Here is a 328,505-nt window from a genome sequence, read left to right as displayed (position 1 = left end):
AGGAATCCTGAAGGGGGTCGTAACCCTTCAGGCCTATCTTTAGGTGATTAAACATCGGGGACATGATGGCTTTATCGCCTCATGTCCCCAATCTTTGATGAAGAGCCGGTTTTATGTCCGTTGGGTAGTTCTGGAATATTACGAGTTCGCTTGCATTCGGCCTGATGCGAAAAAAGCCCTCGCAGAACTGTTCTGCGAGGGCTCTTTGTAGAAGTTGTGTGGAAGCTGTTCTCGCTAGGACTGTCTCTTACGCCGGGCTAGCAAAGTGAGGCCGGCGATTAGGGAGAGGAGTGAGGCCGAGGGCTCGGGAACTGTGGTCAGGGTGACTGACCAACCGTCGATCTGATGGCTTCCCGAGGTGGAAAGGTCGGCCCCAAACAGGGTGAAGGTCCGGTCGGCAGTTAGGCCCTCGTAGTCCGTCAACGAGCTGTCCCGCGAATCACCCGTGGCCACGGTGCTCGGGTCGGTGAGGCGTCCGTCAGCCTGAAAAATGCCGGTCAATGGCCCACTCAAAGGAGTGCTAGCGTTTCCAGTGATCGCCTCGCGATACGTGTGGATGTCGATCAAGGAGGTCGCGGCGAAGGTGATGCTCACCGACTGATTGTCTGAGTATCCTCCGGGGAGCCCGGAGTCTTGACCCGCGCGGTTCATGAGAGTGACCAGATTGGTTCCATCGGTGAGGTAGAAGTAGAGGTCGCCGAGATAGGCGGACTCTCCGGGAGCTGCCGATAGCTTCAAGGTGACCTCGATACCCTGAATGATCTCCAGCGGCTCAGTGAAACTGAGGGAGCTCTGAATGCCTGTCGTCGAACCATCGGGAATCAGCCCGACCGCTCCAGAAGAGAGGGTCGTGATGGTGGCGGCTTGGGATATGCCGGGCACGAGAAGGCAGATGAGAAGTGATTTCATATTGGTTGTTACTGCTGGAGTTAGTTGATGGCGGGGGCGACGATGCGATACATGCGGTTGGAAGGGAGTGGACCCGGGTCAACCATGGTCATAATTCCGCTTGCCGGGCAGGTGACCGGAGCACCAAGGGCGGTCCAAGTAGAGAGGTCCGGGGAAGTCTCGAGCTGGTAGCTGCGGTTCGGGATTCCGGCTACCGTGATGGTGGCGACCCCTTCTTCGGTGACGATCGAAACGATATTGGACGTGGTGTCGTTGCCGTTTCCGCTATTGAAGAGCGTCACTGTTCCCGATGCGGTTTGGAAGCCGTCGGTGACCTCGTAGGTGAAGCTGGTGTCCGAGGTTTGGTTCGGGGCAGCAATAAAGATGACCCAGTCGCCGACCACTTGAACGGAGCCGCTTCCACTCGTTGCGACCGAGGAGAGCGTGACCTCCCGTCCTTCTCCGCCGGAAACGTTTCCAAGAAGGTCGGAGATGAGGACTTTGGTTGAAAGGCCGGTGGTGAATCCGAGATTGGAGGTGGCAACTTCAATCAGGGGGTCGTCGTCATTGATTGTTCCGGTAGCCGTAGCCGTTCCCAAGGTCACATCGCGACCAGAGGCTCCGGAGAGAGCGACGGTTGCGACAACAGTCTCGTTGCTTTCGACCTCGTGGTCCCCGAGGACGGGGACATTGAAGGTAAGGGAGGTGGCGCCCGCGGTGATGGTGGGGGAGGTGCTGCTGCTAGTGAAGTCCGTGCCGGGGGTCGCGGTTCCTGTCGCATTGGTGGCCAGATCGATGGTCACGCCGACATCGACCGGGTTGGAGAGGGTGGCGGAGAAGGTGAGGTTGGTCGTTCCGCTATCTCCTTCGACCACTGCTGGACCCGCTGCAATACTGAGGGTCGAGGAGTCGTCGTTGTTAATCGTTCCCACTGCGCTCGCGGCTGAGGTCGAGATGACTCCGACGCTGGGGTTGGCGATGGTTGCGGTGAGGGTTTCGTCCAGTTCCACCTTGTTATCGGCTGTGATGGTCACCTGCGCTGTTGCAGTGAGCTCCCCGTCTTCAAAAGTGACGGTGCTAGCGCTAGCCGCAGTGTAGTCGGAGTCGCCAGTGGTTGCGCTTCCGTCGGAAGTGGAGAATTCGAGAGTGGCGCTGCCCGCATCGGAATTCCGGGTGACCGTGAAGTCGAGAGTGCCGTCGGATTCATTGGCAGAAGCGGCCGCAATTCCGAACTCTACTGCTTCAGCGGTGACCCGGATGTTGTCGACGAGCAGGCGCTCATTGTTGACGTTGCTCTGCATCACGATTCGCAGCTGAAAGGCTGCGGCATCCGGGAGAGAGAATTCAAAGTCCTGGAAGCTGCTATCCAAAACAATGCTGTCGGTGTCGCCGAGTCCGTCGAGGTTGAGGTCCTGGGAGATGGTTGCTCCTCCCACCGAAGGAAGGCTTCCGTCGGAGGTGGCGTGAAAGGCTCCTACCGTGTTCCAAGTCGAGCCGTCAGTGCTAACTTGAGCCTCCATAAAGTCACCCGTGTCGTAGTTGGCCCCGTCGGGAGCGGACGCCAGCAGGTTGAGCTTCAGGTTGGTGAAGCCGCTGGCCGAGATGTTGAAGTAGATGGCCTCGAGTTCGGTGGAGAGGTCCACATTGACGTCCTCAACCGCAAAGGCAAAGGTGCCGTCGATACTGGCAAGAGCTGGTTCGGTGCGGCCGAAAATATCGTCGTCAGTTGGTCCGCCTACTTCGCCGGCGGCAAAGTATCGCGTCCCTTGTCCATCGGTCTCAAATGATTCCGTGAATGGAATCGTGAGGGTATTGATGAGATTGGTGACCTCAATTTCGCGGATGGCCGAGGCGGGGTTGAATTGGTCATCCTCGATGGTCAAGGTGACCTGCCTGGTTGCGGTGTTGGGATTGGAGAGGTTGGTGTTCTCGTAGGTCAGGGATTGGAGAACCGCAATGTAGTCGGCCAGCGATGCCGTGGCGGAAATGGTGAGGGTGTTCCCGCTGAAAGTAATGTCTCCTTGGGTAATCGAGCCTGAAGCGGTCGCCGCTAGGACGTCCTCGGCTGCCTGAAACCCGGAAGTGATCGCTACCGTTGCCTCTGTAAGGGAGCTCGAATCCAAATCTCCGACAGAAATCGTAGAGGCGATGGGCAGCGCGCCGTCACCTTCCGTGTAGTCGAGGGATGCTGCGGGGAGACCTGTGATGGAGGGCGCCTCGCTAGCCGACACCTCACCTAGGAAGCAGATGGAATCGATTGCAAAAAACTCCCCCGAACCACTCGTCTGCATGCTGATGCGTATGCGAGCGTTGGCTCCGGGAGTGATCGGGAAGGTAGCGTAGGAAAAGGAAGAAGATCCAATTGCGGGGAAGACGTTGACATTGGAGATTTTGTCGTCCCGAGTCAGTTGTCCATTGAACACCCCGATATCAGGTTCAAAGCGGACGACCTCGGAGAAATTGATTCCGTCTGCGGCGTACTCGATGATGAGGCGGTCAATTTCGGAATCAGTAACGCTATGATCATACTCGTTGGGATTATCAAAGCTCGTATTCCCTGGCGCGGAATCTCCGGGTGCAGCCAACACAATCTGCACGATTGTGTTGGCGTAGCCGGTCAGATCGACCGAGTTGGTAGTGACTTGGCCTAATGAAGAACTGGTGGTTCCTCCCGGAGGCGAGTCAATGTCTTCGGCGGCGAAGACATTTGTTTCTGTGCTGCCACCAATGAAGGCGAAGCGAGTGCTGTTGTTCGGCAGGACGGTAAAGAAGTCGGTCGAGCTATCGTCGAATTCAGTTGGCGAAGTGCTATAGCCGATATCGTTGCCGGCGTCATCGCCAAAGGTCTCGCAGGCGATGACGGAGGCAGCAGTTCCCGCGTGGAGAAGGTTGGAGAGCGAGGCAAAGGCAGCAAGCCCAAGCCAATGCTTGATTGTTGTGTTCATGGATTGGGCTTTGACTGAATTAGTTGCGTGAAGGGAAGACGCCTACGAGTGCGATGATGAAATTGATGCCAAGATAAGGATTGCGATTATCAAAGGCCGTGCTGGAACCGGTGGTGCCTATAGTGCCAGTTACCGAAGCGGCACCCATTGTTGCATTGGCTGATTCGGCGTAGTCTTCGTCGCTCGCGTTGGCGGCAGGATAGTTGCCGACCGGGCTGTCTTCCTCTCCTGGGGCGTTGTTGCAACCCAGTTGGACCGAAGCATTCGAGAGGGTGTGGGAGTGGGCCGGAAGGTTGGCGAGGGTGAGTTGAACATTTTCTCTTCCGCCTCGTTCTCCGAGTCGGATATTAGAGAGTCCTGGTCCTGTTCCTTGTTGGACTGGGGCGCGACCGCGAAGGTCAGGCAGACCGAAAGTGGTCCGTCCGTCGCCGCCGTAGGTCGTGCCCAAGATGGAAAAAAGCGCCGAATTCGATGCAATTGCGAGGAGTTGTCCTTCGCATAAGGCCCAGCCGCGGGGGGCGAAGTTTCCTCCGAACATTGTGATTTGTGCTATAAATGGTTCCATAATTTTCTAGTTTTTTTGAGATGGATATAAGTGAATTCAGGACGCGAAAGCGCATTCCTGTAATAAGGTTTTTTCAGGGGAGGGGAGAGAAAGCGTGAGGGCGCTTGCTTGGAAATGATATCTTTTCTGACTAAACGCAGAGAGTGAGGATGACGGTCTTTCCCGCCTCCTCATAAGATAACTTGTTCCCGTTTGCTTTCATGCGGGAAGGGGTGATGTCCTGATTCTTGGCAAGATGTTGCTGGAAATCGGAAAAGGCCACCCGGGCCTCAATCTGGGTGCTTGTTTCCCTGGTGATGGAAAAGCTTTTCATCTTTCCCGCTTGAATTGAGGGAGAAGAGGTTCCGCCAATCTTGGACGGAAGAGCCAGGTAGGCAGCTGTAGCAGAGCCCAGCACTAGAAAGTGGCGGCGAGAGTTCATGGTTTGTGTGGTTGTTGTTCTGAAATCAAGCGCCAAGAAATAGATCTTGATACATCGATTTCGTCTCCAAGCTGATTGAATTGAATTGTTTGGTCAAGTTAATTTGCTTTTTTAACGGGGTGAGTGTCTTTTGGTTATGACTGCGCGAGGGTGCCGAGCGCTGTCGTGCAAATATTTTGAGGGGTTGAGTGGAAGGGCCTTTCGAAGTGAAGATTTGCGGCTGGGGGAAGTTGAATGCATATGATTGGATAGACGCTTTTTTTCCGTTAAATTGCGCTCCATCAGGCTCGAGGTTGTCGATTGCGCTTCCGGGGTGTTCGACGCGTCAATCCAGGGAAGAGTTCAGCAGGAGGAGGAAATGAATGCGAAAGCTCAAGAAGCCGTTATTTTGGCTTGGACCTTGGGCTCTCATGCAAGAGTCTCGGCCTTGTGAGCGAAGAAACGACAGAGTCCAAGTCGGAGCGGAAATTTACCCGTGCAGTGTTGAAGTTGAGCGGCGAGGCGCTGCGTGAAGAGGGGAGTAAGGATAACATTTCGCCTGAGATCGTTGAGCGTATGGCTCGCGAGATTCGCGATGCGGTCAAGACTGGTTTGGAATTGGCCGTGGTGGTAGGTGGCGGCAACTTTTGGCGCGGAGCGAGTGCCAGCGCCCGGGGGATGGATCGGGCCACTGCGGATTATGTCGGGATGATGGCTACGGTTATGAATTCGCTCGCGCTCCAGAGTGCCCTCGAGGAAGAAGATGTCCCCTGTGTGGTGCAAAGCGCCATCGAGATGAAAAACGTGGCCGAGCCCTATATCCGCCGGAAGGCCGAGCGCCATCTGTCGCAGGGACGAGTGGTGATCTTTGCCGCGGGAACCGGCAGCCCGTTCTTCTCCACCGACACCACCTCCGCGCTGCGTGCGAACGAGATGGATGCGGATGTGATTTTCAAGGCGACCCAAGTGGACGGGGTCTACGACAGCGACCCGAAAAAGAATCCTGACGCCAAGCGCTATGACCGCGTGAGCTTCATCGATTGTCTCACCAAGCAGCTCAAGGTGATGGATGCGACGGCCTTTAGCCTGTGTTTGGAGAATGAAATGCCCATCGTGATCTTCGATGTGGGTGTGGAAGGAAATATTACCCGAGCCTTGAGTGGTGAGGACATCGGGACTTATGTTTGCAGGGAAGCGTAAACCAACCCTAACTTGAACGAAAAATGACCCCAGAAAGCAGTTTGGCAGAAGCAAAAGAGGCGATGGAGAAATCCTTCGAGTACCTCGAGCAAGAATTCGGTGGCGTGCGTACCGGCAAAGCCTCGCCCTCCCTCGTCGACAATGTGGACGTGAATGTTTCCAGCTATGGAAGCGTGATGAAGTTGAAAGGGCTGGCCATCATCTCGGTGCCGGAGCCCCGTATGCTGATGATCGCTCCCTTCGACCCGAGCATCACCAACGATATTGAGAAGGCAATTCGGGAGGCCAACCTGGGTCTCAACCCTTCCACTGACGGCACGAACATCCGTCTCATCATTCCTGAGTTGAATGAAGAGCGTCGTATCGAGATGGTGAAGCGGGTGAAGACTATGGCGGAAGACGCCCGCGTTCGCATCCGGACCGCGCGCAAGAATGCGATGGATGCCGGTAAGAAGATGAAGGCCGACAATATTCTGACTGAGGACAGCCAGAAGGACTATGAAGGACAGGTGCAGGACCTCACCGATGCGGCCGTCAAGAAGGTTGATCAAGCTGCTGCCGAGAAGGAAGCAGAAGTGATGACCGTTTAATCGGCGCTATAATTTTACCAAAGAAATTAGATGACCCTCTCCTCGAAAGGCCTCCGGATCGTAGGCTTGGGAGTGGGTCTTTTTTTTGCGTTGGTCTTGGTGGCCCAAGTCATTGTTGGACGCACTTTTTCCGCCTCTTATCTGGAGGGGTTTCTGGAAGAGAATCTCAATGCCCGGGCCGAGGTTGAGAAGGTGAAGGTCAATCTTCTGGCCCGGCGGGTAACTCTGCACGGGCTCAGTCTATCTCCTCTCGAGAAGGTCCCGGGGCCGACTGGGGTGGAAATTGGGCAAGTGAGATTGGGGGTCAAGGCCTTGCCCTTGTTCTCGCGCCGCTTGGAGACAACGAGCTTTGTGATTGTCGACCCGATCATTCGAATGACTTTGGACCGGGAGGGTGATTTGTCCTTGGCCCAGCTCTTCAGCAAGCCTGACGATGAGGGGGGAGATGCTGCTGTTCCAACCAAAGAGAAAAGCGGGGTTCTGGAAGCCAAGGAAAACCGCTGGCTCGCCAAATTGGGGGAGACCCGTTTGCAAGGTGGGCGGGTCGAGATGACTTTTGAGAAGGAGAAGATGCTTCTCAAAGTGGAGGATTTGGCGATCACGATCAACGACTTGCAGTTCGATCCCGAGGACTTGGCCTCCCTCAATCAGGTTCAGCTGAATTTAAAAGCCGGGACTCGTTTGCTGGACGCGGAAGGGAACTTGTTGGTGCGGATGGATCTGGATGGCGAAGCCACGGGAAAGCTTTTTGACGAGGTGACGGGCGATTTCGACGCGGATGTCATTGCGGATTTGGCGTTGGGGCAGGACTCCTATCTCAATCCGCAAATCAAGATTGTGCGGCGCATCTGGGGTTATCTCGACCAAGTGGAAAAGGTTGGGATCGAGCTAGGGAGCCTGCCGGATCGCATCGACTTTGGGCGCAGCCGGCGGATCACTGGAAGCTATCGCGAGGATGTGGTGAGATTGACTGAGCCTTTGTCGTTATCGGTGGGAAAGTGGGAAGTGGGCTTGGCCCGGCAGTCTTGGATCGAGACACATAGCGGTCGTCACGAGATCGGAGTGGAATTTCTTGCGGGCGATCAGATCAGCGACACTTTGGGCGGGTGGCTGGACGCGCTCCCCAGAAACGTGCAGAACCTCGCCCAATCCCGCTTCGTCGACGAAGACCAAGTGCTTTGGCGGGTGAATTCTTCGGGATACTTGGAGAACCCCGAGTTCGACTACCTCAGCCAGCTTCCAGAGGCCAAAGGGCTGATTAAAGAGTTGGAGAACTCATTTGAAGAGGAGGTCGACAAGCTCCGCGACAAGGCCGACGACTTCTTGAGGGGATTATTGGACAATTAATCTTCCTTTTTTTTGGCAGCTGCTAAGAAATTCAGCGAATAATCGTTTAGAATATACAAAGGTGCTTTATGAATTCTGGAAAATTTGTCTCCCCCGAAGTTGAAATCGCTCTGAAGCGCCAGAAGGCGAGAGCGACTCTATCCAGTCTTTTCGTTTCATTGCTGGCAATTGTCCTCGTTGGGCTCATTCTTTTTTACATTTCGATCGCAGGTATCAATTTGGTTCAGCCTGATATCGTGACTTATCAGGGTTCTTCCCAGAAGGAGGATAATCTGGAGAAGAAAGAACTGAATCCGGCCATTCAGCGGAAGCCTTCCTCACCCTCGTCATCCATGGCGAAGGTGATCGCGGCCAACACAGTTTCTCCTACTGCGATTCCAGTCCCCGAGGTCATCGACCCGGTTGAGTCAGTGGACTTCGGCGATGGCGACGACTTCGGCTCCGGTTGGGGCAGTGGAGGCGGTGGCAACGGCGGTGGAGGAGCCAGCTTCTTCGGGCAGAAAAGTAATGCGGAGCGTATCGCCTTCGTGATCGATTACTCGGGTTCCATGGCAGCTCAAAACCGCGTGGGCATTATGAAAAAGGAGCTTTCCAAGTCGCTCGACGGGTTGACTCCGGGCACCCAGTTCCAGATGATCTTTTTTGCCGGTCCGGTCTGGGTTGCCGGGAGTGAAGTGATGGTCAAGGGGCAGGCCGCTCATGAAGGGAACACCATCAAGGGGCCCGATGGAAAGACCTACGAGTGGGTGACCTCCGGCGGAGCACACGGCTTCAAGCCCAGGGGGAAAGTTCAGCAGGCGAGCTGGCTGCAGGTGCCCAGCGTGGAAGGCAAGCTCGGTTCGCAGAAGCGCGAGGCGATCTCGGCTGGCAAGGATGTTCTCAAGGATAGCCAAAAGGTGGTTCAAGAGACTGGCTTGGTCTGGGGGACTCGCTGGAAATATGCTCTGGAGATGGCCCTTGATATGGAGCCCAATCCGCAGGTGATCTACTTCATGACCGACGGCTCAACCGGTAGCGAGGCCATGCAGGTGGCCCGCACGGTGGGAGCCCGTGCCAAGAGTCGGGGCATCACCATCAATTGCGTCGCGATGATGGAGCCCAAGGCCCATGATGCGATGAAGGAGATGGCCAAGCGAACTGGCGGTAAATTCACCGTCGTCGAGGCCGACGGGAAGAGCACCGAGATTCCTTTGAAGTAGAATCAACGGTAGACTTTTTCCAGATATTCCAAGGACTGACGGGCAATTTCGTTGGGGGAGGGCTCGTATTTGAAAACCTCCACTGAGACCCAGCCCTGATAGTCAATTTCCCGCAGGGCAGCAGCGACCGCGCTATGGTCCACTTTGCCCATGCCGGGTCCCAGAAGGTTGGGATCGTTGGCGTGAAAGTGGGCTAGCCGTCCCTGGTGATGGCGCACCAGTTCGCCCATATAGGTGTCGATCTGCTCTTGGGTGGGATCGATATTGGGCGGGGTGGGGGTGCCGGGGGTCTCGTGGTCCAGCTCGTAGGACATGGCCTTGACGTCGAGGTGAAGCTGGCAATTGGGGTGGTCTACCAGCTTGAGGAGAATTGCGGTCTCGCGGGCGGAAGTGAGGAAGTTGGTCTCGGTGTGCCCCAGGGGCTCCATTGCAATGGTGATTCCGAGGGGGGCACAGTATTCAGCCGCTTCCCGGAGCAAGTCCGCGGCCCGGTGGGCGCTCTCGTCGACCGCCCAGTCTGGTTCCAGACTTCGCTGCTGGGGGGAACCCCAAACCATCACTTTTCCCTCCATCGCGTAGCAGAGATCGGCGAGATGCTTGGTGTAGTCCAGGGTGGCCGCCCGCAAGGAGTCGTCGGGGCTGGTGAGGTGAAAGCCTTTGCCCCCGTTGAGATGGTCGGTTTTGGCAAGTAACCAATGCAGACCGATAATCTCCAGGCCATGGAATTGCGCCGTCTCTAACAAGTATTCGCCGTAGGATGCGTCCAATCGGGTGGCATCGTGGTCGGGAGCAATGGTGAATGGAGCGATCTCCAGTCCGCCGTAGCCGAGGGCTGCTGCCGTTTCACATTGCTGGACAAAAGGGCGGTCTTGAAAAGTTTCGTTACAAATGGCGAACTTCATGGGTAGGGGGTTGTAATCGGCGTGTGCAAGAAGAGCACGAAAGAAGTCTGTAATTCAGATAATTGGAGCAGTCGACGGTCACGGGGTCTGCCAATTCCAATTTCCCCTGTTTCTTATCCTTGCCCAATGTGACGTTCGCCCGTCATTGTCCCTTTGTAACTGAAAGGAAAAAACGATGTTCAAGAGACTAGGTAATATAATCAAAGGCTTCTTCGGCCTCTTTGTCGGCGGTTTGGAGAAAAAAAATCCCGAGGCCCTTCTCGAGGTCGAGAAGGAAAATTTGCGCAAGCAGATCTCGGAATTTAACAAAGGTCTCGCCAGCCACGCGGGTCTCGTGGAGCGCCTCATCACCCAAGCCAAGAAGCTGGGTCGCGAAGAAGAAGAGCTCCGCGCCAAGACCGGTGCCAATCTGAAGGCTGGCAACCGCGCGGCTGCCGCGGAATACGCCCTGAAGCTCAAGGACACCGAGAAAGAGCACGATACCGTGCAGCAGCAGCTCGAAGAATCCGAGAAGCGCTATCAGGAGCTTCTCCGCGCCCGCGACGTGACCGTCAAAGAGGCTAAGGATAAAATTGAGCGGCTCGCTCGCGATATCGATGACATGAAGTTGCAAAAGGCAACCGCTGAACTCAACGAGATGGCCGCCGGAATGGTGACCGAAATCGGTGGTGCGGGTGACACGCTCAACCGCCTCGAGGGCATTGTGGAGGAAGAGCGCACCAAGGCCGCTGGACGGGCGCGCGTTGCCAAAGATGCTCTCGACCTCGGTGATATCGACCAAAAGGTTTCCGAGCAGGACGCGCTGGCTGAAATGGCGCTCGCCGAATTCGCTGCTGCTGAAGGGATTGAGCTGGAGAAATCCGGTAGTGCGGAATCCGCTCCTTCCAGCGGTGCTGCGGAAGGAACCTCCGAAGGAGCCATGGGCCCGGTGAAGGAATCCTAGTCGCTTCGTAAGTTTTCTCCAGGCCGCCCGGGTGTTACCCTGGCGGCTTTTTCTTTTCTCCGGAGTTCCTACTGGAGCCCTTGCCCTTTCTACTCAAATCTCTAGGGAGTGGCCTGCGAGTGATTATTGATTTAATCGATAATCGCTTTTTCACTATCAATTTCCCCCGCAGGGAGCGGGCTGGTATCACAGGGGCATGTCCATCGACTTGGAGACCCACATCCCAACGCGCCGAAACTGGCGTTCATTCTCGGCCATTACCGCCATGTCCGGGCTGAATGCCTTCAATGATAACTTCGCGCGTTTCATGTTGCTGCCGCTCGGTGGCTGGTTGGTCTCCCAGAATTCGGGCTTTGAGATCGAGCACTTGTTAGGGGTGCTCATGGTATTGCCCTACATTCTCTTTGCTCCCAGCTCGGGTTGGTTGGCGGACCGTTTCCCCAAGAACCAAGTCGTTCGTTGGTCGGCCTGGCTCCAGCTGGTGGCTCTTGGCTTCATGACCTTTGCGATTTGGCAAAAGTCTCTGGTTACGGCGGTGGTGGCATTCTTCCTTCTCGCCCTGCAGTCCGCCCTTCTCTCGCCCGCCAAGGCTGGAATCCTGAAGGAGTTGTTAGGGCGGGGAAAGCTGGCTTACGGAAGCGGGGTCGCGGATGGAGTGACGATTTTGTCCGTCTTGTTGGGGCAAATTCTAGCCGGAGTCATCTTCGATCGTGGCTTGTCTTCCTCCGGGGATGGCTGGGGGGCTGCGCTGACTCCGGTTTTGGTGATTTTTGCAGGTTGCCTCTTCGCGGTTGTTCTTGCGCGAATGATTGAGCCCACTCCGGCTCATCCGGTCGGGCCTTTGACTGCTAAAGTGGCATTCCGCCATGTCCGGGATTTCAAGGTCGTGACCTCCGCGCGTCCCTTGTGGCTCTGTGCTCTGGGAGTCGCTTTCTTTTGGGGTTTTGCGACCTTTATTTTGTTAGCTGTCTACGAGGTTGCCTACAAGCTCCACGGGGGGGGAGAAGGGACGGGCACTGCGAACTCCTTCATGATGGCGACGGCGAGTATCGGGATTGCCCTGGGCAGTGTCTTGGCTGGATTTCTGAGCCGTCGCGGGAACCAACTGGGATTGGTTCCGCTCGGCGGATTGGTGATGACTCTGGGGACCGTGCTTCTGGCGCTCGCTCCGGCGGGAGAGGGGCTCTTCCGGTTTGGTCTCTTTGTAGCAGGAGCGGGAGCGGCTGTGTTCCTCGTGCCGCTCAAGGCGCATCTGATCGACATCAGTCCCCCCGATCAGCGGGGTAAGGTGTTGAGTGTATCCAACTTGATGAATAATTTGGCCGGCGCACTGGCGATTGGCTTGCAGTTTTTCTTCAAGGCCACCTCGCAGCCGGTGCCTCTGCAAATGGCTGTCTTTGCCCTCTTTGCGGGGTTGGCAACCTGGTATGTGATGAAGCTCCTGCCGCGCGACTTTTGGTTTCTATTCGGCGTCACACTCATCCGCATGCTCTATCGGATTAAGATTCGGGGAGCGAAAAATATGCCCGAAGAGGGCGGGGTGATTCTTTGTCCCAATCACATGAGCTTTGTGGATTCGCTGGTGATTTCCGCAGCCAGCCCCCGGCCCGTGCGTTTCTTGATTGCTGAGAAGTGTTACCGCCACAAGTGGGTGGGGCGCTTCGCCCGCATGTTCAACGCGGTTCCCGTTTCGCCCGAGCGGGCCAAGGAGGCCATTCGCATTGCGGCTGACGAGGCGGCGGCTGGCAACGTGGTGTGTATTTTCCCCGAAGGTCAGTTGAGCCGTACTGGTGCGGTTTGCGAGATTAAGCGGGGTTTCGAGATGATTGCGCGCAAGTCTGGGTGCCCTGTGGTGGCGGCTTACATGCATGGCCTGTGGGGAACCTTCACCAGTTTCTCTGGTGGGCGGTACTTCCGCAAGTGGCCACGCCGCATTGGGTCTGGACTGACCGTGAGCTTCTGCAAGCCGATGGCACCCAAAGAGGTGAGCGCGGTTGAGGTGGAAAGGGTGTGGCGTCGGATGGCGAGTGACTCGCTGGACCTTCAAAAGCTCGATCAGCGCCGATTCGCGGATCCGAGTCTTTTTCTAACAGAAGAGCCGGCAGCATGGTGGGAGGAGCTTCACGAAGTTGGAGAGTTGGGGCCGGAAGAATTTGGAGAGTTGGCGCGCCAAGCGCACGAGCTCAATGCGGTTGCGTTCTGGAACCGGGGCGAAAGAGTTCTGCTGGAATGGGCGCCAGAGGATGCGGTGTCTCGCGTGTTGGGAATGATGCTTCCCCGGATGGCAGGGGTGAAGATTGCCTTGGTGGCAAAGGGAGCGGGGGAGGTTGAGCTCCTGAAGGTTTCTCGCGAAGAGCGCATTGATCGCCTCGTGTTGCGTCGTCGTGATTGGTCGCCGGGGGCTCTGGCTGCTTGTCGTAAAGAAGGGCGCTTGGTTCAGCTGTTGGATGATTGGAATGGCGATGAGCCCGCTTTGCAGGAGGAGGGGATTTATCCTTCGTTGTTAAAAAACGGGAAGGTTCTGACTTGGTCCATGCCGCATCCCGACGAAAAGAACTCAAAGCTTTCGACCTTTCAACCGGGTTGGAAAGTGGGTCATGTCGGACGCCTTCTGCCTGGTGTGGAATGGCCCGAAGGATGGGAAGTGGATAGTGAGAGGTTTCTCCGAAAGCCGTAGTTGGTACCTGAGCTTGGGCATTCCGGAAGGACCCGGGGCCGGACCGCGAGTGCCCCCACTCGCCCCACTGCCCCGTCCCGTTCGAGAAATGAGACCTCGTTGAACTCGCTGGGCGACTCCCGCCGGTAGCGAGGCTTTGATAAGACATCTGCGAATAGTGGAGAAAGGTCCTTGGAGGTCGTCCAAAAAGTGCCAAGCGAGCGTTCTTATCAGCTCGCTGAAGTGCCGGTGGAGTGGACGTCTCGTCCACTTGCCGTTCGGTTTGATGGGTGGACGAGACGTCCACCCCACTTGCGAGATGGCTCTTTGGGCGAAGGCCCTTCGTCCGCGAGAGAACCGTTCGAGTGATGAGACTTCGTCGAACTCGCTGGGCGACTCCCGCCGGTAGGGAGGCTTTGATAAGACATCTGCGAATAATGGAGAAAGGTCCTTGGAGGCCGTCCGAAAAGTGCCAAGCGAGCGTTCCTATCAGCTTGCTAAAGTGCCGGTGGAGTGGACGTCTCGTCCACTTGTTGTTCGGTTTGATGGGTGGACGAGACGTCCACCCCACTTGCGAGATGGCTCTTTGGGCGAAAGCCCCTCGTCCGCGAGAGAGCTGTTCGAGTAGTCAGACTTCGTCGAACTCGCTGGGCGACTCCCGCCGGTAGGGAGGCTTTGATAAGACATCTGCGAATAGTGAAGGAAGGTCCTTGGAGGTCGTCCAAAAAGTGCCAAGCGAGCGTTCTTGATATCAGCTCGCTAAAGTGCCGGTGGAGTGGACGTCTCGTCCACTTGTTGTTCGGTTTGATGGGTGGACGAGACGTCCACCCCACTTGCGAGATGGCTCCTTGGGCGAAGGCCCTTCGTCCGCGAGAGAACCGTTCGCGCATTCCTGAATTCTTGCGCGCCTTTTAGCAAAAGGATCCAATCTTGCTGCAACAATCGTAGCGTTTAGCTGCTCTTGCTTGTTCGGTAGGCCTTGGCGAGTAGGCCGGCGCCTGCTGCGATCATGAGAAAGATGAGCAAGAGATGGGTTGTCTTCATGTTCAGAACAAACCGAATGCGACTAAAAATCTCAATTACAATAATGCCGAGTCCAGCGGTGGCCAGCCACCACGCCCACTTCTTGGCCGCATCGTAAAAGAGGACGGTCGCTCCGATGAGAAAGGGTACGAAGATGATACCCATGGAAGTGGTGTTGCCCATTCCTCCGCGGCGGTTCATGAGTCCGGAGAGAGCTCCGTAGTCTCCCGTAACAACGCGGACGGAATCCAGTAATAAATAGAGTCCGACTCCACAAAGAGTGAGGCCTCCTCCGGCGAGGAAGAGGGTATCTCCACCTTCGGTTCCGCCAGGTTTGAGATTGGGGGTAGGGGGCTTGCTATTATTCTTCATCCTCGAATTCATCAACATAAGCCCAGCGCGGTGCTATGTATTCTTCAATCAGCACTCCTCGCTCGGATCTTCCTCCTTCCAAGAAGCGAACGCTGACAAGTAGGGGCTCGGGGCGGATACTGCCCGTGCTGCGTGAAGCTTGAAATTGTTTGAAAAGGCGGTTGTGGTCCGGGTTATCGCGCTCGATGTATCCGAACAGAAACTCGTCGCTATCACGAAAGGTTAATTTGATGCATTGATATTTCTCGGAGTCGGAAAACTCATAAACATAGAAGTTATCAGGATTCGCGAAAACCCTCAGATCGGTGGGCTTCGTTTCTTTGCGCTCGATGAATTCCGTAAGGTCGACGGGTTGATAGCAGACGTCGGATTCCCAATCGATAGTCACCTTGCGCTCATTGTCCACCTCCGCGAGATAGACGCGGCTGTTTCCATCGGGAAAGGAGCCAGTCAGGACCACAAAGGAGCGGGATTCGATGGGGAGGGTGTATTGGCTGGTGAGAGTCACTCCAGAAAGAGGTTCCATCTTATGCTTGGAGTAGAAGTCGCGCATGAAGGGTGCGACCCGCTCAGGGTGGCGGGCAACTTCCAGTTTTTCCTCGATGGTGGTGGCCGTGGTGTATTTTTCGAGGGCGGTAGTGAGTGAATCTACAATTGCGCGGGCCTCTTCGAGCTCTTGCTCGGTTGTTCGCAGGCTTTCCCTCGCGGCGATTTGCTGCCTTTCCAAGCGGTCACGGTTGCGCCCTCCCAGGGAGAGGAAGATCCCCAGGCCCAGCAGCAGAACGAATCCGGCTCCAGCAAGAACGAAGAGGGCGGGCGGGATTCGGATGGGGGCGGCGGGGGTGCCGGGTTCCACAATCACCTCTTCTGCGGCGGGGGCGGCGACCGGGAGATTGTCTCCCGCAAGGTCGCGAAGCATTGCGACTTCTTCCTTGGAGCGGCGCAAAGTGCTCTTCTTGCGGGGTGCATTTCCCTGTTGATCCTCGGTTTCCAGCCGATGAACAGTCTCTTCCTCCACGATTTTGAGCTCTGGTTTTTTCCTGCTCTTTTGACGATCCCCTTCCACAGGTTTGAATAATGTCTGAAAAACTCGTGTAAGGCAACCCTCCGCCCCGATAGAACCGTCTTTCTACCGATGGGAAGACTTCCCCGAATACTAATCGTGACCGCTGGATACGGCGAGGGTCATAACAGTGCTGCGAGAGGCTTGGCGACTGCTCTGGAAGGGCGGGCCGAGGTTCTCGTCCATGACCCGTGTGCGGAGGGGGCCCCCGAGTTCAATGAAGTGCTCCGTCAGGGCTACCGGATGATGACGACCTATTCTCCGATGTTATGGGATTGGGTCTATCGCGCGACCGAGCGGCGGGACTTTACCAAGGAGACTTTTAACATCATGCGCAAGCCGGAGGGCGCGCTCGAGGAGCGGGTGGCGGACTTCCAGCCCGATGCCATTGTCTCGACCTATCCCCTGTATCCCTATTTCATTGAGCGTCTTCGCCAGCGGGGGAAATGGAGTGGAAAGGTCTTCACCGTTGTGACCGATTCCATTGAGATCAATAACGCCTGGTTGCAGGCGCCGACCGATTATTGGCTGGTTACCGACGGTTTCACCCGGCGAACAATGATTAGCCGTGGTCTCCCTGAGCGAAAGATCGTTGAGACCGGCTTTCCAGTGGCTCCGGTCTTCCGTGCTCTCGAGCCGTTGACCAGCACCTCGTCCACCGATCCTTTCCGTGTTCTTTACTTTGCCACCGCCCGCAAGCCCCAGATTCTAGGGGTGGGGCGTCCGATTCTGGAATGCGAGGGCACTCAGTTGACCTTGATCCTAGGGCGGAATGTGCGTCGCCTCTATGGTCCCGCGCGCCAGCTCAAGCAGCAATTTCCCGGGCGGGTTCGCATCCTGGGCTGGTCGAAGAATATCCCGACCCACCTGTGTTCCCACCACCTCGCGATTGGGAAAGCGGGCGGAGCGACGGTGCATGAAAGTATAGCGGCCTCCACTCCAATGTTGATTCACCATCTCGTACCGGGGCAGGAGGAGGGGAATCTGGAGCTTTTACGCTCGATCGGAGGGGGAGATCTCGCCGATACTCCAGTTCAGCTCAAAGGCAAGCTCCAAGACCTCCTTGCCAAAGACTGTCGCGAGTGGAAACGTTGGAAACGCAATCTCGCCAAATGGTCGCGGCCACACTCCGCGACCATAACGGCACAGTTCGTGTTAGAAAAAATAGCAGAGAAAGATGAGTAAAAAGCAAGCGGCCCTCGTTGATATCGGGAATGTGATCCTTCATATCGATTTCGAAACTTCGCTCAGTCGACTGATTCCACCCGAATTGGCGGACCCAGCCGGACGAATTGCTTCTCTGTTGGAGAAGAAAGATGAGTTCGAGCGGGGAGACTTCACCGATAGTGATTTCGTAACGTGGGCTAGTAAAAAACTGCAGTTCACGGGGACGCCGGAGGAATTCATCGCAGCTTGGAATGATATTTTCACCCCCAACCTCCCCATGTGGGATACTCTCCGCGATCTCAAGGCGCGTGGGTTTCAGCTCATTCTTTTCAGCAATACCAACCAGATGCACGCCGATTACTTTTTGGCGGAATTTGCCGAGGTATTCGACTTGTTCGATGGGCGGGTCTTTTCGCATGAGGCGGGCTGCAACAAGCCGGACCCAGCCATCTATCATCACGCGTTTGAAAAGTATCAGCTCGTGCCTGAGGACACCCTCTACTTTGACGACCTGCCGGAAAATATTTCCACTGGGCTTCAATTGGGATTGAAGGCGTGGCGTTACAAGGGTGATAGCCATGAGGCCATGACCCGCTGGCTCGTGGAGACCCTGGACTAGGCTTTTCTAGAAGAGGAGCTGGTTCCAGGCGATGATCACGATGGGCCCGAGAATTCCCACCAGTCCTCCCAAGACAAGGAAGTGTTTGGTCTGCAAGAGACCGGTCGAGAAGACGATGGCGTTGGGGGGCGTGGAGACCGGCAGCAGAAGCGCGCAGGAGCAAGCCAGGCCGACTGGAACACATGCTGCCGCAGCTTGTCCACCCCCGGCGACCGCGAGCCCAATCGCCAATGGCACGAGGATGGCCGCAGTGGCGGTATTGCTGATCATGTTGGACAAAACTACTGCCAGAGCGGTGACGAGAATGATGATGGTGAGTGGGGAAGCGCCTTCGGGAACCAGATTGGCCAGCTCGGTGGTCAGCCCGCTGGCGGACATCCCGGTCCCAAGCGCCAGACCCGAAGCAATGAGCAAAAGGGTCTCCCAAGGAAGACTCCTCAACTCTGTAGTCGAGAGAATGCCAGTGGCGAGCAGGAGTACGAGAGCAAGAAGCGAGACTGGAGCGGGGGCCCAATGATGCAGGGCTTCCGTGGACCACATCACGATGGTGCCGAGAAAGATCAGACCCACGACCAAGCGCTGTCCCTTGCTGTCCGGCCCGGTGGAAGCTGGTTCGTCGAAGGCGTGGTCGATGGCCAGGAGGGACTCGCGTGTTGCTTTTCGGAAATAAGCGAACCAGAGATACAGCCCGACGAAAACTGCGATGAAAAGGGCGGGAGGAAGGCCCAGCCCCAGCCATTTGGCAAAGTTGATGCGCTCGTCGCCTGTCAAAGCTTGTGCGGCGATCAAGTTGGAAGGGGAGCCAATGAGCGTGCCCATCCCGCCAATTCCGGAACCGGATGAGACGCCCAAAAGCAGGCCGCGTTTGAGCTCAATGGGAATCTCCTTTGAGGAAATCAAGGGCGCTAAGAGAGTGAGCATGATGGCGGCAGTAGCGGTATTGGAAAGCAACATGCTCATGACGAAGGCAATGCCGAGTGAGGCGAGGAGCAAGCCCTTGCGCCTATGAGCGAGGGGTCGCAGCGAAATTTGTGCAAAGTGCGCGGCAAGTCCGGTCTTTTCCGCTGCCCGGCCAATGGCGAAAGCCCCGAGAAACATCCAGACGAGGGGGGAGCCCAGAGGGTGGAAATATCTCTTCCATTCCTCGGCCTCGGGACTGCCCAAGTTGCCGAGGAAAATCATCTGGAGTAACACCAGGAGCAATCCGGTCGCATAGGCTGGAATCAATTCCGTAGCCCAGAGCACAAGCCCTAACAGAATGAGCGCCAGCATCGTGCGGCCGGGTGTGGAGAACGCATCCAATAGCGGAGTGAGGCCCAGTAGCCAGATGAGACCGAAGCATATGGGAATCAGGCCAGTAACCAGAACCGGGCGAGCCCAAGGGTGTTGGGGGCTGGTGGCCGAGTCTGTATCTTCGAAAGGGAGGGGCATAGTCGGGCGGGGATGAGAAGTTGCGAAACAGTCGCTTGGAAGGCTTTTCCCAAAAGTTCGGGGAGAGTCAATGCAATGCGAGCGGGCCTGCAAGCGAGGCGTGGGGGAGAGCAATTCCTGCGCCAGTCGGGTCCTCGGTGGTCAGGCGAAGCGCGGGCTTTCTTCACGGGATGAAAGGCGATAGGCTCGCGTTCCGATGAAGAGCGAAGAGGAGTGGAGTGAGGTCTTTCGCAATTTCCTCACCGAGGCGCAGGAGAGCGACCCCGCGCACGAGCTGGGGCACGTCGAGCGGGTTGTTAGGAATGCACGTCAGCTGACCCAGGTCGAGGGAGCGGATTGGTCGGTGGTTTTTCCCGCCGCTTGGCTTCACGACTGTGTTTTCGTGGCCAAGGACTCGCCCCTGCGCAAGGAGGCGTCCCGTCTATCCGCCGACCAAGCGGTAAGCTTCCTGCGGGACAGGGGTTATCCTCTCGCCGAATGGGACGCTCTTCATCATGCGATCGCAGCGCATAGTTTCTCTGCCAATATTACGCCCCGGACTTTGGAAGCCCGGGTCTTGCAAGATGCGGATCGAATCGATGCGCTTGGGGCCGTGGGGCTGAGTCGCTGTCTCATGTTGGGCGGCCACATGGGAACAGCTTTGATGAGTCCCGTTGATCCGTTTTGCGAGAATCGTGAGCCCGACGACGCTCGTTACACCATTGATCATTTCTACCGAAAATTACTGAAATTGGAGAACACCATGCAGACAGCTGCGGGACGAGACTTGGCCCGGGAACGCAGCGATGTCCTCCGAAGTTTTCTCGCTCAATTGCGGAAAGAAGTTATTTGAAGTGAGTCTGAAAGGACGCCTCGCTACGTCTGGCGTTGATGGTTCTTTCAGAAAGTTTGCTCTTTTTGGCATGGCTTTTGCGAAGAGCTGGTCGTGCATTTGTTTTCGTCTAGTCTCCTTGCTTTCGCACTCACCCTGCCATTTGTTGGGACGTCAGTAGCCGACCCTGCGGCGCGGAAATTTTCTCTAACTGATGTTGAGGCGCTTGCGAAGAATCTGGCCTCGAAGCCCTACGAATCGCCTTCAGGCAGTGAGCAACTGCCGGCGGCATTGGCCGGTCTGAACTACGACCAGCACCGCGCAATTCGCAATCGTCCCGAGCAGCGCATCTGGCAAAATGAAGGACTGCCCTTCCGCATCGAGCCCATTCATTCGGGCTACCTCTTCCAACGCCCGGTTGAATTGAATGAGGTGTCGGAGGACGGAGAGGTGAGGCCGCTCCCTTTCCAGCGAAAGTATTTTGACTACTCGGCCCTGGTGTTGGATGAGGAAGTGGACTGGTCGAGCCTCACCGGATTTGCCGGTTTCCGCATTCAGCATCCTTTGAACGGGGGGCCTGAGCAGTGGGATGAGATTGGTTCGTTTGCGGGCGCGAGTTACTTTCGGCTGTTAGGACAGGATCAACGCTACGGAATTTCCGCGCGAGCGCTGGCTCTCAATGTGGCCAATCCGAAAGCTCCAGAAGAGTTCCCGGACTTTGTGGAGTATTGGCTCGTTAGGCCTCAGCCAACCGACCGGCATTTGCAGGTCTATGCTTTGTTGGACAGCCCGAGTGTCACGGGGGCATTCTCGCTTCGCATTGTTCCGGGGGTGAACACCCAGACCGACGTCAATGCCACCCTTTATTTTAGAGAAGAGGTCGACTCTCTTGGGATCGCTCCTTTGACTTCGATGTTCTTTTATGGGGAAAACTCCAGGGAACGACATTTCACCGATTGGCGGCCGGAAATTCATGACTCGGATGGATTGTTGGTGGAATCTGAATCCGGTGAAATCATCTGGCGACCGTTGGTTAACGGCAGTGCCATTCGCTACACCGCCTTTCAGACCGGAGCGGCACGGGGTTTCGGGTTGATGCAGCGCGATCGCAACTTCTTTCACTACCAGGACCTGGATAATCCGTATCACAAGACGCCCAGCTACTGGGTGGAGACTGGGAAAGGGTGGCCCGGGGGGGCGGTTCGCTTGGTGGAGCTGCCGACCCAATTTGAGACCTATGATAATATCGTGTCTTTCTTCGAACCATCCGAAGCACCCAAAGTGGGTCCCGAGGAGCCGATGCGACTGTCCTACATTCTGCATTCCAAGATGCACTTCGAGTCCAACCTGTCCCGCAACCATGTCTCGGCCACCCGGGTCGGGGTTGACTCCAGCTATCCGGACACCCGTCGGTTCATCATTGATTTCGATGGGCCCACGCTGGAAGCGCTTGATGCCAGTAGTCAGGTCTTTGCGGTTATCGATTCCAGCTCCAACGGATATATCACTGAGAACCGTTGTTTCAAAAACACCCTGACCGGAGGCTGGCGGGTCGCCTTCAAGTTGGACACGGACGACAACCTGAACTCGCCAGTCGAGCTCCGATGCTTTCTGAAAATTCTCCCTGAAGAAAGAACTCTAACAGAAACCTGGACCTACCAATGGACCCCCAACCAACCGTAAAACTACCCATGAAAAATGAAACTTTGAAACGCTATCACTGCTACCTGCGGGCAGCAGGGATCAACTGTCGGCAGGAGCGCGATGAACTCATTGCCTCCGCCATGCGAAGCGGTAAGGATGTTCTTGCCAGCCTCCATGACCTCCTGGTTGCCAACTGTAAAGCAGCGCGTTATCCGGTGCCAGCGGCTTCGGGAAGTTCTTGCATGAAGCCGGCACCCTTTCGCTTTGTCTGGGAGCGGCAGAGGAGTCGTATGGCGAAGTTGCGGGTGTCCAGGCGGAGGCGCTCCGCTGAAAATCTTTTCACCGGCGCCAAATTGTGGGTCTTGAGTGCAGTTCGTGCCCGCTGATCCGATGAAGCCTGTCGTTCTCTTTCTCGCAAGCGTATTGGGCTTGGCTTTGCTGGGATGGGCGCTCTTTACTAGAGTGATTCTGGCTGACGGATGGCAGTGGGGGGACCTGCTTCTCTTTGCCTCCTTTGCCTTGCTTTTTGGCTATTTGTGCTTCGGGTTTTGTCACGCTGCTTTTGGCTTCTTTTCCCGGCGGAGGCCTGCTGTTAGGAAGCCGGATTCTGAAGGTGAGCATGACGGCGAGGGGCGAGTGGCAATTGTGATGCCTGTTTACAATGAACCGGTTGAGCGGGTCATGCAGGGGCTGGAGGCCACTTTCAATTCTGTCTTGGAAGAAGCTGACGGAACATACTTCGATCTTTTCATCCTAAGTGATTCGACCAAGGTTCGGAAGTGGGTGGAGGAAAAGGAAGCGTGGTTGAGATGGTTGCAGCGCAGTGGTCTTGATACCCGTATATTCTACCGTCATCGCAATCACAACACGGGGCGCAAGGCGGGGAATGTCGCGGACTTTTGCAATGAGTATGGGGACCGCTACGACTTCATGGTGGTGCTAGATGCCGATAGCGTGATGACGGGGGAAACCTTGGTTGAGTTGAGGCGTCGCATGAATGCTAATCCTCGTTTGGGCCTTCTTCAAACCGTTCCCAGACTGGTTGGCGCGAGCAGCTTCTACGGGCGGCTGCAGCAGTTTTCCAATCGGGTTTATGGCGGGCTCTTTCTCTCTGGACTCTCTTACTGGCAGGGCGAAGGAGGCAATTTCTGGGGACACAATGCCATCATTCGGATGAAAGCCTTCAAAGAATGCTGCGGGCTTCCGCTATTGCCCGGGCCCGGGGGGCTGGGGGGCGAAATTCTATCCCATGATTTCGTTGAAGCCGGATTGCTACGGGCCAAGGGGTGGGAAGTGCGTTTGGCTGAGGACTTGGCTGGAAGCTACGAGGAGGGCCCCCAGAGTTTGATCGAAGCCGCTCGGCGGGATCGGCGCTGGTGTGAAGGCAATTTGCAGCACTCCACTTTCTTGTTGTCCAAGGGCCTCCGCCAGCGAACTCGGATTCATCTCGCCAATGGGATTCTAGGATATCTCTCTTCGCCCTTGTGGCTGGTCTTGATCGTTTTGAGTCTGCTGGTGCTCGGGAACCGTGGTGAGGGACCCCCGGGGGGTGATGGTGTGGCTTTGTTGCTTCTGCTATACACGGTTGCATTGCTGTTGGTGCCCAAACTCCTCTGTTTCGTTGACCTCGCCTTGGACAGGGAGGAGGTCGCAAAGTATGGCGGCCGCTCGCGTGTTTTCGCAGGGGGGATTTTGGAAACGTTTTCATCGATCTTGCTAGCTCCCATCAACATGGTTTTTCATACCCAATTTGTTATTGCCGCCTTGTTAGGTTGCAAAGTGCGCTGGGACGCTCAGAATCGAGATGCCGAGGGCACTTCTTGGGAGGAGGCTTGGACCGTTCATCGCGCTCATCTTTTCGTGGGACTGGGTCTACAGCTTCTCGCCGTTTTTACCTCCGGGTGGACGGGGTTTCTATTCACCCTTCCGGTCACTTTGCCTCTGGTATTCAGTCCTTTTCTCTCGGTTTGCACCAGTCGTCCTTCCCAAACGCGGCTGTTGGCTACGCCGGAGGAGCTCAGCCCGCCTCCTGAGGTAGCTTCGGCCTTGAGGCCCGCCAAGAGTTCACCATTGGATGATTCCTACTGGATCCGTCGCATGCTCATCGAGCCTCCGCTGCACATCGCCCACCTTGCGGGAACGCCACCTACGGGTCGGCAAGAAAGAGATGCAAAGCTGATTGAAAAAGTTTATCGAAATGGCCCCTCGGTTCTTTCCGAGGAGGAGAAAACTTATCTCTTGCAGAGTAGGGATTGCCTGGAAGAAATTCACCTCGCTATCTGGCAAACGCCCAAGAGAGAACTACCCAAAGTGTGGCGGCGGAGGGGGGACTTCCCTGCCGCCGCTTGAGGGAAGTCGACTTTTCGGCTCGCCGGAATGAACTCGAAGTCTCGCCAGCGAGCGGGAAGGATTACGACGGGCTAAAGACAATACATTTCAGCGCGGCATCAGGCGTGTGATCATCAAAACCTGCAGCTGAAGGAAGACGTCCGTGATTTCGATAGTTTGCAAAGAGGTCTGTTAGAAAAGACTCGCCCAAGTGTGGGGCATTCAGGCACGCCAGAACCTGTGATTGACTGGAGAGCAATTCGGGAAGGCGGCGCAGAATCTTTGGATAGTCTTTCTCTGCGTAAAAGCTCTTTCCCTGGTTCGACGGAGGGTCAATTACAATGAGGTCATAAGGCGCGCCCCGAACCAGCCGGCCCCAGGATTTGAAGAGGTCGTGCGGGAGATAGCTCGCCCGCTGACAGGTCTCTTGTGCGAAGTTGAGTTGATGATTCTTTCGCCCTGTCGAGAGGGCTCCACCCGCCATGTCCAGGTTAACAACGGCCTCCGCTCCTCCGGCTAGAGCAGCCACTGATAACGAGCAGGTGTAGGCAAAAAGATTGAGGACCCGCCTTCCCTGCGCCTCGGACCTGAGCCAGTCGCGTCCGGGTTTCATGTCTAGGAAAAAGCCATGATTCTGGTTCCGCTCGAGAGCGAGATGGTATCGAAGACCAGCTTCCGAAGCATAGGCTTGATCGGGCAATTCTCCGTAGACCGTTTTCTTGGGGGCTTTTGGGAGATGTCTTTCTTGGACGACGACGGCAGAAACTTCGCTGTTGGATCGGGCACGTTTTACCAGTTCTGCAATCAGGCTGCGGTTCTCATCTTTGGCCGCGTAAAAGGTGACAAGCAATACAGGAGCGAACCAGTCAATAGCGACATGCTCCAGACCCTCGAACATTCCGCCTCGTCCATGGAGCAGGCGATGGCTCTCGGAGCCGAGGGCTTGGAGCGAAGGAATACAGTCGTGCATGGGGCGGGGAAGATGGCAGCTTTTTCCCTGTGAGGAAAGAACCCCAGGAGTATGTGTGAGGAATAGGCAAACCTTCTGAATTCGGTTGGGCCCGGAACCGCTATTCGAAGAGCGAGTGGGACGATGGCAAACTTTTGTTTGTAGAAAGCGTGAGTTTTGCAGAAGGTGTTTCCTTTGAATCGATATGATGCGCATCCCTGACCATACTTTTCGCAAGGTGGTTCGTCTGTTGGGGGAGACTGCTGCGACTGGCAAGAGTCATGCGGAGAAGAAGAGATTTTTGATGGAAGGGCTCTGTGACCTCATCGGTGCTGAATGCTGGGTGTGGGCGCTTGGGGCTCAGGTGGAAGCAAAGAAGCCACAAGTCTTCGTGGGGTTCCTTCATGGTGGATTCGATGAGGAGCGGTTTGTTCGCTTGTTGAAGGCGGTTGAACACCCGGACATGGCCCTCATTGCCTCCCGTTTCGGTGAGAGAATTCAAGAAACCGGAGCTCACACCACGATGCGGCGTCATGAGATCGATGTGGATGGAAAGGTGGCCCGGAGCCCGGTCGGTGCGCTCTGGGAGGAGGCCAACATCGGGCCCCTAATGCTCAGTGCTCATCCTCTGGAGGAAAACTCCGTGAGTATGATTGGGCTCTACCGTGGTCTCGATGCCGAGCCATTTTCCGAATTGGAAAAGCAAGTGGCCCACATCATCCTCAGTGAAGTGCCCTGGTTGCACCTTTCCGGTTGGCCGGAAGACCGGGGAGCCCAGGTTCCCAAGCTCTATCCCCGGGAGAGAATCGTTCTCAACCTGCTATTAGACGGGATGAGCCGAAAGGAAATCGCTCACCAAATGAGCATTTCGGAGAATACGGTTTCCGGATATGCGAAAGGGGTTTACCGCCATTTTGGAGTCTCGTCTCATGTGGAACTCATGCGCCGCTTTCTCCATGCCGATGCGGGTTAGAGTCTCAGAGGCGCTTCTTTCTCAATGACTCCCCCAATTTGGGGAATAGACCGATTTGAAAGAATTGCGCAGAATGCTTATGTTAGGGAGGGGTTTCTTGGGAAGAGTTCGCTTGTTGGGAGCTTCTCGTCATCTTCTTCTTTATCTGTGGGAAAAGGAGGCGACGCATTTCAGTCGCCTCCTTTTTTTGCCCGGTGGGGTCGGCTTTCTTGCTCTTATTGCTTGCTGGCGATCTCGCGCATCACTCTGGATTTGCGTTCTTCATCCAGAATGAGATCGGCCCACTGGTGGGCGAGGTCGAATTCTCCCTGTTTGGCCGCTTCCCGGGCATAGCTGATGGCTACGAATTGACGGTCCTCCGGCGGCAAATTGATCCCTTCGTTTTCGACCCATTGGGCTGCCGCTTCTCCGTCAGCCTTCATCCATTCGTTGACAGCGGTGACGAGGTGGCAGGTTTCGAACTGCGAAGTTCCTCTTGCGAAGTCCCTCACGACTTTCTCCGGATTTTTTCGCGCCTCCGCTCCCACGATACGGGCATCATGAGACCAAAGTTGGCCTCCCAAGCGTCTTCCGTAGGCGGAACTTTCTTCAAAGCCCTCTTCATGCAGCAAATGGCGGAGGGTTTCCGGAAAACCCTGTTGAAGCAACTTCTTGGCATAAACAGCCTTGGCGACCAAATCTCCGGGATGATCCTCCACGTAATTTTTCAGGCTGGCTTGGGAAAATTCCAAGGCTCCATGGGCGAGAGACCATTTGGCCTCGTCGGCTATCTCGGAATAGCCAGCCAAGTGATCGAGAGCGGTCACCGCCGACCCGTTGCTGAGTGCTTCTAAAACGGTTTGTTGAAACTCTGCATTTTCAAGCAGCTTGAACTTTCCTTGAATCAGCTGATCCAATAGTTCTGGGGTTTCTTTTGCTGAAAAATTACGAGCGAGGTTTCTCAAGAGTGGAGGGACTAGGCGCGGGTTTGAATTGAAGTCGGCTTGCTCGAGTACGGTGAAAGCCTCCTGCAAGCGAGATAGTCGTTCTTCTTCCTTCTCAGCCGAATTGATATAGATGTTGAGCACGTCACCAAAGTTCTTTCCGTGATAACTTGCATGAATCAAGGAGGATATGTCGCCGGCGTCCGCAAGGCTCTGCAACGAGGGATCGTTGAAGCGAAGGGTGATTCCAGTGAAAGCATGACCGATAACCGTTTGGTCGGTCGAGCTCTCCAGGAAAGACATCAATTCTAGCAGAGGAACGTCACAGTCACGAAACAAGTTGATGATTGCGTCTCTCAATTCGGGCCCCTCGCCCCATCTTTCCTGCGCGGCGAGAATGGCGTCTTGTTGGGCGGAGACGTCCTTGATTCTTCCATCAGCCCGCTCCTCCTGTTCAGTAGCAAGGAAGGCGGGAGCTTGGAGGGATGCCTGATAGCCCAGTTGCATGCCGGAGTCGTTCGGTGCCTTTGGACTTTGCGGCTGATTCTCTAGCAGTCGACTCTTGCTCGGGTGGTTAGTCTCTGACTCTTTTGGTTGAGAGGAGATGAGTTTATCTCGAGCAATTATTACAAAGATAAATGCCAATACTAAAGCGATGCCAATAATACTTTTCATAACAGCTATTTCAACTTAACTGCTCATGCTAGGAAGTAAGATTAAGTTTGCAACTTAGAATCATTCTGTCGAATGGAGGAATATAGGTTTGTGGAGGAAAGAGCGGTGTATGGTGTGGTTCTTTGTCTTTCCTATGTCCTTGATGATAAACAATTGTTTGCGGTTCAGAAGCCGTCTGTTCGAACTTCTTGGAGCAGCACTTAGAATTCAGTTTGGTTTGCACTCCTCACCCGGTCAAAAAGGTCTCGGCTTGGTTGTATTTCGGTCTCGCGGAATTATTGGTCAATTTTGCAGCGTTCAGCGAGCGAAGGAAGGTGCCTCTGGAAAGAGGGAGGGATTTCGCCAGTCAGGGCATCAATGACGACGAGGCTCGATTCGGAATCGCGCATGAAGTTTCCTTTGCGGAGATGGGCCCCGAGCCAAGGGTCTTCTGACGAGAAGAAATTCCCATAGCACTGACCGAAATTGGTGCAACCGGGAAAAATGGCGTGAAGGTTGTCAGTAGCTGTTCTGAGATCGTCCCCGAGCAAATGATAGTCTTGGGCTTGAGGTTATTTGACAATCAGGACATCACCCCTGTCCACGTAGCTAAAGATTTCGGTAGGGAGACTACCATGCTTCATGGCGATCTCGTCGAGAGGACGAATCAGTCCGTAGGGTGAACGTCCCGTCCTCCTGCTGAGCGTTTGCGTTTGGCCAAGGCAAGAGGGTGGACGAGACGTCCACCCCACGAGCCAGATTATGCGTGGTAGTCTTGGATGGCTTTGACGTTGCCTTCGCGGCTTTGGAGGCTGCGAATGGCTTGCACGGAGGCGTGGGCGCTGGAGAGGTCGGTGCAGTAGCTGATTTTGTTGGCGACGGCTCCACTGCGGATTTTGACTTCGTCGGCGCGTGCTTCGTGGCCGCTGGGGGTGTTGATGATGAAGCTGATCTCGTGGTTCTTCATCATGTCCATCACGTTGGGGCGCTTTTGCTCGGCGAGCTTGTAAACCCGTTCGACAGGCACTTCGTTTTCTTTGAAGAAACGGTAGGTGCCGCCAGTTGAGTAGACGGTGAAGCCGAGTTCGACCAGGTCTTTGGCAATCGGGACGGCGGTTTCCTTATCGCGGTCGTTGACGGAGATGAAGACGTTGCCGCCGGTGGGCAGGGTGTTGAAGGCGCTGATTTGCGCTTTGGCATAAGCCATGCCGAAGTCTTCGCTGATACCCATGACTTCGCCAGTGGATTTCATCTCCGGTCCCAGAACGGTGTCGATGCCAGGGAAGCGCGCCCAAGGGAAGACGGCTTCTTTGACTGCGAAGTGGGAGGGGATGACTTCCTCGGTGAATCCCATGTCGGCGAGCTTTTCGCCTACCATGATCTTGGCGGCGAGCTTGGCGAGGGGGACTCCGATGGCTTTGGAGACAAAGGGGACGGTGCGGCTGGCGCGCGGGTTGACCTCGATGACGTAGAGCTCTTCATCCTTGATGGCGAACTGGATGTTCATGAGGCCGCGGACCTTGAGCTCGATGGCGAGTTCCTTCGCGGCCTTGCGAATGGCGGTTCCCATCTTTTCGCTGATGGAAAAGGCGGGGATGGCGCAGGCGGAGTCGCCGGAGTGAATGCCGGCGGGCTCGATGTGCTGCATGACGGCGCCGATGACGGTGGTTTCGCCATCGCTGATGCAGTCGACGTCGATCTCGGTGGCGCCTTCGAGGAAGCGGTCCACGAGCACGGGGCGTTCGGGGGAGGCGTCGACGGCTTCGTTCATGTAGCGGCGGAGCTCGTCGTCGGTGTAGACAATCATCATGGCGCGGCCCCCGAGAACGAAGGATGGGCGGACAATGACGGGGTAGCCGATGCGGTCGGCGATGGTGACCGCTTCGTCCTCGCTGACAGCGGTGCCGGCTTCGGCTTGCTTGAGGCCGAGTTTGTCTAACAGCGCGGAGAAGAACTTGCGGTCTTCCGCGAGCTCGATGGACTTGGGCGAGGTGCCCACGATGGGGACGCCGGCGTCCTCGAGCTGGGCCGCGAGGTTGAGTGGGGTCTGGCCACCGAACTGGACGATGACGCCGTCGGGCTTTTCCTGCTCGCAGATATTGAGCACGTCCTCGAAGGTGAGGGGCTCGAAGTAAAGCTTGTCGCTGGTGTCGTAGTCGGTGGAGACGGTCTCGGGGTTGGAGTTGACCATCACGGTCTCGTAGCCGAGCTCTTTCAGCGCGAAAGAGGCGTGCACGCAGCAGTAATCGAACTCGATGCCCTGACCGATGCGGTTGGGTCCACCGCCGAGGATGACGATTTTCTTGGTATCGGTTTGGCGGGCTTCGTTTTCATCGCCGTAGCTGGAGTAGTAGTAAGGAGTGGCTGCTTCGAACTCGGCCGCGCAAGTGTCGACGAGACGGTAGCCGGGGATGATGCCGACGCCTTTGCGCTTGTTGCGAACTTCCAGTTCGGTTTCGCCACGGGCGTGGGCGATCTGCTTGTCGGAGAAGCCGAGCTTTTTCGCACGCAGAAGGTCGAGATTGGCCAAGCCGGCGCCTTCGTTGGCGATTTCGTTTAGGTGGTAAAGGAACCAGCGGTCGATTTGGGTGGCCTCGAAGACTTCTTCAATGGACCAGCCATTCTGGAAAGCAACGGAGAGCCAGAAGATGCGCTCGGCATTGGGGACGTGGAGCTTGCGCTCGATGGTTTCGCGGTCGACGTCCTGGGGGTCTTTGCCGTCGAAGCCGAAGCCGAAGCGGCCGGTCTCGAGCGAGCGGAGGGCTTTTTGCATCGACTCCTTGAAGGTGCGTCCGATGGCCATGGCCTCGCCGACGGCCTTCATCTGGGTGGTGAGAACGGAGTCCGCGGTGGGGAACTTTTCGAAAGTGAAGCGGGGGAGCTTGGTGACCACGTAGTCGATGGTGGGCTCGAAGCTGGCGGGAGTCTCGCGCGTGATGTCATTGGGGAGCTCGTCCATGGTGTAACCGACGGCGAGCTTGGCCGCGATCTTTGCGATGGGGAAACCGGTGGCTTTCGACGCCAGGGCGGAGGAGCGGGAGACGCGCGGGTTCATCTCGATGACGATGATGCGGCCGTTGGCGGGGTTGACGGAGAACTGGATGTTGGAGCCTCCGGTCTCGACGCCGATTTCGCGAATGCAGGCGAAGGACTGGTCGCGCATGATTTGATACTCGCGGTCGGAGAGGGTTTGCGCGGGAGCCACCGTGATGGAGTCGCCGGTGTGCACGCCCATGGGGTCGAGGTTCTCGATGGAACAAATGACGACGCAGTTGTCGGCCTTGTCGCGCATGACCTCCATCTCGTATTCCTTCCAGCCGAGGAGGCTTTCCTCGATGAGGATTTCGTCCACGGGGGAAAGGTCGAGGCCGCGGGCGCAGATGGTCTCAAACTCTTCCTTGTTATAAGCAATGCCGCCGCCGCTGCCGCCGAGGGTGAAGGCGGGGCGAATGATGAGGGGCATAGTGCCGATTTCCTCCGCGATTTTGCGGGACTCCTCCATGGTGTGGGCCACGCCGGAGTGCGGGAGGTCGAGGCCGATCTTGAGCATGGCTTCCTTGAAGCGCAGGCGGTCTTCGCCCTTGTCGATGGCATCGGCGTTGGCGCCAATCATGCGGACGTTGTGCTTATCGAGCACTCCGCTTTTGAAAAGGTCCATGGAGGCGTTGAGCGCGGTCTGGCCGCCGAGAGTGGGGAGAAGGGCATCGGGCTGCTCCGCGATGATGATTTTCTCGATGTATTCCGGCGTAATGGGCTCGATGTAGATGCGATCTGCGGTCTCCGGATCGGTCATGATGGTGGCCGGATTGGAGTTCACCAGAACGACCTCGTAGCCTTCTTCGCGCAAGGCTTTACATGCTTGGGTGCCGGAGTAGTCGAATTCACAACCTTGTCCGATGACGATGGGTCCGGAACCAATAACGAGGATTTTTTTAATCGAGGTGTCTTTGGGCATGTAGGGCGTTGGCTAAATCTTCGTTGTACTGCCAACTGAGGGGGAAACGGTCAAGCGTAGTCCGCAATTTTGGGATTTTTATGGGAAAGAAACCTGACGGGACGAGCCGGAGGGGTGAGCTCGGGGCTAGGGGTTGACCACGACAACGTGGATGAAATGCTCTTTTTCCAAGCTCCCCCGGAAAATGCGCTGCGTTACGATGGTGGTCGCTCCCACCTTTTTCGCGGTGACAAGGTAGCTTCGGGTTCCGGCGTCTCCGCCGGGATTTCGTGGGGCGGGTTTGCGATACTCAAAGCGGGAACGAACCACGCTGAGGACGGATTCGTCCGCGGAGGTGGCGGCGGAACGGATGCCCACCGACCCGTGTTCCTTGAGGGAAAGCTTGGCTTCTTGGCCAAGGACTAGGGTGTTGGTCTGGGAAGGATCGATCTCAAGCATGTCGGCAGGGAAGCTCCCATCGTTTTGGCTCTTTCTGAAAGGATAGGGCGAGAGCACAGGGATGTGAGTTGCGGAACTTTAGCGTCCGCAAGTGGCCGGGACAGGGAATTATTCGATCATACGGATTCGAGGAAAAGACGAATATGTCCTGAGGGGGGCCAGGGCGATCAAGCTAGGGAGAAAGTCGCTTTGTTTAACCAATTCTTGGACCAAGATGGAAAGGATAGATTGGATTTTTTGATGGAAAAGCTTTCGCAGCAACCCCTTGGACAAAATGGCATCTAAAAACACAACCAAAAGCGACCAATTTGAATTTCTAAATCCTATTCATCCAATCTATCTTGGTCCAAATCTTCGGGATCTCTCCCTAGCTTGATCGCCCTGGAGGGGGGCCAGCAAGGGCGGGATCCTAGCTGGCTTTACGCAACTCAGAATGAAGTTTGAGCACTTCGGAGCCATCGTCTTGCTCGAGGAGATAGGCGGGATCATCGTCGCTGCCCTGGCGGGTGACTTCCGAACCATCGAGGGTGCGGGTGACTTCTTCGCGAAAGACGCGGCGGACCTTGCCGGTGGCGGTTCCGTTGCCCCAGTCCCATTCGACTTCGGTATTGGTTTGGTAGCTCTTTTCCATAACTAGGATTCGTTGTCGGCCTTTTCCATTTCGTCCGCGATTCGTTCGGCCCAATCGCGGCCCGGATCACCACCCCACAGCAACCAGGCGATGTAGCCTGCGGAAGGGTTCTCGGCATTGCCGAAGTTCTCGGCCTCCTTGTCGCTTTGATGACGGGAGAAATAGGAGTTCATGCGGGTGATGGTGTCGGGGGAGAGGTTCTTTTGATTTTTCAAGTCGCGGGCGCGGGCGACGCCCACCTCGGTGCCACCGCGTTCGAATTCGCGGCGCAATTCGAGCCCCTTGGCGGCGAGGTCGGCGACCTCCTGAGGCGGAGAAAAGTCGATATCTTGGTATTTCTTGGGAGTGGACATGGCGGACTAGGAGTTGAGGTCTTCGGTGATGAGGTTATCGTCTTCGATTCCGAGGTCTTTGAGAGTTTCGGTGATCGCTTCCATCATGCTGGGCGGGCCGCAGAGGTAGACCTTGGGACTCGAGAACTGCTCGAGATGTTGCGCCAAGCGCTCGCGGTCGATGCGCCGGCTGTCGTATTGGGGATGCTCTTCATCCGTGACAAAGAAGTGGCAGTCCTTGCCGAGCATGGTCTTCAGTTCGCCTGCCGCGATGGCATCTTCGGATTTTTCATTGGAATAAAGGAGGACGTTGCCGAAGAGCTGGCCTTTGCGGTGGAGGTCGCGGAAAATGGCGAGGAAAGGGGTGACTCCTGCGCCTCCGGCAATGAAGAGACCGGGGCCCTCGTATTGAATCGCGCCCCAAGGGTCCTCTAACAGGAGTTGGTCGCCTGCCTGGATGTCGCGCATCTCGTCGGTGACGCCATCGCGTTCGGGGTAAGTCTTGATGGTGAACTGCAGGCACGGATCGGTGGGAAGGGAGGTCATGGTGAAAGGCCGGCTCTCATCCTTCCAGTTCTCCTTGGCCAGAGCGACGTTGGTGGCTTGTCCGGGGGAAAAGTCGAAGCCGTCCGGCTTTTCGGTCACCAGGACGCGGGTTTCGTGGGTGTCTTCCGTCACGGCGAGAATGTTCACTTGATGCTTCATAGTGACTTCCATTTCGCAAACCGTGGGCCAAGGCGAGGCCTGGGACGTGCTCGTCCCTCCTGGGCGAAGTGAAGCGCGATTGAGATTTGAGCGGGTGACGAAGAGAGCTTGTTGAGGAGAGGGGATGACTCCTCACCCCCTTTCATTGCTGGGGTTTCAGCGTGTCGCCGGACGACGTTGAAGGCGGTAGTTCGAACGTTTCCGGCGTCCGAAAATAACCTTTGCTCGCGAAGATTTTCGCCTTTGGGAAGTCAGAAACAGGAGGGTGAGATTCTGGGTAATTTGTGGTGCTATCCCGTTTGGAAAAAAGCATTTTGCAAAGTCTCGTCCCGGGGGACTGTCACCTTGCACGATAGAACAATGGACTCGACTGGCCCTTGTCTCACCGAGCTTGGGTGGCGGAGTGGGGATTGATTTTTTGCCCTTTCAGGCTGCCGCGATATTGCGGTGGAATCGGGTTTCGCTCGTCGAATTTGTCGAGGGTGAAGCGCTCTTTGGTCTCCAGAAAAGGAATGGGCCCGTCTGCGCTCAGGTAGTCGTTCTGTTCCTTCATCCAGCGAAAGAGCTTGGCTTTCAGGTCGTCTTTGATTTTAACGTATTCCGGATTGTTCGCAATGTTGGTGAGCTCGTGAGGATCCGTCTGGGTGTCGAACAGCATTTCCTCGCGATGGCGGGGGTATCGCGCCGCACCTTTCTGCAGGAAAAAGTTGAACTCTTTCCCCGCTTCTTTGTCGCGAGACAGTTTTTCCAAGGTGTTGAAGTTGTGAATGTAGTGAAAGCGGCCATCATGGATGGACCGCTGGGGGAACACATGCCGCCCGAGCGTGCCCTGATTGACGGTGACTCCGTAGACATAGTCGTGATGGCGAGCGTTCTGGCCAGAGAAGATTGGCAGCAGGCTCTTGCCATCGAATCCCTCGGGAGTTCCGCCCGCCAGCTCGATGACTGTGGGGACAAAGTCGGCAAAGCTCACGAGGGCTTTGGTCCGTCCGGGGGTTATTCGTCCCGGCCAACGCGCCATGAAGGCAACCTTCAGTCCCGAGTCGTAGCTGGTGAACTTTCCCCGTTCCAGTCCGTGATCGTCGGCATAGAGGACGAGGGAGTCTTCGCTTTGCTTGTGCTTGTCGAGGAGCTCTAACAAGGCGGAGAATTCGAGCTCTTTTTGCTCCACGTTGGCGTAATAATGCGTGGCCTCTTTTTTTGCTGCTTCGCTTTGTTTGGCATAAGGAGGCAGCACAACTTCTTCGGGTGAAAAGCTCGTCTTTTCCATGAATGGGGCGTGGGGAAACTCGCTGGCTACGATGAGGCAGAAAGGTTTGTCGCCCGGGTTGGTCAGAAACTTGTCAATTTCCTGGAGTGGAATCCATTTGCGCGAGGCGCCGGGCTTGGGGACGGGGGAGAAGCGCTGGGACCAAGGGAAACTCCGGTCCGGACTGACGTGGGACTTGCCCGCCAGAATCACGGAGTAACCCAGCTTGCCAAGTAGCGTCGGCAAGGTCTCGATGCCCGGTCGCACCTGGGTGTGGTTCATGAAGCACCCGTTGCGAATGGGATAAAGTCCGGTGTAGAGCATGGTGCGGCTCGGGGCGCAGATGGCCTGTCCGGTGAAAGCGTTTTCGAAAACAAGGGACTCCTTGGCGAAGGCTTCGGTCACCGGTGTGGGAATGGAGGGGTGGCCATAGGTGCTGTGATTGAATCGGCTCTGATCGTCACCAAGGAAAAAGATCACGTTGGGGCGGGAGTCTTTCAGAGAGGAGAAATCCTCAAGATCGTCTGCGCCCGCGAAGACGGTTGTTAGAAGCCAGGAGAGGATGAGGGAGAAGATGAGTTTCATGGTTTGATGGGTGGGAGTTCGAACCTACCAAGTCGCGGATTCTGCTTTCTCAATCGAGGCGTCGAGCTGTTGGCGCAGGGTCAGCAAGGTTGGATGGAGCTTTTCATCGCTTGCGAGATTCGAGTTTTCCTGAGGATCTTCCCGGAGATCGAAGAGCATTTCAGCTCCGCTCTCGAATTGGGAATAGCTATAGCGATTGGTGATGAGGGCATCGGCCTTCTTGAACCGATTGTAGACTGCGGTGTGGTGGCTCGCTGCGGGGTTGTCTAGCAATTTGGCAAAGCTCTGGCCTTGAACAGAAGGAGGCGTGTCTAGTCCTGCGAGCGCGCAGAGGGTGGGGAATAGGTCCACGCTCTGAACGAGAGCCTGGGTGCGAAGTCCGGCGGGCTTGCCCGGCACACGCACGATTAGCGGCACACGAGTGGCGTTGTGGAGCGTATTGTGTTTCCCCCAGAAGGTGTGCTCGCCCAGATGCCAACCATGGTCACCCCAAACCACGACGATTGTGTTCTGGTCCAGACCCAGGTCCTTGAGCTCTGCCAGGACTTTACCCACCAGGGTGTCGACATAGCTGGTGGAGGCGAAGTAGCCGTGCCGCATCTTGCGGTGAAAGGCCTCGGAGCTGGGATCGAAACCTGCAAGGTCGTAGGTCTTGAACTCGCGGGAACTGTTCAATTCTCTCGGGTAGTCTTTCGGCCGGTAGCGATTGGGGGCGAGAGGCAAGGTCTTCTCATCATAAAGGTCCCAATACTTTTTGGGGGCATAGAAGGGGAGGTGGGGACGGATGAATCCGCAGCCTAGAAAAAAGGGGCCGCCTTCCTTCTTCAGGCGTCGCAAATCGGCGATGGTGTTTTCGGCGGTGAGGCCGTCGGTGTAGGCGGTGTCCTCGACCTCGGGGCTTTCGAAGAACCGCTTTTTCCCTTTTTGATCTCCACTGTTGATGGATGCTGGATCGAGGTGGGTTTGATGAGAGATCTTGGGATACTGCACGGGGCGGCTCCAACTGCGCTGGGAGGCATCGCTGGCAGTGTGCAGAATCTTGCCATTGGCCAAGGTGGTATAGCCATGATCCTGAAAGTGCTGCGCCAAAGTGATTGCACCGGGAGTGTCGGCATCGATGGTGGTCAGGTAGTCGACGTAGCGGGTCGCAGTGGGCAGGATTCCGGTCATCATGCTGGCTCGCGAGGCTCCGCACACCGCCACTTGGCAATAGGCTCGCTCGAAGAGAATTCCTTCTTGGGCCAATTGATCGAGGTGAGGTGACTTCACCACGGTGTCTCCATAACAACCGAGCTCGGGTCGTAAATCGTCAATGGCGAGAAAGAGTATGTTCGGTCGTGGGGGCTCGGCTGCTGTCAGAGAGAGTGAGAAAAGCAGGCTGAAAAGCGATAAGATACGATTCATAGGGAGGGGCTTGAGGTCTTAGTCAATCTCTTGAGCGCTGAAAAGCTCAAAACCGAAACGGCAAATTCATGGTGCCTCCCATGTTCGTCGGTAATCTGGCATCCCGGTTGTCAACGACAGGGCAGCCGGTTGTTTAGCGGGCTGGCTAGCGCTTGGAGGCCTACATTCTCTCGTCTTGCGTTATTGGGATGGATGGGTAGGATTGTGCACGTATGAAAGCACGAATAATACCTTCTGCTGCTCTCGGTTTGATGGCTTTAGCCTTCGGTTTGGGTAGCTTTTTGCACGCCGCGGACGATGAGGTCCCGGACCACAAGCTCAGCGAGTGGAAGCTCGGCACTGTTCTACAGGGAGACACCTACACCCACGAAGACCTTGAAGGTAAAGTGGTGGTGATCGAAAACTGGGGAGTCCGGTGAGGACCTTGCATTGCAGCAATGCCCCATCTGGTCGAGATGGACAAACGTAACCGCAAGAAGGGACTCCGCATCATCGCTCCTGAGCGCCAGAATAGCTCGGAGGAAGATATCAAAAAGGTCACTGATGAATACAAGGTGGAATACACCATTAGCCGTGGAACCAGTGGCCCGGTTTCAACCCGTGGAATTCCCCACGCCTTCGTCTTCGATGCCACCGGGCAGCTCGTATTCAGCGGGCACCCGGGGAATGACGACTTTGAGCGGACAGTGAAGAAGGCTCTCCGCGAGGTGAAGGATGTCGATGAGAAGAAAAGCTCTCTCATCGAGACGACCGGGCCTCTGATCAATCAGCGGACTTGGACGAATAGCGAAGGAAAGTCGATTGTGGCGACCGCAATGGACGTCGAGGGTGAGAATGTGAACTTCAAGATGAAGAACGGTCGCATTGTCTCCTACCCGATCGCCCAACTCTCCGAGGATGATCAGGCGCTTCTCAAGGAAGCTGCCGAAAACCCTGCCGACGAGTAGTCGCTACCCCATATCTCATTTTTCAAAACCTCTGAGCTGTCGCGGCTCAGGGGTTTTCTTTTTTTGGGCGGCCAAGTGAGGGGAGGGTGAGGGGTGAATTGTTCTTTTTTTCGTTTTCCTGTCCCAATTCCAGTTTTCGAAGCGAATGGAGATTCAGACTGTTGAAGTCTTTCCAAAAAAATCCATGAAAACTACTCCATTCCACCTTCTCCTAACCGGGACCTTCCTGGCGCTTCCTTTTACTCAATCCGCTGCTGGAGCAGTAACCGTTTTGACCCCCACAGATGCGGTCTCGGTAACGGATGACGGCAGTGCCACGAGTATTGGGAGTCTCAATGTGACTGGAGTGCTGCAAGATTCGGGAGGTGACTACTTCATCCGGGAGCGACGCTCGACAGGCCAATCGGACCGGCAGATCAGCACGTTTTTTCAATTCAACGTTTCCACTCTCACTATAGCGGATGTAACCGCTCCTGGATTCGAGGCCATCTTCCGCATTGATTACATCGAACGGCTCAACAATTTGTCATCTAGCAACGCCGCTCCCGCGATCGTTGGGCGGGTTGCTTCCGGTGATGGCTGGGACTCGACTTCCGGCACGGACTACCCTCTCCACGATTGGGGCTTCGACGAAGGAACCAATACGACCATTGCGCAGAATACCCAGATTCTCATCGCCAATATTCCCGCCGCCGCTCCGGCCAACGATTTGACCGTTGATGTGACTGATGTGGTAACTGGTTGGGTCGATGGTTCGTTTTCCAACTATGGATTGGTTCTATTCATCGATGAGTTGGAGGCCCAGGGAGCGGCATTTAGTAATCCTGAACTCGTCATCAATACCGTGCCTGAACCATCTTCCCTTGCTCTGCTCGCATTAGGGCTGGTTCCTCTGATCCGCCGTCGGCGGTAGGGGCGGTCGCTCGTTTGAGCGATTGAGAAAAAGTTCTTCGAACGCTTCCTCACGTTCAGCGCCTGGTTCCCGTTCGCAACGGGCTCAGGGATTAGCGTGCTTCGATTGCTGGACGAATGTTCGTCGACCGAGGGATGGGGCTATCTTTTTAAGTATTTAGTGTTGTTTGTGATAGATGCTTTTAGGTGAACCCGGTATCCATCCCTGCTATTTTGCGTCTTTTCCGGCGGTAATGACCCCTGTGGAAAGCCGCTCTTGGCTTCATCTCTCTTGGTATGAGTGGGATAGAGTTTTTATTCTTTTTGTGTCCCAAACTCGATTGGCCGAGCGAACAAGTAGGGATAATAGGATTTTTCCAAAGTGCTCAAAACTCATCTCTCTTCTGTTTCGTGCGGAAGCCAAGCAACGGGTCTCGGTTCAGCCCTTTCGCATTCGATTGCGCAGTTGAGAGGCAAGTCGAGTCCGGAAGGAGAGCCACTTGCGGGGGCTCATTGCCTGTTCAGGCGCGGGAGCTTTGCGGTCTTTTGGTAGCCCGGACAACTCTCAGAATTCTTTTCAAAATTAAAACAAAACCATGAAACCAAAATCAATAGCCCCGGCAAATCTAGCATTCCTGTTCGCACTGGGAGCGCTGGCAGGCCTATCCCAAGGTCAGACAATATTGATCGACGCCACCTTTGATGGGGTAGCGAACGATACGAATGAAACTTTCAGCATGCTGACCAATCATGATTCGACGGTCAGCGGTGCCAATTGGAATCAGGTCGACGGCATTGTGACCAATGGGGGAGGAACTAATGCTACCTGTGCTGTCTCCGATACGCTGGTGGACTTTACCTCCGTCGGGAGTGATTTGATTGTGATGACCTTCGAGATTGAATCCGCCTCGGGAGGTTTGAATTACAACGGCATGTTCTTCGGGGTGCAAGCTGGAGCTGCAGGAGAGAATGTGGGGGCCAATCTCTGGAACAATACGGGCCCGGTTTTCGGACTTAATTTTCAAGGAAGAACGACTCCGAGGAATGTTCGCATCGCTCATGGAGGCGCGGGAGTGGGGGAACAGTTTTTTGACGGGGGCGGCCTGGGCGTTGCGTCAACTGCTTCCATGGTGGATGGTTTTACTGTTCGGATTACACTTTCCGCAACCGAGTGGGACGTTGATATCGATGGATTGTTGGATGATACCGGAACTGCCATAACGGGAACATCGGGAACTTGGGAGGACCTCTCGATCACGTTCGAAGACCTGCTCAGCACGATGCGGGTTTCAGGATCGATTCAACAGGGGCAGACCATCGACTTTGCTAGTATCAAGGTGGAGCAGGTGGATCAGACCGATACCGACAACGATGGAATGCCCGACTACTATGAGGTTGCCAACAATCTGGATCCCAATGCCAATGATGCGGCTCTCGACAATGACGCCAACGGCGGGCCCGATGGACTCACGAACCTGGAGGAGTTCAATGCCGGGACCGATCCTCAGGACAGTGATTCCGATGATGATACCCTACTGGATGGTGATGAGATTGACGGAACCTTCAATCCCTATCGCTCAGATTTACCGGGGGTGGCCGCTGAAGGGGTGCCGGGGCTGGCGACCAATCCTTTGCTGGCAGATACCGATGGGGACGGGCTTTCCGATGGGGATGAGCTTTTCAATCTGACCATCACTCCCCCGGGAGGTTCTCCCACGAGTGTGGTCACCAATCCTTTGGTGGGCGACACTGATGACGATGCGGGAACCGATGGGTTGCTAACAGATGCCTACGAAGTCGCGAACAACTTGGATCCTACGGATGCGGATGGAGTCAACGGTGCTGACGGAGATCCGGATATGGATGGACTGGTCAATTACGACGAAGTGTTCTTCGAGACCGATCCCAACGACCCTGATTCGGATGATGATAATTTATCCGATGGGGTGGAGATCAATGATGTGGGCACCGACCCCAATGACCTCGACTCCGACGGCGATAACTTGACGGACGGTCTGGAAGCCTCGGAAACCAGTACGACCGATCCACTCGTGGCGGATATGGATTTCGATGGCTTCTGGGACAGTGTGGAGCTGGCGGCGGGATCGAATCCTGATGATGAATTGTCGGTGCCGACTTTGGCGACTATCACCTGGAGCGTGAGTGAGCTGAGCAGTCAATATGACCTCATCACCAATGGGCCCCTTGTGCTTGCTGAGAACTTGAATGGTCAGGAGGCTACGGTGAACGGGATTCCTTTTGCCAACGCCATCGATAATACCACGTTCAAAAGCGCTGAGAACTTTGCGACTTTGATCACGACCAATGCGGGAGCGGGCAACTTCTATGACGATGAGGATCCGGTCATGAGTCCGTTATTGGAAACCATTTGGACTGCCTCCTCGGACTCCACGGTGAGCGTCTTCGGTCTCACGCCCGGATTGCCCTACGTGATTCAGGTGGGGCGTGCGGATGATCGCAATACGGGGTCGATTCCGGGACGCTTTTTCACCATTGACGGAGTTGGGGGAGAGGTGTTGGAAGATCCAGTGGGAGCCACAAACTCGGTGTTTGGTGGCCCTGCCAATCCCGCGATTTTGTTCACTGGGTCGTTCACTGCGGTGGCTTCTGTGCAGAGCTTTGAGATCAATCAGTATAATTCTGGGGCTGATACCAGTGGCGTTGGCGCAAATGTCATCAACTTTATCCAAGTTCGGCAGACCGACGACCTGACCACCTCCGGACCTCCTCTTGGCATTGCGGTGGCGGACCTTGAGTTCAACGGGGCGGCCTTCGATATTACTTTCGAGAATCTGACGCCTTCGGCTTCTTATCAATTGGTTCGCTCGACGACCCTTGATGATGGTTTCCCGACTGTGGTCGATGGTCCTCGTGCGGCTACTACCAGCACCGAAATCTATTCAGACCCAGCGGCGACCAATCCCGATGCCTTCTACCGTCTGGAAGAGGTGATGGATTGAGGGGTGAAATGGTCTTTTTTCTCGAGCTGGGATCCCTTCTTGGGGTCCTAGCTTTTCTCTAATGAAATTCCTCCTTCCTAATGATGGTTATATCTTTTGCTGAAAAATTGCCGCTGCCTCTTTCTTGGCGTTGCGGACTCTTGCTGGCGCTCGCGGTAAGTCCGATTCCTGCTCCCGCCGCTGGGATTTCGTCAGCTAGCGAAGTGATCTTTGATGTCTCCTTCAACGGAGTCGCCGATGGATTGCGGGAAGACTTTAGCCTGATCTCCAACTCGGTGGGCAATCCTTCCTGGGACAATCCAACGGGGGAGGCCCGAATGACGATCGATGTGGCTTCCAGCGGGACGGTGGGCTGTGTGAGCGACGAAGCATTTCCTGGGGAAGACTATTCTCTTCTCACCTTTTCCATTACAGTCGATAGCATTGTGGACGCTGATGGCGGGCCAACCCACAACGGTCACTGGGTAGGCCTGACCGGAAATCGGACTCAGCTTTGGAATAATTCAGAGTTGGCAGGGGGGGCAGATGGTTGGGCCCTTGGGATCCGATTTCTCGCGGGTGGGATTCACTTGGTCTACGACAACGCCAGTGGAAATGAAGTTGTGATGGCTCCGCTTGGGAGCTATTCACTTGTTAGTCTTCAGGACGGATACGAGGTCGATTTTCTTTTTCAGTCCGAGGGCTGGGAAGTTTGCCTCACGGGGATCGAGGGATCGGTCGATGCCAGCGGCTCTTGGCCTGTCGGCTTCGATTACGCGACTCTCACCGATGATGATTCCATCTTTACTGGAATGACCTATCAGCAGGCCAATGAAGCAGGGACTATTGTGAAATTGTCTTCTCTGGCTATCCATGGGGATCCTGCTGGTTCCGCGGTGTTGACGCCAACTGTCATCTTCACCACAGATGCACAAAGTCCCGCCACTACCGGAGCGTCAGTCGTGGTGAGCGGTGATGATCCTGCTGATTCTGACTTTTACCTGCGGGAAAGAAGAAATGCATCTGAGGTAGATCGGCGGGTGAGTTCGTTTCTCCATTTCGATGTCAGCGGACTCTCTCCGGCGGAAGTCAATCTTCCGGGTTTTTCGGCCACGTTCACTGCGGACTACGATTTTCAGTTGAATAGCATCAATAGTGGGGCCTCTGCTGTGATTGGGCGAGTGACGAACGGGGCTTGGGATGGCGCGACGAGTTTGCCCCTTCACGCTTGGGGGAGAGATGATGCGGTGGACCGGACGATCTTGATTCCCGATATTGCCGCGCTACCTCCTGGTGCTTCGGTCTCTGCTGACGTGACCAGCATCGTTCGAGGCTGGGTGAATGGGACGACAGACAACTTCGGATTTGCCGTCTTCATTGAGGAACTGGAGTCCAATGGAGTTGGGTTGAGCAATGTGCAACTGGTCATCGCCAGTAGTGCGGACCTTGATGGTGATGGCCTGCCTGATGAATACGAGATTTCCAACGGTCTCAATCCCAATGATGCCTCCGACCGCGATACCGATATGGATTTGGACGGGTTGAGCAACTTTGCTGAATACACGGCTGGGACCTCTCCTCAGAAGAGTGACTCTGATGAAGATGGCTTGTCGGATGGGGAGGAAGTCCAGAACACTCTCACCGATCCCAATGACGCTGATTCTGATGACGATGGCCTCCTCGATGGGCAAGAGGTCAACACCGTGCTCTCGAATCCCCTGGACGCGGATTCCGACGATGATTTTCTCAATGACTTTGAAGAGTTGGTTATCTTTCGCACCAATCCCACCTTGGCCGATAGTGATAACGACACTTTCAAGGATGGGGTCGAGCTGGCTGCGCTGTCCAACCCTTTGGAAGCTTCCATCACTCCGAGTGGACAAGACAGTGATGAGGACGGTCTGTTAGATAGCTTGGAGATCGCAGTCTTCGGCAATTTGGCGCAGCCGGGATTGGATGATAGCGACGGAGATGGTTTTCCTAACATTGTCGAGCAAGCCTTTGGCAGTGGGATTAGCGATGCCTCATCTTCTCCCAGTATTGGAATTGATTCCTCAATGGAACTGACTTTCCGCCGGCAACGCGTGGCTGGGGTTGGCTACGAACTGTTGGTTTCGCTCGACCTAAAGAGCTGGCAACCATTCCTTGGGTTTCTAACCGAAAATGCGGCCACGCCAATCGACTCGGACTACGAGGAAGCTCACTATCAAGCTGGTGATGAGCATGAGAAACTGTTCGTGAAGGTGAAGCCGCGCACCGAGATCACCGGGCGGCCGAACATCATTCTATTCTACACCGACGACCAGGGATACGGGGATATGGGGGCGAACAATCAGGCTGCCAAATTCACGACTCCCAGCCTCGACCTCTTGGCAGCGCAAGGGATCAACTTTACCGACTGCCATTCGTCGGACACCGTTTGTTCTCCGTCCCGTTATGGTCTTCTAACAGGTCGATATTGTTGGCGGACAGTGTTGAAGCAAAACGTGATTGGGGCCGACGACCCGGCGCTGATTGCCAATGACCGAACCACCTTGGCCTCTCTGCTGAAGGATCAGGGCTACGCTACCGCTATGGTTGGGAAGTGGCACCTTGGGATGGATATTCCTGGCACCAATGGAAACCGTGATTTCTCGCAACCGATTCGGGATATGCCGCTCGACGTGGGATTTGATCACTTTTACGGGATTCCTGCTTCCTTGAACTTTGGCTACTTGGCTTGGATCGAGGGTCGTTATACGGCGGTGAATCCTACCCAGTTTACTGCGAAAAAGGCGAACAATCTGCCGGGGGTCTTTAGTGACTACCGCATTACACCTCCCTATAATCGGACGAGTGGGCTGGAAGCGGCCCCTGACTTTGACGACGTCCTTTGCCTGACCCGCTTTACCGAGGAAGCGATTGAGTGGATGACGGGACAGGTCGAGGACGCGCAATCCAACAAGCCGTTCTTCATCTACATTCCCTACACCTCTCCACACAAGCCAGTCATTCCGCGCAGCGACTTTCTGGGACTCAGTGATGCGGGGGCCTATGGCGACTTTATGATGGAGACCGATCACCATATTGGAAATGTTCTCAAGTTTCTCGATGAAAAGGGGTTGGCGAACAATACCATGGTCATCGTCAGCAGCGACAATGGTCCGGAGACGACCTATAAGTCCCGGGTCACAACTTATGACCACGATAGCGCGGGTATCTATCGCGGTGGAAAAAGGGATATCTACGAGGGCGGTCATCGCGTCCCCTTCGTGGTGCGTTGGCCTGCCGGAATCAAGTCGCCGGGACGGAGTTGGGACCGGCCAGTCTGCCAAACCGACCTTCTTGCAACCTGTGCAGAAATGCTGGGGGTCACTCTGGATGATGACAGCGGTGAAGATAGTGTGAGCTTCTTTGAAGTTCTACGCGACGATTCGGCCAGCCTGTCTCGGCTACCGATGATTCACCATTCTTTCAGCGGTCGTTTCTCGATCCGAGAAGGGGACTGGAAGTTGATCATGCCGCACGAGGGCAGCGGCTATGAGCTCTACAACCTGGCGACCGATCCTACCGAATCGAATGATGTGAAGGCGGCCAACCCGGCGAAAGTCGAGGACTTGGAGGCCAAAATCACGGACATCGTCACTCGCGGGCGAACGACGGCCGGGTCTGCGGTTGGGAATGATACTGGCTGGTGGGATGATCTGGAATGGATTGAACCCGTCGATTATTGAATAAGCGCTGGATTCGGAAAGCGTGTTTCTTCCGCTGCGGGCTGCGGCTCGCAACGCCGCAGCGCTGTACGGAAACATTTTCTTTCAACGAGGCCGATTTTCAGTAGCCTGATAGGGAAAATCCCCGCAATCCCTTCTCATTCGCGGGGAGTGCGCCGATTTGCGGATTCCATGGCTACCAACAACCAGACTCGTCATTCTCTGCTTCAAAGAGCGACCGATTTGAAGGATGAAGACGCGTGGGAGCAATTCGCGCAGCAGTATCACCGCTTTATCCTCTGTGTGCTGCATCAACTGGGGGTGCCTCGCGATGATTTGGAGGATTTGACTCAGCAGGTTCTCATCGCGCTGACCCGCGATTTGCCGCGATACGATCGCGACAGGGCCCGCTTTCGAACTTGGTTGAGCACCATTATCCGAAACAAGGCCAACAGCTACTTCCGGAAGCAGTATAGCCAGAAAAGATGCCTGGATGCGGTGAGCGCTGGCCCGGAAGTGCAGCAGGAGTTCAAGGCGCCGGACATCGCAGAGATCATCGAGAAAGAGTGGGCAGCCTACATTGGAAGTCTGGCAATGAAGCGGGTGAAGGAATCTTTCCAAGGACAAGCCATCGAGGTCTTCGAGCTGGGCCTCGACGGGCATTCTGCGGCGGAAATCGCGGAGAAAACAAACCTCACCGTGGCGACAGTCTACACCCTCAAGAAGCGGGTGAAGAAGAGGCTCTATCTCGAAATTAGAAACCTGGCCTCGGAGCTGGAATGATGAAAGCAGTGGAGGACCAGGACGATTTTCAAAATGACTACCGTCTGATCCAAGCCTATCAGGAGGCGACCCAATTGGAGGGGGATGGATTGGCCGGGCTCTGTCCTTCCTATCTGGAGTTATCCGAGATTGAGACCCGTTACGAAGAGCAGACCCTATTGGGAAAGGGCGGAGTCAAAGCCGTTTACCGAACCTTTGACAATCGGACGCGGAGATGGGTTGCTATGGCCCGACTGAAAGACGGCCGGGGGCCGGAATACTATGATCTTTTCGTCAATGAGGCTTGGCTGACTTCGTCGCTCAATCACCCCAACATCATCAATGTCCACGATGTGGGAATTGATTCCAGCGGCCGACCCTTCTTCACGATGGATCTGAAGGGAAACACGACTTTGGGCGACCTCATTGCAGCCCAGAATCGCAGTCGACGCTCTTTGCTCCAAGACTTCATGAAAGTGTGTGACGCGATGGCCTATGCCCATTCGCGGGACATTATCCACCTCGACTTGAAGCCAGACAATATTCAGTCCGATGATTATGGAGAGGTGCTGGTTTGTGATTGGGGGCTCGGCAAGTTGGTGAGCCAAGTCGAGGAGGAGCTCGATGGGATCTCATCGACCGAGGCTTGGGACAACATGACTTTACTGGGAGAGATCAAGGGGTCGCCTGGGTATATGGCTCCTGAACAGGTAAAGAGTGGAGGAGTGAAGGATCATCGAACTGATATCTTTTCCTTGGGATGTATTCTTCACGCGATTCTAACAGGAGAAGCTCCCTTCACGGGTGACAATCACTCCATGCTATCGGCGACGACCGATGCGGAGATTGCTGACCCATGCGAAAAATATCCTTCATTGAAGGTTCCCCCGAGCCTGGGAGCTGTGACCTTGAAGGCCTTGGCCAAGAATCCGGATGACCGCTACGGATCGGTCTCCGAGCTGAAGGAAGAGATTCAGCGTTACTTGGACGGCTTTTCCACCGACGCGGAGGCTCCCAACTTTTTGCGGGAGGCTCGACTGTTTGCCTCCCGGAACCGAACTCCAGTTCTCATTTCTTTCCTTTCGTTGATTGTGCTCACGGTTTTGAGCACGCTCTTTATTGAGAGAGTCAATGAGTTGCGCCAATCAGTTCTTAATCAATCGCAACTCGCGGACCAGTATGCCTCTGAGGCTGAATTGGCGAATGAGAAATACTTTGAAACACTCTCGAAATCCAAGGAGCAGCAATTGGCGCTTTCCGAATCCTTGATTTTTTCTACGAATCGTCTGAAGAATCGCGGCATCTTCGATACTCCGATGAAGAGTATTCGTGAGGCTAAAGAGCTGGCGAATCATGCCTACGCACTCAATCCTGATTCGAACAAGGCAAAGTATCAAATCTTTGCCTTGAACATCATTCAACTCAATTTTGCAGAAGCTTTGAAGGAGCCTTTGGAGAAAGGCAGTTTGCGTTACCCATACGTGCAACTTGCGGAATCTTTTCCCGAATTCAACTATGACCGCTATCGGCGTCCTTCTCTGGATGAGCTTACCGAGTTTCTTCAGGAAGCTGGTGAGATCGATTTGGAGCAAAGCCCCATCTTGGAGCGCATCCTTTCCTACGACGCGAGTTTGCGCGGGTCGAAGCGGGCCTATGAACGGGTCGTTCTGCAGTTTGTCAAATATCTCAACCCGGGGGAGGAGGTGATTGCGTTGGAAGCGCTCCGGTCACGCTCAGCGTTTCGTCTCCGTTCCGCAGGGGCGATTCGATTGATCGCGGATCCGGGAGGATCTGAACAATGTGTTTTGCGTTATCTGATACCGCGTTCATTGGTTCTGGAGATAGAGGAGGAGTTCGATCTCGCGCAATTGCAGGGTCTCGGTATCACCAAACTGGACCTGACGATGTGCCCGAACGTCCGGTTGGAAGAGAGCTTGAGCTTGCCCTCATTGAACTCGGTCAAGATCGACCCCAATCATCTTTCGGCAGAGCTGTTGCAAGAATGGGTAACGAGTTCTGTGAGTTTCGAGATTGTAGCGGGACCTTCCCACGTTCTCATGCAGGATCAGTGATCGGGGGGCTCTTATCCGAGAGCAAACGCTATCGCCGAGCGGGCGTTGTTAGGTGAAGGGGGGAAGAAAGAATTCTTCTTCGTTCTCGTAGCTAGTCCTCTGAAGGCTGAGGGGAGTTGAAGGCCTGAATGACCTCTGAAGCTGATCATGATCCAACATTTATTCTCGAAGGTGCTTCCGGTCTCGGTGGCCATGTTTGTGGCGTTCGCGTCGACGACGGACGCAACTACAGAAGCGGTGTATCAATCGGGGGAGGGCTACCACACCTACCGCATCCCGGCGATCGTGCAATCGAAGAAGGGAACGCTGTTGGCCTTTGCGGAAGGGCGGGAAGACCGGAAGGATCACGGGGATGTGGATATCGTTCTGCGGCGCTCGGAGGACCAGGGAAAGAGTTGGCAGAACTTGCAGGTCATTCGGGATGTGGGAAAGCATCAGGCGGGGAATCCCTGCCCCTTGGTCGACGAGGAGACCGGTCGGCTCCACCTCTTCTATTGTGGTTCGGAGGTGAGTGAGGGCGCGGTGCTGGCGGGGAAGGGAACGCGCGAAGTTTACTCCCTCTACTCTGACGATGATGGCCTGACCTGGAGCGAGCCCCGAAATCTTTCCAAGATGGTGAAGAAGGAGGGGTGGCGTTGGTATGCGACGGGCCCTTGCTCCGCGATTCAGATTCAGTCGGGAAAGTATGCCGGTCGTTTTGTGATTCCGGCGAATCATAGCATCCACTTTGAAGGGACCGACCGGAAGTGGGAGTATCGCTGTCACTCCCTTTACTCCGACGACAAAGGAGAGACTTGGCAGATTGGTTCCTCATCGGAGGTTGGAGCGAGCGAGACTCAGATTGCAGAGGTGGCTCCCGACCTCCTCATTCAAGATATTCGAATGCAAACCCATCGCAAGGGAGTGCGGGCGGTCAGGTTCAGCAAAGACGGAGGGGAAACTTGGAGTCCTCTTGAGCATGACGACTCTCGTCTCGACCCCAAGTGCCAAGGAAGCATCATTGCTTTGCGCGCGGATGGGGCCAAGCCCTTTGAGCTGATTAGCACCAGTCTATCCAGTAAAGGCCCTCGGGTGAATCTAACAGCCTACCGTTCCAAGGATGGCGGCCAGGATTGGTCTGAAATCATCACTTTGACCAAAGGCCCAAGTGCCTACTCGGATCTCGTGTCCATGGAGCAAGGAAAGATCGGATGTCTCTACGAGGCGGGAGAGAAGGACCCTTACGAAACCATTTTGTTCACTGTTTTTGAGTAAAGATCCCTTTGTCTTTTCCCGCAGCCGCTTGCTTGATTCCTTGCCAGTTTTTTCGGTTAGGGAAGCTCGGCAGTGACGCGGTAGAAGGCCTCGTCACCGGAGAGAAAAGAGTCTGTTAGAGTGTCGGTTCCTCCGTTGCCGGGGATGGCGGATTGCCCCGACACCATTGCCCAGGAGTCTTCGGTCAAGTCCGCGGAACGCCAGAGGGTGTAGACCAGGCTGGTCGAGCTTTCGAAGGTGACGGTGAAGCTCGTGCCGTCGTGAGAACCGACGATTTCCAGGACTTCCTCCGCATCAGCCTGATTGCTTGCTCCCGGGGTCGGGGTGGTCATGAAGGCGAGGTCTTCACTTCCATCGGGAATGCGACCATAGGAGACATCGGTGGTCTGTTCGGCAAAGACGATGGAGTCAATCAAGGTCGTGCCATCGAGGTGATAGAGAGCGATGGTTTCTCCTCCGCTGGAAAGTTTAAAGGTGGTGTGGAGGTCGCCCTGGGTGGGGTCGTCATCGGTCCAGATGACGAGATACTCGCCTGGCGCGATGGTGGTGCCTTCCGCGATTTGCCACTGGGTGGGATCGGTGTCGTCGTCGGTGAGATACATTCCCCCGAGGTCGATGGTCTCGCTGCTGAAGTTATAAAGTTCGATCCAGTCCTCGAACGCGCCTTCCTGATCGGGGTCTTCGATGGTGGTCTCGTTGTCGGCCATGATTTCATTGATGAAAAGTCCAGTGGGCGCGGCGGGAAGGGTGCTTTCCAAGTTCGCAGTTCCAAAGGAGGGCTGGTCCGTTACCGAAAAGTCGCCTTCGCCATCGGGCAAGCGGGCTAACGTCTGGTCGCTGGGCAGAACACTGTAAACGAGCGTGTCGATGATGGAGGAGCCGTTGGTGAGATAGAGAGATCCCCCGGTGCTGTTAGGCGAGAAGTTTGCGTGATAGCTGCCTTCACTGGTCTCGCCATCCAACCAGAGGGTTAGGAATTCGCCGTCGTCCAGCGAAGTGGAGGGAATCGCCCACTGGGTGAGATTGCTGGCACTGTCGGTGAGGTAAAGGCCGGAAAGGGTGACCAGGCCGGGTCCCAGATTATAGACCTCGACCCAGGGAGCGAAGTCGCCGGCCTCGTCTTGGTTGGTGGCGGTGTTGCTCACCATCAGTTCGTTCAGACGGAGGTCAGTGGTGGTGGCGTAGCTGTTCAAGATGGAGCTGAGATAGCTGGACCGTGAATTGACGAAGGAGGTGAGGCCGAAGAGAGTCCGATTCCCGCTGGTGATGTTGCTGTTCAAGTTGGTCTCGAACTGGGTGCTGGTGAACTGCTTGTTAGGGTCCGCCGCCACGTGGGAGCGGATGAGGTCGGCGAGTTCATTGATGCGCGCGGAGGCCGAGGTGTAATCGAAGCCGCAGCGCAGCATCTCAGCCAAGTCCCAGAGGTAGTCCTGACTATACTCATCGACTTCCCAGAGATTCTCCATCAAAGGACGTTCTTCCCCTGCTGTGCCGGGAGGGCCACTGGCCACAGGAACCCAAAAGGGGCTGAGGCTGATCATGCTCTGGTTGCGCGAAGTGAACTGGGAAAAGGTGCCGAAGGATTCGTTCATGTCCCAGAGGATGTGGACGAACTGACCGGTGTCGTCGCACTCGTAGAGATAGTAATTGTGGGCCGCGCCGATGTAGGAGTCGAGATTGGCGAACAGGTTGTCGACCGCCATGGCGGCAAGGGTGTCCTGGACATCGAGGAGAGGCTCAATCGCTGCCGGGAGATTCGCGGGCGAGGTGTTGTTGAGCACGTCGATGAACTCAATCAAGTTGGTGTAATCGTTAGCGGTCTCGTTGGTCTTGAGCTGATAGAAGTCCTCATAATCGGTCTGATTGGTGCCGAGGTAAGTGAGATCGGAGCCAAAGTCCGCGCTGGGATTGTCCAAGTCGTCGGAGGCCGAGCCTTTGTAGAGATTGCCATCTTCATCGCTGCCAAAGCGGCTTTGCACGAAGGTCTTGTCAATTTGTTCAACGGCGGTGTAGAGCCCGATCAAATCTCCGTTGACGTAGACATTGGTGTAGACTGTGCGACCAACTCCCTCGACGAAGTTGGAGGCAAAGTCCATCAACAACTTTTCCCTCATCTGGGTGGGGTCGTTGTAGTTGTTGTTGAGATTGAGCTTCTTCATCCCGAAGAAGGTGGGCCCTGTTTCGGTCAGGTCGAACTCGTCGAAATCAATCTTGAGCGAGTTCTTGATGCTCGAGGTGTTGAAGGAGGAGTTGCCTTTGAAGCGGACCCCGACATTTTCGATGGTGACTCCATCGGCGGAGAAATCGGCTTCGAAATAAGGGTCCTCCGCGTCGTTGGCGTGCGAGGTCGCCAAGACTGACTGCCAATTGGAGTTGTCGAACGTAATATAGAGATCGTGCACATAGCTGTCGTCGAAGAAAGCCGCGGCCTCATCATCGACCACGGAGTGTTCCCAATAGGAAGAGTCAGCACGGAGAAGATGGCTGGCGAGCAGGGGGATGAGAATCATCGTCTTTCCGAGAGAGGCGAACAATCCGGTGGCTGAAAAGGAGGGAGTGGTCATGTTGGGTTTGCGAGTGAGTGACCAGGAGCCTTTTTTCAAAAAGAGGACGCTGGCAATTGCTCTACCCACTGGCCGGGCCGAGCTTTCTGACTCGAGAGCTAATGCGAAGCTCGTAAAGCGATGATACGGAATCCGCGCCTAAACTATTAAGAGTGTGTAAAGCCGGACAAGCCTCTTGGCTGACCAAGGTTTTATCCTCCCCCAGGGATTCAGTCGGAGGAAGGATTTTCCAAGGCGGGCAAATGTTCGTTGGCCCACGCATCCGCTTCTTCTTCGTTCATTTGTCGCCACAGCTGATGGATGGATTGACCCATGCCCTCATTCTGGCTTTCGGGAGGGAGGCTTTCGAACCACGCGGCGGCTTCCAAAGGAGAGTGGGCAGCCCATTGCTGGGCCAAAGAGTTGAAGTGGTTGCTTACACTGGAAGAACTCTGGGTCTCTGCAAGCCAAGCCGCACGCAGTTCAAACGGGAGGTGATAAGAGTGATCCGCCAAAAACTTGTTCAAGTGTTCCTTCCGTTCTCCCTGGATAGATTGATAGTTGGCGATCAATGCAGAGACTTCTTGCGAGGGGAGTCCTGCTATCTGAGAGGCAAAGTCATCGTCAAGCTGAACAGGGCTGACGGTAGCAAGCCATTCGGAGGTCGGGAGGTTGGGAAGATATGGCAGCTTGGCTTTTTCCTGTAGGGGTTCCCACTCGGCAACGGCCTCCAGGCGAACCTCTTCACTCGCAATCGCAGCTAGAAATTTGCTCGCTTCGGCGGGTTGGGTCTCGGCGAGCTGGAGATAGCTTTGACGAAGGGCTTGGTTCAATGATTCTTCGTTCAAATTGCTGTTTTCGAGAATGCTTTCGATGATCTGGCTTCCATATTTTTCTGCGAGCTTGGTATAAGACTCAGCTACTTTTTCAGGTTTTTTGAAATCGTTCTGAGAGAGAAAGTCGAGAGCTTTGGGTAAGTCTTCTTTGGCGAGGGTTTCGATTGCTCGCCTCCATGCGTAATGGTCTTGTTGCCAGGATGAAGGCAGCTCGTCAAAGTGTGCCAGATAGTCCGAGGCAATCTCGGGATGTTTCCAAAGGAGCTGGCTAAAGGAGACGAGGTCGTTCTTTTCAGAAAGTTGCGCTTCTTCAACCCAAGCGAGTGCTCCTTCGAAGTCTTGGTGAAATTTGTTGGCGACAAAGGCTTTGAGGGCTCTGTTTTGATACTTGGGAGGCCAAATCTGCTGACTCTCCCAGAAGAGATCCGAGTTGTGGGCTGCCAAGATCTGGAAGGCTTGTTCGAGATAATATTCCGATATCTGTCCGTGGGATAAGAGCCCGTCGAGTTGAGCCTGTAAGAAGTCGGGTTCATTGCGGGCGATCGTTTCTAGGACGTTGATGAGAAAATGGCCCTGTTGGTCCCAGCGACTGCTTTCTGAAACGTAGGCGAGAGAGGCTTCTGGATCGAGAGCAGCCCAAGTTGAGAGCACTCGGCTGCAGGTGAGGTGGCTGAATCGCTTGTCGAGGGCCAGATTGCTGACCCATTCCGGATCGACGACGAGCAGGCGTTCGACCAGGGCATTGAAAAGAAAGCCCCCCAAGTCCCCTTCGATCTCGTTGTAGTTGCCGTCAAGCCAAGTCTTGAGCTCTTCCTCGGAGAGCGAGTGAATCATCGCGTAGGCAGCACGATACCGGTCGCGGGCGGTGGGCAAGGCGTTGAGCTGGAGGAGTCGGCTCCGAATGTCATCGGGAGCCTTGCTGTAGAGGGAGATGTCTCCTCTGTCTTTTCGAACGGGGCGAGAGGATTTGGTCGGAGTGGGGGTAACGGGATGGGGCTCGGGCTCGTAGGGCTTAAGGACCCAGCCCAGGCCGAACCCTGTCCCGATGCAGCAGGCAATGAGAAGGAGGGGCTTCATTCTGTTTGGCTTTCTTTCAGGGCTTCGAATATCTGGTGACTGATGGGGTCGACTGAGTCATTGGAGAAATATTCAGCGGCTTCTTCGGGTTGATGTTTCAGCCAATTGGTGATCACGGATTGGCTCGTTTGGCTTCTCAACTCTTCTTGCTCGATGAATTCGGACCAAGCGAGGGAGCCTGCAAAATCCGCGTTGACCGAAGCCCTATCGTAACGGGCAAAGGGATCGTTTGGACGAAGCAAGTTTGTGGCCAGGGTGGCAGCGTACTGGTCTCGATTGTCACTTGGAGGTTGGCTTGCCAGCCAAGTGGCGGCGGCAATGGGGTCGTTGATAGTCCATCTGGCGACTGCCCTTTGGTCAAGGGCAAAGCTCTCGTAGCTTTGCAGGAGGGCTATCGTCTCGTCAGGGGAGGTCGAGAGTAGTTTCTGTAGCGCTTTATCGAGGTGATGGGTGTATTGGGCTTCAGCAGGCAATTGATTCACTTCCTCCAGAGTGCGATTGACGAATTCAAGACTCTTGGACGGGTCATTGGCCTGGGTCGCCAACTGGGCATAGAGGCTGGATCGGATTGCGGACCCGGGTTGTTCTTCGATGAGAGCGATAGCCTGGGTGGGGTCGTCCATTGCCATGTGGGCGATGAATTCTTCAATTAAGTTCTTTCGCACTTGGCCGGTGGGGAGTTGTGCCAACAATTCGGGGACTTGTTCTGTGTGCTCGGCAACTAACTTTGGCAAGGCCTCTGAGATCTCATGGCTCCGCCGGGGGTGGGAGTTCATCCATTCCAGCGCCGCAGCCGGATCCGCACGGACGAGGCTCTTGAGCGGATCCTGAAAAGACTTGCCATGTCGAGCCGCGAACTCCAAGGCGGTCAGAGGGTCTTCATCGTCCATGCCTTGGGCAATTCCTTCGATGGCGGCATGGTCGGCCAAATTCGGGTTTTCTTCCAAGAGGCGCAGGGCTAGGTCTGGGAAGTCCTGTCCAATACCGCGCAAGGTGAAGGATAGAAATTCGGGCGATTCCGTTTGGCAGGCGGCAAAGGCTTTTTCGGGCTCGTGCTTTCCCCAAGCCCACCACGCGACTCGCTCATGGTTGGTTTCGCGGGCCACCACGAGGGCTCCCCGGGGATCGATTTTGGCCCAATGCCTCATGAAAAGGTCGTAGCTACTGGAGTCGAGCTTGTCGGCTTGATGCAGGGCCCGCCACAGTTCGGCCATCTCTTCTGAATTCGCATCAGCAAGCCACAGCGCCAGCTCGGTGAGGCGTCCAGGATGATGCTCCTCGGCAATCTCTGACAGGCTCTTGCTGAAGGACACCGATTCGATCTGGCGAGCAATGTCAGACGGAATGGACTGGCTGGCGGCGGGACGCGATGAACTTTTGCTCGCATGGCTGAGAGTGCTGTCCGCCGACTCTTTCCGCTGCGTTGATTCAGGCTTGGCGATCCAGCCTGCAGCGGCCGAGCCGAGAAAGAGGAGTCCTAAGATGAGAGGAGAGCGTTTCATGTCAAAAACGGTCACCATGACCTATTTTCAGTCGATAGCTCTAACAGACGAAAGACCCCTTAGCCATCAAAAGTGATGACAGATAGGCAAAAGCACAATTCAGCTTCTTTATTCTCCGGTAGAAGAAAGAAGCGGTTTCGACCCTTTGATGAGGGTGAGTGAGTGGCGAGGGAAGTTAACTGGCCAGGACGAACTCCTCAGTCTGCTCGACTGGGCGTTCGGAGAGGGGGCGGCAAACAAAGCGCTCCACCTCAAAGACGAGGTCCGTATCGGGTTGCTCGTGCCCGTCCAGAACGCGCCGGAGACGCGTGCGCCAATCTTCGGCAGGGATTTGATCCTTGGCTGAAAGGGTGTGGGCCAACTCGGTCAACCGACCGCTCGGAGCCAGAAGGCGGCGAGCACGGGGAAGCCACTTCGAATAGTAAATGTGCATCGGGTCGGTAGCCATACTGTGAGAGTCCCTCGACAGACTCCGATATTCAAGAAAGGTCTACAGTCATGACGCGGGAATCTTTTGAGAACGGTGAGAGCTGAGTTCGACAAATGGAGGCTTGGAGGTTAGTGTTAGTTTGAAGCACACCCCTTGTTACGGAACGTTTCTTATTCCGGGATTTTAAATTGGGACACTTTATGCTCATGGTGGAGGCATGCCAGACGTTTGCAGTCCGACGCTCAGCCTCCTTGCCCGCCAGTTTCCCAGCGCCTCTTCCGTGATGTCGCAGATCTCGTTGTTACAGGCGAAGCTGACGCTGCCGAAGGGGCGGATCCATATCATTAGTGATGTTCACGGTGACGACCGGAAGTTGCGGCACGTGATCAACAATGCTTCTGGTGGCTTGAGCAACTTGGTGAATGAGGTTTTCGGGGACGAACTCACTGCCGAGGAGAAGGAAATTCTCCTGGCCTTTCTCTATTACCCAGTCGAAAAGATGCGTACCTATCAGGAGCGGTTGCAAGATCGCGAGTGGCGCAAGAAGAAGACCAAGCGGCTACTACGTCTTCAGTTTCGGCTTGTGCGCAAGCTAGCGAAAAGGGTGACCAAGGAGGAGTTGTTAGGCCTGATGAATGAAGACTTCAAGGTCCTCTATATTGCGCTGCTGGATGAAGTTTCTTTCCGCCGTGATCCGGGCTACGTGGATTCCATGATCGAGTCATTGGCTGACTACGACCAGGACATCGTCGCGCTGCATGAGGCCTCCCGCCTGGTGCGCAATTTGGTTGTTTCGGAGGTCATCGTGGCGGGTGATTTGTTTGATCGGGGGGAGCGTGGGGACCGCGTTGTTCACTACCTGAAGAATCAACCCAACGTGAGTTTCACCTGGGGAAATCATGATGTTACGTGGATGGGGGCGACGCTGGGATCGGAAGTTCTCATCGCGACGGTTTTGCGAATCTCTTTGCGGTATCTTCGTCTGTGGCAGCTGGAGGAGGGTTACGGAATCCTCCTTTCGCCCTTGGCGAAGCTGGCCAAGACTGTCTATGGCGATGACCCGGCCGCCAGTTTTTATCCCAAGCGTTCTTCGGACTTTATGGATGAAGAGTTGGTTGCCAGGATGCATAAGGCGATTGCGATCCTGGAGTTTAAACTAGCGAGCCCGGTGATCGAGCGCCATCCCGAGTGGAAGATGGAGGACAGGCGTCACTTGCATCTCATCGATTGGGAAAACGGAACGATTACGCTGGATGGCAAGACCCATACCTTAAACGATAACTACTTTCCCACCATCAATCCCGAGGACCCTTACGCTCTATCGGAAGACGAAAAGGTCTGTATCGCTCGTCTGCGCGAGTCTTTCATTTCCAGTCAACGCCTGTGGGAACACATGCTGTTCTTGGTCAAGCAAGGAAGTCTCTCGTTGCGTCGCGATGAGGCCCTGATCTTTCATGGCTGTGTGCCGACGAATGAGGACGGCAGTTTCCGCGAGGTCCAGATTGGGGATGCCAAGTTGAGCGGGGGAGACCTGTTTCGAGAATTGGAACAAGTCGTTAGAAGCTGTTACCGAGAGGGCGCGCACACCGTTTCACAGGATTTGGACTACTTCTATTGGCTATGGGTTCACGGTGATTCGCCTCTGTTTGGCAAGGAGAAGATGACGACTTTCGAGCGCTACTTCCTCTCTGATCCGGAGACCCACAAGGAGGTTAAGGACCCGTATTTCCACAAAATCCATGATGCTGAGTTCTGCAAGCGGGTGGGACGGGCTTTCGGGGTGGGAGATGACGTTCTCATCGTCAATGGCCATGTGCCCGTGAAGGTTGAGAAAGGGGAGGACCCGGTGAAGCGCGGTGGCAACGCGGTCACGATCGATGGAGCTTTTTCCGAGTCCTACGGCGACCACGGTTACACTCTGGTGATGGGGCCAAATGGGATTCGCCTGGCGGAACATTCGCACTTTGAGTCCATCGAACACTTTCTGGAATGTCAGGACGACATGATTCCTTCGCTCCGCGAGTTGCGGGTTCATGAGCCATCGCGAACGATTGCCGACACTCACGAAAGCGAAGATATCCATGCCCAGCTTTGTTCGCTCAACAATCTCCTGCAAGCCTATCGCTCGGGAGAGGTGAGGGAAAGCTGAGTGATTTTTTTGGGTTCGGCGGCTGGTTCTTTCCGTTCCGGACGTTCCGGGACGCAATGATGACTTCAATCCGGCATCATCACACTGGCACTGGCCAGAGCGGCGATGCCTTCTCCCCGCCCGACGAAGCCCATGGTCTCATTGGTGGTGGCTTTGATTCCGACCCTTTTGGGGGGAAGCCCCAGCGCGAGGCCAATGTTGATTTTCATCGCTTCGGCATGAGGAAGGACTTTGGGGGCTTCAGCCACTAGGGCGGAATCCACATTGCAAAGTCGTCCCCCAAGTTCGCGGACGAGGCTTGCGGCTTTTTCCAGAATTTTCAGGGAAGAGATATCTTTGCAGTCGGGATCTCCGGGTGGAAAGTAATGTCCAATGTCAGGCAAGCCCACTGCACCTAAAATCGCATCCGCGATGGCGTGGCAGAGCACGTCGGCATCAGAGTGTCCCTGCAGTCCGTGGGTGTGGGGGATTTCCACCCCTCCAAGGATGAGCTTGCGCCCTTCGGCGAACTGATGGACGTCGTAGCCGGTGCCGACGAGGGGAATCCAGTTGGGTGAAGAAGAATTCATATAACTAGCGGGTCGCGTTAATGGCTGTGACCTTGTCGTCAGCATTGACCTCGATTTCCAAATGATGACCTTCCTCCGAAGCTGAGAGACTGACCAGCAAGAGAGCGTTCCCGTCACCATGGAGGGTGATGTGCTTGAGCTTGGCCTCCTCATTGAGAGTGCTCTGGCCTATGCCTTGGAGGGCTGCTTTGAGTTCGGCTGCTTCACTCGCCAGTAGGCTGGGCCACTGGCTGTTCAGGTGGGGCACCTTGCGATCGATGAGCGAGATCCAATCAACGGGATTGACGTTGTGGCCGGGCTCAAAGAGGAAGCGGTTTGCATTCTGATTGGTAGGCCGGTAGCTGGTTTCCTGCAGCTGCAGCTCGCCGAGGCTTTGGGTGGTAAAGGTGGGAGGGAGGGTCATGGGGTTGCTTTTGTTAGAGAACTTCGTCGATGGGGATGAGGCCGTTGGTGGCCTTGATGGCGTAGATGTCCGGGTTTTCAGCATTGGGAACTAGCTCACAGCTGCCACCCGCCATTTCGAGAATCAGCTTGCCTGCGGCGATGTCCCAGAGAGAAATCCGACTTTCCACGTAGGCATCCAGTCGGCCGCTGGCGGTATAGGCCATGCCGAGGGCCGCGCTACCCATCATGCGCATCTTGCGGCAACGGAGCGAGGCCTTGCGGAATCGTTCGAGGCCAATCTTGAGCGCTTCTTCGTCTTTGCCGCAGCCGATAAAGACAATGGCTTCCTCCAGCTTGGTGCGGGAGCTGACCTTCAGGGGCTTGCCGTTGAGGAGGACTTCGCCGTCCTTTTCGGCGGTCCAGAGCTCCCCGGTCATCGGATCATAAATGACCCCGACGAGGATATCTTCTCCCTGGCGCATAGCGATGGAGACACAAAAGTGGGGAATGCCATAGAAGAAGTTCACGGTGCCATCGATGGGGTCCACGATCCACTGGAACTCGGATTCCTGATTTCCCCCCAGTCCTTCCTCGCCGTAAAGGGCGTGATCGGGAAACTCGGCAGCGATTCGTTCGAAGATCAAGTCCTGAGCTTTGCGGTCCAATTCGAGCTTCAGGTCGTGATGCTGGGCTTCATCGACATTTTTGTCCTGATGAAAGTGGTCACGAAGCAGTTGGCCGGCTTCCTGCGCGGCGTTGATGGCGGTCTCAAGATAAGTCACGGCCGGAGTCCTATCAGGGGAGAATCTCTTTGAAAAGGCTGGGGAGTGGGCCGGCCTTCCAGACGCTCAAATAACAGAGAAACATGATTCTCCGAGGTCGGGGCTTTGTTTTTATCAAGGTTCAATTTTCAAAGCCCAGTCCCTCGATGCAAGACTCTGCAGGGGAGAGACCTTTGCGAGAAAAGGCCTGAAAATAAAGAAAGGGTGGTTGGAACTGGTGCGCGCGTTCCTATCTCCACCTGAGTTGAAAGTGAAAAATAAGGCACGGTATTTGCTGGAGTGACTCTCTGGGACAGAAAAATTGTCTCACCAGCTCAACCAGTATTCCTACTACGATGGTCGAAAAACTACTCATACCGACGATGCTGCTCACTTTTTCCCAAGTGAGTTCTGCCGCTGTTCTTATCCAATTCGATGATTTTGAGGGGCTTCCAGACATCCCTGTTCAAGCAAAAGGGATCAGCCTGGACCCCAATGGAGGAGATGGAGCAGGAGGGAATGGGAGCTCGAATGGGACGAACTATGGTCCAGCGGATGCCGCATCGGTGAACAGCGGGATCGGGTGGCGGGATGTCTCTGGCTCAACTTTCACTGCGACGGTAGGGGATACGATCAACGGAAATGCCCGGTGGGATCAGGCGGGCAACGGGGGAGGTTCGGGCATGCGCGTGAGGGCGAATACGGGAGCTGCCACGTTGGATAGTGCGATGCCGCTTCTGACGATAGGCCTGCCGACTGTCGTGATGGAGTTCGATATCAATCTGGACGACAACAGTCAGTATTCCCTCGTGATTCAGTATTCGGCTGATGCGGCGTTTACTTCGCCCATCACTTTGGCGACATACAATTCCAACGGTAGTGACAATGGTGGATTTTTGGAAAACGAATCGGTCACGATTACGGATGGAGTGGCAGGAGTCGTCTTTACTGATGACGCCTACTTTATGATTCGCCGCGATCCTTCCGACGCAATTGGGAACAGCAATTCCACATTCCACGTGTTTGACAATATCTCCATCACCGCGGTGCCTGAGCCTTCCGTAGGGATACTGTTCGGGTTGTCATCATTGGGCTTCTTGCTTCGTCGTCGATAGAGCGGGAGTAGATGAATGTTTTGAGACTTTCTCTTGAGCCGAGCCGTTGGTTTTACGCGGACGGGCTTTTGGGGAGGTCATGATTTTTAAATTTCCAAGTATAGGATATGAAACATATTTATGTGGGTGGGTTCACAACTCTTCTAATCGCTTTGGGTGCGTCAGCCCAAACCGTGATCCAGTTTGATGACTTCGAAGGGCTTCCCGATATTCCCATTCAAGCGAAAGGAGTCAGCCTCGATCCCCTTGGGGGTGATGGGGCGGGCGGCCCGGGAGCAACCCTTGGCACGAGCTATGATTCGGAGGATGCCGTCGCGGTGAATGCCGGTATTGGCTGGCGCGATGTTTCGGGCTCTCTCAATGCCACTGCCGGAGACTCAGTCAATAGCAACGCGCGTTGGGATCAGCTCGGGAGCGGGGATGGGGGCTCTGGAATGCGAGTGCGAGCGAATACGGGAGCGGCGACATTGGACAGTCCGATGCCACTCGCGACCTTGGGTGCCAATACTGTAGTGATGGAGTTCGACGTTAATCTGGATGACGATCACGCCTACTCAATCGCGATCCAATATTCGGCAGATGCGGCTTTCACAGAACCAGTGACGCTGGCGACTTATACCTCGGATGGGACTGACAACGGGGGGTATCTGCTGGGTGAGAGGGTGACCATCACTGATGGGGTTGACGGGGTTGTCTTTACTGACGATGCCTATTTCATGATTCGACGGAATCCCGATACTCCCACAGGTAACAGCAATCCGACTTTCCATATCTTTGATAATATTCTGATTACCGCAGATACGGTCGATCCTGTTATTCTTTCCGTGAGTCAAGTGGCAGGAGCGCTCGACTTCTCTTGGGAAAGCACTGCGGGATATCAATATGACCTCTTGAGTTCGACTGATCTCAGCACGCCACCTTCGGAATGGTTGGTTCATGATGATGGCGCTGGTCTTCTGGAGGATATCGCCGCTTCGGGGACAGGAAGCAACAGTCTCGTTGGAGTCGCTCTCTCGGGCGAGCAACGGTTTTTCACCTTGAGAGAGGAGGAAGTGGCTCCCACGGTTCTTTTGACAGCGGACTTCGAAGCAAGTGATGGCAGTTTCACGATGACGAACAAGGGGACGGGGTCGCCATGGGAATTCGGCCTTCCTGATTCGGAAGGACCCGGGGGAGTCGTGGCGGGCGGTAGCAGTGGGACGACTGCCTGGGGAACCTCCTTGGGCGATGCCTCCACCCCGGAGTCAGGGAGCGCAGGATTCTATGAAGTTGGCACTTCGACGTGCCTAAGTACGCCAGTGCTCGATCTCACCGGATTCACGATTTCTGCGACTCTTGGCTTCTCTCAAAACATGGACTTTCCGGCAGATGATACTGCGGAGGTCTATGTCGTTAGCGATACCACCGGGGAAGTTATCGGGACCGGTGCCATCTTCCAGGCTGAAGACATGGATGTGAACGAGACTGACTGGGAAACTGTCTCCGGTATCGAGTTGCCGGCTGAAGCTTTGGGGCAGGCTGTCCGTATTGAGTTTCGCTTCAGTGGAGATGGCGGTCCGACCAACGATTTCCTCGGGTGGTATATCGACGACGTGAGCGTTGAGGCTCGTTAGGCGGAGAGACAGCTCTCGACCATAAACTTCTGACCCTTGGAGGCTCTTCGTTTCATATGCTGAAAATTTAGCACTTGAAGTGGCGGCCTTCACTCGGCAGCTTTTCCTTCATGAAAGCTATCTGGGTTTTGGGGTGTCTGGCGGGAGCCGGCCTGTGTTCGTGTGGTTCCGTGCAGTCCGGCTCTCGATTGGCTTCTCCAGAGCCCGGTTGGCGGGTTGATGAGGAAGTTTATCAAACGATGGAGAGAGGAAAAGGCGCTATAGAGATTTCCTTGCAAGATCAGCGACTGACCCTGAGGGATGACAAGGGGAGGACGGTGATCGAAACCGATTGCTCGACGGGGATCGATGGGCGGGAGACCCCAACCGGAACGTTCCGGATTAAGGAAATGATCGTGGACAAGCGGTCTAACAAATACGGGAAGTATGTCTCGAAGGAGACCGGCGAAGTGATCGTCGAGAAGAGCTGGGAGGTTTCGCAAAAGCCTCCCGGAACCGAGTATCTGGGAATCGCGATGCCGTACTGGATGCGATTGACTTGGGATGGAGTTGGGATTCACGTGGGTGAATTTCCCAAAGGTTATCGCACCAGTTTCGGATGCATTCGAATGCCCGAAGAGGTCCAGCCATTGATCTATGAGAGAAGCCGGTTGGGAATGCCGGTGACGGTGCGGCTCTAGTGGACTTCTTGAATAACAGTCAGCCAGCTCATGGAGTTGACGGGCGGGAGGTCTTCCACTTGCTGAATCGAGGTCAGATTCACGTTGATCGAGTTCGAGTCGACGGTGTCGGTGCCGCCGTCCTTGAGGTCGAGAGGGTGGACCTCCGAGCTCACCGAGTCGGAGGGCAAGACCCCGATCTGACCTTGAATGTCGATCGCGCCGGAGGTGTCCTGAATACCAAAGCGCTTCTCGGGAGCATAGACTGAGACTGGTGGATACCAGTCGCCAGTGATTCCGCTGCCAGCTGGCGGGGTAGTGGGCACGGCGTTGAAGTTATCGGCAAAGTAAACCCGCAACGGAGTGATGATGGTGAGTCCATTGGTGTAGGCCGAGAGATCTTCGGAAGCTTTAATCAACAAGGCGACATCGTCATTGGCGCTGGGAAAGGAAGGCTTGGCGACGTCTCCGACACCATACTTGGGACCGATCCAAATCGAGTTGTTGATGGTGCAGTCATCGGCTGAGATTTCTGTTAGGAAAGCGGGAAGTTTCTCCAGATCGAGGGTTAGGCAAGGGCGGCCATTGGGGAGGTATTCGGTTTGAACGAACCAGTCGTCCCCGTCGGGAGTAGTGGGCCAGCTCTGTCCGCCCTGGGAGTAACCATCTTCTCCCTCAAAGCGCCACCAGGCATTTCGAGAAGTCTGCTGTCTCCGGGTGATGGTGTCGCTATCAAAGCGGGCGCTCACAAACAGGCGATTGGGCATCTGGTTGCTTGAGGAAGTGGCTCGGCCAATTTCCACCTGCATCTGGGTTTGCCGGGCTCCCAGAGAATATTCATTCCAGCCAGTGGGGCTGACGCTATTCATGGCAGTAGGGTCAGAGAAGTAGTCCCGGCGAGTGCTGGAAGACACGGGGTCGCTGAAGTAAGCCTGCGTTCGGTCCGCCAAGGTCGTGTCTGCGAAGTAGTCGAAGAAATCCCAGCCCCGGTTCACAGCGGTGAAAGAAACCATGCCCGAATCGGATGATGAAGAGTAGGGGTAGAAGGTATTGGTGGTCGCCTCGAGCTCGCGGCGCTCGGCCAGGCCTCCAATCGATTGGCCTGCGGGAGCCGACGAACCTAAAAAGACTCCTTCGCGGCTGGCCACATTGGTAAACTGGCTGAGGTCTTCCACCTTGGCCTTGGAGGCGTAGACGCTTCCGGTGATGGAAATTTTGGCCGGATCCCAGTCGGAACCGTCATTGAACTTACCAAGAGAAGTGGTGAAGCCCGAGCTGGAGACTGCGAGCTGAGTCGGAACTTCGTAAATCGAGAGGACATAAGTCCGCGGTGTGGGAGCGATTCCCGTGATGGCCTCGGTATCTGCTCCGAAGTTGAGGGTAAAGGCCCACCAGTTGCGTTTGGCGATGAAGGTGGATCCCTGTTCAGTGTAGCCGAATGCAATCTGGGGATAGGGCATTTCGGTATAGAGTTCGGAGCTTCCGGGGAGAGCTTTGCGGAAAGTGACGACCGGGTGGGTCAGGTCAGTTCCCGAGCCAGCTCCGGTCCAGGTCAGCCCTGGAGGAAGGGTCATCCCGGTGGGGAAGGACGAGGCGGTCGAAGGTAGGACGAAGTTTCCACTGCCGTTCGGCGCGGTCACGAGATTGGAGGGGAGAAAAGTGGCGTCTCCTGTATTGGCTGAAATGACTGTTGCGGAGATTCCCAAGTCGGCGGAGATTGCGGGGTCAAGCGCCTGGTCCACGCGGGCCTGAACCAAGGCATCCTCGAAGATGCCCTCCCAGGAGATGTCATCCACGGAGGATTGCGAATTCTCCATCATGGCGGTCATCGCGGCGTTGGGAACGATTTGCAGCAGAGAGCGAAGGAAGGCGCGTTCTTTCTGGCTATAGTCCAATCGCACTTGATTGACGCTCTGTACCCGGTGGGCCTGACGAGTGCCACGGAAGGCCGTCATGGCGAAAGCCATAATGGTGAGCGATAGCGTCACCGTCGTCAGGAGGGCGGCGTAGCCTCGCTTGGGGAGTCTGGAACTGTTGCGAATCTTCATTACTGGTTGGGGGAAATGGTGTAGGTGATCTGCTCCGCATTGGGGCCGGTCAAAGTGCCCTGGAACAGGCCTTGGACGAGGTTGAAGTTGGCATCATCCACCACCCGCGAAATGGTCCACGAAGGGGTGCCCTGCACAGGTGCAGTCTGGGTCGGGTCGAAGAAGTAGTAGTTGAGCAAATCTTCTCCGGCGATGGTCTCGAAGCTGATGATACCGAAGGTTACCGAGTTATCGACTTCGCGAAAGGCGGCTACCAGCACATTGGCGTCCGCGATTACCGGATTCTGATCCTGGACGGCATCGGTGAAGTTCTCGTGGAGGCGAATGGCATCGGCCCGGCTGAGCAGCGAAGTGAGGGTGTTGTTGATGCGGGGGGCTTCTTTGAGGATAAAGTCTTGTTCGTTGTATATCCGGACGGTGTTGACCTGTTGGTTGAGCAACATCATGCCTGCACTGGCGAGAGCCAGGCCGAACATGATGACCACCGTCATCTCAACGAGGGTGAAGCCTTTCCGGACAGGGGGGGAAGAGTTGGCAGTTTTCATCGCGTTCTCACAGTGCTTCGGGATTTGACGTAGTTCCGCCCACCGACAGTGTAGGTGAGGTGGCTCTGTACTAGCCATGACTCCACCCGAGCTGGGTTGGTGAGGGTGGTGCCGGTGCCGCCGGCGGAGGGGAGATTGTTAGGGGCGGGTTGTCTGGTCTGAACCAAGGTGCCGGTAATGACCCGGTTGTTAGGCAGGGTCCCAATGTTAACGTCAGTCGTGGTGGAATCAGGATAGGCTGGCCAAGGTGAGGTGCCGGAGACGAGAACCTCGAACTCGATGGCTTCTGCCCGGGCGAGGTGCTCGGTCATGTAGGCATCCGAGATGGCTTGCACCATGGCCCAATTCCTCGGCCGGACCGTTTGCAGGTTGGTGCGGAAGACCCAGAGGGAGACAAAGAGCAGGAGGACCACGGCCAGACTTAGCTCAACCAACATGCTGCCACGACACTGTGCCTTCTTGCGGGATCTTTTGATAAGAGATAACTTCTTCTTATGCGTTTTGGAGGTCTTCTGGTTCTTGTTTTGCTTTTGCAGTCCCTCGGGGGACAAGTTCTCTTGAAGGCTCCCTTTGGCCGGACTTGGGGCGAGGAGCCGACCGCCCTGTTGCAATGGGCTGGCGAGTTGAAGATGGATGTTTTTGTCGAGCTGCCTGCTGATCGACCTGGTCTTGAGATTTTCACCTTTAAGAAAAAAGGAGGAATTCCCGGGCATACGGCCGATACCCTGGAAGCGAGATACCACAATGGGAAGCTCTACGAGGTGACGGTCAATTACGAGTTCCCGGGCCGGACGCCAGATGAAGTTCGAACCAGCTTTCACAAGATGAAGGACGCTTTGGAGAAAAGGCATGGCAAGTTTCGACTCAACGGAAGGGGGCAAAACGCGGACGACGGATTCCTCACCCGGGAGGAGTCGTATCACTTCGAACCTTCCCCCGGAGTCTTTCTCCTGATGGCCTACAGTTCGGTGGAAGATACGTTGCGTAAGAAGGGACAGGGGAGTTACTCCCTGCTCTATCACAATGGGCGCTTGGCCCCGCCCCGACCAGGGGTGTTGCCGAAAAAGGAATAGCTTCTGTAGGAGGGGGAAGATCATTGTGAGGTGGGGGTCCAATTTTTCCAGGGTCCATCCGGGACTTCAAAGTCCTCTACGAACTTCCAATCCACCCGTCGGTTCCCATCGAGTTGCAGATAGTCTCTCACTGCAGGCGAGATATCGATTCCGGCATTGCCGTTGGGATTGGGTTTCGGGCGTTCTCCTAGAAAGACATATCGCCAGTCATCGGTGCTGAAGGGTCCACAGTCGCGCCAGCGCGCGTAGCAGATTCGGCCTTCGCGATGGATGGCTACCCATCGACCATGGCAGACGGAGGTGGTTGGGCCCTGATGAAGCTTCCAGAACCACGGAATGACCTCCGAGGCCTCGGGCTGATGACCGCCCCCGGGAACGAGGTCGTTGTAGGGCAGGGCGATGTAGAAAGGGGTTTGCTTGGGCACAAAACCCGTTGGGAGAAAGCCGTTGCGGCTCTCGGGGCGATCAATACCCCCAAAGTTCTCCTGCCATTGGGGATCCCATGAGCTCTTGTCATTGGGAGTGGGGTTGCGGGGAGTCGGCTGCTCACCCACCCAGAAAATGGTGGCAAGAATTCCCCGACGCCAAAAGCTCCGCTTGTTTTCCCAAGGTTCTGGCTCCTCCTCGATGACCTTGGCCTTGGAGGCGACCTGGAAGGGGTCCGAGAGTTCGGAGAAGAGCTCCCGACGAGACTCCAAATAGTCGCGGTGAGTTTGCGTGGAGCGCTTGGAAAGAGCGAAAGCGGTGCCTTCCATCGCGCCCAATTGGGGGGGGAAGGTCAATAAGATCAATAGAACTAGAATGCGGTCAGCCACGATGCAGGGTCTTCATTTCCTCCATCGAACCAGCTGATATGCAGCAGGTTCGAGGTGAACAGGAGGGGGGTAATTGCGATAATTTTAAAAAATTTATAAAATTTTGCAAACTTTATCTCATGAGAAGGCAGAATATATGGTTTTCTTGACCTTTTCAAGATGATAGCGCCCGAATTCCCCGTGACTCGCCGCAGGGGGGGCAACGCGTTGAAAAGTGCCCATCGGCAGGGCAGGACAGTTATTTGGCAACGAGGCCGATGTAGTTCGCTACCGGCTTGATTTCGTGAAGGTAAAAAGGGTTTTTCCCTTCCCCCTTGCCCACCCACAAAGCGGAAGATGAGCCCCCGTCGAAGTTTAGCGCGGTCTGGATCTTGAACCCGTATTGATGACCCGCAGCATGAAGGGATTGCGCCAGCTGGGCGAGCGTTGTGGGTGGAGTATAGGCAATGAACCACTGTCCCTTGCCATCGGTGGCGATTAAGGTGCGGCGGGCAAACTTGCGATTGGAGAGGCCGCTCACTACTTTACCGCTTTCGATGAGAAAGGGACCTGTCTGGATGAGCTCAGGAGCAGCGATGTTTTTTTGATAAAAGCTTTTGGAGCGCTCAATGGCGAGGACGCCGCCTTTTTGGTAGAGAACCCCGGAAGTCAGGGAGGAGGTGAGGTTGCGTTTCCCCGACTTTTGACCAGAGGCGATCACCTCACCCAGAGGCTGGTAGCGGGGATCGAAGAATCCTCCATTGCATCCCGCGATGCACTTGTTTGCGCTCATCGCGGCCCCCAGATTGCGATGAGTTCCGCGGGGGATGACTTTGAGCGCGACACTTTTCGCGTCGAAGCGATAGAAGTGCATCGCCCCCGCACGACCATCGGCCGAGACCTGCAGTTCAGCTCGCTGATACTGGGGGAACAGCGGGAGTACCAAGAGAAAGAGTAAGCTGGGGACGAGACGGATCATTGGGGCTTCAGTAAAACGTAGTTCCGGACCGGTTTATTCCACCAGCGCCGAAGATCGCGGGGTCCGCCAGCGACTTTCGAGGAGATGCTGAGGTCCGAGGACCGGCCACCATCCAGATTCAGAGCCACCGCGACGCGAAAGTCGCCGAGGGGCTGATTGACGAGCCCACCAGCGAGATTGCGCAGCGTGATGGCTTCGCATTGGGCGATGGCAAAGTGATATTTGCCATCCCAGAGCAGCAGCGAGCGCACCCGGGCTTCGTCATTGGAAAGACCTGAAACGGCTTTCCCGCTCTCGACGAGGAAGGGGCCGGTTTGGAGGACTTCCTTGGGGTCAAAGGCGGGGTCCTTGAGCCATTTCTGAAAGCTTTCCCGACGGGCGAGGACCGGCTGAGCGAGCTTTTTATCCACATAGAGAACGCCGCTTCCCAGTGAGGAGGCGGTATTGAGGGAGCCGACTTTCTCGCCTTGATGATACAGCACTCCCAGAGGATTGCCTTCAGGGGTGAAGAATCCTCCATTGATGCCGGCCAAGGCACCCTGGGAGCGGGTGACTTCTCCGGCGGTCTGGTGTTTCGTCCCAACACCGCCTTGGTCAAAGACTTCCAGCGTATGGGTCCGGGTGTCAAAGGTCAGGTAGGTGATGCTGGCACCGGCCACTTCGCCAGTGCGAACTCGCAGAGGATGGCGACTGGTGTCGGCCGGAGTGGTGCCGTCGGGGGTGATGGGTTGGCTATTGCCAGGGTAGTGCTGGGCCCGCACTGGGAGGGTGGCAGGCTGGTTGACGGGCTCGGGAGCGGTTGGCTCCGGGGCGCAAGAGACCAAGGCTATGGCGAAAAGGAAAAGAGGGATAGAGCGCATCACGGGCTCCAAAGAAAGCCCAGCTACCCAAAAGCGAAAGCGAGAAATGCGACAGGGGCCGTCGGCACCGGTCAGGGAACCGAAGAGAAGAAGAACTGTTCGCAGGGTGACGATTTTGGTAGGATTTTTGTGTGAAATCGGACCCCTGATGTCCGGTTGACTGACTCATACCCATTTTCTTGCTCTCGCCAAATCGGAGAAAAGAAGATAATATTTAAACTTTGCTAATTAAATTATGAGAATCTCGCTTCGCATGTCCCTCCTCCTCTTGATCTCGTCCGTGGGGTCGAATTCGGGAGTTCTTTCGGCAAGTACCATTGCACGTGACTGGAACGAGGAAAATCTGGCGGCCATCCGGACGGCCTTTCCAGACCCACCAGTCCATGCCCGCAATCTCTTTCATCTCTCGGTTGCTCTTTATGATGCTTGGGCGGCCTACGATTCTACCGCAGTGGGATATGTGCACCGCGAAGTCGCCCCGGTTCCCGAGGGCTCGACTTTGGCTGATGCCCGGCGCGAGGCGATCAGCTACGCGGCCTATCGAATCCTGGTGAAACGCTACTTCACCACCCCTCATCCCAATACTCCGGCTTCCTCAGCGTCTGCGGCGAAGGCTTCCTTCGATGCGGAAATGGGGGCCTTGGGCTATTCGACGGCGGTGACCACCACGGTGGGCGATAGTCCTGCGGCAGTGGGGAACCGGGTGGCGGAAGCCGTTCTTGCCTTCGCCGCCACGGATGGTTCGCGGGAGGCCAATGGGTACAATGACCCCACTTACTTTCCGGTGAATAGCCCTCTCATTCTCGAAAGCTCGGGAACCAGTCTTAGCAATCCCAATCGCTGGCAGCCTCTGGCCTTTGATACCCGCGTTACTCAGAACGGTATCGTTGCTGACGATATCCAAACCTTCGTGGGTGCTCACTGGGGAGCGGTCCGTCCTTTCGGTCTCCATTACCAAGGAGAAGAAAAGCTCTACTTCGATCCCGGTGACCCACCGTATCTCGACGGGGAGGGAGACTTTGAATACAAGCTGAACAACGTGGAGGTCATCCGCTTCAGCAGCTGGCTGGATCCAGACGACAATGTTTATGTCGAGTGTTCTCCGGGGGCGACTGCCAATAGCACGCTCTCTTTCAACAATAGTCTGGGCGCCAACGACGGGAACGGGCATTCCGTCAATCCTGCCACCGGACAACCCTATGCATCTAATTTGGTAAAGCGTGCTGATCTGGGCCGGGTGTTGGCCGAGTTCTGGGCGGACGGGCCGCACTCGGAAACTCCTCCCGGGCACTGGAATACCTTGGCTAACGAAGTGGTTGAGCATCCTGACTTCGAGCCTCGGATCGGCGGAGTCGGACCACTGGTGGATGACCTGGAGTGGGATGTGAAGATGTATCTCGCTCTCAACGGTTCTCTCCACGATGTCGCGGTTGCGGTCTGGGGTTGCAAGCGGCACTACGACTATGTGCGGCCCATCTCCAGCATCCGTCATCTGGGACAAAACAATCTTCTGCCCTTCGAGCCGGGATTGATTGAGGAAATCACGGTCAGCTCTTCCGCCCCCGGCGAGCGCCATGCCCATCTTTCTTCCCACGTGGGCAAGACCGCCATCTACACATGGCCTGGGGAGCCCTCGGATCCTGAGACCGAGTATAGTGGAGCGGAGTGGATTCTCGCTCGCGACTGGCTTCCCTATCAGCGTGACACCTTCGTCACTCCAGCTTTCGCAGGCTATGTCTCTGGTCATAGCGCCTTTAGTCGGGCGGCAGCGGAGGTCTTGACCTCGATGACTGGCTCTCCCTACTTCCCCGGGGGACTCGCCAGCTACACGGCTCCGGCCGGGTCTTTGGAGTTTGAGTATGGACCGAGTGCCGACGTGACCCTGGAGTGGGCAACTTACTACGATGCGGCCGATCAGGCGGGAATCTCCCGGCTCTATGGAGGCATTCACGTGGCTCCCGATGATGGTCCGGGCCGCATCCTTGGTTCGCAGTGCGGAATCTCAGCTTGGGAAATGGCGATCAAATACTACGACGGTAGCGTGGCCACTGACGAGATTCCTATCCAAATCACAGAGATGGCTGACGGCTCTGTGGAGGTCGCCTGGAACCAGCATCGCGGCATGTTCTACACCCTCTATGAGTCGGTTGACCTCGGCGCCTTCACCATGGTGGGCTCCACCGAACGCGCCGAGAACGATAGCCGCAATCACCTTGTGCTCGCTCCGTCGGACAGTCCGGGCAAACGATTCTTCAAGGTCGTGCGTTCACAGAACTAACGGAAGCCAGCATGGGATCGGGCGAGGCCCTTCAAGTCTCGCTCTGCCAGCCTTCGTCTTTTTTCAGAAAACGAGTGGATGAGGTTTCTCTGAAGTGGTGGCCATCCCATTGCCAGGCCTCGATGGTAATTTCATCGGGTGAGAGATGAAGAAAGTGAAATCCATTTGGCTCGCCCTTCAACCGGGTTGAGCAGATGGAGGGGGCTTGCGAAACCACGAGCGGGCGTTTGGCATTATCCATTGGAAAGACCCCAACCTTGGACTGGTGAAAGTGGCCCGCCAGCACGAGGTCCACTTGATTATCCTGCAGCATGTTGCTGATAAGGGGGAGGGGTGAGACGAGGGCGCGCTTCTTTTCGCCGGAGGCCAGGAGGGGGTGATGCATGCCGAGAATCCGGAGTTTTTCCGGAGGCAAACCTTCGAAGGAATTCGCGATGTGTGTCCCCTGCATGGGACTGAGAAATCCGCGTGACCAGTCCCGGTGCCAGCCAAACGGGGTGCAGGAATTGACGGTGACGATTTTTCCCAAGGTGCCCAATTCGGCCTGGGGCTCTTCTTCTTCGCTTAGGTGCTTTCGGTAGTTCTGGAAAGGAGCGGTAAAGCGTTCCCACAAGTTGTTGAAGGCGGGCACGTCGTGATTCCCTGGAAAAACGATGGGGGAGCCGGGGAGTTCTTCCAACCAGATTCGGGCAGCGAGAAATTCCCGCCGCCGACCCCGCATGGAAAAGTCTCCCGAAACGACCGTTGCGTCCGGGTCCAGAGTGAGGGCTTGCCGCACGGCGGCACTGGCAATGCGCGAATCCGAGGCTCCAAAGTGAGGGTCTGAGTAGTGGAGGAGTGTGAAGCTCATGGTTGAGAGGGGACTAGAATAGAAAGGGCAGCAGGCTCCACCCGGATTTGACAAGGGAGCTGGAGACGGACGATTTCGCCGTCAATCATCGCGGGAATTTGGCCCCTTTTTCCCGCGTTCAAGGTGAGCTCTTCACAATCCAGCACAGTCATTCCTTCCGTGGAAAATAGACGACCTGTTAGAAAGTCCAATGAGAGCTTCCACAACTGGGCGCGGGTGAGATGTTCGGAGATGTAGGTAAAGAGTTTTCCCGAAGCGAGATTCTCGCGTCGGGGGATGAGGCCGAACTCGTCGACGTATTCACCTGGGGAGAAAGCCGTCGCCCGGGTCTTGCGTCGGACGGTCTGACCGTCTGTTCGTAAAGTGAGATCCAACACCGGACAGCGGGTGGCGATCTGGGTCATTTGGAGAGGGATTTGAAGAGACTTTCTCCACCACGCTGACCCGTGAATATCCTTCCGCATCTTCGCCGCGATGGGGTAGAAGCCGATGACCATGGTGCAAAGGCAGGGGAACTCGTTGACCCGTAGCAGGTCGATCTTTTTCACCTCGGCAGTCGCCAGTTCCCGCGCGGCCTCGAAGGGGTCGAGCGAAATACCGAGGTCGCGGGCTTCCAGATTGAAGGTGCCGAGCGGGAGCACCCCGAGCACTTTGTCGGATTGCGCCACTCGGTCGGCGGTGGAGGTGATGGACCCATCTCCCCCGCCAATGATGATGCCATCGCAATCGCTGGCTAGCGCATCGGTGAGAGCGCGGTCGAGGTGGGACGGATCGACCACTTGGACCGTCACCTCATGCCCGGCTTCGGCAAAGATGGAGACCAGACGTTCCTGACCTTCCTGATTGTCCAGGATGCCTGAACCAGAAGCGCGGTTGATGACTAGTTGATAGCGCATTGTTAGCGTGAGAACGTGGCACCGACCTTATGATTTGGCAGCGAGGAGGTTGGCTTCGTCGTCTTGGCTCAGCTCTTCCTGCAACTGCTTGTCGATGGTCTTGTCGACCGCGGTATCCTGCTCTTCGTCGGCAGAAGGAGTGCTCTCGATGACGGGGCGATTCGCGGGCTCCTTCGATGGGGCTGAATCTCTTTTCATCACCACTCGATAGATGGGCTCGGGCATCTCGACGTCGTTGTCATCGAAGGCCACTTTCACACGGCGAATCGCCTCGCTCTTGGTCTTTAGGTAATCGCTCTCGCGCTGGTCGATCCAGGCGAAGAAGCGCATGTTCACCGTGCTGTCGCCCAACTCTTCAATGACGATAAGGGGGGCGGGGTCGGTGAGAATTCCTTTAACCTCCTGCAATGCGGATAGCCCTAGTTCGCGAACGGAATTGAGATCGAGCTCCACGGACACCCCAATCGCGAACTCGAAACGGCGCAGCGCATTGCGGGAAAAGTTCGTAAGCGGCGAGGTCATCAGGAGGCTGTTCGGGAGGCGGATGTGGTTGCCATCCGGAGTCATGAGGACGGTGTCGCGGGAGGTCAGTCGCACCACTTTACCGCTATAATCTTCCACCGAGATGGCGTCGCCGGTGTTGAAGGGATTTCGCAAACCGAGCAAAATGCCCGCCAGGTAGTTCTCTACAATATTGCGAAATGCAAAGCCGAGCGCAATTCCCGCCACTCCCGCGACCCCGAGGACCGCACCAGCAACAGCCGTGGCGTCGAGAATTTCCAGCACGATGAGAATGCCCAGCGCGATGATCACCAGCTTGCCAGTGCGCGCGAGAAGCTTGGCAGACAGCTCATGCATTCCCCATTTTCGAAACCAGTTTTCTCGCATCCCAAACCACTTCGCAAGTAGCCAAAAGAGGGCAAAGGCAACTGCCGCGATGAGAATGAGAGGCAGCTTCCGGACAAATTCGCGTCCCAGTTTGGCGGCCTTTTCTTTTGCCGGTTGTAGACGCGAAGAGATTAAGGCGCTGTCTTCCAGTTGGTTGCGAACGTAGACCACTCCCTTGGTATGCTCGGTGAGGGCCACCGCCTCGTTGGCCGCCTCTCCATTGGGGACGGAACCCTTCAGCGTCACGATTCCATATTTCACGCTGACTTCCACTTCCTTCAGGCCATCTAACTCGCCGAAGATGCTCTCCAGACGCGTTTGGATTTTCTCGTCGGTGGGCTGGGCATCAGCATCGATGACCACACCCTCCGGGATATTCGTTTCGGGTTCGGTCAGCGGCGATTGCGCTGCCAGCACCCCGGACAAGGCGATGATGAGGATGAGGAGATTTCGTAAGAGCATACCACCTCTTAGCAAACGGTATTCCGGTTGCCGAAGTGGGCCCTGACGAAGGGCTTAGCTCTCCCAAGCCTGCGCCACCTTGATCGCTTCTTCGGCAAGGGACTTCTTCTCTTCCTCGCTGAAGTCGTGAGGCTGAATCATTCCCACGCCGAGAGTCCCGAGAACGCGCTCGCCGTCCGATGAAAAGATAGGCACGGCGAGAGACCCGGAAACCTTGGTGTCGCGCGCCTTTTCCTTAGCCACCCCTCCCAGGTTTTGCTGCAGGTTGCACAGCTCGACCGGTTCGCGACTTTCGGCGGCTGCTCCCGCGATGCCTTTTCCAAAAGGGATGTTGGAAATGACCGGCAGCAAGTGATCGGGCACTCCAATCGTCGCCACCAATTCTAACAAGCCGTCGGAATTTGTGCGGTGGAGAGTTCCGGTCTGGCACTGCCGTTCGGTCAAAATGCCTTGGAGCCAAGCAGTGGGATTATCAGTGATCATAGCGCTACTGAAACATCTTCCCATGGGCTTGCAAAGTCTTAGAGGAGTTCCCGGCGCGCAGATGACTCAAGAGTCTCATTCCTGCCTTTTGAGCGACGGAACGGAGCTCAGCTTGCTCCACTCTTGAATTCGAAATTGGCTGAAGGAGACCACATCCTCCTTTTGCAGGATCGACTCGCGGTCTTCCAAGCTTCGGTAAATTCCCCACTTTGAACGAACGAACTCGCTACCCTCGCGCCAAGTGTCGATCTCGGGGAATTCTTTCATAAAGGAAATGGAGCCATCGCGGGATTCAATTCGTGCCCGGAGATATCCTTCTTCATGAAAGCGAACGATGATTTCGCAACTCAGCCATTGGTTTTGGCAGACCTTCCAATCGCATACAGGGATTCTTTGCCAAGAGGCATGATCCGATGTCTGTAGCCGCAGCTCGAGTTGGTCCCTTTCCCCCGAACGACTTCCCGAAATTGTGAAAAGGGGAGTCGCAATGTCGTTCCCGCCCACTGCCTTGAGCTGAAAGAAATGGCAGAACTTTTGAGTGAGGGTCATCCCTTCGTTGACTCGAAAGAGCCAAGTGTAACGAGTCACTTGTCCCTCTGTCGCCTTGAGCCCCTCGTCAGATCCTCCATATCCCTTGATTTCGTTGCGTTGTCTGCTCTTGCCTAATGGCCACTCTTTGTTGCGATCACCGTCGAGGTCACGATGGAGAAAAAAATCGAAGCACCCTCCGGCTTCGTGATCGTCTCTAATCTGAATGTGAGTGAAGTTCTGATGATTGCCGGCGAACAAGTCGGGGGACTCAATTGATTTTTTACCAAACGATTTCCTTATTTGTGCGTAGGCCGTTTCTTCGCTGTGGGGATCCGGATTGAGAACTATCTCCCGCTGAAGCTCTGCCGGACTTTCACCCTGTGCTGCTAGAGAGGATAGGAACAGAAGGAAAATTGAACTCCGGGACAGTAAGAGGTCATCGTTGGCATGATTTCTCGAAGGCGCGTTGATGCCCAGATGATTTGAGGACGAGTTTTTAATCATGTTCACTAGAGAGGGCCTTTTTTCCGCATTCGAGCACCTTCTTGATTCGTAGCAAAAACTTGGGATGCAACGAACTTTTTCTATGTTTCTCACAAGATTTGGTCGAGGCCCTTTCTAATCGGAGGCAGGAAGTTCTCGGGCTGTTCTATCGCTAAAAATTGGCAAGTCATGGCCATTTGTTTTCTGAACCTAGTGATAATTAAAGCGGTCCTTTGAATCTGGAAGTTCAGAGCGAACAACAACGAGGACAGTGGCTGAGAGCTTACTGATTCCAATCTGAAAATAACGAATATGAATAGAAGCAAAATAAGGCCCTGCCTGCTGGGTATTATAGGGATTTCTGCGACCCATTGGGCGATTGGAGATATCGGAGCCGCAACGGTTACCACCACGACAAAAGGAGAACCATTCTTTGACGCCTCCAGTTTGCTTGGCGGTCTTGGCTCTACCGCAATATGGAACGGGCTATCGAGTGATGACCATCCCGGTTTTCCCAGGTTTCCGGGTTCCGAGCCATGGCCGAATGCGATGTCCCCCAATGCTACGCTGGGAGAACCGATGTCTGTGGAGTTCGACAAAGTATCAGGGAACGCCTATCCCTCGAGTGACAGTCTCTATGGGGGAGGAACCTCAGGTGACTCGAACAGCTATGGAGCAACGTTCGACCTAAGCTTTTCTCCTCTCGCGAATGTGAGTTCAATTGTTCTGCAGGTGCAGATTGGAGCGGCCTTCGGATATGACTTCGTTGATGGCGCCTTGCCTGTTCTTTCCGTCAATGGAACCCCCGTTTCTTTGCTCGGGGACGAAGTGACCCATCAGGCTCAGAACGGCTTCTATCTGGGACTTCCGGTGTATGTGGATACCTATGGATTGCAGTGGGACTTGAGTAGGTTCTCAGATCCGGTAATCGACTTGGAGATTTCATTCGATGTCGTGCAACACAGTCAACTGTATGGTCTCCGATTGGACCAGAGTGATTCCGTAATTCCATCCAGCATCCTCCCTATTCCCGAGCCCAGCGGACTTTTCCTTTGTGCATTCGCCTTCTCTGGATTTGTCACCAGCAGAAGACGCACTTGTTAGATAGACAGCTAAAATACACACACAAAAAATGAAATTATCAAAGAATTGTCTTGGAACCATCTGCTTGTTCGCTGCGTCATCGGGTCTATGCCCGGCAGCTGTCACGATGACTTTTTCTGAAATCGGAGGAGATGTTGTGATGGTGGCCACTGGAAGCATTGATGTGACCGGTGCGGCTCTCACACAGGAAGTTGAGAATAGTTCAGTCACCGATCTGGGACAGGCGGACTTTGGAACAATCGTTCAGTTCATCCAGATCGGGGACTCCCAAGTCGAACATCCTATTGAATACTTCTTTGGAGTGATCGTGAATGAGATGTTCAGCTTTGCTCCCGAACAGTTGAGTGGGGGGAGCATTTCAATTGGAGGCACGACGGTCGGACCTAGCAACTTTGGAGTCATCAGCAATGGGATTCTAATTCTCGGTGACTTTGGTCAAACTATTCTCTTGGGAGGCGGGGCCAGTCACACGGTCTACAATGTCGACGCGACGTCCGTGTTTAGTGGGCAAACCTTCGAGTCGATGGGACTGAGCCACCATCCTGAGGATGTCCCGGTTGATATTTGGAAGGCGTCAGTGGCAGCGGGGGATGAAGGCGCGTTGCAGCTTGTCGTCTCGTCAGTCCCTGAGCCCTCGGTTTTCCTTCTTGGGTCTTTGGCTGGCATCGGATTGTTGGTTGGTCGACGCCGATAAGAAATAATCTTTTGCATCCGGTTCTCCGCAAGCCCTCGATCGCCATCGAGGGCTTTTCTTATCTCAGCAACCCAAAAAGGCCGCCACGCACTGCGGACGGCCTGAATTGATGTGGAAAAGGTCGCTGGAGAGCGTTCCAATCAGTCTTTTTGATCGACCTGGAATCCGTAGAGCTGGGAGTGCATCGCTTGATTCCATTCAACTTTGAAGCTGAGTATAGTCTCGCTAACGGTGCTCAGGTCCCAAGTGAATTCGTATTCGTTCAGGGTGACCGTTTCATCCACATCGTATTCTCCGTTGCTATATGTTCCGTTGATGAACGAGTCGTCAGGATTGGTAGCGTCTCCGCTGGTCAAGGTCGCGGTGAAGGTTCCGGATGAGGTGGTGTAGGTGAGGGTTGGTGCCGCTGATGAGGAAAAATCTTCCCCGTCGGCTTCGCCCAATTGGATCTGGAAAATGACCTCCGTCAGGTTGGAGATAGGAGCGACTTCTTCTGCTGCCAGTGTTCCTCCCACGTTGCGGCTTGAGGCAAAACCTCCGAAATAGATGGTGTCATCTGCTGGGTATGGGCCACCTACCCAAAACCAGTGTCCGGTGCCTGCAATCCTCTCTAGCTCAATGTCCGTGCTGGTTCCCGTCGCGCTGTTGGGTGAGATGGTTGCTCCCCAACTGGAGCTTCCCGGCCAGCCGGGAAACCCTGTGTGCACGCTGTCTGAAACGTCACTCCATATGCTGGTGGCAACTGCTCCGGAAACAGCGGAAAATGGATTTCCGTAAACCCCTTCACTGACGTAGGTCCCCGCAGTCGCAATCTGAAGTGATGCCAAAGAGAGGATTCCTAGAATCAGTGGATTTTGTGTCTTTTTCATTTTGTTGTTTTGTTCACAGCAGATCTAAAAGTATTTCTTTTAGTTTCTGATGAGATTTTAAGTTATCACTTATATGCGATAAGATTCTTGCGATCCTTTGCTCTATAGTGGCTCTGAAAAGACGGATTATCTGTTTGGGAAGCTTCGTTTTCTGATGGTGTCGAGAAGAAGTGGATACCCTATCGGGTTGAGTCCACATCGTTCTTCAGAAGAGCGGTGCGGTCGGCATCTGGAAGAGACCGGGCCCAGTTCTCTGCCGCGACGGGATCCTGGCGTTGCCACCGATTGTAAAGTTTTCGGTAGCCGGCCTGCCGTGTGGTGTCATCAAAGATTTGGGCTTGCCATTCCGCCGCTCGAGAGGGGCTTCGGTGTTGGAGGGTTTCTCCAGCTTTTTGAAAGACCAGATCGGTTTGAAATTCGTCTCCCTGGGACCGAAGCCATTCGCTGGCTGCGGCCTCGTCTTGACCGACCCAATTCCGGAAGCTGTCGGCAATCTGGTCGCCGGCGCCGTCTGTTTCGGTGAGTCGCTCACTTTGCCATTCGAGAGCACCTTGAGGGTCGTTCCCAATCCAGGTTTTGAGGACATCGTGGGTCAGCTCGCCTTTCCGCTCTGACGATACCTCAAATTCTTCCAGAACTTCCAGGGCGTGGGCTGGATCTTGCCAAGAAAGATGATCGACCAACTCGTGCTCAGCCCGTTGAAGGAGCCTGCTGTCCTTCTGCGTTCGCAAGGTAGCAAGGAGCAACTCACGCTGAGAAGGGTCTGTTGCGGCCTTCTCGGTCAAGGTCTTCAGTCCGAGGTTTCTGGCTCCTCCATCCAACAGGAGGACCTCGTTGAGTGCTCCGGAGTAGTCTTGTTGCGACTTCAGGGAAATATACATGGCCACGAATTCGTCTCCTTTCATGTCGCGGCCGAGTCGGCTACGATTCTGCTGGAGCCAGTGGTAGGCTGCTTCAGGGTCTTCTTTCATCCAGCCGGACATCGCACTGGTGAAACCGGTATTCCGCGTCGTCGATTTTCCTTGAGAAAGAAAGTGTTCGAGAGCTTTGTCGCCAGCGGAGGAGCCAAACTGATGGGCGAGTAGGGAGGCTGCCATCAGGCCCTCGGGTCCCCGATGTTGAGAATTTAAAGTTACAAGGAGAGACTCGAACTCGGGCGCTTCAAGACTCGAAGACAACTCCCAAATTTGAAACAGACTTTCGAAATCCAAGCCCGAAAGCGGGGAGCGATCGAAGTCATTCATCAGGGAGGCAAACTTCTCTCGCGGGTCGAGTGCTAACAGCTCGGTGGAGGTAAGGTCTCGACTGTGCCAGTAGCTCCGCTCGCGGGCGCTTGCGGACCGAGTTTCTCGAGAAGGAGTGAGTTTTTTATCTGTCCTATTGAGATTGTAGGCGGTCTGCTCGGGGAGTGAGGCCCTTCCGATTGCGAAGCCGAGGGTGACAGAGCTGGCGCAAGCGAGGAGAAGGGAGGATAACTTGGTTTTGGAAGAGAGAGAAGGGGTCGACATAGTGCATCTGTTCGTGCGCTAGTGTTGCCTCTCACCTCTCCGGTGACTGGCGCTCGTTTGCCGAAAACGAGTTCTCAGTTGGACCGAGCCCTCAGCATGTCTCTTAAGGGGGAGAAGGGTGACGAGTCAGCTGACCTTTGACGACCGGCGCTACACGTTCAGCTGGTAGCGCGCGGGCTTCCTGGAAACGGTCTAGTTTTTGGGGATGTAGGGCTTGTCCGGCTCGCTGATGATCACTTTTGTCCCTTTGCGAACCAAGGCCGCGAGGCGAACAGCATCCCAGTTGGCGAGGCGGATGCAGCCGGAGCTGGTGGCGCGCCCGATGGAATCCGGATTGCTGGTGCCGTGGATTCCGAAGCCGTTGCCGAGGGGGCACCAGACGATGCCGACCGGGCTATTGGGTCCAGCGAGTAGATCGAGGCCGGTCTTCTTGCGCATGTAGACGGGGCCGGGAGAGATGATGCCTAGCTCGCGTTGCCCGCGGGGGCTGTCGTCCTCGTTCAGGGTGATGGGGTAGCCCCGAACCAGCTTGGAGCCCTCCCAAACAGTGAGCATGAGCTCGGAGGCGGAGATGTAGATGGTGTGCTCGGTGTCACCCTTTCCCAAACCGCTCGACCAAATTCCGGTTCCGTCGGCCTTGAAGAAACTTTCGATTTTGAAGGGCTCGACATTGGGGACCACGAGGGAATCACCGGCTCGCAGTTTCTTGAAGTCGTAGCCCGGGTTGAGTTTTCGCAAAAGGTCCTCGTTGCAGTGATAGCGCTCGGCCAGATACTCCAGTCCCGAGTAGTAGTGCAGGACTTGCTTGTTCTTGGTGAGGGCCTTGAAGTCTGGGGCTTTGCCCGAGCCGGGGAGGGACGGGTTCACGTATTCAATCCAAGTGACCGGCACTTGCGCGACAGTGGTGGTGGGAATGGTGGTGCGCAGTGCGGCAGGGTTCCAGGCTTCGCAAAGAGTGAGGGCCAGTTGGGTGAACTTGCCATCGTAGCCATCGATCTTTCCCGGGGAGAATCCGGCTCGGTCCAAGAGAACCTGTTGGCGTAAAATGTCCTGACCTTTTGCAGACAGCGGGCCGGTGGCGGCCTTCCTCGGAGTGGTGGGAGCGGGCGTAGGGAGAGGCTGGGCTACGGGCGGGGGAGTGGGTGTTGGGGGGGCAGCGGAGGGAGCCGGGATGATGAGCTTGGAGCCCTCCCAGATGACATCGCTGGTCAGCCCATTGGCCTCCTTGATGGCCTCGATGGAGACGCCTGTTTTCTTGGAGATAGTCCAGAGGCTTTCCCCGTCCTTGATGAGATGGACGGACTGCGCTGCCAGTGGAGGCCCAAGGAAAGCGACCGTAGTGAACAGGAAGATGGCGAGAAAACGAAGAGCAGTCATGTGCAAGTGGGACGCGTCGCGAGCTCCTTTTCATCAAAAAAAGTGCCAGAAAAGGTAGCTCGCTGGTCTAGCGAAATCTCGTGCTGTTTTCGCGCGCTGGCAAGGGGCAATGTGCGGCTTGCTGAGACTTTTGGGGAAAATTGGACAGCCTCTCGACACACTGTTGGCGCGCTACCCACGAAACTTTTTCGTCAATCGCTTCGCGCACTCGATCTGGGCTCCGGTTTCCAAGCAACACTTGCGGCGGGCGCGAATCCATTGGACGGGGTCCGTGCCCTTGGGGATGAAGCCGACCTTGGCGCACCAGGCGATGATGAACTGACCCGTCCGTCCGCACCCCGCCACGCAATGCACCACCACGGGTTCCTTGGCGGCATGGTGCTGGTCCATGATGTCCAGAAAACGGTCGATCTGTTGCTCGGTGGGCACGCCAAAATCCGGCACGTGAATGAAGTGGTAGTCGAAGCGCTTGGGGACGTCTTTCCGATTGTCGAATTCGCAGACATTGACCACGGCCTTGATGCGCTTTTCTTCGAAAATGTCGAAAACGTAGGGGTCCGGCCACCAGGAGGCGGCGATGACTCCTTCTACAATCCAAGTGAAAGGTTCGGTGCGCTCGGGCTGTCCGCGTTCCGGCCAATAGCTGGGTCGAATGGGCATGGCTGCTTATCGCAGGAAGAGGACGCCAAGCCAATGTTTCTCCGCCGCAGAACCGAATGGGTCTGCGGCGGAATGAGCTGGGATTGTTAGAAGGCGGTGCCCACCATTCCTCCTTCGGCCTTGATGTTGCTTCCGTTGATGACCGAGGCCCGGGCGCTACTGACGAAGGCGACGATGTCGCCGATTTCCTCGGGCTTGATGAGGCGCTCGATGAGGGAGGAAGGCCGGTTCTCCTTCACAAAGCGTGTCTCGGCTTCCTCTTGGGGCAGGTCGGGAAAGACGTCGGCAATGAACTTGCTGACGCCCTCGGTCAGAGTCGGCCCGGGGAGGACGCTGTTGACGGTCACTTGGGTGCCTTTGGTCATCTCGGCCAAAGCGCGCGAGATGCCCAGCTGCATGGTCTTGGTCGCGCTGTAGTGGGCCATCTCTGGAGCCGGGGTGATGCCGGATTCGCTGGAGATAAAGATGACGCGGCCTTCTTTGCGCTCGAGCATCCCCTTCAAGTAGTGCCGGGCCAGCCGGACCCCGCTCATGATGTTGGTCTCGAACAGGCGCTGCCAGTCCTCATCGGTTTCGTCGAAAAAGCCGACCGCTTCGTAGATGCCGAGGTTGTTGACCAAGATGTCGACGGTCGGGACCTCGCTCAGGGTTTTCTCGCAGCCCTCCAGCGTGGAGTTGTCGGCGACCAAGCCTTGCAGGTCGGCGTCGGGCAATTGAGATTGGATGTCGGCAATGCCTTCATTCACCCGCTTTGCGCTGCGTCCGTTGACGATCACGCGGGCGCCTTCGGCGGCGAGGGAGCGGGCGATTTCGAGTCCGATTCCACCAGAGGAAGCGGTGACGAGGGCGGTTTTTCCATTCAGTTCTAGATTCATAATACTTGTTGTGAGGTTCTGTTTTTTTGCCCGCGATTCCAAAAGCGCGAGCGGTTGAGGGCTTGACCATAGGGAAGAAGGAGTGATTACTCAAATGATGCAAATCATAACGACGGATTATAATTATGATGGTTAATCTGGAGTGGTTCCGCACCTTCAAGGCGATTTACGAGCGGGGCAGCATGACCGCCGCTGCAGAACACCTCTTGGTCTCGCAACCCGGGGTGAGCCTGCACCTGAGCTCTTTGGAAAACCATGTGGGCTACAAGCTCTTCGAGCGTCGGCCCCGGCAACTCGTGCCGACCGAGCGGGGGAAGCAGCTCTATAACGCCATTGTGGACCCGATTTCCCGACTGGAAGAAATCGAAGTCAAAAGCCAGCGCAGCACCTTCGAGGATAGACCCACCATCACCTTGGGAATGTGCTTCGAGACCTTTCAGCTCAGCCTGGAAGAAGCCGTTCCCGAGCTGCCCTTCAACTTGATTCTGGAGTTTGGCGAATACCGGCAATTGCTCAAGAAGCTGGAAAACCAGGTGACCGACCTGGTGGTGACACCGCAAAGTCCGGAATTGGGTGGGGTGCGCTACGAGCGCTTTTCGCAGGAAACGATCGTCCTTGCGGCGGGGAAGGGTTTGGACGTGAGCGGGTTTGACCCAGCGGCTCCCGATGGTCTGCGGGAGTGGCTCCAGGAGCAGCCTTGGTATGGAATCGCGGGTGACAACGACCACATGCTGCGCTTCTGGAAGCAAAATTTCCGGCAGTCCCCCGGCTTTCGGCCCAACTACATCGTGCCGAACTTTCACTCCATCCTGCGCAACCTGTCGCGTGCACCCGGACTGGCCATCATCCCGGATTTTCTTTGCCGGCAAGTGCCCGAGGTGACGGTTCTCTGGGAAGGCTATCAGCCCTTGGTCAATCAGCTTCACTTTGCCCGTCACAAGAACAGCAAACACGATGCTGAACTGGCCCAAATCATGGCGCTTGTTCGCCGAAAAATGCCGCCGCTGGTTCTCTAACAGAATCGTCCCTTTCAGAGGGAGAGATTGAAAGCGTTCGAGCTATTTAGATTCTTCTTGTTGTTCGTTTGCCTGGAGCAGTGCTCGTGCAAAGGCCTCTCCTGCCTGCGCATAGAACTTGGCGCTACCATAGTAGTGAACGAACCCTCCTGCTGCGGTGGCGCGTGCCTTGAGGGCGAGTTCTTCCGGAGAAAAGGTCTCGGCGGTGAAGTCTTCGAGAAACTTTTTCTTTTCCTCCTGGCTCATGCTCCCATCGGCGTTCGGTCCTTGGGGCGACTTCTTGTCGATGAGGGATCTCATGCGCTTGATTTCGAGCTGTTTCATCCCGAGAGCGGCGATTTCATCGTCCCAGAAAGGGGCGGTGGGGACGGCGATGACAATTCCCTCGAACTCTGGGAGCAGAGACGGCGCGGCCATGGCCTTGCGGAAGCGTTCCATACGGAGTTGAGACTGGCCCCCTTCATTGAATAGCCCGGGAGTGTGGTTCCCATTGGTGCCCATGACCCCGATAACGAAGGGCAGCTCCGGAGCTTCGAGATCTTTTCTAACATCCCGAATGAAGTGCGCGAGAAGCTCACCATAAGGGGCGTATTGCTCATCCCCGTTGCTGAGGGGGTAGTCCGCCAGGGCCACGTAGTCATTCCATCCTTGAAACCAAACAAAGCCTGCGAGTTCGTATCCCGCGGCTTCATCGTAATCAGGATAGACTCGCGGGATGTCGCTGAGAACCTTGCGAACGTGGTTCATCATCAGCCCGTAATATTTTCCGGAGTATTCCGCGTTGTCCGCCAAGACTTTCTCGAGCTTGCCATTGGCGACCAGCTTCTCTCTTTTCTCATCGGGGAGAACATAGGGGCCTGCGCTCGGCGGGCGGTAGTCGAGGTGGAGGCTTTTCCCTCCCCACGCGGTTTTGATGAGGAGAGTGGGGCCGTCGTAGTGTTCATCCATAGTCAGGCCAAAGGTGTATTCGGGGCCGATGCAGTCGCCTGGCAGGGTAGGGTCTTCTTTCCGCAGGCCATAGCCGGGAGAGAGCTTTCCGAATCCTTCGCCCCCCGCAGTGCGATACTTGCCATTGAGGGAAGAAATCCACACCTGCTCACAAGTGCGTGGCTTACCTTCCGCGTTGAGCATTCGTTCTAACAGGGGAGCGGTTGCGGGGTCATCCCCGATGGCATCCAGAGTCGAAAGTGCGCCGCTTCCGACCATATTGGATTGCCCTGCCAGGATATAAACGCGGAGAGGTTTCGTCGCGGTTTCGCTGTGTCCTGAGGTAGAAAAACTCAAGGCTAGAGCGATAAAAAGGGCGGGATGTCGAAGGCAGGCAGGGAGAATCATGATGTTGGCGGCGCGCAATCCTCTCTGTTTCACTTCAAGTTTTCATGCTCAAGCAAACAAGTGTCTTTTCGAAAAAAGAACTGTTCCCTTTTGGGGAGTAAACGCCTTGCTGAAGACCAAAGCGTCACCCCTCTGAGGCCCTTATTTGACGAAAGAATCAAAGGTGAAGATAGGATACCTGATAAGTATGGAGGCAAGGAAACGACACGACTGACGACCCGAAAAAAAACAGGATGGCGCAAAGTTCGTTCCATGGGAAAACTTTATCAACCGGGTCATGAAAAGAGCGATTTGGACAACGGTTCGCTATCTGGCATCGTTACGAAGATGGCTCGATCGCGAAGCTCCCTGCAGCGTAGCCATTGCTGGGCCTCCAAGGTGCAGGTCCTCCCGTAAGTCTAGCTTTCTAGACTGATCTAAGGTGTTTCTTAATGGCGCTTGAACCACGGTGGCAGTTGCATTTTTGCAAAACTTCGTTGTGTTTACAGGGTTCGATTTCGCCGTGAGGTAGCGCCAGAGCTACTGGTCTAGTTTCCAGAGAGAACTATCGTGGAACAGTCTAAAAACAGTCTGATTTTATAATTTTTAAGATGAAGGTAGTAAGATGTTGCATTATGCATTATTAAAATTAGGGTATTGTTTTTATAGATATTTAATTGTTGTAAAAATATTTGAGAAGTGTTTATCTTCAAGGTGATTTAGTTCGGTTTTCGAGCCGAATGTTGGTCAGCGTTCCATCACCCCAATACACCCCTAACACATGAAGAGCACCCCTTTCTCTTTTCCCCGCTTCGTTCAGACTCAGTTTACGAAATCAGCTCGATACAATGACGAGCTAAAGCAAAAAAACCTCCGTTCTATTCAACGAAAGAAAAATAACGCGTTAGCATTATTGGTATTCGTTTTGTTCGGTTTGGGCGCGGCTCAGGCTCAGATCGTATTCGAAGCAGACTTCGAAAATACAACCGGCAGCAATGCTTGGACATTTGGAGGTGGAGCCGTGGACGGAAACTTCGCGATTGGAACGCCGGCGGCAACTGACAACCACCAGCTCTCACGCACTTGGGATGGGACAGGAGCGCTCGTGACGGGCTTGGCAGGTGGCACCGACGGAGGGGATGACGTTGATACCGGATCGACGTTCACGATTTCACCAGCGTTTACCGTTCCAAGTAGTGCCACAGCCGATGCACGGTTGGAGATGCACTATTACTTCTCCCATAGTAATGCGGCAGCAGCGACCGATCTGTTTCAAGTCATACTGCTGAGAACTGCCGGTAACTTGGTTGTTTTTCAGGAGACAGGCGTAGGGACTGTGCGCCTTCCTCAATATTCCCGCCTCAGTCTCGACCTATCCGACTATGAAGGAGAAACTCTCCAGCTTGCCTTTCAGGTGACGACGACCACGGCCTCAATCGTGGAGGCCGCCATTGACAGTGTGCAAGTGATGATGCCGTCCAGCCTTGGGGGAACGGTTTGGAACGACGCAAACGACAATGGCATTCTTGAGGGGGGAGAGTCCGGACTAGAAGGAGTTCTGGTCGAGCTTCTCGACTCAAACAACATCGCCGAAATCAATCCCAACTTACCCGGTGACAGGGCCTACGTTGTGGCGACTGATTCTTTCGGGAACTACGAATTCAACAATCTTCTTCCTGGCGACTATAAGGTGAAGATCGCGACCCCCCCTGGAGCATACGGCACGTCTTCGGCTGATACCGATACGGCGGATAATCAGCAGGACAACGACGACAACGGCATTCAAGACGTGCGGGGTGGTGAAGTCTTTTCCCCGGTGATCAACCTCACGGGAGCGGAGAACGACGAGACGCTGGACTTCGGTCTGGTACCATCACCAACCTTTGATTACACCTTCAACAGTGCGCCCACCTTCCAATGGTTTGACGGTCTAGACGGTGCGGTCTGGAATGCCACGGACACCAGCGCGACATACGATATTGACTACACGGATTCGTTCGGGAACGCCCAGACGCTGACCGTGACGATGACAATTGTCGATCCAGACAACCGAAACGGAGATGATGCGGCTGACACCCACTCGGTGGCAAGCCACCCCTTCGACCCAGCGGGTGGAGCCGCTCCTTGGCCAGGCTCGACTGCGGTTGATGATATTCCTGGTGACGGAAGCATCATTGACCCTTGGGATTCCGATACAACCTTTCTTGAGACTAAAACCAACGGGGCCTACGGATTGGGATTCCTCACAATGGGGGTCAAAACAGCGACATCCGATGAGCGGGTGGCCTATCGCTTCAGCTTCTCAAAGCCTGTGCGGATCATCGACTTGGAAGTGGGCGATATCGATGGGAGTGGAATTGACAATGATTTTCGAACTGTTTCTCAGTATGAGCTTCCCGGAAACTCCTTTCAGGATCGGGTCGAGTTCTATGGCCGGAACGGGGATGTCCCTGTCCAGATGACGGTCGCGTCCGGTGCTCAGCTTGGCTCTTACAACGGAACCGTGTTCTACGAATATGATAGTTACGTAGCAGGAAACCTCGAGCCGACTGACCCCTTGGGTACGACAACTGTCTCCTCGGATTTCGGCATTACGGAACTGGATATCTATTACTCGAATGGTGGAGATGATGCGGCGGGCGAGAAAGAGAAACCGAACATCTATTCTTGGTGGACTGCTGCGAACGGTGCGACCAATGGAGTCAGTGATGACCAGGCGATCCGGATCAATGGGTTCGGGCTCGTGGTGGCGGATGATGCCTCGATCACTGGTAACGTAAGTGAGGATACCGATGGGGATGATTTGGGAGAGGATAATTTGGCCGGGGTCTCCCTGACGCTCTACACGGACCCGAATGGAGATGGTGACCCGAGCGATGGGGCTATCGTTGACAATCCGAACATTGCTGGAGCACAGGACTATGTTGTCACCACTGATGCGAGCGGGAACTACGTTTTCTCGGGATTGGCAGCCGGCGACTATGTGGTGGTAGAGACACAACCCACGGGCTACGTAACCGTTTCCGATGGCGATTCCACGGACGCAGGTGACGATACCGCCAATGCGAGCATCTACGACAATCGCATTCCCGTAAGCTTGGAAATCGGCGAGGCCGATAGTGGAAACGATTTCGTGGAAGAACAGAGCGCGACCATCAGTGGCAACGTCGGAGCAGATACCAACAACGATAACAATGCGGAAGTCGGGATCGAAGGCGTGACCCTCACACTCGTTGATGGAACGGGTGATCCGATAGACGGAGACCCCGATGCGCCAGGGGTCCAGACCGTAACCGCGGTCACGAACGGAGATGGAGATTATATCTTCGAGGACGTTCCCGCAGGGACTTATGCAGTTGCTCAGACTCAGCCCAGTGGTTACCTCACCGTCTCGGATGGCGACGCGACTCTGCCGGGGGATGATGCCGCGAACACTGATACCTTCGACAACTCAATTCCCGTCACCGTAGCGGCAGGGGAAACGGATGATGGCAACAACTTCATCGAAGAACAACCTGGCACCATCAGCGGAACCGTTACTGCGGACACCAACAACGATGATGTTGGTGAAACCAACCTTGAGGGTGTCGTGATCACTCTGACCAATGCGGCAGGCGAGCCGATTGATAGTGACCCTGTTGCGGCCGGTGTGCAGCCCATCACCGCTACGACGGACGCGAATGGAGTCTACACTTTCACCAACCTCCCTCCCGGTGATTATGGGGTCTCGGAAGCCCAGCCGACCGGCTACATCAACGTCCTCGACGGCGACAGCACGACGCCCGGAGACGATGCAGCCAATGCCGATATCTTGGATGACTTTATTCCCGTCAGCATTTCTGCGAACGAGACGGACGATGGCAACGACTTTGTCGAAGAAGCGCCTGCGACGATCTCCGGTAGTATTTTAGCCGATACCAACAACGATGATGCCGGAGACGTTTCAATTAACGTTGTGACGATTGAGCTCTTCACCGACCCGAACGGGGACGGCGACCCAGTAGATGGTGCATTAGTTGCCACGCAAGTGACTTCCGACGGGACCTATGGATTCACGGGCCTTTCAGCAGGCGCTTATGTCGTCGTGGAAACTCAACCAAATGGCTATGTCACAGTCACCGATGAGGATAGTGTCACCGATACCGGTGTCACTGCTGATGCGTCGAACGCCTCGGCTATAGATAATCAAATTCCCGTCACCGTTGACGCGGGTGAGACTGATTCTGGAAACGACTTTGTTGAAGAGTTACCAGCAACAATCTCGGGGAGTATCTTTGCTGACACCGACAATGATGACGATGGAGATGTTGCGATCGATGTTGTGACGGTTGAGCTCTTCACCGATCCGAATGGGGATGGCGACCCGGCCGATGGCGCCTTGGTTGCGACCCAAGTGACCACGGATGGAACTTATAGCTTCACCGGCTTGTCTGCAGGTTCCTACGTGGTTGTGGAAACACAACCCGGCGGCTACCTGACTGTCTCTGATGGAGATAGTGTTGCTGACACGGGCGCCACCGCAGACGCCTCCAACGTGTCTCTCACCGACAATCAAATCCCCGTTACCGTTGATGCGGGGGAGACCGATTCCGGAAACGACTTTATCGAAGAACAACCCGGCATCATCAGCGGAACCGTCACTGCGGACACCAACAATGATGATGTTGGTGAAACCAATCTTGAGGGTGTGGTGATCACCCTGACTAATGCGGCAGGCGAGCCGATTGACGGTGATCCCGTCGCGGTGGGAGTTCAGCTCATCACCGCTACCACCGATGCGAATGGAATCTATACCTTCACTGATGTTCCTCCCGGGGACTATGGAGTGTTGCAAACTCAACCAAGTGGCTACCTCGATGTCCTCGATGGAGATAGCACGACTCCGAGCGACGACGCCGCGAATACGGACGCCTTGGACAATTTCATTCCTGTCAGCGTAACCGCGGGTGAGACTGATTCCGGCAATGACTTTATCGAAGAACAACCCGGCATCATTAGCGGAACTGTCACTGCGGACACCAATAATGATGATGTTGGCGAAACCAATCTTGAGGGTGTGGTGATCACTTTGACCAATGCGGCAGGAGAGCCAATTGACGGAGATCCCGTCGCGGCCGGTGTGCAGCCCGTCACCGCTACCACCGACGCGAATGGCGTCTACTCTTTCACGAATCTCGCTCCCGGGGACTATGGAGTTTCGGAAGGTCAACCGAGTGGATACATCAGTGTCCTCGACGGCGACAGCACGACGCCCGGAGACGACGCGGCGAATGCGGACACCTTGGATGATTTCATTCCCGTTAGCATCTCCGCTAACGAGACGGACGACGGCAACGACTTTGTTGAAGAGTTACCCGCAATAATCTCGGGGAGTATCTTCGCCGATACCGACAATGACGACGACGGAGACATCGCGATCGACGTTGTGACGGTTGAGCTCTTCAGCGATCCGAATGGGGATGGCGATCCTGCGGATGGAGTCTTGGTTGCGACCCAAGTGACCACGGATGGAACTTATAGCTTCACCGGCTTGCCTGCTGGCTCCTATGTGGTTGTGGAAACACAACCCGGTGGTTACCTGACTGTCTCTGATGGAGATAGTGTTGCCGACACGGGTGTGACCGCAGATGCCTCCAACGCGTCTCTCACCGACAATCAAATCCCCGTTACCGTCGATGCGGGGGAGACTGATTCCGGCAATGACTTTATCGAAGAACAACCCGGCATCATTAGCGGAACTGTCACTGCGGACACCAATAATGATGATGTTGGTGAAACCAACCTTGAGGGTGTGGTGATCACCCTGACTAATGCGGCAGGAGAGCCAATTGACGGAGATCCCGTCGCGGCCGGTGTGCAGCCCGTCACCGCTACAACGGACGCGAATGGAGTCTACTCTTTCACGAACCTCCCTCCCGGGGATTATGGAGTTTCGGAAGGTCAACCGAGTGGCTACATCAGTGTCCTCGACGGCGACAGCACGACGCCCGGAGACGATGCGGCCAATGCTGATATCTTGGATGACTTCATTCCCGTTAGCATCTCCGCGAACGAGACGGACGACGGCAACGACTTTGTTGAAGAGTTACCCGCAATAATCTCGGGTAGTATCTTCGCTGACACCGACAATGATGACAATGGAGACATCGCGATCGACGTTGTGACGGTTGAGCTCTTCAGCGATCCGAATGGGGATGGCGACCCTGCGGATGGCGCCTTGGTTGCGACGCAAGTGACCACGGATGGAACGTATAGCTTCACCGGCTTGCCTGCTGGCTCCTATGTCGTTGTGGAAACACAACCCGGTGGTTACCTGACTGTCTCTGATGGAGATAGTGTTGCCGACACGGGCGCCACCGCAGACGCCACCAACGCGTCTGTAACCGACAATCAAATCCCCGTCACCGTCGACGCGGGTGAGACTGATTCCGGAAACGACTTTATCGAAGAGCAGCCCGGCATCATCAGCGGAACTGTCACTGTCGATACGGACAACGACAACATCGGCGACACGGACCTCGAGGGTGTAGTGGTCACTTTGACCAATGCGGCAGGAGAGCCGATTGACGGAGATCCCGTCGCGGCCGGTGTGCAGCCCATCACCGCTACCACGGATGCGAATGGAGTCTACTCTTTCACGAATCTCGCTCCCGGGGACTATGGAGTTTCGGAAGGTCAACCGAGCGGCTACATCAACGTCCTCGACGGCGACAGCACGACGCCCGGAGACGACGCGGCCAATGCTGATATCTTGGATGACTTCATTCCCGTTAGCATCTCCGCGAACGAGACGGACGACGGCAACGACTTTGTTGAAGAGTTACCCGCAATAATCTCGGGTAGTATCTTCGCTGACACCGACAATGATGACAATGGAGACATCGCGATCGACGTTGTGACGATTGAGCTCTTCAGCGATCCGAATGGGGATGGCGACCCTGCGGATGGAGTCTTGGTTGCGACCCAAGTGACCACGGATGGAACTTATAGCTTCACCGGCTTGCCTGCTGGCTCCTATGTCGTTGTGGAAACACAACCCGGTGGTTACCTGACGGTCTCCGATGGAGATAGTGTTGCTGACACGGGCGCCACCGCAGACGCCTCCAACGCGTCTCTCACCGACAATCAAATCCCCGTTACCGTCGATGCGGGTGAGACCGATTCCGGAAACGACTTTATCGAAGAACAACCCGGCGTCATCAGCGGAACCGTCACTGTCGATACGGACAACGACAACATCGGCGACACGGACCTCGAGGGTGTAGTGGTCACTTTGACCAATGCGGCAGGAGAGCCGATTGACGAAGATCCCGTCACGGCCGGTGTGCAGCCCATCACTGCTACCACGGATGCGAATGGAGTTTATACGTTCACGGATGTTCCTCCCGGGGACTATGGAGTGTTGCAAACTCAACCAAGCGGCTACCTCGATGTCCTTGATGGAGATAGCACGATACCTGGGGACGACGACGCGAATGCAGACACCTTGGACGACTTCATTCCCGTTAGCGTAGTGGCGAACGAAACGGATGATGGAAACGATTTTGTCGAATATCTGGATTCTCCTGATTCTTTCACGGAATTCCAAACCACCTATGCCCCCGTGCTAGGGTCTGAGAACGAACCGGGGGATAATCCCGATGGGGACTACTATCCGAATGCGCTCGAGTATGCATTCTATCAGTCTCCTGGAAGTGGAGCTGCTGGTGAAGGCGAATTCTGTCTCCTGAAAGACCCGGCAACGGGAGCTGTTTCCGTTACTTTCTTCCGACGCCGTGGAGGGCTTAGTGATGTGACCTACACGCTGGAGGGCGCGGACACTCTCGCCACGCCTACCGTATGGACGGAGATCACGAGCATTGCTCCCGTGACTAACACAACCGATCCGGATGTGCCGAACGACGCAGAAAAAGTGACCTATAGTAACCTCCAGACCGCGACCGAGTTGACCAATGGTGCGGAGCGGGGAGTGATTCGGATGGCGGTGGAAGTCTCCGGCCAGACCTACTATACCGAGGTCTTCGGTTGGCAGTGTGTGGGCTACAACGACTATCAGTGCGCGACCTTCAGCAATCCCTTCAAAGAAAAGCCTGTCTTCAGCGGAACGTTCCCCGCTAGCGGGACATTGGGCTTGGGCACTGATGCAAACGGGAACCTGACCCTTGACGTGTCTGACTCTGCCAATGGAGCGGATATTTCATCTCTGATAGATGGAAGTGGCACCCACTATTTGCAAATCACTGGAGGTCTTCTCGAGGGACATCGCTTCGATATTCTCAGCGGAGGCGTCAATCAACTCACCTTGATCAACGACCCCGATCTCTTTGAGAGGACGATTGATAGCCTCAACACATTGGCGAGGATGCCAGCCGATAGCGAATTCTATTCGGCCTCTTATCAAATCATCCGATACCAGACCGTTGACGAACAATATGACCGCCTCAATACCTTCGCGGGTGAAGAGGATACGCAACCTGGTGACTTCACGAGAGTTCTTTTCTATGATGCTCGTAGCAGCGCCCCGGGCTTTGCTGTTTTAGGTCTCATTGGAACTAGCACTGCAGATTCCAAGTGGGTCTTCACTAACGATCTGGGTGGGCAGAACAATCAAGGTGGAATGCGGTTGGAGCCGGGAGCTGGAACCTGGGTGCATCCGAAGAGTTCCGGTGACGCGGTCACTCCCGCTGCTACTCCAGTCGAGATGTTCAGCTACGGAGTTGTCGCCGACTACGATCAGGCCCTGCTGCTGAATGAAGGATACAATTTGGTCGGAGCGCTATGGCCGCTCGATCAATCGGTCGCTGGGACCAATGGCTTGAATATCCGCGTGGAAGCTCCTGCCGACTTCACAGGTTCCATCGATCCGACAAGGTCGACCGAGTGGATGTTCTGGAACGGGGATCTGGTCGTCGACGAACAATCGGTCTCCACCTACTCCGAAGGCTATGACAACTACATGCTTCTCGATGGAGGCGGCATGCAGCAGTGGGTCGATATCAACGACTTCACCCTCCAGGATCTGGATGAGTTGCTCATCCTTGAGTCCCATCGGGCGGCTTTCTTGAAGCTGGTCGATGGAGAGAGCAAGCAATCGCATATAGTACCCCAACCCAACTTCTAAGCAGGATTCGGCCAAGAGTACCAACCCCAATACCTATGAAAACAAGATATATTGCCCTTCTTTTTGTCGCCCCAATTCTCACCAAGGCGACGCGTGCCCAGCAATTGCAAATTGACTGGGGAACTTCGGTCGTGAACGAGAAGATCATCACTAGTAATGGTTCCGGTGTTAGCTTGGACGAATTCAGTATCGAGCTTGGAGGTTTCGCCAGTGGCTTTGTGCCGACTGAAGCAAATGTCGATGATTGGGTTTCCAATTGGCGGGTTTTTGATGCCGTGACAGCGGGAGATACTGATTCCTCGGACAACTTTTCGTCTGTGGGCATCGGATCGACGGAATCACGCTTCGTGGGGACAGACTATCTGCAAGCCGATCAAACGTCCGCCTCGGAGGATTCCAATGGTCTCGACACATTCGGGCCCTCCGAATCCGCTTACATATTCATTCGCAATAGCGATGCGCCCGGGGTGAATTCAGAGTGGTCTCTTTACACGCGGAGCAGTGATGCCGCGTGGGAGTTTCCTTCGGTGAGTGGAGGTCAGCCAGCCACTCCCCTGAGCTGGTTTGTGGCTCAAGCAGATACTGCGGTGTGGGGTGGAATCAATGGCAGCATTGTCGGAGGGGGAGAATTCACGGATGGTTCTTCCGATTTCATCATTCGGACCCACACCTTTGTTCCGGAGCCGGGTGTGGCGATTCTCTCGCTGCTAGGATTGGCGGGACTTTTGCGCCGGCGAAGAGCAAGGTCTTGATGGAAACGGACCGCTTGTCTCTAACAGTTTAATCGAAAACGGAGGGGAAGGGGCGTTGGACGGTCGAGCCCGACTCGCCAGTCTTAGTTTGCGTTGGCTGGCAGCGGGTTTATTTGCCCTACGGATTAGCTCAAGTTTTTCAATAAGCTTCAGGCTCCGTTCTTCGGGATCGCTTCCCAACTGTTTCGGGTGCAGATCGCGCCGGGTGATTGAAGCCCTAGTCGAGGACTTCGTTGTAGTTTAGAATCAACGCAGCGGCTTCCTCGGCTCCCGGCATGAGGAGGCCTTCTTCTGCAAAAACCAGAGCCTTGGTCGCGTGTTTGTAATCGAAGCGTTTGGCAGCTCCGGAGCGAGAGGTCTCCGTCGCAGTGCGGGAATTTTCTCCGATATGAATTTCCCCTTCGGAGCTAACCTCGTCGAGGAACCTGGAGATCCCGTTCCAGATGGTGAGGGAGAGATCTTGCCGGAGACTGTAGTTGCGTCCTACGGAGAAATACCGGCTGGCGAAAGCCATTCCCACCATCTGATAGCTCGCGTCGAATTCGCCTCTCTCGTAGAACGTTCCATCGGCATCCTGCAGGGAAATGGCCTCACTGATATACTCTTCAGCGAAGGTCGAAAGGGTTCGGTCCCGGGTGAAACGGGAAGACTGCTCGAGAGCTGCGGCCCGCAAGAAATAGCGGTGGCCAAAGGGCTCGAGGTTGACGTCCCTGCCGGCGGAATCTGCCGATGCGAACCAGTGGGCGGTGAGGTGGACTTTGCGTCGCCACTGGCGAATGGTCCTCCGGTAGGCGCGTGGCTTGTAGTTCCTCAAAGCCAATCCCGCCCTCGCTGCGGCTTCAAGAAACAAGGAGGTGCTGTGCACGGCATCGCCGGTTCCGGGGAAGGAACCGTCACTGGCCTGTTGGTCGAAGCCCCAGTTGATCATCTTGATGCCGTCTGCGATCAGAGCGGCATCTTCCAGAATCACACCAGTTTCAATGAGGTCGGCGCCATAGCGTTGTTGTTCGATAAAGTAGTCCGGCCGTTCCCCGTTTTCCCAAGCGATGTTGACCGAAAGCGCGCCGGAGGGAGAGATAGGCAGGGACTCTCCGAACTCACTTGTTAGAAATGCTCCGTCCGGCTGCAGCAGGGTGCTGAAGAGCAAATCCCAGCGGGAGGAGCCACGGGCGTTGCGCATAATGGCACGAAGGTCGTAGTTCAGGATCGAGGGCGACAGGCCGTCGCTTGAGCCGTAGCCGAGGGTGTAATCGATCGTGCTGCCATAGTAGGCTCCGTTCAATTCGGTCTCGACCAAGGCTGGGGTGATCTTGATCTGAATGTCGTCGAAGGAGCTGTCGCTTGGCTCTCCAGCTTCTCCGCTGGATTCAGCCCGGCAATAATCCTCGATGGTCATCAGGGTCTGGGTTTCGTTGCTGAAGAGAAGAAATTGATCCACTCCGTTCGGGTTGGCTTCTCCGATGGTGAAAAGGGGTTGGCGCTTCGTTCGTTCTCCATTGCCACGCGGGGTGTATCGCCAAGCGTTCCGGAGATAAACCTCCTTCGTGTTGTTAGGGATGATGAAGAATATCACGCGCTTCCCCAACAGTCCGTAGTTTGCGGGCTCGAAGGTTACGGAGTCGCCCGGGTTGAGACTGCGATCATCCATGATGGTCACCGCGTCGGTAATCGCCTGTTCGCGAAAAAGAAGAGAGGGCGCGCAGAGGTCCCAAATCCGGTCCAGCGCCACAACCCCCAGGGTAAACTTCATCGAAGAGCGATCGTCGAGAAACTCGAAGGTATACGAGATATCTTCCGCGGGCATTTGGAAGACTCCACCCAGCACTTCACAGTCACTCCCGTCCATCGCCTCCCGGCTCAAGAGCGCCTGGACTCCACGGGAGCCCCGGTCGCTGGCGATGACTTCTTCATTCTCCAGATTTCGGGGGATTTGGAGAACTTCGTGAGCGGGCTCAACGTATTCAATTTGCAAAACCACATCGTCGTAGCTGTCGTCTCCCTGCAGACGATCTTCGAAAGCAAGATAGTGGGTGGAATCCCCACCAGTGGAGAATCGTCCAGCGACCATCACCTTTCCTCCCTCGTTGGCTTGCGAGTCTTGGGAGAGAATGGTGGTGCCGTGCCCGGCTCCGTCTTGGATGAGGTAGAAGCGGAGCTTGGTTCCGGCGGGCAGCAGGCCGAGACTGGTCCTCGCGCCGGTCTCCAGTGGAGCGGCGGGACCTGTTGCCACGTCCGACCAAATCAGGCGGCCATTGCTTTCGCCCGTATCACTGGCATCGAACCAAGCGAGCGAGTTTCTCAAGCTAGCGCCATCGTGCAGCAAGGTCACGATCACCTCGCGCGCTTCCTCGAGCTCGTAGTCATCCTCGTCAAAGCTAATCGCGTGGGGACTGACTTGGCCGTTGGGGTAGGCTTTTTCCCGAAGCGCGGCCCAGGCTTGTCTGGCCGCGCGGTAGGAGCTGTCGAGAACCTCAAAGCTGCGGAAGTCCGTAATTCCTGCATCGCCGACGCCCACGTAGAAGTCCCGCGATGATTCCAGTTCGCCATCGGAGGCGATGAATCGGAGGATGTAGGAGCCCGGGGCGTGAAACTCGAAGCTTCCTTTCGAAGAATTGCCACCCGAGATGCTCACGCCTTCCGGGCTGCCTGAGATCAGTTGCCAAGCGGTGTCCTTGTTTCCGTCTGCCGGCAAACCGTCATCGTCAATACTTGCCTGAACTTCGAGGACGTGGGGGGAGACCCTCTCGAAGGACTCTAGTGGGAAGGACACCGTGGGCGGCAGGTTCTCTCCAGCCTGAGTCCATGAGGTGGCAGAAAGAAGTAGGACTAGACTCTTCAGGCTTCGTGACATGTTGGCTGTAAATAATATATTGAGTCATATAGCAATATTTTTTCTCCGGAGGAGGGGGCGAGGAAGCTCGCGGGCGGCCCTTTCAGATCGTTTTCAGATTGCCGGAGGAGGTCTGTTCAAAGAGGATGGGAGAAAGACAAAGTGGTCAGTCGCCGGATCATCATTTCTTCATCAGCAGGAAGTTGTGCGGTCGGGAGCTGAACAAATTGTTTTTCCTAAATCCCTGTTGCTATGTCGCATACAAACGAATCCCGAAGAGGTTTTTTCAAGAAATCAGCCGTGGTGTCCGCAGAGTTGGCTCTCGCACCCGCGCTTTTAGCCGAGGGGCTGGCAGCTCAAGTGGCGGCGGGGAAGGCCCATCAGGTCGAACCCGAGTGGCGGAACAGGCAGGAGGGCATGAGTTACCGGATGTTGGGCAGAACCGGCATGATGGTATCGGAGATTGTGATGGGCACTTTCCCCTTTACCAGCGCGGAATATTTTCCGGCTTTGGACAAAGGGATCGAGAAGGGCATGAATTATATCGATACGGCCTCAGCCTACAGCAATGGTCAGGTCGAGGCGACTATTGGCTCTTATTTTCAAAAGCAGAAGAATCGCGACCAGGTGTTTCTCGCCACCAAGATCAGTGGTTACTACGGTTTTCTGGAGAACGCCCTCAAAGAGGTAGCGAAAGGAATGAGTTCAGGACAAGTCGAGGCCATTCGCAAAAAGGCCGACGAGATGATAGCCGAGCGGGATGTGCTGAAGCCTGGCTATCATATGGATTACTTTGGAGGCCAGAGTGCCCAGTTTGGCAAAGCCTATTTTCGACACTTGATGTTGCAGGAGCATGGTTATCAGGCGGGTTGGCGCAAAAAGATCAAGGAGCGGGCACATGTCCTGTTAGAGGAATCTCTCAAGCGCCTGCAGACTGACCACGTGGATGTCCTGCATTGCCCCCACGGAGTTGCCATGCCTGAGCTGCTGGAGGACGATTTGTTGTCGGAGGTCTTTGCGGAATTTAAGAAGAAGGGGATGATACGCGCTGCCGGGGTCTCCTTCCACAATGACGTTGCCGCAAATCTCTCAGCCGCGATTAAGGGAGGGTTTTACGATGTCACCATGTTCGCCTACAATATTGCCAACCATGCTGCGCTGGAAAATCTCATGTTCCAAGGCAAGCAAGCGGGGGTGGGAATGATTGCGATGAAGGTCGCCAAGCTCTTTGCCTTGGAAAACCAACCGGATTGGAGGAAGGAGAAGCTGGAGTTGGCACTTCCAGAAAAGGACCTGTCAATTTTCGCAAAATCTTATCTCTGGGCTTTGCAGAACTCCAACCTGTCTTGCTGCGTGTCGCAGATGGAGACTCCCGAGATTGTCTTGGACAATTCTCAGGTCGTTGGAAAGACAGTCGAGGTGCGGCCGGTCTAGTTCTGGTTACTAAATTTCACGATTTTTACTTAATAAAAAATAATAGGTTTATTTATCTTTCGTCTAGGGTAGACAATATGTTTTTGGACCGATAAAGGGAAGAATGTCTCTGAACAACACCGTATGCTCCCTCGTTCTTCTTCTTCCCTTGTCTGCCTCTGCAGCAGTGTCTTTTAGCAGTTCTGGGAATGAGCTCACAATGACGCTCACTGAAGAGATTGTCTTCACTCCGACAGTGAATGTGGCTGGTCAACACCTCTATCTCATCATCGAGGATGCTCTAGACCCACTCGGGATTGGAGCGGATTATGTCACGACAAGTAAACGAGGCACGATGACTCTCTCCGATGATGGAACCAACGCGCCCGATGCGAATGGAGCGCGAAGTGCGACTCCCGGCTTTTCAGGATCGATGGCAGGCTACGGAGACTTCAGTGTTGCTGAATTTGATAAGGGAGATTTGCTGATTACGTTCGAAACGGTCAACAACGACCAATCACTCTACATTGCCGCGAATTCAGCCGTCACCTTATCGGCGGGGACTTACATCTTTGAGGGAGACAGTATTCCTTTGGTTCCGGACTTCACGAGTGCGCAAATCTTTATGACGAATAACAACTTGGAGCTGATTTCCAATTCCTTGACCTTGGTAGCCGTGCCGGAGCCTTCCGTGATGGTTTTAGGACTCTTGGGATTCGGAGCACTCCTGACTCGTCGCAGGGGATAGGGAACAGCCAATGAGATGAATTGGAAAGTCCTCCTCATTCGGAGGACTTTTTCTTTCCCCCGCCAAGTAGTTTTGCCTAAATCCGTGCGGAATGAAAACGTGGTTCTATCTCAATAAGCAAAATCAGCGCAAAGAAGTGCGCGAAGATGAATTGGCTCCATTGGCAAACTCGGGTGAGATCGCTCCCGGGACCATGACCTGGACCGAGGGACAGGATGGTTGGAAGCCAGCGTCGGAAACCTTGACCGCGCTCTTTACCGATGAGGGAGGGGCGGCGCCACCACCGCTTCCCGCCGGGTTGGTGCAGGGGCCGAATCCCGGGCAGAAGTGCCATGAGGTCGATTATGAATTGTTCGGAGATGATATGCAGATCGTCGAGGTCGAGCTCGATCCGGGCGAGACGGTCATTGCTGAAGCGGGAGCGATGAACTACTTGGAGGAAGATATCTCTTTCCAAGCCAAGATGGGAGACGGCTCTACTGCGAATGAAGGGGTGATGGGCAAGCTTCTGTCGGTGGGCAAACGGGCTCTAACAGGGGAGTCCATTTTCATGACCCACTTCACCCATCAGGGAGGCAGTGGCAAGCGGCGGGTTTCTTTCGCCGCTCCATTTCCCGGGAAGATTATCCCCGTGGATCTCAATCAGATCGGAGGCTCCATTGTGTGTCAAAAGGACTCCTTTCTCTGTGCCGCCTTTGGAACGAAAGTGTCCATTGCTTTTAACAAAAAGCTCGGGACGGGATTCTTCGGGGGAGAGGGCTTCATCATGCAGAAGCTTGAGGGTGACGGCATGGCCTTCATGCACGCCGGAGGCACTGTGATCAAGAGGGAGCTGAAAGGTGAAACCCTTCGGGTTGATACCGGCTGTCTCGTAGCACTGAGCCCGGGAATTGATTATGGCATCGAGCGCGCTGGCAACCTGAAGAGTATGTTCTTTGGCGGTGAGGGAATGTTTCTCGCCACCTTGCGGGGAACGGGGACAGTCTGGTTGCAGAGCCTGCCTTTCAGCCGGATGGCGGACCGCATCGTGAAGAGCGCTCCTTCCGCGGGTGGCAGTCGCCAAGGGGAGGGCTCGGTCTTAGGTGCACTGGGTGGTTTGCTGGACGGCGACAACTAGGGCTGAACTAGCAATTGATTTGAGAAGGCCTTCCTCCACACGGTGCGGAAGGCCTTTTTTATTCTTCATCGCAGAAAAAATTCCAGAATGGCCAGCGAAGTGAAACACCAGCGGGAAAGAGCGAGTTTAATAGGCAGATGCAAAGAGTGTTAAAGTCTATTCTCTCAGTCTGTGTGCTGGCCGCCACGACCATTCTCGAGGCCGCGCCCAGCCAGCCGAATATTGTCTTCATTCTGGCGGACGATCTGGGGTGGCAGGATGTGGGCTTCATGGGCAGCCGTTATTTCGAGACTCCGCATCTGGATGCCCTCGCGCAGGAGAGTCTCGTCTTTGAAAATGCCTTTATGTATCCCACTTGCTCTCCCTCGCGGGCAGCCCTTCTCACCGGGCAGCAGTCTTTCCGCACCGGATGCTATACCGTGCCAGTGCTGGAGCGGGGAAACAGCAGGGACAATATCTTTTCGCGATGGACGGTGGGCGAGGAGCATACCGTTTACTCCAAGCCCTTGCGCGATGCTGGCTATCAATTGATACATCTGGGCAAGTGGCACATCGTGGGACCGCATCCCGAGCTGGAAACCGATCTTCCGCTCAAGAAGAAGTTGAGCCAGCCCAAGAACGCGGATTGGAGTTGGCTGGACAAACATCGCACCCCAGCCCTCCAAAGGTTCTATCCCACCGGGCGGGGTTTCCATGAGAACGTGGGCGGAACCTGGTGGGGGGATCCGGCGCGGGGATATGAGCAAGGGTATCGGGCGCCTAGTGGTGGTTATGTCGCGCCTTTCAATAACCCCTTCATTCCTGAGAAGGAGGATGATGAGTGGTTGACCGATCGCTTGACGACAGAGGCCATCGACTTCATGGACCGGCATAAGGAGGCTCCCTTTTTCGTGAATCTTCATTTCTACGCCCCTCATCTCCCTTCCATCGCGCGGAGTGAGGAGTCGCTGGCGCACTTTATCGCCAAGGATGGGGACCCCTCGACTGGACAAGGTCTTGCGGAAGGAGAGGAAAAGAAAAAGATCGCAGCCTATGCCACCATGGTGAAGTCAATTGATGACAACGTGGGCCGGATCCTCAAGTACTTGGAAGAGGAGGATTTGCGGAGCGAGACCCTGATCGTTTTTTCCTCGGACAATGGTTTCAACGGATTGCAGAGCGTGAATCGTCACCTCAGGGCCGCCAAGGGTCATGTCTATGATGGTGGACTCCGCGTGCCTGCCTTGGTGAACTGGCCGGCGGTGGTCAAGCCCGGCAAGAACTCCACGCCAGTCTGTGGACTCGATCTCTTTCCTACCTTTCTGGAGCTATCCGGTGTTTCTGATTACCGTGGAGTGCTGGATGGGGAGAGCTGGGGGCCGCTTTTGCGGGGTGAGCCTTTGCCCGAACGGGCGCTGTTTTGGCACATTGCAAGCACCTATAAGAATCCTCCCTGTTCCATCATCCGGAAGGGCGATTGGAAGCTGATTCAGTTTCTCAAGAAAGGAAACATCGAGCTCTACAACACCGGAAGTGATCTCAAAGAGAGCAAGAATCTCTCTGCGAGCCATCCCGAAAAAGCCACAGAGCTGCTTGCGGAACTAGTGGCGTGGAGGAAGGAAAACAAGGTGCCTTTGCCTCCCAGTTCTACGCTCGAAAATTGAGAAGTCGATGGAGAGAGGTTCCCCGGGGCATCCTCATTCGCATGGAAAAGAAAGGGACACCCCGGGGTCTCGGTTTTTGCTACTTTCTCGGAATCAGGTGAATGATTCCGGCTCCCTTGTTCCCCCAAGAGAATGTGATGCGTGCATTTCTAACAAAATTAAGAAGTTAAAAAATGAACGGTAGGAGAAAGGACAATCTAACGACGTTGTCTTCTCAGAAGGGTCAGTAGGCTGAGAAGGGACATTGCAAGAGCCGAGGGCTCGGGGACGGTGTTGATGGTCACGTTCGATAGAGTCGCTTGGTCGACCCCGAGTGAAGAGCCCAGAAGAAAGCCTATGCGGTCGAAGGTGAAGGTGTTCGGAGTGTCGCCGGATACGGTTCTCATCGAACTGTAGGTCGTTGAGCCGACTCCAGTCAGGGTGGCGAGGACATCCACAAGGTTGCCGTCCCGCGTGATGCTGAACGCCAAATCGTAATTCCCGTTGCCGAAAGTGTTCTGCTCTGAGCCTGTTCCCAGGGTCTGGGTTCCACCGGTGGAGGCGAAGCTGTTCGTATTGGGATCGTTGCGTTCGCGGAGGAGATTGTTTTGTGAGAAATAGCCCAGCCAGCCAATGTCTGTGGACGAACCGTCGGAGTCATAGACGCCGAAGCGCATCTGGTTGCTATGGATGCTTCCCCCGGCGAGGGTGAGATCGGCATTGAGGGAGATGGTCATGCCATCGGCGAGAAGGATTTCGTCAAAGACTCCGTAGAAGGTGGCGCTGTTGGCGCTATCCATACTTCCATCGCCGACCACAATCGAACCTGCACTGCCGGTAGTGTAGGGATTGCCGGAGGGAACGTGCCACTCCGACACGATGATGGTCTGGGCATTGATGAGAGTGTTGAAAAAGAAAAAGAAGGGCGCGGCTTGGATTAAGGTTGAGCGGGTTGTTTTCATTTGAGAGTCCAGATTATCAAGGCGAACCTGAACCGGAGATGAATCGCCTATGCAAAAGGGGGAAAAGACACCGAAAGGAACCTGAAGGTTGTCAGCTGAGTGTCGGATTCATCTCCTGTTCAGGTTCGAGCGGTCACAAACACCTTTGATGTGCTCGTGCTGGAGAACTCGAAGGAGGAACGTTCCGGCGGGGGATTTTATGTTTTTCTTTTTCCATTGATGGTGATGTCGTCTGTTCGAGTGAAGATTCTGGTAGTCGAGGATGACGAAGACCTGCGTGCTCTTCTCGTCTCGATGCTACGGGACGAGGGCTATGTGGTAGACTCCTGCAGCGATGGGGAGGAGGGGTTCTATCGCGCTGCCAACTGGGACTACGATGCCATCGTCCTGGATGTGATGTTGGAGGGGTTGGATGGCTTCGAGGTGTTGCGCAGGCTGCGCGCGGTTAAGAAGATTCCCGTCCTGATGTTGACGGCACGAGACGCGGTGTCGGATCGGGTAAGGGGCTTGGACGAAGGGGCGGACGACTATCTCACCAAGCCTTTTGACCATCCCGAATTCCTTGCGCGGGTGAGGGCGGTGATTCGACGAGGGGGGCTGAGTCTTGAGCGTCAGCTGACTCTCGGTCCGGTGGAGCTCGACACGATGGCGATGCGGGTGACCGTGGACGGCAAGCCGGTCGAGCTGACCGCACGGGAGTTTGCTCTGGCGGAGATGTTGATGCGGAGACGGGGCGAAGTGGTGTCCCGTGACTTTATTTACGAAAACCTTTTCGACGAAGATGACGAGTCGCTTTCGAATATGCTCGATGTCTATGTCTATAAGTTGAGGCAAAAGCTGGGACGCGACTTTGTCAAAACCCGACGGGGGGCGGGTTATGTGGCGGAATGAAGTCGTCGAAACCATTCCTGCCCTGGTGGAAGTCCATCACCTGGCGGATTCAGCTCTGGTATGGAGTGGCTTTGGCCCTGGCCATCGCGGCGATGACGATTGCCTTTTATCGATATGAGAGAGAGCACCAGTTGGACCGGCTGGATGCGCGTTTGGCAGACTTGGTGAGACCGATTCTACCGCAGGTCGCTCCGGGGGGAGCGCGCAATCGCGAAGGGCCTCCGCCACCCCGACAGCGGGGAGAGGGGGCCGAAAGAAGGGCGCGAGGGCCGGGTGGAGAGGGGCGTCCCGAGATGCCGGGGCGGAAAGTGCCCGAGTGGTTGAGTGAGTCCTATTGGGCGGTCGCCTGGGATCCGCAGGGCGAGATTGTCTATCGGGCGGGGCGGCCCGCGCCGGACTTTGTCGCCTATGAGGAAGGACGTATTGCGGATGAACTGCGCACTCGCGAAGGGCATCGCATGATGAGATTCATGGGACCCGGGCGACGGGTCATCGTGGTGGGGGCTCCCCTGACTCTCATCGAGCCCCAATTGCGCCAGCACACGCGCAAGTTGATCGGGGTGGGGTTGGGTCTCTTCGGTGGAGGGCTCTTGGTAGGATGGTTGATTGTGCGTTGGGGATTGCGGCCGATTGGGGTGATTGGTCGAACGGCCACGGAGATCGCCGAGGGGGATTTGAGCAAGCGTATCGACTCCGCGCACGCGAGCAGGGAGCTGCATGGATTGGCCGAGGTGCTCAATACAACCTTTGCCAAGCTTGAGGCCGGGATTAAAGAGCGGGAGCAGTTCACGGCGGACGCTTCTCATGAGTTGCGGACTCCTCTAACAGTGGTCATTGGGCAGATTCAGCAACTGCTTTCGGCCGAGCGCCCCGGACAGGAGTATCGCGAGGGCCTGCTCACCGCCGAGCGCGCGGCACAGCGGATGAAGAAGTTGGTGGAGGAGCTCCTGTTGCTGGCGCGTTTGGATGAAGCACGGCACGCCAAGCGCGACCCGATGGATCTGGCGGACGTGGTGAGAACGGTCGCGAGTGAGATGCGGGGACTGGTGGCCAAGCGGGATGCCGAGTTGAAGCTGGACCTGCAACCCGCGCCATTGATGGGAGACCGGGATGCCATCGTGCGGGTGGTGGCCAATCTGTTAGGCAATGCCCTTCAGCACAACCCCACCGGGGTTTCGATCAGGATTTGGACTCGGAAAGGAGAGCGTGAGGTTGAGCTTGGAGTGCAAGACTCGGGGGAGGGAATCGGTCAGGAAGAGCAGAAGCATCTTTTCGAGCGCTTCTATCGGGTCGATACCGCGAGGTCCCGGCGGTCGGGGGTGGGGAATTCTGGTTTGGGTCTATCGATTTGTGATGCTTTCGTGCGGCAGCATGGGGGACGCATTGAGGTCGAAAGCGAGATAGGCCGGGGTTCGACCTTCCTCGTTACTTTCCCGCTCAACTCCTCCTCGTGAAAAGGGGCCGCCAAGGATTCCGTGTCGAAACAATTTTCAAGAGGGAGTTCGCGGCAATTGTGGCTTCCAAGCGGGTATTCAGATCGTGGTGAAACAGTCCGGGATTGGCGAGACCTTGCAGTTCGGCGGTGGGGCCGAATCGAATGACGCTTTGGCGACGGTCGGGGTGGAACATGGGTGCATCGCTGGGCCGGGGGTCGGGAGGGGCCGAAAGGGAGAATGGGGGAGCGAAGAGCGGTCTTCTTTTTCCCGATTTTTCCCGCAACCTTTTTGGAATCGAGGGGTTGATAGCTCCTCACAGATGGACCTTGGGGGTGAGCTTGCGTTCAGCTGGAAGATTTTTCAGGCTCTCTCATCTTTCCAAACCGAATTCTTTTTACAATGCGTCATTCAATTCTGATCTTATCTCTCAGCGTGCTGGGCCTAACGGTTTCTCTAACAGCGCAAGAACGTCCAGACCGTCGTCCCGAAGCTGGTCCTCCTCCCCAGGGAGAGCCTCGCGGTGAACGGGGACCAGGAGGTGGGGGGCGGGGGCCGGGCGGGCCTCAAGAGGAAGACGTGAAGCTGCTCGCAGAGCATGACCGCAATGAGGATGGCTGGCTCAATGCCAAAGAGCGGGCCGAAGCCAGAGAAGCGCTCAAAGAAAAGCGGGATGGTGCCGGAGCCCAAGGTAGGCAGGGCGGAAGACGGGGGCCAGGCAATGGCAATTTCCCCCCGGCAAGTGCCGGCCCCAAGATTTCTCCCGAGGAGGTTGAGAGCTATCCCGATGCGCCGCTTTACGATGCCGAGACCCTGCGAACGATTTTTCTAACCTTTCCCAATGAGGACTGGGAGGAGGAGTTGCAGGAGTTTAAGGCGACGGATGTCGAGGTGCCCGCGACCATGGTGGTGGACGGAAAGAGCTATTCCGGCGTGGGCGTTTCCTTCCGCGGCGCGTCTTCCTACTTCAGGATTCCGGCCGGTCACAAGCGTTCCTTTAATCTCTCGCTCGACCTCGTGGATAAGGGACAGCGGCTCTATGGGCACAAGTCCTTGAACCTGCTTAACGGAAATGGTGACCCCTCCCTGATGAGCACCGTTCTTTATTCCCAGCTGGCTCGCGAACACATCGCCGCACCTAAGGCGAACTTTGTGAAGGTGGTGGTCAATGGCGAGTATTGGGGGGTCTACGTCAATGTGGAGCAGTTCGACAAAGTCTTCACCAAAGACAACTACGGAGCATCATCGGGTACCCGTTGGAAGGTGCCGGGGAGTCCGCGCGGTGACGGGGGCTTGGCTTACGATGGAGAGGAGCTAGCCCCCTACAAGACCCGCTACGATATGAAGTCCAACGACGGGACCAAGGAGTGGGAGGCACTGGTGGAGCTTTGCAAAGTACTCAACGAGACCCCGCTGGAGAAGCTGGAGGAAAAACTCGCTCCGCTGCTCGCGATCGATGAGACCCTTTGGTTTCTGGCCTACGATGTGGTGCTGGGCAATAGTGATGGATACTGGACCAGGGCAAGTGACTACTATCTCTTTCGCGACAAGGACGACGTCTTTCACACCATTCCGCATGACATGAACGAGGCCTTTCGTGAAGGACATCGCGGCAACAGCGGGGCTGAGCTCGACCCCTTGATTGGTCTCGATGATGCCCGCAAGCCGCTTCGCAGTCGCTTGCTCAAGGTGCCGGCTCTCCGTGAGCGCTATCTGGGTTTCGTGCGCGAGATAGCGGAGAAGCAGTTGGCGTGGGATGAGTTCGGAGCCAAGGTGAACCAGTATCGCAAGCTGATCGAAGAGGCGGTTAAAGAGGATACCCGCAAGCTTGCCTCCTACGAGGCCTTTCAAAAAGCCACCATCACAGACGACACTGCGGGGGAACACGGTCCCGAAGGCTCGCTGCAGCGCTTTGTCGAAGAACGGCGGGAATACTTGCTCAATTACGAAGCTCCGGAAGAGTAGCCTTCATCGGCAGTGCTGATTTTGCTCTCGCAGTTTGAGAACGGGAACGGAGATGTTTCCGGCTTACAGTTTTGCAAAGATCCACCTACGTTGGAGGCTTGGGCGAAGGGACGAACCAGCTAAAAACCGGAATCCAGTTGACCGGGCGTATCTTCGTCCCTATGCAGGTGACGTTCTTGCGATTGATCTAGCTTGTCAAAGGGACCACTTCGTTTCCCGACAGCTAGCACCAATCTACCATCATGGCCACTACCCAAGAACGTAACCAAAACAGAAGCCGTCCCACTAAGTCGAACTCAGAAAGAAGAAAGCGTCAAGCTGTCCACCGTAAGCGGCTTGTCGCCTTGGGAATGGACGAAGCTGTCGTCGCCCTCATGAGCTCGAAAGACGTCCGCGATAAACTCAAGCGCCCTGCTAAAGTGGCCAAAGAGTTCGCCGACAAAAAGTAGTCCCAGTTGGACACTTCTTCAGATTTTCAAAGAGGCCGCACTTGATGCGGTCTTTTTTTTGTGCGTTGTTTGATAGGCTGGTTTTTTTTGACGCGGAGTTTCTGAGCTATCACAGAGATTTTTTTGAGGCGGAAATCTTAGAGTTTGAGAATGAATTTGCTCAGTGTGTGGGCTTTCAATTCGTTGGAGAAAATTCTGAAGATTCCTGTTTGTCCTGTGCCTGGGCAATGAAATCAGGTTTGTCGATTGCTCTTCGCTTTGTGCAGGTTGTCGGTTGTCGGGCATGTGGTCAATCAAGGTCTGGCTGACATTCCGGGGTGGGTGTGCGCTGCTGGATGGAGGGCTCGACTTTCAGCGCGTTTCGATTCGCGTCCGGACTTTTTTCGATACCCTCCCTACCGAAATGTTTTCTAACAAGTTAATGGAGTTAAGGAAAGTGGTGGATTTTTTAGGGTGGTAGAAATAGGATAGATTCGCGGATTAGAGCTTGCTGTCACTCTTCTTCCAACCACCATTCACCTACCCTCAATATCGCATGAAAACGACTCTCATCTTCCCTCTTCTTTTTTCAGCATCTCTTGTGGGCTTTGCGGATCCTAATGCTTGGACGGTCGATAGTCAGGAGGAGTGGGAGCAGGGGCTGGCTTCGCAGGATGAGCTGGAGGTGAAAGGGGGGATGGTTTCGCCGGTGGGGGAGAAGGCGACTTTTCGGAGCGTGATGCGGAGTTTTGATGAGTTGAGGTCGGCGGAGTCGATTCGCTTGGAGCAGTCACCAGTTTGGCTGAATTGGGAGCCCACTTCGAATATTGGCACTGCGAATATTGGCACCGCGAGTATGGTGGGGGCACCGGTGATGTTGAGCTTGGGGCCTGACAACTATTGGATGTTTGCAGCTTATCGGGACCCTTCCTCGAAACAGGGAAGGAAGGGCGCGGGCTCGCCGCCGTTCGAAGCCAAGTCTGCCACTGTGGAGGGATTTGAGGTTCCGTTACTGACCACTCCCTTGGCCAATGAGTTTACGGCGCCGGGTGGGCTGCAGAAAAATGCGGGAGGTTATCACGCTTGGCAGAGTCGCGACATGGTGAATTGGGTCCATCATGGCTCGGTTACGGGCAAGGATAGGAATTGGGTGACCTCGGCGGAGCATGTCGATGGTAAGACCTACATCTACTCTGACTTTCCCAATGATCAGGATCCTCATCTGGTGATCGACAGCGACCTCACCGACGGTCTTCCGGGAGAAGACTTGGGGATGGCTTTCAAAGATCCGAGCCATGGATCGGACTCTGCCATCATCCGCGGATTGGATGGAAGGTTTCACCTCATTCTTGAGGACTGGAGTCCCATCGATGCCTCGACCCATGCGTGGGATTCGCCCTTGGCGATGCATGCGGTTAGTGAGGATGGCATTCGAGATTTTCAAATTTTAGCTCCACCGGTTGATGAGCGGACGAAGCCCACGGGCACATTCGCGGAATATCCTCACCCTCACTGGCACCGGGATGATCCTGAGAATTACCCTGGAAAGCCTGCGCCAGCGGTTGTGTCCCAGCACCGGATCAAGGAGGGCCAAGTGGTGGCCTGGGGAGAGTATGAAGTCCACGAGCCGGAGCAGAATGCCTATGGCGATTGGGCTTCCATTGCGATAGGGGAGCAGCAGTATTTGTTCTGCGATTTCGATCCGGTAGGTGGCCATGGCAAGGAGGCGATGAGTGTCGGGTGGTTCACGGCCGGGAGCATCGATGGCCCCTTCGAGTGGTGCGGCAACATTGGACAGGGGCACCCTGATCCAGATATCATCTTTGCCGAAGGGCGCTTCTATCTCGTCACGCAAACCGCGAAAGACTTCGCGAGTCCCGGCCCCTGGGTGGACACCGTGGAGGTGCGGGTGGGTGTTGATACAAACCAAGATGCTCGGATCGATCAGTGGACCGAGTGGCGGGAAGTGAAGGAGGGTTATGACTGCATTCCCGGCTTTGCAAAACAGATCCGCAAGGCTCCCGCAGCGATGGACTTGACCGGACTGCCCAAGGGATACGGTTTTCAATATGAAGTTCGTCTCACCGATACGACCGCTAACAAGTCCAAGCCGATGCTGGATAAGATCGTGCTTTCGTTTTCGGATGGGGCTGTCCGGTAGGCCGCGTGCGTCGGGCGGGTGGTCGACCGATCTAATATCCCACGGCGTGACCATCTTTCCGGCTTTCGCTGGCGCCGAGATAGACTTTGTTTTGCGAATCCCAGATGATGGCTTGGTAGCCGCCATAGGAGCCGGTGCGGGTGCGGAGATCGTGACCTCGCTTTTCAAGGCCACGCACCGAGTCGAAGGGGATTCCTGATTCCAGCGAAACAAAACCGCCGTCGGTCATCTGGGGGACATTGTAGTCGGTGGAGCGGTGGTGTTGCCAGCGGGCGGCGTCTCCGGCCTCTTGCAGATTGAGATCAAAGTCGACGAGGTTGGTGATGATTTGCACATGGCCCTGAGGTTGCATGGCCCCGCCCATCAGCCCAAAGCTCATCCACGGCAGACCATCCTTCATCACGAAGGCTGGGATGATGGTGTGGAAGGGGCGCTTGCCCGGGGCGTAGACATTGGCGTGGTCGCGTGGCTCCAAGACAAACATTTCACCCCGGTTCTGGAAGCCAAAGCCTTGACCCGGGACCATGACCCCGCTGCCCATGCCGCGGTAGTTGCTCTGGATGAGTGAGACCATGTTGCCCTGCGAGTCGGCGGTGGTGAGATAGATGGTGTCGCCTTCCTCCAAGGCCGGGTTGCCGGCATTAACCCGCCGGGCCGCGCGGTCGGGATCGATCAGGGCGCGGCGCTGGGCGGCATACTCCTTGGAAAGGAGGCCCGCGAGAGGGATTTGGGAGAAATCCGGATCGCCGTAAAACTTGGCGCGGTCTTCGAAGGCGAGTTTCTTGGCTTCGATCATGAGGTGAAGCGTCTCTGCCGACTGTCGTCCCATGCCGCGTAGATCATAGCCTTCCAGAATGTTGAGCATTTGTAAGGCGGCGATGCCCTGGCCGTTGGGCGGGAGTTCGAAGACGTCGTAGCCGCGATAGTTGACCGATACGGGTTCGACCCAGGTAGAGGTGTGCGCTTCCAAATCGGCCTTTCGCAAATAGCCCCCGTTGGCTCGCATGAAGGCATCGATCTCGTCCGCGATTTCGCCGCGATAGAAGACATCCCGGCCTCCTTGGGCGATGCGGCGATAGGTTTTTGCCAGGTCGGGGTTTTTGAAGATTTCGCCTTTCCTGGGAGCGACTCCGTTGGGAATCCAGGTCTGGTAGGCGTTGCCCGGGACCTTCTTGAAGGCTGCTCCGTATTTCCAGTAATGGGCAATCAGTTCGGTGAGCGGAAAGCCTTCCTCGGCATAACGAATAGCTGGAGCTAAAATGTCCGGCATGGGTTTCGAGCCGAACTTCTTGTGCAGTTCATACCAGCCATCGACGGTTCCGGGGACTGAGACGGGAAGGACACCCAGGGAGGGGATGGTGTCGGTTGCGAGCTGGTCGAGTTCGCCCCGCAGTTGGTCATAGCTAAGGCCGAGGGGGGTGCGACCGGAGGCGTTGAGGCCATAGAGCTTCTGGTCGGAGGCGCTCCAAACGATTGCAAAGAGGTCGCCGCCGATGCCGCAGCCCGTGGGTTCCATCAAGCCGAGGGCGGCATTGGTGGCGATAGCGGCGTCGATGGCGTTGCCGCCGCTCTTGAGAATATCGAGCCCGATCTGAGCGGCAAGAGGATGGCTGGTCGCCACCATGCCGTTTTGCGCGATGACCTCGGCCCGTGTGGCAAAGGACTGACTGGCGACGCGATCGATTTGAGCTGAGAGAGTTGCGGTGAGTCCGAACATGGCAGTGGAGGCAAATTTGAGAATGCGGGAAGAGCGTGTTTTAGCCGAGGGAGGGCTTGCGGGTGTGGCGGAGTAGGGTGAAAGCATGGGAGAGCGTGGTTCGGTTCTCGGATTCGCGTTTGGAGAGCACTGTCGCAAAGTCGGGGAACTGTCGAATTCATTAAGTGTCCGAGCGAGATTCTATTTGGGGGAAGAATGAGCGAGTCGCTGCTCACGAGTGGATTACAGGAAGTTACAGCGCGGTTTTTTTCTCGAGTAGAAGCGGGAAGGCTTTGCCGGGCTAGGAGCGTCCTTTGTGCGCAGTAGCTAAAAAAACATTTTTTAAAATTGAATAGTTTGTCATTATTAATTATCAATAAGTGCCCCATTTAACTATGAAGACCACATCCCAAAGCCAATCAGAGAAGCCAACGCTGAGCTTCATCATCCCTCTGATGAACGAGCAGGAGACCCTGCAAGAGCTGTATGATCGTATTGCCGAGCAGGCCAATGAACTGTCCCGAGGGTGGGAAATCATCTTTATTGATGATGGCAGCACGGATTCCTCGTGGGAAGTGGTCGAGAAGCTGGCGAAGAACGATACGGAGCATGTGCGGGCGATACGTTTTCGGAACAATCAGGGAAAGGCCCCGGCTCTTTCCGCTGGATACGCCGAGGTTTCCGGCGAGATCGTTTTTACCCTCGACGCGGATCTTCAGGACGATCCGAAAGAGATTCCGCGCTTCTTGGAGAAGTTGAACGAAGGGGAAGGTTGGGACGTGGTTTCGGGCTACAAAGAGAAGCGCCACGATCCTTGGCACAAGGTTTTGCCGAGCCGGGTCTTCAACCTGATGTTGAGCAAGGTCAATGGGGTCAAGCTGCACGACCACAACTGTGGCTTCAAGTGCTATCGCCTGGAGGTTGTGAAGGCTTTGCCCATGTATGGTGAGATGCATCGCATGGTGCCCTCGCTGGCTTCCATCGAAGGCTTCCGCACCACCGAGATTGTAGTGGAGCACCACCCGCGTTTGCATGGGGTTTCGAAGTATGGCGTCAAGCGCTTCGTGCGGGGCTTCATGGACATGTGGTCAGTCTACTTTATTAAGAATTTCCGCGAGCGTCCGCTGCACCTGATGGGTGGAGTGGCGATGCTTTGTGCGATGGCGGCTGGATTGATGTGGTTGCTGGCCCTTATTCCGTTGTTTCCCGACGGCTTGCGCGGGGGACTTCTCGCGGCTGCCCCGGCGGCGCTGTTCGCGGCTCCGGTCCTGGTCATGCTCGGCTTTCTAGCGGAGATGATCACCAACCGCCATTACTCCAAGGAGCATCCTCTTCCCATCGTGGACCGCATCGAACCGCTCAATGCGGAGGTGAGGGAGAAGGTGACCTCGATTACCAGCTTCGGCAATGAGGAGGAGAGCGAGGACAAAGCCAAGATTCTGGTAGCGGATGATGATTCCACGCTGCGCAGATTGAGCACGCTGATGTTGGGCAAAGAAGGATGGGAGATCGTGGCGGTCGATACGGCTGAAGCGGCGATGGCGGCGATCGGGCCGGAGTTCGATGCGGTGTTGCTCGATATCTATTTGCCGGGACTTTCGGGAATTGAGGTTTTGCCCAAGCTGAAGGCGATGGCTCCTTTCACCCAGGTGGTGGTGCTTTCAGGCTCAGACTTGGCCAAGGATGGGGCCGACGCGATCAAAGCGGGGGCCTTCGACTTCCTGTCGAAGCCGATTCAGAAGGATGAACTGGTGGAGACCTTGGGGCGGGCGATTCAGGCCAGCCGTTCGCTGCGACCTATCTCGCGTGAAAAAGTAGGCTAGCCCGATCCAGACCAACGAAGAGATGGAAAAGAAGCAAACGAAGAAACTGCGCATTGCAGTTCTGGGTTCGACCTATCCCCGCAATCAGGAGGACCCCGGGGTACCCTGGCAGCGCGAGATCGTGAACCGCACTGCCGCAGCCGGTCACGACGTCACGGTGCTGGCTCCTTCCTGGCGCGCCTTGCCGAATCATGAGATTGATGGCGTGCCCGTGCTGCGCTGGCGTTATGCGCCCAAGCAGTGGGAGACCCTGACCCATGATGAAGGGGCGCCGAACAAGCAGGGGTCGCCGCTCTTCAAGGTATTTGCCCTGAGCTATATTGCTTGCGGGATGATTGCAGTGTTCTGGTGGACCTGGCGGAAAAAGTTAGATGTGCTGCACGTGCACTGGCCTTTTCCCCATGGCTTCATGAGCTGGCTGCCGGCCAAGGTTTTCGGGACGCGGGTGGTGATGACTTGTCATGGCGCGGAATTGGCGTTGGCGCGTAATAGCGGAGGAGTGCGCAAGGCCTTGGCCGCGCTGTTGAAATCAGGAGACGCGCTTTGCGCAAACAGTTCCCACACCGCGAATGAGATCCGCAAACTCTGTGACCGGCCAATCCACATCCTGCCCTATGGCGCGACAGTCGAGGCAGCCGATGTAGGCAAAGAATATCCGGTCTCGGATCCACCGCTTCTGCTGAACTGTGGTCGCTTGATTCAGCGCAAGGGCCTTCATGTGCTACTGCGCGCTTTGCCGAAGATTCTGGAAAAACGAAAGGTTAAGGTCGTCATCACGGGCGAAGGGGACTGCAAGGAGGAGTGGATGAAGTTGACCACCGAGCTCGGTCTCGACGAGGTGGTGGAATGGGCTGGCTTTGTGAGTAGTGAGCGACTGGCCGAGCTCTACCACACCTGCACCTGTTACGTGCATCCTGCCATCTTCGATGACCGGGGCGATACGGAAGGCCTGGGAGTGGTTCTCATTGAGGCCCTGCGCCATCGCAAGCCAGTGGTGGCTTCCGGGGTGGGGGGAATCGTGGATGTGATCAAGGACGAGGAAACCGGACTCCTCGTTCCCGAAAAAGACGAGGAAGCGCTCGTCGCGGCCATTCTCCGTATTCTCGATGACCAGGAACTCGCCAAACGCTTGGCGAATCAAGGCTTCGACTATGCGCAGGAAGTCTTCGACTGGAACCGCATCGTGGATGCCACCGTCGCCGTCTATGATGGGACGGCCGGGACGCCCGGGCAATAGGCGATGAAAGCTATTCTCAAGCGGCTCAAGCCTTTCTGTTTCGTCGCGGTCCTGGCCTTCATGGCTTGGGGGCTGTGGGCTTTGCGTGAGCAATTGGGGGAGGCACTGGCGTCCGCGAATCATCTCATGTTGTTAGGGGCTGGGCTTTTGGCGGCGGTCTACCTCTTTCTCAATGCTTCCGTTTGGGGAGTGATTCTCCGCCTGGTTGGCATCGAGGTCAGTCGCTGGCGGGCAGCCCGGCTGTGGATTGAATGCGAGTCCATGCGCTGGCTACCGGGTGGAGTCTGGGGATACGCGTCCCGTGTGGTGGAGGCCAAACAAGTGGGTGCAGCCAAAGGGCCAGCCGCGCTGAGCCTGGCGGTTGAACTCGCTCTCACGGTGGCCGCTTGGGCCAGTTTGGGATTGGTCGGAACTCTCTTGTCGCCGCAATTGCGAGCGGCCGGCTTGGTCTACTTGGAGCGCTTTCAGATTCCGCCCACCGGTTTTTTCCTGGTGGTGGGATTGGGAATTCTTGCGGCTGGAATTGTTCTTTTCCTGGACCTCTTCAAGCTGCGCACCAGGATCTATAATGCATCGCGAGAGATTTTGCGCGGCTTAATGCAATGGCGAATCACGCTGCGTGCTTATTGCGAGTATTTGACTCTGTCGCTTTTCTACGGAGTCGGTTTTCTACTTTGCCTCCAGGCTATTGGAGTAGACCCTCTCCCTAGTCTTTTGGATGCAGCGGGTAGTTACGGTTTGGCTTGGATCGTTGGTTTTCTGGCCTTCGGGGCTCCCGGAGGCATGGGGGTGCGCGAGGGGGTTCTCTATCTCGTTTTTGCTCCGCTGGGCATCGGAGCGGAGGTGGCAACGGCCGCGATTCTGTGGCGGGCGATTCAAATCGTTGTCGAGTTGCTCCTGTTGGCAGTCATTAAGGCTTGCTATCGCAAGCCCGTGCTGGCGTAGGATTTCACTGTCGGCTGCCCATGAAGCCGTTGGGAATGTGGATTCGGTCCCACCTATTCCGTGACCGTTTCCACCCGGTAGAAGCGCTTTGCCACGGTGGCAGGAACGCTTTCGGTGAAGCGGGTTGTTTGACCGCTCTCTCCAGAAACCGAGGTCGCGACGACTTCGAAGAGGTTAGGTTCGGGACGCTCGGCCGCCAGGACCCGGTAGCTTTCGTCCGGGGAGGAATTCCATTCAATCATGACCTCACCCTCGGCGCTGTTGCGCACGAGCTGGACGATGGACAGTGGGGAAGAACCCGGTTCGGCAGGCTCGTAACTGTAGGTGATCGACAGGGTCGCATTGAAGCTGGCCTGCAGGTCTTGCACGCTGTCGAAATCGATCATCACGGGGCTGTTGTAGGTGAAGTCAAATGCTTCTTCGCCAAGGAAGAGGTCGATGAGTCCGGGATGATAGGTGACCCCGGCATCAGCGACCTGGAGGGTGCGTTGGTAGGGTGAGATGCCAAAGTTTCCAGTGAGGGTCTCTCCGGATTCGGCTTCTACACCTTGGTTGCCTCCGGTGCCATCGAAAGTGAGACCGCTCATGGCGAATGAACCTCCCAGGGAGCCGTAGGCTGCCGCAAAATCAGATCCGTCAGCCACGGCACCGTCGAATAGACCGTTGATTTCGCAACGGACGGTGATAGAAACCAGAGTTCCCAGCGAGGCGTCGAATGGCTCAAAAGAGGCGGTGAAAAACTGTGAGTCTGCTAGAAACTCCAGGCCGACCCCATTGTAGAGAGAGTCTTCGTTGGATTTGGCGAAATCCAGGCTTTGCGGGACGTCCTCGACCGCAGTAAGGGAGGAAACAAGAAGAAAGGACGTTGCTGAAAAGGAAAAGAATGATGGCAAGGTCATAACCTCTTCGTGAGCAGAAGAGATGCCAGAGGTGGGAGGAAGGGAACGAGTCCTTTACGCCCCGATCGGGGGGCTTGTTCTGCGTCGGTTCGTTGCTGAATTGAGCGTAGCCAACTAGGGAAGGACTCTATTTTTTCAGGAGTCGCACCGCGTCGATGACAACGTGACCATCGACTCCTTGATTGGTGATGGAAACGGTCCCCGACTTCTCAAAAGAATACTGGCCGACCGTGGTAAAGAGCCCTTCAATCTCGCCAGTTTTTTGCTGATTGACGAAGACTTCGGACAGACCGGCGGCGTGAGAGATGGTGACCGGCACTTTGGACGCGCGGTTGCTGGAGGCGGAGTAGCTGACCTGGACCTCATACTTTCCGGCGGCGGGGACGGTGACCTGATAGACGGCGCTGCTTTTGCCGTCACGGGCACCCTTGTCGTGGAGATAGCTGGAGCCGACTTTGGCGCCTACTTTGCTGCTGGGGACCCACTCGCCGGTCAACTCGGCGACTTTGTCGTCGAAGATGAGCCCCTTGAGTTTGCGGCCTGATTCCAGACGCTGCTTGTCGGCGAGGAGGCGGGGACGCAGGTCCTTTTCGTAATCAACTTCTTGCACCGGGATGTCTTGCTCGATGGCAAAGGAGGCTGCGGTGCCAGCGCTTTGGCCAAGGATCATGAAGGTCGGTTCCATGCGAAGGGAACCGAAGGCGATGTGCGACGAAGAGATCGCTCCGGGCACGAGAAGGTTGGTGCACTCTTCTTTCTTGGGCAGAATGGAACCGAAGGCGATGGGGTAGGGCTTGCGGATGTGGGAGCCCACGTTGCCCTCGTTTTCGAGGTAACCTTCGGGGGTGATGTAGCGCTGGGTGTTGTGGGAGTCCATGGTGTAGACGCCCATGCCAATGCTGTCGGTGATGTCGGTCAGCCCGTTGACGTCGTGCTCGGTGACGACGTGTTCGCCAATCATGCGGCGGGCTTCGCGAATGTAGAGTTGGTGCGACCAGTGACCGTTGTCGACGAATTCATCCTTGGGCAGTCCCCATTGCTTGAGCTCATCCTGTACATCCTTGGGGACGCGGGGATCGTTGGCGACGAAGTACATGAGGCCCTTCTGGTAGTCCTCGTGCTCCTTGATGATTTCGCGACGGCGCTCGTAGCTGGCTTCGGGGTAGTCGTAGTTCTTGCCAATGTTGTCGGTGCTGAATGGTCCGTGGTTATTTTGGTCCGTCTTCTTGTTCGGAGCGGGATCGAATTTGCGGAAGAACTCGGGCCAGCCCGCTTGGAGGACGCGCAGGAGAACTTCGTATTGTTCGGGATCGTAGTTCTCGGGCTTGGGGAAAGGGATGCGGTTGTCGGGATCGTTGGTGAGGCATGCGCGGAAGCAGTAGGCTTGGATGCGGTGGTCGCCGGACCCGTCTTCGCCGGGATCCTCCGCGCTGATGCGGGGGAGAAGTCCGCTCTCGGGATCGCCCGGCACCTTGTAGGGGGAAATTTTCAGTCCCGTGATGTCGAAGTGGTGGGGATGATCACGCCGGCCTTTCTGCACTCCGTTGATGGTTTCGTTGTAGACACTATTGGCCTCCCGCCCCACATGATAGCTGACTCCTGCGGCGGCCATGAGGTCGCCCTCGTAGGTGGCATCGATGAACACCTCGCCGACATACTTCTCCCCATCCAAGGTGGTGATGGAGACAATGCGGGGGCCGTCTTTCTCCACCCCATTTTCGCGGTCGAGCCAGGCATCGCGCACGACGGTGACTTTGTTTTCGGTGACATATTGGTCGAAGGTCTTTTCCGCAACATGGGGCTCGAAGATCCACATGGCATCGTCACCGGGGCGATTACGGCTCTGGCTGCGGGGGATGGCACGGAATTCTTGCTGGGTCTGCTGGCGCCAGGCTTCGGGATTGTCGTAGTAGGCCTTGATGCGCTGATAGAACTCGCGGGAGAGCCCGCCAATACCCGCGGCGTGGCCGTTGTCGGTCCAGCCGAGTCCGCCACTACTCAAGCCCCCAAGGTGCTTGTCGGGGCTGACCATGATAACGCTCTTGCCCATCTGGCTGGCTTGCACGCTGGCCATTACGGCGGTGGAGGTGCCGCCATAGACGATGAGGTCGGCTTGATGAGTTTCTGCGAGGGTAGGACCCCCGAATAGGAAGAGAAGCGAGGCAATGGGTTTGAATGGCATGTAAAGGGTATCAACGACGAAGGCTGGAGTTTTTTTACAGCAAGATTTCCGGTCGAGGTCCAAGGGCGAGGAGCGATTTCGAAATTGCTGGGAATAAAAGGCATTCTGATTGCTCCAGTCCAAAGCATGAAGAATTACCTAGCCGTCGTTTCGTTGATATTTGCTTTGGGGGGAGCCTCTCTCGCGGACCCCAAATCACCTGAAGTGCAATACGACAAGGAGCTGACGGGATTCGAGTATCCCTTCGAGGTGAGCACTTTCCAGTTGGCGTCGCAGAATCAGAAGCTGGAGATGCGCTATATGGACGTGGGGGACCAGGGTTCCGATAAAGCGATTGTGCTTCTGCACGGCAAGAATTTCTCGGGCTATTATTGGGAGCGGGTAGCGAAGGATTTGGTGAAGCGAGGCTACCGGGTGATCATTCCCGACCAAATCGGCTTCGGCAAATCCTCCAAGCCCCGGTCCTATCAATACAGTCTGCGCCAGTTGGCCCTGAACACCAAGAGTCTGTTAGAGAGTCTGGAGCTCAAAGAGTTCGACCTGGTCGGTCATTCCATGGGCGGAATGGTGGCCACCACCTTCGCCGCCGATTATCCCGCGTTGGTGAAGAAGTTGATTCTCATCAATCCCATCGGACTGGAGTCCTACGGGAAGTATGTCGACTTCAAGGACATCGAGTTTTTCTATCAGAACGAGTTGGCCAAGACTGTCGATGGCGCGAGGGCTTATCAGCAGAAGAACTATTACGACGGCAAGTGGGCGGAGGCTTATGAGGAGTTGCTCACTCCGTTGAAGGGACAGTTGGCAGGCGAAGAATGGGAGATTGTGGCTTGGAACAACGCCCTGACCTATGGACCGATTTTCTCAGAGAGCATTGTGGAAAAGTTCCCGCTCATCGAGAACCCGACCTTTCTCATCATCGGGACTCGCGACACCACCGGACCTGGACGGGGATGGAAAAAAGAGGGGGTGACGCGAACCTTGGGGGACTACAAAGAGTTGGGCAAGCACACCCAATCGCTCATCAAAGGCTCAAAACTCTACGAGCTGGAGGGCCTCGGTCACATGCCTCAGTTCGAGGACTACCCGGCCTTTGACGAAGTGTTCGAGAAGGTCTTGGAGGAATAGATTGGGTGAGGGCGGAGGGCAGGCGAAGAGCTTGTCCATTCCGTGCTGGTGAAAAGGAGCAACTATCGTAACAATCTTTCGCCGAAGCTGCGGTTGGAAGAGTCGGGCAGGGTCAGGGCGCGCTTTCTCGGAGGGTGCCCGGGCAAATGGTCTTCCCGCGAAAAGTCTGCTGCTCCCACTTGTCCCATGAATCATCGATCCCGCACTCCTCTCTCGCTGGTAGTTCTTTTCTTCTTCGTGAGCTTGCTCGAGGGCGCGCCCTTTGTGCGCTCGCTCGGGATCAATGCCTTTTACCCGTCGCCGGGGGAGAACGTTGTGCGGGACAATCTCCTGGCGGTAGATGCCCAAGGGGATCATCACTTTGTCTCCCTCACGGGAACTCTCACTGGCCCGGAGGTGTATCTCGTCTATGAGCAGGAAAGAGGAAATCTCACCCGGCTCTTGGACCTCCCGGCAGGTGGCACGACCCAACGCTTGCAAGCGATGACGACCACTGCCAGCGGTGATGTTTTGCTCATAACCTATCTCATTGGGGACAGCTCGCGGGGCTGCGTGCTCTATCACTTGAATGGCCCGAACCCGACAGAGGGACGCTTGATTCTCCCCACCACCTCCACACCCGGTGCGGTGGTTGCTCCCATGGAAGACGGGAGCGTGCTGCTGGCGACCTGTGATGCGAGCCAGGTGATCATCGGACGTCTGAGCCCGGGCGCCTATGAGTATGCGGAGATGGGGCGCTTCGGCGCGACGGTGGGGTCATCCTCTCAGGAGTTCTCCGCCCTCAGCGCGTTCGTGGAGCAGGACCAGACGATTCATCTCGCCGCGTCAACCCGCGAGGCGGCTGATGGGGGAGGGTATCTATCGCAATTGATCTACCGCCGGTTCGAGTTCAACAATCTGGCCATCGCTTCTCCTTGGGAAATTGTCGATAGTGCAGTGTCGGCTTTGTCGGGAGAGGCAGTTGCGGATCACCATGCGATTGCAGTGACGAACGAGACGGTGATTGTCTATGCTGACCGGGATTCGGGAAAGCTCCGGAGTGCTCGCAAGACGCCTTCCGGATGGGAGTTCCAGACCCTCGTGAGTTCTGCCAATATCGGCAAGTTGTTCATCGCTCCTGATGAGCTTGGAACTTTGACCGCAGCTTGGGATAATCTCAGTAATGCGAGTTCGAGTTACCGGACCTTGACGGACAATGTCTGGGGAGTGAGCGAGAATCTGTCGATCGCGAATTTCACCAGCTTCGCCACCGACCGGGGAGGCTACCTTCATTTTGCGGGTCCGATTGCGGTCGAACTGCCGGGGGGTGAAATCCGCAACGGATACGTCAGCTACCGTCCGAAAGATGTCACTGATCTCGACGGAGATGGCTTGCCCTACGTTCTGGAGGAGGTCTTGGGCACCGACCCCGATGTCCCGAATCCGCAGGCGCTGACCTTTGGAATGTCCGCCTCCTCGATGGCCAGCCTCTCCTGCCTGGTCACTGGCGATCTGGCTCGGGTCAACACGAGCGACAGTTACTTTTACTCCGCCGAGAAAGAAATTGCTTTGGAGGTGCAATACTCGACGAACCTCTCGTTCTGGCGGGAGGCAGTGGTAGAAGTGGACACCGACCTCTTCCAGATATCAGGTCGCCCGCCTGTCTTCGTAACGACTCTGCGGGAAAGCGCGCTTGCGACGCCGCGAGCTTTTCTGCGCTTGAAAGCGACGCGCAAGCGTTAGAGCGAATCCCGCCTATTTGACCCTCTCGAGGTCAATGGCCTGAATGATGGCAAGCAACTCTTTGCGAGCAGCATCTTTCTCCATCTTCCCAATGCGAGTGACGGTGAGATAGAGATACTTGTTGTCGTCGAAGACCCGCACCGCGGCCGGACTTTCGTTCACTTCAAAGGTCTGAATGGTCTTGCCTTCGCCTGCCTCGACTTCGGTGAATTTCAGATCGGACCCGAGCTTGGGACCCAAGACTGCGGAGGGAGTTCCTCCGTCTTTGCTGTAGATGAGGTTCAGTTCGACCATGAACATGGTCTTGGGCATCATGAGTACTTGGCCCATGCTCTTCCATTCGCTTGACCCCTTGACTGCTCCTTTGGCCAGCCATTCATAGATCCCACCCTTACCATCGATGACGGTGGCGGCTTTGACCTTGGCTTCGATGTTCGAAGTGACAGCAGCTTCTTCTCCCCAAGAAGTGGCGGTAAGAAGAAGTCCAACAGCGAGTGTAGAAATGAACTTTTTCATTGGTGTTCCCTCGCGAATCTTTCAGATGAGGGTTCGCGAAGTCAATCGAGAAAGAGGTGAGATGAAGGCCCTTTTCACGGCGATCCCATCACCCGAGAAGGGACCTGCTTCGAAAGAGATTCTGTAAAGTTGGTGGCGTCTTTCACGAAACTGACCTAGCGTGCTTTCGTCGCGAGACTAACCCACCTCCCATGATATCTCCTTTCCGATCATTTCCCTTTGTTGTCTTACTCATTTCGAGCGTCGGTGCTTCGGCCGAAGAAATGATTCTGGCCGGCTGGCACGATTTTTCGGGGAGCTATGGAGCCTTTCGAAACCAGGGGTCGGCCAAGAAGGCGGATGCGTCCTATTTCAAAGTGAGCGGATCGCTCTGGGGTGGAGACGGGGCGCGGGTGTCGGCGCAGGGATGCAACGATGGGACTTTTGGCGAGAGCTTTCCGGTAGGGAGTGCGGCGATCGATGGTGCCATGAGCGTGCGGACCGATAGTGCGGGCATCTCCTTCACCGTCACCAACAACAGTGTGCGGGCGATTGGCTTGCAGCGCATTCTTTTCGACTTTGCGAGTATCAATGGAAACTCGCCGCAGAACTTGACCCTGACCTATCAGCAGGGAGACCTGAGCAATGCCAACGGGACCGTGATTTGGAGTCGAAGCGCGGTGCACAATGGCATTTCGGCTTCGGCAGATTACGAGGACGTGGAGATCGACCTGACCGCGCTCACGGACCGGTGCCTGGGGGTGGGGGAAACGGCCCGGTTTCTTCTGGAGGGGGATACGGCGTCGAATCCGACGCAGGCCCTCTTTCTCGACAATGTGGCGGTGACTGGAACCGTCGATGAGATCGCGGTGCTGACTTACAATATCCACGGAGGCTACGGCCCAAATGGCCAGGGAACCCCGGCGGACAATCTGGGCGATTTTTACGAGGATTTCATGCAAGGGGAGGATGTCCTTTGCCTGCAGGAAGTGGGAGAAGGGTCTTCGGCCAGCGATGAGTATCAAGCGGCGAAGGATGTCTTTTCGGCGGACTACCCTTACTCCTATCAAACGATCTATGAGGCCACCGACCGCGCGTGGTATCAGTCTGCGCTGGAGTCTTCACTCGTAATCTTTTCGCGCTATCCCTTTGTGGACACGCACAGTCAGCTCATCCAGATCGATCCGCAGGGTGACGAGTGGTCCCGTTTCGCGCAGCACGTGGTGATTGAGGTTGGGGGCGAACAAATCAATATATTCAATTTTCACAATACCTACAATTTCGGCGATGATGACTATGCCTCGGAAAAGGCGGGGATGAGCAAGTTCAAGGATTACGTCTTCGACCGACTCGACATCACGCAGTGGTCCGAGGCTGAGGACGACAATGTGGTGATGCTGGGGGACTTCAATCTCCGCAATGGCGCGGCCTATCTGGATGTGACCGAGGTTCTCGATCCGCCGGTTCTGACGAGCAACGGGTTGGACCATGTGGCCTCGGTGGAAAGCAAGAGCAACAGTGGGTTCTATGCGGCCGTGGCGGCAGGTTTGTCGGACCATCCGGGCATCTGGGTGACCTATGACTTTGCCTCTCCTTCGGCCGAGCCCCTCGAGTGGGTCAGCCCTCCACAGGAAAGCGCTGTTTGCGAGGTGAGCATGGAGGCGGAGTGGGTGGCGGACTCTGGTGGGGTTCAGTATTATTTCTCTAACAAGACTGTCGCGGACGGGTCCCACGACAGCGGATGGCAAGTCAGCCCCAGCTATACCGATACCGGCTTGGACCCCGCCACGACTTATGAATACACGGTGAAGGTTCGGGATCTCTCCGCCAATCAGAATGAGAGTGTGGAGTCGGCGGCTACTGCAGCGACGACCGCGGCTCTGGTGGCGGAGTCTTTGCCCTATGCGGAAAGTTTCGAAGCTGCCTTGGGAGCCTGGAAGCAGTCCTCGGATGATGATTGGGATTGGACCTGGCATAGCGGAGGGACTGATACCGGCGCGACGGGACCAATTGGGGCATCCGACGGGGTGCAGTATCTCTATGTGGAAAATCACGGAACGGGTGCGCAATACAAGACGTCTTCCCTTGAGGCGCTTTTCGATTTCACGGGAGCGGCCGCGCCGACGCTCTTCTTCGACTATCATATGTATGGAGTCTACATCGACTTTCTCGCAGTCGATGTTCACGACGGGACCAGTTGGACGAACGATGTTTGGATCCGAAACAATCAGCAACACAGCAGCAGTGAGGAGGCGTGGTCGACTGCGGAAGTCGACCTTTCCACCTACGCGGGTCTTGCGGAGGTGACCCTTCGCTTCCGCTCCAAGCAGAAGCAGTGGCATGCTGCCGATACCGCCATCGACAATCTCATCCTTGAGGATACCAACACCGCTCCAGAGGCGATTGGGGGAAGCGCTGTTGTCCGCGGCGAAACGGCGGTGCTGCTTGCTGCCAGTGATGCTGATGATGATGGCTTGAACTACACCATCATAACCCCGCCCAGCCACGGGAGTTTGAGCGGAACGGCACCGGAGCTCCTCTATACCCCCGATGCGGGTTACGTGGGGCCGGACAGCTTCATCTTCAAGGTGGACGATGGCAATGTGGACAGCGGTGAGGTGACAGTCGCGCTGTTCGTGGGCAATGTGCTGGTGGGTTACGGGCATTCGGCGGGTGCGACCAGTCCGGACTACGAATATGGTAGCGTCAGCTCCGTGGTGACCTTGGGCGGAGGATTGGCTGGGGGCGAGATCGCGACCACCATCGACCAGCTTTCGGTCGCGGAAGGGACCGGGCTGCCAAGTGAGGTGGCGGAAGACGATTACGGCTATTTCCTTTCCTACATCGTCGAACCGAACGGAAGTTCAATTGGGTACGAAAGCTTGTTCGTGGATGCCTTTGCCAAGGAGGCCAGTCGCAGCTATCAGCTCAGCTATCGCATTGAGGGTGGGGAAGAGGTTTTCTTGACCAGTGGCGCGGTGAGCGCAGGTGGACTGGAAGACGAGGGGAATTTCGAGATTTATGATTTTCCCGACTTCGTCACTGACGCCTCAGTGGAGTTTCGGATCTATTGGCAAGGGGGGCCTGCGAGCAGCTCGGAATCGAGGGTCTATCTCGATGACTTTTTTCTAACAGGAGAAGTCTTCAGCGACCTTGAGATGTGGAGGTCGTCCTACTTCCAGACGGTGGTTGGGGAAGGAGTAGCGGCTGATGATGGCAATCCGGATGGTGACTCTTTGGACAACTACGCGGAGTTTATCCTGGGCACCGATCCCGGAAAGGCCGACTCACCCTTGGTCATTCTGTCGACGGGCGATGAGGAGATCACGGTTTCCTATTCCCGGCGGAAAGTCGACGGGGTGAACGTCTACGCGGAGTGGTCGCGAGACCTGAAGGACCCATGGTTCACGGACGGACTTTCCGAAGAACTGGCAGGAGACGACGGCGTTTTCGAGACCATGGCGGTGTCCCTTCCGGTCTCCGCTGCGGAAGCGAGAAAGTTTCTCAGCATCGTGGTCGAGCGGCCGGAATAGAGGACTTTACGAACTGTCTGTTAGACTGGCCCATGCGGCTTGGCATGGACGCAATCTGGCAGCGACGGTCTTCTTATTTCTCCTTCACCTTGGGAATGTTCTCCATTCCGAGGGGCTTGCGATTCTTTGGAGCGCTGCGGCCGCTTTCCTTGAGCTTCTTGAGAAGGGCTTGGAGCTCTTCGCGCTTGGCGGCTTCCTTGAAGTAGAGGTTGGTGGTCTCGCCGGGATCGGTCTTGAGGTTGTAAAGCTGGCCCGGGGCATCGGGTTCGTTTTCTTCGAGCACGTATTTTTCCAGCACGTTGTCCTTGTAACCATTTCCGCCGGAGCCCTGGTGGTCGAGGTATTTCCAATCTCCCTGACGGATTTGGAATTCGCCGCGGAAGCTCTGGGTCAGCAGGTGGGGACGGATCGACTTTTCCGCTGGCTGGGTGCCAAGCATAGCGGGGAGCATATCGAAGCTATCGGTGGCGGCTTCGTCTGGTAGTTCATAGCCGACCAAGGAGGCGAGGGTGGCGAAGATGTCGGTGGTATTGGTCATCTGGGCGGAGACTTGTCCGGCAGGAATGCGGCCCGGCCATCTCGCAATGAAGGGCACGCGGTGACCGCCTTCCCAACCATCTCGCTTCATTCCGCGGAATCCGCCCGAGGCATCGTGATCGTGGTCCTGGCGCATCCAGTCCACGTGCACGGTCTCGGCTCCGTTGTCGGCGTTGAAGAGGATGAGAGTTTCCTCGTCGATCTCCAGCTCCTTCATGAGGTCGATGACCTGCCCGACGATGGCGTCGAGTTGAAAGACAAAGTCGCCCCGTGGTCCGGCCTCGGTCGCCCCGTTGAATTCCTCGGAAGGAAGAACGGGAGCGTGCGCGATCTGGGTGGAGAGAACGGCGAAGAAAGGTTTCTCCGGAGTCTTTTCGCGATGGGTGGTGATGAAGGACTTGGTCTTTTCATAGAAGAGCTCATCCACGCCGACGAACTGATAGTCTGGCGCCATCCAGCCCGCGTCGTTATCCCAACGCCACTTTCCCCCGGGGTTCGGGGTGCTCTCGGGATTGTAGCGTTGGTCGGCGGGAATGGGGACCATCCCGTTTTCGATATAGACATAGAGCGGGTCGGTGGTCGGGCAATTGGGGGTGATGAAGGACTCGTGAAAGCCGCGCTCGTTGGGGCCGTCGATGAGCGGGGTGCTCTTTTCGTAATCAATGAGGGGGGAATTCTTAAAGCCGCCCCCGAGTCGCTTGCCGTCTTTGTCGAGCCAAGTCAGTCCCACATGCCACTTTCCAAAGACTCCTGTTTGGTAGCCTTTTTCCTGAAGCATTCCGCCCAGGGTCAGGTCCCCGGGTTTGAGATAACTCGGGCCGCCCGGACCCTCGAAGGCCCCGCCGCCGCGACCTGTCGAACGGTAGATCTGCTGGCCGGAAAAGAGACCGTAGCGCGAAGGAGAACAAATGGTCGAAGGACTGTGCGCATCGGTGAAGCGAATCCCTTCCGCCGCCATTTGATCGAGACGCGGGGTCTGATAAGCCGCGTCGGGATTGTAGGAGGAGAGGTCGCCGTAGCCGAGGTCGTCGGCATAGATGATGACGATGTTCGGTAGCTGGGCGCAGGCGCAGGTGGTGAGTGCGAGGAAGATGGAGAGTGCTGGTTTGGACATTGATTCGCCAAATTATTGTCCGGTCTGCGAGGGAACCAAGTTCATTCGCAAATTGTCTGAACTAAAGGAGCTCTAGGGGAACTCATTGGCCCTGATGCATGCGGCCTTTCATCCGATCGACTCATAAGTTTGGCGAAAGTCGTCACCGAGCTGCTTTCTTCTTTTTAAATTCGTTGTGCTTCCAATAAGGAGCGCCCGCACGCTGATCTTCAACAGGGTGGAGCCTCTTCTCTCTCCTAATGAAAAAGGTTTCAAATCGTTTTCACATTGAAGTCGAGCGTGTCAGCCACCACGACCCTCTTCCCTCCCCAAAGAACCGATATGCCAGCTGATTGTCAACAAGCCCACCCCCTTTCCGCCCCCTTCAACTCACTGCCTTTTGCCAACGTGCGGGGCGGAGAATCCACAACGAGTCAGCGAGCAATTCGCCGGTCTGGCCGTCACTCGTTGCTGGTTCTCTTACTTGTCTTTGGGTGCACCCTCTTGTTCGCCTCGAATGCTAAAGCGGAATTCGTGCAAGTGGAGGCAGAGGGCTTTACCGCGCAAAGTGGTCTTCGCGTGGAAACGACCAGTGACTCCGGTGGCGGTCAGAATTTGGGCTATACGAATACGGGGGACTGGGCGGAATACACCGTCGATATTCCTGTGGCGGGAGATTATCGTTTCAACTTCCGAGTCGCCTCCGATGGGGAGGGCGGAAGCATCGAGGGCGTGGTGGGAAGTACCCCCCTTGGCAGCGCAACGGTGGTGGATACCGGTGGTTGGCAGTCCTGGTCCACGGTGAGTGGAGTCTTTACTTTCAGCAGCGCGGGGACGCAGACGATTCGCCTGAACTTTTCTGGATCTGCCGACGCCTACCTTTTCAATCTGAATTGGTTCAGCTACGGACCCGGGCCGATACTTGTTGAGGCTGAGGAATTCAGTTCCATGTCGGGTATTCGGGTGCAGGTGAATTCTGACACCGATGCGGGTGAAGCGGTCGCTTACATCGACAATGGCGACTGGACCGAGTATTCGGTGGTCGTTCCTGTTGCAGGAGAGTATATCGCGAACTTTCGGGTGGCTTCCGACAATGATCTGGGGGGGCGAATCGAGATGGTCGTCGATGGCGTTCCCCTTGCCGAAATTACGGTTCCAAATACCAATGGTTGGCAGACTTGGATCACAGTCAGCATCGAAGTGAACTTTGCGACTGCGGGAGCCAAGACGATTCGGTTGAACTATCTTGGGGGAGAAGGCGCACTTTTCAACGTGAACTGGTTTTCCTTCGAGCAAATGGTCGCTCTTCCTCTCACGGTGGGGAGCACGCTCCAGCAAAAGATGCGCTACGGAATGGACTACGAGCGCCTCTGGTATTGGTCGAGCAACCTTGACGGGGCGGAGCGGGATGAGATTGCCCGCTGGACTGCAGTGGATGCCGATGTCGACTTTGTGCGGGTTGCGGTCAACGGTGGGTATGAACGTGACTTCAAAGGGGACTATGACCTCTCCGCCTACACGAGCAAAATCATCCCCCTGATGCAGGAGATGAAGCAGGCCAACCCGGACATCAAATTCTTCGCCTCTCCCCGACCTCTCAACGAGTCCTACCCGAGCAAAAAGTGGGAAGGCGAAGACGTGCGCTGGCAGCCTTATCCCTTTTGGATTTGTGGTGCGCCTACTCCGATTAGTGGAAGCTTTGACTTCGATTGGCAAGAGTGCGCGGAGTATCTCGTGCGCTACCTGCTGCTGATGAAGTCCTACGACTTTCAGATCAGCTTTCTGGATATCACCAATGAGTGGCAGAGCAATGTCGGTGGGGGCCGCGTCACTCAAGGCGACATGGAGAACATCCATGAATACCTCAACGTGACCTACTTCCAGGATCCCTGGACCTATTCCGAAGTGGATTCTTCTATTTTGTTAGAGCCAGAGGACATTCCCGAAATCGTGGCTCCTTCTTCTTGGAACTACTTGCAGGGAACGTCTTGGATCAACAATTTGGATTCGGGGGACCGCGAGGCGATCTCGATCGCGGCGTCCCACAACACCGACCGCGACGGCGATGCCCAGTCCTTTGCAGATGCCGTTCGGAGCCGGTTGGGCTCCGAGACCGAGATCTGGAACACCGAAGTCCACGGATGGAAGAGCACCTCCAGCGAAAATGAGACCACTTCCTTCTACTACTATCTGGAAGCGATTCGAGCTGGCTTTGGAGGAATCAATGGCTGGTTGGCCATCGGAACAACGAACCAAGGGCACTCCTACATCCTGAACCCCGGTGGTTCCGCCACGCGAAACGTGAAATACTACATCTATCGCAAGCTCAGCTCGACCTCCAACTATGGCCATGCCCTCGACATTCTTGCCGAGCCTGAGCCGGGCGTTCTGAATGCTCCGTTGGGCTCCAATGACGATGCGATTCCCCGCAACGTTGCGGCCTTTATCAAAGGCAACCTCATGACGGTGTGGGTCATCAATGAGAACCAAGTTCCCGTGTCTCTCGACATCTCTCCCGATGGACGGACGATTGCCGAGACCTCCGTTCGCCGCACCCGTTGGACGGACCCGAGCCAGGTGGAAGGCTTTGTCACCTTCGAGCCTGTGGTCGGTGGTTCTCATTTCAATACCTTGGTCCCCGGGGCGTCGGTCTGCTGTTTCGAGATTGTGCTCGATGGCGAGGACTTCTCGAACGACCTGATTCAAGGCGAAGACTTCGACCACTCCTGGGGCTTGAGCACCCAGAATACCGGGGACACCGGGGGAGGGTTGAACTTGCAGAATATCAGCAACGGCGATTTCGTGCGATATGGTGACGTCGCATTGGTTGAAGACTCTCTGATGACCTTCCGCGTCGCTCGCGCCAATGGGCGTCCCGATGGCTTTATCGAGGTTCGCGAAGGTAGCGCGGATGGCCCTGTCCTCGGACAAGTCGACGTACCGAATACCAACGGTTGGCAAAGCTATGAAACGGTTTCGACTACTCTGGATGTCGATGCGGGAATCTATAACCTCTACCTCAAGTTTGTAGAGGACGCCGAAACGACGACCAATGCTGCCTTTGTGAATTTGAATTGGTTTACCGTGAACGAGCTTCCCGCGCCCACTCCGGTCGAGGTCTCTGGCTTGACTGCCAATGCGGTCAGTGCGAACGAAATTGCTATTTCGTGGGAGGCGGCAGCCGAAGCCTCGAGCTACAATCTCAGTAGAGCGCTTTCGGCGAGCGGGCCGTTTAGCGAGATTTCCACCGGGATAGAAGGGACTGCCTTCTCTGACACCGGTCTCAGTCCTTTCACCACATACTTCTATCGCATCACGGGCAACTTCGGCGATGAGGTCGGACCGGTTTCGTCGGTGGCCAGTGCCACCACCCAGCCCGAGCCGATCTCCGCTGAAAACCTTGCCATCTCGGATCTGGAAATGAGCGTTGATGGCTCTGGAGCCAAGCTGTTGTCGTTCACCATCGAGTCCTCCGGATTGGGTTACGACTACCAACTCTACACCAGTGACACCCTTCTCACAGATGATTGGGAAGAGCTAGGACCTGTGCATAGCGGCACGGGAGCCCTCCTCGAAATCGATGTTCTTTTCGATTACGAGGATCCCACTCACGAACGGCAATTCTTCCGCTTGGGAGTGTCCGCATCTCCTAGCTACAGCGAAGAAAGTGACTGAGAAAAGGGGGCGCTGCCACTGTCTTCGATGTGCTTCGATTCGAGCAGTGGCGAACAGTCTCCCATCCTTTGATGATTGCGCGCCCGTTTAGTATTCGACCTTGAGTCGGAAGAAGAAGTAGTCCGCCGAGGGCCATTCCGACTGGGTGGTGATGACGGGCCCGACGCTGGTTCCGTTGACGGTTCTCAGCGAGGTCCAGTCCTCTTCGAGGAGGGTGGCGCTTCCTTCCAAAATGTAGGTGAGGCCCGGGTCGTCGATGCGGTTGAAGAGGACTTCGAGTTCGTCGGGAAGAGTGGTGGATTCCTTGATTTCCAGCGCGAGCGAATCGGTGGAATCGTTGGGGTCCAGCCCGGTTGCGTATTCGATGAGGTTCGGCAATCCATCCCCGTCGGCATCAAAATCATCTGCGGCGATTCCACTATTCTCGTAGGTGCCCAAGCGGAGGAAGCGCCAGTTCTCCAGAGCGGTGTAGTTGGCGACGAAGTTGGCGGTGACGCTCAAGTCACCAGTGAGGAAGAGGTCGGTGCGTGGGTTGGCCGTGCTCCCGTCGCTCCAATTGACGAAGCTGTGGTTGGTATCCGGAATGACGGTGACGGGGCAGCCGTTGGTGGTGTCGTCCACGGTCTGGGAGGTGACTCCAGAGAGCGATCCTCCGGGCCCCGCGCTATAGGTGAGGAGGTGGGAATTGAGGGCGTTGGTGTAGAGCTTGGAAATGGTGGCGTCAGTGAGCGCGGTATCAAAAAGACGGAAGTCGTCGAGGAGGCCGGAGTAGTGGCGGGAGGTGTTTTCGCTGCCGATGTATGCTTGGGCAATGGTTCCGATGGAGTTGGTCTTCCCTGTGCCGGAGTGCCAGAGGATGCCGTTGCGGAAGATCTTCATCGTTCCCTCGTGCGCGTCTTTGGTGAAGGCCCAGTGGGTCCAGGCTCCTTCGAATTCCGCTTCGCTGGCGGCCTTGCTAATGCGGTCGCTGGCGTCCCAATAGATCTCGGAAGTGCTCCAAGGCAGATGGATGTTCAGGATGCGTCCTCCGCCCGAATTGCCGGCGAAAAAGGCCACTGTTTCGGTCGGGAGGCTGGCTTCGTCGCCAAAGGCCCAGAAGGCGAGGGTAACTTCATCGGTGAGTGAGGCGAAGGCGCTGCTGGGGAGAGTCACGTTGGTCGAGTTGCCATCAAAGACGAGGGCATTGCCTCCATCGGGCCGGGTGGTCCAAGAGGGATTGTTGATGGTGCCGTGAAAGTCGTTCCCCGAGCAATCGTAGGCAAGGCTTCCTGCTCCCTCATCGAAGCGCCAGTGCGCCACCGGGTCAGGGATGGGAGTGGTCAAAGAGAAACTATTGAGGAGAAAGCTCTGTGAGGTGCCGCCGAAAGTAATTCTCAATTGCTGCACCCCTTGGGTGAGGGGAAGGTCCGCGGCAACGAGGAGAGACTGCCAGTCGGAGGCGCCAGTTGAATCGGGCGATCCATGGGGAATGGAGACCTCACCAGTGAGGTCGGTGCCATCCACGCTGAACTGGATGGTGCCTCCCGGCGCGGTGGAGGAATAGAGGATGGAGAGGTCGTAGTTGTCGTCGGCGGGAACGGAGATGGTGTAGCTCAGCCACTCACCGGCTTCGATATCCGAGACGGCATAGCCTCCCACCGACGCTGAGCTGAGGTCCACGTTTTCACCCAGACGGTAGGAGAGACCGCTGTTGCCGGTCGAGAGATCGGAGTAGGTCTTTTCCTCTTCATTGAGGACGAAATAGTCGAAGTTCTCGGCTTCGATTGTCATGGGGAGGACGTTCATCGCGAAGTCCGGGCTGCCATTGCTGAAGCCTTGCACGGGATCCCCGGGACTGACGCGATGGAAGGTCAAGCTGCCGAAAGAAGGGTGGTCCCATGCCGTACCTCCGTCCTCGACTCCGATGGCTGCGGTCAAGAGTTCTTGGCCACGTTCCAACCACTTGGTCTCTTCGGCCGGGACACCCATCCGATCGCGGTAGTGTGCCAGGTTCATCTCGTAGACCGGTTCCTCCAGGATGTCGGTCCGGCCCCGGTGGATGTAAGTCTCACCCACATTCTGCGCCAGGTAGGGATTGGCCTTGAGCGAAAACCAGCGGCCCGAGCGATCAAGACGTTGGATGAACTCTCCGTTTTCTACTGTTGGTTCCCACGGGCTTGTTTGGTCGAGGTAGGAGTTTTCGTAGCTGACATTGTAGCGATAGAAATACTCGAGCCCGAGCAAGGGACGGTTATCGAGGTGACCATAGAGGTTGTCGCCCTGGCTCCACGCCATCTCGGCCATGGTGCAGATGATGGAGATTCCCGCGAGACCGTGGGCCATGTCGCGGGAGAATTCCTGACCTTGTCCATTGGGCCAAATGTAGTTGTGGATGACCTCGTTGTAGCCGTAATCCGGTATGGTGTTTTCCTGCCCGGTGCGGGAGAATTCATTAAAGTGCTCGTAGGAAGCAATCTGCTGATTTGCGATCGAGGGCCCTGATTCGTAGGGCAGGTCGTCAGCTCGGGCGGGGGCTCCCTGAAGGTAGCGCACCGCACGGTCATAGATCACTTCATTGTCCAGAAAGACCCCGATCGCCATCACCACGCGCAAGGCAAAGAGTCCCTGATTGCCGTGTCGGGCGGGATCGCCCTGATAGGCTCTCCAATAAAGACTCTGGTCGCTACCGGTTGGGGCGGTGGTGCTGGAGTAACCGGGGTAGACCAGCATATCCTTGAAGGCTTGCAAGTCGGCGGGCTCCCAGCCGTTGTAGGTGCTTTTGATGATTTCGGCCGCTTCGATGAGGCGCCAGTGACGTCCCGCATTGAGGGGGATTCCATCGATATTCTTCACCCCTGACCAAGCGGTGAAGATGCGGATGGAAGCCTCCGCGTGCCGCTCGTCTCCAGTAATGAACCACATCAGGGCATTGAAGTAGGCCGCCACGCCATCGTTCCTAAGGGCATTGTTGTTGGCAGTGCCCCCATTGGTTGCGAGGTCTGCGGCGGCGCTGCTGGGCTGATAGGTGTGTTGGGCAAAGCCGGTGGCGCTGAGCTTGGCGAAGGTGGAGGCGTAGGGCTCCTTGTTGGCCGCGACCATGTCCCGCATTCGCTCCAGGTCGGAGAGCTTGTGCGAGAGGCCAGGGTGAACGAAGCTTCTCGTAAGGGCTGGTGCTGAGGCGGTGACCGTGAGCCTCTTATTAGCTGCATCGACTTGAAAGCTCCAAATGTTGGTGTCGACACTGGGGGCGAACTGTAGGCCATTGTCGGTGACCTGCCCCTCCCATTCCATGACGGTATAGGTGCCGCCGTTGACGAAGTTGGTAGTAAAGCTGACATCCAGAAGAGACCCGTCTTCAAAGACCACATTCCCGCCTCCATCATCGCCCACCTCGTCGATGAAGATAGGGGTGAGGCCTTGCGTGGTCTTGTCGATTTGCACCTTTAGAGTGGAACCCGAATTCTGGGTCCAGGAGCCATCGCCATTTCCATGGCTACCGATGCCGATGAGGTTGGCGTGGGAGCCGATGACCTCGAAGTGGCCGATGCCTCCCGAGGTCGAGCCAAGGTAGACCCCGACGCGGGTTTTGAACTCGCCATTGCGGATGATGAAGTGGCCTTCCCCGGCCGAGCCCTTGCTATCGTCGGTGCCGAGATAGAGGGAGTTGTCCTTGAGGCCGCGAATGATGGTCAGGCTTCCATCCTGCAAATGGTAGACCCCAGTGGAGGAGTTGCGTCCGATTTCCAGTTCGTTGATATCCACGAAGCCTCCCTCTTGATGGACGGTGCCGAGGTTGCCGCTGCCGTCCCCCAGATGGCTATCCCAAGACGCATGGGAGCCGACATCCAGGGTGGCTTGACTGGCGATATTGAGAGTGCCTGAACCACTGGTCCCAATCCGAATCGCTCGGATACTGTTGGGTGCCACCACGCTGAGATTGGCGGTGGTGTCCAAGGTCGCATAATCCGCTCCAGAGGGGTAGCTCGCGGTGGACCAGTTGGCGTTCGTAGCCCACTCGCCACCCTCCACACCGGTGTAGATGATTTCGTCGGCAGGGAGGCTGGCCATCGCGAGGCAGGCCAAGAGAAGAGAGAGCTTTTGCATTCTAAGGGAGGGGGGCTTTTAGCAGCATCTATTCCGGTCGGGAAAAAATAGAGAGACTTCTGATAACATCCCACATTCTCAACCAGTTTCGAGGGAAAATGCTTTCCGTTTTTCATCAAAGATTTGGGAGAGCGTGTTGGCTGGTCTTGCCTTGGGTGCAAGTGCGCTTCGTTCCTTCTGTGGACTCTTTGATCTCATGAACTCTTCTTGTGGGAAGAGTTTTAGAGAACGCTTTTGCCCAATTGGGTAAAACGTGAAAGTCTCTGCCCGCCTCTATGGTAAGGGGACCATCGCGGCGCGTTACTCGTCATTGAGCCGGAACTATTTTTTATGAAAACTCTAACAACGTTTCTTTTTCTTTGTTCGCTTCTGCCAGTTCTGGCCGAGGATTTGCTGGGCTATTACCGGCAGCCTGCTCTTCACAATGACACCGTCGTTTTTCAGGCCGAGGGAGACCTTTGGAAAGTTCCTGCTGTGGGAGGGCAAGCTCACCGACTGACGACCCACCTGAAAACTGAAAGCCGACCCCGCATCTCTCCCAACGGTCAGATGGTGGCCTTTGCCGCATCCTACGAAGGCCCTGTCGAGATCTACCAGATGCCTCTCGCTGGAGGCCGCCCCCAGCGCCTGACCTATGAAGGAGTGTCCGGGGGGCGTTCTCCGTTTCCGGTCGCTTGGAAGGACGAGAAAACTCTGCTCTATGCCACTTGGTTTTTCTCGCGACGCGACACGTTCCAGATCGTCGAACTGAATATCGAGACAGGGGAGAAGACGATTCTTCCTCTCGAGCAAGCTAGCGATGGGCGGTATTCCGACGATGGACAGAGCTTCTTCTTCACCCGCCTGCCTCGCCAACGCAGCTTCGCCAAGCGCTACACCGGAGGATTTATCGAGAAGATTTGGCGCTACGACACTGGAGCTCCTGCCGCTGTCCCGCTCACTGCGGACTACGAGGGAACGAGCCGCTCACCCATGGTTTGGCAGGACCGGCTCTATTTTGTTTCGGACCGGGATGGGACGATGAATATTTGGTCTTCCGACTTGTTAGGGAAAGACCTGAAGCAGCACACGTCCGTGAGCGGGTGGGACATCCTCGATGCCTATCTGGATAAAGGGCGCATCATCTATCGCAATCAGGCTGACCTCTGGATCTATTCCATCGCGGAGGATGCGGCAAAGATGGTACCGATTCGCTTGGCTTCCGACTTTGATCAAAAGCGCAGACGTTGGATCGACAAGCCCGCGCGCTTTCTCAGTCAATTCGCTCTCAGTCCCAAGGGCGACAAGCTCGCGGTGACAGTCCGCGGACAGGGCTTTGTTGCTCCGGTGAAAGGCGGTCGATTGGCGGCCATTCCCCAGACAGCAAAGTCGCGGGTGCGGGATGTGCAGTTTTTTTCCGAAGGGGAACGTGTTCTTCTTCTCTCCGATGAGACTGGCGAATTCGAGTTCGCAACACAGGCGATTGATGGTTCGGATGAGCGTCACTTGGTGACCGAGGATTCCACCACCCGGCTTTACCCCGGAATTCTTTCTCCTGATGGGGCGCGGTTGGCATATGCCGATCGTGACCAGCGGCTCTTTGTTCTCGAGCTGGAGACAGGGCAGAAAAAGGAAGTGATTCAGGCGCGGGATCCCAACGACTTTGATCGCATTGACCTCGCTTGGTCCCCTGATAGTCGTTGGATCGCTTTTTCGGCAAAGGAGGAGAATTCCATCTACCGGGTTTACCTTTTCAATACCCTCGAGGATGGCGAGCCAGTTGCTGTGACAACCGATCGGATGGATAGCTACTCACCAGCCTGGTCGTCGGACGGGCAGTGGCTTTACTTCCTTTCCGACCGGACTTTCCGTTCGGTGCAGCGGTCTCCCTGGGGGCCGAGGCAGCCGGAAGCTTATCTGGATCGAACTGCCAGCATTTTCTTGCTCGACCTGGTTGGGGGGCAGGCCTCCCCGTTCCAGAGCACTCCGCGAGATCCTCTCTCCTCTTTGCCGAAAGACCCCTCAAAAGACGATAAGAAGTCCGAAGAGAAAGAAGAAGAGGACGGGGCCGAGGAACGGGAGAAGGAAGAGAAGAAGCAAATGAAGGCCGTGGAGATTTCGTGGGATGGACTGCAAGGTCGTCTCCACCGGGTTCCACTGGAAGCTGGCAACTATTCCGGACTCACCGTGACCAAGAAGCATCTCTACTTCTTTCATCGGCCATTGGGATTTGACTCCGACCGTGAACTTGCCGCTTTCCCCATCTTGGATGAAACCCATGAGCGCAGGCGCAGAACTATCGCAAGCGATGTGAGGGAGTATCAGCTGAGTGCGGATCACAGCCACTGCGCGGTGAGAAAGAAGGACACCGTTTCTGTTTTTCCCGCGAATGGAAAAGCTCCGGAGAACCTTTCCAAGTATGAGGTCGATCTCTCGGCGATTGGGATTCGTATCAGTCCTGCGGAGGAGTGGGAGCATCTCTTTCTTGACGCCTGGCGTTTGCATCGCGACTACTTCTACGACCCTGATATGCATGGGGTCGATTGGGTGGCCCAGCGCAAAAAGCATGAGGTGCTCTTGCCGCGCATTACTGCCCGCAAGGAACTCGACGATCTGATCGGTCAGATGGTGGGAGAGCTATCGGCCATGCATACAGACATTCGGCCCGGTGAAATCAGGGATGCCAAGGATGGCCGAGGAAGAGGTTATCTAGGGGGCCGCTTTACCCGCGTGGCCGAGGGTTATCAGATTGCGTCCATTTATCAGGGAGAGCCCGATCTGATCGAAAGTTTGTCACCGCTGGCTCAGCCCGGACTCGATATTGCAGCAGGTGATATTATTACTCGAGTCAACGGACGAGAGGCGCTTACCGAGCCTGACCTCGGAGTTTTGTTAGAAAATACTTCTTCCCGGAAGGTGTTGTTAGAATTGCAGCGGCCCGGTAGGGCAGAGCGACACTTGGCTACGGTTGTTCCGATTGATTTGCGTGGCTTTATCTCGCTCAAGCTGACTGATTGGGAATACACCCGCCGCATGGAGACAGAGAGGCAGGGCGAAGGTGAGCTCGGCTACTTCCACATGCGGGCCATGGGCGGCGGTAATTTCTCGGAATTCGTGCGGGGCTATTATCCCGTTTCCAATCGCAAAGGTCTTATCATCGATATGCGTCAGAACTATGGCGGCAATATCGATAGCTGGATCTTGGCCCGGCTGATTCGCCAGCGCTGGATGTATTGGCAGGGGCGCACCGGAGAAGCCTTTCCAAACATGCCCTATGCCTTCAACGGTCACATGGCTGTCCTAATCGATGGTTATACCATCTCCGATGGGGAGGCCTTCTCGGAGGGGTTCCGTCGTCTGGGGCTTGGACCTCTCATCGGGTCGCGCACTTGGGGTGGGGGAATCTGGCTGCGGGGCCATACCTATCTGAAGGACGGTGGCTTGGCGCGTTCGCCTGAGACCGGTGTCTTTACCGAGGATGGCTGGGTGATCGAAGGCTCCGGAGTTGATCCCGATATCTCCGTGATGAACGAGCCTCACGCCAGTTATCAGGGTCAAGACGCCCAACTCGAGGCTGCCATCGCTTATCTCCAGGAAAAGATTGCCAGCGACCCGCCGCAGACTCCCCAAGCTCCGCCGCGTCCCAACAAGGCCTTCGTTTATCCTGACGAGAAGAAGTAGCAGGGAGCTGGGTCTATAAAGTTCAGCTCTTTTTAGGAAAGACACGGTTCGAAGAGGGGAAGCGAGAGCGAGAGGTCTCGACAAAGCTCAAGATAACCCTTTATCTGTAAGATGAGCCTATCGCTGTTAGGCTTGACTCGCTCAATCACCTCATCATGAAACTGATCCTCCCTCTCCTCCTTCTCGCAACCTCACTGACTGCAGAAGTGCGAACCTGGACTTCCCAAGCGGGTTCGAAAATCGAAGCGGAGGTCGTTGAGGTTGCTGGCGATAAGGTGACGCTCAAGCGCAGTGATGGGAAAGAAATCACTGCTCCAATCGCGAGTCTCTCCGAGGCCGATCAGAAATTTCTGCGTGAGTATTCTCAAAAGGAGAAAGCCAGTCCCCCGGACAATCTGCCTCATCCGCTGGGTCGAGCGGTCGGTCCCATCAAGGCCGAGAACTCGCACTACTTCCTCTACCTGCCCAAGTCCTTGGTCGCGGGTCGACGAGCGCCCCTGCTCTTTTTCACCGGCTCGGGTGGCGGCAATCTGAAGATGCTGGATCGGTATATCCAGGCGGCTGAAGTGGGAGGCTGGATTGTGGCGGTGAGCAAGGAGACCCGAAACAATCAGAACAGTCTGCCGCATGTCTTGGCTTGCATGAAGCATCTGGAAACAACGTTGCCCGTTGACTCGAACCGTCTCTACTTCACGGGGGCTTCGGGAGGGGGACAAAGAGCAATGATGAACGCGGCGGGTTACAAGGGTGCGGGAGCAATCCCGATCATTTATCATGGCATTCTCGATGGAGAGGAAGTGCCCTCGAAGGGTCATTACTATTTCATCGGCGGAGCCCAGGACTACAACCGCTACGGGACGGCCGCGGCGCGGAAGAACCTTGGCCGGAATGCCTTTCACCGCTTTCACCCCGGCGGTCACAACAATGGCCCGGATACCTTGGTTCAGGACGGCATGCTTTGGCTGAACGCGCGTTTCTATGCCTCCACCAAAGATCGCGAGTATGCGGAGCAGGCCTCTGATTTCGAGCGGAACCTCCTCGACTTTCTCGAGGGCCTTCCCGATGGCGCTTCCCACCGGGCCTTCATGTTGCTCTCCTTTATTCGTGATGACTACGAGATCTCTTCCGCGAATCAGTCTCGCGCTGATGCCCTTTTCTCGAAGCTGCAGTCCAATCCGCAGAACGCGTTGTATCTCGAAGCGCTCGCAGATTTGGATGAGCTTTCGGAAAAGGATCTATCTGAACATGGCGTGGGGACTCTGAAGAAGCACACTTCGAAAAAGGTTTCACGCGAGGCTGCGCGATTGCGGGACAAGTATCCCGGTCTGCATGAAATTCCCTCTATCTTGGAGAACCTCCAGAAGCCGACGAAGTAATCTGTCTAACACCCCGTCAGATAGGCTAATCCCAAACCGCTGTTTCGGACTGTAGCATTCAAAGGAGTGTCTGCAATCGGGTGCCACTCAACTGATTGTTGCCGTACTCAGTCTAACTGGTTTCGATGGAGGCGTAGATGTTGCTGAAGTCTCTCTTCGCGAGGTCGCTTTTGTGAATCAGGAAAAAGAGTTCGCCAGCATCCCAAAAGCAGAAGCCGCAATTGCTGTCTGAAGTCACTTTCAGCAGAACAACCCAGTCCTCAGGATTTCCTTTCAGCTTGAGGGCGGCCTGTTCCTGGGGGGATTCGTGTTGGGTGAAGACGTAGCTATTGATGGAATTCGATGAGCTCACATCTCCAAGAATTTTTTGAACTCGCTCGCGCAGTTCTTCGGAGAAAGCGTTGTGATCGGGATGCTGGTAGTCTTCGAGGTTGCTCAGTTCAGGCTGGTTCGCCCACTGATACCAATAGTCGTCGCTATAAAAATGGGGCAACGATACGAAGGGCTGCGCCTTGGCCAGATAGGGCAAGTAGGGCTCGTCCAGATCATCAAAGGAAAAGCTCTCGTTTGAAAGAGTCTGTGCCGAAATCAGATTCTCGGTGCCGGGGTTGTAGATCACCTTGGGGGCGAAGTCTTGTTCGTCTTGAATGAAGAAGTAGAGAATCCCGGCTCGCGGCAGGTAGTCTTGATGAGGCGCGAGGTCGGCGCAGTTGAGCTGAGCGATGAAGATGTGGTGCAAAGCGTCAGCCTCGTCATCTCCGGATTGCCAAGTGGGATAGGGCAAATCGGCCGGCAAGTCAGGGAGCCCACCGAAGCGGGTGTTGCCAGACTCCCGGTAGAGATCCTTCTTCGTTGTTTTGAGGGCAAGGGCCTTCAAGGCGAGTCTCTTCAGTCCGTCCTGATACTTCGCGAGAACGGTTCCCTTGAGGGCTTTTTGCAGTGTTTTTGTGAGTTTGGAGTCGCTAGTCGCGAGGAAGGATTCGCTCTCCCATGCGATTGTTCCTTTGCCGTCTGCTCCAGGATAGGTGAAGTCCAGAAGCCGCCTCTTGTCATTGATGTTGAGGTCAATCTCTTTGATCTTCTCCACTTCAATAGGGAGAGTTCTCCAAGGGTTCTGGTCCAGTGCCAGGCGTCGCAGTTTGGGCTGCTGCCCAAGGCTGGCGGGGAGGGTTGTGAGGGCGTTTCTTTCCAGATAAAGAATCTCTAAGCTTGGCAGTTCAATCTCGTCCGGAAGCGATGTGATGGCATTGCGAGTGGCCCAAAGGTATTTGAGTCGGGGGAGATTGAATATGCCTTTGGGGAGGGCGGCGAGTTTGTTGTTAGAGATTTGAAACTGTGTGAGGTTCTGCAAATCACCCAAGCTCTCAGGAAGACTCTCGACGGAAGTGTTTGTGATGGTGAGCTCGGTGAGGTCTTTCAGGTGACCGATTTCGGCGGGGATCGTTTCGAGAGGGGAATGTTCGTCCAGCGAGTTGTTCGTGTTGCTGTTGATGATGAGCCGCTTGAGATTCTGGAAGTCGAGAACTTCAGTCGGGAGTGTGGCCTCCTCTGCCGAGTCCACCCAAAGATGCAGCACAGTCTCCGGGTCGGTTTGGAGCGCTTCAGCTAAGGTGAATTGGTAGAGAGTCCAATCGAGGCCTTGTGTCGGGAGTTTTTTGCAGAGACGGATTGGGAAGGAGGGCTCGTCTTGATAGGGTTTTTTCAAGACTCCTTCCATGGCGACCCAGCCTTCCTTTAGCGTGACCTTGCCTGAGAAATCCAAGTCGATTCCCTCGGCCCGGAAGTGAATGAATTGCGGGTGCCCCGTTTTTCCATCCTCGAAGTTGAGCTCGCCCGTGGGAACTCCCGCCTGGAAGATATTGCTGCAATCGAAGGAGAGTTTCACCTCCCCGTCATTCAGCTGATAGGCGTATGCGGTCAGGCCGGCTTCCTCGGCTTGCTTCACTTGCCCGGTCTTGGCTTGCACCTGCACGTAGAGTTTCTTGCTGAACTCGACCGTATTCCACTTGCACTCTTCTTCAGCAAACTCGAAAGCAAAGTCTCCGATTTGGATCTGTTCTTTTCCATTGGAGGGGATTTGAAAGGACGGAACTTCGGCGGCGGGCTTTGGTTCATCCACAAGGGCTTGTTGAACAGCGAATTGCTGGTCGATCTCTTGCTCGTCCTCCGCGATGGCCGTTTCCCAGTCTTTGGCCGTTCCTTTCACTTGTAGGGAGGCGAGAACCTCGTCCAAAACCGAGGAGAAACTCTCGGCATCCTTGGTCTCGTAAACAAGCTGAAGGTCCACGAACCAGTCTTCGTTCAGGATGAGGGCAAAGTTTTGATACGTCACTTTCAGTTCCTGTCCGGCGAATTCCGCGTCTGATTTCGCGTTGATGCGGTAGGCGGTGCGACCTTGGAACTGGCTCTCCTCTTGTTCGTAGACCTCGGTCTGGTAGCCCTCGGTCCAGGTGGCATACTTCTCGATTTGGGTGTCACCTGTTTGTTCTTCCAAATCGGTGAGGGAGCAGAGCGAGCAGGTGAGGAAGGGAGGCTGAACTTCGAAGCTTCCTTCCCTGACTTCGTAGCGCACGCTCGCGTGCTTATCGACCTGATGCTGAAAGTTCGCGGGGACGGTGAATTCGAAAAGGGTGTTTTTCATCTGATGGCTAGGACGCGGTGAGAGGAAGGCTAATCAGTGTAGGGCGCATCCTAAGTGTCCCTTCGGTTTTTCACCATCGTTCCTTTCGTCAAATTCCAGCAGCCAGCAAGGGTGAGCTGGTTCGACACCGCTACGGGGTCGACTAGGGAGTCCAACTCAGCGATGTTTTTTCTTCGGAGATGTTCCAAAGACGGCTGGCTGCTTCCCGGTCGAGGGCCAGAGGGTCGAGAGGGCATTTGTCGACGGGGCCGACCATCTGGGCTCGTTTGGTGGGTCCGTAGTAGCTTTCAGGTTCAACCGCTTGTTCGGTCGCACAGAGCACTTCGGGCCATGAGCCTTTCTCCGCAGACTGGGCAATGATCGGGGAGAGTAGGGACCAGACCAACTTGTTCAATGGGCTGGCGGTATCATTCAGGAGATTGGTTCGGGAGGCGCCGGGATGGCAGACTTGGACGATAACCTCTTTTCCCGTTGCCTGGACGCGGCGTTGCAGTTCGTAGGCGAACATCATTTGGGCAAGTTTACTCTGGGCGTAGGAATTCCAGGCGGTGTAGTTTTGGTCAAAATTGAGATCTTCGAATTGAATTCGTTTGAGACCCATTCGATAGCCGTTGCTGCCCACCACCACGATGCGCCCCTTCGACTGTTCAATACGAGTGAAGAGCAATCCGGTCAGGAGAAAGTGGCCGAAGTGATTGACCCCCAGTTGACTTTCGAACCCGTCCACGGTGAGCTCTTGCTTGGCGACCTGGGCGATGGCGGCGTTGCAAATGAGGGCGTCGATGCGGGGAATACTTTCCAAGACTCGAGCGGCGGTTTCCCGCACTGAATCCAAGCTGGCGAGATCCAAATGGAGAAACTTCACCTGAGCCTCTTTGCCGAATTCTTGTTGCAAGGTCGCGATGGCGGCGGCGGATTTTTTCGCATTGCGGTTGAGCATTACGACCTCCGCGCCTTTCGACAAAAGAACGCGAGTGGCCTCGAATCCTGCCCCTGAATTGGCACCGGTAATGAGGTAGGTTTTTCCGGAAAGGGAGTCCAATTGGTCGGGGGTCCACCCTTTGGGTCCAAACTGTTGTTTTGGTTTTTTGGTTTTCATTGGTCGTGTTGTCGAGAGAGGGAGGTCCTCGAATCGGAAGTCCGTCTCTTTTTTGTTGAGATGTATCATAGCTCTCGACAAGGGAGGGAACTAGGGGTGTTTGTTTCGAAAACATGCCCATTTGTATCGATGGGGTTACTTTTCGCCTTCGTTGTGATAGTCTGGTTCCATGAGCAAAGAGCGAATTCGAGAAATCGTTGCGAGGAGAACCAGCGCCGACGGATTCGTCGAAACAGGGGTCGAGGGGGTGCAACTCTTTCGGCTGACTACTCCGCTTCATTGCGCCCCGGCAGTGTATGAGCCGTGTGTGGTTGCCATCGTGAGTGGTTCCAAAGAGGCTATCGTGGACAGTCAACGTTATCGCTATGACCAACAGAAGTATTTCTGCTGCACCCTGTCGATGCCGGTTGAGGCGGGAGCGCCGGAGGCCTCACCGAAGAATCCTCTGTTAGGAGTTTATCTCTCTCTTAATACGCGAGTCCTGACCGAGCTCACCATTGCGATGGGGAGTGTATCTGATGGTCGCCGAGGTAGTCAGGTTGGCTCCCAGCCTCCAGGGTTGGCGCTGGCGTCTTGGGACGAAAAATTTACCGATGCTCTACTTCGATTACTGGAGTTGGAGGGAAAGCAAGAGGAGGCTTCGGTGCTGGGGGAGGGACGTCTTCGTGAGCTCTACTATGCAATTCTAAAGGGAGAGGCGGGGGAGTCTCTGAGGCATTCCTTTGGGGTCGGGAATGAGGTCGGGCGAGCCATTCACCACTTGTCGTCTCGCCTGAGCGAAGTGGTCACGATTGAAGAGTTGGCGGCGCGGGCGGGAATGAGCCGGGCTGTTTTTCACCGCAAATTCAAACAGGCTACCGCGATGTCGCCCATTCAGTTTGTGAAGTCCATGCGACTGAACAAGGCCGCCATGAGGATCGCCCAGGGGATGACTGTGAACGAAGCTGCCCAAGAAGTCGGCTATCAAAGTTCTTCCCAATTCAGCCGCGACTTCAAAAAACGATATGGGCAGTCTCCCAAGATTTGGAGCCAGTCCAACCCGGGAGCGGTAGGGGGATTGGTGCTCGAGAAATGAAGGAGGCCAACGAGAGTTCCTGTTTCCAATAAACAATGCAATGGTGGTAAATAATCTTCCGAGGGGTAAAAGGTTCTCCAATTTCAGTTTTGGCTGTCTTTTGATGAGGCTTCCGCCTTTGATTTCTCGAAATGAACAACACCGCGCGCACCCTGTTAGTCATTGGCTACGTGTGGCCGGAGCCGAATTCGTCGGCGGCAGGGGGCCATCTGCTGAGCTTGATGCGCTTGTTTCAATCCAATGGGTGGCAGATTCATTTTGCCAGTCCGGCTGCGCGGGGGGAGCATGAGTGTGACTTGACTGAGGAGGGGATTTCTTCTTCCGAGATTGCGCTGAATTGCAGCTCGTTTGATACTTTTGTTGCCGAGTTGAATCCGACCGCCGTCTTGTTCGACCGCTTCATGATGGAGGAACAGTTCGGCTGGCGAGTGGAGCAAGCCTGTCCCGCCGCTCTGCGCATCCTCGACATGGAGGACTTTCACAGTCTGCGGCAAGCTCGTCATGAGGCAGTGAAGAAGGGTCAAAACTATCGAGAGGCCGACCTCTTTACCGAGAAAGCCCAACGGGAGGTGGCGGCAATTTTTCGCTGTGATTTGAGTTTGGTGATTTCGGAATTTGAGAGAGACCTATTGGTTTCGAGCTATCAGGTTCCGGAAGAACTTCTGGTCTGGTGCCCGTTCCTGTTGGAACCATTTACGGGAAGAACTCCGGCCTACAGCGAACGGGAGCATCTGATCTCGATAGGGAACTTTCGCCATGCTCCCAATTGGGATGCGGTCTTGTGGTTGAAGCGCGAGATTTGGCCGAAGATTCGTAGGGAACTTTCCGAGGTCGAGCTCCATGTCTACGGAGCCTATCCACCGCCGAAAGCCATGCAGCTTCATCAGCCGCGGGAGGGATTTTTAATCAAGGGGTGGGCGGAAGACTCGCGCGCAGTGATGGCTCGCGCCCGTTTGTGTGTGGCCCCTCTGCGGTTCGGGGCGGGGTTGAAAGGGAAGCTCACCGAGGCGATGCTCTGCGGAACCCCAAGTGTGACCACGCCGGTCGGGGCGGAAGGAATTCAGGGGTCGCTCCCTTGGCCCGGAGCGTTAGCCGAAGAACCGAAAGAGTTCGCGAGGCAAGTTGTCGCACTCTATCGCGATGAGCGCGAATGGCAGCTGCGACAGACGTGCGGGTATGAGTTGTTAGAGCAGCGTTTTCACCGGGAAAAGATTGGTCGCAGAGTCCTCGAACAGGTCGAATCCTGCCTCCGCAACTTGCAGTCCCACCGCAGAAGAAACTTCATTGGTCAAATGCTGCAGCACCAGACGATGAAGGCGACCCAATATATGTCCCAATGGATTGAGGCTAAGAATCGGCAGAAATAGGTTGGGAAAATTTGGTGGGTCCCTTGTCTACGAGGCGGATTGAATTCTCTAGGAATTTTACACATCAGGCCATTCTGGAGACGTCACCCAAGGTGCCAGTTTAACCTTAAACTTCGCCAACTATGATTTCTCCCAAAAATACTCAACGGACTCTCTTGTTTGGTTTGCTAACTTATTCGTCCCTTGCGCTTTCGAACTCGCTTCCTGCGCAGGAGAGCGCATGGAAGAATGAAGAACGGATCGCCATCAGTGCCGATGGAAATCCCGATGCCGATCCTGATGACATTGGAGCCACCCCCTTCACTCTCGCGGTGCTCGCGAAAGCCGGTTTACAGGACAATCTCGTTCACTACGACTTCAACAACTTTATGGAATACAAGCCGATTCCACCGGAGAAGAATGAAATGTGGCGGGGAGCGATGGGTGGTCAGGCTCGTTGGGGTTTTGATCGGGAAGACTTCTTTGATGTGTCCCAGGACCCAGCTGCAGCGGTAGAAAATCTGACCCGGGAAATCGATCGGTCCACCGCGGATGATCCTCTCTATATTATTGAAGCTGGACCCGCTGATCTGATTTACCGCGCTCTGAAAGCTGCGGATGAGAGAGCGCGCGAGCACGTTACCCTGGTCTCTCATAGTGGATATAATGATTTTTATCGGCCGCGGCCTTGGCTTCGTAATCTGGAAGATATTCGGTCTCTGGTTCCGAATCTCAACTATATCAAAATTCCCGATCAGAATGCCGGACTGCGGACGCACAAGGACTATGAGCCATGGAATTGGCTGCGTGATCATGAGGATCCCAATCTCAAGTGGGTTTACGAGCGGATGCGCAAGGGTCTCCCCGATGTCTCGGATTCAGGGATGATTTGCTGGTTGATTGGATTGAGCGGTGAGGACCAGAAAATCTCCATTCCCGAGCTGGTCAGTTGGTTCGGTTCCGATCCCATTCCGGCGAATGGAGGCAGTTCCGATGCACCGTCCGCACCTCCTGCTGTCACTCCTGAAATCAACTATCCCGTCACTGAAAGTATCTTTGAGGAAGTTGATGGGAAGCTGGTCATCGAGGCTGAGAGTGTTGAGCCCACCGGCGACTGGGTCCTCGACACCACCGAGGAGGGCTACACTGGAAAGGGTTATCTTCGCTATATGCCTGATTACATTCACGCGATCACCAGCCAGACCCGTGGCGTGCTGACATATAAGCTACGCATCACTACTCCCGGAACCTATCGTCTTGCTCTCAAGCATTCGCACAAAGGCGCTCCCGAGAGAGACAAATGGAACGACTGCTGGACCCTGATAGGAATTGATCCTCATCCTTGGGGTAGCGTGCGCAAGACCTACCACTCCGTCACACGGGAGCAGTTCGAGAGCGGAGTCGGCTTCACCTACAGCACGACCCATAACAATTATGGACCCGTTGCCCACGCTGATGGTGAGTTCTCCAAGCCGAGCTATGAGTTGAAAGCCGGAGACCAATATTTTTTCATCATGGGACGTTCTGGAGGCTATCGTCTCGACAAGATTCACCTCTTTAAGGAGGGAGTGGAAGGGTTTGGCGACGACTCACAGCCAATGACTCCAATTCTTTCCGGAGACTCTTGAGCGAGAAGTTCTTGGAAAAAGGAGAAATTCTTTCTGAGTAATCAGACGGACCGGGGGGGATGCCCTATACACTTCGAGCCCAAGGGCTCGAGAAGACGTTCTAGTCGTTTTTGGAAAATAACCGGCTATCGTCCTTTTTCTGGCAGGTGAACTGCTGGAGGGCCTGCAGATGAAGAAGAGAGGAAAGCGGCTGTCATCGCGGCCTTTGGGCTCCGTTGTGCCGGGGTACCGCGAAGCCATGCGGTGGCGCCTGGGTTCCCTATTGCTGTTATTTCTCTGGCTGATTCCATCTGGCTCTGTTGCCCAGTCCATTGAGCTGAGGAGCTCGGATCTGAGGCAGGAAGTTGACATGATGGGTGGGGATATGGAGCGAAGCTCGGGGGCCATTCAGAATACCCAAAACAAAGCGGAGATCCTGAAGTGGGGCTTTGGCGACATCAATTTTAATGTTTGCCGGGTTCAATACGACAAGAAGCAGGAGCTGGCAGAGGGGGTGAAGAACTGGGCTTTCTATGAAAAGCAGGTGACTACGATGAGGGAGATACGGGCGATCAATCCGGATATTCTGTTCTTTGCTACCTTACGCTCAGACTACGATGGTTATGGGAACGACAACAATCTGCCGGACTGGATCTGCAACTATAATACCAAGGCAATTGAGGTTGCGAAATACGGTGTTTTTCTGGCGGACTATGTTGAGTATATGGAGCAGCAGGGCGTTCCCATCGCAATGATGTCGGTTGCCAAGGAGTGGACCACTTTTGTGAATGCGACGGTTTCGGCAGGTGTGATTACAAAGCTAAAAAGCGAACTGGATGCCCGTGGTGTTGCCATGCCCCTGATCTCGGATCAGGGGTTTTGGAGCACGGCGCAGGGCAACAAGTATCTGGACGACGTTGCCAGCTTGGGCACGGAGGACCTGTATTGGTCCTTTTGCAATCACAACTATGGAACGAGCGATCATTCTCTTTGGCACGGAATCAATGCTAAGGCGCTCGCGTTGGGCAAAGTGCTTTACAATGATGAGAGCAGCCATGGTGGGGGAGGGCCTACCTCAGGGGTGGAACGTCCAATTACCACTCCCATTGCGGCATATGTCGAGCGCTGCCATATGTATGAAGCGGGGGTGAAGGGGGAGATTTTCTTTGAGATTTGGTCTCGGGGTCTCAACAACGAAACTCGCCCCATCTATTGTCCATGGGGAGGAACAGGACGGAAGATGCGGGCCTATTACATCATGAAGCATTTCGCGAATCATGTGGTCGATAGTTGTTATTTTCCCTCGGAGGCCAGCGACATGCCGGGTGTTCATACAATGGCGTTTCGTAAGAACGATCAGGTGGTCTTGTGGGTTATCAATGAAGGGGATGCCGGCCATTCCTCCGTTTCTGTCAACTTGGACTCTTCTTTGAGCGGTTTGGAAATCGACGAAACCGTCTGGACTGAGGAGGGAGACCTCGAGGGAGTATGTGAAACCATCATTGGGTCAGGAACCGGCTTTCAGGTGGATATCGCGGCGCAGAGCATCAGTTGTTTTCTCTTTGATATCGAAGCTCAAGAAGCACGCAAGCTTCCCTACTACGAGGGATTCGAGAGTGGCTTTGGAGAATGGAAGCAGGTCCAGGATGATGACTTTGACTGGTCACGAAATGTCTTTGCGACTGGCACCTCGGGGAGTGGCCCGAGCAGTGCTTCTCAAGGGGACTGGTATCTCTATGCGGAGGGGCATAACGCCAATGCTCCGGACTACGAGGCGCTCTTGGAGAAGCGTTTTGATTTGAGTGATGTTTCGGGTGCCGAGCTGAGATTCGACTACCATATGTGTGGGGCTTATATCGACCACTTGGCGGTGGATGTCTATGACGGGGCCGAATGGGTGGAAGGCGTTTGGATTAGAGAGGGTGCTCAGCAAGCCATGAGCGAGGACCCCTGGCATAGAGCCATAGTTGATCTTTCGGACTATGCCGGGCTGTCGGAGGTGACCGTTCGCTTTCGGACGAAGAAGAGCGTTTGGCATGCATCCGATGTGGCGGTAGACAATATTCTCTTCGCCGAGCCTCCGCAGACTTTGCCATATGCCGAGAGCTTTGAAAATGGCCTGGGAGGGTGGGCCCAGTCAGCTGAAGATGATATCGATTGGAGTCACCATACGGGAGGAACCGCAACGACCAATACGGGGCCGAGTGGTTCATCCGATGGCGACTGGTATCTCTACGTCGAAAATCATTCCAATGGAGCCTACTACAAGTCGGCTTCTGTGGAGGGGAGGTTCGATTTGAGCACAGCGGTGCACCCGGAGCTGACCTTCGACTACCACATGTTTGGCCCCTACATCGACTTCTTGTCCGTGGATGTTCACTCCGGTTCTGAGTGGCATTTGGATGTATGGAAAAAGTCAGGGCAACAGCAATCCAGCAATGAGGATGACTGGGCGACCGCCCGGGTTGGGCTTTCTGCCTTTGCCGGAAACGATCTCGTGACAATTCGTTTCCGTTCCAAGCAACGCCAATGGCATGCCGCCGATACTGCGATTGACGCGATACAGCTTGTCGATACGGCCACGCCATACGAACTCTGGGCCGAGGCCAGCTTCGGGAGTGAGAGGGAAAGTGTCGATTGGTCTGAAATGGGCAATCCTGATGGAGATCACTTTACCAACCTCGAGGAGTGGGCGTTGGTCCTTGACCCGATGGCTTCCGATTCACCTGAGATGGCGTTCTCTGCCCAAGGAGAGCTCTTCACCGTAAATTATGTCCGTCGGGTTGGTAGCGGTCTCCGGGTGCGGGCTACCTGGTCGTCGTCGCTAGGCAGCGGCACTTGGAAGGGGCATGGCGATGGCTTCGTTGAATCTTCGCAGGGAGTTGAGGGAGATGTGGAATTCATGTCCGCGTCTGTGCCTTTGGAAAGTGGGCGGAAGTTTATCCGGATCGAAGTGGACTAGAAGGCAGGTCCTGCCATCTCCGACATACTCTATGTGCTCGTGCCAGCAGGACGAAGCGGTCGCCCGCTTGTTAGATCTCAGCAATCTTGCCAAGCTCTTTTTGAGCGACCTCTAGCGCCGTAGTTGGTTGGTCGTCCACGATGAGCTCGTCCACCCGTAGCCATTGGTTCGGGGTCATGTAGACCAGACTGCCTGCCAGGTTGTAAGGCGTATTGAGTTTAAAGTTCCGCGAGGTCGTGGGTTCGTCGATAGCGGTGCAGGACGCGACCGGAAACCGGGTGCCATTGAGCACGAGGTAGAACTTGTTCGGCTTCACCACGCACCGGTTGACCAAGAGCTGGGCGGTCTGTCGGAAGTCGAGCTCAAAGTCCTTTTCATGCGGGACGTAGTTGTAGGTGTATTCGCTCTTGTCCTGGGGGATACGGGGGACACTGTCGGTTTCGATATCGTCTAACAGCTGTTTGACGATCGCCTCATCATTTTTCCAGATGCGATCATAGAGGGTGTCCACGGTGTCGCCATTTTTCACCGGCACGTAGGACTTGTAGGCAATCTCTCCAGTGTCGAGGCCAGAGTCCATGAAGTGCACACACATCCCGGATTGCTTGTCGCCATACCAAATGGTCCAAAAGCCGGGATGCCGGCCGCAATGGCGGGGAAGAAGAGAGGTATGGAAGTTCACCACGCCCATTGGAGCGATTTGGAGAAACTCGTCCGGCAGGAAAAACTGATAACCGATCACCACCACGATGTCCGGTTTCCATGCGCGCACCTGATCCATCACGCCGGCCCCTTTTGGCTTGCCGCAGATGATGGGGATGTCGCGTTCTTCCGCTACTTCATGGATCGCCTTGCTGGAGCTGCCGCCAGAAGTGGTGGTGGTGATGCCTTCGGTCGGAGATTCCAAGATGCCCACGATATTCGCATCATTCTTCACAAAGTATTCCATGTGAATCGAGGTGAGTTCCCAAGTTCGGGTGCCGATGATGACGATGCGTTTAGTTCTCATGTGTTGGGTGTTGGTGGTGGGGCTTCAGCGGTATCTATGGTAGAGCGCGTTTCTACTTGGCAAAAAATGAGTCACTGGCGCGGAGAAACCAAGGGAAATATAAATGGGGCAGGATGGCAGACCATTGGTCCTGAGACCTTTTCCGCAGAACTTTGACTGAATCTTTCGGGCGGGGGAGCGCAGGCGTTCGGGAGCTATCGCAATGGCTCAGTGATTCGAGTAAAACGAACCCGTGTAGCTGGGCGCATGGGTGTCGATGCGGGCGACCCCTTTCGCCTTCGTGCCCTTCTTGCCTTCCTGCGAGACTTTGACTTCACCGGATTCAATCAGTGCTTGCACAGCAGGGCGCTCGGCAGCTTTCCAATTGATCTGACCTGACTTGCCTGGTCCCAGAAAAAGCCTCTTTCCAGCTGGAAGGGGAACGCTGAGGGGCTTTTTGGTGAGATTGGTGATTTCCATAACAAGGGAAGGCAGCAATACGAAACTGAGATGGGCTTTAGGTCAAGGCTCACTCGGTTTGGTTTTCAAAAGGAAACGCGAACGATGAAGCGACTCAAATGAGCGATTTTTCCAGAATTCTTGTTGGAAGGAAGTCTGTGGAGATTTGAATAGGTCTTTGTGTGTTTTTGATATTTTGGGCGGAAATGAGAGATGGTGGGTTCCTGCTCTTCGACTCAGGATGACGTCACCGAGCGGGCGCAAGGCCTGATATTTACTCGTTTTCCATTCGCGCGGACATCGTTATTAGGCCGAGAGCTAGAGCGAAGCAGAACTTCCCTGAGAATCGCTTTTTTTGTGGTTTTACCTATCATTTGTAGATTTAGCTGAAACGATTCTACGTGGCTTTCCGTAACCCGCCTGCAGAATCAGCCGCCTTTTTCCCACACGCATTACTGTCTAGCCATGAGCCGCAACCCATTCGCCAATTTCAACGGCATCCGCCATTTCCTGCCAGCGTTCGAAATTTTCAATTTCTCAGCGATGAATCTCTTAGTGAAGACGGCTCCTGTTTCTTTCTTTTGCCTCTGCGCTTTCCTTCCATTGACGCACCTCGCCGCCGACGAGAATCCAGCGATATCGTTGTTCGATGGGGAGAGTCTGAAGGGGTGGCAGTTCGGACAAGATGAACAAGGGGTTTGGAAAGTTGAAAACGGGGTTCTTGTTGGGGAGAGCTCGCAGGAGGGAAGGTCCACTCATCCCTATTTGTTTAGCGAAAAGGAGTATGACCACTTTGAGTTTCGCTGTCAGTTCCGGCTGACGCGGGATCCGGGTTCGGAGGCGCTTGATAGTGGTATTCAGTTTCGTTCGGAGAGTTTGGATGGGCGACCCAAGGGATACCAGGCCGACCTCGGAGGTTCCGCAGGCTGGGGAGGGATCGTGGAAGAGCAAGGGCGCGGGCAATTGGCGGAGGCGAACCCAAATCAGAAGGCCGGCCTTCTCAAGGAAGACGATTGGAACGAATATGTCATCCGTGCCAACGGGCCCCGGATCCAAGTCTTTCTCAATGGTCTGGAGACTGTAAATTTTTTGGAGACGGAACCTGCAATTCCGTATCGAGGATACCTTGCGCTAGAACTACCCCGTGGAGGAAAAGGGAGGATTGAGTTCAAGAGGATGACTCTTCGAATTCTGGATGGAGGGCTGGATCCTAAGGATACCAAAGCCTGGTGGGCTGATAAGGCAAGAGTAGCATACGAACAACTCAACGTATCAAATACTCCGCAGAATCCTGAGGAGCAACTGAGGTCCTTCGAGTTGCCGGATGGTTTTGTTGCCGAACTAGTCGCTCAAGAGAGTGAGGGAATTGGGAAATTCGTGGCGATAGACTTTGATCACAAGGGGCGAATGTGGACGATGACTGCACTGAACTATCCGGTGGATGCAAATCGGGAAAAAGCGAAAGCAGAGAACCTGTTTCAAGAGGGAGGAACGGACAAGTTGCTCGTCTTCGATACTCCCACGGCTTCCGGTCTGCAGACCCCTCGGGTATTCGCTGACGGTTTGGCTATTCCTTTGGGAGTTCTCCCATACAAGGATGGAGCTATCGCCCAGTATGGAACAGAGATTCGTTACTATCGGGACACTGATGGAGATGGAAAGGCCGACAGGCACGAGGTCTTGTTGGAAGGGTTTGGGACCCAGGATTCTCACCTCTTTCCGCATCAGTTCACCCGCGGTCCGGGGGGATGGATGTATCTCAATCAGGGGCTGGGAAACTACTCCCAGGTTCGGCGTCCCAATGGCGATGTCTTCGCCAATGGTGAAGAGTCAGTTAGGATGGACCGTTGCCGCATCGCCCGGATGCAGCTGGATGGCAGTGATTTCCAAGTGACTACCACCGGACCGAATAATGTCTGGGGAATTGTCGCTGGACGCGATGGCGAGTGGTTCATCCAGGAAGCCAACGACAAAGGGTATCCGGTAGCCAAATATGATTTTGGAGTCTATTTGGATACCGGTGGAACGTCGAAGCTACAACCCTACCAACCGATCCTCCCTCCCATTTTCGACAAAGCAATTATGGGCGGGACCGGGTTGAGTGGTCTGGTTCTCGCAGAGGATTTTGCGAGTCCCTTCGCGCGGAAAGGGGTGAAGACCTTCTACCTCGCGAATCCTCTCACCAGTCGGATTCAGGTGGTGACTGCCGAACCTCTCGGAAACAATCGTTTCAAGTGGCAAAAGGAAGAGGATTTCCTAATTGCAGGGGACAAGTGGTTCCGTCCAGTTGGTATCAAGTTCGGTCCCGATGGCGCCCTCTACATCGTTGATTGGTACAATAAGATCATCTCGCACGGAGAGGTCCCTCAAAACCATCCCGAGCGGGACAAAGTGCGCGGGCGCATCTGGCGTATTCGTCATCGTGATCAGTCTCATGCAGCGGCACCGAATCTGGCTCAGGCTGCCAGCGGGAAACTTTTTGACTATCTGCGAAGTGGCAACGCCCTCATTCAGCGCCAGAGTTGGATGGAGATGATCGACCGTCAGGCCACCGAACTTGTTCCCCAGTTGAAAGGTTTGACGGTGGATGCAAATGAGCGCCTTGATGTTCGTTTGGCCGCGCTCTGGGCTTTGGAAGGCTTGCAAGGGATTGACTCCGAATTGCTTTTCGCTTTGGCTTTCGATCGCGAGCCTAACCTCAGGGCTGAGGTTGTGCGCATTGCGGGTCGGAAGGGCGACGCCCCTACTTTTTCCGAGATTGCCAAAGCTGCTGCAGTCGATTCCGCTGTTCGCGTTCGCTCGGCATTAGGTGAAGCACTTGTTAGCCGAGAAGAGGTGGACCCTGAAGCCATGTATTCCGCGGCGCTTCTCGGCAAAGAGGCCCTCGTGAATGGAGATCGCCTTTCGGTCTACGAACGTGAGTTCGAACGCTTTCTTGCCCGTTGGGCGATGGAGAAAAATGCCGAAATCACTGCAGCAATGCTCGGTGATGCCGAGGACCTGCCTACTGAAAACCGTCTTCTCGCCATGCAATCACTCCAGCCAGCGCAGGCCGCTAGAGCCTTTTTGCCTTTGGCCGCCAAACTGGAGCGCGACCTCACTGCGACGGAGCTCTCCTTGCTCACGAGCGAGCTCCACCAGCCCGAAGTGCTCGCAGGATTCGAGGCTATCTTGAGCAACCCTGTCCGGCAGAAGGGACTCTTGTCCGCATTCTCCCGCGTTGAACCCCAACCTGGAAATCACACTCTAACAGAGCTGTTGGGCGAGGCCTCCCGGCAACTGATTGCACGTGAGAATAGCCCATCGAATCAGAGGGTTGTGATGAAAATGGCTCAACGTCATCGGCTCGAGCTTCTCCGGGAAGACGTTGGAGGCTGGTTATTGGCAAGCGATGATGCCCAGATGATCATTGCAGGACTTCGTTGCCTGCGAGAGCTGGGACCGGTGGATTCCGAGGTCGCCCTGAAGCTAGTTGAAAGTGAGAACAATGCGGTGCAGCAAGAGGCTGTCGTCGCCCTCTCAACCGCTCCGGGTGCCGAGACGATTACAGAGCTTGCCGAACGCTGGGAGCTTCTCAGCGCAACCGGAAAGCAGGCAGCAATAGATGGGTTGATCAACTCCAGTGAGAAGGCTGAAGCTTTCGCCAGCTCGGTTTTGGCTGGAGATTTCGAGGGCATTGATAGCGGGTCCATCGAGAAGCTGATTATCGCTCTTGGGGAGCATCCGAATGCAAAGAAGCTCCTCAAGAAACTCGGGGACAAGGTGCCGATGGTCGTGCGTTTGAGCGGAGGGGCAGTTGATACCAACTTTACACTGAAAGGCCCGTTCACTATCGAAGGTTGGATCCGCTGTGCGGGAAAGCCGGGGCCCCACGAGAAAGTCTTTTCGAGTCAAAATGGCGAGGTTTCTTTCAAGAACGGCAAGCTCGCCCTTTCGGGGAAGGGAAAGAAAGACGCAAACCTCGTCGTTGCCAAGATTGCGAATACTCCTGAGCAATGGACGCACTTCGCCATCACTCGGGATGAAAAGGGCATCCATCGAATTTTTCTCGATGGAGTTCTGAACGCAACAGGGAAGAAGCCATATCAGGCCGAGTTGACCGACCTCGAACTTGGGCTTCGTAAGGATAGCAGCGCCCTAGTGGACTTGATGGAATTTCGGGTATGGAACAAGGCGCTGGATGAAAAAGTGATCCACGATGGGATGAAGGTGAGTTATGCTGAGGGGCGCCTCCCAGATGGGCTGACCAAGCGTATCAGCGGAGATCTCCCCGGGCTCTCTTTGTCAGGTCGAGCGCAGGTCGCTCCATCCAGCAGTGCTCCCGCCCTTATGACGAGGGCAGAAGCAGCCCGCGTTGCGGAGACCTTTCAGAAATACCAGTCCATGGTTCAAGCTGGTGGCGATGTCGAGTCGGGCAAGGTGATGTTTCAGCAAGCGTGTAGTGCCTGCCACATGGTCAATCGGGTTGGGGGCAATATAGGGCCAGACCTGAGCGGAGCAGGTGCGATGGGGGATACTTCGCTTTTGCGCAATATTCTAACCCCCAATGCTTCTCTGGAGGCCAGCTACAATCGCCATGATCTCAAACTGCGTGATGGGAGTTTTATAAGTGGATTTCTGGCAGAGGAAGATGACGAGAAGGTGACTATTCGTCTCATCGGAGCCGACGATCGGGTGATCGCTCGGTCAGAGATTCAGTCCCATGCGGTTTCCAAGCGTTCCCTGATGCCCGAAGGGCTTCTTCTCGGGATGGAGGACCAGCAAGTGGCCGATCTCTTTGAGTACTTGAGAACCTTAAAATAGAGAATGAACGTGTTCCGGCTTGGCCTCTTTGGTCGAGGGTGAGGGGGGAAAGTGTGGCTCAAAGTTGGGCGAAATTGCGGGTGAGATTTTGGTGAGCCTTTTCTTGCAAGAGTGGTTCCTGTCCCTTGACTCCCGGCTTTTCCAGGGAAGAAGCCGCGGGTAAGAGGTCGAACAAGCCCTGCCTGATTCCATCGTCGGAAACAATACTCTGAGTCCGCAAGACTGCCGCCTGACGAACTCCCGCTATCACTTTCTTGACCTGATGCAGAGCGTGGGTCTGATGGATGAAGGCGTCTCCAGCTTTCAGGTTTGCCTGTCGCATCCCCCGGGGGACTCGACCCCCAATTCACCTCCTTGATAGCTATCAGGGTCATCCGGAAAGAGAGTCATCAGTATGAAATCCGCAGCTCTTCCCCTCGCAATGCCGATTGATGAGAAGGTTGCTGTTCGTCGTCTGTTTCATTGAACTCGGAAGAACCATTGGAAAAGTTGAGGAAAAGGGGCAAACGGATTTGTGTGAATTCTAACAGGAAGGACTGGGAGACTTTCCCTCAACTGGAGTGAACTTCTCTATTCCTGGGAGTCTTCGTTCGCGAGCGCGCTGGCCCAGACGGCGTCTAACAGGGCTTGGGTTCGTTCGCTCTTGGTTTCCCAATTTTTCCGCAAGGAGGGGTCGTGGACTTGGGCGGCGAAGTCTTCGAACATGAGCGCGGCATCGGGACGGTCGGCTTCGACTTTAACCGTTTCCTTCCCAGACTTGTTCGTTCTCGCGGAGTGCGTGTAGCTGGCGGAATTGTCGCGGTCGTGGCCAAGGAAGTTGGGGATATCGAGGCTGCCTTGGTTTCCGACAATCCGTGCTTCGTTTCGTGACTCGCCGGCATCGAAGGAGCAGCTGAAGGTAGAGCTGGAACCGTCGCTGAAGACCAGAAGACCGGTGCTGCCGATGACGGCTTGGGTCTCGGGTTCGCGTCGAATAATGGCAGAGACGGACTGCAGTTCGGCCGTGGGGTCGAGGTAGTCGACGATGGCTCGCATGTTATACCAACCGGCATCACCCAATGCCCCCATGGGCTCGAGCTCGGTGCTCATCCGGATGTTGGTCTTGTCCCCGATTCGGAACTGAAAGATAGAGTCGAGGGTGCGTCGCTTGCCGACCAGCGTGTCGATCTCCTTCTGGAGTTGGAGAGTGCGGGGATGGTGGGAGAAGTGGGTCCCGTCCATGAAGGCGACGTTGTTCTCGCGGCAGGCTGCGATGATCCGTTGGGTGGCAGGGAGGCTGGGGAGAGGTTTCTCGCAGAGGACGTGCTTGCCGGCCTTGGCCGCGGCGATGGAGATTTCTTCTTTCACCGAGGTCGGGGTCGCGACATAGATGGCGTCGATTCCGTCCCATTGGCACATCTCGGCCCACGAGTCGAAGGCCTTGGAAGCTTCGTATTTGGCGGCAAAGGCTTCGGCCTTTTCGAGGGTTCGGCTGGAGCTGGCAGTCAAGACCGCGTTGGGAGAGTCTTTCGTGGCGCGGGCCATCTGATTGGCGATCGAACCCGTGCCGACAAAACCCCAGCGGATGGGTTGAGGCTCTTTCTCTTCTTCTTGAGCACTGATGCCCGAGGTTCCGAGGAGAAGGATGGCTGCTGACCCTAGGCCAAAGGTGTTGAGGACGCTTCGGCGGGAGATCTTGAGGAGCGATTGCGTGGATGGATGGGTTGTCGACTTCATGGCCTAGTCTCCTTCGTATCGAGAATTGGTGTTTCTTTCAAGGAATCAGATAAAAGACGCGGGAGCCGAAGCGGTTGTTAGGCTCTCAAGAGCGGAGGAGCTCGCGGCGGTATTCGCTGGGCGAGAGACCGGTGGCTTGGCGGAATTGTCGGCTGAATGCGGCCTGGTCGTAGAAGCCGCATTCGACTGCGATTTCCGAGAGCGGTTTCGAACTTTCCCTCAGGCTGTCGGCTGCGGCTTCCACGCGAGCCTTGGTAAGCAGTTGTCGGGGAGTGAGGCCGGTGAGGCTGCGGACCCGTCGGGTGAATTGGCTGCCGGAGAGCCCCGCCTCGTCGGCGAGTTCGGCAATGCGCAGTCCCTCCGAGCTCAAGCTGCGGATGGCGTTGAGGGCCTGGCCGAGGGGGCCAAGGTCGCGGCTCTTTTCGACGGGGGAGTCGAGGTCCTGTGAGATTCCGGCCAGGGCAATGACCTTTCCTTCCGAGCGGATGGCAATCTTCTGGGTGATGAACCAACCAATCCGACCATCCGCTAGCGTGCTCATTTCCATCCGGTCCCGCACGGAAACGCCGGTCGAAAAAATCTCTTCATCCTGTTGCTCGTATCCTGCGGCGAGGAGGGCGGGAAAGAGTTCGGAAGCAGAACGGCCCAGCAATTGCGCGCGATGTTGCAATCCGGTGCGGACGACGAAGGCGGGGTTCGCCGCGATGTAACGGCCTTCCCGATCTTTGATACAAAACCGAACGTCGTTGATGAGTTCGAAGAGTGACTCGCAGACTTCCAAGCCTGGCACGGCTTCGAAAACGGCTTTGCGCAAACGGTTGTTTAGCGTGCTCAATTTCTCAGGTGGCATTTCGCATCACAGTGTTCGCGAAAGTTTGAGAAAGTCACGAAATTTGTATTTTTCACGCATGAATACGAAAGGTTCTCGCCACGACAGCTTCTACGCCTTCTGTCATTTTCTTTCAACGTGAGCACTCCTCCCATTCTCTCTGAAGGTAGGCCTGAAAGGGCTTTGACGCCTCCTGGCCGTTCTGGCTTCTCTCGGGTGAGAGCTCGCTTGTCCAACTTCGGAGCATCGAAGGTGAGCGGGTATCTGGTGATTTCCGCTGTCGTTCTAATCTGGGCTGGATTCGCATTGACCCTGCGTGCAATCGGGAAGTCGCCGCTTTCGGCTGCTGACGTGGGACTCATTCGTTTCGCTGTTCCCGCGCTGTGTCTGTTGCCATTTCTACGCAGTTATCTTGCCCAACTGCGAAGGGTTCGCTTTCGTGATTTGTTACTGGTTCTGTTAGGGGGCGTTCCATTTTTTCTCGTCGCTTCCGCGGGGGCCCGGAGCACTTCGACTGCTCATGTCAGTGCCCTCATCGCAGGAACAGCCCCGCTCTCGGTCGCCCTGATTTCGTTTTTGTTAGAAAAAAGTGCCATCCCGAAGAAGAGGTGGTTCGCATTGGGATTGATTGCGCTGGGTGCTGTCGGGATGATTGCCACCCAGCCTGCGGGTGGGACTCACTCCGATCCGTGGGGTTGCTTGACTCTCCTTTTCGCCAGCCTGTTGTGGGGAGCTTACACGGTGGGAGTCCGGCGCGCGGGATTGGATGCCATTGCCAATGCTCTCATTCTAACAGTTCTCTCGCTGATGATTCTTGGTGCTCTTTCTTTGGTCGGGGTGACGGAGAGTCATTTGGGTCAATTCTCTTGGCGCGAGGCCCTGCCCTTCGTTCTCGTGCAAGGACTGGGCGTCGGACTCATCGCTACTGTCGGCTATAGCTTCGCCATTGGTCGTCTGGGCTCGAGCCGGAGCGCGGTCATCGGCTCCCTTGCTCCCGGTCTTTCCGCTGTCTTGGCGGTTTTCATTTTTGGAGAAGCTCTCAACTTCGCGACGATGGCTTGCATCGCCGTTCTTACCTTCGGAGTGATTCTGGCCAATCGTTCACTCGGAAAAAACTAGTTATCTAATTACTAATGTTTACTCAACTCGCGCCCCCAACCCCTGACCCGCTCTGGGGGCTGGCAAAGGCTTTCCAACAAGATCCACGGTCGGAGAAAATGGACCTGATCGTTGGAGTTTATCGCGACGCCTCAGGCAAAACGCCAGTGATGGAATCGGTCCAAGAAGCGGAGAGGTTTCTCGCCTCGGCAGCCGAATCGAAAAGCTATCGGGGGCTTTCGGGGAATCTGGACTTCAATGATGGAATCGCACGTTTCGTGCTCGGTTCAGGGCATCCCGCCCTCGAAAGGCAATCTACTATTCAGACCGTAGCTGGCACGGGAGCGCTGCGGCTTATTGGAGACCTCATTGCGAAGCTCAGTCCCCAGGCCAAGGTTTGGACGACTGATCCGGCCTACGTGAATCATCTCCCAATCATGGCTGCCGCGGGACTTGAGGTGCAGACCTTCCCTTGGAGGGAGAGCGAGACCGGTCTCGACTTCGAGGCAGTCGTGCAAGCGCTGGATGGGGCACGGGCCGGGGACATCTTGTTGCTCCATGGCTGCTGTCACAACCCGACTGGGATTGATCCCAGTCTGGAGCAGTGGAGTGCGATCTCCCGTCTTTGCCATGATAAGGGTCTCATCCCTTTCGTCGATATGGCCTATCAAGGTTTCGGCGATGGCGTTGATGCGGATGCGGCGGGATTGAGGCTGCTTGCTGGCGAGCATGAGCAGATGTTTGTCACTCTCAGTTGTTCGAAGAACATGTCTCTCTATTGCGAGCGAACAGGGGCGGCGATGGTCATTGCTTCTGAGGCGGGTGAGGCGGAAAAGGTTCGGCTCTCCCTTGAGCAGATTGCGCGAGCGAACTACTCCATGCCTCCCAATCACGGGGCGGCGATCGCGGCCTATCTCTTCGCTCATCCCGAGGCTTGGCTGAAAGAGCTGGAGGAATGTCGGATGAGGGTGTGCACGAATCGGCAGAACCTGGCAGCCGAGCTCAAGGCGATCGGGGCTCCTGAAAAATTCCAATGTCTCGAGCGCCAGAAAGGGATGTTCTCGCTCTTGCCACTAAGCTCCTCTCAGATCGAGCGGCTGCGAGATGAATTTGCGATTTACGGTGCCATTGGCGGGCGCATCAATGTGGCAGGCTTGGGGACGCAACAAATCCCGTTGCTGGCGGACGCCCTGAAACGAGTTTTCGATTCTCCTTAGCTTCCGCAAGGTCGGCGCATTCCGCTTTGGAGGTAGTCGAGGGCTTTTTGAAAACTGGCTCCGGAGAGGAAATGTTCCAAGTTGGCATCAATCTCGTTCTTGTGGGATTCGTGCCAAGAGGTGATTTCGTCGTTGATTGCAAAGAGCCGTTGGAGGTGAGCCTCGGGGTCGCGGTCACGGGATTCGTGGTCGGCAATGATCGCCAGACGTTTTTCGAGGATTTGGGCGAGGTCGGGGTGCTGCATGGTTGGTGGAGAGTTGGAGAAGGGATTGGCGATTGGGTCGTGAGTCCGAGAAAGCTACTTCTCCTCTTTGGGTTGAGAGGGTTGTTCGATAGCTTCTTGGATCTTGGCCTGACTCTCTTCACTCAAGCTCTTCAGTGGGACCTGGTGGACTTTGCCCTTGATGCGGAGGAGAGCCTTTTCGTCTTCGACGCCGAGAAGGTCGGCTTCGATTCTTTTCCCCTCGGTATTGGTCCAAGTGCCGGAGAGGAGAACGCTTTTTTGGGTGAGCGCATAGGGTGTGCCTTCACCAAGTTTGGCTCCCTCGACGACCCATTGGGTGATGACTGCGATTTGCTTTTCGTTGAGTGGTCCGCCTTGGCGAGGCATTGCTTCCACTCCCGGTTCTTCACGAATCATGCGCAGGATTTGCGCGTTGGAGTCTCCCGGCACAATGGGTCCTTGCTTGCTGATGAATCTGCGAATCTGACCGGGCTCGAGACTCATGTCGCCCTTTGTTTCTCCGTTCCCGTGGCATTTGTAGCACTTGTTCTGAAAGATAGGGAGGACGTCCGTCTGGAAGTCTGCGGCCGGCAGGGAATTGAGGAGTAGGAAAAAAGCAAGACTGGTGACGCGCATGATGAGTAAACTTGGCATGACCTTCATGAGAGGCGAGTCTGCAGTAAAGTGAATTTAAAGGGAAAAGTATGCCCGAACCTCGGGTTGTTTTTTAAGGTGGGGGGCGGGATGTTCTATCCTGTTAGGACAAGTGCATTTCGCCCCATTCTCTTTGCTAGACATTGCGGTCAGCTCATCCACGGTATGGGGGTATCGATGGCTGTGACCCAAGAGATTTCGACTGAGACTTCACCGTTCGAGCAGGTTCTTGCAAGTGAGCAGCTGAGACGCTCGCTGCTCCAGTTTATTGTGAGCCGGGTGCACGACCCTCATCTGGCAGAAGATCTTACGCAAAACGTTCTGGTGAAGGCATTTGCCAAGAGCGCGAGCTTGCGGGAAGAGGAGCGGGTTGTGCCTTGGGTCTTTCGAATCGCCCGCAGCCACATTGCGGATCACTATCGCAGAGGGCGAGCTGCCTCGTCTTTGAAGGAAGGGGAGGAGGGCTACGGTTGGTTCGTCGACGAACATGAAGTGAGCTACTTTCCGGAAATCCTGAGCAACTTTCTGAGGGGCGTGGTCGAAGGATTGCCGCCGATCTATCGGGATGCCCTTCGTTTCACCGATTGCGAAGGACGCTCCCAGGTTGAGCTCGCGAGGAGGGAGGGGATTTCGGTTTCGGGTGCCAAGTCCCGTGTCCAGCGGGCCCGGGCAGAGGTGCGTGCGGCGGTGGAGCGCTGCTGCTTCCTGGATACCGATTCTTACGGCGGCGTGGTGGAGGTCGAGCCTCGGCCCGATCACTGCCCTGATTGAAAGGGAGGGGACCTGTCGAGAGGTCCGCTTTTCGCTCGGCCTTTCTTTCCTCGAAAATAGTCTGCGTCCATTTTGTCGCTTTTGCGTCTTCCTTAGGCATGAAGATACAGAATAAGAATCTACCTGTGGCCGTCATCGGTGCTGGTCCCGTGGGATTGGCTGCGGCCGCCCATCTGTTAGAGCACGGAGAGCGTCCCGTTGTCTTTGAAGCGGGGGCTTCGGTCGCTCATGCGGTCAGGCAATGGTCTCACGTGAAAATGTTCTCTCCGTGGCGCTACAATATTGATTCGGCCGCGCGGCGTTTACTTGAACAAAGCGATTGGAGGCAACCCGATTGCGACCACTTGCCGACTGGAGGTGAACTGGTGTCCGACTATTTGGAGCCCCTGTCCAAGGTGCCCTCTCTCGCTGAGTGTCTTCGCTTCGAGAGCAAAGTGCTGGCAGTCACCCGGGAAGGAATTGACAAGGTCCGCACCCAAGGGCGGGCGGAGCGTGCATTCCTGTTGCGTGTTGATGAAAAGGGCGAACAAAGCGAGAGTCTGTTCAAGGCCGTGATCGACGCTAGCGGAACTTGGGGGAATCCCAATCCCATGGGTTCCCATGGACTTCACCCCATTGGGGAAGAGTCGGTGCGCGACCGAATCGAATACGGCTTGCCCGATATTTTGGGAAAAGATCAAGCTGACTATCGCAACGCAACGGTCCTCGTCGTCGGGAGCGGGCATTCTGCTTTCACGGGAGTCTTGGAGCTGTTAGAGCTGAAGAAACAGTATCCGGAGACCTCCATTATCTGGGTGATGCGCAAGCGTTCCTTGGACAAGGTCTTCGGCGGAGGGGCGAATGACGCTTTACCCGCGAGGGGGGAATTGGGAAGTCGGGCGAAGGCTGCGGTGGATGCGGGCGAGGTTGAACTTATCTCGCCACTTGAAATTCAGCGGGTTGTTCGGGAAGGTGAGAGCCAGATGAAGGTGGTGGGTTATGGACCGGATGGCGAGCGGGAGTTTGTGGTGGATCGTGCAATCGTGAAGACTGGATTCCGACCCGACCTCGGCATCCTGCGTGAGGTCAGGATCGCAATCGACGAGTCATTGGAGTCGGTGCATGCCTTGGGCCCGCTTATTGATCCGAATGAGCACAGTTGCGGAAGTGTGCCGCCCCATGGCGCGCGTGAGCTCGCTCATCCCGAGCAGGACTTCTACATCGTCGGAATGAAAAGTTACGGCCGGGCTCCGACCTTCCTGCTCGCTACAGGCTATGAGCAAGTCCGTTCCGTTGCCGCAGAGATTGCAGGGGACCACGAAGCGGCGGCCCGCGTGGAGCTGAACCTGCCGGAGACCGGCGTCTGCAGTGCCGGGCCTGCACCCTCTTGCAACGGGGTCTCGGCTTCCTCTTGCGGTGTCGAGGAAAAGGAGAAGAGCGAGGCTGCCTGTTGCGGACAGCCTGATCAAGCCGCTAGTGACCAAGAGCGGACGAGCTGCTGCGGATGAGTGTTCCCGAGAAAGAGGTCGTGGAGTTGCTCGAGCGCGACGAGTCTCGAGCCTCCGCGCCTTGGTCTCTCGCTTGGTGGTTGGCCTTCGGTCAACTGTTCTCGTGGGGTATACTCTATTACACCTTTACGGTCATCATCGACGCGATTCAGGCGGAGACCGGCTGGACGCGTCCTTTTCTCAATGGAGGGCTTTCACTAGGCTTGCTCGTCTGGGGCCTGAGCGCTCTTCCCATCGGGGTCTTTATTCAGCGCCGGGGTGGCCGGATGGTGATGACCGGGGGCTCCCTCATCGGCGGGTTGTCTCTGTTAGGAATGGCCGGGATGAGTCATCCTCTTGGCTATCTGCTTTCTTGGGTTGGGATGGGGATTGCGATGGGCGCGCTTCTCTATGATCCTGCCTTCGCGGTGATCACCCAGACCTTTCGGTCACGCTATCGGGAGGGCATCACTCTCGTGACCCTTCTGGGTGGTTTGGCGAGTACCGTTTTCATTCCTTTGATATACCTCCTCGAGAGTCATCTTGGCTGGCGGGGAGCTTTGCAAAGTTGCGGAGGACTGCTTCTCTTTCTCGGAGCTCCGATGCATTGGTGGGTGTTGCCGTCAGCCGCGCCGGCTACTTTCTCGAAGAAGACGACATCGGCAAGTGCCCGCGCTCGGGAATGGTTCCGCACTCTTCGGGGCGAGATCAGCAACCGGCGATTTCTGGGGCTCATGCTTTGGTTCACGGCCTACATTGGCGCGTTTTCAGGTCTTACTTTCCTCATCATCCCCTTGCTTCTTGCGATGGGGGTGGCCTCCGAACTCGTCTTGCAAGCGGTAGTCATCATCGGTCCCATGCAAGTGGTCGGACGTCTTCTCCTCGTTTCCGCAGGAAAACAATTTTCTTCTCTCCGTGTCGGTCGGTGGGCGATGGGTCTGTTGGGTTGTTCCCTCCTGATCCTGCTATTCTTGCCCAAGACGCTGCTCTGGCTGGGAAGCTTCGCCGTTCTCTTCGGAATGGGGAATGGCGTCATGACCATTCTCAAAGGAACCGCGCCGGCCGAACTGTTCGGCACCGAGCGCTACTCCGAGCTCAATGGGGCTCTGTCCGCGCCTGGGGTCTTGTCCAAGGCCATCTCTCCCTTGTTGCTCGCCGCCTTGTGGAATACAGGCGTCGACCCCAAGTGGGTCTTTGGAGCCATCTTGGGAATGATAATCGTCGGGTCGGGTAGCCTCGAGATTCTGGCAAGGCAGGAGAAGAGAGAGCCCTCAATGGCATGACCGGGATGGCAACGAAATCATTTCCAATGCTTGAGATCTGATATGAATGAGCCAGCGGATTGTTCATGACCTCTCGATATTCCGGATAACTGTGGAGGTTCGAATTCTTCGGAAAAGGCCTCTGGTCGATTCGGTTGCATAGAAAGAACTTTCTTTCTATTCCATGATGATCGGCCTATTTCAATTTATGCAAAAGACCTTTCTTTGCTGTCTCTTTTGCTGGGGACTCTGGCCGCATGTTCTTACGGGGCAGGAAACCGCTCTTCCTTTTCGAGCAGGAACATTCACGCCCGAGCAAATGGCAACCACAGTGCAAGTTGATATCCGGGGGACCTGGGCTATGGTTCTGCAGCCGGAGAGTGAAGGCTTGGTGCCAACCTTTTATCGTTACGAAGATTCATCCTGGATGGAGGCCGACACTCCTTCGCTGGGATTCCACGCGGGGATCCGTGTGGCGGGACTCGATTTCAATGAGGTTGAAAACGAGGTGGCGGTGTTTGGAGAGGACAGGATCTTTTTCTTTCAGCCGAATGTCTTTACCGCCGAGCCGAATGACTGGGTGGTGAGCAAGCCTTCCTTGAGCATTCTTTTGGACCCCGGAACTGAAGTTGTGAATGTTGAACTGGAAGGCGACACCGCAGCGGTTGTTTGGAAAACGGATAGCTTGAATCCGTTTCACTACCTCACGATTTACGAGCAAGGTTCCTCCACCATTTGGGAAGAAAAGGCCACTTGGTCTATCGATGGCCCGGGTCTGTTTGGGATCGAGCCGCAAATAATCACCGGCCTTAGTTTACTGGAGGACCGGGTTGCCATTGCTTCTTCCCGCGTAGGTGAAATTCATCTCTTCGAGCGCGACGAGGGGGGCGCGGACCATTGGGGGCTCGTCAAAAAAATAGAGCGCTCGCCAGACTATCCTATTCGGGGAGACGAGATTGCGCTGATGCTAGGCGACTATCTGTTAGATGTGGGCTACGCAGGAGACGGTGAGCAAATCACCACCGAGATCAACCGCTATCAACGGGACCAAGGAGGCCCTAACAAATGGCTGAAGCATTCGCTCGTCGCGAGCTATCCGGGGGTGCGCGAGCTAGAGCTGGATGCGAGCTTTTCAAGCTTGTTGGTTCTCAGTCGCAAAGCAGCTCACCCCTCGTCTTCTTCAATCATTGAGGCGACCTTGTCTGCCAGCGAAGCGCGTGACGTTCTTCTGGAGAGCCTCACTTTCTTAACCGGAGGAGCGGTTGGCAAGATGGGAGAGGCAACCTTTACAGGGGTGGTTGGCGACCTTGAGAATAGCACTTCGAATTCGATTCTTGGTTTGATGGTTGGGATGGCTCCCGACAGCTATGAGGGGTCGGGAAGATGGGCTGTCTCTGTGCTTTCAGCATTCGACTTTTCCCTTCGCCAAACCTTAAGCGACGAGGGCTCGACTCCTGACTTTAGTTCTATGATAGACATGGAGGGAGGATTCATTGCGGTGGGGAATCCCAGTGATTCTTGGGCGGGGGTGAATAGTGGCTCGGTTCTGCTCTATGAGGTTGTGATTGGCTATGGTGATGAGGGTCAAACCCTCAGGCCGATTGCTCGCTTGGAGAGCCCTGACCCCGCGAGTTACCAGTATTTTGGGCATTCTGTGAGTCTGCAAGTTGGCACCGGAAACCTTTTGGCAGTGGGGGTTCCCAATTGGAGTGGTGGAGTCGGGCGGGTCTATCTGTATCGCATCTTTAGCACGCTATCCTCGACTGACGGAGAGAGGGCGGAGCTGGTGGATATCATTGAGTCGCCCACTGGCACTGGAGATTACTTTGGTCGAGGTGTCGCGCTCACGGCAAACAGTCTGGGAGAACCCCGGCTGGCGGTGGGGGCCCCATTCGATGATGAGGTTGGGACGAGCGCGGGCGCAGTCTATATCTTCGAGGAAAATTCCGGAACGTGGACCCAGCGAAAAAAGATCCCCCGGCCCTCGATTATGAGCTCCAGATGGTTCGGCTGGCTGATGACGTTTTTAAGTCCCGAAGAGGGAGGGGAGCTGGTGGTGGCCACCGATTTCGGTACCACCGGAGCCCAGTTGGGTGTCTTTAGCCAAAATGAATCAGGACCCAATGCGTGGGGCCTCGAAGGTTCCATTGCCACTCCTGCGGGAGCGTCTACGAGATTCGGAATCTCTCTCGCTGGAGGGGGGAATGCCTTTGCTGTCGGTGCTCCTTTTGGAAGCGGTAATGTCGGAAAGGTCTTTCTCTATCGGCAGCTCCCGATTGGGTGGGTTCTATCGCGGGAAGTGGTCGGCACTGCTGCCGATGGCCGCAGCTTTGGCTATCAGGTTTCCCTCTCGGACTTTCACCTCGCGGTGGGATCTCCTGAGGTCAATAGCTTGGATGGTCGTCTTTCAGTTTATGGAGGAGGTTATCAGGACTATGTCAACTGGCCGTCTCTCTACAGTCGGCAGGGCACGGCTTCTGAATCCCTCGGCCGTGGGTTGGCTTCGCAAGGGATCTATACCGCCTCGACCGGAGCTGGCGACCTCTGTGTGGAGCGGGCCGGGGCCTATGAGATTTGGGCAAAGGCTCAAGGGTGGTCGACTTCGGACGCATGGCAGCCTCAACAAAATTCGGATGGTGACTCCCAGAATAACCTCGTGGAATTTTCTCTCGGGTCCGATCCTCGGGATGAATCCAGCACCGGGGGCATTGACCTGAAGCCCGACACTTTTACTGAAACCGATATCTTCGGTGGACCGGGTGAAACCTATCCCACGATGAGTTGGCTTCAGCCTAATTTGGGGTATTCCGATTTGTTCGTGGGCTATACTGCGCAGACCTCATCCAATCTAGTCGACTGGGATTTTCAGAGTATTCGCTACTTCTATCTTGGGGAGTCCGTCACGCAACACTACCGCATCGATCCCGAAGCCGAGAGGGCGTTTTTCCGTGCCCAGCCATACTATCCATCTGAAATTCATGCCAATTTCAACTAAGGCGCGTTCGGATAGGGGGAGGCTCGACGAGCTACCAACCTTTAGTGAGGCGAAGATCAGGTCTCAACGCGATTCCAAGCGGTGGCAAAGATTGTTTCATGGTCTTCTCTGTTCATTGTAGCCGGAGACTGTTCTGGCCTTAGAGCCTGAGAAGGATGACCAAGAGAAGCAGCGAGGTGAGCATGGCTAGCCAGGTGCGGATGTTGTTCCAGAATATCCAGCGAGGACCGAAGTCTGTCGCGGCTTGGTGAATTTCATCGTCGTCAAGCTGCTCGAACTCCTGTTCTTGAATGCGGTTGTTGAGCGGAACGTTGACTACAGCGGTAGTGATTTGCACGCCCGGGATGTAGATGAGGAGCGCCGCGATCAGGTATACGAGCTCGATTCCCTCTAGTAATTGGAAACCCAGCACGGTCGTGGCGATGAGTGCCAAGCCGGACCCAAGCCATACGATTATGAAGAGCGGTTGGTTATGTTGAATGACCCGGTCGATGGCTTTGAAGGCCTCAAGGAATTGGCGATCACCCAATGTTTGAAGCCCTGGCATGATGACGATTGCGAAGATGAGTGTGATGCCGGCAACGAGAGAGCAGCCGAGGGTGGCGATGGTGAGAAGAACAGAGAATGTGGTCATGAATTAGGGGAAGGTTAGATGTTGGGAAGTTGTTTGGGATTGCGTCGTGCCGTGGTTGCGATTGGCGTTGGACCTGTTAGAGGATTGGATTTTCGAGCCAGGATCACGAGGCCCAGGGCTGCGACGGTCAGTTCGATGACTGTCGCCCCGATGACTCCCTGCGATGGCATGCCGTCGAGAATCATGCTGAGCAGTCTCGCAAGTCCGAACGTGCCATAGACGAGAGTCGCCAACTTTACCGATTGAGATCGGAGCCTGTCGCGGAACGAGCCGATTGTGATCAGGAGCCCGCAGGCGAAGAGCAGCCCACCAGGGGCGCGTATTTCCGACATCAGGCTGGCGTTCTTCTGAAGGGCGATGCCGTTGCTGGCGTGGAACCCCTCGGGCGTGAGCAGGATTGCGCTTCCAATCCCGAGCAGGATGAGTCCGGAAGCGAAGGTGAAGATGGCGACAGATTTTGTCTTCATGCGGACTTCCTCCAAGTTGCGGTTGTGGCGACTTCGCGGGCGTATTGAGCAAAGTCTTTTGGCGGCCGCCCCAGGGCACGCTCGATTCCATCGCAGAGATGAGCGTTTCGGCCGTCGAGTACGGTGGAGAACAAGTAGTCCATGATCCACACAACCTCTTTCGGCGCGCCTGAATTCTCCACCGACTTGAGAAACTCATCGTGGGAAACCTCTTCATATTCGACCGGTTGGCCAGTGGCTCGGGAGAGTTCGGCTGCGACGTCGGCAAAGGTGAGCAGGCGCGGCCCCGTTACTTCATAGACTTGTCCGGCATGCCCGGGTTGCGTGAGGGCTGCCACCACGACGTCGGCAATGTCGTCCACATCGACAAAGGGTTCCGCAATATCTCCGGCAGGCAGTGTGATCTTCCCGGCTTGCACCATCGTGATGAAGGCACCTTCGGAAAAGTTCTGGTTGAACCAGCTCGCGCGAACGATCGTCCAATCGATCCCGCTCTCTTGGACGATTCTCTCGCAGGCTTGTGCCTCCTCTTCGCCGCGACCGGACAGCAGCACGAGATGGCGCACGCCGTGACTCTTGGCCTTGTTCACGAAGGTGCGGATGGTGTCGGTCGACCCGTCGATCGCGAGGTCTCCGGCGTAGTTGATGTAGATGGAGGTGACGCCATCCAGGCAGGCGTCCCAACTGGCCTCCCTGTTCCAATCGAACGCAGGAGTGGTACTGCGTGAGCCTTTGCGAATGGTTCTGCCGAGTGCGGTCAATCGGGACGCGACCCGGCTTCCGGTTTTGCCAGTCGCTCCGATGACGAGAGTGAGGTCACTCTGATTGGCTTGGTGTGATTCTTCTGATTTCATCTGATTAGTTAGATATGTGTTTCGTCCTCCTCATGAGGAACGGCATCACAATGGCGTGTTCCAGTCTCAGAATCTTGCCGGGCGGTGCCAAAGAATTGACTTCGCACGCCAGAGGCACAGAAGGGCAATGAAGGATTGAAACTCCCACGAAATCGGTCTTTCCTGAAGCAATGGAACAGATCTCGACACTGTTCGTGCACAAGCTCGTGGATGTCGCTCTGGAGGGCGAGGCAGCCAATCACTCGCAACGTCGTGACTGGCTCGAGAGCGTGGGGCTTGATCCCAATTCTCCGGTCGACCCGAAGTGCATGATCCGAGACCTGGTCTACTACGAGCTCTGTGAGCGGATCGCCCGCGAAAGCGACCTGGGGATGACGCTTCCCTTGAAGGCTGGCGGGTCGGTCTGTTGTGACGACTACGGTGCTTTCGGGTTGGCCTGGAAGTCAGCTATCAACCTGCGAGGCTCCTATCAGCGAGCCGAACGATACGCCCGCGTACTCAGTAGTGTCGCCATTTTCGAAGTCGTTCCCGATGGGGCGAAGACCTACCTCATGATGCACTGGGAGGGGAGTCGAAGTCTTGGACTCCGGTTATCCAATGAGCAAACAATGGCCGAAATTGTCAAACTGAGCCGCGAGGTGTGCCCCCACAGTTTCGCTCCCGAGGCGGTCTACTTTAAACATCAATCACCAGGTAGCACCGCAGCTCATGAGAAGTATTTCGGCTGTCCTGTTCACTTCGGAGCTGATCGTGACGCTCTACTTGTGTCCGAGTCAGCTCTTGGAAAGTCCAATCGGCTCGGCGATCCCGCGCTCTCGAAATTCTTCGATACCCACATGGAGCAGGAGCTTCGCGAACTCTCGGACGATAGCGGGTTGAGCAAGCGGGTGCGGATTCAGATTTCGCAAGCGCTGAGCGAGGGTGTTCCAACCGTTACCGAGATTGCCCGACGTCTGGGGATGAGCGGGAGAACCCTGCAGCGGCGTCTTTCCGAACAGGATCTTTCCTTCAAAATCCTAGTCGATGATTCTCGTCGCGAGCTTGCCGAACGCCTGCTTGAGGAGACCGACTACGCTCTCACTGAGATTGCGTTTCTAACAGGATTCTCCGAGCAAAGCGCCTTCAACCGTGCCTTCAAGCGCTGGGCAGGCAAGACCCCGCGTTCCTATCGCCTCGGTGCGTAGGTGGGATGAGAGTATCTCCAGCCTGGTATTTGATGATCTCTCTGGCGACCTCCGATCAAGTCGGAGGTGATTCTAAGGAGATTCCCCAGGGCATCCTCATTCGCATGGAAAAGAAAGGGACACCCCGCGTTTTAGTTCGCGATTTCGGCCCGAAGGAAAAGTGTTTCGGTTGAAAGAAGCTGGGTGTTTCCGAGGGTGACGTTAGCTCGCCCATCGACTCCAGTACTTCCATCCAGGAGGAGAACCCAGTCTTCGGAAGCAAGACTAAGGGATTGAAAAAGTTGGAAGGGTCTCGCTCCCGAGGTTTCAACGAGCACGATGAGCTGATTGTCGTCCCGACTCAAGATGCTGAGAAAAACACTGCCATCCCCTTGGTCGAAACCGAATGGGTTCGTCTCGAAGCGATACTCCTGCACGTTGGTGAAGGCGTCCATATCCGGGTTTTCGCCCGCGTCTGTAGGTTCTGTCGGGTCGAGCCGATAGAAGTCTTCCCAGAAGTCGTCCATCGAGTCGTTGTCTTGGTCAAAAGGAGGAATCCGTCCCGGGAGAAAGGAGCCGAGTTCGAAGGCGCCCAAGTCGACTCCGGCACCATAGCGACGCGCTAAGCCTCGAGAATCAGTAACGGGCAATTCCGCAGTGGAAAGGCCGGCAACCGCATTGACGATTTGACTTCCCGGCAGAGGAGGCAGCACGGGCAGATGTCCCCCCGTGAAGCGGAGGGTGTCGAGATTCTGATTGAATTCGCTTTCGAAGCCGGTGGAGTTTTTGATCTCCAGCTGATTGGCGGAAGGCCCAACGATATCGCTTCCGGTGGTGAACAGGTTCTGGCTCAACACACTGGTGGAGCTTGTGAGGAGAGAGTCGTCCAGATAGATGGTTCCACCATCTTCGCAGGTGTTGTGAGCGATGGACACGAAACTCAATTCGACCAGAGAGTTATCCGCTTCGATGACCGAACTCGTCTGAGTGGAGAAGACCTCAGTGATGGTGACGTTCTCGAGGGTCAAGGAGGAATCCGCGACTGACAAGGCTGGGGTTTTTTGGAGTAAAAAGCCCGCAACAAGGCTCCGTGAGAGACTGAGGTGAGCCCCGTCGGTCAAGGTGATGGGCGATACATCGGACAACGAATCGGTCCCACTGATGTGAATGCCAGTGAGGTTGGCGACTGTGTTGCTCCCAATGATTTCGAAGACGCCCTCTTTGGGACCGCTGACTATGATCGGAGCGGTGTCGAAGGTGAGACCGTCGAGGTAGAGACTCTTGTCGATGACGAGGGGACCATAGGAGTCCTCGAGAAGAATGATCGGCTCGCTGGAAGGAGAATTGAGAGCAGGATCAAAGCGAATCCGACCTTGGTCGTGAACGAGGGCGAGAGCTTCTCGCAAGGACGTTGTTCCGTTGTTGGAAATCTCGTCTTGCAAGGTGGTCACGGTGACGGAAAAGATTGACTCAGTCGCGCCGATATCAGGTTGGAGGTCTTGCAATCGGAGCCCGCCATGCAAGTCGAGAGGAGGTCTGGCCATCGAGTTGGCGGCGTCGAGAATTGGGCTGTTGGAAAAGGGGACGGTAACGATTTTTCCCGAGCTATCGCGATAGGAAGGGGCTAGTTCCGCCGAGAGGCCGGTCAGGTCGGAAGGGTGGTCGAGGTAGACACTGGGAGCGATGCTCAGATTGTTCCCGAGCGAAATGAACTCGGTGTTTACAACATTCAGAGAGAGGTTGATCTCCTGGTTTCCCTCGGTTGACACCACATTTCTGGTCAAGAGGCTATTGAGCATTTGGACTGGTCCGTTGGTCACTAGCGCTCCAGAGGAAACCACTTGGGGGCGGGTGCCGGTATCGACAGCTTCATTGTCTTGGAAGGTGCAATGATTCACGACCACGTTGCCTGCGACAAACGCTGCTCCCGCCGTGTATCCATTGTCTGCAGTCGCTTCCGTGTTGCACTCATTGCTGCCAAGATAGCAAGATTCGATGACCGCGGCATTGTTAGAGCTTGCTCCGAGAAGGAGTGCTCCTGCGGTGACAGAAGCTCCGCCCGTGCTACCAACCTGATTTTTATCAAAACTGGAACGGGAAACTTCGGCGAATCGATCGCCCTTCACATTGAGGACGGCGCCTCCTCCCAGTGCGGCCTCAAGGAGATCGCCAGCACTGACGGAAAGCGCGCCTGTCGTTCCGGCGTTTCCAGTAAAAACGCAATCCTCTACGATGGTCTTCATTGCCAGGGATTCTACCGCCCCGGCACCTTGGGTCGGGGTTGCTTCTTCCGCGCTGAGTTGGTTCTGATTCCCTTCGAAGCGGCAGCCCAGCAGGTACAGGCCCCGGGGGACCTTGATGCCGAGGAAGGCAACGGGTTCGGAAGCATAGGCGGCACAAATGGCACCACCTCGGGCGGCGAAACCTTCATTGGCGCGCTCGACCAAGGGAGCGATCACTCGATTGTCCTCGAAGACACAATCAGTGAAGATGCCAAAATTTTCGACGTAAAAGGCACCGCCGTCTCGTTCGCGGTATCTGATGAAGCCCGAGGTCCCCGAGCCTACGACGGTGTTCGTGTCCTGATAGGAAATTCCTTTGACCAAGCAGTTGGAAAGACTGACGAACCTTCCCCTGAGCACCGATCCTTTTGAATCACGGAATGTGAGATTGTGAGCGTGAAGGTCACTGGAAAAGAGGGGCTGCGTTCGCGTTCCACCGCCAGATACCGTAAAGGGATTGCTGAGGCCGGATCCATCAATGAAGGACAAGTTATTGGTTGGGAGAGTAGCGGCGTTGTTAGAAAGGGTGAGAGTCGAGCCGGAAAGAGTCGGGTCAATCACGATATGATCTCCTTCCAACAAAGCCTCTCGCAGCGAAACCTGAGCGCCCGGAGGGGTATCGAGCTGGTCAGCTGCAGTAGTGACGTAGACAATTCGCGAGGCTTCTACTGATCCGATATCGACTCCTTCAGTGGCGCTACCGGTCGCGCTGAAGGTTCGCGCTTTTCCCCGTTGATCCTTTTTTGTCTTTAGAGCGTCGGTATCGATTCCGCCGCCAATGGCCGGACTATCGTAGAAGGGCATATGACAGAGGAGAGGCATGCGCAGATCGGAGCGGCGAGCGCCCACGTTGGGTGAACCATAGGCACCGAGGGGACTGATGCGGGCAGCAGTGTTGATGAGGTCACTGGCCTGATTCGGGCCCGCAAAGGGAGAGTCGATCAAGTTGGCGCCTTCCGAAGTATAGCTGCTATCCTGATCGACAATCAAATTCGCATCGGAGTCTGTTCCTTGGTTTCTGGCGAAGATGTTGTGGGATAGAGTGACCGCGCTTTCTTCCACCAAGAGTGCGGTGCTGCCGTGATCGGCAATCGTGCAGTGATGCAAATCCAGTTGGCTGTCGACCACTTCGATGCCGCGAGCGACATTGGAAGAGATGGTGGAATTGGTAATGCGGGCCTCAACCCCAGCGAGTTTAAAGGCGGGCCCGCGATTTCGGAAGATACTGGAGGAGCGAACCTGCAAAGTGGTACCCGAGCTTGAGCCCACCATGGAAACCGCTGCTCCCCGGCTGTCCGAGAGGACACTGCGGTCAATCATTAACGAGTCTGCCCCGAGCATTTCGATGAGATGGCTACTGCCGAACCGAACACTTTCCAAGGAGCAATTGCTCAGCCAGATATCACTATTGTTTCCAGCGCTAATGAGTGATTCCTCCGCGTTCAAGAGTGTGCTTCCATAGAAGGAAGCCGAACCGCCGTTAATGAGCTCAATCGCAGAATCGGGAGAGTCCGAACTGCGAAAGTCGATGAAGTTGACGTGAACCCCGTCGATGACAACTTTCTGCCCGTCGAGCATGAGCCCCCGTCTCAGCACGGGATCGATGTTATCCGTGGGGGTGCCTGCGATGGTCAGAGGCTTGGTGATGTGGAGCGGGCTGCTGAGGTCGATTTGGGCAGTCTTCAGCTCGATACGCTCTCCGGCGACCGCGCCTGCGATGGCACTGAGGAGTGCGCTTTCGGTGTTGTTGGAAAAATGGGTTGGGGCTTGAAAGAGAAAACTCTGCCTTCCGGTTTCAGTGAGTGGCGAATTGCAGTTCAGACCGATTCCTACTGTTCCGTCATCGTTCTGGATGCCCAGCATCTCGCTACTGCCGAACCCTGTGGCGAAGGGAGCGATAGTGAGGATCAAATCACCATTGTTGAAAAGAAGAGCCTGAAAACTTTGCGAGATTGAGCCTTGGGCAGGTATCGCTCCTTCCCATGAAAACACATTGACCCCGCACTCGGCATGGGGGTGGGGGCTTTCCGGGAAATATTGGTAGAGCACACGAGCATTCGGCGCGGGATTGAGAATCCAATCGCGATGAGCGACGTAGATGCGACTTCCAGCCGAACTCACAGGGGTAGGAAGCGTGCAGTCGGGAGTATCATCACTGCCGGATTCCGAGAGGTTGGTGGAGAGATAACCGTTCACCGTAGGGACCATTTCCCGAACCGTTTCTCCGTAGAAAAAGAAAGGATGCTCCAGCGTTACCGGCTCCCCAATTCCCTCGGGTGGTGCCGCGTTCGATGACGTCTCGTTACCCGAACTAATGACCTCTTCGCCAAACTCCGTGATGTCAACCCAAGTGGCGCTACCCATTCTCGACATTTCGTAACCGAATGAGTCCGTTCCCAGAACCTGTCCCATCAAGTTCGAGCAACTGATTAAAATGACGGATAGGATCAGATTTCTGTTGTTCATTCCGCGAACTACCTAGCCGTAGTTCTCACGAGAAATCGAGCCGAATCCTTTCAAGGGAAGTCCTATCCATTCAATTCGCTTTCATTCTATAGAATCCCATTAGTTTTGATCAGTCCTCCTGTTTGGATGGAATGAGCGATGATTGAGCCTCGTTTCCAGTGGAATGCCCTTGTCGAAACTGTTGCGGCAAAAGCGTCTTGCTGTTCGACTAAATGAAAAATTGGCATAGACTTAAAAAAATCGTCGCGCCTAACAGTCAGAAAAAAAACGCCTCCGCACCAGGAGGGGCGAAGGCGTGGGGCGAGCGATAGTCGTCTAGAAGCGCTTCTTTAGCGACGGCGGCGAAGTAGGCCAATGGCCGAAACCAAACCGAGCAGCGTTGTCGATGGCTCGGGGATAACCGAGCCGTCAAGTTGAATCCCTTGCACAAAGCCGCTTGTGCCGGTTGAGTTCCCCTGGGAGTAGCCAATGCCAATGCGAACTTCGAGCGACTCAACACCAGTAATGGAACTCAAATCGAAATTCGCCGGTGCTACGGGAGCAGCCACACCGGCTCCGAGAGTGTCGGTCGCAGTAATGCTGCCAATGGAAATGAATGCTCCGCCATCCACGGAAATAAAACCCTCTGCTGAAGCCGTAGCGGCACCTCCGCCCGCATCCGAGAGCCAGAAATCATACTTCAGGGAAGTCAGATTAATTGTGGTACCTGGGTCGGCATTGACGGTGAAGAAGAAGTAGTTGTCGGTGGAACTTGGGGAACCCTGATTTTCTGTACTTCTGGCTTCGAGCCACTCCGAACCTGCCGCGCTGCCGGCAGCCGGACCTGCTGGAGTGGGGGTGCTAAAGCCTGGGCGGGTAATCCTAGCGGAGTCTCCAGTTTGGGCTCCTACATCAGACAAGTCTGATACTGTGATCCCGACGGTGGTGGCGAGGTTGAGGAGCGCGGCGGCGTCTTCGTCCGTTCCATCATTATATTGTGCGAGCACAGCAGCATTGACACTCGTGCCGGTGAAGGCGGTGGTCGCTACCAGCAGTGCGAATTTGGTTTGGTTCTTCATTGCTAATCTCATTATTCGTTTAGGTGTTAGGTTTTCCTAGGAGAAAGTTTGGGTTCAAGGGGTTGTTTGTCTCACGACCACGTCGTCAATATACCAGCCAAGGTAGTCGGTGCCCGAACCTGTGAAGCGCCATTCAATGCGCACTGTTTGCTCCATGGCTGCAGCGGGAAGAGCAATCGGGGTTCCTCCGTTGGCAGCTGCCCATGAGTAGCTGGTAGACATGCCGGATAGAGTCGCGGTGTGGATGGGACCTTCCCCGATGATGGCATCATTGGCGTCAATTAGATAGACTTCCGCTACATCGCCGTCCTCCGCATCGATGGCTTCCGAGAAGCTCAGTTCCGCGCCCGCAATGCCACTAAGATCTATCGGGGTGGAGCGTAGGTAGGTGGTCGTTGCATTGCTGGCATTCGAGATATCGTAGAAACCAGCATCGCCATTCCCTCCATCCCAAGAACCAAGACCAACAGCCCAGCAGCTGCCGCTAACAGAGACTCCAAAGGAGTTGTCAGAATCTGCGGTGCCCCATTCCCAGAGAGTGCCTTCGGTGACTCCGGCAATCAGGGGAGCGGTGAAGCCGCCATCATCCAAGTCAAAGTCTTCTTCGAGCAAGGGAGGGGGAGTCTTCTCAACCATCGCGAAGAATCGCTTTGAGTCAGATCCCCCCGGGATATTGCTCAAACTGTTTTCGGGTGCGGTGCCATCGATGTCCTCATTGCCTTCCCAAACGGCCCAAGTGCTGATCGGTGACGCAAGGTCGGTACTGCTCACCAAGTCGTAGAGGAAGCCGTCCTTACTTTCCCAAACGAAGTCATAGTTGGCGGGATTCGTCTCATTTTGCGTGATGACGAGGGGAAAGGTGTTGGGAACAATCGCGCCATCGAGTTGGATCCCTTGCATAAATCCTGAGATGCTAAAGGCGTTGCCCTCCGAGTAGCCAATCCCAATTCGAATCTCGACCGACTGGGCGCCTTTGATGGAGCTCAGGTCCAGATCGGCCGAGGCAACAGGTGCCGAAACGCCCATCCCAAGATTATCGGTGGCAGTGATGGAGCCAAAAGAAACGAACTCTCCTCCATTGACTGAGACGAAACCCTCCGCCGCCGCTGTTGTCGCTCCTCCTCCTGCATCCGAGACCCAGAAGTCGTATTTCAAAGAAGTCAGATCAATCAAGAAGCCGTCTGCGGCTGTGGCGGTGAAGAAGAAATAGTTGTCGGTTGTGCCGGGGTCGCCCTGGTTCTCGGTACTCCGGGCCTCAAACCATTCTGAACCGACCGCGCTGTTGGCAGTGGGACCTGCTGGAGTGTCGGTGGAAAATGCAGGGCGGGTGATTCGCTCGGTGTCCCCGGTCTGGGCTCCGAGATCAGATAGATCGGAGACGGTTACATTGGCGATTGTGGGAGCGAGGTTGAGGAGCGCGGCCGCATCCACTTCCGTCCCGCTACCATAGTATGCCATTAATTCCGCGCGGGCGGAAGTGCCCGAAAGCGCTAAAGATAATAGGAAAATATGAATTATATTTTTCATTGTGAGGTGTGATGATTGTTTATTGATTCCGATAGTTCGAAAGTTGTCTCTTTTCGATTGGGTGATTGTGTTTGTTTAACTTGGATTTAGCCGAATGGATGACCTGAAGATGTGACTGGAAACGGCTTCGATATTTTTGGTGTTGATGCTGTTTAGAGTCGCGTCAAAGATGATGAAACCTTTTGGCGAGCTCTTTTTTGTGGCGTGAAGACGTGAAGGCGATTGCAGTGGTAAACAGTTCATAGTCAGAGAGTGTTCGCGGCTGAATTTTTTCCATCGGCAGTTCGAGGGCTCCCCAAGGAAACACTTCTACTCCAACTGGGATGATTGCTCTCGTCTGTTGGAACTCCAACCAAAATCAAAGGATTACAGGAATTGTATATCTCCGGTGTTGCCCGGATGAAGGGGTTTTGGTTTATCGTAGAGATGAGGAGGTTTTGATTATTGGTTCCTAGTAAAAACCCTCATAATTTTCATGAGTCAATTTCACGAATTCGGGTTTTCCAAGGGTGGAAAAAGGGTCGAGTCTGACTGGAAAAATTTGTTTTCTCATCTCGTGTCGAAGGTAGGCAGCAGGCTTCAGGTCTATCTTTCTCGCCCGCGTTTTCACTCAGGATAGGTGAGCTCCGCAGGCAAAAAAAATCGGCACCCTTTGTGGATGCCGATCTTAGAGAAATTCTTAGGCCGCAGTTACTTTCTTCTTCGAGAGAAGCACGTCAACAGTCCTACAAATCCCAGTAATGCGGTAGTTGGTTCAGGAATTGGTGTGACCTCAGCAAAGGACGTTCCGAGCCTGAATTCATCAAAGAGCACGGTCTGCTGAGGATGATTGTTCTCGTCCGCACCTTGCTGCCAAATCTCAAGGGAATCGATGCTCGTCACCGGATCGATGGAGGTTGTGTAGTCAGGAGTATCCTCAATACCAAGATCAGGATTTTTCCAAACACTCAATGTATCATTATCGATATCAATCGCGAAAACCATGAGGTCAACGTCGCCTTCAGCTGGCTTCGGGACGGTGCTGAAGTTGTTGCCGCCCTCGCCCAAGACCCAATTGCTCGACCAGCCACGCCAATAGAGACCCACATTGCCCACGGCGAATCCTGCGTCCAAGGAACTCGTTTCCACGAAGTGATTGATCAAAATTGAGCCATAAACGATACCAGAGGTATATGGAGTCTCCAGGCTTCTGGACAATCTCGCTGTGGTGTTGTCGGTGATCAGGTCGGCGCTTCCACCTGAAACGAGAAGGGATGCTCCCAAGGAGTCAGTGTATGTATTGCCGGCCTTCACTTCCGTAGATCCAATCGTGGTCAAGCTCCAAGAGCCAGATAAGCCGGTTCCTCCGCTTTGGCCTGCAACGGGTCCAGTGACAGGATAGTCGAAAGATTCTACAACAGCAGCAACACTCACCGCACTCATGGCAACCGACATTGTGACTATTAAACGTTTCATTATATTTAGTTTTTGGTGTTTATGTTTAGTTGCGATCGACTGGTAAAACATCGAGTATTGACCTTCAGATTCGCAATTCCCGTGTCACTTCAATGATTTTGTCACTGTTGCGCAACGTTTTTGCAATTGTACAATTTTTGAACTTCGAGCTCTGCATCAGTCCTTTGAGGTCGGGCGTGCTATGGAAAAAGATCCAAGAGGGATGAGAAGGCGATGTCTTTCGAGAGGGGAAAAGAGCAGGGGCGCGCGGCAATAGCGAGCCGGCACTTGGTTAAGAGCTGGGAGCTTCTTCTGGTCTCCGTTTGATGAGCAGTTGTCTGTGCGCGCCGAGAGGTGAGGGGGCCTGTCTTGGCACTCCTGATAGCCTTCGTGAGTGCGTTTGGGTTCGTTCGTGAACTCAGGAGCACCACTGAAATCCCTTTGAAGAAGAAAGTGAACCCAGGCTGTTAGAAATAAGATAAGAGAACAACCGGTTGGACCTTCCGTTTGGAGCGCGCGCTCCCATCGCAAACCGTGTCCCGGGGAAATGGAACCGGCTCAGGCTCTCATTCTCAGCTGGCGACTTAGAGAGTTGCTTCCTCTGATTTCGAAAGCTTTGTCTCGTCTTTTTGCAGCTCGCGGAATCGCTTTTGATTGAAGCCGTGCTCCAGTCCGTTGTTTGCAATCGGGTTATTGAGTTCTTCGAGTAGAATGTTCTTGGTTTCCCCGTATTTGTCGATGGCGGGAAAGGAGCCTCGAATGGTGTAGATGACGCCCTTCTTGGGGAATTCGCTCATGAGCTGTGGAGCGAGAAAATTCTGGTCGTCCACGCAAACTACCTTTTGTCCAATGTGCATGCTCTTTGTTGGTTTTTTTCGCCGACGGACTCAAGAATTCTTTCGAGAGAGGAGGCGGGTATTTTTCTGGGAAAAAGTTGCCCTTGCTCAGAAAATTGACTCGCGACCGAACGGTTCTTCGAGATGTCCTCGGAGTTTTCAGGCTTTCACATAGGCAACGGTCTTCATCTGAAAGTGTCTGTTAGGAGGAGGCGTAAGTCGGGTTGATGAAAAAGCGAATCCCACTTCTCACGATCATCGTGAGCGCATTGGTCGCAGGCAGTCTATTGGCCGCAGGTGAGTCGAGCCTTTTCACCAAGCGGCCAAATATCATTCTGGTGATGGCGGACGATCATGGCTGGGGGGATACCGGGTATAACGGTCACCCGTTCGTGGAGACGCCGCACTTGGATGCCTTGGCCCGGAGCGGCTTTGTATTCGATCGGTTCTATGCCGGAGCTCCCGTTGGTTCGCCGACCCGTGCCAGCGTCATGACCGGGCGCAGTCCAATTCGCACGAAGGTAACCAACCATGGGCGCTACATGCGACCGCACGAGCAGACGATTGGCGAAACCCTTTCTGCCGCTGGATATGTTACCGGTATTTTTGGAAAGGTGCACCTTGGATCGGGGCAGGCAGACTCGCCTTGCAATCCTAGCGGAATGGGTTTTCAGGAGTGGGTGATTGGGCTCAACTTTTTCGACAATGACCCGTATTTGAGCAGAATGGGAACGATCGAACATCGTAAGGGCAAGGGCTCTGTTCTGTTGATTGACGATACCATTGCCTTTTTGAAAAAGCACAAAGACAGTGATAGGCCGATGTTCGTAGTGGCATGGTTTCCCTCTCCCCATGATCCTCACCACGAAGTTCCCGATGGTCCGGGTCTGTATGATGGCCAGAAGAATGCGGGATATTTCCGCGAGATCACCTTGCTTGATCAGCAAGTCGGGCGCCTGCGTCAGGAACTTCGTAGTGTGGGAATTGCGGACAACACGATTCTATTTTACTGCGGTGACAATGGAGGGCTCGTCCGAGAGACCTCGGGGGGACGCGGGAAAAAGGGCAGCATCTATGAGGGAGGGCTTCGTGTCCCTGCGATTTTGGAATGGCCGAAGCGCCAGCTTCGGGGGCGCACCGAGGTTCCGGCCTCAACCTCCGATCTCTATCCGACGCTACTCGCGCTGGCCGGGGTGGAGTCAATGGCCCCGCATCCGCTCGATGGAATCGATCTCAGTTCGATCATTACTGGGAAAGAGGAAGAGCGGAGTCAACCGATCGGGTTCTGGCACGACCTTCAATCCGGAGAAGCCACTTGGAGTGATCGAATTCTGAAAGACATTATGGAAAAGCAGCAGCATGGGCTAGAGACGCCCCACAATGCTCACCGGATGCGCAAAGACGTTGACGAGTTTCCCCAATTCCCGGAAGACACGGCAACAGGGCATGCCGCATGGAATGACTGGCCATGGAAGCTGCACCGCATCGATGGCAAGAAATTCGAGTTATACAATCTGGTTGATGACCCCATGGAGACGACTGATTTGTCCCAGAAGCCGATGCATGCGCAGCGAGTCGAACGAATGAAAGCTGAGTTGAGCGGGTGGATGCGTTCGGTGATTCGTAGTCTCAATGGCGAGGACTACCTCCGAAAGTAGTCTAACGATGCTCTGGAGTTAATTCTTCAGTGGCTTGCGAAAGCAGTTTGGAGAACGTGAGTATTCTGGTCGGAGATCCGCACGTAGTCGCAGAGACGGGCGAATCCTCTTGAAGGCGGTTACTTGCGACTCACGAAGACGACCCAGTCCTTATCCCGTTCGTTTGGAGGGAATCCGATGTCTTGTTGGTTGTTTCCGGCGATGAGAGGTTGCGTGCCTTTTTGGAAGTTACCGCCTTGTCTAGGATTGAACCACCGGACCTCGTATTCTGCCTCGTGTTTGGCGAGGTCGAGGAGAGTCTCTTGGGAAGCGTCTTTGAGAAGGATGAGGTAGTGCCGTCCGGGCTGTGCTAGACAAAACGCCTCCTTGTGAGAGAGCAGGCTGTTGTGATTTTTCATTTTGCCAAGGGGGAGTTGCTGAGAGCGAAAGAACTCAAGCGCATGTCGACATTGGTCCCACATGAGGTCGCGGCTTCGGTAGTCTTGGCAGGTTAGATCCGAATGGGCGTGCTTGTAGCCGAAGTACCATTCCACGCCCCAGCCGCCAGCAAGGTAGTTCCCCCAGAGGGCATTTTGGCGGGCGTGGTCGTGGTCTGGATCCACTTTGTCGGGTACCAGGGAGTGCTGGGCGTCACCCGGTTCGTCGCAGGCGACCATCCATTGTTTTCCCTTTTTGGCGCTGGCTTCGAGGATTCCCTTCGTAGAGCGGTGGACGTTCTTGAAATCAGCTTGTCCGGTTTGCAATGAGGCTCCGCAGTAGGGGGAGTCCGGCCCGTAGACGTCGTCGAACCATTGTCCGTTGTGAATCACGATGGGGTGTTGATAGGGATCGTGTTTCTCGAAATAGCGACCCATAGCGAGCCGCTGGGCGGTGGTCTGATAGGGCTTCTCGGGTTTGTTTTTCCAGCGCCCATTTTCTTCCCCCATGTTCCAATTGAGAGCGGGGTGATGGGAGAAGCGGGCAATTAGTTCGCGGTAATAGAGTTTGCGAAGAGGGCCTGTATCTCCCTTATCGAGGAGAAGCTCGTTCTCGGTTTCCTGAGTTTTGAAGTGCAGAAAGAGTCCTTTGGCAGTGGCATGACTGAAGACGATCTCCCACTGCGCGAGCCGCGAGATATCGAAGCGATCGAGTTGCTGCTGGTCAAGATAGGGGAAGACGTTGGCATCGTCGCCCTCAATATTCATAGTCAGGAAGGAGAAGGCATTGAGTCCTTTTGAGGAAAGGTAGTTGAGGGCACCGATCATGCCTTTGCCTTTTTCTCCCTGCCAAACGGGGTCGCCTTCGTTCCAGTCGCGAACGTGGGGTTCCCAGGTTTTAACCAAATGGTCTTTGATTCCGTCAGTGGCAAAATCGCCGTCGAAGTCAGTATAGGAGAGAAAATTTTCCGGTGCGTCTGCCCCGGCCTTGAGAAAGATTTGGTTGTTCCCGAGGGTCTTCGGGTAACGAGTTCCGTCGTAGACGAGGCGTCCTAGCGCACGGAAGTCAGGTGCGGTTTTGTCGCTCTCGGTGACGGTGAAGCTCCCCTTTTGGCCATCGAACGAAATTGCCGATCCCTCTTCGGCTGCTTCGGAAACGGCGATGTTTTCCCCCGTCCGAAAGGACGCACTCCATGACCATTCGCCAGTCGAAGGAGGCGAGAAGTGAACCCGCCATTTGTTTCCCTCGGACGCGGAAGAATTTGCGGCATCGCCATCCGCAGCGAAATATCCCGGAACAATGAGGCTTCGTTCACCTGACCGAAAGGTGACGTTGAGGCGGTAGTCACTGAAGGGGTTTGGCTCGGCGGTTTCAGCGCTCACGGGGCCTTCGAAGGTGAGACTCACTTTGTGCCATTGCTTCAGCTCGCCTGTGATCACCGGTTCGGCTGAGAGCGTCAAGACTGCCAATAGCTGAGGAAGGAGAATGCGATGCATGAGAGGGAGATGTATGTCGGGAGGAGTTTGTGAAATCTGCCGTGGAGAAAGTCGAGCGGGGCGAAACCAGATGGCTTTGCCTGAATAGGCTGGCCAAATGGTCAGTTAGATGGATAGTGAAAGTTGTCTATGAAAGGATCTGTTCAGTTACTTGTTTGCCTGTTGACGGGGAGTTTGTTTCAGGTGGCGGTGGCTGAAGAGCCCGCCCTGCGGCAGGCCATGATCAAGGGGCTCTTGGTCGTGGAGCTTGGAGATGGCTCTCATGCGGGGACCGCTTCCCAGATGAACGGAACTGTGGTCAAAGGCAGCGGCACGGGCTTTGAGGTTTCCTTCAATCAGGAAGTCGGGGAGATGATGGAATCGGCGACCAGTGAGGTCGCCAAATTCATGTCCGTTCGCCATGGTGACGATTTGCCCGAGGGGGTGAAGGTGGAGCTGGCCTTTGCTGACAAGTATTCACCCAAAGACGGTCCATCCGCAGCGGTCGTGTCGGCTCTCCTGTGTGAATCCATCATTTCGGGTGATGTCATTGATTCAGGATTCGCTGCGACGGGAGACATGACCGCAACCGGAGAGGTCCGCTCCATCGGAGGACTGACCGGCAAGATCAGTGGAGCGATTAAAAAAGGATGCGAGCTGCTGGCCGCGCCCGAAGCGAACAAATCGTCATTCCAAGACCTTTTGCTCATCGATGGCATCAAGCCGCTTTACGAGATTCAGCTCTTTACCATTTCTGATTTCGAGCAAGCCCGGGCCATTGCGATGGAGGAAAGAGATGAAGACATGCAGACTGCCATCGACGAGTTCGAGCTCGTCCAAGGGGCTCTCAAGAAAGATGAAGCCTTTTTGAAAAACCAAAAGGTCCGTGAAAAGCTGCGGAACATCGTTCAGTTGGCACCCAATCACGTTTCCGCCCGCCTCCTTTATCTTGAAAGCGTAGGCAAGGCACCGAGTCAGCTCTCCTTGCCTGGCTCTTTGACCAAGATCGAACAGGCTGCCGGAAGTCTTTCCGCCATGTTGCAGGATGGCTCATTCCTGGAATCGAAGGGCAATGACAACGTGCTCTTCCGACTGGCAAATGATATCGCCAACATGCGTCCCATGCTGGACCCCCGGACGCTGGACTATTCGGATTCCTACAGCGATGTGGCCAACTATGTGAAACAGCTTCGTGGCCGTTCTCAAATTAGCAGGGGACAGGTTGAAAAGTTCAACCAAATGGTTGAGACCGTGGTTGCCGAGCGGGAAAATCTCCTCAACGATCAGGAGATTCGTGAAGAACTGATGCTCGAGTAAGAGAGCAGTTCAGCAATCATTCCGTCTCCATGAGGAGGGTTCTGGGACGGTGACGGTTGCACCCGCGAGAAACGACCGAGGTGACGAAACCTTCTTGAGCTGTGTTGATGCCGGTTCCGGCAAAGCCAAACTGAAAGAGTGTCACTTGGAGTGAAGTTGTCTCTTTGCTATCGAAGGTGCCGCAGACTGAAGAAAGATTGATTCAACTCAAGCAGTGTCGACCGCTTCTGTTAGAGTTCCCTCCTTTGGAGCGAATTCCTAGTTCCTCGCCCCTCAATGGCAGTTCACTCGAGGGCTTTGTCGATCCCTTCGGGGGCATCACCGCCGGAGGGGTCGTTCTTGCGTGCTGCTACCGAAGGAACATCGTAGTAGCGATAGATTCCAAGGGGACGATTGCGGTCACCACTATCAAAAATAAAGATGAAGTTTCTCCGCTCGGGTCGATGAGCCCACACTGAAGAGTAGACGCGCTGGACCTCTTTGCTCCCATTCAATTTGGCCCCGAAGAGGACGTTCATATCCTGCACTTCACGCTTCCACTCCGGAGTGCGAACATTCCGATCCTCACCCGCGCGGACGGCCACCTTCTTATCATTGAAATTGAGATAAAGGTTCTGCTTCGAAAAGTTGAAAATCTTGTAGTCCGCTTCCGAAAGGTCGGAATCGCTGACGCCATAGGTTTTCAATTTCGGAGTTTTATCTTTTTTGTCGGCAAAGACGAAAAGCAAGAGCGTGCGGTTTGTCTTTTCGGCGATGAAGGTGGAGAGCACCGGCTTGGGAGCGTTCTCGGTTTCTTCCAATGACCTCAAGGCCTCCGCCTCAGTCTTGTAAAAGCGGAGAGCCCGCGGGCCTTTGTAATAGATTGGACCCGCCAAGGACAAGGAGGATGCCTCCATCTCCCGGACCTCTTTTCCATGCAGGTAGTAGAGGTCTTTGACGACCCCGTTGAAGGCAAGGGTTAGCAACTCCGTTTCGATAGACTTGGAGGGCTGTTGTGCGGTTGCGGGGTCGGCTGCGAGATAGAAAAGGGCAGATAGGGCGAGTAGCTTTGTTAGCATTGTTTTGGAGGGGGGAATGATTTTGCGGATTTGATTCAGACTTAAACTTCGCTCGGACTCAGCCAACGGAAAGAAACGACGCGAAAACGACGTCCGAAGTTTTTGTTTTCCTCCTTGGACATCTCATCCGGTCTCAGGTGGGGTTCGTCGGTTGGATTAACAAACTCGGCAGTCCGTTGGACAAAGGCTTCACAAACGGCGGTGACCAGAACCTTTCCGCTTTTGTCGAGTGATTGGCCAGCAGCGCGAACGCGGAAGTAGTCAGAGCGCACTTGCAACAGGGGAGCGAGACTCTGGAGGACGTCTCCTTGCATGATGTAACCCGCGAAACCACCAGAAGTGAGTTCCGAGGTCTTCTTTCCAATGCTGTTAGAGCCGATACCGAGAACTTCATTTTGGAACAAGTCTCCTTGCAAGCCATCCACTTCGTCACCCACGGAATCAACGAGGTCGGCGTTGGCGGATTTGTCGAGAGCTGCCTGGAGCGCGCCACGGCTCTGATGAGCGGATTGCGAACTCTCGGGGTCACGATTGACAAATTCGGCCAAGGAGCGGAATGGACCCCGCTCTTGGACTTCTTCTACCATCGAAGCAGCGAGGTCATCCAAATCGTTCTCGCTCAAGCGTCGATAGCCTTTCCAAAAGCTTGAGGAATTGCTCCCGTCTCCCGCTGACCATCCGCCTTCCTGCATCACATGGCCAAACCGGGGGAAGCGAATTCCGCCCTCCTTTTCCCAAGAGACATCGCCACTCTCGTCAATTACAGGGAATTCGAAATTCTCCATACTCGAAAAAATCGCTTTCCAAGCTTCCTTCGAAGTGGAGTTCACATTGAAGGCTCCATCGATGGCAATGCGGGAAGCAATCGCTCTCGCTCCATCACTGCCGGCATCCTTAATCAGATCATCAAGACCTTCACCGCTCTTCAGCGGGATAAAACGGTGGCGGTGATTGGTGAGCTTCCGGGTCCCCTTTGCCAACTCGTCGGGCGGGAATACGGAATCGAGGGTCGAGCCACCACCGTCGTAGTCCACCCCGATCGTAGAAAAGAAATTTCCATCCCAGATCGCTTCGTTCACGGCGTAGGAGATATCAGACATCGTAAAGTTCGGGATATCCGCAAAGTTGGCTACTGTGCGCTGGCCGAGAGGAATCCGAATATTGGCGTGGGAATTACCAAACGGGAAACTCGGTTCATAACCGTAGCGGGAAAGCTGGGCATGTTGAAATTGCCCTAGCGAGACCAGCGGGCCTCTGGGGATATCAAAAAGAGGAACGTGGGTGGAGCCTCCGAAGGAGGAAGTTGAATTCCCTCCGAAGCCTTGATAGCGGCCTCTGGTGTTATCCACTTCCGGTTCCACGCCGCGTTGATTACGGCCCTCGGCGACTTTGCCGCGACCGCCAGGACCACCATCGTAAGAGTCGCCATAGGTCTCACCGAGATAGGGAGAAGCGAAGTGCAAGCCATCCTGCTTGGAGCCGACGATACGAGAACCATCCCACCTCGAGTTCATGGCTGCATAGCGTGGGTTGGTATCGATCCAGCCCCGAATCTTCTGACTTCCCGCCCCGGCTTCGGCATCGATGGCATCGGCCGCCGTCCGGGCAACAATTCTCCAAGTGGAAATGTGCGAGGGAGTTCTTTCGAGTCGCTCGATGGGAATCTGTTCGTTTCCGATTCCGCGCGCATATCCGCCAATCACCACTTCGGGGAGACTGTATTTGAGTTTTCCCTCCGGAAGGTTTTGCGGCAGCCAGATGTCGGTGAGTCTTGGGCCGACGTTGTTGCCCGCCATATTGATCTCAATACCACAAGAAGTTCGCCCGGGGTCGGAGAGTTCTGTAAAGTGGTCTCTGGTCGCTCCCAAAACCGAATCGTCGAGGTAGGCGTATCCGTGATGAACATCGGAGCCAGCGGGAACCCGGAACGGTTGGCCAGGAGTCTGAAAGGGCCTCTGGGTTGCGCCCGAGACAGCGGGAAAGACCAAATCGAAGGTGAAGCCTCCATCGTCATGCCAACCCGGGCTGAGGGTGTAATGCTTGGTTTCGGTAGGGGAGCCCCAGTTGACACCCGAGGGCGGTTTTGTAATCAGCTCTTCATCATCTTCGATTGAAAAGTAACGGATTTCACCGGGTTGGAATTCAGCATTCTGTATGCGTAGATTGAACCGAGTCAGACTTGTTCCTCCGGAAGCCCACAATTCCCGCAACCAGATGTTTGTGCGATACCATCTTCTGCCAGTTGTCCCGCCTTCGCCATAGCCCGGCAAACTGGGAGTGTCCGCTCCGAGCCGGATGTTGGGGTAAACATACCACTTCACCGAAATCGTCTGCGGCTGAAGTTTCACATTGTAAGGATTCCAAAATCCCAACACCGGCTTCAGTTGAAGCTGCAACCGGTAGGCAGGCACGGGCCGTGTGGAGTCTTCGATGACGCCATCCCTGCGAGCCTTCAAACGAACTCCCATCTGCATCATACACAGTACCGGCGCGGCCCCCGAGTTGATGTGCTGGATATCTCTCCGCCAGTTCCCTTCATTGAAGTTTGTGTAGGGAGCCCAATCGCGCTCGGCGCCATTGATTTCGAGCTTGGGATAGAGATGCGACACGCCGATGGACTCGGCGGAGACGTTTTCCCACAAGCGACCGTAGTTATAGAGAATTCCCCAATTGGGACCCACGTCCTTTCCCGAGATCTCGGTCAATCGCTGGTCCAAGTAGAATTTTTCCGGAGAAGAGACCCGAGACATGGGGTAGAAGCTCTTTCCGTCACCCCGCTCGGTGTTCTTCCTGGCTGGCGAAGCCCCCATGACTTCGCGCACCATGGCGAGATTGCTCTGTTGAGAACTGTCGAAGGCGACGGAAAGGTCGGACTTCATCCCGCCGTCGACCACATTGACGGGAAGACCATATCCTCCCACGGTCAAGTCGTGCCCATATCGGCTGCTTAGAGGTTTTCCCTCCCCGGTCTGCGCCAGCGCCAAGTCAGCGGTCGCCAGACTCACCAGCGTTTCGACATCCCTCTCGCTATCCGAACCTAAAAAGGCCTCGAAGTCCTTGGAGATCCTCGCGAGGTTTGCTTCCTGCGCCAACTGCGAGCGAGCGACTCGCTGGGAGTTGGTGACTCGCTCCTCTTCGGGTGCTTCGATATCGATGCGCGCCTTGGTTCCTTCGTCAGAAACCCACCAGGCGTAACGCCCCGATCTTTCTGAAAGCGAATCGGTGACGGATACGAAGGGGACTTCCACCTCCTTCGAATTCTCGGTCTCGGAGAAGATGGCAAAATGACTTCCGCTTTGACTGTCCGGAGTCTTGAAGTTCGCGGGATAGGAGTTCAAAGACGAAAGATCGTCCACCGCCGCCAGTTCATTTCCACTCACCAGCCAGAATGGGAGCGAATCCTCGTTCTGCGTGCTCCAAACTCCGACCCATTGCCCCTGACCAACATTCCCATCGAGAACCCCACTCGTCGCCGTTGCCCGCTGGTCGGGTCCGGCATGCTTTTGTAGAGCAGCAATCGCCTGTATCAGCGCCAAGCGTGCGTTCGCTCGGGCTTCTTGATTGGCATGGTCCAAATTCGCAGAACGGATTGATACCGAGGAGAGCGACAGGAGTCCCACTGCGACGAGAGACAGTAGAATCATCATACTGATCGTTACGATGAGGGAAAAACCTGACCTGAAGGCTTTATGCTGGTTCCTAGAAAAGTTGGGTTTCATTTTCGTCCTAAGGTGTCAAGCGGATGTATTTACATGCGCAGGTAAGGGGTCATGTCCTTAGGGCCAGAAATGATGCAAAGTTTTCGTGATTAATTTATGCGATTTCACCAAATGGTTGCTATTTTGCGTCCCCTGAATCCTGAAAGGGCAATGAGTTTGGCGCTTGCGGTTGTGCCGAAACTTTCCTGCAACCGCTTCAGAATTCTTCCTTAGAGGCTCCTCGCATCAGGTTCGAAACCAATCAGATACGATCACCCACTCATAGTCGGCGAAAAAAGCTTCCGAGAGACTCAGGAGGCCCGAATCGAAATTGATGGAACTCATTCCCATCAATCGTGCGAGATCCAGCCTCAATGAAGAGGCTTTCGCCCCCTCAAGCCGATCTCCTTGCCAGTGCTAAACACCAGCGATTCCGCCCTGTAAAGGATGACGAGAATTGGATTCTCTACGGGAGCCAACTCTCGCCCATCGAAATGAAATCAGGCTGCGGATTCTTGGAGGGATTTCACTTTCATCCCCATTCGAACGCTCCGAAGCGCCCGACCTATGAATGGATTCGACCCGCTCACAATCTACCCGTATCCGTCCCTTATGGTGTTGGCTGGAATCTCAAGCGGAAGTAGGCCGACGGTTCGTGAGTGTTCGACAGCTCGATTTCAAGGCGGTCCGAAAACTCTCGGAGGGGCAGCTCGGATGGTCTCCAATCCTCAAGGTTTTCACTTTGTTCAATCGTCCAGGAGCCGAGAGCCTCTGTATTGCGAACCCAGCTGACGGTGTGCGAGGAGAGTTCGACTTGTTCCCAACCGGTGGAGTCTTTCGCGAGAGGGTTCGAGCCGCGTGCGTATTCCAATAAAAGCGGAACCCCGTCGAGATCGCGATCATCGTCTTCCGGTGCCAATTCGCCGAGCCAATCCAGCGACCATTCCGAGAAGGTCCGCTGCACGGTCACGCGGGTGGTCGCACTGACGGAATTTCCTTCAAAGTTTGCATGCACCGTGTAGTTCGTGCTGTTGACTGGGGTCGCTTGTATGGCGGGAGCATCGCCTAGCCTATGCGACCACCGCAGGGTGGCAGGCTCGAGGTCGAGGGAGTCGAAGTGGAAGCGATCATTGCCCACTCCGGTATCCGGCCAGAGAATTGGAAGGCCTGTTGCTCCGGAAATGTTCAAGACGAGACCACTGCCAAGATGCGTCAGTCGGTAGCGAGAGGAGGCCGTCTCGTCGACCATCCACTGCGAAGTCTCTCCCGTTTCCGCACTCGTCCCTAGGACGTCTCCTCGGCTGGCGTTTTCCCCATCGGGTTGCAGGTAGAGGTCCGATTGCACGGAGCGAATTCTGCAGATCCGGCCGGGCTCCGGCGTGCTCCAGATTCTGCCATCTTCGGCATCGACCAATTCCCAGATCTCGCTGGTGCGACCTTTGGGATCGGCCATGGCGAGTGAGGAGTCCGACGTCGAAATGACCACCTGATCGCGATCGGCTGGCACCAGTCGGAATCGCCACGGATGGGATGGGTGCAGGGCTTGGGCCCTGAGTTGGACAGGGTCGCCTCTCCGCACCGTGATCTCCTCCGGCAGGCCGCTTAAACTTGGTGGCAGTTCATCCGGGCTAATCAGGCAGCGGCCGGAGGCCATCGCGCCCGGGACTGAGGCGCGGACTCCCACCCATCGGGATATAGCTGTGGAGAGGGTTGCCGTTTGATTCGAGCCCAAGCCATCGTCCCAGTCGAAGCTCGCGTCTATCGAAACGGCTTGGATTTCCAACAGCGAACCGGAAGAGGGGAGAAGCTGTCCTGTATCATGCAGATTCAATCCACTCGGTTGGTGGGTGAGTTGGATGTGATTCGCGTCTGATAGAAACACTTCCCAGGCTGTTTGCTCCGAAGGAGTAGTGGAAAGAAAAAGGGTGGAAGAGGAGTCGGGCGCGGCAGTCAAATACTGGCCGTCACTCAGCCGACGCAAGCGATGCGGGCCTGCTTCGAGGCAGCCGGTGGATACAAAGTCAATTGGCTCAAACACCCACGGGCCAGGTGGAACTTTCGACGGTAGCTCGTAGACCCCATTTTCCCAGGTGGCGTGGGCGACCAGAGTGATTTCTTCCTCTGGTTCCGGATTCCGATTCGAGGGTGTAATACTGGTTCTCAGTCGGAATGGGGAGGAAGAGGCATAGCCATGCAAGGTGATGATCGACTGGGCCGGAATTGTGATGGAACCAATCGCGGGAGAAAGGGGGGACAAGCTGCGACCTCGATCCGTGATCCAAGGGTGCCACTCCCGAACGTAGCTCGGGCTATTGGCGTCGCCTTGGGGTAGCAGGAGGAGCTCGTCCGCTTCTCCAAAGTTCGAAACCACCAGTGCGAATTCCGTCTGGTCGGGAGACGTCCAAGCGGAGGCGAGAAGTCCTTCCAAGTCGTCGAGGGTGCCGGCTCCGATCCGATGCCAGCCCGGTCGAATGAAGCGGCTGTAGTGACCAATCAGATGATAGACCCGCGACTCATGAAGTTGCGCGTCAGTGTCGGCAGCGCTCCGGGAGTCGGTGTAGATGAGGCCGTCCTTGTAATCGTGTGGGGAAAGCGACAACCACCAGTTCCATCCCACCGAGTTGGCCCTTGTGAGGTCGCGATGCATGACTCTGGCAACATGTCGCGCCGGCCCCATCTGGAGGTTTCTACCCGGGCCGTAGCTACCAAGGATACTGTATTCCGATTGCAGCACGTCCACGCCAAGTGACTCGGCATTTTGTCGAAGCAAATCTCGCAGTGGCGAGTCCAGCGTCTGCAGACTGTCGGTGAAGTATGAGTGATAGCTGCTGACCGGAGCCAGCAGGTTGGCGACGGACGGTTCGCCTTGCAGGCTTTTCATATACTCACGGTATTTGCCGTAGACGCCATTGCTTCCTCCGCCCCAGACTCCTCCATCGTAAGTATTGTGGAGCTCGTCATCGAGCATCGCCGCGACATTCGCGTGGTCGCCATGCACGATCTTGGTCGTCTCTTCGAATCCTCGTTCTTCTAGCTCTTCGTAAAGAGTTTGAACGAGCGGAATGATGTCGGCGGCGGTGTAGCGGCAGCCTTCTTGGCTTCCATTTTCCCAAGTGTATTCCGGTTCATTGAAGGGACTGATGTCGTCAAAGGTGATCCCTTCGTTCTCTTGGAAGTGAGTCAGAATATCAACGAGGTATTCGGCGTAGTCCTCCAGCTTGTTCGGATCCAGATTGGTGGTTCCGATTTCGGGACTGCAGAAGGTTCTGCCATTTTTGGTCATCCACCAGGGTGGGGAGATTGAGGCAAGCGTCAGTTTATCAACTCCCAGATCAGCGGCACGGCGTAGGAACCATTGCTGCCCCGCGCGGCGGGACCAGTCAAAGGGTTCGTCGGGTCCATCCTTGAGTGCGACCGGGAAGCGCCAGGACCAAGGCTCGGCCGTTTGATTGCCGGTTCCGGTATCGCCGCCGCCGAAGTCGAAGCGAAGATTCGAAAGTCCGATTCCTCCGGCACGTGACATCAGTTTGAGAGCGAGGCTTTCCTTTACGGTTTCATCCCAATTTTCGGTTGGGTCAATCGACCAGAGCATCGAGCCTCCGAAGTGGTCGATGTGCTGGTGCACCTGGTCGAGCCTCGTTTGCACGACTGCGGCCGGCGTGTCCGAGGGAATGTCGCCAGCGTAAACCACCAGCAGGGAGAGCTGGGGCCCCGCCGTGGACTCATCCAGAATGGTGAGCGAAAGGGTCGCTCCCTTGGAAGCATCCGGATTTCCAAAGCGGTAGGCAACAGGCGAACCGCCGGTCCATGGCTGAGCGATGGACCAGCTTTGAGTCGCCGCATCATAGCTTCCCACATTGCCCACGGGGTCATCGGTGAATCCGGATAGCACAACCGTCCCCCGGGTCCAAATGACGTCGAGACCAGTCAGCCCATCGTCGGCACTCAGTTGAATGGTAAGAAACTCGTCGGCGGGAAGCTGACCATCGGCATCATCAACCGCAGAGGAACTGAGGCCCCCACTGATCCCGAAGCCAGAGGGCGACGCACTCACGTTCGCACTGCCGGATATCACAACGCTGCCATCACCGGAGGACAGTGTCGCTACCGGACCTGTCCGCATGACGTCACTAGAGGACAGAATCCCAGCGGTCCCGATAGCCGGCCAGAACACCGCCAAAGTCCATCCCACTATCGCGAACAACACGGCCCTCCCTCGAGAGAAGTCCGCAGCCATCACAGCACCTTCGGGGCATCTACAGCACCGTTTCCGGGCGTTTTTGGTGAGCTTGGTTTTGTCTGAATGGAATCGTTGAGTATGCATCGCCTTGGTCCATGCCGGTTTCTGGCTGGTGATGGGGCGGAGAGCAGATTCCGTGGCCATAGGAGTTGTCGGTTTTGCAAATGGAGTTGTCCGTTTCTTTAATCGCCAAAGCCACATCAAAACCTACAAATCGTTTCTTAGAGTGCGACGCATTCCTTCTCCAAATTCAATCAAAGACTTGCCGGCGCGCCTATTCGAGCGACTCACAAAGCCTCGACCTGGAGAAAGCCGCGGCCGAATTCGGGAGCTTCCGGGACGCGGTGCTTCGAGAACTCGATGGCAAAAAGTATCATGCCTGCACATTCCCGGTTCTCACTGGGCAAGTCACTCAACGGCAGTTCAGGTTTCCGGCTAGTCTACCCCCAATATTTTCGTTGTGCTCTCGATTGTCTTTCTGTCCTCTTTTCGAAGCAGCAACCGAGTGTTTGCCAGATCTAATTTTGAGAACGATTCTATCCATCTTCATCCTCGCCCAATTCGCGCCAGCTGCTCCCCAACTGTGGTGCTTGGAGTTACCCGAGAAACACGGTGACTATTTTCTCGAGAAGTTTCGGACTCTCGATCTCGCCAGTTTAAAGAGTATCAATAGTCGGCTGCAATCGCTTGTGGACGATGAGGCGATTAAAGAAATCGAACGCATCGACTTTGGAAAAGAGGGGAGCAAGCATCCTTTTCGTGAGCCAGTCGATCAATTTGCTTTCTCGACCTATCAATCCCGAGTCGACCGACAGTCTCTCTTCAGAGACTTTTCCATCAAACGTCCTCCTCCTGAAAAATCCCTCTCGGTTTCCTTGTCCGGAAAGCTGGGCAAGCTCTGGACTCCGAGTGCCTATTTCTTGGAAGAGGGTCGTCGGGTTATCGTGCTTGAGAGAGAGCCTGCCTCTCCCAACAGTTTGCCCGATGTGGTCTTCGAGTCTCGATTCGAGGTTAGCAATCCTTTGAGCGCGACTTATATTTGGTGGAGCGGGGGGCATCCTTGGACCTTGAGAAACCAATACCCCACTCCTGAGAACTTTTTCTTTTTCTTCATGAATAAAAGTGAGTTCAAGGACCCTCAAGAAGTAACCCATTCCCTGGGAGCGAGCCTTGGCTTTGTTCCCACGCAAGAAAACGCTTGGGACTCTCACTTCAACTTGGACATTCCCGAAGAGCGAGGCAAAGAGCTCATCGTATCCGAATATCACACCATCGAAGAACAGGGGCTTTTTTCAGGCAAGGAGCATGATTCCAGATTTCTTTTCGCCAAGGTCAGTTACGATCTGGAGACCCGTGCCTTCGTCGAGAGCACCACGGCCCGACGGAAAGCAGGGGGAAGCTGGTCGGCTTTCATGAGCGAGCTTCCTCTTGTTTCCCCCACGCGATGAATGACTCAGGGTTGCGCCTTGGCCAAGGGAGCCGGAGATTCGAACTCCAGTCTACCCAACCATGACATGTGATACAAAGAGGGCTCTGGGACTGAAGTTCGCCCTAATTGCTACTTGATTCGAATTTGGAAGAATTGCTGTGCTCCGAAGTTCTCGTAGTCGATGGTCATACTTTCGCGCTCGACACCTTCTACGATCGGAGAAGTGTTCAGTAGCTCCCACTGTCCTTCGAGTGAGTTGGAGCTCCAGACCTCGCGTTCTCCACCCGGGACCAGATTCCAGCTCAGTTCACCACGAGTCGCGGAGGATTTGGATAATGAAATATCGAAGGGGACATGCGAGAAAGTCGCGATCACCTGACCAGAGGTGCGCAAGAGAATGAGCCCGTCTTTGGCGGAGATGGCATTGAAATCATACCCTTCCGGCAAAGTGCGTCTCTCCCAAGGTCCATCCAGAGAATCCGAGATGAGATAACCATTGTCATGGCCTAAAATGAACTGACCTAACAACTCGTCGTAGGCAATCACCTCGGGCCGTTCGCTCAGATACTCGGAACGGTCCCAAGTGATCCCATCGAGTGAGGTGTAGAGGTAGCCGCTCCTCACAGAAACGAAGTGCCCTCCCAAGAACTGAAGCCGTTCGATGCGGGCGGTCTGATTAGTGGTAACTGCGGTCCAGTTGATTCCGTTGGTGCTGGTCGCAGCTTTGGTAAGGTCGTCTCCGCAGGCGAGGAAGATTCCGTTCCCATAGGCGACATGCTCGTAAGTCTCCGAGTTCGGCATCCCACTCTGGAGCCAGCTCTGGCCGTTTGAGGAATACCAAGCGCTCCCGAGAGCGCCCACTGCAACCCATCGACCTCCGCCATAGGCTGCTGCCGACAAGCGGGGATTGACTGATGCGCTAGAACGTCTTTCCACCAGATTGAGCGGGTCCGTGCCGGTGGCAATCGACCCTTCTGAGCCGAGCACCACGTAGTAGTCATTGGCATAGGCAATCCCGGAAATCGTCGTCGCGCTTCCCACTTGCGAACTATTGGTCCAAGACCCGCCTTCTGGGGACAGCGCGATGCCTTCCTCTCCTTTCGTAATGAATTGCTCGCCGTCGTGAATAATGGGGAGTGACAGGTAGTTGGTGCCCGGTGCCTTTTCCATCACTTGGGTCCAATTCACGCCGTCGACTGAGCGAAAAGCACGACCATCTTTGTCGACGAGGAGAAAGGCGCCATTGGCGAAAGCAACGCTCTCCAAGTCCTCGGGGGTGTCGAGGAGGGAAAGGGTAAAAGTCTGACCGAAATCCTGGGAAAGAGCGTAGCGGCCATCATATCCGGCCAACACAATCAGATCGTTGCCGGCGGCAGCTTCATACCAGAACTGAATCCCAGTGAATGCGCCGTACTCGTAGAAGTCCCCGTCGTCCGGACTGGCAGGATCGAACAAGTAGCCTTCGTCCAGTGCAAAGACCCCCACCTGATTGCCCACCGCAGTGAGCGCAAAACTATTGGTGGAGGTGATCGGACTATCAACCTCGGTCCAAGTGATGCCGTCAGTCGAACGGTATAGAAAAGGTCCAAACCCTGTCACATAGAAGGAACCGTGAATGAACTGAAAATCTCGAATGACCACTGACCCTTGCAAGGGAAGCCCTGTTCTTGCCACCCAAGTGCTGCCGTCGGGAGAGGTCAGGAAACTGCCATCATCCAAGCTAATCGCGAAGACTCCATTGCCATAGGCGATCTCTTCAAAAGTGGCGGAAGCCCCATGGCTCGCACTGTTCCAGGTCACCCCATCGGTAGAATAGTTGATACGATTGGTGGAGATCGCCACCGTCACGCCGCCTCCTTGTGCGACATGCCGAGCGCTTGAGGGCAAGGTGGGACCGCTCTCCCAGCGAAACCCATCGGAGGAAGCCAATCCCATCTTCGAGCCGATGATTTGAAAGCCAGTGCCGTCGAAGAAAACCCCCTCGGGAGAACCCACCGATCGGATATTAGGATAGGTATCAACCTGCTGGGCCGAAAGAGGGGGAAGCAGGAAACTAACAAGGAGGAGGGTTTGTCTGTAGCTCACTGAAAAGCAGTGAGATATTCGAGTCAGGAAGACAAGAGATTCTCAATTTTTTTAAGGAGCGCCTCGTCTCTCTAGACTTTGTGCGCCGCCTAAGGCGCATGTGAAAAATACCAGTCTTCTAACAGGTGTTAGAGTTTCATGGAGCGAAATTGCGATCCGCCTTGGAAAGGGGGCTGAAATTTCCAGGCGTCAAGCACGCCTGCCGGGCTTTCGTCGTTGCTGAGGTGGAGGTGGGGTTGCCTGGGACCGTGGAAGGGAGTGGTCGAGTGTAGGCCTTCTAACAGGCGCACGAGTGACGCCCCTTTGAGCAACTCGAAAGATCTCGCAGTCGCCGAATTGGTTGAAAGCTCGCAAAGTTCTGGGCCTCGGTTTTTTCCGAGGTCGAGGTTCTTCCACTCATTCCAAATGGGATTCTCTGTGATCGGTTAGCCCGGCGCCGGGACGCTTGTCAGTCTCCCGTTTTTCGATTAAGTTTTCTTAATGAAAAGCGTATTCCTTCTTCTTGTTGCCAGCCTCTTTCTCGTCAGTTGTGGGGGTGATCAAAAGTGGGCGAAAGGGACCGTTGAGCACGAAAAGAAATTCATGCGGTCCGTCAACTTGAAGAAGAACGGCGAGGCTCGCGCGCCCTTGATCGCCCCGAAGGAGGTGAAGCTCGCGGTCGCGGCAGCCAATCGTCTCCTCGACAAGCCCTACAAATACGGTGGAGGGCATGCCGTTCTTAACGATTCAGGCTATGATTGCAGCGGTGCCACCAGCTACGTTCTTCGCGAAGCAGGGCTTCTCCAAGGTCAGCTGACCTCCAATGGATTTTTCAACTATGGGAAAAAGGGGAAGGGCAAGTGGATCACGATCTATGTCCGCAACGGACACGCCTTCATGGTCATTGGTGGTCTTCGTTTCGATACCGGAGGTAGTGGAGGGAATGGCGAAAGCGGTCCGCGCTGGAAGCCTCAGCCTCGCCGGGTCGACGGCCACGCCATGCGCCATCCCCGCGGTCTCTAGATTGAAGATGTCGGGATAGGGTGAAGATGAGCGCCGGTCGAGCGACATCTCCTTGCCGGAGAAACCGCTTCGGGATGGCGGGAGAACTTTCGAATCACCTGCTCGCGCTGGCTCTGGTCGAAACGGGGAGACCCAGGGCGTTTCCCTTGGCTATCGTGTATCGCCCCGTTGGGGCTGACGATTTCGTTGCGGTGGTGAAGACCGCAGCGAAGAGCCCCAACGGGGCGCACGAAGATAGCCCGGGGTGCAGCCCCGGGTATGTGAAGGGGGGAGGTTGGGAACGAGCGTGCGATGGGTGAGTTCGAGGACCTTCCCGAAGTGGATTGAAATGCGGGTTCGCGGCGTGAGCATTTGCCGCGGGCGAAAGAGGCTTGCGCCGACTCGTTGCCGGAGAAATCGCTTCGGGATGGCGGGAGAGCTTTCGAATCACCCGCTCGCTTTGGCTTTGGTCGAAACGGGTAATCCCAGGGCGTTGCCCTGGGCTATCTTGTTTCGCCCCATTGGGGCTGACGATTCCGTTGCGGTGGTGAAGACCGCAGCGAAGAGCCCCAACGGGGCGCACGAAGATAGCCCGGGGTGCAACCCCGGGGATGTGAAGTGGGAGAGATTGGGAGCGAGCGTTCGATAGGTGAGTTCGAAGACCTTCTCGAAGTGGATTGAATGGCGGGTTCGCGGCGTGAGCATCTGGCGCGGGCGAAAGAGGCTTGCGCCGACTCGTTGCCGGAGAAACCGCTTCGGGATGGCGGCAGAACTTTCGAATCACCCGCTCGCTTTGGCTCTGGTCGAAACGGGGAGACCCAGGGCGTTGCCCTGGGCTATCCTATTTCGCCCCATTGGGGCTGACGATTCGGCTGATGATTCCGTTGCGATTGAAGTGCCGTTGAAAATGACCCACACGTTCGCGAGATGGGTCGGCTGAATCCATTGCGGTGGTGAAGCCTGCAGCTAGGAGTCCTAACGGGGCGCACGATGATGCTTAGCGGGGGAAAGTCGCTGTCATGCGTTTGTCGATTTTTTCCCGAAAGGGCAGAATGTTGTCTACTCCCCAACAATCTGCCTGCTAACCAAGGGCGTCTTTGCCGAGTTGGCGGAGGTTGTAGAGGCGCTCGGGCTTGGGGACGGTTTCGATTCCGCGTAGGGAGCGGGCGCCGGTTTTTCGTTCGGGATGGAAATAGGCTCGGGATTCTTGGAAAACTTCTTCGATGAAGGCTTTGGAGCCGATCGCAGCCCCATCGACGAAGTAGCGAACCCGGCAGCGCAGATAATCCGCTTTCTCGAGGCGGCCTCCGTTTTTGAGGACTTCGAGGGCCTTTTGGCGGGGGATTCGGGAGCGGAAGATCTGGGCTCGGCCTCCGGACTTCTCACGGGCGAGTTCCTCCTCTTGGCGGGCTTCGCTCTCGGGGATTCCAAAGAGATAACAACGGTAGCGACGCAAGGATTCTGCAACAGTGCTGGGGCGTTTTTGCCCCTGAACACGGGATCGCTCTCGAGCTTCGCCCGTCATTCCAATGGTGAACGAATCCAGCCGAAGCAAGGCCTCGCGGGCCTTGGCCGCCTTCTTGCCGCCCGACACCGCTTCGCCATAGGAGCACCAACGATAGTCCTTGGGATCATCGCAAATCCCGGCCCGCACCGGATTGAGGTCAATGTAGGCGGCCATGGCTTTGAGGGCTGGGCCCTTGCCTTCGACCAGAACGCTGCGAAAGCGGTCCTCCCATAGGGTGCCGCGTCGATTGTGGCGCTTGTTGAACCATTGGGTGAACCGTTGCTTGAGAACCTTCATGTATTGGCTGATGTCCCACATGCGGCCAAACCAGTTCTGCCGCAGGGCCTCCGCGGCTACGTCGTTGCCCTGGCTGCGGTAGAGTTCCAGTTCCCAGCGGAGATTAGTGGCAGCCTTCTCGCCAAGGCATTTCTGGACATGAACGATCAAACCCTCGTCGTCGGGGAGAGCCTCGTCGGCAGGGCGCTGGGGGACTTCCACCAAGAGGTGAAAGTGGTTCGACATCAGGCAATAGGAAACAATGCGCAGACCATAAAGCCGCTCATAGAGACGCATAAACTGCGAGAACTGGGCCTTCTCCGCCTCCCCGAGAACAAAGTCGCGATTCACGACGCGAGAAACGCAGTGGTAGTAGGCGAAAGGGTGGGATTGAGGAGCCTTGAAACGGGCGCGGCGCATGATGGGAGAGTGGCAGGGGAGCGGAGGGTTTGTCAATTCTTCTTAAAAGGGGACAGACACTTTTCATGGAACTCTTTTAATTTCTTCTTTTCATGGCGTTCCGTTGCGGTCGGTGGTTTCTTAATTCTTGGGATGACGCGACAGCGTTCAGGTGGTATGGATAGGCTGTCAATGAGTCTGAAACAGAGAAAGAAAGTGAGCGCTCTCCACTCTCCAGCGAAAGTGCATCGGATGGTTGTGGCTCGCAAGAAGGCTTCCTCCCAGATTATGTCCGAGAGCGAATTCTATCTGCAATGTCCGAAGGAAGTCCGAGTTCCGGCCTCTCGCGGGCAGCTGAAGAGTATGAGTTCGTAAAGTCGGACCTTCCGCCGTTGAAATGGCCTTCTCGCGGAGGCAAAGAGGTGAGAGGAAAAGAGCACGAGGTTTTTTTTCGAGGGAAGAGAGTATGGAAATACCAGATCGGGCCTGCTTTACATCCCATTCTACAAGGCAAGAAGCTTGCGGTCAGAGAAGCATTACCAACAGAATATCTGGCTCGATTAACCCTGCAAAATCAGCTTTTTGGCGATGACCTGCGGGTTGAGGGAGCTCTCTCAAGTGGGAAGATCGTAACGTCTCAAACGACGATCAAAGGGGGAGAACCTGTAGAAAAGGAGATCGAAACAACCTTGGGAGATTTGGGCTGGCAGAGGATTCCGACGCAGTTTCACAGTCTCCCGCATAACTTGATGGCTACAGCGTGGATACATCCTGTTGAAAGGGTGGTCATGGTTGACGCCAGGTGTCCAAACTTCAAGAAGACTGTTTCTGGGGATGTTTTGGCGATTGATTTGATGCTGGCACCGGCAAACCATGAGATGCTCCAACTTTTCGTTTCCTGAAATGACGTTGAGCGTTGTTCGACCGTCGAGAAGCTCAAAGGCCAGCTCTTGATTAAAAGGACAGGATCAAAATGGACAGCCACTTTACACTGAACGGAATACTTCTTGTAAGGTGATAGACACTTTTCATTCCCTTTCAATAACTTGTCTGTCCAACTACGACTTTGCCCAATCTTTGAAGAAATCCCACACCGCTCCTCTTATCGAAAACCCGCTTAACCAATCTCCATTCGGGACAGACACTTTGTAGCGTTCAACTTTGATGATGAAGTTAAAGAACTAGCGTCTGGGTGGACCAATAATCAGAAATCTTTTTCAAGATATTTTCTTCGCTGAGTTTTGCCGGAGCACATTTGGTCGCCCATGAGCGTCCGGGGTGGATAGCGTCCCAACTGGGACGAGCTCCTTTGTACCGACCGCTACCTGGATCGTGATTTCCAAAGCCATCGACGACTGAGTTCCAGAGGGGACGGTAGAGCTGTATGATGAGGGACTCTCCCAAGGGAATCCAGATGTCGTCAACGGTGAGGTAGCGACACCAGAAGTCAGTGACTTCTAGATTCGTGGCTTTGACTACTGATTTGCGATGATCCTCAAGGCGTTTGTAGAGGTCGGTTCCTCGCGCTGAGACCTCTGGGTCTACGTTGCCTTTTCGTGCTCCTGATGGAATCGCCTTTCCGACATAGATGGGTAGTCGTAGCTCGGTGGCAGAAGTGTTCCATTTCTGGAACGGTAGATAAGGCTCGAACTTCCCGTTGTAGTAGATGGCGTAGATGCCTGCACCTTTGAAGGTTTTAATCTCACCGAGAGGGACTGGAGGTGAATTGAGGAGAGACTCGGCGACGCTTTTGCCGAGGTTCTCTTTCTCAAGTGGATTGTAGGGCTTCATGCTTGGCGAGTTTCGCAAGGCGAGCAGAATCCTTTTTGAGGGCTTTGGCAACTGATTCTCCTACGATTCTCGCTAGTTCGACGGGGACGGCGTTGCCGAGTTGGCGCATGGATTCGGTCCAGCTGCCGAGGAATTGGTAGTCGTCGGGGAAGGTTTGGACGCGGGCGCTTTCACGGATGGTGAGGTAGCGGACGGTGCCGTCGGGGTAGCGGATCATATTCTCACCGCCGGGCACTCCGTGGTCTCCGGCCTTGAGAGCTTTGGAGGGGCGGTGGAGCGGGCTGCCGGTGTGGCCTGGGTAGGATTTGGCGCCTTCTTGGAGCTGATGGTTGAGCCAAGTTCGTGAGGCGGTTTTGGTGGGCTTGGGAAGGTCTTTGATGGCTTCTTGCAAGCTGAGCCAAGGTTGTTTGCGGGTGCTGGGGTGGGGGAGGCCGAGGTTTCGGAGCTTCTGGATTCGCTTCTGGGTGGCGGAATTGAGTTCGGTGGACGGCTGCTTGCGGAGGGCGGCTCGCTTCCAGAAGGAGTTTTCGACGAATTGGTCGATGAGGAGCTCTTCTTCGTTGTGGGTAGGGAGGGGGAAGGACCAGTTGGTCTCGACGTCCGAGCGGAAGCCGATGAAGAAGACGCGGTGACGCTGCTGGGGGACGCCGTAATCGGCAGCATTGGCTTGGTGAATATGGACTCGGTAGCGAAGGCCGTTGTCTCGGTTGCCGGATTGCTCTTTGTGGCGTTGCAGGCGGCCGAGGTTTTGTTCCCAAGTCGAATTCGCGGAGATGGGGAAGTCGGGGAATTCCATCTGGAGGCGGATGAATTCGACGTAGTTGGAAAAGGCAGGGCGGAGGAGGCCGCGCACGTTCTCGAAGATGAAGGCCCGGGGTTGAATCTCAGAGAGCGCCCGAACGGCTTGCGGGAACATGTCGCGGGTGTCGTTCATGCCTGCGGCTTTGCCTCCCATGGAGAACGGTTGGCAAGGAGGGCCGCCCGCTACCAAATCAACTCCTTGATACTGTGAGAAATCAACTTCACGAACGTCGGCGCGATGGATGGAGCACCCGTTGAGAGCTTTGTGCCCAGCATTTTGATTGAACTGGAGGGTTTCGACTGCCGCTTGATTCCACTCGAAGACGGCTTTGTGCCGAAAGCCTGCTGAGTGGAGCCCTAGGGCTAGGCCGCCAGCTCCTGAGAAAAGTTCAATCGAAGTGGGTTTCATTAGTTCAAGAGAACACTTTTGACGGAGGAGGTCAATTCAGATGTCCTCGTTTGACGAAGTTGAAATTTTCGATACAAAGGGACAGGTAACTTTCATTGTACAGTTATTTCCTGTCTAGGTTAAGGGGGCTTATTCCCAAAGATGCTCCATCGAGCCAAACTTAGGCTCGTCGTTCTTGAAATTTCTCTTCGCACTTTTCTCAACTCTTAAAATATCTTCCTCGAATTTTTCTGCGATTCGAGGTGTCACCATCTCTTCGAGAGTAAAGCCAAGTTCCTCTTGTTCGGACTCTTCCTCGGTTTTTAAGTGCTCAATGAATGCCCGAGTTCTTTGGATTCGATATTCCAAGCGCTCCTTTCTATTGCCGTCTTTAGCCAATCCTCGCTCTTTTTCTGCGCCCTCACAAAATGAATTATATAGTGATTCGCTAGTGAGGCCCGTGTCCAATGAGACAAGGTCTAGATACGCGAAGGCTACGGACATGAATTCGTAGAGGTAAGATCCGAATGAAGTAAGTCGCACTTCATCAGCATAAACCAGATCCTTGTTTCCTTCATTGTTCTCAAACTCAACCTTGTAAGTGTCTAATCGGTTGTTTGACTCTATAAGTCCATTTCTTAAAAAGACGTCCAACGACTGTTCTACGTCTGAGCGCATTCCAAATTTGGATTCGAAATCGTCGCAAATCGAAACCACGTCTCGAAAGCTAGTGCGGTCTGGTGTGGTCTTGAGGTCCTTTTTTAGCAGGGCTAAGAGTCTCATTCCTGTGAAATAGGAGCCGTTTGCAGCATTTCGATATTGAATAACATTAGGGATAAGGCTCTTGTTTTCGTTGTAGTTATGCCGCTCAGGAACCATCATTGGCTTGATGACCTGATGATCGGACACAGTCCAATGTGGATTGTTAATCAAATCCCTAGCGTGGGTATAACCTGAAGTTGTGAACTGACGAAAAAACAAAAGGGCTTGGCGCACGTTGTCATGAGCGCAACGTGCCAAGAAAACTCGTAGTGGATTGCTAGAGTTTTTGAATTGCCTTAGGCATTGGTTGAAAAATTTTATTATATCATCCAGTGGTGCATCGTCTGGAATCTTGAGTTTTTTATCGCCCTTTTTGTGTTTCCATAATTGTGAAATAAGGAATTTCAGCCTTTTCTCGAAAACCATTGTTAAGTTTGGAGACGAAAGATGGAACCCGGAATTGTGATATGCATCCAAAACTCCGTTCGTGCGAGCGCGACAGTATCTTTCCTCTCTCATTGAAATGATAATCGTTGAACCCAATGTTTGAGAAAAATTTTGAGCTAACAAAAAGCAGGTGTCCTGTAATTGTGGTGAAAGTTGGTCCGTGTTGTCAAAAGCTACAACGAGGCACTTGTCTTTTTCTTTCCAGTAATCGATTAAGCATTTGGATACATACTTGTCGTCTTCTTTCCATTTGCATAAGAGTTCGTTTCGTTTTACCTCAAAGTCTTTGCCGTCGAATGCAGCCAATTCTTGTGAAGCTGAGACGTCTAATCTATCCTTGAAGAGTTTAGCGAGTTCCTCTATGGGGCTTTCTAAAATGTTGTCTTGGTCCAATGATTTAATTAGCTGGTCCCACGCATACCGTGCAATGCCTGTGGCAGTTTGAGGCGCTTGTAAGAAATCTACAATTACCGGAAAAGCATACATCCTAAACTCCGTAGGTTGCTCGAAGTAGAAGAGTCTTCTCAGAAAGGTTGATTTTCCTGCGCCCTTTCCTCCGTAGAGAATTACGACATCGTTCGTATTATGTTGAATCGACTGTGCGATTCGGGCTGTCAAATAACTACCGTCTCGTAATTTTTGAATTTCTTTTCCTCCGTCTTGCTCAAAAAATGGAGTGATTGAATCTTTTATATCTTTCTTTAATTCGTGCTCGACAACCTCGCTTCCGGTCGAGTAAACATAACATTTTTCCATTAGTTCTTTGTCCGTAGGTGAAATGTCTTGGAAGAAAACCTTTGCAAGCGGTTCGGTGAACTTTGCGAAGTCATTTTTGTTTAGAGGGTTATCGTAGTGAGGTATTGAGTTTTTTGGGTAAAATAATTCTGTTGGTCCTTTTCCCTTCTTTGAGAGAAGTCGCTCTAAGTTTCCACTTTTTGAAAGAGGCAGATAGGAGAGCATGTCGTCTAGCTCAGTGAATGACTGGTGCAAGCAATCTAGAGATGGTATTACTAATGCTAAACTGTCTTCTAATTTAGAACCTCGCGTGAAGGCTTTGAAGATCACGAATGAGTGACCGTTTGTAATTGCCGCTAGCTCGCATCCGATTTGCAGGCAGTATCCAGCAACTTGTGCTACGGCTTCTTTGATTTCTTTTACGCTTGATAATACCCCGATCTTGGCGGTTTGAAAATCAGATGGCTTCGATGCTATTGCGCGAGGAAGTTTGAAGTGATTTCCTTCTTTTTTGGCTTCAACTACAATGATAGGGTTACCTTTTGAATCACTTAGAATGTAGTCGGCATATCCTGTCTTTACATGTTCTTCACATTTGGTGTTGCTCTTAGGCCAAGACCAAACCTCGTGAAGAATGCAATCTATAATTTGATGTCTCGTGTCTGCTTCATTGAGAGTATCACCAGTGAATTGCGAAGAAAGTTTCTTGGCTCGGGCATAAGTCTTCATAAGGCTAAATTTGGAAGAAATTACTGACAGGCCTCACATTCCTCATTGCTTCGATGGAGCAGGCGACTTGTTGTTCGGCGAGGGGCCTTCCTCCGCTCATCCCCCTACGCCAAGGCTTCGGAGGACATGAGCTAGGAAGGACTGACGGTGGGTTTTATTGACAAGCCTCGCACTCTTCGCCGTTGCGCATGGCTTCGATTGAGCAGGCAGCTTTTTCGGCGGGGGTGTAGGTTTTGGCGTTGCCGCTGGTGTTGGCTCCTACGGTGCTCTTTTCGATGTTGGAAGCCTGCAAGGTGCGGAGGTAGTAGGTGGTTTTGAGGCCAGTGGACCAGGCGCGACGATACATGTGGCTGAGGGTCTTCATCTCGGGGGTGGCGAGGAAGAGGTTGACGCTCTGGGACTGGTCAATCCACTTCTGGCGGCGGGCGGCGGCGTCGATGAGGTAGTCGTGGCCGATGCTGAAGACGGTGAGGTGTTTCTTCTTGAGTTGCTCAGGGATGCCGTCGATGTCGGAGAGCTCGCCGTCGAAGTATTTGAGCTGGTCGAGCATTTCTTGGTTCCAGAGGCCTTCTTTTTTGAGGTCGTTGACGAGCTCGCGGTTGAGAACGATGAAGTCGCCGCTGAGGTTGCTCTTGACGAAGAGGTTCTTGTAGCTGGGCTCGATGCAGGGGGTGGTGCCCATGATGTTGGAGATGGTCGCAGTAGGGGCGATGGCGAGGACGTTGGAGTTGCGCATGCCGTTCTGGGCAATCTTTTCGCGCACGGGACGCCAGTCCATTTTGCCGCCGCGGGGGACTTCGATGTCCTGGCCGCGCTCTTCCTGCAGGAGGTCGAGGGTGTCCTGGGGAAGGAGGCCGCGGTCCCACTTGGAGCCCTTGTAGCTCTGGTAGGTTCCGCGCTCGCCGGCGAGGTCGCTGGAGCTACTATAGGCATAGTAGGAGATGGCTTCCATGAACTCGTCATTGAAGTCGACGGCCTGCTCGCTGGCAAAGGAGTAGCCTTTCTTGTAAAGGGCATTCTGGAGACCCATGACGCCGAGTCCGATGGGACGGTGACGGCTGTTGGCGGTAGCGGCGGCGTCGGTGGGGTAGAAGTTGATGTCGATGACGTTGTCGAGGGCCCGGATGGCGACGAGGATGGTCTCGCGCAGCATGTCGTGGTCGAGCGCTCCGTCCTCGGTGATGTGGGTGTCGAGGACGACGGAACCGAGGTTGCAGACGGCGGTTTCTTCCTCGGAGGTATTCAGCGTGATCTCGGTGCAGAGGTTACTGCTGTGGATGACGCCGACGTGGTCCTGCGGGCTGCGCACGTTGCAGGGATCCTTGAAAGTGATCCAGGGGTGTCCGGTCTCGAAGACCATGGAGAGCATTTTCTTCCAGAGGTCGATGGCGGGGATTTGGCGGGACCAGATTTTGCCTTCTTCGGCTTGTTTCTCGTATTCCTCGTAGCGGAGTTGGAAGGCCTTGCCGTAGAGGTCGTGCAGGTCTGGGGTCTCGTTGGCGCGGAAGAGGGTCCAGTTCTGGCGGGCCTCCATGCGTTGCATGAAAAGGTCGGGAATCCAGTTCGCGGTGTTCATGTCGTGGGTGCGGCGACGTTCGTCACCGGTATTGACGCGAAGCTGGAGGAAGTCCTCGATGTCGTTGTGCCAGGTCTCAAGGTAGGCGCAACCGGAGCCCCGGCGCTTGCCGCCCTGGTTGACGGCGATGAGCTGGTCGTTGTGGAGCTTGAGGAAAGGAATGACGCCCTGGGACTCGCCGTTGGTGCCCTGGATGTAGCCACCGGTGCCGCGCACAGCGGTCCAGGAGCCCCCGAGTCCGCCTGCCCACTTGCTGAGGTAGGCGTTGTCGGCGATGCCGCGCTGCATGATGGACTCGATGCTATCGTCGACCTTGTAGAGGTAACAGCTGGAGAGCTGGCTGTGGAGGGTGCCGGAGTTGAAGAGGGTGGGGGTGCTGCTGCAGAAGCGGCGTCCTTTGTAGAGATTGTAAAGGCGGGTGGCCCAGTTGTTGCGGCGGTTCTTCTCGGCCTTGAAAAGTCCCATCGAGACGCGCATCCAGAAGAACTGGGGGGTCTCCATACGGCGGGGCTTGGCACCGGTCTTGTCGACGATGAGGTAGCGATCGTAGAGGGTCTGGATGCCGAGGTAGTCGAAGTCGAGGTCGGCGGAGGGGTCGAGGGCTTCGGCGAGTTTCGGGATGTCGTAGCGACCGTCGAGGAGGTCGGGGCTGAGGCGCTTGATCTTGACCCCGTGCTTGAGGTAGGCGCGGAAGGCCTTTTTGTGCGCTTCCTTGAGGCGCTCGATGCCGTCTCGCACGATGTTCCAGTCGAGGACTTCCTCGTAGATGTAGGAAAGGAGGATGCGGCCGGCGAACTTGGCCATGTCGGCGTCTTTCTCGATGAGGGCGCGGGCGTTGAGGCAGATGGTTTTCTGAAGGTCCTCGGCGGAGATCTCGGCTCCGATAGAGCGGCGGAGTTCGCGCTCGAGCACGTCGTCGGTCATGTCGAGGTTCAAGCCGATGGAGGCAAACTGGATGCGCTTCTTGAGCTCTTGTCCGTCCCAGAACTCGGAGGCGCCATCGCGCACGACGGTGACGAAGGATTCCTGATTGGGGTCCTCGGCAGGGCCGGTCTGGAGCTCGCGCATGCGGGAGCGCTCGGCGCGGTAGAGGATGTAGCTCTCGGCGACCTTGAAGAATCCCTGGCGCATGAGTTCGTTCTGCACCATGTCCTGGACATCCTCGATGTGGACGAAGGCCTGGTCTCCCTGGCGGGCGATCTGGGTCACGGCGTGACAGATGGCGGCGGCGGGGGTGGGGTCTTCTTTGCTGGAAAGAAAGGCGTTGCGAACGGCGGACTCGATCTTGGTCTCCGACCAGGGGACGACGTTGCCGTTGCGGCGGATGAGGCGCACGGGCATGGTGGCGGGCTCCTCATCGAGGGAGATCTCGCCGCTGCTTTCAAGTCGACGCTTGAAGACGAGGGACTTGGCGACGTCATGGGCGTCGTTCTCGATGAGGGCCTTTTCGATGAGGAGGTAAAGGTCGTTCTGGGTGAGCTTGAGGGAGTTGCCCTTTTGCACCTGCTCCATGAGGCGCTTGGAGACGCTGTAGGCGACGGCGGAGACAAAGGAGCGGTTTTCCTCGTTGAAGATGCTGTCGTGGTCCTGCTTGCGGGCGATGAGGAGGTCGGTGAGGGATTCGCCAATGGCGTCGGCGACGTTAGCGAGGGAGAAGTGTTCCTCGGTGGAACCGTTGGTGACGGTGATTTCCGGGATGGGGTTTCGCTCGGAAGACTGGAGGGTCTCGCGCCAACTGTGGGCACGGAAGTCCGGGTTGGTGTTTTGGAAGCGATTGGAGATCACTTCTTTGAGGGCGATGTCTTCTTCGAGGGTGATTGAGCGATACATGATTTTTTTAACTGGTGGAAATTTTTGGGGGGAGGGGGCTGTGTGGTTTTTTGGACGGAATGGACAGAATTAAAGAGAATTTTGACGGGGGCTTGGGACGGGTTGTGTTTTTTTGACGCTGAGGCGCGGAGGAATCAGAGAGGGGCGCAGAGAGATTTTTTTTGAGGACGGGGTTTTGGGTGACTGGTGGTTTTCTTTGGACGGAATTCGGGTGGGGTTTGGTGGGGATTTTTGGGGGACGATTCGTTGCTTTTTGGGACAGGATGAATGGGATGGGACAGGATTTTGACGGGGGCTTTGGTGGTCTTTCTTTTTGGGTGAAGGGTTGTCTTGGGGAGGCGGCCGGGGGCAACGTTTGGGAAAGAATTTTGTGGGCCAGAAGGGAAGTGGGTTTTGTCAGTCGGGGGATTTTTTTGCCGGGGTGGGGGGCCGGTTTTCGAGGGCTTTGGCGACTTTGAGGCCGACGATGAGGAGGGAGAGGGCTAGGAGGAGAAGGGCGCCGAAAATGGCCCAGAGGGCGTCGCCGAGATTGTAGAGTCCGTTGGTGAGATGCTGCTCATGCGTCATGGGAGTGACTCCGGCCCAAGCGGTTCCGCCGGTTGCCAAAAGGCAGATTCCGAGGAGGGTTGGGCGGGTGAGTGAGAACATGGATGGCGAGGGTTGGAGATGATGGGCGAGGGGGACTGAACTGGGGTTTTGGCGGGGGCGAAATCGGGGAAGGTGGTCTGGTTGGGAGGTTTGTTTTTTAGGTTTTTGGGTGCTGTTTTTTTCCAGCACTGGGAGGGAAGCGGTCGGCGGGCGATCCGCTCCCCTTTGGATGGGGAAGGGCGAGTCGGACTAGAGCTCGTCGTCGTCGGCACCGGCGAGGGCGCTGGCCTTCTGGTATTCGGTGACTTTGCCTTCGAAGAAGTTCTGCTCCTTCTTGAGGTCCATGGACTCGGAGAGCCAGGGGAAGGGGTTTTCGACGCCGCCGATGAGGGGCTCGAGGCGGCAGTTGACGAGGCGACGGTCGGAGATGTAGTCGATGTATTGCTCGAACTCCTCGCAGCTGAGACCGACGGCGCTGACGGGGAGGCAGTCGCGGATGAACTCTTTCTCGAGGCGGACGCCTTCGGCCATGGTGTCGCGGAGGTCCTGTTGGAACTCCTTGGTCCAGATGTCGGGGTTCTCGGTGATGAGGGTGTTGAGCAGGTTGCGGAAGACCTCGATGTGGTTGGACTCGTCGCGCAGGGTGTAGCGGAACATTTGCCCGATGCCGGGGAACTTGTTCTGGCGATAGAGGCTGAGGATCATGCCAAAGAGACCGTAGAACTGGGTGCCTTCCATGACCTGGCCGAACATGAAGATGTTTTTGGCGAGAGCCTGCTTGTTCTCGAGGACGGTGAGGTCCACGTCGCGACGGAGGGCGCGGGAGTTGGAGACCACGAAGTTGTTCTTGGCCTTGATGGTGGGGATGTCCTCGAACATGGCCTCGCATTCGTGCGGGTTGATGCCGAGGGAGGAAATCATGTAGACGAGGCTGTCGGCGTGGATGTTTTCCTCGTGGGCGTGACGGCCGAGGACGAGCTTGAGCTCGGGGGCGGTGACGAGCTCGCGCACCACGTGGAGAATGTTGTCCCCCACGATGCCTTCGGCGGCGGAGAAGTAGCCGATGCCCATCTTGATGATCCAGCGCTCCACGTCGGAAATGTCGTTGCCCTGCCACTGCTGGATGTCGGTCTGCATCTGGATGTCCTCGGGCTCCCAGTGGTTGTTCTTCATCGTCTTGTAGAGGTCATACGCCCACTGGTATTTCAGGGGGAGAATGTTGAAGAACATGGTGTCGCGTCCGTTGATGACGGCTTTGGCGGCGATGGCTGCGTCAGCTTTCTCTTTATCGAGAACAAAAGTGCGGTTTCCGACGGTATAGGTGGTGGTGTTTTCGGACATTTGGATTAGCAGTAGGGTGAAAAGTTTGGGGGCGTTCGAGGCTTCCGGGGCGGGGTTTTTTAGGACCGGAGCCGTCTTCCCAGAAGCAGGGCAAGCCTAGCTGAGTGGGGAGATTCCGGTCAACGCGATTTTGCTTATGTGGTAGTCCACAAATTATTCACATACCAGATGTTGTGGTTGTGGGTGATTTGTCGAAAGACTGTCTTTAGGCTTGAAAGGGCTCAAAGTGGAGTGGGAGAAGGGATTGCGCCAGCTTCTAACAGGTTGGGGTAGGGTGACGCTGGTGCGCGAAAAAATGCGTGGAACGAGACGCCCAAGTTCGCGCCTCAAGAGTTTTAAAAAAAGTTGAACGAAAGACTTGCCGGAAGCCCTCGTAGGGGGCGCGAGGGGGAGAATTCGCGCAGTTGAAGGGAACTAAATTTTATTTGTTAACTTGTCTTAAATAGACTTTACAAAGACCTGAAAATCCCCCAATGCCTGATACTACTTAAAAAGGCATTTTCGCTCTAACAGCGACGAAAGATGTGGGTTTTGTGGGGGTATGACAGAAGGCTGGGCCGGGATCGGGGTCGAAAATGGGGTTTTCGAGTTCAAAAATCTTTTTTTAGGGGAGGGGGAGACTGGTAGAGAGGTTCGGGGAGATTTTGAAACCGCGAAAATGGCGAGAGGGGTCAACACCGGAATGGTGGTTGGATGGGGGACTTTTCGTTCGAGGTGGACGAGGGCTTTGGTTGGCTCTGGGGCGAGTGAGGGCACTCGCGGTCCGGGGGGGACGGTTACTTTTTGGCCGCGAAGAGGTGTGAAAAGAGCGCGAAAATCTGGGAGATGAGAAATCCTTGGACTCTTTGGGGCTCGAGTCCTGGCTTGGTCGCGTGGGGGGGCGATCGGTTTTTTCGTCCGGGGTGGACGAAGGCTTTGGCTGGCTCTGGGGCGAGTGGGGGCACTCGCGGTCAGCTTTGGCGGAGGTCTGTTGTTAGAAGCCGAGGGTGCGGCCCAGGGACTGGACGGTGCGACCGGGGACTTGCAGGGTGCGGCTGACGAGCCCGCAGGATGAGAGAAGAAGAGTCGCGGTGAGGGCAAGGGCGATGAGCTTGAGCATGGAGGCAGATTGGCAGGTTCTCGGAGGCGGGTCAATCTTGGGAAAGCGCCCGGTTGGGATGAGCTCCAGACGAGGAGTGACATCTGACAGATTCCTTTTTCCAAATCTAAAAGAAGCCGCTAGCTTAGGTTAGATGAAAGAGATTTTACTGGCGAACGAGACCTTTGGAATGGCGGCGGAGCAGTTTGACCGCACGGCGGAGTTTCTGGAGTTGAACGAGTCGGTGCGCGAGCGCTGCAAGTGGCCGAAGCGGATGTTGAGTTTCTCCCTGCCCGTTCATATGGACGATGGCCGGACGGAGGTTTTCTTTGGCCACCGGGTTCAGCATCACCTCTCGCGTGGTCCGGTGAAGGGCGGGATTCGCTATCATCCCAGTGTGGAGATCGGGGAAGTGGCGGCGCTGGCGATGTGGATGAACTGGAAGTGTGCCCTGATGAAATTGCCCTATGGGGGAGCCAAGGGCGGTATCGCCTGCAACCCGCGCGAGATGTCGTTGGGGGAGCAGGAGCGTCTGACTCGTCGCTTTGCGCAGGAGTTGTTGCCCTTCATTGGCGAAGATATTGATATTCCGGCGCCGGATGTGGGGACCAATGCCCAGACGATGGCGTGGATCGTAGATACCGCTTCGACGCAGGCAGGGCGCTTTACGCCGGGCGTAGTGACCGGCAAGCCGCTGGAATTGCAGGGTTCGGCTGGTCGCACGCAGGCGACGGGACATGGGGTGGCTTTCACCGCGACTCGTGCTCTGAGCCGCCTGGGGGTCAAGACGAACAATGCCTCCGCGGTGGTGCAGGGTTTCGGTAATGTGGGAAGCTATGCGGCGGAGACCTTGATGTTCGATGGCGTGAAGGTGAAGGGGGTGTCCGATGTGTCGGGTGCGATCTGGAACGATAACGGGCTCGATATCTGTGGCCTGCGCCAGCATGTGATGAAGACCGGAAGCGTAGTGGGCTTTGACAATTCGGAAGCCATCGACCCGCAGGAGATGATGATTCAAAAAGTGGATGTCCTCGCTCCCTGTGCAATGGAGCGAGCCATTAGCAAAGAGATGGCGGAGAAGCTGCAATGCCGGGTGCTGGCAGAGGGGGCGAATGGTCCCACGACTCCCGAGGCCGATGCCATTATCGAGGAGCGGGGTGATATTTTCTTGATTCCCGATGTGATGTGCAACGCGGGCGGGGTGACGGTGAGTTACTTCGAGTGGGTGCAGAACCTGCAGCGGTTCTCGTGGACGGAGCGGGAAGTGATTTCCAAGTTGGAAACGCTGATGGCGGCGACCTTCGATCGTCTGGTGGCCTTTGCCGAGGCTCGCAAGTGCGGACATCGGGTGGCGGCGCTAGCGTTGGGGATTAAGGAAGTTGCGGATGTGAAGAAGACGCGGGGGCTTTATCCTTGAGGTTGGTTCGGGGGCTGTTGGGGGCGGGGAGTCCTCGAGGCCTTGAAAAACTGAATGTTCAAAAACTCAAAAACCAAAGTGCTGAAATCGAAGTGCTGAAACCGGGGGGCGTTTGTCAGCTTGGTTAGGCGAGCTTGTCTTCTTTGAGAAAGAGCAGGCGCAGGCTATTGAGGCAGACGATGACGGTGGAGCCTTCGTGGGCGAGGACCCCGAGGGTGAGAGGGGTGAGTCCGAACAAGGCGGTAATCACCATAATGATGATGGTGCCCAGCGAGATGGCGAGGTTTTGGGAAATGATTCTGCGCGTGCTGCGGCTGAGCTGTAGGGCGGAGTGAAGCTTCTCGACCCGATCATCCATCAGCACGATCTCCGATTGCTCGATGGCGGCATCGCTGCCCCGGCCGCCCATTGCCACGGAGACGTGGGCTGCCGCGAGGGAGGGGGCATCGTTGACCCCGTCGCCCACCATTGCGACCTTGTGACCCGCGTCGCGCAGGCGCTCGATCTCATGCACCTTGTCCTCGGGATGAAGCCCGGAGAGAATACGGCCGACCCCGAGTTCAGTAGCGACCTTTTCGGCCGCGGCGCGGCGATCGCCGGTGAGCATGAGGGTGTCGATTCCCTCGCGGGCAAAGGCGGCGAGGACGGCTTTGCTTTCGAGCCGAATCTGGTCTGTTAGAAGGATGCGTCCAACCAGGTCTTCCCGCACGACCCAGACCTCGGTGGAGCCGATGGGAGGTTCGGGAAGGTCGGCGAGGGGCAGGGGAGAATCGCTTTCGGCTAACAACTCGCGTCGACCCAAATAACAAGTTTGCCCGTCCACGACGGCGCGGAGTCCCTTGCCGGTGAGGGATTGAAAGGAGTCGATGGCGAGGCGGGGGAGCTTGTTCTTTTTGCCATAATCGACAATGGCTCGGGCGATGGGGTGGCCGGACTTGACCTCCAGGGAGTAGGCGAGGGAGGCCAGTTCGTCTTCCCGGCCGGGTGGGAAGCACTCGATGGAGGCGATGCTCATCTCGCCAGTGGTGAGGGTCCCAGTCTTATCGAGAGCGACGGTGTCGATTTCGGCGAGTTTCTCCAAGGCTGCGCCGCCGCGAAAGAGGATGCCGTGTTTGGCCGCCCACGCGATGCCTGCGAGAATGGCGGAGGGGATGGAGAGGACCAGCGCGCAAGGGCTGGCGACTACGAGCAGGGTCATCGCGCGGTAGAAGGCCGAACGAATTTCGTCGGTGCTTTGGAAGGCCGGCAGCCCCATCACCTGCCACCAGATGAAGAACATGGTGGTGGTGAGCGCAAGGACGCCCCATGTGTAGCGGGTTCCGAATCGGTCGGTGAAGCGCTGGCTGGGCGCGCGCCGATGGCGGGCGTCGAGAATGAGGGTGATGACCTTTTGCAGGGTGCTGTCGGCGGCGTGGTGGGTGACCTTCACCGCGACCGCGCCCCAGAGGTTAACCGTTCCGCTGAAGACCTCGTCGCCGGGTTCTTTTTCCACTGGTTGGGCCTCTCCGGTTAGGGTGGATTCGTCCGCGGCGGTGGTGCCCTCTTCGATTTCGCCGTCATTGGGAAAGGCTTCACCGGGTTTGACCAGGACAATGGTTCCGGGCTCGATGGCGGTCACGGGGCGTTCTTCCTCCGTGCCGTCGGGCAAGCGGACGATGGCCGAGCGGGGCGCGGCTTTGCTGAGGGAATTGATTTCGCGATGGGTGCGGTGGAGGGCGTAGTGCTCCATCGCGCCCGAGGCGGAAAAGAGGAAGAGGAGGAGGGCGCCCTCGGTCCATGCGCCAACCGCAATCGAACCCAGGGCGACGGCGAGCATGAGGAAGTGGATGTCGAGGTTGGCCTTGCGCAAGTTGTGCCAAGAATCGATGGCCGCGTCCCAACCTCCGGCCACGAGCGCGACCAGATAGCAGGCGATGGAGAGGGCGTGCAGGTCGGTGAATCTTCCCAAGACCCAACCGAGTAAAAGTCCGAGCCCACAGACGCCTGCCTGGAGGGCGAGCACGCGCCACTCTTCGCCGCTGTTTGCTTCGGTAGCATCGGAGTCCGGCCAGTCGAATTCGCGCCAGACTTTCTTGCGACTCGACGGTTGGTTGCGTTCCAGCACCGAAGCTGAGCCACGCTTGCGGATTGTGAGGGAGTCGCGTTGGACCTCGGATTGATTTTCGAGTGAATGGTCCAGGGCGTCGATGAGGGAGGTGAGGCGATGGCGTAGTCGTTCCTCGGGAAAGTCGCCGGTGGTCGCGACGGAGATTTTGTGTCGTTCGGGCTCGAGAATCACGGACTCGACGGCTGGCTCTTCAGCGAGAAATTCTTGCAGTCGAGCAATCCAGTCGGGGGAATCTTTTTCGAGCATCAGGGTTTGAGAGTCGGACTTTTAGAGAGAAAGGTCAATGGCTGGAAAGGGGGAGGAAGGGGAGCCGGTGGATGTGAAGAAGACGCGGGGGCTTTATCCTTGAGGTTGGTTCGGGGGCTGTTGGGGGCGGGGAGTCCCCGAGGCCTTGAAAAACTGAATGTTCAAAAACTCAAAAACCAAAGCTCTGTGTTCGCGGGTGATGGGGAAGGGGGTGAGTATTTGGGGCTAACGAGTCGGTGGAGTTAATCCTCGAGGGAGATTTGTGCGGATAAAATAAAAGGGACGGTCGCCGGTGGCTTCCGTCCCTTTTCATCACCAGCTTGGGGGAACTGTTAGTAAGCGGTGAAGTCGGTTGGGTTTTTCGAAATGATGTAGGCGGTCAGCTCGGCCACTTGCTTGGCGCTGTAGGTCTGGCCCCAGGGCTGCATGCGGGCGCCGTTGTGTCCGGTGGACTCGGCGGGGGTGCCGTCGTTGATGATCTTGAAGATGTCCAGGGGAGTGGCGCCGTACTTCCACTCGCCATCGACGAGGGAGAGTCCGGGGAGGGGAATCTTCTGGTCGCCCGCCACCATGGTGGCCGTCATGTCGGCGGCATGGCAACCGACGCAGACCTGATTGTAGATGGCCTCGCCGCGGGCGACGACTGCTCCGTCGGTGGCCCAGGTGTGGACGAGGGACTTGTCATCAAGGGTGGCGAGGGTGTCTGCCAGGGCTTTGTCACGCTTTGCGGCGATGGCTTCGATCTCGGCCACCACCTTTTCCTGATCGGTATCGAACCAGTCGGTCTTGTAGTAGAGACCCCAGTCGACGACGAAGTAGACGATGGCTCCGTAGAGGGTGTAGAGCCACCAGTTGGGGAGCTTGTGGTCGTATTCCTGGATGCCGTCGTAGCTGTGCTCGCGGAGCGGGGCTTCTTCTTCGGGATGTTTCTTGCTCATGCGGGGAGGTCGGTTCGAGGTTAGTTCCGGTTGTCATCCAAGGGCAGCGAGGCGAGGTGCTCGCGCTTGTCCTTCTTCATCACCACCGCCCGGACGAGGACGCCGATGAAGACCGTGAAGGTGAGGGCAAAGGCGGCGATGGGGACAATCGCGACCCAGTTTTCGTGAATGATACGATGAAACATAATTTTGTTCTATTGGGTTGTCAGGGTCTACTTGGCTGCGGTGCGCTGGGTGTCGGGGTCGAGGATTTTGGGCTTCGCTCCATCCTCCAGGGTCTGTTCCTTGTAAGCTCCCAGCTTCTGGATATAGGCGATGAGGGAGATGATCTTTTGCTCCGAGAGGTAGCGGGTCAGCTCCGGGCCACTGAGGTCAGGCCGACTGGGGAGGTAGGCGGTGTCCTCGATGGTCTTAGCAATGGCCAGCGCCTGTTCCCGGGCGTTCTGCTCGATGGTGTGCTTGTCCATTGGGGGGAAGGGGACGCCCACCTTGACCTGGGCCTTGATGCGGCCGGGGATGGCCTTGAAGTCCGTCTTCTGCTCAAAGAGCCAAGGGTAGGCCGGCATGTTGGAGCCCGGGGAAGTCTGGCGGGGGTTGAGGAAGTGGTTGAAGTGCCAGAGGTTGTCACGCTTGCCGATGCGGACGTGGGGGTCGGCTTCGGTCTGCGGTCCTCCCTCGCGGGCGAGGTCGGGGCCGGTGCGCTTGGAACCCCACTGGAAGGGGTGGTCGTAAAGGCTCTCACCCAAGTGCGAGTAGTCGCTGGCGATGCCATCGCGACCGTAGCGCATGACGTCGGGCTTGAGGGTGCGGATCATCTGCGAGTGACAGTTGTAGCAGCCCTCCGCGATGTAGGTGTCGCGACCGGCGAGCTCGAGTGGAGTGTAGAGCTCCTGGAGACGGCCCTCGATGTTCTCGTCCTTGTTCACGATGATGGAGGGAATGATTTGAATCACGCCACCCAGAGCCACCGCGATGAAGGTGAGGAAGGTGAAGGGGAGGTAGTTCTCTAACAGTTGGTCATAGTAGTGTGACCAGGACTTGTTGTCTTTCTTGAAGGCGACCACCATTTTCCAGGTAAAGAAGAAGGTGAGTAGAATCGCCACCTTGTCGGCGTGGCTGGGCAGGAAGAACGCCAGCGTCAGGAAGAAGATGAGGCAGAAGACATAGAGCAAGAACTCCGAGCCGAACCATTTTTTCACGGGAAGGGTGTCGTGGGCAGGTGTCTCGGGCACCTCGATGGTGTCTTCGGCGGGCTCGGAGCCGCGCACCGTCATGAAGATATTGATGGCGCACATGATGAAGCCCGCGATGTAGAGGATGCCGCCATAGGTGCGGAAGGCATAGAGCGAGAAGAAGCTCTTGATGGTCACGTGGTTGCCGTCGCCGTCACCGTTGATGGCCTGGAGGGTCTGCACGAACTGGTATTTCAGACCGGTGCCCCCTTCGTTCAGTTCGCCGAGCATGAGGCCCTGCAGGATACCCGCGGTCCACATCGAGCCCACGTAGAGGAGGATGCCGACGAGGGCGATCCAGAAGTGCATGTTGGCCCAGGACTCGCTCCAGAGCTTGGATTTCCAGAGACGCGGAGCCATCCAGTAGAACATGCCCGCCGCCATCATGCCGTTCCAGCCGAGGGTGCCGGCGTGCACGTGACCGATGGTCCAGTCGGTGTAGTGGGAAAGCTCGTTGACCGCGCGGATGGCGAGGAGGGGGCCCTCGAAGGTGGCCATCCCGTAGAAGGTCACGCCCACGGCGAAGAACTTGATCACCGGGTCGGTGCGGAGCTGGGCCCAGCCGGTGCGAAGGGTGAGGAGACCGTTCAACATCCCGCCCCAAGAGGGCGCCCACAGCATGAGGGAGAAGAGCATCCCAAGCATCTGCAACCAGCGGGGGAGGGCGGTATTCAGGAGGTGGTGGGGACCAGCCCAGATGTAGATAAAGACCAGCGACCAGAAGTGAACGATGGAGAGGCGATAGGAATAGACCGGACGGTTGGCAGCCTTGGGGAGAAAGTAATACATGATGCCGAGAATCGGCGTCGTGAGGAAGAAGGCCACCGCGTTGTGGCCATACCACCACTGGACGAGGGCGTCCTGAAGGCCCCCGAAGATGGAGTAGGAGTGGGTGAGGGAGGTCGGAATCTGCAGGTTATTCACGATGTAGAGCATCGCCACGGTGATGATTGTCGCGATGTAGAACCAGAGGGCCACGTAGAGGCTGGGCTCATTCCGCTTGGCGAGGGTCCAGAAGAAGTTCCAGCCAAAGACCACCCAGATGAGAGCTACCGCAATGTCGAGGGGCCAGATGAGTTCGGCGTATTCCTTTGATTGAGTCAGGCCGAGGGGGAGGGTAATCGCTGCACCTAAAATAATTAACTGCCATCCCCAGAAGTGAATCTTGGATAAAAGGTCCGAGGCTGTGCGGCATTTGCAGAGGCGTTGCGTCGAGTAGTAAATCCCCGCGAACATCATGTTGCCCACAAAGGCAAAGATGGCGGCGTTGGTATGCAGTGGGCGGAGACGACCGAAGGTGATGTATTCCACCCCATCGCCCTTGAAGAGCCCAAAGGTGAGGGTTTCGAGGAACTTTCCATTGGCTTGCCACCAGGAAAGCTGGGAGGCCGCGATGATGCCAACAAGCATGGCGACGAGCCCCCAGATGAGGGACGCAATCATGAATTGGCGTGGGGTTTTGTTATCGTATGTGATGGTCATTTGGGAAAGGATGCTAGTTTTTCGCTGATTTGGCGGGCGGAGTGGGGTCGTCGTCGAGGGGGAGGAGGGAGGTGTGTTCGAGGGAGTTCTTGCGGGGCTTGATCACCTCGCAGGTGAAGCAGACCAAAAAAATGATCGCGAGAACGAGGGAGACCAGAATGGTGAGGGCGAGAACTTCCATGGGATTGGTGGGGGACGGTAGGGGTCTAGAGAAGAGTTGGCTTCGCGTGACTTGCCGGACCTTGCTCACATTTTGCGGAAGGGGGATCACCCCCGCCATCGACCCACTCCAGGAAGGAATCGGCGATGACGTTCACAACCTTGCCGGGCTCGAATCGCTTTTGGTTGAGGTGAAGATGAAAGGGCTGGTTCTCGGGTTCTTTGCAGGCGAGACAGACTTGAAAGGTGTAGGGATGGGGTCTGGTGCGAGAGATGACGCCCGGTCCCTCGAGGATGGAGCCTCCCATCTTGGCCAAAGTGAGATGAAGGTCTTCGTCGGCGACCTTGAGCTGGGCGGCCAGCGGGCTTTTCTCCAAGCGACCCAAGAGTTGGGGATCGAAGGACTTCCAGGATAAGGTCGGGAGGTCGCTGAACTCATTGAGGTAGGCGGCGAGAGGCGCGGCTACGGGTGGCTGACAGGCCGGGCAATTGATGTCGACCGCGATGGAATACGGTGGGACGACAAGCTCGGGGCGCTGAAGAATCCAACGGGAGCAATCGGCGAGTTCGAGAGGGAGTATTTCCACGGAGCGAGAAGCTAGCGGGAGGGGCAAGCTTTGGCCTCGCATGGCTTGCGGAAGGATGTGCGTGTCTTGCTGGGACCCGAATGGCGAGGCAATCGCTCGACAAATGGCGGGGAGAGCGGATGTTGCGCTATGAATCTTCTCGTTACTGGGGCCAATGGTTACATCGGCCTGCGTCTGTTGCCGGAACTGCTCTCGGCGGGCCACACGGTGACGGCTCTGGTGCGGGACAAGCGTCGCTTTCCTTGGGAGGAGTTGGACCAGTCGGGGGAGCAGCTGACGGTGTGCGAAGGGGATCTGCTTTTACCCGAAAATTTGCCGGAGGAGGTGGGGAGTTTCGATGCGGCCTATTACCTCGTGCATTCGATGGGGGCGGGGGGCGACTTTGCGGAGAGGGAGGAGCGCACGGCTCGGAACTTTCTGAATTGGGTAGAAAAAGGGGACTGCGAGCGAATCATCTATCTCGGCGGGCTGGTGGATGAGGAGGATCAGCTCTCGCAGCACTTGGGCTCCCGCCGCAACGTGGAGAAGATTCTGGGCGGAGGGCAGGCTGACCTGACGGTTCTCCGTGCTTCCATCATTGTGGGTTCGGGGTCCGCGTCCTTCGAGATCGTGCGCGATTTGGCGGAGAAGCTTCCGGTGATGATTTGCCCTCGCTGGGTGAATACCCGCTGTCAGCCGATTGCGATTCGGGATGTGATTTTTTATCTCACCGCCTTGTTAGATTGTGCGGAGACCCGGGCGGGAGTGTTCGATATCGGGGGCCCGGAGGTGCTGCGATATCGCGATCTGCTGTCGGGTTATGCGGAGGTGCGGGGCTTGTCGCGTCACTTTATTCCGGTGCCCTATTTCAGCCCGCACCTGTCGTCGTGGTGGCTCTATCTGATGACCTCGACCCGGTTTTCCCTGGCGCAGGCTTTGGTGAACTCGATGAAAAATGAGACCGTCTGCCGTGAACATCGAATTCGCGAGTTGATTCCGCATGAGCTCTCGACCTATCGGGTGGCGGTAGAGCGGGCGCTCTCGCGCATTGCGCAGAACCGGGTGCCGTCGAGTTGGACCGATGCCTTGATTGATGACCGGTTGGATCCGCGCTTCATTGATGCGGTGAAGGTGCCGGAGCATGGAGTCTATCGCGACCGGCAGAAGGTGGCTCTGGTGGCTTCGCGGGAGGAGGTGATTCAGGCGATTTGGTCTCTGGGTGGGGAAAGGGGGTGGCCGTCGATGAACTGGGCTTGGGGAGTCCGGGGATGGCTTGACCGCTTGATGGGTGGGATTGGATTGCGGCGGGGTCGTCGTCATCCCAGTGAGTTGCGGGCGGGGGATGCCCTGGACTTTTGGAGAGTGATTTTGGCCGACCAGTCGAAAGGGCGTTTGATGCTCTATGCTGAGATGAAGCTCCCGGGAGAAGCCTGGTTGCAGTTCGAGGTGAAGGATGGGACCTTGATTCAGACTGCGACCTTTCGTCCACAGGGTTTGTTAGGTCGGGTCTACTGGTTCGCGGTTCTGCCGGCTCACTGGTTTCTCTTCCCGCAAATGGCGCGACGGTTGGCGGCGGGGGATGAGAAGGTCTAGTCCCGGGCGAAGGGGACGAGGAGAGTGAGAACAATGCCAATGACCCAAAGCCAGATTCCGTGTCCCACGAAGTAGGGATAGACCATGAGGGCAAAACCAAGAATCCAGGGCTGCCAGAGTTCCTTCATCTTGGCCCAGGCGCATACGATGATGCCAATGGATCCGAAGACGACCCAGCCGATGATATCCCATTGGGTGATTCCGAACACGGGGGGAGGTTAACAGGTGTTAGTCTTCTAACAAGACTGGATGGAGATTGGGGGAGGGGGGATTTTTTGACAGGATGGACAGGATTTGCAGGAATTTTTTGGACCAGTGAAACTGGCTCAACTAGCGAAATTGGATTCTCTGCTTTTTTTGATCGGAGGTCTTTCCGGCTACGATTTTGAGGACTTGAAGCGAAGTCGGAGAGAGCGGAACAATTTTCTGGTTAGGTAGGATCCGGCGACGACGAGCCCGATGAGAAGGAGGAGGACAATGACGAGGAGTAAGGGGGGCAGGGAGAGCGCCATTTCGCCGATTCCGCGTAGATGGGCTATCCCGTAGGAACCATAAGGATCGGCCAGAGCAGGCTCTAACAAGATGACGCGCAGGAGGTTGTCCTCGACCATTGAGGGAAGGCTTTTGGAGTGAAGACCTGTAATGAGGGAATCGCCAATGGTGACTTCTTCGCTTTCCGGATCGAAGTGGGTGAAGGCAATCCAATGAAGTCCGCCGACCTGCTCGGTGCTGATGAGGGCCAGCGCATATTGATCGCCATGAGAAGAGAGATAACCACCTTCGAGATGTCGAGTGAGCTGACGGTAGCCAACGGGGTCTTTCGGATTGATGGGAGTCGCGTTGAATCCATCTTGCTGGAGAACCCGGAATAGGTCGGCCTGTAAGGTGCCGGTCGAAGATTCGACAAAGGGAATGGCTGGAACACTCGTGCCCAGTCTTTCGCGTAGTCGATACTCCACGGGATCGAGACCATAGCTTTCGTAGATAGCCGAGAGGGCAAGAAATCCACAGGAATAGTCGTCGTCCTGAACCTTCGGAGTCAGCTCCCTAGGCTGGCGTCGGATATCTTGCGAGACGGGGGAGGGCTGACGACTGCCGGCTTGTAGCAGGGGCGCGAGAACTATTGTGAATATGGCCAGAGAAGCCAGCCATCTTCGAAAGAAGTTTGTGCCCGACTTCAAGGGATCATTCATGTGGGGCTACGGGCTCTTAATCGATGACCTCGGTGAAGCGGACGAAGATGCTGTCGGCGACTGTGGCGCCAAATTCGGCATTCTTGTTGTTGAGTAACTCTCCTGACATGGGGGCGCCGAAGGGAATCCAGTTCGTAGAGTTGAAGGAGTATTCGGGAAGCCAGGTTTTGGTGGGATCCACTGTTACGGGAACCCGGACGATCATTTTCTCAAGGGTGGGTTGTGGGGTTTCTGCGCTGACGAACTGGGGGCCGGCGAAGTAGCTGCCTGAGATTTTGAAAGACCTCAAAATCAGCGGCGAGTCTTGATTGCTATCATTGAGAGAAAAGCGAACCCACAGCGGCCCGGGGGACAGTTTGCCGTTGCGAATGGCAAGGTTCTTGGTCGTTAGATTGTCGAAGGTGAAGACTTCTCCGTTGAGGGTGATCGTTGCCGATTTCTCTTCGTCCTTGGTTTCCAAGATGAGGTGAACGGACTCGTTCGGATCGAAAGTTCCAAGGGAGTGGGTTTCGGTAATGACGCTTTGCCCGAAGGTGCTGGGGTTCTCGATCTGAACGTGAGCAGCGACGGAACCGTCGGCATTGAAGTCGAGGCTGGCAAAGACCCCACCGTCAGTGAACAACCTGATGCCGTCTGATGCTGAAAAACCGGAAGGGTCGGACAATTGAAAGCGAGCTTCGATCCGGTGGTTGTTAAAGATATAAGCGCCTCCTTCGAAGAGAACAAATTTGAGCTGGGAATAGCTGACCGAACCCGAAGGCTCGGCCTCCATGAGGATGACCTTTTCAGTCGGCTCGGAGGGATCGGCTACGATGGTAGCGCTGCCGAAGGGGAGCTCGGAGCAGGTGGGGCGGCCCGGGTAGGGACCTCGCTCGACGGGGAGAGGGGTGTTCGAGGGCAACTCCGACGATCGGTAGTCGAGGTCGTAGAGAACGGCCTCGTTGGCCCAGAGGATGGGAGTCAAGGAGAACGCGATGAGTGCGAGGCGAATCATCTGGAGAGTCGGGGCGGGTTGCGGTGCAAGGCTAGTAGAGCGTCTTGCGGATTTCTTGCTCGGGTGGTTGCTCGTTGGCTTTTTTGACTTTCTCGAAGTCGCCTTCTTCGCAGCAGCGGACGAAGCCCTCGGCGTAGCACTTCAGTTTGTCCCAGTGCTGGCGGATGTCGGCGGATTCGTCCCCGTCGATGGAGTTGTCGAGGGCGGCTTGGGAGATCCGGGTGAGGAGCACGGAGAACTGGGCCACGATCTCGTTGGTGGCGGGAAGGTATTCGAAGCCTTTCTCGCAGGCGGAGTCGGGATTGCGGACGAAGTAGCCGCCGGACTGGGCGCAAAGCCATTCCACGATGCGAATGTCCTCGGTCAGTCGCACGATTTCCAGAATGCGGTCGAGTGGGTTGCGGGAGCCTGAACCGGTGGCGGATTGCTCCTGCGCCCATTTGTAGACGAGGGAAAGAGAGACCCCCAATTCCGACGCAACGGCCTTGGGTGAGGTTTTCTCGAAGGCCTCTTTCAAAACTTCATGCGATTCCATAACAAAAGACCTAGCGGGTTGAGATGCGTCCGCAAAGAACGATTTCGCTGTCGTTAGGATAAGGGAAAGGGGGACGAGGATTTTCTGACAGAATTCACGGAATTTACAAAATTGTGAGACTGGGCCTTGGGAAGACGTTTTTGCTTGGGCTCGTTTTTTGCCCACAAAAAAAGCCAACCTCGCGAACGAGGTTGGCTTCGAAAAGAATGGAGCGGGGCGCTTATTTGGCGATTTCGAGGAGTTCGACCTCGAAGACGAGGGTCTCACCAGGGCCGATCTTTGGTCCGGAACCACGGTTGCCGTAGGCCAGGTCGGAAGGGATGTAGAACTTATACTTGGAGCCGACGGGCATCAGCTGCACGCCTTCGGTCCAGCCCTTGATCACTCCGTTGAGAGGGAAGTCGATGGGAGTTCCGCGGTCGACAGAGCTGTCGAACACAGTGCCGTCGAGGAGAGTGCCGTGGTAGTGAACCTTGACGGTGTCGGTCGCAGCAGGCTTGTCGCCTTCGGCAGCAGTGAGGACTTCGTATTGAAGGCCGGATTCGGTCTCGGTGACCTCTTCGCGCTTCTTGTTCTCGGCGAGGAACTTCTTGCCAGCCTCGATGTTCACTTGGGCGGCAGCTTCTGCTTCCTTCTGCTGCTCAGCGGCTTGGGCTTGGGCCTTGGCCTGCATTTCGCCTTGGAACTTCATCATCACCGCTTGGGCGTCTGCTTCCGCGATCTTGGATTCGGTGCCAGCGGCAGCTTCTTTCATGCCGGCGAAGAGGATGTCGAAGTCGAGCTCCAGGCCGTCGGCCTTCATGCTTTCCGCGATATTGCGGCCAATCAGGTAGGAGACTTTCTGGTTATCGGTTTCGAGCTTAACTTCCTCCGCGAGGCAGAGGGGCGAAAAGGCGGCCACCATGAGGCCCGCGGTCAGGAATGATTTCATCATCGGCGGGACTTTCGGGGCGCATGGCGGAGGGGTCAAACCAATATCTGACTTTTTCCGAGGGGGCGCGAGGGGTGATTTGACAATGGGCTCTTCCTTCTCCGGTAGGGGTGTTGTAGAATCCCAATCATGAAATCTCCTTGTCTGTGCCTTGTTTTTTCCGTCGTCGGGAGCTCGCTTTGTGGGGCCCAAGAGCCTCCCATGGCCGGGAACTGGCAACTCGCGCAGCTGTCCGTGGAGAATCGGGGAGTGGGAGACGAGCGGATTCCGGACGAAATCTCCGCGGAACTCTCGCCGGTGAACTTTCTCGCTGATGGAACCTTCGCCACGGGTGCGGAGTCGGGGCGTTGGTTTTTCTCCGACAACTACCTACTGGCGGTGCAGCCGGGCAATGTGGGAGTGGTGGCCGCGAATACCACGGGGGACACCTTCATCTTTGCGGAGGCGGATTTCGAAGACTTGGGTGGAGGCGATTTCACCCAGAAAACCACTTTCAATGTGGGGGTCAAGAGCCCGACCACATCTTTGACGGCCACGCAGGTGGTGGGGGATTGGGTCTACTTTCAGCAGGAAGTGGATAGCATTGATTCCCCGAGTGGAGGGGGCACGGTGCGCACTTGGGACGGGGTGAGCCACCAACGGATAGACGTCACCTTCAATGCCAATGGGACCTTCACTGCCGAGAAGGTGAGTGATACTGACGACCCGAGCGAGGTGGGTGATCTCTTTGGCGGAACGTGGACCATAAGTGGTGGCGATTTGGAGGCTGATGCCGGGGGAGAGGTGATTACCTTGAGCCATTTTTCCAGCGGAGGTGATCTCTTGGTTGCGACGGAGGAGGAAAGTTATGAGGTCTTCGAGGAAACCTTCAACAGCTCAAAAATGGATCTGTGGGTGAAGCAGCCGGAAACCCTCACTACGGCAGATTTGGTCGGGGTTTGGGCGATTGCGGGGACCACCATCGACTTGGAAGTCGATGCCGGGGGAGGCGGCCAATATCTGGATGATATCGGTTTCGAGGAATCGGAATTGGACTTTCGCGCCGATGGCACTGGCACACGTCGGGTGGTGGACAACCGGGAGCCGGCCGCGATTGGGCTGACGGAAGACTTCACCTGGTCGTTGGTCGGCAACGAGGTGGAGTTGGTTGTTGAAGGGCAGGCTTATCGCTTTGTGATGTCGGCGGAGAAAGACTTTGCCGCCATGCAAAACTTCGAATCCAATCTGGGTGAGGAGAGTGAGTCCTTTGACTACTTCGCCATGGTTCGACTGCCTGATGTCGCGGGCTTTGGGAGAGCTCCTTTGGACTTGGTCCTCATTGAGGAAGAAAATGGCGCTCGGCCGGTGCTTCAAACTCCCACTGTGCAAGGGGTGCGCTATCAGGTGGAGATGAGTGAGGACTTGGACGACTGGCAGTCACTCGGGCCGATTATGGCGGGAACGGGCGATGTGATTTTCAGTAATTTGCCAGCCTTGCCGGGAGAGAAGACTTACTTTCGCTGGCGGATTTTGCCTCCGGCTCCGCAAGGTTGAGGGGATAAAAGACTCGCAAATCCGGCCGCGTGAGGCTGCGATGGCGCGGTGGGCGAAACCTTCTTAGAGATTCAAAAAGCCAGTGTCTGGCAGGGAGAAACCGAGGCCTTGCGGTCGGTGGATTTGAGCCTTTCCCTCGGGGAGAGTGTGGCCATCCTGGGACCCAACGGGGCGGGAAAGAGCACCTTTCTCAAGATTCTAACAGGGGAGCTGCGTCCCGCGGCGACCGAAGGAATGGTGTGCCGGCTGTTTGGCGAAAAGTTCTGGGATCTCGATACCTTGCGCGAGCGCATTGGGGTGGTGATGCCGGAGGAGGTGAAGCGGTTCGAGCCCTTCGAGGCGGCCTTCGATGTCGTCCTCTCTTCGTTGCGCGGGGCCTATGGGCGGACGCGGCAGATGCGTTTTTCTCAAGCGGAAAAGGATGCCACCCGCGACGCTATTCTGCGGGTGGGGATGGAGAGATGCATCGAGAAGGACTTCGGTGAGCTCTCCTCGGGGGAGCAGCGACGGTTTTTGATCGCGCGGGCGCTAGTGCATCAGCCGCAGGTCATCGTCCTTGACGAGCCCTCGACCGCTTTGGACTTTTCGGCCGGACTGCAGCTCAGTCAGCTGCTGCGCAAACTGGCGCAGGAAGGGCAGACCCTCGTCTGGGTCACCCACCATCCCGGCGAGATTCCGCCCGAGGTTGAGCGGGTCATTCTTTTGAAGGAGGGACGGGTCTTTCGCGATGGCATCAAGCGCAAGCAGCTTGAGAGCGGGACGCTGAGCGCCCTCTACGATCTTGCGCTGAAAGTCCGCTGGCAGGACGGTTGGTGCCAGGTCAAGATTGCGGGCTAGCAGCAGCCGCTAAAGAATCTCCGAAACAAAGCTTTCGCGCTGGAAGGGCTGGAACTTGTTGGGTTCCTCGCCCGTGCCGATGAAAAGGGGTGCGATGCCGAGCTCCTGTTGGATGGAGACGGCGATGCCGCCTTTGCCCGAGCCATCGAGCTTGGTCACGATGAGCCCGTCGAGCTTCACCGCTTTATTGAATTCCTTGGCTTGTGCGAGGGCGTTGGAGCCCGTGCTGGCGTCGACCACGAGGATGGTTTTGTGCGGTGCGGTCTCGTCTTGCTTGGAAAGGGTGCGGCGAATTTTGCCCAGTTCCTCCATCAGATTGTGTCGGGTGTGGAGGCGTCCTGCGGTGTCGCAGATGAGATATTCGGCGCCCTCGGCGATGGCTTGTTCGTGCGCCTTGTAGCACACCGAGGCGGGGTCGGCCTGATGGTTGCCGGTGGTGATGGGCAGGTCCAGGCGAGCGGCCCAAGCCTGCAATTGCTCGACCGCAGCCGCGCGGAAAGTATCCGCCGCAGCGACCCGGACGGTGTGACCGTAGACATTGAGAAGGTGGCCGAGCTTGGCGGTGGAAGTGGTCTTGCCAGTGCCATTGACCCCGACGACGAGGATGACGGTGGGCTTGCCGGATTCCTGCAAAGCTGGCGGGAATGGTTGGTCTTCCGGGAACACCTTCGAGATATGTGCGCGGGTGGTCTGCACCACATCATCGGCGGTGATTTCCCGGCCGAGAGCGCGGAGCTCGTCCACAATGGTCACGGTTAATCGGGGACCGAGGTCGGCGGCAATGAGGTCTGCCTCCAGTTCGTCCCAGTCGATCTCGGCCTTGTTAGTGACCTTGTTGAAAAGATTTTTGAAGAAGCCAGCCATGGAAAGAAAGGGATGTGGCACGAAGCCGCCTCTTTTAAAAGACCAGAATGTTCTTCCTCCCGTCCGAATCCCAGCAGCGCAAGCAGTCGGGAGTTGTCGGAGACGAACGAGTCTGCCTTTCTAGCACAAAATTCAATCGCAACGACTTCCGCCAAATGGGGGAGGCTGGACCGTCTCAATTTCACCACCGCGAAGCGGGAGGAGAGGGGATGGATAAAATGAAATCTTGTTGCAGCAGGCGAAATTCGAGTAAGCCTCCCTCTGGACCCAAAATCGGCGTCCCCCTTCATGAACGACCTTCTTACCTGGATTCTCATCGCCCTTTGTCTCTCGCAATCCGCAATGTTCTCCGGCCTCAACTTGGCCCTGTTTTCTCTCTCCAAGCTGCAGCTCGATACCGAGGTCAAGAAAGGCAGCAAGGCCGCCGTCCAAATCGCCCGCCTGCGTGGCGATGCCAACCTGCTGCTGTGCACCATCTTGTGGGGAAATGTCTCGGTGAACGTTTTGCTCACCATTCTGGCCGACAGCGTGATGGCCGGAGTCCTGGGTTTCCTTTTCTCGACCGTGGGTATCACCTTCTTCGGCGAGATCATGCCGCAGGCCTACTTCTCGCGCCACGCTCTGCGCATGGGCGCGCGACTGAGCCCCGTCATTCGATTCTATCGCTTTGCGCTGTATCCCGTCGCCAAGCCCTGCGCGATGTTGCTCGACCGCTGGATTGGGCCCGAGGGCACGCGCTTCTTTAAAGAGGATGAGTTCGAGGTCATTCTCGATCAGCATATTCGCGAGCCCTCTTCCGACATTTCCTACGCCGAGGGACGGGGCGCGCTGAACTTCCTGCGGCTGGACGATCTCCGGGTTTCAGGTGAAGGAGCGCAGTTGGATCCCGAGACCGTGATCGCCCTGCCGACGCGCGATGGCAAGGCCGTGCTCCCTGCGCCCGGCGACGAGGAGGAGAGTGACTTGGTGAGAAAAATCGCTGCGACTCCCCGCAAGTGGGTGGTCCTCATCGACGAGAAGGGCTATCCCTGCGAGGCCCTGAACGTGGATGACTATTTGCGCGAGCTTTACGACGCCACCGCCCCGGTCGCCCTCGCGGACCATTGTCAAAAGCCTGTGGTCACCACCGACCCGGACCTTTCCATCGACCGGATTTTGCCGCAGCTGCACGTTGAACACGATACGCACCACGACCGCGTGCTGGACCGCGAAGTAATTCTCTACTGGGGGGAACGCAGCAAGCGCATCATCACCGGACCCGACCTGCTCGGGCGCCTCTTGCACGGCATCGTGATTCGAAGGAGCGCCGAGAGTTAAGGCCGGATTCAGGCGGTTCCAATCCTGCAACTTGCAAGAGGCAGGGTGACATTTTGAAAGAAAGGCTCCCGATTCGGGGGCCTTTTTCGTGTCGGGTTCGCGGCGGGAAAGGGTGCGGGCTCTTCATTTGCGCGGGCTTGCAGGTTGGGAAACGGGGACTGGCTCGCATTGTGCAAATCCCTTCCTTTATGAAGAGGGATTATGATTTGGTGGTGGTTGGCGGAGGGAGCGCGGGATATGGTGCGGCGTCTACCGGAATCGAACAGGGCTTGAAGGTGGCCGTCATTGAAGGCGCCGAGACTCTGGGCGGGCTTTGTGTTCAGAGGGGATGTATGCCGAGCAAAACGATCATCGAAACCGCCAATCGCATGAGAGATTTGCGCGAAGGTTCCCAGTTTGGAATCGAGGTGCCTGAGGGGGCGCGGGTGGACATGGACGAGCTGCAGAAAAGGCGGCGGAGAATGGTTTCAAAATTTCAAAGAGAGCGCGAAGAGCAGTTGAAGACCGAGGAGTTCGACCTGATTCGGGGCCGGGCTCAGTTCGTGGATTCGCATCATCTGAAGATCACGGACGGGGAGAGCGAGAAGCGTTTTTCCTTTCGCACTGCGGTCATTGCCACTGGATCTTCGCCGAGGATTCCGGATATCGAGGGCCTTTCGGAGGTTCCCTTCTGGCTGAGTCGCGATGCCTTGGTGGCTGAAGAGTTGCCCGAGCATCTGCTGGTGGTGGGAGGGGGCGTCATTGCTTGCGAGCTGGGGTGCTGTTTCGAGGGCTTGGGAAGCCGGGTTACGATCATCAATCGGTCCGATACTCTTCTGGAAAAATTGCCACCCGAGGCGAGCCAGGAAATCGAACAAGCCTGTGAACGAAAAGGAATCGAGCTGAAACTCGATGCCGAAACGAAATCAGTAAAGCAGGAGGACGGAGAGTTCATCGTCACTATTGAGCGTGGAAAACAGACGGAGGAACTGCGGGGAAGCCATCTCTTGATCGCCACGGGGAGAACGCCGCAAATCGACTCTCTCAATCTGGAAGCCGCTCAAATTGACTCTGATGAAAAGGGAATCTTAACCAACGAGAATTGCCAGACTTCGCAATCACATATCTTCGCGGTCGGAGACTGTGCCGATGGAATCGACATTGTTCATCATGCCGTCATCGAGGGCGAACAAGCCGCGCGAAATGCCCGCGCCATCATCGACCACAAAGCACAGGAACCCGCCGACAAGACTCCCACGGTTTTCGCTATTTTCTCCGATCCCGAGATCATTCACATCGGTCCTCCGCAGAGCGAATTGGCAGACCGGGATGACTTGGAGGAGAGAACCTTGGATCTTTCAAATTTCGGAAAGGCCATCATCCGGGGATTGGACGAAGGTCTCTTGAAAGTGACTTTCGAGAAAGAGAGTGGCAAATTGATCGCGGCAACTGGAGTGGGGCGAGGGGTGATCGACTTCTCTCACTCCATGGTCTTTGCCATCCGACAGGAGATGACCTTGGAGGAGATGCTGAAGGTTCCCCATTACCATCCCACGCTCGCTGAGTCGTGGACATATCTGGAGAAGTAGGCTTTCTATTGAGCGAGAACCTCTTTGCAAATTTTGACTCGCAGCCTCCCTTTTCTTCTTCTCGCGACCCTTTTCACCTCGTGTCAACAGAGCGTGACTCGGGCGGAGGTCATCCAGTTGGCCAATGCGTATTGCTTGCATGAATGGACTCCCACCGAGGCCAATGTCTTTCACGGCGAGGACGAGCAGGGGATTCGGGTCGACACTCCCGACCGTGGCTTTCGGCAGGCGGGAACGCGACCCGGGTGGTGGGTTGTGGGGGAGGTGAACGAGGGGGTTCCCTATCAGTGGGGTGGCTTTGATACGCCAGCTGACTTTGATGAAAAGGTCGCGCAAGGATTTGCGGCCGGAGACATCTATACCCCGGCGAAGCGGAAAGGACTGGAGGACGCCGTTAGCCGGCAGGCTTGCGGCGTGGACTGCTCGGGTTTCATCTCCCGTTGCTGGCGTCTGCCGCGCGCCTATTCCACCCGGGAGCTTCCAACTCTTTGCGAGGAACTCGCGTCCTACGAGGATCTTCTCGCGGGCGATATTTTGAATCGACACAACGACCATGTCCTCCTGTTCGGTGCTTATAGGGACTCGGCGAAAAAGGTGGCCGTGGTTTACGAGACGGGGGCGCCGCCGACTTGGAAGACGGTCGTGCATCATCTCCCCGTGTCGCGATTGAAGGCGAAGGGGTATCGACCGTATCGCTATCGGGGAATCCGGGACTGAGCGAACTTGCGACTTCGGGTTGCAAGCGGGCCGGGTTCGGTTGAGGATGGGCCAGCATGGATCAGACACTCTTTCTCAACGGGCTCATTTACATTGCCGCAGCCGCAGTGGCCGCCCCCTTGGGTCGCAAGTTGGGACTGGGTGCAGTGCTGGGTTATCTCATTGTGGGAGCCCTGATCGGTCCCTCGGCTTTTCAGCTGCTGCGCGGTGATAGTGAGAAAGTGATGCACTTCGCGGAGTTCGGGGTGGTGCTGATGCTCTTCGTGGTGGGGCTGGAGCTGGACCTGTCGCGCTTGTGGAGAATGCGCGGTCCCATCTTCGGGCTGGGTGGGTTGCAGGTTTTAGCGACCACGGTGTTGATCGCGTTGACTGCAGTGATTTTCCAATATTCTTGGCGCGAGTCCCTTGCGCTGGGGCTCATCCTCGCGTTGTCCTCGACCGCGATCGTGATCCAGACTTTGCGTGAGCGGGGATTGAGCGAGACGAGCTCGGGCACCCAGAGCTTTGCCATTCTCCTTTTTCAAGACATCGCGGTCATCCCCATCTTCGCGATTCTGCCATTGCTGGCGATGCGGGAGGTCGCGGGGGACGCGGGACATGGCTCGCACGGAATCCGTTGGATCGATACTCTGCCCAGTTGGGGACAGCCGCTGGCGATTGTTGGGGCGGTGATTCTCGTGATTCTGGTCGGTCGGTTTTTGCTCAATCCCTGGCTGCGTTGGATCACCCGCCTGCAAGTGACGGAGGCGCTGACTGCGACAGTTCTGGCGCTCGTGATTGGGGTGGCGCTGTTGATGAACACGGTGGGCTTGTCACCGGCCTTGGGCACCTTCATCGCGGGGGTGATGATGGCGAGCAGCCAGTTCCGGCATGAGCTGGAAAGCGACATCGAGCCCTTCAAGTCCCTTCTGCTCGCGGTCTTTTTCCTCTCGGTGGGGGCGGGGATCGACTTTGGGCTCATTGCCAGCCAGCCCGCCAAGATTGCGCTCATGGTGGTGCTCCTGATGAGCCTCAAGTTCGCGGTGCTCTATCTCTTGGCGCGCTTCTTCGGGCTCTCGCTGGACCAGCGGCTTTTGCTGGCGGCGGCACTGGCCCAGGGTGGGGAATTCGCCTTCGTGCTGGGAGCCTTTGCGGTGGATAGCGCGGTGCTGGGGGAGGACCTCGGTGGCGAGATGATCGCGGCGGTCGCTCTTTCGATGGCGCTGGCTCCTCTTTTACTCCTTTTTGTGCAAAAGGTGGTGCTGCCCCGGGTGGGGACCTTGAAAGCGACGGAGGACGAACGCAGCCCCGATGTGGAAAACGAGCACGCGCGGGTGCTGCTCGCGGGCTTCGGGCGCTTCGGCCATCCCATCATTCGCCTTTTGCGCAGCGCGGGGGAGACCCCCACGGTGCTGGAGCGCGACAGTGACCACGTCGACTTTATCCGACGCATCGGCATGACTTGTTACTACGGTGACGCCACTCGCTTGGGCTTGCTGAAGGCTGCGGGCGCGGAGACCGCCGAGCTGCTCATCATCGCGGTGGATCAGGAGGATGACTGCGACAAGATTATCGAGATCTGTCACAAGCACTTCCCGCATCTCAAGATTCTCGCCCGAGCCTGCTCACGAAATCACGCCTACCAGCTGGAAGCGAAAGGAGTGCGCTTTTTCATCGAGCAATTGGGTTCGTCGCTGGATTGCGCCATCGCGGCCTTCGAGGAATTGGGGCACGACTCCGACCACGCCAAGGACGCGGCGCGGCGTTTCAAGATCCACGAAATCGAGTCCATCAAGAAAATGCAAGAGCACCTCGGAGACGAAAAGAAGATGCTGGGGGCGGCTCAACAAAATCTGAAGGACCTCGACAGCCTGTTAGTCAATGCTCCCTTGCCGACCAAGAAGTCCTAGACTTTGATGCTTAGGAACTCTCGATTGCCTGAATCTTGAAAGGTGTCTACTTTTTCATCCGTTTCCTGATTTGTTGTTGCAAACGAGTCTCAATAAGAGCAAATTCTCCCCACTAAGATGAAGGTTATCGCGCACGAAATCGAACTGGATAGCACTGTTTCGCTGAATCAGGCGGCATCTGGGTGTGATCTTCAGGTTGAATTGGTGGAAGGCGCGGACTGTAACCAGCTTCGCGACTTGGGATTTTGTGAGCAAATGCGCCTGCGCAAGCTCACTAACGGACGCAACTTGATCTGCTCGGTTTGTGGCTCGCGTCTCGCAATTTCGAGTCATTTGGCGGAGCAAATTCAGGTTCGGCGCGTGTCCTAGTAGATGTGATAATGGAGGAAGTGCCGAGGTTGGTTTTGGTGGGGCATCCCAATGTGGGAAAGTCGACGTTGTTCAATGCACTGACGGGCGGAAAGGCCAAGGTCGGCAACTATCCCGGGGTCACTGTTTCCCATAAAACAGGCGAATTTTTTACTCCCCATGGGAAAAAGGCCGAGTTGGTCGACCTGCCGGGCTGTCTTTCTCTGGTGTCGCGTGCGGCTGATGAGGCGGTGACGCGGGATGTTCTTTTGGGCGGAATTTCGGGCGAGAAAGTGCCCGATCTGGTGGTCATCGTGTTGGATGCCTCGGCCCTGGAGCGCCATCTGCCGCTTGCGTTGCAGGTCGTCGAGCTGGGTTTTCCTTCCCTGGTCGTTCTCAACAAAATCGATTTGGCCGAGAAGAACGGCACTCGCATCAATCACGAGCTGTTGGCCGAAGAGCTCGGTCTGCCCGTGGTTCCACTGCAGGCCGACGCCGGAAAGGGCGTGCTGGACCTCAAGCAGGCGCTTCGTTTTCCCTTGCCCCTGCCTCCTCATCCTGCCTGGCACGAGTCGGGCCCCGTGGTCAAGGCGCAGGAGGAGTTGGCCAAAAAGCTGGAAGACCTCGGAGAGCCGCACCCCAAGCGCCAGGCCTGGATGCTCTTGGCGGACAAAGATTACCGCAGCGGAGGCAGCGAGCTTTCGCAGGAGGCTCAAGCGCAGGCGGTCTCGATTGCCGACGAGCTCTCGGCCAATGGCGAAACCGCCGAAGATATTCTCGAAAAAGCCCGGCGCGACCGCGTGCGTGATCTGAGCGGACTGGTGGTGACCCATCAATCGGCCGAAGGGGCGGATGGGCTTTCATTCTCAGACAAGCTCGATGGCGAACTGCTGCATCCCATTCGCGGATGGTTCTACTTTCTCGCCATCTTCTTCCTCGTCTTCTGGGCTCTGTTCAAGTGGTCGGGGATTCCCATGGACCTCATCGAAGGTGGTTTCGAGGCTCTCGGCGGAGCGGTCTCGGGCATGCTGCCGCCGGGCTTGCTCAACGACCTTCTGGTGGACGGCATCATTGCGGGGATTGGCGGGGTGGTGGTCTTCCTGCCCCAGATTCTCTTTCTCTTTTTCTTCCTTGGGGTGCTGGAATCCACGGGCTACATGGCTCGCGCCGCTTTCCTGATGGATGGCGTGATGAGCAAGGTGGGCTTGAGCGGACGGAGCTTTTTGCCCCTGCTCAGCGGATACGCCTGCGCCATCCCCGGGGTCATGGCCGCGCGTTCCGTGCCCAGTGCGAAGGAACGGCTCCTCACGATTCTCATCTTGCCCTGGATGTCCTGCAGCGCACGTCTTCCAGTCTATCTGCTCCTCATTCCGCTCTTGGTGGCAGGGAGTTTGGCGCAGGGTCTGGTGCTCTTTGGCCTCTATTTCCTGGGCACCGCTTCGGCCTTCATCGCTGCGCTGATTCTTCGGGGAAAGGTCGGGATCGCCAAGGACCACCAGCCGAGCTTCCTGATGGAAATGCCTCGTTATCAGAAGCCGGATTGGGGATTCATCTTCCGCCACCTCATTGACCGAGCGGGTAGTTTCTTGAAAAAGGCGGGAACCGTCATCCTCGCTCTTTCCATCATTCTCTGGGTGCTCGGCGCCTTTCCGAAAGCTCCCTCCGGCGAGGAGCAGGACCAGTTCAACTACTCCGCGATGTCCCGCATCGGTGACGTCATCGAGCCCGTGGTCAAGCCACTGGGGTGGGACCATCGCCTCGGCACCGCGATGCTCGCTTCCTTCGCCGCGCGCGAGGTCTTCAACTCCCAGGTCGCCATCTCCTACGCCATTGAGGAGGGGGATGATGAGGAAAAGACCCGGAGTGACATTCGGGAAGAATTCCGCAGCTCCTATTCCATCGCCACCGTGCTGTCCCTGCTCGTCTTCTACGTCTTCGCTCTGCAATGCCTGCCCACCACGGCGGTGGTGAGCCGCGAGGCCAACTCGTGGAAATGGGCGGTAGTGCAACTGGTCGGCATGTCCCTGTTTGCCTACCTCGCGGCCCTCATCACCTTCCAGCTGGTCAGTCTCCTCACATGACGATTCTTTTCCAAGCAACCACCGTGGATTGGCAGGCCATCGTCGTCTTTGCCCTCCTGTTAGGCGCCATCGTCTATCTGGTCAGCCTCACCCGAGGCAAGAAGAGCAAGTCCTGCGGCAGCGGCCAGTGCGGATGCGTGAAGAAGAACGGGGACCTGCCTTTACCGAGCAAAAAGTCCGAAGGCCGCAGCGCCACCGACCATTCCTAGGAGCGAGGCGCAGAACCAGACCAGTCGCAGCTTGAACCGGTCAACCTTCCAACGCTCGGTCCGGACCGCAAAGACAAGGACGGAAAACACCATCCACCAGAGGAATACCCCCCGGATGGAATGATCGTCGAAGATAATGGTGATGGCCTCCTCGAGATTTGGAGTTGATTCGATGACTTGATAGCTCGGAATTCCGATGAGCATGCCGAGAATCAGAGCAGGAATGCCGATCACAATACTCAGGAGCTCAGCAAAGCTGATGACGCCTGAGCTATGTCGTGGAAATATCAAAACTACTTAACAGGCTAGGGCGTAGCGTTTTTAGCCGCAACCACGAATTTAAACAGATTCGGTTTCAGTGAAAGCTGCCTCTCGTAAAAAAAAGCGGTCGGTAGCGTTGTAAAGACACTACCGACCGGCTTACGCACACACCAAGTGATTTATTGGGAGGAATCATGGGTTTTAAAATCCCTCCGTTGGAAAGATGCAATACGAAACGGGGCACATTGTCATTACAAAAAAGTCTGTTTGTAGGTTTTTTTAGCAGATTCCCTTCAAATCAAGCGTCAGACCGTCTGAATTCTCGATTTTAAAAGTCGGAAAGAAACGGAGGCGATGAGAAGTGCTGAAAACGCTTTGGTTTTTCGGCTATTGAATGCGCCAAAATTCTCTTGGAAAACCCGAATGGTGATGGTGCCGCCGAGTGCAATTATGAGGAATATTAATCTTGGCGAGGCTTGAGAGGGAGGTCTGTTTCATGGATTTGCCAATCGACATGAGGTGGGCTTTCGGGCAGTTTGCTCGGGATGAAAATACCTGTAATCATTTGTGTTATATTAGGAGGGTTTTTTGCTCAAGCGGCAGACTTGAGAGTTTGGACTTCTCGGCAGGGTTCAACCATTGAGGCCCAGCTTTCGCGGGTGGACGGGGATTTTGCGGTCCTGGTAACGCCTGAGCCCAAGGAGATCAAAGTGAAGGTCGAAGACCTGAGCTTGGCCGACCGGCAGCATCTGGTGGAATACGCCGATCAACCTGAATCCATCATTACCGAGATTGAATTGGGGGTGCCTGAAGAGGACGTCCGTATCGATAAGAAGCAATTCAAGAAGTTGGATAAGCAACTCGTCTTTGATGAAGACTCCGAGCTTCTTTTCGACCTCATGGAAAGCGACCACTTTCTCATCGCGACCGCCGGCAAGGCTCGCCCCAACGCAGTGGCGGAGATTGCCGAGCGACTTTGGCATGGCATGGCCTTTCAGCACATGAACTTTCGCACCGACTGGGGTGACCAGAAGCTCGTGATTTTCCTCATTGAAGACGAGGGACTCTATGCGGCAATGGGCAAGTGGTATATTGGTCACCTCAAGAAGTTGGGTGAAGAAGAAGCAGCTAACAAAACCAGTCAGCTGTGGGACCGGGTCTCAGGGACCAGCGTTTCCCTGCCCAATGACGTGCAGGACAACTACAACGTGTTCTCGCGCGCACGGGTGTTGCGCATCCGCGATTCCCAGTCGCGCTCCTACCGCAAGGTCTTCGGAGCGTTCCCGACACACACCATCGCATCCACCCTGCTCGCCAAGCAGATGGGCGGACAAAGCGACATTTCACCTCCAGGTTACTTCGCCTTGTTAGTTGGTCATGCTTACTACAAGGAGATCCAACTGGCAGAGAAGTCGGAGACTACCATGCTGTCGGCCGACGATTATGAAGGTGATGAGATCGCAGAGACTCGCGGCTTCCAAGACGGCACCTCTTGGGCCAAGACCTTGCGCAAGTTGGTCAAGAGTGGGGATGTGAAATTGGACGTTAACCAGATGCTCAGCCTGGAAGGGCAGGGCCTGACCCCGGAAGGACTCGTGACTCTTTATTCCTTTGCCTACTATATGAACAGCACTCCCGCCCGTGTTTCGGCATTGGCCGAGATGGTGCGCCGGATTGAATCGAACAAACAGATCCCCGCTTCGGTTGAGATTGCGAAGATCTTTGGCTTCGACTCCGTTGAAGCATTGCAGGAGGACTGGAAGGAATTCGTTCTCAGCCGCGACTTCAAATAAACTGGGAACCCTTTTCAAAAATCTAAGATGAAGATTACCTCACTACTCGTCGCGGCCACTCTGGCGCTGGCTTCGTCTGCTTTCGGCGAGACGTTGGAAGAAGAATACCGGACCTTCGTGGGCAGCAACGGCAAGAAGATCGAAGCTGTTCTCCTGGATAAGAAAGGCGAGAACGTCACCTTGCTGCTGCGCAATGGGAAGCGCTCCACGTTTCCCGCCGAAAAGCTCAGCACGGAAGATCAGGAATACGTTTCGAACTGGAACCGGGACAAAGCGATATTTGTGCGAGAATGCCGGGGGCTCACGGTCCGGCAGTTACTGGAATTACGGGGCTACGAGTCCTTCAAATATGAGCTGCGAAGCAACAGCATCGTCATTCCAGGCAAGATGAATGGGATGGATGCCAAGTTTCTGGTGGATACGGGGGCGGGCACCAGCCTGCTTCACTTGGAAAGCGCGCGCCGCTCCAAGTGCAAGGTGGGTCCTTTGGATGAGAAGGTCTACGGGGTCGCGGGTGAAACCGAGGCGGCTTGGACTGACGTTCCTTCTCTGACTTTTGGTGAATCCGGCTTCAAAGACATTCAGATTCTAGCGGCGGACTTGGAAGAGGATCTCACCCCAGAGGAGAAGAAAGTGATGAAGAGCGAGGACATGCTTCTCGGTGCCGACCTCCTGGAGCAGCTGGAGGCCGTCATTGATTACAAGGAGCGCCGCATCTTCTTTCGTCCCGACCTCTCCGATCAGGATGAGGTTGGAGTGGAGTCCGATGACGATTTGAGCTTCCGCATTTTCAAATTGAAGGACGGAAGCACCTTGCGGGGGAAAATCACCACGAAGAACCCCAACGTCGTCACCCTGGAGCTTGTCAACGGCAAGACTCAGCAATTCCCCGTGAGCCGTTTCTCTGCGGAGGATGGGCGGTATATCTATAACTGGAGTGAAGAGGGCGCCTTCTTTCTCCAGCATTGTCGTTCTCTCACTGTGGAAGAACTCCTCGAGTTGCGGGCCTACCAATCCTTCCAATACAAGAGGCAGGGGAATCACATTCTGGTGGATGGGACTCTCAATGACCACGATGTGGTTTGGCTGATCGATACCGGAGCCGATAGCAGCCTCCTTCACTTGCATTGGGCCAAGGAATACAATTGTCAGGTCGGAGCGATGGACAAGGAAGTGCGCGGGATTGGCGGCAAGGCCCCGGCCGCAGCCACCAAAATCGACAAGATCACTCTGGGTGATGCCGTGCTGACAAATCGTGTTTTGCTCTCCACCGACCTGACTCGTTTCCGGCCCGATGACGCTCTGGAGTGGGTCGGTCTTTTTGGGGCTGATTATATGCGCGAATTGGATGCCGTGATCACTTATCGGGAGAGTCGAATCTTCCTGAAGCCTACCGAGTAGGGCGGGGCGCTCATCTTTCGAAAGTCTTTCCAATATCATCAAGGGGAGTTCGCGTTCATTCGCGGCTCCCTTTTTTCGTGACCTACTGAGTCTCTCCAGAGTTCTTTCCCATTGCTGAATGCCAGTTCGCGGGTTAGGCATTGGGGGTAATGAAGAAGACGATTTTTTGTCGAGTGCTAGCTATTGGAGGTTTGTCCGTAGGGGCTCTTTTGCAACCGGTTGCGGCTGACGGTCCTGCGGATTTGGAAGCTTTGGCGGAGAAGGCTCGGCAAGCTGCGGGCGATCTTCCCAAGGCCGGAGAGAAAGAGCAGAAACCGGTTGCGGATGCCGTGCCGGAGAAGACTGAACCGAAACAGGCGAACGCAAAAGCCGGAGAGAACAAGGCCGGGGAAGAAAAAGCTGCCCCTGTGGATTTGGAAAAGCGGGCGGAGAAGCTGGGTCTTTTGTCCAGTCTCAGCAAAGACGTTTCCGCAGTATTGACCTTCACGAATGGAGAGCGTCTTTGGGGCGAGGTTGAAGAGTCGGCTATGGGTCAGGTTTTTCTCGATATCTTGGAAGAGAACGAGGTTGATTTCAGCGATCCGGATAGTCCCGGTGCCAAGGTGGCCGCTCTGTTCGGGGAGGAGTTTCTGCTCGCAGTTGGCAAGGGCACGCCGAAACAAGCTGCCAACCTGCTCAAGCTCAACAACCTCAACGAAAAGTATCAAACTGCCTTGATGATGCGCCTGTGGACCATCGGTATGGCGGATGAGGAATTATTCATGGATGCCGGCCCGTTCGGTTCCCTCAGCGAAGCGATTCGCGAGAATCCGGACTTTCTGGTGAACCTCATCGCTTCCGCCGAAATGCCTCCTATCTTGATCGCAAGCCGGATCTCCGATGCCGAGCAGCGTGACGAGGTTGCGGCGCTCTTGCAAATGGGCGCTGGCATGGCTCTCGAGTTTGGGGCCGAAGAAATGCCCTTCATGAGCGACACCAGCTCTGAGGTTGGAGGGATTAACTTCTCAGGTCTTCAGATCGATGGCGAGGTTCTCATCGAGACCTTGCAGGAGGAGATGGATCTGCAGCAGGTTCTCGGCGAGTTCATCGATCCGGCGGGTGCGCAGGACATGATCAATTCTCTCAAGAAAAAGGACCTCGTTCTAATGAGTGGAGTCTCGGGTGAGGCGGTTTACCTCTACCTTGGCAGTCGGGCGGAAGACATTCCTCTCGCCAAGGGCCCGGCCGAACGGCTCACCGCTTCCGATTCCTTTTCCTTTGCCGATCCTTATCTGAATGAAGACTTGGTAAGCGTGCTGTGGATGGAGCAAGACCTCCTCGAAGCGACGACCAAAGGTCAGCCAATCTTTGGAAACTATATTGAGGGAATCCGTTTAGGGCTGCAAGGAAACCAAACCTTGGGCAATCCGAAGGAACTTAAGAAGTCTCTTGCGAAGCTACAGAAGCTTGAGAAAAACTATCTCGCTACCTATCAATATCAGCCGACCGCCTCGGTCTCTTTCCTGCGGGCGGATGGCTTGCATGCCGAGACGTTTGGAGGGCTGCTCGAGGCCTCCTATGATTGGACGACTCCGCACCAACTTGGATCGATAGCGGAGGGCAGCTTCCTAACTGTTCAGTTGGGATACAATCGCGCCTCCGCGGAGTTGGAAACGGACTACCTCGAGACAGCCTTTGAAGCCGTTTACCAGATGGCGGGGGTCTTGAATGATGCCGATGAGCCGCCAGCGGAGTTTCAAGAGTTTCTCGAGGGATTTGATTTCTTCAACGACTCGATGAAAGACGATGCCCTGGCTTTGTGGAAGGGCCTGCTCGTGACAGATGAAGGGGTCGGGACAGAGAGCATTATGGAGGTGGACCTTGCCGGTTCCTGGCCGACTGTGCCCGGGGTGCCCGAGGAGATCGTTCAGGAAGGGCTGGCTCCACGAATCAGTATTGTTTCTTCCGTCAAGGACCGGGCCAAGCTAGGCGAATCCTGGAAGCAGGTTGAAGGCGCAGCCAGTAATTTGCTCAAAACCGTGAGTGAGAAAGTCGGGGAGAATATCCCGATGCAAAAGCCGATGAGCTCCCAGACCGACGGTCTCAAGACTTGGTTCTTTCCTTTCCCAATGCAAACGGACGACTTTGTTCCCTCTGTCACGCTTGATGATGAGGTGATGGTGATGAGCACCTCGAAAGAGCGCGCAGTGGCTCTGGCCAAGGCTGCCAAGAAGAGGGGAAGCGGCAAAACGGGTATCGTGGTCGAGATGCGCTTCGACCCTTTGCGCGCCTTCCTGGCTGACTGGCTGGCTCTCGTCGACAAGAATCCGGAAGGGATCATTCCAAATGCCGAAATGCTGGAGTTTTACCAAGACAATAAAGAGACCATTGCTGCAGTGGTCGAGTCTTTGGCTGAGTTCGACCGAGTGACCAGTCACACCCGCTTGGAAGACGGCCAATTGCGAACCACGACTCACTTCAAGACCAAGTAAAGAGAGACTGGAAAGGTGATTTTTCAGAAAGGTCGGGCTTTGGTCCGGCCTTTTTCGTTCTCTGGGAGTGGATTTTTGAGGATTCTGCGAGCACCTGCAGTCCAGAGTGTTCCTTGACAAGACCGGAAATCGAAGGCTGGTTAAGTTCGTGGAAATTGATCGTGAAAAAGCGGGAATCCCCAAGAAGACTATTTATCGGCTCTCGCTCTATCATCGGTGCTTATTTAAGTTAACCGAAAATGGGCTGGAGACGGTGAGCTCGTCCGCTCTCGCCAAAGCCGCCGGGGTGAAAGCTTCGCAACTGAGGCGCGATCTTTCCCACGTGGGTCAGTTTGGTACCAGGGGCTTGGGCTATCAGGTCGAGGAGCTTCGCATGGCAATCAGGGAGGTTCTTGGCCGAGAGCACCTTCAGCCCGTAATTCTAGTGGGTGCGGGTAACTTGGGTTGCGCGTTGTTGCGTTATGGCGGATTCCAGAAAGAGGGATTCGAGGTCATCGCGGCCTTCGATGCAGTGCCTGAAGCAGTCATGAAACGGGATATCGGTGTTCCGCTCTTCAACTCCGAAAAGCTCGATTCCTTTATCGTTAAAAATAAAGTCAAACTCGCCATTCTATGTGTTCCTGCGGAGAAAGCACAAGAGGTCGCCAACGACCTCGTGTTATCTGGTGTGCAAGGAATCCTCAACTTTTCACCTACTGTCTTGCAGGTTCCCGAGAAAGTAACTGTCAATAACGTCGACCTCGCTCTCGAGCTCGAAAACCTCAGCTTTTTCATCGACCGCGATGGAGAAGAGGAGGAGTAGTTTCTCCGGCAGGCCGGAGACCCGAGGAGAAGAGGAGTTAACGTCCTGGTCGCTCCTCTCTCCTAAAGACTGCTATCTCAGCAGTCTTTTTTTATCGGATATGATCGGCTATCGCGTGGGAGGATAGGCTTTTACTCTAAAGAAACCCTTCTCGTCAGAACTCTCAAATTGAGTTGAAGCGACCGGCAGCGTGGGAGTGATACCCGAGAGGATCTCGCTCCAGTTTCCTCCCAAGCCGGACTGCCACTCGACTCCGTAGGTTCGACCATAGACCGAGTTCCACTCGAGGGAGACCGAGGAGTCGTCGGGTCTTTCGATTTTTAAAACTTGGAAGCGAGAGTTTGGGTCGGTTGGGTTGTTCCCTCCAATCCATTCCTCGTAGTTGGTCAGTCCGTCGCCATCGGCATCATAATCAGGCAAAGCCATGGGCGAATCCGCCGCGCCGAAATACTTCTCCTGCCAGTCGTCCGGCAAGTTGTCGGAAAGGGTGTCTCCCGGATTTTGACCAGCGCCATAGCCAGCAAGCCCGCCTTCATGAAGCTCAGCAACGTCCGATGCGCTCAAGGCGCGGGTCCAGATGGCGACATCGTCCAAGGCTCCGCCGTAGTAGCGATCCGAGAGCAAGCGATCGGTGCCGAGAAGCCACTGGCCGACATCGACTGTTCCCGAGGGAGGGGTAGGGTGACTGGCGACTTCCACTCCATTGAGATAGAGCTTCTGGATTTCACCCGACTTCCAAACTCCCACCGCGTGGGTCCAGACTCCCACTGGTCCGGAGGCGTCTGGTCCGACGAGGCTGGATGACTTGGCCCGGAATTCGACCGGATTGCCACTTCCGTAGCCACTCAAGATCAAACTGAAATAGTCCGTTCCCTGGCTTGAAATCAGTGCTTCGTTGTCGCCCTTGATATCGGGTTTGAACCAGAGGGAAAGGGTGAGTTCACTTGCTCCATTGCCGACCCCGCTTTCGGTTAGGGTCGCATAGTTGTCGATTCCATTGAGATAGAGAGCTTCTCCCAGGATGCCGGTTCGCCAAGCTGAGAGCCCTCCCAGATTTTCAAGAAGCGCGTGATGATTCAGACCCGAGTGGTCGCCCGCTGCAACGCGTCGGTCATAGTCGCCGCCATCGCCCTCGGGGAGCGTGCTGCTTTCATTCAGAGGAAGAAGAGCCACGAGATCCTCGTCCGAGTGGTGGAGGTTGCTGATACGCACATGGACGGAGGTCCAATCGGCACTCTGCTCTCCCAGCGAGTGCACGCTGACATCCAGCTTGTCCCCGGGCGCGAAATCCAAAGTCTGAACAAAGACGCGATGCTTGTTGGACCCGGTGAGTTCCAGGGTCTCCAAGAGCTCGCCGTCTTTGCGAATCTCCAGTGTTTGATTGTTTCTACTATCTTGTATTTGGCGCGCGTCGACGGTGACGGTCAGCAAGCCGTCATGGGGGCTCGTCCAGCGGCGCACGGCGGGTAAGGTGGTGTGAGGCGCCATGCTGAATTGGCCAATCCGCGGGTAGAGTCCCACTGCGCGTTCCCAGATCAGGCCGTCTCCTCCAATTCTCTCGGGATTATAGATTTCAGTTTCGGAAAACTCCGTAAAGTCGGTGCCGGAGGCGTAGTAGCCAAACTTCCAATTGCCCTGGGGTTGGTCTGCCGCTCCTTGCCATTCCTGAATTGAATCAGCCACCACATTGGTGGGCAAGCTGGGGGGAGAAGTCGGAATCGCGTCGAGATCTCGCAGGAGTTTGCCCGTGTTGAAGTAAATACGATCCCCAACGGTAGCCGGATTGTAGCCCCCGCCGCCAGAAGAGGCGGTGTTCTTCCAATGGTCGGCAACAATCGCACGATAGGTGTCCTTGTCAGGAATGCTGGTGCGGTATTCGTCCACATAGAGGCCAATCTGCTCGAAGGGAATATCCGGCGCGTAGCTGGGGAGGGGAGTCTTGAACTTGAAGTTCAGGACAGATGGATCCTCGAAGTCGTTGAGGTTGGACAGAGTCGTGCCGTTGGTAATCGAGGTCTGTGCCGGAGCCCGAATCCCGGTCGGAAAGTTCGAGGTATTGGCGTAGTAGATATTGTCCGAGAACCAGCTCCACTTGTAGGCCGCCTTGTCGCGATACCAATTGCTATTCACCGTTGCGAGGTCAGGATAGCGTTCTTTCCAAAAGGGACTGACGTGGTCTCGCCAGTTGGACGAGTTGACGGTGTTTTCCCAGCCATCGATTCCATAGAGTGCCATTCCCCGGCCAATGAGGTTGTCCTTCGCAGTGGAAGTCGGATCGTTGTTCAGGAAGTTCATGTAGTTATTGTAGACGGAGCTTTCCGAACTACTCAGAACCTCGAAGCTGCGGATGCTGGACATGAACACGTTGTTGCGCGCCCGGTGACCCGCGCCTTGGTTCATCTTGAAAGAGGCGCCGGCCTTGTAGAAGACATTCTCGATAACGGTGTCTCCCTGATCGCCATCATCTGAGAAGATGGCCGCCCGCTGAATGAGGCTGGGGATGCAGATGATGTGATGCCAAAAATTATGGCGAAAGACATTTCCCCAACTGGTCGCGGAAGCACCCTGATAGAATGAGCCCCCGTCGCCTTCTTCGATTCCAGTGTTGAACACTTCGTTCAGCTCTATCAGATGATCCTGTCCGCCCACCGTTACGACCTGTCCGTTGTGGTTGTGCATGAGATTGTTTCGGAAGATGTTCCCCGCGCCATTCATCCCGGATACTTTGCCGTAGAATGTCTTGGCGTAGATTTGGGTGAAGTGGCAGTTCTCGATGAAGTTTCCCGCATGGGTGATCGATGAGTTGGTCGCACCTCCTCCAGCGCATCGACTGGCGTTGTCGACATCATAGATATCACAGCTGAGGACCCCGTTGTTGCTGCCCCCTGTTAGACTGAAGGCCACCGCGCCATACATGTTGCGAAAGGTGCAACCGGCTACGAGACTGTTCTCGCCCGCAGTGATGTCCACGGTGTTGCCGTAGAGATTGTGCTGAAAGGTGATGCGCTTGATATGGACATGACTGGCCCCGTTCAAGGTGAAGACTGAGCGCCCATTCCAGACTCGGATCGGAGTGGTTGCGGTGAGAGTTTCGCGAGGCCAGAGATAGAGCTTGTTGTCCGTGTCGTCGAAATACCACTCGCCGGGTTCGTCTAACTCTGCCAAGAGGCGTTCGACAAAGGGTCTTTCCACCGTAGACGGCCCACCCCAACCATACCTCGTTCCGTCCATCAGGCGGATCTGCCCCGATTCCGCGATGGAATCGATGCGCAGGGTTTCGCGAAACCAATCGGCACTGACATAACCGATCAAGCGCGCCTTCTTTAACCTTCCAAGTTCTGCTGACCATTTCGCCGCATCGTAGTTGCCCTGCATTCGAACCGAGGCCCCAACAGGATTGCCAGACGAGCCCTGGCTGCCTACCGATTCACCCGAAGTACTCACGTTCTCAACCGAGCCGTAGCCAATGTTGGGATAGCGCGCGACCACCATCGTCTTGTCGTCGACGCTCAGATTCGTTCGCGTTCCTTGCAGCAAAGTGATAACCTCAGGATCGGTGATGGTCTGGGCAAAGACCTTTCCAACGGCTGCGACATGAAGCTTGGCCAGTGAAGTCTCATCAGTCACGAGGCTGAACCCAAGGGGGTCCAAAGCCTCCCCTCCGTCAAAGATGACTTCTTCCCCGGGATAGGCGCTGAAAACGAGAGGGGAATCCGGAGCTCCCGAGTCCTGGGCCCCGAGAGTGAGCGTGTGATCGGTGGCCGGGTAGCGTCCGCCCCGGAGCCAGATGTTCACCCCGCCCTCGACGGGTTCCAGATCGAGAAGATTGAGCTGAACAACCCGATTGCCCGAAAATTCCTCTTCATCCAGGCGGCTCAATACCGGTTCAGTCGGAAGGGTGGGCGGTTCAGTTGCCAGCGCCGCGACTTCGCTTGCACTCAAGGCATCGGACCAGAGGCGGAAGCCTTTGATGTTCCCATCCAGATAGCGCGAGCTAATGAACCGGTCAGTCCCCAGGAACCAGTCGTCGGCATTGATAGCTCCGCCCTGCGGGGAGGGATTGTCGGCAACTTCAACCCCATCGATGTAGAGCTTATGAATTTGACCCGATTTCCAGACGCCACAGACATGGTGCCATTGTCCGGCGGGACAGCTGTTGTCGGGGGCGACCAAACCTGTGCCTTGTGCCCTGAACTCAAGCGGGTTCCCATTCCCGTAACCAGAAAACAAAAGGCCGAAGTAGCTGGATCCCGTCGAGCTCACGATCCCGTCGTTATCGCTTTTGGAGTCAGGAAAGACCCATCCTGCCAAAGTCAACTCGGTGGCTCCATTGACCGAAACCAATTCGGTGGTTTCTTCTCGGACCCAATCCCTAGCCGCAGTCAATGTGGCGTAGGGAGCGCTGATCGAGCCGTCATTGCTGTCATCACCATCAGTCGCCACATAGAGGTCCAGTCCCGATACCGAGGAGGCCGACACAAAAAGAGAGAGAAGAGCCAATCGTGAAAGCTCGAACACTGAACCGAAATTTGAGCTTTGGTGATTTTGATTCATGATATGATTTATAGAGCATGAATCGTATTTCTGAGATTTGTTAAGCATAAGAAAATAAGTTGTTCGAAAGGATGATTTTCGATTCGAATTTGGTCGTAACCATCTCGTTCTCTGCAAGGAGTGAGCCCCGAAGAAGTAGCGCAAAGTTATCAACTCTATACGGTCAATATTCAGTGGGATTTGACGAAAAAAACTAAATTTTGAATAGGAATCGATCTCGTTGCTTCTTGAAGTCGCTTACTTGGAGAGACTGTATTTTTCCGTGTTTCTGGATACAACGGGGTCTCATTGGAACCGGATGTTCAGAGCTTTAGAATCACCTCGGGTCGGATTTCAGGAAGGACTAATGGCTCGAGCTTCTGCTTTTTAAGCAGGGTTGGTTCCAGAGCTTTTGGGTTGTCGAATGCGCCTGACGCTCGTTGCACGAGTGCGAGCTTAATTTTGTTAATGCAATTTTATTGCGTTAGCGTCTAACGCCAGTTATTTGCATTAGGAGTCATGAGTGCTTCAGCAATTTCTTCCTGTTTCCAACGAGATCTCTCGGAAGGATTGCAGCAGCAGATGTTTTTTTGGGGACAGGATGTTCTGAGGCCGACCGGAAACTTTCTCGTGGAGCAAGGATTCGCACGCAGTCCATCCCGGGGACTGAAGGGAACAAGTTGTTATCGGCTGAGTTGGCAGGATGGTGCTGTCGAGTTGTATGGGGCTTGTGCAGGATGGTATGGACGTGAGGGTGGATTCACTTTCATTCGTCCTCGTCGCCGCTGCTATCTCTGGGGTTCTGGGGAAGAGACCCCGGTTCCGGGAGTTTGGATCAAGAGATTGTTGAAGTCGCCGGGGAGGGTGGATCTTTACACCGCAGCGTTGCCCTTCCTCGATTGGTTGATTGCTTATGAAGAAGCGGTTTTGGACCGCTTCGGCAGAGCCTACCGCGAAGAGAATTTCCGAAAGTATCGGAATGTCGCGAAGGCCAAGCAGTGGATCGAGCCATCGGCAGGCTTGCGGTGGTTCAAGGACTTGCGCGAAGACCCCGGCAAGTTGCAAAGACCTAAATACTATCCGGCGAAAATCTATGCATAGTGCGATCCTACCAGATAGCCGTTTGGTCTCTCTCACTCCCGTTCGGCCGATGCTGATGCTAACGGGCTTTCTTGGAGCCGGGAAGACGACCTTGTTGCGCTCGCTTTTGAACGAGTTGAACGAGCGCGGACATCTGGCAGATGTTATTCTGAACGACATGGAGAATGCGTTGCTCGATCGGGAAACCCTTCGTGAGCATGCCGCTTCGGTGGAGCCTTTGACGGGGTCCTGTGTTTGCTGCGAAGGGTTGGATGAGCTTTGCCGGATGATTCTCGAGGCCGCTCAAAGTACCCACCAACTTCTCTTGATCGAGCTCAACGGCACGGCCGACCCGTTGCCCCTGCAAGAGACCTTTACCCTATTGGAGTCGAAATTTCTGCTGCATCCGCGGTGGCAAGTCTGCGTGATCGATGCCCGTTACTTTGGCCAGCGAAGTCGGTTTCAAGAACTCGAGAAGCTCCAACTTGAGACCGCGAGCCACTACTACCTCTCTCATGTTCCAAGACCCAGAGAGGAAGCTGAGATGGCGCAAATGGTCAGGAGTATCAATCCCGGAGCGAGCCGCACGACAGCTTCCGACCTGGCTGGAGCCTTGAGCGATGCCATTTTGAAGAATCGAGGCTATCGCTTGGGCCAGGCCGAAGAGAGGCAGGGCGCCCAGCCCTCGTTCGATCCCTTGGTTCATTTTTCCCGAGAACATCAGCACTCTCGTCATCACTACGCGCACGAGTTCACGGGGTGCAATATTGTTTTCCCCGAGCCGGTGGAGCCTTCTCGCATTCAGCCTTGGTTAAAAGCTCTTCCCGAAACCGTGGTCCGGGCCAAGGCATTAATCGAAGAAACTTCCGACCCTGACGGACGCTATCTCTATGAGCGGGTGGGGGACGAGATTCCCTCCAGTCCCATACCGGTTCGGTCGATCTCCAAGGTCCCATGCTCCGGGCTGTTCATTGGCCCTGATCTCCAGCCGGACGAGCTCCTCGGCTTGACTCGTGAGCTTCTCCATCCACGCAGCCACTTTCCAAAAACATGAATACACCTACCAATACTTTTTCTTCATCGCTGACCCTGCAGAAGGTCGATCGAGTTGGAGTCGCAACGTCAGTTCTCTGTGCCATCCACTGTGGCCTTGCTCCCATTCTATTGTTGGCCCTACCGAGCTTTGGACGCATTTGGGCTCATCCGGCTTCCCATATTTTAGTCGCTCTTTTTGTCGTTCCCCTGGCAATTTTTTCCATCCGCAAAGGCTATCGCACCCATCGTAAACTTTGGGTACTAGTGACTGCCTCCATTGGAATCTTCTTTGTGTTGTTCGGAGCCGCGCTGCCAGCTTTTGGGAAGGCTGACCAAGCGAACAACTCAGTATCCTTAAACTCGGAACCTGCTCCCCAGTCGGAGGCCGCGCCGGTTGCCGGGGAGGTAAGCGGCGACAGCACCTGTTCCGAAGGGTGTTGTAGTCTTGCTGAAGGCGAAACTGAAGCTGCAGCGAGCATCGGTTGTGTCGACAACTGCTGTCCGAGCCTGCAGATGGATGCGAGTGGAAAGGCAAGCTTGCACATCCCTCCCGCTGCGATTGTGACCACGATGGGTGGGCTCTTTCTCATTGCCGCGCACATTGGCAACCTTTGCCTTTGCGGTCATGCATGCCGGACTAGTAAATGCGTGAGCTGCGCTTGACTGTTGGTTTTTGCATGACGACAGGACCAAGGTTTCGTGCAAGTCGCACGATTTTCGCGCCTAGCTCTTTTTGGCGAAATCCGAAAAGCTGCCGATAGCCATAAGGTTCAGAGCGATCGGGGAACAGTCGGATCAAGATGAGCTAGGGGGTCTTGATGTTTCTCTCTCTCGACAAGACTTATCAGATTCTGGAAGGATCAATCCGCGAATCACTTAAGGCTGCGGTAGCGCACCTTCCCAACTTTGTCGCAAGCGCGCTGGTGCTACTCTTTGTGGCCGCTCTGGTGTGGGTCTATAGTCGGCTGGCCCGGAAGTTTTTAAAGCGTTTTGAACTGCGACCATCGTTGCGGGATCTGGTGCTCACTTTTGGAAAGACGATTCTCTGGACCGTGGGTCTGGTGGCGGCTGCAACAATCCTGTTTCCGGGGTTGACCCCGAGCAAGGCTCTTGGTGCCGCTGGCTTGGCTTCGGTGGCGGTGGGCTTGGCCTTCAAAGATATTTTTCAGAACTTCTTCGCCGGCATTCTCTTGCTCTGGCGCTTTCCTTTTGAGCCCGGAGATATCATCGAGGTCGACGGGGTGAGGGGGAAGGTCATCGACACCCGTCTTCGCATGACGACTGTGCGCAGCACGGAAGGGGAGCTGGTGATTGTGCCGAATTCCCAACTCATTGAAAATCCGCTGAATGTGCTGACCGACCAAGACTTCCGCCGTACCGTGGTGAAAACCGGAGTGGCTTATAAAGAAGACCTGGGTGCCGCGGTTGAAGTGATTAAAGAGACCTTGGAGAAGTGCGGGTCGGTGCGAACGGAGAAACCGCATGATGTGTTCGTCAGCGGTTTTGGTTCGAGCAGCATGGACATTGATGTGATCTACTGGACCCATTCCAGGCCTTATGAGATGAGAAGAAGCCGGTCGGAGGTTGCCATCGCGATCAAGAAGGCGCTGGACGAGGCCGGCATCGAGATTCCATTTCCCTATCGAACTCTTACTTTCGATGAGCCCTTGTCGACTGTGTTATCCCGCGAAGAAGCCAGTAGAACGGCGTCATGAAACAGGACGCTCGACAGGTGGTCTACAACCTTTGGTCTGGTCTGTGGTTCATCCCCGGTCTTCTTACCTTCATCGGCTTGTTCGTGGGACTCTTTTTCGCCGGAATGTTAGGCCACCAGCCTCTTCCGCGAGGCTCCCGCATTGTCTTCGAACCGTCTTTGGCGGTTTCGGTTTTGACCAGCCTGGCGGGAGCGTTGATCACCGTGGTGGGAGTGGTTTTTTCCATCACCATGGTGGTTCTCTCTTCAGCTTCGTCCCAGTTGGGGCCGCGCTTGCTCACCAACTTTTTGAACAAGACCGGGACGAAGGTCGCCATCGGGGCCTTCGTGGGAGCTTTTTCCTATCAGCTGATCGTCGCATCAGCGCTTTCGATGGGAAAGGAAGTTCCCGACCTCACGGTTTGGATTGGCTTGGGTGGTGGCCTGGCTTCCTTCGGAATTCTACTTGGCTTTCTTCATATGGTGGCGCGGTTCATTCAGGTTCCTTTCGTGGTCGATGAGGTCACGCGGAATCTGAGCAAGGCACTTGGTGGATTCTTGGAATTCGGAGCCAAGAGTCCCCCCTCATCCAATTCCTCATCGCGGGAGGAGAACAGACCCGAAGTGAGAGTCACCTCGGAAGAAGAGGGCTTCGTTCAGAGGATTGAGATCCGGGGGCTGGTGCCACAGGCGGCGAAGCATGAGGCGGAAGTCGACTTGTTGCGCCGGGCCGGTCAGTTCGTGGCGGCAGGGGATGTCCTCGCCGTGGTGCGGGGGGGGACGGATCGGGAGGAGCTGGGAGAAAAGATTCGAAACGCCTACAGCTTGGGTCCCGAACGAACCGCTCAACAGGATGTCGAGTATGCCTTGCGCCAGCTGGTGGAAATCGCGACCAAGGCCCTTTCGCCGGGAATCAATGATCCAGAGACCGCAATCAACGTAATCGCCAGAGTCGGAGGGGCACTGGCACGGGTCAGCAATGTGTCCCTGCCATCAGGAAAGTGGTATGATGACGAGGAGTGTCTTCGGGTGAAATTGCCGGTAACGGATGTCGAGGGATTGCTTGGGACGGCCTATCATCCCCTTCGACAGTTTGGGGCGGAAATTCCCACCGTGTCCATTGCCCTCATGGAAAGCTTTGTGCGCTTGGCCGAGCGGGAACTTCATCCAGAATTTGCCAAGGTCTTGAAGCAGCATGTCACTTGGCTGGATGAGGCGGTCAGCAAAGAAGACTGGCTGGAGAGCGATAGGCAGAACCTGCGCGACCGGCGTGACCTCGCTTTTGTTAGGTTGGAAGAGAGTCTGGCTTCCTAAGAGTGTCTTTTTGCATGGAAGGGACGGGAGCGACCGAGCAGATTGCATCGCATTGCTCAATGAGAGCGGTCTCATTCATTTGTAAGTCGCTGGTTTTCAGTAATTCGTTCGAGGTGGCAAGAGAGCTGCAAAAGAAGAGAGGACTATGAACATGAGACCAGACAACCAATCACACCTCGTTATTCCTCCTATGGGAGCCGGACCAGCAATTGCTCGCGAACCCAACCCGGAGGAGCAAATTACCGACTACCTCCAGCAACTCTACACCCGCGCGATGGACGCCATTGAAGGCTACAAGCACGCGGCGATTTTGACCGACAATCCAGAGTTGACTCTCTTCTTTGTGGCAAACGCCGAGCAGCGGGAGCAGTTCGCGCTCGAGCTCGAGGGACATCTCCGTCAGAGGGGAATCGAGCCAGACGATGGCAGCAGCATTACGGGAAAATTGCACCAGACCTGGATGGCGGTGGTTTCCAAATTCTCCGGGGATGAAACCGGCCTGTTAGATGAATGTGAACGCGGGGAGGAGGCCGCCATCAATGACTATGAGGAAGCTCTTTCTTCGTTCCAGTTGCCGACAGACGTGGTCGCGACAGTTGAGCGGCAGCGAGACCAGTTGCGGGAAGAACTCCGCAATCTCAAAACCCTTCAAATCGTCGCCGTGGGATAGAGTCCCTAATCTGAAACCAAACTTTAAAAATAGAAAAACAATATGAGTGCATCAACAAATACCGCAGAAGGTCCAAAGGACGTAATCCGAATCATTCTCGCCATCCTCTTGCCTCCACTGGGAGTCTTCTTCCAGGTGGGGTTGGGATTGCATTTCTGGTTGAACATTGTGTTGACCATCGCGGGATACATCCCAGGTATCATTCACGCCCTTTGGGTGATTCTTAAGAAATAAGTTCGAAGGACAGTCCTCAAATACTGAAAAAGCCCGCTTTCGAGCGGGCTTTTTTCGTTGTTCAGCGAACAGCGGGATGGAGTTTGTTTTCGCGTGTCTCAACTAACAATGTTCCTCGACAGTCAGCAAGCGTACGAGGTCCTGGCCATACTCCTCAACATACCTGCTCGCTTCCAGAGGCCGGTTGTTTTTCAGGTCGGCGATGATCTTGGTCCAAAAGCCCAGGCGATTGGGGCTCAGGATGTCGCTGCCTTCGAGAATATCCAAGGCTACACCGTAGTTGCCCTTGCGCAGTTGATAGAGGACTTGCTCAAAGGGTTTTTCAGGTTGGGTATTAAGTACCCGGCTGACTCCATCACGGAGGTCCGACGGTCTCACTGGCTTGCACAAGAAGTCGAAGCAGTGTTGCTCGAGAGCCTGCACCGCCGTGGAGGCGTTGATGTGGGCACTGCAAAGAATAACCGGAATATCGTCACCATTCTGGCGAAGACTGTTGAGAGTCGAAAGGCCGTCCAGCTCTGGCATGCGGAGGTCGAGAACCGTGAGGTCGAAATCTTCCTTGGAAATCTTATCGAGTGCTTCCCGACCATTGGATGCCGCGGAGACATCGTATTGCTCGGTCCTGAGAGCCAAGCTGAAACCCAGACGTAGAGTCGGCTCGTCGTCCACGACCAGTATGCGGGGAGATTGTTTCATGGTTGAGTTTTTGGGGGGTTAGATTCTGGGGAGGTTGCAGTAGAAAAGCGTGCGGTCTTCCGAGGTCCGGAGGTAACCGATGCGTCCCTCGTGTGCGGAGACGATCTCCCTGGCGATGGAAAGCCCCAAGCCAATGCCTTCGACATTGTTTTGGCCTGGCGCGCGGTAAAATCTTTCAAAGATGTGAGGCTTAGCCTCTTCGGGGACACCTTCACCCTCGTCGTAGACGCCGATGCGGACGTAATCTGATTTAACGGGACGAGCGGTCACCGTGATGGTCCCACCCTGTGGGCTGTGTTTGATGGCGTTGGACAAAAAGTTGTTCAAGACTTCTGAAATGCGAATTCTGTCGACCAGGATATTGGGGGTCTCGTCAGGGATTTCAATTTTCAAGTTCAAGTCTTTCTCTTCTGCTAGAGGAGCAAAGTTGCTGACAATGGGTTCCACCAATTCCAGAGGAGCGATCTCTTCGCAGTTCAAGGAACTGGCTCCACTATCCATACGCGACATTTCCAATAAATTTCGCAAAGTTTCTAACAGACGCTCGCAATCATTTTGGGCAGAGGTCAGCATTTCCTCCTGTAGCTCGTTGAGCTCGCCAACTTTCTTTTCCAGCAGGAGAAGAAGCACCATGCGGATTCCGGTAAGTGGAGTCTTGATCTCATGGCTGACAGTCGAAATGAGATTCGACTTCATGTCGTCGAAGAAGCGCAAGCGGGTGACGTTGATGAGCAGAAGAGCCCAGCCCCCGGTGGTCTCCATGTTGTCGGAGAGACGGAAAATGCGGGGGAGGTAAAAGTGCTCACTCTCATCAACGCGGAGGAGGAGAGCCTCGTCGAGGCGCTCGACCAAGAGCTCCTTGTTCGACGAGATTGCCTCGTTGACGCGTTCGCTGATATTGCGGGGGAGGGCGCCGAGAATGCCCATTTGCTCGAAGAGCTCCTCCGCGCTGGGATTCATCTTTTCAATTGTTCCCTCGTTGCTGAGCAGAACAATGGGATGGGGGAAGTTGGCGAGAATAGTCCGGCTTTGTTGGTCGGACTTGAGAAGTTTTTCGTCCGTGGTCCGGCGCATCAGGCGAAGTTCCGAAGCCATGTCATTGAAGGCGGGGATCAACTGTGCGATCTCGTCGGTCGAGTTTCTAACAGGAAGGGTGAGCTCGAAGTTGCCTCTTTGAATCTCTTTCACAGAATCTGTTAGATTGACCAGGGGATCAACCATGAGGCGATTGCCTTGGAAGAAGATGACGATGGATGCGGAGACCCCGGAGAGGAGGAGAAAGCCGATTAGGGTGTTGCTCTGCAGTGTGCTGCGGCGGAGCATCTGGTTGTCTTCTTCGACCTGTCTGCCGAGAAAATCGCTCTCTTCGGAGGTGAGCTGAGAGACCTGCTGGGTGAGCAGCCCGATTTCGCTCAAGGCCACATTCCGGCCTTCACGGGTATTGGGCAGCTCCTGAAAGAGCTGCGTGTAACGGGAGCCATAAGCGTCCACGGCTGCCGCCAAACGCTCGAAGCTTGGGCTGTTTTCGTGATAGTTACTTTCCGCAAGGGCCCAAATCGATTCCCTCATATTGGCGAAGCTGTTGTCGAACAGCTCCGAAGGCTTGATCCGGGGGAGGGGGTCATCCGCCGAAAACATGTCGGGCAGGTAGTGGGTGTTGATGGCCGAGGTCTCGAATCGTAGGGAATTGAGGTGAGAGACATGTTGGTGAAACATGCGGTGGGTTTCCGAGTAAGTTCGGCTGGTCTGATTGAGGAGCCACATGGCACTCAAGCCGGTGCCAAACAGCAGAAGGAGAAAGATGGCGATGCCAAAGAGAATTTTGCGTTTCATTCCAGGTTCATTTTCTTCCTTTTGCGATAAAGAGTAGCGTTGTCGATGCCCAGAATCTCGGCTGCCTCTTGCAGGCTGCTGCTGGTTTCGACTACTCGCCGGATGTGCTCTTCTTCCAGCTCGGCGATGGTTACCCGACTACCGGGGGAAATGGAAGGAAGACTGTTGGTGCCGGGGGTGCCGAGAGCATTTAAGGAGTTCGTCGACGGCAGGTCGGCGGCTTCAACTTCGGACCCTTGGGCCAGGATGGCAGCCCGCTCGATGGAGTTGCGAAGCTCCCGCAAGTTGCCGGGCCAAGGATAACTTCTTAACGCGGCGAGCGCTTCTTTCGAGTATTGCAGATTGTCCCGGCCCACCTGTTTCCCGAAAAAGGAGAGGTAGTTGTTGGCGAAAAGAAGAAGGTCGGCCGGGCGCTGGCGAAGGGCAGGGAGCTCGACGGTGATGACATTGAGACGGTAGAAGAGATCTTCGCGGAAGGAACCTTCTTCAACCATCTCTGCCAGATTTCGGTTGGTGGCGGCAATGATTCGGACGTTGCTCTGGCGGGTCTTATTTTCTCCCAGTCGCTCATATTCCTTTTCCTGTAAGAGACGAAGCAGCTTGGGTTGAATTTCGAGTGGGAGTTCGCCAATCTCATCCAGAAAGAGGGTTCCTCCATCGGCCGCGTGAACCTTGCCCCACTTGTCTTTCACCGCGCCAGTGAAGGAGCCTTTGACATGACCGAAGAGCTCGCTCTCGAGCAGCTCCTTGGAAAGGCTGGGGCAACTCACCGTTACGAAGGGGTTTTGTGCGAGGTGGCTCTGTTCGTGAACGGCCTTTGAGATGACGCTTTTGCCGGTTCCGCTTTCCCCGAGAATAAGAATGGAGGCCGGGGTCGCGGCGGCGCGGAAGAGGGTGCTGAGCGATTCCTGCATCGCTGGTTCCTGGGATTCAAAAGTCGAAGGGGGGGCTTGGGTCGAAACTTGGGTCTGGAGCTCCTGAACTTCGTTCTCGAGTTTGACGATCTTCTTTCGAGTGCGACTGGCTTTCTCTGCCTTGAGCAGAATCGCTCGCAATTGATCGGGAGTGAAAGGTTTCTCCAAATAATCGAACGCGCCTTCGCGGGTGGCTTCCACCGCAGTCTCGATGGACGCATGGGCGGTGAAGATGACTACCGGGAGGTCGGGCTGGTGCTTTGCGATGTCCCGGAGGAGGTCCATCCCATTGTCTTCTCCCAGGCGGAGATCGAGAAAGACGAGGTTGAAATCGCCTTCCTTAAGCTTCATCTCAGCGATGCGCGCGCTGTCAGCCGTCTCGGCATAATGTCCTTCAGCTTCGACTGCAATGGTAGTCGCGGAGCGAATCGACTTTTCGTCGTCTATTATGAGAATGTCCATATGGGTCACAATGACTTAGCTCTCCGTGTGCCGTCCCGTTTTATCAGGCTTTGCGCGCCTTAATCGCTCGGATTCGTGCAAAAAGCATTATGCAATTCTAACACGGAATTGCATTTTGCAATGGAGAACTTGGGAGGAAAAATGAGGAAAAGGGCTATCCTCCTCGCTGGAGAATAGCCCTTTAGGGGGGTGGGTTGGGTTGGAAAGCTATCGATTGGCTCCGACCGCGTAGCCTGCCGCACCGCCCAGTGCAGCGCCGAGGGCGGCATTACCCGCACGGTTGTCGCTATCACCGAGAACCGCTCCGGCTCCGGCGCCAATCAAGGCACCTGTGGCAGCATCGTTTTTAGCTTGGGTATCGTAGTTTGAGCAGCTTGTGAGGAAGAGTCCGGAAGCTGAGAGGGTCAGGATTAGGTATTTCATAATAGTATTCTTTGGGTTGTTAGTCTGTTGCGTCTTCGATGGCATCGCCTACTTCTTCGCTCGCGTCTTCGATGGCGTCACCGGCCTTTTCGGCTTCAGTTTTTTCCTCGCACGACGCGAAGAGCAGTGGGAAGGCAACGAATGGCAATAGAGTCAATTTAGTTGGTTTCATTTTCATAGCTTGTTGTTGGAGATTGAGTGGGAGACCGTTTGCGGCATGACGACATCGGCGTTTGGAACTTCGTTTGGTGGGATGTCGTGCTGCAGGGCCAGAAGGAAACCGGCGTATTCGCGGCGGCGCTCTTCCTCGGTAGCCAAGAGCTCAGTCATGAGCGCGGCTGTAGCGAGGTCCGAGCCGTCGGTTAGGTCGACCATCCGGCGATAGTGAATGATAGCCGCCTCTTTTGCCCGGATGACCCCCCGAATGATGCTGACGATATCGGCGGAGTCAGGTGAGGGCTGAAGGTAGCGCTGCTTGTGCTCCATTTGCATGCTACCGGGCACAGACCCTCCAAGGACTTTGATTCGGGAGGCGAGTTTGGAAGATTGGTGGAGTTCAATTTCAGACTCACTCTTCAACATTTCGCGGAGAGTCGAGGCTCGCAAACCGTCCAGATTAACGGAAGCCGCCATCAGATTGATGGCGGATTCAGCTTTCATCCCATAGGCGAGTTTTAGCCCGTCCAGGATGTCGGTGTGCAGTTGGGTGGCTTCCATGTTACCTCATACTTTAGCTCAGGCCTTGCCAGTCTGTGGTGGGATCGGCTTTTTGCTGGAGCTATCAGGGAATAGAGGCGCGCACGGTCAGGTGTAGCGGGGAGAAAGGCTGTTTTTTCCATGCAGAATGCGCAATATGGAGCTTCGCAATCGTGCATTGGGCAGTATTCGGATCCACGCTTGCTTGAGGATTTGCATTGGTGCCATTGAGCGCCAATCAACTGCCAATACTTGGTTAGAGCGCGGTCAGACTCAGAAAACTAGGCGTAAAAATCGTTGGAACGGGTTCTGCGTTTACTGAGTTATGAATACATGGACCTATATCTTTTTGATCGTGGCAACATTGGTCGCCACCTTGGGATTCTCGGAGTGGGTGGGTTTTGCGGCCGCACCTGCCCAGTTACTGGCTGCCATCTTCTTGATGGTCGCATTATTTCTGTGCATCGCGACCTTTCATCGGAGCGATTAGTCCGGAGAATGTTTCGTTAGACGCTTAAACCACCAGCCGTCGAGGGCGGCTCGCTCGGTTACAGGCCAAGCGATAGCGGTGATGCTAACCCAGCAAGTTGAGGTCTGGTTCGGTCGAAAAGTTGCTTAGATTGGGAAGCACCGCTGGCATATCCCCGGAGCCTACGCCAAACCATGTGGCCATCTCGCCAAAGAACTTATCAGTGGAGGTAGTCGGAAGGATTCGTCCGCCGAGTCCGATATCATCCGCTCCTCCATTTTCACTGAGCGCCAAGTCGGGAAAAGTACCGTGAACTTTTCCCGCTGCCACAGGAGCGCCCCAGATCATCTGATTGCCTCCCCAAGCGTGATCAGTTCCCCGACCATTGGAACGAAGCGTCCGGCCGAAATCTGAAGCGGTGAAAGAAATGACGTCTTCGGCCACCCCGAAAATTTCGAGCACCTGCTGATAGGCGGCGATGGCCTCAGACAGCTCGGCGAGCATTCCGGCCTGGGTATTGAGCAGTTCGCCATGATGATCCCAGCCTCCTCGTTGGATGAAGATCGTGTTGCGTCGCAATCCGAGTTCTTGGCGAGCCTTGATGGTCTTCGCCGCCGTATAAAGTTGTTTGCCGATATTGCTGCTATTGAGAGTGTCCTCGAGGGCACTTGGGACAGACGAGGTGTCGATAGCGTCGTAGACTGCTTTAAAAGCCTCTTGGGCGTTGAAGGACGAACGCATATGGCTGGCGAAGGCGTCCTGAATCATGTTGTTGTAAGTCGCGCTGATCAGGCTATCGATTCCGAGATTCTTACGGCCGGTGGTCGAATTCAGACTGGGGGTATTTCCAGAGGGAAGAAGTGCTCCGTTGCTCGTGATGGCGAGCTGGAGGGTCTGCTTCCCGATTTGAAAGACGTTATTTCCAGCCAAGGAGATGGACATCGAAGTGGCTTCGGTATTGTAGCTGGAGTGAAGGAGATCGGCCATGCGTCCGGCCCAGCCGGTGAGTTCGGGAATGCCCTGAGGAAGGGAAGTTTGCCACTGATTGATTTGGTCGATATGGGAGAAGAGAGACTTGGGTACAGGGACGGTATTGTTGGGATCGGTGTATTGCGCCACCGTGAGGGGCTGCACCAAGGTGCCGATGTTGGCCACGAAAGAGAGTCGTCGGCCGTGGCCTGAAAAGGCACCGGTGCCATTGAACATCTCTGCCAGCTCCGGGCACGACGGGTGGAGACCATACTGGTTGCCGTCGTTGTCGGGAGCTTGATTGAGATTCAGCAACGCACTGGCTCCTCCCGCATTGTGCCCCAGCGCCATATTGGTTCGGGAGGCAGCGTAGGTATCATACTCCGCGTCGCGACGGACGAGGAGGTTGAAGGTGTCGCAGCCTCCGGCCAAGAGAACGCAAACAAGAGTTTTGCAATCGTCACCGGCGGTAAGGCTGGAAGCGGCGGCTTGGTTCGCCAACTTGAGATTAAGCAGGCTGGAGAGAGTTGAGATGCAGCCAATGGAGGCGCAAGAAGCCTCGCCGAGAAATTGGCGCCTGGATTTGAGGGATTTCATATCAATGAGCGGGACTGGGCTTACTTGAGGCAGGTGCCTTCGGGAGAAATGAGAACGAGGAAAACGGCAAGTCTGGCGCGGTCGGTGAGATCGGGCTCGGACTGGAGGATGGTGCTGATGGTCTCTCTGGATTGAGCCCCCAGGGTTCCTCCACAGAAGAGTATCGACAGGTGGTCGAGGATGGAGGGCACGTCACTGGCCAAAGCGGTCAGCTCGGTCCAGTCGGGAGGGAAAGTCTTGTTGTCCCAGAAAGAATGAGCGTTGTTGGGTTGCTCGATACCTTCTTCGCAGATTTTCCAAAGGTAGTTGGTGAAGGAGATGGAGGAGTAGGAGTTGACGATTCCCAAGGCTGGTGAGTCGAGCTCGTTCTCGGCAAGAGATCCGAAGAGGCGGAAGTCTGGGCGGTAGTAGTTGAAGACGGAGGGGGCCGCCATGGGTTCTTGCAGCGATTGATCGTCGTAATAGCCCCAGTCCCACCAGAGAATTTCGTCATGACGGTCGAGCTTGAGAATGCGGGCGAGATGAACCGTGCGAATGGTTGGCTCGCGAAAATGCCCGAAGTGGGGGGTGGAGAGATGGTTGAGTGGATTGCGCGCCTCGTCATCGAGGTAGATCGCTTTTACCACCGCTTCCAAGTCGCCGGTCTCGCCAGAGCCATTGTCGACAAAGACCGAGGCAATGCGCTGGACATAATCTGGAGAAGGGTTCGAGGTGACGAGGAATTGGATCAGCTGCCGACAGATGAAAGGCGCGCAGTTGGGGTGTGAGACAAGGGTGTCGACTACGGTTTCCACCTCTGCAAGAGCTGCGGAGTCATTGCCGTTCGGATTGGCTGGGATAGTTTGATAGATTCGGTTGCCGTTGGCATCGACTCCAGCCGGGATCTTTTTCTCCGTCCAGTCATGGTGCGAGGCAAAGATCTTCATCGGGGTGGTCATCCACTGGTTCTCGTTGTCGCCGTCATCTCTCCAGCCGCCACCGAAGTTGTTCGAAGCATAGCTCACTCCGGTAAACACTTCCGCGACGTTGGTGATGTCTTCATTGTCGTAGGTCGGGATGGGTTCGCCATTTTCATCCAGCTTGCGGGTGCCGTCGGGATTGAGTTCCCAGAGACCAATGGAAAAAAGCTGCATAATCTCGCGAGCATAGTTTTCATCCGGGTAGCGGCCGATGGCAGGGTCTGCCACTTGATTGCCAAGGTGACTGAGATAGTTGCCCATCAACGGATGGAGGGATACTTGGAGGAGAAGGTCGTTGAAATTGCCGAAAGCTCCCTCGATCATCATATCATAGTAGTTGGCAATGGCCCGGGGCTGATTGCCCAGATTGGCGCCATAGCGGGAGGTCACGAGGATCTGAGAGAGGGCCCAAGCCACTCGCTGGCGCAGCTGGTCTTGTCCTTGTAGAGTGGACCGCAACCAGGCGGTGGGGAAGTTGGGTCCACCGACATAGGGATTGCTCCCTCCGCCTCCATTGATCCAATACCCAGAAAGACTGTCGCTGGTCCATTGGTATTTCGGTTCGGCCAGAAGGTCGGCCTTGATGGCATCGATATAGGGTTGGGTGTAGCTTGGGGGAGTCGCAATCTGTTGGTCCAGCCAAGCCTCCGCCCCGATGTTGGCAACGAGGTTTACCTGCGCCATGTTGCCCGGTCCGAAGGTTGTTTGAAGGAGAAGGCGGGCGGCTTGGGCCTTGGTCAGACTTTTCCCTGGTTCGGGACTGCGATAGATTTCATTGAAAGCGGCCAAATCACCGGAGAGAACGGTGTCGCGGGTGCCATCCCCGGTGGTGTCGTAAGATTGGCCCTGATAAACCGATGCGTCGGAGGTAGTCGAGAAGCCCAGCAGGGGTTCCAACCAGTCTTGCACCCCATCATTGTCCGAGTCCAAGGCGGTGCTTTCGACTCGGAAGAATTGAGCGGGATCGGGGGAGGGGATGTCGAGCTGCCAACGTCCGTCGGAGAGAGAGGCGGTGCCGCCGTGGGGCGCCCAAATCTGGGTGTCCCCCAGGTCTGTCGAGTTTTGTAAAATGCCAGTCCTAGAGGGCAGTGAACTCCAGGAGAGAGTGACTTCGTTTTCGCCCTTTCGCGTGATGTCCAGAGTGAAATTGCTATAGGGATCGAAGGGGTCTGTTCCGAAAGAGGCTTCCTGCAAGTTGCTGAGCCCGTCGCCGTCCGAGTCTGCCTGGGGGTCGACTCCCTTGGCCCGATAGAGAGCTTCCCAAACATCAGGTAGCCCGTTGCCATCGAGATCCTGGTCGGCAGGAGCGGTGGTGATTCCATGGGGAGGGGTTGGAGGGAGTGCCGTTTCGTAAACCAGCGAAATGGCCTCCACCGTAATAGGAGGCTCAGAGTTTGGCGCGTTGTCTCCCTGCGCTTGAAATATTCCCGAAGCATCCGTTCCCAATTTGTCAAAATCAGGAAAAACGGCGGCATCTTGATAGCGACTGATCCCATTGTAGAATTGTTCGACTGCGAAGCTCCCGTCTCCATTGGAGGTGAGAACAACGGTGAGATTGAATTTTTCCCCCAAATCGATCGTGGTATCAACGTGGGTATTGTTGGGAGGATTGAAGGAGGTGGCGGTGGCGGCCTTGATATTGCCCCCCGCATCGACAAAAATACGCGCGCCTGCTCCCGATGATCCCGAGGAGCCAGTCGGATTGCCTGTGTGGAGGTTCGCCAGCCCGAAGACGAGGACGTTATTGTTGCCGTCTGGCTTTTCGACTGCAGGGATGGTGACTCCGGTGGCGGTGAAGGTGATGGTCGAGCCAATCGACAATCCGGAGACCAACGCTTCATCAAAGGTGTCGCTGTCATCGAGCCCAAAAACGGAACGAGCATAATTGCCTCCCTCATTTCCCCCCGAGAGATTGTAGAGTCCCGACCCAGCGGCATTGGAAATGGTCGCGTTGCCCTGGCTTTGCATCTTTGCGGTTCCTGCGGCAGTATTGGTTGCGACCCCGTTGGAAAAGCCTTCCGAAGAGGTGAAGGAGGCGTCGAATACGGTCACTGGGGTCGCGCTGATGGTCTGAATTGCCAAAGCGGCAATTGCGCAGGACATGACCTTGGGCCGGGGAGGCATGGATTGGGAAATCTTCACGGCAGAATAAAGAGGAATCTTCGAGGGTTGAGCCGTATATCGGCACGGGACCCATCATAGGGAATGTCTCGGCAGCGGTAAGATGTGCACAATTCTCGTCACGCTCACATTCGCTGTATACTGAGGGGATAGAGAGGAAGGAAGCAGCGGGCAGAAAACATTTTTTTTCAGAAAGCTGCACGGCAAACGGTCTGCCGAACATCACCCCGTTACCCGAAGGACTCTTTCGGGGGAATTCCAGTTCCTTCTAAAACATGAAAATACCCATCATCGCTTCTCTGGGGGCATCCACTCTCGTGGTGTCTGCAGCCACTTATTCGACCACCTTTACTCCCGGTTTTACTGCTGGCAACTTGGACGGTCAGGACAATTGGGTTGCCCAAGGTCAATGGCAGGCCGACGGCTCTGGCAATGTCTCCAATACCAGCGGAGCTTTCATTCGCGCGCACAATACCAGCGTGCTGGGAAGCACGGACATTGGCGAGAGCATGGAGATCACGGCAACCTTTTCGCTCACTGGCTTCACGACTCCGTCCACCGATATCGCTTCGTTCGAGGAGGGGATTCTTCAACTTGGAATGTCCCACCAGCAGGGGGTTCAGTCCTTTGCCTATGGTCTGGCGGCTGGTCTTTTTTATTCTCCCGGTAGCGGAAATTTGGTCTTCAGGGGGAATCAGGGGATTGAGGGCGCTGGGACTTCCAGCATCACAGTCGGAGACGCTTCCACCCTCGGTTCCACGACTTGGACGATGCAAACTATCTTTACGAAGACTGCCGCAGATACCTACTCGGTTGAAGCCTCCCTATCCGGTTCGGCCGGCACCTTTGCGCTGAACTATGTGGCCAATGGCGAGGGCGCAGTGGCTAGTGACCTGGATACCGACAGTGATGGCGGAGGTATTTTGGGGGGAATGCAGGCTCTTCCCTCCAGTGCAGGTTCGGGAGGGGTCGCCACTCCTCCGTTCGGCTCAGTGACGGTGAGTGACTACAGTGTGATGGTGAATCCAGTCCCCGAGCCTTCTTCCGCTTTGTTGCTGGGTCTGGGCGGATTGTTGATCGCTCGCCGTCGCCGATAGGTTCGAGCGAATTTTCATAGCATTGTTTCAGGAGTCCCGTCGTGAACGGCGGGGCTCTTGTTGAAGTGGGAAGAGAATTTAGAGAAAAACTCGCGCTCTTACACGGAGCTGGTCTCTCAGGACATCTCGCCCCGAGAGCGATTTTTAAAACTTATGATGAAAAATTTGAAATGGTCAGGCTTGAACCTGACTGGATTGGCCTGTGTGGCCCTGGTCAACACGGGAGTCGCCGCAGTGACGGTCACGGATGAGATGGACGAACTCTCGGGATGGTCCGCCAATCCGGATTGGTCGACGGCCTCAGGAATAGCCGAGACGAGCTCCGCATCCCAACTTCTGACGTTGTCGACGGGCGTTCCCGCGCCAGTGAATGTGGGTGATTTCGTCACTGCTTCGATTGTGCAACGCGTGGAAGCGGGCGCTACCGGTCTTACGCTGGAAAACCAATACGCGACTCGTCTGGCAATAGCCGGCGGGGATGGATCGGTTGCCAAAGCCATGTGGACGCGACGCCAGACGAGCTCGGGCGGGGCAATCTGGGGAGCTGCGCTCTCCTCACCTGGAACTTGGAAATTCGGCGGATGGAATTCGATTTCCGAGATTGGGCTGGCTACCGCCACGAGTGCGACCAGCGACTGGTTCACCTCCGAGCTCACCATCACCAAGGCGGCGACTGGCTACGACATCCTCTATAATGTCTACGATGCATCCAATGCCGTGGTATGGACGGATAGTTCTCTGGGACAGGATTTGTCTGCCCTCAGCGGCCAGAGCACTTGGTATCTGAATATGGGCACAGAATATCAGTTCACCTCGGCTGCTGACTTGACCAAATTCGAAGTAGACCGAGCAGTGTTGACCAGCTCGATTCCCGAGCCTTCGATTGCCTTGTTAGGATTCTTCGGTTTGTTAGGTTTTGCTCGCAGACGGCGCTAGTTTTAGCTTTTCTCATGGTAAAAAGCGATTTGGGGCAATTTCGTCCCAAATCGCTTTTTTGGTTCATGAAATAGCGTGGAAGGCCGGGGCAATCTTCGCGGCGGGAGATGGCAACTGGATTGCCAGCGAGGATTTTTCTCGAGCGTTCTTATCTACTAGAGAATTAGTATTTCCAAGGATGGAGGATGCTATTTGCTCTGGATCTCCACGTGAATGGGGGTGAGATTCGATGCGGTTGCGGTCAGGCTGATAGCGCCTGCTTCGCCCTTCTTGCTGCGGATGACGGCGAGGGCCAAGCCGTTGAACGTTTTGCGGGTTGGCGCTTGAAAAGATTCCGTTGAAGCCGAGTCACCATTGTCGACTGCAATCAGTTCGCCAGGACCATCGACCCTAAAGTTGACTTGAACATTGGCCAAGGGGCAGAAGTTTCCATTTTGATCCAGAACGCGAATCGTGACAAAAGAGAGGTCGGAACCATCAGCCGCTATCACCGAGCGGTCGGGGGAGAGCGCGAGCTTTGCCGGAGAGCCCGCCGTTTGAAAGGCCTTTTCGGCTACCGCCTTGCCATCGAGGTAAGCAATCGTTTTAAGTTCACCCGCTTGATAGGGGACGTCCCAGCTGAGGCGATAGGGAGAGTTGTAGTCTCCCTCGTCCCAATTGTTGAAGGCTACCTTGAGGGCGGTTGTGTCGGCACCTTTTTTCTTACGCCCCAGCGATTTGCCATTGAGAAACAGTTCCGCCTCCGGCGCATTGGTATAGACGTAGACTGGGATGGTCCTTCCTTCCATGCCTTCCCAATTCCAATGCGGCAGGAGATGCACCATGGGCTTGTACTTCACATCGGTCCATTGGGATTGATAGAGAAAGAAGCGATCCTTCGGAAACCCGCACAAGTCGACGGCGCCAAATGAAGAGGAGCGTGCGGGCCAGTCATCATTCCAATAGCCATTGGTTGAGTTGTCTCGTCCTCCATACGGAGTGGGCTCTCCGAGGTAGTCGAATCCTGTCCAGATGTATTCCCCGAGAACGGACGGTGTTTCCGCCAGGAAGCGGAACTCGATATCAGGAGGATAGGCCCAGGACGGTCCGATCAAATCGTAGGAGGTCACATGGAGGCTGGGGTGGGTTTTGTATTTCTCAATCGGCAAGTGGTAGACGCCGCGAGTTGAGGTGCAAGAGGAGGTCTCGGAGGCCAGAAGGTGCCAGTCTGGGTATTGCGCGGTGACTTCAGCATAGGCGAGGGGTTTGTAATTGAGGCCCGGGATGTCGACCTCGGCCGCCAAACCATTTTTGACACTTGCCGGGTAGTAGTTGAATCCCGCGGAGGTCAGTCGTGTCGGATCTTCGTCTTTGCAAATCCGATGCAGGTGACGGGCGAGCTTCCAGCCGTCCTTTTTGCCTTGCTCCAGGATCTCGTTGCCGATGGACCACATGATGACCGAGGGATGGTTCCGATCGCGTCGGATCATATCGCGCAAATCGCGTTCGTGCCAGGCGTCGAAGAACTTGTTGTAGCCGTTGGGGATCTTGGCCATTTGCCAGCAGTCGAAGGCTTCCACCTGCACGAGCAAGCCCAGACGGTCGCAGACCTCGAGGACTTCGGGAGAGGGAGGGTTATGGGCGGTTCGGATGGAGTTGACCCCCATGGCTTGCATGATCTCCAGCTGTCGTTCGGTCGCCCGCATATTCACCGCTGCACCGAGGGCTCCCAAATCGTGATGCATGCAGACGCCATTGATGCGGACATGTCTGCCGTTGAGAATAAGGCCTTCGCCAGCGCGATACTCCACTGTGCGAATGCCGAAGGGTGTCTCGTAGCGGTCAAGCTCGAGCTTCCCATCGGTGATGCGCGTGACAGCCGTGTAGAGGACGGGATTCGTCACATCCCAGCGCTGGGGTTGGGGGACTTCCAGGGTCGGGGAGTAGGTTCTGGTCTCGCCGGGGAGCAAGTGTAGCGGAAGAGAGGTCTCCGAAACGGCCTTACCTTCGGGGTCGAGGATCGTAGTGTGCAGTTGCAGTGCTACGGGACTTTTCCCTTCGGAGAGAATCTCGGTGCGCACCCGGACCTCAGCGAGTTCGTCGCTGATGGTCGGGGTGGTGACAAAGGTGCCCCAGTGGGGAACGCGAACCGGGGTGGTGATGTTCAGCCAGGTATTGCGGTAAAGCCCCGCCCCGGGATACCAGCGGGAGGAGAGGTCTTCCGGAGCGAGCTTGACCGCGATGACATTGCGAGAGCCAAAGTTCAGATAGGGAGTGAGGTCATACTCGAATCCAATGTAGCCAAAAGGACGGGCTCCCAGAAAATGGTCGTTGATCCAGACGTGAGCATTATACATCGCACCATCAAACTCCACCGCGACCTTGCTATTCTTCAGTTCGGCGGGGACTTCGAATGTCTTGCGATACCATCCTGTGCCGTGGAAAGGGAGACCCCCGGAGCGGGCGTTGTATTTGACATCGAAGGGGCCTTCGATCGCCCAGTCATGCGGAAGGTTGAGAGTTCGCCATTGGGAGTCATCAAAGGAAGAAGACTGCGCCTCCTCGGCTTCCTCATTGAGAAAGCGCCAACCCTCATTGAAACTGACCCGTTCCCGTGCCTCGATGAGGGCCGTAAAGCAAAAGAACGACAGGAGAGTGCAGGCTAGATGGGAAAGTCTCTTCATTGAAGAGGCTATGTCCCGGCTGCAATTCTGTTTGAAAGAAAAGTAAGGGGGGCCGAGTGAAACCGGAGCTTCAGGGAATATTCTGAATCTCTTCCTGAGCGCGAATCAGAAGGTCCTCTTCAGGGGTGGTGGTGGTTCGCACGCAGGAGACTTGAGACAAGGCCAAGGTCAGGACGGGGAGAATCAAGAGGTAGGGAGACATCAGTAGATCTGGATTGAAACAACACTGGATGAGGAACGAGCAATTTCAATTGGGAAAACTGATTGCTGGAAAAGTCGGTGATTTCGGCGAGGATGTTGTTGCGATGATTCGTTTGCTCCTCCCATTGCTCCTCGCCGCTTCTTTGCCGTTGTCAGCGGCTTACCCGCCCTTCATCAAGGGTGCCCGGGTGGAAACTTACGCCGAAGTCGAAGACGTGGCTTTGAAAGTTTGGATCGTGGGGGAGAGCGAGGAAGGCGTCAGGAAGCCTGCGGTGGTGCTTTTTTTTGGAGGCAGTTGGCGGTTTGGTTCGCCGGACAGTTTGCAGCGACATGCACGGTATCTGGCGGGCAAAGGGATGATCTGTCTTTTGGCCGACTATCGGGTCTTGAACCGAAATCCCATTAAAATTGCCGACTGTGTGGCGGATGCCAGGGCGGCGGTGAGTTGGACGCGGCAGAATGCCGAGCGTCTGGGCATTGACCCCGATCGGATCGCGGCGGGCGGAGCGTCGGCGGGAGGCCATCTCGCTGCCTGCACCGCTTTGAGCCCGGCAGGGAAAGAGCCTCAGGAGGCGGCTGCGTCGAGACCCAACGCGCTCCTGCTCTTTAATCCGCCGCTCGTGATGGCTCCCTTCGAGGGCGATACCTTCGCCTTCACCAATCGGGTTGACCGACGGTTCTTCGGGGCCGAGCCGAAGGCACTTTCGCCCATTCACAATCTCTCCGAAACGGCCCCACCGACTTGGATAGCACACGGGACCTCGGACAAGCTGGTCCCCATCACCACTGCCAAAGCCTTTGAAAGCGAGATGAAGGAGTTGGGCCTGAAGTGTGAGTTGCTGGAGGCACCGCGGATGTCGCACGCTTTCCACTATCGAGATCCCTGGTTCTCGAAGGTCATGTCAGGGGCGGAGATGTTTCTGCGCGGATTGGGGTGGCTCAAGGAGTGAGCCTACTTCTCGATCGGGATGGTGACCTTTTTCATGTTCTTCCAAGTCACGATCGTGACCTCAACCTCGCCCTCCCCAAGGTTCTCGAAGTTGTAGGTGCGAGAGTTGTTGGAGCCGAACCACCCATTGCCGTTGGCTTCTTTCCCGTCGACTTTGACCGTGATCGATTTCAGATGATTGAGATCGCCTTTCGAGAGCTTGATGCCGGCGCCGCCACCGAATCCAAAAGCGGTTTTCTTGGGCTTGGAAAAAGCGACTTCGAAGGGGCCCGCCTCCTTTGCCTCTCCTCCATAGCTCAGGGTCAGAGTCGTGGTCTCGGTGTCGGCGGCGGTATAGGCTTCGATGGTGCCTTTGAATTTGAGAGCATCCAGTTTGCCGATGAGTTCCTCCGAAGTCGTGATATCGAGGCGAGCATAACGCCCGTCGTCGCTGACCTTATTGAAAGAGCCAGCCTCCCATTTGATCTCGCCGTCGAGGGTCAGAGTGTCGTCATCGATAGAGACCAGGTTCTCGCCTTTGATCAAAAAGCAGAGAGACGCGGCATGTTGATTGGCGAAGGGCTTGACGTCTTGGGGAATGCTGCGGGGAAGGTCGGCGTTGGAGGTGATCTGGACCAACTGGACCTCAAAATCGGCGGCAAAGCTGAGGCTGGGGACCGCGAGCAGGCAGGAAATTGTGAATAGAGTCTTCATCGACGACAAAAGTGTGAGATCTTCCCTGGTGATGCGAGAATTTGATCGGAAAGATTGAGTCTGCAGTCAGAGCTTTCCTTCGCGGGCTCGCAGAAGGAGAGTCTCGGGGCTGAGAATCTCCACCTGTTGGTCGAGACTGAGATGTCGTCGCAGTCCTCCCGCCAAATAGAATTCCTTCAGGGACCATCCTTCCCCGCCTAGAACCAGATAGGCCGCGCGGTGGGCTCCCCGTGATTGCTTGAGGGCTTCGGAAAGGCAAATGACCTCGTATGGCACCTTTTGTTCGGCTGTTCCCGAGGTCTGCTGCCACTTGAGCGAGATCAGATAAGAGTGACCCCCTTTGGTGGCGACAAGGTCAATCATGTGCTTGCTGCCGTTGGGACGAGTCCCGACTTGCACCTGTTCTGCAACCTTATAGCCCAAGGCTAGAAGAGATTTCCTCAGCTCTTCCTCAAAGGTTTTACCCGTGGTGGTGTTTCGGGTGGGCGGGACGGCCTTTTCCCGGGGGTCAGAGGCGATGCTTTTCTCGACGACTGGCTTCTTTTCTTGCGCTTGTACAGGCGAAAGGAGCAGGAAGCCCAGAGGGAGCAGGGATGATATTAGCCGTAGGGTCATTTCAGAGAGGTCGGAGAACCAACTTCTCACTATTTCGAAAAGTTTGTCCTTTTGGCGAGCCGAAAAGAGGGGGGAGTCACGGGAAGGAACTACCTGTTAGAGAGTTGGGCGAACTTTGGATAAATATTTTAAAATCTAGCGCGAGAATCTCCGAATTTTTATTAGCGGCTTGCTGAAAATAAGTTTCTCGGGAAGACGGATTTCATCAAAATTTTCTATTTTGGTATTCTTTTGTATATAAGAGTTTTCCGTTGATTTTCCTATGTTTTTGGCTTCGTGGTGGTCGAGAATTTCGGGTTTTACGGGAAGTTGTGCCGTCCTTTCTTGTCAGAAAGGTCACAATATTATTTACGGATTTCTTAAATAAAAAATTTTACAAAAATTACTGAATAGTTTATTTTTTGGCCGAATCTGTGTCATTTATGAGCTTCTCAAACAAATCCACCCCTTCCAGTATTGGAGTCAGCGCTAGATTGAGGGGGAAGAACATTCCTTTATTACTCGCCTTCCTTGCGTGCGGGTCCGAGGTATTGGCACAGCAGCAGATCTTCTTTGCAAACTTCGAGGATACCGCAGGGAATAACGCCTTCGGAACCGGGAATAGTCAGTGGACGGTCAATCCGAATGTGACCGATACCGCAACCGGAGGAGCTTGGGAGCGGGGGATTCCGACGCCGACCGCAGTTCAGTCGGATTCGGACCCGACCCAGACTTACGCTTTGGTGACTGGAGCCTATCACGACCCTGCCTCGGGTGGTTTTACGAGTTTTGCTTTTAATCAGAACAATGATGTCGACGGAGGGGTGACCTCGGTTCGGTCGCCTGAGATAGCTCTCCCTGCCAATCTTTTTTCGGCGACCCTGACGCTGGACTATATCTTTGCCTATTATCAGTCGACTTCCGATTTCTTTCGCATCACCTTGGAGGGAACTTCCGACGTTGTCCTTTATGAGGAGACTGCACCCGCGGGTGGGAACGAACTTGCTCCTCCTTATTCGAGCCTCACCTTCGACCTGACTCCTTATCTGGGGCAGACCGTGACATTCTTGATTGAAACTGCGGATGGCGGGACAGAAACGCTTGTCGAAGCGGGGATCGACAACTTCGAGGTGGAGATTGTGCCGAATTCCATCTCGGGAGAAGTGCGCTTCGACATCGACGGAGATGGAGATCTGGCCAACACGGAGGCCGAGGATCGGGGCTTGGCGGGAGTCACGGTGGAGCTTTTTGCCGATGGGGGTGGCGGAGTCCCGACAGGAGGGGCGCTGGTATCGACCGTCACGGATGCGGATGGAGTCTATCGACTTCTGCCACCCGCGAATGGAAGCTATGTCGTAGTGGCTACGGACCTTCCTGACTCGACTTCGACGGCAGATAGCGGGGGAGCGAACGACAATCGGATTGCCATCACCTTCACCGGGCTGGAGGAGTCGGGAAATATCTTTCTCGATACTTCCGATGCACCAGGATTGTTGGAGACGGTTGCGACTTACTATTTTCCATTTTCCGAATCTGATATCTTCAACGCATTGGACACCATTAATGCGGCAGCGGAAGATCCGGTGACCAGCTACAATTCCCTCTCTATCGCCTACGACGGAACGATCATTCTCTATGACCACTGGGAGGATAACGGCACGGAAGGTTATGAGGCCTTCCGCAATGATCCCACCCAGGTGGCGACCCAAGTCTGGGGAGACGGCAATCTCGTGAACGGAGTTGCTCCTGGATATCCGGACGACTTGTTGGACGCGGGTGACGTGATCATTTTGCAGAACACCTTCGAGACTTCCGACGCCGGGAGTCAGTTTTACTTCGATGGGCGGGATAAAATCTCGACTTCCAAGTATGTGGCCATTACTCGGGCCGCATGGGCGGATAATACCGCCACCTTGCTCGCCGGGGCATGGGAAATGTATCCCACATCACTCTGGGGATATGAGTTCACCCTCCCGATCGGCGAGGACTTGGCGGACTCGGTCGATTTTCAAGCTTTTGAGTTTGTCGGAGCGTCGGTGATGTCGGCTCTCGACAACAACGAGATTCGTCTCAATGGGACCTTGGTAGCGACCATTAACGAGGGGGAGACCTTCACCTGGAACGGGGGGCTGAACTTGGGAGATGAAATTGTCACCTCTCGAGTTGCACAGGTCCAGCTGATCACGGGTGACATCAATTCCAATTACGAGTCCCGCTGGTATACCTTGCCGCCGGAAGTTCAGTTCTCCAACAGCTATGTTGCACCGGTGAGCACTCGCGCGGAAAGCGCGACGCTGGTGTGGCTTTTCAATCCAAACTCGACAGCCATCGATGTGGAGGTGGAAAGCTCAAGTTCGGCGACCCAGACCCTAAACATTCCTGCTAATGCGGTAATTTCCTATGAGCTGACAAATGGAGACGCGGCGCGTTTTGGTTCCACAAATGGGGAGACCTTCTTTGCATTGGCTTCGGTAGACTCAGGTGATGCCGATTACACGGACACCAATGGTAATACCGTCAATGAGAACATCACCAATGACTGGGGGTTCTCGCTTGTCCCCGATGTCTATCTTACGCCCTTGGTAGTTGTGGGTTTGGCTCCGGGGGATGACCCGACCTTCGTTGGGGCGGTGGAGAACTCTGCGCCAATTTGGGCCACGGCAGTCTTTCCGCGCGACAGCGTCAGCTATGAAGCGAATCGCGATGCTGACCCGAACAACGATGTTCAGATCACCGTCTGCGTTGACTACAACGGAAATGGTAACGTCGATGGATTGTCTACTGGCGGCACCGACCCGCTGACTGGGTTGGGCTATGATTATCAGGTAACCATTGATGAGCTGGATCAGATGATCATTTATGTGGATCTGGATGAAGATGGGATTCCGGACCCTGGTGCGGACCAGACTGGAACCCGCATTTGGATTTGTGATGGGGGAACGGGGCTCTTGGCCGTAGCCTATGGACAAGATCCCGATACGGCTTCGGTAGGTTCTCCCGCAGTTGACCTGGGAACAACAGTTCCTGGAATTCCAGTGATGGCACTGGCCAAAGATGCTCTCTTTGAAAATGACTACAATGGCAACGGCTCGGCGGATATCGGCGATCAGTTGAAATACACGATTGTCGTGGAAAACAGTGGAACTGGTTCTTTCCCCGCGGATGTGGTGAACCTTCTCGACAATCTCAGCACCCATCTCGCCTATGTGCCAGGAACGGCCACACTCACCGACTCGTCGGGAACGACCTCGGTGCCAGACAACGGAGCGGGCACACTTTTCCCAATCGATGAAGACAACGGAGGCTTCGTCTATGAAAAAGTTCTCCCTCCCGGCGAAGGGTTTTCTCTCGTCTTCGTCGCGGAAGTTGTTTCGCTCCCTGCGGATGGAACTGGTGCAATCATCAACTCCGTAGTCGGGCAGGGGGGGACGCAAGTCATTCCGGTAACTGCCAATGCTCCGGTTGCGTTCCCACAAGGTGCCATCGGTGGAACCGTCTATGTTGATACCACGGGTGACGGCAATGGTGACACTCCGCTCGATGGGGTAGAGGTGACTCTTCTTTATTCGGATGGTTCCTTTGTCGATTTCGATCCCACGACTCCGTTGATTGAACCCTACACCATTACGACGATTAATGGCGGGCAGTATTACTTCCCCAACCTTCCGGCCGGCGATTATTTGGTCTCGCAGAGTCAGCCTTCGGGATACGTCACGGTGACTGATGGCGACACTACTTCTCCCGAGGATGACGCCGCGAACTCCTCAACGACAGACAACCTGATTCCCGTTACGATTCTCGAAAACGAGATTGATGATGGCAACGACTTCGTTGAAGAGATCCCCGCTCCGACGGAAGGTTCCTTGAGCGGAACGGTCTATGTCGATCAGGACAATGACGGGATTGGTGACATCGGTTTGTCAGGGGTGGTTGTCACATTGAAAGACTCTGCGGGAAATGACATTGACAGCGATCTCTCAACCGGTGGAGTTCAGCCAACGACAACGACCACGGCTACCAACGGAAGTTATAGCTTTGCCGGGCTTCCGGCGGGCGATTATCAGGTCGTGGAGAGTCAGCCTTCTGGTTATGTTTCCGTTTCCGATGTCGACGGTGCGAACAACGACACTATTGGAGATGAAACTGCGATTACGGTCGTGGCTGGTTCCGACGCCGGCGGGAATGACTTTATCGAGGAGCAACTGGGTTCGCTCAGCGGTATTGTTTTCGAAGACCTTGATGGAAATGGCACTGGCGACGTTGCCATTGGTGGAGTGGTTCTCACCTTAAAGGATTCTGCGGGCAATGACATTGACAGTGATCCGGTTGCTTCCGGGGTTCAGCCAACGGTGACCACTACTGCCAGCAATGGAAGTTACAGCTTTAGCAACTTGCGACCCGGCGACTATCAAGTGGTGGAAACCCAGCCTACAGGATACATTTCTGTGAGTGATGCCGATGGAGGCAACCTCGATTTGATTGGAGACCAATCCTTGATTCCTGTGGTTGGAGGCGCCAATTCATCTGGCAACAACTTCGTTGAAGAAGCTCTGCCCGCCACTATTAGCGGGACTGTTCTGGCAGACATCGATAACGATAATTTGGGAGAAGTTGGGATCCAAGGCGTGACCCTGACCTTGAAGGACGAGTTCGGAAACGATATCGACAGTGATCCTGCCGCAGTCGGAGTTCAGCCAACAACAACGACTACCGATTCAAATGGAGAGTATAGCTTCACCGGTCTGGTCGCTGGGAATTATCAAGTCGTTGAGAGTCAGCCCTCCGGTTACGATTCAGTCAGCGATGTGGATGGGGTGAACAACAATGTGATTGGAGACGAGAATGCCATCGTCCTGACCGCAGGAAGCACTTCCAGCGGCAATGATTTCGTCGAAGAGCAGACCGCCAACATTCGGGGAACGGTTCGGGCGGATACCAATGGCAACGGAACCCTTCAAAACAACGATACCATCGACTTGCCAATTGCGGGGGTGACGGTACGACTTTTTACCGATCCCAATGGTGACGGAGACCCGAGCGATGGGGTGGAAGTGACAAGCTTGTCCACAAACGCGAACGGAGATTACAACTTTGCCGGCATTTCGCCTGGAACTTACGTGGTGGTGGAGGACCAGCCCGAAGGTTATTTCTCCCTACTCGACCAAGACTTTTCAAATGTCAGTGATGATGCGGCTGACCTTGGAGTTGATAACAGCATTCCCGTCAGTGTAACTGCTGGTGAGAATGACAATCGCAACGACTTCCTGGAAGTTCTGCCAGGCTCAATCAGCGGAACAGTCTTGGCTGATACCGACAATGACGATTTGGGTGATACCGCGATTGAAGGAGTGGTTTTGACTTTGAAAGACGCGTCGGGCAACGACATCGACAGTGACCCCGTCGCGTCTGGGGTTCAGCCTACAGTTACGGCGACTGACGAGTTCGGTGCTTATAGCTTCACCGGCTTGTTTCCCGCAGATTATCGGGTCGTAGAGACCCAGCCCTCCGGTTACGACTCGGTGAGTGATGTTGATGGAGCCAATAACGACATCATTGGCGACGAGACTGCTATTAGTGTTACTGGGGGCAGCGATTCGTCAGGCAATGACTTTGTTGAAGAAGCGCCAGGATCGCTCAGCGGGACTGTTCTTGCAGACACCGACAACAATAATACCGGCGACACGGCCATCGAAGGAGTGGTGCTGACTTTGAAAGATGCCGCTGGCAACGACATCGACAGCGATCCGGTAGCAGCAGGAGTTCAGCCGACGACCACAGTGACCGATGAGTTCGGTGCTTATAGCTTCACGAACTTGACTCCCGGCGACTATCAGGTCGTGGAAACACAGCCCTCTGGATACGACTCGGTGAGCGACGTGGACGGAGCCAACAACAACATCGTGGGTGACGAAACACCGATCACGGTGAGTGCTGGAAGCAATTCTTCAGGAAACGACTTTGTCGAAGAGCAGCCCGGAAGCCTTTCGGGAACGGTATTGGCTGACACCGACAATGATGATGCTGGCGACACGGCCATCGAAGGAGTCGTGCTGACTTTGAAAGATGCGGCCGGCAACGACATCGACAGCGACCCGGTGGCGGCAGGGGTTCAGCCGACGACCACCGTGACCGATGAGTTCGGTGCTTATAGCTTCACGAACTTGACTCCCGGCGACTATCAGGTCGTGGAAACCCAGCCCTCTGGATACGACTCGGTGAGCGACGTGGATGGAGCCAACAACGACATCGTTGGCGACGAAACACCGATCACGGTGAGTGCTGGTAGCAATTCTTCAGGAAACGACTTTGTCGAAGAGCAGCCCGGAAGCCTTTCGGGAACGGTATTGGCTGACACCGACAATGATGATGCTGGCGACACAGCCATCGAAGGGGTCGTGCTGACTTTGAAAGATGCGGCCGGCAACGACATCGACAGCGACCCGGTGGCGGCAGGGGTCCAGCCGACGACTACAGTGACCGATGAGTTCGGTGCTTATAGTTTCACGAACTTGACTCCCGGCGACTATCAGGTCGTGGAAACCCAGCCCTCTGGATACGACTCGGTGAGCGACGTGGATGGAGCCAACAACGACATCGTGGGAGACGAAACAGCGATCACGGTGAGTGCTGGTAGTGATTCTTCAGGAAACGACTTTGTCGAAGAGCAGCCCGGAAGCCTTTCGGGAACCGTATTGGCTGACACCGACAACAATAATACCGGCGACACGGCCATCGAAGGGGTCGTGCTGACCTTGAAAGATGCGGCCGGCAACGACATCGACAGCGACCCGGTGGCGGCAGGGGTTCAGCCGACGACTACAGTGACCGATGAGTTCGGTGCTTATAGTTTCACGAACTTGACTCCCGGCGACTATCAGGTCGTGGAAACCCAGCCCTCTGGATACGACTCGGTGAGCGACGTGGATGGAGCCAACAACGACATCGTGGGCGACGAAACCGCAATCACGGTGATTGCTGGTAGTGATTCTGCGGACAATGACTTTGTGGAAGAACAGCAGGGAGTCATTAGTGGTTTTGTCTATGAGGACAACACTGGTGATGGCTTCGGGAATGTCGCGATTGAGTCAGTCGAATTGGCGCTCTTCACCGATCCCAATGGGGACGGCGATCCTTCGGACGGAGTCCAGGTCGGAACGGCGACGACTTTAGCCGATGGTTCCTATACTTTCACTGGAGTTTCGGTCGGCAACTACGTGGTAGTTGAGACTCAACCGTCAGGATTGCTTTCGGTGCGAGACTACGACGGAAGCACCCCGGGAGATGATGTTGCCAATATCGAGATTGGCGATGAATGGATTCCAGTGTCAGTGACAGCGGGAGAGACCGATACCTTGAACAACTTTATCGAAGCTCAGCCTGCGGTGATTTCTGGGACGGTTCTTGCTGATACGGACAACGATGGATTCGGAGACGAGCCCATCGAAGGAGTTGTCATTACTCTGACCTCCGATACCGGAGACCCCATCGATGCTGATGGCGATGCTGGAAATGGCGTTCAGTTGGTCACTGCCACAACTGCTTCGGACGGAAGTTATAGCTTCCCCAACGTGCTCTTTGGCGACTACGGGGTGCAGGAGACCCAGCCCACCGGTTTTGATAGCGTATCAGATGGCGATACCACGACTCCTGGAGATGATGCCGCCAACACTGATACCCTTGATGACTTCATCCCAGTCAGCGTGTTGCCTGGTGAAACTGATGATGGCAACGACTTTGTGGAAGAGGCCCCAGGTTCAATTAGTGGAACCGTTCTCGCTGATACCGACAACGATGATGCAGGCGATACCGCAATCGAAGGGGTTGTGCTGACTTTGAAAGATGCGGCTGGCAACGACATCGACAGTGATCCAGTAGCCTCAGGCGTCCAACCCACCACGACAACGACCGATGAGACTGGAGCCTATAGCTTTAACGGACTGACTCCTGGTGACTATCAGGTTGTGGAAACCCAGCCTTCCGGATTTGATTCCGTGTCTGATGTCGATGGTGCGAACAACGATGTCGTGGGGGACGAGACTCCCATCTCGGTCACCGCGGGCAACGAGAATTCCGGCAATGACTTTGTGGAAGAAGAGCAAGGTTCCATCAGCGGAACCGTTCTCGCTGACACCGACGACGACGACCTCGGCGACACCGCCATCGAAGGGGTGGTGCTGACTTTGAAGGATGCCGCCGGCAACGACATCGACAGCGACCCGGTGGCTGCTGGCGTCCAGCCAACGACCACGACGACTGATGAAAACGGCAGCTACACTTTCGCAGGCCTTCCCGTGGGTGACTACCAGGTCGTGGAAACCCAGCCTTCTGGATTCGATTCTGTTTCCGATGTGGATGGCGCGAACAACGATGTTGTGGGGGACGAGACTCCCATCTCGGTCACTGCGGGCAACGAAAATTCCGGCAATGACTTTGTTGAAGAAGAGCAAGGTTCCATCAGCGGAACGGTTCTCGCTGACACCGACGACGACGACCTCGGCGACACCGCCATCGAAGGGGTGGTGTTGACTTTGAAAGATGCTACTGGCAACGACATCGACAGCGACCCGGTGGCTGCTGGCGTCCAGCCGACGACCACGACGACCGACGAAAACGGAAGCTACACTTTCGCGGGCCTTCCCGTGGGCGACTACCAGGTTGTGGAAACTCAACCTTCTGGATTCGATTCTGTTTCCGATGTTGATGGTGCGAACAACGATGTCGTGGGGGACGAGACTCCCATCTCGGTCACCGCAGGCAACGAGAATTCGGGCAATGACTTTGTGGAAGAAGAGCAAGGTTCTATCAGTGGAACCGTTCTCGCTGACACCGACGACGACGATCTCGGCGACACCGCCATCGAAGGGGTGGTTCTGACTTTGAAAGATGCCGCTGGTAACGACATCGACAGCGATCCGGTGGCTGCTGGCGTCCAGCCGACGACCACGACGACCGACGAAAACGGCAGCTACACTTTCGCGGGCCTTCCCGTGGGCGACTATCAGGTTGTGGAAACTCAACCTTCCGGCTTCGATTCCGTATCCGATGTCGATGGTGCGAACAATGATGTCGTGGGGGACGAGACCCCCATCTCGGTCACCGCAGGCAACGAGAATTCCGGCAATGACTTCGTGGAAGAAGAGCAAGGTTCCATCAGCGGAACTGTTCTCGCTGACGCCGACGACGACGATCTCGGCGACACCGCCATCGAAGGGGTGGTGCTGACTTTGAAGGATGCGGCTGGCAACGACATCGACAGCGATCCGGTGGCTGCTGGCGTCCAGCCGACAACCACGACGACTGACGAAAACGGCAGCTACACTTTCGCAGGCCTTCCCGTGGGCGACTATCAGGTTGTGGAAACCCAACCTTCTGGATTCGACTCCGTTTCCGATGTTGATGGTGCGAACAACGATGTCGTGGGGGACGAGACCCCCATCTCGGTCACCGCAGGCAACGAGAATTCCGGCAATAACTTCGTGGAAGAAGAGCAAGGTTCCATCAGCGGAACTGTTCTCGCTGACACCGACGACGACGACCTCGGCGACACCGCCATCGAAGGGGTGGTGTTGACTTTGAAAGATGCTACTGGCAACGACATCGACAGCGACCCGGTGGCTGCTGGCGTCCAGCCGACGACCACGACGACTGACGAAAACGGCAGCTACACTTTCGCAGGCCTTCCCGTGGGCGACTATCAGGTTGTGGAAACCCAACCTTCCGGCTTCGATTCTGTATCCGATGTGGATGGTGTAAACAACGATGTCGTGGGGGACGAGACTCCCATCTCGGTCACTGCGGGCAACGAGAATTCCGGAAATGACTTTGTGGAAGAGGCATTTGGAAGTGTTTCAGGAACGGTTTTGGCCGATACCGACAACAACGGGACGGGTGACACCGGGCTTTCTGGAGTGGTTCTGACTCTCAAGGATTCGGCGGGGAACGATATCGATAGCGATCCTTTGACGGAGGGAGTCCAGCCGACGACCACCACTACCGATGGGAACGGCGACTACACCTTCAACAATGTGCCCGTTGGCTCTTATCAAGTCGTCGAGACTCAACCGACTGGATACAGTTCAGTCAGTGATGTCGACGGTGCGAATAATGACGTCGTAGGAGACGAAACTCCGATTTTGGTGACTCCTGGTAACGAAGCCGACAACAACGACTTTGTTGAACTACAGGACTCCAGCAAAGCCGATACCTATGCTGGGTTCGTTGCCGACAATGCCGGCGATTTAGGTTCAGAGACTGGTTTGGGTGAAAATCCGGATGGTGATATCTATCCAAACGCCCTCGAGTATGCATTCTGCCTCGAGCCCGGAAGTGGCTTGCCTGGTGGAGGCGAGTTCTGCCTTGAGAAGGCGAGCGATGGCTCGGTGACGGCTCAGTTCTGGCGTCCAAGAGGAGGGCTCTCAGATGTGACCTATACCTTGGAGGGAGCAGACACTTTGGGAACTCCTACCACGTGGACGACGCTTGCGAGTGTCTCTTCTCTGGTCGAAACCTCGGGCTCAGGAATCCCATTCGATGCCGAACGCGTGACCTATGAAAATATCCAAGCGGCTACTGAATTGTCTTCGCCAGCGAATGGAGTGATTCGTTTGAAGGTCGAAGTCGATGCCGACGAAAGTGGCGCTATCGAAGCGGGCGAGGTCTTCTACACGCGGATCTTCGGATGGCAGTGCAACCTGTTCAACGACTACGAGTGTGGAAGTTTCAGTTCGCCATTCATGGAGAAGCCTTCTTTGAGCGGAACCTTTGGAAGTGGAACTCTGACGCTAGCTGAGGATTCTGGAACAGGGGACGTCACTCTCGATGTGAGCGATTCGGTCGGCAGCTTGGACCTCTCTTCTGTTGTGGGGTCGAATGGCGCTTATTACTTGCAGATCACCAGTGGTGTCTTCGAGGGGCATCGATTTGATATTCTCGAAGGAGGAGTCGGAAGCATCACCTTGCTTAATGACGATGACATTTTCGATGACTCCATCGCCAGCTTGAACACATTGGACGGTCTGCCGACTGATAGCGGCCTCAATAATGCGAGCTTCGAGGTGATTCGCTACCGCACCATCGACGAGATGTTCGACAAGGAAACAGCTTTTGCCGGGGAAGAAGATTCCAATCCGGCTGATGCCACCCGCCTGCTCTTCTACGATGTCAGGAAGGCTGAACCTGGATTTGATACTCTGATGCTGGTGGGAGATGCCCCCAACACAAAGTGGATTCGGGTGACCGATCCGTTTGCTCAATTGAACCAAGGCGGACGCCGCCTTGATCCGGCGATGGGATGCTGGATTCACCCCAAGAGCTCAGGAAATGCGCTGGCTCCGGACGCGGTGCCCCCAGTGGAGCAATTCACCTACGGGATCGTTGCCGACTACGACCAGGCTTGTCCCATGAACGAAGGTTTCAACCTGACCGGTGCCATGTGGCCGTTGGATCAGAGTCCTGCCGGACCTAACGGGCGGGATTTGACTCTGGCCGCTGGATTTGATGGGGGAACAGCTCCGAACAAGAGCACCGAGATTCTTTTCTGGAAAGGTGATCGGGTCGTCGATGAGGAGAGTGTGTCTGAGTATCAAACGGGATATATCGGCTACATGCTCGCCGATGCCGGTCCTTACAACTACTGGCTGGACCTGAACGATCGGCAGCTGTCGAATCGCGACGCTGACCTCGTGCTCGAGTCTAATCGCGCTCTGATGGTCAAGATTTTGGCCGGAGATGAGAAGAAGTCCCACATTTACCCCTTGCCCCAGTATTAATGACTCGGCCTCATAAAAAACGCAGACGTTATTTAGGCTTTATTGATTATCGAGATGGGTTACTCTTCCGGAATCTTATGCGACTTCCCCAAATCCTAGGTCTAGTAGGCGCAATCTCCGTGGGCTCAAGTATCGGTCAAGAATTGACGATTGATTGGGGCTCGGAGCTCTTCCCCCCTGGCTCAGTCATTGATAGCAATGGCAACCCAATCTCTTTAGGAGATGGCTCCTTCAACGATGGCGGTTACACCATTGAGTTGGGTGCCTTTGATGGAACCTTCGTCCCCACGAGCGAGAATACCTCCAGTTGGATTGCCAATTGGCGGGTGTTCGATGCCATTGTTGCAAATGATGACGATCCTGATGATTTCATGGATCCAGGGGATCCAACCCGATTTGCGGGACGGGACATTTTGAATTCTGACAACAATTCTCTCTCGGTCGATACCGCCGTGGATCCCAATTACGAGTTTGCACAGGGAGAACAGGCCTACGTCTTCATCCGAAACAGCAATGCGACAGAACCCGGGTCGGAGTGGCTGCTCTACACGCGTTCGGCGGGTGATAGCGACGATTGGGAATATCCCTTTGTTTCGCCCGAGTCCCACAACCCGGCCGACGACTTGAGCTGGATGGTGCAGGATGCGGACAGCGTGGTCTGGGGAGGGATCAATCAGGGCACAACTGAAGGGGCGGGATTTCACGCCAGCAATCGCAAAGACTATCTCGTGCAGACTTTCACCTTTGTTCCTGAGCCTACGACCGCTCTTCTTACTTTGATGGGGTCTTTGATGCTCATGCGTCGCCAGAGAGTCCAATAAGCTACCGAAAGTTGGTGAAGGGAGCCCGCTTGAAGAATTCGGTTATGAGAAAGCGAAGTCAACTTCGGCGGTTTGTCCTGATCACGGCTCTACTGACGGGTTCGTGCTTGGGCGGGGGCGTCAATTGGGGGAATGAGCTAGGTTCCAGTGCAGTTAGCAGCCAAGGCGTGCCGCTTGATGGTTCGTGGACGTTTTTTCTGGGATATTTTGAAGGCGGTTTCACGCCAACAGCTTCAAATAGCGAGCAGTGGGCGAGCCAGTGGAGGACTCTCGATGCCAGCGGTTATTCGACCTCTTCCGGACTCTTTGGCTCGGCGTGGGATCACGATGGAGTATCCTCCGGTCGCAAAGGGTATATCTGGGGGCTGAATAGAAGCAGTCCCGCCAATGAGTGGGTGCTCTACACTGCCGCAAGTTGGGTTGTTCCGATTAACAATCCTCTGAACCCGAATTCGAATTGGTTCACGGCGGACGCGGACACCTTCGTGGTGGGTTCTCTCGTCGGTTCTCAGCTCCAAACCGCAAGCGAAGAAGGAGAGCCACCGGTTCTGAGAGGAGAAGAATGGCTCGAAATTCATTTTGATGACTCTCAAAGAGCCGATCCGGCCATCTCGGGATGGGATGCCGATCCGGATTCCGACAATCTGAGCAACTTGGAAGAGTTTGCGTTTGGAGCCGATCCTCTGGCGAGCGATACGGTCTGCGTGGAGGTCGAGTCCGTGGAAGGTTTTTTGCAGTTTCGTTGTCTCAGAGCGCGGGCAGTGGCGGTTCTCTACCATGGTCAAGTTTCGTCCGATCTGGTGGCTTGGGATGAAGGGGGAAGCTTTGTGACCTTGGAAAGTGCGAGCCCGGACGCTCTGGTCTATCGGGATCTGACTCCAATAACATCGGCGAATCCCGCACGATTCGGTCGGGTTCGAGTTGAACTCCAGCCCTAGGCTGGCTGCGCGGTCAGGACAACACGACGCTGCCCATCTGTCAGTTGCGGGACTTGTTCTGATAATAAGCTTATGTTAAGTTTTAGCAATGCCCCCCGTTCAGTTCCTTTTCAAAGTTGCTGTTTGCTGGACCGCCCTCGGAGGTGGTTCGGTATTAGCCCAGTCTTCCCAGATCATTGTCTGGGGCAGTGAACTCAAATTTGGGAACGTGCTTACCAGCTCGGGAGGTGGGGTGACCTTGGCCGAGTTTAGCATTGAGCTTGGGAGCTTCGGTAGTTTTGCACCGACTCCGGAGAACACGACGGAATGGATGTCCCATTGGAAAGTGTTCGACGCCATCACCGTAGAGGACGATCCTTCCAATGATGCCTTCATCACGGGAGAAGGGAATTCGGCTCTGTACGGTGGAAGGGCAGACTTATCCGAGGAGAGAACCAGCGATTCCGAAGATGCGAATCCAAGCGACACTTTCGTAGCCGGTGAGCAGGCCTATGTTTTTGTTCGGAATGCCGATGTGCCGGGCGCGGGGACCGAGTGGCTGCTCTATACCAGTCGAGCGCACCCCGATTGGAACTTCCCGGGGGGCTTCGCAGAGGAGCTCCAATGGTATCTGCCAGATGCAGACGAGGCGGTGTGGGGGGCAATTAATGGCACTACCATTGGAGGCGGGAGCTACACCGATGATACCGAGGAATTCTACTTTCGGACTCATACCTTTCAGACGGTTCCCGAGCCGGCATCGGGTGGGCTTTTTGCCGTTGCGGGGCTGATTTTGGCTAGGCGAAGCCGGCGGTAGCGCGATTAAGGAATCGATATGAAAAATCACATTTGGTCTCTACTGCCGCTGTTGGTTTTCTCCCCAGTGCTGCAAGGACGTGATGTCGAGTGGCGGAGTTTGCCTTTTCAGACCAATGTGACGAGCTCGGGCCAAGCGCTAGATGACAGCTGGTCGTTTAGCCTGGGCTACTTTGCGGGAAACTTTGTCCCCTCTGACTCTAACACCGAGCAGTGGGCGGAGCATTGGGTGACCCTCGATGTGTCTCGATACGTGGAGAGTCAGTCGCGATTCGTCGGGGTCTGGTCTGATACCGGCGAGGTTCCTGATGGAAAGCACGGCTATATTTGGGGCCTTAATCGCGGGGCGCTGAGCCCGGAATGGATTTTGTTGGGTGGAAATTCGTGGACCTTTCCTCTGCCCTTCGCCAGCCCGATCGACCCGGATGCCAGTATCACTTGGACTACTGACACCGCTGACAACATTGTGGTCGGCCAAGTCGGAGCCGCTGGAGCCCACATCACCACTGCGGCCGTCGCGGGTGCCCCTTACTTGTTGGAGGGTGAGGTTTGGAGAAGCTTAAAGTTTGTTGATTCTGAGCTCGAAAATCCTCTCGTGTCCGGCTGGGAGACCGATCCAGATGGGGACGGGTTCAGTAATTTGGAGGAGTTTGCTTTCGGACTGGAGCCTCTGAGCCCCGATGCCCCCAGGATCTGCCCTTCGACAGCAAATGGCTTTTTCGAGTTCGAGGTGACAAAGGCTGAGAACGTTGCGGTGGGCTACTTGGGTGAGGTGTCCGACAATCTCACGAGTTGGGCCGATGATGGGGCCTCTGTGGCTTTGATTGCCGAGACCGCTACCTCATTGGTCTTTCGGGATTTAACCGCTTTGGGGATCACTCCACGCTTTGGAAGGGTGCAGGTGACCCTGTTGACTCCGTAGCCCATGACCTAGGCGAGGAGGAAAGGGGTGGGTCTGGGCGTTACCCGAACACCTCTTGCTCGTTGTGAAGCAGAAATCCGAGCGCGGTGAGTGCGGAGAACTCGGTAAATGGCAGACCGCGTTAAAAAAAGTGAGCGAGGGCCGGCCGAAACCAACCCCCGCTCGTGGGAACAACAACGCACGTCCCATTGCTGGGACATCTTTAAAGACACACCGGATTCCGATTTTGTCACACGGTTTGTCACTTTTTCTGAAAAAATTTAATTTTCCGTGCGGCCACGAATTACTTCGGTCACCAAGAGGGTGTTCGGGATGATGAGAAAGCTGCCATCGGTGCGGGTTAACTTGGTCGTCAGAGGGCCGACTCCAGCTACTTTGGCAGGCTCCTCGTCGTAGTGAATCTCGGTACCAATCTTGTAAAGGTCGCGGGCGTAGACTCCCGCGACGATTTGGCCAGCCAAGGCCTTGAGACCCAGCCCCAGGGCGAGAGCGAGAGCCAGGGCGAGGGCTCCGAGAATGATTTTCACCGAGGCATTGAGCAATTCGGTTTCGATACCCAGTTGGGAGAAAGCGACCGTCAGCACGAGGACAAAGAGGAAGCCGAAAAGAATGCGGGAAAGACTGCCGGCATACTCCAGCCCGATATTGTCGAGGGAGCGGAAGGCGGCATTCTGAATCATATCAGCCACGATGAAGCCCACCAGCAGGATGATGGAGGCGGTGAGAACCTTCGGGAGGAAGGCCATGATCTGGTCCAAAAGGGTGGAGATGTCTTCGATACCAGCCTTGTCAGCAGCTACTTTGACAAAAGCCAGGAGGATGAGCCAGTAAACGAGCTTGGGAATGGCCGCGCTGGGCCCGGCCTTCATCCCGATCTTCGAGAAGATCTCCGCAAGACCCATTTTCTCAAAGAGTTCGTCTAGATTGATGCGCTTGAAGGTCCCGGTCAGGACGGAACGAATCAGTTTGGCCGCTACGAGGCCTACGAAGAGCAGGACTACAGCGATGACCAGATTGGGGAGGGCATTGATGGCTCCCTTGGCCATGTCCAGAAAGGCATCCCGTAAATTCTCTAGGATGTAGTTGAGGAAGCCGGAAGCATCAGTTGCAACTGGCTCTGGCGCAGTTTGAACGGTCTCTTCCACGGCTACAGGCGCCAGTGGAGCAGGGGTTTGGGCGAAGATCATCATGTTCCTTCGCAAGAAGTAATGAATTCCCAGCAGAGATCAAGGCTTGTAGTCTTCGTCGTTGTCCTTGATAGAGCCGAAGAACGCGGCGATCATCGCGGAAATCGCGGAGGAGAATCCGAGAAAGATGAAAGAGCTGGACTCTTTCATGATGGTCTCGGAGATGGCCCGTTGGGTGATCTCCTCGACCCGGCGCTCATTGGGGGGCGCCTTGGCGACTTCATCCCAGCCTGCTTCGGCAAAGAAGTCGTTGAAGACGGAGTCGTCGGGGTTGAATGTTTCTTCAGTCATCGGAATGTTGGAATGTTGGAAGTGGGGGAGCATTATCGAGCCGGGAATATGCTTCTTTAAAGGACTCGAGAGCCCGATAGAGTCGCATCTTGGCTGCACTCAACTTCACGCCCAGAACGTCCGCAGTTTCCTGCAGGGTCAATCCGGTCATAAATTTAAGGACAATCACTTCGCGTTCTGGTTTTTTAAGTTTGGCGAGGGCTTCCTCGACGGCTTGAGAGAGGGCGGCGTTGCGGTTGTCAGCCTCGCGGTCGTCCTCATCATTTGCGGCATGTTCTTCGTAAGCGTTTTGACCCTCACGTTTCCTTGCAAGTTTAGAGATGCGGTTACGGCAGTAATTGTGCACAATTTTATACAGCCAAGTCTTAAAAGATGAACGACCTTGGAACTGATGAATTTTGTGAAAAATCTGTAAAAGGGTGTCTTGGGTGACTTCCTCAGCGTCCTCGGGAGAGCCGATGACTCTGCGGCACGTGTTGAAAATCAATCCCTCATAGCGACGGACAAGCTCCCGATAGGCCGTCAAATCCGACGGCAATTCGGCCTGGCATCTGGCGACGAGGGTAGCATCATCCAAATCTGCTAAATCGGGGGATGGTTCGATGGGTTCCGGGACTGACTTGAGCTTGACCACTTATCTTTCAGGGGGATTCGTTGGGGGCTGGGAGGCTTTCGATTGCTTATAGGTGTCCGAGTGCTCTTTGCAAGCTTTGCACCAAGGGCAAAAGGTTCGAAGTGTGGCTCTATTTTGTGGTTCAAAGCCTTGGAGGGCTCAAGGAAATAAGATCTATTGCCAGGAACGGGCTCTTTTTAATCACTTTGGACAAAGGAGGGCAGCGGAACGACAAGGTTGGACGGCAAAGGAAATTGTCGCTCCAAGATGCCCGGGGCGAGTTCATTGGCCTTTGCGTAGGCATCCTTCATCATTTCATATTTGGCGTCCAGATTGTCAATGTGGTGTAGAGCGTAGGCTTCCGGGGTCCGGGGAAGGGTGGGAGAGCCAAACTCGTGGGTGCCGTGGTGACTGGCAACCAAGTGAAGGAGATGAAGGCGCACCAGCTCGGAGGAGGGAGAAAGCGCTTTCCAACTCTCGTGCTCGGGCTCCTCCTGCAGGTCGCGCCAGAGCTTGTTGACGAGCTCGATGCCCAGAGGGATGTGACCCAGCATTTCGCCAGAGAGTTGAAATCCTTGGGTAAATCCGCTCTCGGGATAGGTGTTTTCCCAAAGCTTGCCGCAATCGTGGAAGAGGACGCCAGCCAGCATCAGATCACGATTCAAGGCAGGATAGACCCCGGCAATGGCGTTGGCAGACCGCATCATCTGGGCAACATGTTCCACCAAGCCGCCGCGTCGGGCGTGATGGTTGCGGCGCGCGGCCGCAGTCCGGCGGAAACGATCGCCGAAGACATTGAGGAAGTGGGCGCAAAGGGCCTTGAGCCTGGGGTCGTGAAGCGAGGCCACAAAGCCCTCGATATCCGCATAATCGGCATTCTGCCGGGCCAGGGTCGCAGGATCTCCAGCCAATAGCTGCTGCATGGCATTGGGATCGAGAAGCGAGAAGGACCACGGGGAGCCATCGATTCCCCACTGGTTGCGGGTGAACTGGCCGTCTACGGCCAAGCCTGCCCCTTCCTTCAATTCCGACAATTGACCGTATTGGGCATGGTCGGCCCAAGCCTTCAGCGTGAGGGAACCGGTGGAATCCGCGAGGGTGATCTCAAGGTAAGGCTTGCCGCTTTTCGTTTCCTTTTCCTTTCGGCCAGCCAGCTGGGCGTGAAATTCCACCGCCAGGGGGGACTCTGAAGTTTGATTGGTGAGCTCGGCGATGGAGAGGCGGGACATGGCGGAAGTCTCCACAGCAGGGTGGGATCTGGCAAGAACGGCGAAAAAAATTCCTATATTTTAGGGACATTTTTCTAGTGTTTCTATCGTTTACTCGTTTCTACCAAGATGACCTCTTTCAATACTTTATCCAAACTGACTGCCATCTCCTGTTTCTTTCTCGCCTTGCCAAAGGTTGAGGCCGAGGTGAGCGCCCTTTCAGAAGGGGACCGACAGGCCCTCATGGAGCGGTTGAAAGAATTGCAGGAAGGCGCGGGGGGAAGGGCGGAGAAGCGTGCGGGAAGCGCGCTGGCTGCCTTTCGCGCAGCGGCGGGAAGTGATGACAAGGCCCACGAGTTCTATCTTTCTTGTGTGGAAAAAGTGCGCTTTCAGGATGAGAAAAAGAGCGCCCAGGACTTTCGGGATTGGAAGCGTCGGCACAAAGACCGTGAGGATAGCGACGGTTTTCGCCGTGTGTTGCGCCATCAACTCAACTGGCTTCTCCTCACCATTGATGCCGCCAATGCCAAAGAGGGCAGCGAGTCCGAGCTTTCCACCAGAGCGGTCACTGCCTTGGATGCCATCCTGGGCGATCCTGTTTTGGAAGGCCCGCAGTTTGGCGCTTTAGAGCAAGACGTGACGAAAACGGTATTCGCTCTGGCCTACGGTCTTCGGGGGGAAGGGAAGTGGCCGGTTTCGCCCATGAAGCTGGAGGACGTTTACAAGAAACACATTCTCCCTCCGCTGGCAGAGAAAAAGGATGTCGCGGCCTATCGGAATGCCTGGGGAAAATGGATGAGCCAAGAAGCCAAGCTCCAAGAGGTGCGAGCCGCCGCCCCGGATAAAGGTGAGCGGTCCGCTGCGTATGAGCGCTTTTTGGTCGAGAAGCGCCCCCAGATGCTTTGGGACCTGGAGAAAGCGATCTTTGAGATGGGGGACCAGAAAGGAGCGGCTCTGGCAATGTTGAGTCATCTGGAGGCACACGCTGGACATGAAAATGAAATCCAGTGGACCAAAGATTTCGCCGCCTACCTTGAGCCCAAGCCATCGGAATAGCTGGTCAGGTCGGCGGGGGGTCGCTTGCGAGCATGCGTTTCTAACGGCGGCGTCGACCGCCGGAGCTCGCGGTTCGGGCATTGCGACGTCCGCCGCCACCACCTCCGCCTTGGCCTCCGCGTCCACCGCGCTGGCCGCCGCCCCGTTGACCTCCGCCACCATTGGCCCGGGTGCCGCCACCTTTGCCGATGGCATGTTTCCCAGCCAGGCTGTCCCAGTGCCAATCGTGGTCTTTCTTCACCTCGATGCGCTGTTTGATGAGCTTTTCAACATCGGTTAGAAGGGCACAGTCATCCTCCGCACAGAAGGAAACCGCACGACCCTTGGCATCAGCACGACCAGTCCGACCAATGCGGTGGACATAAGCTTCCGGCTCCTGGGGAAGGTCGAAGTTGATGACGAGGGTCACGGCTTTGACGTCCACGCCGCGGGCCGCGACGTCGGTCGCCACGAGCACGGGCAACTTGCCAGCGCGAAATTTGTCTAGAGTTCGGTCACGCTGGGCTTGGGAGCGGTTGCCGTGGATCGCCTCGGCTTCGAAGCCGTTTTGCGTAATGAATTTGGCGAGCTTGTTGGCACCGTGTTTCGTCCGGGAAAAGATGATGGTGAGATCGCCTTCACCCTGTTCATCCAAAAGAGAAAGCAGGAGGTTTTTCTTATTCTCACTCGAGAGAAAGGCCACTGAGTGTTCCACGTTGTCGGCGGTCGAGGTCTTGGACTCGATGGTGACTGTAGCGGGATTGTTTAGAATATTGTGGGCTAGTTTGACGATGTTCGGAGCCAGGGTGGCGGAAAAGAACAGCGACTGTCGACGCTTGGGGAGCTCGGACACAATCTTCTGCACATCGCGCAAGAAGCCCATGTCGAGCATGCGGTCGACCTCGTCGAGGACGAAGAATTCCACGTGTGAAAGGTCGATGTAGTTCTGGTTGATGAGGTCCAGCAACCGTCCGGGGCAGGCGACCAGAATGTCCACTCCGTCGCGCATCGCGCGCACTTGCGGATTTTGCCCGACTCCTCCGTAGATGAGGGTGTGCTTGAAGTTGAGATACTGCCCATAGGTTTCCATGCTTTTGCCGACCTGGGTCGCGAGTTCGCGGGTGGGAGTGAGCACGAGAACCCGGGGAGACCGCCGGCGAAGAGGCTTGGGCTCATCATGGAGAAGTTGCAGGATGGGGAGGGAAAAGGCTGCGGTCTTGCCGGTGCCAGTCTGGGCACAACCCAGCAAATCACGACCTTTCAGAAGGATGGGAATGGATTGGGCCTGAATAGGCGATGGAGTGACGTAGTTGCGCTCGGAAAGCGCGCGTTGAATGGGTGCGGCCAAAGGCAGCTCTTGAAAGGTAGACATAGTGTTCGAAGGCCCGGTCTTCTCTCCGCAATGCAGAGGTGGGCGAGGTTCGATGATTGGTTGGGTGAAATCCGAAAACCTACTATCATCGAAGAAGAAGGACTGCGGTCGACTCAACGGAACGAGTCAGGTGACGCAAAATACGCCAAGCGCCTATTAGTTGACATTTTGGCTTATGCAAGAGAATTGCGGTTTCTCTCGCTGAATGTCCTCCTCAGGCCGGACGGCGATTGCGGCGAAGAAGAGGAAATAGCGCCAAGCCGGCGAGAAAAGCCGTGCCAGGCTCGGGAACGGCTCGGATCTCGGTGAAGGTGAAGCCATCCCCCGCAGCTTCTTTGACCCGAAAGTGAAGAAAGTAGCTGTCTGCCGATGCCGGGGCGAAGGCCTTGACGTCGAACGAGACGGTCGCGGTCGAGGAGGTGAAGCCCAGCAGATTGACCTCGTCGTTGAAAGCATTTCCATCAAAGTAGACCGCCCAGAGGCCCCATTCCCCCGCATTCACTTGCCCCGTTGGGACGACGGTCACCAGGGACTCGGTGTCCAGGCCCAATCGGACGGAGCCATCCCTCATCCAACTGACGACCCGATCCTCACTGGCGGCCTCGGAAATGAATGACATTTCGCCACCGGGAAGCAGATTGAGGCTGGAAAAGTGGGGAGTCCCAAAGTTCGATAAATCATCGAGGACATCAATGACCGCCGCATTCGACGCGCTAGCGAGAGTGAGGGAAAAGAGAAGGACGCGGGAAGAAATTTTCATCGGAGCGATGGGAGGGCTCGGGGTTGGTCAGGTGGGTAGTCGTTAGCTCGTCTTGAAACTCAGGGTTGACGAAGGAGTCTACCTTGAATTTCGATGATGGCAATTCGAAGTCAGCGGCTAATTTCGGTCGATATTTCTCAGAAGCTTGGTTTTCATGGCGATGTGGAACGGATTGTTCGCATAGTCATCGAGTGGATTTTTGCCGGAGTTGCGCTCTTCTCGGTCTTGTTCCTCGTTTCCGCAGTGGGTGCCATGGTTTCTAGCCGGGCGGTGGAGATTCGAATGGCAGGCTATCACTACAAAGGCCCCTTCTTCGCCTGCTGGCCTCTTATGACGATTGGGCTGATGGCAGTCGGAGGCGTGGGATTCTATCTCGTAGCGAGCTTTCGCCAAGGACTGGATTCTGTTCGGTGGAGCGGGAAGCGGCAGGAGATTTCTAGCGAGGAGGTTCAGGCGCAGGAATCGCGAGCGCCTTCCGATCAGGGCTAAAAAGGGGAGCTCCTTCTAGACAAAGTCGTCTCTCGCGTTAGCCTTTTTTCAGCTTATGGCAATCATACCACTGGAAGACAATTTTGAGGATGTGCTCGGCAAGGCGATGCGGGGAACGGGGATGTCGCGGGAGATTCTTTCCTCGCTGACCGAGGTGTCCGAGGACGATATCGCGAAACTGGAGGAAGGCGAATTACTTGAGGAACCCCTGCGCCGGATCGCGGCTTCATTGGGGCTGGATGCGGATAGTCTCGTGGAGCGGGCGCAAGGCAGTTGGCAGCCGGAGACCGTCGAAATGGAAGGCTTGCGCCAGTTCATCACTCCTCACAAGGACTACACCGTGGCGTCCTACTTGGTCTGGGATCCGGACTCAATGGAAGCGGCGATGTTCGACACCGGAACCAACGTCGATGATGCCTACTCGCTGGTGCAGGCCCTCGGGCTCAATGTCACCCAGCTTTTCCTGACCCACACCCATAGCGACCACATCAAGGCCGCGTCCAAGATCAAGCGCTGGGGCAAGGTCACCGCCCATACTTTGGGGAAAGAGCCGGCTCCGAACGCCGAGCGTTTTCTGGAAGGACAGGAATTCCGCATTGGCGCTCTCAAGGTGTCCACCCGCCTGACTTGGGGGCATTCTCCGGCTTCGGTGACTTATGTGGTGGACGGCTTGGACCGTCCGGTGGCGATTGTGGGCGATGCCATTTTCGCCCAATCCATGGGTGGCGGAGTGGTCTCCTATCAGGCCGCGCTGGAGACCAACCGGAAGGAGATTTTCACTCTCGCAGACGACACCATCATTTGTCCTGGTCATGGTCCGATGACCTCGGTGGCGGAAGAAAAGGCGCACAATCCGTTTTTTCCTGAGTTGAAGTGAAGGAGGAAAGGCCAGCCAAGGACGCGCCGAGAAAGCTCGGTGCCGGAGAGAGGGTGGGAGTGATTTTGAATACTCTGTTGCTTTCGGGTTGGGTGGTCTTTTTCCTTCTGGGATCGGTGGAAGGGATTCGCAGTGGTGATTCGGTGTATGTGGAATACGATGCGAAAGCCCAGAACGCGAAGCCGGGGAAATTTGAGGATAACTTGCGAGTTGAATTGATTAGCGACCGTGAAGAGGGCGAGAGTCGGTATATTCGCATGCGGATAGAAAAAGAGAGGACATGGTTCTCTTGGGCGGTGGCCTTTTTGGGAGGAGGGGGTGTCTTTTGGTTGCTTTGGTCAGCTAAGGTGCGCAATCCGGGACCCAAACCCGAGAAGTGGAAGCCTGATCTTTGGGGATAAATTTTTAACAATACAGAATATGAAAACAGTAGCATTTGTAGGAGTGGGGCGCATGGGCGCGAATATGGCACGACACCTGAAGTTGGATTGTGGCTACGACGTGACTGCCGTCTATGATGTGAATCGTGAAGCAGCCGAGTCTCTCGCTGAAGAGCTGGGTTCCAAGGTAGCGGAGACGCTGCCGGAGGTGACCGCGGCGGCCGATATTATTTTCACGGTGGTGACCAATGACGATGCCATGCGGGGGATCTTCCTTGGTTCCGACGGGTTGTTAGAGGGGGCCGATGGGAAGACCTTTATCAATTGCGCGACTCTCTCGCCCGGGATTCATGCCGAGGTGGCGGAAGCGGGCAAGGCAGCCGGGGCGGAGGTCTTGGAAGCGGCCATGGCTTCAAGCATCAGCCAGGCTCGCGAAGGCAGCCTTTACCTCATGATTGGGGGAGAGGAGAGTGTCTTTGAGTCGAACAAGAAGCTTTTGGAAGATCTGTCCATCAACCTGCGTCACTGCGGTCCCATTGGGAAAGCTGCTGAGGTGAAGGCCCTGGTCAATATGGTGATGAACATCAACACCGCGGGCTTGGCGGAAGGCTTGGGATTGGCGGAGGCCTTGGGATTGGACCTCGCGATGGTGCGGGAAGTCTTTTCCCAGACCGGAGCCAACTCGCGGGTCTTGGAAACGGACGCCGAAGACATGGTTGCTCGTGATCACGATTGCTGGTTTTCTGCCGAGCACGCTGCGAAGGACTCTGGAATTGCTTCTGATCTCGCGGTGGCGGCCGGTCTGAATCTCCCCGTCAACAATGCCACCCGCGCCCAATATGACGCCATGGTCGCCAAAGGCCTCGGTGGACTCGACAAAAGCGGAATCGCCGAACTGACTTTCAAAGGCCGGGGAAACTGAAGCAGCGGTTAGACGTTCTCCGGTAGGGTCCCTTTGATAAAGGGACCGCGAGTGTTCTGGGGTGCGCGAACGGTTCACTCGCGGACGAAGAGCGATAGCCTAGGGACCTTCCCCGAACATTCGCGGCTGTTTTGGCAAAACAGCCCTACCGACGAAGCAGCCTTACCGCTCGCCGCCTCTTTGGTGACTGCAAGAAGTGATCGACTTTCTGGAGTGCGCGCCGCTTGCTGCCGCTCTGAGGTGGATGGGTTCGTTCTTCAACCCCCCCCCTGGACCGAGCAAAGCTTGCTTGCTCGTCCTCCCTACCGCCACGAATTCAGAGAGAAAAAACGCCCAATCAACCAAAGCCTTCCCTCGCACTCTCGACGCTCTCCGGTAGGGACCTTTTGACAAAAGGTCCGCGAGTGGTCAGGGGTGTTCGAACGGTTCTCTCGCGAACGACGGCCCGGGGACCTTCCCCAAACCATCGCAGCTGTTGTATCAAAACAGCCCTACCGGTGGAGGCTGCTGACTCGTTTATCGGCCCGAAAAATTGAGGGGACGGTTCGGTGGGGCGAGTGGGGGCACTCGCGGTCCGGCAGTGCCCCCATCAAAGCCCTTGACAGGGCATATCAAAAACAACCCTACGCTTACGCCAACCTCTCAAAAAGACTCTGCGCCACTTGTAGAGCCTGAGTCGCTGGGCCCTCAGCGCGGGCTTCGGTATGGCTACCATTTTCCTCAAAGACTCTCGCGAAGAGACGAAGCTGACCATCTACCACCTGCGAGTCCACTCCCACCGGGGTATCACAACCAGCCTGCAGCAAGGCTAGAAAGTGTCTCTCCGCCGTGATGCGAATCATGGTCTCCTCATGATTGATCGCGGCCAGAATCTCACGCGCGGTCTCGTTGCTCTTGAGAATTTCCATCGCCACCGCTCCTTGCCCCGCAGCGGGAAGAAACTCAGCCCGGTCTAACAGATGCGCGGTGAGGGTATCGCCGTTCTCTGTCTGAAGCTCGCCTTGAGTGTTGTATCCAAGTCTCACCAATCCCGCTTCCGCCAAAATCGTGCCGTCCAGTTCGGGCTGGTCGACTACCTTTTGCAAGCGAGTAGGGACATTGCCGCGAATGTCCACCACCTTCAGGTCCGGGCGCAGGTGCAGGAGCTGAAGCTTGCGACGCACCGAGGAGGTGCCAATCGTCGCACCCGAGGGTAAGTCTAGCAGCGAGGGACCCCGCGTGATGAGGATGTCGCCTGTTGGGGCCCGGGGAAGCACCGCGCAGACCTCGAATTCGGGTTCCAGAATAGTGGGCACGTCCTTGAGGGAGTGAACCGCAAAGTCAATCTCACCATCTAACAGAGCTACCTCCAGCTCCTTGATGAAAACCCCTTTGTCCACCACACCCGATGCGGCCGCAACGGCGGCAAGTGGTACGTCGGTTCGCTTGTCACCGGTGGTGACGATGACTTGGCGGGTGAGGTCGCAGTGACCCGCGAGGGCCGTTTCGGTCATCTCGGCTTGGCAAAGGGCCAGCGCGCTGCCCCGTGTGCCGAGGGTAAGGTGAGTGGACATGATTTGGAAAAAAGGGGAAAGGTGGGAAGTTGAAAGCCAAGTGCCTCAAGGGCAAAGGTTTTGTGAACCTTATTGCAGCGGTGGTCCAGCCAAGAACCGTTCGGCTGCGGCAGGCCCTTCACTCAGCTTTTCGCAATCGGGACCAAAGTAGCCCACCACCTCGAACTTTTCGCTCGCGAGCGCTTGTTGGATGAGGTCTTCAGCGGAAAGACAGAGACGGCCGGCCTTTTCCCCCAAGGTAAAGCCGACCCCCGCTTGCCCGTGCCAGCACCGATAGATCAGGGCCGTGCAGGCCAGCCGGTGCGATTGACGAAAGTCGAAAGCGAAATCGTAGAGCTTTCCAACGTGGCCAAAGGCTCGCTCCGCGGCTCCTTCCCGGATATTGGCGCCGAACTTGCCCCGCAGGACCAGGAAGGCGTCGACGGAGAGGGTCTCGTTGAGGGGTCGCAGTTTTACGCCATCCTTGCGAGCCTCAACCACTTCTCCCTCGCCATTTCCCAGTTTCCCCACAAAAAGAGCCGCGTGGGGCCAAAAGCCGGGCATGAAGAGATTGCTCAAGGCATCGCGATGGCGGGTCACGATAATGTCGCCGGGTTCTAACAGCTCGGAGGCGCAGTCGCATTGGGTGAGGGCGCGTTTGGGTAACCGGCGAAGACCCGCAGTGGGATCCCGCAGCTCCGAGACCGTGCGTCCGCCAAATTCGAAAAGTTGAAACATGGTCTGCTCGAAGCCGGTGCGGTGACGGCGGCGAAAGGAATGGATTCGGTAGCGGATCCGGTGCTTCCAGTATTCGCGGCGCCGCGTTTCCATAAACGGTTCCTCTGCCGCCAGCAGGGTCACGATTTCACCGAGTTCGGGATCGTTGTGCAGATCGTGAATCTCTTGCTTGTTGCGGTCGTAGAATTGCCACGCTTCATGGAATTTCCACATGCGGCGCACCGAGCTCTGCAAGCGATAGACTTGGGTGAAGGCCTTGCGGGGGATTCCGAATCGGGGCTCAGCCTCGTCCAGCTTGCGACGCACGACCTTGCGGCCTTCCGCCATCCCAATCATGAACAATCCGCTACGCACCAGGAAGCACGCCGCCGTGAATCCCACGATAAAGACCCGCAACTGTTCTTGTCGCTCCAGTTTTCTTCCCATGTCCACCCAAGGCTCCATCCGGCCAACCACCCCGCGCAGGGCAGTGCGGACCTCCAGATATTGGGCAAAGACCTCGCGTAGGCGCTCGTCTTCGTCGGGCAGGTAGTATCCTCGTTCTTGCGCCGCCTCAGCATCGGCAATTTCTTGCTGCAAGTTTGTGCGCTTCGGCATCACGGGGGCAATCGCGAGCAAGGTGTCGCGGCTACTTTCGATTTCGTGGGCAAGAATGGCGGACATGTTCCACGTTCATCTTGCCGAAAAATGCTCTTGGTAGACAGCTGAAAAAGCGGCCTCTTTTTGACTCGTGATGAGCAGGTTGCTGGAGCTGGAGTGAGCTTTTTATTCGAAAAAATACTGGCCCGAAAGCGGGCCGGTCTGGTGGTCGACCTCCCAGTAGATGTGTTTAAGAAGGTCGTCCGCAGAGGGAGGGGGACTGGTCTTGGCTAACACGGCTGCGGCGTCGGCTTCTTTTAGATAGTGCTTCGATAGATCGAACGCTTCTTTTTCGGTGAGGAGTTGGCAGGCGATGAGTTGGTTTTTCCAATTGGTGAGCGGGTCGTGGTGCTTCTTTTCAAACTCGATTTCGTCTGACGTTCGGTAGCGCTTGGCGTTGGCATCGGCGATTGTGAATCCGTAGTAGCGATAGGTTTTGATCTCGACCACGGTAGGACGATGTTCGCGGCGGGCGCGCTCCAGAGCGGGTGCGAGACGATCACGTAGAAGCAAAAGGTCGCTCCCGTCCTCAATGAGATCCCAAGCCATATCATAATTCTCGGCACGTTGGGCAAAATTGGTTTTGAGGGCCGAGTGTCGGGGGACGGAGGTGCCCATGCTGAACTGGTTGTTTTCAATCACGAACACAACCGGCAGATTGAACAGGGAGGCCAGATTGAGGGCCTCGTGAAAGGCTCCTTGGTTGGTGGCGCCATCGCCCAGGATACACAGCGCCACGCCTGGCTTTTCCTGATATTTCAATGCAAAGGCGAGCCCGGTGGCCACGGGGGCTTGCGCCCCTGCACTGGCGAAACTGCCGTGGAAGTGATGCTGGGGTCCGAAGATCCCGAACATTCCGCCTTTGCCCTGCGCGCACCCTTCGAGCTTGCCGAAAAGCTCCGCCATGATGCTGGAGGCGGGAACGCCCATGGCGAGAGCATAGGCGATTGAGCGAGGGCCGCAAATCAGGTGGTCGTGCTCGCTCATGAGGCTCTTGAGGGCGACCGGAATGCCTTCTTGTCCAGCGTTGAGAAGGAGAAAACCTCCCATGTGGCCCGCGTTGTAGTGGAAAAGTGCTCGAACTTGGAAACGGCGGATCCGCATGAGCTCATGAAAGAGGTGAACTTTCTCTGTGTCACTGAGCGGGGGCGCGGTAGTCATTGCGCTACGAGGATGGCAGGGTGTTGGCGAGAGAACAATTGGGAATGACTCCGTCGGTAGGGCTGTTTTGATCAAACAGCCGCGAGTGTTGGGGGAAAGTCCTTGGGCCTGCTGCCGGCGTCCGCGAGAAAACCGTTCGAGCATCCCTGACCACTCGCGGAGCCTTTGTCAAAAGGTCCCTACCGGAGCGTGGACATTCTTGTCCATGAGCAGAGACTCGGGGTGTCAGAGGCTACGTTGGGATGGATTGGGTGTGGACGGACCGTCCCAGGGACAGGAATGTCCCTGCTCCGTCGGTAGGGCCGTTTTGCCAAAACAGCCGCGAATATTCGGGGAAGGTCCTTGGGTCTGCTGCCGGCGTCCGCGAGAAAACCGTTCGAGCACCCCAGACCACTCGCGGACCTTTTGTCAAAAGGTCCCTACTGGGGAGCGTCGAGAGTGCGAGGGCGGGATCTGATCGTTTGGGAGTTTTTTCTCTTTGAATTCGTGGCGGTAGGGAGGACGAGCAAGCGAGCTTTGCTCGGTCCGGGGTCGTTGCAGAACGAACCCATCAACCTCAGAGCGGCAGCAAGCGGCGCGCACTCCAGAAAGCCCTCCCCGGAGTTCTGGTCGATTGGACTCGATTGGCTCTTGAGCAGGGTTGCCGCTGCTTGGGGTCTGCTACTTTGCGATGAGGTCGTAGCCGCGTTGGTCGGTGACGGTGACGTCGATGAACTCGCCGACGGGGGCGTCCATGGGGACGAAGACGCGGCCGTCAATGTCGGGGGCATCCCACATGCTGCGGGCGATTCCTTCTTCCTCCACCAATACGCGAATCGTTTTGCCCAAGGCCTTGTCGTTCACTTTCTGGGCGATCTTGTCGATGGCACTGGTGAGCTCGCGATGGCGTTTCTTGATGGTCATGTGGTTGATGTGACCCTCATGTTTAAAGGCGCGCGTTCCTTCTTCCTTGGAATACTGGAAGATGCCGCAACGCTCGAACTGGAAGGTGTTGATGAACTCTAACAGCTCGTCGTGATCGGCTTGAGTCTCGTTGGGGAAGCCGGTGATGAAGGTGGTGCGAATGGCGAGATCGGGGATGCCGTCGCGCATGCGTTGCAAGAGGTCGCGAATGTATTGTCCGTCGGTCTTGCGGTTCATCAGCTTGAGCATGTGGTCGCTGATGTGCTGTAAGGGAATATCCACATAGCGAGCCACCTTGGGGCATTCCGCGATGGTCTGGATGAGCTCGTCCGACCAGTGGGCGGGGTGGGTGTAGAGAATCCGGATCCAGAAGTCGCCTTCCAAATCGTTGAGCGCGCGTAGCAGGGAGGCGAGGGAGTCGCCGCGACTGGAATCCACTCCGGAGGTCGGGTTGGGGCGCTTGCCTTCCCACAGATCCATCCCGAAGTAGGTAGTGTCCTGGGAGATGAGGTTGATCTCTTTCACCCCGCTGGCAATGAGCCCCTTGGCCTCTTGCACGACCGAGTCCTGGGTCCGCGAGCGGTGCTGACCACGAATCTTGGGGATGATGCAGAAGGCGCAGGTGTGGTTGCAGCCTTCCGCAATCTTTAGGTAGGCCATGTGGTTAGGCGTCAGGCGAAAGCGCGGGGTCTTGTAGTCGGGGATGTAGCGGGACTTGGCGGTGACGGTATCGATGGAGGCCGCGTCGGCATCTTTTTCCAAAGCCTGTCGCACGATGGAGGTCACGCTTTCGATTTGGTCGAGACCGATGAAGGCGTCGACCTCGGGCAAGAGTCCGGGAAGGTCTTTCTGGAAGCGTTGGGAGAGGCAGCCTGCCACGATGATCTTCTGCTTTTCGCGGGCGGGGTCTTCCGCGCGGTCATTGACGGCCTCGATGATGGTGCCGACGGACTCGTCCTTGGCGACATCGATGAAGGAGCAGGTGTTGATGATGAGCACATCCGCCAGTTCGGGATCGGGGATCAGGGTCATGCCATCATTGCGCAGATGTCCGAGCATGATTTCCGAGTCGATGAGGTTCTTGGCGCAACCAAGGGAGATGAGTCCGATTTGAGTAGGCATTGTGGTGTCGGGCGGCAGCTTAACCGGAGATGGCCGCAGAGGAACGCAGATTTTAGGAGAAAATTTGAAGCGCGGAGACTCGGGCTCGTCCAAGCAGAATGGGAACCATCAAGTCGACCGTGTTGTGGGGTGCTTTTGTTTGTTGCGGCTGGGCTTGGGGGCAGGACGCCGAGCCGAAAACGGCGGGAAATCAGGCTTCGAACGACCCTTTTGCTGACGATACCACGCTGGGTGGGGGGCTGGGCTATTCCGGTGGAATTTCTCCCGAACGGAAAGATCGCGTGACTGCCACCTTGTTGATCCGCAGCGAGATCTACGAGATTAGTGCTCTCAAAGCCGTGGAACTGCTGGATGAATATGAGGAAGATGTGGTCGCATTGAGAGCCGCGCTCCTCAAATTGGCCGCGAAAAAGGAGGTCGAACTGGTCGATACTTGCGCGCTTCGGGCTGATGCGGGAATCACGGCCTCGGCGGAGGGGATTGCGGAGACCATTTATCCTACCGAATATGAGCTCCCGGAGGTCCCCCAGATACTTGCCAGCATCACTCAGGAGGAAGCTGCCAGTGAGCCTGTGCCGGGCAAAGACATCGCCTTGCGTTTCCTGCAGGAGGTGGCCAACGACGCCACCCCCACGGCGTTCGAGACTCGCAATACGGGATCGACGACTGAAACCGAAGTTCGCACCGTGGAGGCGGAGGAGGGAACCTGGGATGTGCGCTGGGCTCCCGAGATGGTGCAATTGGCGGGGGAATCCAGCTGGCAGGACGGCGCGCTGACCATGCCGATCTTTACCAGCTCCCGCTTGAACAGTTCCTTTCGGGTGAAAGACGGGGCGTGGACTCTCACCGGGATGATGGCGGTGGGAAGAGTGGAGGGTGGAATTGATGCTGAGAAGAAAAGGATCTTTCTCCTGCGGGTTAAAAGAGTCCGATAGATACAAAAAAATCCGGTGGCCTGTTCGGCTCACCGGATTTCACCTCAATGGAGAAGTTAAGTGTTAGAAGCTTTGGAAGGCACCCTTGAGTGAGCGAACTCCCCATACCGCACGGCTGGCGTCGGTCACGGTATCAACTGCGTTTTGGCGCTTCATGGACTCGGTCCGCACGTTGTCGCGCTGCACGTAGTTTTGTTTGCCGGACTGCTTGAACTCAGCATCGGAGATAACCCCGTCACCATTGAGGTCGGCAACGGAAGCATTTTGGACAGACGAGCAACTGGCAAGTGCTGCGATGGGAACGATTAGAAGTAGTTTTTTCATCTTGGTTCGTATGTTGTTGAGGTTGGATTGTTTTGACTGACTAGTAGTAGTTGCGGCCGTATCCGTGGAAGCCGCCAAAGCGGTCGTCATATCCTTGCACCCCGGTGGGGTTGGGGGTGGGGGTCACGGCTTCTTGGCGCTCGACCTCTTCCACATTGACGCGTGGAGTCATTTGACCGTAGCCCAATTGACCCGTGCACGAAACCAAGCCGAGGGCGGCAAGACTAGCTAGAATGAGAAATGTATTCTTCATAATCTTCAGTAGCATAGTCATTTCAACCGGAGTTCGTCGACCGTGTTTTCCAAAAAATCTAGAATCTTCGGAGAACGGTATCCCGCTGGAAACTTTCCCGTGGTTCAGGATAGTCCAGGGTGTAATGGATTCCGCGTGACTCCTTTCGGCGAATGGCGCAATCGATGATGAGTGACGCGCAGGCGACGAGATTGCGAAGCTCGAGGATGTCGGGATTGACGCGATGACCCCAATAGAATTCGCGGACTTCTTTCTTGAGATTGCGGAGTCGGGTGGAGGCGCGACGGAGACGATTGTCGGTGCGCACGATGGACACATAGTCCTGCATCGTGCGGCGCAGCTCATCCCAGTTGTGGTAAATGTTGACCAGCTCGTCAGGGGCGGCGGTGTCCCCGTATTCCCAATCCGGGATGTCTGGGGCGGGGAGAGTGTCTTTGCCGGGAGGATAAAGTCGCAGGATCTCCGCGAGGGCCCGGCGCGCCATCACGTTGCCTTCTAACAAGCTGTTAGATGCCAAACGGTTGGCCCCGTGCAGACCGGTGCAAGCGACTTCTCCGATGGCAAAGAGGCCGCGAATGGTGGTCTTGCCCTCGATGTCGGTTTGCACCCCACCGCATTGATAGTGTGCAGCCGGAACAACGGGGATGGGGTCTTGGGTGGCATCGTGGCCAAAGTCGACCAAGGTCCGGTGGATGAAGGGAAAGCGTTCCGCAAAGTGGTCTCCCAGCGAACGAACATCCAAGTAGACACAGGGGGCTCCGGTTTTCTTGAGCTCGTGGTCGATGGCTCGGGCGACAATGTCCCGGGGAGCGAGCGAGCCGCGTTCGTCGTGGTCTTTTACGAACTCGTGGCCTTCCGCATTGATCAGCTTGGCACCCTCGCCGCGCACTGCTTCGGAGACGAGGAAAGAGCGGGCCTCGGGACCAGTGGCGCCGGGGTTGTAGAAGCAGGTGGGGTGAAATTGCACGAACTCCATATTCGCAATGGTCGCGCCGGCTCGCCACGCCATCGCCAGCCCATCGCCGGTGGCGGAGTCGGGATTGGTGGTGTAGAGATAGGTTTTCCCGCATCCTCCCGTCGCCAGAACAACCCGGTCCGAGCGAAAGATTTTCACCTCTCCCGTCTCCTTATCCAGCACATAGGCTCCCAGCACCCGGTCTTCAGTCGCCGAGCCCAACTTGGCCGTGGTGACCAGGTCGATGGCGAAGTGGTCTTCCAGGAGAGTCAGGTTCGGGGTCTGGCGGGCGGTCTCTACGAGGGACTCCGCAATCTCGCGACCAGTGGTGTCCTTGGCATGCAGAATCCGGCGCTGGGAATGCCCGCCCTCTTTGCCGAGGGAGAATCGGGTGGGATCATTTTCATCCTTATCAAAGTCCGTGCCCCACGCGACCAGCTCCTCAATGGTTTCGGCTCCTTCTTCCAAGATGGTGCGGGTGGCGTCCTCGTGGCAAAGCCCCGCTCCGGCATCGAGAGTGTCGGCGAGGTGCTTTTCCAAGGAGTCGCCCGGTTCGCGAAGCCCCGGCGGGAGGAGGGCGGAGATCCCGCCTTGCGCCCATGCGGTGTTGGAGTTCAGGAGCTTGCCCTTGGTAATGACGGTGACGCTGCCATGCGCGGCCGCCTTGATGGCAAAAGAGAGGCCCGCAATTCCGGAGCCAAGGACGAGAAAATCGGTCATAGGGTTGTTGGAGGGCCACTTTAGCCGATTTTCGGGAAAAGAAAGAGGCTAGATTTTCCTCAATGAGGGGATTTTCCCTGTTGTTCCAAAGTCTTTTCGGGTGAGGGGACTCCTGTGGTCAGCAGTTGCGAAAAGCTGCCGCTGTTTTTGACAATATGGCGTTGGGATGAAGCTGCCTGTTTGGTCTGCAGATAGACTGTGCTTTTTCCCAGGTTTTGGATGGAAGAAGATATACTTTTTTGCTTTTAGTAAGTTGATGGGGATCTCCAGAAGTTGAGTGAATGTGACACTTTCTTGAGAATGGTTTCACCTGATCTCGGTTCTTGGAGTTCTCACTCTTTGTTCTCTTCCATTCGAACAATCAAGAATCCGATTCTCATAAGCAATCTCACAACCCGACAGACTTCTTCTCATGAAAACTCTATTCACCTTACTCGCCACGGCTACCTTCTCCCTAGGCGATACCCCTCAAGCGATCATCGTGCTCGATGCCTCGGGCAGCATGTGGGGTCAGATTGAAGGAAAGGCCAAAATCGAAATTGCGCGCGATGTCATCGCCGAGCTCTTGGCCGACTTGCCTTCGGACTTGGAATTAGGGCTGGTGGCCTATGGTCATCGGCGGGAAGGGGATTGCGATGACATCGAGCTTCTCATTCCTCCGGGAAAGGTGGATCGCGCGAAGTTTCAGGACACGGTGAACAACATTGTGCCCAAGGGAAAGACACCCCTCACTGCTTCGGTCGAGTTCGCGGCGCAGGCCCTTAATTTCGCGGAGGAGAAAAGCTCCGTGATTCTCGTCACCGATGGGCTGGAGAACTGCGACCGCGATCCTTGTGCCACCGCCAAGATGTTGGAGGAGCAAGGCATCGACTTCACCGCGCATGTCGTGGCCTTTGACCTCACGGCCAAGGACGCCCTCACCGTGGAATGTCTGGCGACCGAGACTGGAGGACAGTTCTTGCCTGCTGGAGATGCCGCGTCGCTGGCCACCGCGATTGGAATGGCGGTCGACACTATCGTCACGCCCGAGGAAGAGGTGGAAGTGGAGCCCATCCTGGAGAATCCGGTTACTCTAACAGCACCCGATACAGTTGCTGCGGGGGCGCGCTTCGAAGTGGGCTTTGCGTTCGAAGGAGAGGGCAAGGGGCATGAGCGAGACTTCATCACCATTGTTCCCATCGACACCGAAGAGCGGCTCTGGGACAACTACAGCTACACGCGGGATGGCAGTCCGGTGGAAATCACCGCGCTTCCCGACCCTCAGAAAGCCGAGATTCGCTATCTTTCCGGACAAACCCGCAAGACCTTGGGGTGCCGTCCCATCGAGTTGACCGCCGTGACCGCGACTGTGAGCGCGGCGACTGAAGCGACTGCTGCCTCGCAGGTGGAGATCACGTGGACTGGTCCTGCCTATCCCGGGGACTTCATCACCATCGTCAGCAAGGATGCCGAAGAGAAAACCTGGGCCAAATACGCCTACGTCAAGCCGGGTGAGTCCGTGGTCAAAGTCGCGGGTCTGCCCACCGCAGGTCCCTGCGAGATTCGCTATCTTTTGGGTCAGGATCGCACCACGCTGGCTCGCGCGGACATTCTTCTCACCGAAGCTGCGGCGACTCTTTCCGCGCCCGAGTCCGTAGTCGTCGGCTCGACCGTGCCCGTGGAGTGGACGGGCCCCATGACGCCGGGAGATTTCATCACCATCGTGACCAAGGACACCCCCGAGAAAAAGTGGGCGAAGTATGCCTATGCCGATGAGAAAAATCAGCCGGCCCAAATCCAAGCTCCCATGACCCCGGGCGCTGCCGAGATTCGCTACATCGTGGGTCAGGGGCGCGAAACCCTTGCTCGGGTCGATATTGAGCTCACCGAAGCGACCGTGACCTTGTCTGCTCCCGAAACCATCGTCGCGGGATCGGATGTGGAAATCGAGTGGACGGGGCCGAACAACGCGGGCGATTTTATAACCGTGGTGCCCAAGGACTTGCCCGAGAAGAAATGGGCAAAGTATGCCTACACCGATATCGGTTCGCCCCTAAAGGTCGCCGCGCCCCTCGATGCGGGGGAGGCGGAAATCCGCTACATTGCAGGTCAAGGTCGCGACACCCTCGCTCGCATTCCCATCACCATCGAAGCCCCGACCATCGTGCTCACGGCGGCCGCCAGCGCCGAAGCTGGGAGCAAGGTGAACGTCGAGTGGACCGCGCCCAATAATCAGGGCGACTTCATCACCATCGTGCCCAAAAACACTCCCGAGAAGAAGTGGCTGAAGTATGTCTACGCCAACGCAGAGTCACCTGCCGGGATTGAGGCCCCAGACGAGGCTGGAGAGGCTGAGATTCGCTACATAGCAGCCCAAGATCGCCGCACCCTGGCTCGCGTTCCGATTACCATCACACCCTCGAGCAAAGAGGAGTAGAGGGGGAAGATAGAGAAGCTCCTGAGAGCCAAAGGCTGGAAAAGATTTCGCTAGCAGCAGCTTGTCTGCTGCGGAGTCATGGTGCCCCGAAGGGCTCATCTTAAAACGAGGAAACCCGCTAGGCCTTGGAGACTTAGCGGGTTTCGAAAGTGGTACGTGGACTGGGATTCGAACCCAGGATTCGATTCCTTGTGTCCATTACGTTCGAGGAGGTGCTGTAATCCTTGTTAAATCAATGAATCGTATTTTGGTGAACGTAGTGAAACACCATTGACTGTTACTACTGTGTTACTACTATTTCGCCATGGCAACCGTTCATCGTATGAAGGAGCCTTCGGGCAAGCTGTCTTCCAAGTATTACGCTTTCTTTCGGGTTCCCACTTCGGACGGTGGGTTTAAGCAGGTGAAGAAGACCACGGGCCACACCACGAAAAAGGAGGCTCTAGCGGTAGCCAATCAGCTTGAAAGGGAGGCTCTTGCGGAAGCGGGCGCGAGTGACAAGCACGCCGAGGCCATTCTCTCCAAGGTGCGCGAGGCCGGTGAACTGGCTCTCAAGGGTAGACTTAACCCCGCTCATGCTCGGCGTCTCATTGGTGAGATTATGGAAGTTTCCGGGCAGGGGAGTTTGAAAGAACGTTCTTGCCGAGAGTGGTTCTCTGAATGGATGAAGGATAAGGAGGCTACCACCAAGATCGCGACCGTTCGCTTCTATCGCTCCACCACCAAGGACTTCCTCAACTTTCTTGGCGAACGAGCCGACAATCACCTCGAGACGGTTACCTCTGCTGATATCCGTGCTTTTCGGGATTCCGTTATCGCCAACGGACGCACCGGAAAAACTGCGAATCACAAGCTCAAGTGCCTACGCTCCATCTTTGGGGATGCGGTCAAAGCGTCTGCTCTCCTTCAAAACCCAGCTTCCTCGGTGAAGCAAGTCAACGAGGATGACTCGACCTCTCGAGAGCCCTTTACCCCTGCCGAGATTCAGCAGCTTCTCGAATCTTCGCCTAATGTGGATTGGCGGGGAGTCATTCTCTTGGGAGCCTTCGCGGGCCTTCGTCTCACCGATTGCGCTAAGCTCAAGGTAGGGAATATCGATCTCGAACGCCAAGTCCTGCGATTTATGCCGCGCAAGTCCGACCGGAAGAAGAAGGTCTTGGAAATCCCCCTTCACTCGGAGCTTGTCGCTTATTTCACAGAGAACCCGCCCGCGCCTTTTGCCGCGAACCCTCTTTTTCCGACCTTGGCGAAAGTTTCTACAAGTGGACGCAATGGTCTTTCTTCTCGCTTCAAGGACATCATGAACGCTGCCGAGATAGAGCGTCACGTCACCCGCAGAACCAAGGACGGCGCCGCCCGTGAGACCGCTTCTCGTTCTTTTCACTCATTGCGCCACAGCTTCACCTCGATGCTTGCGAAGGCCAATGTTTCGGAGGAGGTCCGCCAGAAGATGACCGGCCATACCGAAAGCGCGACGCATCAGATTTATACCCACCTTGAATTGGAAACTTTGAGAGAGGGAGTAGAGCGTATCCCTGGAGTGAGTGTGGGCTGATCCCTAACTGCGAGACCTTTAACTCAGAGATATGTGTGCTCGACAAGGCCTCATGAGACGCTACGGAACGACATGAGGATGCGATTGGTGTTTCTTTTATCCTCAATTTCTCCTTCACTCTCTTGATAAATCAGATGGAAACCATCGATAACGTCAACTCCCTGTTAGGGGACAATCTCAAGGAAGCTCTTGAAACGGGTTCGAAGCTTCGAATTGCTGCTTCTTGCTTCTCCATGTTCGCCTATCAGGCTCTCAAGAATGAGTTGGAGCAAATCGACGAACTCGAATTCATTTTCACCTCCCCAACTTTCTCTCACGGGGAAGCGACGGATAAGATTCGGAAAGAACAGCGCGAATTTTTCATCCCCAAGCTTGAACGCGAGCGAAGCCTCTACGGCACCGAGTTCGAGATTCAACTTCGCAATAAACTCAATCAAAAGGCCGTTGCCCGCGAGTGCGCGGACTGGATTCGTCGCAAGGCCACCTTCCGCTCCAATGCTACCAAGGCCGCGATGCAGCCGATGGCTTGCGTCAATTCTCCGAATTCCGAGCCCTCTGTCTATTTCCCGTTTCAGGGATTTACTTCCGTGGACCTCGGTTATCAAAAGGGTGAAGCTTTCTCTAATCTCGTTAACAAGTTCTCAGGCTCCGAGATGACCCGGAGCTTTCTCTCCACCTTCGAGCAAATTTGGCAGGACGAAGAGAAGCTTCGTGACGTCACTGACGAGGTAATCGAGCACATCTCGACGGTTTACGCGGAGAACTCCCCCGAGTGCATCTACTTCGTCATCCTCTACAACATCTTCAACGAGTTCCTAGACGACATCGACGAAGACAATCTTCCCAACGACAAGACCGGTTACGAAGACACCGTGGTCTGGAAAAAGCTCTTCAACTTTCAGCGAGACGCCGCCATTGGTATCGTCAACAAGGTTGAGACCTACAACGGCTGTATCCTTGCCGACAGCGTAGGCTTGGGTAAGACCTTTACCGCTCTCGCAGTCATCAAATACTACGAGCTTCGCAACAAGTCCGTTCTCGTGCTTTGCCCAAAGAAGTTGTCTGACAACTGGCTCACCTATAATCGAAACGCTAAGACGAATATCTTGGCCGCTGATCGATTCAACTACGACGTGCTCAACCATACTGACCTCCAGCGCACCTCTGGGGAGTCCTACGGCTTCAAGCTCAACCAAGTCAATTGGGGCAACTACGACCTCGTGGTCATTGACGAATCCCACAACTTTCGCAACGCCAAGCTGGGCGAAGAAGAGCGAGAGTCGCGCTACGAATGCCTCATGAATCAAGTGATTCGCTCTGGGGTGCGGACCAAGGTTCTCATGCTCTCGGCTACGCCGGTTAACAATCGCTTTTCCGATCTTAAGAACCAACTCGCGCTCGCTTACGAGGGCGAGTCCGAGACTCTTCGCGAGAAGCTTGGCACCGACAATTCGGTCGAGGAAATTTTTCGTCAAGCGCAGGCGGCCTTCACTCGCTGGAGCAAATTACCAGCGGAAGAACGCACCTCCGAGGCCATCCTTTCTTCCCTCGACTTCGAGTTCTTTGGGCTTCTCGATAGCGTCACCATCGCTCGCTCCCGCAAGCATATCGAGACCCACTACGACACCAGCGAGATTGGCACCTTTCCCACTCGTCGCCCGCCGATCTCCTTTCGACCACCACTCACCGAGCGCGAAGATGTGCCATCCTTTTCGGAGATTCACGCTTCCCTCACTGCTCTAACCCTCGCTGTCTATACTCCGGCAAGTTACCTTCTCCCAAGTCGTCGATCCAAATACGAAGGCTCCTACGAAGACCTCGAAGGAATCTCTCGCAACGTTTCACTCGAAGGCCAGCAAGCGGGCATCAAGTCCTTGATGACGGTCAACTTGCTCAAGCGGTTAGAAAGTTCGGTTCATTCCTTCCGTATCACGCTGGGTAAGCTCTACCGCAACATTCACCAAACTCTGGAGCGAATCGAAGCCTTTCAATCTGGTCAACTTGCCAAAGGAGCAAAGGCCGCCGGTCTCTCCGTCGACTTTGATTTTGAGGAAGACGATTTTCCAGACCCCTCGCAATCGGCAGGGGACTTTGACTTCGACGACCTCGATCTCACGAGTTGGGCGCGCGAGCTCTCGGCTGATTCGTCTATCGCCTCCGACCTTCTTGCTGAGATGGATAAAGTCACTCCAGGGCACGACCAGAAACTCCAGCACCTCCTTACCCATCTGCAACAGAAGGTCGAAAACCCGATCAACCCAGGCAACAAGAAGGTTCTCCTCTTCACCGCCTTTGCTGACACCGCCGACTATCTCTATGAGCAAGTCGCCAACACCCACCTTGCCCGCTTTGGTCTCCATGTCGGAAAAATCACCGGCACTTCAGCACCCAAGACCACGCTCGCAAAGTCTCACGACTTTCAAGAAGTCCTCACTCTCTTTTCTCCTCGCTCTAAGGAGAAAGACCTCCTCCTTCCGGATGAGTCCCACGAGATCGATCTCATCATTGCCACGGACTGTATCTCCGAGGGACAGAACTTGCAGGATTGCGACTACCTCATCAACTATGACATCCACTGGAACCCGGTGCGCATCATCCAGCGCTTTGGTCGGGTGGACCGGATTGGTTCTCCCAACGAGTCCATCCGACTCGTCAACTACTGGCCCGACCTTTCGCTGGACGAATACATCAACCTCAAGGAGCGCGTAGAAAGCCGCATGGTCATCGTCGATATGACTGGCACTGGGAGCGACAACGTTCTCGACCCTGCAGCCAACGAAGTCTCATACCGCAAAGAGCAACTGCGTAAGCTCCAAGACGAAGTCATCGAGATGGAAGACCTCAAGACCGGGATCTCCATCACCGACCTCGGGCTCAATGATTTTCGCATGGACCTCCTCGGTTATTTGCGTGAGCACGGAGACATAACCCGCACCCCTCATGGGATTCATGCCGTGGTACCCGCAGACCCCGCGAGGGGGCTTCATCCCGGAGCCATCTTTGCCCTCCGCAATCGCATCGAAGAGGTCAATATCGACAAGCTCAACCGCCTCCATCCCTACTATCTCGTTTTCGTGGGGGAGAATGGAGACGTTCAGGTGAAGCACACCGAGCCCAAGCGTCTTCTCGACCTCCTCCGCACCGCCTGTCGAGGCCGGAGTGAGCCCCTTGCTGAGCTTTGCCAATCTTTCAACGCGGCCACCGACGACGGCCGCAAGATGAATCGCTACTCCGACCTCCTCGACCAAGCCATTCGTTCCATGATTGAGGTCAAGGAAGAGTCAGACGTTGATAGCCTATTTACCCCTGGCGGCACGAGCGCATTGGTCGGTTCCATCAAGGGGCTCGACGATTTCGAGCTCATCGCTTTTCTTGTTATCAGACCATGAACGCCAATCAACTTCTGAAAGAATTTGGTAAAATTCGACGCCCTGCCCATGCCACGGCCATGATGAAGCAGCTCCTTGAACCCCACTCTTTTTGCGAGGATTTTGCTGAAGTTCCCGCTACCGCTGATTTGTTTTCTCTGGTCAGCTTCTTCATGAGAGATGACTATCTAAAGGATCCCGGGGTTTTTGCGAGAGAGGGAGAGCTTCTGCCTGACGAGCCTCAGTCTGTTTTGGAGTTGGAGATTCAGCGCACCGAAGAGGGATATTCTATTTCAGCGAACTTCTACTACGGTCTTGGCTTAGGTCGTGGAGCTCAAGCCAAGTTCGATCTCAGCGGGCGGATGAAGGGCAGACAACTGATTTGGCTAAGGTGAGCAGACCGATGTTTATTTGCCCTCCAGCCTCCCTGCTTAACCGCAAGATCGCCAAGGCCAAGTTCCTGGCCAATAGCCATCCATCCACGCGTATCCGTGAATTGTTGACGTCGCAGGTCCAAGATATCATTTGGCATGCCAAGCTCTCGCCAGAGTCTATCAACCTCCCGGCGACTCCCGCCGTAGCTGAAATCGAGGTCTTTCATCTCGCCCTCAAGGGGAAAGACGTGCACCCCGACCTCCTCGACTTCCTCGACAAAAGCATCCCGCATCCCATTATCTTTCGTTTGAAGAATATCGAGGGCCATCTGGCTTACTCAGCCGCCTACAAGCGTCCCAGCGAAAGTGAATTATTCGGTCACGTTCTCGGCTCCCGCTTTTCCACGCCTTTCACGCCGCAATCTTCATCACCTCTTGTTCTCCCCACCGCCCTTGATCTCGAAAAGCTCTACCTCATCCTCTTCGAGCAATTGCTTCCGCTTTCCGCCCGGTCAAACGAACCCCTCGAAGCCCTCATCCTCCGCAACAAGCAGCACCAACTCCTCTCCCGCCAAATCCAAGCCCTTCAGAATAAAGCGAACCGTGAAAAGCAGTTTAACCGTCGAGTGGCCCTCAATCAGGAACTCAATCTTCTCAAAGACCAACTCGACACCCTCCAATCCTAGAAAATACCAACTTAGACCCATTTATACTCGATTTCGGGTATAAATGGACTCCGGCTTCTGGACGATTTCACAACTACGGTTCATTCTTGGTGCAATTTTAGGAGAGGTCGACCTACAGTTCTCAACAGATTCACCATGCGCATCGAAACCATTCGGATCCAAAACTTCAAGTCCTTGCAGTCGGTTGACCTTACCGATCTACCTTCCTTCTGCGCCTTCGTGGGACGTAATGGTTCAGGAAAGACAACCCTCTTCCGGACCTTTGCCTTTTTGAAGAGCTGCCTGGAAACCAATGTCCGCACCGCTCTCAATCGCGAAGGAGGGCGTAATGGCTTCTCAGAGGTGGTCACTCGAGGTCATCTGGAGGAAGCGATCGAGATCGAGATTCAATTCCGCATGGAGATTGCGGGAAAAAACCGCCTCGTGACCTATGCTCTCAAAATTGAGAACAAAGATAGCAAGCCAGTCGTCGCGCACGAAGAGCTGCGTTACAAGCGCGGCCGCTATGGCAGTCCTTACCGCTTTCTCAACTTTCAATACGGCGAAGGCTACGCCATCACCAATGAAGAAGATTTCACCAAGCCCGACGAAGAGCTAGAGCGAGAGTTTCAAAAGCTAACTTCTCCCGACACCCTAGCTATCAAAGGGCTGGGACAGTTTGACAAATTTAAAGCGGCGCAAGCCTTCCGAACCCTCATCGAGCAATGGCACATCTCCGACTTCCACATCGGCGACGCCCGCGGGGTCAAGGACGACGACGATGCGCGGCACCTTTCCGCCTCGGGTGACAACCTTCCGTCCGTCGCTCGCTTCCTGATGGAGCATCACCCGGAACGCTTCGAGGAAGTGAAGCGAAAAATGCGCGAGCGGGTCCCGGGGGTGGACGATATCGAGGTCAAGCTCACCGAGGACGGGCGTCTCCTGATGCGCTACAAGGACGGAGCCTTTAAAGATCCCTTTATCGATAAGAACGTCTCCGATGGCACCGTCAAGATGTTCGCTTACCTCATACTACTGCACGACCCCTTGCCTCATCCCATTCTGTGCGTGGAGGAGCCGGAGAATCAGCTCTACCCCGAGTTGATGGAGATTCTTGCCGAAGAATTTATGGAATATGCCAGTCGTGGGGGCCAGGTCTTCGTTTCAACTCACTCCCCACAGTTTCTCAATGCAGTCCCCCTCGATAGTCTCTATTTGATTGAAAAGGAAAAAGGCATCTCGGCTATTCATCGAGTGAAGAACGACAAGATTCTCGCCGAACAAGTTGCCGAAGGCTGGAAGCCGGGCACCCTCTGGGAGCAGGGGGAGTTCAACGGAGTCGCCAACCGCCTCAATGCTGGGATATGATCGTCATCCTCTCTGAAGAGGCCTCCATGCGGGCCACCCTTGTCGCGCTTTTTACCCGATACTACCCCAGTTTAGTGGAGGGGATCCATTGGCAAATTATTGCCTTTCAGGGGAAAGCCGATCTCGAGAAAAATTTTCCCCACAAGATGCGCAGCTGGTCCTATCTTTCTCCCCACTTCATCATCTTGCGGGACAATGATGGTGCCGATTGCACGGTGTTGAAGGAGCGACTCCGCGAACGGGCTCGCACCACGGGGAAGCCCTATCATATTCGCCTCGTCTGCCAAGAGTTGGAAGCTTGGTTGCTGGGTGACATGGAAGCCATTCAGCAAGCCTATCCTCACTCTCGCGCAACCAACCACACCAATACCGCAAGATTCCGAAATCCTGACAGTCTCGGCAACCCTTCGGAAGAACTCGCCAAAATCACTGGTGTCTCCAGCAAGACCGCAAAGGCCCACGCTATCGCTCCCCATCTCGATTCCTCTCGGATTCAGTCCCACAGCTTCCAAGTCTTCTGGAAAACCATCGCCCACTTCTTTCCTGAAAGCGCCCTTCAACTCTGAACAACGTCCACTCTCCCATGAACAAACTCAAGCTCCACTCCAAGGACCTCACCATGGAAAATATTGAAAAGCTCGCCGAACTCTTTCCCAACTGCATGACCGAGACCCTCACGGAGGATGGCTCGGTGAAGAGCGGTATCGACTTCGACCTCCTGCGGCAGGAGTTGTCGGCGGATCTCGTGGAGGGGCCGCAGGAGCGGTATCGCTTGGACTGGCCGGGCAAGCGGGAGGCGCTGGCCACGGCCAATGCTCCCATCGCCAAGACCCTGCGACCGTGTCGCGAGGAGTCGATGGACTTTGAGAGCACCGAGAATCTCTACATCGAGGGCGACAACCTTGATGCCCTCAAGCTCTTGCAAGAGACCTACCTTGGCAAGGTGAAGATGATCTACATTGACCCGCCTTATAATACCGGCAACGACTTCATCTACGACGATAACTACTCCATGACGCGCGAGGATTATCGGGAGCTCTCAGGTGACGTCGATGAAGACGGGAATCAGATGTTCGATGAGGAAAAGTGGCAGCAGAATTCCAGTGCGCGAGGCCGCTATCACTCGGAGTGGCTTAGCATGATGTACCCAAGGCTGAAGCTGGCGCGGAATTTATTGAGGGAGGATGGGGTGATTTTTATTTCGATTGATGATAATGAAATCGCTAACTTGAGAAGAGTTTCTGACGAGGTCTTTGGAGCCGAAAATTTTATTGCGAATATTATTTGGCAAAAGAAGTATAGCACAAAATCAGACTCGAGACACATTTCGGAATCACACGATCATATCGTTGTTTACGGTAAACGTTCGGAAAAAGTCTTTCTCAATGGGCTGCCTAGAACCGAAAAACAACTTAGTATTTATAAGAATCCGGACAATGATTCTCGAGGAAGGTGGACGAGTGATAATTTGCTTCGAACTGAAGCGCGTGAATATGCAATCTTTCCAATCAAGTCTCCCAAAACCAATGAGGAGTTTCTTCCTCCCGATGGGAGCAGCTGGCGTTACAACCGAGACAAGATTGATGAGCTAATATCTGACAATCGTATTTGGTTTGGCGTTGAAGGAACCTCTCGACCTCGACTTAAACGATTTCTGTCAGAAGTTCAGAGTGCTGTTACTCCGCAAACTTTTTGGTCTTTTGAAGATGTAGGTCACAGTGATCAGGCGAAGAAGGAACTAGGAAGGCTTTTTGATGGTCCGTCGTTTTCAACACCTAAACCAGTCGCTCTTTTACAAAGAATAGCTCTCATTGGGGCGAACCCCAACGACATCATCCTCGACTTCTTCTCCGGATCCGCAACCTCAGCCCACGCCGTCATGAAACTCAACGCCGAAGACGGAGGATCAAGGCGGCACATCCAAGTTCAACTCCCCGAGCCTTGTGATGAAAAGTCAGCGGCCTTCAAAGCCGGTTACGCGACCATTGCCGAGATTGGCAAAGAGCGCATCCGCCGCGCCGGTGCGAAGATCAGAGAAGAACTGACAGCGCAGCTCGAAGGCGAATTGCCAGGCTCCGAAAAGCATAACGAAATCACCGCCAAGCTGGCCCAGCTCGACACTGGCTTTCGCGTCCTCAAAGTCGACAGCTCCAACATGACGGGCGACTACTACAAGCGCCCCGACCAAACCACCCAAGACGGCCTCGACCTCGCGGTGGAGAACATCAAGCCCGACCGCAGCCCTGAGGACCTCCTCTTCCAAGTGATGCTCGATTGGGGAGTGGACCTCGCGCTCCCCATCACGCGCGAGACCATCGCGGGCAAGGAAGTTTTCTTCGTGGCCCCCGGCAATGGGCAGAATGAGGACGCCGCCCTAGCGGCCTGCTTCGAGGCTGGTCTCGGTGACGATTTCTCCAAAGCCCTCGCCAAGAAGCATCCCCTGCGGGCCGTCTTCCGCGATGCTTCCTTTGCCGACGATGCCGCCCGCATCAACGTGGAGCAACTCTTCAAGACCCTCAGCCCCCACACCGAGGTGCGGGCGATTTGAGCGATCACCTGAAAATGGCTGCAGACAGAGTAGAACCTTAATGAGGCTTGAATAATCTTTGATTTTCGTTTGATTTTATAGCAATGAAACCTATTCTCCCCGCCTTCCGCCTGTTAGGGTGGAGTTTGGCTAGGGAGGAAAGACGAGGAATCCCGTGCTAAAAACCAGTTCAAGTGTAAATTAGAGATACGAAAATAAAATCAGATGAGCGCAACGAAAGTGAGCACCGCCCCGGTTAAACCCCGCAAAACGTCGCTCTGCTCGGTCGCAGGACAGGCGTTAGGGAATAAAGTCCTCAGGAAAGGACAGAACCGACTAATGTTAAAGAATCGGAACCGCAAACCCTCCAAGAAAGCTCAGAGTCAGCAAGCGATTGCCCGGGCCACCGCTCTGGTTGACAAGCAGCTAGCCGAGTTGAAGGCCCATTTGTTGGGCAAGGCCGAGATGCAGGCCTTCTTGGATGCGGCCAATGTGGCAGTTGATGTCTATGAGGATGAAGTGGAGGGACTTGTAGAGCGGGCCACTCTGCCCGAATTCGTGGTCTTTACCACCGTGATTGAGGAGGATTACCCGGAGCGCTTTCTTGAGGATATCCACCCCGTCATTGAAAGGTTGAATGACGAGGGCAATGCCAGTTACCTCGTGATCGTCTTTGCGGAGCCATCGACTTTGACGCTAGCTCTCACTTCGCGCTTGTTTGGTCAATATCCGCGCTTGAAGGGACGAGTGGAGATTGCCCACCACTTGGAGAATCTGGAGAACGAGCTTAGCGAAGCCTTTAGCAAAGCGGTCGCCGATTGGACGGAAGCGCCTACCCTTCTTGATGACGCGAGGGATGGTCTCAAGGGAATCGCCGACCTTTACTCCGATTCCAAGCCAAGCCGCTTGTGCGGCAAGAAAATTGGAAAAATCTTTGGCTATCGTGGCAAAGAGATGGCCACCATTCTCTCGCAATCGTTGGATCGGCCGGTTTCCGCAGCGGCCTTTTCTGCCACCCCCGACAATGATCGGCTGCAGGACTGTCTGCGCAACTTCGAGCTGATCGCCCGCTTGCGAACCGTAATGAGCGAGGCTGAATTCAATGCCTGGTTAGGAGCGGACAATTGGAGCTTGGAAGACGCGTCGCCCCGGCAGTGCATCCTGGAAGGAGATGTCGATGCAGTTGCGGGCTTGGCAGCACGTATCTTAGAGGGTAATCCTAGTTAAACGCTAGGATTGATGGAACTGATATACAAAACGCAGAAAACCACTGCTCCAACGACATTCTTCTTCGGCTGCGTCCACCGAGTAGTCCCTAAAAGAACCTATCAGGAGTGCGATCCCCGTTCTTTGCTCCACGTTACAGGGAACCCCAACCGGTGCAATGCCATGGGAGTCCACGCCCTATATGTTTCGCCTGAGGGCGAAACCGCAAAGAGGGAGTATCGCTTCCACATCCCCACTGGTGAAGCTCACCAGTTCATTGCCTATTTGCGTTGTCGGCTTTTACTTGATCTACAGGATGAGAGCAGTTGGGCTACTTTTGGACTTGAGGAACGCGACTTCTTTGCCGGTATCGATCGCCGGATGAAGCGAGAGTCCCTCCCCCTACATCAGATCGGTGCCGCGATTGCTGAGCGAAAGGTTTTCGGACTGGTTGACAATATACCGCAACTTGTAGCGGGCATCGCCTTTCCTTCCAACGCCTGTCATCAGTCGGGCATTACAGGAACTAACTTTGCTTTGTTTCGAAATGCCTTCGAAGACCCCAATTCCTTGGAACCCATGAAACAAGCCGAACATTTGCAACCCACTCTGGCGGATCGTTGGCCGATTTCCAGCTAGCTTCCGTGCAAACTCTTCGCCGTAGTCAATTCTCCTTTAAGCACCCCTTGTGATTTTGCAGCTTAGGCATGTGACCTTGGCGCACAAGCATGTGACTTTACGCCAGATGCTCGCGCCACCAATTAGTCCCTACCCGGCCCCATGAAACTCCAATTCACCCACAAGGCTTACCAAGCAGCCGCCGTCCACGCCGTCGTCGATTGCTTTATGGGGCAACCCAAACAGGCCGGACTTACCTACCGTCTTGATCCGGGCAAAAAGGAGGGGACGGACGGGCAGAAGGAAATGGATTATCAGGACAACGCTTTTCGTAATGCCGACTTGGCCTTGCCGACTGAGGCCCTACTGGAAAACGTCAAATCTGTTCAACGCGGGCAAAACCTGACGGTGTCCAAGAACCTCGTGAAGACCGTCAACGCCGATGTCAACCTCGATGTGGAGATGGAGACTGGCACGGGGAAGACTTATGTCTACATCAAGACCATGTTCGAGCTGCACCGTCGTTATGGCTGGAGCAAGTTCATCATCGTGGTCCCTAGTATTGCGATTCGCGAGGGGATCCAGAAGTCCTTGGAGCTGACCAGCGCGCACTTTCTGCAGGATTATCACAAGAAGGCCCGCTTCTTCATCTACAACTCCAAGCAACTGCACAATCTGGAGTCCTTTTCCTCCGACGCGGGTATCAATGTGATGATCATCAATACGCAGGCCTTCGCCGCCAGAGGGAAGGATCAGCGCCGGATCTACGAGGAGCTGGATGACTTCCAATCCCGTCGTCCCATCGACGTCATCAAGGCGAACCGGCCCATTCTGATTCTCGATGAGCCCCAGCGGATGGAAGGGAAGAAAACGCAGGACTCCCTCAAGGAGTTTAACCCCCTCTTTGTGCTGCGCTACTCGGCTACTCACAAGACCACGCACAACCTGGTCCATCGTCTCGATGCCCTGGATGCCTACAATCAGAAGCTGGTGAAGAAGATTGCGGTGCACGGGATTGCTCAGAAGGGGCTCACGGGCACGGATAGCTATCTTTACCTGGAAGGATTGACTCTTTCCCGCTCCAAACCCGTGGCGCGCTTGGAGTTCGAGATTCAATCCAAGAGCGGCCACATTAAGCGCACCCTGCGCAGGATATCGGTAGGCGATAATCTCTTCGAGCTTTCCGGGGAATTGGGCCAATACCAAGGCTACGTGGTCTCCGACATTGATGCCATTCACGACAAAATCATCTTCACCAACGGCAAGGAGCTTCCGGTGGGACGAGTCTCGGGTGATCTCAATGAGGAGGCCCTGCGACGGATCCAGATTCGAGAAGCGATTCGCGCGCACTTGGAGAAGGAGCGGGAGCTGCACGAGCAAGGCATCAAGGTGCTGACTCTCTTCTTCATCGATGAGGTGGCCAAATACCGTAGCTACAATGAGGAGGGCGAGGAAGAAGCAGGGGAGTATGCCAAAGTCTTTGAGGATGAATACAACGAGCTTCTGAACGAATACTTGGAACTCGGCGAAGACGGCTTTCAAAAATATCTCAAAGGCATCGCTCCGAAGAAAACGCACAATGGCTACTTCGCCATCGACAAGAAAGGACGCCTCATCGACCCCAAGGTCAAAGCCAAAGGGGAAGATGCGGGGCTGACCGATGACGTCTCGGCCTACGACCTCATCTTGAAGGACAAGGAGCGCCTGCTGTCTTTTGCAGAGCCCACCCGCTTCCTGTTCTCCCACTCCGCTTTGCGCGAAGGCTGGGATAACCCCAATGTCTTCGTCATTTGCACCCTGAAGCACAGCGAGAACACCGTTTCCCGCCGTCAGGAGGTGGGACGTGGGATGCGGCTTTGTGTGAATCAAGATGGAGAGCGTTTGGACGACCCGGCGACGGCACACGAGATCAATCAGCTCACCGTCATCGCAAACGAATCCTACGAAGTCTTCGTGAAGGGGCTGCAAGCGGACATTCGCGACAGTCTGTCCAGTCGTCCCAAGATGGCTACAGAGTCGTTCTTTGAAGGCAAGGTGATCACCGATGCCGAGGGGCAGCAGGTCACCATCGACAAGGGCTTGGCGAAGAAGATTCACCGCTATCTCATCAAGCACGATTACATCGATGAGGGAGACCTCATTACGGAGGAGTATCACGGAGCGAAAGAGAACGGGACCTTGGCGAAGCTGCCTCCGGAATTGGAAGCCTACACCGACTCGCTAGTGGTCCTCATCGACACCGTCTTCTCTGACGCCGCGATGCCGCAGATTGTGGATAACCGGGCCGCGAAGGAAAATCGCCTCAATGAGAACTTCCAGAAGAAGGAATTCCAAGAACTCTGGAAACGCATCAATCACCGAGCGGCCTACACGGTGGCCTTTGATAGCGAAGAATTGGTGCAAAAGGCAATCAAGGCGGTGAACACTAACTTGCGTGTTGCTAAGCTGCAGTTCCAGTTGAAGAAAGGGCAGCAAGAAGACGAGATTTCGCAAGAGAGTCTCGAAGCGGGAAAGAGCTTCGTTCTTCGGGCTCAAGAAACGGAATACAATGCCAAGAGCATCCAATCGACAGTCTCCTACGATCTCATTGGCGAGATTGCCGCGCACACCCAGCTGACTCGTCGAACGGTCGGAAGCATTCTGCAAGGCTTGGAGCTGCCGGTCTTCAATCAATTCCGGACGAATCCCGAGGATTTCATCACGCAGGCCTCCCGGCTCATCAAGGAGCAAAAAGCAACCGCCATCATCGAGCATCTCGCTTATGACCCGGTCGATGAGCGCTTTGATTCGACCATTTTCACTAGTCCCAAGCACGCCGACTTCAGCCAAGCCTACAAGGCAAACAACCACATCTATGACTACGTGTTCACCGACTCCAAGGGAGAGCGCACGTTTGTGGGAAACTTGGACACTTCCGCCGAGGTCACCGTCTACGCCAAACTTCCGCGAGGCTTCTCCATCCCCACTCCGGTCGGTGATTACAACCCCGACTGGGCAATTGCCTTCGAGAGCGGAAAAGTGAAGCATCTTTACTTCATTGCTGAGACGAAGGGATCGATGTCGTCACTGCAGCTTCGCGAGATTGAGAAGGCCAAGATTGATTGTGCGAAAAAGTTCTTCGCAAAGATCACTCAAGACGAAGTTCGCTACGATGTCATTGAGAGCTACGATAGCTTGATGAGTCTTCTTCAAGATTAGGTATAAGCTCAAATTGCTCGTCAAGGGGGCGTTCAGATGTTGGCTAGTTGATGTCGGCCCCTTCTGGGCTTGCTGGAACCGATGTTTAATCAAATGGAGTTCAAGTTGAGAAGTCGAGTAGTGGCCGGAAGCGGCGACCATTGGCGGGTAAAGGTTCTCAATATCTACCCCGAAGATTTGGCCGAAGCTCTCAAATGATGGTTGGAGTAAAAATTAGTAGCAGAAGTGAATCTAGAAGAATTCAAAATCCGCTCGGAAAAGAAGGCTTTGCGGAAGATGCGCCGAATCACTCAACGATCAGGAACCTCGTGTGCCGTTGCCTGCTTGGCCATGCTGTCGAGGCTGACTTTTGAGGATGTCCTTAAAGCAGGAAAGGCGCTTTGGGGGAGCAATTGCTGGGATAAAGGCCATTGGATGGGCATCGAAGAATTCAGGGAGTTTCTCGATGCGCTGGGCTGGGAGCTTGGAGGGAAGGTTGCGGCGAAAGATTGGAAGAGTGTTCCTGCTCAAGCATTGGTGGCAATCCAATTCAAGGAGGAGAAGGGAGCTTGGCGTTGGGTAGTAACCGATGAAGACGAGGAGGGGCTGTTTGTTCTGGATCCGAGCCCGGCGGTGTCGAGTGAGAAGCGGCGAGATTTCAATCGGATGCCTCTCGCCTGGTATCATCGTGTGACTTCCAAGAGGGTTCAAAAGAAGCTTCCTGAGTGGGAAATCGAACTTTTCGAGGAGTATGCTGAGACAATTTCTTGGGTTCGTTCACTTGAGCCGGGCATGGCCTATACCGCTGAAGTTGATTTGCATTGGGAGCGCTACCTCGAATTCTGGGAGAAGCGTCTTCTGAAAGAAGCGGAAAGTCAGGTGCGAAAGCCCGAACAAGCTCGAAGATTGGTTAAGCGAGGATGGGTGGAAGCAGATTTTGGAGGAGGACGATTCAAGGCAGTCGAAAGCCGAAAAGGGAAGGAGGGCAAAGAGCTGTTTCCGGTAGTTTTGCAGAATCGCGGTAGGGGGTGGCACCCTCCCGCTTCTCTAACATGGACGCTTCACTCTCATCCACGAGTTCAAGAACTCAAAAGGGAGCTAGAGCCTCTGAGTCCCAAGGAGGAGTTTTGGAAAGAAATAGTATGGGCCAAGTCTCTCAAGGAGTTACCGGAAGCCGAGGGAGGAGGGGAGCAGGCCGCTTTGTTTGCTCAAGCCGCTGAAGGAATCGACTCGATGATGAAGACGGCAATGGGAGAGTCGGAGAATAGCTGGCTAACCCAAGCAAAGGAGTCCGAGAGTTTTTGGAATCTTCTACAATCCGTCGTCCGTTATGGCAGGCGTCAGGTTCTCTTTGAGTTCTTTGGGAACGGTGATTTGGAGGAGAAAGTCAGATCCGCTTTGATCAACCCGCCAGGGAAGAAGCCTCACCCTTGGACGCTGCTTATTGCAAAGTCTTTGGAACGGCTCGAGAAGGCAAATGCCAAGACGACCCCGGCGAGTGTGTTCAAATATCTCGGTGGGATAAGAGATCCCAAGTCTGATGCCAATCCATGCTGCTTCTCGAATCCGGAAGCTTCCAAACTCAAGGAGATTACTTGGCTTGAGTTTCGCAATTTTGTGAAAACCGCGAAGGTGAAGAGAAAAAATGGAAATTAAGTAAACTTCTCTTTCAGCGGGTGGAACGTAGTGGCATGAGAATGTCTACTGTTGGGCGTCATGAATACGAACATGAACCTAACCTCCATGAATCAAAAGGCCCTCTGGCTTCGCGACAAGCAAGCTGTGGCTATCTATTCCATCAGTCGCACTAAGCTTTGGAGACTCGGTAAAGAAGGAAAGATTCGCACCGTGTCTCTGCAAGAGCCCGGGATGGCGCGGGCGACCCGTCTATTCGATGCGAAGTCGATTGAAGCCTACATTGAAAGCTTCTTACCTGAGAACCAAAACAAGGAGGAGTCCGAGTAATGAAAAAGCCACTCTTTCGAGTGGCTTCCTCAGAGAGTCGATTTGCAGTCCGACCTGACGAGGTTAGCCACATCAAGCAGTCAATCAAGCTGGAAGAACTCAAAGAGAGACTGCCGTTCTATCTTGAACGGTATCACTCGGAGCATATTCAGAAGCGAACAGCTCACAGCCTGTCTCTTCACTGTCCCTTTCACGAGGATAGAACGCCCTCGTGCATTGTTGACGATAGGAAAGGGGTTTGGCTTTTCAATTGTTTCTCTTGTGGTCGTGCGGGTTCCCTCATTGACCTCCATGCTGAGAAGACAGGACTCAACCCCTGTAGCTTTGAGGCCATCGAATCAGTAGCTCAATCGCTAGGGGTTCAGCTCGAACGCTCTCTACGGCCATCTCAAGCGGATCGGCGAGCATGGGCCGAGCAGAATCGGATTGCCTACACCCAGTCGAAGAAGCGGCAAAGGGAACTTCTCGAGCAGGAAACTCTCACTAGGTATCAACGTGAAAATCTCCATGAGAAATTGAGACCCTACCTCT

The 328,505-nt window shown here is 55.6% G+C and carries 235 protein-coding genes and 1 pseudogene; 118 read left to right on the top strand and 118 right to left on the bottom strand.

The annotated features are described in order from the left end of the window. Positions 1-234 precede the first annotated feature (234 nt). The 4 genes from IE099_RS02295 to IE099_RS02280 form a co-directional block, all read right to left on the bottom strand. Positions 235-909: a PEP-CTERM sorting domain-containing protein gene (locus tag IE099_RS02295; RefSeq protein ID WP_189566960.1), complete on the bottom strand. Its 675-nt coding sequence runs from the start codon at positions 907-909 to the stop codon at positions 235-237. Positions 910-929: 20 nt separating this feature from the next. After that, the gene (locus IE099_RS02290; protein ID WP_189566958.1) at positions 930-3,833 is read right to left on the bottom strand and encodes a Calx-beta domain-containing protein; all 2,904 of its coding nucleotides are present in this window, start codon (positions 3,831-3,833) and stop codon (positions 930-932) included. A 19-nt stretch (positions 3,834-3,852) separates the two neighbouring features. Next, on the bottom strand, positions 3,853-4,398 hold the full coding sequence (locus tag IE099_RS02285; protein ID WP_189566956.1) for a phage tail protein: 546 nt from the start codon (positions 4,396-4,398) through the stop codon (positions 3,853-3,855). A gap of 130 nt (positions 4,399-4,528) precedes the next feature. After that, positions 4,529-4,819, bottom strand: coding sequence for a hypothetical protein (locus IE099_RS02280; protein WP_189566954.1), 291 nt, complete (start codon positions 4,817-4,819; stop codon positions 4,529-4,531). A gap of 429 nt (positions 4,820-5,248) precedes the next feature. Between IE099_RS02280 and pyrH the strand changes: the two genes are divergently transcribed. The 4 genes from pyrH (at position 5,249) to IE099_RS02260 (ending at position 9,134) form a co-directional block, all read left to right on the top strand. Next, positions 5,249-5,998: a UMP kinase gene (gene pyrH / locus IE099_RS02275; protein ID WP_189566952.1), complete on the top strand. Its 750-nt coding sequence runs from the start codon at positions 5,249-5,251 to the stop codon at positions 5,996-5,998. A 23-nt stretch (positions 5,999-6,021) separates the two neighbouring features. After that, a complete protein-coding gene (gene frr / locus IE099_RS02270) occupies positions 6,022-6,588 on the top strand; it encodes a ribosome recycling factor (protein ID WP_189566950.1) in 567 nt (188 codons plus the stop codon). Positions 6,589-6,618: 30 nt separating this feature from the next. Beyond that, entirely contained in the window at positions 6,619-7,935 is a 1,317-nt protein-coding gene (locus IE099_RS02265) for an AsmA family protein (protein ID WP_189566948.1), read from the top strand. A gap of 68 nt (positions 7,936-8,003) precedes the next feature. Further along, positions 8,004-9,134 (top strand): vWA domain-containing protein, encoded by a 1,131-nt coding sequence (locus tag IE099_RS02260; protein ID WP_189566946.1) that lies wholly within the window; start codon positions 8,004-8,006, stop codon positions 9,132-9,134. Between the two features lie 2 nt (positions 9,135-9,136). On the opposite strand, the gene IE099_RS02255 is transcribed toward IE099_RS02260, so the two are convergent. Next, complete coding sequence (locus IE099_RS02255) at positions 9,137-10,036, bottom strand: sugar phosphate isomerase/epimerase family protein (RefSeq protein WP_189566944.1); 900 nt, start codon at positions 10,034-10,036, stop codon at positions 9,137-9,139. A 175-nt stretch (positions 10,037-10,211) separates the two neighbouring features. Here IE099_RS02255 and IE099_RS02250 point away from each other — a divergent pair, with 175 nt between their 5' ends. Next, on the top strand, positions 10,212-10,979 hold the full coding sequence (locus tag IE099_RS02250; protein WP_189566942.1) for a PspA/IM30 family protein: 768 nt from the start codon (positions 10,212-10,214) through the stop codon (positions 10,977-10,979). A gap of 196 nt (positions 10,980-11,175) precedes the next feature. Further along, positions 11,176-13,656 (top strand): MFS transporter, encoded by a 2,481-nt coding sequence (locus IE099_RS02245; protein ID WP_189566940.1) that lies wholly within the window; start codon positions 11,176-11,178, stop codon positions 13,654-13,656. A gap of 930 nt (positions 13,657-14,586) precedes the next feature. Here IE099_RS02245 and IE099_RS02240 read toward each other — a convergent pair. Next, a complete protein-coding gene (locus IE099_RS02240; protein WP_189566938.1) occupies positions 14,587-15,030 on the bottom strand; it encodes a hypothetical protein in 444 nt (147 codons plus the stop codon). After that, positions 15,020-16,048, bottom strand: coding sequence for a hypothetical protein (locus tag IE099_RS02235; protein WP_189566937.1), 1,029 nt, complete (start codon positions 16,046-16,048; stop codon positions 15,020-15,022). The genes IE099_RS02240 and IE099_RS02235 overlap by 11 nt, the downstream gene beginning before the upstream one ends. A gap of 117 nt (positions 16,049-16,165) precedes the next feature. Here IE099_RS02235 and IE099_RS02230 point away from each other — a divergent pair, with 117 nt between their 5' ends. Together IE099_RS02230 and IE099_RS02225 are read left to right on the top strand one after the other, a co-directional pair. Beyond that, entirely contained in the window at positions 16,166-17,278 is a 1,113-nt protein-coding gene (locus IE099_RS02230) for an MGDG synthase family glycosyltransferase (protein WP_189566935.1), read from the top strand. Continuing rightward, positions 17,271-17,879: an HAD family hydrolase gene (locus IE099_RS02225; RefSeq protein WP_189566933.1), complete on the top strand. Its 609-nt coding sequence runs from the start codon at positions 17,271-17,273 to the stop codon at positions 17,877-17,879. The genes IE099_RS02230 and IE099_RS02225 overlap by 8 nt, the downstream gene beginning before the upstream one ends. Before the next feature lie 6 nt (positions 17,880-17,885). Here the strand turns inward: IE099_RS02225 and IE099_RS02220 are convergent, their stop codons facing one another. Then, complete coding sequence (locus tag IE099_RS02220) at positions 17,886-19,310, bottom strand: SLC13 family permease (RefSeq protein ID WP_189566931.1); 1,425 nt, start codon at positions 19,308-19,310, stop codon at positions 17,886-17,888. A 196-nt stretch (positions 19,311-19,506) separates the two neighbouring features. On the opposite strand from IE099_RS02220, the gene IE099_RS02215 reads away from it, so the two are divergent. The 4 genes from IE099_RS02215 to mdoH all read left to right on the top strand — a co-directional run bounded on the left by IE099_RS02215 (position 19,507) and on the right by mdoH (position 24,114). After that, positions 19,507-20,142: an HD domain-containing protein gene (locus tag IE099_RS02215; RefSeq protein WP_189566929.1), complete on the top strand. Its 636-nt coding sequence runs from the start codon at positions 19,507-19,509 to the stop codon at positions 20,140-20,142. A 93-nt stretch (positions 20,143-20,235) separates the two neighbouring features. Beyond that, entirely contained in the window at positions 20,236-21,804 is a 1,569-nt protein-coding gene (locus tag IE099_RS02210) for an OpgD/OpgG family glucan biosynthesis protein (RefSeq protein WP_189566927.1), read from the top strand. Positions 21,805-21,812: 8 nt separating this feature from the next. After that, a complete protein-coding gene (locus IE099_RS02205) occupies positions 21,813-22,151 on the top strand; it encodes a hypothetical protein (protein WP_189566925.1) in 339 nt (112 codons plus the stop codon). A gap of 4 nt (positions 22,152-22,155) precedes the next feature. Then, positions 22,156-24,114, top strand: a complete 1,959-nt coding sequence (gene mdoH / locus IE099_RS02200) for a glucans biosynthesis glucosyltransferase MdoH (protein ID WP_189566923.1) — start codon at positions 22,156-22,158, stop codon at positions 24,112-24,114. A gap of 61 nt (positions 24,115-24,175) precedes the next feature. On the opposite strand, the gene IE099_RS02195 is transcribed toward mdoH, so the two are convergent. Further along, positions 24,176-25,063 (bottom strand): class I SAM-dependent methyltransferase, encoded by an 888-nt coding sequence (locus IE099_RS02195; protein ID WP_189566921.1) that lies wholly within the window; start codon positions 25,061-25,063, stop codon positions 24,176-24,178. Between the two features lie 184 nt (positions 25,064-25,247). On the opposite strand from IE099_RS02195, the gene IE099_RS02190 reads away from it, so the two are divergent. After that, on the top strand, positions 25,248-26,015 hold the full coding sequence (locus IE099_RS02190) for a helix-turn-helix transcriptional regulator (protein WP_189566919.1): 768 nt from the start codon (positions 25,248-25,250) through the stop codon (positions 26,013-26,015). Positions 26,016-26,230: 215 nt separating this feature from the next. Here the strand turns inward: IE099_RS02190 and IE099_RS02185 are convergent, their stop codons facing one another. From IE099_RS02185 to IE099_RS02150, 8 genes are all read right to left on the bottom strand, one after another. Next, the gene (locus IE099_RS02185; RefSeq protein WP_189566917.1) at positions 26,231-27,445 is read right to left on the bottom strand and encodes a hypothetical protein; all 1,215 of its coding nucleotides are present in this window, start codon (positions 27,443-27,445) and stop codon (positions 26,231-26,233) included. 907 nt (positions 27,446-28,352) lie between these two features. After that, the gene (gene carB / locus IE099_RS02180) at positions 28,353-31,547 is read right to left on the bottom strand and encodes a carbamoyl-phosphate synthase large subunit (RefSeq protein ID WP_189566915.1); all 3,195 of its coding nucleotides are present in this window, start codon (positions 31,545-31,547) and stop codon (positions 28,353-28,355) included. A 126-nt stretch (positions 31,548-31,673) separates the two neighbouring features. Further along, positions 31,674-31,985 (bottom strand): protease inhibitor I42 family protein, encoded by a 312-nt coding sequence (locus IE099_RS02175; protein WP_189566913.1) that lies wholly within the window; start codon positions 31,983-31,985, stop codon positions 31,674-31,676. A 409-nt stretch (positions 31,986-32,394) separates the two neighbouring features. Then, positions 32,395-32,616, bottom strand: coding sequence for a hypervirulence associated TUDOR domain-containing protein (locus IE099_RS02170; protein ID WP_189566911.1), 222 nt, complete (start codon positions 32,614-32,616; stop codon positions 32,395-32,397). A 2-nt stretch (positions 32,617-32,618) separates the two neighbouring features. Continuing rightward, positions 32,619-32,969 (bottom strand): hypothetical protein, encoded by a 351-nt coding sequence (locus IE099_RS02165; RefSeq protein ID WP_189566909.1) that lies wholly within the window; start codon positions 32,967-32,969, stop codon positions 32,619-32,621. Positions 32,970-32,975: 6 nt separating this feature from the next. Continuing rightward, positions 32,976-33,653: a ferredoxin reductase domain-containing protein gene (locus tag IE099_RS02160; RefSeq protein ID WP_229809349.1), complete on the bottom strand. Its 678-nt coding sequence runs from the start codon at positions 33,651-33,653 to the stop codon at positions 32,976-32,978. 382 nt (positions 33,654-34,035) lie between these two features. After that, on the bottom strand, positions 34,036-35,487 hold the full coding sequence (locus tag IE099_RS02155; RefSeq protein ID WP_189566906.1) for a sulfatase family protein: 1,452 nt from the start codon (positions 35,485-35,487) through the stop codon (positions 34,036-34,038). A gap of 24 nt (positions 35,488-35,511) precedes the next feature. After that, positions 35,512-36,891: a sulfatase gene (locus tag IE099_RS02150; RefSeq protein ID WP_189566905.1), complete on the bottom strand. Its 1,380-nt coding sequence runs from the start codon at positions 36,889-36,891 to the stop codon at positions 35,512-35,514. A gap of 212 nt (positions 36,892-37,103) precedes the next feature. Between IE099_RS02150 and IE099_RS02145 the strand changes: the two genes are divergently transcribed. The 8 genes from IE099_RS02145 to IE099_RS02110 all read left to right on the top strand — a co-directional run bounded on the left by IE099_RS02145 (position 37,104) and on the right by IE099_RS02110 (position 49,469). Continuing rightward, entirely contained in the window at positions 37,104-37,310 is a 207-nt protein-coding gene (locus IE099_RS02145) for a hypothetical protein (protein WP_189566904.1), read from the top strand. A gap of 36 nt (positions 37,311-37,346) precedes the next feature. Continuing rightward, a complete protein-coding gene (locus tag IE099_RS02140; protein WP_189566903.1) occupies positions 37,347-37,838 on the top strand; it encodes a TlpA family protein disulfide reductase in 492 nt (163 codons plus the stop codon). Positions 37,839-38,022: 184 nt separating this feature from the next. Next, positions 38,023-38,751, top strand: a complete 729-nt coding sequence (locus IE099_RS02135) for a PEP-CTERM sorting domain-containing protein (RefSeq protein WP_189566902.1) — start codon at positions 38,023-38,025, stop codon at positions 38,749-38,751. Between the two features lie 574 nt (positions 38,752-39,325). Then, positions 39,326-41,710, top strand: coding sequence for a hypothetical protein (locus IE099_RS02130; protein ID WP_189566901.1), 2,385 nt, complete (start codon positions 39,326-39,328; stop codon positions 41,708-41,710). 80 nt (positions 41,711-41,790) lie between these two features. Continuing rightward, on the top strand, positions 41,791-45,402 hold the full coding sequence (locus tag IE099_RS20750) for a sulfatase-like hydrolase/transferase (protein WP_229809348.1): 3,612 nt from the start codon (positions 41,791-41,793) through the stop codon (positions 45,400-45,402). 171 nt (positions 45,403-45,573) lie between these two features. Further along, positions 45,574-46,164, top strand: coding sequence for an RNA polymerase sigma factor (locus IE099_RS02120; RefSeq protein ID WP_189566900.1), 591 nt, complete (start codon positions 45,574-45,576; stop codon positions 46,162-46,164). After that, entirely contained in the window at positions 46,161-48,215 is a 2,055-nt protein-coding gene (locus IE099_RS02115; protein WP_189566899.1) for a serine/threonine protein kinase, read from the top strand. The genes IE099_RS02120 and IE099_RS02115 overlap by 4 nt, the downstream gene beginning before the upstream one ends. Before the next feature lie 147 nt (positions 48,216-48,362). Beyond that, positions 48,363-49,469, top strand: coding sequence for a sialidase family protein (locus tag IE099_RS02110; protein ID WP_189566897.1), 1,107 nt, complete (start codon positions 48,363-48,365; stop codon positions 49,467-49,469). A 56-nt stretch (positions 49,470-49,525) separates the two neighbouring features. On the opposite strand, the gene IE099_RS02105 is transcribed toward IE099_RS02110, so the two are convergent. The 4 genes from IE099_RS02105 to IE099_RS02090 form a co-directional block, all read right to left on the bottom strand. Then, positions 49,526-52,033 (bottom strand): CotH kinase family protein, encoded by a 2,508-nt coding sequence (locus tag IE099_RS02105; protein WP_189566894.1) that lies wholly within the window; start codon positions 52,031-52,033, stop codon positions 49,526-49,528. 209 nt (positions 52,034-52,242) lie between these two features. After that, positions 52,243-53,925 carry a hypothetical protein gene (locus tag IE099_RS02100; RefSeq protein WP_189566892.1) on the bottom strand — a complete coding sequence of 561 codons (1,683 nt, stop codon included), beginning with the start codon at positions 53,923-53,925 and terminating at the stop codon, positions 52,243-52,245. Next, positions 53,922-55,427, bottom strand: coding sequence for a hypothetical protein (locus IE099_RS02095; RefSeq protein WP_189566890.1), 1,506 nt, complete (start codon positions 55,425-55,427; stop codon positions 53,922-53,924). Before IE099_RS02095 ends, IE099_RS02100 begins: the two co-directional genes overlap by 4 nt. Before the next feature lie 175 nt (positions 55,428-55,602). Continuing rightward, positions 55,603-55,875 carry a hypothetical protein gene (locus IE099_RS02090; RefSeq protein ID WP_189566888.1) on the bottom strand — a complete coding sequence of 91 codons (273 nt, stop codon included), beginning with the start codon at positions 55,873-55,875 and terminating at the stop codon, positions 55,603-55,605. 199 nt (positions 55,876-56,074) lie between these two features. Here IE099_RS02090 and IE099_RS02085 point away from each other — a divergent pair, with 199 nt between their 5' ends. Then, positions 56,075-58,006 (top strand): fructose-bisphosphatase class III, encoded by a 1,932-nt coding sequence (locus IE099_RS02085; RefSeq protein WP_189566886.1) that lies wholly within the window; start codon positions 56,075-56,077, stop codon positions 58,004-58,006. Between the two features lie 65 nt (positions 58,007-58,071). On the opposite strand, the gene ispF is transcribed toward IE099_RS02085, so the two are convergent. The 3 genes from ispF to IE099_RS02070 are packed head-to-tail and all read right to left on the bottom strand — an operon-like array spanning position 58,072 to position 59,741. Beyond that, complete coding sequence (gene ispF, locus IE099_RS02080) at positions 58,072-58,575, bottom strand: 2-C-methyl-D-erythritol 2,4-cyclodiphosphate synthase (protein WP_268244895.1); 504 nt, start codon at positions 58,573-58,575, stop codon at positions 58,072-58,074. Between the two features lie 4 nt (positions 58,576-58,579). Then, positions 58,580-58,978 (bottom strand): hypothetical protein, encoded by a 399-nt coding sequence (locus IE099_RS02075; RefSeq protein WP_189566884.1) that lies wholly within the window; start codon positions 58,976-58,978, stop codon positions 58,580-58,582. Between the two features lie 13 nt (positions 58,979-58,991). Continuing rightward, entirely contained in the window at positions 58,992-59,741 is a 750-nt protein-coding gene (locus IE099_RS02070; protein ID WP_189566882.1) for an inositol monophosphatase family protein, read from the bottom strand. Between the two features lie 335 nt (positions 59,742-60,076). Here IE099_RS02070 and IE099_RS02065 point away from each other — a divergent pair, with 335 nt between their 5' ends. The 3 genes from IE099_RS02065 to IE099_RS02055 all read left to right on the top strand — a co-directional run bounded on the left by IE099_RS02065 (position 60,077) and on the right by IE099_RS02055 (position 63,128). After that, positions 60,077-60,835, top strand: coding sequence for a PEP-CTERM sorting domain-containing protein (locus IE099_RS02065; protein ID WP_189566880.1), 759 nt, complete (start codon positions 60,077-60,079; stop codon positions 60,833-60,835). A 107-nt stretch (positions 60,836-60,942) separates the two neighbouring features. Then, entirely contained in the window at positions 60,943-62,448 is a 1,506-nt protein-coding gene (locus IE099_RS02060; RefSeq protein WP_189566877.1) for a hypothetical protein, read from the top strand. A gap of 110 nt (positions 62,449-62,558) precedes the next feature. Continuing rightward, positions 62,559-63,128 carry a L,D-transpeptidase family protein gene (locus IE099_RS02055; RefSeq protein WP_189566875.1) on the top strand — a complete coding sequence of 190 codons (570 nt, stop codon included), beginning with the start codon at positions 62,559-62,561 and terminating at the stop codon, positions 63,126-63,128. On the opposite strand, the gene IE099_RS02050 is transcribed toward IE099_RS02055, so the two are convergent. From IE099_RS02050 to IE099_RS02040, 3 genes are read right to left on the bottom strand one after another with little or no spacing between them, the layout of a single operon-like run. Then, entirely contained in the window at positions 63,125-65,155 is a 2,031-nt protein-coding gene (locus tag IE099_RS02050; RefSeq protein WP_189566873.1) for a hypothetical protein, read from the bottom strand. The genes IE099_RS02055 and IE099_RS02050 overlap by 4 nt on opposite strands. Beyond that, on the bottom strand, positions 65,155-65,700 hold the full coding sequence (locus IE099_RS02045; protein WP_189566871.1) for a PulJ/GspJ family protein: 546 nt from the start codon (positions 65,698-65,700) through the stop codon (positions 65,155-65,157). Before IE099_RS02045 ends, IE099_RS02050 begins: the two co-directional genes overlap by 1 nt. Continuing rightward, positions 65,697-66,137: a hypothetical protein gene (locus tag IE099_RS02040; RefSeq protein WP_189566869.1), complete on the bottom strand. Its 441-nt coding sequence runs from the start codon at positions 66,135-66,137 to the stop codon at positions 65,697-65,699. Before IE099_RS02040 ends, IE099_RS02045 begins: the two co-directional genes overlap by 4 nt. A 57-nt stretch (positions 66,138-66,194) precedes the next feature. On the opposite strand from IE099_RS02040, the gene IE099_RS02035 reads away from it, so the two are divergent. Beyond that, positions 66,195-66,773 carry a hypothetical protein gene (locus tag IE099_RS02035; RefSeq protein ID WP_189566867.1) on the top strand — a complete coding sequence of 193 codons (579 nt, stop codon included), beginning with the start codon at positions 66,195-66,197 and terminating at the stop codon, positions 66,771-66,773. A gap of 20 nt (positions 66,774-66,793) precedes the next feature. On the opposite strand, the gene IE099_RS02030 is transcribed toward IE099_RS02035, so the two are convergent. From IE099_RS02030 to IE099_RS02020, 3 genes are all read right to left on the bottom strand, one after another. After that, positions 66,794-67,588, bottom strand: coding sequence for a hypothetical protein (locus IE099_RS02030; protein ID WP_189566865.1), 795 nt, complete (start codon positions 67,586-67,588; stop codon positions 66,794-66,796). Between the two features lie 238 nt (positions 67,589-67,826). After that, positions 67,827-68,546 (bottom strand): phosphodiester glycosidase family protein, encoded by a 720-nt coding sequence (locus tag IE099_RS02025; RefSeq protein ID WP_189566863.1) that lies wholly within the window; start codon positions 68,544-68,546, stop codon positions 67,827-67,829. Beyond that, the gene (locus IE099_RS02020) at positions 68,543-69,406 is read right to left on the bottom strand and encodes a phosphodiester glycosidase family protein (RefSeq protein ID WP_229809352.1); all 864 of its coding nucleotides are present in this window, start codon (positions 69,404-69,406) and stop codon (positions 68,543-68,545) included. Before IE099_RS02020 ends, IE099_RS02025 begins: the two co-directional genes overlap by 4 nt. A gap of 235 nt (positions 69,407-69,641) precedes the next feature. Here IE099_RS02020 and IE099_RS02015 point away from each other — a divergent pair, with 235 nt between their 5' ends. After that, positions 69,642-71,684 carry a vanadium-dependent haloperoxidase gene (locus IE099_RS02015; RefSeq protein WP_189566859.1) on the top strand — a complete coding sequence of 681 codons (2,043 nt, stop codon included), beginning with the start codon at positions 69,642-69,644 and terminating at the stop codon, positions 71,682-71,684. Positions 71,685-71,715: 31 nt separating this feature from the next. Here the strand turns inward: IE099_RS02015 and IE099_RS02010 are convergent, their stop codons facing one another. The 5 genes from IE099_RS02010 to IE099_RS01990 all read right to left on the bottom strand — a co-directional run bounded on the left by IE099_RS02010 (position 71,716) and on the right by IE099_RS01990 (position 76,298). Then, positions 71,716-72,534, bottom strand: a complete 819-nt coding sequence (locus tag IE099_RS02010) for a metallophosphoesterase family protein (protein WP_189566858.1) — start codon at positions 72,532-72,534, stop codon at positions 71,716-71,718. Then, positions 72,531-73,430 (bottom strand): diacylglycerol/lipid kinase family protein, encoded by a 900-nt coding sequence (locus tag IE099_RS02005; RefSeq protein ID WP_189566857.1) that lies wholly within the window; start codon positions 73,428-73,430, stop codon positions 72,531-72,533. The genes IE099_RS02010 and IE099_RS02005 overlap by 4 nt, the downstream gene beginning before the upstream one ends. 27 nt (positions 73,431-73,457) lie before the next feature. Then, complete coding sequence (locus IE099_RS02000) at positions 73,458-74,780, bottom strand: mechanosensitive ion channel family protein (RefSeq protein ID WP_189566856.1); 1,323 nt, start codon at positions 74,778-74,780, stop codon at positions 73,458-73,460. Positions 74,781-74,834: 54 nt separating this feature from the next. Next, positions 74,835-75,263 carry a GAF domain-containing protein gene (locus IE099_RS01995; RefSeq protein ID WP_229809347.1) on the bottom strand — a complete coding sequence of 143 codons (429 nt, stop codon included), beginning with the start codon at positions 75,261-75,263 and terminating at the stop codon, positions 74,835-74,837. A 75-nt stretch (positions 75,264-75,338) separates the two neighbouring features. Beyond that, positions 75,339-76,298, bottom strand: a complete 960-nt coding sequence (locus IE099_RS01990) for a hypothetical protein (RefSeq protein ID WP_189566854.1) — start codon at positions 76,296-76,298, stop codon at positions 75,339-75,341. 528 nt (positions 76,299-76,826) lie between these two features. Here IE099_RS01990 and IE099_RS01985 point away from each other — a divergent pair. Together IE099_RS01985 and IE099_RS01980 are read left to right on the top strand one after the other, a co-directional pair. Beyond that, the gene (locus tag IE099_RS01985; protein WP_189566853.1) at positions 76,827-77,381 is read left to right on the top strand and encodes a hypothetical protein; all 555 of its coding nucleotides are present in this window, start codon (positions 76,827-76,829) and stop codon (positions 77,379-77,381) included. Between the two features lie 106 nt (positions 77,382-77,487). Continuing rightward, positions 77,488-78,075 (top strand): hypothetical protein, encoded by a 588-nt coding sequence (locus tag IE099_RS01980; protein ID WP_189566852.1) that lies wholly within the window; start codon positions 77,488-77,490, stop codon positions 78,073-78,075. Positions 78,076-78,215: 140 nt separating this feature from the next. Here the strand turns inward: IE099_RS01980 and IE099_RS01975 are convergent, their stop codons facing one another. From IE099_RS01975 to IE099_RS01955, 5 genes are all read right to left on the bottom strand, one after another. Then, entirely contained in the window at positions 78,216-78,944 is a 729-nt protein-coding gene (locus IE099_RS01975; protein WP_189566850.1) for a hypothetical protein, read from the bottom strand. Between the two features lie 179 nt (positions 78,945-79,123). Further along, positions 79,124-80,452, bottom strand: coding sequence for a hypothetical protein (locus IE099_RS01970; protein ID WP_189566848.1), 1,329 nt, complete (start codon positions 80,450-80,452; stop codon positions 79,124-79,126). A 192-nt stretch (positions 80,453-80,644) separates the two neighbouring features. Beyond that, a complete protein-coding gene (locus tag IE099_RS01965; RefSeq protein WP_189566847.1) occupies positions 80,645-81,829 on the bottom strand; it encodes a L,D-transpeptidase family protein in 1,185 nt (394 codons plus the stop codon). A gap of 171 nt (positions 81,830-82,000) precedes the next feature. Next, positions 82,001-82,489: a phosphatase domain-containing putative toxin gene (locus IE099_RS01960; RefSeq protein ID WP_189566846.1), complete on the bottom strand. Its 489-nt coding sequence runs from the start codon at positions 82,487-82,489 to the stop codon at positions 82,001-82,003. 86 nt (positions 82,490-82,575) lie between these two features. Then, positions 82,576-83,364, bottom strand: coding sequence for an SDR family NAD(P)-dependent oxidoreductase (locus IE099_RS01955; RefSeq protein ID WP_189566845.1), 789 nt, complete (start codon positions 83,362-83,364; stop codon positions 82,576-82,578). A gap of 125 nt (positions 83,365-83,489) precedes the next feature. On the opposite strand from IE099_RS01955, the gene IE099_RS01950 reads away from it, so the two are divergent. Next, positions 83,490-84,380, top strand: a complete 891-nt coding sequence (locus IE099_RS01950; protein ID WP_229809346.1) for a LysR family transcriptional regulator — start codon at positions 83,490-83,492, stop codon at positions 84,378-84,380. Positions 84,381-84,422: 42 nt separating this feature from the next. Here the strand turns inward: IE099_RS01950 and IE099_RS01945 are convergent, their stop codons facing one another. Then, the gene (locus IE099_RS01945; protein WP_229809345.1) at positions 84,423-85,748 is read right to left on the bottom strand and encodes a sialate O-acetylesterase; all 1,326 of its coding nucleotides are present in this window, start codon (positions 85,746-85,748) and stop codon (positions 84,423-84,425) included. An 859-nt stretch (positions 85,749-86,607) separates the two neighbouring features. Between IE099_RS01945 and IE099_RS01940 the strand changes: the two genes are divergently transcribed. Both IE099_RS01940 and IE099_RS01935 read left to right on the top strand, forming a co-directional pair. Next, positions 86,608-94,815 carry an SdrD B-like domain-containing protein gene (locus IE099_RS01940; protein ID WP_189566844.1) on the top strand — a complete coding sequence of 2,736 codons (8,208 nt, stop codon included), beginning with the start codon at positions 86,608-86,610 and terminating at the stop codon, positions 94,813-94,815. A gap of 35 nt (positions 94,816-94,850) precedes the next feature. After that, complete coding sequence (locus IE099_RS01935) at positions 94,851-95,567, top strand: PEP-CTERM sorting domain-containing protein (RefSeq protein ID WP_189566843.1); 717 nt, start codon at positions 94,851-94,853, stop codon at positions 95,565-95,567. Between the two features lie 217 nt (positions 95,568-95,784). Here IE099_RS01935 and IE099_RS01930 read toward each other — a convergent pair whose 3' ends face one another. Then, positions 95,785-98,337 (bottom strand): DUF4114 domain-containing protein, encoded by a 2,553-nt coding sequence (locus IE099_RS01930; protein ID WP_189566841.1) that lies wholly within the window; start codon positions 98,335-98,337, stop codon positions 95,785-95,787. A gap of 312 nt (positions 98,338-98,649) precedes the next feature. Between IE099_RS01930 and IE099_RS01925 the strand changes: the two genes are divergently transcribed. From IE099_RS01925 to IE099_RS01910, 4 genes are all read left to right on the top strand, one after another. Next, positions 98,650-99,831 (top strand): aldo/keto reductase, encoded by a 1,182-nt coding sequence (locus IE099_RS01925; protein ID WP_189566839.1) that lies wholly within the window; start codon positions 98,650-98,652, stop codon positions 99,829-99,831. Positions 99,832-100,030: 199 nt separating this feature from the next. Next, positions 100,031-100,558, top strand: coding sequence for a hypothetical protein (locus tag IE099_RS01920; protein ID WP_189566838.1), 528 nt, complete (start codon positions 100,031-100,033; stop codon positions 100,556-100,558). 91 nt (positions 100,559-100,649) lie between these two features. Then, positions 100,650-101,675, top strand: a complete 1,026-nt coding sequence (locus IE099_RS01915) for a TIGR00266 family protein (RefSeq protein WP_189566835.1) — start codon at positions 100,650-100,652, stop codon at positions 101,673-101,675. Positions 101,676-101,812: 137 nt separating this feature from the next. Next, a complete protein-coding gene (locus IE099_RS01910; RefSeq protein ID WP_189566833.1) occupies positions 101,813-103,318 on the top strand; it encodes a sulfatase in 1,506 nt (501 codons plus the stop codon). A 197-nt stretch (positions 103,319-103,515) separates the two neighbouring features. Here IE099_RS01910 and IE099_RS01905 read toward each other — a convergent pair whose 3' ends face one another. Beyond that, positions 103,516-104,259 carry a PEP-CTERM sorting domain-containing protein gene (locus tag IE099_RS01905; RefSeq protein ID WP_189566831.1) on the bottom strand — a complete coding sequence of 248 codons (744 nt, stop codon included), beginning with the start codon at positions 104,257-104,259 and terminating at the stop codon, positions 103,516-103,518. Positions 104,260-104,358: 99 nt separating this feature from the next. Between IE099_RS01905 and IE099_RS01900 the strand changes: the two genes are divergently transcribed. From IE099_RS01900 to IE099_RS01880, 5 genes are all read left to right on the top strand, one after another. Further along, the gene (locus IE099_RS01900; protein ID WP_229809343.1) at positions 104,359-105,150 is read left to right on the top strand and encodes a response regulator transcription factor; all 792 of its coding nucleotides are present in this window, start codon (positions 104,359-104,361) and stop codon (positions 105,148-105,150) included. Then, complete coding sequence (locus IE099_RS01895) at positions 105,147-106,604, top strand: sensor histidine kinase (protein ID WP_189566829.1); 1,458 nt, start codon at positions 105,147-105,149, stop codon at positions 106,602-106,604. Before IE099_RS01900 ends, IE099_RS01895 begins: the two co-directional genes overlap by 4 nt. 381 nt (positions 106,605-106,985) lie before the next feature. Beyond that, positions 106,986-108,548, top strand: coding sequence for a CotH kinase family protein (locus IE099_RS01890; protein WP_189566827.1), 1,563 nt, complete (start codon positions 106,986-106,988; stop codon positions 108,546-108,548). Between the two features lie 242 nt (positions 108,549-108,790). Next, a complete protein-coding gene (locus tag IE099_RS20745; RefSeq protein WP_189566825.1) occupies positions 108,791-108,997 on the top strand; it encodes a hypothetical protein in 207 nt (68 codons plus the stop codon). Positions 108,998-109,532: 535 nt separating this feature from the next. Beyond that, positions 109,533-111,137 carry a glycoside hydrolase family protein gene (locus tag IE099_RS01880; RefSeq protein WP_229809342.1) on the top strand — a complete coding sequence of 535 codons (1,605 nt, stop codon included), beginning with the start codon at positions 109,533-109,535 and terminating at the stop codon, positions 111,135-111,137. A 31-nt stretch (positions 111,138-111,168) separates the two neighbouring features. On the opposite strand, the gene ggt is transcribed toward IE099_RS01880, so the two are convergent. Further along, complete coding sequence (gene ggt, locus IE099_RS01875; RefSeq protein WP_189566984.1) at positions 111,169-112,854, bottom strand: gamma-glutamyltransferase; 1,686 nt, start codon at positions 112,852-112,854, stop codon at positions 111,169-111,171. Between the two features lie 374 nt (positions 112,855-113,228). Between ggt and IE099_RS01870 the strand changes: the two genes are divergently transcribed. From IE099_RS01870 to IE099_RS01860, 3 genes are read left to right on the top strand one after another with little or no spacing between them, the layout of a single operon-like run. After that, entirely contained in the window at positions 113,229-114,656 is a 1,428-nt protein-coding gene (locus tag IE099_RS01870) for a glycosyltransferase (RefSeq protein ID WP_189566823.1), read from the top strand. Between the two features lie 22 nt (positions 114,657-114,678). After that, positions 114,679-115,893 carry a glycosyltransferase family 4 protein gene (locus tag IE099_RS01865; protein WP_189566822.1) on the top strand — a complete coding sequence of 405 codons (1,215 nt, stop codon included), beginning with the start codon at positions 114,679-114,681 and terminating at the stop codon, positions 115,891-115,893. Between the two features lie 3 nt (positions 115,894-115,896). Continuing rightward, a complete protein-coding gene (locus IE099_RS01860) occupies positions 115,897-116,838 on the top strand; it encodes a lysylphosphatidylglycerol synthase transmembrane domain-containing protein (protein ID WP_189566821.1) in 942 nt (313 codons plus the stop codon). A 53-nt stretch (positions 116,839-116,891) separates the two neighbouring features. On the opposite strand, the gene IE099_RS01855 is transcribed toward IE099_RS01860, so the two are convergent. Together IE099_RS01855 and IE099_RS01850 are read right to left on the bottom strand one after the other, a co-directional pair. Continuing rightward, a complete protein-coding gene (locus IE099_RS01855) occupies positions 116,892-117,737 on the bottom strand; it encodes a hypothetical protein (RefSeq protein WP_189566820.1) in 846 nt (281 codons plus the stop codon). Positions 117,738-117,864: 127 nt separating this feature from the next. Beyond that, positions 117,865-119,919, bottom strand: coding sequence for an FAD-dependent oxidoreductase (locus IE099_RS01850; RefSeq protein ID WP_189566819.1), 2,055 nt, complete (start codon positions 119,917-119,919; stop codon positions 117,865-117,867). A gap of 126 nt (positions 119,920-120,045) precedes the next feature. Here IE099_RS01850 and IE099_RS01845 point away from each other — a divergent pair, with 126 nt between their 5' ends. Together IE099_RS01845 and IE099_RS01840 are read left to right on the top strand one after the other, a co-directional pair. Then, positions 120,046-121,047, top strand: coding sequence for an alpha/beta fold hydrolase (locus tag IE099_RS01845; RefSeq protein WP_189566818.1), 1,002 nt, complete (start codon positions 120,046-120,048; stop codon positions 121,045-121,047). Between the two features lie 186 nt (positions 121,048-121,233). Continuing rightward, a complete protein-coding gene (locus tag IE099_RS01840) occupies positions 121,234-122,769 on the top strand; it encodes a hypothetical protein (protein ID WP_189566817.1) in 1,536 nt (511 codons plus the stop codon). Between the two features lie 12 nt (positions 122,770-122,781). Here the strand turns inward: IE099_RS01840 and IE099_RS01835 are convergent, their stop codons facing one another. Further along, entirely contained in the window at positions 122,782-123,285 is a 504-nt protein-coding gene (locus IE099_RS01835) for a hypothetical protein (protein WP_189566816.1), read from the bottom strand. 263 nt (positions 123,286-123,548) lie between these two features. Here IE099_RS01835 and IE099_RS01830 point away from each other — a divergent pair, with 263 nt between their 5' ends. Further along, on the top strand, positions 123,549-126,797 hold the full coding sequence (locus tag IE099_RS01830) for an Ig-like domain-containing protein (RefSeq protein WP_189566815.1): 3,249 nt from the start codon (positions 123,549-123,551) through the stop codon (positions 126,795-126,797). A 73-nt stretch (positions 126,798-126,870) separates the two neighbouring features. Here IE099_RS01830 and IE099_RS01825 read toward each other — a convergent pair whose 3' ends face one another. Further along, positions 126,871-128,448 carry a sulfatase family protein gene (locus IE099_RS01825; protein WP_189566814.1) on the bottom strand — a complete coding sequence of 526 codons (1,578 nt, stop codon included), beginning with the start codon at positions 128,446-128,448 and terminating at the stop codon, positions 126,871-126,873. Positions 128,449-128,769: 321 nt separating this feature from the next. On the opposite strand from IE099_RS01825, the gene IE099_RS01820 reads away from it, so the two are divergent. Then, the gene (locus IE099_RS01820) at positions 128,770-132,102 is read left to right on the top strand and encodes a carbohydrate-binding protein (RefSeq protein WP_189566812.1); all 3,333 of its coding nucleotides are present in this window, start codon (positions 128,770-128,772) and stop codon (positions 132,100-132,102) included. Between the two features lie 87 nt (positions 132,103-132,189). Here IE099_RS01820 and IE099_RS01815 read toward each other — a convergent pair whose 3' ends face one another. Continuing rightward, the gene (locus IE099_RS01815) at positions 132,190-136,185 is read right to left on the bottom strand and encodes a LamG-like jellyroll fold domain-containing protein (protein ID WP_189566810.1); all 3,996 of its coding nucleotides are present in this window, start codon (positions 136,183-136,185) and stop codon (positions 132,190-132,192) included. 330 nt (positions 136,186-136,515) lie between these two features. Here IE099_RS01815 and IE099_RS01810 point away from each other — a divergent pair, with 330 nt between their 5' ends. Further along, a complete protein-coding gene (locus IE099_RS01810) occupies positions 136,516-139,845 on the top strand; it encodes a S41 family peptidase (RefSeq protein WP_189566808.1) in 3,330 nt (1,109 codons plus the stop codon). Positions 139,846-140,000: 155 nt separating this feature from the next. Further along, positions 140,001-141,221 (top strand): SHD1 domain-containing protein, encoded by a 1,221-nt coding sequence (locus IE099_RS01805; RefSeq protein WP_189566806.1) that lies wholly within the window; start codon positions 140,001-140,003, stop codon positions 141,219-141,221. Between the two features lie 112 nt (positions 141,222-141,333). Here the strand turns inward: IE099_RS01805 and IE099_RS01800 are convergent, their stop codons facing one another. Both IE099_RS01800 and IE099_RS01795 read right to left on the bottom strand, forming a co-directional pair. Beyond that, the gene (locus IE099_RS01800) at positions 141,334-143,862 is read right to left on the bottom strand and encodes a DUF1963 domain-containing protein (protein WP_189566804.1); all 2,529 of its coding nucleotides are present in this window, start codon (positions 143,860-143,862) and stop codon (positions 141,334-141,336) included. Between the two features lie 142 nt (positions 143,863-144,004). Further along, positions 144,005-144,961 carry an SDR family oxidoreductase gene (locus IE099_RS01795; protein ID WP_189566802.1) on the bottom strand — a complete coding sequence of 319 codons (957 nt, stop codon included), beginning with the start codon at positions 144,959-144,961 and terminating at the stop codon, positions 144,005-144,007. A 169-nt stretch (positions 144,962-145,130) separates the two neighbouring features. Between IE099_RS01795 and IE099_RS01790 the strand changes: the two genes are divergently transcribed. From IE099_RS01790 to IE099_RS01775, 4 genes are all read left to right on the top strand, one after another. Next, entirely contained in the window at positions 145,131-146,036 is a 906-nt protein-coding gene (locus tag IE099_RS01790; protein WP_189566801.1) for an AraC family transcriptional regulator, read from the top strand. A 131-nt stretch (positions 146,037-146,167) separates the two neighbouring features. Beyond that, positions 146,168-147,403: a glycosyltransferase gene (locus IE099_RS01785; RefSeq protein ID WP_189566799.1), complete on the top strand. Its 1,236-nt coding sequence runs from the start codon at positions 146,168-146,170 to the stop codon at positions 147,401-147,403. Positions 147,404-147,525: 122 nt separating this feature from the next. Next, on the top strand, positions 147,526-149,010 hold the full coding sequence (locus IE099_RS01780) for a hypothetical protein (protein ID WP_229809340.1): 1,485 nt from the start codon (positions 147,526-147,528) through the stop codon (positions 149,008-149,010). A gap of 169 nt (positions 149,011-149,179) precedes the next feature. Next, entirely contained in the window at positions 149,180-151,951 is a 2,772-nt protein-coding gene (locus IE099_RS01775) for a hypothetical protein (protein WP_189566797.1), read from the top strand. Between the two features lie 70 nt (positions 151,952-152,021). Here IE099_RS01775 and IE099_RS01770 read toward each other — a convergent pair whose 3' ends face one another. Beyond that, positions 152,022-152,960, bottom strand: a complete 939-nt coding sequence (locus IE099_RS01770; RefSeq protein WP_189566795.1) for a methionyl-tRNA formyltransferase — start codon at positions 152,958-152,960, stop codon at positions 152,022-152,024. A 207-nt stretch (positions 152,961-153,167) separates the two neighbouring features. Then, positions 153,168-153,419, bottom strand: coding sequence for a hypothetical protein (locus tag IE099_RS01765; RefSeq protein ID WP_189566793.1), 252 nt, complete (start codon positions 153,417-153,419; stop codon positions 153,168-153,170). 522 nt (positions 153,420-153,941) lie between these two features. On the opposite strand from IE099_RS01765, the gene IE099_RS01760 reads away from it, so the two are divergent. Then, positions 153,942-158,201, top strand: a complete 4,260-nt coding sequence (locus IE099_RS01760) for a DUF7133 domain-containing protein (RefSeq protein ID WP_189566791.1) — start codon at positions 153,942-153,944, stop codon at positions 158,199-158,201. A 58-nt stretch (positions 158,202-158,259) separates the two neighbouring features. On the opposite strand, the gene IE099_RS01755 is transcribed toward IE099_RS01760, so the two are convergent. From IE099_RS01755 to IE099_RS01745, 3 genes are all read right to left on the bottom strand, one after another. Continuing rightward, positions 158,260-158,523 (bottom strand): 2OG-Fe(II) oxygenase family protein, encoded by a 264-nt coding sequence (locus tag IE099_RS01755; protein WP_189566789.1) that lies wholly within the window; start codon positions 158,521-158,523, stop codon positions 158,260-158,262. Positions 158,524-158,771: 248 nt separating this feature from the next. After that, entirely contained in the window at positions 158,772-159,917 is a 1,146-nt protein-coding gene (locus IE099_RS01750) for a Gfo/Idh/MocA family protein (protein ID WP_189566787.1), read from the bottom strand. An 85-nt stretch (positions 159,918-160,002) separates the two neighbouring features. Further along, a complete protein-coding gene (locus IE099_RS01745) occupies positions 160,003-160,731 on the bottom strand; it encodes a helix-turn-helix domain-containing protein (RefSeq protein WP_229809339.1) in 729 nt (242 codons plus the stop codon). A 231-nt stretch (positions 160,732-160,962) separates the two neighbouring features. Here IE099_RS01745 and IE099_RS01740 point away from each other — a divergent pair, with 231 nt between their 5' ends. Further along, complete coding sequence (locus IE099_RS01740) at positions 160,963-161,865, top strand: DMT family transporter (protein ID WP_189566783.1); 903 nt, start codon at positions 160,963-160,965, stop codon at positions 161,863-161,865. 14 nt (positions 161,866-161,879) lie between these two features. Further along, positions 161,880-163,061: an amino acid aminotransferase gene (locus tag IE099_RS01735; protein WP_189566781.1), complete on the top strand. Its 1,182-nt coding sequence runs from the start codon at positions 161,880-161,882 to the stop codon at positions 163,059-163,061. Here IE099_RS01735 and IE099_RS01730 read toward each other — a convergent pair. Further along, the gene (locus IE099_RS01730) at positions 163,058-163,306 is read right to left on the bottom strand and encodes a hypothetical protein (protein ID WP_189566779.1); all 249 of its coding nucleotides are present in this window, start codon (positions 163,304-163,306) and stop codon (positions 163,058-163,060) included. The two genes, IE099_RS01735 and IE099_RS01730, sit on opposite strands and share 4 nt — an antisense overlap. A 54-nt stretch (positions 163,307-163,360) precedes the next feature. Next, positions 163,361-163,948, bottom strand: coding sequence for a c-type cytochrome (locus IE099_RS01725; RefSeq protein ID WP_189566777.1), 588 nt, complete (start codon positions 163,946-163,948; stop codon positions 163,361-163,363). 168 nt (positions 163,949-164,116) lie between these two features. Here IE099_RS01725 and IE099_RS01720 point away from each other — a divergent pair, with 168 nt between their 5' ends. From IE099_RS01720 to IE099_RS01705, 4 genes are all read left to right on the top strand, one after another. Then, the gene (locus IE099_RS01720) at positions 164,117-164,710 is read left to right on the top strand and encodes a sigma-70 family RNA polymerase sigma factor (RefSeq protein ID WP_189566775.1); all 594 of its coding nucleotides are present in this window, start codon (positions 164,117-164,119) and stop codon (positions 164,708-164,710) included. Between the two features lie 98 nt (positions 164,711-164,808). Then, complete coding sequence (locus IE099_RS01715; RefSeq protein WP_189566773.1) at positions 164,809-166,197, top strand: NAD(P)-binding domain-containing protein; 1,389 nt, start codon at positions 164,809-164,811, stop codon at positions 166,195-166,197. After that, positions 166,194-167,459 carry an MFS transporter gene (locus tag IE099_RS01710; protein WP_189566771.1) on the top strand — a complete coding sequence of 422 codons (1,266 nt, stop codon included), beginning with the start codon at positions 166,194-166,196 and terminating at the stop codon, positions 167,457-167,459. The genes IE099_RS01715 and IE099_RS01710 overlap by 4 nt, the downstream gene beginning before the upstream one ends. Before the next feature lie 298 nt (positions 167,460-167,757). After that, positions 167,758-170,433 carry an FG-GAP repeat protein gene (locus IE099_RS01705; RefSeq protein WP_189566769.1) on the top strand — a complete coding sequence of 892 codons (2,676 nt, stop codon included), beginning with the start codon at positions 167,758-167,760 and terminating at the stop codon, positions 170,431-170,433. Positions 170,434-170,572: 139 nt separating this feature from the next. Here the strand turns inward: IE099_RS01705 and IE099_RS01700 are convergent, their stop codons facing one another. The 3 genes from IE099_RS01700 to IE099_RS01690 are packed head-to-tail and all read right to left on the bottom strand — an operon-like array spanning position 170,573 to position 172,388. Next, positions 170,573-171,067: an anthrone oxygenase family protein gene (locus tag IE099_RS01700; protein ID WP_189566767.1), complete on the bottom strand. Its 495-nt coding sequence runs from the start codon at positions 171,065-171,067 to the stop codon at positions 170,573-170,575. 14 nt (positions 171,068-171,081) lie between these two features. Next, on the bottom strand, positions 171,082-171,534 hold the full coding sequence (locus IE099_RS01695; RefSeq protein WP_189566765.1) for a DUF4345 domain-containing protein: 453 nt from the start codon (positions 171,532-171,534) through the stop codon (positions 171,082-171,084). Beyond that, positions 171,531-172,388, bottom strand: a complete 858-nt coding sequence (locus IE099_RS01690; protein ID WP_189566763.1) for an NmrA family NAD(P)-binding protein — start codon at positions 172,386-172,388, stop codon at positions 171,531-171,533. The genes IE099_RS01695 and IE099_RS01690 overlap by 4 nt, the downstream gene beginning before the upstream one ends. 170 nt (positions 172,389-172,558) lie before the next feature. Between IE099_RS01690 and IE099_RS01685 the strand changes: the two genes are divergently transcribed. Continuing rightward, positions 172,559-173,572 carry an AraC family transcriptional regulator gene (locus IE099_RS01685; protein ID WP_189566760.1) on the top strand — a complete coding sequence of 338 codons (1,014 nt, stop codon included), beginning with the start codon at positions 172,559-172,561 and terminating at the stop codon, positions 173,570-173,572. Between the two features lie 131 nt (positions 173,573-173,703). Here the strand turns inward: IE099_RS01685 and IE099_RS01680 are convergent, their stop codons facing one another. The 5 genes from IE099_RS01680 to IE099_RS01660 form a co-directional block, all read right to left on the bottom strand. Further along, on the bottom strand, positions 173,704-178,299 hold the full coding sequence (locus IE099_RS01680; RefSeq protein ID WP_189566758.1) for a right-handed parallel beta-helix repeat-containing protein: 4,596 nt from the start codon (positions 178,297-178,299) through the stop codon (positions 173,704-173,706). 329 nt (positions 178,300-178,628) lie between these two features. After that, complete coding sequence (locus IE099_RS01675) at positions 178,629-179,357, bottom strand: hypothetical protein (RefSeq protein ID WP_189566756.1); 729 nt, start codon at positions 179,355-179,357, stop codon at positions 178,629-178,631. A gap of 54 nt (positions 179,358-179,411) precedes the next feature. Further along, positions 179,412-180,884 carry a hypothetical protein gene (locus IE099_RS01670; RefSeq protein ID WP_189566753.1) on the bottom strand — a complete coding sequence of 491 codons (1,473 nt, stop codon included), beginning with the start codon at positions 180,882-180,884 and terminating at the stop codon, positions 179,412-179,414. A 690-nt stretch (positions 180,885-181,574) separates the two neighbouring features. Then, a complete protein-coding gene (locus IE099_RS01665; RefSeq protein WP_189566752.1) occupies positions 181,575-182,339 on the bottom strand; it encodes a hypothetical protein in 765 nt (254 codons plus the stop codon). Positions 182,340-182,902: 563 nt separating this feature from the next. Further along, on the bottom strand, positions 182,903-183,175 hold the full coding sequence (locus IE099_RS01660) for a hypothetical protein (RefSeq protein WP_189566749.1): 273 nt from the start codon (positions 183,173-183,175) through the stop codon (positions 182,903-182,905). Between the two features lie 206 nt (positions 183,176-183,381). Here IE099_RS01660 and IE099_RS01655 point away from each other — a divergent pair, with 206 nt between their 5' ends. Continuing rightward, positions 183,382-184,812, top strand: a complete 1,431-nt coding sequence (locus IE099_RS01655; protein WP_189566747.1) for a sulfatase family protein — start codon at positions 183,382-183,384, stop codon at positions 184,810-184,812. Positions 184,813-184,931: 119 nt separating this feature from the next. Here IE099_RS01655 and IE099_RS01650 read toward each other — a convergent pair whose 3' ends face one another. Further along, a complete protein-coding gene (locus IE099_RS01650) occupies positions 184,932-186,725 on the bottom strand; it encodes a DUF5060 domain-containing protein (RefSeq protein ID WP_189566745.1) in 1,794 nt (597 codons plus the stop codon). Between the two features lie 129 nt (positions 186,726-186,854). Between IE099_RS01650 and IE099_RS01645 the strand changes: the two genes are divergently transcribed. Next, on the top strand, positions 186,855-188,021 hold the full coding sequence (locus IE099_RS01645) for a S16 family serine protease (RefSeq protein ID WP_189566743.1): 1,167 nt from the start codon (positions 186,855-186,857) through the stop codon (positions 188,019-188,021). Between the two features lie 284 nt (positions 188,022-188,305). Here the strand turns inward: IE099_RS01645 and IE099_RS01640 are convergent, their stop codons facing one another. From IE099_RS01640 to IE099_RS01630, 3 genes are all read right to left on the bottom strand, one after another. After that, positions 188,306-189,079 carry a hypothetical protein gene (locus IE099_RS01640; protein WP_189566741.1) on the bottom strand — a complete coding sequence of 258 codons (774 nt, stop codon included), beginning with the start codon at positions 189,077-189,079 and terminating at the stop codon, positions 188,306-188,308. Positions 189,080-189,120: 41 nt separating this feature from the next. Next, on the bottom strand, positions 189,121-192,726 hold the full coding sequence (locus IE099_RS01635) for a hypothetical protein (protein ID WP_189566738.1): 3,606 nt from the start codon (positions 192,724-192,726) through the stop codon (positions 189,121-189,123). 661 nt (positions 192,727-193,387) lie between these two features. Further along, on the bottom strand, positions 193,388-197,014 hold the full coding sequence (locus tag IE099_RS01630; RefSeq protein ID WP_189566736.1) for a glycoside hydrolase: 3,627 nt from the start codon (positions 197,012-197,014) through the stop codon (positions 193,388-193,390). A 527-nt stretch (positions 197,015-197,541) separates the two neighbouring features. Between IE099_RS01630 and IE099_RS01625 the strand changes: the two genes are divergently transcribed. Continuing rightward, on the top strand, positions 197,542-198,465 hold the full coding sequence (locus IE099_RS01625; protein ID WP_189566734.1) for a hypothetical protein: 924 nt from the start codon (positions 197,542-197,544) through the stop codon (positions 198,463-198,465). A gap of 110 nt (positions 198,466-198,575) precedes the next feature. Here the strand turns inward: IE099_RS01625 and IE099_RS01620 are convergent, their stop codons facing one another. Next, entirely contained in the window at positions 198,576-200,531 is a 1,956-nt protein-coding gene (locus IE099_RS01620; RefSeq protein ID WP_189566732.1) for a hypothetical protein, read from the bottom strand. Positions 200,532-201,011: 480 nt separating this feature from the next. Between IE099_RS01620 and IE099_RS01615 the strand changes: the two genes are divergently transcribed. Beyond that, on the top strand, positions 201,012-201,533 hold the full coding sequence (locus IE099_RS01615; RefSeq protein WP_189566730.1) for a C40 family peptidase: 522 nt from the start codon (positions 201,012-201,014) through the stop codon (positions 201,531-201,533). Between the two features lie 1,060 nt (positions 201,534-202,593). On the opposite strand, the gene IE099_RS01610 is transcribed toward IE099_RS01615, so the two are convergent. Continuing rightward, positions 202,594-203,715 carry a transposase gene (locus tag IE099_RS01610; RefSeq protein ID WP_189566728.1) on the bottom strand — a complete coding sequence of 374 codons (1,122 nt, stop codon included), beginning with the start codon at positions 203,713-203,715 and terminating at the stop codon, positions 202,594-202,596. A gap of 293 nt (positions 203,716-204,008) precedes the next feature. Between IE099_RS01610 and IE099_RS01605 the strand changes: the two genes are divergently transcribed. Beyond that, on the top strand, positions 204,009-204,596 hold the full coding sequence (locus IE099_RS01605; RefSeq protein ID WP_189566726.1) for a hypothetical protein: 588 nt from the start codon (positions 204,009-204,011) through the stop codon (positions 204,594-204,596). A gap of 271 nt (positions 204,597-204,867) precedes the next feature. On the opposite strand, the gene IE099_RS01600 is transcribed toward IE099_RS01605, so the two are convergent. The 7 genes from IE099_RS01600 to IE099_RS20980 all read right to left on the bottom strand — a co-directional run bounded on the left by IE099_RS01600 (position 204,868) and on the right by IE099_RS20980 (position 215,781). After that, positions 204,868-205,485, bottom strand: a complete 618-nt coding sequence (locus IE099_RS01600) for an Eco29kI family restriction endonuclease (RefSeq protein ID WP_189566724.1) — start codon at positions 205,483-205,485, stop codon at positions 204,868-204,870. Beyond that, positions 205,463-206,695 (bottom strand): DNA cytosine methyltransferase, encoded by a 1,233-nt coding sequence (locus IE099_RS01595; RefSeq protein WP_189566722.1) that lies wholly within the window; start codon positions 206,693-206,695, stop codon positions 205,463-205,465. Before IE099_RS01595 ends, IE099_RS01600 begins: the two co-directional genes overlap by 23 nt. A gap of 129 nt (positions 206,696-206,824) precedes the next feature. Next, the gene (locus IE099_RS01590; RefSeq protein ID WP_189566720.1) at positions 206,825-209,347 is read right to left on the bottom strand and encodes a hypothetical protein; all 2,523 of its coding nucleotides are present in this window, start codon (positions 209,345-209,347) and stop codon (positions 206,825-206,827) included. A gap of 154 nt (positions 209,348-209,501) precedes the next feature. Next, positions 209,502-212,753: a ribonucleoside-diphosphate reductase subunit alpha gene (locus IE099_RS01585; RefSeq protein WP_189566718.1), complete on the bottom strand. Its 3,252-nt coding sequence runs from the start codon at positions 212,751-212,753 to the stop codon at positions 209,502-209,504. Between the two features lie 396 nt (positions 212,754-213,149). Continuing rightward, positions 213,150-213,401 carry a hypothetical protein gene (locus IE099_RS01580; protein ID WP_189566716.1) on the bottom strand — a complete coding sequence of 84 codons (252 nt, stop codon included), beginning with the start codon at positions 213,399-213,401 and terminating at the stop codon, positions 213,150-213,152. Between the two features lie 189 nt (positions 213,402-213,590). Next, positions 213,591-214,682: a ribonucleotide-diphosphate reductase subunit beta gene (locus IE099_RS01575; RefSeq protein ID WP_189566714.1), complete on the bottom strand. Its 1,092-nt coding sequence runs from the start codon at positions 214,680-214,682 to the stop codon at positions 213,591-213,593. Positions 214,683-215,655: 973 nt separating this feature from the next. Beyond that, on the bottom strand, positions 215,656-215,781 hold the full coding sequence (locus IE099_RS20980; RefSeq protein WP_268244894.1) for a hypothetical protein: 126 nt from the start codon (positions 215,779-215,781) through the stop codon (positions 215,656-215,658). 133 nt (positions 215,782-215,914) lie between these two features. On the opposite strand from IE099_RS20980, the gene IE099_RS01570 reads away from it, so the two are divergent. Further along, positions 215,915-217,177 carry a Glu/Leu/Phe/Val family dehydrogenase gene (locus IE099_RS01570; RefSeq protein ID WP_229809338.1) on the top strand — a complete coding sequence of 421 codons (1,263 nt, stop codon included), beginning with the start codon at positions 215,915-215,917 and terminating at the stop codon, positions 217,175-217,177. 124 nt (positions 217,178-217,301) lie between these two features. On the opposite strand, the gene IE099_RS01565 is transcribed toward IE099_RS01570, so the two are convergent. The 6 genes from IE099_RS01565 to IE099_RS01540 form a co-directional block, all read right to left on the bottom strand. After that, on the bottom strand, positions 217,302-219,530 hold the full coding sequence (locus IE099_RS01565; RefSeq protein ID WP_189566712.1) for a heavy metal translocating P-type ATPase: 2,229 nt from the start codon (positions 219,528-219,530) through the stop codon (positions 217,302-217,304). A 332-nt stretch (positions 219,531-219,862) separates the two neighbouring features. After that, entirely contained in the window at positions 219,863-220,468 is a 606-nt protein-coding gene (locus IE099_RS01560; RefSeq protein WP_189566710.1) for a cbb3-type cytochrome c oxidase N-terminal domain-containing protein, read from the bottom strand. 20 nt (positions 220,469-220,488) lie between these two features. After that, positions 220,489-220,653, bottom strand: a complete 165-nt coding sequence (locus tag IE099_RS01555) for a hypothetical protein (protein ID WP_189566708.1) — start codon at positions 220,651-220,653, stop codon at positions 220,489-220,491. A 27-nt stretch (positions 220,654-220,680) separates the two neighbouring features. Then, entirely contained in the window at positions 220,681-223,182 is a 2,502-nt protein-coding gene (gene ccoN, locus IE099_RS01550) for a cytochrome-c oxidase, cbb3-type subunit I (protein ID WP_189566706.1), read from the bottom strand. Positions 223,183-223,195: 13 nt separating this feature from the next. Further along, on the bottom strand, positions 223,196-223,363 hold the full coding sequence (locus IE099_RS01545; RefSeq protein WP_189566704.1) for a hypothetical protein: 168 nt from the start codon (positions 223,361-223,363) through the stop codon (positions 223,196-223,198). Positions 223,364-223,388: 25 nt separating this feature from the next. Further along, positions 223,389-223,928 (bottom strand): hypothetical protein, encoded by a 540-nt coding sequence (locus IE099_RS01540; RefSeq protein ID WP_189566702.1) that lies wholly within the window; start codon positions 223,926-223,928, stop codon positions 223,389-223,391. Between the two features lie 129 nt (positions 223,929-224,057). Between IE099_RS01540 and IE099_RS01535 the strand changes: the two genes are divergently transcribed. Next, positions 224,058-225,500 carry an SDR family oxidoreductase gene (locus tag IE099_RS01535; RefSeq protein WP_189566700.1) on the top strand — a complete coding sequence of 481 codons (1,443 nt, stop codon included), beginning with the start codon at positions 224,058-224,060 and terminating at the stop codon, positions 225,498-225,500. On the opposite strand, the gene IE099_RS01530 is transcribed toward IE099_RS01535, so the two are convergent. The 5 genes from IE099_RS01530 to bamJ form a co-directional block, all read right to left on the bottom strand. Continuing rightward, positions 225,497-225,709: a hypothetical protein gene (locus IE099_RS01530; RefSeq protein ID WP_189566698.1), complete on the bottom strand. Its 213-nt coding sequence runs from the start codon at positions 225,707-225,709 to the stop codon at positions 225,497-225,499. The genes IE099_RS01535 and IE099_RS01530 overlap by 4 nt on opposite strands. Before the next feature lie 168 nt (positions 225,710-225,877). Further along, positions 225,878-226,693: a hypothetical protein gene (locus IE099_RS01525; protein ID WP_189566696.1), complete on the bottom strand. Its 816-nt coding sequence runs from the start codon at positions 226,691-226,693 to the stop codon at positions 225,878-225,880. A 16-nt stretch (positions 226,694-226,709) separates the two neighbouring features. Then, complete coding sequence (locus IE099_RS01520) at positions 226,710-227,687, bottom strand: hypothetical protein (protein ID WP_189566694.1); 978 nt, start codon at positions 227,685-227,687, stop codon at positions 226,710-226,712. A gap of 31 nt (positions 227,688-227,718) precedes the next feature. Then, positions 227,719-228,222, bottom strand: coding sequence for a phage regulatory CII family protein (locus tag IE099_RS01515; protein ID WP_189566692.1), 504 nt, complete (start codon positions 228,220-228,222; stop codon positions 227,719-227,721). A gap of 220 nt (positions 228,223-228,442) precedes the next feature. Continuing rightward, positions 228,443-229,156, bottom strand: a complete 714-nt coding sequence (gene bamJ, locus IE099_RS01510) for a BamJ family beta-barrel-assembly machinery protein (protein ID WP_189566690.1) — start codon at positions 229,154-229,156, stop codon at positions 228,443-228,445. Positions 229,157-229,282: 126 nt separating this feature from the next. Here bamJ and IE099_RS01505 point away from each other — a divergent pair, with 126 nt between their 5' ends. Beyond that, positions 229,283-230,686: a hypothetical protein gene (locus tag IE099_RS01505; RefSeq protein ID WP_189566688.1), complete on the top strand. Its 1,404-nt coding sequence runs from the start codon at positions 229,283-229,285 to the stop codon at positions 230,684-230,686. 48 nt (positions 230,687-230,734) lie between these two features. Further along, a complete protein-coding gene (locus tag IE099_RS01500; protein ID WP_189566685.1) occupies positions 230,735-231,523 on the top strand; it encodes an ABC transporter ATP-binding protein in 789 nt (262 codons plus the stop codon). A gap of 9 nt (positions 231,524-231,532) precedes the next feature. On the opposite strand, the gene ftsY is transcribed toward IE099_RS01500, so the two are convergent. After that, positions 231,533-232,387 (bottom strand): signal recognition particle-docking protein FtsY, encoded by an 855-nt coding sequence (gene ftsY / locus IE099_RS01495; protein ID WP_189566678.1) that lies wholly within the window; start codon positions 232,385-232,387, stop codon positions 231,533-231,535. 288 nt (positions 232,388-232,675) lie between these two features. Between ftsY and IE099_RS01490 the strand changes: the two genes are divergently transcribed. The 7 genes from IE099_RS01490 to IE099_RS01460 all read left to right on the top strand — a co-directional run bounded on the left by IE099_RS01490 (position 232,676) and on the right by IE099_RS01460 (position 240,516). Further along, positions 232,676-233,704: a DUF21 domain-containing protein gene (locus tag IE099_RS01490; RefSeq protein ID WP_189566676.1), complete on the top strand. Its 1,029-nt coding sequence runs from the start codon at positions 232,676-232,678 to the stop codon at positions 233,702-233,704. Positions 233,705-233,892: 188 nt separating this feature from the next. Then, entirely contained in the window at positions 233,893-235,272 is a 1,380-nt protein-coding gene (locus IE099_RS01485; protein WP_189566674.1) for a dihydrolipoyl dehydrogenase family protein, read from the top strand. Positions 235,273-235,305: 33 nt separating this feature from the next. After that, complete coding sequence (locus IE099_RS01480) at positions 235,306-235,989, top strand: hypothetical protein (RefSeq protein WP_189566672.1); 684 nt, start codon at positions 235,306-235,308, stop codon at positions 235,987-235,989. A 56-nt stretch (positions 235,990-236,045) separates the two neighbouring features. Then, positions 236,046-237,878 (top strand): monovalent cation:proton antiporter-2 (CPA2) family protein, encoded by a 1,833-nt coding sequence (locus tag IE099_RS01475; RefSeq protein WP_189566670.1) that lies wholly within the window; start codon positions 236,046-236,048, stop codon positions 237,876-237,878. Positions 237,879-237,995: 117 nt separating this feature from the next. After that, positions 237,996-238,247 (top strand): FeoA domain-containing protein, encoded by a 252-nt coding sequence (locus tag IE099_RS01470; RefSeq protein ID WP_189566668.1) that lies wholly within the window; start codon positions 237,996-237,998, stop codon positions 238,245-238,247. An 11-nt stretch (positions 238,248-238,258) separates the two neighbouring features. After that, positions 238,259-240,307, top strand: a complete 2,049-nt coding sequence (gene feoB, locus IE099_RS01465) for a ferrous iron transport protein B (RefSeq protein ID WP_229809351.1) — start codon at positions 238,259-238,261, stop codon at positions 240,305-240,307. Beyond that, positions 240,304-240,516, top strand: coding sequence for a hypothetical protein (locus tag IE099_RS01460; RefSeq protein WP_189566665.1), 213 nt, complete (start codon positions 240,304-240,306; stop codon positions 240,514-240,516). Before feoB ends, IE099_RS01460 begins: the two co-directional genes overlap by 4 nt. Here IE099_RS01460 and IE099_RS01455 read toward each other — a convergent pair. Next, positions 240,469-240,807 carry a hypothetical protein gene (locus IE099_RS01455; protein ID WP_189566663.1) on the bottom strand — a complete coding sequence of 113 codons (339 nt, stop codon included), beginning with the start codon at positions 240,805-240,807 and terminating at the stop codon, positions 240,469-240,471. The two genes, IE099_RS01460 and IE099_RS01455, sit on opposite strands and share 48 nt — an antisense overlap. A gap of 575 nt (positions 240,808-241,382) precedes the next feature. Here IE099_RS01455 and IE099_RS01450 point away from each other — a divergent pair. The 4 genes from IE099_RS01450 (at position 241,383) to IE099_RS01435 (ending at position 247,244) form a co-directional block, all read left to right on the top strand. Then, positions 241,383-242,570, top strand: coding sequence for a hypothetical protein (locus tag IE099_RS01450; RefSeq protein WP_189566661.1), 1,188 nt, complete (start codon positions 241,383-241,385; stop codon positions 242,568-242,570). 27 nt (positions 242,571-242,597) lie between these two features. After that, positions 242,598-243,971, top strand: coding sequence for a retropepsin-like aspartic protease (locus IE099_RS01445; protein WP_189566659.1), 1,374 nt, complete (start codon positions 242,598-242,600; stop codon positions 243,969-243,971). Between the two features lie 149 nt (positions 243,972-244,120). Next, entirely contained in the window at positions 244,121-246,442 is a 2,322-nt protein-coding gene (locus IE099_RS01440) for a hypothetical protein (RefSeq protein ID WP_189566651.1), read from the top strand. A gap of 154 nt (positions 246,443-246,596) precedes the next feature. Next, complete coding sequence (locus IE099_RS01435) at positions 246,597-247,244, top strand: redox-sensing transcriptional repressor Rex (RefSeq protein ID WP_377047453.1); 648 nt, start codon at positions 246,597-246,599, stop codon at positions 247,242-247,244. A 108-nt stretch (positions 247,245-247,352) separates the two neighbouring features. Here the strand turns inward: IE099_RS01435 and IE099_RS01430 are convergent, their stop codons facing one another. Further along, the gene (locus IE099_RS01430) at positions 247,353-251,798 is read right to left on the bottom strand and encodes a LamG-like jellyroll fold domain-containing protein (protein WP_189566648.1); all 4,446 of its coding nucleotides are present in this window, start codon (positions 251,796-251,798) and stop codon (positions 247,353-247,355) included. Positions 251,799-252,296: 498 nt separating this feature from the next. Between IE099_RS01430 and IE099_RS01425 the strand changes: the two genes are divergently transcribed. The 7 genes from IE099_RS01425 to IE099_RS01395 all read left to right on the top strand — a co-directional run bounded on the left by IE099_RS01425 (position 252,297) and on the right by IE099_RS01395 (position 257,803). Continuing rightward, entirely contained in the window at positions 252,297-252,878 is a 582-nt protein-coding gene (locus IE099_RS01425) for a hypothetical protein (protein ID WP_194598360.1), read from the top strand. Continuing rightward, complete coding sequence (locus IE099_RS01420; RefSeq protein WP_189566646.1) at positions 252,871-253,911, top strand: CobW family GTP-binding protein; 1,041 nt, start codon at positions 252,871-252,873, stop codon at positions 253,909-253,911. Before IE099_RS01425 ends, IE099_RS01420 begins: the two co-directional genes overlap by 8 nt. Further along, positions 253,908-254,555 carry a MerC domain-containing protein gene (locus tag IE099_RS01415; RefSeq protein ID WP_189566645.1) on the top strand — a complete coding sequence of 216 codons (648 nt, stop codon included), beginning with the start codon at positions 253,908-253,910 and terminating at the stop codon, positions 254,553-254,555. The genes IE099_RS01420 and IE099_RS01415 overlap by 4 nt, the downstream gene beginning before the upstream one ends. A gap of 155 nt (positions 254,556-254,710) precedes the next feature. Next, on the top strand, positions 254,711-255,607 hold the full coding sequence (locus IE099_RS01410; RefSeq protein ID WP_189566644.1) for a mechanosensitive ion channel family protein: 897 nt from the start codon (positions 254,711-254,713) through the stop codon (positions 255,605-255,607). Beyond that, positions 255,604-256,899, top strand: coding sequence for a DUF2254 domain-containing protein (locus tag IE099_RS01405; protein WP_189566643.1), 1,296 nt, complete (start codon positions 255,604-255,606; stop codon positions 256,897-256,899). The genes IE099_RS01410 and IE099_RS01405 overlap by 4 nt, the downstream gene beginning before the upstream one ends. 145 nt (positions 256,900-257,044) lie before the next feature. Beyond that, a complete protein-coding gene (locus IE099_RS01400; RefSeq protein ID WP_189566642.1) occupies positions 257,045-257,569 on the top strand; it encodes a ferritin-like domain-containing protein in 525 nt (174 codons plus the stop codon). A gap of 42 nt (positions 257,570-257,611) precedes the next feature. Further along, the gene (locus tag IE099_RS01395) at positions 257,612-257,803 is read left to right on the top strand and encodes a YqaE/Pmp3 family membrane protein (protein WP_189566641.1); all 192 of its coding nucleotides are present in this window, start codon (positions 257,612-257,614) and stop codon (positions 257,801-257,803) included. Positions 257,804-257,905: 102 nt separating this feature from the next. On the opposite strand, the gene IE099_RS01390 is transcribed toward IE099_RS01395, so the two are convergent. The 6 genes from IE099_RS01390 to IE099_RS01365 form a co-directional block, all read right to left on the bottom strand. Next, positions 257,906-258,499 (bottom strand): response regulator, encoded by a 594-nt coding sequence (locus IE099_RS01390; RefSeq protein ID WP_189566639.1) that lies wholly within the window; start codon positions 258,497-258,499, stop codon positions 257,906-257,908. A gap of 18 nt (positions 258,500-258,517) precedes the next feature. Continuing rightward, positions 258,518-260,332 carry an ATP-binding protein gene (locus tag IE099_RS01385; RefSeq protein WP_189566637.1) on the bottom strand — a complete coding sequence of 605 codons (1,815 nt, stop codon included), beginning with the start codon at positions 260,330-260,332 and terminating at the stop codon, positions 258,518-258,520. Then, positions 260,329-261,708, bottom strand: a complete 1,380-nt coding sequence (locus tag IE099_RS01380) for a sigma-54-dependent transcriptional regulator (protein ID WP_189566635.1) — start codon at positions 261,706-261,708, stop codon at positions 260,329-260,331. The genes IE099_RS01385 and IE099_RS01380 overlap by 4 nt, the downstream gene beginning before the upstream one ends. Before the next feature lie 207 nt (positions 261,709-261,915). Beyond that, positions 261,916-262,131 (bottom strand): YMGG-like glycine zipper-containing protein, encoded by a 216-nt coding sequence (locus IE099_RS01375; protein WP_189566632.1) that lies wholly within the window; start codon positions 262,129-262,131, stop codon positions 261,916-261,918. Positions 262,132-262,150: 19 nt separating this feature from the next. Further along, positions 262,151-262,303: a hypothetical protein gene (locus IE099_RS01370; protein WP_189566630.1), complete on the bottom strand. Its 153-nt coding sequence runs from the start codon at positions 262,301-262,303 to the stop codon at positions 262,151-262,153. A gap of 2 nt (positions 262,304-262,305) precedes the next feature. After that, on the bottom strand, positions 262,306-262,848 hold the full coding sequence (locus IE099_RS01365) for a ferritin-like domain-containing protein (protein ID WP_189566628.1): 543 nt from the start codon (positions 262,846-262,848) through the stop codon (positions 262,306-262,308). A gap of 304 nt (positions 262,849-263,152) precedes the next feature. Between IE099_RS01365 and IE099_RS01360 the strand changes: the two genes are divergently transcribed. Further along, positions 263,153-263,317 carry a DUF1328 domain-containing protein gene (locus IE099_RS01360; protein ID WP_189566627.1) on the top strand — a complete coding sequence of 55 codons (165 nt, stop codon included), beginning with the start codon at positions 263,153-263,155 and terminating at the stop codon, positions 263,315-263,317. A gap of 84 nt (positions 263,318-263,401) precedes the next feature. Here the strand turns inward: IE099_RS01360 and IE099_RS01355 are convergent, their stop codons facing one another. Both IE099_RS01355 and IE099_RS01350 read right to left on the bottom strand, forming a co-directional pair. Further along, the gene (locus IE099_RS01355; protein ID WP_189566625.1) at positions 263,402-264,862 is read right to left on the bottom strand and encodes a DUF1501 domain-containing protein; all 1,461 of its coding nucleotides are present in this window, start codon (positions 264,860-264,862) and stop codon (positions 263,402-263,404) included. 20 nt (positions 264,863-264,882) lie between these two features. Further along, positions 264,883-267,963 (bottom strand): DUF1800 family protein, encoded by a 3,081-nt coding sequence (locus tag IE099_RS01350; protein ID WP_189566623.1) that lies wholly within the window; start codon positions 267,961-267,963, stop codon positions 264,883-264,885. Between the two features lie 254 nt (positions 267,964-268,217). Here IE099_RS01350 and IE099_RS01345 point away from each other — a divergent pair, with 254 nt between their 5' ends. Then, positions 268,218-269,039 carry a PEP-CTERM sorting domain-containing protein gene (locus IE099_RS01345; protein ID WP_189566621.1) on the top strand — a complete coding sequence of 274 codons (822 nt, stop codon included), beginning with the start codon at positions 268,218-268,220 and terminating at the stop codon, positions 269,037-269,039. Positions 269,040-269,192: 153 nt separating this feature from the next. Then, on the top strand, positions 269,193-269,975 hold the full coding sequence (locus tag IE099_RS01340) for a hypothetical protein (protein ID WP_189566619.1): 783 nt from the start codon (positions 269,193-269,195) through the stop codon (positions 269,973-269,975). A gap of 188 nt (positions 269,976-270,163) precedes the next feature. On the opposite strand, the gene galB is transcribed toward IE099_RS01340, so the two are convergent. After that, positions 270,164-272,638, bottom strand: coding sequence for a beta-galactosidase GalB (gene galB / locus IE099_RS01335; protein ID WP_189566616.1), 2,475 nt, complete (start codon positions 272,636-272,638; stop codon positions 270,164-270,166). Positions 272,639-272,708: 70 nt separating this feature from the next. Continuing rightward, entirely contained in the window at positions 272,709-272,840 is a 132-nt protein-coding gene (locus IE099_RS20975; protein ID WP_268244893.1) for a hypothetical protein, read from the bottom strand. A gap of 28 nt (positions 272,841-272,868) precedes the next feature. Here IE099_RS20975 and IE099_RS01330 point away from each other — a divergent pair, with 28 nt between their 5' ends. Next, positions 272,869-273,789 (top strand): alpha/beta hydrolase, encoded by a 921-nt coding sequence (locus tag IE099_RS01330; protein WP_189566614.1) that lies wholly within the window; start codon positions 272,869-272,871, stop codon positions 273,787-273,789. Between the two features lie 2 nt (positions 273,790-273,791). Here the strand turns inward: IE099_RS01330 and IE099_RS01325 are convergent, their stop codons facing one another. Together IE099_RS01325 and IE099_RS01320 are read right to left on the bottom strand one after the other, a co-directional pair. After that, complete coding sequence (locus IE099_RS01325) at positions 273,792-274,481, bottom strand: hypothetical protein (RefSeq protein ID WP_189566612.1); 690 nt, start codon at positions 274,479-274,481, stop codon at positions 273,792-273,794. A gap of 66 nt (positions 274,482-274,547) precedes the next feature. Further along, on the bottom strand, positions 274,548-275,096 hold the full coding sequence (locus IE099_RS01320; protein ID WP_229809337.1) for a PD-(D/E)XK nuclease superfamily protein: 549 nt from the start codon (positions 275,094-275,096) through the stop codon (positions 274,548-274,550). A gap of 530 nt (positions 275,097-275,626) precedes the next feature. Here IE099_RS01320 and IE099_RS01315 point away from each other — a divergent pair. From IE099_RS01315 to IE099_RS01295, 5 genes are all read left to right on the top strand, one after another. Further along, positions 275,627-286,843, top strand: coding sequence for an SdrD B-like domain-containing protein (locus tag IE099_RS01315; RefSeq protein WP_189566610.1), 11,217 nt, complete (start codon positions 275,627-275,629; stop codon positions 286,841-286,843). A 77-nt stretch (positions 286,844-286,920) separates the two neighbouring features. Beyond that, positions 286,921-287,664, top strand: coding sequence for a PEP-CTERM sorting domain-containing protein (locus IE099_RS01310; RefSeq protein WP_189566608.1), 744 nt, complete (start codon positions 286,921-286,923; stop codon positions 287,662-287,664). Between the two features lie 44 nt (positions 287,665-287,708). Further along, positions 287,709-288,602 (top strand): hypothetical protein, encoded by an 894-nt coding sequence (locus tag IE099_RS01305; protein ID WP_189566606.1) that lies wholly within the window; start codon positions 287,709-287,711, stop codon positions 288,600-288,602. A gap of 88 nt (positions 288,603-288,690) precedes the next feature. Next, the gene (locus IE099_RS01300) at positions 288,691-289,398 is read left to right on the top strand and encodes a PEP-CTERM sorting domain-containing protein (protein WP_189566604.1); all 708 of its coding nucleotides are present in this window, start codon (positions 288,691-288,693) and stop codon (positions 289,396-289,398) included. An 18-nt stretch (positions 289,399-289,416) separates the two neighbouring features. Further along, complete coding sequence (locus IE099_RS01295; protein ID WP_189566602.1) at positions 289,417-290,319, top strand: hypothetical protein; 903 nt, start codon at positions 289,417-289,419, stop codon at positions 290,317-290,319. Positions 290,320-290,579: 260 nt separating this feature from the next. Here the strand turns inward: IE099_RS01295 and IE099_RS01290 are convergent, their stop codons facing one another. The 4 genes from IE099_RS01290 to IE099_RS01275 all read right to left on the bottom strand — a co-directional run bounded on the left by IE099_RS01290 (position 290,580) and on the right by IE099_RS01275 (position 293,639). Beyond that, positions 290,580-291,509, bottom strand: coding sequence for a mechanosensitive ion channel family protein (locus IE099_RS01290; protein ID WP_189566600.1), 930 nt, complete (start codon positions 291,507-291,509; stop codon positions 290,580-290,582). A 36-nt stretch (positions 291,510-291,545) separates the two neighbouring features. Further along, the gene (locus IE099_RS01285) at positions 291,546-291,797 is read right to left on the bottom strand and encodes a hypothetical protein (RefSeq protein WP_189566598.1); all 252 of its coding nucleotides are present in this window, start codon (positions 291,795-291,797) and stop codon (positions 291,546-291,548) included. After that, on the bottom strand, positions 291,790-292,431 hold the full coding sequence (locus IE099_RS01280; protein WP_189566596.1) for an RNA polymerase sigma factor: 642 nt from the start codon (positions 292,429-292,431) through the stop codon (positions 291,790-291,792). The genes IE099_RS01285 and IE099_RS01280 overlap by 8 nt, the downstream gene beginning before the upstream one ends. 176 nt (positions 292,432-292,607) lie before the next feature. After that, on the bottom strand, positions 292,608-293,639 hold the full coding sequence (locus IE099_RS01275; protein WP_189566594.1) for an HD domain-containing protein: 1,032 nt from the start codon (positions 293,637-293,639) through the stop codon (positions 292,608-292,610). 108 nt (positions 293,640-293,747) lie between these two features. Between IE099_RS01275 and IE099_RS01270 the strand changes: the two genes are divergently transcribed. After that, entirely contained in the window at positions 293,748-294,674 is a 927-nt protein-coding gene (locus IE099_RS01270; protein ID WP_189566592.1) for a hypothetical protein, read from the top strand. Positions 294,675-294,714: 40 nt separating this feature from the next. Here IE099_RS01270 and IE099_RS01265 read toward each other — a convergent pair whose 3' ends face one another. Together IE099_RS01265 and IE099_RS01260 are read right to left on the bottom strand one after the other, a co-directional pair. Continuing rightward, complete coding sequence (locus IE099_RS01265; RefSeq protein WP_189566590.1) at positions 294,715-296,025, bottom strand: DEAD/DEAH box helicase; 1,311 nt, start codon at positions 296,023-296,025, stop codon at positions 294,715-294,717. Between the two features lie 214 nt (positions 296,026-296,239). After that, complete coding sequence (locus IE099_RS01260) at positions 296,240-296,785, bottom strand: hypothetical protein (RefSeq protein ID WP_189566588.1); 546 nt, start codon at positions 296,783-296,785, stop codon at positions 296,240-296,242. A 93-nt stretch (positions 296,786-296,878) separates the two neighbouring features. Here IE099_RS01260 and IE099_RS01255 point away from each other — a divergent pair, with 93 nt between their 5' ends. Genes IE099_RS01255 through IE099_RS01240 form a run of 4 tightly spaced genes read left to right on the top strand, consistent with a single transcriptional unit; the run spans position 296,879 to position 299,453 of the window. Continuing rightward, a complete protein-coding gene (locus tag IE099_RS01255) occupies positions 296,879-297,274 on the top strand; it encodes a hypothetical protein (protein ID WP_229809336.1) in 396 nt (131 codons plus the stop codon). Between the two features lie 55 nt (positions 297,275-297,329). Continuing rightward, a complete protein-coding gene (locus IE099_RS01250) occupies positions 297,330-298,151 on the top strand; it encodes an MBL fold metallo-hydrolase (RefSeq protein ID WP_229809335.1) in 822 nt (273 codons plus the stop codon). A gap of 59 nt (positions 298,152-298,210) precedes the next feature. Then, positions 298,211-298,552 carry a hypothetical protein gene (locus IE099_RS01245; RefSeq protein ID WP_189566584.1) on the top strand — a complete coding sequence of 114 codons (342 nt, stop codon included), beginning with the start codon at positions 298,211-298,213 and terminating at the stop codon, positions 298,550-298,552. 19 nt (positions 298,553-298,571) lie between these two features. Continuing rightward, entirely contained in the window at positions 298,572-299,453 is an 882-nt protein-coding gene (locus tag IE099_RS01240; protein WP_189566582.1) for an NAD(P)-dependent oxidoreductase, read from the top strand. Positions 299,454-300,082: 629 nt separating this feature from the next. On the opposite strand, the gene hemC is transcribed toward IE099_RS01240, so the two are convergent. From hemC to rimO, 4 genes are all read right to left on the bottom strand, one after another. Then, on the bottom strand, positions 300,083-301,006 hold the full coding sequence (gene hemC / locus IE099_RS01235; protein ID WP_189566580.1) for a hydroxymethylbilane synthase: 924 nt from the start codon (positions 301,004-301,006) through the stop codon (positions 300,083-300,085). Between the two features lie 69 nt (positions 301,007-301,075). Beyond that, positions 301,076-302,386, bottom strand: coding sequence for a YiiX/YebB-like N1pC/P60 family cysteine hydrolase (locus IE099_RS01230; protein WP_189566577.1), 1,311 nt, complete (start codon positions 302,384-302,386; stop codon positions 301,076-301,078). Positions 302,387-302,488: 102 nt separating this feature from the next. Continuing rightward, entirely contained in the window at positions 302,489-303,523 is a 1,035-nt protein-coding gene (locus tag IE099_RS01225) for a thiamine pyrophosphate-dependent dehydrogenase E1 component subunit alpha (RefSeq protein WP_189566575.1), read from the bottom strand. A 660-nt stretch (positions 303,524-304,183) separates the two neighbouring features. Further along, the gene (rimO, locus tag IE099_RS01220; RefSeq protein ID WP_189566573.1) at positions 304,184-305,548 is read right to left on the bottom strand and encodes a 30S ribosomal protein S12 methylthiotransferase RimO; all 1,365 of its coding nucleotides are present in this window, start codon (positions 305,546-305,548) and stop codon (positions 304,184-304,186) included. Between the two features lie 98 nt (positions 305,549-305,646). Here rimO and IE099_RS01215 point away from each other — a divergent pair, with 98 nt between their 5' ends. Next, on the top strand, positions 305,647-306,483 hold the full coding sequence (locus IE099_RS01215) for a hypothetical protein (RefSeq protein WP_189566571.1): 837 nt from the start codon (positions 305,647-305,649) through the stop codon (positions 306,481-306,483). 63 nt (positions 306,484-306,546) lie between these two features. On the opposite strand, the gene IE099_RS01210 is transcribed toward IE099_RS01215, so the two are convergent. From IE099_RS01210 to nadB, 3 genes are read right to left on the bottom strand one after another with little or no spacing between them, the layout of a single operon-like run. Further along, positions 306,547-306,807, bottom strand: a complete 261-nt coding sequence (locus IE099_RS01210; RefSeq protein ID WP_189566569.1) for a hypothetical protein — start codon at positions 306,805-306,807, stop codon at positions 306,547-306,549. 40 nt (positions 306,808-306,847) lie between these two features. After that, positions 306,848-307,060 (bottom strand): hypothetical protein, encoded by a 213-nt coding sequence (locus tag IE099_RS01205; protein ID WP_189566567.1) that lies wholly within the window; start codon positions 307,058-307,060, stop codon positions 306,848-306,850. A gap of 58 nt (positions 307,061-307,118) precedes the next feature. Then, the gene (gene nadB, locus IE099_RS01200) at positions 307,119-308,735 is read right to left on the bottom strand and encodes an L-aspartate oxidase (protein ID WP_189566565.1); all 1,617 of its coding nucleotides are present in this window, start codon (positions 308,733-308,735) and stop codon (positions 307,119-307,121) included. A 412-nt stretch (positions 308,736-309,147) separates the two neighbouring features. Here nadB and IE099_RS01195 point away from each other — a divergent pair, with 412 nt between their 5' ends. From IE099_RS01195 to IE099_RS21125, 14 genes and pseudogenes are all read left to right on the top strand, one after another. Next, a complete protein-coding gene (locus IE099_RS01195) occupies positions 309,148-311,151 on the top strand; it encodes a vWA domain-containing protein (protein ID WP_189566563.1) in 2,004 nt (667 codons plus the stop codon). 304 nt (positions 311,152-311,455) lie between these two features. After that, positions 311,456-312,706: a tyrosine-type recombinase/integrase gene (locus IE099_RS01190; protein ID WP_189566561.1), complete on the top strand. Its 1,251-nt coding sequence runs from the start codon at positions 311,456-311,458 to the stop codon at positions 312,704-312,706. Between the two features lie 134 nt (positions 312,707-312,840). Next, a complete protein-coding gene (locus tag IE099_RS01185; protein WP_189566559.1) occupies positions 312,841-316,095 on the top strand; it encodes a helicase-related protein in 3,255 nt (1,084 codons plus the stop codon). Then, a complete protein-coding gene (locus IE099_RS01180) occupies positions 316,092-316,469 on the top strand; it encodes a hypothetical protein (RefSeq protein ID WP_189566557.1) in 378 nt (125 codons plus the stop codon). The genes IE099_RS01185 and IE099_RS01180 overlap by 4 nt, the downstream gene beginning before the upstream one ends. An 8-nt stretch (positions 316,470-316,477) precedes the next feature. Further along, positions 316,478-317,134 carry a DUF4391 domain-containing protein gene (locus IE099_RS01175; protein ID WP_189566555.1) on the top strand — a complete coding sequence of 219 codons (657 nt, stop codon included), beginning with the start codon at positions 316,478-316,480 and terminating at the stop codon, positions 317,132-317,134. Positions 317,135-317,269: 135 nt separating this feature from the next. Next, positions 317,270-318,481, top strand: coding sequence for an AAA family ATPase (locus IE099_RS01170; protein ID WP_189566552.1), 1,212 nt, complete (start codon positions 317,270-317,272; stop codon positions 318,479-318,481). Further along, on the top strand, positions 318,478-319,047 hold the full coding sequence (locus tag IE099_RS01165; protein ID WP_189566550.1) for a DUF4276 family protein: 570 nt from the start codon (positions 318,478-318,480) through the stop codon (positions 319,045-319,047). The genes IE099_RS01170 and IE099_RS01165 overlap by 4 nt, the downstream gene beginning before the upstream one ends. A 17-nt stretch (positions 319,048-319,064) precedes the next feature. Next, positions 319,065-321,029, top strand: a complete 1,965-nt coding sequence (locus IE099_RS01160; RefSeq protein WP_189566548.1) for a site-specific DNA-methyltransferase — start codon at positions 319,065-319,067, stop codon at positions 321,027-321,029. Between the two features lie 318 nt (positions 321,030-321,347). After that, on the top strand, positions 321,348-322,235 hold the full coding sequence (locus IE099_RS01155; RefSeq protein ID WP_189566546.1) for a hypothetical protein: 888 nt from the start codon (positions 321,348-321,350) through the stop codon (positions 322,233-322,235). Positions 322,236-322,247: 12 nt separating this feature from the next. Further along, positions 322,248-322,853: an RES domain-containing protein gene (locus tag IE099_RS01150; protein WP_189566544.1), complete on the top strand. Its 606-nt coding sequence runs from the start codon at positions 322,248-322,250 to the stop codon at positions 322,851-322,853. Between the two features lie 141 nt (positions 322,854-322,994). Next, the gene (locus tag IE099_RS01145) at positions 322,995-326,030 is read left to right on the top strand and encodes a type III restriction-modification system endonuclease (RefSeq protein ID WP_189566542.1); all 3,036 of its coding nucleotides are present in this window, start codon (positions 322,995-322,997) and stop codon (positions 326,028-326,030) included. Positions 326,031-326,444: 414 nt separating this feature from the next. After that, positions 326,445-327,665 carry a hypothetical protein gene (locus tag IE099_RS01140; protein WP_189566540.1) on the top strand — a complete coding sequence of 407 codons (1,221 nt, stop codon included), beginning with the start codon at positions 326,445-326,447 and terminating at the stop codon, positions 327,663-327,665. 72 nt (positions 327,666-327,737) lie between these two features. Next, positions 327,738-327,974, top strand: coding sequence for a hypothetical protein (locus IE099_RS01135; RefSeq protein ID WP_194598359.1), 237 nt, complete (start codon positions 327,738-327,740; stop codon positions 327,972-327,974). Further along, positions 327,974-328,336, top strand: a pseudogene (locus tag IE099_RS21125) (CHC2 zinc finger domain-containing protein); the annotation flags it as partial. The gene IE099_RS01135 and the pseudogene IE099_RS21125, both read left to right, overlap by 1 nt. Positions 328,337-328,505: the final 169 nt, after the last annotated feature.

It is taken from the genome of Roseibacillus persicicus (genome assembly GCF_014651675.1).
Classification (GTDB): domain Bacteria; phylum Verrucomicrobiota; class Verrucomicrobiia; order Verrucomicrobiales; family Akkermansiaceae; genus Roseibacillus; species Roseibacillus persicicus.
This window is presented reverse-complemented; position numbering and strand designations above follow the sequence as displayed.

Coding starts and splice junctions, on each gene's coding strand:
- IE099_RS02295 (WP_189566960.1), bottom strand. CDS start 909: ATGAAATCACTTCTCATCTGCCTTCTCGTGCCCGGCATATCCCAAGCC.
- IE099_RS02290 (WP_189566958.1), bottom strand. CDS start 3,833: ATGAACACAACAATCAAGCATTGGCTTGGGCTTGCTGCCTTTGCCTCG.
- IE099_RS02285 (WP_189566956.1), bottom strand. CDS start 4,398: ATGGAACCATTTATAGCACAAATCACAATGTTCGGAGGAAACTTCGCC.
- IE099_RS02280 (WP_189566954.1), bottom strand. CDS start 4,819: ATGAACTCTCGCCGCCACTTTCTAGTGCTGGGCTCTGCTACAGCTGCC.
- frr (WP_189566950.1), top strand. CDS start 6,022: ATGACCCCAGAAAGCAGTTTGGCAGAAGCAAAAGAGGCGATGGAGAAA.
- IE099_RS02265 (WP_189566948.1), top strand. CDS start 6,619: ATGACCCTCTCCTCGAAAGGCCTCCGGATCGTAGGCTTGGGAGTGGGT.
- IE099_RS02260 (WP_189566946.1), top strand. CDS start 8,004: ATGAATTCTGGAAAATTTGTCTCCCCCGAAGTTGAAATCGCTCTGAAG.
- IE099_RS02255 (WP_189566944.1), bottom strand. CDS start 10,036: ATGAAGTTCGCCATTTGTAACGAAACTTTTCAAGACCGCCCTTTTGTC.
- IE099_RS02250 (WP_189566942.1), top strand. CDS start 10,212: ATGTTCAAGAGACTAGGTAATATAATCAAAGGCTTCTTCGGCCTCTTT.
- IE099_RS02245 (WP_189566940.1), top strand. CDS start 11,176: ATGTCCATCGACTTGGAGACCCACATCCCAACGCGCCGAAACTGGCGT.
- IE099_RS02240 (WP_189566938.1), bottom strand. CDS start 15,030: ATGAAGAATAATAGCAAGCCCCCTACCCCCAATCTCAAACCTGGCGGA.
- IE099_RS02230 (WP_189566935.1), top strand. CDS start 16,166: ATGGGAAGACTTCCCCGAATACTAATCGTGACCGCTGGATACGGCGAG.
- IE099_RS02225 (WP_189566933.1), top strand. CDS start 17,271: ATGAGTAAAAAGCAAGCGGCCCTCGTTGATATCGGGAATGTGATCCTT.
- IE099_RS02220 (WP_189566931.1), bottom strand. CDS start 19,310: ATGCCCCTCCCTTTCGAAGATACAGACTCGGCCACCAGCCCCCAACAC.
- IE099_RS02215 (WP_189566929.1), top strand. CDS start 19,507: ATGAAGAGCGAAGAGGAGTGGAGTGAGGTCTTTCGCAATTTCCTCACC.
- IE099_RS02205 (WP_189566925.1), top strand. CDS start 21,813: ATGAAAAATGAAACTTTGAAACGCTATCACTGCTACCTGCGGGCAGCA.
- mdoH (WP_189566923.1), top strand. CDS start 22,156: ATGAAGCCTGTCGTTCTCTTTCTCGCAAGCGTATTGGGCTTGGCTTTG.
- IE099_RS02195 (WP_189566921.1), bottom strand. CDS start 25,063: ATGCACGACTGTATTCCTTCGCTCCAAGCCCTCGGCTCCGAGAGCCAT.
- IE099_RS02190 (WP_189566919.1), top strand. CDS start 25,248: ATGATGCGCATCCCTGACCATACTTTTCGCAAGGTGGTTCGTCTGTTG.
- IE099_RS02185 (WP_189566917.1), bottom strand. CDS start 27,445: ATGCAACTGGGCTATCAGGCATCCCTCCAAGCTCCCGCCTTCCTTGCT.
- carB (WP_189566915.1), bottom strand. CDS start 31,547: ATGCCCAAAGACACCTCGATTAAAAAAATCCTCGTTATTGGTTCCGGA.
- IE099_RS02175 (WP_189566913.1), bottom strand. CDS start 31,985: ATGCTTGAGATCGATCCTTCCCAGACCAACACCCTAGTCCTTGGCCAA.
- IE099_RS02170 (WP_189566911.1), bottom strand. CDS start 32,616: ATGGAAAAGAGCTACCAAACCAATACCGAAGTCGAATGGGACTGGGGC.
- IE099_RS02165 (WP_189566909.1), bottom strand. CDS start 32,969: ATGTCCACTCCCAAGAAATACCAAGATATCGACTTTTCTCCGCCTCAG.
- IE099_RS02160 (WP_229809349.1), bottom strand. CDS start 33,653: ATGAAGCATCAAGTGAACATTCTCGCCGTGACGGAAGACACCCACGAA.
- IE099_RS02155 (WP_189566906.1), bottom strand. CDS start 35,487: ATGAAACTCATCTTCTCCCTCATCCTCTCCTGGCTTCTAACAACCGTC.
- IE099_RS02150 (WP_189566905.1), bottom strand. CDS start 36,891: ATGAATCGTATCTTATCGCTTTTCAGCCTGCTTTTCTCACTCTCTCTG.
- IE099_RS02145 (WP_189566904.1), top strand. CDS start 37,104: ATGAAAGCACGAATAATACCTTCTGCTGCTCTCGGTTTGATGGCTTTA.
- IE099_RS02140 (WP_189566903.1), top strand. CDS start 37,347: ATGGACAAACGTAACCGCAAGAAGGGACTCCGCATCATCGCTCCTGAG.
- IE099_RS02135 (WP_189566902.1), top strand. CDS start 38,023: ATGAAAACTACTCCATTCCACCTTCTCCTAACCGGGACCTTCCTGGCG.
- IE099_RS02130 (WP_189566901.1), top strand. CDS start 39,326: ATGAAACCAAAATCAATAGCCCCGGCAAATCTAGCATTCCTGTTCGCA.
- IE099_RS20750 (WP_229809348.1), top strand. CDS start 41,791: ATGATGGTTATATCTTTTGCTGAAAAATTGCCGCTGCCTCTTTCTTGG.
- IE099_RS02120 (WP_189566900.1), top strand. CDS start 45,574: ATGGCTACCAACAACCAGACTCGTCATTCTCTGCTTCAAAGAGCGACC.
- IE099_RS02115 (WP_189566899.1), top strand. CDS start 46,161: ATGATGAAAGCAGTGGAGGACCAGGACGATTTTCAAAATGACTACCGT.
- IE099_RS02110 (WP_189566897.1), top strand. CDS start 48,363: ATGATCCAACATTTATTCTCGAAGGTGCTTCCGGTCTCGGTGGCCATG.
- IE099_RS02105 (WP_189566894.1), bottom strand. CDS start 52,033: ATGACCACTCCCTCCTTTTCAGCCACCGGATTGTTCGCCTCTCTCGGA.
- IE099_RS02100 (WP_189566892.1), bottom strand. CDS start 53,925: ATGAAGCCCCTCCTTCTCATTGCCTGCTGCATCGGGACAGGGTTCGGC.
- IE099_RS02095 (WP_189566890.1), bottom strand. CDS start 55,427: ATGAAACGCTCTCCTCTCATCTTAGGACTCCTCTTTCTCGGCTCGGCC.
- IE099_RS02090 (WP_189566888.1), bottom strand. CDS start 55,875: ATGGCTACCGACCCGATGCACATTTACTATTCGAAGTGGCTTCCCCGT.
- IE099_RS02085 (WP_189566886.1), top strand. CDS start 56,075: ATGCCAGACGTTTGCAGTCCGACGCTCAGCCTCCTTGCCCGCCAGTTT.
- ispF (WP_268244895.1), bottom strand. CDS start 58,575: ATGAATTCTTCTTCACCCAACTGGATTCCCCTCGTCGGCACCGGCTAC.
- IE099_RS02075 (WP_189566884.1), bottom strand. CDS start 58,978: ATGACCCTCCCTCCCACCTTTACCACCCAAAGCCTCGGCGAGCTGCAG.
- IE099_RS02065 (WP_189566880.1), top strand. CDS start 60,077: ATGGTCGAAAAACTACTCATACCGACGATGCTGCTCACTTTTTCCCAA.
- IE099_RS02060 (WP_189566877.1), top strand. CDS start 60,943: ATGAAACATATTTATGTGGGTGGGTTCACAACTCTTCTAATCGCTTTG.
- IE099_RS02055 (WP_189566875.1), top strand. CDS start 62,559: ATGAAAGCTATCTGGGTTTTGGGGTGTCTGGCGGGAGCCGGCCTGTGT.
- IE099_RS02050 (WP_189566873.1), bottom strand. CDS start 65,155: ATGAAGATTCGCAACAGTTCCAGACTCCCCAAGCGAGGCTACGCCGCC.
- IE099_RS02045 (WP_189566871.1), bottom strand. CDS start 65,700: ATGAAAACTGCCAACTCTTCCCCCCCTGTCCGGAAAGGCTTCACCCTC.
- IE099_RS02040 (WP_189566869.1), bottom strand. CDS start 66,137: ATGTTGGTTGAGCTAAGTCTGGCCGTGGTCCTCCTGCTCTTTGTCTCC.
- IE099_RS02035 (WP_189566867.1), top strand. CDS start 66,195: ATGCGTTTTGGAGGTCTTCTGGTTCTTGTTTTGCTTTTGCAGTCCCTC.
- IE099_RS02025 (WP_189566863.1), bottom strand. CDS start 68,546: ATGATCCGTCTCGTCCCCAGCTTACTCTTTCTCTTGGTACTCCCGCTG.
- IE099_RS02020 (WP_229809352.1), bottom strand. CDS start 69,406: ATGCGCTCTATCCCTCTTTTCCTTTTCGCCATAGCCTTGGTCTCTTGC.
- IE099_RS02015 (WP_189566859.1), top strand. CDS start 69,642: ATGAGAATCTCGCTTCGCATGTCCCTCCTCCTCTTGATCTCGTCCGTG.
- IE099_RS02010 (WP_189566858.1), bottom strand. CDS start 72,534: ATGAGCTTCACACTCCTCCACTACTCAGACCCTCACTTTGGAGCCTCG.
- IE099_RS02005 (WP_189566857.1), bottom strand. CDS start 73,430: ATGCGCTATCAACTAGTCATCAACCGCGCTTCTGGTTCAGGCATCCTG.
- IE099_RS02000 (WP_189566856.1), bottom strand. CDS start 74,780: ATGCTCTTACGAAATCTCCTCATCCTCATCATCGCCTTGTCCGGGGTG.
- IE099_RS01995 (WP_229809347.1), bottom strand. CDS start 75,263: ATGATCACTGATAATCCCACTGCTTGGCTCCAAGGCATTTTGACCGAA.
- IE099_RS01990 (WP_189566854.1), bottom strand. CDS start 76,298: ATGATTAAAAACTCGTCCTCAAATCATCTGGGCATCAACGCGCCTTCG.
- IE099_RS01985 (WP_189566853.1), top strand. CDS start 76,827: ATGTCCCCCAATGCTACGCTGGGAGAACCGATGTCTGTGGAGTTCGAC.
- IE099_RS01980 (WP_189566852.1), top strand. CDS start 77,488: ATGACTTTTTCTGAAATCGGAGGAGATGTTGTGATGGTGGCCACTGGA.
- IE099_RS01975 (WP_189566850.1), bottom strand. CDS start 78,944: ATGAAAAAGACACAAAATCCACTGATTCTAGGAATCCTCTCTTTGGCA.
- IE099_RS01970 (WP_189566848.1), bottom strand. CDS start 80,452: ATGTCGACCCCTTCTCTCTCTTCCAAAACCAAGTTATCCTCCCTTCTC.
- IE099_RS01965 (WP_189566847.1), bottom strand. CDS start 81,829: ATGACTGCTCTTCGTTTTCTCGCCATCTTCCTGTTCACTACGGTCGCT.
- IE099_RS01960 (WP_189566846.1), bottom strand. CDS start 82,489: ATGCCCATTCGACCCAGCTATTGGCCGGAACGCGGACAGCCCGAGCGC.
- IE099_RS01955 (WP_189566845.1), bottom strand. CDS start 83,364: ATGAATCTAGAACTGAATGGAAAAACCGCCCTCGTCACCGCTTCCTCT.
- IE099_RS01950 (WP_229809346.1), top strand. CDS start 83,490: ATGATGGTTAATCTGGAGTGGTTCCGCACCTTCAAGGCGATTTACGAG.
- IE099_RS01935 (WP_189566843.1), top strand. CDS start 94,851: ATGAAAACAAGATATATTGCCCTTCTTTTTGTCGCCCCAATTCTCACC.
- IE099_RS01925 (WP_189566839.1), top strand. CDS start 98,650: ATGTCGCATACAAACGAATCCCGAAGAGGTTTTTTCAAGAAATCAGCC.
- IE099_RS01920 (WP_189566838.1), top strand. CDS start 100,031: ATGACGCTCACTGAAGAGATTGTCTTCACTCCGACAGTGAATGTGGCT.
- IE099_RS01915 (WP_189566835.1), top strand. CDS start 100,650: ATGAAAACGTGGTTCTATCTCAATAAGCAAAATCAGCGCAAAGAAGTG.
- IE099_RS01910 (WP_189566833.1), top strand. CDS start 101,813: ATGCAAAGAGTGTTAAAGTCTATTCTCTCAGTCTGTGTGCTGGCCGCC.
- IE099_RS01905 (WP_189566831.1), bottom strand. CDS start 104,259: ATGAAAACAACCCGCTCAACCTTAATCCAAGCCGCGCCCTTCTTTTTC.
- IE099_RS01895 (WP_189566829.1), top strand. CDS start 105,147: ATGAAGTCGTCGAAACCATTCCTGCCCTGGTGGAAGTCCATCACCTGG.
- IE099_RS01890 (WP_189566827.1), top strand. CDS start 106,986: ATGCGTCATTCAATTCTGATCTTATCTCTCAGCGTGCTGGGCCTAACG.
- IE099_RS20745 (WP_189566825.1), top strand. CDS start 108,791: ATGGCCACTACCCAAGAACGTAACCAAAACAGAAGCCGTCCCACTAAG.
- IE099_RS01880 (WP_229809342.1), top strand. CDS start 109,533: ATGAAAACGACTCTCATCTTCCCTCTTCTTTTTTCAGCATCTCTTGTG.
- ggt (WP_189566984.1), bottom strand. CDS start 112,854: ATGTTCGGACTCACCGCAACTCTCTCAGCTCAAATCGATCGCGTCGCC.
- IE099_RS01870 (WP_189566823.1), top strand. CDS start 113,229: ATGAAGACCACATCCCAAAGCCAATCAGAGAAGCCAACGCTGAGCTTC.
- IE099_RS01865 (WP_189566822.1), top strand. CDS start 114,679: ATGGAAAAGAAGCAAACGAAGAAACTGCGCATTGCAGTTCTGGGTTCG.
- IE099_RS01860 (WP_189566821.1), top strand. CDS start 115,897: ATGAAAGCTATTCTCAAGCGGCTCAAGCCTTTCTGTTTCGTCGCGGTC.
- IE099_RS01855 (WP_189566820.1), bottom strand. CDS start 117,737: ATGACCTTGCCATCATTCTTTTCCTTTTCAGCAACGTCCTTTCTTCTT.
- IE099_RS01850 (WP_189566819.1), bottom strand. CDS start 119,919: ATGCCATTCAAACCCATTGCCTCGCTTCTCTTCCTATTCGGGGGTCCT.
- IE099_RS01845 (WP_189566818.1), top strand. CDS start 120,046: ATGAAGAATTACCTAGCCGTCGTTTCGTTGATATTTGCTTTGGGGGGA.
- IE099_RS01840 (WP_189566817.1), top strand. CDS start 121,234: ATGAATCATCGATCCCGCACTCCTCTCTCGCTGGTAGTTCTTTTCTTC.
- IE099_RS01835 (WP_189566816.1), bottom strand. CDS start 123,285: ATGAAAAAGTTCATTTCTACACTCGCTGTTGGACTTCTTCTTACCGCC.
- IE099_RS01830 (WP_189566815.1), top strand. CDS start 123,549: ATGATTCTGGCCGGCTGGCACGATTTTTCGGGGAGCTATGGAGCCTTT.
- IE099_RS01825 (WP_189566814.1), bottom strand. CDS start 128,448: ATGTCCAAACCAGCACTCTCCATCTTCCTCGCACTCACCACCTGCGCC.
- IE099_RS01820 (WP_189566812.1), top strand. CDS start 128,770: ATGCCAGCTGATTGTCAACAAGCCCACCCCCTTTCCGCCCCCTTCAAC.
- IE099_RS01815 (WP_189566810.1), bottom strand. CDS start 136,185: ATGCAAAAGCTCTCTCTTCTCTTGGCCTGCCTCGCGATGGCCAGCCTC.
- IE099_RS01810 (WP_189566808.1), top strand. CDS start 136,516: ATGAAAACTCTAACAACGTTTCTTTTTCTTTGTTCGCTTCTGCCAGTT.
- IE099_RS01805 (WP_189566806.1), top strand. CDS start 140,001: ATGAAACTGATCCTCCCTCTCCTCCTTCTCGCAACCTCACTGACTGCA.
- IE099_RS01800 (WP_189566804.1), bottom strand. CDS start 143,862: ATGAAAAACACCCTTTTCGAATTCACCGTCCCCGCGAACTTTCAGCAT.
- IE099_RS01795 (WP_189566802.1), bottom strand. CDS start 144,961: ATGAAAACCAAAAAACCAAAACAACAGTTTGGACCCAAAGGGTGGACC.
- IE099_RS01790 (WP_189566801.1), top strand. CDS start 145,131: ATGAGCAAAGAGCGAATTCGAGAAATCGTTGCGAGGAGAACCAGCGCC.
- IE099_RS01785 (WP_189566799.1), top strand. CDS start 146,168: ATGAACAACACCGCGCGCACCCTGTTAGTCATTGGCTACGTGTGGCCG.
- IE099_RS01780 (WP_229809340.1), top strand. CDS start 147,526: ATGATTTCTCCCAAAAATACTCAACGGACTCTCTTGTTTGGTTTGCTA.
- IE099_RS01775 (WP_189566797.1), top strand. CDS start 149,180: ATGAAGAAGAGAGGAAAGCGGCTGTCATCGCGGCCTTTGGGCTCCGTT.
- IE099_RS01770 (WP_189566795.1), bottom strand. CDS start 152,960: ATGAGAACTAAACGCATCGTCATCATCGGCACCCGAACTTGGGAACTC.
- IE099_RS01765 (WP_189566793.1), bottom strand. CDS start 153,419: ATGGAAATCACCAATCTCACCAAAAAGCCCCTCAGCGTTCCCCTTCCA.
- IE099_RS01760 (WP_189566791.1), top strand. CDS start 153,942: ATGAATCTCTTAGTGAAGACGGCTCCTGTTTCTTTCTTTTGCCTCTGC.
- IE099_RS01755 (WP_189566789.1), bottom strand. CDS start 158,523: ATGCGACAGGCAAACCTGAAAGCTGGAGACGCCTTCATCCATCAGACC.
- IE099_RS01750 (WP_189566787.1), bottom strand. CDS start 159,917: ATGAAGTCGACAACCCATCCATCCACGCAATCGCTCCTCAAGATCTCC.
- IE099_RS01735 (WP_189566781.1), top strand. CDS start 161,880: ATGTTTACTCAACTCGCGCCCCCAACCCCTGACCCGCTCTGGGGGCTG.
- IE099_RS01730 (WP_189566779.1), bottom strand. CDS start 163,306: ATGCAGCACCCCGACCTCGCCCAAATCCTCGAAAAACGTCTGGCGATC.
- IE099_RS01725 (WP_189566777.1), bottom strand. CDS start 163,948: ATGAAGGTCATGCCAAGTTTACTCATCATGCGCGTCACCAGTCTTGCT.
- IE099_RS01720 (WP_189566775.1), top strand. CDS start 164,117: ATGGCTGTGACCCAAGAGATTTCGACTGAGACTTCACCGTTCGAGCAG.
- IE099_RS01715 (WP_189566773.1), top strand. CDS start 164,809: ATGAAGATACAGAATAAGAATCTACCTGTGGCCGTCATCGGTGCTGGT.
- IE099_RS01710 (WP_189566771.1), top strand. CDS start 166,194: ATGAGTGTTCCCGAGAAAGAGGTCGTGGAGTTGCTCGAGCGCGACGAG.
- IE099_RS01705 (WP_189566769.1), top strand. CDS start 167,758: ATGGCAACCACAGTGCAAGTTGATATCCGGGGGACCTGGGCTATGGTT.
- IE099_RS01700 (WP_189566767.1), bottom strand. CDS start 171,067: ATGACCACATTCTCTGTTCTTCTCACCATCGCCACCCTCGGCTGCTCT.
- IE099_RS01695 (WP_189566765.1), bottom strand. CDS start 171,534: ATGAAGACAAAATCTGTCGCCATCTTCACCTTCGCTTCCGGACTCATC.
- IE099_RS01690 (WP_189566763.1), bottom strand. CDS start 172,388: ATGAAATCAGAAGAATCACACCAAGCCAATCAGAGTGACCTCACTCTC.
- IE099_RS01685 (WP_189566760.1), top strand. CDS start 172,559: ATGGAACAGATCTCGACACTGTTCGTGCACAAGCTCGTGGATGTCGCT.
- IE099_RS01680 (WP_189566758.1), bottom strand. CDS start 178,299: ATGAACAACAGAAATCTGATCCTATCCGTCATTTTAATCAGTTGCTCG.
- IE099_RS01675 (WP_189566756.1), bottom strand. CDS start 179,357: ATGAAGAACCAAACCAAATTCGCACTGCTGGTAGCGACCACCGCCTTC.
- IE099_RS01670 (WP_189566753.1), bottom strand. CDS start 180,884: ATGAAAAATATAATTCATATTTTCCTATTATCTTTAGCGCTTTCGGGC.
- IE099_RS01665 (WP_189566752.1), bottom strand. CDS start 182,339: ATGAAACGTTTAATAGTCACAATGTCGGTTGCCATGAGTGCGGTGAGT.
- IE099_RS01660 (WP_189566749.1), bottom strand. CDS start 183,175: ATGCACATTGGACAAAAGGTAGTTTGCGTGGACGACCAGAATTTTCTC.
- IE099_RS01655 (WP_189566747.1), top strand. CDS start 183,382: ATGAAAAAGCGAATCCCACTTCTCACGATCATCGTGAGCGCATTGGTC.
- IE099_RS01650 (WP_189566745.1), bottom strand. CDS start 186,725: ATGCATCGCATTCTCCTTCCTCAGCTATTGGCAGTCTTGACGCTCTCA.
- IE099_RS01645 (WP_189566743.1), top strand. CDS start 186,855: ATGAAAGGATCTGTTCAGTTACTTGTTTGCCTGTTGACGGGGAGTTTG.
- IE099_RS01640 (WP_189566741.1), bottom strand. CDS start 189,079: ATGCTAACAAAGCTACTCGCCCTATCTGCCCTTTTCTATCTCGCAGCC.
- IE099_RS01635 (WP_189566738.1), bottom strand. CDS start 192,726: ATGATGATTCTACTGTCTCTCGTCGCAGTGGGACTCCTGTCGCTCTCC.
- IE099_RS01630 (WP_189566736.1), bottom strand. CDS start 197,014: ATGGCTGCGGACTTCTCTCGAGGGAGGGCCGTGTTGTTCGCGATAGTG.
- IE099_RS01615 (WP_189566730.1), top strand. CDS start 201,012: ATGAAAAGCGTATTCCTTCTTCTTGTTGCCAGCCTCTTTCTCGTCAGT.
- IE099_RS01610 (WP_189566728.1), bottom strand. CDS start 203,715: ATGCGCCGCGCCCGTTTCAAGGCTCCTCAATCCCACCCTTTCGCCTAC.
- IE099_RS01605 (WP_189566726.1), top strand. CDS start 204,009: ATGTCCGAAGGAAGTCCGAGTTCCGGCCTCTCGCGGGCAGCTGAAGAG.
- IE099_RS01600 (WP_189566724.1), bottom strand. CDS start 205,485: ATGAAGCCCTACAATCCACTTGAGAAAGAGAACCTCGGCAAAAGCGTC.
- IE099_RS01595 (WP_189566722.1), bottom strand. CDS start 206,695: ATGAAACCCACTTCGATTGAACTTTTCTCAGGAGCTGGCGGCCTAGCC.
- IE099_RS01590 (WP_189566720.1), bottom strand. CDS start 209,347: ATGAAGACTTATGCCCGAGCCAAGAAACTTTCTTCGCAATTCACTGGT.
- IE099_RS01585 (WP_189566718.1), bottom strand. CDS start 212,753: ATGTATCGCTCAATCACCCTCGAAGAAGACATCGCCCTCAAAGAAGTG.
- IE099_RS01580 (WP_189566716.1), bottom strand. CDS start 213,401: ATGTTCTCACTCACCCGCCCAACCCTCCTCGGAATCTGCCTTTTGGCA.
- IE099_RS01575 (WP_189566714.1), bottom strand. CDS start 214,682: ATGTCCGAAAACACCACCACCTATACCGTCGGAAACCGCACTTTTGTT.
- IE099_RS20980 (WP_268244894.1), bottom strand. CDS start 215,781: ATGCTCAAGCTCATCGCCCTTGCCCTCACCGCGACTCTTCTTCTCTCA.
- IE099_RS01570 (WP_229809338.1), top strand. CDS start 215,915: ATGAAAGAGATTTTACTGGCGAACGAGACCTTTGGAATGGCGGCGGAG.
- IE099_RS01565 (WP_189566712.1), bottom strand. CDS start 219,530: ATGCTCGAAAAAGATTCCCCCGACTGGATTGCTCGACTGCAAGAATTT.
- IE099_RS01560 (WP_189566710.1), bottom strand. CDS start 220,468: ATGAGCAAGAAACATCCCGAAGAAGAAGCCCCGCTCCGCGAGCACAGC.
- IE099_RS01555 (WP_189566708.1), bottom strand. CDS start 220,653: ATGTTTCATCGTATCATTCACGAAAACTGGGTCGCGATTGTCCCCATC.
- ccoN (WP_189566706.1), bottom strand. CDS start 223,182: ATGACCATCACATACGATAACAAAACCCCACGCCAATTCATGATTGCG.
- IE099_RS01545 (WP_189566704.1), bottom strand. CDS start 223,363: ATGGAAGTTCTCGCCCTCACCATTCTGGTCTCCCTCGTTCTCGCGATC.
- IE099_RS01535 (WP_189566700.1), top strand. CDS start 224,058: ATGAATCTTCTCGTTACTGGGGCCAATGGTTACATCGGCCTGCGTCTG.
- IE099_RS01525 (WP_189566696.1), bottom strand. CDS start 226,693: ATGAATGATCCCTTGAAGTCGGGCACAAACTTCTTTCGAAGATGGCTG.
- IE099_RS01520 (WP_189566694.1), bottom strand. CDS start 227,687: ATGATTCGCCTCGCACTCATCGCGTTCTCCTTGACTCCCATCCTCTGG.
- IE099_RS01515 (WP_189566692.1), bottom strand. CDS start 228,222: ATGGAATCGCATGAAGTTTTGAAAGAGGCCTTCGAGAAAACCTCACCC.
- bamJ (WP_189566690.1), bottom strand. CDS start 229,156: ATGATGAAATCATTCCTGACCGCGGGCCTCATGGTGGCCGCCTTTTCG.
- IE099_RS01505 (WP_189566688.1), top strand. CDS start 229,283: ATGAAATCTCCTTGTCTGTGCCTTGTTTTTTCCGTCGTCGGGAGCTCG.
- ftsY (WP_189566678.1), bottom strand. CDS start 232,387: ATGGCTGGCTTCTTCAAAAATCTTTTCAACAAGGTCACTAACAAGGCC.
- IE099_RS01490 (WP_189566676.1), top strand. CDS start 232,676: ATGAACGACCTTCTTACCTGGATTCTCATCGCCCTTTGTCTCTCGCAA.
- IE099_RS01485 (WP_189566674.1), top strand. CDS start 233,893: ATGAAGAGGGATTATGATTTGGTGGTGGTTGGCGGAGGGAGCGCGGGA.
- IE099_RS01475 (WP_189566670.1), top strand. CDS start 236,046: ATGGATCAGACACTCTTTCTCAACGGGCTCATTTACATTGCCGCAGCC.
- IE099_RS01470 (WP_189566668.1), top strand. CDS start 237,996: ATGAAGGTTATCGCGCACGAAATCGAACTGGATAGCACTGTTTCGCTG.
- feoB (WP_229809351.1), top strand. CDS start 238,259: ATGGAGGAAGTGCCGAGGTTGGTTTTGGTGGGGCATCCCAATGTGGGA.
- IE099_RS01460 (WP_189566665.1), top strand. CDS start 240,304: ATGACGATTCTTTTCCAAGCAACCACCGTGGATTGGCAGGCCATCGTC.
- IE099_RS01445 (WP_189566659.1), top strand. CDS start 242,598: ATGAAGATTACCTCACTACTCGTCGCGGCCACTCTGGCGCTGGCTTCG.
- IE099_RS01440 (WP_189566651.1), top strand. CDS start 244,121: ATGAAGAAGACGATTTTTTGTCGAGTGCTAGCTATTGGAGGTTTGTCC.
- IE099_RS01430 (WP_189566648.1), bottom strand. CDS start 251,798: ATGAATCAAAATCACCAAAGCTCAAATTTCGGTTCAGTGTTCGAGCTT.
- IE099_RS01425 (WP_194598360.1), top strand. CDS start 252,297: ATGAGTGCTTCAGCAATTTCTTCCTGTTTCCAACGAGATCTCTCGGAA.
- IE099_RS01420 (WP_189566646.1), top strand. CDS start 252,871: ATGCATAGTGCGATCCTACCAGATAGCCGTTTGGTCTCTCTCACTCCC.
- IE099_RS01415 (WP_189566645.1), top strand. CDS start 253,908: ATGAATACACCTACCAATACTTTTTCTTCATCGCTGACCCTGCAGAAG.
- IE099_RS01410 (WP_189566644.1), top strand. CDS start 254,711: ATGTTTCTCTCTCTCGACAAGACTTATCAGATTCTGGAAGGATCAATC.
- IE099_RS01405 (WP_189566643.1), top strand. CDS start 255,604: ATGAAACAGGACGCTCGACAGGTGGTCTACAACCTTTGGTCTGGTCTG.
- IE099_RS01400 (WP_189566642.1), top strand. CDS start 257,045: ATGAACATGAGACCAGACAACCAATCACACCTCGTTATTCCTCCTATG.
- IE099_RS01395 (WP_189566641.1), top strand. CDS start 257,612: ATGAGTGCATCAACAAATACCGCAGAAGGTCCAAAGGACGTAATCCGA.
- IE099_RS01390 (WP_189566639.1), bottom strand. CDS start 258,499: ATGAAACAATCTCCCCGCATACTGGTCGTGGACGACGAGCCGACTCTA.
- IE099_RS01385 (WP_189566637.1), bottom strand. CDS start 260,332: ATGAAACGCAAAATTCTCTTTGGCATCGCCATCTTTCTCCTTCTGCTG.
- IE099_RS01380 (WP_189566635.1), bottom strand. CDS start 261,708: ATGGACATTCTCATAATAGACGACGAAAAGTCGATTCGCTCCGCGACT.
- IE099_RS01375 (WP_189566632.1), bottom strand. CDS start 262,131: ATGAAATACCTAATCCTGACCCTCTCAGCTTCCGGACTCTTCCTCACA.
- IE099_RS01370 (WP_189566630.1), bottom strand. CDS start 262,303: ATGAAACCAACTAAATTGACTCTATTGCCATTCGTTGCCTTCCCACTG.
- IE099_RS01365 (WP_189566628.1), bottom strand. CDS start 262,848: ATGGAAGCCACCCAACTGCACACCGACATCCTGGACGGGCTAAAACTC.
- IE099_RS01360 (WP_189566627.1), top strand. CDS start 263,153: ATGAATACATGGACCTATATCTTTTTGATCGTGGCAACATTGGTCGCC.
- IE099_RS01355 (WP_189566625.1), bottom strand. CDS start 264,862: ATGAAATCCCTCAAATCCAGGCGCCAATTTCTCGGCGAGGCTTCTTGC.
- IE099_RS01345 (WP_189566621.1), top strand. CDS start 268,218: ATGAAAATACCCATCATCGCTTCTCTGGGGGCATCCACTCTCGTGGTG.
- IE099_RS01340 (WP_189566619.1), top strand. CDS start 269,193: ATGATGAAAAATTTGAAATGGTCAGGCTTGAACCTGACTGGATTGGCC.
- galB (WP_189566616.1), bottom strand. CDS start 272,638: ATGAAGAGACTTTCCCATCTAGCCTGCACTCTCCTGTCGTTCTTTTGC.
- IE099_RS20975 (WP_268244893.1), bottom strand. CDS start 272,840: ATGTCTCCCTACCTCTTGATTCTCCCCGTCCTGACCTTGGCCTTGTCT.
- IE099_RS01330 (WP_189566614.1), top strand. CDS start 272,869: ATGAGGAACGAGCAATTTCAATTGGGAAAACTGATTGCTGGAAAAGTC.
- IE099_RS01325 (WP_189566612.1), bottom strand. CDS start 274,481: ATGAAGACTCTATTCACAATTTCCTGCCTGCTCGCGGTCCCCAGCCTC.
- IE099_RS01320 (WP_229809337.1), bottom strand. CDS start 275,096: ATGACCCTACGGCTAATATCATCCCTGCTCCCTCTGGGCTTCCTGCTC.
- IE099_RS01310 (WP_189566608.1), top strand. CDS start 286,921: ATGCGACTTCCCCAAATCCTAGGTCTAGTAGGCGCAATCTCCGTGGGC.
- IE099_RS01305 (WP_189566606.1), top strand. CDS start 287,709: ATGAGAAAGCGAAGTCAACTTCGGCGGTTTGTCCTGATCACGGCTCTA.
- IE099_RS01300 (WP_189566604.1), top strand. CDS start 288,691: ATGCCCCCCGTTCAGTTCCTTTTCAAAGTTGCTGTTTGCTGGACCGCC.
- IE099_RS01295 (WP_189566602.1), top strand. CDS start 289,417: ATGAAAAATCACATTTGGTCTCTACTGCCGCTGTTGGTTTTCTCCCCA.
- IE099_RS01290 (WP_189566600.1), bottom strand. CDS start 291,509: ATGATGATCTTCGCCCAAACCCCTGCTCCACTGGCGCCTGTAGCCGTG.
- IE099_RS01285 (WP_189566598.1), bottom strand. CDS start 291,797: ATGACTGAAGAAACATTCAACCCCGACGACTCCGTCTTCAACGACTTC.
- IE099_RS01275 (WP_189566594.1), bottom strand. CDS start 293,639: ATGTCCCGCCTCTCCATCGCCGAGCTCACCAATCAAACTTCAGAGTCC.
- IE099_RS01270 (WP_189566592.1), top strand. CDS start 293,748: ATGACCTCTTTCAATACTTTATCCAAACTGACTGCCATCTCCTGTTTC.
- IE099_RS01265 (WP_189566590.1), bottom strand. CDS start 296,025: ATGTCTACCTTTCAAGAGCTGCCTTTGGCCGCACCCATTCAACGCGCG.
- IE099_RS01260 (WP_189566588.1), bottom strand. CDS start 296,785: ATGAAAATTTCTTCCCGCGTCCTTCTCTTTTCCCTCACTCTCGCTAGC.
- IE099_RS01255 (WP_229809336.1), top strand. CDS start 296,879: ATGATGGCAATTCGAAGTCAGCGGCTAATTTCGGTCGATATTTCTCAG.
- IE099_RS01250 (WP_229809335.1), top strand. CDS start 297,330: ATGGCAATCATACCACTGGAAGACAATTTTGAGGATGTGCTCGGCAAG.
- IE099_RS01240 (WP_189566582.1), top strand. CDS start 298,572: ATGAAAACAGTAGCATTTGTAGGAGTGGGGCGCATGGGCGCGAATATG.
- hemC (WP_189566580.1), bottom strand. CDS start 301,006: ATGTCCACTCACCTTACCCTCGGCACACGGGGCAGCGCGCTGGCCCTT.
- IE099_RS01230 (WP_189566577.1), bottom strand. CDS start 302,386: ATGTCCGCCATTCTTGCCCACGAAATCGAAAGTAGCCGCGACACCTTG.
- IE099_RS01225 (WP_189566575.1), bottom strand. CDS start 303,523: ATGACTACCGCGCCCCCGCTCAGTGACACAGAGAAAGTTCACCTCTTT.
- rimO (WP_189566573.1), bottom strand. CDS start 305,548: ATGCCTACTCAAATCGGACTCATCTCCCTTGGTTGCGCCAAGAACCTC.
- IE099_RS01215 (WP_189566571.1), top strand. CDS start 305,647: ATGGGAACCATCAAGTCGACCGTGTTGTGGGGTGCTTTTGTTTGTTGC.
- IE099_RS01210 (WP_189566569.1), bottom strand. CDS start 306,807: ATGAAAAAACTACTTCTAATCGTTCCCATCGCAGCACTTGCCAGTTGC.
- IE099_RS01205 (WP_189566567.1), bottom strand. CDS start 307,060: ATGAAGAATACATTTCTCATTCTAGCTAGTCTTGCCGCCCTCGGCTTG.
- nadB (WP_189566565.1), bottom strand. CDS start 308,735: ATGACCGATTTTCTCGTCCTTGGCTCCGGAATTGCGGGCCTCTCTTTT.
- IE099_RS01195 (WP_189566563.1), top strand. CDS start 309,148: ATGAAAACTCTATTCACCTTACTCGCCACGGCTACCTTCTCCCTAGGC.
- IE099_RS01190 (WP_189566561.1), top strand. CDS start 311,456: ATGGCAACCGTTCATCGTATGAAGGAGCCTTCGGGCAAGCTGTCTTCC.
- IE099_RS01185 (WP_189566559.1), top strand. CDS start 312,841: ATGGAAACCATCGATAACGTCAACTCCCTGTTAGGGGACAATCTCAAG.
- IE099_RS01180 (WP_189566557.1), top strand. CDS start 316,092: ATGAACGCCAATCAACTTCTGAAAGAATTTGGTAAAATTCGACGCCCT.
- IE099_RS01175 (WP_189566555.1), top strand. CDS start 316,478: ATGTTTATTTGCCCTCCAGCCTCCCTGCTTAACCGCAAGATCGCCAAG.
- IE099_RS01170 (WP_189566552.1), top strand. CDS start 317,270: ATGCGCATCGAAACCATTCGGATCCAAAACTTCAAGTCCTTGCAGTCG.
- IE099_RS01165 (WP_189566550.1), top strand. CDS start 318,478: ATGATCGTCATCCTCTCTGAAGAGGCCTCCATGCGGGCCACCCTTGTC.
- IE099_RS01160 (WP_189566548.1), top strand. CDS start 319,065: ATGAACAAACTCAAGCTCCACTCCAAGGACCTCACCATGGAAAATATT.
- IE099_RS01155 (WP_189566546.1), top strand. CDS start 321,348: ATGTTAAAGAATCGGAACCGCAAACCCTCCAAGAAAGCTCAGAGTCAG.
- IE099_RS01150 (WP_189566544.1), top strand. CDS start 322,248: ATGGAACTGATATACAAAACGCAGAAAACCACTGCTCCAACGACATTC.
- IE099_RS01145 (WP_189566542.1), top strand. CDS start 322,995: ATGAAACTCCAATTCACCCACAAGGCTTACCAAGCAGCCGCCGTCCAC.
- IE099_RS01140 (WP_189566540.1), top strand. CDS start 326,445: ATGGGCATCGAAGAATTCAGGGAGTTTCTCGATGCGCTGGGCTGGGAG.
- IE099_RS01135 (WP_194598359.1), top strand. CDS start 327,738: ATGAACCTAACCTCCATGAATCAAAAGGCCCTCTGGCTTCGCGACAAG.